The sequence below is a fragment of the Flagellimonas marina genome, assembly GCF_042651185.1.
GTDB lineage: Bacteria > Bacteroidota > Bacteroidia > Flavobacteriales > Flavobacteriaceae > Flagellimonas > Flagellimonas marina.
The window spans coordinates 630,374-1,091,746 of record NZ_JBHSCL010000004.1; the positions used below are offsets into that span (position 1 = coordinate 630,374).

Annotated in this window: 414 protein-coding genes, 1 tRNA gene, 1 other RNA gene and 1 riboswitch (2 of these 417 only partly in view); of the genes, 187 read left to right on the top strand and 229 right to left on the bottom strand. The window is 41.7% G+C overall.

Going from position 1 to position 461,373, the window contains the following annotated elements:
* Nucleotides 1-1,403, top strand: the 3' portion of a protein-coding gene (locus ACFOWS_RS06385; protein ID WP_379763107.1) for an SLC13 family permease. It extends 418 nt beyond the left edge of the window; only the last 1,403 of its 1,821 coding nucleotides appear in the window; the start codon falls outside the window, past its left edge; the stop codon is at nt 1,401-1,403.
* 208 nt (nt 1,404-1,611) lie between these two features.
* Here ACFOWS_RS06385 and ACFOWS_RS06390 read toward each other — a convergent pair whose 3' ends face one another.
* The 4 genes from ACFOWS_RS06390 to ACFOWS_RS06405 form a co-directional block, all read right to left on the bottom strand.
* A complete protein-coding gene (locus ACFOWS_RS06390) occupies nt 1,612-2,286 on the bottom strand; it encodes a DinB family protein (protein ID WP_379763109.1) in 675 nt (224 codons plus the stop codon).
* 33 nt (nt 2,287-2,319) lie between these two features.
* Entirely contained in the window at nt 2,320-2,973 is a 654-nt protein-coding gene (locus ACFOWS_RS06395) for a class I SAM-dependent methyltransferase (RefSeq protein ID WP_379763110.1), read from the bottom strand.
* 4 nt (nt 2,974-2,977) lie between these two features.
* On the bottom strand, nt 2,978-3,523 hold the full coding sequence (locus tag ACFOWS_RS06400; protein WP_379763111.1) for a dihydrofolate reductase family protein: 546 nt from the start codon (nt 3,521-3,523) through the stop codon (nt 2,978-2,980).
* Nucleotides 3,524-4,091: 568 nt separating this feature from the next.
* On the bottom strand, nt 4,092-4,709 hold the full coding sequence (locus tag ACFOWS_RS06405) for a TetR/AcrR family transcriptional regulator (RefSeq protein WP_379763112.1): 618 nt from the start codon (nt 4,707-4,709) through the stop codon (nt 4,092-4,094).
* 560 nt (nt 4,710-5,269) lie between these two features.
* Between ACFOWS_RS06405 and ACFOWS_RS06410 the strand changes: the two genes are divergently transcribed.
* The 3 genes from ACFOWS_RS06410 (at nt 5,270) to ACFOWS_RS06420 (ending at nt 7,480) form a co-directional block, all read left to right on the top strand.
* A complete protein-coding gene (locus ACFOWS_RS06410; RefSeq protein WP_379763113.1) occupies nt 5,270-5,872 on the top strand; it encodes a Crp/Fnr family transcriptional regulator in 603 nt (200 codons plus the stop codon).
* Nucleotides 5,873-5,956: 84 nt separating this feature from the next.
* Nucleotides 5,957-6,349, top strand: a complete 393-nt coding sequence (locus tag ACFOWS_RS06415) for a DUF6326 family protein (protein ID WP_379763114.1) — start codon at nt 5,957-5,959, stop codon at nt 6,347-6,349.
* A 72-nt stretch (nt 6,350-6,421) separates the two neighbouring features.
* A complete protein-coding gene (locus ACFOWS_RS06420; protein WP_379763115.1) occupies nt 6,422-7,480 on the top strand; it encodes a hypothetical protein in 1,059 nt (352 codons plus the stop codon).
* Nucleotides 7,481-7,918: 438 nt separating this feature from the next.
* On the opposite strand, the gene ACFOWS_RS06425 is transcribed toward ACFOWS_RS06420, so the two are convergent.
* The 4 genes from ACFOWS_RS06425 to ACFOWS_RS06440 form a co-directional block, all read right to left on the bottom strand.
* Nucleotides 7,919-8,464 (bottom strand): hypothetical protein, encoded by a 546-nt coding sequence (locus ACFOWS_RS06425; protein ID WP_379763116.1) that lies wholly within the window; start codon nt 8,462-8,464, stop codon nt 7,919-7,921.
* A 42-nt stretch (nt 8,465-8,506) separates the two neighbouring features.
* Nucleotides 8,507-9,757, bottom strand: a complete 1,251-nt coding sequence (locus ACFOWS_RS06430) for a hypothetical protein (RefSeq protein WP_379763117.1) — start codon at nt 9,755-9,757, stop codon at nt 8,507-8,509.
* Nucleotides 9,758-10,001: 244 nt separating this feature from the next.
* Nucleotides 10,002-11,030, bottom strand: coding sequence for a helix-turn-helix domain-containing protein (locus tag ACFOWS_RS06435; protein WP_379763118.1), 1,029 nt, complete (start codon nt 11,028-11,030; stop codon nt 10,002-10,004).
* A 184-nt stretch (nt 11,031-11,214) separates the two neighbouring features.
* Nucleotides 11,215-12,324 carry a DUF2911 domain-containing protein gene (locus ACFOWS_RS06440; protein WP_379763119.1) on the bottom strand — a complete coding sequence of 370 codons (1,110 nt, stop codon included), beginning with the start codon at nt 12,322-12,324 and terminating at the stop codon, nt 11,215-11,217.
* Between the two features lie 393 nt (nt 12,325-12,717).
* Here ACFOWS_RS06440 and ACFOWS_RS06445 point away from each other — a divergent pair, with 393 nt between their 5' ends.
* Entirely contained in the window at nt 12,718-15,114 is a 2,397-nt protein-coding gene (locus tag ACFOWS_RS06445) for a hybrid sensor histidine kinase/response regulator (protein WP_379763121.1), read from the top strand.
* 19 nt (nt 15,115-15,133) lie between these two features.
* Here the strand turns inward: ACFOWS_RS06445 and ACFOWS_RS06450 are convergent, their stop codons facing one another.
* The 6 genes from ACFOWS_RS06450 to ACFOWS_RS06475 all read right to left on the bottom strand — a co-directional run bounded on the left by ACFOWS_RS06450 (nt 15,134) and on the right by ACFOWS_RS06475 (nt 19,158).
* Complete coding sequence (locus ACFOWS_RS06450) at nt 15,134-15,340, bottom strand: hypothetical protein (RefSeq protein WP_379763122.1); 207 nt, start codon at nt 15,338-15,340, stop codon at nt 15,134-15,136.
* Nucleotides 15,333-15,689: a hypothetical protein gene (locus ACFOWS_RS06455; protein WP_379763123.1), complete on the bottom strand. Its 357-nt coding sequence runs from the start codon at nt 15,687-15,689 to the stop codon at nt 15,333-15,335. The genes ACFOWS_RS06450 and ACFOWS_RS06455 overlap by 8 nt, the downstream gene beginning before the upstream one ends.
* Nucleotides 15,690-16,025: a YtxH domain-containing protein gene (locus ACFOWS_RS06460; protein WP_379763124.1), complete on the bottom strand. Its 336-nt coding sequence runs from the start codon at nt 16,023-16,025 to the stop codon at nt 15,690-15,692.
* A 142-nt stretch (nt 16,026-16,167) separates the two neighbouring features.
* A complete protein-coding gene (locus ACFOWS_RS06465; RefSeq protein ID WP_379763125.1) occupies nt 16,168-16,890 on the bottom strand; it encodes a LytR/AlgR family response regulator transcription factor in 723 nt (240 codons plus the stop codon).
* Nucleotides 16,887-17,972, bottom strand: coding sequence for a sensor histidine kinase (locus tag ACFOWS_RS06470; RefSeq protein WP_379763127.1), 1,086 nt, complete (start codon nt 17,970-17,972; stop codon nt 16,887-16,889). Before ACFOWS_RS06470 ends, ACFOWS_RS06465 begins: the two co-directional genes overlap by 4 nt.
* Before the next feature lie 88 nt (nt 17,973-18,060).
* A complete protein-coding gene (locus ACFOWS_RS06475) occupies nt 18,061-19,158 on the bottom strand; it encodes a serine hydrolase domain-containing protein (RefSeq protein WP_379763128.1) in 1,098 nt (365 codons plus the stop codon).
* A gap of 171 nt (nt 19,159-19,329) precedes the next feature.
* Here ACFOWS_RS06475 and ACFOWS_RS06480 point away from each other — a divergent pair, with 171 nt between their 5' ends.
* Entirely contained in the window at nt 19,330-21,024 is a 1,695-nt protein-coding gene (locus ACFOWS_RS06480; RefSeq protein ID WP_379763129.1) for a S41 family peptidase, read from the top strand.
* A gap of 4 nt (nt 21,025-21,028) precedes the next feature.
* On the opposite strand, the gene ACFOWS_RS06485 is transcribed toward ACFOWS_RS06480, so the two are convergent.
* A complete protein-coding gene (locus ACFOWS_RS06485; protein WP_379763130.1) occupies nt 21,029-22,117 on the bottom strand; it encodes a hypothetical protein in 1,089 nt (362 codons plus the stop codon).
* A gap of 210 nt (nt 22,118-22,327) precedes the next feature.
* On the opposite strand from ACFOWS_RS06485, the gene ACFOWS_RS06490 reads away from it, so the two are divergent.
* A complete protein-coding gene (locus tag ACFOWS_RS06490) occupies nt 22,328-23,437 on the top strand; it encodes an NAD-dependent epimerase/dehydratase family protein (RefSeq protein WP_379763131.1) in 1,110 nt (369 codons plus the stop codon).
* Between the two features lie 113 nt (nt 23,438-23,550).
* A complete protein-coding gene (locus ACFOWS_RS06495; RefSeq protein ID WP_379763132.1) occupies nt 23,551-24,579 on the top strand; it encodes a hypothetical protein in 1,029 nt (342 codons plus the stop codon).
* A gap of 71 nt (nt 24,580-24,650) precedes the next feature.
* On the opposite strand, the gene ACFOWS_RS06500 is transcribed toward ACFOWS_RS06495, so the two are convergent.
* Genes ACFOWS_RS06500 through ACFOWS_RS06515 form a run of 4 tightly spaced genes read right to left on the bottom strand, consistent with a single transcriptional unit; the run spans nt 24,651 to nt 27,081 of the window.
* Nucleotides 24,651-25,262 carry an alpha-ketoglutarate-dependent dioxygenase AlkB family protein gene (locus ACFOWS_RS06500; RefSeq protein ID WP_379763134.1) on the bottom strand — a complete coding sequence of 204 codons (612 nt, stop codon included), beginning with the start codon at nt 25,260-25,262 and terminating at the stop codon, nt 24,651-24,653.
* Entirely contained in the window at nt 25,228-25,494 is a 267-nt protein-coding gene (locus tag ACFOWS_RS06505) for an Ada metal-binding domain-containing protein (RefSeq protein ID WP_379764492.1), read from the bottom strand. Before ACFOWS_RS06505 ends, ACFOWS_RS06500 begins: the two co-directional genes overlap by 35 nt.
* A 1-nt stretch (nt 25,495) precedes the next feature.
* Nucleotides 25,496-26,218 (bottom strand): 2OG-Fe(II) oxygenase, encoded by a 723-nt coding sequence (locus ACFOWS_RS06510; RefSeq protein WP_379763135.1) that lies wholly within the window; start codon nt 26,216-26,218, stop codon nt 25,496-25,498.
* Nucleotides 26,219-26,232: 14 nt separating this feature from the next.
* Nucleotides 26,233-27,081, bottom strand: a complete 849-nt coding sequence (locus ACFOWS_RS06515) for a methylated-DNA--[protein]-cysteine S-methyltransferase (RefSeq protein WP_379764494.1) — start codon at nt 27,079-27,081, stop codon at nt 26,233-26,235.
* Nucleotides 27,082-27,288: 207 nt separating this feature from the next.
* Between ACFOWS_RS06515 and ACFOWS_RS06520 the strand changes: the two genes are divergently transcribed.
* From ACFOWS_RS06520 to trxB, 12 genes are all read left to right on the top strand, one after another.
* Nucleotides 27,289-27,744: a (2Fe-2S)-binding protein gene (locus ACFOWS_RS06520; protein WP_379763136.1), complete on the top strand. Its 456-nt coding sequence runs from the start codon at nt 27,289-27,291 to the stop codon at nt 27,742-27,744.
* 21 nt (nt 27,745-27,765) lie between these two features.
* On the top strand, nt 27,766-29,970 hold the full coding sequence (locus tag ACFOWS_RS06525; RefSeq protein WP_379763137.1) for a xanthine dehydrogenase family protein molybdopterin-binding subunit: 2,205 nt from the start codon (nt 27,766-27,768) through the stop codon (nt 29,968-29,970).
* Nucleotides 29,971-30,453: 483 nt separating this feature from the next.
* Nucleotides 30,454-31,908: an arginine decarboxylase gene (locus tag ACFOWS_RS06530; protein ID WP_379763138.1), complete on the top strand. Its 1,455-nt coding sequence runs from the start codon at nt 30,454-30,456 to the stop codon at nt 31,906-31,908.
* A gap of 19 nt (nt 31,909-31,927) precedes the next feature.
* Nucleotides 31,928-32,866: an agmatinase gene (gene speB / locus ACFOWS_RS06535; protein WP_379763139.1), complete on the top strand. Its 939-nt coding sequence runs from the start codon at nt 31,928-31,930 to the stop codon at nt 32,864-32,866.
* Complete coding sequence (locus ACFOWS_RS06540; protein ID WP_379763140.1) at nt 32,859-33,833, top strand: deoxyhypusine synthase family protein; 975 nt, start codon at nt 32,859-32,861, stop codon at nt 33,831-33,833. Before speB ends, ACFOWS_RS06540 begins: the two co-directional genes overlap by 8 nt.
* Nucleotides 33,834-33,835: 2 nt before the next feature.
* The gene (locus ACFOWS_RS06545) at nt 33,836-34,159 is read left to right on the top strand and encodes a hypothetical protein (RefSeq protein WP_379763141.1); all 324 of its coding nucleotides are present in this window, start codon (nt 33,836-33,838) and stop codon (nt 34,157-34,159) included.
* Nucleotides 34,160-34,290: 131 nt separating this feature from the next.
* Nucleotides 34,291-34,743 (top strand): NUDIX hydrolase, encoded by a 453-nt coding sequence (locus ACFOWS_RS06550; RefSeq protein ID WP_366590099.1) that lies wholly within the window; start codon nt 34,291-34,293, stop codon nt 34,741-34,743.
* Entirely contained in the window at nt 34,709-35,125 is a 417-nt protein-coding gene (locus ACFOWS_RS06555; RefSeq protein ID WP_379763142.1) for a VOC family protein, read from the top strand. The genes ACFOWS_RS06550 and ACFOWS_RS06555 overlap by 35 nt, the downstream gene beginning before the upstream one ends.
* Complete coding sequence (locus tag ACFOWS_RS06560) at nt 35,125-35,910, top strand: RMD1 family protein (RefSeq protein ID WP_379763143.1); 786 nt, start codon at nt 35,125-35,127, stop codon at nt 35,908-35,910. The genes ACFOWS_RS06555 and ACFOWS_RS06560 overlap by 1 nt, the downstream gene beginning before the upstream one ends.
* A 9-nt stretch (nt 35,911-35,919) precedes the next feature.
* Nucleotides 35,920-37,293 carry a 30S ribosomal protein S6--L-glutamate ligase gene (rimK, locus tag ACFOWS_RS06565; RefSeq protein WP_379764496.1) on the top strand — a complete coding sequence of 458 codons (1,374 nt, stop codon included), beginning with the start codon at nt 35,920-35,922 and terminating at the stop codon, nt 37,291-37,293.
* Between the two features lie 65 nt (nt 37,294-37,358).
* Complete coding sequence (locus ACFOWS_RS06570; protein ID WP_366590092.1) at nt 37,359-37,733, top strand: hypothetical protein; 375 nt, start codon at nt 37,359-37,361, stop codon at nt 37,731-37,733.
* Nucleotides 37,734-38,391: 658 nt separating this feature from the next.
* Nucleotides 38,392-39,360 carry a thioredoxin-disulfide reductase gene (gene trxB / locus ACFOWS_RS06575; RefSeq protein ID WP_379763144.1) on the top strand — a complete coding sequence of 323 codons (969 nt, stop codon included), beginning with the start codon at nt 38,392-38,394 and terminating at the stop codon, nt 39,358-39,360.
* A 75-nt stretch (nt 39,361-39,435) separates the two neighbouring features.
* Here the strand turns inward: trxB and ACFOWS_RS06580 are convergent, their stop codons facing one another.
* The gene (locus ACFOWS_RS06580; protein ID WP_366590087.1) at nt 39,436-39,885 is read right to left on the bottom strand and encodes a hypothetical protein; all 450 of its coding nucleotides are present in this window, start codon (nt 39,883-39,885) and stop codon (nt 39,436-39,438) included.
* 513 nt (nt 39,886-40,398) lie between these two features.
* Between ACFOWS_RS06580 and ACFOWS_RS06585 the strand changes: the two genes are divergently transcribed.
* Nucleotides 40,399-43,485 carry a SusC/RagA family TonB-linked outer membrane protein gene (locus tag ACFOWS_RS06585; protein ID WP_379763145.1) on the top strand — a complete coding sequence of 1,029 codons (3,087 nt, stop codon included), beginning with the start codon at nt 40,399-40,401 and terminating at the stop codon, nt 43,483-43,485.
* A gap of 44 nt (nt 43,486-43,529) precedes the next feature.
* Nucleotides 43,530-44,945 (top strand): SusD/RagB family nutrient-binding outer membrane lipoprotein, encoded by a 1,416-nt coding sequence (locus ACFOWS_RS06590; protein WP_379763146.1) that lies wholly within the window; start codon nt 43,530-43,532, stop codon nt 44,943-44,945.
* 149 nt (nt 44,946-45,094) lie between these two features.
* Here ACFOWS_RS06590 and ACFOWS_RS06595 read toward each other — a convergent pair whose 3' ends face one another.
* The 7 genes from ACFOWS_RS06595 to ACFOWS_RS06625 all read right to left on the bottom strand — a co-directional run bounded on the left by ACFOWS_RS06595 (nt 45,095) and on the right by ACFOWS_RS06625 (nt 52,066).
* Nucleotides 45,095-46,297 (bottom strand): C40 family peptidase, encoded by a 1,203-nt coding sequence (locus ACFOWS_RS06595; protein WP_379763147.1) that lies wholly within the window; start codon nt 46,295-46,297, stop codon nt 45,095-45,097.
* A 60-nt stretch (nt 46,298-46,357) separates the two neighbouring features.
* Nucleotides 46,358-47,404: a pyridoxal phosphate-dependent aminotransferase family protein gene (locus ACFOWS_RS06600; protein WP_379763148.1), complete on the bottom strand. Its 1,047-nt coding sequence runs from the start codon at nt 47,402-47,404 to the stop codon at nt 46,358-46,360.
* Nucleotides 47,404-48,414 carry a dipeptide epimerase gene (locus ACFOWS_RS06605; protein ID WP_379763149.1) on the bottom strand — a complete coding sequence of 337 codons (1,011 nt, stop codon included), beginning with the start codon at nt 48,412-48,414 and terminating at the stop codon, nt 47,404-47,406. Before ACFOWS_RS06605 ends, ACFOWS_RS06600 begins: the two co-directional genes overlap by 1 nt.
* A 111-nt stretch (nt 48,415-48,525) precedes the next feature.
* Nucleotides 48,526-49,248, bottom strand: coding sequence for a head GIN domain-containing protein (locus ACFOWS_RS06610; RefSeq protein ID WP_379763150.1), 723 nt, complete (start codon nt 49,246-49,248; stop codon nt 48,526-48,528).
* Between the two features lie 85 nt (nt 49,249-49,333).
* On the bottom strand, nt 49,334-51,070 hold the full coding sequence (locus ACFOWS_RS06615) for a PspC domain-containing protein (protein ID WP_379763151.1): 1,737 nt from the start codon (nt 51,068-51,070) through the stop codon (nt 49,334-49,336).
* A gap of 9 nt (nt 51,071-51,079) precedes the next feature.
* On the bottom strand, nt 51,080-51,409 hold the full coding sequence (locus ACFOWS_RS06620) for a PadR family transcriptional regulator (RefSeq protein ID WP_207097318.1): 330 nt from the start codon (nt 51,407-51,409) through the stop codon (nt 51,080-51,082).
* 174 nt (nt 51,410-51,583) lie between these two features.
* Nucleotides 51,584-52,066, bottom strand: a complete 483-nt coding sequence (locus ACFOWS_RS06625) for a DUF4870 domain-containing protein (protein WP_379763152.1) — start codon at nt 52,064-52,066, stop codon at nt 51,584-51,586.
* Nucleotides 52,067-52,232: 166 nt separating this feature from the next.
* Between ACFOWS_RS06625 and ACFOWS_RS06630 the strand changes: the two genes are divergently transcribed.
* Nucleotides 52,233-52,688, top strand: coding sequence for a DUF4442 domain-containing protein (locus ACFOWS_RS06630; protein WP_379763153.1), 456 nt, complete (start codon nt 52,233-52,235; stop codon nt 52,686-52,688).
* Nucleotides 52,689-52,986: 298 nt separating this feature from the next.
* On the opposite strand, the gene ACFOWS_RS06635 is transcribed toward ACFOWS_RS06630, so the two are convergent.
* Nucleotides 52,987-53,481: a hypothetical protein gene (locus ACFOWS_RS06635; protein ID WP_379763154.1), complete on the bottom strand. Its 495-nt coding sequence runs from the start codon at nt 53,479-53,481 to the stop codon at nt 52,987-52,989.
* Between the two features lie 145 nt (nt 53,482-53,626).
* Between ACFOWS_RS06635 and ACFOWS_RS06640 the strand changes: the two genes are divergently transcribed.
* The 3 genes from ACFOWS_RS06640 to nudK all read left to right on the top strand — a co-directional run bounded on the left by ACFOWS_RS06640 (nt 53,627) and on the right by nudK (nt 56,063).
* The gene (locus ACFOWS_RS06640) at nt 53,627-54,433 is read left to right on the top strand and encodes a TIGR00266 family protein (protein WP_379763156.1); all 807 of its coding nucleotides are present in this window, start codon (nt 53,627-53,629) and stop codon (nt 54,431-54,433) included.
* Nucleotides 54,434-54,815: 382 nt separating this feature from the next.
* A complete protein-coding gene (locus ACFOWS_RS06645) occupies nt 54,816-55,469 on the top strand; it encodes a DUF2461 domain-containing protein (RefSeq protein ID WP_379764498.1) in 654 nt (217 codons plus the stop codon).
* A 6-nt stretch (nt 55,470-55,475) separates the two neighbouring features.
* Nucleotides 55,476-56,063: a GDP-mannose pyrophosphatase NudK gene (gene nudK, locus ACFOWS_RS06650; protein WP_379763157.1), complete on the top strand. Its 588-nt coding sequence runs from the start codon at nt 55,476-55,478 to the stop codon at nt 56,061-56,063.
* On the opposite strand, the gene ACFOWS_RS06655 is transcribed toward nudK, so the two are convergent.
* A complete protein-coding gene (locus ACFOWS_RS06655) occupies nt 56,057-57,244 on the bottom strand; it encodes a D-alanyl-D-alanine carboxypeptidase (protein ID WP_379763158.1) in 1,188 nt (395 codons plus the stop codon). The two genes, nudK and ACFOWS_RS06655, sit on opposite strands and share 7 nt — an antisense overlap.
* Before the next feature lie 217 nt (nt 57,245-57,461).
* Here ACFOWS_RS06655 and ACFOWS_RS06660 point away from each other — a divergent pair, with 217 nt between their 5' ends.
* The gene (locus ACFOWS_RS06660) at nt 57,462-57,659 is read left to right on the top strand and encodes a hypothetical protein (protein WP_366590214.1); all 198 of its coding nucleotides are present in this window, start codon (nt 57,462-57,464) and stop codon (nt 57,657-57,659) included.
* A gap of 29 nt (nt 57,660-57,688) precedes the next feature.
* On the opposite strand, the gene ACFOWS_RS06665 is transcribed toward ACFOWS_RS06660, so the two are convergent.
* Nucleotides 57,689-58,630 (bottom strand): LysR substrate-binding domain-containing protein, encoded by a 942-nt coding sequence (locus ACFOWS_RS06665; RefSeq protein WP_379763159.1) that lies wholly within the window; start codon nt 58,628-58,630, stop codon nt 57,689-57,691.
* A 127-nt stretch (nt 58,631-58,757) separates the two neighbouring features.
* On the opposite strand from ACFOWS_RS06665, the gene ACFOWS_RS06670 reads away from it, so the two are divergent.
* From ACFOWS_RS06670 to ACFOWS_RS06680, 3 genes are all read left to right on the top strand, one after another.
* A complete protein-coding gene (locus tag ACFOWS_RS06670) occupies nt 58,758-60,608 on the top strand; it encodes a sigma 54-interacting transcriptional regulator (protein ID WP_379763160.1) in 1,851 nt (616 codons plus the stop codon).
* A gap of 175 nt (nt 60,609-60,783) precedes the next feature.
* On the top strand, nt 60,784-61,335 hold the full coding sequence (locus ACFOWS_RS06675) for an OsmC family protein (protein WP_379763161.1): 552 nt from the start codon (nt 60,784-60,786) through the stop codon (nt 61,333-61,335).
* A gap of 82 nt (nt 61,336-61,417) precedes the next feature.
* Nucleotides 61,418-64,837 (top strand): thiamine pyrophosphate-dependent enzyme, encoded by a 3,420-nt coding sequence (locus ACFOWS_RS06680; RefSeq protein ID WP_379763163.1) that lies wholly within the window; start codon nt 61,418-61,420, stop codon nt 64,835-64,837.
* A gap of 4 nt (nt 64,838-64,841) precedes the next feature.
* Here the strand turns inward: ACFOWS_RS06680 and ACFOWS_RS06685 are convergent, their stop codons facing one another.
* The 3 genes from ACFOWS_RS06685 to ACFOWS_RS06695 form a co-directional block, all read right to left on the bottom strand.
* On the bottom strand, nt 64,842-68,225 hold the full coding sequence (locus ACFOWS_RS06685; protein WP_379763164.1) for a tetratricopeptide repeat protein: 3,384 nt from the start codon (nt 68,223-68,225) through the stop codon (nt 64,842-64,844).
* A 159-nt stretch (nt 68,226-68,384) separates the two neighbouring features.
* Complete coding sequence (locus tag ACFOWS_RS06690) at nt 68,385-68,807, bottom strand: DoxX family protein (RefSeq protein WP_379763165.1); 423 nt, start codon at nt 68,805-68,807, stop codon at nt 68,385-68,387.
* Between the two features lie 173 nt (nt 68,808-68,980).
* Nucleotides 68,981-69,460: a GNAT family N-acetyltransferase gene (locus ACFOWS_RS06695; protein ID WP_379763166.1), complete on the bottom strand. Its 480-nt coding sequence runs from the start codon at nt 69,458-69,460 to the stop codon at nt 68,981-68,983.
* 297 nt (nt 69,461-69,757) lie between these two features.
* On the opposite strand from ACFOWS_RS06695, the gene ACFOWS_RS06700 reads away from it, so the two are divergent.
* Complete coding sequence (locus ACFOWS_RS06700) at nt 69,758-71,530, top strand: PorP/SprF family type IX secretion system membrane protein (RefSeq protein ID WP_379763167.1); 1,773 nt, start codon at nt 69,758-69,760, stop codon at nt 71,528-71,530.
* A gap of 4 nt (nt 71,531-71,534) precedes the next feature.
* On the opposite strand, the gene ACFOWS_RS06705 is transcribed toward ACFOWS_RS06700, so the two are convergent.
* The 4 genes from ACFOWS_RS06705 to ACFOWS_RS06720 all read right to left on the bottom strand — a co-directional run bounded on the left by ACFOWS_RS06705 (nt 71,535) and on the right by ACFOWS_RS06720 (nt 76,599).
* The gene (locus ACFOWS_RS06705) at nt 71,535-72,143 is read right to left on the bottom strand and encodes an FMN-binding negative transcriptional regulator (RefSeq protein ID WP_379763169.1); all 609 of its coding nucleotides are present in this window, start codon (nt 72,141-72,143) and stop codon (nt 71,535-71,537) included.
* A gap of 160 nt (nt 72,144-72,303) precedes the next feature.
* Nucleotides 72,304-73,203, bottom strand: a complete 900-nt coding sequence (locus tag ACFOWS_RS06710) for a DUF4382 domain-containing protein (RefSeq protein ID WP_379763170.1) — start codon at nt 73,201-73,203, stop codon at nt 72,304-72,306.
* 149 nt (nt 73,204-73,352) lie between these two features.
* Nucleotides 73,353-74,195, bottom strand: a complete 843-nt coding sequence (locus ACFOWS_RS06715; protein ID WP_379763171.1) for a DUF4249 domain-containing protein — start codon at nt 74,193-74,195, stop codon at nt 73,353-73,355.
* 4 nt (nt 74,196-74,199) lie between these two features.
* Nucleotides 74,200-76,599, bottom strand: coding sequence for a TonB-dependent receptor (locus ACFOWS_RS06720; RefSeq protein ID WP_379763172.1), 2,400 nt, complete (start codon nt 76,597-76,599; stop codon nt 74,200-74,202).
* Between the two features lie 207 nt (nt 76,600-76,806).
* Between ACFOWS_RS06720 and ACFOWS_RS06725 the strand changes: the two genes are divergently transcribed.
* The 8 genes from ACFOWS_RS06725 to ACFOWS_RS06760 all read left to right on the top strand — a co-directional run bounded on the left by ACFOWS_RS06725 (nt 76,807) and on the right by ACFOWS_RS06760 (nt 82,099).
* The gene (locus tag ACFOWS_RS06725; RefSeq protein ID WP_379763173.1) at nt 76,807-77,916 is read left to right on the top strand and encodes a hypothetical protein; all 1,110 of its coding nucleotides are present in this window, start codon (nt 76,807-76,809) and stop codon (nt 77,914-77,916) included.
* A gap of 251 nt (nt 77,917-78,167) precedes the next feature.
* Nucleotides 78,168-79,511, top strand: coding sequence for a 2TM domain-containing protein (locus ACFOWS_RS06730; RefSeq protein ID WP_379763174.1), 1,344 nt, complete (start codon nt 78,168-78,170; stop codon nt 79,509-79,511).
* Between the two features lie 208 nt (nt 79,512-79,719).
* Complete coding sequence (locus ACFOWS_RS06735) at nt 79,720-79,998, top strand: 2TM domain-containing protein (RefSeq protein ID WP_366590028.1); 279 nt, start codon at nt 79,720-79,722, stop codon at nt 79,996-79,998.
* A gap of 39 nt (nt 79,999-80,037) precedes the next feature.
* Complete coding sequence (locus ACFOWS_RS06740; protein ID WP_366590026.1) at nt 80,038-80,340, top strand: 2TM domain-containing protein; 303 nt, start codon at nt 80,038-80,040, stop codon at nt 80,338-80,340.
* Between the two features lie 2 nt (nt 80,341-80,342).
* Nucleotides 80,343-80,648 (top strand): 2TM domain-containing protein, encoded by a 306-nt coding sequence (locus tag ACFOWS_RS06745; protein WP_366590024.1) that lies wholly within the window; start codon nt 80,343-80,345, stop codon nt 80,646-80,648.
* Between the two features lie 9 nt (nt 80,649-80,657).
* Complete coding sequence (locus ACFOWS_RS06750) at nt 80,658-80,993, top strand: 2TM domain-containing protein (protein WP_379763175.1); 336 nt, start codon at nt 80,658-80,660, stop codon at nt 80,991-80,993.
* Between the two features lie 2 nt (nt 80,994-80,995).
* On the top strand, nt 80,996-81,328 hold the full coding sequence (locus ACFOWS_RS06755; RefSeq protein WP_379763176.1) for a 2TM domain-containing protein: 333 nt from the start codon (nt 80,996-80,998) through the stop codon (nt 81,326-81,328).
* A gap of 15 nt (nt 81,329-81,343) precedes the next feature.
* On the top strand, nt 81,344-82,099 hold the full coding sequence (locus tag ACFOWS_RS06760; RefSeq protein ID WP_379763177.1) for a LytR/AlgR family response regulator transcription factor: 756 nt from the start codon (nt 81,344-81,346) through the stop codon (nt 82,097-82,099).
* Between the two features lie 90 nt (nt 82,100-82,189).
* On the opposite strand, the gene ACFOWS_RS06765 is transcribed toward ACFOWS_RS06760, so the two are convergent.
* On the bottom strand, nt 82,190-83,380 hold the full coding sequence (locus tag ACFOWS_RS06765; protein ID WP_379763178.1) for an LETM1-related biofilm-associated protein: 1,191 nt from the start codon (nt 83,378-83,380) through the stop codon (nt 82,190-82,192).
* A 166-nt stretch (nt 83,381-83,546) separates the two neighbouring features.
* Between ACFOWS_RS06765 and ACFOWS_RS06770 the strand changes: the two genes are divergently transcribed.
* From ACFOWS_RS06770 to ACFOWS_RS06780, 3 genes are all read left to right on the top strand, one after another.
* Nucleotides 83,547-84,239, top strand: a complete 693-nt coding sequence (locus ACFOWS_RS06770; RefSeq protein WP_379763179.1) for a DUF4331 family protein — start codon at nt 83,547-83,549, stop codon at nt 84,237-84,239.
* Nucleotides 84,240-84,260: 21 nt separating this feature from the next.
* Nucleotides 84,261-85,007, top strand: coding sequence for a hypothetical protein (locus ACFOWS_RS06775; protein ID WP_379763180.1), 747 nt, complete (start codon nt 84,261-84,263; stop codon nt 85,005-85,007).
* Between the two features lie 66 nt (nt 85,008-85,073).
* Nucleotides 85,074-86,360 carry a tetratricopeptide repeat protein gene (locus ACFOWS_RS06780; protein WP_379763182.1) on the top strand — a complete coding sequence of 429 codons (1,287 nt, stop codon included), beginning with the start codon at nt 85,074-85,076 and terminating at the stop codon, nt 86,358-86,360.
* A 99-nt stretch (nt 86,361-86,459) separates the two neighbouring features.
* Here ACFOWS_RS06780 and ACFOWS_RS06785 read toward each other — a convergent pair whose 3' ends face one another.
* Entirely contained in the window at nt 86,460-87,005 is a 546-nt protein-coding gene (locus tag ACFOWS_RS06785) for a mechanosensitive ion channel family protein (protein ID WP_379763183.1), read from the bottom strand.
* 69 nt (nt 87,006-87,074) lie between these two features.
* Between ACFOWS_RS06785 and ACFOWS_RS06790 the strand changes: the two genes are divergently transcribed.
* Nucleotides 87,075-88,055, top strand: a complete 981-nt coding sequence (locus ACFOWS_RS06790) for a magnesium and cobalt transport protein CorA (protein WP_379763185.1) — start codon at nt 87,075-87,077, stop codon at nt 88,053-88,055.
* Between the two features lie 35 nt (nt 88,056-88,090).
* On the opposite strand, the gene ACFOWS_RS06795 is transcribed toward ACFOWS_RS06790, so the two are convergent.
* The 15 genes from ACFOWS_RS06795 to ACFOWS_RS06865 form a co-directional block, all read right to left on the bottom strand.
* Entirely contained in the window at nt 88,091-88,885 is a 795-nt protein-coding gene (locus tag ACFOWS_RS06795; protein WP_379763186.1) for an anti-sigma factor, read from the bottom strand.
* 2 nt (nt 88,886-88,887) lie between these two features.
* Nucleotides 88,888-89,415 (bottom strand): RNA polymerase sigma factor, encoded by a 528-nt coding sequence (locus ACFOWS_RS06800; RefSeq protein ID WP_366589994.1) that lies wholly within the window; start codon nt 89,413-89,415, stop codon nt 88,888-88,890.
* 178 nt (nt 89,416-89,593) lie between these two features.
* Nucleotides 89,594-89,893, bottom strand: a complete 300-nt coding sequence (locus ACFOWS_RS06805) for a GNAT family N-acetyltransferase (RefSeq protein ID WP_366589992.1) — start codon at nt 89,891-89,893, stop codon at nt 89,594-89,596.
* A 1-nt stretch (nt 89,894) separates the two neighbouring features.
* Nucleotides 89,895-90,113 (bottom strand): (4Fe-4S)-binding protein, encoded by a 219-nt coding sequence (locus ACFOWS_RS06810; RefSeq protein WP_366589990.1) that lies wholly within the window; start codon nt 90,111-90,113, stop codon nt 89,895-89,897.
* 63 nt (nt 90,114-90,176) lie between these two features.
* Nucleotides 90,177-90,761, bottom strand: a complete 585-nt coding sequence (locus tag ACFOWS_RS06815; protein WP_366589988.1) for a superoxide dismutase family protein — start codon at nt 90,759-90,761, stop codon at nt 90,177-90,179.
* A gap of 374 nt (nt 90,762-91,135) precedes the next feature.
* Nucleotides 91,136-91,846, bottom strand: coding sequence for a DUF2490 domain-containing protein (locus tag ACFOWS_RS06820; RefSeq protein WP_379763187.1), 711 nt, complete (start codon nt 91,844-91,846; stop codon nt 91,136-91,138).
* On the bottom strand, nt 91,846-95,052 hold the full coding sequence (locus ACFOWS_RS06825; protein ID WP_379763188.1) for a VPS10 domain-containing protein: 3,207 nt from the start codon (nt 95,050-95,052) through the stop codon (nt 91,846-91,848). The genes ACFOWS_RS06820 and ACFOWS_RS06825 overlap by 1 nt, the downstream gene beginning before the upstream one ends.
* Before the next feature lie 73 nt (nt 95,053-95,125).
* Nucleotides 95,126-96,412, bottom strand: a complete 1,287-nt coding sequence (locus ACFOWS_RS06830; protein ID WP_379763189.1) for a metal-dependent hydrolase family protein — start codon at nt 96,410-96,412, stop codon at nt 95,126-95,128.
* A gap of 10 nt (nt 96,413-96,422) precedes the next feature.
* Nucleotides 96,423-97,844: an amidohydrolase family protein gene (locus ACFOWS_RS06835; RefSeq protein WP_379763190.1), complete on the bottom strand. Its 1,422-nt coding sequence runs from the start codon at nt 97,842-97,844 to the stop codon at nt 96,423-96,425.
* Nucleotides 97,841-98,416, bottom strand: a complete 576-nt coding sequence (locus ACFOWS_RS06840; protein ID WP_379763191.1) for a YdeI/OmpD-associated family protein — start codon at nt 98,414-98,416, stop codon at nt 97,841-97,843. The genes ACFOWS_RS06835 and ACFOWS_RS06840 overlap by 4 nt, the downstream gene beginning before the upstream one ends.
* A gap of 1 nt (nt 98,417) precedes the next feature.
* On the bottom strand, nt 98,418-100,031 hold the full coding sequence (locus tag ACFOWS_RS06845) for a M1 family metallopeptidase (RefSeq protein ID WP_379763192.1): 1,614 nt from the start codon (nt 100,029-100,031) through the stop codon (nt 98,418-98,420).
* Between the two features lie 67 nt (nt 100,032-100,098).
* A complete protein-coding gene (locus ACFOWS_RS06850) occupies nt 100,099-101,433 on the bottom strand; it encodes a M28 family metallopeptidase (protein ID WP_379763193.1) in 1,335 nt (444 codons plus the stop codon).
* 9 nt (nt 101,434-101,442) lie between these two features.
* The gene (locus tag ACFOWS_RS06855; protein ID WP_379763194.1) at nt 101,443-101,946 is read right to left on the bottom strand and encodes a VOC family protein; all 504 of its coding nucleotides are present in this window, start codon (nt 101,944-101,946) and stop codon (nt 101,443-101,445) included.
* A gap of 87 nt (nt 101,947-102,033) precedes the next feature.
* The gene (locus ACFOWS_RS06860) at nt 102,034-103,218 is read right to left on the bottom strand and encodes a nuclear transport factor 2 family protein (RefSeq protein WP_379763195.1); all 1,185 of its coding nucleotides are present in this window, start codon (nt 103,216-103,218) and stop codon (nt 102,034-102,036) included.
* A complete protein-coding gene (locus tag ACFOWS_RS06865) occupies nt 103,215-105,425 on the bottom strand; it encodes a bifunctional alpha,alpha-trehalose-phosphate synthase (UDP-forming)/trehalose-phosphatase (protein ID WP_379763196.1) in 2,211 nt (736 codons plus the stop codon). Before ACFOWS_RS06865 ends, ACFOWS_RS06860 begins: the two co-directional genes overlap by 4 nt.
* A 102-nt stretch (nt 105,426-105,527) precedes the next feature.
* Here ACFOWS_RS06865 and ACFOWS_RS06870 point away from each other — a divergent pair, with 102 nt between their 5' ends.
* The gene (locus ACFOWS_RS06870) at nt 105,528-107,330 is read left to right on the top strand and encodes a glycoside hydrolase family 15 protein (protein ID WP_379763197.1); all 1,803 of its coding nucleotides are present in this window, start codon (nt 105,528-105,530) and stop codon (nt 107,328-107,330) included.
* Between the two features lie 190 nt (nt 107,331-107,520).
* Here the strand turns inward: ACFOWS_RS06870 and ACFOWS_RS06875 are convergent, their stop codons facing one another.
* The 6 genes from ACFOWS_RS06875 to ACFOWS_RS06900 are packed head-to-tail and all read right to left on the bottom strand — an operon-like array spanning nt 107,521 to nt 114,265.
* Nucleotides 107,521-109,326: an acyl-CoA dehydrogenase family protein gene (locus tag ACFOWS_RS06875; RefSeq protein WP_379763198.1), complete on the bottom strand. Its 1,806-nt coding sequence runs from the start codon at nt 109,324-109,326 to the stop codon at nt 107,521-107,523.
* Between the two features lie 40 nt (nt 109,327-109,366).
* Entirely contained in the window at nt 109,367-109,720 is a 354-nt protein-coding gene (locus ACFOWS_RS06880; RefSeq protein WP_366589964.1) for a four helix bundle protein, read from the bottom strand.
* Nucleotides 109,721-109,765: 45 nt separating this feature from the next.
* On the bottom strand, nt 109,766-110,959 hold the full coding sequence (locus tag ACFOWS_RS06885; RefSeq protein WP_379763199.1) for an acetyl-CoA C-acyltransferase: 1,194 nt from the start codon (nt 110,957-110,959) through the stop codon (nt 109,766-109,768).
* Nucleotides 110,960-111,002: 43 nt separating this feature from the next.
* The gene (locus tag ACFOWS_RS06890) at nt 111,003-111,368 is read right to left on the bottom strand and encodes a four helix bundle protein (protein WP_379763200.1); all 366 of its coding nucleotides are present in this window, start codon (nt 111,366-111,368) and stop codon (nt 111,003-111,005) included.
* A gap of 31 nt (nt 111,369-111,399) precedes the next feature.
* Entirely contained in the window at nt 111,400-113,805 is a 2,406-nt protein-coding gene (locus ACFOWS_RS06895) for a 3-hydroxyacyl-CoA dehydrogenase/enoyl-CoA hydratase family protein (RefSeq protein WP_379763201.1), read from the bottom strand.
* 13 nt (nt 113,806-113,818) lie between these two features.
* On the bottom strand, nt 113,819-114,265 hold the full coding sequence (locus tag ACFOWS_RS06900) for a MarR family winged helix-turn-helix transcriptional regulator (protein WP_379763202.1): 447 nt from the start codon (nt 114,263-114,265) through the stop codon (nt 113,819-113,821).
* A gap of 203 nt (nt 114,266-114,468) precedes the next feature.
* On the opposite strand from ACFOWS_RS06900, the gene ACFOWS_RS06905 reads away from it, so the two are divergent.
* On the top strand, nt 114,469-115,905 hold the full coding sequence (locus ACFOWS_RS06905) for a BspA family leucine-rich repeat surface protein (protein ID WP_379763203.1): 1,437 nt from the start codon (nt 114,469-114,471) through the stop codon (nt 115,903-115,905).
* Nucleotides 115,906-115,956: 51 nt separating this feature from the next.
* On the opposite strand, the gene ACFOWS_RS06910 is transcribed toward ACFOWS_RS06905, so the two are convergent.
* From ACFOWS_RS06910 to purL, 3 genes are all read right to left on the bottom strand, one after another.
* Nucleotides 115,957-117,726, bottom strand: coding sequence for an AMP-dependent synthetase/ligase (locus tag ACFOWS_RS06910; RefSeq protein WP_379763204.1), 1,770 nt, complete (start codon nt 117,724-117,726; stop codon nt 115,957-115,959).
* Between the two features lie 91 nt (nt 117,727-117,817).
* Nucleotides 117,818-118,270, bottom strand: coding sequence for a GNAT family N-acetyltransferase (locus ACFOWS_RS06915; protein ID WP_379763205.1), 453 nt, complete (start codon nt 118,268-118,270; stop codon nt 117,818-117,820).
* Nucleotides 118,271-118,498: 228 nt separating this feature from the next.
* Complete coding sequence (gene purL / locus ACFOWS_RS06920; protein ID WP_379763207.1) at nt 118,499-122,170, bottom strand: phosphoribosylformylglycinamidine synthase; 3,672 nt, start codon at nt 122,168-122,170, stop codon at nt 118,499-118,501.
* 539 nt (nt 122,171-122,709) lie between these two features.
* Between purL and ACFOWS_RS06925 the strand changes: the two genes are divergently transcribed.
* Nucleotides 122,710-124,302 (top strand): amidohydrolase, encoded by a 1,593-nt coding sequence (locus tag ACFOWS_RS06925; protein ID WP_379763208.1) that lies wholly within the window; start codon nt 122,710-122,712, stop codon nt 124,300-124,302.
* Nucleotides 124,303-124,382: 80 nt separating this feature from the next.
* On the opposite strand, the gene ACFOWS_RS06930 is transcribed toward ACFOWS_RS06925, so the two are convergent.
* Nucleotides 124,383-125,594 carry an RsmB/NOP family class I SAM-dependent RNA methyltransferase gene (locus ACFOWS_RS06930; RefSeq protein WP_379763210.1) on the bottom strand — a complete coding sequence of 404 codons (1,212 nt, stop codon included), beginning with the start codon at nt 125,592-125,594 and terminating at the stop codon, nt 124,383-124,385.
* Nucleotides 125,595-125,653: 59 nt separating this feature from the next.
* Here ACFOWS_RS06930 and ACFOWS_RS06935 point away from each other — a divergent pair, with 59 nt between their 5' ends.
* Nucleotides 125,654-126,685: a WD40/YVTN/BNR-like repeat-containing protein gene (locus ACFOWS_RS06935; protein WP_379763211.1), complete on the top strand. Its 1,032-nt coding sequence runs from the start codon at nt 125,654-125,656 to the stop codon at nt 126,683-126,685.
* Nucleotides 126,686-126,712: 27 nt separating this feature from the next.
* On the opposite strand, the gene ACFOWS_RS06940 is transcribed toward ACFOWS_RS06935, so the two are convergent.
* The 7 genes from ACFOWS_RS06940 to ACFOWS_RS06970 form a co-directional block, all read right to left on the bottom strand.
* Nucleotides 126,713-127,144, bottom strand: a complete 432-nt coding sequence (locus ACFOWS_RS06940; protein WP_366589937.1) for a hypothetical protein — start codon at nt 127,142-127,144, stop codon at nt 126,713-126,715.
* Nucleotides 127,137-127,661 carry a hypothetical protein gene (locus ACFOWS_RS06945; protein ID WP_379763212.1) on the bottom strand — a complete coding sequence of 175 codons (525 nt, stop codon included), beginning with the start codon at nt 127,659-127,661 and terminating at the stop codon, nt 127,137-127,139. Before ACFOWS_RS06945 ends, ACFOWS_RS06940 begins: the two co-directional genes overlap by 8 nt.
* A 33-nt stretch (nt 127,662-127,694) precedes the next feature.
* A complete protein-coding gene (locus ACFOWS_RS06950; RefSeq protein ID WP_379763213.1) occupies nt 127,695-128,237 on the bottom strand; it encodes an RNA polymerase sigma factor in 543 nt (180 codons plus the stop codon).
* A 170-nt stretch (nt 128,238-128,407) separates the two neighbouring features.
* The gene (locus ACFOWS_RS06955) at nt 128,408-130,234 is read right to left on the bottom strand and encodes an ABC transporter ATP-binding protein (RefSeq protein ID WP_379763214.1); all 1,827 of its coding nucleotides are present in this window, start codon (nt 130,232-130,234) and stop codon (nt 128,408-128,410) included.
* A 4-nt stretch (nt 130,235-130,238) separates the two neighbouring features.
* Nucleotides 130,239-131,945: a phospho-sugar mutase gene (locus ACFOWS_RS06960; protein WP_379763215.1), complete on the bottom strand. Its 1,707-nt coding sequence runs from the start codon at nt 131,943-131,945 to the stop codon at nt 130,239-130,241.
* A 57-nt stretch (nt 131,946-132,002) separates the two neighbouring features.
* Nucleotides 132,003-132,950 carry a glycosyltransferase family 2 protein gene (locus ACFOWS_RS06965; protein ID WP_366589926.1) on the bottom strand — a complete coding sequence of 316 codons (948 nt, stop codon included), beginning with the start codon at nt 132,948-132,950 and terminating at the stop codon, nt 132,003-132,005.
* Between the two features lie 42 nt (nt 132,951-132,992).
* The gene (locus ACFOWS_RS06970) at nt 132,993-133,514 is read right to left on the bottom strand and encodes a DUF4199 domain-containing protein (RefSeq protein WP_366589923.1); all 522 of its coding nucleotides are present in this window, start codon (nt 133,512-133,514) and stop codon (nt 132,993-132,995) included.
* Between the two features lie 160 nt (nt 133,515-133,674).
* Between ACFOWS_RS06970 and ACFOWS_RS06975 the strand changes: the two genes are divergently transcribed.
* Both ACFOWS_RS06975 and ACFOWS_RS06980 read left to right on the top strand, forming a co-directional pair.
* On the top strand, nt 133,675-133,944 hold the full coding sequence (locus ACFOWS_RS06975; RefSeq protein ID WP_366589920.1) for a type B 50S ribosomal protein L31: 270 nt from the start codon (nt 133,675-133,677) through the stop codon (nt 133,942-133,944).
* A gap of 82 nt (nt 133,945-134,026) precedes the next feature.
* The gene (locus ACFOWS_RS06980; RefSeq protein ID WP_379763216.1) at nt 134,027-135,202 is read left to right on the top strand and encodes a GlmU family protein; all 1,176 of its coding nucleotides are present in this window, start codon (nt 134,027-134,029) and stop codon (nt 135,200-135,202) included.
* An 80-nt stretch (nt 135,203-135,282) separates the two neighbouring features.
* Here ACFOWS_RS06980 and ACFOWS_RS06985 read toward each other — a convergent pair whose 3' ends face one another.
* From ACFOWS_RS06985 to ACFOWS_RS07000, 4 genes are all read right to left on the bottom strand, one after another.
* Complete coding sequence (locus ACFOWS_RS06985; RefSeq protein WP_379763217.1) at nt 135,283-136,152, bottom strand: serine hydrolase; 870 nt, start codon at nt 136,150-136,152, stop codon at nt 135,283-135,285.
* A 162-nt stretch (nt 136,153-136,314) separates the two neighbouring features.
* Complete coding sequence (locus ACFOWS_RS06990; RefSeq protein ID WP_379763219.1) at nt 136,315-138,360, bottom strand: amidohydrolase family protein; 2,046 nt, start codon at nt 138,358-138,360, stop codon at nt 136,315-136,317.
* 69 nt (nt 138,361-138,429) lie between these two features.
* Nucleotides 138,430-139,419, bottom strand: coding sequence for a 2-hydroxyacid dehydrogenase (locus tag ACFOWS_RS06995; protein ID WP_379763220.1), 990 nt, complete (start codon nt 139,417-139,419; stop codon nt 138,430-138,432).
* 117 nt (nt 139,420-139,536) lie between these two features.
* Complete coding sequence (locus ACFOWS_RS07000; RefSeq protein WP_379763221.1) at nt 139,537-140,169, bottom strand: DUF2306 domain-containing protein; 633 nt, start codon at nt 140,167-140,169, stop codon at nt 139,537-139,539.
* A gap of 205 nt (nt 140,170-140,374) precedes the next feature.
* On the opposite strand from ACFOWS_RS07000, the gene mtaB reads away from it, so the two are divergent.
* Complete coding sequence (mtaB, locus tag ACFOWS_RS07005) at nt 140,375-141,703, top strand: tRNA (N(6)-L-threonylcarbamoyladenosine(37)-C(2))-methylthiotransferase MtaB (protein WP_379763222.1); 1,329 nt, start codon at nt 140,375-140,377, stop codon at nt 141,701-141,703.
* A gap of 54 nt (nt 141,704-141,757) precedes the next feature.
* Here the strand turns inward: mtaB and ACFOWS_RS07010 are convergent, their stop codons facing one another.
* Complete coding sequence (locus ACFOWS_RS07010; protein ID WP_366589904.1) at nt 141,758-142,051, bottom strand: GNAT family N-acetyltransferase; 294 nt, start codon at nt 142,049-142,051, stop codon at nt 141,758-141,760.
* Between the two features lie 161 nt (nt 142,052-142,212).
* On the opposite strand from ACFOWS_RS07010, the gene ACFOWS_RS07015 reads away from it, so the two are divergent.
* The gene (locus ACFOWS_RS07015) at nt 142,213-142,875 is read left to right on the top strand and encodes an alpha/beta hydrolase (RefSeq protein WP_379763223.1); all 663 of its coding nucleotides are present in this window, start codon (nt 142,213-142,215) and stop codon (nt 142,873-142,875) included.
* A 49-nt stretch (nt 142,876-142,924) separates the two neighbouring features.
* Nucleotides 142,925-143,887, top strand: a complete 963-nt coding sequence (locus tag ACFOWS_RS07020) for a lytic transglycosylase domain-containing protein (protein ID WP_379763224.1) — start codon at nt 142,925-142,927, stop codon at nt 143,885-143,887.
* A gap of 170 nt (nt 143,888-144,057) precedes the next feature.
* Here the strand turns inward: ACFOWS_RS07020 and ACFOWS_RS07025 are convergent, their stop codons facing one another.
* The 4 genes from ACFOWS_RS07025 to ACFOWS_RS07040 all read right to left on the bottom strand — a co-directional run bounded on the left by ACFOWS_RS07025 (nt 144,058) and on the right by ACFOWS_RS07040 (nt 147,649).
* The gene (locus tag ACFOWS_RS07025) at nt 144,058-144,357 is read right to left on the bottom strand and encodes a mobile mystery protein B (RefSeq protein WP_379764500.1); all 300 of its coding nucleotides are present in this window, start codon (nt 144,355-144,357) and stop codon (nt 144,058-144,060) included.
* Between the two features lie 286 nt (nt 144,358-144,643).
* Nucleotides 144,644-145,105, bottom strand: a complete 462-nt coding sequence (locus tag ACFOWS_RS07030) for a mobile mystery protein A (RefSeq protein WP_379763225.1) — start codon at nt 145,103-145,105, stop codon at nt 144,644-144,646.
* Nucleotides 145,106-145,505: 400 nt separating this feature from the next.
* Nucleotides 145,506-146,882: a fibronectin type III domain-containing protein gene (locus ACFOWS_RS07035; RefSeq protein WP_379763226.1), complete on the bottom strand. Its 1,377-nt coding sequence runs from the start codon at nt 146,880-146,882 to the stop codon at nt 145,506-145,508.
* A 251-nt stretch (nt 146,883-147,133) separates the two neighbouring features.
* Entirely contained in the window at nt 147,134-147,649 is a 516-nt protein-coding gene (locus ACFOWS_RS07040; RefSeq protein ID WP_379763227.1) for a DUF2892 domain-containing protein, read from the bottom strand.
* 172 nt (nt 147,650-147,821) lie between these two features.
* Here ACFOWS_RS07040 and rpmH point away from each other — a divergent pair, with 172 nt between their 5' ends.
* On the top strand, nt 147,822-147,980 hold the full coding sequence (gene rpmH, locus ACFOWS_RS07045; protein WP_072882462.1) for a 50S ribosomal protein L34: 159 nt from the start codon (nt 147,822-147,824) through the stop codon (nt 147,978-147,980).
* A gap of 98 nt (nt 147,981-148,078) precedes the next feature.
* Nucleotides 148,079-150,931, top strand: a complete 2,853-nt coding sequence (gene carB, locus ACFOWS_RS07050) for a carbamoyl-phosphate synthase large subunit (protein ID WP_379763228.1) — start codon at nt 148,079-148,081, stop codon at nt 150,929-150,931.
* 49 nt (nt 150,932-150,980) lie between these two features.
* On the opposite strand, the gene ACFOWS_RS07055 is transcribed toward carB, so the two are convergent.
* The 9 genes from ACFOWS_RS07055 to gndA all read right to left on the bottom strand — a co-directional run bounded on the left by ACFOWS_RS07055 (nt 150,981) and on the right by gndA (nt 159,746).
* Nucleotides 150,981-152,069, bottom strand: coding sequence for a hypothetical protein (locus tag ACFOWS_RS07055; RefSeq protein WP_379763229.1), 1,089 nt, complete (start codon nt 152,067-152,069; stop codon nt 150,981-150,983).
* A gap of 67 nt (nt 152,070-152,136) precedes the next feature.
* Nucleotides 152,137-152,751 (bottom strand): DUF7151 family protein, encoded by a 615-nt coding sequence (locus ACFOWS_RS07060; RefSeq protein WP_379763230.1) that lies wholly within the window; start codon nt 152,749-152,751, stop codon nt 152,137-152,139.
* A 156-nt stretch (nt 152,752-152,907) separates the two neighbouring features.
* A complete protein-coding gene (locus ACFOWS_RS07065) occupies nt 152,908-153,492 on the bottom strand; it encodes a hypothetical protein (RefSeq protein WP_379763231.1) in 585 nt (194 codons plus the stop codon).
* Between the two features lie 105 nt (nt 153,493-153,597).
* On the bottom strand, nt 153,598-154,038 hold the full coding sequence (locus ACFOWS_RS07070) for a carboxymuconolactone decarboxylase family protein (RefSeq protein WP_379763232.1): 441 nt from the start codon (nt 154,036-154,038) through the stop codon (nt 153,598-153,600).
* Between the two features lie 66 nt (nt 154,039-154,104).
* Nucleotides 154,105-154,680: a Crp/Fnr family transcriptional regulator gene (locus ACFOWS_RS07075; protein ID WP_379763233.1), complete on the bottom strand. Its 576-nt coding sequence runs from the start codon at nt 154,678-154,680 to the stop codon at nt 154,105-154,107.
* A 94-nt stretch (nt 154,681-154,774) separates the two neighbouring features.
* Nucleotides 154,775-155,266: a DUF4440 domain-containing protein gene (locus tag ACFOWS_RS07080; protein ID WP_379763234.1), complete on the bottom strand. Its 492-nt coding sequence runs from the start codon at nt 155,264-155,266 to the stop codon at nt 154,775-154,777.
* A gap of 84 nt (nt 155,267-155,350) precedes the next feature.
* Nucleotides 155,351-157,381 carry a S9 family peptidase gene (locus ACFOWS_RS07085; RefSeq protein WP_379763235.1) on the bottom strand — a complete coding sequence of 677 codons (2,031 nt, stop codon included), beginning with the start codon at nt 157,379-157,381 and terminating at the stop codon, nt 155,351-155,353.
* 165 nt (nt 157,382-157,546) lie between these two features.
* Nucleotides 157,547-158,278 (bottom strand): DUF3784 domain-containing protein, encoded by a 732-nt coding sequence (locus ACFOWS_RS07090; protein WP_379763236.1) that lies wholly within the window; start codon nt 158,276-158,278, stop codon nt 157,547-157,549.
* Nucleotides 158,279-158,336: 58 nt separating this feature from the next.
* Entirely contained in the window at nt 158,337-159,746 is a 1,410-nt protein-coding gene (gene gndA / locus ACFOWS_RS07095) for an NADP-dependent phosphogluconate dehydrogenase (RefSeq protein WP_379763237.1), read from the bottom strand.
* A gap of 161 nt (nt 159,747-159,907) precedes the next feature.
* On the opposite strand from gndA, the gene zwf reads away from it, so the two are divergent.
* Both zwf and pgl read left to right on the top strand, forming a co-directional pair.
* Nucleotides 159,908-161,437 carry a glucose-6-phosphate dehydrogenase gene (gene zwf, locus ACFOWS_RS07100; RefSeq protein ID WP_366589869.1) on the top strand — a complete coding sequence of 510 codons (1,530 nt, stop codon included), beginning with the start codon at nt 159,908-159,910 and terminating at the stop codon, nt 161,435-161,437.
* Nucleotides 161,438-161,524: 87 nt separating this feature from the next.
* Nucleotides 161,525-162,238, top strand: coding sequence for a 6-phosphogluconolactonase (gene pgl / locus ACFOWS_RS07105; RefSeq protein ID WP_379763238.1), 714 nt, complete (start codon nt 161,525-161,527; stop codon nt 162,236-162,238).
* Here pgl and ACFOWS_RS07110 read toward each other — a convergent pair.
* Nucleotides 162,235-162,780 (bottom strand): acyl-CoA thioesterase, encoded by a 546-nt coding sequence (locus tag ACFOWS_RS07110; protein WP_366589864.1) that lies wholly within the window; start codon nt 162,778-162,780, stop codon nt 162,235-162,237. The genes pgl and ACFOWS_RS07110 overlap by 4 nt on opposite strands.
* A 56-nt stretch (nt 162,781-162,836) precedes the next feature.
* Here ACFOWS_RS07110 and ACFOWS_RS07115 point away from each other — a divergent pair, with 56 nt between their 5' ends.
* Entirely contained in the window at nt 162,837-163,235 is a 399-nt protein-coding gene (locus ACFOWS_RS07115; RefSeq protein ID WP_379763239.1) for an endonuclease domain-containing protein, read from the top strand.
* A 50-nt stretch (nt 163,236-163,285) separates the two neighbouring features.
* Here ACFOWS_RS07115 and ACFOWS_RS07120 read toward each other — a convergent pair whose 3' ends face one another.
* The 5 genes from ACFOWS_RS07120 to ACFOWS_RS07140 are packed head-to-tail and all read right to left on the bottom strand — an operon-like array spanning nt 163,286 to nt 168,006.
* Nucleotides 163,286-163,651 (bottom strand): 6-phosphogluconate dehydrogenase, encoded by a 366-nt coding sequence (locus ACFOWS_RS07120; RefSeq protein WP_379763240.1) that lies wholly within the window; start codon nt 163,649-163,651, stop codon nt 163,286-163,288.
* Nucleotides 163,652-163,654: 3 nt separating this feature from the next.
* Complete coding sequence (gene rmuC, locus ACFOWS_RS07125) at nt 163,655-164,977, bottom strand: DNA recombination protein RmuC (protein WP_379763241.1); 1,323 nt, start codon at nt 164,975-164,977, stop codon at nt 163,655-163,657.
* A 60-nt stretch (nt 164,978-165,037) separates the two neighbouring features.
* Complete coding sequence (locus tag ACFOWS_RS07130) at nt 165,038-165,817, bottom strand: ABC transporter ATP-binding protein (RefSeq protein ID WP_379763242.1); 780 nt, start codon at nt 165,815-165,817, stop codon at nt 165,038-165,040.
* Nucleotides 165,817-166,848: a FecCD family ABC transporter permease gene (locus tag ACFOWS_RS07135; protein ID WP_379763243.1), complete on the bottom strand. Its 1,032-nt coding sequence runs from the start codon at nt 166,846-166,848 to the stop codon at nt 165,817-165,819. Before ACFOWS_RS07135 ends, ACFOWS_RS07130 begins: the two co-directional genes overlap by 1 nt.
* The gene (locus tag ACFOWS_RS07140) at nt 166,849-168,006 is read right to left on the bottom strand and encodes an ABC transporter substrate-binding protein (RefSeq protein ID WP_379763244.1); all 1,158 of its coding nucleotides are present in this window, start codon (nt 168,004-168,006) and stop codon (nt 166,849-166,851) included.
* 54 nt (nt 168,007-168,060) lie between these two features.
* Nucleotides 168,061-168,281: riboswitch (cobalamin riboswitch) on the top strand.
* A gap of 68 nt (nt 168,282-168,349) precedes the next feature.
* Between ACFOWS_RS07140 and ACFOWS_RS07145 the strand changes: the two genes are divergently transcribed.
* Both ACFOWS_RS07145 and ACFOWS_RS07150 read left to right on the top strand, forming a co-directional pair.
* On the top strand, nt 168,350-170,209 hold the full coding sequence (locus ACFOWS_RS07145) for a TonB-dependent receptor plug domain-containing protein (RefSeq protein WP_379763245.1): 1,860 nt from the start codon (nt 168,350-168,352) through the stop codon (nt 170,207-170,209).
* Nucleotides 170,210-170,219: 10 nt separating this feature from the next.
* The gene (locus ACFOWS_RS07150; protein WP_379763246.1) at nt 170,220-171,158 is read left to right on the top strand and encodes an ABC transporter substrate-binding protein; all 939 of its coding nucleotides are present in this window, start codon (nt 170,220-170,222) and stop codon (nt 171,156-171,158) included.
* A 58-nt stretch (nt 171,159-171,216) separates the two neighbouring features.
* Here the strand turns inward: ACFOWS_RS07150 and ACFOWS_RS07155 are convergent, their stop codons facing one another.
* On the bottom strand, nt 171,217-172,698 hold the full coding sequence (locus ACFOWS_RS07155; protein WP_379763248.1) for a S41 family peptidase: 1,482 nt from the start codon (nt 172,696-172,698) through the stop codon (nt 171,217-171,219).
* A 210-nt stretch (nt 172,699-172,908) separates the two neighbouring features.
* On the opposite strand from ACFOWS_RS07155, the gene ACFOWS_RS07160 reads away from it, so the two are divergent.
* From ACFOWS_RS07160 to ACFOWS_RS07180, 5 genes are all read left to right on the top strand, one after another.
* Complete coding sequence (locus ACFOWS_RS07160) at nt 172,909-173,418, top strand: RNA polymerase sigma factor (RefSeq protein ID WP_366589843.1); 510 nt, start codon at nt 172,909-172,911, stop codon at nt 173,416-173,418.
* Nucleotides 173,405-173,824, top strand: a complete 420-nt coding sequence (locus ACFOWS_RS07165) for a hypothetical protein (protein WP_379763249.1) — start codon at nt 173,405-173,407, stop codon at nt 173,822-173,824. Before ACFOWS_RS07160 ends, ACFOWS_RS07165 begins: the two co-directional genes overlap by 14 nt.
* A 10-nt stretch (nt 173,825-173,834) precedes the next feature.
* A complete protein-coding gene (locus tag ACFOWS_RS07170) occupies nt 173,835-174,374 on the top strand; it encodes a DUF4252 domain-containing protein (protein ID WP_379763250.1) in 540 nt (179 codons plus the stop codon).
* A gap of 109 nt (nt 174,375-174,483) precedes the next feature.
* A complete protein-coding gene (locus ACFOWS_RS07175) occupies nt 174,484-175,023 on the top strand; it encodes a DUF4252 domain-containing protein (RefSeq protein ID WP_379763251.1) in 540 nt (179 codons plus the stop codon).
* A gap of 148 nt (nt 175,024-175,171) precedes the next feature.
* On the top strand, nt 175,172-175,987 hold the full coding sequence (locus ACFOWS_RS07180) for a mechanosensitive ion channel family protein (RefSeq protein WP_379763252.1): 816 nt from the start codon (nt 175,172-175,174) through the stop codon (nt 175,985-175,987).
* A 333-nt stretch (nt 175,988-176,320) separates the two neighbouring features.
* Here ACFOWS_RS07180 and ACFOWS_RS07185 read toward each other — a convergent pair whose 3' ends face one another.
* A complete protein-coding gene (locus tag ACFOWS_RS07185) occupies nt 176,321-176,920 on the bottom strand; it encodes an MCP four helix bundle domain-containing protein (RefSeq protein ID WP_379763253.1) in 600 nt (199 codons plus the stop codon).
* 295 nt (nt 176,921-177,215) lie between these two features.
* Between ACFOWS_RS07185 and ACFOWS_RS07190 the strand changes: the two genes are divergently transcribed.
* From ACFOWS_RS07190 to ACFOWS_RS07200, 3 genes are all read left to right on the top strand, one after another.
* Complete coding sequence (locus ACFOWS_RS07190; RefSeq protein WP_379763254.1) at nt 177,216-177,545, top strand: ArsR/SmtB family transcription factor; 330 nt, start codon at nt 177,216-177,218, stop codon at nt 177,543-177,545.
* Complete coding sequence (locus ACFOWS_RS07195; protein ID WP_379763255.1) at nt 177,538-177,981, top strand: SRPBCC family protein; 444 nt, start codon at nt 177,538-177,540, stop codon at nt 177,979-177,981. The genes ACFOWS_RS07190 and ACFOWS_RS07195 overlap by 8 nt, the downstream gene beginning before the upstream one ends.
* Nucleotides 177,982-178,081: 100 nt before the next feature.
* The gene (locus ACFOWS_RS07200) at nt 178,082-178,240 is read left to right on the top strand and encodes a hypothetical protein (RefSeq protein WP_379763256.1); all 159 of its coding nucleotides are present in this window, start codon (nt 178,082-178,084) and stop codon (nt 178,238-178,240) included.
* 317 nt (nt 178,241-178,557) lie between these two features.
* On the opposite strand, the gene purB is transcribed toward ACFOWS_RS07200, so the two are convergent.
* From purB to ACFOWS_RS07220, 4 genes are all read right to left on the bottom strand, one after another.
* Complete coding sequence (purB, locus tag ACFOWS_RS07205; protein ID WP_379763257.1) at nt 178,558-179,901, bottom strand: adenylosuccinate lyase; 1,344 nt, start codon at nt 179,899-179,901, stop codon at nt 178,558-178,560.
* A 48-nt stretch (nt 179,902-179,949) separates the two neighbouring features.
* Nucleotides 179,950-180,522, bottom strand: a complete 573-nt coding sequence (locus ACFOWS_RS07210; RefSeq protein ID WP_379763258.1) for an adenylosuccinate lyase — start codon at nt 180,520-180,522, stop codon at nt 179,950-179,952.
* Nucleotides 180,519-181,214 carry an SIR2 family NAD-dependent protein deacylase gene (locus tag ACFOWS_RS07215; RefSeq protein WP_379763259.1) on the bottom strand — a complete coding sequence of 232 codons (696 nt, stop codon included), beginning with the start codon at nt 181,212-181,214 and terminating at the stop codon, nt 180,519-180,521. Before ACFOWS_RS07215 ends, ACFOWS_RS07210 begins: the two co-directional genes overlap by 4 nt.
* Nucleotides 181,215-181,295: 81 nt before the next feature.
* Nucleotides 181,296-182,177, bottom strand: coding sequence for a hypothetical protein (locus ACFOWS_RS07220; protein WP_379763260.1), 882 nt, complete (start codon nt 182,175-182,177; stop codon nt 181,296-181,298).
* A gap of 85 nt (nt 182,178-182,262) precedes the next feature.
* On the opposite strand from ACFOWS_RS07220, the gene ACFOWS_RS07225 reads away from it, so the two are divergent.
* Complete coding sequence (locus ACFOWS_RS07225) at nt 182,263-182,916, top strand: TrmH family RNA methyltransferase (protein WP_379763261.1); 654 nt, start codon at nt 182,263-182,265, stop codon at nt 182,914-182,916.
* Nucleotides 182,917-182,956: 40 nt separating this feature from the next.
* Nucleotides 182,957-183,481: an SRPBCC family protein gene (locus ACFOWS_RS07230; protein WP_379763262.1), complete on the top strand. Its 525-nt coding sequence runs from the start codon at nt 182,957-182,959 to the stop codon at nt 183,479-183,481.
* A gap of 7 nt (nt 183,482-183,488) precedes the next feature.
* Here the strand turns inward: ACFOWS_RS07230 and ACFOWS_RS07235 are convergent, their stop codons facing one another.
* The 4 genes from ACFOWS_RS07235 to ACFOWS_RS07250 form a co-directional block, all read right to left on the bottom strand.
* Entirely contained in the window at nt 183,489-185,174 is a 1,686-nt protein-coding gene (locus tag ACFOWS_RS07235; RefSeq protein ID WP_379763263.1) for an alpha-amylase family glycosyl hydrolase, read from the bottom strand.
* A gap of 99 nt (nt 185,175-185,273) precedes the next feature.
* Nucleotides 185,274-186,050: a carboxypeptidase-like regulatory domain-containing protein gene (locus ACFOWS_RS07240; RefSeq protein ID WP_366589813.1), complete on the bottom strand. Its 777-nt coding sequence runs from the start codon at nt 186,048-186,050 to the stop codon at nt 185,274-185,276.
* A 75-nt stretch (nt 186,051-186,125) separates the two neighbouring features.
* Nucleotides 186,126-187,877: a DEAD/DEAH box helicase gene (locus tag ACFOWS_RS07245; protein ID WP_366589810.1), complete on the bottom strand. Its 1,752-nt coding sequence runs from the start codon at nt 187,875-187,877 to the stop codon at nt 186,126-186,128.
* Between the two features lie 140 nt (nt 187,878-188,017).
* A complete protein-coding gene (locus ACFOWS_RS07250; protein WP_379763264.1) occupies nt 188,018-188,599 on the bottom strand; it encodes a non-canonical purine NTP diphosphatase in 582 nt (193 codons plus the stop codon).
* Between the two features lie 61 nt (nt 188,600-188,660).
* Between ACFOWS_RS07250 and ACFOWS_RS07255 the strand changes: the two genes are divergently transcribed.
* Both ACFOWS_RS07255 and serA read left to right on the top strand, forming a co-directional pair.
* Nucleotides 188,661-189,113 carry a methyltransferase family protein gene (locus ACFOWS_RS07255; protein WP_379763265.1) on the top strand — a complete coding sequence of 151 codons (453 nt, stop codon included), beginning with the start codon at nt 188,661-188,663 and terminating at the stop codon, nt 189,111-189,113.
* 358 nt (nt 189,114-189,471) lie between these two features.
* Nucleotides 189,472-191,364, top strand: coding sequence for a phosphoglycerate dehydrogenase (gene serA / locus ACFOWS_RS07260; protein WP_379764502.1), 1,893 nt, complete (start codon nt 189,472-189,474; stop codon nt 191,362-191,364).
* A 128-nt stretch (nt 191,365-191,492) separates the two neighbouring features.
* Here serA and rlmH read toward each other — a convergent pair whose 3' ends face one another.
* Nucleotides 191,493-191,966 carry a 23S rRNA (pseudouridine(1915)-N(3))-methyltransferase RlmH gene (gene rlmH / locus ACFOWS_RS07265; protein ID WP_379763266.1) on the bottom strand — a complete coding sequence of 158 codons (474 nt, stop codon included), beginning with the start codon at nt 191,964-191,966 and terminating at the stop codon, nt 191,493-191,495.
* Nucleotides 191,967-192,057: 91 nt separating this feature from the next.
* Here rlmH and nadC point away from each other — a divergent pair, with 91 nt between their 5' ends.
* The 4 genes from nadC to priA are packed head-to-tail and all read left to right on the top strand — an operon-like array spanning nt 192,058 to nt 196,778.
* A complete protein-coding gene (gene nadC / locus ACFOWS_RS07270; protein WP_379763267.1) occupies nt 192,058-192,915 on the top strand; it encodes a carboxylating nicotinate-nucleotide diphosphorylase in 858 nt (285 codons plus the stop codon).
* Entirely contained in the window at nt 192,915-193,895 is a 981-nt protein-coding gene (locus tag ACFOWS_RS07275) for a YihY/virulence factor BrkB family protein (RefSeq protein ID WP_366589799.1), read from the top strand. Before nadC ends, ACFOWS_RS07275 begins: the two co-directional genes overlap by 1 nt.
* A complete protein-coding gene (locus ACFOWS_RS07280) occupies nt 193,870-194,319 on the top strand; it encodes a DUF2147 domain-containing protein (RefSeq protein ID WP_379763268.1) in 450 nt (149 codons plus the stop codon). The genes ACFOWS_RS07275 and ACFOWS_RS07280 overlap by 26 nt, the downstream gene beginning before the upstream one ends.
* Nucleotides 194,320-194,321: 2 nt before the next feature.
* Nucleotides 194,322-196,778, top strand: a complete 2,457-nt coding sequence (priA, locus tag ACFOWS_RS07285; RefSeq protein ID WP_379763269.1) for a replication restart helicase PriA — start codon at nt 194,322-194,324, stop codon at nt 196,776-196,778.
* A 3-nt stretch (nt 196,779-196,781) separates the two neighbouring features.
* Here priA and ACFOWS_RS07290 read toward each other — a convergent pair whose 3' ends face one another.
* Complete coding sequence (locus ACFOWS_RS07290; RefSeq protein ID WP_366589791.1) at nt 196,782-197,474, bottom strand: LytR/AlgR family response regulator transcription factor; 693 nt, start codon at nt 197,472-197,474, stop codon at nt 196,782-196,784.
* Between the two features lie 235 nt (nt 197,475-197,709).
* Between ACFOWS_RS07290 and rpsF the strand changes: the two genes are divergently transcribed.
* From rpsF to rplI, 3 genes are read left to right on the top strand one after another with little or no spacing between them, the layout of a single operon-like run.
* Nucleotides 197,710-198,048 (top strand): 30S ribosomal protein S6, encoded by a 339-nt coding sequence (rpsF, locus tag ACFOWS_RS07295; RefSeq protein WP_067036297.1) that lies wholly within the window; start codon nt 197,710-197,712, stop codon nt 198,046-198,048.
* A 4-nt stretch (nt 198,049-198,052) separates the two neighbouring features.
* A complete protein-coding gene (rpsR, locus tag ACFOWS_RS07300; protein ID WP_014031368.1) occupies nt 198,053-198,349 on the top strand; it encodes a 30S ribosomal protein S18 in 297 nt (98 codons plus the stop codon).
* Between the two features lie 14 nt (nt 198,350-198,363).
* Complete coding sequence (rplI, locus tag ACFOWS_RS07305) at nt 198,364-198,813, top strand: 50S ribosomal protein L9 (protein WP_366589789.1); 450 nt, start codon at nt 198,364-198,366, stop codon at nt 198,811-198,813.
* A gap of 84 nt (nt 198,814-198,897) precedes the next feature.
* Here the strand turns inward: rplI and ACFOWS_RS07310 are convergent, their stop codons facing one another.
* Entirely contained in the window at nt 198,898-199,359 is a 462-nt protein-coding gene (locus tag ACFOWS_RS07310) for a DUF4168 domain-containing protein (protein WP_379763270.1), read from the bottom strand.
* 370 nt (nt 199,360-199,729) lie between these two features.
* Between ACFOWS_RS07310 and ACFOWS_RS07315 the strand changes: the two genes are divergently transcribed.
* Nucleotides 199,730-202,861, top strand: a complete 3,132-nt coding sequence (locus tag ACFOWS_RS07315; RefSeq protein WP_379763271.1) for a TonB-dependent receptor — start codon at nt 199,730-199,732, stop codon at nt 202,859-202,861.
* A 59-nt stretch (nt 202,862-202,920) separates the two neighbouring features.
* Nucleotides 202,921-203,391, top strand: coding sequence for a DUF6495 family protein (locus tag ACFOWS_RS07320; RefSeq protein ID WP_379763272.1), 471 nt, complete (start codon nt 202,921-202,923; stop codon nt 203,389-203,391).
* A gap of 332 nt (nt 203,392-203,723) precedes the next feature.
* Here the strand turns inward: ACFOWS_RS07320 and ACFOWS_RS07325 are convergent, their stop codons facing one another.
* Complete coding sequence (locus ACFOWS_RS07325; RefSeq protein ID WP_379763273.1) at nt 203,724-204,434, bottom strand: collagen-like triple helix repeat-containing protein; 711 nt, start codon at nt 204,432-204,434, stop codon at nt 203,724-203,726.
* Between the two features lie 562 nt (nt 204,435-204,996).
* Here ACFOWS_RS07325 and hisS point away from each other — a divergent pair.
* A complete protein-coding gene (gene hisS / locus ACFOWS_RS07330) occupies nt 204,997-206,385 on the top strand; it encodes a histidine--tRNA ligase (protein WP_379763274.1) in 1,389 nt (462 codons plus the stop codon).
* Here the strand turns inward: hisS and ACFOWS_RS07335 are convergent.
* Entirely contained in the window at nt 206,369-206,917 is a 549-nt protein-coding gene (locus ACFOWS_RS07335; RefSeq protein ID WP_379763275.1) for an NUDIX hydrolase, read from the bottom strand. The genes hisS and ACFOWS_RS07335 overlap by 17 nt on opposite strands.
* 473 nt (nt 206,918-207,390) lie before the next feature.
* Nucleotides 207,391-208,479 carry a M42 family metallopeptidase gene (locus ACFOWS_RS07340; protein ID WP_366589770.1) on the bottom strand — a complete coding sequence of 363 codons (1,089 nt, stop codon included), beginning with the start codon at nt 208,477-208,479 and terminating at the stop codon, nt 207,391-207,393.
* A 102-nt stretch (nt 208,480-208,581) separates the two neighbouring features.
* Between ACFOWS_RS07340 and ACFOWS_RS07345 the strand changes: the two genes are divergently transcribed.
* On the top strand, nt 208,582-209,286 hold the full coding sequence (locus ACFOWS_RS07345) for a DUF4294 domain-containing protein (protein ID WP_379763276.1): 705 nt from the start codon (nt 208,582-208,584) through the stop codon (nt 209,284-209,286).
* On the opposite strand, the gene ACFOWS_RS07350 is transcribed toward ACFOWS_RS07345, so the two are convergent.
* Nucleotides 209,283-209,522 carry a DUF6095 family protein gene (locus tag ACFOWS_RS07350; RefSeq protein WP_379763277.1) on the bottom strand — a complete coding sequence of 80 codons (240 nt, stop codon included), beginning with the start codon at nt 209,520-209,522 and terminating at the stop codon, nt 209,283-209,285. The genes ACFOWS_RS07345 and ACFOWS_RS07350 overlap by 4 nt on opposite strands.
* A 56-nt stretch (nt 209,523-209,578) precedes the next feature.
* Between ACFOWS_RS07350 and ACFOWS_RS07355 the strand changes: the two genes are divergently transcribed.
* Nucleotides 209,579-210,898: a GntP family permease gene (locus tag ACFOWS_RS07355; RefSeq protein WP_379763278.1), complete on the top strand. Its 1,320-nt coding sequence runs from the start codon at nt 209,579-209,581 to the stop codon at nt 210,896-210,898.
* Nucleotides 210,899-210,908: 10 nt separating this feature from the next.
* Here the strand turns inward: ACFOWS_RS07355 and ACFOWS_RS07360 are convergent, their stop codons facing one another.
* From ACFOWS_RS07360 to ACFOWS_RS07410, 11 genes are all read right to left on the bottom strand, one after another.
* Nucleotides 210,909-211,754, bottom strand: a complete 846-nt coding sequence (locus ACFOWS_RS07360) for a DUF4249 family protein (protein ID WP_379763280.1) — start codon at nt 211,752-211,754, stop codon at nt 210,909-210,911.
* 7 nt (nt 211,755-211,761) lie between these two features.
* A complete protein-coding gene (locus tag ACFOWS_RS07365; RefSeq protein WP_379763281.1) occupies nt 211,762-212,655 on the bottom strand; it encodes a DUF4249 family protein in 894 nt (297 codons plus the stop codon).
* A 3-nt stretch (nt 212,656-212,658) separates the two neighbouring features.
* Nucleotides 212,659-215,067, bottom strand: coding sequence for a TonB-dependent receptor (locus ACFOWS_RS07370; protein ID WP_379763282.1), 2,409 nt, complete (start codon nt 215,065-215,067; stop codon nt 212,659-212,661).
* A gap of 98 nt (nt 215,068-215,165) precedes the next feature.
* Entirely contained in the window at nt 215,166-217,388 is a 2,223-nt protein-coding gene (locus ACFOWS_RS07375; protein WP_379763283.1) for an NADP-dependent isocitrate dehydrogenase, read from the bottom strand.
* A gap of 634 nt (nt 217,389-218,022) precedes the next feature.
* On the bottom strand, nt 218,023-218,373 hold the full coding sequence (rplS, locus tag ACFOWS_RS07380) for a 50S ribosomal protein L19 (RefSeq protein WP_379763284.1): 351 nt from the start codon (nt 218,371-218,373) through the stop codon (nt 218,023-218,025).
* A gap of 121 nt (nt 218,374-218,494) precedes the next feature.
* Complete coding sequence (locus ACFOWS_RS07385) at nt 218,495-218,884, bottom strand: hypothetical protein (RefSeq protein ID WP_379764524.1); 390 nt, start codon at nt 218,882-218,884, stop codon at nt 218,495-218,497.
* A complete protein-coding gene (gene trmD / locus ACFOWS_RS07390; protein ID WP_379763285.1) occupies nt 218,824-219,498 on the bottom strand; it encodes a tRNA (guanosine(37)-N1)-methyltransferase TrmD in 675 nt (224 codons plus the stop codon). The genes ACFOWS_RS07385 and trmD overlap by 61 nt, the downstream gene beginning before the upstream one ends.
* Nucleotides 219,499-219,517: 19 nt before the next feature.
* A complete protein-coding gene (locus ACFOWS_RS07395) occupies nt 219,518-219,964 on the bottom strand; it encodes a GNAT family N-acetyltransferase (RefSeq protein WP_379763286.1) in 447 nt (148 codons plus the stop codon).
* Between the two features lie 42 nt (nt 219,965-220,006).
* A complete protein-coding gene (locus ACFOWS_RS07400; protein WP_379763287.1) occupies nt 220,007-220,615 on the bottom strand; it encodes a tRNA (guanine-N1)-methyltransferase in 609 nt (202 codons plus the stop codon).
* Nucleotides 220,616-220,732: 117 nt separating this feature from the next.
* Nucleotides 220,733-222,181 carry a glyceraldehyde-3-phosphate dehydrogenase gene (locus ACFOWS_RS07405; RefSeq protein WP_379763288.1) on the bottom strand — a complete coding sequence of 483 codons (1,449 nt, stop codon included), beginning with the start codon at nt 222,179-222,181 and terminating at the stop codon, nt 220,733-220,735.
* A gap of 130 nt (nt 222,182-222,311) precedes the next feature.
* Nucleotides 222,312-223,700, bottom strand: coding sequence for a S1C family serine protease (locus tag ACFOWS_RS07410; RefSeq protein ID WP_379763289.1), 1,389 nt, complete (start codon nt 223,698-223,700; stop codon nt 222,312-222,314).
* A gap of 133 nt (nt 223,701-223,833) precedes the next feature.
* Between ACFOWS_RS07410 and dapF the strand changes: the two genes are divergently transcribed.
* The 4 genes from dapF (at nt 223,834) to ACFOWS_RS07430 (ending at nt 226,975) form a co-directional block, all read left to right on the top strand.
* Nucleotides 223,834-224,610 (top strand): diaminopimelate epimerase, encoded by a 777-nt coding sequence (dapF, locus tag ACFOWS_RS07415; protein ID WP_379763290.1) that lies wholly within the window; start codon nt 223,834-223,836, stop codon nt 224,608-224,610.
* Nucleotides 224,604-225,137, top strand: coding sequence for a GNAT family N-acetyltransferase (locus ACFOWS_RS07420; RefSeq protein WP_379763292.1), 534 nt, complete (start codon nt 224,604-224,606; stop codon nt 225,135-225,137). The genes dapF and ACFOWS_RS07420 overlap by 7 nt, the downstream gene beginning before the upstream one ends.
* Nucleotides 225,127-226,170, top strand: a complete 1,044-nt coding sequence (gene mltG / locus ACFOWS_RS07425; RefSeq protein WP_379763293.1) for an endolytic transglycosylase MltG — start codon at nt 225,127-225,129, stop codon at nt 226,168-226,170. The genes ACFOWS_RS07420 and mltG overlap by 11 nt, the downstream gene beginning before the upstream one ends.
* A 160-nt stretch (nt 226,171-226,330) precedes the next feature.
* The gene (locus ACFOWS_RS07430; protein WP_379763294.1) at nt 226,331-226,975 is read left to right on the top strand and encodes a hypothetical protein; all 645 of its coding nucleotides are present in this window, start codon (nt 226,331-226,333) and stop codon (nt 226,973-226,975) included.
* 49 nt (nt 226,976-227,024) lie between these two features.
* On the opposite strand, the gene ACFOWS_RS07435 is transcribed toward ACFOWS_RS07430, so the two are convergent.
* The 3 genes from ACFOWS_RS07435 to dnaA are packed head-to-tail and all read right to left on the bottom strand — an operon-like array spanning nt 227,025 to nt 229,661.
* Nucleotides 227,025-227,765 carry an SAM-dependent methyltransferase gene (locus ACFOWS_RS07435; RefSeq protein WP_379763295.1) on the bottom strand — a complete coding sequence of 247 codons (741 nt, stop codon included), beginning with the start codon at nt 227,763-227,765 and terminating at the stop codon, nt 227,025-227,027.
* 4 nt (nt 227,766-227,769) lie between these two features.
* The gene (locus ACFOWS_RS07440) at nt 227,770-228,222 is read right to left on the bottom strand and encodes a low molecular weight protein-tyrosine-phosphatase (RefSeq protein ID WP_379763297.1); all 453 of its coding nucleotides are present in this window, start codon (nt 228,220-228,222) and stop codon (nt 227,770-227,772) included.
* Nucleotides 228,223-228,236: 14 nt separating this feature from the next.
* Nucleotides 228,237-229,661: a chromosomal replication initiator protein DnaA gene (dnaA, locus tag ACFOWS_RS07445; protein ID WP_379763299.1), complete on the bottom strand. Its 1,425-nt coding sequence runs from the start codon at nt 229,659-229,661 to the stop codon at nt 228,237-228,239.
* Nucleotides 229,662-229,863: 202 nt separating this feature from the next.
* Here dnaA and ACFOWS_RS07450 point away from each other — a divergent pair, with 202 nt between their 5' ends.
* Nucleotides 229,864-230,262: an acyl-CoA thioesterase gene (locus ACFOWS_RS07450; RefSeq protein ID WP_379763300.1), complete on the top strand. Its 399-nt coding sequence runs from the start codon at nt 229,864-229,866 to the stop codon at nt 230,260-230,262.
* 611 nt (nt 230,263-230,873) lie between these two features.
* Here ACFOWS_RS07450 and ACFOWS_RS07455 read toward each other — a convergent pair.
* The 7 genes from ACFOWS_RS07455 to ribD all read right to left on the bottom strand — a co-directional run bounded on the left by ACFOWS_RS07455 (nt 230,874) and on the right by ribD (nt 241,512).
* Nucleotides 230,874-231,485, bottom strand: coding sequence for an IMPACT family protein (locus ACFOWS_RS07455; protein ID WP_379763301.1), 612 nt, complete (start codon nt 231,483-231,485; stop codon nt 230,874-230,876).
* Nucleotides 231,486-232,360: 875 nt separating this feature from the next.
* Nucleotides 232,361-232,744, bottom strand: a complete 384-nt coding sequence (locus tag ACFOWS_RS07460) for an endonuclease domain-containing protein (protein ID WP_379763303.1) — start codon at nt 232,742-232,744, stop codon at nt 232,361-232,363.
* A gap of 614 nt (nt 232,745-233,358) precedes the next feature.
* Nucleotides 233,359-235,419 (bottom strand): BspA family leucine-rich repeat surface protein, encoded by a 2,061-nt coding sequence (locus tag ACFOWS_RS07465; RefSeq protein ID WP_379763304.1) that lies wholly within the window; start codon nt 235,417-235,419, stop codon nt 233,359-233,361.
* A gap of 950 nt (nt 235,420-236,369) precedes the next feature.
* On the bottom strand, nt 236,370-238,214 hold the full coding sequence (locus ACFOWS_RS07470; RefSeq protein WP_379763305.1) for a BspA family leucine-rich repeat surface protein: 1,845 nt from the start codon (nt 238,212-238,214) through the stop codon (nt 236,370-236,372).
* Nucleotides 238,215-238,970: 756 nt separating this feature from the next.
* A complete protein-coding gene (locus tag ACFOWS_RS07475; RefSeq protein WP_379763306.1) occupies nt 238,971-239,834 on the bottom strand; it encodes an EamA family transporter in 864 nt (287 codons plus the stop codon).
* A complete protein-coding gene (locus tag ACFOWS_RS07480) occupies nt 239,835-240,437 on the bottom strand; it encodes an HAD family hydrolase (RefSeq protein WP_379763307.1) in 603 nt (200 codons plus the stop codon). It abuts the gene before it with no gap.
* The gene (gene ribD / locus ACFOWS_RS07485; RefSeq protein WP_379763308.1) at nt 240,430-241,512 is read right to left on the bottom strand and encodes a bifunctional diaminohydroxyphosphoribosylaminopyrimidine deaminase/5-amino-6-(5-phosphoribosylamino)uracil reductase RibD; all 1,083 of its coding nucleotides are present in this window, start codon (nt 241,510-241,512) and stop codon (nt 240,430-240,432) included. The genes ACFOWS_RS07480 and ribD overlap by 8 nt, the downstream gene beginning before the upstream one ends.
* On the opposite strand from ribD, the gene ACFOWS_RS07490 reads away from it, so the two are divergent.
* The 4 genes from ACFOWS_RS07490 (at nt 241,511) to ACFOWS_RS07505 (ending at nt 245,493) form a co-directional block, all read left to right on the top strand.
* Nucleotides 241,511-241,996: a GNAT family N-acetyltransferase gene (locus ACFOWS_RS07490; RefSeq protein ID WP_379763309.1), complete on the top strand. Its 486-nt coding sequence runs from the start codon at nt 241,511-241,513 to the stop codon at nt 241,994-241,996. The genes ribD and ACFOWS_RS07490 overlap by 2 nt on opposite strands.
* A complete protein-coding gene (gene prmC / locus ACFOWS_RS07495) occupies nt 241,996-242,895 on the top strand; it encodes a peptide chain release factor N(5)-glutamine methyltransferase (RefSeq protein ID WP_379763310.1) in 900 nt (299 codons plus the stop codon). The genes ACFOWS_RS07490 and prmC overlap by 1 nt, the downstream gene beginning before the upstream one ends.
* A gap of 30 nt (nt 242,896-242,925) precedes the next feature.
* Nucleotides 242,926-244,926, top strand: a complete 2,001-nt coding sequence (gene ligA, locus ACFOWS_RS07500; protein ID WP_379763311.1) for an NAD-dependent DNA ligase LigA — start codon at nt 242,926-242,928, stop codon at nt 244,924-244,926.
* A gap of 267 nt (nt 244,927-245,193) precedes the next feature.
* Nucleotides 245,194-245,493, top strand: a complete 300-nt coding sequence (locus ACFOWS_RS07505; protein ID WP_379763312.1) for a hypothetical protein — start codon at nt 245,194-245,196, stop codon at nt 245,491-245,493.
* A 46-nt stretch (nt 245,494-245,539) separates the two neighbouring features.
* On the opposite strand, the gene ACFOWS_RS07510 is transcribed toward ACFOWS_RS07505, so the two are convergent.
* Together ACFOWS_RS07510 and ACFOWS_RS07515 are read right to left on the bottom strand one after the other, a co-directional pair.
* Complete coding sequence (locus ACFOWS_RS07510) at nt 245,540-247,006, bottom strand: T9SS type A sorting domain-containing protein (protein ID WP_379763314.1); 1,467 nt, start codon at nt 247,004-247,006, stop codon at nt 245,540-245,542.
* Nucleotides 247,007-247,134: 128 nt separating this feature from the next.
* Nucleotides 247,135-248,682, bottom strand: coding sequence for a ComEC/Rec2 family competence protein (locus tag ACFOWS_RS07515; RefSeq protein ID WP_379763315.1), 1,548 nt, complete (start codon nt 248,680-248,682; stop codon nt 247,135-247,137).
* A gap of 507 nt (nt 248,683-249,189) precedes the next feature.
* Between ACFOWS_RS07515 and ACFOWS_RS07520 the strand changes: the two genes are divergently transcribed.
* From ACFOWS_RS07520 to ACFOWS_RS07530, 3 genes are all read left to right on the top strand, one after another.
* Complete coding sequence (locus ACFOWS_RS07520; protein ID WP_379763316.1) at nt 249,190-249,570, top strand: cadherin repeat domain-containing protein; 381 nt, start codon at nt 249,190-249,192, stop codon at nt 249,568-249,570.
* A 709-nt stretch (nt 249,571-250,279) separates the two neighbouring features.
* Nucleotides 250,280-252,136, top strand: coding sequence for a BspA family leucine-rich repeat surface protein (locus tag ACFOWS_RS07525; RefSeq protein WP_379763317.1), 1,857 nt, complete (start codon nt 250,280-250,282; stop codon nt 252,134-252,136).
* Between the two features lie 974 nt (nt 252,137-253,110).
* A complete protein-coding gene (locus tag ACFOWS_RS07530) occupies nt 253,111-254,508 on the top strand; it encodes a BspA family leucine-rich repeat surface protein (RefSeq protein ID WP_379763318.1) in 1,398 nt (465 codons plus the stop codon).
* A 97-nt stretch (nt 254,509-254,605) separates the two neighbouring features.
* On the opposite strand, the gene ACFOWS_RS07535 is transcribed toward ACFOWS_RS07530, so the two are convergent.
* Nucleotides 254,606-255,517 carry a metallophosphatase gene (locus ACFOWS_RS07535; RefSeq protein ID WP_379763319.1) on the bottom strand — a complete coding sequence of 304 codons (912 nt, stop codon included), beginning with the start codon at nt 255,515-255,517 and terminating at the stop codon, nt 254,606-254,608.
* Nucleotides 255,518-256,339, bottom strand: a complete 822-nt coding sequence (locus ACFOWS_RS07540) for a 5'-nucleotidase C-terminal domain-containing protein (protein WP_379763320.1) — start codon at nt 256,337-256,339, stop codon at nt 255,518-255,520.
* Here ACFOWS_RS07540 and ACFOWS_RS07545 point away from each other — a divergent pair.
* The 13 genes from ACFOWS_RS07545 (at nt 256,334) to ACFOWS_RS07605 (ending at nt 268,901) form a co-directional block, all read left to right on the top strand.
* Nucleotides 256,334-256,879, top strand: coding sequence for a DUF6913 domain-containing protein (locus ACFOWS_RS07545; RefSeq protein ID WP_379763321.1), 546 nt, complete (start codon nt 256,334-256,336; stop codon nt 256,877-256,879). The two genes, ACFOWS_RS07540 and ACFOWS_RS07545, sit on opposite strands and share 6 nt — an antisense overlap.
* On the top strand, nt 256,879-257,769 hold the full coding sequence (gene dapA, locus ACFOWS_RS07550; protein WP_379763322.1) for a 4-hydroxy-tetrahydrodipicolinate synthase: 891 nt from the start codon (nt 256,879-256,881) through the stop codon (nt 257,767-257,769). The genes ACFOWS_RS07545 and dapA overlap by 1 nt, the downstream gene beginning before the upstream one ends.
* 106 nt (nt 257,770-257,875) lie before the next feature.
* Complete coding sequence (locus tag ACFOWS_RS07555) at nt 257,876-258,715, top strand: outer membrane protein assembly factor BamD (RefSeq protein ID WP_379763323.1); 840 nt, start codon at nt 257,876-257,878, stop codon at nt 258,713-258,715.
* Between the two features lie 22 nt (nt 258,716-258,737).
* Entirely contained in the window at nt 258,738-259,064 is a 327-nt protein-coding gene (locus ACFOWS_RS07560) for a DNA-directed RNA polymerase subunit omega (RefSeq protein ID WP_366589681.1), read from the top strand.
* 3 nt (nt 259,065-259,067) lie between these two features.
* Nucleotides 259,068-260,273: a bifunctional phosphopantothenoylcysteine decarboxylase/phosphopantothenate--cysteine ligase CoaBC gene (coaBC, locus tag ACFOWS_RS07565; RefSeq protein WP_379763324.1), complete on the top strand. Its 1,206-nt coding sequence runs from the start codon at nt 259,068-259,070 to the stop codon at nt 260,271-260,273.
* Nucleotides 260,266-261,156: a type IX secretion system protein PorD gene (gene porD / locus ACFOWS_RS07570; protein ID WP_379763326.1), complete on the top strand. Its 891-nt coding sequence runs from the start codon at nt 260,266-260,268 to the stop codon at nt 261,154-261,156. Before coaBC ends, porD begins: the two co-directional genes overlap by 8 nt.
* A gap of 46 nt (nt 261,157-261,202) precedes the next feature.
* Nucleotides 261,203-262,855: a DNA repair protein RecN gene (recN, locus tag ACFOWS_RS07575; RefSeq protein WP_379763327.1), complete on the top strand. Its 1,653-nt coding sequence runs from the start codon at nt 261,203-261,205 to the stop codon at nt 262,853-262,855.
* A 183-nt stretch (nt 262,856-263,038) separates the two neighbouring features.
* A complete protein-coding gene (locus tag ACFOWS_RS07580; protein ID WP_366589672.1) occupies nt 263,039-263,851 on the top strand; it encodes an enoyl-ACP reductase FabI in 813 nt (270 codons plus the stop codon).
* A gap of 120 nt (nt 263,852-263,971) precedes the next feature.
* A complete protein-coding gene (locus ACFOWS_RS07585) occupies nt 263,972-264,979 on the top strand; it encodes a glycosyltransferase (RefSeq protein ID WP_379763328.1) in 1,008 nt (335 codons plus the stop codon).
* A 2-nt stretch (nt 264,980-264,981) separates the two neighbouring features.
* Complete coding sequence (locus tag ACFOWS_RS07590) at nt 264,982-265,938, top strand: CdaR family protein (RefSeq protein ID WP_379763329.1); 957 nt, start codon at nt 264,982-264,984, stop codon at nt 265,936-265,938.
* Nucleotides 265,935-266,531: a dephospho-CoA kinase gene (coaE, locus tag ACFOWS_RS07595; RefSeq protein WP_379763330.1), complete on the top strand. Its 597-nt coding sequence runs from the start codon at nt 265,935-265,937 to the stop codon at nt 266,529-266,531. The genes ACFOWS_RS07590 and coaE overlap by 4 nt, the downstream gene beginning before the upstream one ends.
* A 64-nt stretch (nt 266,532-266,595) precedes the next feature.
* Nucleotides 266,596-268,179, top strand: coding sequence for a sensor histidine kinase (locus tag ACFOWS_RS07600; RefSeq protein WP_379763331.1), 1,584 nt, complete (start codon nt 266,596-266,598; stop codon nt 268,177-268,179).
* An 8-nt stretch (nt 268,180-268,187) separates the two neighbouring features.
* Nucleotides 268,188-268,901, top strand: coding sequence for a response regulator transcription factor (locus ACFOWS_RS07605; protein WP_366589660.1), 714 nt, complete (start codon nt 268,188-268,190; stop codon nt 268,899-268,901).
* Nucleotides 268,902-268,971: 70 nt separating this feature from the next.
* On the opposite strand, the gene ACFOWS_RS07610 is transcribed toward ACFOWS_RS07605, so the two are convergent.
* The 8 genes from ACFOWS_RS07610 to ACFOWS_RS07645 form a co-directional block, all read right to left on the bottom strand.
* Entirely contained in the window at nt 268,972-269,469 is a 498-nt protein-coding gene (locus ACFOWS_RS07610) for a gluconokinase (protein WP_366589658.1), read from the bottom strand.
* The gene (gene miaA, locus ACFOWS_RS07615) at nt 269,456-270,385 is read right to left on the bottom strand and encodes a tRNA (adenosine(37)-N6)-dimethylallyltransferase MiaA (protein WP_379763332.1); all 930 of its coding nucleotides are present in this window, start codon (nt 270,383-270,385) and stop codon (nt 269,456-269,458) included. Before miaA ends, ACFOWS_RS07610 begins: the two co-directional genes overlap by 14 nt.
* Nucleotides 270,382-271,221, bottom strand: coding sequence for an ion transporter (locus ACFOWS_RS07620; protein WP_379764504.1), 840 nt, complete (start codon nt 271,219-271,221; stop codon nt 270,382-270,384). Before ACFOWS_RS07620 ends, miaA begins: the two co-directional genes overlap by 4 nt.
* Nucleotides 271,221-272,558 carry an exonuclease domain-containing protein gene (locus ACFOWS_RS07625; RefSeq protein ID WP_379763333.1) on the bottom strand — a complete coding sequence of 446 codons (1,338 nt, stop codon included), beginning with the start codon at nt 272,556-272,558 and terminating at the stop codon, nt 271,221-271,223. Before ACFOWS_RS07625 ends, ACFOWS_RS07620 begins: the two co-directional genes overlap by 1 nt.
* 18 nt (nt 272,559-272,576) lie before the next feature.
* Complete coding sequence (locus ACFOWS_RS07630) at nt 272,577-273,236, bottom strand: YggS family pyridoxal phosphate-dependent enzyme (RefSeq protein WP_379763334.1); 660 nt, start codon at nt 273,234-273,236, stop codon at nt 272,577-272,579.
* An 84-nt stretch (nt 273,237-273,320) separates the two neighbouring features.
* A complete protein-coding gene (locus ACFOWS_RS07635; protein ID WP_379763335.1) occupies nt 273,321-274,553 on the bottom strand; it encodes a DUF1015 domain-containing protein in 1,233 nt (410 codons plus the stop codon).
* A gap of 6 nt (nt 274,554-274,559) precedes the next feature.
* On the bottom strand, nt 274,560-275,447 hold the full coding sequence (locus ACFOWS_RS07640) for a 3-hydroxyacyl-CoA dehydrogenase family protein (RefSeq protein ID WP_379763336.1): 888 nt from the start codon (nt 275,445-275,447) through the stop codon (nt 274,560-274,562).
* Between the two features lie 109 nt (nt 275,448-275,556).
* Nucleotides 275,557-276,522, bottom strand: a complete 966-nt coding sequence (locus ACFOWS_RS07645; RefSeq protein WP_379763337.1) for a Gfo/Idh/MocA family protein — start codon at nt 276,520-276,522, stop codon at nt 275,557-275,559.
* 113 nt (nt 276,523-276,635) lie between these two features.
* On the opposite strand from ACFOWS_RS07645, the gene ACFOWS_RS07650 reads away from it, so the two are divergent.
* Nucleotides 276,636-277,277, top strand: a complete 642-nt coding sequence (locus tag ACFOWS_RS07650) for a protein-L-isoaspartate(D-aspartate) O-methyltransferase (protein ID WP_366589642.1) — start codon at nt 276,636-276,638, stop codon at nt 277,275-277,277.
* A gap of 208 nt (nt 277,278-277,485) precedes the next feature.
* Here ACFOWS_RS07650 and smpB read toward each other — a convergent pair whose 3' ends face one another.
* Nucleotides 277,486-277,947 carry an SsrA-binding protein SmpB gene (smpB, locus tag ACFOWS_RS07655; RefSeq protein ID WP_379763338.1) on the bottom strand — a complete coding sequence of 154 codons (462 nt, stop codon included), beginning with the start codon at nt 277,945-277,947 and terminating at the stop codon, nt 277,486-277,488.
* Between the two features lie 79 nt (nt 277,948-278,026).
* Between smpB and ACFOWS_RS07660 the strand changes: the two genes are divergently transcribed.
* Nucleotides 278,027-278,770, top strand: a complete 744-nt coding sequence (locus ACFOWS_RS07660) for a DUF6503 family protein (RefSeq protein WP_379763339.1) — start codon at nt 278,027-278,029, stop codon at nt 278,768-278,770.
* On the opposite strand, the gene ACFOWS_RS07665 is transcribed toward ACFOWS_RS07660, so the two are convergent.
* Nucleotides 278,767-279,288: a SixA phosphatase family protein gene (locus ACFOWS_RS07665; RefSeq protein ID WP_379763340.1), complete on the bottom strand. Its 522-nt coding sequence runs from the start codon at nt 279,286-279,288 to the stop codon at nt 278,767-278,769. The genes ACFOWS_RS07660 and ACFOWS_RS07665 overlap by 4 nt on opposite strands.
* 74 nt (nt 279,289-279,362) lie before the next feature.
* Between ACFOWS_RS07665 and ACFOWS_RS07670 the strand changes: the two genes are divergently transcribed.
* Entirely contained in the window at nt 279,363-280,808 is a 1,446-nt protein-coding gene (locus ACFOWS_RS07670; RefSeq protein ID WP_379763341.1) for a PorP/SprF family type IX secretion system membrane protein, read from the top strand.
* Nucleotides 280,809-280,812: 4 nt separating this feature from the next.
* Here the strand turns inward: ACFOWS_RS07670 and ACFOWS_RS07675 are convergent, their stop codons facing one another.
* The 5 genes from ACFOWS_RS07675 to clpB all read right to left on the bottom strand — a co-directional run bounded on the left by ACFOWS_RS07675 (nt 280,813) and on the right by clpB (nt 287,336).
* Nucleotides 280,813-281,409, bottom strand: a complete 597-nt coding sequence (locus ACFOWS_RS07675; RefSeq protein WP_379763342.1) for a TetR/AcrR family transcriptional regulator — start codon at nt 281,407-281,409, stop codon at nt 280,813-280,815.
* Nucleotides 281,410-281,527: 118 nt separating this feature from the next.
* Entirely contained in the window at nt 281,528-282,592 is a 1,065-nt protein-coding gene (locus ACFOWS_RS07680) for a dipeptidase (RefSeq protein WP_379763343.1), read from the bottom strand.
* A 3-nt stretch (nt 282,593-282,595) separates the two neighbouring features.
* On the bottom strand, nt 282,596-283,066 hold the full coding sequence (locus tag ACFOWS_RS07685; protein ID WP_379763344.1) for a RidA family protein: 471 nt from the start codon (nt 283,064-283,066) through the stop codon (nt 282,596-282,598).
* Between the two features lie 6 nt (nt 283,067-283,072).
* The gene (locus ACFOWS_RS07690) at nt 283,073-284,386 is read right to left on the bottom strand and encodes a gluconate:H+ symporter (protein WP_379763345.1); all 1,314 of its coding nucleotides are present in this window, start codon (nt 284,384-284,386) and stop codon (nt 283,073-283,075) included.
* Nucleotides 284,387-284,735: 349 nt separating this feature from the next.
* Complete coding sequence (gene clpB, locus ACFOWS_RS07695) at nt 284,736-287,336, bottom strand: ATP-dependent chaperone ClpB (RefSeq protein ID WP_379763346.1); 2,601 nt, start codon at nt 287,334-287,336, stop codon at nt 284,736-284,738.
* 143 nt (nt 287,337-287,479) lie between these two features.
* Between clpB and ytxJ the strand changes: the two genes are divergently transcribed.
* From ytxJ to ACFOWS_RS07740, 9 genes are all read left to right on the top strand, one after another.
* Nucleotides 287,480-287,869 (top strand): bacillithiol system redox-active protein YtxJ, encoded by a 390-nt coding sequence (ytxJ, locus tag ACFOWS_RS07700; RefSeq protein WP_379763347.1) that lies wholly within the window; start codon nt 287,480-287,482, stop codon nt 287,867-287,869.
* Between the two features lie 298 nt (nt 287,870-288,167).
* Nucleotides 288,168-289,763: a hypothetical protein gene (locus ACFOWS_RS07705; RefSeq protein WP_379763348.1), complete on the top strand. Its 1,596-nt coding sequence runs from the start codon at nt 288,168-288,170 to the stop codon at nt 289,761-289,763.
* Nucleotides 289,764-289,768: 5 nt separating this feature from the next.
* The gene (locus tag ACFOWS_RS07710; RefSeq protein ID WP_379763349.1) at nt 289,769-290,245 is read left to right on the top strand and encodes a hypothetical protein; all 477 of its coding nucleotides are present in this window, start codon (nt 289,769-289,771) and stop codon (nt 290,243-290,245) included.
* Between the two features lie 156 nt (nt 290,246-290,401).
* Nucleotides 290,402-290,878, top strand: a complete 477-nt coding sequence (locus tag ACFOWS_RS07715; RefSeq protein WP_379763350.1) for a hypothetical protein — start codon at nt 290,402-290,404, stop codon at nt 290,876-290,878.
* Nucleotides 290,879-290,894: 16 nt separating this feature from the next.
* A complete protein-coding gene (locus ACFOWS_RS07720; RefSeq protein ID WP_379763351.1) occupies nt 290,895-291,368 on the top strand; it encodes a hypothetical protein in 474 nt (157 codons plus the stop codon).
* 233 nt (nt 291,369-291,601) lie between these two features.
* On the top strand, nt 291,602-292,060 hold the full coding sequence (locus ACFOWS_RS07725) for a hypothetical protein (RefSeq protein ID WP_379763352.1): 459 nt from the start codon (nt 291,602-291,604) through the stop codon (nt 292,058-292,060).
* Nucleotides 292,061-292,106: 46 nt separating this feature from the next.
* The gene (locus ACFOWS_RS07730; protein ID WP_379763353.1) at nt 292,107-292,472 is read left to right on the top strand and encodes a hypothetical protein; all 366 of its coding nucleotides are present in this window, start codon (nt 292,107-292,109) and stop codon (nt 292,470-292,472) included.
* Nucleotides 292,469-292,969, top strand: coding sequence for a hypothetical protein (locus ACFOWS_RS07735; protein WP_379763354.1), 501 nt, complete (start codon nt 292,469-292,471; stop codon nt 292,967-292,969). The genes ACFOWS_RS07730 and ACFOWS_RS07735 overlap by 4 nt, the downstream gene beginning before the upstream one ends.
* A gap of 79 nt (nt 292,970-293,048) precedes the next feature.
* On the top strand, nt 293,049-293,870 hold the full coding sequence (locus ACFOWS_RS07740; protein ID WP_379763355.1) for a biopolymer transporter ExbD: 822 nt from the start codon (nt 293,049-293,051) through the stop codon (nt 293,868-293,870).
* A 153-nt stretch (nt 293,871-294,023) separates the two neighbouring features.
* Here ACFOWS_RS07740 and ACFOWS_RS07745 read toward each other — a convergent pair whose 3' ends face one another.
* Entirely contained in the window at nt 294,024-295,208 is a 1,185-nt protein-coding gene (locus ACFOWS_RS07745; RefSeq protein ID WP_379763356.1) for a hypothetical protein, read from the bottom strand.
* A gap of 249 nt (nt 295,209-295,457) precedes the next feature.
* Here ACFOWS_RS07745 and glyA point away from each other — a divergent pair, with 249 nt between their 5' ends.
* Nucleotides 295,458-296,732, top strand: coding sequence for a serine hydroxymethyltransferase (glyA, locus tag ACFOWS_RS07750; protein ID WP_379763357.1), 1,275 nt, complete (start codon nt 295,458-295,460; stop codon nt 296,730-296,732).
* 41 nt (nt 296,733-296,773) lie between these two features.
* Here the strand turns inward: glyA and ACFOWS_RS07755 are convergent, their stop codons facing one another.
* The 8 genes from ACFOWS_RS07755 to ACFOWS_RS07790 all read right to left on the bottom strand — a co-directional run bounded on the left by ACFOWS_RS07755 (nt 296,774) and on the right by ACFOWS_RS07790 (nt 304,903).
* Complete coding sequence (locus ACFOWS_RS07755) at nt 296,774-297,433, bottom strand: hypothetical protein (RefSeq protein ID WP_379763358.1); 660 nt, start codon at nt 297,431-297,433, stop codon at nt 296,774-296,776.
* A 172-nt stretch (nt 297,434-297,605) separates the two neighbouring features.
* Complete coding sequence (locus tag ACFOWS_RS07760; protein ID WP_379763359.1) at nt 297,606-298,274, bottom strand: histidine kinase; 669 nt, start codon at nt 298,272-298,274, stop codon at nt 297,606-297,608.
* Between the two features lie 25 nt (nt 298,275-298,299).
* On the bottom strand, nt 298,300-300,396 hold the full coding sequence (locus ACFOWS_RS07765) for a tetratricopeptide repeat-containing sensor histidine kinase (RefSeq protein ID WP_379763360.1): 2,097 nt from the start codon (nt 300,394-300,396) through the stop codon (nt 298,300-298,302).
* A 324-nt stretch (nt 300,397-300,720) separates the two neighbouring features.
* Nucleotides 300,721-300,894 carry a hypothetical protein gene (locus tag ACFOWS_RS07770; RefSeq protein ID WP_379763362.1) on the bottom strand — a complete coding sequence of 58 codons (174 nt, stop codon included), beginning with the start codon at nt 300,892-300,894 and terminating at the stop codon, nt 300,721-300,723.
* 138 nt (nt 300,895-301,032) lie between these two features.
* On the bottom strand, nt 301,033-301,767 hold the full coding sequence (locus tag ACFOWS_RS07775) for a LytR/AlgR family response regulator transcription factor (RefSeq protein WP_379763364.1): 735 nt from the start codon (nt 301,765-301,767) through the stop codon (nt 301,033-301,035).
* A 129-nt stretch (nt 301,768-301,896) separates the two neighbouring features.
* Nucleotides 301,897-303,453, bottom strand: a complete 1,557-nt coding sequence (locus ACFOWS_RS07780) for a choice-of-anchor Q domain-containing protein (protein ID WP_379763365.1) — start codon at nt 303,451-303,453, stop codon at nt 301,897-301,899.
* Nucleotides 303,453-303,842, bottom strand: a complete 390-nt coding sequence (locus tag ACFOWS_RS07785) for an acyl-CoA thioesterase (protein WP_379763367.1) — start codon at nt 303,840-303,842, stop codon at nt 303,453-303,455. Before ACFOWS_RS07785 ends, ACFOWS_RS07780 begins: the two co-directional genes overlap by 1 nt.
* On the bottom strand, nt 303,842-304,903 hold the full coding sequence (locus tag ACFOWS_RS07790; RefSeq protein WP_379763368.1) for a glutaminyl-peptide cyclotransferase: 1,062 nt from the start codon (nt 304,901-304,903) through the stop codon (nt 303,842-303,844). The genes ACFOWS_RS07785 and ACFOWS_RS07790 overlap by 1 nt, the downstream gene beginning before the upstream one ends.
* A 77-nt stretch (nt 304,904-304,980) precedes the next feature.
* On the opposite strand from ACFOWS_RS07790, the gene ffs reads away from it, so the two are divergent.
* From ffs to fsa, 3 genes are all read left to right on the top strand, one after another.
* An RNA gene (gene ffs, locus ACFOWS_RS07795) (signal recognition particle sRNA small type) lies at nt 304,981-305,079 on the top strand.
* Nucleotides 305,080-305,102: 23 nt separating this feature from the next.
* Nucleotides 305,103-305,912, top strand: a complete 810-nt coding sequence (locus ACFOWS_RS07800; protein ID WP_379763369.1) for an SDR family oxidoreductase — start codon at nt 305,103-305,105, stop codon at nt 305,910-305,912.
* A gap of 44 nt (nt 305,913-305,956) precedes the next feature.
* The gene (gene fsa, locus ACFOWS_RS07805) at nt 305,957-306,613 is read left to right on the top strand and encodes a fructose-6-phosphate aldolase (RefSeq protein WP_366589580.1); all 657 of its coding nucleotides are present in this window, start codon (nt 305,957-305,959) and stop codon (nt 306,611-306,613) included.
* Nucleotides 306,614-306,668: 55 nt separating this feature from the next.
* On the opposite strand, the gene ACFOWS_RS07810 is transcribed toward fsa, so the two are convergent.
* The gene (locus tag ACFOWS_RS07810; protein ID WP_379763370.1) at nt 306,669-308,054 is read right to left on the bottom strand and encodes a TlpA family protein disulfide reductase; all 1,386 of its coding nucleotides are present in this window, start codon (nt 308,052-308,054) and stop codon (nt 306,669-306,671) included.
* Nucleotides 308,055-308,223: 169 nt separating this feature from the next.
* Here ACFOWS_RS07810 and ACFOWS_RS07815 point away from each other — a divergent pair, with 169 nt between their 5' ends.
* Nucleotides 308,224-309,852, top strand: a complete 1,629-nt coding sequence (locus ACFOWS_RS07815) for an ABC-F family ATP-binding cassette domain-containing protein (RefSeq protein ID WP_379763371.1) — start codon at nt 308,224-308,226, stop codon at nt 309,850-309,852.
* Nucleotides 309,853-309,855: 3 nt separating this feature from the next.
* Here the strand turns inward: ACFOWS_RS07815 and ACFOWS_RS07820 are convergent, their stop codons facing one another.
* A complete protein-coding gene (locus tag ACFOWS_RS07820; protein WP_379763372.1) occupies nt 309,856-310,575 on the bottom strand; it encodes a hypothetical protein in 720 nt (239 codons plus the stop codon).
* A 214-nt stretch (nt 310,576-310,789) separates the two neighbouring features.
* Between ACFOWS_RS07820 and ACFOWS_RS07825 the strand changes: the two genes are divergently transcribed.
* Nucleotides 310,790-311,329, top strand: coding sequence for a fasciclin domain-containing protein (locus ACFOWS_RS07825; protein WP_379763373.1), 540 nt, complete (start codon nt 310,790-310,792; stop codon nt 311,327-311,329).
* 6 nt (nt 311,330-311,335) lie between these two features.
* Here the strand turns inward: ACFOWS_RS07825 and pheT are convergent, their stop codons facing one another.
* Complete coding sequence (gene pheT / locus ACFOWS_RS07830) at nt 311,336-313,753, bottom strand: phenylalanine--tRNA ligase subunit beta (protein WP_379763374.1); 2,418 nt, start codon at nt 313,751-313,753, stop codon at nt 311,336-311,338.
* A 129-nt stretch (nt 313,754-313,882) separates the two neighbouring features.
* On the opposite strand from pheT, the gene ACFOWS_RS07835 reads away from it, so the two are divergent.
* On the top strand, nt 313,883-315,130 hold the full coding sequence (locus tag ACFOWS_RS07835; protein ID WP_379763375.1) for a peroxiredoxin family protein: 1,248 nt from the start codon (nt 313,883-313,885) through the stop codon (nt 315,128-315,130).
* Here the strand turns inward: ACFOWS_RS07835 and leuB (ACFOWS_RS07840) are convergent.
* A complete protein-coding gene (gene leuB / locus ACFOWS_RS07840) occupies nt 315,127-316,245 on the bottom strand; it encodes a 3-isopropylmalate dehydrogenase (protein ID WP_379763376.1) in 1,119 nt (372 codons plus the stop codon). The genes ACFOWS_RS07835 and leuB (ACFOWS_RS07840) overlap by 4 nt on opposite strands.
* Before the next feature lie 36 nt (nt 316,246-316,281).
* On the bottom strand, nt 316,282-317,454 hold the full coding sequence (locus tag ACFOWS_RS07845; protein ID WP_379763377.1) for a 2-isopropylmalate synthase: 1,173 nt from the start codon (nt 317,452-317,454) through the stop codon (nt 316,282-316,284).
* Nucleotides 317,455-317,600: 146 nt separating this feature from the next.
* On the opposite strand from ACFOWS_RS07845, the gene ACFOWS_RS07850 reads away from it, so the two are divergent.
* Entirely contained in the window at nt 317,601-319,145 is a 1,545-nt protein-coding gene (locus ACFOWS_RS07850; RefSeq protein ID WP_379763378.1) for a hypothetical protein, read from the top strand.
* On the opposite strand, the gene ACFOWS_RS07855 is transcribed toward ACFOWS_RS07850, so the two are convergent.
* From ACFOWS_RS07855 to panB, 3 genes are read right to left on the bottom strand one after another with little or no spacing between them, the layout of a single operon-like run.
* The gene (locus tag ACFOWS_RS07855) at nt 319,142-319,861 is read right to left on the bottom strand and encodes an RluA family pseudouridine synthase (protein WP_379763379.1); all 720 of its coding nucleotides are present in this window, start codon (nt 319,859-319,861) and stop codon (nt 319,142-319,144) included. The genes ACFOWS_RS07850 and ACFOWS_RS07855 overlap by 4 nt on opposite strands.
* Nucleotides 319,858-320,208 (bottom strand): four helix bundle protein, encoded by a 351-nt coding sequence (locus ACFOWS_RS07860; protein WP_366589554.1) that lies wholly within the window; start codon nt 320,206-320,208, stop codon nt 319,858-319,860. The genes ACFOWS_RS07855 and ACFOWS_RS07860 overlap by 4 nt, the downstream gene beginning before the upstream one ends.
* Before the next feature lie 60 nt (nt 320,209-320,268).
* A complete protein-coding gene (panB, locus tag ACFOWS_RS07865; protein WP_379763380.1) occupies nt 320,269-321,087 on the bottom strand; it encodes a 3-methyl-2-oxobutanoate hydroxymethyltransferase in 819 nt (272 codons plus the stop codon).
* 72 nt (nt 321,088-321,159) lie between these two features.
* Between panB and ACFOWS_RS07870 the strand changes: the two genes are divergently transcribed.
* Nucleotides 321,160-321,642: a nuclear transport factor 2 family protein gene (locus ACFOWS_RS07870; RefSeq protein ID WP_379763381.1), complete on the top strand. Its 483-nt coding sequence runs from the start codon at nt 321,160-321,162 to the stop codon at nt 321,640-321,642.
* 12 nt (nt 321,643-321,654) lie between these two features.
* Here ACFOWS_RS07870 and ACFOWS_RS07875 read toward each other — a convergent pair whose 3' ends face one another.
* The 3 genes from ACFOWS_RS07875 to ACFOWS_RS07885 all read right to left on the bottom strand — a co-directional run bounded on the left by ACFOWS_RS07875 (nt 321,655) and on the right by ACFOWS_RS07885 (nt 325,660).
* Nucleotides 321,655-322,320 carry an SCO family protein gene (locus ACFOWS_RS07875; protein WP_379763382.1) on the bottom strand — a complete coding sequence of 222 codons (666 nt, stop codon included), beginning with the start codon at nt 322,318-322,320 and terminating at the stop codon, nt 321,655-321,657.
* Nucleotides 322,321-324,051, bottom strand: a complete 1,731-nt coding sequence (locus ACFOWS_RS07880; protein ID WP_379763383.1) for a tetratricopeptide repeat protein — start codon at nt 324,049-324,051, stop codon at nt 322,321-322,323.
* 184 nt (nt 324,052-324,235) lie between these two features.
* Nucleotides 324,236-325,660: an L-serine ammonia-lyase gene (locus tag ACFOWS_RS07885; protein WP_379763384.1), complete on the bottom strand. Its 1,425-nt coding sequence runs from the start codon at nt 325,658-325,660 to the stop codon at nt 324,236-324,238.
* A 228-nt stretch (nt 325,661-325,888) separates the two neighbouring features.
* On the opposite strand from ACFOWS_RS07885, the gene dnaK reads away from it, so the two are divergent.
* Nucleotides 325,889-327,802: a molecular chaperone DnaK gene (gene dnaK / locus ACFOWS_RS07890; RefSeq protein WP_379763385.1), complete on the top strand. Its 1,914-nt coding sequence runs from the start codon at nt 325,889-325,891 to the stop codon at nt 327,800-327,802.
* A gap of 117 nt (nt 327,803-327,919) precedes the next feature.
* Here the strand turns inward: dnaK and ACFOWS_RS07895 are convergent, their stop codons facing one another.
* Both ACFOWS_RS07895 and ACFOWS_RS07900 read right to left on the bottom strand, forming a co-directional pair.
* The gene (locus ACFOWS_RS07895; RefSeq protein WP_366589538.1) at nt 327,920-328,564 is read right to left on the bottom strand and encodes a response regulator transcription factor; all 645 of its coding nucleotides are present in this window, start codon (nt 328,562-328,564) and stop codon (nt 327,920-327,922) included.
* Nucleotides 328,565-329,232: 668 nt separating this feature from the next.
* Complete coding sequence (locus ACFOWS_RS07900; RefSeq protein WP_379763386.1) at nt 329,233-330,078, bottom strand: hypothetical protein; 846 nt, start codon at nt 330,076-330,078, stop codon at nt 329,233-329,235.
* Between the two features lie 451 nt (nt 330,079-330,529).
* Between ACFOWS_RS07900 and ACFOWS_RS07905 the strand changes: the two genes are divergently transcribed.
* Entirely contained in the window at nt 330,530-332,017 is a 1,488-nt protein-coding gene (locus tag ACFOWS_RS07905) for a potassium/proton antiporter (protein WP_379763387.1), read from the top strand.
* Here the strand turns inward: ACFOWS_RS07905 and ACFOWS_RS07910 are convergent.
* The 3 genes from ACFOWS_RS07910 to ACFOWS_RS07920 form a co-directional block, all read right to left on the bottom strand.
* Complete coding sequence (locus ACFOWS_RS07910) at nt 332,014-333,060, bottom strand: DUF4421 family protein (protein WP_379763388.1); 1,047 nt, start codon at nt 333,058-333,060, stop codon at nt 332,014-332,016. The genes ACFOWS_RS07905 and ACFOWS_RS07910 overlap by 4 nt on opposite strands.
* Nucleotides 333,061-333,080: 20 nt before the next feature.
* Nucleotides 333,081-333,431 (bottom strand): tRNA-binding protein, encoded by a 351-nt coding sequence (locus tag ACFOWS_RS07915; RefSeq protein ID WP_379763389.1) that lies wholly within the window; start codon nt 333,429-333,431, stop codon nt 333,081-333,083.
* 62 nt (nt 333,432-333,493) lie between these two features.
* Entirely contained in the window at nt 333,494-333,886 is a 393-nt protein-coding gene (locus ACFOWS_RS07920) for a DoxX family protein (RefSeq protein ID WP_379763390.1), read from the bottom strand.
* 108 nt (nt 333,887-333,994) lie between these two features.
* Between ACFOWS_RS07920 and ACFOWS_RS07925 the strand changes: the two genes are divergently transcribed.
* The 9 genes from ACFOWS_RS07925 to ACFOWS_RS07965 all read left to right on the top strand — a co-directional run bounded on the left by ACFOWS_RS07925 (nt 333,995) and on the right by ACFOWS_RS07965 (nt 341,766).
* Entirely contained in the window at nt 333,995-334,573 is a 579-nt protein-coding gene (locus ACFOWS_RS07925) for a Crp/Fnr family transcriptional regulator (RefSeq protein ID WP_379763391.1), read from the top strand.
* An 80-nt stretch (nt 334,574-334,653) separates the two neighbouring features.
* Entirely contained in the window at nt 334,654-335,208 is a 555-nt protein-coding gene (locus tag ACFOWS_RS07930; RefSeq protein WP_379763392.1) for an NADPH-dependent FMN reductase, read from the top strand.
* Entirely contained in the window at nt 335,205-335,960 is a 756-nt protein-coding gene (locus tag ACFOWS_RS07935; RefSeq protein WP_379763393.1) for a GNAT family N-acetyltransferase, read from the top strand. Before ACFOWS_RS07930 ends, ACFOWS_RS07935 begins: the two co-directional genes overlap by 4 nt.
* Nucleotides 335,957-336,454: a hypothetical protein gene (locus tag ACFOWS_RS07940; RefSeq protein WP_379763394.1), complete on the top strand. Its 498-nt coding sequence runs from the start codon at nt 335,957-335,959 to the stop codon at nt 336,452-336,454. The genes ACFOWS_RS07935 and ACFOWS_RS07940 overlap by 4 nt, the downstream gene beginning before the upstream one ends.
* A gap of 118 nt (nt 336,455-336,572) precedes the next feature.
* Nucleotides 336,573-336,974, top strand: a complete 402-nt coding sequence (locus tag ACFOWS_RS07945) for a DoxX family protein (RefSeq protein ID WP_379763395.1) — start codon at nt 336,573-336,575, stop codon at nt 336,972-336,974.
* A gap of 27 nt (nt 336,975-337,001) precedes the next feature.
* On the top strand, nt 337,002-337,307 hold the full coding sequence (locus tag ACFOWS_RS07950; protein WP_379763396.1) for an antibiotic biosynthesis monooxygenase family protein: 306 nt from the start codon (nt 337,002-337,004) through the stop codon (nt 337,305-337,307).
* Nucleotides 337,308-337,366: 59 nt separating this feature from the next.
* Nucleotides 337,367-337,816 (top strand): DMT family transporter, encoded by a 450-nt coding sequence (locus ACFOWS_RS07955; protein WP_366589511.1) that lies wholly within the window; start codon nt 337,367-337,369, stop codon nt 337,814-337,816.
* A gap of 11 nt (nt 337,817-337,827) precedes the next feature.
* Nucleotides 337,828-338,457 (top strand): NAD(P)H-dependent oxidoreductase, encoded by a 630-nt coding sequence (locus tag ACFOWS_RS07960; RefSeq protein ID WP_379763397.1) that lies wholly within the window; start codon nt 337,828-337,830, stop codon nt 338,455-338,457.
* Between the two features lie 546 nt (nt 338,458-339,003).
* Nucleotides 339,004-341,766 carry a DUF5695 domain-containing protein gene (locus ACFOWS_RS07965; protein ID WP_379763398.1) on the top strand — a complete coding sequence of 921 codons (2,763 nt, stop codon included), beginning with the start codon at nt 339,004-339,006 and terminating at the stop codon, nt 341,764-341,766.
* Nucleotides 341,767-341,834: 68 nt separating this feature from the next.
* Here ACFOWS_RS07965 and ACFOWS_RS07970 read toward each other — a convergent pair whose 3' ends face one another.
* The 5 genes from ACFOWS_RS07970 to ACFOWS_RS07990 all read right to left on the bottom strand — a co-directional run bounded on the left by ACFOWS_RS07970 (nt 341,835) and on the right by ACFOWS_RS07990 (nt 347,104).
* Complete coding sequence (locus ACFOWS_RS07970) at nt 341,835-342,419, bottom strand: porin family protein (protein WP_449267390.1); 585 nt, start codon at nt 342,417-342,419, stop codon at nt 341,835-341,837.
* 258 nt (nt 342,420-342,677) lie between these two features.
* Complete coding sequence (locus tag ACFOWS_RS07975) at nt 342,678-343,085, bottom strand: hypothetical protein (protein WP_379763399.1); 408 nt, start codon at nt 343,083-343,085, stop codon at nt 342,678-342,680.
* Entirely contained in the window at nt 343,085-344,470 is a 1,386-nt protein-coding gene (locus ACFOWS_RS07980; protein ID WP_366589499.1) for a hypothetical protein, read from the bottom strand. The genes ACFOWS_RS07975 and ACFOWS_RS07980 overlap by 1 nt, the downstream gene beginning before the upstream one ends.
* A 6-nt stretch (nt 344,471-344,476) precedes the next feature.
* Nucleotides 344,477-345,097: a hypothetical protein gene (locus tag ACFOWS_RS07985; RefSeq protein ID WP_379763400.1), complete on the bottom strand. Its 621-nt coding sequence runs from the start codon at nt 345,095-345,097 to the stop codon at nt 344,477-344,479.
* Between the two features lie 588 nt (nt 345,098-345,685).
* Nucleotides 345,686-347,104: a hypothetical protein gene (locus tag ACFOWS_RS07990; protein WP_379763401.1), complete on the bottom strand. Its 1,419-nt coding sequence runs from the start codon at nt 347,102-347,104 to the stop codon at nt 345,686-345,688.
* A gap of 222 nt (nt 347,105-347,326) precedes the next feature.
* Between ACFOWS_RS07990 and ACFOWS_RS07995 the strand changes: the two genes are divergently transcribed.
* The gene (locus ACFOWS_RS07995; RefSeq protein WP_379763402.1) at nt 347,327-348,031 is read left to right on the top strand and encodes a response regulator transcription factor; all 705 of its coding nucleotides are present in this window, start codon (nt 347,327-347,329) and stop codon (nt 348,029-348,031) included.
* Entirely contained in the window at nt 348,028-349,521 is a 1,494-nt protein-coding gene (locus ACFOWS_RS08000; RefSeq protein ID WP_379763403.1) for a sensor histidine kinase, read from the top strand. The genes ACFOWS_RS07995 and ACFOWS_RS08000 overlap by 4 nt, the downstream gene beginning before the upstream one ends.
* 34 nt (nt 349,522-349,555) lie before the next feature.
* Here ACFOWS_RS08000 and ACFOWS_RS08005 read toward each other — a convergent pair whose 3' ends face one another.
* From ACFOWS_RS08005 to ACFOWS_RS08015, 3 genes are all read right to left on the bottom strand, one after another.
* Nucleotides 349,556-350,824, bottom strand: a complete 1,269-nt coding sequence (locus ACFOWS_RS08005) for an outer membrane protein assembly factor (protein ID WP_379763404.1) — start codon at nt 350,822-350,824, stop codon at nt 349,556-349,558.
* 101 nt (nt 350,825-350,925) lie between these two features.
* Entirely contained in the window at nt 350,926-351,804 is an 879-nt protein-coding gene (locus ACFOWS_RS08010) for a hypothetical protein (RefSeq protein ID WP_379763405.1), read from the bottom strand.
* Between the two features lie 24 nt (nt 351,805-351,828).
* The gene (locus tag ACFOWS_RS08015) at nt 351,829-352,554 is read right to left on the bottom strand and encodes a DUF547 domain-containing protein (RefSeq protein ID WP_379763406.1); all 726 of its coding nucleotides are present in this window, start codon (nt 352,552-352,554) and stop codon (nt 351,829-351,831) included.
* A gap of 370 nt (nt 352,555-352,924) precedes the next feature.
* On the opposite strand from ACFOWS_RS08015, the gene ACFOWS_RS08020 reads away from it, so the two are divergent.
* The gene (locus ACFOWS_RS08020) at nt 352,925-353,410 is read left to right on the top strand and encodes a toxin-antitoxin system YwqK family antitoxin (protein ID WP_379763407.1); all 486 of its coding nucleotides are present in this window, start codon (nt 352,925-352,927) and stop codon (nt 353,408-353,410) included.
* A gap of 843 nt (nt 353,411-354,253) precedes the next feature.
* Here the strand turns inward: ACFOWS_RS08020 and ACFOWS_RS08025 are convergent.
* From ACFOWS_RS08025 to ACFOWS_RS08055, 7 genes are all read right to left on the bottom strand, one after another.
* Nucleotides 354,254-356,221 (bottom strand): heavy metal translocating P-type ATPase, encoded by a 1,968-nt coding sequence (locus tag ACFOWS_RS08025; RefSeq protein ID WP_379763408.1) that lies wholly within the window; start codon nt 356,219-356,221, stop codon nt 354,254-354,256.
* 1 nt (nt 356,222) lies between these two features.
* Entirely contained in the window at nt 356,223-356,579 is a 357-nt protein-coding gene (locus ACFOWS_RS08030; RefSeq protein WP_379763409.1) for a SpoIIAA family protein, read from the bottom strand.
* Nucleotides 356,580-356,636: 57 nt separating this feature from the next.
* The gene (locus ACFOWS_RS08035; RefSeq protein WP_379763410.1) at nt 356,637-357,053 is read right to left on the bottom strand and encodes a Fur family transcriptional regulator; all 417 of its coding nucleotides are present in this window, start codon (nt 357,051-357,053) and stop codon (nt 356,637-356,639) included.
* The gene (locus tag ACFOWS_RS08040; protein WP_379763411.1) at nt 357,050-357,688 is read right to left on the bottom strand and encodes a cation diffusion facilitator family transporter; all 639 of its coding nucleotides are present in this window, start codon (nt 357,686-357,688) and stop codon (nt 357,050-357,052) included. The genes ACFOWS_RS08035 and ACFOWS_RS08040 overlap by 4 nt, the downstream gene beginning before the upstream one ends.
* Nucleotides 357,689-357,736: 48 nt before the next feature.
* Complete coding sequence (locus tag ACFOWS_RS08045) at nt 357,737-358,921, bottom strand: efflux RND transporter periplasmic adaptor subunit (protein WP_379763412.1); 1,185 nt, start codon at nt 358,919-358,921, stop codon at nt 357,737-357,739.
* A 4-nt stretch (nt 358,922-358,925) separates the two neighbouring features.
* A complete protein-coding gene (locus ACFOWS_RS08050) occupies nt 358,926-363,290 on the bottom strand; it encodes a CusA/CzcA family heavy metal efflux RND transporter (RefSeq protein WP_379763413.1) in 4,365 nt (1,454 codons plus the stop codon).
* A 124-nt stretch (nt 363,291-363,414) separates the two neighbouring features.
* Nucleotides 363,415-363,753, bottom strand: coding sequence for a hypothetical protein (locus ACFOWS_RS08055; RefSeq protein WP_379763414.1), 339 nt, complete (start codon nt 363,751-363,753; stop codon nt 363,415-363,417).
* A gap of 540 nt (nt 363,754-364,293) precedes the next feature.
* Between ACFOWS_RS08055 and ACFOWS_RS08060 the strand changes: the two genes are divergently transcribed.
* From ACFOWS_RS08060 to ACFOWS_RS08085, 6 genes are all read left to right on the top strand, one after another.
* On the top strand, nt 364,294-364,533 hold the full coding sequence (locus ACFOWS_RS08060) for a helix-turn-helix domain-containing protein (RefSeq protein WP_379763415.1): 240 nt from the start codon (nt 364,294-364,296) through the stop codon (nt 364,531-364,533).
* A gap of 105 nt (nt 364,534-364,638) precedes the next feature.
* Nucleotides 364,639-365,844 (top strand): primase-helicase family protein, encoded by a 1,206-nt coding sequence (locus tag ACFOWS_RS08065; protein ID WP_379763416.1) that lies wholly within the window; start codon nt 364,639-364,641, stop codon nt 365,842-365,844.
* 205 nt (nt 365,845-366,049) lie between these two features.
* Nucleotides 366,050-366,952 (top strand): toprim domain-containing protein, encoded by a 903-nt coding sequence (locus tag ACFOWS_RS08070; protein WP_379763417.1) that lies wholly within the window; start codon nt 366,050-366,052, stop codon nt 366,950-366,952.
* Between the two features lie 45 nt (nt 366,953-366,997).
* Nucleotides 366,998-367,294 (top strand): mobilization protein MbpA, encoded by a 297-nt coding sequence (gene mbpA / locus ACFOWS_RS08075; RefSeq protein ID WP_379763418.1) that lies wholly within the window; start codon nt 366,998-367,000, stop codon nt 367,292-367,294.
* Complete coding sequence (locus tag ACFOWS_RS08080) at nt 367,291-368,160, top strand: relaxase/mobilization nuclease domain-containing protein (RefSeq protein ID WP_379763419.1); 870 nt, start codon at nt 367,291-367,293, stop codon at nt 368,158-368,160. The genes mbpA and ACFOWS_RS08080 overlap by 4 nt, the downstream gene beginning before the upstream one ends.
* A 10-nt stretch (nt 368,161-368,170) precedes the next feature.
* Nucleotides 368,171-368,626, top strand: a complete 456-nt coding sequence (locus tag ACFOWS_RS08085; protein WP_379763420.1) for a DUF6730 family protein — start codon at nt 368,171-368,173, stop codon at nt 368,624-368,626.
* Between the two features lie 115 nt (nt 368,627-368,741).
* On the opposite strand, the gene ACFOWS_RS08090 is transcribed toward ACFOWS_RS08085, so the two are convergent.
* The 3 genes from ACFOWS_RS08090 to ACFOWS_RS08100 form a co-directional block, all read right to left on the bottom strand.
* Entirely contained in the window at nt 368,742-369,971 is a 1,230-nt protein-coding gene (locus ACFOWS_RS08090) for a site-specific integrase (protein ID WP_379763421.1), read from the bottom strand.
* Between the two features lie 252 nt (nt 369,972-370,223).
* Nucleotides 370,224-370,308: transfer RNA gene (locus ACFOWS_RS08095), tRNA-Ser, on the bottom strand.
* Between the two features lie 126 nt (nt 370,309-370,434).
* Nucleotides 370,435-370,938, bottom strand: coding sequence for an outer membrane beta-barrel protein (locus tag ACFOWS_RS08100; RefSeq protein WP_379763423.1), 504 nt, complete (start codon nt 370,936-370,938; stop codon nt 370,435-370,437).
* 175 nt (nt 370,939-371,113) lie between these two features.
* Here ACFOWS_RS08100 and ACFOWS_RS08105 point away from each other — a divergent pair, with 175 nt between their 5' ends.
* A complete protein-coding gene (locus tag ACFOWS_RS08105; protein WP_379763424.1) occupies nt 371,114-371,869 on the top strand; it encodes a sulfite exporter TauE/SafE family protein in 756 nt (251 codons plus the stop codon).
* Between the two features lie 143 nt (nt 371,870-372,012).
* Nucleotides 372,013-373,206, top strand: coding sequence for a DegT/DnrJ/EryC1/StrS family aminotransferase (locus tag ACFOWS_RS08110; RefSeq protein WP_379763425.1), 1,194 nt, complete (start codon nt 372,013-372,015; stop codon nt 373,204-373,206).
* Between the two features lie 83 nt (nt 373,207-373,289).
* On the opposite strand, the gene ribB is transcribed toward ACFOWS_RS08110, so the two are convergent.
* From ribB to ACFOWS_RS08150, 8 genes are all read right to left on the bottom strand, one after another.
* A complete protein-coding gene (ribB, locus tag ACFOWS_RS08115) occupies nt 373,290-374,429 on the bottom strand; it encodes a 3,4-dihydroxy-2-butanone-4-phosphate synthase (RefSeq protein WP_379763426.1) in 1,140 nt (379 codons plus the stop codon).
* On the bottom strand, nt 374,429-375,928 hold the full coding sequence (locus tag ACFOWS_RS08120) for an LptF/LptG family permease (protein WP_366589471.1): 1,500 nt from the start codon (nt 375,926-375,928) through the stop codon (nt 374,429-374,431). The genes ribB and ACFOWS_RS08120 overlap by 1 nt, the downstream gene beginning before the upstream one ends.
* Nucleotides 375,929-375,931: 3 nt before the next feature.
* A complete protein-coding gene (locus ACFOWS_RS08125; protein WP_379764506.1) occupies nt 375,932-376,579 on the bottom strand; it encodes a LolA family protein in 648 nt (215 codons plus the stop codon).
* Between the two features lie 4 nt (nt 376,580-376,583).
* Nucleotides 376,584-378,965, bottom strand: coding sequence for a DNA translocase FtsK (locus ACFOWS_RS08130; protein ID WP_379763427.1), 2,382 nt, complete (start codon nt 378,963-378,965; stop codon nt 376,584-376,586).
* A 64-nt stretch (nt 378,966-379,029) separates the two neighbouring features.
* Nucleotides 379,030-379,395 (bottom strand): diacylglycerol kinase family protein, encoded by a 366-nt coding sequence (locus tag ACFOWS_RS08135; protein ID WP_366589467.1) that lies wholly within the window; start codon nt 379,393-379,395, stop codon nt 379,030-379,032.
* Nucleotides 379,388-379,894 carry a thiol peroxidase gene (gene tpx / locus ACFOWS_RS08140; RefSeq protein WP_379763428.1) on the bottom strand — a complete coding sequence of 169 codons (507 nt, stop codon included), beginning with the start codon at nt 379,892-379,894 and terminating at the stop codon, nt 379,388-379,390. Before tpx ends, ACFOWS_RS08135 begins: the two co-directional genes overlap by 8 nt.
* A gap of 96 nt (nt 379,895-379,990) precedes the next feature.
* A complete protein-coding gene (nhaC, locus tag ACFOWS_RS08145) occupies nt 379,991-381,481 on the bottom strand; it encodes a Na+/H+ antiporter NhaC (protein ID WP_379763429.1) in 1,491 nt (496 codons plus the stop codon).
* A gap of 71 nt (nt 381,482-381,552) precedes the next feature.
* Nucleotides 381,553-382,773: an aminotransferase class I/II-fold pyridoxal phosphate-dependent enzyme gene (locus ACFOWS_RS08150; RefSeq protein ID WP_379763430.1), complete on the bottom strand. Its 1,221-nt coding sequence runs from the start codon at nt 382,771-382,773 to the stop codon at nt 381,553-381,555.
* Nucleotides 382,774-382,920: 147 nt separating this feature from the next.
* Here ACFOWS_RS08150 and ACFOWS_RS08155 point away from each other — a divergent pair, with 147 nt between their 5' ends.
* Together ACFOWS_RS08155 and ACFOWS_RS08160 are read left to right on the top strand one after the other, a co-directional pair.
* Nucleotides 382,921-383,373, top strand: coding sequence for an Lrp/AsnC family transcriptional regulator (locus tag ACFOWS_RS08155; RefSeq protein ID WP_379763431.1), 453 nt, complete (start codon nt 382,921-382,923; stop codon nt 383,371-383,373).
* A gap of 100 nt (nt 383,374-383,473) precedes the next feature.
* Nucleotides 383,474-383,863 (top strand): hypothetical protein, encoded by a 390-nt coding sequence (locus tag ACFOWS_RS08160; RefSeq protein ID WP_379763432.1) that lies wholly within the window; start codon nt 383,474-383,476, stop codon nt 383,861-383,863.
* Nucleotides 383,864-383,869: 6 nt separating this feature from the next.
* Here the strand turns inward: ACFOWS_RS08160 and ACFOWS_RS08165 are convergent, their stop codons facing one another.
* The 3 genes from ACFOWS_RS08165 to ACFOWS_RS08175 all read right to left on the bottom strand — a co-directional run bounded on the left by ACFOWS_RS08165 (nt 383,870) and on the right by ACFOWS_RS08175 (nt 387,239).
* Nucleotides 383,870-384,799 carry an aldo/keto reductase gene (locus tag ACFOWS_RS08165; RefSeq protein WP_379763433.1) on the bottom strand — a complete coding sequence of 310 codons (930 nt, stop codon included), beginning with the start codon at nt 384,797-384,799 and terminating at the stop codon, nt 383,870-383,872.
* Nucleotides 384,777-386,096, bottom strand: coding sequence for an NTP/NDP exchange transporter (locus ACFOWS_RS08170; protein WP_379763434.1), 1,320 nt, complete (start codon nt 386,094-386,096; stop codon nt 384,777-384,779). The genes ACFOWS_RS08165 and ACFOWS_RS08170 overlap by 23 nt, the downstream gene beginning before the upstream one ends.
* Nucleotides 386,097-386,195: 99 nt before the next feature.
* A complete protein-coding gene (locus ACFOWS_RS08175) occupies nt 386,196-387,239 on the bottom strand; it encodes a helix-turn-helix domain-containing protein (RefSeq protein ID WP_379763435.1) in 1,044 nt (347 codons plus the stop codon).
* A gap of 131 nt (nt 387,240-387,370) precedes the next feature.
* On the opposite strand from ACFOWS_RS08175, the gene lpdA reads away from it, so the two are divergent.
* Nucleotides 387,371-388,774 (top strand): dihydrolipoyl dehydrogenase, encoded by a 1,404-nt coding sequence (gene lpdA, locus ACFOWS_RS08180; protein WP_366589445.1) that lies wholly within the window; start codon nt 387,371-387,373, stop codon nt 388,772-388,774.
* Between the two features lie 78 nt (nt 388,775-388,852).
* Here lpdA and ACFOWS_RS08185 read toward each other — a convergent pair whose 3' ends face one another.
* Nucleotides 388,853-390,049 (bottom strand): acyltransferase family protein, encoded by a 1,197-nt coding sequence (locus tag ACFOWS_RS08185; RefSeq protein ID WP_379763436.1) that lies wholly within the window; start codon nt 390,047-390,049, stop codon nt 388,853-388,855.
* Nucleotides 390,050-390,178: 129 nt separating this feature from the next.
* Between ACFOWS_RS08185 and ACFOWS_RS08190 the strand changes: the two genes are divergently transcribed.
* The 12 genes from ACFOWS_RS08190 to ACFOWS_RS08245 all read left to right on the top strand — a co-directional run bounded on the left by ACFOWS_RS08190 (nt 390,179) and on the right by ACFOWS_RS08245 (nt 407,819).
* Complete coding sequence (locus tag ACFOWS_RS08190; protein ID WP_379763437.1) at nt 390,179-390,712, top strand: NADPH-dependent FMN reductase; 534 nt, start codon at nt 390,179-390,181, stop codon at nt 390,710-390,712.
* 10 nt (nt 390,713-390,722) lie between these two features.
* The gene (locus tag ACFOWS_RS08195; RefSeq protein WP_379763438.1) at nt 390,723-392,021 is read left to right on the top strand and encodes an anthranilate synthase component I family protein; all 1,299 of its coding nucleotides are present in this window, start codon (nt 390,723-390,725) and stop codon (nt 392,019-392,021) included.
* 64 nt (nt 392,022-392,085) lie between these two features.
* Complete coding sequence (gene tilS / locus ACFOWS_RS08200) at nt 392,086-393,348, top strand: tRNA lysidine(34) synthetase TilS (RefSeq protein ID WP_379763439.1); 1,263 nt, start codon at nt 392,086-392,088, stop codon at nt 393,346-393,348.
* Nucleotides 393,345-395,324 (top strand): protein-disulfide reductase DsbD family protein, encoded by a 1,980-nt coding sequence (locus ACFOWS_RS08205; RefSeq protein ID WP_379763440.1) that lies wholly within the window; start codon nt 393,345-393,347, stop codon nt 395,322-395,324. Before tilS ends, ACFOWS_RS08205 begins: the two co-directional genes overlap by 4 nt.
* Nucleotides 395,325-395,404: 80 nt before the next feature.
* Entirely contained in the window at nt 395,405-397,801 is a 2,397-nt protein-coding gene (locus tag ACFOWS_RS08210; protein WP_379763441.1) for a penicillin acylase family protein, read from the top strand.
* A gap of 170 nt (nt 397,802-397,971) precedes the next feature.
* Nucleotides 397,972-398,721, top strand: coding sequence for a hypothetical protein (locus ACFOWS_RS08215; RefSeq protein WP_379763442.1), 750 nt, complete (start codon nt 397,972-397,974; stop codon nt 398,719-398,721).
* The gene (locus ACFOWS_RS08220; RefSeq protein ID WP_379763443.1) at nt 398,718-401,495 is read left to right on the top strand and encodes a carboxypeptidase-like regulatory domain-containing protein; all 2,778 of its coding nucleotides are present in this window, start codon (nt 398,718-398,720) and stop codon (nt 401,493-401,495) included. Before ACFOWS_RS08215 ends, ACFOWS_RS08220 begins: the two co-directional genes overlap by 4 nt.
* Nucleotides 401,496-401,500: 5 nt before the next feature.
* On the top strand, nt 401,501-402,700 hold the full coding sequence (locus ACFOWS_RS08225) for a DUF4249 domain-containing protein (protein WP_379763445.1): 1,200 nt from the start codon (nt 401,501-401,503) through the stop codon (nt 402,698-402,700).
* A 7-nt stretch (nt 402,701-402,707) separates the two neighbouring features.
* The gene (locus tag ACFOWS_RS08230) at nt 402,708-403,895 is read left to right on the top strand and encodes a DUF4249 domain-containing protein (RefSeq protein ID WP_379763446.1); all 1,188 of its coding nucleotides are present in this window, start codon (nt 402,708-402,710) and stop codon (nt 403,893-403,895) included.
* Nucleotides 403,896-403,904: 9 nt separating this feature from the next.
* Complete coding sequence (locus tag ACFOWS_RS08235; protein WP_379763447.1) at nt 403,905-405,665, top strand: hypothetical protein; 1,761 nt, start codon at nt 403,905-403,907, stop codon at nt 405,663-405,665.
* Between the two features lie 44 nt (nt 405,666-405,709).
* Nucleotides 405,710-407,245, top strand: coding sequence for a YifB family Mg chelatase-like AAA ATPase (locus tag ACFOWS_RS08240; RefSeq protein ID WP_379763448.1), 1,536 nt, complete (start codon nt 405,710-405,712; stop codon nt 407,243-407,245).
* A 163-nt stretch (nt 407,246-407,408) separates the two neighbouring features.
* A complete protein-coding gene (locus tag ACFOWS_RS08245; protein WP_379763449.1) occupies nt 407,409-407,819 on the top strand; it encodes a hypothetical protein in 411 nt (136 codons plus the stop codon).
* On the opposite strand, the gene ACFOWS_RS08250 is transcribed toward ACFOWS_RS08245, so the two are convergent.
* Nucleotides 407,816-408,259 carry a hypothetical protein gene (locus ACFOWS_RS08250; RefSeq protein WP_379763450.1) on the bottom strand — a complete coding sequence of 148 codons (444 nt, stop codon included), beginning with the start codon at nt 408,257-408,259 and terminating at the stop codon, nt 407,816-407,818. The two genes, ACFOWS_RS08245 and ACFOWS_RS08250, sit on opposite strands and share 4 nt — an antisense overlap.
* Nucleotides 408,260-408,440: 181 nt before the next feature.
* Between ACFOWS_RS08250 and ACFOWS_RS08255 the strand changes: the two genes are divergently transcribed.
* The 11 genes from ACFOWS_RS08255 to ACFOWS_RS08305 all read left to right on the top strand — a co-directional run bounded on the left by ACFOWS_RS08255 (nt 408,441) and on the right by ACFOWS_RS08305 (nt 421,372).
* A complete protein-coding gene (locus ACFOWS_RS08255; RefSeq protein ID WP_379763451.1) occupies nt 408,441-409,637 on the top strand; it encodes an Nramp family divalent metal transporter in 1,197 nt (398 codons plus the stop codon).
* The gene (pxpA, locus tag ACFOWS_RS08260; RefSeq protein WP_379763452.1) at nt 409,637-410,380 is read left to right on the top strand and encodes a 5-oxoprolinase subunit PxpA; all 744 of its coding nucleotides are present in this window, start codon (nt 409,637-409,639) and stop codon (nt 410,378-410,380) included. Before ACFOWS_RS08255 ends, pxpA begins: the two co-directional genes overlap by 1 nt.
* Nucleotides 410,377-411,111, top strand: a complete 735-nt coding sequence (pxpB, locus tag ACFOWS_RS08265) for a 5-oxoprolinase subunit PxpB (protein WP_379763453.1) — start codon at nt 410,377-410,379, stop codon at nt 411,109-411,111. The genes pxpA and pxpB overlap by 4 nt, the downstream gene beginning before the upstream one ends.
* On the top strand, nt 411,104-411,943 hold the full coding sequence (locus ACFOWS_RS08270; protein WP_379763454.1) for a 5-oxoprolinase subunit C family protein: 840 nt from the start codon (nt 411,104-411,106) through the stop codon (nt 411,941-411,943). Before pxpB ends, ACFOWS_RS08270 begins: the two co-directional genes overlap by 8 nt.
* Before the next feature lie 348 nt (nt 411,944-412,291).
* A complete protein-coding gene (gene ilvD, locus ACFOWS_RS08275; RefSeq protein WP_379763455.1) occupies nt 412,292-413,968 on the top strand; it encodes a dihydroxy-acid dehydratase in 1,677 nt (558 codons plus the stop codon).
* A 52-nt stretch (nt 413,969-414,020) separates the two neighbouring features.
* Nucleotides 414,021-415,754, top strand: a complete 1,734-nt coding sequence (ilvB, locus tag ACFOWS_RS08280; RefSeq protein WP_379763456.1) for a biosynthetic-type acetolactate synthase large subunit — start codon at nt 414,021-414,023, stop codon at nt 415,752-415,754.
* 25 nt (nt 415,755-415,779) lie between these two features.
* Nucleotides 415,780-416,337 (top strand): O-methyltransferase, encoded by a 558-nt coding sequence (locus tag ACFOWS_RS08285; protein ID WP_379763457.1) that lies wholly within the window; start codon nt 415,780-415,782, stop codon nt 416,335-416,337.
* 3 nt (nt 416,338-416,340) lie between these two features.
* Entirely contained in the window at nt 416,341-416,868 is a 528-nt protein-coding gene (ilvN, locus tag ACFOWS_RS08290) for an acetolactate synthase small subunit (RefSeq protein WP_366589406.1), read from the top strand.
* Between the two features lie 22 nt (nt 416,869-416,890).
* On the top strand, nt 416,891-418,366 hold the full coding sequence (gene ilvC / locus ACFOWS_RS08295) for a ketol-acid reductoisomerase (protein ID WP_379763458.1): 1,476 nt from the start codon (nt 416,891-416,893) through the stop codon (nt 418,364-418,366).
* Between the two features lie 17 nt (nt 418,367-418,383).
* Complete coding sequence (gene ilvA / locus ACFOWS_RS08300) at nt 418,384-419,646, top strand: threonine ammonia-lyase (protein ID WP_379763459.1); 1,263 nt, start codon at nt 418,384-418,386, stop codon at nt 419,644-419,646.
* A gap of 133 nt (nt 419,647-419,779) precedes the next feature.
* Nucleotides 419,780-421,372, top strand: a complete 1,593-nt coding sequence (locus ACFOWS_RS08305) for an NADP-dependent glyceraldehyde-3-phosphate dehydrogenase (RefSeq protein WP_379763460.1) — start codon at nt 419,780-419,782, stop codon at nt 421,370-421,372.
* Nucleotides 421,373-421,715: 343 nt separating this feature from the next.
* On the opposite strand, the gene leuB (ACFOWS_RS08310) is transcribed toward ACFOWS_RS08305, so the two are convergent.
* The 4 genes from leuB (ACFOWS_RS08310) to leuC form a co-directional block, all read right to left on the bottom strand.
* Complete coding sequence (gene leuB / locus ACFOWS_RS08310; RefSeq protein WP_379763462.1) at nt 421,716-422,774, bottom strand: 3-isopropylmalate dehydrogenase; 1,059 nt, start codon at nt 422,772-422,774, stop codon at nt 421,716-421,718.
* Between the two features lie 123 nt (nt 422,775-422,897).
* On the bottom strand, nt 422,898-424,415 hold the full coding sequence (locus ACFOWS_RS08315) for an alpha-isopropylmalate synthase regulatory domain-containing protein (protein WP_379763463.1): 1,518 nt from the start codon (nt 424,413-424,415) through the stop codon (nt 422,898-422,900).
* A 29-nt stretch (nt 424,416-424,444) separates the two neighbouring features.
* The gene (gene leuD, locus ACFOWS_RS08320; protein ID WP_379763464.1) at nt 424,445-425,041 is read right to left on the bottom strand and encodes a 3-isopropylmalate dehydratase small subunit; all 597 of its coding nucleotides are present in this window, start codon (nt 425,039-425,041) and stop codon (nt 424,445-424,447) included.
* An 81-nt stretch (nt 425,042-425,122) separates the two neighbouring features.
* Nucleotides 425,123-426,535: a 3-isopropylmalate dehydratase large subunit gene (gene leuC, locus ACFOWS_RS08325; RefSeq protein ID WP_379763465.1), complete on the bottom strand. Its 1,413-nt coding sequence runs from the start codon at nt 426,533-426,535 to the stop codon at nt 425,123-425,125.
* Between the two features lie 332 nt (nt 426,536-426,867).
* Here leuC and ACFOWS_RS08330 point away from each other — a divergent pair, with 332 nt between their 5' ends.
* Both ACFOWS_RS08330 and ACFOWS_RS08335 read left to right on the top strand, forming a co-directional pair.
* A complete protein-coding gene (locus ACFOWS_RS08330) occupies nt 426,868-427,980 on the top strand; it encodes a DUF2911 domain-containing protein (RefSeq protein WP_379763466.1) in 1,113 nt (370 codons plus the stop codon).
* Nucleotides 427,981-428,099: 119 nt separating this feature from the next.
* On the top strand, nt 428,100-429,290 hold the full coding sequence (locus ACFOWS_RS08335) for a hypothetical protein (RefSeq protein WP_379763467.1): 1,191 nt from the start codon (nt 428,100-428,102) through the stop codon (nt 429,288-429,290).
* A 3-nt stretch (nt 429,291-429,293) separates the two neighbouring features.
* Here the strand turns inward: ACFOWS_RS08335 and recG are convergent, their stop codons facing one another.
* Entirely contained in the window at nt 429,294-431,399 is a 2,106-nt protein-coding gene (gene recG, locus ACFOWS_RS08340; RefSeq protein WP_379763468.1) for an ATP-dependent DNA helicase RecG, read from the bottom strand.
* A gap of 46 nt (nt 431,400-431,445) precedes the next feature.
* On the opposite strand from recG, the gene ACFOWS_RS08345 reads away from it, so the two are divergent.
* Together ACFOWS_RS08345 and ACFOWS_RS08350 are read left to right on the top strand one after the other, a co-directional pair.
* Nucleotides 431,446-433,530 carry a M1 family metallopeptidase gene (locus ACFOWS_RS08345; protein ID WP_379763470.1) on the top strand — a complete coding sequence of 695 codons (2,085 nt, stop codon included), beginning with the start codon at nt 431,446-431,448 and terminating at the stop codon, nt 433,528-433,530.
* Complete coding sequence (locus tag ACFOWS_RS08350; protein WP_366589382.1) at nt 433,527-434,441, top strand: patatin-like phospholipase family protein; 915 nt, start codon at nt 433,527-433,529, stop codon at nt 434,439-434,441. The genes ACFOWS_RS08345 and ACFOWS_RS08350 overlap by 4 nt, the downstream gene beginning before the upstream one ends.
* Before the next feature lie 3 nt (nt 434,442-434,444).
* Here the strand turns inward: ACFOWS_RS08350 and ACFOWS_RS08355 are convergent, their stop codons facing one another.
* The 5 genes from ACFOWS_RS08355 to ACFOWS_RS08375 all read right to left on the bottom strand — a co-directional run bounded on the left by ACFOWS_RS08355 (nt 434,445) and on the right by ACFOWS_RS08375 (nt 439,250).
* Nucleotides 434,445-434,966, bottom strand: a complete 522-nt coding sequence (locus tag ACFOWS_RS08355; RefSeq protein WP_379763471.1) for a DUF7935 family protein — start codon at nt 434,964-434,966, stop codon at nt 434,445-434,447.
* A 75-nt stretch (nt 434,967-435,041) separates the two neighbouring features.
* Nucleotides 435,042-435,815: a hypothetical protein gene (locus tag ACFOWS_RS08360; RefSeq protein WP_379763472.1), complete on the bottom strand. Its 774-nt coding sequence runs from the start codon at nt 435,813-435,815 to the stop codon at nt 435,042-435,044.
* Nucleotides 435,816-435,866: 51 nt separating this feature from the next.
* Complete coding sequence (locus ACFOWS_RS08365) at nt 435,867-437,426, bottom strand: FMN-binding glutamate synthase family protein (RefSeq protein ID WP_379763473.1); 1,560 nt, start codon at nt 437,424-437,426, stop codon at nt 435,867-435,869.
* 2 nt (nt 437,427-437,428) lie between these two features.
* Nucleotides 437,429-438,697: an amidohydrolase gene (locus ACFOWS_RS08370; protein WP_379763474.1), complete on the bottom strand. Its 1,269-nt coding sequence runs from the start codon at nt 438,695-438,697 to the stop codon at nt 437,429-437,431.
* A 13-nt stretch (nt 438,698-438,710) separates the two neighbouring features.
* Nucleotides 438,711-439,250 carry a DsrE family protein gene (locus ACFOWS_RS08375; RefSeq protein ID WP_379763475.1) on the bottom strand — a complete coding sequence of 180 codons (540 nt, stop codon included), beginning with the start codon at nt 439,248-439,250 and terminating at the stop codon, nt 438,711-438,713.
* Nucleotides 439,251-439,386: 136 nt separating this feature from the next.
* Here ACFOWS_RS08375 and ACFOWS_RS08380 point away from each other — a divergent pair, with 136 nt between their 5' ends.
* Nucleotides 439,387-441,720, top strand: coding sequence for an ATP-dependent helicase (locus tag ACFOWS_RS08380; RefSeq protein ID WP_379763476.1), 2,334 nt, complete (start codon nt 439,387-439,389; stop codon nt 441,718-441,720).
* A 148-nt stretch (nt 441,721-441,868) separates the two neighbouring features.
* Nucleotides 441,869-444,106 (top strand): hypothetical protein, encoded by a 2,238-nt coding sequence (locus tag ACFOWS_RS08385; protein ID WP_379763477.1) that lies wholly within the window; start codon nt 441,869-441,871, stop codon nt 444,104-444,106.
* Here the strand turns inward: ACFOWS_RS08385 and ACFOWS_RS08390 are convergent, their stop codons facing one another.
* Nucleotides 444,107-444,829: a hypothetical protein gene (locus tag ACFOWS_RS08390; RefSeq protein WP_379763478.1), complete on the bottom strand. Its 723-nt coding sequence runs from the start codon at nt 444,827-444,829 to the stop codon at nt 444,107-444,109.
* Between the two features lie 221 nt (nt 444,830-445,050).
* On the opposite strand from ACFOWS_RS08390, the gene ACFOWS_RS08395 reads away from it, so the two are divergent.
* Nucleotides 445,051-445,671, top strand: a complete 621-nt coding sequence (locus ACFOWS_RS08395; RefSeq protein WP_379764508.1) for an L-threonylcarbamoyladenylate synthase — start codon at nt 445,051-445,053, stop codon at nt 445,669-445,671.
* 50 nt (nt 445,672-445,721) lie between these two features.
* Here ACFOWS_RS08395 and ACFOWS_RS08400 read toward each other — a convergent pair whose 3' ends face one another.
* The 3 genes from ACFOWS_RS08400 to ACFOWS_RS08410 all read right to left on the bottom strand — a co-directional run bounded on the left by ACFOWS_RS08400 (nt 445,722) and on the right by ACFOWS_RS08410 (nt 448,146).
* Nucleotides 445,722-446,591, bottom strand: coding sequence for an OmpA family protein (locus tag ACFOWS_RS08400; RefSeq protein ID WP_379763479.1), 870 nt, complete (start codon nt 446,589-446,591; stop codon nt 445,722-445,724).
* Nucleotides 446,592-446,685: 94 nt separating this feature from the next.
* Complete coding sequence (locus ACFOWS_RS08405) at nt 446,686-447,687, bottom strand: glycosyltransferase (protein WP_379763480.1); 1,002 nt, start codon at nt 447,685-447,687, stop codon at nt 446,686-446,688.
* A 12-nt stretch (nt 447,688-447,699) separates the two neighbouring features.
* Nucleotides 447,700-448,146 (bottom strand): type I restriction enzyme HsdR N-terminal domain-containing protein, encoded by a 447-nt coding sequence (locus tag ACFOWS_RS08410; protein WP_379763481.1) that lies wholly within the window; start codon nt 448,144-448,146, stop codon nt 447,700-447,702.
* Nucleotides 448,147-448,174: 28 nt separating this feature from the next.
* On the opposite strand from ACFOWS_RS08410, the gene holA reads away from it, so the two are divergent.
* Nucleotides 448,175-449,176 carry a DNA polymerase III subunit delta gene (gene holA / locus ACFOWS_RS08415; protein WP_379763482.1) on the top strand — a complete coding sequence of 334 codons (1,002 nt, stop codon included), beginning with the start codon at nt 448,175-448,177 and terminating at the stop codon, nt 449,174-449,176.
* Between the two features lie 2 nt (nt 449,177-449,178).
* On the opposite strand, the gene ACFOWS_RS08420 is transcribed toward holA, so the two are convergent.
* The 5 genes from ACFOWS_RS08420 to uvrA all read right to left on the bottom strand — a co-directional run bounded on the left by ACFOWS_RS08420 (nt 449,179) and on the right by uvrA (nt 458,644).
* Nucleotides 449,179-449,556, bottom strand: coding sequence for a DoxX family protein (locus ACFOWS_RS08420; RefSeq protein WP_366589348.1), 378 nt, complete (start codon nt 449,554-449,556; stop codon nt 449,179-449,181).
* A 104-nt stretch (nt 449,557-449,660) separates the two neighbouring features.
* Nucleotides 449,661-452,072: an alpha-ketoacid dehydrogenase subunit alpha/beta gene (locus ACFOWS_RS08425; RefSeq protein ID WP_379763483.1), complete on the bottom strand. Its 2,412-nt coding sequence runs from the start codon at nt 452,070-452,072 to the stop codon at nt 449,661-449,663.
* A gap of 161 nt (nt 452,073-452,233) precedes the next feature.
* Entirely contained in the window at nt 452,234-455,068 is a 2,835-nt protein-coding gene (locus ACFOWS_RS08430) for a metalloprotease (protein ID WP_379763484.1), read from the bottom strand.
* 11 nt (nt 455,069-455,079) lie between these two features.
* The gene (locus tag ACFOWS_RS08435) at nt 455,080-455,766 is read right to left on the bottom strand and encodes an LOG family protein (protein ID WP_366589341.1); all 687 of its coding nucleotides are present in this window, start codon (nt 455,764-455,766) and stop codon (nt 455,080-455,082) included.
* 16 nt (nt 455,767-455,782) lie between these two features.
* Nucleotides 455,783-458,644, bottom strand: a complete 2,862-nt coding sequence (gene uvrA, locus ACFOWS_RS08440) for an excinuclease ABC subunit UvrA (protein ID WP_379763485.1) — start codon at nt 458,642-458,644, stop codon at nt 455,783-455,785.
* Nucleotides 458,645-458,753: 109 nt separating this feature from the next.
* Between uvrA and ACFOWS_RS08445 the strand changes: the two genes are divergently transcribed.
* Both ACFOWS_RS08445 and ACFOWS_RS08450 read left to right on the top strand, forming a co-directional pair.
* Nucleotides 458,754-459,653, top strand: coding sequence for a nucleoside hydrolase (locus ACFOWS_RS08445; protein ID WP_379763486.1), 900 nt, complete (start codon nt 458,754-458,756; stop codon nt 459,651-459,653).
* A gap of 48 nt (nt 459,654-459,701) precedes the next feature.
* Nucleotides 459,702-460,226 (top strand): hypothetical protein, encoded by a 525-nt coding sequence (locus ACFOWS_RS08450; RefSeq protein WP_379763488.1) that lies wholly within the window; start codon nt 459,702-459,704, stop codon nt 460,224-460,226.
* 2 nt (nt 460,227-460,228) lie between these two features.
* Here ACFOWS_RS08450 and ACFOWS_RS08455 read toward each other — a convergent pair whose 3' ends face one another.
* Together ACFOWS_RS08455 and ACFOWS_RS08460 are read right to left on the bottom strand one after the other, a co-directional pair.
* Entirely contained in the window at nt 460,229-461,263 is a 1,035-nt protein-coding gene (locus ACFOWS_RS08455) for an AlbA family DNA-binding domain-containing protein (protein WP_379763489.1), read from the bottom strand.
* Nucleotides 461,264-461,298: 35 nt separating this feature from the next.
* Nucleotides 461,299-461,373: the end of a TIGR03915 family putative DNA repair protein gene (locus ACFOWS_RS08460; protein WP_379763490.1), read on the bottom strand. It continues 702 nt past the right edge of the window; the window shows 75 of its 777 coding nt (coding positions 703-777); its start codon lies beyond the right edge, outside the window — the gene reads right to left on this strand; its stop codon occupies nt 461,299-461,301.

The following is a 461,373-nucleotide window of genomic DNA, read 5'->3' on the forward strand; positions in this document are numbered from 1 at the left end:
TTTCGTTTGCAGGAATCCTTGGAGGATCGTGTACCTTGATGGGTACTTCAACAAATTTGATTGTCAATTCAGTATCTATAAATCTAGGTATGGAGAAATTGACATTTTTTGAATTCACACTTTTAGGTTTGGTTTTTCTCTCCATATCAATAGTCTATCTAACCCTTGCCTTACGATGGCTACCTTGGGGAAAAAGCAAAAATATTGATGAGGATTACGACCTGAACAATTATATAACCACTGTTCGGATCAATGAAGGATCGCAAATGGTAGGAAAAAAAATCGAAGAGACCTTTCTCTTTGAAAACCCAGAAATTTCATTGTTGAAGCTCACTAGAAACAACAAAGCGCACAATTCCCCTGGAAAATACATAACCTTAAAAACGGGAGATGAAATCTTGTTGATTTGCGACCTGCAGAATCTGTCCAGACTCAACAAATCGGAAAACCTGAGTTTGCACGAAAAGAAAAACCTTTTTGAATCTTCACTCGAAGAGGGACAAGAGAGGGAGAGTGGGTCCAACGAATGGGAGCAGGTCTTTGTACAGCTATTGATGCTTCCCGGTTCACCCTTCCTTGGGAAGACATTGGGCAACATCCGATATTCGATGCTACAAGATGCGGTTCCCCTTGCCATAAAAAAACGGAAGACGCTCACGAATATAAAAGAGAGGTACATTCGTAGTAGTATGGATAAATTGGCCTTAAAACCCGGGGATAGGATATTGGTACAGGTGGAAAAGCAAAATATCCGTGCTTTGGAGGCTCTGGAAAATGTGGTTGTTTTACAAGAATTTGAAACCAAGAACCAAGCCTCCCGTTTTAGAAGATATTTTTCCTTGGCCATATTGTTGTTGGTGATAGCTTTGGCCGCTTCTGGCCTTCTTTCGATTATGTTAAGTGCGTTGACTGGTGTCTGCCTTCTGTTGCTGACAAAAAACTTGGACCTGAACACAGTTTATAAAAAAGTGAACTGGCAAATTTTCTTTCTTTTGGCTGGAATGATTCCCCTTGGTGTGGCCATGCACAATTCGGGTGCCGATGTTTGGGTATCCAAGGAGTTGTTGAACTTTTTAGGTGGCCAACCCAATTTTATGGCCATTGGCACCTTGTTTTTTGTGACCATGGTGATGAGTGGGGTGGTCAGCAACAATGCAACGGCCATTATAATGACACCGATTGCCATTTCCGTGGCACAGGGCATGAACCTTGACTTTAAACCATTTATTCTCGCTGTGATATTCGCGGCCAATTTTAGTTTTTTTACTCCGGTGGGCTATCAAACCAATACCCTTGTGTACAGTATCGGTAATTATAAATTCAAACACTTTTTGATTATTGGCGGTATACTGTCGCTGTTGCTTTGGGTTGTGGCCACTGTACTTCTGGTGAAGATGTTGTAATTGATTGATATTTATCTATTATTTAAAAGACAAACGATAAAATTGACGATTATCACAGGTGCGATTACTTCAAAATCCAGCAACCTAACCCCAGTCCAAATATGCAAAAACATCAAATCCAACGGATGGATATGAACCTGTGGGCAAAAAAAGCATATAATTACTTCCTTGATTTTGGTACTATGGCTTGGAATGAAAGGACCCTCTATTAATCCATTGAACTCTTTGTTAGTCCCTTAGGCAATCTATTTACCAAAAATTTGATTTGTCCGCCATGGTTGGATTCATGTTCGCATACGTGAAACCATTTGCAATAATTATTTGTTGGTCCCCAATACCAATGGGGGTCGACCTTCATTAGCCAATCATCGTCTCTATCGGCCAGTTCCTTCATGGTATTTTCTCGTACTGTCTTCAGTTTGTCCAAATAAAAATCCAAATCGTTTCCTTTAATTGATTGACGTGCTTTAGCTCCCAAACTGGAAGCTATGCTCCACTCATCCTTATCGGTTTTGTCCCAATGCCCCCATTTCTTGTTCTCAAAAGTGTGCAATTGATAGAACCGTTCCGTTGCAGCCAAATGCAATAACATCGACCCAATGGAATTGGCGGACTCATCAAGCAGATAATCCAGATCTTCCATGCTAAGTCCCTGGATGGGCAAAAGAATCTCTGCCCGCATCCAGTCCAACATTGAAACCAAGATTCCTATTTGTGGAGAGAAACCCTCCCGGTGGCCAAAAATATTTATGTTATCAGCACTAACACTGTGGGCATCAAACCTTGCTTGGGACATGAGCCACATCCCGTTCAATCCAAATGGAAGAAACGAAGACTTCTTAATGAAATCCCTTCGGTCTAATGCAGTTGCATTTGTCTTCATAACTTTTTTATTAAACTATTGATTCTGGGGCATTTATTTGATGGCTCTTCCCCTTATTTGGGGAATTATAGGGATAAATGGTGAATACAGGTTGTATGGAATCAGCTCTAAGCTACTGAAACCACTGGACTCCAATACGGATTGGGTATCCCTGTTTGTGTGGCAACCTTCAAAAAACCAATGCCATGGTCTGTGTACCAATTTTTGAAATAGGGATAGAAAACTGTTGTCCCGTGCCTTTACATGTTCAATAAAAACAAAAGTTCCAGAAGGTTTTAAAATCCGTTTTACTTGTTGCAGACACTGCTCTGGGTCACTTACCGTGCATAGAACCAGTGTGCTGACCACAAAATCACATGAATTGTCTTCTAGGTCAATTGATTCACCTTTTATAGTTCTTATGTCCAGATTAATTCCATATTTTTTTGCAGCTTTCTTCAAGTTGTTATGCATATGAACGTTGGGCTCAATAGCGATTAAACGGGTTCCTTTTCTTAAATATCTCATGTTGGCACCAGCCCCCGGTCCAATTTCAACGACGGTATCAGGGTGGTCTTTGAAGAGTGTTCTCTTGGACTTTCCAAATAGATGGTCCAAGTATCCAGAAAGCACTTTGAACATCCACGAATTTAGAGGTCCTCTTATGCGATTTGTCTTGTAGTCGGTATCTTGCTTTGTTGTACTCATTGTTTTAGTATTTGATTTTATAGGTGTTGATTAATAAACCACCATCGAAGGTTTCGGAACCGAGCAATTCCAATTGAACAGATTTCTTGGAACTACCAAATAATTTCGTCCCTGTTCCCAATAGAAATGGGTTGATTTTCAATTTCAGAATGTCAATTCTTTCGTTGTCGAGCAGCCATCCGGCAAAAACGCCGCCTCCACATAAGTAAACATCAGTGGGCGATTTAGCTTTAATACTGTCTATTTGATTCAATTCGAGCTTGTTGATATGGACATTGTTTTCCTGGTCATCAAAGTGGAGTGAATCGGAAAATATATGGTGGTTCATGTGGGGGTATGGTGCTCCTCCAGGCTTCAACCCGAATTTATAGCCAAACTCATAGGTCTTTCTCCCCATGATCACCGTTTTATAATCATTTAAATCCGAGATATATTTCTGTACCCCATCGCCTTCTGCAACAAAGCCGCTTATATCTTCATCCTCTCCACATATATAACCATCCAATGAAGTTGCTACGTAGTAAACTATTTTGTTTTTAATGGATTCCATGTATTATGTTTTACGGTTTGATATTTACTTTTTTATTTGATTTAGGAGTTCTTGTAAGAGACAGGAACTATTTATGCTTGGTAATATCCCGAAACATTAGCATTGGGTAATTGATTTACAGTACTTTCCATGAATGTTGATACATGAAATTATACAGACTAGATGGTACAAATATTATATTTTTTGATTAACTATACAAACTAGTCTGTTATATTTTTTGTTTTTCTAAAATTACATGGGTTTTTACGGTGGCAGAATTACATCTTCTATGATAAGAATGTTCCGGACAGGTATTTACGTTTTAAGCATTCAAGCTGAACATCTGAGATAGATAACAGGAGAAATACATCTACAGGTTTACCTTGAAGGAAGAGGTGAAATAAAAATATGTCATGGCTTTTGGGAAGTAAAGACAAATACTAGGGTGGAAACTGCATTGTTGGAAGCACCGTCCAGCTTCATCACTTTAGTGGTTCGGGAGGCAAAGGTCTGTAACCAAGAATATGTGAACGTTTTACGAGCGTTTAAATGAACCGTAAATCTAACCTAAGCTTTGATTCTTCTTGTGTTATGAAACCTTTCTTTCGAATAAAAGTTGAAAATGGTTTTTTAAGAGCTGTAACTGTTTCGCTGTAATTGAGGGGTCCTTCAGGGCCCTCGAAATAACGAAAGAACCCTCAAATGTTACAAAGAAATTATTGGCCAATTCATCTATATTCGTTTCCATTTTTAAATCATATTCTTGCAGTACGGCTTTCAACAAGGTCTTGAAGGTTTCCTTCCATTTAAGGATTGCCTCTTCAACCGTATCCAATACCTCTTTATCAAATTGGTCTGGCTCATAGGTGTATGACGCATACAAACAACTCGGGGGGCTAGACAAGTCGGACATTAAGTCAATAAATTCCTGCACAAATTGCGATAACCTCTCAAGGGGAGCTCCTTTCAAGTGTTCCGTTTTCTTCAAAGCAGCTTCCATGTGGCCCATATCATCCTGGGCAAATTCTTCTATCAAAGCTTTGGCCAAGGCACTTTTGGTTTTAAAATGATAAAAGAAAGCACCTTTAGTTATCCCCGTCCTGTCCAGTATTTGATCAATACTTGTACCAGCAAAGCCTTTTTCAAAGACGAGTTCCTTTGACTCTGCGAGTATTTTGTTCCTAGTTGGTCTACCATCTCTTGCCATATGATAAAAGTAAAAAATAAACAAACTAGTTGGTATGCTTACTAAAAAGAAAAGTGCTATGAGCTAATCGGTAACTATTATCAACCCGACTTTTGATAAACCGATACATGGTTCAGTGATCTATGCTACTGCTATTGGCGTGGGTGTAATTAATAAGATCACTTTAACAGGCGAGGTTTCCATATTTGTTGGAAACAGAAAGACCGAAACTTTAGATGGGACTATTTGATGCATCTTTTAATTTACGAAAGGTATTGCTGTGAATCCCCTTCTTATAACACGCTATATCTTGGAATTTGATGGAAAAGTAGCATTGAGGGTCATTACTTCGTTAAATCTACTAAGGAAGCACGGCCTTAAAATAGCCCAAAGGGTCTTCGATTGGAAGGCCCTTTCCATTGTAGAGCTTCTGTAAAATCATCCGATGTGACCATGGCACTGGATTAAATTATAATTCAAGAAAAACATGAAAACTTGATCTGTTTAAATTTACAGTTGAAACATTAATTGTAACTTACCAATCGGAGAATAACGATGGCCAAACACAAGAGAGCTTCAAGATGGGTACGGATAATTTACTAGTTGATTACTTTTCTCAATATATATCATTAAGTGAAGAAGAAATTCAGTTGATAAAAGAAGAGAATATAATCCGTGATTATGCCAAAGGAGATATTCTTTTAAAGGAAGGACAACTTGCCAAGGAATGCTTTTTGGTGTTAAAGGGCTGTGTTAAAAGGTATTATTTGGAAGATGGGGAAGAGAAGATTATGGAATTCTATACGGAAAACGACCCTATTGCCCCTGTTAGTTACGCCACAAAAAAACCTTCCAAGTATTATTTGTCTTGCGTGGAACCCAGTATTATTTCAACAGGAACGGAAGAAAGAACAGAGCGATTCCTTAGAGATTTTCCGCATTTTATTCCTGCATTCTTAAAGATTGGAGATACCTTGTCAGCAAAGAAGCAGATAATTGCCGATAGTTTTAAAAATCTTTCTCCAGAAAAGCGATACTTGAAGCTTTTGGAGGACAGACCTGACTTGGCAAACCGTGTTCCCCAATATATGTTGGCCAGTTATTTGGGAATTAAGCCGGAATCGTTGAGCAGGATCCGTAAGCGATTGTATTCAAGAAAGCTGATCGCTCCCCAAAACCCCTAAAAACTTTTAAGCCTTGCCATTTCTTGACTCAGGTCAATGAATTTCAATTTTTCAATTAGCATTTTTGCCCCTTAATCAATACCAATGAAAATGCTTAAAGAAAACCCTAGGTCTTTAATGTCCACCCTATGGATTTTTGTTCTTCTAAATATGATTTTTAGAGACCTTCATGAATTGGCCAAAAAGAGTTATATCGAAAATATTTTATCCTCGAATATCAATGAAGAACTCCTTCTCATTTTCGGATTTATCCTTGAAATTCCAATTCTCATGGTGGTACTTTCAAGAATTTTAGATGGCAAGTTGAACAAATGGGCAAATTTGTTTGCAGTTTCCGTGATGCTTATTGGTTTTTCTACAACCTTGAGCACTGCAGATATGGACGATATCTTTTTTATGGCTATGGAAACTTTGGCATTGTTGGCAATTACAATCATTGCTTGGACGTTGCCAAAAACTAGGACGCAATCAATTTAAAAATGCTTTAAACTTAAATCCCATGGCACAAACATCCTTTAAAACTGTTGCCGATTCATAAGTCAAAATAGAATGAAGTCCGTAAAAAAGAAAAATGCAGTGAACGTTCGAAGAAAAGATGAAATGAGATTTTTTAGACAAATATTCCATTGTATTGCACTCCTTACCATATTGGCGTTTTTACCCATGGTATTGGAAGGTTGTGCTACACAAAGAGCAATCCGCTTAAGAAATAAGAGTATAAACGCTTGGGAGCCTAAACAGCATAATGCCCAGCAGAAAGCCCAAATTAAAACTCTAAAACCAGATGAAAAGGAGGATGTTTCTGGAGAACAGACTGTAGAAGAAACCTATTTTGGACTAAAGGCCCCTGGTTTGATTCCTGAACTTTTTGCTCCGGGCATTGTTTCTACCGATCATTTTGAAGTGGAAGGAACTTTTTCTTCAAACATCAAGGAATTTTACTTTTTGAGACAGCGCGCAGGAGAAAAACCTAAAAACCTCTTTGTTGCCTATAAGGATGGCAAATGGGTCGGCCCGCAAGAAATTGAAACCTCAAGTGAAGGGGAGGTTTTTATCTCTTCTGACAATAAAAAGATGTATTTGGGAAATGCGTATCGAGAGCGAACAGATGAGGGATGGTCAGAAATGATAAGCTTGGGTCCCCCGTTTCAAGACATGAACATTATGCGCCTAACTGTTTCATCCACGGACACCTATGTTTTTGATGAACGTGATGAAATTGGGACTTTACGCTACTCAAGAGTAGTCCATGGTAAACGTCAAAGGCCCATACCTTTTGGAGTACATATCAACTCTGGAAAATGGACGGCGCACCCTTTTATCGCACCAGATGAAAGCTATTTGATTTGGGACAGTGAACGAAAAGGTGGTTTTGGGGGAGCGGACCTTTACATTAGTTTTCGCCAGAGTGATGATTCGTGGGGACCAGCAGTCAACCTAGGCGAGCACATCAATACCGAACATGATGATATTTATGGGAGCGTTACTGCGGATGGTAAATATTTTGTCTTCCAAAGAATAGATATGAACGAAACAAATCCGTCAGCGAATATCTACTGGGTGAGTGCAAAGGTCATTGAAAATCTCAATGGAAAAAACAACAAATAAGATGAGCGGCAAGGAAAACTATTTTCAAGATGAACTCCCTGATTGTGCAAGTACCCTTAAATCGGACGAGGGAGAAAGCCTAAACTTGAAAGGGATTTAGGTATCCAATGATCTGTCTAATAATCGATGGGTGTATACGAAACTGTACTTCCCAAAGACCATTGGAGCCAAGCGGCACTAACATCGTTTCATGGATGAAACATTTATTGTAAAAAGAATCACCCCTTTTCAAGCGATAAGTTTAATTTCTATAACTCAAGTGGTCATATATAGCTGAATTGCTGTTCAGATGTATGGCTCTACTACAGTTTAGACTCGGTTAATTGACTTTGGAACACAGCTACAGCTACTCATCTTGTTTGTTGAACCGTTGTATGGGCGTCTCTTTTTAATTCCTCTTATCCGATGCTTGTTTTTTGAATACGGTTGAATCGGAATTTAATCTTTTGATTTGGTGTACACACTTTTGGAGAAAGGAAACCATGTTTTACCCTTATCAAAAGTTCCTTCCACCATATGGGTGAATTTATGACTTTCCACATCCATGTAAGAAAGCCTAAAAGATAACTCTTGACCATCACCCATGATTACAGGTTTATCGGATTCAAGATTTGTGAAAATAAGGTTACCATCTACCCATTCGCCAAAGTAAATATCCATGAGGCCATATTCTTTGTCCATGGCAGATAGCTTGTAGCTATTAATTCTGCTATCAAAACCAATATGGGTAATCATGTTGATTTCCCCAAAATCAGTCAAATACATTGCCTGCTCCTTGATGAATCTACCATCATGCTCCAATATAATATTTGCCCAAGAAGACCCAATACTGCTCCAGCCTTTGTCCTTTTTATTTGAAAAATTCTCAATAGACCAAGTACCCTCCATAAAAGCCAAGTCTTTCATTTTTTGTGGAATTTCGGCATCTTGGGCTTTTACCAAAAAGATGGATAAAACAAAAAATAGAACAGCCAGTTTTCTCATGTAATTATTTTTTAATTGATGACTTTCAAATATAACCATGGTTCATGGATTTTGAACGGGTTTGCCTTGTTTATCAAAAAATGAAGTGCCCGTCCTCCTATAATTTTCATCATACTGTATTTTTTCCACAGCGATGCCATTATCATTTCTGTTGATGAGTTCGTCACTTGTTCCCAAATACCGTTTTTCTGTAATCAGTCCAACCGCGTTCCTAACATAAACCACGCGGTGCATTCCAGCGATTTTATGAACGGTTTTTGCCCCGTCTTTATCAAAATAAGACTCTGAAACCAAATGTAGGCCATCAGAGGTCCATTCCGCTACGTATTTTGCGTATCCTCCATTGGCATTCATAGGTTCTCCCTTACTATTTTGAAATTCTAAAGAGGTTTTGTTCCCATATGCATCAATTTCAAAATGCCAACGCTGGGCACCGGACCAATGGGTCGTAGGATTTAATTCTTGATTGAAGAAGGTGATATCCCTTAGGTCATATGGGTACCATGTATTTTGCTCCCCAGAGGTATGCGAGGGTCCTACCGCACGTTTCCCATCCTTGTCAAAAACCTCCCAACGATTAAATCGACCTTGTTGGTCATAGAAGTATTGGAACACAGCCGCTCCACTGTCTGTATTGACCAGATTGCCCGTTGAATCTATATTCTGGATTGTTCCAAAATATCCTTGTTCATTGAACATCATCCTGGTACGTAGAAACTGGAAATCGCTCCGTAATGGAACAATTTTTCCATTTTTATCCAAACGCTCCTCAATGATACTGCCATCAGGCTCATGTGTCCATGTATAACGAACCACCCCAAACCAATCAGCTGCCATCTCTCCATTTTCATCGGCAAAGGTCAAAGCTATGTTTCTCCCTTGCTCATCTTTTTCATACGTTTTGCGATAAACGTTTCCCATTACAGCAATTTGATTCTTAAAACGGTCAAAAAAAGTATGAATTTCTTCATTCCCATGATAAACCATTTTGGTAAGTGGTGCATTGATATTAAGGTTTCCAAACCGGCCTTCAAACTCTTTATAATGATTACCAAGTTTAACATGGGTGGCGATTACCTGGTTGTTCGCATTATAATCCACCTTTAGATGAATGCGTTTCAAGGCTTCTTTTTCGGTGATGGGACACGCTCCTTTTACAGGCTGATACGGTGATTCCCAAAACGGTAAAACCGCGTAGTATTCACTTCTGTAAACATTTGATTGATGCTGTGCTGAGCATAGGCCCATACCCATCAGCATGAAGATGAAAGTGATTCTTCTAGTTGCTCGCATTAATTTCGACGTTGTTTTTGTTGATGATAAAGTGACTTCAAATATGATATTTCATCTAATCAATACTCTCTAGATTATTGGAAAGAGGACAATCATTAGGGTAAATTTTAATGTTGATCTCGGTTCGTATAATCAACCCATGTTGAAAAAAATATTGGTATGTAAAGTTTCCTTAATTGTACTTTATCTATTGTGATAAAGTGGATATTCGGGTTAAATACGTTTTTAGTTTTACTCTAAACGTTCAAGGCATACTATATTCCTTTTCTTTTCCAATGAATTCCTTGGGCGAGCACCCAGTTTCTTTTTTAAATGCATTATAAAAAGCAGAGGGGGTATTAAAACCCACTTCATAAGCAACACCTTCAATGGTATAATCTGAAAGGACTTGGTTCAGTAATATGCGTTTTACCTCTTTAATTCGATATGAGTTTACAAACTCAGGGAACTTTTTACCATATACTTGGTTGATGGTATGCGAGACCACGTAGGCCGGTTGCTCTATAGACTTGGAAAATTCGTTGAGATTGATATTGGAATCAAGATAGACCTTTTCATGGGTAAAATGCTCTTCTATCAATCGTTTTACACGTTCCAACTTTTGTCGGGATAGAACAGCTTTAGCCCCATTGGTTTTGGCTTTTTTTACCGTAAAAAGAGCTACCTTAAAAATCAACCCATACAGCACTATTGACGCCATTAGAGTCCCAAGCGTGTACATTTCAATTCCGCCAGAGAAGATTTGAAACACAAATGTTGCCCATACAATGCTTACTGCAACCAAGAAGGATTTGGTGATAGTAACAGAGCTTTGTTGCACAGAATCCTTTTGCCGCAAGTACTTCCGCCAGGACACCGCAAGGTAAACACCCAAAATCAGTGTGCCGGACCAATACCCCAAAGCAAGTTCAGGGATGTTCAAGGCCCATCCAATAGTAATGGCGATAAAAGATGGTATGAAATGTAATAAATTCCACCCTCCCAATTTTGTGTTGGAATGGTTCGTCTTCATGTACAAGAACAACAGCGGACCTATGGCCAACTTACCCATCAATCCAACCGAAATGGCAAACGATGAGATCTCTGGATACAAGTAGTAGAAGATGGACTTGCTTACTCTAAGCGATATGGCCAATAACAAAAGGGCCAAAAGACCGTCCGCAGATGAATTGTAAGGCCTTTTCTTGAGCAGTAGAACCACCAAGAAAAGGCAATTTAAAATCGCCAAGGTGCAGAACGTGGCAATCCATATTTGCATGGGTGAATTTTCCATTTACAATACCCAGTTTTATATGAATGAGACCCTTACTCTATCCATTTGTTACAAACTTTAACAATCTTGGCCAAAGAATGACAAAGTTTTCTAAAATACTGGGTATTGATGTTAAATCAAAACAAAACCTTTAAATAGACCATTTTGGCGAGAATGGTACAGTACTGGAAGGCTTTATTGAAAACTACCTTTGCCCGAAGGTAAAGGTGCCCTTTTCTATTTCGTCTGAGATTTCCTTGACCCGGGGTTTGTAGCCTTCAGGTGCATTATTTAGGGCATTTTCCAAGAGTTTGGTGGTTTTTCTACTCTTCTTTTTAGCAAAAAACTGGGCGATGGCATGGTTCAATTGTAGGAACCATGTATCAGGATGTAGTTTCAAAGCATGGTCTGTCATGGACAATGCCTCGTTGTACAAGCCATTTCGCAATAGAAAAATACTGAACCCATTAAGGTCATACGGCGAGGCTTCCAAAGTAAGCGCATCGGTAACCGTCTCCTTTAACTCAACGGTTCTATTCAACTTTTGAAGCAAGCGAACCCTGGTCTCTAGATTAGCTAGGTTTTTGTTGGCGGCAAAGCCATTAAATCCGCCATGTATGGAACGATTTGCCCATTCCAAAGCTTCCTCAAGATTGGTGTCGTGTTGAAGGCACCAAATGGCGGCATCGTTCCAGGCTTCCCAGCGGTATGTGTTCAATCCCCTAAGTTCATTCCTGAAACTTTCAACCACTGTTTTGTTTAAATCAACACTAACGGTAAAAGGAAGTCTTTGCTCACCCCATTCCAGACCAACGACAACGCTGTTTTCGGTCCGGTTTAAAAATTCATAATCCAGTTGCTCGGTTTTTGGGCAAGCTTCTGCTTCAACATCAACGCTGAGCGATATATCTTTTTCCAAATCCAGGTAATAACTTCCCCATTGGTTGTTGTTATGGGCAAACAGTAAAGTATAGGTATCCTCTTTAGGGATTACATGGAAGCCATATGTACCAGCACTTAGAGGTTTTTCATTTATCAGTACATCTGTGCTAAATGCTATGGTGGTGTTCATATTGGCTCCAGCCCTCCAAGCAATGGGCTCCCCATTTTGTGGAATAACATTGGGGTCGTTCCAAACATCTCGGTTATTTAGGGCTGGACTATGGTAATTGATTTCAATTTCAGTGATACCCAACTTTTGCATTTCAATAACCTGTGGACTTGCACTAGGGAAATTAAGGGTGTGGAATGGGTTGTTTTGGGCAAAACCCATATACCCTAACAGTACCAATGCTGGCAAAATAATTTTTCTCATAATACATTTTCAATTTTGCGAAAAGTACACGGATTGGTATCGTTTGCGTTCTTGATTTAAGAAAACTGGAGAAATTTAACCGATTAAATACTTGTTTTTGATGAGAATCAAGAGTGTTTTCCAAGTAATATTTTCTCATATAAAACGCAATCAATATGAAAAAAGGTGATAGATCCTTGAACTAAGAATCCTGTAGGATTTTTCAAACAGGACGTAAAAAATAGAATTGTAGAACTGCAATATGTCGAGATATTTGGCCATACAACCTCTGATATTGCCCATTTTTAGAGGTTTTCCCAACTTTAGCAGGGATTCAAATGAAATCCGTTTGAATCGAAACAAACAGACACAATTCCACTTTCCCAAAGGGTGGTATTGACAAAGACCTACTTTATGCGAAACTTCAACAAGCTGCACTATCTGGTGTTTGGCATTTTTTTGCACGCGGTTGCATACCTGTCACCAGCCATATCCAATGCTCAACAGCTGGGAGATAAGTTCATTTCAAATCCCATTTCAATTCGTTCCAAGGCATCGGTTCTTTTGGCTGGACAGAATGCGTATGACTTTAACGAGATTAGAAACAATCCCGCACTTTCTTTTGTTCCCCTTACTCAAATAGAGGAGAATACAGGTTTTACCAATGATAATTACTGGTTGACTTTTTCTTTGGAAAATCCAAGTTCAGAGTCGACCCAATACTACTTGGAGACCGGAAGGCCCATTACCGATATTGTTGACTTGTATCTGGTGGACGGGAATGGAAAAGTGGAGCGCCAATATAGTGGTGATAAGATTCCCTTTGCTCAAAAAACGGTTCAACATAGAAAGTCAATTTTTGATATTGAATTGGAGCCAAACGAAAAGTTGGAGGCATTCATACATTTGAAAAGTGATGGTGAGGTGGTGATGTTGCCCTTAACATTGTATAAAAAGGACCAGTTTTTTTATTTGACCTACAAGGAGCAGATTTTTTACGGATTCTTTTATGGTATTTTAATTCTGGCCTGTGTCATTTATCTGTTTTTCTTCTCTGCGTTAAGGGATAGAGCATTTATTTACTATGGTCTTTATGTGCTCTTCATAGCTTTAATGCAGTTCTCGTTGGATGGTTTTTTTCATCAGTATTTTACACCACAGGGCGGATGGCTTTCAGATAGGGCTGTATTGCTCACGGCCTTTATCTCCCTCTTTTTCTTTGGAAAGTATGGCGATAAATTCTTCAATTTAAAGGATAACTGCACATTTTTACATGTTTCCGGAAAGGTTTTGGGATACGGAGTTGTTTTGGGTACACTACTGTTGTTGGCGGTGCCACCTTTGTTCAAATACTGTTACCCCTTGGCCAATGCCATTGGTATTTTAGTACTGTTGCATATGATTGCATCGCTTGTGGTGATGAAAATTAAGAAGGTAAAAGTAGACCCTTACTTTGTTGTTGGTATTTCATTTTTGGTCTTTGGGTTTGTGGTTTTTATTCTGAACAATTTCAATGCCATAGAAAACTCGTTTTTCACTAATAACGGGGCTAAATTCGGAATAGGGTTTGAAATTATTTTCCTATCCATTTCCATGAGCAATAGAATTCGTAGCCTGCGAATGGAAAATGAAAAGAACCAACTGTTGGCGCTCCAACGGGCCGAGGATATGAACGAAATCAAGTCGTCTTTCCTATCCAATATCAGTCATGAATTGCGCACGCCATTGAACCTGATTATGGGTGTGGCCACATCGCTCCAGCAGAATCGGGAAGAAGAGGATTTGGAAGAGAAGTGCAAACTTATCTTGAGCTCATCCAAAAATTTGTTGGGGTATATTGAAGACATCCTCGACTTTACCGTCATTGAAAAGGGAAATCAGGAACTGAAAGAAACGTCCTTTGACCTTCTGTCAACTTTGGAAAAAATTGTAAAGACCCAACGAGCAAATGCCGAGGCCAAGAATTTGGATTTCAATTTTGTAATTCCCAATGGATTGCCCACCCGTATAGTAGGTGACAAAGGAAAACTGGTCCAAATTTTAAACCATTTGCTAGACAATGCCATCAAGTTCACCAATCATGGAGGCGTTGAGGTAAAAGTCCATGCCAAATCAAAAGGAAAAGACAAGGTTCAGCTCGATTTTGAAATAGCAGATACGGGAATAGGAATTTCAAAAGAGAAAATGAGTACCATTTTTGAATCCTTCACCAAAAAATCCTTTATGGACAAACGAGAATTCAGTGGTTTGGGATTGGGGCTTTATATTGTAAAAACGTATGTGGATTTACAGGGTGGAACCATCAACATCAAAAACAACCAGCAAGAGGGCACAACCTGTCATTTAAGCTTAGGTTTTGAAGTGGATGAACAGGTAATGGAACTTGGGCAAGACCTACAATCAAGTGGCAATGCCCTTGGGGCAAGTCGTATTCTTTTGGTGGAGGACAATAAAATGAATCAGACTGTGGTAAAGTTGTTGTTCAAAAAATGGGAAAATGTAAGCTTAACAATTGCTAATCATGGTAAGGAAGCTTTGGAAATCATGGAGAAAGAGGCGTTCGACCTTGTTCTGATGGACTTACAAATGCCAGAGATGGATGGTTTCGAAACTACCTCAATAATTCGTTCGGGTAGGGCCAATTGTTCTCCGGAAATTCCAATTATAGTGCTTACAGCGGATAATACCAGTGATACCCGCAAGGAGATTTTTAGATTGGGCGTCAATGATTTGTTGACAAAACCGGTAAATGGGGCACTTTTGCTTTCTAAAATAAACAAGAATTTCCCCATAAGCATTAAAGTGGCTTAAGGAGAAACGTGTTGTTTTTCTATCTAAACAGTCGTTTGAGAAGGTAGGCAAATAGAAAACCTTTTACGGGGCTAAGAATTCGATTGGCCACGGTCAAGGGTTCAAAGAAGTCCTCGATGGCATTCTTGTTTGATTTAAGTGACTCCAAGTTAATGTCTTTCTTTAGCCGCAAGATTTTTAACTCCTGCTTAATCTCTTCCATGGATGCAAAATCGGTCCTACTCATCCCTTAAAATGGTTTTTGATAGTTTTTTAATGATTCTTTTTTCAACCTTTTTTCTGAATAAGGCGTAAATCACGAACATCAACACGATGTACAGAACGCCGGTGAGCACATAGCCCAAGGCCAAATTTTCGAGAACGTCGCCCAAAAAAATGGCAAGTGCAATGGAGAATAGAGCAATGGCCATTATCCCCAAAATAGAGAAGAACGCCAACTTTATGCTGCCAATGCTAAGTTCGGCCGTATGCATGAACAGCTTCAATTTATAATACTCCCAAGAATGCTTAAGGTACTCTTGGGAGTTGTCAATTGAGTCTGTGGTGACTTTTCCTATTTTCTTTAGGGAGCTCATTTATTTAGCGGCTGTTTGTAGTTTCTTGTTTTTGGCCTTTAGCTCCTTCAATTTGGCTTCCAATGTGGAAATCACATCATCGGCTTTATAACTTGCGGAGGTTACCAAAGATTCCACTTCATCCTCTAAAGAATTTTTTTTGGAACTGAATTGTTCAACCACTTGGTTTTTTAATTGTGTGGTACTTTGTGCCACATCATCTACCAAGCTATTGGACTGTTCCACCAATTTTTTTCTGGTGGCCGTTCCTTTATCTGGAGCAAACAAAATTCCTATAGTTGCTCCGATGGCCGTTCCGGCCAATATTCCTAAAATTGTATTACTGCTATCGCTCATGGTTTTTAATGTTTTATTGATTCAATTCAAAACTATAAGCTTTCCCCTTGAAGTATTAGTGCAATGCAATTAATGATTGACTCAAATCAGTTTTCAGGGGTAATCCTTACTGACTTACGCCAATAATAGAACACGATTGTGATTATTGCTGCCTATTTTCAATACGATTATTCAAGGCCTGTCTAAAAGATGCTCCCAACGGAATTTTATGCCGATTTGTTAGAGTGAGTTTATTCACTTCTATGATTTCAACGGCATTGATGTTTACCACAAACGATTTATGTACACGTTGGAAAAGACATTCTGGTACCAAGTTCATGACATCGCTTATGTTACTGCGAATCAATATTTTTTGACCGTCCACCAAATGGATTTCCAAATAATTGCCATCTTTTTCCAAGAACAGAATATCATTATAATACACTTTATGGGTCTTACTCCCCGATTTAAATAGTGCGTATGGGCCATCATTCGTTTTTTCGGATGAAACACGCTGTCCCGAGTGCAAGTTTGAAGTGGTATCTTTAGCACGATTCACGGCCCTCATGAACTTGTTGAATTCCACGGGTTTCAATAAATAGTCCACAACCTCAAATTCATAACTTTCCAAGGCATAGTCAGAATACGCGGTGGTGATGATTACTTTAGGCCTATGTCTTAAAATTTGGAGAAGTTCCAACCCATTGAGGTTGGGCATGTTGATGTCCAAAAAGATAATATCAGGATTCCATTTCGGGATTTTGTCCAAAGCCTCCAATCCGTTCTGGCAGTAGCCCACAAGGTTTAGATAATCCACTTTGTCAATATAGCGTTCAAGAACCTCTTTGGCTCGTATTTCGTCCTCTATAATTGCGCAGGTCATCATGTTTTGGTATGCAAAGTTAGTTTGGAGATGTAATGGTCATCCAATTCATACTGATTCAATTCATGGGCATTTGGAAAAAGAATTTTCAATCTTTTTTTTAAGTTGACAATGCCAATTCCACCCTCATTTGAGCGGAGTTTTTTTTGATTTCGGAATATCTTGTTTCTGACTTCAAACTGAATTTTATCATCCAAAACCTTCAAAAACACATCAATTTCTGAATATTTGGTGGTATCTACTCCATGTTTGAATGCATTTTCAAGAAATGGGGCCAACACAAAAGCTGGAATCATTGCTCTGGAGGTGTCTCCTTCAATGGTAAAGTCAACCTTGATTTTACGCTCATCCGTAACTCGCAATAATTGTAAATCAGCATATTGTTTTAAAAAGTCGATTTCTTTGGTCAATGGTATTTGCGATTCCTTGTTTTCATATAGCATATACCGCATAATTCCGGAGAGTTTAAGAATACCATCCGAGACCTCATCGGCTCCACTGGCCTGCGACATAGAGAAGAGATTGTTGAGTGTATTGAACAATAAATGGGGATTGAGCTGGTATTTTAAAAATGACAGCTCACTTTTCAACTTCTCTTTTTCCATTTGAAGGTATTTCCTGTCCAACAGAATCAGTTGCTCTATAACCAAGTATGAAATGAGCAGTATGGTAAGGATGAGGTATTGCATCATATTGGAGTTATTCCAAATATCCAGATGAATGCTTTCATAACTATTGGAATGGTCTATGATGATTTTTGCGACCAGCGACTCCACAAAAAATGCAACCCCTAATACTCCGACCCCAATAAGTATAAAGCTTACCTTATTTTTTTGAAAATGGCGCCGCACTATGCCATACAGGATTAAGTACGATGCCATGGCCTTAAAAAAAGCTCCAACAATGAGTAAGGGCAAGGGGTCTGCTGAGGTACTGCCCACCTCGTCCAGTACTCGATTTCCTGAATCTCCATAGATTTCTATGTTAGGGATGACCTCCAAAACCAGTATTTTATGGAAAAACAAAACCCAGCCCATCCAGAAGAGCAGGTGCAGTATTATTTTGACCAAAGTACGTCTTACCATATGGGCCAACTACGAAAAACCATCTTAAAGTACCAAAAAAATGGTATGAGTGCCAATTTCTTGGTATTGGCAGATTCATTGATCTACATTACAATTGCTCCACTAGATCTGCAACAACAGCTGTTATTTCTTCAAAATTGAACTGGTTGTTGATGACCACCACTACATCGCCTGTGCTGGGAATATAGCCACAGTACGTTCCATAAGCAATGGTGAATCCGGAATACCAGTATATCTGTTTGCCCCCAAGGGTTTCTCTAAACATGCCCGCACCGTAGGTAACACCCCTTGTTCCAGGATGGAAGGTAGTCATTGTATCCAAAGAACCGGCATTGATGATTCCTTCTTCAAAAATGGCTTTGAACCATTTTGCCAAATCTGCTGGGGATGCCCAAATGTTTCCTGTATAGGTTCCCATGCTTTCCACGGCTGTACGGTTCAGGTCTTTTAGGGATTCTTCATTTACCCAACTGAACGCTTGATTGGGTTGTGCGATGGACGTTCCAATATAAGTATTGCTCAGTCCAAGAGGATTCAATAAAACTTGACTTAACTGTGTTGAAAAATTGTTTCCTGTGATTTTTTCCACCATCAACCCCAAAACCTTAAAATTGGCATCGGAATAGGAATAAATCTCTCCGGGTTCATTGTCAGGCAGGTCCATAAAGCTCACAAAAGTTTCAAACGTAATTTCTTCTGAGGGATTATTGATCACATAATTGAATAGGCCATCACTGCCGGGAAGGGGATGGTGCAGACCCGAACTGTGGTTCAATAATTGCTCTACGGTAATAGTGCCCGGAATTTTATCAGTCACAATTTCAGGGACTATTTCGGCAATGGTCGAGGTTAGCGAAAGGTCGCCACTCTCAATCAGCTTATAAATCAAAATAGCTGTAAAAGTTTTACTTGCACTGCCAATGGCATAGCGCATGTCAACTTCTAGGGGAACATCCGGTTCAGATTCACCAATGGCTCCGGAAGTTACTGTTCCGTCAGCTTGCAAGATGTATGCTATGGCCCCACCCTTGGCAAAAGAGGACTCATAATCATTCAAAATGACCTGCACAAAATTTACCTCGGATTCTTTTTCGCCATCATCAGAATTGGAACATGATAGCATGAATAAGCCAAGTGTAAACACGAATATTTTAAAGATGTTTTTTTGATTTGATGTGTTGCGCATGATATATATTTTCTGGGAAATGAACCACCGCGGCTTAGAATTCAAAAAAAGTTGGTACAAAAATGGGCATAAGCTATGGCAACCATGCAATTTTGTGATTCATCCGAGCCAAAGACCCCAAATTGAAAAATGTATCATTTTAATTACATTTATCCTGATTGATTTTCGAAAATGAAATGGGATAAATTGCTTCTGAATTCTTGTGCTACTTTCGTTCTGATTGGGGTTTGCCTCACTTCATGCAATGAATCCAAGGCGGTAGATTTAATTATTGAGAATCATTTGGCCACTACCGGATTTGATGGAGACCTTGACTCCAAGGCATATTGTCTTAATGGAAATCTAGAAATAGAGCGGTATGGCATCAATGTCCCTTTCTCAGTTTCAACCGATGGCAAATCGTATTATGTGTTTGACCAGATGGAACTGAAATCTGAATACCCGAGTGATTATTTGCCATCGTTCAGCAAACTCATGTTTGATGAGAAGGCTTTTTTGGTCACCAACTTCTCTTTGACCGTTGAACAATTGAAGAAACTGAAATCAAACAAGGATTTTGACGAGCACAAGATTGTTTTTTGGGAAGAGTTTCCCAAAGCGGTTTATGACAATTGGAAATCCACCGAGCTTACTGTGGCCAATCCTGTTTTACTTCTAAAACAAATGGGATACAACTTTAAATTGGACGGGAAGACCCAATTCAACGCTCAAAACGCGTATGTGGTAACCGCCTTCAGTCCAAGGTCTCAGATAACCCTAAAGCTATTCATCAACACAAAAACTTTGCTTTTGGAAGGAATGGTTTTTAACTCTTTTCACCCGCAAATGGGTGAAGTTGAAATTACTAGAAAAGTGAATTCATATGCCAACAACGGACCTTTCCGTTATGTTCAAAATTGGACGGATAGTAGAGCTGGAACGGAAGTCAATTATTCAGTTACAAACTTTGAGATGGTTGATGAGCCTACCCATATTGCACAGATCAGTAAGGCAACCAAGGTTTTTCCCTTGCCAAAGGCGGGTATCGAGGATGTAATCAATACCTATCTTACTGAACTTAAAGAAACTTGTCCAGACAGTACTGTGGTGGCCAAAATAGAGCATGGGCTACAGTTGAAACTTTTGAACGGGGAATTTACGGAGGAGCTTTCACCTGGAATTCTAGCAAGTAGACTCAATCGAGAGATATTGAATCTGACCGGGGAGCATCAACACCGAATTTTTTACGACCCATTGGAATATATGTTCCTTCAAGAAAAAAAAGAAGTCAACCCTACAAACATATCAATACATCCGGAGGATGTTGGAAATTATATCTATTTAAAAATGGATAAAATCCCAGAATTGGCTGCCGTGAAACCAAACCTGGATGCAATGATGTTGACTGCACAAAAGAAAGATGCCCTTATTATCGACCTCAGGGAAAGTAGGGGGGGAGACCCTGAATTCAACAGATATATGATGTCTTTTTTTCTAACGCCAGACCAACCATTGTATACGAAGCAAACCAAGGGGTCTCACCTAACGATTAAGGTGCCAAATAATCCCATACGGATTGACCGAAGTCTTGAGGTTTATGTTGTTATCAGTGATGAAACTTCGTATGAAGCTGAGCAACTTACCTATATGATGCAGACGTTTAAGGTTGGCAGAATAATAGGGGAAATCTCATACGGGGCAACCCAAAGTCCTAAACGTGCCATTATTGGGGATGGAATCATTGCCGAAATTCCTATTTCAAAAGAAATCCATACGGTAACGGACAACAATTGGGATAATGTGGGCGTCATTCCAGATATTATCCAAAGTGTGGGAGATAAGGAAAAAATTCTAGGAACAATAGACTCACTTCGAATCCACCGATAACCACTTATTGCAGTTTTATGTTGGGCATGGATGGAAACCTTGCTATGGCACCCCATCCACCGAAAGATTCAGAGACTGCCAAAACAATTTCATTTTTTCCTTTCTTCAAGGGCAAGAACAAGGTGTCATGGAGGCCAATTGTACCTAAAAATTTGTAATCCCGAGATTGCCAAACGTCACTGGCATAATATAGCAACTCTCCATTGAGGTATACCCTAACACGATCACTGAAACCAAATTCAAAGGGCAGGGTTTGTTCTTCACCTGATGAAACATCCAATTTTAAATAAACGGTGTTTTGGCCAGGCTGTCGTTCGGTATACTGCGCAATATTCAAAACCCCGGTTTTTTCTACGCTTACCGTTTTATAGCTTCGAGAGGCATAGTCATTGGGCAGTGTAGTGGTATTTTCAAGTGCTGATTCTGCAAAGGCAGGAGATATTTCCCAGGAGCTAACCGTACCTTCCGCCATGGCTTTTTCGGGAACGGGCGTTCCCTTTATCATCACATTCTCAGTAGGTATAACCTTTAGGTTGGCAAAATATGCAGGAGCAAAAGCATTTTTGAATCCCAATCCTCCATCAACGAACGCTCTTTTGAGTTCCACGGTATAGGTGGGTTCATCCACATTTCCAATGTAGATGTCCATGAGGTTATTTTTGATGGCCAACTTAAAATGGACCCATTGTTCAAAAGGAAGTTCCACGGCTTTGGCGTACGATTCGCCATAGTATAGTTGCCAACCAGAAAAGCCATTGTACAAAGGTGAGTATTGGGTTGCATCCGGATTTCCAGATAACCAGGGTCTAAGGTAGAATTCCTCATAGTTCTTATCATCTTCCCTATGAAAAAGTATACCCGGAAAGGACATTGCATCACTGTAAAACATATCAAATTCAATGATACCGTTTTCAAGTTTGATTCCTTTGGGAATTGCCACACCATCAATGAGCATTAAACTTTTTTGTCCCTCATGCACAAGTATTTTATGGTCTTCAGCATCAAAATGCCAATTTGATTCATTTAAATCTATTTGTTGAGCAAGTGATATATGAGTACAGGCGATACTTAGGAACAGAAATACTTTTTTCATGGGTCTGACTTTTCGTCAAAAGAAATCTCCTTTTTTGGGGATAGAAAGGATATGGTATCAACGCTGCGAAAGAAATTACCAACACCATATTTATGGTATGCACCGGTCCAAATCACAGAAATCCAAAGTTGGGTAAGCTATTTGTTTGGTTGACGCCATAAATTTTCAATGGTTGATTTAAAAGCGTAACTATCTGATAAATATCGAAAAGTGCAAAGAAGATTCTTTTTGGAACAAGTTGGTTGGGGACTTTCTACAATATTGGTCCCCAGTATTTTGGGATGTACCCGTGCAAAACCTAAATCAAAGAAACTGCTGGTGCTCGGGGGCACTGTGTTTCTTGGCCCGGCAATTGTGAATGCTGGTATAAAAGCAGGGTTCGACATAACGCTTTTTAATCGTGGGATTTCAAATCCATATTTGTTTCCCAACGTACGATTGATAAAAGGAGATAGGACCATTGGGCAAAAGGCATATAAGGATTTGATAAATGAAGATTGGGATTTTGTAATTGATGTCTGGCCCGAAGAATCCTACATGGTGGATGATGCAACCAACGCGCTAAAAAGCTATTGCAAACACTATACTTTTATATCCAGCATTGCGGTTTACGATCATTTTCAAACCGTGGGTCTTGATGAAAATTCGAAAGTTTTTGAGCCCAGAAGTGACAAAAGCAAGTGGGAATACTACGAAGAAAAAGTGCATGCAGAAAGATTGGTCAGAAAACGGTTTCCGGATAGTCATACCATTTTAAGGCCAGGACCCATTAAGGGTTGGCGAGATTCTGAAATGGATTTGGCCTACTGGTTGACCCGAATCAAAAAAGGCGGTAAAGTATTGGCGCCGGGGAATGGTAATGACCCCATTCAATTTATTGATGTAACGGATGTGGGCAATTTCGCAATCAAATGTATTGCTCGGGGTCTAAAAGGCACCTATAATACTACTGGTCCCCGTCAAAAACTTATTTGGAAGCACTTTTTGGAACAATGCAGGAATCATTATAACCCCAATGCTGAGTTAGTTTGGGTGGATGAAACATTTTTGAGGCAGAAAGGAGTGCAATCCATGAGAGATTTGCCCCTTTGGGCACCATTATCCGAAGACCCTGGTTTTATGCAGATCAGCAACGCAAAGGCTGTGGCACATGGACTTGAATTCACCAATATCCATAAAACCTTTAATGATACTATGGAATGGGTTGAACAAACTTTCAAAAACAAATCAGAAAATGTGGACTTGTTCACCAATGCAATTTCTTTTGAAGCAGAAAAGGAAATTTTAAATGAGTATATACTTTTTAAAAAAGGGCAATAGAATCCCTAAGACTGCTATTTGCCTTCTAAAAATGGGTATTTCATCACACTTCAACCATTTTTGATTGAAAACCTTGTACTTTATCCATTCATTAATCATAAAACTATCGCAAAATGAATTTATCTTCCAAACTATACTTGGGTATGTTGCTTTCGGGCTTCAGTATAAGCTCCGTTCAATCCCAAGCAGAAGAACCTACCTTGCCCTATGACGAAATCTACGCGTACTGTCTGGATGGCACTGTGTCTCCCGTAGTGGAAATTTTAAAAAGGAAAAAGGAATTGAATTCAGAGGAGGAAGAGTTCAAAACACATTTCTTGAAACGCTTTGGAGGTGAAATTGATTCCACAGAAATAAAAGATGAACGGATGAAGGAACTGGTTTCCCATTTTAGGGATTATTGGCACAAATCTCTTTTGAATAAGGGTCAGCAATATGAAAGAGAACTAATGGGCAAGGTAATACCCCATTTGATGCAAAATTATCCCAAAGCACGGGAAACCAAGATAGGTCCTGATAATATTGGCACTATTTTGAGTGAATATATTCATTCTGAAGGATTGTATACGCGGGATAGGGTGAGCAAGTTAGATCCCTATGTGGATTTGGTAATATGGGGTGCGCAAAAAGATTCTATCTATACGGTTGTTTTGGATGGCAATGAATTTGACGTGAAGGTGGTTGGTCTGGATGATTTTGTAACCAAAGGTTGGACAGAGTATGCTACCTTGGGCTCCCATTTCTCTGGGGGGTGGACACAAGATGACGGAATTTATTACGTGGATGACAGCTACGACATACATTCTGAAGAATTTAAGGTAAGCCTTATTGCACATGAGGCACGACATTTTTTGGACCACCAAAAGTATCCAGATATGTCCAATGCCGAGATGGAATATAGAGGCAAGCTCACAGAGTTATCAATGGCAAAGGAAACCATGTATAACCTTATCTCCTTCTTTATTTTAAATGCTGTTGAAAAAAGTGAGGTTGCCCATTCTGTAGCAAACTACAAAGTGATACACAAGCTTTCAGAGGCAATGTTCAATGAAGATTTTGTAACCGATATTGAAAAATGGAAATCCAAAGACATCTATGCCATAAATCGGGCTGCTGCGGAACTGTTGAATTCAGGAATGTAGCATTTCAATGGTACTCAGAAGAGACTTCAAAAAGCTTATTTTCAGCAAGGTTACATTCTCCAATTACGAAATTATGAGAGTTCTATGGTACGAAATGTAAGGTTGATCCGCGGTTTGTGAATAACTTTGGTAGGAGGGAGGCGGTGCAACCAATGCGTTTGTGTAGAGCCTTTCATCACCAACAAACTGCCATGTTCCAAAAGGAGGTTCACTTTGTCTTTGGTTTTTTTGTGCTTGAAGGAAAATTTCCGTTCAGCCCCAAAACTCAACGAACCGATGGCATCATCCTTTTTAAGGTCCTTTTCAGCGTCGCTGTGCCAGGCCATGCCTTCTTCTCCTGTGTGATACAGATTTAATAAGCACGAATTGTAGGTTTCCCCACTTGATCTTTCCACCAGTTGTTTCAATTCCAAAAGTTCTTTGGTCCAGGGCAAGGCCTTTTTTGTGTTTTTGGAATAAGTATATTCAAAAGGTTGGTCACCATACCATGCCACCTTGCGTTTGGTTTCAATACGTTTTCCGTAGATAATGGCCACATCGTTTTTCCATGCAATGTTGTGTAGCAGTTTTTCATAAAAGCTGTTCGCTACATCAAAATCCATGATTGAACCGTGGTAATTGACTGTACCATCAAACGGTAACCAGTTTTTATTTGGGTCTATTTGACTGCTGAATAAATCCATTTTTCCACTTTTGATAGGCCTTTTTCATACAATGCCCACAGGGTCGATACCCTAAAGATAGGGCCTCTTTTTCAGAACTGAAGAAAACTCTATTTTCACGTTTCATACTTTTGCCTGAAGCACATTTCAGGGTGCCGTAAATCTTTAAATTTTTGTTGCCCCCGAATACTATTCTTTCATTTTTGATGCCAAGCCAAACGGTTGATTCACTTAAAAAGGAATGCTGTTCCATGTCAACTGGTGGCATCGTGAAAAATAATTCCTAATGCATATCGATTTCCATGAGTGACCTCGCTAACCCCATGTCTCATATTGACGCGGTAATACCCTTTTTGCCCTTTAATCGGTCTAAAGTTGGTAGTAAAGAAAAGTAAGTCGCCTTGTTTTGGTTTTAAAACAATGGCTTTGGATTGTGCCCGAGGGGTTTGTTGCGTCATTACAAACTCTCCTCCATGAAAGTCCACTTTTGGATTGCTTAGCACAAATAATGCTTGTATGGGAAAATAAACATCCCCGTATAAGTCTTGGTGCAAGGTGTTAAAACCTCCTTTACCATATTTAAGAATCAAAGGGGTTGGCTTCAGTTGGCCTTTCTCTTTACATTGCTCCAATAGTTCTTGATGCGTGGCGGGAAAAGTTTTGTCAATTTTCAAGGCCTTCATCCAAAGATTGGCAACAGGTACAAGATAGGGATAAAGACTGGCTCTGAGCATTTGGATTTTCTCGGGAAGTGGATAATCAAAATATTTGTACTCCCCCAAGCCAAAACGATAACGTTCCATCACTACCGTTTTTCGATACCCATCAGTTTCTTGATACAGTTGTACGAATTCCTCGCATTCTGTGGTACTCAAAAAACCTGAAACTGACGCATATCCTTTTTGGTGTAAACTGTCGTGTACCAAAGTCCAATCAATGGACTTCACTTGAAGCTGGACTTCCCTTGTATTTTCCATAAGATTCATGGCTGTTATTGTGCAATGTTTATTTGTGCTGCCTCCCAACCAATAATGGCGTTCTTTCGGGTATTGCCCCACATATAACCGCCAATTTGTCCAGAGGATTGAATCACTCTGTGGCATGGAATCAAAAAAGCAACAGGATTGCTTCCGATGGCTGTGCCCACCGCCCTTGATGCTTTTGGACTATCAATTTTCCGGGCAATGGCACCGTAGGTGGTTAAACTTCCTTGCGGTATTTTGAGTAGGGTTTCCCAAACTTTTAGTTGAAAAGGAGTGCCGCTGAGGTGCAGTTTAATTTGGTCCAATCGATTCCAATCGTGCTGAAAAATAAACAGTCCATCCTGTTGATTTTTATCCAACAATTGGTGGAACTGTGCATTGGGAAACCGCAGTCTTAAATTTTCCAGCCCCTTATTTTCATCATCAATAAAAGCCATATGGCAAATTCCCTTCGGGGTTGAGGCGACAATTAAAGTACCAAAAGGACTTTCAGCAAAACTGTAGTTTATGGTTAGATTTCCACCTCCATTTTTATACTCTCCTGGAGTCATGCCCTCAATGGTGACAAAAAGATCGTGGAGTCGACTCGTTCCTGAAAAGCCCGTTTCTTGGGCCGTATCGAATAAGGTAGCCTGTCTATCCTTCAATAGCTGTTTGGCATATTCAAGGCTAATGTATTGCATGAATTTTTTTGGGCTTACACCTGCCCAATCCGTAAAAAGACGTTGAAAGTGGAATGGGCTCAAATGAACCGATTCGGCAATCTCATCTAAAGAAGGTTGCTCTTTAAAGTTCGAAGTAATGAATTCAATGGCCTTTGCTATCCTATTGTAATTGTATGTGGCTTGTGTTGTCATGGCGTACAAATCATTTTGATAACAAAAGTATGAGGCATCCAAGGTCCACGAAACCCGAATCTTGCTCATTTTTATCTTCGAGCAAGGTGCAAATTGCACCTTATTATCAAGATTTTAAGAATATAATGTTAATTTTTTTCAAGATGCACTTATTTGGAATCGGTCTTTGCCGAAAAACCCATAAATTCAAGGGAATTTTTAAACAACATGGCAACATTTACACTCAACATCAACGGAAAAACGCAGGAGGTGGACGTAGATCCATCCACGCCCATGCTTTGGGTTTTGCGAGACAATTTAAAACTAGTAGGAACCAAATACGGTTGCGGTATTGCACAATGTGGGGCCTGCACCATCCATTTGAATGGTACGGCCACAAGATCATGTGCGCTACCGGTATCCGCTGTGGGCGACCAAGAGATTACCACTATTGAAGGATTATCGGAGAATGGAGACCATCCTGTACAAAAAGCCTGGATTGAAGAAGATGTGCCCCAATGTGGTTACTGCCAAGCTGGGCAGATTATGACTGCTTCGGCCTTATTAAAACAAAATCCGAGTCCCACGGACGAAGAGATTGAAATGGCAATGAACGGCAACATTTGCCGTTGCGGAACTTACATTAGAATTAGGAAAGCTGTTAAAACGGCATCAAAATCATAACCCTCCTATAAAACATACATCATGACGCTTATAAAGACAAAAGTTGGACGACGTGCCTTCATACGGAACACAGGTTTAGCCAGTGGGGGACTCGTTCTTGGATTTAACTGGCTAGCTTCCTGTAAAATGACTCCGGAGCAAGTTAACAGTATGCCCAAAGAGTGGTTTGAACTCAATGGATTTTTAAAGATTGGGGATAACGGTCTGGTGACCATCATGTCGCCCAACCCAGAAATAGGACAAAACGTAAAAACGGCTATGCCTATGATCGTGGCTGAGGAATTGGACGTAGCTTGGAAAGATGTCATGGTAGAACAGGCTCCGTTGAATACTGATATATTCACAAGGCAATTGGCCGGAGGAAGTCAATCCATTCGTCAAGGGTGGGAAGGACTTCGAATGGCAGGTGCCACTGCCCGACAAATGTTGAAGGAAGCGGCAGCAAAAGCTTGGGAAGTTCCGGTGGGTGAAATCACCACTTCGGAAGGAGTGCTAACCCATGAAGCCAGCGGTAAATCTGCTGGGTATGGCGAAATAGCCTCCGCAGCAGCAGGAATCGAAGTGCCTGAAGAAGTCGAACTCAAAGACCCCAAGGATTTTACAATCATAGGAACCGACCGCAGGAATGTGGACGGCGAGAAAATTGTTACTGGAAAACCATTGTATGGTCTCGATGTGCATCGCGAAGGAATGCTCATAGCCATGATTGTCCATCCCCCCGCCTTTGGTATGAAGTTAAAAGATATGGATGCTGAATCGGTAAAATCCATGCCTGGAATCAAAGATGTGTTCCCAATTGAAGTATATCCCGAGGATGTTGAAAAACAATGGTCCGATGGAGGAGCCATTGCTGAGTTGGCCGTAGTGGTCGGGAACAGTACATGGGAATGTATGCAGGCTAAAAAGGCGTTGCAGGTACAGTGGGAGGAAGATTCCAAAATGGAAAGTACTGCCTATCATGACGAGGCACTTTCCGAATTATTGAAAACCGCTCCAAAAGAAGCCGCGCGAAAAGATGGCGACGTTGATGCTGCATTCAAAACAGCCGCCAAAATTGTGGAAAGTACCTACAGTGCTCCATTTTTGGCCCACAATACCATGGAGCCCATGAATTTCTTTGCAGATGTTTCAGCAGACAAGGCAGAATTATTGGGTCCTATCCAAACTCCGGAGTTTTTAGAAATTACGTTGGCATCCAGATTGGGGTTGCCCAAGGAGAAAATTGATATTATGATGACCCGAATGGGAGGTGGATTTGGCCGTCGCTTATATGGTACTTTTGCCGTGGAAGCCGCGGTAATCTCCCAAAAAATGGGTGCACCTATAAAATTGGTCTACACCCGTGAGGATGATATGACCCAGGGCACTTACCGTCCTTCCTACAAAGTAAAGTACAAAGCTGGTTTGGATGAGAATGGTAATTTGATTGCATGGCATGTACGTGGAGCAGGAACCAATGACGACCTCGTTTTTGAAAACCGTTTTCCTGCTGGTGCGGTGGACAACTACCTTGCCGAGAAACATAGTTTGCAAACCAATGTTACCACCGGTGCGTGGCGTGCCCCACGCTCTAATTTTATTGCCGGGGCTGAACAAGCTTTTATGGATGAAGTGGCTGAAGCCGCAGGAAAAGACCCGATAGAATTCCGATTGGAATTGTTTGATCGTGCCATCTCCAACCCTGTTGGTGATCCTGAGCAAAATGATTATGATCCAGAACGTTATGCAGGCGTATTAAAATTGGTGAAAGAAAAATCCAACTGGGCAGACGGTACCAGCGGAAAATCCCGTGGCGTATCCGCGTACTATTGCCACAATTCTTACGTGGCACAAGTGTTGGATTTGACCATGAACGGAGATACACCCAACATTGACAAAGTCTGGTGTGCTGTGGATTGTGGAATTGTCATCAACCCATTGAGCGCCAAAAACCAGATTGAAGGAGGAATTGTGGATGGTATTGGTCATGCTACCTATAGTGCATTGACCTTTAAAGATGGCGTACCTGAGCAGTCCAATTTTGATAAGTATCGCCTCATCCGAAATATGGAGGCACCAAAGGAAATAGAGACCTTTTTTGTGGACAATGGGATTGATCCAACAGGTTTGGGTGAACCATCGTTGCCACCAATTATAGGAGCCTTGACCAATGCAATGTACAAGGCTACAGGTAGACGACATTACAGTCAGCCCTTGATAAATGATAAACCGCCATTGGTGGGCTAAAGATATTTTTATAATGGGTCTTGTGTTTGAGTGAAAAATGCACTATAAATTTATCCTTTTGTAGCTGTATTTTTAGGTTTTGAACAAAGGACCCTTTTTGGTTTGATGCAAATTTTTTAAGATAAATTATTGATTTACAATCAATTGTATTTGCAAATAATTTTTCATTAAAAAAGTTGATGTGTTTATTTTTTGTTTATGTTTACCCCTTGAATGAGTCCATACAAAAGGACGCATTGCCTATATCGTTGAAAAGTTTTTTCATGTTCGGGCTTTTGGGAATAAGGAGGTCTACCCAAACAGCCGTCTTACGGATAAGACACCGAATTCTAGGGCTGACTTCCGAAATGCACTCCGTAATCCGTGATTTCTCACGGAGCTCTTTCTTTGTGGCCTATACCGTATTCGAATTTCGCATCTGAGAATTAGCAGCAATCCGCTATTTAATTTTTAAAACAAGTTTATTACAAACGCGAAATATAGATGAAAACAAAATATATCGACTTGATCGATCAGACTTATGATTTTCCACAAGAGGAATTCCAACTAAGGGAAAACAAATTACAGTTTCACGGCATAGACCTTTATGATTTGGTGCAACGCTATGGAACTCCTTTAAAGTTTACCTATCTCCCCAAGATTTCCAAGAATATTCAACGGGCAAAGGGATGGTTTGGTAGCGCCATGGCCAAACATGACTATAAAGGAAAGTACCACTACTGTTATTGTACCAAAAGCTCCCATTTTGAGCATGTTCTTAAAGAAGCCCTTAAAAACGACATTCATATTGAAACGTCATCGGCCTTTGATATCAATATCGTGGAGCAGCTAAAAAAGAATGGTAAAATTTCCAAGAATACCTATGTGATTTGCAATGGGTTCAAGCGAGATCAATACATTCAGAATATAGCTCGATTAATCAATGAGGGACATAAAAACTGTATCCCAATCATTGACAATTATGAGGAAATAGAGCTATTGAGCGAAGCCATTGATGGTAAATTTAAGGTAGGCATCCGGATTGCTTCCGAAGAAGAGCCAAAATTTGAGTTCTATACCTCTAGATTGGGCATCGGCTACAAAAATATAGTTCCTTTTTACAACCAATCTATCAAAAACAATGATCAGGTAGAGCTGAAAATGTTGCATTTCTTCATAAACACAGGGATTCGAGACACAGCCTACTACTGGAACGAACTTTTAAAGTGTTTAAAGGTGTACATCAGCCTTAAAAAAGTATGCCCAACTTTGGATAGCCTTAACATTGGGGGTGGATTTCCCATTAAAAACTCTCTGGCCTTTGAGTATGATTATGCATATATGGTGGATGAAATCATTCATCAGATAAAGCAAGCTTGTGATGAAGCCGACGTGGAAGTGCCTCATATTTTTACTGAGTTTGGAAGTTTCACTGTAGGCGAAAGCGGGGGAACCATTTATGAAGTGCTTTATCAAAAACAACAGAACGATAGGGAAAAATGGAACATGATCAATTCTTCCTTCATTACTACCATGCCCGATTCTTGGGCCATTAGCAAAAGGTTCATCACCTTGGCCATAAATCGATGGAATGAGGAGTATGAACGTGTACTACTTGGGGGGTTGACCTGCGATAGTGATGATTATTATAACTCGGAGCAGCACATGAATGCTATTTATATGCCTAAGTACAAAAGGGACAAACCCTTGTACATTGGATTTTTTAATACAGGCGCCTATCAAGAGACCATAGGTGGTTTTGGTGGATTGCAGCACTGTTTGATTCCGCATCCCAAGCATATATTAATTCAAGAAGACGAGAACGGTAACTTGAAAAGTTCTGTATTTGCAGAACAGCAAACTGCTGAAGAATTCTTGTCCATTTTGGGATATGGACCAAAGAAAGATGATAATGGTCAATTGGACCATAAAAAAATGCTGGTTTCCAGTAAAAACTGAATACGAACGAGTTTAAAAAATGAAAACGAATAGAATATATGCCGGTATTCCAAAGGAATATGGGTCGGCCGAAAAGGCCAAAGTAGTGTTGTTGCCCGTCCCTTACGATGGGACAAGTACATGGGGTAAAGGTGCCGACAAGGGGCCAGAGGCCTTTTTGGAGGCCTCGGAAAACATGGAGACATATGACATTGAGACGGATAGCGAAGTCTACAAAGTCGGTGTTTATCTGGCAGATGCCCTTACTGATTTTGCTTCGCCCGAGTCCATGGTCAGTGCTGTGCATAAAACGGTAAAGGATTATATCAACCGGAACAAAGTGGTAACAATGATAGGAGGAGAGCATTCCATTTCCATTGGTGCCATTAGGGCGTTCAATGAATATTACGATGACCTTACAGTGCTTCAGATTGACGCCCATACCGATTTGCGGAAAGAATATCAAGGCTCTAAATACAATCACGCGTGTGCCCTATATGAGGCCAATGAAACCACAAATCTCATTCAAGTCGGTATTCGAAGCATGGACCACTCCGAAACCTTGGTCATGGACCGGGACAAGGTATTTTTTGCCCATGAGATGGTGACAGACGATTTTTGGATGGACAACGTTATCGATTTAATGACAGACAATGTCTACATTACTTTTGATTTGGATGCCTTGGACCCATCCATCATGCCATCCACCGGAACTCCGGAGCCAGGTGGACTTTTTTGGTATGAAACGTTGGAATTTTTAAAGAAGGTCTTTGAAGAACGAAATGTGGTAGGTTTTGATATTGTTGAACTATGCCCCAATGCAAACGACCGTTCTTCAGATTTTTTGGCAGCAAAATTATATTATAAAATGTTGAGCTACCGGTTCAACGAAAAAAATGATTATATCGAAGATGGGTTTGTTGGGGACGACGAAGATTTCAAGAAATCCAACACAATAACGGACGATTACGATGAGTAAAAAAGGAGAAATATCAAAATTTATTGAAAAATATTACCTTCATTTCAATGCCGCTGCCCTAGTGGATGCTGCAAAAGGATATGAAACACAATTGAACCAAGGATCTAAAATGCTCGTTTCCTTGGCAGGCGCCATGAGCACCGCCGAACTGGGCAAGATTTTTGCCGAGATTATCCGTACCGATAAAGTACACATTGTTTCCTGTACCGGTGCCAATCTGGAAGAAGATTTAATGAACCTCGTGGCACATTCGCACTATAAACGAGTGCCTAATTACCGGGACCTCACCCCCCAGGATGAATGGGATTTATTGGAAAAGGGATTAAATCGGGTAACGGATACCTGTATTCCAGAGGAAGAAGCCTTCCGCAGGTTGCAAAAACACATTTTTAAACTTTGGAAAAAGGCCGAGGATGAAGGTAAACGCTATTTCCCCCACGAATACATGTACCAACTTCTGCTATCCGGAGTTTTGGAAGAATACTATGAAATTGACATAAAGGATTCTTGGATGTATGCTGCAGCGGAGAAAAATCTCCCTATTGTGGTACCCGGATGGGAAGACAGTACCTTGGGCAACATCTTTGCAAGCTACGTCATTAAAGGCGATCTTAAGGCCAGTACCGTAAAATCTGGAATTGAATACATGACCTTTTTGGCGGATTGGTACTCTAAAAACTCCGATAAGGGGATAGGGTTCTTCCAGATAGGAGGAGGAATTGCGGGTGATTTCCCTATCTGTGTCGTGCCCATGTTGTATCAAGATTTGGAGCAGACCGATATTCCTTTTTGGAGCTACTTCTGCCAGATAAGTGATTCCACAACAAGTTTTGGATCGTATTCGGGAGCCGTTCCCAATGAAAAGATTACCTGGGGTAAATTGGACATCCACACCCCCAAATTTATAATAGAATCAGATGCAACCATTGTAGCGCCACTGATTTTTGCCTACTTATTAAACATGTAATAATGAAAAACAGACAAACTTTGGCGCTAAAACGCGTAATTGTGGATTACAAGAAGTTGGATAACAAGGTCCTTAACCTCTTGGTAGAAAAATATCCAGACGGGTATGACGATGATGACATCGTTACCTACCGAAATGCGGATAACGAAGTGGTGGAATGCATTGAGGTGCGCACCGAGGACACTGCATATTTAATTAAAGTGAGCAAACGCTTGGTCATGGCTATGGAGGATTATGATGTAAATGACGACAATGATGACGAAAGCGATGAAGAGCGATCGTTGGATACAGAAGGATTGGAAGAAAGCTCAGAGGAGGAGGACTGATCTAACGCCAAATTAAAAATTCAGAAGTAAAAGTGATAAACAATATGGCAATATGCCATAGTTGACTTAAATTGAGGTAATAATTATGGAAAGTGCGGGCATTGCTTGCACTTTCGCATCAATAAACCAATATGAAAAGAGTGGTCAAATCACGTCTGATTGCCTTACACAAGAACAAGGTGCTTGTCCTGCAAAAAGTGGGTAAACCATTGCGGTATACCTTGCCTGGGGGGGTAAAGAAAAAGAAAGAGACGGAAGAAGAGACCCTGATCAGGGAAGTGGGAGAAGAAATTAAACTGCGACTAGCGCCCGGTGACGTCCAGTTCTATTTGTCCCACATCAAAAAAGGGAAGACCGGAGCTATCATTAAAAATTATTTTCTCATTCAACTCCAACCGTCTGCCATCAAAGTAAAGGAGAAGCACAAGTTTGAAGCTGCCTTTTGGATGGATTGGAAAGAATCCTTGCCCTTTATGGATAAGTCGGACAGGTTGGCCGTAAGATCATATTTTAAAAGTTTTGGAAGAAAATCAAAGAAAACAGGAAAAAATGGAGGTCAAGTTCCATCTCGCCTTGCCATGTAAGGATATTGCCGAGACCAAGACCTTCTATCAGGAAGTCATCCAGGCAAACCTGGGGCGTCATACTGAAAAATGGTTGGACGTTGACCTTTTTGGTCATCAATTGACCTTTACCCAATCGGGAAACTTCAACTTCGATTTCAAGAATTATCGGTTGGAAGATTACATCCTGCCATCGTTCCACTTTGGGGTCATTGTACCTGTTTCCCATTGGGCGGAACTGTACCAAAGGCTTTCCCAAATGGATTTGGAAATAACCACCGAGGCCACCTTTATGCAGGATAAAGTTGGGGAGCATCTCTCATTTTTTGTGCAAGATCCCAATGGGTATATGGTTGAATTTAAAAGCTTTAAACAAGCAGCAGAGATTTTTGCAACAGAATAATGGACTTTAAGGCCATAGCACTTCACTTAGCAGGGAGTATAGATATTTCGGGCTGTAGGCAGGCGATTCATAAAAAGCTGCTATTTGGTGATCGAGATGAACTGTTCTATTCTGATGAAGGGGGATACGTGTATATTTTCAGATATGGCATTGTATCTTTTTATGGGCTGGATGAAGCATCGATTACCACCATTACCGAAGAACTAAAACCATTTTGTGTGGTTTGGCAGCAGTCAGAACTTACCGAAGAAATTGAGGTTGAATTGGCCAAAGGCAACGTAAAGCCCAAAGTAACCAATAATAAAATCATCTTGCCCGAATCGGATATAGAGGCCATGCGTTTAACGCTGTTGCATCTTTCCCAATCTGTGGCATTGGATTATTTCTCAGGTCTTTCGGACCAGATAATGAAGGAGACCCGACAGCATACCAATCATTTGGAGCTTCATGGGAAACTGGATCTTGGTGGCAAGAAATTAAAAAGACATATTGGGCGTGTGCTCAACATCAACAACCAAATTTCGGAAAACCTGTATATTTTTGACTCCCATGAAGTGACTTGGGAAGATGAGGATTTGGACCGATTGGACAAAAACTTAAAACAAATTTTTGATTTAAAGGAACGATATCGTACCATTAGGGAGCAAGGATACATTATAAAAGAGAACCTGAGCCTTTTTAAAGATATCATGGATCATAGGGAAAGCAGTAGACTGGAGTGGATCATTATTATTTTAATCTTGGTTGAGGTTGTGGACCTATTTATAATGCGATTGATAAACTAATAATAGATTATTTTGGACAGTACTAACATTTTGGGCAGCGAGGAATGGTGCCGATTGGATGATATGAGCATTCCGGCCATCAAGGCCCGAGTGGATTCTGGAGCAAAAACCTCCTCCATACAGGCGAGCAAAGTAAAGATTTTCACCAAGGGTTTGGAGGATTGGGTACGTTTTGAGGTCAACCCAATTCAGGATAACCGCAGTATTTCCATCCTTTGTCAGGCCAAATTATTTGATGTAAGGAGTGTAAAGAGTTCCCTGGGCATTTCAGAGGAACGCCCTGTAATAAAAACACCGGTCACTATTGGAGGAAACACTTTTGAAATTGAGCTTACCTTGGCCAATCGCGATACCATGGAATACCGTATGTTGTTGGGGCGGGAAGCCATAAGTGCTCGATATTTGGTGGACCCATCCAAAAGCTTTTGTCAAGGAGATATCTCTTCGGATGAAATTACCAAAAAGTACCGCCCCTATATGAATGAGAAATCAGGATTGACCTTGGGGCTTTTGGCCAGTAATCCTGAATTGTACAGCAATAAGAGAATTATTGAGGCCGGGGAGATGCGTGGACACAAAGTGGTCTTTCTCAATGTGGAAAACGCATACATGAAGTTGGATGCGAGTTCTCCTGAGATTCGCTATCGCGGAGGCAATATTTTGGACAAGTTTGATGCAGTAATTCCCCGAATAAAACCCGCTGTCACGTTTTATGGATGTGCCCTTTTGCGACAGTTTGATACCCTTGGGGTCTATTGTTTAAATTCTGCGGATTCCATTAGCAAGTCACGGGACAAACTGTTTGCATCACAATTGTTCTCCAAGCATGACATCCATATTCCCATCACAGGTTTTGCCAAGTCGCCCATGGACACCAAAGACCTCATACGCATGGTGAATGGCTCTCCATTGATCATAAAATTGCTAGAAAGTACTCAAGGCAAGGGTGTAGTGTTGGCGGAGACGAACAAAGCTGCCGAAAGTGTAATCAATGCCTTCAAAAGTGTGCAGACCAACATCTTGGTCCAAGAGTTCATAAAAGAGGCCAATGGTCAGGACATACGTTGCTTTGTAGTGAACGGAAAGGTAGTGGCTTCCATGCAGCGCCAGGCACAAAAAGGAGAGTTTAGGGCCAATATTCACCAAGGTGGTGCGGCATCAAAGATTAAAATAACACCAGAAGAGCGGAAGCTGGCGGTTAAATCTGCCAAAGTCCTCAATCTGGATGTGGCCGGGGTAGACATCATCCGTTCAAATAGAGGTCCGCTATTATTGGAGGTGAATTCATCCCCTGGTTTGGAGGGCATTGAAAACACAACAGGAATGGACATCGCCAATGTGATGATTGAGACCATAGAGCGCAAGTTGAAATATCATAATTGATTGATTCTAAGGAATTTCTTGTTAAATAATTTGCTTTTCTCATCATTTCTTTTATCTTACAAGATATGGTTGGAAAAGAAATAGATGAACACAAAGACTTTTTAGAACGGGCTATAAACTACCTCAAGGAAAGAGGTTTTACCAATATAAAAACAGATTTGCCCGGTTATGAATCTCCAAAAACTTTTGTAAAGAAGAAGGGCGGAACTAATCTTTCGGCCGATATATCAGCACACAAAAATGGCAGAAAATATTTTTTTGATATTAGTCTAAAGTCGTTTGACCCAAGTAAGTTGAAATCAAAATGGCTGCTGTTGGACACTGTGGCACGTCTTAGGTCCAACCGATTTAAAATAATTACTACCAAGGGACATTTCAAGTTCACCGATACTCTCCTAAGGGATGTGAATTTGACCAACAAAGAACCCATCAGAATATAAAGTTATTGAAACCTCCTAAAGGAGGTTTTTTTAATTTATTTCCAATCACACTACTTTTCTTTTTTGCTGTTCTCCTATATGTTTTAATATCGCATGGATAATTGCAGTTGTATTCCCCTACAAATTTTATTCATTTAGAAGTCGTTTTCAGGGTCATTTTAGTTGGATTTATACCGCTTCAAAAAAAAGTATGAACTCAAAACGGGCATTCGTTAACAGATATGCCCCATTTATTAATTGGGAGCATATCTGAAAATAAATCATGGTAAGTTTACCCCAACAAAAGCAAAACTCTTTGTAGTTATAGCACAAACCTCCAGAAAATTAAGATGAGTTAACCGTAAGGTATTTTACCTGATCTTAACCTACTGTCTTTTTTGAAAGAGGTTCCCGTTGCGCCAGGGGGTTTTGAGGTTGAGCCCCTTGGTTGTAACGGTTTTTATGATCAAGCAATTTTTTTCATAACTTGACCTACTTATTCAACGAAAAAGAGCCTTTCCCATGGGCTCTTTTTTATTTTGCTCCAAAATTCACCGTTTTCGTTTTACATTGTTCACATTTTTTAAAAAAAACGATAGATATGCGACACGGTCTCTTTGTAAGGTTCTTTGCAAAAAACCTACTTTTGTAAGATAACAAACAGAGGAAGACTTTTGCTATGTCAGAACAAATGGAAAGAGTAAAAACATTGATTATTGGGTCTGGACCGGCGGGCTATACTGCGGCCATCTATGCGGCCAGAGCTGATTTGAAACCTGTAATGTACACGGGAATGGAGCCTGGTGGACAGCTAACTACCACAACAGAAGTGGACAATTTTCCCGGATATCCCGAAGGGATAGATGGGCCTACCATGATGATTCAATTGCAGCAGCAGGCTGAGCGATTTGGTACTGAAGTACGAATAGGAATGATCACCGCTGTTGAATTGAGTAATGAGTTTGGTGGAATCCATAAAGTTACCGTGGATGACTCTACCCAGATTGAAGCGGAAACTGTCATCATTTCAACAGGGGCTTCTGCCAAATATTTGAACATTCCCAGTGAGCAACGCTTGCGTGGAGGTGGGGTTTCAGCATGTGCAGTGTGTGATGGGTTCTTTTACAAAGGACAAGAAGTGGCCATTGTTGGAGCTGGGGATACCGCTGCTGAAGAGGCTTCTTACTTGGCCAATATCTGTAAAAAAGTGACCATGTTGGTACGTAAAGACTATATGAGGGCCTCCAAAGCCATGCAGCATAGAGTTAACAGTATTGACAATATTGAAATAAAATACAACACAGAGGTTGATGAAGTTCTAGGTGACCAAGTAGTGGAGGGGCTTAGAATAGTAAACAATCAAACTGGAGAGAAGGAGGAGATTGCCATAACCGGACTTTTCATTGCCATTGGCCATAAACCCAACACCGATATTTTTAAAGGGCAATTGGATATGGATGAGACAGGTTACATCATAACCCAGCCCAAGTCCACCAAGACGAATAGACCTGGGGTTTTTGCCAGTGGGGATGCCCAAGACAAAATCTATCGTCAGGCCGTTACCGCGGCAGGAACCGGATGTATGGCTGCATTGGATGCAGAACGGTATTTAGCCGCTGTGGAGAGCAAAGAGACGGTAACTACATAAACTTCATGGTATTTCAAAAAAATAAAAAAAGGCACTGAACATATCAGTGCCTTTTTTGCTGCATCATATTCTCATTTAATCAATGCGCTTATAATTTTCAGAGAAGGTTTTATTGCCGTCTTCGTCCAAGGTTATTTGACTGTAGGTGTCATTTTGTAAGTCAAGCTTAAAAACAAATTCAGTCAAGGTATCCAAGGCTTTCATCATTTCGGCATCGCCATAGATGATGGTTTCATGGAGTTCATCATCTGTGATGTAATACGAACCATAACCAAATCTTCCATTGTTATCATTGGGTACATATCTGGACCACATCACCTTTCCATTGTAATACATCTTTACTTGGCGGTACCCTTCGGCTTTGGGCATGGTATCGGAGACATTAACTCCATCATCATATCTGTAAAAACTTTCCAATTCCCATGTGCCTTCAATGGAATGCATAGTTTCAGGTTTTGGAGCTGTAAATCTTGTGGCCGAGATTAAAATCAACATTAAAATGGCCAATCCCAATATTTTTTTCATAGTTGTTAGTTTAGCGTTAGACTACATTTCCCTTAATAAGATACAAATAATTTTAGCAAATAGTTAAAAATAGACCGATTAAAATAGAGATGTTTCAAACCGCAAAAGGCCCAGCAAATGACCGGACCTTTGACTGTATGAAAATGAAAAAAGTGCTTGTGTAAATTCGCTGCGTTAATCAATATTTATGAACGCTCCCAGAACCGAGTTTTTCGTAATGTCCTACCTTTTAAATTGTCCATCTTAACGGTATAAAACAAATTTATAGTTAATGAGAAAATTAGGTTTTCAACGAAAAAGCTGAATCTATGGTTTAACTGTGCTTTGCTAGTAAATAGGCAGGTGTGAAAATTTCATTAGTGAGTTGAGATATTTTCAAAAAAAAGCACTTTTAATGGATAATTATGGAATTCAAAAAAGAAAAACCTGTAAAAAATAACATTTATAAGTCACCATGTTTGATATGTAAAAAAAATTAAGCAAATTTCAGGTGAACTAACTCAAATAAAAATAATGAGAAACATTTATTTAACATGTATTGCAGTGTTTTCTTGTATTGCTGCCTTTGGCCAAACCATTTCGGGTACCGTATCCGATGTTTCGGGTACTCCGTTACCTGGGGTTACCATTGTAGTGAGTGGTACAAGTAACGGCACCACCACAGATTTTGATGGTAACTATACTATCAATGCTACCACGGGACAAGTATTGAATTTTTCCTATTTGGGAATGAAATCAAAAGAAGTCACGATAGGTTCCGTATCAACGATCAACGTTGTTCTGGAAGAAGATTCAACACAATTGGACGAGGTAGTTGTAACTGCCTTTGGTATTACGCAAGAGAAAAAAGCTTTGGGCTATTCTGTGCAAAGTGTTGATGCAGAATCAATTACTAAAACAAGACAGGCCAATGCCGTAAGTGCTTTGCAAGGGCAAGTGGCCGGGGTGCAAATCACAAACTCGGGAGGTGCGCCGGGACAAAGTGCCAGAATAATCATTAGGGGAATCAACTCTTTGGATCCCCAAGCAGACAACCAACCTTTGTTTGTTGTTGATGGTGTGCCAATAGACAATTCCACGGTTGAAGCAGGTGCTTTCAATGGAAGTAGCACACCAAGAGGTTTGACGAATCGCGCTGCGGATATAAATCCTGCGGATATAGAGTCCATGTCAATCCTTAAAGGTGCTGCGGCAACGGCTTTGTATGGTGTTAGGGCTGCTAACGGAGCGGTTATCATTACTACCAAAAAAGGTCAGGCGGGCCAATTAAGGGTCAACATAAATACCTCTGTTGGGTTTGAAGAATTAAATCGATTGCCAGAGTTGCAAGACGAATTTGGCCAAGGTTTTAGCGGGGAGTATCAACCGGATAGTTTCTGGCCAGCCTGGGGGGCTCCAATTTCGGAGGTTGCTGAGACTGTTCCCGGACACAAATATCAAAATAACTGGAATCGTGCATTTGATACAGGAGTGCAAACAGACCATGGATTAAGCATTTCTGGGGGCAGTGAAAATGTCACTTTCTACGGTTCGCTAGGTAGATTTAAGCAAGAAGGTATTATTCCGTTCAGTGATTGGGATAGGACAACGGCAAAAATATCGGGTACAGTTAAACTTAGCGAAAAGTTCAATTTTAGCGGTTCGGTAAACTATTCCAACTCTGGGGGGAATCGTGTGCCCCATGACCGATTCATGGAGCGTATGATGTATTGGGCGGAAACACAGGATGTCCGTGATTATATCAATCCAGATGGGACCATGCGGACTTACGGAAACACCAACCCTATCTACGATGCACGTTTCAGTACTTATAAAGATGATGTTAATAGGATTATTGGAAACCTGAATTTAAATTATAACCCAACAGATTGGCTTATGGTTTCCTATCGTTTGGGAGTGGATACGTATAATGACTCAAGAACCGAAATTACACCGGGTCCTAAAGGGATTGATGGTGAAGTACCTTTGAGTTCTACAGGATTCATTGAAGAGACAAGGATTAACAGCAGGGATTTGACTTCCAATTTTTACATCACTTTAAAAAAGAAATTCGGTAACGACTGGAATACTACATTGCGATTGGGTAATGATATTTTTGAAAGAAGGTTCGACAGGGTTACCTTGAGAGGTGTGGATTTTGTGATACCTGATTTTTTCAATGTAAGCAATACCAGGCAAAATTTCAATAGTCAAGGAGAAAGCATAAGAAGACTGGTTGGATTTTATGGAGATTTACAGGTCAATTACAGCGACTATCTCTTCCTGAATGTCACGGGAAGAAATGATATTTCATCGACCTTGCCAAAAGATAACAATTCGTTCTTCTACCCTTCCGTAAGTTTGGGATATGTTTTCAGCGATCATTTTGAAGTTCCATCTTGGTTGAGTTTTGGTAAACTCAGGGCCTCTTGGGCACAAGTGGGAAAAGATACCAATCCCCATGTTTTGGGATCTTTCTTTGTTTCACCCAGTCAGTTTCCTTTAAATGGACAGGTAGGATTTAGTAGAGACAGTGAATTTGGTGATCCAGCGTTGAGACCAGAGCTAAATACATCATTGGAATTTGGAGCACAACTTGCTTTCTTCGACAGTAGATTGAATCTGGATGTTACGTACTATAAAAACAATGCCGAAGATCAAATTATTCCAGTGCCGATTTCTGATGCCACAGGCTTTTCATCCTTCATCACCAATGCTGGAGAAATTGAAAATAGCGGTTTTGAAGTAGTGCTTAGTGCTGATATCATAAGAGGAGAAGACTTCAATTGGACGACCACGGCAAACTTTTCAGTCAATAACAATGAGATAATAGCAATTCGTGAAGGGATTGATGAAATTTTTGTAGGAAGTCAATTTGGTTATGTCGGAAGTACGGTAAGTATGCGATTGATTGAAGGTGAAGCCTATGGCAACCTTTATGGTACTAGTTATCAAAGGTTTGGCGCTAACGAAGACGCTATTTTCTTGGATAGGGGCCTACCAGTTGTAATTGGCGAGAATGGATTTCCAGTACGTAATGGGGACCAATTGATTTTGGGCAACGCGGTGCCAAAATTCATAGGTGGTTTAAGAAATGAGTTGAACTACAAGAATTTTGATCTAAGCTTTCTAATAGATTTTAGGGCCGATGTGGAGCAATACAATCAATTCGATAACTTTCTTGCTGCATTTGGTAAAGCGGAATATACAGCGGCTAGAAATGACTTTAGGGTTTTTGAGGGGGTATTGGAGAATGGATCTCCAAATACACAGGAAGTTTGGCTCGGACAGGGCGTAGGCCCAGACGGCGTAGACTATGGAGCAGGTTTTTGGAGAAACCATTACAGGGGTGTTAGTGAGAACTTTGTACAGGACGCAAGTTTTATCAAGTTAAGAAACATAACCTTGGGCTATAATTTTGACAAGAAGCTTTTGGACAAGACCCCTTTTACCACGTTTAGGATTTCTGCATCTGCAAATAATATTATTCTCTATACCCCATGGGACGGTTTTGATCCAGAATCGTTTTCCGCGGGAGCAGGTGGAAATGCTGTAGGGTTTACTGGTCTTGGATTCCCAGGGACACAAAGTTATTTCTTAACATTGAATATGGGATTGTAGACCGTGTGATTGCAATTCTAAAATGTTCATTAAAAAATAGATTTATGAAATTTAAATATTTAGTTACTAAAATATTGAGTGTAGGAGGAATTTTTCTGATTTCGTCCTGTGACTCATACTTGGATGTCAATGAGAATCCAAATAACCCTGTCGATGCACCGATTTCAGGTTTAATGATCAATAGCTCCTATGAATCGGCTTTAAATGTATTCCGTGTGGGAGACATAACGTCTAATTATGTACAATATTTGGCTTCCCCAAATCCAGCAAGCGCTTCTGATACTATGGAGCCGTTAAGTTTCAATTCAACATGGTTTAATCTGTATAATGTCATGACAGATCTTACGGTATTGATCGAAAAATCTGAAGAACAGGGCGCTGGGCACTATCAAGGTGCAGCACAAATATTGATGGCCCTGAATTTAAGCATGGGTGTGGATATTTTTGGAGATATGCCTTTTTCGGAGAGTTTCAATTTTGAGACCGTTACACCGGCATACGATGAGGATACGCAGCTCTATGAACTTATAATTCAATATCTGGATGATGGTATCGCCAATCTTCAAGGTTCAACGACCTCTTCTTTGGGGGACGATGATTTCATATATGGCGGAAATGTGGATTATTGGATTTCTTTCGGAAATATGCTCAAGGCCAGATATATGCTGCACTTGAGTGAATTGCCAAGTTATGACGAAAGTGCACTTTTAAGTGCATTGGACAATGGCTTTTCTTCCAATGAAGAGAATGCGGACGTTACCTTTTTTGATGAAGCCGTGAACCCTTGGTTTAATGTGGCAAGGAATAACGCAGATTTACTTTTGGGAGGATGGATATCCGAGCAATTTATTGAAGCTACTGATGGTACCACTTTTGGTGTGGCAGACCCTAGATTGCCTCTTATGGTAGGCGCAACGGATGATGATGAATATGTAGGTACTGTAAATGGAGCAGGTAGGGGAGACGCTCCGCCATCTGGCGCAAGGTCCACACTCATTGAAGGTCAATTTTATACGTCGCTTGCCTCACCAGTTTTGATAGCAACTTTCAGTGAGCAAAAGTTTATAGAAGCTGAAGCAACGTTTACCCTTGATAAAGCAAGATCTTATCAAGCTTATTTGGACGGCATACGGGCACACATGGAGATGCTTTCGGTTCCAGATGCGGAAATTGACACATACATTAACAATCCAAGTGTTGGTATGGGTGTGGCTGCATTCACCATAGACGATATTTTTAAGGAAAAATGGGTAGCTCTCTTTCTTCATCCCGAAGCTTGGAATGATGCTCGGAGATATGATTATCAATACGATAATATGGATTTACCTGAAAATCTTAACCCAGATTTAAACGGACAGTTTATTCGTAGGTTGGCGTATCCAGACAATGAAATCAGTAGAAATGGAAGCAATGTTCCTGAGGTTACATTGTTAGATCGTATCTTCTGGGATGTTCAATAATGTCTATGGCAACATCTGCTTTAGTGGCATAGATGTATTCACCTAAACGGTTTCTTGATATAAAGGATTCACTTAAAGGAATCAAGAATCCATAAAAATAAAAGGCCATCCTATCGGATGGTCTTTTTAATGGTACAATTCTTTTAAAATTAAAACACGTCCTGCTCCTTCAAATACAGAAGGCCATCATCCTTTTGGTTTAGGATACGCTTGGTTCTCAAGTACCTGTTGTAATTGTATGCATCAAAATTTTCGGAATCCTTGTCCACACTACTGATATGAACACTCCCTGCGGAATGGATAAACTCATTGTTGCCGATCCACATCCCCACATGGATAACCCGTTCTGGACTTGTTTCCGTAGCTTTTTCGCCAAAAAAGAGCAAATCACCGGGTACGAGTTGGTCAAAATCCTTGGAATCATCAACCAAAATACCTTCATGGATTTGTTGTGACGCATCTCTGGGTATAATCATTCCGTTCATAAAAAAGATGGTTTTTGTAAAACCGCTACAGTCTACACCCTTAATGGAAGTACCACCCCACAAATAGGGCACACCGAGCAAGGTCTTGGATGTTTCCACCAAAGATTCCTGTGTCGGGGCCAACGAAGATTTCCAGTCTTGGTAAGTAGAAGCTTCCGATTTTTTTACAAATGCTTTTTTCCCATCTGGATAGTTTACCTCATAAAAGGCTCTAGTATCCGCAACCAAGCTTAAAATGTTTCCAGCCACTAAATCGGATACGATTTGAGAGGATTCATCAGCACGGGTATAGGCGTTGCCATATATTTTGGTGTAAATCAATTTTTCTGAGTTTTGCCAAGCATCAAATTGGGTTTTATCCATCAATTCAACACCTCCACTGTCTACCCATCCCAAGTATTTATCTGGAGTTTGGATTTGATACCAACTCCCTTTTTTCTGATACACCTTCAGGGGCATGCCCAAAGTACCTTGTGTGACCATTTCTGCGGAATGTGCTGGATTCGACCGAATATTCGCCACAGAAAGGGCAATAGCACCATATATTTTTCCTTCCAAGTCATCCGCGGGAAGAGTTTGAATACTATCAGTATAAGAAATCTGGAGTGAATCCAACATAGTTCGCAAAGCGCTCAGGGCTTCGGGCATATTGGTTTTCCCAATCAGGGTGTATTCTCCTGCATTTTCCTTTGATTGAACATCAAACAGGGCCACACGTTTATCGGGAGCATACATTGACCGAACAGATGAAATAACTTGGTCCGCTTTACTTGGTGCTGTGCTTTTCTCTGTTTTGCACCCCAAAACAACAAAAGCAAGTAACGCAAAGAAGGGTAGACCATTTTTTAATATACAAGGCAGCTTCATACACTAATTTTATGGGTTTAACTATATATGATAAATTAATAAATTCATTAGAAATTCCAATCAACCAATAAGCGCATTCACACGCTGTGCCAAGGCTTCAATATCTTCGGTTGTATGATAAGCGCTCAGCACAATGCGACTTATTAGGGGACCAGTGTCATCGGGGTAATGGAAATTGGTGAAAATAAAACGGTTATCTATTAGTTCCTGAGCTAATTTTTCATCTTGGAACTCAAAGGTGGGATGTCCTTCCATCTGCATAAAAAATGATACATTCCGAACTTGGGATTTGAAATGAACATAATTGTCTTTGAGTTTAACCATTCGCTCTGAATAGATGTTTTGTGCATCCAGCAGAGTACCCATAAATGATGGCGATGCTGGACTTGCACCACCAAAAAAAGAGGTGGATCGTAGGGTTTTGATATCGTCATTGTTTCCAAAAATGGCACCTGCTTGAATGCCCAACGCCTTTCCCAACGAACAGCAAACCAACAGTTTGTATGGGTTGAGTGCTTTAAGTGTGTTAAAACATCCACTTCCTTGATGGCCAACAACTCCAATACCGTGTGAGTCGTCTCCTACCAAAATAATCTTGTCCAATGGAAGCTCTTTCAACTTCTTAAAGTTTGGATAGTGCTCTCCTGAAAAATCTATGGTGTCAAATACAACCACAGGAGGCAACAAATTTTCACGGTCAGTATTATTAATCAGTTCTTTCAGTTCTTCAAAGCCCTTGGTTTTTATTACGCCATGAGTAACCAGTGCAGCGTGGGCATTAGGTGCGGCAATAACCGGGTGACCTTTTTCCAAATAAACTTGTACCACCAATAGGGCGGCCAAGTATCCTGATGACATGGTCAAACAACTTTCACTACCGACCCATTTTGCCAAAAATTTTTCGGATTTGTCATAAATATCGAGGGATACGTTCGATTTTCTTGATGCACCATAGTGCATCCCGTATTTGGAAACATTATTTAGATACAATTCTTTAAATGGTGTATAATTTTGCAGTCCTAAATAGGCGGTTCCCCCAAAATACAGATGAGGCTTGCCATTAATTGAAACCGTTCTATCGGGTATGTTTTGGATAGGGTAGGCCATTAGAGCAATTCTATTCCACTACCAGGTAGCTCCGGAAATATTACTTTTCCATTGTTCAATATCCGTACTCCCTTAGCTAAATCTCTTTTTAGAAGCATGGCACCATCCATATCCACATAGTCCAATTGCGGCAAAAGTTGTGCAATGGCTGAAATGCCCACGGTGGACTCCGTCATACAACCTACCATTAATTGAAGTCCAAGTTCCCTACCTTTTTTAATCATTCTTCTGGCCGGGGTCAATCCTCCACATTTGGTCAGTTTAATATTGATACCATGAAAATAAGGACCACAAGCTTCCACATCACTTTCTATAATGCAGCTTTCATCTGCGATAATGGGCAAAACCGATTGTTCCCTTACCAAGGCCATTCCTTCCCAATCATCTGCCTTTAAGGGTTGTTCCAAAAACTCAACGCCAAGTTCTTTTAACAGGGGGGCATTTTTTATGGTCTCGTCTGCGGTCCATGCCGTATTGGCATCAATTCGGAATACGCTAGCTGTATGTTTGCGCAGCTCACGAATAATTTCCACATCTTCGTTGGTGCCCAATTTTATTTTGTAAAGTGGCCATGGTTTTTCCTTTAATTTGGCCACCATCTTTTCGATGGTATCAATGCCGATGGTGTAGTTGGTTATGGGATATTGATCAGTAGTGGTACCCCAGATTTCGTAGAGGGGTTTGCCTTTTAGTTTGCCATATAGGTCATTTGCGGCCAAATCTAAAGCACAGAGGGTGAATTTATGGAGGTTCAAGGTTTCTAAATGCGCATAAAAATTTTCTGGCGTATCAAAATCAAAGTCTTCAATTTGGTCTCTTACGGCTTGTATTTCGGCCATCATTCCTTCAATGGTTATTTTATAATAGGGGTTAGAGGTGGCCTCTCCGTACCCTGTTTTTCCATTAAGGGTCAAACCAACGATCAATGTATCTTGTTCATCCCTCGATTCTCTGGAAATGGAAAATGTGTGTGCCAGTGGAAGAATGTATTTCTTCAAGATTATCTGCATAGGACTGTATTCATTCAGTTTTGCGAATATAGGTTTTAGGGCAGATATATTAATGACAAAAGCCCATTGAAAAAACAATGGGCCTTCAACAAATTTAAAGAGAAAAATGAATTAATATTTATGTACGCTCCCGGAAACAGATTTTTTGGTTTGCACGCTTGCCTCTCCGGTATATTTGATATCCGCTCCGCTACTGGCATCGGCTACCAAAGATTCTGAAACATTCACCGAGATATCTGCCCCGCTGCTGGCATCGGCATTGCACGTCTTGGCCAAAAGATCTTTTGCCTTAATGTCCGAACCGCTGCTAGCGTCCGCATAGAGCATATCGGCCCTTCCGGAAAGCCGAATGTCGGCACCGCTGCTAGCATCTGCGGATACCTCCCGTGCCACAACTTCAACCTGTAGATCGGAACCACTGCTGGCATCCAACTCCAAAGTTTCGGACTCGATTACATTTTGTGCAATGAGGTCGGCACCACTGGAACTTTTTAATGCTGTTACCGTAGGTAAGGAAACGTATATCTTTTTGGTGGCCCGTCCAATGTTCTCAATGGCATGGATTTTAAGTTTTCCATCTTTGATATCTGTTCCGATTAAGTCTATGATGTTTTCATCAGCTTCAACGGTAATCTTATATTCCTTGTCTTGGGTTACAAAAACATCCAGGCCTTCCGAAGCTGATACTTCGGTAAAATCTTCTGAGATGTTTCTGGATTCTTCTACTACCTCACCGTTTCCTTTTTTGCCGTCGCCAAAGTTCATATCGAACATACAGGACGATGCAAAAAGTGAAAATAGTGCTGCGATTGCTAATCTTGCGAGTGTTGTCATGATTGTTGTTTTAATGATTGATTAAAATTCGTTTTTTTGATTTGTCTTCTAAATTAATGGTTGCCCAATTGTTGAAAAAAGGGTCTCAATTGTTATTTTTTTCTCCCGCTTTTACTTTAATGCCATCTTCATTGATTTTCATTTCAAAGGAATCCTCACGATCTTTAAGATTGATGTCCACACCATCTTCATTGATGATGATTTTTCCACCTTCTTCCTCTTCATCAGTATCTTCGGGTTCATCGGGACAGTTCTGGCACTTCAATTCGCCGTCTTCGCCCATTGTCCAAGTGTAGCCAATAATTCCACTTCGGTAATATCCTTTATCGTTAAGGATGCCACTGGACACATGACCCCTGGTGGATTCATCAAACCGAACTACGCTCCCATTGGGAATGTAGATGGTTGTGGTCACCTCTTGATCTCTGGCCTTATTGGAAACATCGGTGACCAAATGTTCATCAACAATGATTTCATTCCCGGCAATTGAAAAACCATAATCAATGGCTTTGGCCCGTTCCCGTGCCGCAAGTAAAGTACTTCCATGGGCATCTTTTCGGATGTTGATATTGATCATGGAATCCACAGACTTTCTCAATTTAATGTGGACGTCGTCTGAAATCAATATTTTGTTATCATTTTCGTCATAGGTGAAAGACATTCTTCCAAAATGAACGTTTTCCATGTTATGGTCATACGCAGACTCCTTCATTTTAATGATTAAAGTGTCATTTGGGTTCTCCAACACCATTTCTTCCCTCACATTAACACTGCCTACGTTGGCAAATTCAGCTGCCTGGCGAATACCAAGTGCGAACAAAGTTCCAACCGAAATCAGCCAAAGTCCCAAAAGTGAAAACTTGGCAATGTTTCCTATAGATTTTAGATTGTTGACCAAAATCTTTAATCCCAAGTAGAGAACAAAGAAGAACGGAATGCTAAAGGCGAAGAACAGCAGTATTGAAAGTACCCAGACAGGGACGCCTGTGGTGCCTACAATTTCATAAAAATCAACTCCTGGAAAATGTACGGCATTCAACAGTCCCACTGAAAACAGAGCAATAAACAATGCTATAAGTGCGGTTGCACCAACGATAATCAACAAAATGCCAATGAACTTGCCAAATACTTTAAACAGGAACATGATAATATCCCCTATGGCATCAAAAAAGGTCTTGGAGCTGCTTTTGACCTTGTTGCCCACTTTTTCGTAGTCAACGTTTTTTACTTTGTCGGCAACATCATCAAACCCCTCTTTAACCTTGCGTTCTATATTGCTGATGTTGACAGGCTCTCCCCGCATATCCAATTTTTGCGAGGTGGTGGCCGCTTCGGGAACCAAAATCCAAAGTAAAATGTAGGCTATCAGGCCAAATCCGGTGAAAACGGCCAAAAGGATAAAGATCAAACGAATCCAAAGGGCGTCAAAACCTAAATAATGTTCTAGACCGGAACAGACACCCCCAATGTATTTTTGGTCAATGTCCCTGTAAAGTTTTTTTGCCTTGCTTCTAGGAGCGTCATAGGTCTTTTTGGGTTCATCCTCAAAGATGTCCTCGTCCACCATGTAGTCTTCGGGTTGCCCCATGACATTGATGACCTCGTCCACCTGTTTTTGAGTGATGACCTGTCGTTCGTTTTCCATTTTCTCTAAAAAGAGTTCGGCTATTCGAGCTTCGATATCGGCAATGATCTCATCGCTTCCCGGAGTGCCGGAAAAAGACCGTTTTATGGACTCCAAATATCGTCTCAGCTTGTTATACGCATCATCATCGATATGAAAGAGCGTATTGGCTAAATTTATATTTACTGTCTTGTTCATTTTTGATACTTATTTTGTGTTGGTTACCAGATTGACTGCATTTCTTAGTTCGTCCCACGTTCCGTTGAGTTCATTAAGGAACAATTTACCGGTTTCGGTAAGGGCGTAGTATTTCCGGGGAGGTCCCGAGGTGGATTCTTCCCAACGATAGTTGAGTAAACCTGCGTTTTTCAACCTCGTCAACAAAGGGTATATGGTACCTTCCACTACTAACATCTTAGCGTCCTTAAGGGCCTCCAGAATCTCGGAGGCATACTTGTCATCATCTTTTAAGATGGACAAGATGCAGTACTCCAGAACCCCTTTGCGCATCTGTGCTTTTGTGTTTTCTATGTTCATAACTTCATGGTTCTATTAAATTAACTGTCCGTTTTTTTGTTTCCACTCCAGTCCCCTGTGATGAGCAGGGGAGTGGAAACGTTTTTTGATTGATGATTTTTGATTGATTGACCCTTCGACTGCGCTCAGGGCAAGTTTTTCGTTTTTTGATTGTTGATTAAACTCCTATTTTGATTATTTGATGAATTTTATGGTCAAAGGATATCGAAATGTCTCCCCTTCATTGGTTCTAATAGTGGCTAGAATGGTATATACAATGTTCACAATGGCCAACCCAACCTGAATGACGCCGCTTATACCTACGGGCCAGAAAAAGCGACCAAATCTGAAATCATCGCTACTAATGCTGATGTTTATATTGTTTAGGTCACTCAATTGGTGGATTCCAAAAAAGTCCCAGTCAAACACATCGGGCCAAAAACCGATAAAGAAAGGAATGCTTATCAAGCCTGCAACAATGGAGTAAAGGAGCATGCTCATTTGAAAGTTGAGCGCCTGCTTCCCATTGTGATCTACAAAAGCATGTTCCTTTTTGTTGGCTGTCCACAAAATCAAAGGGAGGATAAAATTCCCAAAAGGAATGAACCACTTTGAAAAGGTGGACGCGTGAATGATCGCGGATAAATTTCGTTCGTGTTTGGTTAATGTTGTAGCCATTTTTGATTGATGAATTACAAATTAAATTGGTTTGCCTATTAGCTTACGATGCAAATATATATCCAAAAGACAGTACTATGCAAAACAAAGTACTATTAATTAACATTTATTTAACATATTGAACTCGTTGTAATTTTACCTATTTTTAAACTCCTAAATTCACGATATGGCGCTTACACCCAGTAAAATCAATACGTTTACTTTTTTAAAACTGCCGTCAGCATGGTGGTCTGGCGTACGACTCAAGGCTATTGATGAGAAGAGAGCAGTAACTACGGTAAAACACAAATGGTTTAATCAAAACCCGTTTAAATCCATGTTTTGGGCCGTTCAGGGTATGGCGGCTGAGTTGAGCACGGGAGCTTTGGTGATGAACGAAATTCAGAAAAGTGGTAAGAAAATCTCCATGTTGGTAGCCAATAACAAAGCCACGTTTACCAAAAAGGCGACGGGAAGAATCGTCTTTACCTGTGAAGAAGGACATCTAATTGCCGAGGCTATTCAAAAAACCATTGAAACTGGAGAGGGGCAAACGTGTTGGATGAAGTCGGTTGGCGTTAATGAAGATGGTGTAGAGGTGAGTACTTTTCATTTTGAGTGGACGGTTCTGCTAAAAAAATAAATAGATAGCATCTGTCATTGTCACCCTGAGCGAGGTCGAAGGGTTGAATGGACGGTGAAGGTAAAGGGGTGACCTTGGTGAAGGGTGAATGGTAATGGTTTTGTATTTAACCTAAACTGTAACAAAACCTCAAACCAACTAACATATAAACAAATCAACAGAAGAACGAATAACATGAACGCACACAAAATATACCACCATACATCAAGGCTGGTTGCAAGCCCTGTCAAATAAAAAAGCTAATGCGTAAACTACATTAGCTTTATATAATGTGTAAAATAGAGATTGGTTAAGGCAACTAGTCACCTTCACTTAACGAAAAGCTTCCATCCCCATTAAAATTGGTTACTATTATGGTAACAGTCCATATTCCTGAGACACCAGCGGAAGTAACGCCATCAATACTATCTGGTTCTGCGCCGCCTTGAATGGTTCTGTCCAATACAACAGTGGCTTCGGAATCCTCAACAATTATTCGAAAACTACCCTCAGACGTAGAAGTAATGTCGGCATTATAATCTGCAGTCGTAAGGTTGTTGTTCCAACTGAAAACCCGTGTGGCCGAACCCCCATTTCCTGTGAAGCTGGCATCAACATCACCATTAAAATCTGAACGGTCTCCAATGACAAAATCAGCTTGCGTGGTTGTTATCAAGCTCCCGTTTACCCTTACGTTGGCAAAGGTGTCATCGTCATCGTTACTACAACTGGTTAAGAAAATAAAAATAAAACTGAATACGGAAAATTTAAGTATTTGAGGAATCATCCTAAGGCTTAACTTAAAAACGTTCATAGCGAAAAAATATTAGGTTATGCTCCATTATAACAAATTAAATAGTAAAAACCCTACTAGAATAGGAATGAATTACTATTGTTTGTAACAAGTTTAAGTAAATCAAGACCAATACATAAAATAAATAGTAATTCAATTAAATCTGATGAATAAATCAAACCACGAAATAGACTACCACATTTACGGTGAGGAAATGCAATATGTGGAGATAGAACTAGATCCCCAAGAGGCTGTTGTGGCCGAGGCTGGCAGTTTTATGATGATGGACACCGATATTAAAATGGACACCATCTTCGGCGATGGCTCCAATCAAGATTCTGGGGTATTGGGCAAACTGTTCTCCGCAGGGAAACGACTGCTCACAGGTGAGAGCCTCTTTATGACCGCTTTCCTTAATATAGGTCAGGGTAAAAAACGAGTAAGCTTTGCTTCGCCCTATCCCGGTAAAATTATTCCCATTGACCTTTTGGAAAAAGGAGGAAAGTTTATCTGCCAAAAAGATGCCTTTCTCTGCGCTGCAAAAGGGGTTTCGGTGGGCATTGAGTTTTCCAAAAGGTTGGGCCGTGGCTTTTTTGGCGGTGAGGGCTTTATCATGCAAAAACTGGAAGGTGATGGTATGGCCTTTGTGCACGCGGGTGGTACCATGGCGAAAAAAACATTGGCCGCAGGCGAAACCTTAAAGGTGGATACTGGCTGTATCATTGGGTTTTCGCAGACCGTGGATTACAATATTGAATTTGTAGGAGGCATTCGCAATACCGTTTTTGGTGGGGAAGGTTTGTTCTTTGCAACGCTACGAGGCCCCGGTACAGTGTACATTCAATCGCTTCCCTTTAGCCGATTGGCCAGTAGGGTCTGGGCCGCTGCCCCTAAAGGTGGTGGAAAAGATAAGGGAGAAGGCAGTATCTTGGGCGGTCTTGGCGATTTGTTGGATGGTGACAATCGATTTTAGTTTTTAGGAGTTAGGAGTTAGTGGTTAGGAGTCGGAAGTAAGAAGTCAGGAGTCGGAACTCGGAAGTAAGAAAAGGGATTCTTCGTTTTTGCCTTTGGCAACTACTCAGAATGACAGTTACAGTTCAACCGCATTGCCCCATTGTAATTTTGAAAGAGCGGGCGACTGAAAAATCTCTTTTTAGACGATAATGAGAAGTCGGAAGAACTGTAACCCAATGTCATTCTGAACGGAGTGAAGAATCTCCTCAAACTTCGTTCGGAACCAAGAAGCATCTGATATAAAAATGTGATGGGCATTAGGTACGGAATAATAAGTACTGAATTCCAAAAATCTAATCATCCAAATCTGAAATCTGAAAAAAAATGGTTCTTTTGTGGATATGAATTTCCACGACCTGTTCCAGTTTCTTGAAGAACTCCAACAAAACAACAATAAAGAATGGATGGATGCCCACCGAAAATGGTATAAATCCCTTCGCAACGATTTTATCGTTTGGCTGGATGATTTGGATTTGACCATGTCGCAATTGCATTCGGACTACTACCCAACGCCGGGCAAAAAGGGCATCAATAGAATCAACAATAATTTAATGTTTCATCCCAACAAGCCTGTTTACAAGGACCATTTTGGTGCAGGCTTGGACAAAGCGCCCCATTCCGCCGATTTTTATATTGAGATCGGACTAAAACATTGCATGTTGGCTGGAGGATTTTGGCGTCCAGACCCCAAAACGCTTCGAAGTATTAGGGAAGCAATAGATTATGATGGGGAAAAACTTCAAGCCCTATTGGACAAGCCTTCTTTTAAAAAAACATTTGGCGGTCTATATGAAGATGAAAAACTGACCAATGCCCCAAAGGGTTTTTCCCAAGACCATCCACACATCCATTTATTGCGAAATAAAACCTTTGCTGTGGTTCATGAACTGACTAAAAAAGAGGTGCTTAAAGAAGATTTTAAAGACAAAATAGTGGCTGTGTACAAGGGAATGCTCCCATTTCGTCAATATTTAAATAAAGCAGCAACGGTATAAGTGACTATGAAATACGGAAATATAAGAAACATAAAAAAGGAACTTCTTTCCGATAACTGGTATACCCTGAACAAGTTTACCTATGAGTATTTGCGCCCTGATGGCACATGGGAGACCCAACATCGGGAGGCGTATGATCGGGGCAACGGGGCAGCTATTTTGCTCTATAATGTCGAAAAGGGTACGGTAGTATTGACGCGTCAGTTTAGAATGCCTACCTATATCAACGGAAATGAAGATGGAATGATGGTCGAGGTCTGCGCAGGACTTTTGGAGAAAGGCAATGCAGAAGAAACTATACGTATGGAAGTAGAGGAAGAGACCGGCTACCAAATTGATGAGGTAAAAAAAGTATTTGAAGCGTATATGTCACCAGGTTCCGTAACTGAAATCCTATACTTTTTTATTGGAAAGTATGAGGATGCCATGAAAGTTAGCGAAGGTGGCGGTGCTGAGGATGAAACGGAGAACATTGAGGTGTTGGAGCTAAAGTTTGAGGATGCACTACGGATGATAAAAACAGGAGAGATCAAGGACGCCAAGACCATTATGTTGTTGCAATATGCCCAAATTAACAAGCTATTGGGTCAATAAGTATTATGAATATCTTTGAGTGTGGCATAGATCATACTTCGTATTTGTGATGTGGGGACTTTAAAATGATTATTCATGAAACTGAATAGGAGCCATTTGCCTGATTTAGTCTTTAGATAACCGCTCAAATTGTAATTGTTCCCCAAAGACCCTGACTTTGCAAAAATAAAGGGCTCAACCGATGGGTCGTTCCATGTTTTCACAGTTCCTGTTGCATCCCACTTCGGAAAAAGAACAAACAACCGCTCCTCGGGAATTTCATTTTGGATTTTTTGAAGGATTTGCACAAAAGATTTGGGTGTGAACAGATTGTATCGGGATAGCCCAGAACCATCCACCCACCTCGGGGGATGTTCCAAATCACTCAAGTCATTCTCCAACATGTGATCAATCACTTTTTGGGTGCTTAAGGTATCAGAAAGCGTTGAAGAAGCCACCATCAACAATTGCTCAGCCAAAAAATTATCACTTTCAAAAAGCATATCCCTATAAATGGAATCTGTTTCCATGCCATAAAGGGTCTTCTTTTCAACTGACGGAAAACGATCGGTTAGAACTACAGTTGTTTCTAGCATGTCTTCCAATAGCTTTTGTGTAATGGAACCACTGGTGATAAAAGGAATTTCTAATGTGTCTTGTTCTGTGGGAGATATATAAAAATGATTGGTAAACTCATCCCTTTTTAACGTGGTGTCTTTTACTTGAACCTTGTCCGCAAAAAAGTTTGGTGATACCATTAATTCATCATTAAAGTGGAGGGATACAACATTTCCAAACAATGGAAGGGTGCTTTTCTCTGGGGAAAAATAAGTGTCATAATCTTCCCATGCCCAGCCTGGTCCAAAACGGGATTCATTGGAATTTTGAGTGTACAGTGCAAGGGTTCCTTGATTTTTCAACCAACGAACGGCAGTACTGTCAGCCAAACGGGGGTGGATCCAAGAGGGGTCACCTGTTCCTTCAATATATAAAGTGTCATTGACAGCAGCATATTTTAAGGTTGGAATAGTACGGGGAAGTAGCTTTGTACTTGCATAAAAGGTAGCAATCTTGGTGTTGCTGGCGGGAGTAAAATAGCGATTTTCGTTATGAGCGTAAATTGTTTTTTTGGTTTCAGTATCAATGACCACCAACCCATGAAAGGAATTTTTAAGTACATCCTCTTGCAGTTGACTTTTCACTATTTTTCGAATTGGAGAACATCCTGTAAGTAGGAAAAATCCTGCTATCGCCATGATAGTCAGGAACTTAAATTTTTGAAAATCAGGAGGGTGCATATGGTCGTTTATCGAATTTAACACGAAATTATCCAATTTTTAACTGCAAGGAGAACCATCTAAACATGTTTTTTGCTAATTTAGTTACCACAACCACTTTAATCAATTTAATCAAATTTCTATGCCCAGAGCAATGTTAGATTACACCAAGACTATCCTTCAAAAAGTTAGTTTTGATGCTAGACTCTTCTCTAGAGAATTGAAAAAAGCTATTTCCCGGTTATTACCCAGCGAAATTGAAGAATTAAAAATCTGGTTACAGTTTTATATTGTGGACAAGCCAGAGTTACAACCTACATTACTACTGTTAAAAGTTTAACCAAACATAGAGCCGCGAAAGCGGCTCTCTTAATTTTTGGCCAATGGGCTAATGATCTTCACATCTTGGAAGGCTATAGCTCCTCGAACAATACTGGAAATTACCTCTCGAAGAGCATCTGTTATTTGTATTTTTAGTTCACTTTTATGATAAATTAAGCTGATTTCGCGGGCAGGGGACGGACTTTTGAAAGGTTTCAGGTTTCTTTTTTTGTTGGATTCCAGTTGTAATGTGTTCAAATAAGGGAGTAAAGTCATGCCCATACCTTCATCGGCTAGACTTACCAAGGTCTCAAAACTTCCGCTCTCAATTTTAAACTGTTCTCCCTGAATGTTTTTAGTGGATTTACAAAGATTGATGACACCGTCTCTAAAACAATGTCCATCTTGTAAAAGTAAAACATCACTGACGTCCAGATGCTCTGTTGTCAATAATTGCTCACCGGATAATCTATGATTCTGTGGAACGTACCCTACAAATGGCTCATAATACAAAGGTCGCTCCTTTATAAATTCAATCTCTAGAGGGGTGGCAGCAATGGCAGCATCCAAATGGCCATCCAAAAGATTCCTAATCAAGGCATCTGTGGGTTGCTCTTTGATAATAAGGTTGACTTTGGGGTATTTTTTAATAAAGGTGTTCAAGAACATGGGCAAAAGTGTAGGCATTACCGTTGGGATGATTCCAAGGGTGTAGTCCCCGCCAATAAACCCTTTGTCCTGATCCACAATATCCTTGATGCGTTCCGCTTCGGCCACTATATTTTTGGCCTGATCCACAATCTTTTTGCCCACCTCGGTAATAGTGATGGGCTTTTTTCCTCTATCAAAAATCAAAACACCAAGTTCATCCTCCAATTTTTGTACTTGCATACTCAGGGTAGGCTGGGTAACAAAACTCTTTTCGGCCGCCAAGGTGAAGTTCTTGTATTCTGCAACCGCAAGGACATATTGTAATTGTGTTATGGTCATACACTATAAATTTGAACCATAAAAATATAAAAACCTATCAATTTTATTTATAGAAAAACAAGATAGATGTATGGTCTATTCCATAAATCTTTATATTTATTTGATTCAGAACCTTTGAGCACACCCAATGACCTCATCAGAGCAAAAAGAATTGTTGGATTTTCTATCGGAGGTACCTTTTTTTTCCGAAGTGGAACGAACCTCCCTGCTGGAGCTTTACACGAATGCTGATTCGGAACAATTCGTCAGAGACAACCGAATTATTGAAAAAGGTGAGGTGGGAGATGCCATGTACGTCATTCTAGAGGGGAAGGTAAACGTGCACGATATGGAACATTCCTATGGGATCTTATCAAAAGGAGACTGTTTTGGGGAATACGCACTTATTGATGAAGAACCAAGGTCTGTATCCGTTACTGCATTGGAAGATACCCATGTACTTAAGATTACCACTGCCCATTTTTCCCAATTAATGGAGTCCGATAAAGGCTTTGCAAAAGGCGTGATGTCCGTTCTTATTAAAAGACATCGCGAACTCGATATAATACAGGAACAATTGGCTTCCTCGAAAAAAGAAGTGGAACTGGCCAACGCAAAAATGTCGGGACTTATTGATGGTGCCATGGACGCCATTATCATGTTCGATGGGAACTTCAGGATACTTCTGGCCAATGATTCTGCCAAATCCATTATGGAAAACCAGGAAGTACTCCAACGAAACATATTGTTCTTTTTGGACGATGAAGGAGCAGACTTACTTGAAGAATTGGTGAAATCAGAACAATCAAGCCAGCAAAATAAAAACACCTATTTGCCCAAAATCGTAAAAGTCATCGGGTCCGATGGTAAGGAAACCCTGCATGAGGGCACTTTAAGCTGTTATAGCGATGAAAAGGAGGCGTTTTATACGCTGATTCTCCGAAATATTGATGACCGTTTGACCGCAGAGCACAAAATCAGTTCACTTGAAGATAAAACCGAATATCTCCAGGAAGAAATCAAGGAGTTGACCAATGATCATGGCATCATAGCTCATCATAAATCCATGAAAGAAGTATTGAACCTGATAGCCCAGGTGGCCCAAACAGATGCTACTGTGCTGATTCATGGAGAAACGGGTACGGGAAAAGAGCTGGTGGCCCGAGGCATCCATGCCGCCAGTAACCGAAGTGAAGGCCCTTTAATTCGAATCAACTGCGGAGCCATTCCTGCCAATTTAATTGAAAGCGAACTTTTTGGTCATGAAAAGGGAGCCTTTACCGGAGCGACCGCCAATAGAAAAGGTCGGTTTTTATTGGCGGACAAAGGAACCATCTTTTTGGATGAGATAGGGGAATTGCCCTTGGACCTTCAACCCAAATTATTGCGGGTCATTCAAGAAGGGGAATTTGACCCCGTGGGAAGCTCCACTACCCAAAAAGTGGATGTTCGGATTATTGCTGCCTCGCACCGAGACCTTTTGCAGTTCTCCAAAGAAGGGAAATTCAGGGAAGACTTGTATTATCGATTGAATGTATTCCCGATTGAAATCCCACCACTTCGGGAAAGAGGAAATGATGTTTCCCTGATAGCTAATGCCATGGTGGAACACTTTTCCAACAAAATGAATCGTAATATAAAAAAACTGACCAACGAGCAGAAAAAGCTTTTTAAGGAATATACCTGGCCCGGCAATGTGCGGGAACTCCAAAATTTGGTGGAGCGGGCCGTAATTGTCTCCCAAAATGGCGCGATTGACTGGTCACTCATTATTCCAAATTCCTTGCCCAAGTCAGTGGCTGAAGTACAAACTGTAGAGCCGGACCATATACTCACGGCTCAAGACATGATTCAATTGGAAAAAGAGAACATCCTAAAAGCTCTAAAGCAGACCCGCTGGAAAATTTCCGGGGAAAAAGGCGCTGCCTCTCTGCTTGGCATGCCTCCCACCACATTAACATCCAAAATAAAGGCATTGGGCATCGTTCGCCCTGTGTAATTTCATGAAATCACGTCATTTTTATAACGAAATCTCGTAAATAGACGAAATATCGTTATACTTTCCTCATTCTAAAATCATTTTAAATAATTGATATACAATTAATTATATTTTTTGGCACGCCAAATGCATCTACTCTGGCAAATGTTAATCAATTAATCTAAAAAACAAAAAAATGATTACAACAGCAAACATTAAAAACGGAGTAAACGTAGATCAGTTGGTAGAAACTATCAACCACGTACAACAAGATCCTTCATTGGCTAAGTTCGAGTTTAGAGCCAAAAACAATTGGATTGAAGGTGGACATTGTGTTACCAGTATCCAAGATTATTATGGCGTAGGCCAAGAACACCCAACTAGAAAAGGTGACTTTACCTTGGAAGCCGACCATGTTGAGGTTCTTTTGGGAAAAGACCAAGCACCTAACCCTGCGGAGATTGTTTTGCATGCCCTTGGTTCTTGCTTAACTGGTGCCATGGCGTACCACGCTGCTGCCAATGGTATCGATATTGAAGGGATGGAAAGCACGTTGAGTGGTGAAGCTGACCTTCACGGATTCTTGGGTCTTGACCCTGAGGTTCGCAAAGGATACAAAGGCATCACTGTAAAATTCAAAGTGAAGTCCGATGCTTCTGAAGAGCAATTGAGAGCTTTGTCACAATTCTCTCCTGTATTCGACATCATTACAAATCCAACTCCTGTAACCATCGAGTTCGAAAAGTAATCTACCTGAAGTAAGCCGTTCCTAATTTTTTAGGGATGGCTTATTCCTTTTTTATTCAACCAACTATCATACACTTCCTCCCATGAAAACACAACAACATATCATTACCAATGCAAATCAGGCCGTTGCGCATATTGCGTATCGTATCAATGATGTGTTTCCCATCTATCCCATTACGCCATCTTCGGAAATGTCCGAATTGGTAGAGGAGTGGAGTGCCCGCCAGCAAAAAAATATCTTTGGCAATGTTCCTTCCACATTTGAGATGCAAAGTGAGGCAGGAGTGGCCGGTGCCATGCACGGAGCCCTTCAGACCGGATCATTGTCTAGTACATTTACCGCATCACAGGGTCTGTTACTGATGATGCCAAACATGTATAAAATAGCCGCGGAATTGAGTCCCAATGTAATCCACGTGGCCACCCGTTCTGTAGCCGCCCATGCGCTTTCTGTTTTTGGAGACCATAGCGATGTTATGGCTGTACGTAGTACAGGGTATGGCATGTTAGCCTCCGCTTCGGTGCAAGAAGCCATGGATTTTGCCCTGATTTCCCAAGCGGCCTCTTTGGAATCCCGAATTCCTTTTGTGCACTTCTTCGATGGATTTAGAACTTCAAATGAAGTGTCCAAGATTGAAAAAGTTAGTGATGGAACTATCAATCGCATGATAGATGCTGATTTGGTGGCTGCACATCGAAATAGAGCCTTGAATCCAAATTCTCCTGTGCTTCGAGGAACTTCGCAAGGTGCTGATGTCTTCTTTCAAAGTAGGGAGGCGGTGAATACTTATTATGAAGCATGTCCAAACATCGTTCAGCAAAAAATGGATGATTTCGCCAAGCTTACCGGACGCCAATACAAGATTTTTGAATATGTAGGTCATCCCGAAGCCGAGCATATCATCATCGCCATGGCTTCAGCCACAGAGACCATTGAAGAAACCATTAACTATTTGAATGACCAAGGTGAAAAAGTCGGACTAGTAAAAGTTAGACTTTATCGACCTTTTAGTGCGGAGCACTTTATGAATGATCTTCCAAAAACCTGCAAGGCCATTGCGGTTTTGGACCGAACCAAAGAGCCTGGTTCCACCGGGGAGCCTTTGTTTTTGGATGTGATGCAAACTGTGGTGCACAGCGAAAGATTCTCCACGCTTCCCAAAATGGTTGGAGGTCGGTACGGGTTGAGTTCCAAAGAATTTACCCCAGGAATGGTAAAATCAATTCTGGACAATTTGAAAAAGGCGAATCCGAAGAACAATTTCACGGTTGGTATTACTGATGATGTCACCCAATTGAGCCTTCCGAAATCCAAATTTGAATTGCCGAAGGAAGGAATCCGGGTGCTTTTTTATGAAATCAAAGGGAGTGATACTGTTATGCATTTCAACAATTTTATACAACAAATGGGAAAGGAAGACCAATTTGTTCAAGGGTATCAAGAGTGTGACTATAAAAAATCGAATTCCCGAAGTGTGACCCATTTTCGTATGGCCAAAGAAAGGATTAAGGCGCCTTACTTGATTTCTAATGCGGATTTCATTGGCTGTACTGATGTCAATTTCTTGGAAAATGACACGGTTTTGCAGCGAGTTAAACAAGGCGGTACCATTGTGGTGCAATCCAAAGAAAATCCAACCCAATTTTGGAATAAACTTTCATTGGAAACCAAAAAAATGGTTCAGGAAAAGGAAGTCCTTCTATATACCATCAATCCAAATAGTTATACGGATGGGGCAATTTCCATTCTACATTTAGGATATATGGCTCTTATCAACAATGTGGGCGAGGAAAATAAAATTATGGACGCTATCCACAAAGTAAATACTTCAAGAGCTAGCATGAACCAAAAAGAAACGTTGCTGGTTGATGCGGATTTTTCAAAAACCCTTTTGGGTCAGTTGTTGGTCGGAAGGGGAAATGAAGTGCCCGTGAGTGCCTTGTCAGTAGATGGCACCTATCCCACAAATACCTCACAATTCAGTCAAAGAACATTTGCAGAGGAAACTCCAGAATGGTTACCCGATTTATGCACTCAATGCGGTGCCTGCAGTTTGGCTTGTCCGTCTGGAGCCTTACGCATGAAAGTGTATGGTGACAAAACCCTTTTGGAAGCGCCATCGACTTGGAAAGCCATAGAAATTGATACCATTCTTGCAGATGTGGATTTACTGAATTACACCATTCAAGTAAATCCTGACCAGTGCACTTCGTGCAATTCCTGTGTGGATGCTTGTCCAGCAAAAGCTTTGGTGATGGGCAAAACCAAAATCGTTAACGAGCGAAAAAACTGGAACTACTTTGAAACTATTCCAGAGGTGGACCGTGAAAGAATTGATAACACCAAGGTAAGTCAGCAACAATTGCAAGAACCCTTGTTCAAATATCCGATGGGTGAGGATGGTTGCGGAGAAGCACCTTATCTAAAATTGATGTCACAATTGTTTGGAGATCGCGCATTGGTGGCCAATGCCACGGGAGCAAGTTCCATTTTTGGAGGAGCCCTTCCCACTACACCTTGGGCCAAAAATCAAGAGGGGAGAGGTCCCGCATGGTCCAATTCACTTTTTGAAGACAATGCTGAATTTGGACTCGGATTCCGATTGTCTTTGGACCTTCAAGAAATGGAAGCTAGAGAATTACTCCAAAAAGTATCCGCCTTTATGGGTGACCGATTAATTCGGGATATTTTGAATGCAAAACAGAACAACGAACGAGAAATCAATCAACAAAGAAGTCGTATTGAAGCATTAAAGTCTTTGTTGGAGAAAGTTAAAATGCCAGAAGCTCGAAAATTGGCGCAAATTGCAGATAGTCTGGTCAAGAAAAGCGTATGGATTGTTGGCGGCGATGGCTGGGCCTATGATATTGGCTACGGTGGCTTGGATCACGTGCTGGCATCCGGGAAAAACGTCAATATTTTGGTGTTGGACAACGAGGTGTATTCCAATACTGGGAACCAAATGTCCAAAGCCACACCGTATGGTGCTTCAGCACGATTTGCTGCAACTGGAAAACAGAAGCAGAAAAAAGATTTAGGCGCTTTGGCCATGCATTACAATGATGTGTATGTAGCTTCGGTGGCCATTGGTGCCAACCAAGAGCAAACCTTAAAGGCATTTGTTGAAGCGGAAGCTCATGATGGTCCTTCCCTGATCATTGCGTATTGCCATAGTCCGGCACATGGTATCGATATGAAAAACCCATCAAAATACCACAAGATGGCAGTTGAGTCAGGGCAGTGGTTGTTGTATCGCAATGATCCTAACAGAGCTGAAAAAGGGTTGGCAACTTTACAATTGGATTCAGATGCGCCTAGTATTGGAATAGAAAAGTATTTTCAAATGGAAAATCGGTTTAAACATGTTTTTGAAACGGATCCCAAAACTTCGTGGCAAATGATTCAGCATGCCCAGCATTGTGTAAACCAACGCTTTGAAAAATACCAACGTATGGCTTCGCCGATCACATTGGGAATGAGCTTAGTGGAACAGCTGAATTAACGGGTTACTTTTCATGCATCACGGCTCCCAAACTCCAATCATCTGGAGGGCCCAAAACAGCATACTTCTTGGCCATTTCATTAAAATAAAAGGCTATTGAATCACCTGGATTTTTATATAGAACCCATTCAAAAGCGGTGGAAGCCTCGTTGAATTGACCATCAAAAAATAGTTCAACTCCTTGATCGTAATGGGTTTTGGTTTCCAGCTTCATGGAAATGCTTTCAATGCTATCGCCATCAATACATTCATAAATCTCCAAAGCTTTTTGTTTGCCTTTTACCCGAACTTTTCCCAAATACCTGCAATTAAAACTTGCTGGGTCTTTCATCAGTTGTAAGCTATCACCACTAATGATAATATTGGCACCAAAATGTTTGGTCATGCCTTCAACCCGGGCGGCACTGTTTACTGCATCTGAGATTACAGCAGGATCATTTCTTTTGGAATCCCCAATAATTCCCATAATCAATGGGCCGGTATGGAGACCTATACCTACAGACAAGGGTTTGTATTCTTTTTCTTCCACTCGTCTTTTATTGTAAAGGGTCAAGGTTCGCTGCATTTCTATGGCTGCATCCAAAGCACTTTCTGGGTTTTTAGGGAACAGCCCCATAATGCCATCACCCATATATTGATTTACAAAGCCTTTGTTTTCTTTGATAATAGGTCCCATTCGACCTACATATGCGTTTACAAACTTAAAGTTCTGTTCTGGCGTCATCCCTTCAGCCAAGGTGGTATAATCCCTAATATCGGAAAACAGGACGGTTACATTTTTTTCGGTATGGTCTCCAAGTTTAATATCTGTGATTGATTCTTTCCCCACTGACCTTACAAATTCGGAGGGAACAAACTTAGACGTGGCCCTATGAATGGTATTCAGGTTGAGGTGGGTTTTAATTCTGCTCAAAAGTTCTCCTTTGGAGAAGGGTTTTGTGAGATAGTCATTGGCCCCAGAATTGAATCCTGTCACCAAATCATTTACAGTGTTCTTGGCGGTCAACAAAATTATGGGAAGGTCGCTGGTGGTATAGTCTTCCCGTATCTTTTCACAAACTTCATATCCTGACATTCCGGGCATCATGATGTCCAGCAAGATCAGGTTAAAGTCTTCCTTTTCCTCAATCAATTTTAGTGCTTCCCTGCCGTTGTTGGCTTCAATAATATGGTAGCCTGCCATGCTTAGGTGGTTCTCCAATACCCTTCGGTTTACGGGTTCATCATCCACTATTAAGATTTTTGGAGCTTCTTCAGGCAGTTTTGGTCGCTCCTGTGATAGTATCGGAAGAGGGGCTGTTCCACTTAACGATTGAACGGTATTCAAGGATTGTTTTGTCTTAAGTTTAAGTTCCTTTCGGGTTTTGTCGCTTATCGGCAGCGTAAATGTGAAGATGGAACCCTTGCCTTTTTCGGAGGAAGCGGTTAAGGTTCCGCTGTGGAGTTCCACCAGTTGTTTGGCAACGGAGAGGCCTAGACCAGTTCCGCCATATTCCCTTTGCACTGAACCGTCCCCTTGCTCAAAAGAATTAAATATGGTATCGATTTTATCCTCAGGAATGCCAATTCCCGTGTCAGAAACGGAAATTGAAACCATATCTTCCTTTACTTCAGCAAAGAGGCTGATGTATCCTTTTTCCGTGAATTTTATGGCATTCCCCACAAGATTATGCATGATTTGTTGCAATCGGTTTTCATCAGCAACAACAAGCGGAACATTTTTGGGAATGGAATTGATGAGTTTGAGTTGTTTGTCCTTGAGCATGGGTTGAGACAGCCTTAAAACAATGTTTGAGACGGCATAAAGATCTACAGGAGCCGTGGAAAGCACAAGGTCTCGATTCTTTAGTTTGGAAAAATCCATGATGTCATTCACCAAATGCGAAAGACGTTTTCCACTATTGGCAATCATCTCCAGGTTTTCCAGTGCTTCTTTTGGCAATTTTCCCGCAACACCATCTTGAAGTGATTCCGTAAGACCAACAATGCCCACAAGGGGAGTTCGGAGTTCGTGCGAAGTATTGGCGAGGAACTCGTCTTTCAATTTGTCTATTTTTTGAAGCTCGGCAACCCGTTGTTTTTCTATTTCTGTGCGTTTCCGTTCCTCTAAAATGGCCCTTTTCTTTTCTTCTTCGGCTTGTTTTGCCCGCTGGCCTTGTTTATATCTATTAAAGGCAAACCAAAAGAAGAGAAGGGCGGCAACCGCAATACCAATGATGATGTTTCGTAAAGTTTTCTGCTGGCCTAATCGTAAGGCATTGATTTGGGCGTCTTTTTGTAGCGAAGTGATGGCATCTTGGTTTTTTTTGGTTTCGAACTGGACTTGCAACTCCTCAATTTGTCTGGATTTGGCCTCATTGAAAAGACTGTCCTTGATGGCAATGAACCGATCTTTATATATCAATGCCTCCTTGAAATTACCTGTTCGCTCATAGGCAGTAGCAAGAATTTTATAGTTTTCCTGAAGTTGCGCCCGCGCCCCAATATCCTCGGCAATGGTTATGGCGGCAGTGCTATTTTCTTTTGCTTGCTCATAATTGCCCATTTCCAGATAGATGTTCCCTATTTGGGTATAGCTCATGGAAAGTTCCAACTGTTGTCCCAACTTTTCCCGGAGTGCCAGAGCCTTTTTATGGTATTCCAAAGCCTGTTGGTATTTCTTTTGATGCCCATAAACCTTGCCCAGTGCTTCATAATCAAACGCAATGCCCCATTCGCTGTTGGTTTCTTGATCTAACACAAGTGCTTCATTAAAATATTGAACAGCAAGGGTATACTCCTTTTGTATCATGTGGGTGTCCCCGATATTAAAAAGACAATTGGCAATATCTATTTTGTCGCCCAGCGTCTTGAAAATCTCCAAAGCCTTTTGGTAGCTCTCCATGGCTTGGTTGATTTTGCCTGTCTTTTTTAAAATCTCCCCCAATGCATTCAAGGTGGTGGCAATGCTGTAGGAATCATCATGATCTTCGTAGATTTTTAGGATATCATAATAGATTTTTAGGCTCTCATCATAATTTCCCAAGTTGTCCAATATAATGGCCTTTTGATACAACCCATTGGCTGTGGCAAAAGGTTCTTTTTGGGTTTGATCAAAATTTAAATAGTTATCAATGTGTGCCAAGGCTTCACTATAATTTCCCTGTTGCCTTTCAAGAACGGCATATTGATAATCTGCCATGGAAATTCCCCATGGAATATTATTTTTCTTGCTGATGGATGAGAAACTATCGATATGCTTTTTTGCCAAAACGGCATTACCACGATTATTCAAATATTCCCAAGCGATATCCTTTAGGATTCGTATCCTTAAAGAATCTGATTTTACAGTTGGGTAGATTTTCTGTAGGCTATCGATATGACGGATTTGGCCCTGTAATGTGTTCACAGCAATGCATAGGAAGAGCACTATGGAGGCCGACCGTTTGATGATTATGGTTTTAGGTTGATGTACAGTAACTTAAATGTAGTGTATTAAAGTGTTTCGCACAAAAAAATAAACCCGCCGAGGCGGGTATTTTTACTATGTTGTTGTAATTGATTTAGGTTATTGCTGCATTTTCAGATAATAATCGGCTGAGTGTTTTCCAGACCCGTATAAAGCAAAGAAGACACAACCCAATAATATGACAATGGCCATAATTAGATTGGTCAAATTCATTACTCCCAAAAAGTTGGTGATAACGGCACCAAACAATATGGGTAGCTGTGCAAGTACGGCCCATCGAGTGAGAAGACCGATTACAATTAAAAATCCACCTACAAAATGAGCAGGGGCCACATAGTGCAAAATAATCATGCCGCCTGGCATTTCCTGAAAGGGCCTAACTATCTCGGACATTTGTTCATAATTCGTCATGAACTCAATCCCCTTGATAAAAAGAAATACCCCAAGGGCAACACGTAGAATGTCCAAAGGATAGTAGGTGTGGGCGTTGGCCCATTTGTTCAGGTTTTTAACTGTTCCCATGGTTTCTGAATTTAAAATTTACTCTTTAATATACTCATTTTTAATGATGTATGAAAATGAAAAAGACAAAGCAGATTCATTGGGGAGTAAATTTCACAATAGACTAAGGAACTTTTCCTTCCTATAATTGTGCGTTAAGATGGCTAGGCGGGAGATATGATCACATAGATTTGCTAAGAAGAGGATAGGGTCAACTCCATCTGAATATCACTACGTTCATAGGGTGAAGTGGCACCCACAATTTCCTTGAAACCAAGTTTTTCATATAGACTTAGGGCGGGTTTTAGTATTCGGTTGCTCTCCAGATACAGTTTTTTAGCGCCTAAGGCTTTAGCTTTTTCTATTATGTGAAGCCCCAGCAATTTTCCAATGCCTTTTCCTTGTGCTTTTGGTGAGACACCCATCTTGGCTAGTTCAAAATCGTACTCTTCCTTGTAGCTGGGTATAAGTGCACATACACCCACCGCTTCGTCGTTTAATAGGGCAACGCCAATATAGCCACCCTTGTCCAAAATATATTCTTTTGGATGATACAGCGAAATACGGTCCATCTCCTCCATTTTAAAGTATCTACTTATCCATTCCTCATTAAGTGACCTAAAAGCAGCGGCATACGTATCTGAATAGGGAACAATGTTGATAGAACTGTCCATAGCTCGAAAAAGTTAACGTAAGAAGTTGTAAAATTAGTGGGAATACACGAAAAAAAATACACCTAACCTGCTCTTTTCTAGGGGCAATACTCAATTTTTTTTGATTGTTTACGTTTAAGATAACGAGTAAGCCTGTTTTTCAACGAAAAAATTAGCGGTTTACCGATTAAATACGTAATGTTGTATATAATTTAAGTAGTAAAACTCTTACAAGTTCCCAAATCTTGCTAATGAGACCAAACAGAAAACATCCGCCTGCCCCAAACAGGTACATTAACCTACAAACCCCCATCGGCTATGGATATAAAACTACCTTTATTTTCCAAAGACATACCCCTGCTTTCAATTGACCGGGCTTTTTATTTGATTTTATGTTGCATGTTATTGGGCCCATTGGCTCACGCTCAGGATAGCAACCCGTATGTAACCTATAACGTTCCTTTTCAGAACCTGTTAAAGTTTAATCGGTTCCTCATCAACCCCACTTTTTCTTCTGTCAGGGAGGATAAATCATACATTAACCTATTCCATAGAAGCCAAAGTGCCGACTTTGACAACAATAACCAGAATTATTTTTTGAGTTACAGTGGTCAGGTAAGCGATAGGATTGGTGTGGGATTCAGTCTGTACAACCAACAAGAGGGAGTAATTTCAAACCTAGGGGTAATGGCCAACTACGCACATGGTATTCAACTGGGGAAGGAAAGCAGTCTTACCTTTGGGGTCAATATTCCGTATTACGTGAGTAGTTTTGACCCAGATAGAGCGGTCACCATAGAAGAAGACCCTCTACTCAACGATACTTCTAATAACTCCATTATTTCGTTTCAACCTGGGTTGAACCTGTCTGTAGGCAAATTTGATTTTGGGGTGTTCGCCCATAATTTATTGGATTATAATGTGAGTTCAGGGAAATCCTTGACGGATTTAAGCCAGAAGACTTTCTCTGGACACCTTCAATTTGCACAGGAGTTTGCTAACGGCTCTGGGATTTTTGAAGATGGTCGATTGCTGCCCTTGGCACGTGTACGACTTGAGGGAGACCAAGATCCCATATTTGGTGGAGGTATTATTCTTGACCTTCCTAAACTGGGATGGATTCAAGGAGGTTACGACCAGTTTTACGGAGCTTCCGCTGGAACTGGATTCAATCTAAACCGAAGACTTTCATTTGGTTACAACTTCGAGAAAAATCTGAACAATGACTTTTTGAATTTAGGTGTCACCCACGAAATTTCAATTGCGTACTCCTTTGTGCCGATGATGGCCAGAAATATTGTGGTGGACAACGAAGATGACTCCAAAACTAGAAAACCTATTGAAGGCGGGTTGGTTGCGGATACCAAAAAGGAAAAAGAAGAGAAGAAAGGAAAGTTAGATGTTGAAACTACATTACGCCCTACGAACAAAGAGGATTTGGCCTTCTGGGAAGAACAAATAGCGATTTTAAAAGCACAACAAGAGAATAGCCATGCCGTGATTGATGAATTGCTTTTTAAAATGGACTCGATGGAGCAGAGCCGCGAAAAGGAGCTTGAAAAGCGTTTTGAAATGGTAATGCGAATGGTTAAGCGGCAGACGAACGATGAGCGTCCAGAAATTGAAGCAAAAGCCCAAAAATTGTTTCTGGCCAAAAATGAGGATTTGGACTCCATCTATAATTCCATTCAAAAGGACCAATTGGCAGACAACATAACCGCTGTCAAAAAGGAGCCCCAAGAAAAAAAGGGAACTTTCACTGGTGGGGCCTACAAGCCTATAGAGAAATTCATCAGTTTGGATGGGGTAGGAAAGGGGCATTACATTGTGGCCAATGTGTTCAAAAATGAACGATACTTAAAAAGTTTTATGGAAAAACTTAAGGCCCAAGGGTTAAATCCTCAGTATTTCAAGAACCCGGATAACGGTCTTAATTATGTGTACTTGGCCAAATATGACCAAAACAACGATGCCTATGCAGCTTATCAATCCAAAATGAAAGGCAAGTACAGCGATGAGATTTGGATTATGCACGTGGACAATCCCAGATATTCTAATTGGGCAGATGCCATATTCCAAGATATTGAATAGTATCTTACGGTTTTCTATGCTTCATTTCTAAGGCTATTGATTTACTACCTGAATCCCGTTCTTCGAGTTCCGAAATGATTTTGGCATGGTCCTCGGTTCTAGTTTGGGAAAGTTTGTAGGTGGCCTGAATGTCGCTTATCTCAATTTGAAACCCAACCACTCCTTTCACTTGTCGTAATGTTTTGGGCGACATATTTTTAAGGGAAATAGGGTGTTTTGAGCCCTGTTCGTACTTCTCCACCAGTTTGTGCATAGAGGCCAAGGTTTCTTCTTCCGATAAGATTTGTAGCTTTCCATACACATGAACGGCAATATAGTTCCAGGTAGGAACTTCCTCTTCCTTGTACCACGAAGAAGAGATATAGCTGTGGGGTCCATTGAAAATACAAAGTACCTCTTGGTTTTCTGAAAAGTGTTTCCATTGCGGATTTGCTTTCGCAATATGTCCCACTAGAATGTCTTTACCGTCATCAGTTTTATCCAGTTCCAGCGGAATATGGGTGGCCCAAGGTTTACTATCAACCGTATTGATTAAGATGCCAAAACTGTTGTTGACCAAGAATTCCTTTATTTCGGAAAGGTTTTCATTCTTATAATGTTGAGGTGTGTACATGAAATATTTGGTGGAGGTAAATTGTTATTCTGATTATAATTCCCATTGGGGCACTAAAAATAACGCAAATTGAATTCAATAAACCGATGAATAAAGAAATATTATGATAAAAAAAGCGGGATGTTGATCCCGCTTTTTCTTATATGTCAATAAAGGTTTTTTATTCCTCAACCACTTCAGTTTCGGCTTCCAAAACAAAATCCAGCTCGGTTTTGTTCGCTGCTACAATATCTACCTCTACAATTTCACTGTCCAGATAACCGTTCAAGGAAGCATAAACTTTATAGGTTCCAGCATCAAGTCCCATAATGGTATAATTTCCATCAATATTGCTAACACCAGAGGTTACGGGCTCGTCATCAGCGTCCAATATGGAGATTTGTGCATCTTCCAAAACAACCATTTCTTCTCCGTCCATGGTGGTTACCGTCCCACTTAGGGTTCCTGCTGTGGAAAGGTTACAGGCTTTGATCACAGGTTTAAAATTGAACCCGTTGATACCATCCACAGAATTTAAGTTTCCTTTAGGAACAAAGGAACGGCTGACATCAAAGTCCAACAATAAATCGCTGGACAGTCCACCTGCCACTGTCAATCCTGGCTTAATGAAGACTTTGATTCCAGTCTGTTCTCCACTGGGGACTGTTAAATCAAAACTGCGGTCATCTGTAAGGACCACGTTTATACCTCTTACATATACTCGGACCAAATCATATGTACCGACAGGCACTTCCAAATCGGCCAACTCCTCGGTGACACCATTGGTAAGGTCCAAAAGATTTACGGATATTTCTTCTTCCATTAAGGTCACAAAGGAAGATTCATCAGTATTACCATCCATTTCTTCATCTTCGCCTTCATTGTCTTTTAATCTCGCATCTACTTTAAAGATGGTAACATTGGCTTCGGCAACCATATCAAAAGGAAAGGGGGCATCTGTAAGTTGAACGGTCATTCTTCCAGTTGTACTAGCGGGATTTCCGTTGCTTTCATCTTCAGAGCACCCTATGAATGCCAAAAAAGCAAGGGTTACCGCGTAAAAAAAGTGTTTAGTTCTCATAAATCGGGGTTTTATTTATAATTAGCTTCTAAACTAGATACGAGGAAAACTTGGCTAAAAAATGGTAAATCCCCTCGATTTTCGATGAAATGCATAAATTTTTAACATTTTTCACTCATAAAGGGTAGATGTTTTAAAAGAACCATTACTTATTCAAAAGTATACTGGGTCTTTATGGTCTCCGTGACCCGAAAATACCCGTAAGCAATATTTTCGGGGTCATCCATATTCACACAATTGCCTACCAATGGAACAGGTGTGGGACTAAAAGGATTTCCCGCAAATTCATATTGGTCCACCAATAGGCGAAGATAGTCGTGGTATTGTTCCGATATGCCATAAAGGGCAATATCAACTGTGTCTCCTGATTGAAATTCCGCATTACCATCGTCCTCGTCGGCTAATTTTTCATAGTAGATAGTGAATTCATTCCCATCAATAAATTCATCTTTGATGTAATACAGCTCTGGAAAGAGATCAGCATCACTCTGGAAGCGTAAAAAGTAATAGTTCTCTACTCCGGCGGGATCTTCAAAGGTTACGTTCACTTCCAGGGCATCTTCATCATCCCCATTTTCAGTGGACTGGAACACATCAACAATATTGCTGACTGGGACCAAGGTCTCGGTAGCCGTATAGCGTTCATTATTATAAATGACCTCCAATAAATAGGTATCACCCAGAACAGGAATAAAACTGGAGGTAGTATATTGACCGTTGCTTTGATCCTCAAAAACAAATTCAGCGCCTGTATCGGTATTGGTTACCCGAACCGATGCTCCCAAGACGGGAGCTATCTTCTGTTCTGCAAAATAAGGGGTTGAGGTGCTCAACAGAATAGTTTGATTAGTTCCAGTAGTACCCCTTTCCCAATCCAAGGAAGCTTCAATGGTAAGTCTGGGTGGCGCCTCGGGCACATCAACTTCAATGACATCGGTACAGGAAGCAATCGAGAGCAAAAGAAAAATATATAGGATATAAAATGGTTTCATCACTTTAGAATTTAAAATTATAGGTTACAGAGGGCACAATGCCAAAAATGGCGGTTCGGGTGGCTTCGTTGGCACCGGTCTCCAAATTTTGACCAAAGGAGATGGAGGCCGCATTTTTTCGATTGAAGACATTATAAATGCCGAAGACCCATTCACCTTTCCATCTTTTCTCAGGCCTTCGGTTAGGTCGATAGGTGGCAGAAACATCCAACCGGTGATACGCTGGCAATCGGTCTGCATTGCGTTGCGAATAACTGGCAATGGAAATCCCTTCATACTGGTATTGGCCATTGGGGTACGTTACGGGCCGACCTGTTTGGTAGATGGCGTTGGCGCCAAAACTCCATTTCTCATTCAACTGATAGGCTCCTGTTATGGAAATGTCGTGTGTACGATCATACGGTGTGCTGTACCAATCCCCATCATTAATTCCGGGTCCACCTGCTTTGCCTCCTGGAGTACGCTGCTCAGATTTGGCCAAGGTATAGGCGACCCATCCTGTAAATGCGCCTTCATTTTTACGAAGCAACACTTCCAAACCATAGGCTCGGGATTCTCCGGAGAGTATTTCGCGTTCAATCGTGTTGTTGCCAATTAGGTCAGAGCCGTCAATGTAATCAATCCGGTTATCGACTGTTTTATAGAAAGTTTCCACTTCCATGGAATACGTTTTATCCTTAAAATTTCTGAAATACCCCAAAGCATATTGGTCAGAGAGCTGTGGTTTGATGTATTTACCACTGGGCGTCCAAACATCAATGGGGGTCACGGCAGTGGTGTTGGAGAGTAGATGGATATACTGGGCGGCGCGTGAATATCCCGCTTTCACTGAAGAGAACTCATTAAGTTGGTACGCCAAGGAAACCCGTGGCTCAAAATTGCTGAAGGTTTCAATGCTTTCACTTTTTGAGTACACCGTCTCACCAATAGGGTCCTGTCTTTCGTAAATGCGGAGGGTGCTATTGTACACCAATGGGCGATCATCCAAATAGTCATTCAATGGTTGTCCTCCCATACGATTAAAATGGCTGAACCGAATACCATATTGAGCGGTTAGGTTATCGGTGAGCTTATGCTCTGCATTGATATAGGCAGCACTTTCAAGGGCTCTTTTCTTATCCAACTGTAATTCATTGATGGCAGAGTTTGGTCCTGTGGGCTTTATCTGCCCTGGATCAAACTCATACTTTATGGTGCTTACTCCAAAATCCAATTTAAAGGCATCGTTGAAATAATACTTCAGATCATACTTGATGTTATAGTTTTTGATGGAGGACACCCAATCAAACTCAAAATCGTTGATGTTGAGTTCGTAGTCGTAATTGCTGTAAATCAGTGATAGGTTGGAAAAAAGACGATCATTGAAAATATGGTTCCACCTTAGGTTTCCTGATGCGTTACCATAACTACTGCTGAAGGAACCCCCTATATCAAAAAGGTCACGCCCAAAATAGCCAGATAAATAAAGGCGATTATTTTTGTTGAGGTTGTAGTTGGTCTTTAAATTGAGGTCATAAAAATTGGCGCTATTGTCTTCGCCAGCCAATTTTAAGAAAAGATGGGCATAGGAGCCCCTTCCGGCAATCAAAAAGGAACCACGTTCATTGAACATAGGACCTTCAAGTGCCAGTCTACTGGAAATGGTCCCGATACCTCCGGTCATTTCAAAATTTTTGCTGTTCCCGTCTTTTTGTCGAACGTCCAAAACAGAGGAGACTCGACCACCGAATCTAGCTGGGATACCGCCTTTGTATAGTTTGAGGTCTTTTACCGCATCGGCATTAAAAACCGAAAAGAAACCCAAAAGGTGGGAGGTGTTATAGATGATGGCCTCATCCAGTAAAACCAAATTCTGGTCCACCGCACCGCCACGTACATGAAATCCGCTGGAGCCTTCCCCATTACTGGTAACCCCAGGGAGAATCTGTAACGACTTAATGATATCTACTTCACCCAAGACCACGGGCATCTGTTTTACCGTCTTAATATTGAGTTTGGATACACTCATCTCGGGTTTACGGAGAACAGCCCGTTCGGGTTCTTCTGCAGTGACCTCAACTTCATCCAATTGCGTGGAAAACTCCACCAGTTCCATATCCAAAGTCATATTCTGGTCCAAAACCACTTGTTTGCGCACCTCATTAAAGCCCATATAAGAAAAGATAAGGGTATAGGAACCCGGTGGTGCGCTTATGGAATAGAAGCCATATTCATTGGTGATTGCACCGATATCAGTTCCCTGCAAAAAAATGGAAGTACCAAAAAGCGTCTCCCCATTGCTTTGGTCGGTGACTTTCCCACTAATGGTAAAATTGTTCTGGGCCTGTAAGAATGATGTGCCCAATAGAAGGCTTAGGACCAAGCCCCAATGGGCAGTCCTGTTCCCTTTCTTTTTTTGTTTCATTTGATGATTTGATTTAAGAATTAGGTATTCGTTTTTTGATGTATTCGTCTTAATGACAAATCAAATGATAGAGGGTTGCATTTGGATCAAAAAAAAAATGACATGGGAAAAAGCCTGTTCGTTTGGGCAGAGACGTTGTTCGTCTAAGTTTCAGAGGGGCGACGAAAAAGATTCCCTAAATTTCCTTCAACATATAATTACAAACCAATGAAAAGATTCCTTTTAGTGATGGCTTTGGTGCTATCCTTGACAGCATGTACAGAGAAAAACAAAATTCCGGTTTACGCTTGGATTGGCGGTCCGGGTGAGGCAACCGATCAAGAATTAACGGAACAATTTTCAGATTTGAAAGAGAAAGGTGTGGATGGGTTGATGTACAATGGAGGCCATGATCCACAAACCTATAAGCGTGTTGGCAAGTTGGTGAAAGAAGCCGGGATGGAGTTCCATACTTGGATTCCTACCATGGTGCAGGGTGAGAATCCCAAGTTAAAGAAGGAATGGTACGCCATCAACGGAAAAGGGGAATCAGCTTTTGATAAGCCGGCTTATGTACCTCATTACACTTTTTTGTGTCCTAGCAAGGAAGGGGTATATGACTTTTTGGCCGATCTCTATGGTGGCGTAGCTGAAATAGATGAGGTGGATGGCATCCATCTGGATTACATCCGTTTTCCTGATGTTATTCTGGCCCGAGGACTTTGGGACAAATATGGTTTGGTCATGGATCGTGAATATCCGCAATTTGATTACTGCTATTGCGATGATTGCACATCAGCCTTTGAAGACAAAACAGGGATTGATATCAATGAAGCGGAAGACCCTGCCGAGGTTCCAGAATGGAAACAATTCCGATACGATCTTATTACCAATATGGTGAACCGTTTGGCAGATGTGGTGCATTCCAAAGGAAAAAAGATAAATGCCGCTGTTTTTCCAGGCCCCTCCATAGCCAAAAAATTAGTAAGACAGGAATGGGGCAAATGGAATCTTGACGCCATCTATCCAATGAACTATAACGATTTTTATTTAGAAGGTCCAGAATGGGTAGGGGAAATGGTAAATGAAGAAGTGGCTACGGCGAAAAACGGAACTCCGGTCTACAGTGGTCTGTTCATTTGTCCTAAGCCAGAGAAAAAGGGAAGTGAAAAAGACCCAGAGAACCATGGGTTGCTTCCTGAAGAGATTGGTGAGGCTATCAAAGGCTCCATGGAGAACGGCGCAACGGGAATTTGTTTGTTCACCCCGGGGAGAATGACTGAAGCCCATTGGAAAGCCTTTGATGAGGCTATTCATAAAGCGTATGAGGTTAAATAGTAAATAGTTTAATTTTCAAGTTTTGGCCCGGCAGCTATTTGGTTGTCGGGCTTTTTTGTTTACAGTTCGTCCGGTAAAATCCACAATTCGGTACTTCTTTCTTTTCAAAAGCCTTTTTTCTGAGCACTTTTGGAGCATCAATCAAGAAATCATCAGTCAAGACAATGAAAAGGGCGTTAAAACTTTTTGCTAATTTTAGCAATGATACGCCCTTTTTGATGTAAATAGAGGGAGTGTTAATGATACCGGGAATGGACAAGACGATTAAATATATAGGCAAGCTACTGTCAGTTGCTATACTCGTAGGCCTTGTATTGGCCATCATCTTTATTGGGCTGGAAGCCCTTTCGGGAAAAGACGTGGCCTTTGATTCCAACCTTATGCGTGAGGTGGGATATTACATTTTCTACTCCATTGTACTTACGTTTTTGAACAGTTTCTATTATGACTATGTGAATCAAAAAGTAACATGGAAACGATATGCCAAATATCGGCTGGTGATTAGTGCTCTTGGGGGTGTTCTGGTTACCATGCTGGGGATTTTATGGATAAGAATTGTTGTGGGATTGGGTTTTGAGGGAAAGGACTGGGATACCTTCGTAGCGGGTGAGGAACCTGCATTCTATGTGGTGGCACTGTTAATTACCATGGTGGTCTCGGTATTTTTCCATGCTGTCTATTTCTATAAAAATTGGCAAGAAAAACGGGTAAAAGAGCAAAAAATCATTGCAGGCACCGCTTCGGCTAGGTTTGATGCGCTTAAGAACCAACTGGATCCCCATTTTTTATTCAATAGCTTAAATGTACTTACCAGTCTTATTGAAGAGGACCCAGACCAAGCCCAACGGTTCACTACTTCGCTGTCTAAAGTGTACCGGTATGTTCTGGAGCAGAAGAACAAGGATTTGGTCACTGTTGATGAAGAGCTCAATTTTGCACGAACTTATGTGCGACTTCTAAAAATGCGGTTTGAGGATAGTATCATTTTTGAAATTCCGGAAAATTGCTCCCTCCCAGATGCCAAGATTGTTCCACTTTCCTTACAATTACTGTTGGAAAATGCGGTGAAGCATAACGTAGTCACTGCATCTAAACCCTTGCACATTAAAGTCTATGAGCAAGATGGAATGTTAGTGGTGAGCAACAATCTTCAGGAAAAGCAAGTGGTGAAGAAAAGCAGTGGAGTAGGACTGCAAAACATTAAACAGCGCTACAATATCTTAACAGATCGCGAGGTGGTCATCGAAAAATCTACGTTGGATTTTCGTGTGGCGCTGCCTATGCTCACCCAGCAAGTATCATCAGCGGTTAGCCAGAAGAGTTATATTGAGGAAAAGCGCTACGCTAAAGCCAGGGAACATGTAAAGGCCATTAAAGAATTCTACAGCAATTTGATAGCCTATTGCATAGTAATTCCATTTTTATGGTGGATCAATTTTAAGACCACGGATTTTCTCTGGGCATTCTTCCCAACCATAGGTTGGGGTTTTGGAGTATTGGCACACGGTATGGAAGCTTTTGGGTACAACCCGTTGTGGGGCAAACGTTGGCAGGAACGAAAGATTCAGGAGCTTATGGACAATGAGGATTTTTGATTTTTCAGACTAAAGACTAAAGACTAAAGACTAAAGACTAGAGACTAGAGACCCACCTTTAACCCTTCACTATTGACCCAACTCCCTTAATCCTTAACCCGCCAACACAATTCATCCCTTAAATTCAACAGTTCACGAAACTACTTTTCCCCATGCACTATCATATTCCGAATTTTGAGTTGTAATCAAAAAACAAAATCCGGACACCATGAAAAGTGCAGACGAAATAAGATATAGTAAAGCAAAGAATAAGGTTGAAAGAATCAAATCCTTTTATTCGAGCTTGTTGGCCTATTGCGTTATCATCCCAATTTTGGCATACCTAAACTACAGGACCACCAGTTTTCCTTGGGTGGTGTTTCCAGCCGTAGGCTGGGGAATTGGACTTGTATTTCTTTGGATGTGTGCCAGAGGGTACAATCCCATTCTAGGTAAAGATTGGGAGGAGCGAAAAATCCAAGAACTAATGAACGACGAAAAATTTTAACAATACTTATATTTAAGTGTTCTATCAAAACCAGAAGACATGGAAAATTTAGATAAAGAAAGCAAATACATGAGAGCGAAGGAGCGGGTTGATGTACTTAAAAAATTCTACGCCAACCTGTGGTCTTATATACTGGTGATATCTGCCTTGGCATTGATCAATTACCTTACCAATGGATTTAGCTATATGTGGTTTCTATGGGCTGCATTTGGTTGGGGCATAGGCGTCTTTTTTCATGCCGTAGGTACTTTTAACTTAAATCCTTTCTTTGGGAAAGGTTGGGAGGAAAGAAAGATAAAGGAGTTTATGAAAGAAGATGAAGAAGCAAAAAAATGGAGGTAATCATGGAAAATTTGGAACAAGACAAATACAAAAGAGCCAAAAAACGGGTTGAGGAAATAAAAGGTTTCTACATTCATTTGGCCATTTATACGGTAATCAATGCATTTATTTTGGTGAACATATACCTTCATTCCGATTACTTTTGGCAATGGCCCCACTTTATTACTCCTTTCGCTTGGGGTATTGGTCTAGCGATGCACGGAGCAAAGGTATTTGGGTACAATCTGGTTTTTGGAAAAAACTGGGAAGAGCGTCAAATCCAAAAATATATTGACAAAGACAAGAAAGACGCAGATAAGTACGTGTAGAAATTGGATATGGAGAATCTAGAGAACAATAAATACAACAGAGCTTCGCAGCGGGTCAAGGAACTAAAGGATTTTTTCAGGCATTTAATGATTTTTTTCGCCGTAAACATCGTTTTGTATCTATTTAGATTTGGGGTGTTGCAGCCCTACCTGCCAGATGAATTTCAACTAAAACCTTACTATTTTACATGGGTGGACATCCATTTGTTGATTTGGTTGGTTATTTTGGCGGTGCATACGGTCTATTTATTCCGATATAAGTTCACCTTTTTGAGAAAATGGGAGGAGCGCCAAATCCAAAAATATATGCAGAAAGACGAAGAGGAATTGAAAAAATACAAATAGCCATGAAAAAGGAACCTATCACATACGAAAGGGCCAAAAAACGTATTTCACAATTAAAGGCTTTTTACTCACACATGGCACTTTTCGTTGTGCTTAGCACTATCATTATCATCATTAAAACAAGGATGTTGAATTTTATTGTGCAGCATACCCAAATTGCGGATGATCATTTTATGGAGTGGTTGGATTGGAATATTTTATCCATTCCCATTATATGGGGCGCTGTCTTGTTGGTTCATGGAATCTATGTTTTTGGGTTACAGTTTTTAAAAAAATGGGAAGCAAGACAGGTTCAAAAATTTTTAGAGAACGAAGAAAGCACTTTCCGTAATTAATAAATTCTACTTGTAATGAATGTAATCATCATAGAGGATGAAAAACCAGCCGCAAGACGATTAAGCAGATTGTTGGCAGAACTGGGCGTAGAAGTGTCTACCATGTTGCACTCCGTGGACGAATCCATAGAGTGGTTCCAAAACAACCCACAGCCTGATCTTATTTTTTTGGACATTCAATTGTCAGATGGTCTATCCTTTGAAATTTTTGATGTTGTCGATGTAAAAAGTGCGATTATTTTCACTACCGCTTTTGACGAATATGCACTCCAGGCATTCAAGCTAAATAGCATTGATTATTTACTGAAACCCATCGATGATGAGGACCTTGAAAAGGCTGTTAAAAAATACCGAAATTTTAAACCGGAAAACCAGAAAATATCGGTCGATTTTAATGACATTAAAAAGCTCTTGGTGGACCCCTTGGATCGTGAGTACAAAAAAAGATTTACGGTGAAAGTGGGGCAGCATCTAAAAATTGTAAATGCAGATGATGTTGAATGTTTTTATTCCGAAAACAAGGGCACCTATGCGGCAACTTCGGAGGGAAGAAATTATTTGTTGGATACTACTTTGGAGCAGTTGGAGGAGGAGCTTTCCCCAAAGGTCTTTTTTCGGGTGAGCCGAAAGTATTTTGTAAACATTAGTCATATAAATGACATTATTTCCTACACTAATTCTAGGCTTCAAATTAAGATGAAGTGCTATAATGAACAAGAAATCATCGTGAGTCGGGAGCGGGTAAAAGACTTCAAGCTTTGGTTAGAATAAACATATTTAATGACCTGAAAACCAAATAATAGTATGATTTTAAAATCTACTATAAATTTTTCTTATAGTGAGTTTTTTGGTTAAAAAAGGCTAATCTTCATCAATACGGTTATCATCAAAGGCGGATGGTAACAATTTTGGAATCAATTTGATAAAAATAGGCAATAAAACAGCTCCGCCCGGTAGCATAAATATGGCTAGGGAGGGGATACTTTTAAAAATATCCACCAATTGATTTTGAACTTTTTTCTTCTCTTTCGGGCTTAAATCTTTGACGGTGGATTTGGATAAGAGTGCCAAAAGTTCTCGGCTTTCCATAAGCTCCTTTTTGAGTCTTTTGCTATTTCTGAGAATAAGTTTACTTACATTTTTAGACATACCCTCATAGAACTGGGCAGCTAAATTTTTATCATTTAAATAAGCAATTTTGTCCTTATTGTTATCAAAGAATTTCTTTACAAAATTGAGCTCGGATTGCACCTCTTTTTCTGACTTGCCAAGGTCTTTTCCAAGACCGAAAATATAATCAGATTCGGTGTAGTCCAACGACTTGTCTTCCCAGATGGTCAAGCAGGCCATATCCAAAAAATAATCTTTTTCAATTTTGGTGAAATTTTTGCTGAACAAGTCACGATAGCTACCATCAAATTTGGCTTCATCTAAATCAACATAGGTTAGGGAAGAGGCTAAAAGCTGTAACAATTTAGCATCTTTTTCATGGGTCTCTTTTGAGTTTAGGGCATGATATGCAATATTAATGGTAACATATTCCAACAGCTGGGCATGCTCCATCATGGGTATTTTATTTTGTAGATACACCCTAAAAATGAGCACATCAACATAAAGCAAGGAATTGGTTAGGCTATTTCCAAAGGCGCGATTGAATGCATTCCCTCCCAAATAGATTCTGGAATCAATCAGTTTTTCCAATTGCGATTCCGTTTTGGAGCCACTCAAAATTTTACTGATAAAGGAAATTCGCCCTACTTCCAAGGCCTGATAATACTCGAAAATGGTATTGACGAATTCGGTAAAATTCGAATCTTTCTTTTCAAATTGAAAGGTAAAATAGAGTGCTGTGAGCAAATTGATTTTGGCAATTTCATCTTCACTGAGGGTATGCTCCACTTCTATAAAAGGAGCTATATCCAGATGTACCCCATACACGAAACCATTCCTTTTAAGCTCTTGGTACAAGCTCTCGAAATCAGAATAAATTTTGGTTTCCTTATCAACAAGGTGCCCAAACTTGTTGATCCATCCAGAAGCTGAAGGGTTCATTGTATCTTATTTGCAGGTCAAAGTAAAGCAAATTATGGGACTTTTTGTGAACGAAAGGCAAAAGCGATATTATCGTTCCATTAAGAATTTTTTAACATTTTAAAACCAAACCGCTCTTTAGAAGGTTCCGTAGGTAGGGGTGTAGGAATCATTTAAAACAGATAAAATGAAAAAAACAACAAAGATTGCAATGGGATTGGGCGTATTGGCGCTTACAGTCATTGCATTGGTATCAGCAGATCACATTGATGCGCCCTCGGCGGCAGGATCCACAGCGGACATAGCCGATTTTTATGCCTTTGAGCCCAGTGAGGGCTCAGACAATACGGTATTTGTGGTGGATGTACAATCTGATGTGCTTCCCGAACTGGCCTATGGCTCTTTCGATGAGGATGTACTCACCGAACTCAACATAGATTTAGATGGTGATTTGGTAGAAGACTTGGTGATTCAAGCTATCGCAAGAGATGGTAGAATGTACTTTTTTGGACCAATCGCGCCAGATCAAACCGGATTGAACAGTCAAGTACTTGTGGATTATCCATTGGGAGATGTGGAAATTTCAGGTTCAACTCCAATAGTGGAGACCACATCAGACGGAGTATCATTATTTGCAGGCCCTAGACAGGACCCTTTCTTTTTTGATTTTTTCCAGTTCAATGCGGTAATCTCTCCTGAAACAGATTCAGCTCCAGGTGGATTTCTTCCTCCAGAAGAGGCAGCTGACACTTTTGATGGTGCAAATACCCTATCCATCATAGTAGAAATCCCCAATAGTATGTTAGGTACGCCTACAGCTACCAACGCTTTGGGACTTTCGGTGTACAAAACTTGGGTGACCACAAACAGAAAGCAATAAACCTCTAAAAAATAAAATAACATGAGACTAAAACATATAACATATTTAATGGCCTTGATGCTAACCTTAGGTTTGGCAACAGGATGCAGCAATGATGATGGAACTCCAGATGGCATGGGCATGGATGATGACATGATGATGGATGACGATGACATGATGATGGACGATGATGACATGATGGGCATCGATTTTACTGGAACCTATGCCCAGGTTGATCATTTGGGTCGCCCGGGAATCAATACTACCCTTAGCTTTGATATGGAAGGTGAGCCCAGCGTAAAAGATGCGCACAACACCACCATTCCATCAGAGATGGGAACTACTTTTCAGGCTGGTTTTCAAGCCAGATTGGAACAGTATCATGATGTTTACGCCCTAAAATTAGGACTTGACCCTGCGGACGTCAATTATGAAAACAATATTCTGGGATTGGATGCAGCCACGCTCACCACAGTTTTGGCGGCCGATGTTTTGGAAGTAGCTCCAGATTTACCCACTACATACTTTGATCCAGGTACAGATTTTGACAATGACGGCAGAATCTTGGTACCAGATGGTGATGAAGTGGCCCTTACTGGTAGACATCCCAACGATGACATTATCGACGTCTCGCTCATATTGTTCTTCGGTGGAGCAGAGGGTGACCGGTTTAGCGGTCAGGATTTGGATGATGATGGAATGGCAGATTTGCCAAGACTTACCTCAGATGGGGTTGGACTTACAGCAAACATTTCTACAACTTTCCCATATTTGGGAGATCCTGAGTAATTGCTATGAAAGGGAGTGGGGAGAGGCTTGTCCTCTCCCTTTTTTAAAACAACAACATATAGTATTATGAACACACTAAAATTAAAATACACACTACTTTTTTTGATGACAATTGTTTTGTTGTCATGTAAACAAGAAGTGGGGTTTAAAACCAATCATGAAGATTATGATCGCTATTTGGCGGCTGAACCCGTAAAGACGACCTCGAAATATTATGAACTATGGGACTCCAAGATTAAATCAGATAGCTTGCAGTTGTTGAGCTTGGGTAACGTAGCCAGTGAGTACAATAGGTTTTTTCAGGGAACTGGGGATATCAAATACTTAAAGATGGCAGAGCAATCACTGCAAAAGGCAGTAGATATTGCAGCCGTGGGAAAAGCTGGATATTATAGGGCCTTGGCACGAAACTACATTTCCCAGCATCGATTCAAGGAAGCCTTACAATTAGCTGAAAAGGCCAGGGAAATGGGAAGTGGGGTCAAGGATACCCAAGCCCTCTTTTTTGATGTGCACATGGAACTGGGCAACTATGAGAAAGCCCATGCCTATTTGGACAGTATTGGCAACATGTCAGACTTTGGATATTTAATACGGTTGGCAAAATGGAACGATCACAAAGGTGATTTGGATACCGCCATCCGTTTCATGGAAAAAGCGGCAGCAAAAGCAGAATCCTCCAAAAATAAGAGTATGCTCCTGTGGTCATATACCAACTTAGCTGATTTTTACGGTCATGCTGGTCGTATAGAAGACTCATATCAACTATACCTGAGGGCTTTGCAGTTAGACCCTCAAAATGCATATGCAAAGAAGGGAATCGCTTGGATTGTGTACTCCCATGAGCGTAATGGGGAAGAAGCTTTGCGGATTTTGGATTCAACTCTCATGAAACACCAGTCCCCAGATTATTATTTGCTGAAAGCAGAGATTGCAGAATTTATAGGCAACGAAGTGCTAAAGCTTGAGGCATTGGACAATTACTACAAGAAGGTACAACGAAAAGGTTATGGCGATATGTACAATGCGTACAACGTAGATTTTTACATTGATATGGAGGTACATGAAAAGGCAATGAAATTGGCCAAAAAGGAAGTTGAAAACAGACCTACTCCAGAATCCTATGGGCTATTGGCATACAGTTACTTTGCAAAAGGTGAAAAAGAAAAAGCACTGGAGATAGTTGAAAAGCACATCGCCGGAAAAACATTTGAGCCGGGGATACTTTCCAAAGCTGCCGAAATCTATAAAGCGAATGGCAAACATGATAAGGTAAAGGAATTGAAACAAGAATTGGTAGGTGCCATCTATGAGTTGGGGCCGGTAATGGAACCCGAAATTTTAAGATTATAAAACCAATAGCATTCTAGATTGTTGAAAACAAAGCGGTGGTTCATGCTATTGCTTGGTTGTTGTTTTGGGTACGCCATGGTTTTCCGTGGCGTATCTCATTTAATCTTCGAAAGTTTTTTCTGAATTTTCTTCCTCCTCGTCATCATGCTGAAGAATTTCTATTCCCTTTTGAATGACCAAATTGGTGGGGATAGTAATCCTACGTCCATCATCAGTCCGCATAAAAAGATAAAAGCCACTGATGTCCTCCACTTTTCCGGTCCAGTCAAAATCCTTATCCTGTACCCGTATGCGGTCTCCCAGTCGTAATGGGTGGCTAAAAAACAAGATCACACTGGCCGTTAAATTGGAAAGAATGGACCATTGTGCCACAAATCCTATGCCCACAAAAGCAAGGATAGAAGAAAGAAAAAGGGAAAATTCCTGTAAGTCTACGCCCCAAATCAAAGAAATTCCAACCAAAGCCATTCCATAGAACAAAAGGTTGCTCAGATAAAAAATAATCTTTCTACTGTTCATATCAATGGAACTGGTCCTGCCAAATCTTCGTATGGCCCTTTTGCTGAGTGTGTTAATGCCTATGATGACCATTAATAAAATTACGGTCACCAAAATCTCGGTTTTAAAGGACATTAGGTCTATCATTGGGAATACTTGGTAAATTTGAATTAACTTATACTCTAAACTACAAAGAACGTATTTACTTTTACTATAATGGCAACAGATTTCGAAAATAATACATGGGTCATTAACTATTCTTTTGACAACTATTACAACAAGAAGTTTTCTTTGGACGATGACAGTACGCTTTCCAAAAAGGATAAGACCATTACGTGGATTAACACGTACGGACTCGATTACATGGATGAATTCAGGTCTATGGTGATCAGCAATGAGTTGGATGATTTTTTGCTTCGACTGTTCGCCAATCAAAACTTGGGCAACAAGGTAATTGAATTGGAGGAACAGCTCTTTATCGCCGTTCGCATACTAAAAACAGAAAACCACAATTTGGAATCAGAGCAGATGTTCTTTGTGGTCGGCAAAGATTTTATATGGTGCATTCAAGAGAAATGGGGCGACCATTTTGACTGGATTCGAAACCGAATCTTTGAAAACAAGGGCATTATCCGTAAAAAACGGGCCGATTACTTACTCTACTTTATTTTAGAGACCATAATTTCTAATTACAAGGAGAAATACGAAGAGATTGTTCTCATGGAGAATATGTTGGACAGGGCCACCCAATTGGAGCCCACTCCTGAGTTTATGTTTGAAGTGGAACAGAACAAGGCCATGATTCATCAATTCAAGAAAGCGTCACATGGTCTTAGAGATATTGCAGTGCGATTGGAGCGTGTTGAGGTAAAGGGGTTTCATACAAAGTATTTTAGTGAAATTAGGGAGCAGGTCAATGGATTGACTAATGATATTGATTCGGACATCCAAGAACTGGAAAGCCAGATAAATCTCTTTTTCAGTATTCAGGGACACCGATTGAACGAGGTAATGAAAACGTTGACCATCTTCTCGGTAATCTTTATACCCCTCACTTTTATGGCCGGTATCTATGGAATGAACTTTGAAAATATTCCAGAATTAAAATGGCACTATGGCTATTTTATCCTTTTAGGGTTAATGTTGGTGGTCACCTTGTTTTCCATTATTATTTTCAAAAGGAAAAAATGGTTCTGAAAAAGCTAGGTACATAGTTCTTAACTAAATATACACTATGCCCCCACGGCGCCCAAAGTGTACAATTGCTCTAGGGTAGGGGTCTCGCTTCCACCTTCGGGTTCCAAAGTAATTCCAAATGCCTCGGAAGCATTTGGGTTTTCCAGCGTATATAACTTAGTATCATCCGATGCCAAATCATCCAGTAATCCTAAACTGGTAGGGGTCAAAGGTTCCAACTTTAAGGACCAGACTTGGTAAGTGAATCCTGGTGGTGGGTCTGGCAGCCCTTGGGCATCTATGATGACCTTCTGTTCTTCTCGGTTCCAATAGGCTTTTGCATAGGAGTTTGGAGAGACGGTTTGGCCACCAAGTGCCACTACGGTAACATTTCTATCCCGAAGTTCCTGTAACAAATTTTCTTTATCGGCAACCTCATCACGGGTGTTGGAAATAGTTTCCTCTAGGCTTTCTATTTCCTGATTGGTGATTTCAATCTCAGATTTCAAGCTGGTGTTCTGCAGATACATCCAAAGTGTGCCCGCGGCAAACAAAACGGCAGCGGCCCAACCCAAATAACTGCCCCAGGGTGTTTTCTTTTCAGATGATGCAGGCATAAATGGAATCACATCATCCAATTCAGCCTTAATTTTTGAAAAAGCATTTTCGGGCATTTTCGGTGAGGCTGCCTTAGTAAGTTTCAGCATGGCAGCTTCTATGGCCTCGATCTCCTTTTTTATTTCAGGATATTCAATGGCATAATGCTGCACCTCCAAGTTTTGCTCGGGACTCAATGCCCCTGCCACGTAGAGTTCCAAAATTCCGGATGCTATGTACTTTTCTACTTCCATTCTTATGCCATGTTTTTCCGTATTTCGGAAATACAGCTTCGTATTCGTGTTTTAATGGTGCCAATTGGAGTTTTCAATTCCTTGGCGGCCTCTTTTTGGGTATACCCTTTAAAATAAAGCATATCAATTAAAAGAATACACTTGTCCTTTAGCCCTTTGAGCAAGGACTGAAGCCCAATAGTATCAATTTTCCCATTTAGGTCTTCGCTATTTTCATAAATACCTACGAGAGAATCAACAGCTAGGTTTTTCTTTTGGTTTTTATGGGATTTTGAACGCAGTTCATCGATCGCAGTATTGCGCGCAATATTCAATATCCAAGTAAAAAATCGGCCTTTGGAGGCATCATATTGGTCAGACTTGCTCCAAACCTTCATAAACACATCCTGACAAAGTTCTTGTGAACGTTCTGGGTCTTTGAGGATTACGTTGATGACCCCACAAATATTTTCCGCATACATATTGTACAACGTCTCAAACGCGACCTTATCCTTCTCTTGAAATTGTTGTATGAGGTTGTCTAGATGCATAGCAATTGAGCTAAAGATATAAAAAATAGAGTTGCTTCTTGATTTTTATGGGTTTGGGACAAAAGAATGAAAGGAGATGTCTTTTGGCATTGTGATTCTTGATTTTAATAGGGTTGCAATGGCATGCAGTGAGTAGGCCATGCGTAACCTTAAAAAATAGAAAAGTTCACATTGCGAATCACTCGATATTGATTCCCTTCATCACCAATTCTTTCCATTGGGGATGTCGTTTTAAATAAACTGCTACAAATGGACATAAGGGAATCAAGGTCCAATCCTGTGCTTTAATATGCTCCAAAGTCTGTTTGATCAATTCGGAACCAATGCCCTTGCCTTCATAAGAAGCTGGGACTTCGGTATGGGTTAGGTAGATTTTTTCTTTGGCTTTGATGTATTCAATCTTTGCGATGGCGTCGCCCAAATCAAATTGAAATTGTTTGGCATCTACATTATCAACCAGTTTATATTGCTTTTCCATACTACTGTATCCGGTTTTCAGTATAACTCAATGCTCCAGAGGGACATTTGGACACCTGTTCCTTTAATTCCTCGGTAGTGGCATTTTCAACCTTTATCCAAGGCCGTTCCTTAGGGTTGTAGACCTTTGGGAGCATTTTTACACAAATGCCTGCGTGCTCGCAAAGTTCAGGCTTCCAGATTACACTGATTTCATCATTGGAATAACTCTTCTCTTTCATAAAATCCGTTTTGGGGTAAGTGAAAACTAAAAAGCTGCCCTTTCGGACAGCTTTCAATACTATTTATTGAATGATTCCAGTACAGGAAATCCGGGCGCCAGCGGCACCACTGGGCTGTGAGGTAAAATCATCCACACCTTGGTGAACAATTACGGCTTTGCCCAGAATATTCTTGGTCTCGTCATCACAGCCAATGCACCACTCGTCAGTTTTAAACTCAACAGTGGCATTTCCATCCGCATCCGCAGTGAAATTACCAATATCTCCTTTATGATACCCTTCTTCAGCCCCCCATTTACCATGCGGTTGGAAAGTTGGGTTCCAGTGTCCACCGGTAGAAGTACCATCCGCTGCGGAACAATCTGCTTTTTCGTGAAGGTGGATAGCGTGTTCGCCTTCGGAAAGGCCTGAAAAAACGGCTTTCATTGCTACTTCCCCATCTCCGGTGAAAGTAACCTCTCCACTAACTCCACTATCGCTTTTGGGTTCCATTGTAAAGGTAATGACCGTTGGCTCTGCTTTTTCAGCCATTTGGTCAACAGCTTCCTCTATCTCTTCGGAAGTTTCTTCCGCTTCTTTTTTTGCTTGCTTACAGCTAAAGGCAGTAACCAAAACCAGCCCAAGTGCAAGTGCTTGTAATTTTTTCATCGTAAGTATTTTTAGGTTTAATCTAAGGTACTTAATATTTGGAGTGATGTCAATAATTTAGACCATCAATCCAACTTTTTGATTTTTATTTATGACCATACGATTTTTTGAGTTGAATCGTTATTAAAATATATCCAGTTTCTATAACCCTAAAGCACAATAAATTGACGCATTTAGCCTCAAACTATATCAACTTTATGATTTATTGCAAAAAGCGAAAATCTTTTTGTAAAGGCTACCGTCGGTTAAAACAAAATAAATTAAAGGGGTATATCAATCAAAAGGATTACGTAAAGTCTTTACGTAAAATATACAATGCCACCATTGAGTTGGAATTGGATTATTTTGATATCCGTCACATGCGACTTTAAAATTTAGTCACTATCCCCGTTGTTCTTTTTGAAGAGCCCCCTTAAATCAGGATTATAAAAGAGCCCGATTTGAAATCGGTCATAAACGGCATTGGTAAATTGATTTCGCAAATACCCCACTTGAACACTACTGTTCCCCGATATGTTTATGCCAAGAGCACCATAAAGTCGATTTTGACCGAACAGGTCATCCTGCAGATTAATGAACAACTCGTCATAAAAATTCAAGAAAAACGTATCGGTCAAAGGCAAGGTCAGTTGAATACGGTAACGCGCTCGGTGCTGGGTATCTGTGGCATCACCGAAATCGAGGAAGCGCTGTTCCAATCGGTAACGATGCTCAAAGAGAAATTCCCATACCTTGTTTTTTAGAATAAACTGCTGAAAAATCCGGTGTTCCTTACTATTGACTTCATCGGGAAATTCCTCAAATGTGCCATCCGTTGAAATAAAGGCATACCCTCCAGTGGCAATGGCATTGGGATTGATATGGTAATTAAGTCCGGTTCTGAGTAAGAGTTGGTTAAAATTGCTGGCGGTCTTATAATACCGAAACTGTGCCTCGGTGTGAATACTGAACCGTTCCGCAATTTTGTTGGCGCCAAAGTACATATACCAAGCTCCCATTTCATCTTCTCCATTGTTTTGTGCATTTCCAATGGTAACAATCAACACGACCAAAAGGGTCGTTACACTTTTTGATATTCTATTCATTAATCTAAACTAAAGGTTTCGGTTTCTTTGAAAGGGGACAAATCCAATGATTCCATGGACTCCCGGTAGGGCTTCCATTTCTCACTAAAAAACAAATTAGTTTTGGCCAAGGCATTTTTTAGTTCCTGTTCAGCAAACTCCACTAATCTAGTTTCTGTACTGGTAATCCCTGTTTTTCTTGAATTAACGTAGGATTCCGCTGTATTTAAACGCAACACAACCGAAGGTTCTGGGTTTCGGGTAATGCCTTGGCGTTTGTCCTCTTTTCCAAGATACAGAGCAATCACAGAATCGATTTGTTGGGCTATGGTTTTGGAAGCCTCAATCTGTTCTTTGAATTTTTCTTTGTCCAAGTTTTTAAGTTCTTTTTGATACTTTTCAGCCAGATTTTTGCTTTCCACCAACTGCTCAACGGCATCTGCGGCGGTTTGGGTGTGCTTTTCCAACCGTTTGCCCAAAGCGTACACTTCATTGATCGATGCCATTGAGGTGTTTAACCTAGGGTCTGTTTTAACGGTTATTGAAGTGGAGTCAGATGTTTCCCCATAGTTGATTTTTACTTTATAAGTGCCTGGTTTTACATTGATTCCTCCAGACTCTGTTTTGCTTTTTGAGATGGTCCGTGATGGCGAATTGGGACCTTTTTCATCCAAATTCCAATACACCCTATGAAAACCAGGCTTTTCAGGGGTCTTGTATTTTAGGGTTCGAATCAATCTATCCCTATCGTAAAATTCAAAGAAGATGGAATCTTTGGTTTTTTCCTTGGATTTTTCTTCCGTTTTGGAGGCTTCATCACCTTCCTCTTTCTTCTCAGGTTCTGCGTCTTTTTTGTTTCCTTCTTTCAAGTAATAGGTAATCATAGCACCAGAATCCCTGTTCTCCCCATTGTAGAGGGCATCACCTCCAAAGCGACTTCCTGTGGGCTGTTGATAGGAGGCCAAATAGGCATCGGGACTTTTAAAAAGAGCTACCTCTTTTTGCAAGAGACTGGGGTTGCCGGCTAATTCACGAAGTGGGCGTATATCATCCAGTACCCAAGCAGCCCTTCCGAAAGTTCCTATGACCAAATCCTGTTCTCTGGGATGAATGGCCAAATCCTTGGTGGATACCGTTGGGAAGTCTTTGTTCCATTTTTGCCATTGAATTCCAGCATCCAAAGAAACATAAAGGCCATCGTCCGTTCCCAAAAACATCAAATTTGGATTTTCTGGGTCTTCTATGATTGAAAGGGTATAGCTCTCCACATCATTTTGGTCAACAATTCGGGTCCATGTCTTTCCATAATCTTTGGTTCGAAAGGCGTAGGGTGTATAATTAAACCTTCGGTAATCATTGGCGATCAACAAGGCTTCGCCCTTATTGTTATGGGATGCTTTGATCTGAGGTATCCAGCTGCCTTTTGGCAAACCTTTTATGTTATTGGTTACCTCGGTCCATGAAGCTCCACCATTTTGGGTATAATGTACGCGGCCATCATCGGTTCCTACCCATAGCATATCCTTTTCAACCAAGGAAGGTTCAATGACAATGATGGTGCAATGATTTTCAGCTCCAGTGGCATCCATGGTGAGCCCACCGCTTTCACTTTGTTTTTGTTTTTCAGGGTTATTAGTCGTTAAATCTGGAGAAATCACTTCCCAAGTCAGACCTTTGTCGGTTGATTTATGTACAAACTGACTTCCAAAATAGACCGTACTGTTGTCAAAAGGGTCTTGTCCAATGGCCGCATTCCAGTTGAAGCGAAGCATGGTATCCGGGTCTGGCGGGGTAGGCCGCACGGTGTAGTTGTTCCCTGTTATCCAATCGTATCGGCTAACATAACCTTGCTGGCTCATGGCATAGCCAAATTGACTATCATCCAGGTCGGGAACTACATCAAAACCATCGCCAAAGGCAATTTCTTGCCAATAGCTGTTTCGTATACCCTGCGCTTTCCAGACGTACGCAGGTCCGCGCCAAGAACCATTGTCTTGCATGCCACCATACACATTGTACGGAAATTCGTTGTCGGTACTGATATGATAAAATTGAGCCACCGGTAAATTCCCAATAAAACGCCAAGTTTTGCCACCATTTTTGGTAATGTTGAGCCCACCATCGTTCCCATCCAACATAAATTGACCATTTTCGGGGTGAATCCACCACGCGTGATGGTCTGGGTGGACACCGTTGCTTACAACATAAGCTGGCATTAACTGGGTAAAGTTTTTACCACCATCCTCAGAGACGTTAATGTAGGTGAAAACCGAGTAGACTCTATTTTCATTTTGGGGGTCAACATATATTTCGGAATAATAAAAGGGACGGTTGCCGATATCATTCTTATCATTGATTTTCTCCCATTTAAATCCACCGTCGGTTGATTTGTAAAGGGCATTTTTCTTTGCTTCAACCAAAGCGTAGACAATATTGGGTTGGTTCCGGGTGATGGCGACACCAATTCGTCCCAGCTCACCTTTGGGCAATCCGTCTTCTTCGGTAATTTTTTTCCAGCTAGTACCACCATCATGGGTCATGTACAATCCGCTACCTTCTCCACCGGATTTAAAGAACCATGGGTCGCGTTTGTGTTCCCACATGGCCGCAATTAATTTATTGGGATTGGTAGAATCCATGACCAAATCGGCCACCCCTGTTCTGTTGTTCACGAACAATACCTTTTCCCAGGTCTTTCCACCATCTGTGGTCTTAAAAACACCGCGTTCTGGGTGTTCACCCCATGGTGAACCGATAGCACCCACATAAACCACATCTGGATTGGTGGGGTCTATAAGGACCCGATGGATGTGTCGGGTTTTTTCCAATCCCATGGATGTCCAGGTTTTACCACCATCCAAGGATTTGTAGACACCGTATCCACCATTGAGACTATTTCTGGGATTGCCTTCACCCGTTCCCACCCAAATAACGGAGGGATTGGATTGTTGAATAGCCACAGCTCCAATGGAGGCAGTTACTTCATTGTCAAAAATAGGTTCCCATTTAACGCCACCAGATGTGGATTTCCACAATCCTCCAGAAGCAGTACCCACATACATGACGTCTGGGTTGCTATGAAGTACATCAATGGCGGTAACACGCCCGCTCATTCCGGCAGGACCGATGTTTCTGGGTTTTAGGTCTTGGAGCAAGTCCATTGAAAATTCTTGGGAAAATAGGGATACCGATGCGAGAAGCATCAGTAAGAAAAGAGGCTTTTTCATTCTAAGAGTTAATTAGTCGCCTAAAGATACCAAAAACCGAAAGTGGATTTCTTAAAGGGATGTTAATGGAAGTCTATTCGTCCTTGTAGATGACTCCGTCTTTCATGACAAATTTCACCTTTCGCATTTGCGCGATATTCTCGATGGGATTTCCCTCCACAGCGATGATATCAGCCTTGAATTCTGGTTGAATCCTTCCCAAATCATTTAGATGAAATATGCGGGCATTTACCGAAGTTGCAGATTGCAAAACGTTTAGGGGTTGCATACCATACGATACCATGAGTTCCATTTCCCTATAATTTTCGCCATGGGTGAACACCCCGACATCGCCACCAAAAGCAATATCCACTCCAGATTCCAGGGCCAATTTGAAGGATTTTTTCTTCTGCACGATTCTATCAGGGTCGGACCCTTTGCCTTTCAACCATCCTTTATATTGTTCAATGGCATCACCCGCAGCAAGAGTGGGACAGAGGGCCACATTGTGCTCTTTCATCAGTTTGAAAATTTCTAAGGTTCCGCCATCACCGTGCTCAATGGTTTCCACTCCACCCAACGTGGCTCGTTTCATTCCCTCTGGGGTACTGGCGTGGGCTACCACATATCTACCTGCGGTTGTGGCAGCAGCGACCATAGCATCAATTTCTTTTTGTAAAAAAGTAGCTTGTGAAGGTTCATCCTTGCCCCAACGGTAATCGGCATAGATTTTAATGAGGTTGGCGCCACCACCCATCTGATTGCGGACTTCCTTAATCGCTTCTGCCTCGCCACTGACCGGAATTGCTCCAAGCGGCACGGTGACACCTTCGTGAAACCCTTTTGGACCATAGGCTCCTGTGGCCACAATGGCAGGTCCGGCAACCAATAATCGGGGACCGGGAATGATTCCGTCATCAATGGTTTTTTTGATGTACACATCGGTATAGCCAGCACCTTCTGAACCTAAATCCCGCATGGTGGTTACCCCGGCCATGAGTGATTTTTTGGCATGAACGGTTGCTCGCACAGCCCTTTCTGCTGAGGATTCCTTTAGAACTTGATCGTTCCATTCCGTTTCATTGTAGGGATGGAGAAGAATATGCGAGTGCCCTTCAATAATGCCCGGTAATAGCGTCATACCCTTTAACTCTTTTCGTTGATAGGCATTGACACGTTTTAGACCAGTTTCTGGTCCTGCATAGACAATTTTGTTTTCATTTACGGCCACTATCCAGTCGGAATGGATTTCTTCCCCATCAAAAACACGGTCAGGCACCAATATATATTGAGCGTTACTGAGAACACCCCAAAAAAACAGCAGGATAAAACCCCAATATTTGATATGATTCGGTTTTTTCTGAAGGGTTTGGTCTGACATAACTTTTATTTTAATCCATTACGGCGCTTTCCAATAGTTCTTTAAGTTGCTTTTTACCAAAGACTTGATTTCCCTTGATGACCGTATGAATATTTTCGGTTTCCGATATGTCTTCCAAAGGATTGCCATCCAACAGCACCAAATCGGAAACTTTTCCTTGAGAAATACTTCCATACGAGTCAGACTGGTCTAAAAATCGAGCACCATTGTAGGCAGAGGTGCGTAGCGCATCTAAAGGTGAGATTCCTTTTGCAACCATTGCAGCCAGTTCCTTGTGCAATGAAATTCCAGGATAGATATAGGAATTGAAAGCTCCGCAATCCGAGCCGGCCAAAAGGCCCACATCGGCAGTATTCAGGGATTTTGTCAACCGACCAAAAAAACTGTCCAATTCCTTTCTATTTTTTCGAGCTTCTTCGGAAGCACGCATGGCACTTTGAATGCGACCTTCATAAGTTTTAATGATTCCTTGCCCTATATATTTTAGGTAAGGGTCGTTGGTATGGTCCATCTCGTCCAAATAGCTCAAGGTTTTCCCAATATGAAGGGTGGGCACCACAAAAACTTCTTTTTGCTTCAATTTTTGAAATATTGCCTGAGCGGTACTGTCCGTATATCCCTCTTGTAAAGAGGGCATGGCATCCCAAAAGCCCATTTCGCCGCTTTTCATCTTTTCGGTCACTTCTTCCTCATTGCTGGCACAACCTTTCATGATATAGTACAAATGTTCGATGGCATCCATCCCCGCATCCACTGTTTCATTGAGAGTGACCGTAAATGGCATATGGCCTGAAACGGTAAGACCTCTTTTTTCAATTTCTTTTATGGTCTTTACATAAAGGTCTCCTGAAAATCGACTGTCATATAATTTTACAAAATCAACATTCAGGGCTTGGAGGGAATCCAAGGCAACGGGAATATCTTCTTCCTTTTCCACGACAAGGGAGCCGGCCCAAGTTGAGTTGGGACCGTCAATTTTTGGCCCTGCCGTAAAAATGGTAGGGCCTACCAAGTCCTCATTTGCAATCTGTTTTTTCCATTCCATGACCGAGGCGGTTAAATCGCCCCCAGCGTCCCTCACGGTGGTAATGCCATTTGCAATAAAGAGTTTTAGAAAGTTTTTATTATTGGCAATCAACGAGTCGCCTCCGCGTAAGTGGATGTGATTGTCCCAAAAACCGGGAAGGAGGTATTTTTCGGTTGCGTCAATCGATGAATCTGCTTTGTATGTGGTCTCAGCACCAACATCCTCCATGGTTTTGATTTCTCCTTTGGAGATATAAATATTTTTAACGGTTACTTTCCCAGATTCAAGGTCGATGACATTGGCATTCATAAGGGCCAAATCAACTGGGATGGTTTCTTTTTCCTGACATGAGGTCAGGATAAAAAGGAAAGCAAGTAGCGTTACTTTTTTTAGGAGGGTGCTCATCTTTGGTTTCGGTATTTTACGTTTTGGGCGGCCAAGTCCACGATTTCTTGAACTCGTTTTTGTCGGGTTTCTTCCCGTTTGGCCTGATTTAGCCAATAGAGATAACTTTTCCGCTGTCCATGGGTGAAATTTTCAAAGTTTTCAAGTGCGGTTTTATTCGCTTTCAATGCTTTTTGGAGTTCTTTGGGAACCACCCCGTTTTCCACGTCGTCCAAGGCCTCCCATGAACCGTTCTTCTTGGCCACCTTTATGGCTTCCAGTCCACTTTTATGCATTAATCCATTGGATTTTAACTCTTTGATGTGGTTTTTATTGACCTTGCTCCAAACGCTTGTGGGTTTTCTGGGACAGAAATATTGTCGTCGTTTGCCATTGCCCAAGCTTTTTACCGTGCTATCTATCCAGCCATAGCATAAGGCTACACGTACGGCTTCTTCCCATCGCATACTTTCTTTGTGATGCTCCACCTTATAAAAAATAAGATGTATGCCATTGGAAGTATCGTGGTTTTCATGGAGCCACTCGCGCCATTCTGCATCATTTTTAAAGTAATGTTCAGGAAGATGGTCCAAATCAGATTTTTTCGGTTTCTATCAAAAAGTTTTTATCAAATTTCAGCTTGTCATTTGCCAGTTTTTCGGTTTTCCATTCGGAATTGGGAAAAAGCCAATGCTCCTTTTCTCCAAGAAAGACACGAATGGGCATATCAAAATCCTCAACCACATCCACATAGCGATAGGTGATGGTGTTACCTTCCAGTTTATATTCCAATTTGGGAATCATAACGGTCCTAAGATATTGGTTGAAGAAGGCCGTTAAGTCCTTTCCTGTTTTTTCACTGAGATAATCTTCTATTTGTTTTGTGGTCACTGTTTGGTGATAAAAATCAGCGTTCAACCCGCGAAGAATAGTGCGCCATAAATCGTCATCTTCAATTAATTGTCGCAGCGTATGTAAGATATTGGCCCCCTTGTAGTACATGTCCCCAGAACCACTGGTGTTTACATCATAAGGTCCAATAATGGGAATATCGTTTTGTATGTTGGCTTTGGTTCCCACAACATATTCAGATGAGGCTATTGTGCCAAAATGATAATCCAAGTACAGGTTTTCGGAATACGCTGTGAATCCTTCGTGAATCCACATGTCTGCAATGTCTTTATAGGTAATGTTGTTGGCAAACCACTCATGACCTGCTTCATGGATGATGATAAAATCAAATTTTAAGCCCCAACCGGTGCCTGACAAGTCTCTTCCCAAATAACCGTTGGTATATTGGTTTCCGTAAGTGACGGAACTTTGGTGCTCCATACCCAAATAGGGAACTTCCACTAGTTTGAACCCATCTTCATAAAAAGGGTAGGGGCCAAACCAATGCTCAAAAGCTTGTAGCATCATAGGTACTTGAACAAACTGCTCCTTTGCTTTTTCAAGATTTTCGGGAAGCACGTAGTAATCTAGATCTAAGGTTCCCTTTTCACCTTCATACTTTTCACCAAAATGAACATAGTTGCCTATATTCACATTTACGCCATAGTTGTTGATGGGATTGGCCACGAACCAGTGATAGGTTTTGTAATCTCCATGTTCATCCACACCTTCCAATTTTCCGTTGGAAACATCCATTAGATCTTTGGGAACCGTTACGTTGATGCGCATGCTGTCCACCTCATCGTACATGTGGTCTTTATTGGGCCACCAAACACTGGCGCCAAGTCCTTGGCAGGATGTAGCCACAAAAGGATTGCCTTTAGCGTCTTTTTTCCATGAAAAACCGCCATCCCAAGGTGCCCTAACTGCTTTTCTGGGGTTGCCTGAATATTCAATCTTGATTTCATTGAATTCTCCGGGTACCTGATTTTTCTTTAATTTGATAAAATGGGCAGCACCTTCGGAGGTGAATTTCAATTTTTTGCCATCTTGGGTCACAGAAGTGATTTGCATGGGTTCTTGTAAATCAATCTGAAGCACATCTGACGCCTCCAGTACCTCATATCGAACCACATTATGCCCTGAAATGAACTCTTTTTCGGGTTCTACCTTTACATGAAGATCGTAATAGTTTAAATCCCACCATTCCCGTTCTGGGGTGATACTTCCTCTAAGTGTATCTTGGCGTGTAAAGTTTTGGGCTGATAGGGTGCATAGCCCAAGCACAAATGCAACTAGCGTAAACTGTTTCTTCATATATAATCAATTAGACTTCTCGACGTCTCCTTCGATTGCGCTCAGGATGACAGCTCGAAGTGACAAATTATCTAAAAACTTTGTTTGGAAACACCACTGGACTTTCATGTCCGTCTTTGCCAACGGCAGCTACCCCAAAGAAAAAATTATCAATGACAATGCCCTCTAAAGTATGTTCGGTAACATCGCCCACATACCTAAAATTATCCCAAGTAGGGGAGGTGGTGTCCCTCCAATAAATCTTATATCCCATGGCACTATCTACTTTACTCCATCTAAGTTTGGCATTAGGTTCAACAATACCGCCAATTTCAACAGTTTCTGGAGCAGGGGGAGCCCACGCTATGGACGCAAGTGAAATAGCATTTACCGAAGTAAGTTTTTTGGCATATTCAAAGTTTACATGTTCAAGTACATCACCATAAGCAATACCGTCCTCCACCCGAATGTCCTGATGTTGTTGGGTATAGTTCTCATGGGCTTCCATGATGCGAATACCAGCAAACCCTGCATCATTGAAGGGTCTGTGATGTCCACCACGGCCAAAACGGTCTAAACGATAAATGAGCATGGGATTCATTTCTGGCATGTAGGTTTTGGTAGTTTTGTAAACATAGCGTGCCAATTGCCGGGAAATACCATCTACCTCACCGCCATAAAACCGACGAGCATTCCGTTCTTCTTCGGTTTCGGTGGGGGGAACAGGTTCCGAAAAAATACGGAAGTCGCGATTGCTTACCACACCATCAACCCCGGTAATGTTTCCAATCATATCGTTGTTGAGGATACCAACAATATCCCAGTTGTTTTTTTTGGCATAGGCTGCCAATCCTTTACCGCCATATAGTCCTTGTTCTTCTCCTGAAAGGCCCACAAAGATAATGCTGCTTTCAAAATCATATTTGGAAAGAACACGTGCGGCTTCAATAGTACCAGCCATGCCACTGGCGTTGTCGTTTGCTCCGGGAGAGTCCGAAGTGAAATTTGTGGGGTCGCTCACCCTAGAATCGATATCCCCACTCATGATGATAAACCGGTTTGGATACTTGGAGCCACGTTTAATGGCGACTACATTCACAATCCAAACATCCTTAACGATTCGGTCGTTGTCCCCTTTTTTGATGAAATCTTTTTGATAGAAGACCTCCAAACAGTTGTTGCATGCTTTGGAAATGGTTTCAAATTCTGATTTTATCCAACGCCGAGCAGCGCCAATACCACGGGTTTGGGAGATAGTATCGCTTAAGGTGTGCCGTGTGCCAAAACTGACCAATTTGGTCACATCATTTTCAATGCGCTCAGCAGAAACGGAATTGATGATATCATATAAACGTGCATCTGTTTGCGCAGTAAGAACCGATATGCTTAGAAGGCTAAATAGCAGTACGTAAAACTTTTTCATGGGTATGATTTATTTTCCGATGAGCTCAATGAACAACCCATCAGGGTCTTGGATTAGTATAAAGTTTCTGCCATCTGACAGTTGTATGGGTGTATCGCCCAGGGTTTCAATGTTGCTATCTTTGATTCGCTGCAATACTTCAGCCGTGGACTTTAGATAAATGGTTATGTAACGCACACCGTTTTTGTCCTGGATAACCTTACCGGATTCCTCTTTTGGATTGCCGAATGAAGCTAACTTGAATTCCGTGGAGTGGGGGTCATCCAAGAGTTTTAAAATTTTGACATCATATGGAGTTCCACCGGTCAAACCTGATTTTTCACCAAAAGATGCATCGATACCGAAACCTCCGGTTTCGACCATACCGATGATATTGGTATAAAAATCGTAGGACGCATCCATATCTGATGCAATCATGGCTATGGAAATGGAAGGATTGTCAACCTCGTTTTGTGCTTGGCACAAACTTAGCGTACACAGCAAAAAAACAAGAGTAGTGAAGAGACGCTTCATTATAGAATTAGTTGAGAAATATTAGTCCGCATGAAAGTAGCAAAAAAGGGCCAAAATAAAAACCAATAGGGCAATTGGAACTACCCCTTAATCTATGAATGTCACCTTCACAATTTCACCATTTTGCACCTCATAAACGGCCACAGCACTGATTTTTGAACCATTTACAGTAACATACTCTTCATCAATGACCTTATTGCCAATAACAATCCTATTTTTGATTTCACAATACAGGTCTGGGGTATTTTCAAAAAAGGTCTTGTAGTGTTCCCGCATTTTGTTTTTTCCTTCAATGTGGAGCGTATTTGGAAAATTGTAGAGTTTGATATTCTCTGAATAGGTATCCATAAAAGCGTCAATATCACGGGCGTTGTAGGCTTCCAATTGTTTTTGGACCAGACTTCTTGGCGATTCCTCCGCCACAAAAGCCAGTCGGGTCTTTGATGAGTTGACCGCGATTCTGGAAATGTTGTTGATTTCCTCTTGCTCAAAATGAATAACGGGGTCCCAAGTTACCTCGGTGGTTGTATCATAGCTTAAAATGGATTTTCCTGAACCGGTCACCAATGTGTTCCCGTCCAGCCAGCAGACATCTTCTTCATTCTTGTAAGTGTTTACTATTTTTTTAGTGGCCCCTGAAACCGGATTCAAGGATTTTATTTCCCAAGCTTTATTTTCCTTACTGATATAGCTTATCAAATCCGTGCCCGGAATTTTATGCAAGGACCGACCCACATTTCTTTGATGGGTATAGTTGGTTCCATCCTTTAGGTTGCTTACCACCAAATCCATTCGGCTTCCCACCAAGACCGTTGAGACCACCACATGGTCATTGTACCAGACATGATATCCAATTTTCAGGTCGGAAATGGGCGAGGACTTGCCCGTTTTTAGGTCATATTCATACAATCGCTGCAACCCGTCCAAATCCAAACGAATGGCAGAAATGGCATTCTTTCCCGGAATTCGTAACGGTGAATACTCGCTTCCGGTTGGTGTATTGGTAATCCATAGTTTAGAGCTACCTTCATTGATATTCAGTCGTAAAACATCAGTTTGCCCCTCCCGGGTAGAAGAAAACAATACAGTGTCATCATCCCAAAATGAAGGTTGGTTATCATACCCTTCATTGTTGGAAATGTTCTTTGGATTGGATAAGATTGGGCTCCCATTCTCAAATGACAGGTCAAAAAGATAGACCTCAGTATTTGCCTGCCCATTCATTTGGCATACTGAGAGCAGAAATAGGAGTGTGATTAATCTATAGGTCATGGTTTTGCAAACCGTTTTAAAAGTTCCCTTACACGTTCGGTGTTTTCAACATGGTATTTGGCTTTGGTTTTCTTGAGCCCGACCTTTACCGTTACCGCAGAATCTGGTAGGTCTTGGAACATAAACTCATCGGTCCAATCATCACCAATGGCAAATACAAAGTCGTAATCATCTTCGCCCAACATTCGAGTGGCCGCCCTTCCTTTGTTCACATTACTGCTTTTTACCTCCATGACCTTGTTGCCATTAAGCACACTAATATCGTCGTTACCTATTAAACTGGTCAATACCGTATTTAATTCCGTAGCTCTTTTTTCGCCAAAATCTGGGTCGGTGTTTCTATAATGCCACGCCAAGGAGTAATTTTTTTCTTCAATAAAAGAGCCTGGTGTCCGATCCACAAAAGATTCCAGAACGGGACGAATTTTGTCCATCCACTGTCCTTTCACCTTTTCCAACATCTTAAATTCCTCTCCATTTCTTGAAATCCATACCCCATGTTCCACGATCATATTGTATTTTTTTGGAAGGAACCATCGGCTAAAAGTCTGTTTGTCCCTTCCACTTATTAAAAACAGGGTGGTGTTTTCTTGACTGTTCAATTGATCTAAAAGATCATATAATTCATCATCGGGAGATGCTTTTTGAGGGTCTTTGTGAAAACCAGAAAGCGTACCATCATAATCAAGGAATAAAAGCCGCTTGGTTGCAGAGGAAAATTTCTTCAGGATTGTGTTCAAACGGTCATCCGTCATTTTTTGGGAGATAAAGGCATGCCCCAATTCAGGTTTCTGGTTTAGGGCATTCATAAATTCATTGGCCCAAACCTCAACGTTGTATCGTTCCAAGCGATTTTGCAAAAAGGTGTTTCTTGATTTTTGCTCTTCTACCGGCATATTAATTGCTTTCTGCAATGTATCGGCCTGTTCCTCAAAATTGTTGGGGTTTATTAAGAGAGCTTCGTTCATTTCATAGGCTGAACCCGCCATCTCACTCAAAATTAGGACTCCGGTTTTGTCCGTTCGCGTAGCTATATATTCCTTGGCTACCAAGTTCATACCATCACGAAGTGGCGTTAACCAAGCAATATCACTGTTAGTATATAGGTCAATGAGGTTTTCAAACGGCATGGAGCGGTAAAAATACCAGATGGGTGTCCAGTTTACTGTAGAGAATTCTCCATTGATTCGTCCTACCAATTCATCGATTTCCCTTTTAAGAAGCTGGTATTGAGGTACATTTGATCTCGATGGAACAGCAAGAATGATCAATCGAACCTTTTCTTTATATTCGGGATATTTGTTCAGAAAGTATTCAAAAGCATTGAGTCGTTTTGCTATTCCTTTACTGTAATCCAATCTATCTATGGAGAGAATGAGTTTGGTATCTGGGGCAGAAGCTTTGTGGCTGTCCAATCGCTTTTGAAGATCACTTTGCTCTCCTTCGTTGTTTTGCTGATGGGACTTTGCGGCATTCTTAAATTTTTTGTAATCGATTCCCATGGGAAAAGAGTCAACCTTTATGACCCTATTCTCCATAAAAATCTCATTGAAGCTCACTTCCAATCCCAAGAGCCTTCGGACCGAACTTAAAAAATGTCGTTCATAATCGTAGGTGTGAAAACCAATAAGGTCAGATCCCAGTAATCCCTCTAAAATTTCTTCACGCCATGGAAGCGTTCTAAAAATTTCATACGAAGGAAAGGGAATGTGCAAAAAGAACCCGATGGTGGTGTTCGGACGTTTCTCCCGAACCATTTGTGGCACCAACATCAATTGGTAATCATGTACCCAAATGGTATCATCTTCACCTGAGTTTTCAATTATGGCATCTGCAAACTTTTGGTTTACCGATTTGTAGGTGTTCCAAAAATCCAGTTCAAACTCGGAGTACTCCAAAAAATAATGAAAAAGGGGCCAGACCGTCCTATTGCTAAATCCGAAGTAAAAACCATCAATTTCTTGGGCATTGAGCCTCACCTTGGAGCAACCATTTTTTTTGAGGGCCTTATCAATATCATTCTCAAGTTCCGGAGGAATATCCTCATCAGTCAGTCCGGACCATCCTATCCATAAACTTTCACCACCACTGTGTACTGATTTCATGCCTGTGGCCAACCCGCCCACACTTGGCACTGCATCGATGCCTCCATTATTAATTTGTAATTGAACGGGTAGTCGATTTGAGATTATGATAGTTTTGCCCATAAAAGGATGCTTTTTGTCAGTATTACTATTTTGTTTCTTTAAATTTCGGGAAATTCGAGCGTAAAACCAATTCGTACGAACCCTTTTGAGGATAATTGATCTATGGACAACCTGAATTACGGAATTATTGGAAATTGTAGAACCGCCGCCTTGATTTCAAAAGCAGGGTCATTGGATTGGTGCTGTCTGCCCCAATTCGACTCAACCTCTGTATTCGCAAAGATTTTGGATGAGCAAAAAGGAGGAAGTTTTGAATTCATTTTGGATGATGGATATGATGTTGAACAAAAATATCATCCCAACACGGCTATTTTGATTACTCGTTTTTCCAATGGTAAGGATATTTTTGAAGTGCATGATTTTATGCCCAGGCACCACAAGCTGAATAATGGGAAATATAATGCTCCGCCAGAAATCGTTAGGTATATCAAATATGTGTCTGGAAAACCCAAGTTTCGAGTAAAGTATGACCCAAAGCTTGAATATGGGCTTGGGCAGACCAAGCATTATGTGAAAAAGGACTTCATTGCGAGTTTAACTCATAAGCAGAAGTACGACACCCTTTTTCTATATACTTCATTTGACAAAAATACCGTGTTGGATGGAGATGAAATGACGCTTACCAAGGATGGCTATTTTTTGATCTGTTACAATGAAAAGATCTTAGAAGCATCAACGGATAAAATGGCTTTAGAACTGGAACGCACCAAGGTATATTGGTTGGATTGGGCAGACAAAACCCCAAATTATTCCAAGTTTGGCGAGCAAATTATTCGAAGTGCCATTACCCTAAAGTTATTGACCTTTGATAAGACTGGTGCGGTATTGGCGGCGGCCACCACTTCACTGCCAGAGACCATTGGCGAGGTCCGCAACTGGGATTATCGTTTTTGCTGGATTAGGGATGCTTCCATGGTGATAAAGGTGGTATCTGAGCTGGGCCACAAGAATTCCGCTAAAAGGTACCTGCAGTTTATAATTGATTTGATGCCAGATAAGGATGAAAAACTCCAAATCATGTATGGTATCAATAAAGAAAAGACCCTTACTGAGAAAACACTAGATCATTTGGATGGGTATCAAGGCTCAAAACCTGTGCGTATTGGAAATGCGGCCTACAAGCAACGACAAAATGATATTTATGGCATTTTGATGGATGTTATCTATGAGCAGTTAATGAAATTCACCAATGATATTGAAAATGGCGAAGAGCTTTGGAGCATTACCAAAGGTATTGTTTGGATTGTAGGCAAGCACTGGAGGGAGCCGGATAAAGGAATTTGGGAATTCCGTGGGGAGGACAAGCATTTTACTTTCTCCAAAGTACTGTGTTGGGTGGCTTTAGATCGCGCTATTAAAGTGGCGAGAATTTTTGGGAAGACCCATAAAATCTCTAAATGGACTGCTTTGGAGCAGGAAATCAAAGAAGATATCCACCATAATGCTTGGAACAGTGATATCAATGCGTTTGTACAGTCGTATGGTTCGCGTCATTTGGATGCCTCGGTACTACTGATGGAGTCCTACGGATTTATACATGCGAGAGATCCTAAATATGTAAGTACTGTACGTGCCATAGAAGAGGGTTTAAGTAATGATGGATTGCTCTATCGCTATAAAAATGAAGATGATTTTGGATTGCCATCATCTTCATTTACTATTTGCACCTTTTGGTTCATAAACAGTCTCTTTAAAATAGGGGAAGAAGAAAAAGCTTTGGAACACTTTGAGAAGTTGTTGGGCTATAGCAACCATCTGGGCCTTTTTAGCGAGGACATTGATTTTAAGTCCAAACGATTGTTGGGTAACTTCCCCCAGGCTTATTCTCACTTGGCACTGATTGAGTGTGCCATTAACTTCTCGCGCAAACAACGTGAGGAGCGTATTTTGGAATCTATAGGCTGATTAAGGTCCAATAAAGCAAAATATGCCACCTCGATCGCAGTCGAGAGGTCTCCAAAATCTGAAATATGAATTAGGTCTCGACTGCCTAGCTGCCGAAGGCTGGCGCTCGACCTGACATAGTATATGTATAAAACAAAAAACGCCCCAAAATGGGGCGTTTTCAATTCAGCTTTGTTCAGCATTATTTGAATTAGTCGAAGGTGTACCCATTATCTGCAGCTACTTTGTCCGCAATTTGGGTGCGGAGCGCCACAACATTGGGTTGATTTGTATATTTCGTGAAACGTTTTAGTCCCATCAACATCATGCGCTGCTCATCGCCTTCTGCAAAAGAAACAATGGCCTCTTTTCCTTTTTGGTTAACAATGTCCACAGCTCGGTATAAATAGAGTTTGGCCATAGCGATTTGGGTGGCTTGATTGTCTTCTCCAAATCGTTTTGCATTTTTCTCGGCGCGAAGGATCGTGGATTCCGCCAAGTATACCTGAATTAAAATATCAGCGGCGGACATCAACAACATTTGGTGCTCTTCTAAATTTGGGCCGAATTTTTGAACCGCGCTTCCAGCGACCATCAAGAAAACTTTTTTCAATCGGGCTACCATATCCTTTTCTTCCGAGAACAATTCAGAATAGTCAGGCGTGTCAAACGATGGAATACCCATCAATTCCTCCCCAACAGCTGTGGCAGGTCCTAATAAGTCTACGTGTCCTTTCATGGCTTTTTTCACCAACATGCCCACGGCCAACATCCGATTGATTTCATTGGTTCCCTCATAAATTCTAGATATACGTGCATCTCGCCAAGCGGATTCCATAGGGGTATCGGCACTAAAGCCCATGCCTCCAAAAATCTGAATGCCTTCATCGGTTGTATGTTGTACATGTTCGGAAACCGCCACTTTAAGGATGGAGCATTCAATGGCGTATTCTTCAACGCCTTTTAACTCTGCTTCTTGATGTGAATTTCCATCGGCCTGACGTATAGCGATTCTGTCCTCAATGTTTTTGGCTGCCCTATAGCAAGCTGATTCATCTGCGTAAGCATTCGTGGCCATATCAGCGATTTTTGCTTTAATGGCCCCAAAATTCATGATTGGTGTCTTGAACTGTACCCGTTCATTGGCATATTTGGTGGCCTCATTGAGCACCCGTCTTTGCGCTTCCAAACAGGCGGCTGCCAGTTTAATTCTTCCCACATTTAGGGCATTCATGGCAATCTTAAATCCATTGCCCCTTTCGGATAACATATTTTCAACAGGTACCTTGGTCTCGTTGAAGAATACCTGACGGGTAGAGGAGGAGTGGATACCCAATTTCTTCTCTTCATCGCCCAAAGAAATCCCATTCTTAGGGTCGTTTTCAACAATAAAGCCAGTAATGTTCTTGTCGTCTTCAATTCGGGCAAACACAATAAATAGGTTGCAGAAACCCGCATTGGAAATCCACATTTTTTGTCCGGTGATGCTGTAATATTTTCCATCTTCGGACAGAACCGCTTTGGTCTTCCCTGAATTGGCATCTGAACCAGCACCCGGTTCGGTTAAACAGTAGGCGCCAAACCACTCGCCAGAGGCCAGTTTTGGCACATATTTTTGTTTCTGCTCTTCAGTACCGTAAAGCGTAATCGGCATAGTTCCGATTCCTGTGTGTGCTCCAAAAGCCGTACTGAAAGAACCTGTTGCTCCTGAGATATAATCACAAACCAACATTGTGGAGACAAATCCCATACCCATACCGCCATACGCTTCAGGAACGGCAACGCTTAAAAGTCCCAATTCACCAGCTTTTCGCATACATTCTTCAGTGTAGGCGTAGTCTTTTTTCTCAAAACGCTCCCAATGGGCCCAAAGCTCGCGGTCCACAAACTCCTTGGTGCTTTCGCGCATCATTTTTTGCTCTTCGTTTAGGTCTTCCAGTGTGAAAATGTCCTCACATTTGGTTTCCTTGACCAGAAATTGGCCGCCTCGTAATATTTCTTTTTCTGCTGTTTCCATTTTGATTAAGATTTAAGAAGATAGAAAATAGAGAAAAGACTTATTTCAATCCATTTTGAAATCCCATGGTCATCTTTTGCCATTCTTCTATTTTATCTTCAAGGGTATTTAAACTTTCTGGGTTAATGTAATTTCGGTGTTTAGCAATTAAGAGTTGAGTTCCAAGTTCAAAGGATGACCCCAATGCAATGTCTATGAAATGCTTAAAAGATTTATCCGTTCTGGAAGACCCTTCGGCTATATTGCTTGGCATTGAAATTGAGCATCTGCTTATTTGTGAGCTTAAGTCATATCGTTCATGTTTCGGAAACTTAATGAGCAAATCAGAAATTTCATTAGCAATCTCCAATCCGAGCAACCATATTTTCAACCTTTTATAGTTATGTCTTTTCATCGAGCCGTCTTTTTTCTCTACTCTTTCCTCTCTATTCTTAAGCCCTTAAGATAGAAATTCATAAATCCCCGCGGCTCCTTGACCTGTACCAACGCACATGGTCACCATTCCGTATTTTCCTTTCATATCGCGTTTGCGCATTTCATCAAAAAGTTGAACGGATAATTTAGCTCCGGTACAACCCAGTGGATGGCCCAATGCAATAGCTCCACCGTTAACATTGACGATTTCTGGGTCCAAGCCCAATTCTCGGATAACGGCCAACGACTGCGAAGCAAAGGCTTCGTTCAATTCGATGAGTTCTACATCATTTTGGTTCAATCCGGCTTGTTTCAACGCTTTTGGAATCGCCTTAACCGGACCAATTCCCATGATGCGAGGTTCAACGCCGGCTGCGGCGTAATTTACCAAGCGGGCAATGGGTTCCAAGTTCAATTCTTTTACCATTTCTTCACTCATGACCATGACAAAAGCGGCTCCATCGCTCATTTGTGAAGAGTTACCTGCCGTAACACTACCCCCCTCGGCAAAAACGGGTCTCAATTTGTTCAATGTTGGAATGTTGGTGTCCTTTCGGGGTCCTTCATCTTTGTTGACGGTGTATTTTTTCGTTTCTTTTTTTCCAGCTTCATTTACAAAAGTGTGCTGCACTTCAATAGGAACAATTTGGTCTTGGAACCGATTTTCTTCTTGGGCTTTCAACGCTTTCATGTGAGAATTGTATGCGAACACATCTTGATCCTCTCGGGAAACCTTAAATTGCTTCGCAACGGCTTCAGCCGTAAGTCCCATCCCCCAATAATAATCTTCGTGACCTTCTTTGGCAGTGGCATAATCTGGGGTAGGTTTGTAACCACCCATGGGGATATAGCTCATACTTTCCGCTCCTCCGGCAATGATACAATCGGCCATTCCAGATTGAATTTTAGCAGTGGCAATACCAATGGTTTCCAATCCCGAGGCACAATACCGGTTGACGGTTACGCCGGGAACATCCTCAATATCCAACCCCATGAGGGAGATGAGTCGAGCCATATTTAATCCCTGCTCAGCTTCTGGCATAGCGTTGCCCACAATGACATCATCGATACGTTTTTTATCGAGTTGGGGCAATTGCTTCATCATGTATTCGATAGTCTCCGCGGCCAGCTCATCTGGTCTTTTGAATCGGAACAAACCTCGTGGAGCTTTTCCCACTGCGGTTCTGTATGCTTTTACGATATATGCTTGCTTGTTCATCTTGCTTTAATTGATTTATGACGATAAGACGTAGGACGTAAGACTAATGGTCTTCTATACTTTCCATAAAACGAGTTACCATCTTTTGTATTGATTGAATTTTATTTTCCAAATGATTAAAAGTACTTTCTGAAATGTACCCAACTTCGAAGGCAATGACGAGCTGTGTTTCCCATTCAAATGCTGAACCAAGAGCATTTTCCAAATACTGTAAAAAATGCTTTGTTGTACTTTTACTCATTCCCTCCGCAATATTTGAAGGAATTGATATGGAGCATCGTTGCATTTGGTTAGACAGTACATAGGTTTCAGACTTAGGAAATATTTTGGTGGTTTTGTAGGTCTCTTTGACCAATCCAATGCCATCCCTCCAAATGGTTAACTTTCTAAAATTATGTTTTGCTGCCATATCTTATGTCTTACGTCTAAAAGTCTTACGTCTAGTTTCTCAGCGGTTTCCCAGTTTTCAACATGTGCTGGATGCGCTCCAAAGTCTTTCGTTCGGTACATAGCGAAAGAAATGCTTCCCGCTCTAAATCCAATAAGTATTGTTCACTTACGTAATTGGCCTCAGATAAATCTCCTCCGGCCATCACGTAGGCCAGTTTGTCCGCAATTTTCTTGTCGTGTTCCGATATGTAATGTCCCGCTTCCATGGAATCGGTACCTACCAAGAACATTCCAAGTGCCTGTTTACCCAAAACCTTCACATCTTTTCGTTGTATCGGTTTGGTGTACCCTGCTTCCGCTAGTAAATGGGCATGGGCCTTGGCCGTAGCAATTTGTCGGTCTTTATTCACAACCACTACATCTTTCCCTTTTTGTAAAATCCCCAAATCGAAGGCTTCATACGCTGAGGTGGATACTTTGGCCATTCCAATAGTGAGGAAGTATTCTTGTAGAACGTTAAGCTCTACATCATTTTTCCTGAACGTGTCAGAGGCACGAAGCGTCATTTCCTTGGAACCGCCACCGCCGGGAATCACCCCGACGCCAAATTCCACCAATCCGATATAGGTTTCCGCAGCTGCAACCACTTTGTCGGCATGCATGGAAAGCTCACAACCACCACCCAGGCACATACCGTGCGGTGCTGAAACAGTAGGGATGGAAGAATACCGCATCCGCATCATGGTATCCTGAAAGTATTTGATGGCCATGTTCAATTCATCATATTCCTGTTCTACGGCCATCATAAAAATCATTCCAATATTGGCGCCGACAGAGAAATTGGCAGCTTGGTTTCCGACCACCAATCCTTGGAAATCTTTTTCCGCTAGGTCGACCGCTTTGTTCAAACCAGCCAAAACATCTCCGCCGATGGTGTTCATTTTGGATTGGAATTCGCAGTTCAAAATGCCGTCACCCAAATCCTCGATGACCACCCCACTGTTTTTGAACACTTCATTGGACTTTCTGATGTTGTCCAAAATGATAAAGGCATCCTGACCCGGAACTTTTTCCATAGCCTTTTTTGGAATATCATAAAAGTAGGTGGCACCATCTTTTACCGAATAAAAGGAATCAATGCCGGCTGCCTTCATTTCCGCAACCCAAGGGGCGGCTTCCAAACCTTCAGCTTTGATGAATTCCAAACCTTTGTCCAGTCCCACAGCATCCCAAATTTGGAATGGACCGTGTTCCCAGCCAAAGCCAGCTTTCATGGCATCGTCAATCTTATACAATTCATCAGTGATTTCTGGGATTCGATGTGTAACGTAGGCAAACAACGCCCCGAAACTTTTTCGATAAAATTCCCCAGCTTTATCTTTTCCATCCACCAAAACAGGAAACCTATCAATTACTTTATCAATGGTTTTGGTAAGCTCCAATGTGGCAAATTTTGCGCTCTTTTTAGACCGATAGTCCATCGAGTCCAAATCCAAAGTGAGGATTTCGCTCTTGCCATCATCACCCTTCACTTTTTTATAAAAGCCTTGTCCCGTTTTGCTTCCCAACCATTTGTTTTCCATCATGGTATTGATGAAATCTGTTAGTTGAAACAGTTCATGACGTTCATCATCCTTGCAGTTTTCGCTAATACCGTTGGCTACGTGCACCAATGTATCCAGTCCAACCACATCAACCGTGCGGAAGGTGGCCGATTTAGGTCGCCCAATAACAGGTCCGGTAAGCTTGTCAACTTCTTCCACCGTCATGCCCATTTCCTTTACCATGTGGAAGAGGCTTTGAATACTGAAAATCCCAATACGATTGCCAATAAATGCGGGTGTATCTTTCGCCACCACTGAAGTTTTACCCAAGTACTGTTCGCCATAGCTATTTAAGAATTCCAAAACTTCAGGGGAAGTTTCAGGGCCTGGAATGATTTCAAAAAGTTTTAGATACCGGGGCGGGTTAAAGAAGTGGGTTCCGCAGAAGTGTTCCTTAAAATCCTGACTCCGGCCTTCACTCATAAACTTTATAGGAATACCCGAAGTATTGGATGTAATAAGTGTTCCCGGAGTTCTATGTTTTTCGAGGTTTTCAAAAACCTGTTTTTTAATGTCCAATCGCTCCACAACCACCTCAATAATCCAATCCACCTTGGAAACTTTGGCAATGTCATCCTCCAAATTTCCGGTGGTGATGCGGCTCGCAAATTTTTGATGGTAAATAGGGGAGGGTTTTGACTTTAATGCTGCAGACAAGGCGTCGTTCACCAAACGGTTGCGTACGACTTTGTCCTTTAAAGTGAGCCCTTTGGCCTTTTCCTTTTCGTTGAGTTCCCTTGGAACAATATCCAGCAATAAAACCTCGACGCCGATATTGGCAAAATGACAGGCAATGCCACTTCCCATAATACCAGAACCGATAACGGCAACTTTGTTGATATGCCTCTTCATTGATGTGTTTGTTTTAGTTCGTTGTTTTTATGTACACTTTTTTGTCTGAAATCAGTTTATTGATGATGTCCACGGTCTTAAAAAAACCTTCTAGGTTTTCTTGTGAAACATTTGCTTTGACCACTTCATTGAATCTGAGCACCACATCTTTGGATTCCTTACGTTTTTCCAATCCCAATGCGGTAAGATGAATCAGTACCCCCCTGCCGTCGTTTGGATTGGGCTTTCGTTGAATGTATCCTCTTTCCTCAATATTTTTTAAGATCCTGGATAAACTTGTGGATTCCATTCCCATTTTGGGACCCAGAGCGGTACTTGGTGTTCCTTCCTTTGGGTCGATACTCAACAGGGTAAAGCCTATGGCCATGGTAACCCCGTAATTCTTGGCCTCTTCATTGTACATTTTGCTGACGGCTTGCCAAGTAGCTCTCAATGCATAATCAATGGTCAAATCTTTCATAGAACAGTTTGGTGTTTTCAAATATATGAAAATATATTATGCATGCATAATAAATATAAGATTTATGTGAGTCCTTATAATCTGAAAACAATGATGAAGTTGCCATACGTCAATTCATAAAGGCAATCTGTCAACTTGTATATGAAATAGAATGAAGATAAAGAGATATTGTTAGCATTCTATTTCACCTAAATAACGTTCAAATGAATACCAAAAAATTATTTTACATAATTGTAGTGCTTTTATTGCTGGCTTCATGCGGCAAGGATGATGGTCTTGAAAAAATGGAGTCCAAGAACAATGCACCGGTTATTGAGGTTCAAAGCTTTAGCGTACCTGAGGATATTATGGATAGGAACATTATTGGAAAAATTAAAGCAGTTGATAAGGATCAAGATGAGTTGATTTTCAACCTTGTGAAAAACGATAATGGACTATTTAGATTGGCGTCCGATGGAACGCTTAGTTTAGAAAAGAGAAAAATTCTGGATTTTGAAAAGTCTACGGAACACAAAATAACTATTTCTGTAACGGATAAGAAAGAAAAGGCTGAGTCTGAAATAACAATTAGTGTGAATAACATTAGCGACAGCTTGGCTGAAAACCCAGAATCATTCGTGACATTATGGTATATTGATAGTGAATATTTGGAGTTGACAATAGGTACCAATATAAGTCTTTTCAGTTATGATTATTTGGTGGACTGGGGTGATGGAACCATTGAAGAAATAGATCACAATGGGTTTATTTCGCATGAATATAGCGAGGCAGGAACATATAGGATTGCTATTAATGGATCGTTTCCACACTTTTTTATGGGAGGGGATAGAGTTGAATATATACACAGACGAGCACTTATAGGATTATTACAATGGGGGGCTATAGATTGGGAAAGTTTGCATTATGCATTTTCGGGTTGTTTTGAACTTGAAAACTTTGCCACTGATACTCCTAAATTAGGAAAGGTATCAGATATGAGTTTTATGTTTTCCGGAATCAATAAACTGGAGGGTGATTTCACACAATGGGATGTTACTTCTGTAAGCAATATGAAAGGGATGTTCTCAGGAACAAATTTCACCGCTGATATCAGTTCTTGGAATGTTGAAAATGTAAAAGACATGTCCTCTATGTTTCATAATGCAAGTTCGGGCAACCTTGATATAGAATCTTGGAATGTCAAAAATGTTATAACTATGAGGAACATGTTTAATAGGAATCAAACCTTTAAAGGAAATCTTAAGAATTGGGATGTTAGCAATGTAAGAAATATGAGAACTATGTTTTGGGACACAACTTCATTTAATGGAGATATTTCTCATTGGGATGTTGATAATGTTGAAGAATTTGACTCTATGTTTTCAAATGCTAAAGAATTTGATAGAAACTTAGGTGCATGGAATATCCAGAACGCTGAATCTATGAGACACATGTTTAATAACAGCGGAATGTCTCCAGAAAACTATGGTGCCACTTTGGTAGGCTGGCATAATAATATAAATACACCCCAAAATATTGAGTTGGGTGCTGAAGGAATTGAGTATTGTGAAGATGACAACGCCGTTGTTACAGCGCGAAGTGGTTTAATCACAGATTTTGGGTGGACCATCAATGGAGATTCCTCCGTAATCTGCAACTAAGAAATAAAAAAACCACCGAGCAATCGGTGGTTTTTGTTTTACAGGGCATAATCAATACCCATAAATCTCATTATAAAGGGCCATATATTTTTCCTTTACAATTTTGCGCTTTAGTTTCATGGTAGGGGTAAGGTGGCCTTCCTCCACGCTCCAAACATCTGGAGTCAACCGAAACTGCTTTACCTTTTCCCATTTGGCAAAGTCTTCATTCGATAGGTCTACCTCTTCTTGAAAACGAGCGATGACCTTTTCGTTTTTCACCAAATCCGAATTCTCACCAACGGTTATGTTATGTCTTTTGGCCCATTCCCGTACAAAATCAAAATTGGGTTGAATTAAAGCAGCGGGCATTTTTTCGCCTTCGCCCACCACCATGATCTGTTCTATAAAACGGGATTGCTTAAATCGGTTTTCCAACAATTGGGGGGCCACATATTTACCACCCGAGGTTTTGAACATCTCTTTTTTACGGTCGGTGATTTTTAGGAAACCATCAGCATCCACTTCGCCAATGTCGCCAGTGTGAAAATAGTCGCCTGTCATGACTTCTGCCGTTCTTTCAGGGTCTTTGTAATAGCCCATCATTACGTTGGGACCTTTGCAAAGAATTTCACCATCTTCCGCAATTTTCACTTCCACATCATCAATGATCTTGCCTACGGTACCTATTTTCCACCCTCTGTTGCGTTGGTCATTCACAGAAATGACAGGAGAGGTCTCCGTAAGACCATAGCCTTCCATGACGGGCATACTGGCTGCGGCAAACACACGGGCCAATCGGGGTTGAAGGGCGGCACTGCCCGACACCATGCATGCAAGATTTCCACCAAGTCCGGCCTGCCACTTGCTGAAAATTAATTTTCGGGCTATGCCCAGTTGAAATTTGTACCACCAACCATTGGCATCATAAGGCTCAAACTTGAGTCCGAGTTCAACGGCCCAAAAGAAGAGTTTCTTTTTAATACCATTTAGAAGGGTTCCTTTCGCAATGATGGCATCATATACTTTTTCCAACAATCGTGGTACCACCGTCATGACATCAGGTTTTACTTCCTTGACATTATCACTGATTTTATCCAATCCTTCCGCAAAATGGATTTCAATCCCACAATATTGATAGAGATACAGGATCATTCGCTCAAAAATGTGGCAAACGGGCAAAAAGCTGAGCGCGGTTCCTCCTGCTTCAAAGGGTACTCGTACTTCGCTGGCAATGACGTTAGATACAATATTATTATGGGAGAGCATTACACCCTTGGGTTTTCCCGTAGTTCCCGAAGTATAGATCAGTGTGGCCAAATCCATCGGCTTAACCGCTTCTTTCAATTTTTCAACTTCATCTTGATTGGAATCATCAGCTCCCAATTCCATGACCTCTCTCCAATTCTTGCAATTTCCAAGCTCATCAAAGGAGTAGACTTCGTTTAATTTTTTAAGATTGGAACTAATGGACAGCACTTTTTCCATCACCTCTTCACAGGAAACAAAACAGTATTTGGCTTCAGAGTGATTTAAGATATATTCATAATCGTCCTCGGAGATGGTGGGATAAATGGGGACATTCTGTGCGCCCAATTGCAGGATTCCAATATCCACAATGTTCCATTCCGTGCGGTTGGTCATAGAGATGACCGCAATTTTATCATTGGGCTTTACACCCATCCGGAGAAGGCCACGGCTCACCGCATTGGCCTTATCTAAGTATTCTTTTGTTGAGGTTGCTACCCATTGGCCATTTTTTTTGGTGACCAATGCCTTTTCGAGGGGGAGTTTTTCCATTTGGTAGTATGGAAAATCGAATAATCGGGTAACTGTTTGCATAGTAAGTTTCTATTAGGTAATTGCAAAATAGGGAAAGGAAACGGTATTTTAAAACGAGTTATTCAAAAACCGGCATAAATTCCTGCTGATATTACATAAAATGCAATTTCATGCCTTCGTGAGAATTGGTAAATCCCAAGGATTTGTAGAACGCCAAGGCCTCGGGTCGTTTTTTGTCAGTGGTCAATTGTACCACATGGGCTCCTTTTTCTTTGGATTTTGAGATGGCCCATTGGAACAATTCTTTTCCAATGCCCTTTCCCCGATAATCCTCGTGGACCCGAACCGCCTCTATTTGCGCCCGGATTCCACCTTGATAGGTAAGATATTGAATGAAGCTCAATTGAAGCGTTCCAATAACTTGGCTTTCTTCATTTTCGATAACCACCAATTCTTGATTGGGATCATTGAGGATGTTTTCAAAGGCCTTATAATAGGTGTCGGGGAGAGGATTTTCGTAATTTTCCCGAAGCTTGCCCAATGTATCATTGGCGAGCATTTGAACTATGGCAGTAACATCTTCTTTTTCTGCTTTTCGTATCATTAAACAAAAAAGGCTGATATTAAAATCAGCCTTAACTTTTAAAATAACAATAATATAAAAATTGCTACTTCAACTAATGAGATTTTTATCTCAATATTACCAGATTTAATATGCATGGTAATTTAGTTGTTGTATGCTCAGTATCCAGAGCGATTCATCCAAAGTATAGAGTTTTAAAACAGCAGTGAGTATCTATACCGTTAACTAATGTGACTCACTGTGATAAAGTTAATTATTTTTTTCCACCCACTCTCTAGCATTTATAAAAGCTTGCAGCCATGGCGACACTACATCGGTTCTATCCTTTGGATAGTGTGCCCAGTTCCATGGAAATGTAGACCGCTCAATATGTGGCATGGTCACTAGGTGGCGTCCAGTTTTGTCACAGAGCATAGCGGTATTGTAATCACTACCATTGGGATTGGCAGGATAACCTTCATATCCGTATTTGGCCACAATATCATACTCTTTTTCATCATTCGGGAGACTGAACTTGCCTTCACCATGACTAATCCAGACACCGAGCGTAGTACCTGCCATATTGGAAAGCATCACAGAGTTGTTTTCTTGAATTTTCACTGAAGTAAATCCACTTTCGTGTTTATGCGACTCATTGTAGGTCATTCGGCCATGGGTCTCATGCTCTGGATTGATCAAATCCAATTCCATAAACAATTGACAACCGTTACAGATTCCGACAGACAGCGTATCGGGACGGGCAAAAAAGTCCTTCAAAGCCTTATTGGCCTTTTCATTGTATTTAAAAGCCCCGGCCCAACCTTTGGCACTTCCCAAAACATCCGAATTGGAGAAGCCGCCCACAGCACCAATGAATTGGATATCCTTCAAGGTTTCCCGGCCAGTGATAAGGTCGGTCATGTGTACGTCTTTCACATCAAATCCGGCCAAATACATGGCATTGGCCATTTCTCGTTCGGAGTTGCTTCCTTTTTCGCGAAGAATTGCGGCTTTTGGTCTGTCATTGCCTCTCGACTGCGCTCGAGGTGACAATGTCCCGTCAAAACCTTTTGGAAAAACATAGTTTAATGGCTGATTCTTGTAATTTTCAAAACGGTCTTGGGCTAGTCCATTGGAAGTTTGTTTGCTGTCCAACAAAAAGGAAGTTTTGAACCAGGTATCACGGAGTGATGCAACGTTCAACCCAATTTCAACCCCATTATTTTTGATACTCAAGGTGCTTTCCGAAGTGACACTGCCTATTTTATGGAATTCAATGCCCGCATCCTTCAATACATTTTCAACGGAAGCATCTTTCGCTTGGAACACAAGTCCAGCATTTTCAGAAAATAATAGTTTTATGCTGTCCGATTCTCCAATGGAGTTCAAATCTAGTTTTGCGCCAAGATTATTGTCTGCAAAGCAGAGTTCCAAAAGCGTGGTAATCAATCCACCTGAGGCCACATCGTGACCTGCCAAAATTAGGTCGCTTTTAATCAGCCCTTGAAGGGTATTGAAAACTGTCTTTACGTAATCCGCTTCCAAAACAGAAGGTGTTTCATCTCCGATGCCATTCAATATTTGTGCAAAGGAAGAACCACCCAATTTGTGACTGTCCTTAGAGATGTTGATGTAGTAAATGTCGCCTCCATCCTTTTGGAGCACAGGTTCTACCACCTTAGTGATGTCATCGCAATGTGCCGCAGCGGAAACAATTACAGTCCCTGGAGACAACACTTCGGCATCCTTGTATTTTTGTTTCATGGAAAGCGAATCCTTCCCTGTGGGTACATTTATTCCCAATTCAATCACAAAATCAGATAAGGATTCTACTGCTTTGTACAATCGGGCATCCTCACCTTCATTGCGGCAGGGCCACATCCAGTTCGCGGAAAGGGATACGGATTTTAATCCATCTTTTAAAGGAGCCCAAACCATATTGGTCAAGGATTCCATTACACTGTTTCTGCTTCCAGCTACGGGGTCTATTAAAGCAGAAACAGGCGAATGCCCTATGGTGGTGGCAACTCCTTCCTTACCTTTAAAATCCAAAGCCATAACTCCGCAGTTGTTCAACGGTAATTGTAATGGTCCCGCACATTGTTGTTTGGCCACATGACCACCCACACAACGGTCAACCTTGTTGGTGAGCCAATCTTTGCAAGCTACGGCTTCCAATTGCAACACATGCTCCAAATACTCATGGAAATGTTCCAAAGAGTAGGAGAGGGGCGGATAGGTTTGTTGTGTGGATTTGTCATCCATAATGGTTTTGGGTGAGCTTCCGAACATATCCGAAAGTTCCAAATCCATTGGTTTTTCACCAGATTTTTGCGACTCAAAAGTGAAACGATGGTCACCCGTTACTTCGCCCACGTTGTACATGGGGGAGCGCTCACGAGCGGCTACGCGGTCCAATAAATCCAAGTCTTTTTCACCGATGACCAAGCCCATTCGTTCTTGGGATTCGTTGCCTATCAATTCCTTTTTGGAAAGGGTAGGGTCGCCAATAGGCAATTTATCCGTATCGATATTTCCTCCCGTTTCTTCCACCAATTCTGATAGACAGTTGAGATGTCCGCCAGCGCCATGGTCATGGATGGAGACAATGGGGTTATCATGACTTTCCAGCAATCCACGAACAGCGTTCGAGGCTCGTTTTTGCATTTCTGGGTTGGAACGCTGTACGGCATTAAGTTCGATAGCAGAACTGAATTCGCCCGTATCGGCACTGGAAACTGCTGCACCACCCATTCCGATGCGATAGTTGTCGCCACCTAGAACGACTATTCTGTCTCCTTTTTTTGGAGTGTCCTTTAAAGCTTGGTTCGATTTTCCATATCCAATACCTCCGGCCATCATGATTACTTTGTCGAAGCCTAATTTTCTGACTTCTTCTTGATGTTCAAAGGTCAAAACAGAACCTGCAATGAGCGGTTGCCCAAATTTGTTTCCAAAATCCGATGCTCCATTGGAGGCCTTGATCAAAATATCCATTGGGGTCTGGTACAACCAATTCCTTTCTTTCATTCCTTTTTCCCAAGGACGATTTTCTTCCAAACGGGAATAGGAGGTCATGTACACCGCTGTTCCCGCTAAGGGCAAGGATCCCTTTCCACCGGCCAAGCGATCACGAATCTCGCCACCTGAACCAGTTGCTGCCCCATTGAAAGGCTCAACCGTGGTAGGGAAGTTGTGTGTTTCGGCCTTTAGTGATAAAACGGAATCGAACTCTTTTTCTTCGTAAAAATCAGGTTTATCTGCACTTTTTGGCGCAAACTGAATCGCCTTCGGCCCTTTAATGAAGGCTACGTTGTCTTTGTAGGCCGAAACAATAGCATTGGGATGGGCTTCTGAGGTCTTTTTGATCAATTTGAATAGGGAAGAGGGCATTTCTTTCCCATCAATGACAAAAGTTCCGTTGAAAATTTTATGTCGGCAGTGCTCCGAATTTACCTGACTGAAACCAAACACTTCGGAATCCGTCAACTTACGTCCTAATTTTTGAGCGAGTCCTTCGAGGTAGGCCACTTCTTCATCACTCAAAGCCAAACCTTCCTTTTGGTTGTAGGCGGCTATATCCTCAATCTCCAAAATGGGTTCAGGCACAATGTTGATGGTGTAAATATCCTGACCCAGTCCCTTGTATTTTTGGGAGAGCATGGGGTCGTAGTCCGTAAAGTCCTCGGTAACGGCATGGAACTCCTCAATCCGGATAATTCCAGTAACCCCCATGTTCTGGGTAATCTCAGTGGCGTTCGTACTCCATGGGGTGACCATGGCGGCACGTGGCCCAACAAAAAAGGCGTCGAGTGACGCCGCTTCAATCTTGGGTTGGTTGCCGAACAACCATGTTAACTTTTCATTATCCTCCTTACTGATTTCCTGAATGGTCTGGACGGCAAAAACCTTGGTAGCCTTGTCCCCAAAAAAATGGATCATACAATCTGAGCGTTGAACGGTTTAAGAAAGTGCAAATTTACGATTTTGGGTTGGATTTTCGGCATAGCTTGTTTTGAGTTTTGAACTATCCTTGTTAATAGTTGATTTATAAATTCAGGGCCCTCATCCATAAATTCATCAATTAGAAAGAGGCATATTCCGCTTACTTTAAAGCATTAATTTGCTCTAACCATGGAAACTGGAAGAAAAAAAATCACAAAGCGTTTGGTAATTTTTGCAGTACTGCTATCTGCCATATTGATTTTAGCCATCAATTGGGATGAACGCGATTGGATCAATCTATTGAGACATGCAATAAAAAATATACTTCGGAATATAATTTGAGCTTACCAGCAGTAACTTGACTCGGGGTTTGATAAATTTCAAATCTGGAATGATTGAAAGACTGGAAACATCATTTATTTGTGTGATATTTTGTAGAGTAGTAAAAAACCAAAAGACTTCTGAGTGTTGAGTTGGTTGTTCTTGAACTCTTTTCCTATCTTAGAAGGATTAACGCTAATTCAAAATCCAACCGTATGAAAACTGTCAATACCCTATTGACCGGGGCGATTCTTTTTTGCTGTATCGCAGCAACAACCGCCCAAAAAAAGTACTCAAAAAAACAAATTGAAAAACTAAAGACCGAGGTAGCCCAGATTGTGGAAGACCACAAAAAGCAGTCCCAAGTGATGGTGGACAAGATTTTCAGCTTTGCCGAGCTCGGTTTTCAAGAAGAAGAGAGTTCCAAATACCTTACGGGCATCTTGGAAAGTAATGGGTTTTCAATAGAGCACTCCATTTCTGGGATTCCCACGGCTTGGTTTGCTACATGGAGCAATGGGGAGGGCCCTACTATTGCCTTAGGTTCCGATGTGGATTGTATTCCTAAAGCTTCACAATATCCCGGGGTGGCCTATCACAAACCTATGGTGGAAGGAGCGCCCGGTCATGGCGAGGGACACAATTCCGGTATTCCATTGAACATAACCTCGGCCTTGGCGGTAAAAGAAATCATGGAGCGTGAAAATATTGGTGGCACCTTGATTCTTTGGCCCGGGATTGCCGAGGAATTGGTTGCTGCGAAAGCATGGTATGTTCGCGATGGTCTTTTTGATAACATTGATATGTGCATCTTTACCCACGTGGGCAACAATTTTGGCGTTTCTTGGGGTCCCACACGAGGAACCGGACTCATTTCTGTCGAATACTTGTTTGAAGGGGAGGCGGCCCACTCCGCGGGTGCCCCGTGGCGCGGAAGAAGCGCTTTGGATGCTGCTGAATTGATGAACATTGGGTGGAACTACAAACGTGAACATTTACATCCTCTAAAACGATCTCATTCCATTTTCACCGATGCTGGAGACCAACCAAACGTGGTTCCTTCCAAAGCGGCTATTTGGTTCTATTTTAGGGATATAAAATATGAAGGTATCATGGAGATGTATTCCGAGGCCAATGATATTGCCAAAGGAGCGGCCTTAATGACCGGAACTACCATGACCTCAAGGGTTTTGGGAACGGCTTGGCCTAGACACTACAATAAGGTCATAGCTGAAACTATGTATGAAAATATAAAGCAAGTAGGTTTGCCTACGTGGTCAGAAGCCGACCAAACCTTGGCAAAAGCGGTTCAGACTGAGGTAGGTTCTGATGAAATTGAAGGTCTCCCCACCGAATTGGATGAAATTGGGCTTCCCGTGTTGGAGCCTATTAGCGGTGGTTCTGATGATATTGGTGATATTTCTTGGAAAATCCCAACGGTCACAATGCGTTTCCCCTCTAACATTCCTGGATTACAGGGGCACCACTGGAGCAATGCCATTGCCATGGCCACTCCAATTGCCCACAAAGGAGTTACTGCGGGTGCAAAAGCGGAGGCCATGACCCTAATGGATTTTTTGTTGAAACCTGAGTTGCTAAAGGGTGCTTGGGACTATTTCAACAATGAGCAAAGCAAAGAAACCAAGTATCAGCCGATGATAGCTGCGGATGATATGCCACCTATCTATTTAAACAAGGATAAGCAAGGTGAGTTTCGTGATAGGTTGGAGGAATTCTATTATGATGAGACTAAATATGACACCTATTTGGAACAGTTGGGGGTTGAATATCCTACGGTGAAAGAATAAAAAGATACTAATTTGTCAGTTCGAGCGCAGTCGAGAACCTTTATGGGCACATCTCGACTGCGCTCGATGTGACACTACCATTATTTTTTCTTCAACAACGCCATATAAAAGCCATCAAAACCACTTTCGGAGGCATAGACGTTTTTCTCCTTGATGAATTCAAAATCCTGCCCGGCTTCGGATGCCAAGAATTTATTGACTTGCTCTGTGTTTTCTTGGGGTAGAATGGAGCAAGTGGCATACACCATTTGTCCGCCTTTTTTGAGCATTTTGCTGTAATTCTGAAGAATATCTTGCTGTACGCCCATAATTCGGTCTATGAATTCGGGCTCCAATTTCCATTTAGAGTCGGGATTTCTTTTTAGGACGCCTAGACCGGAACACGGAGCATCAAGCAAAAGCCTATCAGCACTGTTGTGCAATTTTTTTATGACTTTGGTAGAATCAATGGCTCTGGTTTCAAAATTATGGACCCCATTTCGTCTAGCTCTGATTTTGAGTTTTTTCAACTTACTCTCATAAATATCCAAAGCAATTAATTGTCCCTTGTTTTCCATTTCAGAGGCCAAATGCAAGGTTTTCCCCCCGGCGCCGGCACAGGCATCAATGACGCGTTGTCCTGGTTTCACTTCCAAGAATGGGGCGACCAATTGGGAAGAAGCATCCTGAACTTCAAACAATCCGTCTTTAAAGGCCTGTGTGGTAAAGACGTTCTTTCGTTCCTTTAGTCGCAAGGCATTTGGATATCCCTCCAAGGCTTCGGTTTCAATATCATCTTTGGCCAAAAAGGATTGTAATTGTTCTTTCTGTGTTTTTAAGGTGTTGACACGGAGGATAACATCGGCCTGTTGGTTCAATGCGGCAATTTCCTTGGTCCAAAGTTTGTTGCCCAAACTTTTTTCGCCCAGTTCGTCCATCCAATCTGGAATGGATTCCCTAAACTTTCTAATTTTGGACAACTCATCGAACCGTCCTTTAATGCGGCGTTCCGGTGTACTCTCCAACTGTTTCCAATCGGGAAGACGGATGCCCCGCAGTACGCACCATACCGAGAACAATCGGAACAAATGGCCCCGGGTGTAGGGTTCATTCGCTTCGGCAATTTCGGTGTAAAGTCGCTTCCAGCGCACAATGTCGTATGTGGTTTCAGCAATAAACGCTCTATCCCGAGCGCCCCAACGTTTGTCGTAGCGCAAAACCTTCTCAATTACCTTATCGGCATATTTCCCTTCATTGAAAATCATATTCAGGGCATCAATAACGGCAAAAACAAGATTTCGATGTAAACGCATGGTATAAAATAAGGTTGCAAAGGTATCATTTCTCCTTACTTTTACGGAAAATATATGCAATGCGATTCTTCATTTTCCTTTTGTTGGGCCTAGTTTTGTTTTCTTGTGCCGAACAGCAACGCTTTCAGCCCTTCCAAACCGTATCTATAACTCCAGTTTATGAAGACTCGGTCAGTATCAGGGCCATTACGTTTTTGGATGGTAGAACCCTGGCCTTCGCTGGTAGTAAAGGAATATATGGCACGGTGGATGTTGCCTCTCATAAGGTTAGGGCCAATGTTCAAACCTATGATTCCATTACACCTGCTTTTAGGGCGGTAGGAAATACTTCCAACGACTTCTTTATGCTTTCCATAGATAGTCCGGCGTTGCTTTATAAAACAGGGGATCAAGGTAAAATGGAGTTGGTATACAAGGAGGAAGGTGCAGGAGTGTTCTATGATTGCATGGCTTTTTGGAATGATACCGAAGGTATTGCTGTAGGTGACACGGTTGATGGATGCCTGTCCATCATTATTACTAGGGATGGCGGAAACACATGGACCAAAATTCCATGCACGGACTTGCCTGAAGGTATGGAAGGGGAAGGAGCTTTTGCAGCAAGCAATAGCAATATTGCCTTGGTAGGGAACCAAGCTTGGATTGGTACTACTGCGGGTCGGGTTTATCACTCTACCGATAAGGGAACTACTTGGAGCGTGCAGCGAACTTCAATAGTGCACGAGGCGGAAACCCAGGGTATCTACTCCATGGCCTTTTACGATGAAAACACCGGATTTGCCATTGGTGGGGACTACACCCAACCGGAATCCAACCAAGCCAATAAAATTATCACCCATGATGGCGGGAAAACATGGAGTCTGATTGCAGATGGCCAAGAACCCAATTACAAGAGCTGCGTGCAGTTTGTTCCCAATTCAGAAGGAAAAGGTTTGGTAGCTTTGGGTTTTACTGGAATTTCATACTCAGGGGATGGAGGGGAAAACTGGAAAAGTTTCAGTGATGAGTCGTTTTTCACCCTTCGATTTTTAAATGATTCAGTAGCCTACGCGGCGGGAAGCAATCGAATTGCGAAATTGGTTTTTAAATAGTGAAAAAAGTGCAAATGGTCAAGGGTTTTACCCTCCTCCCTGTTTCCTTCTATACTGTTGTAAGAGACGTTTTTTGAAGTCATCTTCCGCTTTTAGCAACAACAATACCTTTTTGGGTGAAATCACTTCTCTTACTTTGGAGATAAAGAGTTGGTCGGCATTGTGTTTTTCAGTTTCAAGCGCAATAAAGTTGTCTAAAAGAGCGGCAGACTCGCTATCGGAAAGGCCTTGAGCTGCAGAAAGTCTTGCTTGCACCTCTTTTCTTCTGATGTTCTCCATAGCATCTTCATGTTCGTTGTAAATGGGCCAAAATTGTTGGGCTTCTTGACTGGTTAAGCCAACACGTTCGGTAATAAAGGCAACTTTTAGGGTCTTTATACGGTCTCTAACAGGACCTTGGGCGTGTAAGAAGGACATTCCCATTAGAAAAACAAGTAGTATAAGTACTCTTTTATTCATAATTGCTGTAATCTAAGTTTAAATCTTCAATATCTTCAACGGTTTCATCTAAATATTCCAAGATATTCTCCGCTTCAATATCATTTTCCAAAACATCGTTCAGTTCCAAACTCTCCAGCGGCACCAATTCGGCCAACTCGTACGTGCTTATATCAATTTCAGTGCTTTCAAAATAAGCATCAATCTCAGTATTGGCCAAATCCTCGAAGCTGATGGACGTTTCTGAGTTCCAATTAAGACCAAAAATCAAGAGGAAAACCGCAGCAATGGCAGCAGCATAATAAAACTTTCGGTAGGGTATAAATGGGATGACCTTTCCTTTACCCTTCACGGTATTGGCAAGAACTTTCCCGGTAACCTCATCAAAGTACCTTTGTGGTACGGAAAAGCCATCAGATTTAGGAATAATGGACTTTTTTAGACCTTCTTCCTCGTTGATTCTGTCCATAAGTCGGTCATGGAAGCTTTCAAAGTAACCTTCCGGGGTATTAAAGTTATTTTTTTTATCCTTTTTCATCTTTTCCTATAGACTCCCAATAGTTCCAAAGGTTTAATCTTCTTTAAGATACGCCTCAATTTTCTTTACAGCTAAATGGTACGAACTTTTCAAAGCTCCCACAGAAGTTTCTAATGCTTCCGAAATTTCCTCATACTTCATTTCCTGAAAATACTTCATGGTAAAGACCAATTTTTGTTTGTCAGGAAGGGTGGCTAAAGCTTTCTGTAATTTCAATTGGATTTCATCACCTTCAAAATAAACATCAGATTGCAGATTTTCAACCATTCGGTTTTTGAGTTCCTCGTCGCTGATTCCCATTTTTCGGGATTTTTGCTTTAAAAAAGTCAACGACTCGTTGGTGGCAATGCGATACATCCAAGAATACAATTTGCTCTCCCCTTTAAAGTTATCGATGTTTTTGTACACTTTTATAAAGGTGTTCTGAAGTACATCATCTGCGTCACCATGGTCCAGAACTATCCTTCGGATATGCCAATAGAGTCGCTCTTTGTAAGTGTTGACCAACACCTCAAAGGCCTTCGCTTGACTTTCCTTTTGTTTAAGCTCTTGTACGAGGGCTTCTTCAGCAATCAATGGATTTTGTTGTTTGATGCTTTGACTGTTCTAAAGGTAAAAGGTTTAAAGCAATGGACAATTTTTAATATACAACAACCAATGAAGAGTCAACAATGAACCATTGAATTGTAATTCTGAGCCTTTTCGACAGTGCTCTAGATAAGCTTCGTGAAGATATTTTAATAGGATTACGCCGTAAACGACTGCATTTCCACCAGCTTTTTGTAGCCTTTTTTGGATTTCATGAGTTCCTCATGCGTGCCTTGCTCCACAATTTTCCCTTTACTCAATACCACAATGGAATCTGCATTTTGAATAGTGGACAATCTATGTGCAATGACGATTGAGGTCCGGTTTTTCATCATTTTTTCCAAAGCGTCTTGCACCAGACGTTCACTTTCGGTATCGAGGGCCGAGGTGGCCTCGTCCAAAATCATGATGGGTGGATTTTTGAGCACAGCCCGCGCAATGGAGAGACGTTGCTTCTGCCCGCCACTCAATTTGTTTCCGCTGTCACCAATATTTGTATCGTATCCATGGGGCAGGTCCATGATAAAGTCATGTGCGTTGGCCACTTTGGCCGCAGCAATGATTTCCTCTGTTGTAGCATTTTCCTTACCCATAGCGATATTGTTCTTCACGGTGTCGTTGAACAAAATAGAATCCTGTGTTACCAGCCCCATCAGTCCGCGGAGTGACTTTTTGGTAATATTCTTAATGTTTGTACCATCTAGCAGCAGTTCACCTTCGTTGACATCGTAAAAACGGGTAGCCAAGTTGGCCACTGTACTTTTTCCACTTCCGGACTGACCAACCAGAGCCACAGTTTGACCTTTATCAACCTTTAGGTTGAAATCTTTCAGAACGTAGTCATCCTCATACTTAAAGGAGATATTTTTGAGTTCAATGCCTGATATGAATTCTGTCTTTTCCACGGCATCGTGGGCATCTTTGATTGGATTTTCAGATTCCAAAATCTCCAAAACCCGTTCGGCAGCGGCATTTCCTTTTTTGACACCGTAAGACGCTTTGCTGATGGCCTTTGCTGGAGTCAAGATATTATAGGCCAAACCCATATAGGCAATAAATGAGGAGGCATCCAAAGTCTTGTCTACCAGTACCATTTTTCCACCGAACCACAGCAGTACGCCAATCACCAAAATCCCCAAGAACTCACCCGTAGGCGAGGCCAAATTTTGCCTGTTCAATAACGAATTGGAAAACCTGAAGAATCGTGTGGTTGAAGTTTTAAAGGTGTTGTAAAACTTGGATTCGGAATTAAAGGCCTTGATGACCCGGAGTCCCCCCAAGGTTTCTTCCACAATGGACAAAAATTCTCCTTGTTCCTTTTGCACCCGGTCCGATTTTCGTTTTAGGGATTTCCCGATTCTGGAAATCAACATTCCGGCTATGGGAATGAAAATAAAAACGAAGAGGGTCAGTTTGGCACTGATTCCGAACATCACTAAAATGGTAAATAAGATAGTCAGTGGTTCTCGTACAATCAATTCCAAAATGGATAGGAAGGAATGTTGTATTTCCAATACATCGGAGGTGATTCGTGCAATCACATCGCCTTTTCGCTTTTCCGAAAAATAGGAGATAGGGAGGTCCACTATCTTTTTGTACATGGTATTTCGGATGTCTTTCAACACTCCGTTTCTCAAAAAAGTGATGAAATACATCGCCAGATAGTTGAATACATTTTTTAAAAGGAAGAGTGCCAATACCAAACTGATGACCAGCACCAACCCTTTCATGTCATCATCCCCGGAATATGCGGTAACCTGATAGTTGATATAGTCTTGCAAGTAATCCTTTGATTTGGAAAAACCTTCATAAACGGGCTTTACGTAGACCTTTTGCTCTGGTTTAAACAACACATCCAGCATCGGAATCAGCGCAGCAAAGGACAGGGCACTAAAAAGCGCATAGAGAATATTGAAGAAAATGTTCAAATAACCGTATTTGCGGTAAGGTCCCGCAAAACGGAGAATTTTTTTAAAGTAGTTCATTCACCTACAAATTCAGTTCAGAAAGGATGCCGTCTAGTTTGGTATCCAACTGCGAATTTACGGATTTATACTCCTCAGCCTTATCTAATTTTGCATTGGTGCTAATATAGAACTTCACTTTGGGCTCGGTACCACTAGGTCTGGCTGCGATTCGGGTGCCATCCTCAGTTTCATAAATCAATACGTTGGACTTAGGGAGGTGAATTGTGCGTTCTTCTCCAGTTTGTACATTTTTGGCAATAGAGGTGTTGTAATCCTCAATCCACAATAATTTTGAACCTTGTACGGATTTCACCGGATTTTCCTTGAAGTCGATGAGCATTTGTTTGATTTCCTCGGCACCGCTCATTCCTTTTTTAGTAAGGGAAATGAGTTTTTCCTTGTAGAACCCAAACTGGACATAGCAATCAATCAAATCTTTATAAAAGGAACTGCCATTTGCTTTTGCATTGGAAGCAATCTCGCAGGCCAGTAGGGTAGAGGTAACGGCATCTTTGTCGCGGACGAAGTCGCCTACCATATAGCCAAAACTTTCCTCGCCACCCCCAATAAACTTGGAATTGGGAAAGTCTTTTATCATTTTTCCAATCCATTTAAAGCCAGTCAATGCAGTTTTAAATTCTACACCATACGTTTTGGCCATTTGTTCCATCATGGGCGTAGAGACAATGGTTGTGGCGATAAACTCGTTGCCCTTAAAGCCTTTTTCCTTGTATTGGTCCAAAAGGAATTTGGTCATCAGCACCATGGTCTGGTTACCGTTTAAGAGTTCCATTTTGCCTTCCAGGTTTCGAACTGCGATACCTAGCCGGTCACTATCCGGGTCGGTTCCCACTACCATGTCGGCCCCAATTTCTTCTGCTTTTTCTATGGCCATGGCCAAAGCTTCGGGTTCTTCGGGATTGGGTGATTTTACCGTCGGAAACCCTCCATCGGGCTTTGCCTGCTCTTCTATAATGGTAACATTGCTGTACCCGGCACGTTTCAATACTTCAGGAATAGCTGTTATGGATGTGCCGTGAAGCGAGGTGAAAACAATCTTGAAGTCGTCCTTTCCCTTGGCATTAAAACTTCCATTTTTTACCGAAGCCTCAAAAAAAGCTTCGTCAACCTCTTCATCTATAAGGTGAATGAGGCTTTCATTTGCATTAAATTTAATGTCCTCGAAAGATAGTGCATCAATCTCAGCAATGATTTCTCCGTCTTGTGGGGGCACAATCTGTCCGCCATCGGCCCAATATACTTTGTAGCCATTGTATTCTGGCGGATTGTGGGAAGCGGTCAAAACAATACCGGCATGACATCCTAAATACCGCACTGCGAATGAAAGTTCTGGGGTTGTTCTGAGTTCAGAAAACAGGTGTACCCTAATGCCATTAGCAGAGAAAACTTCTGCCACGGTTCTGGCCAAGGTATCCGAATTGTGTCGGCAGTCGTAGGCGATGACCACTTTTAAGTCAGTGTCCGTGTATGATTTCTTAAGGTAATTGCTGAGCCCTTGGGTGTTCTTGCCCAAGGTATACTTGTTGATTCTATTGGTGCCAACACCCATAATGCCGCGCATACCCCCGGTACCGAATTCCAAATCTTTGTAGAAACGCTCCTTGAGTTCCTCGGTATCGTTTTCTATCAGATTTTTAATCTCCTTTTTGGTTTTTTCATCAAAAAAATCGGTTAACCAAGATTGCGCTGTAGAAGTGATGGAATCCATATAGAATGTGCTTGTTTAGTATGGTCTAAAATACAAAGAATATCAGTTTTTGGAGTGCTAAACATTTATTTTGTCAGAAATGGAATAGCGGACATCATTTTTTCTGGACCGAACCATAATCTCTCCGATAAAACCTGCTAAAAAAAGTTGAGTCCCTATGATCATGGCCGTTAGGGAAATGAAGAACTGTGGGCGTTGGGTAATGAGACGTCCGGTGGGATGCAAGAACAGCTTGTCTATGCCCAAATACAGTGCAAATCCGAAACCTACGATAAACATGAGTACGCCCAAAGCGCCAAATAGGTGCATGGGCCGTCGACCAAACTTGGAAACGAACCAAATGGTGATCAAATCCAGAAAACCGTTGATAAAGCGCTCTGCCCCAAATTTGGTTGTGCCATACTTTCGGGCTTGGTGCTGTACCACTTTTTCACTGATGTTATTAAAACCTGCGTTTTTGGCCAAAACGGGGATGTACCTGTGCATTTCACCATGAACCTCAATATTTTTCACAACTCTGGAATCAAAAGCTTTGAGTCCGCAATTAAAGTCATGCAATTTTACACCTGAAGTTTTTCGAGCCGCCCAGTTAAAAAGCTTAGAGGGAATATTTTTGGTGATAACAGAATCATACCGCTTCTTTTTCCAACCAGAAACCACATGGTCTCCATCTTCCTTGATCATTCGGTAGAGCTCCGGAATCTCTTCAGGGTTGTCCTGAAGATCAGCATCCATGGTAATGACCACATCGCCCTGGGCCGCTTTAAAGCCGGCATGCAGGGCTTGTGACTTGCCGTAGTTTTTTAAAAACCGGATGCCTTTAACGTGTCCATTTTTTTCTGAAAGTCCTTGGATGGTCTCCCAAGAGCCATCAGAACTGCCATCATCTATAAAAATGATTTCATATAAAAAATGATTGGATTGCATTACACGTACAATCCAATCATGTAGTTCGTTAAGCGACTCTTGCTCGTTGAGTAAAGGAATTACAATGGAGATTTGCATTGTTAGTTTCTCGAATTCCCTTCAAAAGTAGCATTTTTTGGTTTAGAATTCCGGCTTGGATTTTTTTAATATAAGTCCGCTAATAAGCCCTAGGACCAATCCAATGACACAACCAAATATTAATCCTATGGGATACCGGAGCCAACCCATACTTTTTTGCATGGCCACCCCTTGTTCCCATTGTTCCTCTGTCATTGAAGGATTTTGTTCAAATGCCTTTGGTTTGGCAATTTCAAAGGCCTTGTCCATAAAATCGGGTTCAATGAAATTGATGAGCAGGTATTGATAAATCAAGGAAATAATTGTGGACACCAAGGCAATTCCAACAGCAATTTTCAGTGCTTCTGATATTTTTAGAAACCCTCCATTAGCTTTTTTATACGCATTCGTGCCCAGGAAAATAGCAGCCGCTGTCAATAAGATGGATATAACGATTACAGGCGTGCTCATTTCATAATGCATCTTTTGCGTATAGAGCATTACGTTGAAAACTATTGATACCAGACCCAATATTAGGCCATAGTTCAACATAAATTTAGTGGCTTTTGGTTGTTGTTCTTCCATTTCGTTATTTTTAGTGTTGATTATGGTTTGTTAGTGAACCAAGGGGAGATTTTGTTACAGTTAAAGGTAGTTTTTTTCTTTTTTTCTTTTTTCAGTTGGAAGAATCAAAGAAATCCTTAAATTTGCACCTCGAAAAATCTGAGATTAAGTAGTAAAGACGATGAAAAAAGGTGTACACCCAGAGAATTATAGATTAGTGGCTTTCAAAGACATGTCCAATGACGATGTGTTCATCACCAAATCCACTGCAGAGGCAAAAGAAACCATCACCGTTGATGGTGAGGAGTATCCTTTGGTAAAGTTGGAAATTTCAAGAACTTCACACCCTTACTACACCGGTAAAACCAAATTGGTGGATACCGCTGGTAGGATTGATAAGTTCAAGAACAAGTACAAGAAATTCAGCAAAGAAGAGAAGAAGGCCGAGTAGGACCATCTTTTTAACGAAATATATGGACGCTCCTGATGGTTTTCAGGGGCGTTTTTTATTTTTATACCATCAACACTGAGCCATGAACTACATTCTATCCGACGGAACGAGCAGAGAATCCCTTTTTCCATTCACATTCACTAGGCCTGTGGCCGAAATACGGGTGGGCATACTGACCATTCGGGAAAAATGGGAAAAATGGTTGAACGCCTCGGTAAGTGTGAAGACAGAAGACTATTTGGCCATAAAATTCCCGTTGAATTCCGCTGCTGAAAATGTAGTCATCAATGCCAGTTACCTTCCTGATGCCGATTTGGTGGGGGCCATTCAAAAGCTAAGAATGGGAGAAGCGTTAATGGATGACGGGGAATACGTTGCTTATTTGAGCGGTGATGTGGAAACACCTTTTGATTCGACCAAATTTAAAACGGTTCAACATCAACCCACAGGGTTGACGATAAAGAATACATGGGATATTTTTTCCAAAAACGGGGATGCACTCCAATCGGATTATAACATCCTGACCGCCGGGCGGAAGAGTCAGCCTATTTCCAACACCAATCAAGTGTTGCATCCAGAAAACATTTTTTTGGAAGAAGGCGCCAAAGTGGAGTTCAGTATCTTAAATGCATCCACGGGGCCCATTTATATAGGCAAGAATGCTGAAATTATGGAAGGCTGTATTATCCGTGGTGCTTTTGCGCTCTGCGAAGGGGCCATTGTAAAAATGGGAGCCAAAATCTATGGACCTACCACTGCCGGACCTGGATGTAAATTGGGGGGAGAGGTCAATAATTCGGTGTTGTTTGCGTATTCCAACAAGGGTCACGAAGGTTTTTTGGGTAATTCCGTGTTGGGCGAGTGGTGCAATTTGGGTGCGGATACGAACACCTCGAACATGAAGAACAATTACGCTCCCGTTCGTTTATGGAGCTACCAAACTGAAGGTTTTGCCAGAACAGGACTTCAATTTTGTGGATTGATGATGGGCGACCACAGCAAATGTGGCATCAATACCATGTTCAACACCGGAACCGTGGTAGGGGTGAGTGCCAATATTTTTGGTAGTGGGTACCCTCGAAACTTTATCCCCAGTTTTAGTTGGGGGGGCGCCTCTGGTTTTACGGAGTTTCGAACCAACAAAGCCATTGAGGTCGCAACCGCTATGATGAAACGCCGAAATGTGGAATTTAACGATACCGAAGCCCAAATTTTGGAGCATGTTTTTGAACTGACCCAAAAGTGGCGGAAGTATTAGTGGAGATTGGAGTTTGGTTGTTTCTGTATGTCAAATGAGAAGAGAATGATAGCCTTATTTCCTCAATTGATGAAGGGGTGTTATTCTCCAGTCATGTATTCATAAATGGTTTTTGAAATCCCTGCCAATTGCTCTGTGCCTTTGTCAAAATCCTTCAAGTTTTTGGAAAGCAGTACTAAAACATAAGATCTACCGTCCGGTAAATATACAATACCTGCATCGTGATGCACCCCGGTTATCCATCCCGTCTTATGGGCCACTTCAACATTTTTTGGCAGGTAATGTGGAATAACCTCGTTAAACTGTTGGTCTTTTAAAATGGCAATCATTGCCTTGCTATTCACATCGGAACCTGTTTGATTGGCAGCAATAACTTTCATTATAATCGATAAATCTTTTGCAGTTGTTGAGTTGCTAAGTCCAAGTTCATAAGCTTTCAGGTCTTCAACCCCACGCAAGACCTCAATTTTTTCTGCGCCTAAATCCCGCATGGTGGCCGTTACATTTTTGGCATCCACTAGTTCTATCAATACATTGGTGGCAAGATTACTGCTTACCGTAATCATACTGTACATTAAATCGTGTATTGTAACTTTCGTGTTGATTTTATTATAAATGACATCGTCGCTATCATCAGAAATATCCATACTATAGGAACTGCCGTCAACAATACTTTTAAACTCATTCACCAGAATGATTGAATCGTTGAGGTTGATTTTTCCAGCCTCTTCTTGTTTAAAAAGTTCGATCATAACAGGAACTTTCATGGTGCTAGCGGCATGAAACTCTACATCTTCATTAATATAGAGACTGTCGGTTGGGTCGGATAGATTTAGGAAAACTACCGCCACTTCTCCTTGAATGGAATCGATTTGCGAACGGATTTTGGTTTGTAATGCTTCTTGTTTGGTTAGTTTAGGTTGGCAAGCACCAATAGAGAACAAGAGCATAAATACCGATATTAGTCTGATAAAAAAAACAACGTTATTTATAAGGTGCTTCTTTGTGTCTTTAGTTGTTTGTTCCAAGGTCATGATTAACTGTTTTGTCATAAATATATTTGTGGCCAGCGGCAAATCGCCGCTGGCCTTACAATTGTCATTAAAGAATACCTATTCCTTCACTTCTGGCTTTTCCGTAAATGGAGTTATCCCAAAGGCAGGGTAGACCTCCGTCGGGTAGTAAAAGGTACCGCCCTTGGACACTAAAGCGATGGCCTTAATGGCCTTAATATCCTCTACTGGATTGCCGGGCACCAAAAAGAAATCTGCCAGTTTTCCGGGCTCAATACTGCCCAAATCTTCCTTACCCAAATACTCGGCCATATCGTAGGAGGCCAATTTTAGGAGTTCGGCTGGCGTGTATCCCAATTGTTGGTTATAGAGTTCCAACTCGCGGTGCAGGTTGAACGCGCCGCCTAAATCGGTCCCAGCCACTATTAGGATGCCTTTGTCCTTCATCATATTCAGGGTTTCCACAATTTTGGCATACGCTTCGCGATAAGCCTTATCCTCTTCTTCATCTGCTATTTGTGCCAGAGCCACTTTTAAGCTACGTTGCTCGTTGGGTGGCATATGATCGATATAATCCACAGCTCCAGGTGTGACCTCTCCATTGCGGGATAGCATCAACATTTCATGGATGGCAAGAGTAGGGTCAATTGCGGTTTTGTTGGTTACGAACAAGTCCATGGTCTCCTGTACTTTTGGACTATTCAAATCCAACCCAGGGAAACGTTTCATGGCGGTAAGCCGCAAAAGGGTTCGGGTGTCCTCCTCAGGCTCCAAGACCCATCCCAACATAGTTTGGTTAATGTGTGTCATTTCATCAAAACCGGCCCGTAGCATGGCATTGGCATTGGAAAATGCAGGCACGTGCCCTGTAACAAAAAGGCCTTGGTCATGGGCTTTTTTTACAATGTCCGGAGCCCAGTCGCCATTCATGCTGTTGTAGAGTTTAACACCATAAAATCCAAGACTGTCATAAGTGTCCACAGCGGCCAAAGCTTCTTCCTTGGTTTCCACCAAAATGCCATTGTTGCTGTTATACGGACTCTTACCCTCTATAAAACCTAATCGGGTTATTCTTGGACCCGCCAATACACCGGACTCAATTTTTTCAATGAGATTGCTCAAAACCTCGGTATCATTCCCCATATCCCGGAAGGAGGTCACCCCAGCCAATACATTCAACAGTGCACCTTCGTCTCCGGTGTGGGCATGCATTTCAAAAAGTCCGGGCACCAATGTGCCGCCATTGCCTTCAATTGCCACTTCACCCTCTGCCGAAGCATCTGGAGCTTCAATGGCGGCAATTTTATCATCTTCCACCACAACAGAAACGGGGTTGGTCAGCGATAAGCTCTCGGGGTCAAAAACCCGCACATTACGGATTCTGACTTTACCGTCGTAATTGTGGGCAAACTCTTTTTGCAGGTTCTCATAGCGTTCTGCTGAATAGTTTTCAGACAATTGGCGCATGTCTTTTTCCACGGCTTCGTATCCTTCACGAATTACAATGTATCGCGGGGTTATGGATGCGAAGAATTTTTGCGAATCATCCAAAATAAAATAGGAGGGATTAAGTTCCGCGCCGGATATGGCATAAGTGGTAAGGGCCAATTCGCCATCACCCGAAGGATTGGGAACATTCAAGCTTTCCATCTTTGTTAACGTAAGGTTGCCCGCTGGAAGTACGGGCATTGTGTTTTCCGGGGCATTCAACAACAGTCTAGCTGCCAAAACGGATGAGTAAGGGCTTCCAAATTGATTCACATACAACTGAGGAGCATCCACGCTGGCACTTCCTGAGCCTGTTGCATCGTTCCAAGAGGCATTTTCACCTTCTAAGGTAAAATGCTCATCTACGGCATTGCCAAACGTAGTATTTCCCGTGATTTTCCAATCTATTGGGTAACCTTTGGCATTGAGCACAATGGTTTCCTTTAAAGTTGGGCCGCGGCCATTATTCTTATAATCGTAATCAATTTGGATGGTATCACCAGAAATTTGAGTTTTTAGATGGCCCACTTTGTTTTCACCAACAATTACGGTGTACGTCTCATCACCTTGATGATTGGCAAGCGATGAAGTCTGTTCTTTTTTGCAGGAATAGATGGCTAGGACAAAAAGGCCCAGTAGCAGTAAACGGAGTTTCATATAAGTCGGATTTTAGTATTGGTTGAAGTTATGGATTTTTAACCAATGCCACCGATATTTTATAGGGAACTAGTGAACTGGATAGGGTAGAGTTCCGGTTTTGTAGAAGTCGATGATGTTCTGTGCGGACATGCGGGCCATTTCGTTACGGGCTTCCACGGTTGAGGAGCCAATATGGGGCAGCACGGCAACATTTTCCATTTGGAGTAAAGGGTTGTCCGGTTGCATAGGTTCGGGGTCGGTAACATCCAGTCCAGCGCCCCAAATGGAACCATTTTTCAAGGCTTCAATCAAATCAGTCTCAGTATGGACCCCACCGCGCGAAGTGTTGATGAAAATGGCGCTATTCTTCATTCTGTTGAAGGCTTCCTTGTTGAATACACCTTTGGTTTCCTCGGTTAAGTTGCAGTGTACCGAAATGATATCGCTTTGGGTCAACAATTCATCAAAGGAAACATATTGCGCACCCAGCTTTTCTTCAGCTTCTTGATTTTTAGAGCGATTGTGGTAGATAATATTCATGCCATAAGCGGCTTTGCAGCGTTTGGCCATGACACTACCAATGGTTCCCAGTCCAAAAACGCCCAAGGTTTTGCCATCGAGCTGAAAACCAAGGTTGGCCGTGGGAACAAAATGATTCCACAGACCCTTTTCAATGGTTTTGTGCATATGAACCATTTTACGGGAAACCATGATCATGAGTCCAAAAGCCACATCGGCGGTGGCTTCCGTCATGGCTCCTGGGGCATTTCCAATGACAATTCCATTTTTTTTAGCGGCTTGCACATCAATATTGTCATACCCCACAGCAAATTGGGATATGATGTCAATGTGCTTACATTGCTCCAAGAAATAGGCATCAATCTTATTGGAACCCGTACTTAAAAGGGCATCATGTTCTTTACAGATGTTGATCAACTCGTCCTGCGGAATGGGATTGTTGCTTTTGTTGATGGTGATGTTGAATCCAGCTTTTTCCAGCATATCAATGGCGAGTTGGGGATATTTTAAACTGAGGAATACTTTTTTAGGCATAGAGGCTCTTGCTGCGGTTTTCACCTAAAGGTACATTTTTTACGTTTTTTTAATTCTTCTGATAATGGATTGGAACAAATCGGTAACGATTCGTTATAATGCCCAGTTTAAAATTCCAAGACACTCATTGGGGCGCTCCAGTTAGACCATCACAGCTTCTTTTCTTTGCTGCCTTTTTATTATGAAATAAGCGACGGCCAAATTGGGAACCCAGCTTAGCCAGCCAACAATAAGATAGGCCAAAATAAAATCTCCAGTTATTGCCATTAAGAGGGGGAGCCAAATTCTTAGGGTCACAGCAGAAAAGCAGACAGCATAGCTGTAAATCATAAAATTTTGGTGGGCTTTAATGTTTCCATTCCTTATAGCATTGTAAGCCAGAAGAGTAGTGGCCAACCAAACAAGTCCACTCAATGAAAATCCTATTACGTTGGTGATTCCTCCATTAGCGAATTGGGCAATGTAAATTCCGCAAACACCACTTATCAATACCGTTACTACATAAATTTTCCCAACAGTTCTATGCAGTCGTATTCTTTTTCTTCTAAGTTTTGAGCTAAACTGCATCCAGCCAATCAACAATGCAATTCCTCCCAAAACAATATGCCCGTAAAAACCAATATTCCATAGCTGATCGGCCAAAAGTTCCTGTGTTTTGGATGATAATAACCCAAAATGTCGGTCAATTAAGAAGTAGATTGCTGGATAGAGTCCTACCAAAATGCAGAGACTGGCAAATATCCACCATGTGGTTTTATGGATAATTTTCTTCATTTGTAATGGGATTATATTAAGAGGGGTTCAAAATTTTTACGAGTCATTCTGCTGATAAGCTCCTAATTTAAGATAAAATAAGTGTTCTTTCAAAATAGGGGTTATGTGTTAACCGTTGACTTACATAATTTTGACGTACGCCGACACATTGTCACAACTCTCAACAAATCACTATCTTTGCGGCCCTGAAACAAGAAGTGGTTCAATGAGCAAGAAAGTCGCTTTTTATACGCTGGGTTGCAAACTCAATTTCTCTGAAACTTCCACCATTGCGCGAAGTTTTGAAAGGGAGGATTTTGAGCGTGTGGACTTTTCCGAAAGAGCTGACATTTATGTGATCAATACCTGTTCGGTTACCGAGAATGCGGATAAGCGTTTCAAAACCATTGTAAGACAGGCCCAGAAGGGAAACCCAGATGCCTTTGTGGCTGCCGTAGGCTGCTACGCCCAATTAAAACCAGAGGAACTTGCCACTGTGGATGGGGTAGATTTGGTACTGGGCGCTACCGAAAAGTTCAAGATTACAGACTACTTGAATGACCTTGCTAAAAATGATAGGGGAGAGGTACATTCCTGCGAAATAGAGGAAGCTGATTTCTATGTGGGTAGCTATGCCATTGGCGACAGAACTCGTGCCTTTTTAAAAGTACAAGACGGGTGCGATTACAAATGTACCTACTGTACTATTCCGTTGGCTCGTGGCATATCGCGGAGCGACTCTTTGGAAAATGTTTTACTGAATGCCAGGGAGATAGCCTCAAAAGACATTAAAGAAATTGTGTTGACAGGTGTAAACATCGGTGACTATGGCAAGGGAGAATTTGGCAATAAAAAGCATAAGCACACCTTTCTGGACTTAGTGAAAGCACTTGATCAAATTGAAGGAATACATCGACTTCGTATATCTTCCATTGAGCCCAATCTGTTAAAGAATGAGACCATAGATTTTGTGGCCCGGAGCAATTCCTTTGTACCGCATTTTCATATTCCTCTGCAAAGCGGGAGTGATGAAATCTTAAAGTTGATGCGTCGTCGCTATCTGTCCAATCTCTATGTAGATCGTGTAAAACGTATCAAGGAAATTATGCCCCATGCTTGTATTGGAGTGGATGTGATTGTAGGATTCCCAGGCGAAACCGATGAACATTTCTTGGAAACCTACCATTTTTTGAACGAATTGGACATCTCGTACCTACATGTGTTCACCTATTCTGAACGAGACAACACTTTGGCCGCGGAAATGGACCACGTGGTTCCTAAAAAGGTGCGGAGCAAACGAAGTAAAATGCTCCGCGGACTATCGGCCAAAAAGAGACGGGCTTTTTATGAAAGTCAGTTGGGCGGTGTAAGGACTGTGTTGTTTGAAGGGGAAAACAAATCGGGATACATTCACGGTTTCACCGAGAACTATGTAAAAGTAAAGGCGCCTTGGAATCCGGAGTTGGTCAACACCCTGCACCAAGTGGAACTTACCGAAATTGATGAGGATGGTTTGGTGCGGTTTCAGTTTGTTTCTGAATCGGTGTCGGTATAAAAAAACCTCCCATTTCTGAGAGGTGTAATGTCGTTTGTAAGTGGTCTGGTTAGGTCAGATTCGGATGCCTACGGGCAGCATCTCTTTGTATTGTCTGTTCTTTCTCAAAAAACCAGCTATGTGTGGGCTTGTAGGCACTACCCTTAGGTTTTTCTCTTGAATCTCGTTTAAAACGGCTTTGATAAAAGTTTCTTTAAAGCCCTCTTGGGTGATTTCTTCTGGAATTACCAGCTTGGTCAAGAATACTTTACGCTCTTGGGAAGAGTATTCAATTTTGGCTAAATGCCCATTGACCCTAGTTTCAAATTGGCGCAAGAAACTATTGTCGTTAATTTCCATTTCTGTCATATAGTACTGTTTTTAAATTGATACCGTACGATTACCAAAACGGTAATTTGGTGTCCCCTTGTTACAAAATATGTTCAAATAGGTGGGGTTAGTTATAAAAGGGATACAAAATTAGTCAAAATATTGTTAATTTCCTAGACCTTGTCGATATTTGGTGTGAAATGTCCGACAAGAAAATCCATGTCTACCTCATGCCCGGGATGGCAGCCAATCCATCCATTTTTGATGGAATAAAACTTCCCGAAGCTACTTTTGAGACCCATACGCTGGAGTGGTTTTTGCCGGAAAAAGGGATGAGCCTTGAGCAATACGCCCAACAAATGTGCAGTGGAATAAAACATAAAAACCCTGTACTTGTGGGGGTTTCTTTTGGGGGATTGTTGGTGCAAGAAATGGCAAAGATCATTCAGACTAAGAAAATCATCGCCATTTCATGTGTGAAATCCAAGAATGAGCTCCCCAAACGAATGTTATTCGCCAAGTATACCAAGGCCCACAAGTTGTTACCCACGGGCCTTGTGAACAATGTGGAACTTTTGGCCAAATATGCTTTTGGGGAAACCGTTACCAAACGATTGGATCTATATGAGAAATATCTTTCGATCCGAGATAAGCATTACATCGATTGGTCCATTGACCAAATTGTGAATTGGTCGCAAACCAAACCACCAAAAAATCTGGTGCATATTCAAGGTGAAAAGGATGCAGTTTTTCCCATTGTCAATATAAAAGAATGCATCGGCGTAAAAAATGGTACCCATGCTATGATTATCCACAGGGCAAAGTGGTTCAATGAGCATCTTCCTGCCATCATAATGGAATAATTTTGTCTTTATAATAGTATCTTTACCGTACTCAAATACAAAAATTGCTATGAAACACCTCAAAAACATATTGACCTTAATTGGATTGATAGCCGTGGTAAGCACCCTTATTTTTGCCGTACAATCCAATGAAGTGGAAGAAATGCCTGTTGCAAAGAAACCGGTGACAAAGGATAAAAATGTTGCAGACACGTACCAAATCAGTGCCATAGATATTCCAGATGACCTAAATTTTGCAGGTGAACCCGTTCCGCAGGAAGACCCAGAGATCATGGAGCGCGTAGATCGTGAATTTTTAGTGAACACCTATTGGCAATCCAATGCCGTACTGTTGATGAAACGCGCCAACAAATACTTTCCCATTATTGAGCCCATTCTTAAAAAGAATGGTATCCCAGATGATTTTAAGTATTTGGCCGTGGCTGAAAGCGGACTCGAAAATTTGGTGTCCCCCGCAGGGGCGACCGGTTTTTGGCAAATTATGAAAGGGACAGGACGGGAGTATGGTTTGGAGGTGAACGACAATGTGGACGAGCGCTACCATATTGAAAAATCTACCCAAGTGGCTTGCGATTACCTCAATAAATGGAAAAAACGTTTTGGCACTTGGACGCTGACCGCAGCAGCCTACAATGCCGGGCCAGCGGGAATCCAAAAATTTATGGGCATTCAACAGGTGGATGACTATTACGACCTGTTATTGGGGCAGGAGACGGGGAGATATGTGTTCCGCATATTAGCGATCAAAGAGATTTTATCCCATCCTGAGAAATACGGTTTTGAGCTAGAGCCAGAGGATATGTACAAAAAAGTACCCACTTTTACCGTAGAGGTGGATACCGCCGTAACCAACTGGGCCGATTTTGCCGAGCTTTATGAAATCAATTACAAAATCCTGAAACGTCATAATCCTTGGCTACGCGAACCACATTTAAACAACGCATCCCGAAAGAAGTACACCCTAGAAATCCCGAATAAGGGGTATTATAGAGTTGGGAGTGCAGGGCAGTAGCTTAAAAACAGATTGGGGATAATGAATACACATTCTTAATTCTCATAAACCAAGCACCAAGCACCAAGTTCCAAATTCCAAAAATGTAAATTGGAACTTAGGTTTTGTAATTTGGGATTTTTTACCCCTAGATTTTTTACATCTCTAACCTCATCTTACTCAGGAGGTATTTAGTTTATGGCAAAATCAATCAATGGTTTAATATTTCCATGGTCTGCTTTTTGCAAGGCTTTTATATATTTTTTTCTAACGTCATCGGCTTTTACCATGTTGGACTGATGCCAAGAGAATATTTCTTTTTCAAAAATTGATTCCATGATGAGGTCGGCCATAATCCTTGAATGCCTTCCATTTCCATTGGGAAAACAATGAATGGAAACCAGTCTATGTTTGAACCTGATGGCAATTTCCTCGGGTTTGTAGGTTTTATTTTCAATCCAGTATTTTGTATCGTCAACAAGTTTTTCAATTCAATGCTGATTTGCGTCCATTTTATACCAATGTTTTTTTCAGATTTCCTGAATTCACCGGCCCATTTCCAAACGGTGCCATACATTCTTTTGTGCAGGTTCTTGACAAACCTTTCGGTTAGGATTCTTTCAGGCTTAAAATTAGTGTGTATGGTCCATTCAATGGCATTTTCAATATTGAGTTGTTCAAATTCGTCCAACTCTGCTTGAGTGATAATCGACTTTAATTTTAAACCTTCCTTTTCTTCGGGGTTTAAAGGTGTTTGTCCTTCTGCGTATTCAAATTCTAATCCCATAAAGACTTTCTAATCTCTCTTTTTATTTCAGCAGCAAGATCTTTTATGGTTTCTTCTATTTTATCATCATCAATCCCTTGGTTTTCCAATTTCATGTTCTGATGGGTGCGCAGGACAATTTTCCGGGCCAGTGCCGTAGCTTTCTTTTCAACCAAATCATCTATGGTGCCATTTTTGGGCACCAATGAATATACCAATTGGAAGTCCAAGGCTGCGGCAACTTCTTTCATTGCATTGATTGTGATGGTTCCATTCGCTTCACTCTCCTCAATTTTTCTGACACCTTGACGGGTGATGTTCAATTTGTCGCCAAGTTGGGCCATGGTCATGTTCAGTGTGGTGCGAATGGTATTTATCCATCCACGGTCTGGAACCGTAATCTTTTTTGTATGAAGAAATGGATTTATTTTTTGATCCAATTGCTCAAGTAGAAGTTTACGTTTATTTCTCATTTCACTTCGAATTATGTTAAAATGTAAACTATCAGGTTTACAAATATATGAAAAAGTAAACTTATAGGTTTACAAAATAAATAAAAAAGTAAACTTATAGGTTTGCATAAAAAGAAGCGATTATTGGTTAGGGTTGAAAAAATACACCATTGAAATATCGAATAAGGGGTGTTACCGTAATGCGGGTAAAGGGTAGTGGGGGATTCTTATTTGAAATTTAGAGAGTTTTTTGGTGTTCACGTATCGGTCCCGTATATGAAAAGTAGCGGTTTTTTACACACTAATTTTTCGTTTTATAACTAACCTCTTTTAGGTTTACATTTTAGGGTTAGTACTCAATCCGCTATTTTTTATATACAAAGGTTACCAGCTGTTTATGTAGTATCAATATTTAGTTTTATTATTGATTACAATCTCCATTTTTAATGTCACTGATAGTTGGATTGTAAGCGTTTTCATTCACGGAGTAATTGCCATATAGACCGTTTGAGTTAACAACAAAATCCAAACCGCAAAAATTTATTAAAGAATTATTATCAAAGATTTCTAATCCGTTTGTAATTACTGCAACGTTTGACAAAAAATCCAAGTTTTGAAATGTAGAATACATAAACAGAATTGATAATTTCCCATTAATAGTGTTTAATGAATTTAAACTTTGCGGATTAATATTGCCACCTTCCTGGAGTAAAAAATCATCAACAGAAGTTAAATTTTCAAACATTGGATTATTCTCTACATTTTGTTCACAACGAATCATTCTTAGATCGCCAGATATTGTTTCTAAATTTTTAAAGTGATTACTTAGGTTATTCCCAATTAAAACTAAATCTCCATTTAATTGAGTCAAATCGGGAAAAAGCATTGTATCTGGATTTGCCGTATAGAGAGGGTCAAATGTAATATTTCCAGTAACATTTTGAATGTAGTTAAAAGAAGACAATGTACTTTCACTAAATGAAATACCATTGAGAAATATATTGCCATTGACGGAAACGTATTGATTTTCATCGAAGAAATGAATTGCACTTTCATTAATCTGTATAAATTCCAAATTACCTATGTATGTATCTCCCGTGGTTGCAAAAGAGAATTCATATGGGATTGACTCATTTCCATTACTGTCCGTAGCAATTATTTTTCCAGAATAAGAAGTGTCTTCTTCTAGATCTTCTAAATGATATCCAAATTCTCCAACGGAAACCGAAGTATGTAATTGGTTATTTAAATAGAGGTTCCAATCAATATCATTGTTGTCATTATCAGTGATTGATAATTGAAACATAGCATTATATCTATAAACCGATTGAAGATTGAAAGAGATTTCTGGAACTATATTGTCATTTAAAGTAGTTGAATAAAAATATGATTCGGAGGTATTCCCTTCTTGATCAAAAGCTACAATCTTTCCTTTATATTGTGTATTATGTTTTAAACCAGTGGCAATATATGCAAAACGGTATTCTGGATTTTCAGGTGAATCTATAGAAATATTTTCTCCGTTTACGTTAATTACATTAGTGTCAGCAACCAATTGCTCCGAAAGGTTTTCAGCTATTAATTCATAATCTGCTTCATCAACATTCTCACTTATAAAAACATTGTATTTGACTATGGAATTTTCAGGGTCTGTGGATTCTGTCCATCTAAACGTTATACTATTAAAACCAGATTGAACTGCAATTGCGTTGAATTCCCTAGGTGGTAAGTTCCTTATATCATCATTTGAACAACTTATGATAATTATGGATATCATTGCAAGTAATAAAATTCTCATGTTTAATTTTTTAATTGCTGGTAACGTTGTAAAATATGATTTATTTTAATACTTCGGCTACGCTCAGTACAAAGTGATTTATATCGACCGATACTGAAACAAGTTCAGCACAGGTACGTGAAGTTAGGATTTTTCACGAAAAAATTCCAGATAGGATTGATGAACACACAAACTTGATTGACCAATGGGCAAACTTGGTATTTGTCTGTCTGCCGTAGGTAGGGGTTTTGTAATTTGGGATTTTTTACCCCTTAGATTTTCTTCATCTGCTGCTGCATCATCTTGATCTGTTCGGTAAGCATGTTGTTTTTGTCCAGCTTTTTGGCCTCTTGCAGCAATTGGGTGGCTTCGCGTTTTCTGCGCTTTTGCATGGCAATGCCCGCCAAGCTCAATTTGGTCATGGCCACATCATAATCCATGGTTAGGCCGAATTTTAGGGCCTGCTTAAAGTATTTTTCCGCTTGGGTGAGGTTCTTTTGGGAGTAGATGATACCGTGCAGGTAATTATAGTAGCCTTGTTGTTTTTTTATCAAGGCAGCGGATGGGTCTTTTATCTTGTCCAACCATTTTTGAGTGCCTTCCATATCCTGTTTTCGCATCCGAAGAAAGGCCAACAAAATCATTTCGTTTCTAAAATAAAGGAAAATGAAGATCAATGAAAACAGGATCAAGGCTATTCCGTTGCCAATATACCCTTCAATAAACTGGTAAACGGCATACCCAATAATCAATGCGGCGATAACAAGTTTGATGTTTTTATTGAACATAGTTGCGAGTTGATTTTTACCTTTTGTTTAGCGCTGGCAAAAGTACTAAAAACTAATTTAAATATTTTTGGGGTTGGCTTGCCAAAATAAAAAGTCTTTGTATATTTGCGCCCAGAATTTTTCGGGAAGAAATTACCTTCCCACAAACAAAATCCATTAAAAGAGTTCCGAAATGAAAAGAACGTATCAGCCGTCAAAAAGGAAGAGAAGAAACAAGCATGGTTTTAGGGAGCGCATGGCGACTGCCAATGGTAGAAAAGTTCTTGCGAGAAGAAGAGCCAAAGGAAGAAAAAGATTAACAGTTTCCTCTGAGCCAAGACATAAAAAATAATGACTGTATTTTAGTTTTATATCTAAAGGTGTTACTTTTCCAGTAACACCTTTTTTTTGACATATCAACAAAAGAAAACGAGTAACACCCTATAGAAAATGCCTAAAAGAAAAGATTTAAAATCCATTTTGATTATTGGTTCTGGCCCCATCATTATTGGTCAGGCATGTGAGTTCGATTATTCTGGTTCCCAAGCCCTACGGTCCTTAAAAGAGGATGGGATAGAGACCATTTTGATCAACAGTAACCCTGCCACAATAATGACTGACCCCGTAATGGCGGACCATATCTACTTAAAACCGCTTACCACCAAATCCATTGTTGAGGTATTGAAAAAGCACCCCAATGTAGATGCAGTGCTGCCTACCATGGGCGGGCAAACTGCGTTGAATCTGTGTATTGAGGCGGATGAAAAAGGAATTTGGGAAGATTTTGGAGTGGAAATCATTGGTGTGGACATTGATGCGATCAATATTACAGAAGACAGGGAGAAGTTTAGGGAACTCATGACCAAAATAGGAGTAGGAATGGCACCACAAGCTACTGCTACTTCGTTTTTAAAGGGAAAGGAAATAGCCCAGGAATTTGGCTTCCCTTTGGTGATACGGGCTTCCTTTACGCTTGGAGGTGCCGGGGCAGGGATTGTATACGAGCCGGAAAAATTTGATGATGTATTAAGTCATGGCCTGGAAGTTTCGCCCATCCATGAGGTAATGATTGATAAGGCCATGATGGGCTGGAAGGAGTACGAATTAGAGTTGCTTCGCGATAAGAACGACAACGTGGTCATTATCTGTACTATTGAAAATATGGACCCGATGGGAATCCATACAGGGGATTCCATCACTGTGGCACCTGCAATGACCCTTTCGGACAGGACGTTTCAGCGCATGCGAGATATGGCCATCCACATGATGCGCAGCATCGGGGATTTTGCCGGAGGATGTAATGTGCAGTTTGCGGTAAGCCCAGATGAAAAAGAAGAGATTATCGCCATAGAAATCAATCCGAGGGTGTCACGATCTTCAGCCTTGGCTTCAAAAGCAACGGGGTATCCCATTGCTAAAATCGCAGCCAAATTGGCCATTGGCTATACCTTGGATGAGTTGGATAACCAAATTACCAAGTCTACTTCAGCATTGTTTGAGCCCACGTTGGACTATGTCATCGTAAAAATTCCAAGATGGAACTTTGATAAGTTTGAAGGGTCTGACCGAACTCTTGGCCTTCAAATGAAATCTGTTGGTGAGGTGATGGGCATTGGTCGCTCGTTCCAAGAAGCCTTGCACAAAGCCACACAATCCCTTGAAATAAAACGAAATGGTTTAGGTGCTGATGGAAAAGGGTATAAGGATTATGAAAAAATCATCCATAAATTAAAGGTGCCCAGTTGGGATAGAGTCTTTGTAATTTATGATGCCATTCAATTGGGGATTCCGTTGAAACGCATCCATGAGATTACCAAAATAGATATGTGGTTCTTAAAACAATATGAAGAATTACATTTTTTGGAAATGGAAATTTCAAAATACACCATTGAAAGTTTGCCAAAAGCCTTGATGTTGGAAGCGAAGCAAAAAGGTTTCGCCGATAGGCAAATTGCACATATGTTGGATTGTTGGGAGAGTGAGGTGCATAGCAAGCGTATGGAATTGAAAATCAATAGGGTCTACAAACTGGTAGATACCTGTGCCGCTGAGTTTAAAGCGGTAACCCCATATTATTATTCCACGTTTGAAGAGGAGATTGAAACTCCCAGTGGTGAACGCTATGTGGCCAACGACAGTGTGGTGACCGATAAGAAGAAAATTGTGGTGCTGGGCTCAGGGCCTAACCGCATAGGACAGGGGATTGAGTTTGATTACTGCTGTGTACACGGGGTATTGGCTGCTTCGGAATGCGGTTATGAGACTATAATGATCAATTGTAACCCCGAAACCGTTTCAACAGATTTTGATACGGCGGACAAACTTTATTTTGAGCCCGTTTTCTGGGAACATATCTACGATATTATTCTTCATGAAAAACCCGAGGGCGTAATTGTGCAATTGGGAGGTCAAACCGCATTGAAACTGGCTGAAAAGCTGGATAAGTATGGTATCAACATCATCGGTACAAGCTTTAAATCCTTGGATTTGGCTGAAGATAGGGGTAGTTTCTCCACCTTGTTAAAAGATAACGACATCCCTTATCCCAGATTTGGAGTTGCAGAAACTGCTGATGAAGCCCTGGATTTGGCCGAAGAACTAGGATTTCCACTTTTGGTAAGACCTTCTTACGTTTTGGGAGGCCAGGGAATGAAAATTGTAATCAATAAAGAAGATTTGGAAGCCCATGTAGTGTCGTTGCTTCGAAGTATACCCAACAACAAATTACTTTTAGATCATTATTTGGATGGTGCTATTGAAGCGGAAGCGGATGCTATTTGTGATGGGGAAGATGTTTACATTATTGGAATTATGGAGCACATTGAGCCTTGCGGTATTCACTCTGGGGACTCCAACGCAACCTTGCCACCTTTTAATTTGGGTGAGTTTGTGATGCAACAGATAAAAGACCATACCAAAAAAATCGCTCTAGCCTTAAACACGGTGGGACTAATCAACATTCAGTTTGCAATAAAAGATGATACGGTCTACATCATTGAGGCTAATCCCAGAGCGTCTAGAACGGTTCCTTTTATTGCCAAGGCTTACGGAGAACCATATGTGAATTTTGCCACTAAAGTGATGTTGGGCGAAAAGAAAATCAAGGACTTCAAATTCAACCCACATTTGGATGGCTACGCCATAAAACAACCGGTGTTCTCGTTCAATAAGTTTCCGAATGTGAACAAAAATCTAGGACCAGAGATGAAGAGTACTGGAGAAAGTATTCTGTTCATTGATAGTCTTAAGGACGATGAGTTTTACAACTTGTATTCCAGAAGAAAGATGTATTTGAGCAAATAAAGAAAAATGTCGATAAAAAAGGGCCGCTAATTAACGGCCCTTTTTTATTCTATTTATTTGACGTTTTTTCAATTTTATCCAATCGGTCAGAAAGGGTATTGATGAGTTTGTTCTGTTCGCTCAGAGTTTTATTGATGTTCTTAAGGCTGTCGATTTCTTTTTGCTGTTGAATGGTATGCAAGGTCAACTCTTCAATCTTTTGGAGCAATTTCGCGTCCATTAGCCCAAGGTCAACCCCATCTTTCTTAATTTCTTCAGCACTGGGTACATTAGGAAGATGCCCATTCTGTATTATGTAGGCCTCAATTTCCTGTAAGCTAAGAAGGTCATAGCTTTTTGCAAAAACAAAATCTGGCCAATCTTCGCTCAATAAAACCGTTACACCTTCAGCAATCATGGTACCATCAACAGCTACCATGTAACCCGCTGGAACAGTTGTTGTACCGATACTCACATTTCCAGTGGAATACGAAATATCATTTCCAGAAGTAGTCCAAGGAGAAAGGTCTCCTGCGATGGAAGAACCGTTCAAAAAAATATTTGTAGCATTCAAACTACCGTCTACATCCAGCGTATAACCTGGAGTGTCCGTTCCAACACCAATATTTCCTGTATTGTAATAGATATCGTTTCCTGAAGTTTCCCAAGGAGAATTCTGTAAAGCGGTCCCGTTAAGGAATATACTTGTTGCGTTAAAGGACCCATCAACATCCAATAAATATCCTGGAGTATCTGTGCCAACACCAACATTACCAGAGTTAAAATAGGCATTACCACCATTCAGGCTCCACAAAGGAGTGGACAGAGCCTCTCCGTTCAACAAAATATTGGTGGCATTCAAGGTGCCGTCCACATCCAAAGTGTAGGCAGGACTACCTGTTCCTATTCCAATGTTTCCTCCTGAGTAAAAGGCATCATTCCCTGAGACGGTCCAAGGTGAACTCTGCACTGGAGCCCCATCTACTACCAGGTCCGTAACGAATAGTTGTGAGGCATTTATTGAACCTACAACGTCAAGGTTGAAGGCAGGGGAGAGAGTCCCAATTCCTACATTTCCTGAAGCGGGAAAAGAATTCTGTCCGTAAGATGATGTACAGATAATGAACATCAGTACAATGAGTGGGGTAATTTTTTTCATGATCTATTTAAAAATTGATATGTCGAAATAAAGACTTAACACTTGTTTCTTGGAGTATACAGCTGAATTATTCGTACTCCCTTAATTCAAATGATAAATTACTGAAATTATCCGCAAAGGCATTGATTCCATTTTGAAGTTCCAATCGTACTTGGTTATCACCCACCAGTTCTCCACGAACACCGGTATGACTGCTAGGCGTACTGTAAAAGATTACGGTTTTCCCAATGTCTATGGATCTGTCCAAAGTTCCTAAATATATACCTTGGGATTCCCTGGCCCACGAAATTGAGAGGCCTAATGAATTTTCCACCACAGTGGCCACCGGATTTTCCGTGTCCGTTTGGTTCAATAATGAGACATAGGTTTGGTAAGTGAAACCAGTTGGGTCGGCATTGCATAGATATTCGGAGCTTTCCACTTCCCCGGCATCAAGTTCACCATTGTCGTTGGTGTCCAATCCAACATCAATTCTGTAGCCACCATTAGAACAGTTTGCCCCTGGCTGTTCTATTACCGTGGTTATTAAGCTGTTTAATCCGTCGGCACCGTCATTGCCATCATTACCATTGATACCGTCTCTACCATCAAGACCATTGGTGCCATCCTCTCCACTGCATGACAGTAAGGAGAAGAAGACTAAAATAAACATAGGGATTACAAAAGATAGGCTTTTTCTCATGGGGTTAAGTAGAATTTAGGTTTTAAACATATAAAGGTAATAATCCATTCATTATCACCAACCGATATCAAGATGGAAGGTGCAGAAAATCGGATGAACTGCATGGGAATGATATTGTTTTTCACAACCTTAATTTTACCCTAAGTTGATTAAGGTTTAATCAATAAGTTCAAAGGACTTGACTATTTTTAAGAGTGTATTTTTGTGTTCTTGCTTTCTACGCTTCAAGGTCCATGACATAATCATATAAATCTTGTCATTTCCTTCTGCAAAGGTCAGGAAATAGGAGAGTTCATCTTCAATGTTGTCTACTTTGCCATCCAATTCAACTGATTCCGCCTTCAATCCTGAAATCATCATCGGTTTAAAATCAGATTGATGCGTAATGTTCATTCTACTTGCAAGCCTTTTTAATTGTATATCCCGATAAAGTCCAATATGGTATTTTTCCTTATACCCCAACTCTTCCAATGTATCCAAAAACTCTTGTTTAGATTCATCAATTACTATAGTATATATTTCTTTATGAATGTTTTGGTATTGCAGGGAAGCGTCACTATTTAAAGCGGTGGTTTTTTGCATAACCTTGGGGACACTGATGCTGTACTCATCCTTAACACGTACTTTAACGATATCATGGATGCTATTGGTTTCTTCGGAGCTTTCTTTTTTTACATTTAGGCAGGAACATAAGGAGACAGTAACACATAGGATGAATAAAAGATAAGACGTTATTTTCATGGTACAGGTTTGATTAAAAGTAAACAATTTGAAAATCAAACAGGGAATAATACTGAAAGGCCCCATTTTGTGGGACCTTTTTATCATGCGTTACAATTGTAAACCTTATCTATCAAAGGGCTTGTGGGTACTAATGGCAATCCGGTTCCAAGCATTTATGGTCACCACGGCCATGATGATTTGAGCCAGATAGTTCTCACCGAACAATTTCATGGCTTTTTGATAAGTCTCGGATGTTAAGCCATTTTCATGAATCAGTGTAACTTCTTCCGTGATCTTAAGTACAATTTGCTCCTCTTCAGAATAGAGTTCGGTGTCCCACCAGGCGTCCAATAAAAACAAACGCTGTGGATTCTCGCCCAGTTTTATGGCCTCCTTGGTGTGCATATTTATACAAAATGCGCAGCCATTGATTTGGCTGGCCCGGATTTTGATAAGTTCGTAATGCGTCTTGCTCAATTGGCCTTCTTGCATATATTTTTCCAGTCCAAACATGGCATTGAAAGCTTGAGGTTCTAAGACATCAATTTGAATTCTTTTTTCCATTTTTTAATTGTTTTTTGAATGTAGAACGAAGGTATTCCAAACGTTATCCAAAAAACTTAAACAGGTTTAAGAACGCTTTTTTGCACGTATCTCGCTCACATACTCTGGGGTGAGACCTAAAAATGAAGCAATCAAATATTGGGGGACACGTTGGGCAAAATCGGGATAATGTTCGGTAAAGTGCAGATAGATTTCTTCTTTGGAAAAATCAAAAAGATATTTCATTTTCATGATGGAAGCCCCGTACCCAATTTGGTACATAATCCTAAAATAACGTTCGAGCTGCGGAAATGCTTTGAGCAGTTGTTCTTGCTTTTCAAAACTGATGGAGAGTAACTTTGTGTCTTCGGACGCTTGTATATTAAAATCGGTTCTGGTTCGCTTCAAATAAGCCAAACAATCAGTCATCCACCAATTGTCAATGGCAAATTGAACGGTTCGCTCCATTCCCTTTTCATTGGTATAATACATATGGAGGCAACCTTGGAGCACAAAATAATTGTAGGCGCAAGATGTTCCAGCCTCCATCAAAGTCTTTTTTTTGGACACATTTTGGAATTCAAAAAAACTACTGATTCCTTCAAAATCTTCATTATTGATGGAAACATACGTATTGATATGGGAAAAGAGCTGTGTTGACATGCTATTCCAAAATTAGAAAGAATACAATAACTATTGGAATAAAAAAAGCCCATACCGGAAGGGAAGTATGGACTTTTCGGTATTTTTAAGATGGTTATTCAACGATTGCGGAAGCCACTTCACGGTGCATTTTCCATTGGTTATCTTCTTTGTCTTTCTTTAGAATCACTAAAAAGGTGTCCTGTAGTTCTACCGACTCACCCTTGTCATTGGTATAGTACACTTTGCTGGTTCCATAGTCATATGCAATGGAATCACTGGCTATGACGGTTTCCTGAGGAGTCATGATGATGCTGTCATAGCTGAACTTTCCCAAACGCGCTTCACGCTGTCTTCTGTATTCCAGCCAATCCTCACTACCGGGTGTTACCCCTTTCATATCTGCCGTGGCATATTGGGCCAGGTCAGCGTATCGTTTCTCTTTAATGGCCTGTTGAAACGCTGCCCGAAGTTGATTAATCGCCTCCACTTCTGCGGCAATATCAATGGTGTCAACAACAGTTTCCTCTTCCTCAACCTCGACTTCCTTGGGAGTTTGATTGCAGGCTAAAACAAGAAACGTCAGTAGAAAAACAAATTTTTTCATAATGCGTAATTTTTAAGGTTAGTGTTTAAAAAAAGCCTAATATACTGATAATTAGCATTCTGAAAAACGGTGATTTCCTGAATTTTAATTCATCCCTTTATATTTTTCAAACCAAGCCAAAACACTGGCAATTTTGGCAATCAAGTTGCTGGGTCGGTTCGCAATCCCGTGCGAAGCACCTGGAATACGAACCATAGCGGTTTCCACATTTTGCAATTTAAGGGCAGCGTAGAACTGCTCAGATTCTGCGATGGGAGTACGGTAATCCTCTTCACCGGTCAACAACATGGTGGGCGTGGTTACATTGCCCACATAAGTCAGAGGAGAGCGGCGCATATAGTTTTCTGGGTCTTCCCATGGTTTTTTACCAAACCAATATTTTGAGAAAAAGGGTAGGGCATCCGCATACAGCACAAAACTGGTCCAGTTGATGACGGGCTTGGCAACAACGGCAGCCTTAAATCGGTCTGTTTTGCCCACAATCCATGCGGTGAGCACTCCGCCACCGCTACCTCCGGTTACAAAAAGGTTGTTTTCATCCACATAACCTTTGGCCAATACCGCATCCACACCAGACATAAGATCTTCGTAATCGTGGTTGGGGTAATCATGGTGGATAAGGTTCCCAAACTCCTCTCCGTAGCTCGTGCTTCCTCTGGGATTTGTGTAGAGCACCACATAACCTTCCGCGGCATACGCCTGAATTTCTGCGGAATACACCGAACCATAACTTTGGAAAGGTCCTCCATGGATTTCTAAGATCAATGGATATTTTTTGGAAGAGTCGAAATCTGGGGGCGTAACCACCCAACCCTGAATTTTACGTTGGTCATAGGACGATTCCCACCAAATCTCTTCAACATTGCCCAATTTTTTGAAGGCAAAAAGGTCGTCATTCAATGCGGTGAGCCGTTTTTTGTTCTTTTTGATATCCACCACGGCCAAATCCGCGGGGTGTTTTGTGGTTCCGTAGGTGAATGCAAATTTGCCATTGGTCGATGCTGAAAAACTGGCCCCGTTGTAAGGTCGCCCTAGGCTAAGACCGCCCAGTTCGTCGGTGATGTCTTCAACTGAACCCGATAAACTCATTGAAGCCAATTTGCCCATACCCTGGTCGGTGTAGCTGAAATATAACCCATTGCCCTTGCTGTTCCAGGCCATATCCTCTACATCCCGGTCAAAATCTCCAGAAATCAATTGGGAACCACTACCGTCGGTATTCATGACATACAATTGGGTCAACTGATAGCCTTGAAAACGGTCATCAAATCCCAAATAGGCAATTTTTGAACCGTCAGGGGACAAAACTGGATTGCCATCTGGGCCAAAACGGTCGGTTAAGGGTGTAATTTTCCCATCAGTCACACTAATGCTATAAATTTCGCTGTTGGCGGGTTCAAATTCCTCATCCTTGTGGAAGTTAGCACTGAAATACAAATGGAAATTGTCTTTGGACCAAATGGGGCCTCCGTGATCAAAATCGGTAAAAGTGAGTTGTTTTGCCGTACCTCCGCTGATGGGCAAGGTGAACAATTGCGTGTTTCCACCTTTCAAATAGCCTTGCCCATCGCCACGATAATTCATTTGGTCAATGTATTTGGGCGGGTCGTTCCATTTGGCGCCTTCAGGTTTGGCCGGAAGCTTCACGATAGATGGGTTTTCCTTGGGAACAAATAGGGTAAAAGCTAAATGCTTATCGTCATGCGACCATGAAACCTGCCCGGGAGTTTGCGGCGTGTTGGTCAAAGCCATGGTTTCCTTGGTGTCCAACCACATCAAGTAAAGTTTCATTTTATCATCAGCCCTATTCGATTTAAAGATGATTTTGGACCCGTCATTTGACCATCTGGGGTAAAAATCATTCTGGTTTCCGGTGGTCAATGGGCGATTATTGGAACCATCAAAATTTACAATCCAAAGATTGGATAGGTTCCGGTCTGTCATCACATCTTTAAAATTTCGGACATAGATGATTTTAGAACCATCCGGTGAAATTTGTGGGTCAGAAACGTATTCCATGTTAAAGATGTCCAAGAGTTCCAAGTTGGACTGTACTTGGCCATATCCCAAAGGGATAATAGCGACCAAGAGCATTAGGTTGAGTAGTTTTTTCATGATATTGAGTTTAGTTAGTTATCTAGTTTATTCCTCCCACTCCGTGTGGAAAATCTCTTCTTGGTCTACACACTCGTAAGTACGTAAGTTAAAAAGTTGCTTTACGTCATATCAGTAACAGTGTGTCTGCGTATATGCATAAAATAATAGGACTGAATAAGCTGTCTACTGCTCATACGTAGTGTTTCGCAACGTGCTTTTTATCTCATTGAACAAAACTTCATTCGACTTTTCTTTGGCTGAATAAAAGATTTTATGCCCATCTTTTTTTGTGAAAAGAATGTAAGGTTTCTTGTCAGAATTCAGAATGAGTTTGATTTTTTCACCATCTTCAGTCTTATAATATCCTTTATGTATTGAACCTAAACTAAAACCATTTGTTCGCCTTGTAATTTTAGGGAGGTCATCTGTCAGACCTATACTTTCAATTTCCGACTCTTTGAGTGTTTCCGAATAACTTCCCAAAAACTCTACGTTTTGTTCATTAAATTTAATTTTGTTCTCTCTAAATCCAAACCCCAAAATGCCAATCACAAAAATTAGGGTTCCGGCAAGGATGTAAATCCCTATTTTGTTCCATTGGGAGCCCAGCCCTTTTGCATATTTTAAGTTGGTTGAAATAAAATAGATGTACGCCAAAATTGGGTAAACACCTAAAAAGATGCCAGCTATATTTTCATTTATATAATAAATGATAAGTCCAATAACCATCAGCGATATGCCAAGAAATAGGTGAAACTTCCTGAAATTTGGAAGGAAGGATTTGAGGTCAAACTTTTTTCTATCCTCCTCCTTCATGGTATTGTAGCCAGAAAGAAGATATTTTGCATTTTTCTCTGTTACCATAAATCCAATGGCTACAAACAATAACCCTGTCCCGATGATGGCGTAAATCATGCTTTTAGATTTATTATAATAATTGTGTCTTATGGCAAATCATCCAATCCAGTTACTGTTATTCCTCCCACTCCGTATGGAAAATCCCTTCTTGGTCCACACGCTCGTAGGTATGCGAACCAAAATAGTCGCGCTGCGCCTGAATCAGGTTCAACGGCAAACGACTGCTGGTATATGCATCAAAATAGGTGAGGGCATTGGAGAGTCCGGGTAGCGGAATGCCATTGGTGGCGCCATAGGCGACCAATTCACGGGCTGCGGCCACGGTTTCCTGCACTTTTTCCACAAAAGAGGGCGACAGCAAGAGGTTCTCCAAATTTTCATTCGCTCGGTAGGCTTCGGTAATGTCTGCTAACAATGCCGCACGGATAATGCACCCCGCACGCCATATTTTGGCAATTTCGCCCAATTCCAGTTCGTAGCCGTACTCTTTGGAGGCATCGGCCAATTGGTGCATGCCCTGCGCATAGGTGATGATAAACGCAAAATACAGGGCTTGTTCAGCTTTCTTGGTAAAATCAGCCTTATCTACCGCTTTTGGGGTGGGTCGGTCATACAATTCATCTGCTTTAATGCGCTCGTCTTTCAGGGCGGAAATCTCGCGCATGCTTACGGCAATATCAATGGTAGGAACGGGAATGCCAAGGTCCATCGCGTTTTGGGAGGTCCACTTTCCGGTCCCTTTCTGCTTGGCCTTGTCCAATATTTTATCCACCAAATGACCATCACCCAAATCATCCTTTTGCTCAAAAATTTCTGAGGTGATTTCCACCAAAAAGGACTGTAGTCTACCCTCATTCCAAGTGGAATAGGTTTCGTGGAGTTCTTCATTGGTGAGTCCACCTGCTTTTTTCAAGAGGTCATAGATTTCTGAAGTGAGCTGCATCAACCCATATTCAATGCCGTTATGCACCATTTTTACATAATTCCCGGCTGATTTAGGCCCTAAATAGGCCACGCAAGGTTCGCCTTTGTATTTAGCGGACACTGCTTCAAAAATGGGTTTTACATGTTGATAGGCCTCTCGAGAGCCTCCTGGCATAATGCTCGGTCCCAATCGAGCACCTTTGGCACCTCCAGAAACCCCAGCACCAAAAAAGTTGATACCTTTTTCCTTCAGATACGCTTCGCGTCGGTCTGTATCCGTAAAAAAGGAGTTTCCACCATCAATGATGATATCGCCTTTGTCGAGATGGGGCAGAAGCCCATCAATAACAATATCCACCACCTTTCCGGCAGGGACCAGCAGCATAATTTTTCGAGGCGTGGCCAATGCATCCACAAAAGTCTTCACATCCGTAGTGGCATTCACTTTGTCTGTATCGCCACCTTCAGAAATCAGGGCGTTTACTTTTTCATCATCCAAATCATTTCCGAATGCGGTGAAGCCATTATCGGCCACATTCAGAATAAAATTGCGTCCCATTACGCCAAGGCCAACCAGCCCAAAATCATACTTTTTTGTCATGTTCTTTATTTTTAACCCCTTACGTTAAGACAACAATAAGTAAGCTATTTGTTGAAATCTGAACCTAAAATAAACCTTATATTCGTTACGCTCAAATAATAATGGCCTCATCCAAAAAGGAAGTGTCATTTCAATGATTCATGTAGCAAAATCAAGTAGCTATGAAAAAGACCGACAACCAGATGCTTGTAATTTTTGGGGCATCAGGCGATTTAACCGCCCGAAAATTGATTCCGGGACTCTTTAACCTCCATTTGGCAGGACATCTTCCGAAGAACTTTGTTGTTCTTGGGGCCAGCCGGAGCGATTTGAGTGATGATGATTTTAGGGATCGGGTGGTGCACAAAAGCCCATATCTGAAAGATAAAATAAAAGATGCTGGGGATGCCAAAACCAAGGCATTTGCCAATAAACTCTATTATGAGGATTTGGGCAAAGATTACGATACAGACTATGGCGATTTGCGCAAGCGGGTGGAAGAACTCAAGGATAAACATGACACTTCTGGAAACATCATCTATTACCTTTCCACCCCTCCCACATTATACGAAACGGTGGCAAAGAACCTTGCCGATGCAGAAATGAACACCCAAAACCATGGTTGGAAGCGTTTGATTGTGGAAAAGCCCTTCGGGTATAGTTTGGAGACGGCCAAAAACTTGAATAAAGGTTTGCACCGTTTTTTTGAGGAACACCAAATTTATAGGATTGACCACTATTTGGGCAAGGAAACCGTGCAGAACTTGTTGGTGACACGTTTTGCCAACAGCATCTTTGAACCACTTTGGAATCGGAATTACATACACCATGTGGAAATAACCAACGCTGAGAGTGTTGGGGTAGAAAAACGAGGGGGGTATTATGATAAATCGGGAGCGTTGCGCGATATGTTCCAGAACCATTTGTTGCAGCTCGTTTCTTTGGTGGTGATGGAGCCGCCCATTGGGGATGACGCTGAGGAAATTCGGAATGAAAAAGTGAAAGCCTTAAAATCCCTTCGGGTGATGAAGGATGAGCAAACCTTGTATGACAATACTATTCGAGCGCAGTATGTGGCCTCAGAAATTAAAGGTGAGAAAGTCAAAGGCTATCGTGAAGAGGAGGGGGTTGATCCCAATTCCACTACGGAAACGTACGCGGCCATTAAGTTTTATGTGGACAATTGGCGCTGGCATGGAATTCCGTTTTATGTGCGCACAGCAAAGCGCATGCCCACCAAGGTGACGGAGATTGTAATACATTTTAAAGAGCCCCACCATCAAATTTTTCAGGAATCTGGGATGCACCGCGATAATAAACTGGTCATTAGAATTCAGCCAGATGAAGGTATCCTAATTAAATTTGGTGTAAAAGTGCCCGGTCAGGGTTTTAAAGTGGAACGTGCTAATATGGACTTTTACTATTCCAGTTTGGCCGAAACTTATGTCATGGAAGCGTATGAGCGACTTTTATTGGATGCCATGCAAGGCGATGCCACCCTGTATGCCCGTGCTGATGAGGTAGAGGCCGCTTGGGAATTTGTGGATCCTATTCTAAACTACTGGAAAAGCGGAAAGGATGTACGTATGTACGGCTACGCAGCTGGAGTGTGGGGGCCTGAAAATGCCGATGATTTAATAGATGATAGGGGCATGTGGCGTAACCCCGGTGAAAACTTGGCGGATGATCCTGGATATTGTGTAATTTGTTAGGAGTTAGGAGTTAGGAGTTAGGAGTTAGGAGTTAGGATGATTTATGTCAGTTCGAGCGCAGTCGAGAACGAATAAAATTAAAGTTAGATGGATTTAAAGATATATAGGGACAAACAAGAGGTGGCGGAACAGTTTTCGGCCTATTTTGTAGAGAAAACAAAAACCGAAGGTACATTTCATGTGGCTCTTTCCGGTGGAAGCACTCCCAAAATTGTGTTTGATGTGTTGGCCAAGAACTTTTCCGATAAAGTGGATTGGAACAAAGTCCATTTTTATTGGGGTGATGAGCGTTGTGTTCCACCAACCGATGACGAAAGCAATTATAAAATGACCGTGGAGCACTTGTTTTCCAAAATTGACGTACCGAAGGCCAATATCCATAGGATTCGGGGAGAAGAAGAACCGAAAACGGAAGCTATTTGTTATGCCAATCTGTTGGAGATAAATTTGGAAAGTGTAGAAGGCACGCCACAGTTTGACTTGGTCATTTTGGGGATGGGTGATGATGGGCATACCGCCTCTATTTTTCCACATGAAATTAATCTGTGGAATGTTGAGGATCATTGTGTGGTGGCCACGCACCCAGAATCGGGTCAGACACGGGTGTCCATCAATGGAAAGGTCATCAATGCGGCGAAGGAAGTCGCTTTTTTGGTCACCGGAGCCTCAAAAGCCCAAAAAGTAAAAGCCGTAGTGGAAAAAACCGAAGGGTCACAAGCCTATCCGGCTACCCTGGTCGACCCAAAATACGGAAATCTGGTTTGGTTTTTGGATGAACCTGCGGCGGCTGAACTTAATTAATCCAAATCCATCTTAACGTTTTCGCCCTCTAAGAACTCCAAAAATTCGTTGACCTTAAAGTTGGTAGATTCGTATTTGCTATCCCGATGAAAAGCAGATTGTTTCCGTTCCTTACTGCGGGCAAATCGGCGGATATCCTGTTTGGTTTTCAGAATCAACCCAGGAACCCTTTTGTTTTTGCCATCCTTCCCTTTGGATACCATGGTAAAATAGGAAGAATTACAATGCTTGACTTCTCCCGTGGTCACATTTTCAGATTCCACCCGAACCCCAACCACCATTGAGGTTTTACCAGTGTAATTAATGGAGGCCTTCAGGGTGACCAATTCCCCGACATCAATGGGATTTAAAAAATCCACGCGGTTCACTGAAGCGGTTACACAGTAACTCTGCGAGTGCTTGGACGCACAGGCAAAGGCAATTTGGTCCATAAGATTGAGGATGTGTCCACCGTGGACTTTCCCTCCAAAATTGGAATGGGAGGGAAGCATCAGCTCGGTAATGGCAACTCTGCTTTCTCTGGACGATTTAAATTTTTTCATAATTTGTTGAAGTTTTTGTAAAAACCTATACAAAAAAGGAACAATGGACGTGAAAAATGATTATCAAATATAATCCAAAGCTAAAAGAACTCGCAAGACAATTGAGGAGGAATGCCACTAAATCAGAAGTGTTTTTGTGGCAAAAGCTAAAAAGAGATCAATTTTTTGGGTATGATTTTCACAGGCAAAAGCCTATTGACGAATATATTGTGGACTTTTTTTGCAACAAGCTCAGGCTAGCGATAGAAGTAGATGGATATTCTCATGAAATTATGGAGGTTTGGCAGAAGGATGTAAAGAAGACAAAAAGGTTAAATGAATTGGGTATTCATGTGCTTCGGTTTTCTGACCATCAGGTTTTAAATGATATGGAAAATGTCCTTCGGGCCATTGAGGATTATATTTTGCGCTTTGAAGCGGATGGGTTTACACCTCCCTCTGTCCCTCCTTATTAGGAGGGAAGCCGGTTTCCCCTCTAAAAAGAGGGGATTAAGGGGTGTGTCAATTAATTTCTAAATAGTGGTGACTTCTCCATTTGTACCTCGGTGATAAAGTATTTGGTATCGCCCAGCCAGAAAAAGGTGGTATACCGCTCCTTGTACGTCACTTTGATGTAATTTCCTTGATATTCCTTCATTTTTTCAATGATGTCCGCTTCCTTATCCTCTACGGAAAACGAAAACACATTGGTTCCGGATAGCCCTTGACTGATTTGGCCTTCCCAAGTCTTTACCAAAACCCCTTTTCGGCTGAATTTGATGAGTTCCCCGGAACGGTACCCCTCGCTATAGGGCACATAGTAGATAAAGGCAAAATAGCCTACTATCCCAAGGACAATAGCTGAAATGGTGATGAATAGAATCTTTTTCACAGGTTATAGTTCAAGTTTTGGATTGTCATCAGAATCATCATCTAGGGCACGCTTCAATAGTTTATCATCAATACTCTTGCTTGCTTTTGCCCCTAGCGCTTTCAAATTCTCTACTTTTTTGATCAAATTTCCACGACCTGTCAATTTTTTCATGGCACTTTGATAGGTATTTTGGACTGTCCCGATTTGATTGCCAACTTTCAAGAGATCATCTGTTAAATTGGTGAATGAATCGTAAAGTTTACCTGCTTCAGTGGCAATTTCAATGGCAAACCTTTTTTGTTTGTCATTCTTCCAAAGGTTGTCTACCAGTTTTAACGCCGCCAAAAGTGTGGAAGGCGTAACTATAATAATGTCCTTTACAAATGCATCCTCATATAAATTGGGCTCAAAAGCCGAAGCTATTGCAAAAGCGGGTTCAGTTGGGATGAACATAAAAACCGTATCTGGGCTTTCTTCTATCAAAAGCTGATAGTTTTTTTTGCTAAGTTCCTCCACATGCCTTTTGATGGAATCTATATGCTGTTTTAAATAAAGCTCTTTTTGCTTTTCATCCTCCTCGGAAACATAACGTTCAAAATGGACAATGGAAACTTTACTGTCCACAATCATTTTTTTGCCATCGGGCAAATGGATCAGCACATCGGTTTGATGTCTCTTGCCTTCCTCATCTTTAAAACTGTCCTGAAGGGTGTATTCCCGGTCTTTTGTCAATCCGGATTTCTCTAAAATCCTTGTCAGTATCACCTCGCCCCAATTTCCCTGCATTTTGCTATCACCTTTGAGGGCTTTGGTCAGGTTTTCCGCTTCTTGGGTGATTTTGAGGTTTTGACTGCGCAAGTCGAGCAGTTGCTGTTTTAAAGACGAGTGCAATCCAAAGTTCTCCTTTTGGGATTCCTCTACCTTTTGTTCAAACTCTTTTATTTTTTTGTTGAGCGGAGTTAAAATATTTTCTATGTTCTCCTTATTACTCTTGGTAAATTTCTCGCTCTTTTCGTCCAAGATCTTGTTCGCCAGGTTTTCAAACTCTTTGGTGAATTTTTCCTGTAATTTTTCCAGCTCCTCCTTTTGCTCAGAAAGTTTTATTTCCAAATTACCGGATTTGGCTTCCTCTCTTGCCAATGCTACTTCAAGATTGGATTTCTTTTCTTGAAGTTCTTTCATATCATTCTTCAAGACAAGTTCCTGCTCCTTGGCCTTGGTTTCCAATTCTTTCCAGACAGTTTCGTTGGATTTGGTCTTTAATTTTTGGATGTAGATACCCAGAAACAATCCTATGGCAAGGGCTAAAACTCCAACGATAAGGTAAATCAATTCTGCACTCATAACGATTTCTACAGGATAAAGATAACGGATTCCAACTGATGCGAGGATGGGAAAATAAACTTACTTATTCACTTTAAACGAACCGGTCTTGGCATCAAATTGCACCATTTCCGAAGGAAACAGTCGCTCAAAATGCTTTTGTTCAATCAGTTGGCAAGGGTCACCAGAGGGATTGGTATCACCATCCAAGATCAGGATTTTATCACACAGCTGAATGGCGAGGTCAATCTCATGGGTGGTAAAAACGATGGTCTTTTGGTTTTGATGCGCCAGTTGTTGGAGCAATTTCAAAATTTGAACCTTATGGAAGAGATCCAAATGGGTGGTTGGTTCATCCAACAATATCAGAGGCGTGTCTTGAGCCATGGCACGGGCAATCAACACCCGCTGTAATTGGCCATCACTTAACTCATGACATTTATTTTGGCGAAGTTCCTCCAGCAAAAAGGCATCTATACTTTTTTGGATATGCTCTTTGTCTGCTGAAGTCAGTGTTCCAATCCAATTGGTATACGGTTGTCGCCCCAAGGCAATCAATTCTTGAACGGTCAGGTTTTTAGAGGCAGGTTGCTCTGTGAGCACCACACCCAGTTTTTGCGCCAATTCTGAAGGCGAATGGCTTTCCAGTGGCTTGTTTTGGATTTCAATACCACCGCTTAATTTAGGTTGAAAGTTGGCTAAGGTCCGCAATAAGGTGGATTTTCCGATGCCATTGACACCCACAATGCCGCAAAGCACGCCTGGCTCCAAGGTGAAATTGATGTTTTTAGCAACCACTTTGGAACCGTATCCAACGGTCAATTCTTTTACTGCGATTATGGAATTTTTCTGTTCTGCCATTAGAACATCATTTTTCGTTTTCGAACCAAGAGCCAGATGACGACCGGAGCGCCCACCAGCGAAGTGATTGCATTTATGGGAAGCACATTGGTCGAGTTCGGTAATTGTGCAAGTGTATCGCACAACAACATCAAAATAGCACCATATAAAAATACAGCTGGAATGAGGATACGATGCTCCATGGTATCAAAAATCTGACGGGTGAGATGGGGTACGGCCAAGCCTACAAAAGCTATGGGGCCGGCAAAAGCGGTTACACCCCCTGCCAAAAGGCCGGTGGCAATAATAATGAGCAATCTTGATTTTTTCAGTGAAACCCCTAGACTCAATGCGTAATTTTCACCCAATAAAAAGGCATTTAGCGCCTTGATGGATAAAATGCAAAGGAAAATCCCCAAGAAAACGATTCCAGCTAAAAGCAAAACTTGTCCGGAAGAGAGATCACCCACACTGCCAAAGGACCAAAAAATAAAGCGCTGGAGGTTTTCTGCACTTGAAAAATAGGCCAAAACACTGACCAAGGCTGAGGTGATGCTTCCGAACATCAATCCAATAATCAGCAAAGCCATGGTATCCTTGATGCGTTGTGCTACCAACATCACCACAAGCAGTACCAAAAAACTCCCTACGCTGGCCGCAATGGCCAAAGAAATATCACTTAAAAAAGCGAAGGAGCTCAATCCAGTAAGCAGTGAAGCCCCCATCAGCAAAAGTGCAGCACCTAAACTGGCCCCAGAGCTAATCCCCAAAACAAAGGGTCCTGCCAATGGGTTTCGGAACAGGGTCTGCATGAGCAACCCGCTCAAAGATAATCCACCACCCACCAAAATGGCGGTAAAGGCTTTGGGAATGCGATATTCCCAGATAATGTATTGCCAAGAACCGATTTCCACGGGTTTGCCCAATAAAATGGAAAAGGTGGATTTAAACGGAATGGCAACTGAACCTGAGCTGATGTTCAATATCCATGCAAGCAGTAAAGCCAATGAAATCAGCACAAACGAAAGACGATATGATCTTGCTTTCTGCATTTACTGTAAGGGCCTATAAAAATGGGGTTCATAATCCTCCAACAGTCCGGGGTGTAAAATGGAAATGAGGTCTTTCAGCACCAAGTCGGGGCGTTGGGGGGCCAATTCATAAAATACCAATCCTCCCGTTGCTCCTTTTTTTATGGCATTGGAATAGACTTTTTTATTGGAAAATGCTGAAAATTGAAGGTAGTGCGCATTGGCTTTTTCCAATTCAGCATAGCTGGTGTGTAAGGAAGGATTCAACCAATAATCGGCTTTTTGGGCCTTTTCCAGAACCGCTTCCAAACTCAGACCAATTCCTCCAGTTTCTTCGGTATCGGACCAAATATACTCAGCATTGGCATCGGCTAAAAACTGGGCCATCCAGCTTTTCCCACCCGAAATGTACCACACATCCTTGTAGAGTCCACCCGTGAGGACGGTAGGTTTTTCTATTGCTCGTTGCGCTAATGCTTTTGCTTCGGTATAAGCGGTTTCAATTTCCTCAAAAATACGGTCTGCCTCTTTTTCTTTTTGGAAGAATGGAGCAAAAAACTTAATCCATTCTGCTTTTCCCAGTGGGGTCTTTTCCACCCAATCGCCATTATAGACCACGGGAATCCCAGCCCTTTTGATGACATCATAGGCTTTATTGGTGTCGTTGATGCCAAACCCCATGATAAGTTCTGGATTGAGCTCCAAAACCACCTCGGTATTGATGTTTTCATTGGTGCCCAGTTCTGTAATAAGACCTTGGTCAATTCTTTCTCGGGTGGGGAGAGATGAAATTAAATCGGTATTGGGGAAACCGACCACGGACTCCAATACACCCAGAGCATCCAAAGATGGGATATGCGTGGTAGAGGTAATTACGATTCGTTCTACAGGGGTGGCCACAATAGCATCGTAGGCATCACTGGGCAATGTAATGGCTGCCAAGTTCTCCCTGGGCACCAAAGCATAGGTAAAGTTCCTTTCAGAGCCAGGCCAGGCCGATGTAACCTTAATCTCGGTAAATTGTTGGTTTTTTTGGATTGTAAATCCAGTGGCGTATTCAATTTGGGATACTTGTTGGGAAATAGGTTTGGATTGGGTTTTCCTTTTTTCACCACAGCTTATAAGGATGGACACGCAGACCATCCCAATAAAGAGTTTGTAGAACTGTTTTTTCGACATGGATCAAAAGTAATATTATTTAACTTTTGTAAAAAAAGATTAAACAGATTGATTACTTTCGCACTGAATTTTGGTTCGCATGACGTTTTTTTCATGTGATTAAAAGGGAATCCGGTGTAAATCCGGAGCTGTTCCCGCAACTGTAAGTTTATGCCAAACTTGGTTTGGCACCCATTAGGGATGTTGTTTTCTTCAATACCACTGTCCGCCTGAAGGATGGGAAGGTGAAACTTCATAAAATAAGTCAGGAGACCTGCCAAATTCAAACAAACAATGTTAAACTTTCGGGATAAAAGTTTGCGTATAAAAACATACTACGCTCCCGTTTATTGATTTAAACGAAATGAAGAAAAATCATTTATGGTTATGCGCCGCTCTATTGGCGGGCAAGGGACTTTGTGCCCAACAACAGGATTCGCAGCAGTTGCAACAATTGGAAGAGGTTGTGGTAAGCGATTCAAAATTTGAACTGAAACGAGAGAACTCAGGTAAAACGGTCATTAAGATCACTGCTGAGGAACTGGAACGGAAACAAGGACAAACCGTGGCCCAGATCATCAACACCAAAAGTGGAATTGAGATTACTGGAAGCCGCGGAAGGGACGGTGATGTCTTGGGTGTTTTTTCCAGAGGAGGAAGGGGCAGACAGGTTTTGGTGGTCATAGATGGAGTAAGGGTATCCGACCCATCGTCCTTTGCACAAGAATATGATTTGCGTTTGCTCTCCACCGCATCAATTGAAAGTATTGAGATTATTAAAGGGGCGGCGAGCACTTTGTACGGTACCAATGCGGCCACAGCCGTAATCAACATCAACACCAAGAAAAGTTCCAAGGAAAAGATAAGCGGGAATTTTCAATCCACTGTGGGGACCAATCAGACAGCGGAAGACCAAAACTATAACTTGGGCAACATCAGCAATTCAGTTTCTCTGAACGGTAGCTTGAACAAGTTCAATTATGTAGTGGATTTTTCCAACCGGAGCAGCAAGGGACTTTCTGCTGCAGTTACCCCGGAGAACGAAGAAGATAATTTTTCCCATTTCAGTACCAATGTGAAGTTGGGATATCAATTTTCGGAAGAATTTCGTGTATCGATCTATGGAAACCAGACCCAATATTCCAACGAATTTGATGCCAGTCTCATGGAAGCGCCAAACCGTTCCAGAGTGGACCAAAAGCGGGCTGGGGTTTCTTCATCGGTAGGATATGGTAATAAAGGGTCGCTACATTTGAACGCGGCCTATACCGATTACGAAACGGACTCCGAAAGCACTTTTGGGGAAAGTGTATCGGTTGGAAAGAATTTGGTACTTGATTTTTACAACAAATACGTCATAAATGATAAATGGCATACCATCTTGGGGGTAAATTACCTGAAGGATGAGGCCACTTTTTCCAATGCGGTGGACTTTACTATTGTGGATCCTTATGCCAACGTTGTATACGTTTCCGATTTTGGGCTGAACTTGAACGTTGGTGGACGATGGAACAATCACTCTGAATATGGTAGCCATTTTGTGTATAATCTTAACCCATCCTACGTATTCCCCTCTGCCAATGGGTATGTGAAATTGTTGGGGTCCTATGCCACATCATACATTACTCCTAATTTAATACAGTTGTTCGGTGATTTTGGTTCCAATCCAGAGTTGGAACCCGAGGAGAACCGTACCATTGAAGGGGGTGTGGAGTACAAGGTAAATGACAAATTGCGCCTGAGTGCATTATATTTTAATAGAAACGAGAAAAATGCAATAGGTTTTGATCAAAACTTTACCAGCATCAATATTTCTGATGAAATAGATGCAAGTGGAGTGGAAGTTGAACTATCTTGGAAACCGATCGGTGCATTGGATGTGAATGCCAATTATACCTTTACAGAACGAAAAGGAGATAATGCCATTCGTATCCCCAAACATAAAGCGAATTTGGAGCTGGGTTATAGAATATGCGAGACCACCCATCTTTCTTTGGGGTATGCCTATACTGGAGAACGAATTGATACAGATTTTACGACCTTTACCGATGAGGCTTTGGAACCATTCTCTTTAGTGAATCTTTATGTGGAACATCAATTGCTTCCCAATCGGTTGAAAGTTTTTGTCAACGGCTTTAATTTGCTGAACGAAGAATATACCGAGGTCATTGGCTTTACCACAAGGGGTAGGAATGTGGCCTTTGGATTAAATTTGAACTTGTAAACCCAAATACATGCTAAAAGTTTGCTCTTTTTTACCAGCCGTGACTCAGATGCTTTACGATATGGGTCTGGACGGACATTTGGAAGGAATCACTTTTGAATGTCCCGAAAGAGCCTTACGGGAGAAGAAACCCGTGGTGAGGTGTATCTTGGAAGGCAAGAATCTATCCAGTCAGGAAATTGATTCGTTGTTCTCGGCCAGTAAAAACCAAGGCAAACAGTTGTATTATGTGGATGAGGTACTATTGGAAGAAATGGCTCCTGACATCATTTTCACACAAGATATGTGCGATGTTTGTCAGATTGATACCGCTTGCACCTCTGCCGCCGTGGCGCATTTGAAAAAGCAGCCTAAACTGATTTCCATTAGCCCAGAATCGTTGGAAGATGTTTTTGAATCGGCCATTACCATTGCCAAGGCCCTGAATAAAGAAGAGGTGGCTTACAGGTATCTGGACGGGTTGCATAAGAGGATGGATAATGTTGTGGACCAACTCCGAGCGGTCAGGGCAACGCCAAAGCGTGTCATGCTCATGGAATGGATACACCCTATTTTTAATTGTGGCCATTGGATTCCGCATCAAATAGCCTATGCCGGTGGTGTGGACATGCTTTCCAATCCTTCCGGGGACAGTGTGGTCACTCCATGGTCCAAAATAGTAAAGTATGACCCTGAAATATTGGTAATAGCCCCATGCGGGTTTACTATTGACCGCACCTTGGAAGAGATACATCTTTTGACGAAACAGGAGGGCTGGGGCAAACTAAAAGCTGTAAAAGAGAACAAAGTGTTCGTTGCGGATTTTGATATGTTCACCCAATCTTCTGCCAATACCTTGGTAGATGGGATTGAAGTTTTGGCAGGACTCTTTCACCCTGAAACAATTAAAATTCCAGACGAATTGAAAGGAAAATACACCCAATTAAACTTGCAAAAAGCTGAACATTAGAAAGAAAAGCGGCCCACAAACAGCATTGATTTTTGGGCCGCTTTTCATATTCGATTATTTAATCATTGCTTTGGGTAAAATCAATATGTAAGGGCTTGTCCAAATACATATTGTCTTTAGCCGGCGTGAAGAATCTTGAGCTGGCAAACGACTTGGCAGGCATTTGCGCTGAAAAGCTGACTTTGCTTGTAACGCCAGTAATTTCTTGTAGGGCTCGGGCCAAAAGTGGCTCATTGACATCACCAAGCACCCCAAGATTGGCAATATCCTCCAAAAGAGTGATGTTCGGCGCAAGACCATTGGTATAATCAAAAAAACCATCTGCATTTTCGTTGCGCCCTACCAAAGGTTGTAACCCCCAACTGTTATCTGAATTGATATTGTTTTCTCGGTCACTGCTGTATACAAAAGCGTTTCCAGGATCATCTACCAGGGTAATTGAAAATTCATTTTTCCCTCTAGTAGTTTCCCCAATGTGGATGACATCAACATAGGGGGCTAATCCGTTCATCACCAATTCGCTGGCAGAAGCCGAATCGTTGGTGGCTATTACAAAAACTCTACTAAGATTGAGTGAATTAATGGCGGTGGAACCCGTGGAGCTGGCAAAATAATCCTCCAATTGTTCATCACTGAGCTGCTCTTGAATTTTAGCGTTCCAACGCTGCCTAATGTACAAATCACTCGTATTGGTGCCATATACCATACTGGCCAAGAGGCGGGATGTATTTACGGAACCGCCAGGATTATAGCGCATGTCCAAAACGAGCTCGGTGGCGCCATCGGCAACAAATTCGCCAAAAGCAGCATTGAGTTCTTCATTAAAACTGCTCAAGAACCGATTGTACATTAAATAGGCGACTTTGGTTCCATTTACATCCAAGGTTTCGGCTACTAAAATAGGATCTTCAACTTGATTCTCTATTTTCGTTAGGGTTACTTCGGTATCATTGTCCACAATTTCATTATCCACAATATCGGCCATACCAAGTGTATAGGTCGTGTTGCTTCCGAACAAGAGGTCAATATAATTGCTGAGGTTGAGTTCCTGCCCATCTACCCGTGTAAAAATATCCCCGCGTTGGATATCCTTTGTGGAAGCATCAGAATCTGGAACAATGTAAATTACGTAACCAAAAATTCCATCACCTTCCGCAAACTGCACTAAATTAAATTCCAATCCATTGCTTCGGGACACTCCAGAGAGATTATTGACGAGTTCGGTATAGTCATCATTCAAAAAACTGAAGCGGTCTTCATTAAAAAGGAGGACATCATTGTAAAAATCCGAAGGGTTTGGGTTTTGCTCCAAAAATTCGGTGTACTCTTCATCAGAACTAAATCGGGTATCGGACAGAACACCCACTTCACCTTGCCAGAAATACCAAAGGTTCATGGCCTGCCACATAAAATGTTGAACAACCACATCAGAGCCTGGGGTTACCCCCGGCGTTTCCCCATTGGTAATTTGATTGTCATCATTATTACATGAAGATATGAGCAAGGAAAGGCCCAAGAACAGAAAAACATATTTTTTCATAGCAAAGTTTTTACGGAATACCTCAATTTTCATTCCATTATAAATAAAAGAGGTTGGTAGGTTAGGCGGTGATTTTTAAAAATTCTTACGAATTTCGAGTACAAAATAGGCACATAAAAGCAGATTACAAATTTTTTGTAACAAATTTCGATATGCGTCGTCGTGATAATGAAGGTCGATGGATTTGACCTGAAACAACGAAAACAACCAATGAAACAAGCTGAATTTTTAAATGTGGTAATGCCTTTTAAGGACAAGCTCTACCGACTGGCAAAGCGCTTGCTGGTGTCACGGGAGGAAGCAGAGGACGCCACCCAAGAAATTTTGCTGAAGCTATGGTCAAAAAACGAGGTGATGGGCACCTATAATAACGTGGAAGCCTTTGCCATGACGATGACCAAGAATTTTTGTTTGGACCGTTTAAAATCCAAGCAAGCCGGAAACCTGAAGTTGGTGCACAGCAATTACAGCGATGAAAGCACCTCGTTACAACGCCAATTGGAGGCCGAGGACAGTGTAAGCTGGATGGAACGCATAATGGAAGAATTACCGGAGCAGCAGAAAATGGTATTGCAACTGCGGGATGTGGAGCAATACGAATTTGATGAAATATGTGACCTGTTGGACATGAAGCCCACCGCTGTACGAGTGGCACTGTCCCGGGCGCGAAAAACAGTAAGAGAAGAATTGACAAAAAAACATAGCTATGGAATTGGATAATATAGAAAAATTAGTGGAAAAGTACTTTGAGGCCAGCACAACGGTGGCCGAGGAGGAACAGCTCCGGGACTATTTTTCTCAAGAGAAAGTGGCCACACATCTTGAGCAATATAAGCCCATGTTCAACTACTTTTCCATTGCCAAGGAAGAACGTTTTACCAAGCAGGTTCCATTAAAACCTAGCGTAAACTATTACAAATGGATTTCCGTTGCAGCGGTTGCAGTCTTGACCTTTGGCATCTATTTTGGTAATCAATACCAAGAAAAGAAGAAAGCAGAGTACGCCTACCAAGAAACCATGAAAGCCTTTGAACTCCTAGCGGAGAACTTTAACCGAGGCACAGAAAAAGTGGCGTATTTGAAGGAGTTTGAAGAAGCAAAGCAAAAAATTTACAACAACAATTAAATCGTAAAAAATGAAAAGAAATATTTTAATCTTCTTGATCGCCGTTCTACCCTTATCGGGATTTTCACAGTCCTTGTTCGACAAGTTCGAGGATATGGACGACGTAACCTCAGTGGTAGTGAATAAAAGCATGTTCAACCTATTGGCTAAAATTGATGTGGAAGTGGACGACCCCGAGGCCCGGGACTTTATGGACATTGCCAGTAGCCTTAAAAGTTTGAAAGTGTTTACCACCGACAACGAAAAAATAGGTTCAGATATGAAATCTTCCGTGGATAGTTATCTGAAATCTTCAAAAATGGAAGAGCTTATGCGTGTGAAGGACAAAGAGGCCAATGTAAAGTTTTACATTAAGCAAGGCAGGGATGATGACCATGTTAGCGAACTGTTGATGTTGGTTTCTGATCTAAGCAATATTGAGGCTGATGGACGGAAGATCGAGACTGTTCTATTATCCCTCACCGGAGATATTGATTTGAACAAAATCAATTCATTGACCAAAAAAATGAACCTTCCCAAAGAGTTGAACAAAGCGGGAAAAGATAACTAAGAAGTGTAACGGTTGACAGTGATTGGTTGCGATGTAACAAAATACATCAAATAGCTACCCATTACTGTCAGCCGATTTGTAGTAAAGCAATCAATCAAAAAAAGTACAGATGAAATATATTTTTAAAAGTGTTTTGGTGGTAGGAGCCATTTTGTTGGCTTCCTGTTCCTCGCAACAAAGCCTTCAGGAATACTATGTGGATAATTCGGAGAACCCGAATTTTATCTCCATTGACCTTCCAGCCAGCATCCTTAAAATGGACGCTGTAGATTTGAATCCGACCCAAAAAGAGGCTGTGGAATCCTTACGGAAATTCAACCTATTGGCCTTTAAAAAGGATGCCGACAATGCATTAGAGTTTGAAGCAGAGAAGAAGAAAGTTCGGGAAATCCTAAAAGGCGATGACTTTGTGGAGCTGATGAAAATCAATTCCAAATATGGTAAAGGCGTGATTAAATATTTGGGTGATGAGGATGCCATCGACGAGGTGATTATCTACGGTGATAGCGACGATAAAGGCTTTGCCCTGGTCCGTGTGTTGGGCAAGGACATGAACCCAGCCCATATTGTGCAATTGATGCAGGCCATTCAAAAATCGGATTATAAAGGAGAAGGACTGGGCGAAATAGGTGATTTCCTAAAAGGATAAAGACAATCCATCAATCAATAAACGACGAAAGGGGCAACAAATGTTGCCCCTTTTTATTTCCCGAACTTCACTTTTACGGTTTTTTGTGACCTTATTTTTATCTTAGTATCTCATACTAAGACCACTAACACATTAAATCAATACAATCATGGAAAAAGCAGAAGAATGGATGAACTACGGTTTAGACCTAGCCAAGGATTTTGGGCCAAAACTCATAACAGCAATTCTCATTTATCTGGTGGGAATGTGGGTCATCAAAAGAATCGTGAGGGGCACCCGCAAAGTAATGTCCAAAAGTAAGTATGATCAATCCTTGCAGAAGTTCTTGCTTAACCTTTTTTCATGGGCACTAAAAATATTTCTGATCATCGTGGTAATTTCCCGCTTGGGGGTTGATGTAACTACGTTTGCTGCTTTAATAGCCGCCGCAGGTTTAGCGGTGGGTCTGGCCCTTCAAGGTTCGCTCTCCAACTTTGCGGGAGGGGTATTGCTTATGATTTTCAAACCCTATCGCATTGGGGACCTGATTGAAGCCCAAGGTGTACTCGGCACGGTAAAAGGCATTGAAATTTTCACCACTAAATTGGTGACGCCCCAAAACAAACTCGCTATAGTACCCAATGGGGCCATGGCCAATGGAAACATCATCAATTATACTGCAGAAGGACGTATGCGGGTGGATACAGTTATTGGAGTAGGGTATGATGAGGACATCAAAAAGACCAAAGAGGTACTTTTAAAGGTACTCACGGACAACCCAAAGGTGTTGAAAGATCCTGCTCCCTCCGTAAATGTAATGGAATTGGCGGATAGCTCTGTGAACTTTGCCGTTCGGCCTTTCTGCGAACCCCAAGATTATTGGGATGTGTACTTCAACACCTATGAAAATTGCAAACTGGCATTGGATAAAGCGGGAATTGAGATTCCATACCCACATCAAGTGGAAATCCAGAAGAAGGGGTAATTCGTGAGCCGCCTGTTAACTCGACGGTAGCTTGCGATCAAGAAACCCATGATTGGATTTCTCACACTCCAAAGTCAGTTCGCAATGACTCCCGCGCTTTGATTATTGTATACCCAGCAAGCTGTTTGTCATTTCGAGGTGAGTTTACGACCGAGAAATCTAGGAATTGGACTTCTCAATTCATGCTTCCCATTTCATTTCAATATCACCTATTGAATTGCTTTGAGGTCAACAAGTTACTGATAAGGATAAGCCAAAAAATACTGATTGCACTCTTGTCTATTGAGTGGTAGATGTTTAGCTAAAATTTGCAAAAACTAATGAGAAATTAAGTCAAGCCTTTTCTTTTGGCTTGTACATGACAATAATCTGGATTAAAATGGCCAAGAAGACCAAAAAGTAAATCTCAATTTGTGTAAACAACTCCACCGTATCAACAGCACGCTTGCTAATTGACATTTGCCGACTTCCTTCACTGAGTTGAATCTTGGACAAATCATTCAGATTATCTTTTAACTCCTCAATATGATTGACAATTTTGGGATTATTACCGTAATCGGAGTTTGAAACCTGGTGTTCAACCGCTACCAACGATTCAATATTTTTCTTCAAATCAGAAAAGACCTTTGCTTCCTCAGATGTTAGTTTGGTTTCCTCAAACCTGGAAACCAAAGCCTGAAGATTATCGTTGATCTTTGGATTTTGCGTTTTAAAAAAAGTGGTGTCGGAGACTGATAAGGCCAATTCCTTCTGATGAACCGACGTAAGCATTTCAAAAATTAAATCATTGGCCACTAACCGGTCTTCGTATATGGTGACTACTGAATCACGGACCCGAACAAAATTATTCTTATCAATTAGGTTGGTTGAGATGATCAAGACAAAGATCAATAGTATTCCAAGTATCCATTTAATTTTATTGTAGAACGCCATATTCACTACTTTTTAGAGGTTAACGTCGAAATGCAATAATACAAAAAACGCGATTCCTTTGTCGTCTTGATAGGCAGATGCTTTTGTGGAATCTATTCCAGAATTATTAGACGCCATTCACTTTTATTGGGGCATCTGCTCACTTGGCCGTCAAAGCATTAAGAACAAATCATGTTTTAAGACATCAGCAACCATAAAAAGGGATTTTACAGAACACCTTTTTGAAATTCATTAAAAATTTATTTGCGTAACTGAACGGTTACTTATATATTCGTAATCGAATGGTTACTTGTTTATGAGAAGAGATGTGTATCAAGCAATCGCTGACCCGGTCCGGAGAGAAATCATTGACTTACTCTCAAAAGAAGCGCTTTCTATAAATGAAATAGCCAACGAGTTTGAAATAAGTAGACCTGCCATTTCGAAGCACTTGAAAATATTGAATGAAAGTGGATTGATAGAAATTAATAAAAAGGGGAGGGAAAGATACTGCAAGATTCAAGCTCAAAACCTAATTCCTGCATTTATGTGGTTAGAACAACACAAGAAACTGTGGGAAGGGAAAATAGATTCTTTTGAAGAATATTTAATGAAACTAAAAAAACAAAGTACCGATAATGAATGATAGAACCGTAACCATTGAGAGAACCTTTGATGCTCCAATAGACTTGGTGTGGGCGGCATGGACCAAACCTGAGCACATTGCCAATTGGTGGTCTCCAAAAGGAATAAAAACAAAAATAATTGAACATGAATTCAAGGTTGGAGGTAAATGGAAGTTTGTAATGCCTATGCCTAACGGAACAGAATTTACAGCGGAGGGAGTTTATTTGGAAATTGTAAAAAACAAAAAAATAGTTTCAAAGGCAGATTTCAAACCAATGACGGAAGGGGTTGAAATCCAAGCGATATTCAAGACAAATGGGGATAAGACTGACTTTACTTTCAACGTAGTTCATCCTACAGCAGAATATCGCATCCAACAGGAAAAAATGGGAATTTTAAATGGTTGGGGTTCTGTATTTAATAGGCTTGAAGATTTGCTTAAATCAATAAAATAACAAACTAAAATTGAAAATCATGAGGACAATGACATGCAAACAACTGGGTGGAGCTTGCGATAAGGAGTTCCGTGCAGACACTTTTGACCAAATTGCAGAAATGAGCAAACAACATGGAATGGAAATGTTTCAAAAGAAAGATTCAGCTCATATGGCAGCCATGGGAGAAATGCAGAAATTAATGCAAAACCAAGGAGCTATGCAGGAATGGTTTGAAAACAAAAAAAAAGAATTTGATTCTCTCCCTGAAAATAAATAAAGCTATTCCTGATAAGGTACTAGACAGTGTTTAGCCGCGCCCTCTGAGAGAGCAATATTTCAATACACAAACCCATGTAAGAATTCAAATCACTTTGTGTAGAACATGCTACCTAAACCCCTGTATAATTCGCTGGGGTTATTTCTCTGGTTTTCTCCAAATGTAAAGAACTATTCCCGTAAAAAGTAAAAAGTAGCCAATTACAATCAATGCGGTTCCATCAATGAATCCAAACTCCCAGTGTAATATTTTTAAAACTGCACCACTAAATAGAAAAAAGAAACCAAAAGTGAACAGAATTTTTCTAAGAACACTCATTAGACTCCCGTATAATTCGCTGGGGTGATTTGTTTCAGTTCCGTTTTAATGGTATCAGACACCTCCAAGGTCTCAATAAAATCAGCAATGGATTTTTGGGAGATTTTTTCGTTGGTTCGGGTCAAACCCTTTAGGGCTTCATAGGGATTGGGATACCCTTCACGACGCAAAATGGTCTGGATGGCCTCGGCCACCACGGCCCAATTGTCTTCCAAATCCTGCTCAAATTTATCTTGGTTTAACACCAATTTGTTCAATCCTTTTAGAGTGGATTGAAACCCGACCAAAGTATGCGCAAAAGGTACGCCCACATTGCGCAAGACGGTGCTGTCTGTTAAATCGCGCTGTAGTCTGGAAATGGGTAGTTTGGCAGATAAATGCTCAAAAACAGCATTGGCCAACCCCAAATTTCCTTCGGAATTTTCAAAATCGATAGGATTTACCTTATGCGGCATGGCAGAAGAGCCCACTTCCCCTTTTTTGATTTTCTGCTTAAAGTAATCCATGGAAATATACGTCCAAATATCCCGGTCCAAATCAATCAAAATGGTATTGATGCGCTTCAACGTATCAAAAAGCGCCGCCATGTGGTCGTAATGCTCAATTTGGGTGGTAGGGAAGGAGTGGTGCAAACCCAATTTCTCCTGTACAAATTGCTTCCCAAAGGCTTTCCAATCGGTTTGAGGGTATGCTACCTTGTGGGCATTATAATTTCCAGTGGCACCACCAAATTTGGCCGCACTGGGAATATCGTTCAATAAATTGAACTGCTCCTTGAAACGCTCCACAAACACCTCAATTTCCTTGCCCAAACGGGTAGGGGAGGCAGGCTGTCCGTGCGTCCGTGCCAACATGGGAATGTTCTCCCATTCCTTGGACAGTTCCTTTAATTTTTCAAACACCTCAAAGTACGAAGGCACGTAAACATCGTTCATCGCCTCTTTAATGGAAAGTGGAATGGCAGTATTGTTGATGTCCTGAGAGGTCAATCCAAAATGGATGAACTCTTTGTATTTTTCCAACCCCAACGCATCAAATTGCTGTTTGATGAAATACTCAACCGCCTTTACATCATGATTGGTAACTTTTTCTATGTCCTTGATGGCCTGCGCATCTTCCGAAGAAAATTTTTTGTAGATGTTCTGAAGTTCTGGAAATTGCTTTGCATCAAAATCGGCCAATTGGGGCAATGGAATTTCGCAAAGTGCAATGAAATACTCAATTTCAACCTGAACACGGTACTTGATAAGCGCCTCCTCAGAAAAATAATTCGTTAGACTTTTGGTCTTGTTTCTATATCGGCCATCAATGGGAGAAATGGCGTTGAGTTGTGTTAAGGACATTTTTGCGAACGATTTTGAAAGTTGCAAAGATACTCAAACTCGTAGAGTTTAACGGCCTATTTGGGCCAACTTGTCCAGGGTTTTTTTGGCCCGGTTTTTATAGCCTGTGCTGCCCGAAGCGTAGGTGTCTTCCAGAACTTGGCGCAACTCGGGGTGGACCCAATCAAATTTTTGCCCCAAATAATAGAGACTGGTCATGGAAAAGACCTTTGGGGCCATGTTCATTTCACTGATGAGCCAATCAAAACAAGCCGTCATGATTCTTTCCAGTTGCTCATCGCTAATATTATTTTGGAAAGCAGGGTCCTTCTTTTTAAAATAGGCCACACATACCATTTCACAAACACAGGCCATGGCCCTAATGGTGGATTCGGAGGTCAATTTGCCCAGTATTTCAGTGAAATCGTCAAAAAAAGGCAACAAATAATCCAATTTCTTTTCAATAAGGTGCCGAAACGTCCAACTGGCATTGTAGGTACCTTCCTTTTCTTCGATTAAAACCTCTTTTAGCAGTGGTCCGACCATGTTGGGCTGAAGGATAAGTTTGTCTACCAGTTGGTCCACATCATCTTTAAAAAGTCGTCCCGAGTGCAGGGCTATATGTAGTTGTTGTTCGGTCATGAATTTGTCACCAATTGCTCTACCAGTTTGGGCAGGCCCTTGGCCGCCGTTTCAGCAATGACCGTGAGATTAGCGAAATCTGAAGAGCGTACCGTGGGTTTGGGGTCCACAAAATACATAGGAATGTGTTTTGGGGCATAATGAATCAGTCCTGCGGCGGGATACACCTGCATGGAAGTGCCCACAACAATCAAAATATCGGCCTGTTGGGCAATACGTGCCGCCGTATTCATCAGCGGAACCATTTCCCCAAACCAAACAATATGGGGACGCAGTTGATGCCCTTCTTCATCCAAATCTCCCAAGACCAAATCCTTCGTCCAATCCAATACATAGGATTCATCCCGGGTGCTACGCACTTTGAACAGTTCGCCATGAAGGTGCACTACATGCGAACTTCCAGCTTGTTCATGCAGATTGTCCACGTTTTGTGTGATGATGCTTACGTCAAAATGCTGCTCTAGGGTAGCGAGTGCCATATGCCCTGCGTTGGGACTCACCTGTAACAATTGTCGCCTCCGCTGATTGTAAAAATCCAAAACCAGCTCGGGATTACGGGCAAAACCATGGGGAGAAGCCACTTCCATAACATCATGGCCTTCCCACAGTCCATCGGCATCCCGAAAAGTCTTTAGGCCACTCTCGGCACTCATTCCGGCTCCGGTCAGTACAACTATTTTTGGTTTAGGCATTTTTTGTAATTGCTTTATGGTGAAAAAGTATGCTTTTCGGCCATAAATGGTTTCACTTTTCTACGGATTGAAAAAAACGACTTAGTTGGAATACAGATTGAAAAATTCCGTTGCGTCTTTTATGTCCTGTATGCCTAAAATCCAACAAACTTCGGATAGATCGGAGAAGTCCAACCCTCCTGCCAAAATGGCTTCGTTGTTATAGCGTCCTTCTTTTCCATTGTGGGCATCGGAGATTTCAATGGCCCGTTCCCATATTTCAATCAATTTTGGGTCGGAGATATACGCATTCCAATTGTCGAACTCAGGGTCTCTAAACCCAGGGGTTCCATTTCCAACGGCATTACCATCAGGAATCTTTATATAGTCTGAATGTTTCTTGACGAACGCAAGACTTTCAGGAGAAGTTACTTCCTCGTTCCAGTCGCTGTGCTGCACTACATGAATCCGTTCCAAGGTATTTATGTCAGGGAAATCAGCATGGACAGCCTTGATTAGTGCTGCGGTAAAATCCGATTGTCCAGCTTCTGCTATCCAAACATCACCTTGTTGATCAAAGGTTGATTTAACAATGGATTTGACCTGATTAACGGCAGCAGCTACATTGTTGTGGGCATCTGTCCAATTATCGCCAAAAGCAAGTTCAAATAAGGGGTTTGGTGGAACGTACAGCCCTTCTTGAATCCCATAAGTGCCGGCAACAGCATGGTAATTAACCGTCTTAAAGCGCGAGTTGGAAAATAAAGTGACAAAAGCAGCAACGGTATGCAGGTCGTCTACATCAGTTTTGCAGTCAAACAGTCCCAACAACAGGTCTTTCTCCATATTGAAGCCTTTGTCCTCCTGGGAATTATCAGGGGTCATTTTTTCTGTGAAGGACAGTGAAATAACCATGGTGCCAACCAACAAGAATAGTCTTAAAATCATTGTCTTTAGGTTGTTCGTTCGTAGTCTTGATTTCATTTTTTATGTGGTATGATTTAGCCCTAAGATAACAAAATCGATACATCAAAAACCTTCATTTTTAAATTTTCCTATCTTGCTTTTTATGTTTAATGACGATTTGCTCACCTATTTGGAAACGTATCTCACCGAAGAACGAAAACAGCGTTTTTTGGACGTACTGCAAAACCGCACCCGATGGCTCACCGTGGCCCTGGAGGATGTTTATCAAATGCATAATACCAGTGCCATCATTCGGAGCTGTGATGTATTTGGCATCCAAGATGTGCATGTGGTGGAGGACCGTTTTGGAAAACGTCTGGACAAAAATATTGCGGTAGGGGCAGAGCAGTGGGTCGATGTGCATCGGTACCGGACTACGTCTGAATGTCTCGATAAACTTAAAAGCAACGGCTACCAAATCATTGCTACCACACCCCATAACGATTCCCAATTGCTGGACGATTTTTACCCCAAGACCAAAACAGCCCTTTTTTTCGGGACGGAAAAAGAAGGCTTGAGCGAAGAAGTAGTACAACGGGCAGATGGGTTTTTAAAGATTCCCATGATGGGTTTTTCGGAAAGTCTGAACGTTTCCGTTTCTGCGGCCATCATCATTCAAGAACTGACGCAAAAAGTTAGGGACTCTTCGCTGGATTGGCATCTTTCCGATATTGAGATTCTGGAAAAACGGTTGGACTGGACCAAAAAATCCATCAAAAGTGTGGAGGGGATTATTCAACGGTACTTTTCCAAATAAAGTTTTTTGTACATTTAGTTCATAACCAATTCATAAACAAATGGCTACACTGCTTTATGTCCTTGCAGGGATTGTGCTACTCGTCCTTATTTTGGCAATGATTGCCCCAAAAACCTATAATGTCTCACGTTCAGTGGAAATTGCGAAACCCAAATCTGAAGTTTTTGCGTATTTGAGGTCGCTCAAAAAGCAGAATGAATGGTCGCCATGGGGCAAGCGAGACCCTAATATGCAACAAAAATTCACGGGAACGGATGGTGAGGTCGGCTCCATGAATTACTGGAATGGGAACAAGGAAGTAGGTGAAGGAGAACAGGAAATCACCAGAATTGTGGATGGCGAACGTATTGAATCCGAACTTCGTTTTTTAAAGCCATGGAAATCCACTTCGGATGCCTATATTACCACTGAAGAAGTGGATGCGAATACTACCAAGGTAACGTGGGGCTTTTCAGGGAAAAACAAATTTCCCATGAGTATTATGATGCTGTTTATGAATATGGACAAAATGATTGGAAAGGATTTTGAGGAAGGGCTTGCCAGCCTCAAAGAACGGTTGGAATAACCTAAAACTATTCCACCAATTCCAAAAGGGCAATGTCGAAATCATTTTCCAGGATGACCTTGCCGTTGGCCACTGTGACTTCGGTTTCGGAGTAGGTGTCAAATAATTTAGTGCCATCACCAAAGAATCCCTTAACCCACAACGACTTTTTACCTTTAGGTAAATCGAGCCCAACCACCACTTTGTCCCTGTAGTCGCCGTTGTCATAGGTTCTTGAGAACACATAGGGCGATTTGGCCAAGCGTTTGTGCTTACCGGCTCCAACAGCAGGGTGGTTTCTTCTAAATTGCCCCAATTTTTGCCAGTGTTTGTGCACTTTTTGGATTTCAGGAAGACTATCCAGTTCTTCCCAGTTCATAAATGAACGTAAAGTGGCATCCCCTTGGGTACCTTCAATGATAAGGCTTCTGGAAGTTTCATCCCCATAATATACTTGGGAGGCTCCAGGTGTCAACAAAAGCACGTTGGCAGCACGATAAGGCTTTTTCCGCTCCTTGTCATAAGGAGCGCCATCATCATGCGAAGTCAAATAGTTGAGCACACTTTTATCCTTTAATTTGGTGTGAAGTAAACCGCTGTATTTTTTAAAAATGGTCTCGTAACTCTTGTCTGCATCGGTCTTCAACTCAAAATTGATAAGACTTTTAAAACCATAGTTGAAGAAATCCACCTTTTTATCCCCAAAATCATACTCTCTGCCGCCGGAAATGCCGTAATTGTAGACTTCCCCGACCATGTAGAAAGGGTTATTGTCCAACACATGGCTTTCATGTTTTTTCTTCCACATTTCAAAGGCGTAGACCGCTTCTTTGTGCAAGTCTTCCCATGCATTTTCATTGACGTGTTTTACGGTATCCACCCGAAAGCCGTCCACACCAAAATCATTGATGTAATCGGTCAACCACTTAATAATGTAATAACGTGGAGCCCTGGGATATCCCGTACGTTCAAAAAAGAGTTGCAACTCGTCCAATTCCTTGCTCAAGCGGCCCTCCTCTTTCCATTTGGCCAATAAAGCATCAGGAAGTTCCACGGCTTCATCGGACTCTGTAAGAATATCGGGCAGATTTTCCACCAAGGTGCAGGCTGTGGTATTTTCATAGGTGGTGAATTCGCATGTAGGGCCCGTGCGTACCCAATCCTCGGGCCAAACTGGGTCTTTGTCGGTAACAGGGCCGGTATGGTTGAGCACCACATCCAAAAGAACCCGAATTCCTTTAGCGTGGGCAGCTTTCACCATATTTCCCAAGTCTTTTCTAGTACCAAAATTAGGGTCAAGAGACGTCCAATCCTTGGTCCAGTAGCCATGGTATCCGTAAGTGTTTCCCGTTCCCTCGTCCGTGGCACCGTGTACTTGTTCCACCAATGGGGTGAGCCAAATGGCGTTTATCCCCAAATCCGTAAAATAGCCTTCTTCAATTTTCTGGGTTACACCAGCTATATCGCCCCCTTCAAAACCGCGAAGTACTCCGGTTTCCTTGGTTCTTTCAAAATTAATATCGTTATCAGGGTTTCCGTTGTTGAAACGGTCGGTCAAAAGAAAATAGATATTTGCACCCTCCCAAACAAAAGGCACCTCTTTTTTAGGGGTCTCTTGTTCAACTACTTGCACTGTTTTTTGCTGCTCTTTTTTAACCTCCTTGCAGCCTATAAAAAAGGATAGGATAGACATGACAACAAGTAGTTTTTTCATGTTTTGGGATTTTGTTTAAAGCTATAAAATGAATACGGAATTCTAAAATTTATTTAGAGTTTCGCACTTTCGACCCAAAAATTGAAAATTTAGTTTGATTTAGTTTCTGTTCAATACTTTATATTCCTCGTAGCAACTAGAAATGGCATCCAAAATCTGGAGGTCATTTGCGGTGTTGATAAAGGATTTTGAGTAATTGCAGTTGTTGAGGATATCTTCAATATCCACTTTTTCCAACTGAAGGAGTTCGGTAAGCACCTCGCGGTCAAATTTGGAAGCCAAGAGGTTTTTAATCTCATCATCTTCTTTCATTTGCCGCAATTTGCGCATTTGCCTTGGTTTTTTTCCGAATAGGTTCCGCAAGAGGTCAGCCGGATTTAAAATGGCGCCCAAAACTTTGGTGACCGCACTCGGACTTTTGCTGCCGGCTTCATAGCTAGCGTTCAACCCCGAAATACTATACTGATATGCATTGTTAACAGGAAGGTTCTTCACATCAATTTCAAGATACCCCGTGAGTTGGTAGGGCGTCACAATTACTTCTTCAAGGGCATAAGCCAACTCGGTCAAGGCGATTTTAGTGTCCTTTATTTTGAACATATCGTTGGTGACCCGAACTTTTTGTGCTTTAAAACCTAAGTAACTGAGATAGAGGGTGTCGTTTACCGCGGCTTCAATAGTAAATTCACCTTTTTGGTCGGTAATGGTACCTTTTACCTGTGTAAGGTTGATGACGTGCACACTTTCCAAAGGAAAATCCGTTTGCGCATTTACCACGGTAAGTGTCAACTCTTCCAAAACAGGACTTTCATCCTCGTTCTGGGCCAAGCCTAGCAAAGGGATAATGGAAAAAAGTGTAAGTAAAATTCTTTTCATGCAATCTTTGTAGGTATAAAAGTACTAAACAAAGAAAAATAAATAGGAGCCCCTTACCATTTAATATAGAATTAACTAATAAAACCCCTGTCTTTTTTTGCCTCCTTTTTTACCATAACCTCCTTTTTTGCCTCCTTTGAACGATTTGTTGCCACCGCCTTTACGACCACCACGTTTACGGTCTCTTTTGCGGCCTCCCTTGCCTTGGCCTCCTGGTTTTGTAGAGACCTCCACATTGATGAAGCGCCCATCCACCTTAAATTCGGTAAAAGTTTGGAGGATAAAATCAGTGAGTTGTGCATCAGAATTGAAGAAGGAGAAACTATCCTTGGTGTCCACGTTGTAGATATCCTCTTTTTCAAGGTTTAAGGTGTCTCTAAGAAAGTCCTTGAGCGACATCCAATCGTAACCGTCCCGTTCCCCTATGTTGATGAAATAGCGAACAGAACCACTGGAGTCACCCGAATTTGAAGCTCCTTTTTGTGAACTTTCACGGCCACTTTCAACCGTATTAAGGTCTTTGGTCTTGCTATAGTAGTTGGAAAACTGTGTAAACTCCACAGAAACCATTTTCTTGATAAGCTCATCGCGGTCTATCCCTTCCAAAACATCATTGATGGCAGGCAAATAGGCATCGATTTCCTTATTGATTTTGGTATCCTTGATTTTGTTGGCCAAATGATAGAGTTGAATCTCACAAATTTCAATGCCTGTAGGAATCTTTTTGGCGATAAACTCCTGTTTGACGATTTTTTCAATGGTCTTGATTTTCCGAAGCTCGGAACGGGTAATAATGACCATGGAAATTCCTGATTTTCCCGCTCTTCCGGTACGCCCACTACGGTGGGTGTAGGTTTCAATCTCATCAGGTAGTTGGTAGTTGATAACGTGGGTTACGTCGTCCACATCAATACCACGGGCGGCAACATCTGTGGCCACCAACATCTGCACTTGTTTTTTTCGGAATGCATTCATCACCAAATCACGTTGGTTTTGGCTCAAATCACCATGCAGCGCACCAGCATTGTAGCCATCCTCAATCAATTTTTCAGCAACACGTTGCGTATCGCGTTTGGTTCTACAGAAAACAACAGAAAAGATTCCTGGGTTGGCATCTGCCAATCGCTTTAGCGCGGCGTAACGGTCACGACCGCCTACCACATAATATTCGTGCTGAACCGTAGATGCTCCAGCATTCTTGGTGCCAACGGTAATTTCAACCGGCTTGTGCATGAACTTTTTGGCGATGGAAGCCACTTCTTTTGGCATGGTAGCAGAAAACAACCACGTCAGTTTCTCTTGGGGCGTGTTGGAGAGGATGTCCTTGATGTCTTCATAAAAGCCCATGTTCAACATTTCATCGGCTTCATCCAGAACACAGTAATCAATTTTGGAGATGTCCACCATCCCTCGTCCAATCATATCCTTCATTCGGCCAGGGGTGGCCACAACAATCTGTGCGCCACGTTTAATCTGTTTGGCCTGTTCCGTAATGCTGGCACCACCATAAATGGCCACAGTGCTTAGTCCTTTTACGTATTTGGAATAGAGTTTGAGTTCGTTGGTGATCTGCAAACAGAGTTCACGGGTGGGAGAGAGAATCAAACCCTGTGTGGTTCTGCTCTCTGCGTGTATTTTTTGGATCATGGGAAAACCAAAAGCGGCGGTTTTTCCAGTTCCTGTTTGGGCCAAGGCCACCAAATCGGTGTCTTGTTCCAATAAAATTGGGATTGATTTTTCTTGTACTTCGGATGGAGATTCAAATCCAAGATCGGAAATAGCATCCAATAGGGGTTGATCTAACCCCAAGGCTTCAAATTTTGTCATAGCGGTGTATACCTTAAATCGCAAATATGTTGTGTTGCATAGAGCGATTCCTGTATAACCTTTAAGCCCAGCGCAACACCTTGCCCATACCGGCGGCGTTAATAAAGCGGCAAATGTACGCTAAATTTAGACGGTGGCTACTATAAACTCCTGTTTTTTAAAAAGTTTACTAATTTCTGAATGGCCCTGCCTCGATGGCTGATGGCATTCTTGGTTTTAGGGGGGAGTTCCCCAAACGTTTTATTGTATCCATTGGGCTGAAAAATGGGGTCGTAGCCAAATCCGCCCGAACCTTGTTCTTTATGGGTAATAGTACCCTTTACAATACCATCAAATGTGTGGCTTTGCCCTTCAAGATTCAAATGGATCACTGTCTTAAAATGAGCGTTGCGGTTTTCTTTTCCGTTTAGTTCCAATAGGAGTTTGCCCATATTGTCTTGGGCATTTTTTTGCTCTCCTGCATATCTAGCAGAATAAACACCCGGTGCTCCATCCAAAGCATTGACCAATAAACCGGTATCGTCCGAAAAACAGTCCAAACCATAGGTTTGGGTCACAAAATCGGCCTTTATTTTGGCATTCTCTTCCAAGGTTTCGCCCGTTTCGGGAATTTCATCAAAGCATTGAATATCTTTTAGGGATAAAAGCTCAATGGATTCAGGGAGAAGTTGTTGAACTTCCTTTAATTTATGGTCGTTATGGGTGGCAAATACGAGTTTCAAGATGAAAAGGGTTCTTAATTCAGTTTCAAAAGTAGTAATTTCGGTTTGTAAACCTTACAAAATGAAATTTCGAATACCACCTGTTCTAGCAACCTTGATTTTTGGAGGATTGATGTATGTGTTGGACCGATTTTTACCAGTTGGGGAATTCGATTTCTTCGGGAGAAATGAACTGGCTTGGGTTTTGTTTGGGTTGGGCGGATCAATAGCGGTAATCTCAATGGCTCAGTTTGCTTTTAAAAAGACCACTGTGGACCCCTTAAACCCGAAAAAAGCAACCCAACTGGTAACTTCAGGACTTTACAACTACAGTAGAAACCCCATGTATTTGGCTATGTTGCTGATTTTGTTGGCATTTGGATTGAAACTGGGCAACGCCTTCAACACATTATTGGCTGCAGGTTTTGTGTATTGGATGAACCATTTTCAGATAAAGCCAGAAGAAGAAGTGTTGCTGGAAAAGTTTGGTAAGGACTATACGCTCTACTGTAAATTGACACGTAGGTGGTTTTGATACTTTTTCAAGAGCCAAGACTCAAGTTCAAGAGTCAAGACCAAAAATTTAATAATCTTAAAATCAACCAGGTTAACTTCATGAAAACATTCGTGAAGATTAGTGAAATTCCTGCCTGCCGCAGGCAGGCGTGTCGTTATTGAATTTAGAAAAAGTACTTTCGCTTGAATTTGTTCTTGCACTTGCACTTGATTTATTGATGGTTCCTACTTGCAAAAAAGTATGATTTGGGTGCCATTTGAAACAAATCGTAGTGGATTTTTGATTTATCCGCAAATGTGTAAGGTTTTTGATAAGTTCCGATTACAAGGATGGAATTTATGTGTAATTTTACGCCTTAATTTTTTTCAAGATGTCCATGGTGGAAACGGGTCGTAAATATGTGTTCGATTTTGATAGTACCCTTACCCGGGTAGAGGCGTTGGATGTATTGGCGGAGATGACCCTCCAGGGAAACCCCAAAAGAGAGGAGATAGTTGCTGAAATTCAACATATTACCAACTTAGGGATTGATGGTGACATTTCTTTTACGGAATCCCTTGAGCGAAGAATCCGGTTATTGAAGGCCAATAAAGCCGATTTGGAGAATTTGGTGGTGGAGCTCAGACAGAAAATCTCCAAGTCCATTGCTGCCAACAAGGACTTTTTCTATGAATTTTCAGATGATATTTATGTAATATCCTGTGGATTCAAGGAATTTATCGACCCTATTGTTGCCGAGTACAACATTCCTTCGGACCGCGTTTATGCCAATACCTTTACCTTTGATGAGGCCGGAAACATTACAGGATTCGATGAGACCAATGTGTTGGCATCCCATAACGGAAAAATAGAATGCTTAAAGCGACTTGATTTGGACGGAGAGGTTCAGGTCATTGGTGATGGCTATAGTGATTATGTAATGCGCGAAGCTGGAATAGCCCACAAGTTTTTTGCTTACACTGAAAATGTGCACCGAGACAAGGCTGCAAACAATGCGGACCATGTTGCACCTAACCTAGATGAATTTTTGTTTGTGAACGATTTACCAAGAAACCTATCCTATCCCAAAAACAGGATCAAAATCCTTTTGCTTGAGAATGTGCACCCAGCCGCTTTTGAAAACCTATCAGAAGAAGGCTTTTCTGTTGAACTGGTAAAGCACAGTCTGCCTGAAGAAGAGCTCATTGAGCGTATCAAGGGCGTACATGTTTTGGGAATCCGCTCCAAGACGCAAGTGACCCAAAAGGTGCTGGATGCCGCCAATAAATTATTGGTAGTGGGAGCATTTTGCATCGGGACTACCCAGATTGATTTGGAATACAGCAAGAAAAAAGGAGTAGTTGTATTCAATGCTCCATATAGTAATACCCGTTCTGTGGTTGAACTGGCTATAGGACAGACCGTCATGCTTATGCGTAGCATTTTTACCCGTAGTACAGAAATCCATAATGGCGAATGGAACAAGACTGCGGCCAATTCACGCGAGGTCCGAGGTAAGAACTTAGGGATTGTTGGTTACGGTAATATTGGCAAGCAAATGTCTGTATTGGCAGAGGCCATTGGTATGCGGGTCTATTACTATGATGTGGCCGACCAATTGGCATTGGGGAATGCAATAAAGTGCAGTACTCTGGAAGACTTATTGTCCATTTCTGATGTGGTGACACTTCATATTGATGATAACAAGGCCAACAAGAACTTCATTGGAGAGCGTGAAATCAAACAAATGAAGGATGGTGCCATGCTCATCAACCTTTCCAGAGGATTTGTGGTGGATATTGATGCGCTTGCAGCTGCACTAAAAAGCGGAAAGTTAGGTGGAGCAGCCATTGATGTGTATCCATCTGAACCACGGAGCAATGGCGAATTCTCAACGCCGCTGCAAGGGTTGTCCAATGTTATTTTAACCCCACATATTGGTGGAAGTACGGAAGAAGCCCAGCGTGATATCGCGGATTTCGTTCCCAACAAGATTATGGATTATATCAATTCTGGGAATACTGTTGATGCTGTAAATTTCCCAAATATCAGATTGCCCAAACAAAACAAGGCACATCGATTCTTGCACATCCATAAGAATGTACCCGGAATCATGGCCAAAATCAATGAAGTGTTGGCGACATACGGCTTGAACATTTCAGGACAATACCTTTCCACTGACCCAGATGTAGGCTATGTTATCACCGATTTGGATAAGGAATATGATAAAGAGGTGGTGAAAGCGCTTAAAAATGTGGAGAACACTATTAAGTTTAGGGTACTGTACTAGGCAAAGTTCAAGTGTCAAGTGTCAAGAATCAAGAACCAAGAACCATGAACCATGAACAAAGAAATAGTCTTGGTTCTTACATCTTTAAGCGCAGCGGTCTTGAGTTTGATTCTTGAACTTGTACTTAATCATTCATGATGATACGGCTCGTTCCGTAAAATGGTGAAGCCCCTATATAGCTGTTCCACTAAGAACAATCGTACCATTTGATGGGAAAACGTCATTTTGGAGAGGCTGATTTTTCCATTGGCACGTGCGTAAATTGCATTACTGAATCCATACGGACCACCAATCGCCAAAACCAAATTTTTAATACCGCTGTTCATCTTCTTTTGAAGGAATTGGGAGAATTCGAGTGAAGTATACTGTTTTCCGCGTTCGTCAAGAAGTATCAGGACATCTGAAGACTGCAGTTGCCCCAAAATCAGTTCACCTTCTTTTTCCTTTTGTTGAACTTCCGAAAGATTTTTACTGTTTTTGATATCAGGAATGATTTGAAACTGAAACTTTATGTAATGTTGCAATCTTTTATCGTATATCGATATAAGTTGTTCTAGATCAACACTATCCGTTTTTCCAATGGCAATCAAGGTAATCTGCATACCCAAAAATAAGGTTTAAAGTAATTACAACGCTATGGGATTCGTGGAGAAGGAACAATGTTTTTATTATTTTCGTTAAAACCCCAAGTGGATGATATCCGAAGCACAATTTCAGAAAGAGCTTGACTTAATTATTGCCAACGCCATTCGAGAAGATGTAGGAGACGGCGACCATAGCTCCTTGGCATGCATTCCTGATTCAGCAACTGGAAAGGCAAAATTATTGGTCAAAGATGAGGGCATTATTGCCGGTGTTGTATTTGCAAAGCAAGTGTTCCAATATATTGACCCTGAATTACAGGTTGATGAATTGATAACCGATGGTAGTTCGGTAAAATACGGAGATATTGTTTTTTATGTGGAAGGAAACTCGCAAAGTATCCTAAAAGCTGAGCGATTAGTACTGAATGCCATGCAGCGTATGAGTGCTATCGCTACCAAGACCAAGCAATATGTGGACCTTTTGACGGGAACGGGGACCAAGATTTTGGATACGCGGAAGACTACGCCTGGAATTAGAGCCTTGGAGAAATGGGCCGTAAAGATTGGAGGAGGGGAGAACCACCGTTTCGCGTTGTACGATATGATCATGCTCAAGGACAACCATATCGATTTTGCAGGGGGCATCACCAAGGCCATTCAAAAAACGCAACAGTACTTGAAAGAAAACAAAAAAGATTTAAAAATTATAGTTGAAGCCCGTAATCTGAATGAAGTCGAGGAAATTCTTCAATCTAAAGGTGTTTACAGGATTCTATTGGACAATTTTAATTACGAGGACACGAGAAAAGCTGTCAAAATGATTGGTGACCAATGCCTGACCGAATCTTCCGGCGGAATCAATGAAGACACCATCCGAAAATATGCAGAATGTGGTGTGGATTACATTTCCTCTGGGGCGTTAACACATTCCGTGCACAATATGGATCTAAGTTTAAAAGCTGTTTAATGTCCGAAGTTATAGAAGAGCAGTTGGAAAAGATACCTGTCATTAATTGGGTGGTCCGATTAATGAAAAAGGTAAAACTCAAAGCGTTTGAGGGGCTCTCTCTATATGATTTAATAGAGATGTACCTTCTGGGAATCGTGCGCGGTGCACTTTCCACCCGTGCCAGTTCCATTGCTTTCAGTTTATTCATGGCATTGTTTCCATTGCTTATCTTTTTTGTAACGATGATTCCTTTTCTTATTCCGTTGGTCCGTGTGGGAAATGAAAATTTTGATGCCCAGTTCTTGGCTTTTTTGGAATCATTTCTCCCTTCGGCCACCGGTGATTACTTCGGGGATATTTACCAACAGATCAAAGACCAAAAACAAGGTGGATTGCTGTCATCGGCGTTCTTGGTTTCCATTTTTTTGATGGCCAATGGCGTGAATGCCATTTTTGGAGGGTTTGAAAATTCATACCATGTGGAGTTGACCCGGAATTTTTTCCGTCAGTATGCTTATGCCCTCATGGTGGGATTGATTCTTTCCGTTCTATTGATTGTTGGGGCTGTGGTTTTTGTGTATTTCGAATTCTATATCGTGGAATATACGAGCGAATACCTTGGAAAAACCTTTGGTTATGATGTAGAAAAAGGAGATGCTCTGGGCATTCAAATTGCTAAGGTGGTCTTTTTTATGTGCCTCTCTTATTTTACCACGGCAATTCTCTATTATTTTGGAACAGCTGAAGGTAGAAAAGCACGATTCTTTTCGGCGGGTGCATTGATGACGACCTTACTGTTCTTGTTGACCTCATACCTTTTTGGAATTTATGTTGAAAAATTTGCGAGGTACAACGAACTTTACGGGGCTTTGGGGGGATTATTGATCTTAATGGTTTTCATTTGGTTAAATTCCAATATTCTTTTACTGGGATTTGAACTGAATGCAACCCTAAACTCATTAAAAAAACAACATGAAAAACGCCAAGAAGTGCAATAAGTGGCTTCTGCCGATATCATTTTTTTTGATTCAGGTGGCAAGTGGTCAAACTGTGGTCGGAAAATGGAAAACGGTGGATGATCGAAGCGGAATAGAAAAGGCAATTGTGCAGATATACAAAGAAAATGGGTTGTTACAGGGAAAAATCGTAAAAATTCTGGAAGAGGGAAAACAAGATGCGATTTGCTCAAAGTGCGACGACGAATTCAAGGACAAACCTATATTGGGCTTGCACATTTTTAAAGACCTTAAAAAAAGTGACAAGGATGAATATAAGGGCAATGAGATGTTGGACCCGGAAAATGGCATAAAATTTAGAGGAAAGTTGTGGCTGGACCCTGATAATGAAGACCAGCTGAAGGTAAGAGGGTATTTAGTGTTTTTGTACCGTACGCAAACTTGGTACCGAGTTAAGGAGGAATAAATATGGATTGTTTTCTGGACGTTGTACTGCCTATTCCATTGGAGCGCCTTTTTACGTACAGCATTACCCCACAAGAGGCAGATTTTCTGCAGCCTGGTATGCGGGTGGCCGTTCCCTTTGGCAAATCCAAGATTTACACTGCTTTGGTGTATCAAATCCACCAGAATGCTCCAACAGCCTATGAGGCCAAGGAAATTTATCAGATTTTAGATGAAACGCCTTTGGTTAATTCCGTTCAGTTGAAGCATTGGGAATGGATTGCCCATTATTACATGTGCACTTTGGGTGAAGTAATCCGAAGTGCCCTGCCCAGCGCTTTTTTATTGGAAAGTGAAACTTTGGTGATGCCCAATAAAGAGGTTGAAATTGATGAAATGGAACTCAAAGACGATGAGTTTCTGGTCTACGAAGCACTTCAGCATCAAACCGCACTTAAAATTGGAGAAATCAGTGACATTGTTGACAAGAAACATGTACTCTCCGTGGTTAACCGATTGGTGCAAAAAGGTGTGGTCAACCAGAAGGAGGAACTTTACGAACAATACAAACCCAAATTGGTTCGGTATGTAAAGCTTTCCGATGTCTATGATGATGAGGAACAACTGGAGGTCTTGCTCAACGAACTTTCCCGAGCACCCAAACAAAGTCAAGTAGTGCTTTCGCTTTTTCAAATACGGGCCAAGAACAACAAACCTATTCCCATTGATGATCTTGAAAAGGAAAGTGGTGCATCCAAGGCGGTCATTAAGGTATTGATTGATAAAAATATTCTGGAAGAATATCACATCAGAAAAGACCGGGTAGATTACCGAGAAGAATCATCAGCATCAGAAAACATTGGGTTAAATAAACATCAGACCAAAGCTTTGGAAGATATCTATGCCGGATTTAATCAGAAGAAGCCTGTTTTACTTCATGGCGTAACGTCATCAGGAAAAACCGAGGTGTATGTAAAACTGATCCAACAATGTTTGGAGGAAGGTAAACAGGCGTTATACCTGCTTCCTGAAATAGCATTGACCTCACAATTGATAAACCGACTTCGCCACTATTTTGGACACAAAGTATCGGTTTACCATTCAAAATACAGCATTCATGAAAGGGTAGAGGTCTGGAATAATGTTTTAACGAAGGCCGAAAAGGCTCAAATTGTCATTGGAGCGCGCTCATCATTGTTCCTACCATTCGCTAACTTAGGTTTGGTGGTTGTGGATGAAGAGCATGAGAGTTCTTTTAAACAATTCGACCCAGCACCGAGATATCATGCCCGTGATGCCGCCATTGTCTTGGCTTCCCTGCATAAATCAGATGTGGTTTTGGGCTCAGCTACGCCCAGTATTGAAAGTATGGACAACGCCAAGAAAGGTAAATATGGATATGCCTCCATTCAACATCGCTATGGAAATGTGCTGATGCCGGACATCAATTTGGTCGACATTAAGGAAGCTACCCGAAAGAAACGGATGAAAGGTCATTTTTCAGAAATCTTGCTGAAGGCGATTGAAGAGGCTTTGGAAGAAGGGGAACAGGTGATTCTTTTTCAAAATAGACGAGGGTTTGCCCCGGTGGTGGAATGCACTACCTGTGGTCACGTGGCCCAATGCCCCAACTGCGATGTTAGTTTGACTTTCCATCAGCATAGAAACCAGTTGCGCTGCCATTACTGTGGCTATCACATGGCTTTACAGCAAGCTTGCTTGGCTTGCGGAAGTGCTACTTTGGACAATAAAGGGTTTGGTACAGAACAGATTCAGGAAGAGCTCAACCAACTATTTCCCAAAATTTCGGTTGGGCGGATGGATTTGGACACCACCCGAGGAAAATACGCCTATGAAAAAATCATTTCAGCTTTTGAAAATCAGGAGATGGATATTTTGGTGGGAACGCAGATGGTAACCAAGGGATTGGACTTTAGAAATGTGAGTTTGGTGGGTATCATGAATGCAGATTCTATGCTCAATTTTCCGGATTACCGTGCCCATGAGCGCAGTTTTCAAATGTTGACGCAGGTAGCGGGTAGAGCAGGGCGTACCCAAAAAAGGGGAAAGGTGCTGATTCAGACCTACAACCCCTATCACCAAATATTGCAGCAGGTCACTACGAATAATTACGACAAAATGTTTGCGGAGCAGGTCTATGAACGGGAGCAGTTTAAATATCCTCCGGTGGTACGTATCATTAAAGTGACCTTGAAGGACAGGGATTTCAATAAATTGAACGAGGCGGCCCAATGGATGGCCGATTCTCTGCGAAATGTGTTGGGGAACCAAATCTTGGGGCCAGAATACCCTCCCGTGGCTCGCATCCGAAGGGATTACTTAAAGAACATTTTAATCAAGATTCCGAAGAAACAATCCTTGGCGCAGACAAAAAATAGCATTAAAAGAATTGAAAAATCCTTTAATGCTATTTCAAAGTATAAAAGTGTAAGACTGGTCTACAATGTGGACCACATATAATTATTATACGTTGGCCAATGCTTCGGCCAATTCTGTCTTTTTATTTCTACTCAAAGGAATCTGTCTGCCCCCTACCTCAACATTTTTACTGTTGAACTTTTCAATCTTCTCCAGATTCACAATATAAGATTTATGGATACGTAGAAATTTTTCGGCGGGCAATTGCTTTTCGAAAGATTTCATGGTGGAAAGGATTACAATATTGGCTTCATCAGTAACCAATTTAATGTAATCTCCCAATGCCTCTATCCATTTAATGTCGTTTAAGATAACCTTACGTTTTTTAAGGTTGCTCTTTACAAAAATGTGCTCTTCATCTTCATCAACACGGTTCAACTGTTCGTATTTGGCCACAGCTCTTTTTACTGAGGCTTCAAAACGGGCCAATGTGATGGGTTTGTGAAGGTAATCGGTTACGTCGTAGTCAAAAGCTTTAAGTGCGTAATCAGGTTTCCCTGTAATAAGGATGACCTGTGGTGGGTTCTCTAGGGCCTCTAAAAGGTCGAACCCACTGATGATGGGCATTTCAACATCCAAGAAAATCAAATCGACTTCGTGGTTCTTTAGGCCGTTTTTGGCTTCAATGGCGTTGCTGTACTCAGCAACCAAAGCAAGATGTGGATGATTGTTGACCAATTTAGCAACGGCCATCCGCTGCATGGAAGAATCGTCTACAATTATACTTTTTAATTTCATAGAATGGGGTGATTTGTAGGGTTTTAAATCATCGGCAAATTACACAAAAAAGACGTTTAAGAGCAACAAAAGATGTAAACATGGTCTATTTTGTTGTGTATATTACCATATACGTTATGTAGATTTAAAGGGTTCATTTCTGTTAATAACTCTTGTACTTTAAACGAAGTTTTTTTGGTTTTCTTGCAAGGTGAAGGAAATATTGCTAATTTTGCGCTCCTTTAAAATATAATATATGAACCATTACGAAACTGTTTTCATTTTGAATCCCGTTCTGTCTGAAACACAGATAGAGGAAACAGTCAAGAAATTTGAGGATTTCTTGATTAAGAATGGTGGCAAAATGGTCTCCAAGGAAGATTGGGGACTTAAAAAATTAGCCTATCCCATTCAGCACAAGAAAAGTGGCTTTTACCACTTGTTTGAATTTACCGCTCCCGGTGAGGCCATTGGACCTTACGAGTTGGAGTTTAGAAGAGATGAGCGCGTTATGCGTTTTTTGACCGTCAAATTGGACAAGCACGCAATTGCTTGGGCAGAGAAAAGAAGAACCAAATTAAAAGCTAACGCATAGGGTTATGGCATCTATTGAACAACAAGCAAAATCAAAGAAAGACGGGGAAATCAGATATTTGACCCCGTTGAACATTGAGACCAGCAAGCAAAAGAAGTATTGTAGATTTAAAAAATCTGGAATAAAGTATATCGACTACAAAGACCCAGATTTCTTGATGAAGTTGGTAAACGAGCAAGGAAAATTACTTCCAAGACGACTTACAGGTACTTCACTGAAATATCAAAGAAAAGTGGCACAAGCGGTTAAACGTGCACGCCACCTAGCGTTAATGCCGTACGTTGGCGATATGTTGAAATAAAAAAATACCGAAGAATGGAACTTATTCTAAAAGAAGATGTACAGGATTTGGGATTTAAGGATGATATCGTTTCCGTAAAGAACGGTTACGGCAGAAATTTTTTGATCCCTCAAGGATTGGCCACCTTGGCCACGCCTTCTGCCAAAAAGGTTTTGGCGGAAAACCTAAGACAAAGAGCCCACAAAGAGAAGAAAATCATTGATGAGGCCAATAAAACAGCGGAAGCCCTTAAACAATTGGAAATCCGTATTCCAGCTAAAGTTGGTGCAGGTGATAAATTGTTTGGTTCTGTAACTACAATTGACCTTGCTGCTGCTTTGGATAAAGAAGGACACCAAATTGATAGAAAATTTATCAATATAAAAGGAGGTGCCATCAAAAGAACAGGACCGTATGAGGCCATCATCAGACTTCATCGCGAAGTTATCGTTGAATTTCCTTTTGAGGTTATCGCTGAGGCATAATAAATACAAGCCTTTACTACAGCACTAAAAAAGAGCCATGCAAAGCATGGCTCTTTTTGTTATGATATCCTTGGTATGCTTAGTTTATTGGTCTTGGAGTTTGCTTTTTAAGCGGCCCTGTAGTTCGCTATCAGTCTGCAATGCCATGGCTATAGCTTGGTAACGTTCAATACTCATGCCTTCATTGCTGATGATTTCTTCGATTTGCTCAGTGAAGCCAACTTGCATTTGTTGCAGTTCGCTCATCAATTTGCCAAATCTTTGTTTTTCATCGTCAGTGGCATCCACTGATTTTTCTGGAGATGCTGAAGCCTGGTACATTTCATTGAATCTATCCACCTCAAAGCCGTTATCCTTAACCGTTTCCATTACTTTTTCTTGCGCCTCCATGTTTACTTTTTGGATATCTTGGAAAGCGGAGGCAATCTTGTTCAATTCGGCATCGGTAACTTCAACCTGATCTTGGGCATTGACCAATGAAAAGGTGCTTACTCCCATGGTAACAAGGCAAACGAATATTGTTTTAACTAGCTTTAAAAATCTCATTCTATACGTGTTTTGTGTAAATGTTATTTTCCGAAACTACAATAAATTAAGGCGCTTCCCAAAATAGGACTGTTAACTATACCTTAATATAAATTGAAAAAGATTCTGTTGTTTACAACTTTTTTAAACAAAAAATCAGGCCACTTCGCACCCTGAACTTATCTAATTAACGGAGTAGCGTTAAAAAGATAGAATCTTGGGAGGCTATTATCTGACATTACGGCGACTTGGTGAGAGTTTCCTTTTTAATGTCGTACTTCTAGCAAAATAAACATTATTTCTTCGTTAATAACTTGTTAAGAGCTATGCGTGCATAGCTCTTTTTTTTGTCTATCTTGCCGACACTCAAAGAACTTTAACTCAAAACTCTATGAAGAAAATTTTACCCTTGGGAATACTGTTTCTTATGGTATTCACCTCAGCAATCTCACAAGTTACGACCTCAAATATTCGGGGAACCGTGCTTGATGACCAACAAGAACCACTACTTGGGGCCAATGTGGTGGCCGTGCACACCCCAACCGGAACGCGTTATGGATCTATAACGAACGAAGAAGGCCGTTACAATCTATTAAACCTTAGGGTGGGTGGACCTTATGAAGTAACCATATCATATGTGGGTTACAAGACCAACACCCAAAATGATATTTTCCTGACCTTGGGTAAAACATTCAATCTAGATGTGGTGCTTGTTTCTGACAGCCAACAATTGGATGAAGTAGTAGTGGTTTCCGACCAATCAGGGACTTTCGGCAGTGATAGAACGGGAGCGGAGACCAGTGTGGGTCGAAGAGAGCTCACCCGATTGCCTACAATCACCAGGTCCACTAATGATTTTACCCGTTTGGAGCCTACCGCTAGCAATGGGTCTTTTGGAGGGCGAAATGACCAGTTCAATAATTTCTCTCTGGATGGGGCCATTTTCAACAACCCGTTTGGATTGGATGCCGCCCAACCCGGTGGACAGACCGATGCCAACCCCATTTCCATTGATGCCATTGACCAGATTCAGGTCACTACGGCACCTTACGATGTTACTCAATCCGGTTTTACAGGAGCTTCGGTGAACGCCGTAACCAAAAGTGGAACCAATGAATTTTACGGAACGGTTTATGGTTTTTATCGGAATGAAGACCTTACCGGAGGTAAAATAAAGGGCGATGATGTGTTCAAGGCCGATTTGAGCCAAACCCAATACGGAATCAGTATTGGAGGGCCCATAGTAAAAAATAAATTGTTCTTCTTTGCCAATTTTGAAAAAGATGATCGTACGGATTTGGGAAGTGCCGGTTTTGTGCCCAATCGCGGAACAGGAAGCATTAATGAGTCCAGAGTTTTAGCATCTGATTTTGAATTGGTATCCAATATCTTGGGTCAAGTATCCATTGGTGACGGGCAATTTTATAATCCCGGAAGGTTTGAAGGGTTCAATTTTGACCAAGAATCCACAAAGGGAATCTTCAAACTGGATTGGAACATCAACGAAAACAATCGATTGGCGGTAATCTATAATTTCTTGGACGCTTCCAAGGAAAAGCCAGCGCACCCAACGGCATTGGGCTTTAGGGGCCCGAACCTGACCACCCTTCAATTCGAAAATGCCGGATACGAAATCAATAATAAGATTCAATCGGTGCAATTGGAACTGAATTCAACACTTTCCGATGAAGCCATCAATAAATTACAGGTGGGGTACACCCATTTTGATGATTTCAGAAATCCGAAATCAACCCCTGCGCCCACCATCACTTTGTTAGATGAAAATGGAAGTTCTAACTATATCATTGCGGGGCATGAACCCTTTTCCATCAATAATAGATTAGATCAAAAAGTATTTCAATTGACCAATAATCTCAACTTTTTTAAGGGAGACCATACCTTCACCGTAGGATTCTCTTTTGAAAAATTTGAATTTGACAACTCCTTCAACTTGGGAGCTTATGGAGCCCAGGGCGTATTTTTCCCAACGGGATCTATAGCAGATTTCAGAGATCCAAACAATGAAGCAAGTTTGGTAGCATTTTATCAGGATGCTTTTAATGCTGCCATTGCAGCGGACAATGCCCTTAATGCTGCAGGAGAAGGCAACCCAGGTGGATGGGCCTTGGCCGAGACCAATGTAGGTCAATTGGCTTTTTACATGCAGGACGAATGGAATGCTACTGAAAACTTTAAACTGACCTACGGTATACGATTTGACAAGCCGTTGTATTTTGATTCTTCGGAAAAGGCGCAAGATGTTATAGATGTTGCACCCGCATATGTTCCAGATATTCCCTATGTGAATCCCAATAATGGTGAGACGGTATTTTTTGACTCCACAAAAATGCCAACGGACCAATGGTTGATTTCGCCAAGAGTTGGATTTAACTGGGATGTACATGGAAACAACTCCTTTCAGCTAAGAGGTGGAACCGGTATTTTTACAGGGAGGTTCCCCTTTGTGTGGCTAGGAAACCAGATAGCCAACCCTAATGTTTTCTTTTACCAAGTGGTTGACCCAGATTTCAAATGGCCACAAGTTTGGCGAAGTAGTCTTGGTACCGATTACCGAATGGAAAATGGTGTGATTTTGACAGCAGACCTGTCCTACACAAAGGATATCAACGGTGCCCATGTACAAAACTGGGGTCTACTATCTCCTTCGGAAACCTTGCAAGGCGTAGACAATAGGCCGGTATATGGAGCAGACGATTTAATTAACAATGCCTATGTTTTTTCCAATTCAGACCAAGGAAGAATTTGGAATGCCGTTTTCAAGGGACAGAAAACATGGGATAATGGCCTATATGCAAGCTTGGCCTATAGCTATTTAAATTCCAAGGATGTAAATTCCATTGAAGCAGAAATTACAGGTGACGCCTTCGTTGCCAATGCTATTTCTGCAAATGCCAATGATGATGTGTTGTCATTTTCCAGATATGGGGACACCCACCGATTTGTGGGGGTTATTTCCAAAGCCTTTAAGACAGGGACAACCGTCTCTACTTTCTTTGAATATGCTCAAGGAGGACGGTACAATTATTTATATGGAGGCGACATAAATGGCGATGGTTCTAGTATCAATGATCTATTGTACATTCCCACTGCGGCAGAGGTAAACCAAATGACGTTCAGTGGTGCTGGACAAGCAGAGGCATTTGAAGCTTTCATTCAGCAAGATGATTATTTGAGTGAAAATAGGGGGCAATATGCCGAGCGATACGGGGCACTGGCACCTTGGCGAGGCCGTTGGGACCTTAAAATCCTTCAAGATATTAAATTAGCTCCCAAGAACACTTTGCAGTTGAGTTTGGATGTACTGAATGTGGGCAATTTAATCAGTTCGGATTGGGGTGTCATTGAAATCCCAACTAACCAACAGGTCTTGGGGGTTACTGTGGATGAAAACAACAACCCAACCTACACATTTGATACCAATTTGACTGAAACCTTTAGTTCAGACACTAGCTTGTTATCTAGATGGCAGGCGCAATTTGGAGTGCGTTACATTTTTAACTAGCACAACAGAAATACTATGGAAAGGCCGCGCTATTGCGCGGCCTTTTTTATTTTTGCACCATGAAATACAAAAGACTTTCTAAAGAGCAATTGGAGGAACTACATCCCGAGTTTATCAACTTTTTGGCGACCCAATCCATTACCGCAGAAGAGTGGAAAACCATTAAAAAGGAAAAACCTGAAGTGGCCGAAGAGGAAATCGATGTGTTCAGTGATTTAATTTGGGAAGGTGTGCTCTCCAAAGTAGAGTATTTGGAAAATGTGTCGGAACGACACATGCACTTATTTCACTTGACGGATAAAGAAATGAAACTTCTTTCTGTAAAAGTGATGAATCCAGAGATTGACCTACGCACCAAAGTGGGCTTTGACTGGTTCAAACGCAACTTTCAATCCGATTTTGTGGAATACCTTACCGCCTCCAAAGCCTATGGCGAAGATAAGAATGTGGACAAGTTTGAAATCATAAAGCAAGGCGCCGTCATCACCAAAGGTGAGCTCTACCAGTGGTTTGAGCAGATTATGGAGTAGTTCAGATGTCAGATTTTAGATTTCAGATGCCAGACAGACTTAAGAACCAAGAGTCAAGAAACAAGACCAGGCTCAAGTTGAAGTTCAAAAATCACAAATGCCAAATCCCAAACGATCAGCTCCCTATTAACCTTCCCCATTATGCTTTCACTTTTCACCCAGCACCCAAATTCCAAATTCCAAGAACAGAGACCCAAGAATCAAGAACATAGACCAAACATCTTTAACTCTTAACCTTTTACCCGCCATCCAAAAAAGAAAAGGCCCCCAACGGAAGCCCTTTCTCACTTGAATTGATTATAGATATAAAGATTAGCGTGTATGCTAGAATTTTATTGGTCTAACCCAAAATAACGCACCACTTCTTTGTAATCACTGGCGTCCACACCTATAGACTTTAAAGAAGCTTTAACCTCTGCTGGAGATTTAGAAATAGTGGGTGCTGAAGGCTCAGCTGTGGTGGTTGGGATGAGGATGATATGCACCTCAGTAAAAATAGTGTTCCATCCTTGACCGGTATACTCTCTTATTCTCAATATGCCTTCAGTTATAAATGTTGAGAATTCATGTTCGGTTAAGAGATTTACTCTTCCTGGGATAGAATAGTAGTCAGTGCCATCACTTAGATATGCCAAAACAACATGAGTATCCAGCACTTCTTGGGTCATTTCAGGCACATTAAGTTCTACTGGATTTTCACCTCCGGTGATGTCCGAAGTATCTACAATAATTCGCTCCGCAGTAGTGCCTTGGCCACCTTCTCCATCTTCACCTTGGCAATCCAAAGCGTCAAACACTTCATCACCGTTAATGTCTTCTTCGGGGTCGTTTACCCCATCACCGTTTAAGTCCCAGCAATTGATGCCATCAGCACCATCAGCACTATCAGCTCCAGCATCCCCAGTAGGTCCGGTAGGTCCAACTTGCCCTGTGGGTCCGGCAGGCCCAACTGGCCCAACAGCTCCGTCTTCTCCGGAGCAAGATGCAATAAGGGCCATGGTAGCTACCATACAGCCCAACATAGAAATTCTTTGTAGTTTCATAATATTTATTATTTATAATTGTTGTTACTGAACGCCACAAATGTAGAGGGAGTGAAACGTTGAATTTGACCCTGATTGACGAATGGGGCTTTTGGGTTGACCGTACAGCTATTTTTTACAACGGATAGATTTAAGAAGGAATTTTCTTGTTAATTTATTTTGAGAATGATTTTTTTAAGTTTAAAACAACAAACACAGAATTTCAAGTTCAAGTCCAAGAACCAAGACGAAAGACGGTGAACAAACAATAAGAGACAATAACTCAATAACCGAATAACAAATCACGAATCACCAAACACCAAATCCCAAATCCCAAATCAAAGCCCAAGAGCCAAGAAACAAGACAAAGAAGATGGGCAAATCATAAAAGCCAATAACCAATAACTTATCAACAAATGACCTAACTCCTAACTCTGAACTCCGAACTTGAAACCCCAAACTCCAACCTCCAAACTCCAACCTCTGAGCTCTGAACTACAAACCTGAAACCATAAACCCTTCAACCTTTTACCCTTTAACCCATCACCCAAAACCGTATATTTGCACGAGAATTTAAGATTACATGGCACAGAAACCATCCATACCCAAGGGAACCCGGGATTTTTCACCTACTGAGGTGGCCAAACGTAACTACATCATTCAAGCCATAAAAAGACATTTTGAAAAGCATGGTTTCCAGCCTATTGAGACACCCTCTTTTGAAAATTCGGAAACCTTGTTGGGAAAATATGGGGATGAAGGGGACCGTTTGATTTTTAAGATTTTGAATTCTGGGGATTTCATCTCCAAGGTTGATGATGTGACCTATAGCTCCAAAAATTCAGCTTCACTGGCCCCGATAATTTCAGAGAAGGCGCTTCGCTATGATCTCACCGTACCTTTTGCGCGTTACGTGGTGATGCACCAGAATGAGATTGATTTTCCCTTTAAACGTTATCAGATTCAACCGGTTTGGCGAGCAGATAGGCCGCAAAAAGGACGTTTTCGTGAGTTTTACCAATGCGATGCCGATGTGGTGGGAGCAAACTCTCTCTTACAGGAAGTGGAATTTGTACAGCTGTACGATGCTGTTTTTACAGATTTGGGATTGAAGGGAACTACCATCAAAATCAACAACCGAAAAATTCTTTCCGGGATTGCAGAGGTCATTGGAGCCAAACATCTTTTGATAGATTTTACCGTGGCCTTGGACAAACTTGATAAAATAGGGGAGGAGAAGGTTAAGGCCGAAATGTTGGAAAAGGGGATATCCGAAAGCGCCATTATCAAAGCACAACCACTGTTTTCCATGTCGGGCTCAGCATCTGAACAAATAGATGAATTAAAAACATTACTGTCCGAATCTGAAATAGGCCTCCAAGGTGTTGGCGACCTGGAAGAAATCATCACTACCATAGAAGCTGTTGGGTTGCAATCAGCAAATCTTCAGCTAGATGTTACTTTGGCCCGTGGCCTCAACTACTACACTGGGGCCATTTTTGAGGTTGCGGCACCAGAGGGCGTCAGTATGGGGTCCATTGGTGGCGGTGGACGTTACGATGACCTTACTGGGATTTTCGGGTTGAAGGATGTAAGCGGTGTTGGAATTTCCTTTGGGTTGGACCGTATTTATTTGGTTTTGGAAGAATTGAACCTGTTTCCCGATACTTTGGATACTTACTTGGATGTACTCTGCCTCAATTTTGGAAAAAGAGAAGGCCTTGCCGGGCTGCAATTGGTATCCTCCTTGAGGAAATTAGGACTACGGGCCGATTTGTATCCTACGGATACTAAAGTGCAAAAGCAGTTTAAATATGCGGATAAGCGAGGGGTTCCCTATGTGATTCTTTTAGGAGAGCAAGAACTTACTGAAGGTAATTTTGTGGCAAAAAACATGAAAACTGGTGAGCAAAAGGCCTACAAATTGGATGAGGCAGAGCAGTTTGTTGAATCGGTTAAAGCCGCCCTTTAATTTCCTTTACGATGGTTTTGTAGTAAGGTGTGCCGTGGGGGACATATTTCCCCGTGTTGGCCATACCCCAGGTTTCTTCAGCAAATTGGAGTAGGGGAACCAAATCCAAGGCATCCACTTCACTGTCTTGTTTAGTTAGATGGTTCAAGGGTTCTTTTAATTCACACAGAAAAACATGATGGAATTCAGCATCGGTAAAATCTTCGGAAATTTTATGAATGGCTTTGAATGTTCTGATAGGTTCCAAATCCCTTTCAGAAATAGCAAGACCAACCTCTTCTTCAACTTCGCGTATTGCAGCCGTTTTTACATTCTCTCCAGATGCTACATGTCCTGCCACTGACACATCCCAAAGGGATGGATGGGTCTCCTTGTGCTTTCCACGCTGCTGAATGAGAATTCTACCATCTTTGGTGTAGAGCCAAACATGAACGGTAGGGTGAAAAAGTCCTTTTAGGTGCGCTTCGGATTTTAAACAGGATTTCCCTGTTGGTTTTCCATGGTCGTCCAAAATGTCTACCCGTTCCTCCATGGCACAAAAATAAGAATTCGTCACCCTGAACTTGATTCAGGGTCGCATTAATTTAGAAAAATAGATATGAGATGCTGAAATACTTTGCTTACCGATAAGCAGCAATTCATTATGACGCCAGATTTTCAATTGCGTCAATTCGAGTGGTTTTTCGAAATGAAATAAAGAAAAATTGTATCGAGAATAGGTTGCGTTTTCAAAATTGCCAGTTCTCGACACCTGCCTACGGCAGGCAGGCAAAATTCCTTCGGAATCCCACTCGAAATGACATATACGTCACCCTGAACTTCATTCAGAATCACATAGGTATTAAGCCTTGTCATTTCGAAATGAGATACGGCGTATCGATTGAGAAATCTAAGGGTGAGATTTCTCACGTTTGTTCGAAATGACAATATAATTTGAATTTAATCACATCGAGCGCAGTCGAGATATGCATTAAGCCCTATACCAAACTCGAACTGACCTCAGCGTTAATCAAAATAACTAAAGGTCTCACCATCTTTGATGGTCAATAGGGTTTCATAAATTAAACGGATAACATTTTCCACATCGTCTTTATGAACCATTTCTACTGTAGTATGCATATAACGCAATGGCAATGAAATCAATGCAGAGGCTACACCACCATTGCTATAGGCAAATGCATCGGTATCCGTTCCGGTATAGCGGGAAGCCGCCAATCGCTGGAAGGGTATCTTTTTAGCTTCCGCAGTTTCCAAAATACGTTCCCGAAGCTTGTTCTGTACCGCCGGGGCATAAGACACCACTGGGCCAGAACCAATCATGGTTTCCCCTTCTTTCTTTTTATCAATCATAGGGGTAGTGGTATCATGGCACACATCGGTAACAATGGCTACATTGGGCTTAATGGTCTGGGTAATCATTTCGGCACCACGCAATCCAATTTCTTCCTGCACAGAATTGGTAATGTACAGTCCAAAAGGCAGCTTTTGTTTGTTCTCGTGTAGCAGACGGGCCACTTCGGCAATCATAAAGCCACCAACACGGTTGTCCAACGCACGGCAAACAAATTTGTCTTTGTTCAAGATGTGGAATTCATCGGGGTAGGTGATAACACACCCCACATGAACGCCCATTTTTTCCACTTCTTCCTTGTCTTTGGCACCTATATCAATAAAAATATTCTCAATTTTCGGGGTTTCCTCCTTGGCCTTGTCCCGGGTATGGATGGCTGGCCACCCGAAAACTCCCTTCACAATGCCATTTTTGGTATGGATATTCACCCATTTAGACGGCGCAATTTGATGATCGCTACCTCCATTTCTTATGACATAGAGCAGTCCATTATCAGTAATATAGTTGACATACCAAGAAATCTCATCGGAATGGCCTTCGATGACCACTCTGTATTTTGCATCAGGATTGATAACAGCAACCGCGGTCCCGTAGGTATCCGTAATGAAATCATCTACGTACGGTTTTAGGTACTCCATCCAAATTTTTTGCCCTTCCCATTCATAACCTGTAGGAGAGGCATTGTTTAAGTATTTTTCAAGAAACGTAAGCGATTTGTCATTGATAATTTTTCCTGCTGCCATGTGATTGATTTAGTCCACAAACATACTAATATTCACTTTTATTTAATAACCAAATCTTAGCTTTATCCTTACTTTTGGCAAGACTTTTGAGAAATGGAACAAATGCGAAGCACAATTTTTCTTGTTGGTTTTTTGGTATTTCAGGCCATTGGATTTTCGCAGGAGATTGAAAATGATTCTGTTGTAAATCCAAACGATTCCATTGCGGATTATTATGTCCGTTTTGAGGGGGATTCCATTCTACATAGTTCCATTGAATTGGAAGAAGTCTATCTTTTTGGTAGATTGGAATTTGCCAACCGAGATGAAAGAATTCGGTACCTTATCCTTAAAAGAAAGACGTTGAAAGTATACCCCTACGCTAAATTGGCTGCTGAACGATTGGTTGAACTCAACGATAGTCTGAAGCATATTAAAAAACGACGGCACCAAAGAAAATATACCAAGAAAGTTCAAAAATTCATTGAAGAGGAATTTTCTGAAGAGCTCAAAAAACTCACACGCACCGAAGGTCAGATTTTAGTGAAGTTGATATACCGTCAAACAGGAACTACCGCATTTGATTTGGTAAAAGAACTTCGGAGTGGGTGGCGTGCTTTTTGGTACAATACCACAGCCAGCTTGTTCAAAATAAGCCTTAAGGAAGAATTTCATCCAGAAAGCATACATGAAGACTACTTGATTGAGGATATTCTACAGCGTGCCTTTGCAGCCAATCGGTTGGAACGACAAGAATCGGTATTGGATTACGATTATGCCCAGTTGAGCAATAAGTGGAAAAATGCTTCTTCGGAGTCGAAGAACTAGTTCTTGGATTTCTTCTTGCCAAATACCGCATCCATGACAATGTTTACGGACCGGAATCCTAAATAAATGGCCAATCCACCAAACAGAATTCCCAAAATCAATACAGGAATGAAAAGAGGGTTATCTTCATTTCTAAAGGCTTGGTAGATTAAAAATGGACCTAAAAACATGGCGGCCACCGTGTAGCCAAACGATTTTAAACCTTTTACCAAAAGTTCCTTGTCTGTTCGCTTCATGGGACCAAAGTAGGAATATTAGCTTATATTTAGCGGGTATCGTATAAAAATTGACCATGGAACTACTCGTTTTGGGCGTGGTGGTGCTTTTTATTATCGTGGCAACGGTAAAGTTTAAAATGCACCCTGTTTTTTCCTTGACATTGGCAGCTGTAGCATCAGGATTTCTACTGGGACTTACTCCCAAAGATATTATGACCACTATTTCAGAAGGGTTTGGAAAAACGCTATCTGGAATAGGTTTGGTCATTGCTTTTGGAACCGTCATTGGCATCTATTTGGAGAAAACAGGAAGTACCCAGGTCTTGGCCAATAGCATTTTAAAGCTAATCGGTTTAAGGCGTTCCCCTTTGGCCATAAATTTAGCGGGATTTGTAATCTCTATTCCTGTATATTGTGACTCTGGGTTTATTATCCTTTCCTCCTTGAACAAGGCTATCAGTAAAAAAACGGGTATTCCGGCCACAGTTTTTGCCATTGCGTTGGCCACGGGGTTGTACTCAGCCCATGTGTTTGTGCCACCCACACCCGGACCTTTGGCTGCTGCAGCCATTATGGAAGCTGATTTAGGTGTGGTAATGACCTTGGGGCTTTTGGTGGCCATACCGGTATCTATCTCGGGGTATTTTTGGGCACGATTTATTGGAAAATCCCTCAAAGAGGATGAAACCACCGAAGCCATGCAAGAAAAGGATGAGGTCCAATCTACGGTTAAACCGTTCCAAGCTTTTCTACCCTTACTGGTTCCCATTATTTTGATAGCCATGAAATCCCTCGTCAATTACCCAACCTATCCCTTAGGAGAGGGTTGGTTATTTATGCTATTTGATTTTCTGGGAAGTCCCATTATTGCGTTACTGGTTGGGGTGTTTTTCGCTTTTTCCCTTGGTAGAAGCTTTCCCTCTAAAGAAAAACAAGGGTGGGTGGCGGAGGCCTTCAAACAGGCGGGTGCCATTGTTTTGATTACGGGGGCAGGTGGTGCTTTTGGCGCTATTTTACGGACTATTGATGTGGCCTCTCTCATCAATTTGGAATCGGGTTCTGGGGTAGGTGGCCTTTTGATAGCTTTTGTAATTGCAGCCGTCTTGAAAACCGCCCAAGGTTCTTCCACAGTCGCTATCATTACTACTTCGGCCATAATAGCTCCCTTATTGGAAACATTTGGATTATTGTCCATAACCGACAAGGCACTGGCCGTTTTGGCTGTTGGAGCAGGAGCCATGACGGTTTCCCATATCAACGACAGTTATTTTTGGGTGGTATCCCAGTTTTCCAACATCAATGTAAAAACTGCACTGAGGGGCCACACCTTGGGAACCTTGGTACAGGGTATTACGGGCATTTTAATGATTTTGGTATTGTATTTTGTGATGTAAGGACGAAAGCTTATTCAATGGTGATGCTCTGGGAATATTCTTGTACCACTGCGAAATAGCCCAGCGCAAATTCATTGGGAATGTTGACATTGTCAAAGAAGTCGATATTATCCAATTCTGTTACATCAAATATGTTTCCCCGAACTGTAGCCACCGGAGTTTCGAACACCCCAAAATTATCTTCAGTTTGTTCAATGAGTAGGTTCATATAATTGTAAAATGACTGGTCTGCACCCAATAAACTGATGGTAAGCTCCTGGCCTGGCTCAAATTTTTGTTCGTAGAAGTAGGAAAACTTAAATTGTTGGCCTTGAATAAATTGATCATCCGCGGTAACGAAATTCCCAAATCCCATATCGAACACATAATAGTTGGTCCTATCCGGATTGTCTGTAAATGTTATGATAACCTCAGTCTCATCCTCGTTGAACAATGTTTCGTCACCAATTTCAATAGCGTCAATGGGTACAGTAGGTATATAGGTTGTACTGGCGTAGTAGCGTTTGTCTTCCCATGTAATTTGAAGCAAAATTTCCTCGCCTTCCAGGCTTTCCATATAATCACGGGAACGAATAGCTTCATAAACCCCAGAACCGGGGTTATCATAATCAACTAGAACAGCACCGGCTAATGTAATCTGTTCCAAATTGGTCACGGGTACTTCACCGAAGAAGGAGTTAGTTAGACTAACTTTAACCCGTAGGGTTACAAAGTCTGAATTGGGGTTGACACGCACCAGGGCATTTACGATAAGTCTAGGGTCTTCTTGTGGAACCTCTACCTCAACAACATCCTCGCATCCCCAAAAGAAAAAGGTACTACAGATTACCAGATATTTGAACCGATGGTTTCGCAAAAGTTGTTTATTGAATGGTTAGGTTTCTTGAAAACTCCTGTACCACTGCAAAATAACCCAAAGCATAGTCGTTGGGTCGCTCTACGTTATCGAAAATATCAATGTTGTCTAGTCCAGTAATATCAAATACATTTCCCCGAACAGTGGCCACTGGCGTTTCAAAAACACCGCCATTGTTCATAGTCTGTTCTACCAATAGATCAATGTAATTATGAAAATCTTGATCAGCTCCCAAGATGCTTACCCTTATCTGTTGACCCGGTTCAAGTTCATTGTCGTAGAAGTAGGAGAACGCAAATTGTTGCCCCATAAAAAACCTATCATCCAATGCTTGAAAATTGCCGAAACCAAAATCAAAAACATAGAAATTGGTGTGGTCGGGATTATCTGTTAAAGTGACAATTACTTCGGTTTCGTCTTCGTTAAAAAGGATGTCATCACCTTGTTCCAAATTATCAATGGGAACTGTGGGTGCATATTCGGTTTGGGCGAAATAAGATTTGTCCCTATGGGAAATCTGCAATATAAAAACGGTTCCCGGTTCAGCACTTTGTGTCCTTATGCGCTGGTCCGATGAGAAGTTGGGGTCTGGGACATAAATTCCGGTACCAGGTTCTTCCTCGGCGAGAGAGGAGAATGCTAAACTATCAAATTCTCCAAACTCATTGGGAATGCCATAGGCAATTACGGCACTTTCTGCTTGCGTGGGCGGGTTATCTTCAAAAAAATTGCTGGTTTCCCGCATGGCTATCCTAACATCAATGAACTCTTGGCTTTTGTCTACCCGCAAAAGTCCATCAACAATAAGCCGTGGCTCAGTTTCTGGTAGGTCAACATCCACAACATCTTCACATGAAGTGAATATTAAAAAAGCCCCTATAATGACGACTACTTTTTTCATGCGCTAGAATCTAAAATTATAGGTTACTGCTGGAATTATGCCAAATATCGAAGTTCGAATCGCTTCGTTTCGCCCCGTGTCCTCGTTCTCCCTAAAGTTAATGGAAGCTGCATTTCTTCTGCTATAAAGATTGTAAATACTGAACACCCATTCGGACTTTACTTTTTTACGCTCATTTCTTTTTGGGGTCAATATGGCCGATACGTCCAGTCGATGGTAGTCAGGAAGTCGCTCTTTGTTGCGAAGCCCGTAGTAGGGTACTGTCAGTCCTTCGAACTCAAATTGCCCAACCGGATAGTTGGTAGGTTGTCCGGTTTGATAAATGAAATTGGCATTAAAGTTCCATTTCTTATTGAGGTTATAGCTTGCATAAACGGAAAGGTCGTGCCTTTTATCATAAGGTGTGCTGTACCATTGACCTTGATTGATTCCTGTCTCCAAATCAGAGCGACCAGTATCAATTCCGAGGGCCCTAAGATCTCTTGGAGGGGTTCTTTGTTCTGATTTTGACCACGTATAGGCCAGCCATCCGGTCAATCGTCCTTCATTCTTTCGAATCAAAAACTCAAGCCCGTAAGCGCGAGCTTCACCGTTTAATATGACCCGTTCAATGGCTTTGTTGGCAATAAGATTTGCGCCATCAATGTAGTCTATTCTGTTCTGGATATCCTTATAAAAAGCTTCGGTTTCAAAACTGTAGTCACCATCTTTGATATTTCTAAAATAGCCCACGGCAAATTGATCTAACAATTGTGGATCCACAAAAGGACCACTGGGAGTCCAAACATCCAAGGGCGTAGGCGAACTGGTATTGGATAGCAAATGAAGATACTGAGCCAAGCGCGTATAACTGGCCTTGATGGAACTTTTACCCTTAAAATTATACGAAGCGGAAATCCTTGGTTCTAGGTTGAAAAATTTCTTTAGGGTACCACCTCTTCCTGGGTTGATAGTGTCTATCGGCGTGGCCTCTTGGTAAACGAGCGTAAAAGGGTCAAACACAACTGGATTGTTATTTTCATATACGTAGAACTCATCCTGTCCCAATCGGTTAAACTGACTTGCCCGTAACCCATATTGCATGCTAAGGTTTTCGGTGATTTGGTGTTCGATATCGATATAAATGGCATTTTCATTGGCGTATTTCTTGGTGATTTGTTCTTCCACAATGCCAGAATCGGGGCTATTCGGTTTAATCCGTCCTGGATTGAACACATAGTAGGTGTTGTTTAATCCGTAATTGAGTTGAAGCTTGTCATTGATGTAATGTTTAAGATCGTACTTTAGGTTGAAGTTTTGGATGCCTGAATCCCATTCAAATCCCACAAAATCAAGCTCTAAGCCATAATAATAATCGGAATAGATAATGGACAGGTTCGAGAACAACCTATCAGAAAACAAATGGTTCCAGCGAAAATTCCCAACAGCGTTCCCATAAGTATTTACAAACCTATCACTAATGCTGAACAGGTCACGTCCAAAATATCCTGAAAGAAAAATGTTGTTCCTATCATTGATCTTATGGTTGATCTTGGCATTCAGATCATAGAAATATGCCTTATTGTCGACATCAAAAAGTGGAAGGAATAAATGGGCATAAGAAGCTCTTCCCCCTACCAAAAAAGCGGTTCTGTCTTTTTGAATGGGTCCTTCCAGCAATAATCTACTGGCTACGGCACCAATGCCCCCGTTTACCTTAAAATCTTTGCTGTTTCCTTCTTTTTGAAAGATTTCGAGTACAGAGGAAACCCTTCCACCGTACCGTGCTGGAATACCGCCCTTAAATAGCTTTACATCCTTAATGGCATCTGGGTTGAAGACCGAGAAAAAACCAAATAAGTGGGATGTGTTAAAAACGGTGGCCTCATCCAATAGAATGAGGTTTTGGTCCGCTGCGCCACCCCGTACATTGAATCCAGATGAAGCTTCACCGGCATTGGAGACTCCTGGTAAAAGCAGGAGAGATTTTATAACATCTGCTTCTCCAAGCACCACAGGAATTTGTTTGATGGTCTGCACGGCCAGGGTGTTGACGCTCATCTGTGGTTTGCGGATATCCAACCGTTCCACATCATCGGTAACCACAACCTCTTCGAGTTCTTCGGCTTCTTCCAACAAGTTAAAATCCCGTTTGATATTGGAATTTAGGTTGATGATCTCGCGAATATCCTGAAAACCCAAATAGCTGACCACTAGGGTATATTCCCCTTCAGGAAGGGTGATGGAATAAAAACCATATTCATTTGTGGTAACACCTGTTTTGAGTTCGGGAAATGCAATAGTGACGCCTATCAAGGTTTCATTACTATTGGCTTCAGAAATGGTGCCACTAAGCGTAAACTTTTGTTGGGCTTGGGCAAAAACACCGAAAAGGAGTAGGCCAAGGCTGAGGACAAAATGTCTATTCGGCATTTTTTAGATTTTCCTAAAAATACACATTAAATATTGAGTGGGAAAACCTAAATAGCCCCAGCACAAAATTTTATTTTGTGCTGGGGCTAAAGTTACTTTTACGCTATGGATTCAAGTATTTTGTTGAGGGTTTCACTGGGGCGCATTGCCTTGGAAGCCTTGTTGATTTCTGGTAAATAATAGCCTCCAATATCCACTGCTTGCCCTTGGGCATCAATCAATTCTTGGGCTATTTTGGTTTCATTGGCGGATAACGCTTCATACACTTTTCCAAAAGTGGTTTTTAATTCTCCATCCTCATTCTGATGGGCCAATTGTTCCGCCCAATAGAGCGCCAAATAAAAATGACTTCCTCTAGTATCCAGTTCGTTCACCTTTCTGGAAGGAGACTTATCGTTATCCAAGAATTTCTCGGTGGCCTTATCCAAAGCATCGGCTAGGACCAATGCCTTTTTGTTTTTGTTCTTTTCGCTGTAGAACTCCAAAGAAACTCCCAATGCCAAGAATTCACCTAAAGAATCCCAGCGCAAGTGACCTTCTTCCAAAAACTGTTCAACGTGTTTGGGGGCAGAACCTCCCGCTCCGGTCTCAAAAAGACCACCACCATTCATTAGCGGAACAATGGAGAGCATTTTTGCACTGGTACCCACCTCTAAAATAGGGAAGAGGTCAGTTAGATAATCACGTAGCACGTTTCCAGAAACAGAGATGGTATCTTTCCCATCCTTGAGGCGTTTCAAGGTAAATTTGGTGGCTTCAATAGGGGAGAGGATTCTAATGTCCAATCCTGCGGTATCGTGATCTTTCAGGTACAGATTTACTTTTTTTATCAACTCAGCATCGTGAGCACGGCTATCGTCCAACCAGAAAACGGCAGGAGTATTGGTGGCTTTTGCACGTCCGACTGCCAATTTCACCCAATCCTGAACCGGGGCATCCTTAACTTGGCACATTCTCCAGATATCGCCTTGTTCCACTTTGTGTTCAAGCAAAGTATCGCCCGTTGACTGACTCACCACTTTGACAATTCCATTGGTTGGAATTTCAAAAGTTTTATCATGGGATCCGTATTCTTCAGCTTTTTGGGCCATGAGCCCTACGTTAGGAACGGTTCCCATGGTAGCAGGGTCAAAAGCACCATGTTCTTTGCAGAAATCAATGGTGGCTTGGTATACGCCAGAGTAGCTGCTATCAGGGATAATGGCCTTGGTGTCCTGTAGTTTTCCATTTTTATCCCACATTTTTCCAGAATTACGGATCATGGCGGGCATGGAGGCGTCAATAATAATATCGCTGGGCACATGAAGGTTGGTGATTCCTTTATCGGAATTTACCATGGCCAAATCAGGTCCATTTTCAATGGTTTTCTGAATGGCACCTTTAATTTCTTTATGTTGATTTTCGGGAAGCTTTTCAAGTTTGTCAAACAAAGTTTCCAGACCATCATTGGCATCCACCCCAATTTTGTGAAGAGTGTCCCCGTATTGCTTGAAGAGTTCTTCAAAATACACTTTTAAGGCATGTCCAAATATGATAGGGTCGGAAACCTTCATCATGGTTGCCTTAAAATGGAGCGACAAGAGTAAGTTGTTTTTTCTTGCATCGGCAATTTCTTCGGCCAAAAAGTCAACCAATGCTTTTTTACTCATCACGGTAGCATCAATAACCTCACCTTTCTGAAGCGTAAGTTTGTCCTTTAGCACCTTTGAGGAGCCATCGGCAGTTACCAATTCAATCCTAACCTCATCCGCATTGGTAAGGGTCATGGATTTTTCATTTGCCCTAAAATCACCATGGGACATAGTAGCCACATGGGTCTTGGAGTCAGAGGACCATTCACCCATGGTATGCGGGTTTTTCATGGCGTAATTTTTTATGGCCTTGGGAGCTCTTCGGTCTGAATTACCCTCACGTAGTACAGGGTTTACAGCACTTCCTTTGATTTTGTCGTACTTGGCCTTAATGGCTTTTTCGTCATCATTTTTGGGTTCATCTGGATAATCGGGAAGGTTGTATCCTTTATTTTGTAATTCCTCAATGGCCTCTTTCAATTGTGGGATGGAAGCACTAATGTTCGGTAACTTAATGATGTTTGCTTCTGGAGTCTTTGCCAACTCACCTAAGATGGCCAGGTCATCTGGGACTTGTTGATCTTTGTTGAGAAATTCAGGAAAAACGGCTGCAATTCTACCCGCTAAGGAAATATCTTTGGTCTCGATGGTAATATTTGCAGTTTCGGTATAAGCTTTTACAATGGGTAGGAAGGATAATGTAGCTAAGGCTGGTGCCTCATCTGTTTTCGTATAAAAAATTTTGGCCATTTAAATGTATTTGTTTGAGCGGTGCAAATATACAATTTATGGATGGTGAACTGGTAATGAATTTTTTAAAAGTAAGCGGCAAATCTTGAAGAATATTTAAAAAACAAAAGCCATATCCATGTGCGAACATTGATATGGCTTTCCTAAAAGGACTAAAAGACTTGTCTTGTGTTGCTACAAAACCGCAATCCTAAGATTGCATCTGTTGCCCTTTAGACGTTTACTTTGCTTTATCCATTTGGTTTTGCAACCCAATTTCAATCCACAAAGTTTCCTGATAATTTCCTAAATCTTATCAAAACGGGAAATTGCTCTCCCATCCGCACATAAAATTTACGAATTCTCCTTGAGGCCCGCCGAAGCGTCTCCCCAATTTGAAATTCCTTTTGTGATCAGTAGTGTTACCAATTAAAAGGGAAACTTTCAGTTTTTAAAGAACGTCCACTTTAAAACGAAATATGATTTTGACTTGCATCACTCTCATATTTCTTTTACTAAAGTAGTTTAAAGAATCAGAAAAACAAATTTTATAACTGATTTAAAATCAACAATATATGAACCGGTGTTATTAACAATTGTTCATAAAAAAAGCACCTTGAAAAAGATGCTTTTTTGTATGCTTCGGGATGCTGAATTATCCCCTAATCTCTTTAATACGGGCCTTTTTACCGGTAAGACCTCTAAAGTAGAAGATTCGTGATCTACGTACTTTACCTTTTTTGTTTACTTCAATTCGCTGTAAGGCAGGCATGTTGATTGGGAAGATTCTTTCCACCCCAACGGTACCGGACATTTTACGAATGGTGAACGTTTCGGTGGCACCGCTACCTCTTCGTTGGATTACAACTCCTTTAAAGAACTGGGTACGGGTTTTTTCACCTTCCTTAATTTCATAGTACACGGTGATAGTGTCTCCTGATGAAAATTTTGGAAATTCTTTCTTTGGAACAAATTCGTCTTCAACAAATTTTATTAGGGATTCCATGGTTTGTTTTTTAATGTTTAGCAAGACCAACTTTCACGTATCTCGTCAGAGGTTGATTTTGAGATTGCAAAAGTAATGTAATATTTAGAAATAGCAAGGTGTTTTTTATTTTTTGAATCGCTTAATCATCATGTTGCCGCTTTTTCACCTGTTTTGCGGCAAACAACAACAATCCAATGGCAAAAAGGATATAGGGCAGGGGGTTTAAAATACTGCCGAGCGCATTGACTTTTACAATTGATTGGGCCCCATTTTGGGCAGAGAAGGTGGTTAGGAGTAAAGTGCCTAGGGAGAATATGATGGACAGTACACTGCCTAAAAACATGAGTAGGGTACCTGAGTTCCGTTGCTTGGACAGCAAAATGCCTGTTGCCAAAACCACAATCAGTTTACCAATGGCGTTCAAACCGCCTCCAATCATATAGTAAGCTTCATAATTTTCCATCGCGTTTATTGTAAAAGGTCCGGTCTTCTTTTTTGGGTTCGTTCCAAGGCTTGCTCCTCCCGCCATTTCTCAATCTTTGGGAAATCCCCACTCAATAGAATTTTTGGAACTTCCATCCCTTTGTATTCTGATGGACGGGTATACACGGGAGGTGCCAATAGATTGTCCTGAAACGTATCGGTGAGGGCAGAGGTTTCATCATTCAACACCCCGGGGAGTAACCTGATTACCGCATCGCATAAAACTGCAGCTGCCAATTCGCCTCCTGAAAGCACATAATCCCCAATGGAAATCTCGCAGGTCACATGCATATCCCGTACCCGTTGGTCCACACCCTTATAATGACCACATAAAATTATGAGGTTTTCCTTAAGGGAAATCTGATTGGCAATGCTTTGGTTCAGCGTTTCACCATCAGGAGTCATATAAATGACCTCGTCATATGTTCGCTCAGCTTTAAGATGGGAAATACATTTATCAATCGGCTCTATCATCATCACCATCCCAGCACCTCCGCCAAACTGGTAGTCATCGACCTGTTTGTAGTTGCCAGAAGTGTAATCCCTAAGGTTGTGAAGATGCACTTCAACCAAATCCTTTTCAATGGCTCTTTTTAAAATGGAGGCCTCAAAGGGACTGGTCAATAACTCTGGCAATACTGTGATGATGTCTATCCGCATGGGTATTGTTGAAAAATGCTTAGGCTTTTGAATTTTTCCAAAAGTAGTGAATGTAGCTGGCATCATTTTCCCACGATAAACGCTCGTACAGCTTTTGCGCAGGATTGTCCGAAGCAGTTTCTAAAGCTAGCCCTTTATAGCCCATTTCTTGGCAGTGCAATTTAGCCTGATTCAACAAAGCTTCGCCAACGCCTTTTTTCCGATGGTTTGGAGACACATAAAGGTCATTTAAAATATAAGAGGGTTGAAGGGATACTGACGAGAAGGTCTTGTACAGTTGGGTGAATCCTATGGGCTCTTCATCTTCCAGGGCGATAAAAATTACACTCTCATTATTCGCAAACCGTTCTTTTAAAAATCTGCGAGCCAATTCAAAATCTGATTTCTGTTTGTAGAAAACCCGATAAGCATCAAAAAGCGGAACAATGCGCTCCAAATCTGAAATGGTTGCCTTTTTGATGGTCATTGGGTCTAAATTTTAAAAGGCTCCCGTTCGGAAGCCTTGCTGTTATTTTTTCTGTTTGTTCAGTTCATCTTGCAACTGGCGGCTTATTTTTTGCTCACGCTCCAAAGCTCTTCGTCGGTGTTGCTCGTATTCTTGTTCTAGGTCGGCCAAGGCAGATTTGGCCTGTTGCGTTAAGAAATTGCTGTTTTTGAATCGGTAAATAAAGAACAGCAGGAACAGCAACAGCGCAAAAATAATGGACCATAGAATAAAATTGTAGGTGCCTTTGCTGATCAGGGCGCCAAAAAATGAAATACTGTCCTTTTCTTCGGTAACGGTATTCAGCTTATTGGTGGTATCCTGTAGTTTGGCATTGAGGTCCTCTATTTCGGCCTTATTGGCGGCTATGGTGGCCGATAAATCTTTTATGGCTTCATTGGCCGTGTTTATGGTATCAAAAATGTTGCTTTTTACCTCATTTAAACTAGCCAACCGAATCACTTCATAAGGAACACCATTCCCTGACCTGTAATTGGTGGACTTCCGTTCCATTTCTTCAAACTGACCCTTAATGGTCATATCTTGATTTTCGGAAGTTTCCTCTTCTTGGGCAAAGGATGAAAAGTAGGGTGCAAGTAGGGCTAGTGCAATTAAAAATCGTAAATGCTTCATGGTCAATATGTTCTCGTAAATAATTTAGATTAAGGGTAAGGCGAAATTACACCAATAAACCTAAAATCAAAAGAAAAACCCATTTACTGGACTTGTGTTCCCGCTTTTCCCAAATCTTTAATAATAGGTATAACGCCTAACCTTGGCAATATATTTCGCCAAACGAATAACTTGATGGGAATAGCCATACTCGTTATCATACCATATATAAAGCACTACACTTTTTCCATCAGCCGAGACAATGGTGGCCTTGCTATCATAAATTGATGGGGCAGAAGTGCCTACAATATCGGTGGAAACCAATTCATTGCTCAGGGAGTATTTGATTTGCTCCACCAAATCCCCTTCTAGTGCATATTTCTTTAAAATGGTATTGATACTCTCTTTGGAGGTTTTGTTCTTTACTTCTAAATGTAGAATGGCCAAAGAACCATTGGGTACCGGTACGCGAATGGCATTGGAGGTCAATTTTCCTTTTAATTTTGGAAGGGCTTTTGCAACGGCGGAGCCAGCACCAGTTTCGGTAACCACCATGTTCAGTGCAGCAGCACGGCCCCTTCGGTACTTACTGTGCATATTATCCACCAAATTTTGGTCATTGGTATAAGCATGGATGGTCTCTAAATGTCCTTTTTTTATGCCGAGGGAATCCTCAATCACTTTTAAAATAGGGGTTATGGCATTGGTTGTGCAGGAAGCCGCAGAGTAAATTTTGGTCTTGTCGGGATCAAAGTCAGTATGATTGACGCCGTGAACAATATTGGGCACCTCTTTTCCAGGAGCCGTTAAGAGAACCTTACTGGCTCCTTTGGACTCCAAATGTCTGGAAAGCGCCTCCTTGTCCCTAAATGCTCCAGTATTGTCAATTATCAATGCGCTATAGATCCCATACTTGGTATAATCGATATCTTCGGGTTTACTGGCGCTGATGAACTTTACAGTGGTACCATTAATAATCAAGGCTTGGTTTTTGGCGTCCACATCCACAGTTCCCATGAATTGGCCATGAACCGAATCTGTTTTCAATAGCGCAGCGCGTTTTTCCAAAACTTCCTCGTTTAATTCCCCTCTTACCACTACGGCCCGAAGTCTAAGTTGACTACCTCTTCCAGTTTTGGCCATGAGCTCACGTGCCACCAATCGGCCTATTCGACCAAATCCATAGAGCACTACATCTTTAGGTTTGATTTCCTTGGTCTGTTGGGCATCTTTAAGCTTGTCCACTACAAAGGCCTTAACGTTGAGATGCGTATTGTCATCGGAGTGGTATTCATAGGTCAGCTTTCCAATATCCAATTTGGCAGGGGGCAAGTTGATGTCATTGATGGCCCTTAATATTTCAACGGAGTCGAAAATGGAAATAGGTTTTTGTACAAATTCACCAGCATACTCATGAAGATTGATAATGTCGCTGACATTTTTATCGATGATTTGGTTTTTGAAGAGGACCACTTCAATGGCCTTGTCGTACCAGAGGTCACTTATGATTTTAATGAATTCGGTGGTTGCCTTTCGCCTATCGGCCTGAAAAGCAAGTTCTTTCTCATAGGATTTGATGTCTCCCATAGTTTTTGTTTGAATTTGTTTAGTAGTTGCGGGGCTAAATTAGTTATTTTCAAACGTTTTCGTAAACGAATTTAAGTACAAAAAAAGCACCCGAATTCGGGTGCTTTTAAGTGTGATTTCATCACTTTAACTAGAAGATCATGTGTTCCTTTTCACCATTTTCATTGATCATGGTAAAGCTGGTTCTTCCGTATTGTGAAACTTTGCCAAACTCTTCTTCGGCATCCTCAATATTGTCGATATCGGTATCGTTTACCTTAACAATGACTTTATTGCGCAGATCATAACGACTGTAGCGTTCTGGGACATCAATGATTTTTACGCCTTTTGAAACACCGAATTTCTTTTTGTCATCTTTGGAAAGGTTCTTCACCAAAAATCCGGTTGCAGGTAGGAGAACAGTCATTTGCTTTTTAAGGGTCACATTTTTGGTCATATTCTTGCCGTCCCTGTCAATAATGACTTTTACAACATCTCCTGGTCTTTTTGAAGAAAGATAGCCAGACAACTGAGAAAATTTATTCACCGTAATATTATCCACTTGTTTGATGACATCCCCAGATTGTAGACCGGCCTCTTCAGCTCCTGACTCCTCTGTGACATCTGATACATAAACACCTTCTAAGTCATCAATACCTAGCTCTTTGGCCACTTCTGGGTTAAGATCGCCACCTCGTATGCCCAAAAGTCCTTTTTGAACATTTCCATACTCCATAATGTCCTCGACCACTTTTTTGGCCGTGTTACTGGGCACGGCAAATGCATAGCCCACATAAGACCCAGTCTGCGAGGTGATGGCCGTATTAATACCGATTAAATCACCATTAGTGTTGACCAAGGCTCCGCCACTGTTTCCAGGGTTTACTGCAGCATCCGTCTGAATGAAGGACTGGGTTCTGCCCAACGAACGCGCTTTGGCACTTACAATACCAGCGGTAACAGTTGAGGTCAAATTAAATGGATTCCCTACGGCCAGCACCCATTCTCCAATCTTGGCATTATCAGAATCACCAAAAGCCAAATAAGGTAGTGCGCCTTCTGCATCAATTTTTAGCAAAGCAATGTCAGATTCGGAATCAGCGCCAATGACTTCTGCCTCGTAAGTTTTATTGTTATTTAAGGTAACCTGCAATTGGCTGGAGTTGGCAATTACGTGATTGTTGGTCACAATATAACCATCAGGGGAAATGATCACACCAGACCCTGAGCCCACTTGAGGGGTCTGCTGGCGTTCAAATCCATAAAAGAAATCAGAAAGGCTACTTGGCCCTTTGCTTATGGTAAGATTTTTAACGTGGACCACCGAGTTTACCGTTTTTTCTGCGGCCAAGGTAAAGTCCACCTCATTTATACCCGCTCCACTGGCCGAGGTCGGTAGATTACTTGTGGTGATGAACGGATTCTCCTGTTCTGAGGTTACCACTTTAAAATTGTCTTTTTCAAAAAATAATTTATAGGATCCCAATGTAATTGCGCCTGCAAATACGGACACTAGGAGCAAACTGGCTATTCTCTTCATAATTCAATATTTTTTTAACATTCAGTTTGAACAAAATTAAAAGAATTCATTTTTTGGCTTTGTCGGTTTAACGCCCTTTTAACTGCAAAAAATTCCTTAAAGAATACGCTATCTTTGTTCCTTTGTAGCGAATATGAAATTGCAGTTTTTCAAATATCAAGGAACGGGAAACGATTTTGTCATCATCGACAATCGCCAGGATACATTTCCCAAAAACAATACCAAACTGGTGGCACAGCTGTGTGATAGGCGTTTTGGGGTGGGAGCTGACGGTTTAATTCTGTTGGAGAATGACAAAATGTCGGATTTTAAGATGGTCTACTACAACGCGGATGGAGGTGAAAGCAGCATGTGTGGTAACGGTGGGCGGTGTTTGGTGGCCTTTGCCCATTATCTTGGTATTATTGGGGGCAAGACCACTTTTACCGCTGTTGACGGATTGCATGAAGCCACGATAGAAGGTAATCTAGTGAATCTTAAAATGGTAGATGTTGAGGAAATCCGTGAAAAACCCGCATATACTTTTTTGGATACGGGGTCTCCCCACCACGTTCAATTAGTTGAAGGGCTTCAAAAGTTTGATGTCCATAAGGAAGGCGCAAAACTTCGCTATGGGTTATACGGAAAAGCGGGGAGCAATATCAATTTTGTAGAGCAACAGAATGCAGATACATTTCAAGTACGTACTTATGAAAGGGGTGTGGAAGACGAGACCTATTCTTGCGGCACTGGAGTTACCGCTGTAGCTGTCGCCATGCACAAATTGGGAAAAACCAGCGCCAAAACTGTGCAAATCAAAACGCCTGGTGGAGATTTGTCCATCAGTTTTGAGCAAAACAATGGAAATTACACCAATATATATTTAAAAGGACCGGCCATTCTGGTCTATAAAGGAGAGATTGAATGTTGAACCTAAAAGGGAAACAGGTTTACCTAAGGGCCTTAGAGCCAACAGATTTGGAATTCCTATACCAATTGGAGAACGATACGTCCATTTGGGAGATCAGTGGCACCCTAAAACCGTATTCCAAAAAGGTGCTGCAACTGTATTTGGAGAATGCCCATCGGGATGTCTATGAGGTAAAACAACTGCGGTTATGTGTTTGCAATAAAGAAGATATCTGCATCGGTTTGATTGATTTATTCGATTTTGACCCAAAACACCGACGTGCTGGAATAGGAATTGTCATTTCCAATCCTGCTGACCGAAATAAAGGAGTAGGGGCAGAGGCCATCCAATTGATGTGCGATTATGCTTTTTCAACCCTTGACCTGCATCAGTTGTATGCCAATATTCTGGAAGACAATCAAGCTAGCATTCACCTGTTTGAAAAGCTTGGTTTTGAAAGAATCGGAGTGAAGAAAGAATGGATTCGGACTAGCGCAGGATTCAAAAATGAAATCATGTTTCAAAAGATACATACCAATGAATCTTAAAAAAGTACTTTGGGCCACCGCTATTTTGGGGCTTATTATCTGCGGTTTTGTCGCCTACCAGATTTATAGTGCGATTTTTAGCCCCAACACTCAGTTTAATAATGAGGAGGCTTATGTTTTTATCGCATCCGATGCCACTTTTTCTGAGGTGAAAGAATCTTTGGAACCTTTGTTGAATGATTTAGCCACGTTTGAAGCGGTGGCCAAACGAAAAGGATACGTTACCAATATTAAGGCGGGAAAGTATGCCATAAAGAAGGGGATGAACAACAATGAGATCATCAATACCCTCCGTAGTGCCAACCTACCTGTAAATGTATCGTTTAATAATCAAGAATCATTGGCATTATTGGCAGGACGTATATCGGAGCAGATTGAAGCCGACAGTCTTTCTTTACTGCAGGCATTCAACGACCCTGGATTTTTGAACGAAACCAGCTTTGATGAGGACACCAAACTGGGAATGTACCTGCCCAATACCTATGAATTCTTCTGGAACACCAGCGCAGAAGAATTTAGAGATCGTATGTTGAAGGAATATCAACGCTATTGGACTGAAGAAAGATTGCAAAAGGCCAAGAACCTTGGTTTGACACCTTCCCAAGTGATTGCGTTGGCTGCGGTGGTGCAAAAAGAAACGGCTAAAGTGGACGAGCGACCCCGAGTTGCTGGCGTATACCTTAATAGAATACGAAAGGGTATTTTACTGCAAGCGGACCCCACCGTGATTTTCGCTATTAAAAAACAGACGGGAAATTATGACACCATTATAAAACGAGTTTTGTACCGTGATTTGGAAATGGACTCCCCTTACAATACCTATAAATATGCAGGTGTTCCACCGGGTCCGATTACCATGCCCGACATTTCATCCATTGAGGCTGTTTTAAACCCCGAAAAACACGATTACCTCTACTTTGTAGCTGATGTTTCCAACTTCGGTTATCACAAATTTGCCAAAACTTTAGCGCAACACAACCGAAATAAGGTGCAGTACATCCAATGGTTAAATGCTCAGAAAGTGCTGCGATAATGTGCTTTACCGTTAATTTTCAGCACTTTGACGGATTTTAGGCCTTATTTAAGAAAATCTTAGGAGCTTTAAGGGAACCGTTAACATTACTCCCCCTATCTTTGCCGGCCAAATTGATTTTTGATACGTATATAGTATCGAGATCACAAATATGAACATTATGAAAAGATGGATAGGTTTTATACTACATCTTGCCATGATAGTAGTTTTGACAAGTTTTGGTACGTACACCGTAATGAAAAAAGTGGATGTGGAAGTTCCAGATGCACTAAAGGTGACCACGGACTTTGAAACACCCGCTCCCAAAGATTCCCTTGTAGTCTCTGGTGAAGCACAAATCACCGCCCCCTTTTTGGGAAAAGCCTATAACGGGTTTAAAGATGCCCTGGCTTTTAAAGAATCCCAAGGAAAATACCATGTAGTGAACACACTTGGTTATTTGGGGAAATATCAGTTTGGGGGGAGCACCCTAAATTTGATGGGGGTTTATGATGTAGATACTTTTTTGAACGATCCCATACTTCAGGAAAAAGCTTTTGATATAAATGTGGCCCGAAACAAATGGATTTTGCGACGTGACATCAAACGCTTTACCGGAAAACGTTTTGGGAACATTGAAATTACCGAATCTGGTATTCTGGCGGCGGCACATTTGGCCGGAGCCGGCAATGTAAAGAAGTATTTGCGTTCCTATGGGCAAGAAGATGTTTCAGATGCGTACGGAAGCAGCATTTCATACTACATGAGAAAATTTGCAGGATACGATACTTCCAAAATTCAACAACGGAAGAATCCAAAACTATAGTGGCAAGGTAAAAGTTAGCTAAAAACCCAGAATTCAGTTCTGGGTTTTTTTATGCCTGAATGATATAGATGGTAGGCCTTTTGTCCAAATCAATATTGATTTCACTCCACTCATGGGCACTTTTGGTCTGAATGAACTCGGTAGGGAGTGTAATGTCGCATGCAATGCACAAACGGGTGTTTTTGTGCAATAGCTTGATAAGTTCCACGAGCAATTTGTTGTTTCGATAGGGCGTCTCCATAAATATTTGCGACTGTTCCTTTTCACGGGAAAGATGTTCCAGATTTTTCACCATTGCCTTACGTTCCTTATTGTCGATGGGTAAGTAGCCATTGAATGCAAAATTTTGGCCATTCATTCCACTGGACATCATCGCCATCAAAATAGAGGAGGGGCCTACCAAGGGGACTACTTGGATTCTTTTTTCGTGCGCTACACGGACTACCGAGGCGCCAGGGTCCGCTATGCCCGGACAGCCCGCCTCTGATAAAACGCCAACATCATGTCCGTGAATACAGGGGTCTAAAAAAGATGGGATGACCTCGGGCTTGGTGTATTTGTTCAAGCTTTGGATGTGAAGGTTGGGCTGCGGTTTGCTCGGACTCACCTTTTTGATGAAACGCCGGGCCGTCTTTTCATTTTCCACAATATAATGGTCAATCTTCTCAATGGTTCCCTTTAGGGAAATCGGCAAAACCTCCAAGGGAGCATTGTCGCCCAGTGTCGTTGGAATCAAGTACAATTTTCCAACAACTAAGCCGGGCTTCTGTTGTTCCTGTGTTTCTTCCATCCAATCAATTTAGTTTTTTCGCAATTGCCTCGCAAGCCAAATCAATCATTTGGTATACATCTTCAAAGCCTTGTTCTCCGCCATGGTAAGGGTCGGGAACTTCTTGGATGCCAACATTGACCTCGCTCAACAGGAGCTTCACTTTTTCAGCTTCTTGGTGATTCTGGGCCAAACTTGCGATATCCGAAAAGTTACTTCTATCCATCACATAGATTAAATCAAACTCCTTAAAATCTGTTTGGGAAAACCGTCGACACTTTTGAAGGCTGATATCCAAACCATGTTTTTGGGCCACTGCAACTGATCTTGGGTCAGGAGGATTGCCTACATGGTACCCAGCAGTACCTGCTGAATCCACAAAAACGGCATCAGTGTTCACCTTGGACTGAAGAATACCTTCTGCCAATGGTGACCTGCAAATGTTTCCCAAGCAGACCATCAAAACTTTGGTTTTCATTAAATAAAAAGGGGTTAGGAGAACTTCTTGTTGAGGTCCTCGATATATTTTCTGAACTGTTTATCGGTTTCAGCGAGATTATCCACCGTTTTGCAGGCATGAAGAACCGTGGCGTGATCGCGTTTCCCAATCTGTGAACCGATACTGGCCAAAGAGGCCTTTGTGAATTTTTTGGCAAAGAACATGGCCAACTGTCTGGCCTGAACAATATGTCGCTTCCTGGTTTTGGATTGCAGGGTGGCCACGTCCATCTCAAAGTAGTCAGAAACCACTTTTTGAATGTAGTCAATGGAAACCTCACGTTTGGTGTTCTTTACAAATTTCTCAACCACTTGCTGAGCCAACTCCAAAGTCACCTCTCGCTTGTTGAACGAGGATTGAGCAATCAATGAAATGATGGCACCTTCCAATTCACGAATATTGGTCTTGATGTTCTTGGCCACATGGTCAATGATATCTTCGGGCATTTCCACGCCATCCCGATACAATTTGTTCTTCAAAATGGATACGCGGGTCTCATAATCCGGACTTTGCAATTCCGCAGAAAGTCCCCATTTAAAACGGGACAACAATCGCTGCTCAATGTCCTGCATGTCCACTGGAGCTTTATCCGAGGTCAAAATAACTTGCTTGCCATTTTGGTGCAGATGGTTGAAGATATGGAAGAACACATCCTGGGTTCCAGATTTACCGGATAGGAACTGTACATCATCAATAATGAGTACATCAATCAACTGGTAAAAATGGATAAAATCGTTGCGGGTATTCTTCTTTACCGATTCTATATATTGTTGGGTGAACTTCTCTGCAGAGATATAGAGCACCGTTTTTTCTGGATATTTATCCTTGATCTCCACGCCAATGGCATGGGCCAAATGTGTTTTTCCCAAACCTACGCCCCCAAATACCAATAGTGGATTAAAAGACGTCCCACCAGGTTTGTTGGCCACCGCCATTCCAGCAGAGCGCGCCAAACGGTTGGAATCTCCTTCCAAGAAATTGTCAAAATTATAGTTGGGGTTGAGTTGGGACTCAATTTTAATATTCCGAATCCCGGGAATAACAAAAGGGTTTTTCAGCTCAGGACTCTTGGAGGTGATGGGCACATCCAATTCTTGGGGTCCGACGGCAGTACGGTTGGAACTTGGAATCTGTTCGGTGAACGGTTCCTTGTTTCCGTACTTGTTTTCCATTTTAATGATATAAATGAGTTTTGCATGGCTTCCCAATTCCCGGGTCAAGGCCACCTTCAAAAGCTTTACATAATGCTCTTCCAACCACTCGTAAAAAAACTTACTGGGAACCTGAATGCTGAGTGCCTTGTCTGTTAACTTGATGGGCTTAATAGGTTCAAACCACGTTTTGAATGCCTGCGGTTGGATGTTATCCTGGATAAAAGCCAAACAGTTGTTCCATACGGAATTAGCAGTAACACTCATGAAGTTTTTCCTTGTTTTTGTTGGTTAGGTTAATGTTTTAGATTAAACATCCTGGGGGTATTTAGATGCTTATTGGATGCGACAAATATGTGAACAAATCTTTTAAAAAAAAAATGAATTTGTCGTTGAATTTTCTGTTTTTTTTTCGCATGTTACCCGAATGTTAACCAAGCCATTAAATATATAATTTTTCACGTAAAGTATGGGGTTAAATTTGCATTCTTTTCGGGTTCGGTACTCAGAAACCGACCAAATGGGGGTGGTTTACCATGGTAATTATGCCCAATACTTGGAAATGGGTAGGGTAGAATGGTTGAGAGCCTTGGGCGTTACTTATAAGAGCATGGAAGATAATGGAATTATGCTTCCCGTAATATCGTTGCACATTGACTATAAAAAGTCTGCACTATACGATGATTTGATTACTGTGGAAACTCAGTTGAAAAACAAACCCATGGTTAAAATTGAGTTTGATTACAAAGTATTGAATGAATCAAAGGAACTTTTGGCGACCGCCAATACCGTGTTGGCATTCATGGATAAAAACACCGGCAAGCCGATAAAATGTCCGGATTATATTTTGGAGAAGTTGGATTTTTAGGAGACAGGAGACAGGAGACAGGAGAAAGGAGACAGGAGACAGGAGACAGTGGTCAGATGGTTGGACTCATGAATTTTTAGATATTTTGGAATTTGGGCATTGTTAGTTGTCTATTGTTAAATGAACACTGTCATTCTGAACGAGCGTAGCGAGTGAAGAATCCATTTGGACACTAATTACACCAATTTACACGAATTCTTATTGGGTTATTGAGTTACTCAGTTATTAAGCTACCGTCTTGTGTCTTGGTTCTTTCGTCCTGTTTCTAGGTTCTAGACTCTAGATTCTTGATTCTTGTCTCTTGCACTTGAACTTGAACTTGTTTTTGATGGACACACCCTCAGCCCCTCTCGAGAGGGGAGCTACAAATCCCTTCTTGAGAAGGGAAGATTTCGGTGTGGCGAAATCAGGGTTGTGTTTGTTTATTCGGTTGCTCAGTTATTGGGTTATTTAGTTACTGGGTTATTAAGCTACTGTCTTTTCTCTCTTGTCTTTTTTCTTTCCTCTTTATTCTTGGCTCTTTTGTCTTTTTCTATCCTCTTTTCTCTTTCGTCCAGATTCTAGACTCTAGACTCTTGATTCTTGATTCTTGATTCTTGATTCTTGTCTCTTTACTCCATCGTCGTAACGTTGACATCCTGCATTTCCTCAAACAATTGATACGTTTCTTCCGCTTCACTTAGTCGGACTGAAATCAACAACTCGCAATCTAGTTCCATGTTTTGGGAGACAATGTTCAGGCTTTTTTGTTTAATGGTCCGCATCACCTTGTCCATTTCAGGGTATCCGAATTTGAGTTTGAATTGCGATTCGATTACCCGTTCCACAATCTTGGTGTTCTCAAGGGCTAATTGCGCTGCGGTTCGGTAGGCCTGAATCAACCCACCGACACCCAATTTGGTTCCACCAAAAATGCGCGTTACGGTTACTAGTACGTTGGTTACATCAAAAGATTGGATTTGCCCATAAATGGGCATCCCCGCTGAATTGTTGGGTTCCCCATCGTCATTGGCGCGATAGGAGCGGTCCAGTTCGCCCAGTTGCCAAGCATAGCATACGTGGTTGGCGGTGTGGTGTTTCTTCCGAAGTTCTTCAATAATGGGCTTTACGTCATTTTCCGAAGTAATGGGGAAGACCTGGGCAAAAAATTTGCTTTTTCGGTCCTTGAACAGTATTTCTTCCGAAGGCCGGGCAATGGTTTTGTAGCTATCATTTTTTTCCATCGGCACAAAACTATCGATTCCAATTGAGAAGTCGGGTTTTAGTGGTCAGTAGTCAGTAGTCAGTAATCAGATGTTGGAAGGGTGGATTATTAGAGTGTTGGATTATTGGAATTTGGTTACTCAGTTATTTGTTGCTCAACCCTGAACTCTGAACTCTGAACTTGAGACTTGCACTTGAACTTGTTTTTTGGAATTCGTTGATTTGGTTATTGGGTTATTTGTTGCTTAACTCTGAACTCTGAACTCTGAACTCTGAACTCTGAACTCTGAGCTTGAGACTTGCTCTTGATTCTTGGAATTTGGTGTTTGTTGATTCGGTTATTCGTTGGTTAAGTCATTGGTTATTGTCAATTGGAATTTGTCATTTTGAATGAACGAAGTGAATAAAGAATCTCTATCTTGACACTAATTACACCCCTGCCTGCGGCAGGCAGGAATTTACACGAATTCTTATTGGATTATTAGGTTACTCAGTTATTGAGCTAATGTCTTGTGTCTTGGTTCTTGTGTCTTGTTTCTTGAACTTGAACCTGAGCTTGATTCATGAATTTCAACTATTGGATTTCTCAATCTATGCTTTGCATCTCATGTCGAAATGACCGTTTAGCCGTTAATGTCATTTCGAGCGCAGTCGAGAAATCTCTTTGTGTTTTTTGGATTTTAGTGCTTGGAATTTGTTGTTGAACTCTGAACCCTGAACCCTGAACCCTGAACCCTGAACCCTGAACTCTGAACCCTTAACTTTGAACTCTAAACTTGAGACTTGCTCTTGAACTTGAACTTGAACTTGTACTTGCAAAAACACACCCCCAGCCCCTCTCGAAAGGGGAGCTGCAAATCCCTTCTTGAGAAGGGAAGATTTCGGTGTGGCGAAATCAGGGTTGTGTTTCTTTGGTGTGAATGTAGTCCTCAATCACCCTGAGCACATTTTCCATATCCTTCAAAACTTGGCGGTCCGAAAACCGGAGTACGGTTATCCCAAATTGGAACATCGCCCGTTCTTTAATGCTGTCCTTTAGCTGGATTTCGATAATTTGATGGGAGTAGCCATCCACTTCTAAGCCCAGCATAAGTTCATGACAGAAAAAGTCCAAAATGTAATTGTCGATGGGCTTTTGACGATGAAAATCATAACCGTGCATTTGTTTGCGCTTTAGTTTTTGCCATAGGATTATTTCTGCTTTGGTAGAGTTGTTCCTCAGTTGGCGGGCCAATTCCTTGAGTTTTGGATTGTATGGGATTATCTTTCTTTTTGGCATTTTTATGTATGTTTATTTTGACACACCCCTAACCCCTCTCAAGAGGGGAACTAGAAATTCTTTCTTTAGAAGGGAAGATTTAAGTGTGGTGAAATCAGGGTTGTGTGTGTTTATTCTGTTATTTAGTTATTGGGTTACTCAGTTATGTTATTGGGTTACTGAGCTACGGTCTTGTGTCTTGGTTCTTTTGTCCTGTTTCCAGGTTCTAGACTCTTGATTCTTGAGTCTTGTCTCTTGAACTTGAACCTGAGCTTGATTCATGAATTTCAGCCATTGGATTTCTCAATCAATGCTTTGCATCTCATGTCTAAATGACCATTTGACTGTTTTGTCATTTCGAACGTATGTGAGAAATCTCTTTTTGTTTTTGGATTTTAGTGCTTGGAATTTGTTGTTGAACTCTGAACCCTGAACCCTGAACCCTGAACTCTGAACCCTTAACTTTGAACTCTAAACTTGAGACTTGCTCTTGAACTTGAACTTGTACTTGCAAAAACACACCCCCAGCCCCTCTCGAGAGGGGAGTAAAAAAACACCGAGAGGAAAAATCCCCCCGGTGCTTACAATGAAACCCAATTTTATAGTTTCTTCATGGTCTTACCTATTTATGCGATTTAGTTGCAAATGTTGGTAGGCCCACCATCATCTATGCCCCATCCCGCAGTGTTAATCAAATAATTACGGGCACCTTGCACTTGAGCAATGTCACAATATTCAACATTTGAGGCAGTGAATATAATTTCATTAGGGAAGCCATTGCTTTGAACAAAGGTTGCCCATCCTATCAATGTATTTCCATACCGTACCGATGAAAGCCCAGAACTGTCAAACATACCTGACATATTGGTAACACTGCTCAGATCCCATGCACCCAAATTTTGGTTAAATGAAGATGCGCCACTGAACATACTGCTCATATCTGTTACATTGCCGGTATCCCAACCACTAATATTTTGATTGAAATCATCTGCACCATTGAACATTAACCTCATATTAGTGACATTGCCGGTATTCCATGCATTGTTTTTGGCACTGATATCCCCATTAAACGAAGAAGCATGTCTGAACATTGCTTCCATATTGGTGACACTACTGGTGTTCCAATTGCTTATGACTCCATTAAAATTGGTTGAATAATTAAACATATAACTCATGTCCGTAACATTACTGGTGTCCCAACCACTAATGTCGACATTGTATACGGTTGAAGAATCAAACATATAACTCATATCTGTAACATTGCTAGTGTCCCATCCGGTGACATCACCAGAGAAGGTGGACTCTTGGAACATATAACTCATGCTTGTGGTTTGGGACAGGTCTGGGACATCGGTAGCCGTAATCTCAAAACTATCTTGATATGAGAAAGTAGCTTCCATGGATTTCCACTGTATGGCACCCCATTGTTCTATGGTCACCAGGTATCCAAAATCCATGCTAAAATAAGGGAGCTCTCCTTTGATGGCCACAGTAAAGGTTTCTATGTTTTCATAAATATGGTCAAAAAAAGGAGGAGCAGACTGGCCCGGCTTAAACTCTGGATTTTCTTCGATAGTGCCATCACCCCAATCCACCACAAAGTTATACGTGTACGTTTCAGGGTCCACTGCAAATTGTAAAACCAAATTATCACCTTCATCATTCATTGGTTCCCAAGTGGTCACAAACCATTCAGGGTCTTCGGCCTTGCTCTCGTAACGGTCCAATACGGTAATGGTGATCTCGGCCTCCACCACATTGCCATTGCCATCGTCCACACTTACGGTAATGGTGTGCTGGGCGGCGGTCTCCTCATCCAAGTTCTGTCCATCGGCCAGGCTCAGTGCGCCATCGGCTGTAATCTCAAACAGGTCGTTGTCGTTGGTGGTTATGGCAAAGGTCAGCGCATCGTTCTCAGGGTCGGATGCGGTAACGGTGCCGATCACCACATCGTCCGCAATGGTCTCGGCCGCCTCAAAGGACTGGTCGCCCATGGTGGGTGCGCCGTTGGCAACCACTTGGGTAACGGTAACCGTGATCGTGGCCTGTGCCTGGGTGTTGCCGTCGCTCACGCCCACAGTAAGGGTATGCTCCTCCGCGGTGGCAAAATCAAGGGACTTTCCATCCGCTAGGCTCAATTCGCCGCTTGTGGTGATCTCAAAAAGGTCATTGTCGTTCGTCACCATGGCAAAGGCCAATGGGTCGTTCTCTGCATCGGAGGCCTGCACGGTACCAATGAGAAAGGTGTCGTCTATATTTTCGGCCACCTCAAAGCTCTGCGCCCCGATCACCGGGGTCTCGTTGTTGGCCACCACCTGGGTCACCGTAATGGTAAAGTTGGCCTTGGCGCTTGCGGTGCCATCGCTAACGGTAATTTCCAGCGCATGGCTGGACTTGGTGGCGAAGCTCAGGGTCTTTCCGGTAGCCAGACTGATGGCGCCACTATTGGCAATCTCAAAAAGGTTGTCGCTATTGGCGGAAATGCTAAAGGTAAGGGCATCCTTGTCCGCATCAGTGGCGGTCACGGTACCAATAACGTGGGCATCGTTGATGTTCTCGGCCACGGTGAACGCTTTTGTGGCGTTGGTTATAACCGGAGCGGAGTTCGGTGGGGTTGAAGGACCATCGTCCTTGCTACAGGAAATCATGAGGCCCAGGGCAAACAAAGCCGGGACCAGCAATTTTTTTACTCTCATAACATGAAATTTTAAAGAATTAAGGGGGTAAGTTCCTGATTGTAGGGGTTTTTACATCAGGTGAATTGATAGATGGGCGGTTTGGGTTGATGGATCTTAGTTAGGAGTTAGGAGTTAGGAGTTAGGGTTAGGGGTTTGTTGATTTGGCTATTGGGTTATTTGTTGCTGAACTCTGAACCCTGAACCCTGAACCCTGAACCCTGAACCCTGAACCCTGAACTCTGAGCTTGAGACTTGCTCTTGATTCTTGGAATTTGGGGTTTGTTGATTTGCTTATTCGGTTATTTGTTGCTGAACTCTGAACTCTGAACTCTGAGCTTGAGACTTGCTCTTGATTCTTGGAATTTGGTGTTTGTTGATTCGGTTATTCGTTGGTTAAGTCATTGGTTATTGTCAATTGGAATTTGTCATTTTGAATGAACGAAGTGAATAAAGAATCTCTATCTTGACACTAATTACACCCCTGCCTGCGGCAGGCAGGAATTTACACGAATTCTTATTGGATTATTAGGTTACTCAGTTATTGAGCTAATGTCTTGTGTCTTGGTTCTTGTGTCTTGTTTCTTGAACTTGAACCTGAGCTTGATTCATGAATTTCAACCATTGGATTTCTCAATCAATGCTTTGCATCTCATGTCTAAATGACCATTTGACTGTTTTGTCATTTCGAACGTATGTGAGAAATCTCTTTTTGTTTTTGGATTTTAGTGCTTGGAATTTGTTGTTGAACTCTGAACCCTGAACCCTGAACCCTGAACTCTGAACCCTTAACTTTGAACTCTAAACTTGAGACTTGCTCTTGAACTTGAACTTGAACTTGTACTTGCAAAAACACACCCCCAGCCCCTCTATAGAGGGGAGTAAAAAAACACCGAGAGGAAAAATCCCCCCGGTGCTTACAATGAAACCCAATCTCTATGGTTACTTTATGGCCTAAAGTTAACTGCTACCTAATTACAGAAGACGGAACCTGCGTCAGTTATGGACCATCCAGCGGTATTTGTCAAGTAATTACGAGCATTTTGCATCTGTGGTAGGTTGCTGCAATATTGGAGATTAAAGGCACCAAATGTAATATCATTTGGACCATTATTGCTTTGCACAAAACTTGCCCAACCTACCAACGTATTTCCATAATTTACGCGGGAAAGCCCAGAGTCAGAGAGCATTCCTGACATAGTGGTTACACTGCTGATATCCCAAGCACCCAAATTTTGGTTAAAGTCAGAGGCTAGGTTGAACATGAAATCCATATTCGTAACATTGCTTACATCCCAGTTGCTTAAGTTCACATTAATAGAAGCCTGGGAAAACATACTCTCCATATTGGTAACATTGCTTACGTCCCAACTGCCAATATTACCTGGTACTTGAATACTCGAATCTGTGAAAGCTTTTGACATATCCGTGACCTGAGAAAGATCTGGCGCGTCCGTAGCATTTAACTCAACATCGCTCTCATAAAACACCCCTCTAAATGTTTTCCATGGGATTGCCCCCCATTGCTCAATGGTGTCAAAATTTAAAGACATATAAGGGATATCCCCTTTAAGGGCCACCGTATAGGTGCTTTCCGTTTGATATTCATGATAAAGATAGTAAAGCCCTGGGTCATCATATACTTGTGGGAATAGTAAGTCCTCATTGAAGACAATTTCGGGGTTATTTTCCACATTGCCGTCTCCCCAATCAATGATAAAGTCGCCATAAGTGAAATTATCCGGTTCTTGGCCTAAGAAAAGTAGGTGTGGATCATTACCAACATATTCAAAGGTAGCCACAAACCATTCGGGGTCTTCGGCCTTGCTCTCATAACGGTCCAACACGGTAATGGTGATCTCGGCCTCTACCACATTGCCATTGCCATCGTCCACACTTACAGTAATGGTGTGCTGGGCGGCGGTCTCCTCGTCCAAGTTCATTCCATCAGCCAGGCTCAGTTCGCCATCGGCAGTGACCTCAAACAGGTCGTTGTCGTTGGTGGTTATGGCAAAGGTCAGCGCATCGTTCTCAGGGTCGGATGCGGTAACGGTACCGATCACCACATCGTCCGCAATGATCTCGGCCGCCTCAAAGGACTGATCGCCCATGGTGGGTGCCTCGTTGGCCGCGACCGCTTCGGTAACGGTAATAGTAATCGTGGCCTGTGCCTGGGTGTTGCCGTCGCTCACGCCCACGGTAAGGGTATGCTCCTCCGCGGTGGCAAAATCAAGGGACTTTCCATCCGCTAGGCTCAATTCACCACTTGTGGTGATCTCAAAAAGGTCATTGTCGTTCGTCACCATGGCAAAGGCCAATGGGTCGTTCTCTGCATCGGAGGCCTGCACGGTACCAATGAGAAAGGTGTCGTCTATATTTTCGGCCACCTCAAAGCTCTGCGCCCCGATCACCGGGGTCTCGTTGTTGACCACCACCTGGGTCACCGTAATGGTAAAGTTGGCCTTGGCGCTGGCGGTGCCATCGCTAACGGTAATTTCCAGCGCATGGCTGGACTTGGTGGCGAAGCTCAGGGTCTTTCCGGTAGCCAGACTTATGGCGCCACTATTGGCAATCTCAAACAGGTTGTCGCTATTGGCGGAAATGCTAAAGGTAAGGGCGTCCTTGTCCGCATCGGTGGCGGTCACGGTACCAATAACATGGGCATCGTTGATGTTCTCGGCCACGGTGAACGCTTTTGTGGTATTCGTTATCACCGGGGCGGAATTCGGCGGGGTTGAAGGACCATCGTCCTTGCTACAGGAAATCATGAGGCCCAAAGCGAATAGTGCAAGGACCAGCAATTTTTTTACTCTCATAACATAAAATTTTAAAGAAATAAGGGCGTAAGTTCCTGATTGCAGGGGTTTTTCCATGGGGTGAATTGACGGATGGGCGGTTTGGGTTGATGGATTGGGTTTCAGTGGGCAGTGGGTCAGTGGTTGGGAGATTTTTTTGTTAGGAGTTAGGAGTTAGGAGTTGGGAATTTGGGGTTTGGTGTTTGTTGATTTGGTTATTGGGTTATTGGGTTATTGGGTTATTCGGTTATTTGTTATTCAACTCTGAACTCTGAACTCTGAACTCTGAACTCTGAACTTGAGACTTGCTCTTGATTCTTGGAATTTGGTGTTTGCTGATTCGGTTATTCGTTGGTTATTGTCAATTGGAATTTGTCATTCTGAATGAACGAAGTGAATGAAGAATCTCTATCTTGACACTAATTACACCCCTGCCTGCGGCAGGCAGGAATTTACACGAATTCTTATTGGATTATTAGGTTACTCAGTTATTGAGCTAATGTCTTGTGTCTTGATTCTTGAACTTGAACCTGAGCTTGATTCTTGAATTTCAGGCGTTGGATTTCTCAATCGATGCTTTGCATCTCATGTCGAAATGACCGTTTAGCCGTTAATGTCATTTCGAGCGCAGTCGAGAAATCTCTTTGTGCTTTTTGGATTTTAGTGCTTGGAATTTGTTGCTGAACTCTGAACTCTGAACTCTGAACTTGAGACTTGAACTTGAGCTTGTACTTGCAAAAACACACCCCCAGCCCCTCTCGAGAGGGGAGTTGAAAATTAGAAAAGTGCCACTAAAACAATACTCAAAACGGCCAAAACCACACCGCCCCAGTTTTTGAGGGTCAATCGTTCTTTGAACAATAAAATCCCCGTCAGTGTGGATGCCATGACGATGGCCACATTGTTCAACGTGAAAATAGCCGCACTGCTGAGCATATCAGAACGTAACGCAATAATCAAAAAATAAATGGAAAAATAATTGGGTACCCCTAGGGCAATTCCTCCCAAAACATTTCTGAAGTTGGCCTTAACCGGCGTTTTTTTAGACTGGATACCAATAAAAATAAGTCCGGACAATGCGGCGCAGCCAAAAATCATGGAAGAAAAAATGGGCACCTCCGCATCGGTCAGGTGCAGTTCTTCAAAATATTTGATGCTTGTGTCAATGATACCCGACCCCAGAAATACCAAAAAAGGAAGTAAGAGGTCTTTTCGGTTAATCACGATGTGTTTTTCCTTCAAGGAAGCCAGGTATACTGCAACCAACGCTAGAGCGATACCGACAACCTGAATCCATGATAAACTTTCATTGTACAACCAAATACCAAAAATCACAGGAATCACCAATGACATCTTTGTAGCGACCGAAGCTACCGATACGCCAGACACCTGTGCGGTTTTGGCCATCAGGTTAAAAATGGTGATGAAAAGCATTCCCATTAAAATTGGCCCCCAAAACCATGAGGTGTTAAACAACTGCCCAAACTCAACCGAACCATCGTACAAGAAAAATCCGGTGGCACAAGCAACGATGTAGTTCATTACAATGGCATATAGGGTTTGCACCTTGTAGACATCGTACAGTTTAAAGACCACAAAAATGAGGGTGGAACTGAGAACGCTGAGGGCTAGAGCAATCATTTATAAGAATCGGTTTAGTTGTGTGATATCTTCTTGACCCACTTGCAAGTTCCAAACATGAATGCCCAAATTAGAGGCTGCATCCGTGTTCTCCTTCACATCATCTACAAATAACGTTTCATGAGCGGTTAACCGATTTTGGTCCAGCACGAATTCAAAAATTTCGGCATCCGGTTTGCGCATTCCCATTTCATAGGAGAGGTAAAATACTTCAAATGCATTCTTAAACCGATTGAACCGTGGCATGCCCATCTGTTTTTTCACATGTTCAATATGAAGGTCGTTGGTGTTGCTCAACAAAAAGAGTCGATATTGATTTTTTGCAGCCAAATTTTCAAGAAACGTCAATCGTTCTTCTGGGAAATCGAGCAAGATGGCGTTCCACGCATTCCGTAACTCGCTTCTACTGGCCTGTGGAAATTGCCTTGAAACGGTGTCCAGAAAATGGTCGGACGAAACCAATCCCTTTTCATAATCTTTGAACAAGCTGTCCAACTCAGGGGTTATTCCACTAAAGCCAAATTTCAACATTTCCCGTGCCGTAGCTGGTTTGTCCAAATTGATGAGCACATCGCCAAAATCCAGAATAATGTTTTTAATCATGGGTGTAGATGTATAAAGTGTCCGATAAAATGGATTCTTCACTCCGAAGCTTTCCTAGAATACGGGGTGCCGCTATGCCTTTGGCAAAGAATTTTTGAGCCTTGAAAATTCGGGCTTCGTCCCACAAACCTGCATCCATAAAAGTTTGAAGGGTCCGTGCTCCTCCTTCAACAATAACAGAGGTAATGGAATGGCGGTACAAAATCGCACAAATTTGCGCCGCAATTGGTTTGGAAAAATCAATCATTTCATAATTAATTCCATCAAAATACTTAGACTTTTCCTCAATTTGAGTTATCACCAAGGTTTTAACCGAACGGTCCATCACGTGAAAATGTGAACCAATTTTCAGGTCTTTATCCAACACCACTCGAATCGGGCTTTTCCCGGCCCATTCGCGAGTGTTTAATTTTGGATTGTCCTCTAACATCGTATTGGTACCCACCAAAATGGCCTGTTCCTGACTTCGCCATTTGTGAACCAGTTGTTTGGAATAAGGGTTCGTTATCCAAAAAGGTTCTGGGTTGGTTTTTCTCATGTTGGGGTCTGGAGCGATAAAGCCATCGGCGGTTTCAGCCCATTTTAGAATGATATAGGGCCGTTTTTGCTGTTGATAGGTTAAAAAACGCTTCAAATGCTCCCGACACTCATTCTCAAGAACGCCTATGGTGACTTTGCAACCTGAAGCTTCCAGTTTTTCAATGCCTTTTCCGGCCACCTTGTCATGAGGGTCTTTTATGCCGATGACCACCTCGGGAATCTTGTGCGCAAGGATTAAGTCGGCACAGGGTGGCGTTTTTCCGTAATGCGAGCAGGGTTCCAAAGTTACGTACAGGGTGGCTTCCTGCAGTAGACTTTTGTCCCTTACAGAATTAATCGCATTCACCTCGGCATGTGGGCCGCCATACGGACTCGTGTAGCCTTCCCCAATAATTTTTTCATTGTGAACAATCACACAGCCGACCATGGGATTAGGAGCTGTTGAGCCAAGCCCCTTTTTGCCCAGTTCAATGCTCCTAAGGATGTATTTTTGGTGTATATTCACCTCGCAAAAATAGAACAATAAACGCAACATGGAGGATACGGTGATTCGCGAAATCACACCTAAAGATAATGCCCAAGTGGCCCAAGTTATCAGAAAAGTGTTTGAGGATATGGGCATTGCCAAGGTGGGCACTGCTTATGAAGACAAAGCATTGAATGACATGTATGCTGCCTACAATGTGCCCAAATCCACCTATTTTGTGGTGGAATACCAAGGACGAATCATTGGTTGCGCGGGAATTGCCCAACTGCAGAATTACGAAGGTAATGTCTGTGAACTTCAAAAAATGTATTTTCTGGAAGAGGCTCGGGGTAAAGGAATCGGTTCGCAGATGATCTCAGTTTGTCTTGAGAAAGCCAAGGAATTTGGGTTTGAAGCCTGTTATTTGGAGACCATGACCTATATGAAAGCTGCCCAAAAGCTTTATCAAAAAAATGGGTTTGAATATATTGATGCCCCCATGGGCAATACGGGACACTACTCTTGTCCGGTTTGGATGCTTAAAAAATTGTAATGCTGCTTCGGGAAATCAAAAACATATTCCATACGGAGTTAGATGCTTTATTTCCAAAAGAGGAGGTCGATGCCTTTTTTTATCGCTGTGTGGAGCATTATTTGCAACTGGAACGCTTTGTTTTGGCGGTTCGGCCCGAACTCACACTGACCAAGGAAGAGGAACAGCCGTTGTTTGAAGCCCTCTCCCAATTAAAACAACAACGCCCTTTGCAATACATTTTGGGTGTGGCCCATTTTATGGATTTTGAACTGAAGGTCAACGAAAATGTGCTTATCCCTAGACCTGAAACCGAAGAATTGGTGCAATGGATTTTGGATGATACCGAAAGTCAGAAGTCAGATATCAGAAATCAGAAATCTGAAGTCACCATTTTGGATATTGGTACTGGAAGTGGGTGTATTGCCATTGCCTTGGCCAAATATCTTCCGCAGGCGAAGGTTTACGCTTTGGATGTTTCCGAAGAAGCCTTGGAAGTGGCAAAAGAGAACACCAAAAACAACCAAGTGGACATCACTTTTATTCAACAGGATATCCTTAACCCTGAACTTGAACTTGAACTTGGCTTTGAACTTGAATTTGACCTCATCGTTTCCAATCCACCCTATGTCAGGGAGTTGGAGAAGTCAAAAATCAAAAAAAATGTAAAGGAATATGAACCTCATGCGGCACTTTTCGTGCCAGATAAAGATTCTTTGCTTTTTTACCGGGCTATTGCCCAATTTTCCAAAAGACATTTAAAGAAAAAGGGAAGTTTGTATTTGGAAATCAACCAATATTTGGGAGTGGAGACCAAAGGTCTTTTGAAAGCCCATAATTTTTCGGAAATTGAACTGCGAAAAGACCTTTTTGGGAACGACCGAATGCTTAAAGCAACTGTCCCCTTGAAGGGACTTTAGGGGTGTTTTTCATCTTGAAAAATAAAAAATATGAACATTGAACAACAGATACGCTCTTTAAGGGATGAGCTCCGTGAGCACAACTATAACTATTATGTGTTGGACCAACCTTCCATTTCCGACTATGAGTTTGACATGAAGCTCAAGGAACTCCAAGAACTGGAGCAAAAACACCCTGAGTTTTATGACGCTACCTCACCAACCTTGCGTGTGGGCGGTATGGTCACAAAGAATTTTGAGACAGTAGTTCATGAGCACCGCATGTATTCCTTGGACAACTCGTATTCCAAGGAGGATTTACAAGATTGGGAAAAACGCATCCAGCGTATTTTGGGCGATGTAGAGGTTGAATTTGCCTGTGAGTTGAAGTATGACGGGGCCTCCATCAGCCTTACCTATGAAAATGGCCAACTGGTGCGGGCAGTTACCCGTGGCGATGGGTTTCAAGGGGATGATGTAACCAATAACATTAAAACGATAAAGTCAGTTCCGCTCCAACTAAAAGGAGATTACCCTCCAAAATTTGATATTCGAGGAGAAATCATTCTTACCCTGGAAGGTTTTGCCAAAATGAACCAAGAGCGGATTGAAGCGGGTGAAGAACCTTATATGAATCCCAGAAATACAGCTTCGGGAAGTTTGAAACTGCAGGATAGCGCCTTGGTTGCCCAACGGCCGTTGGAGTGTCTCCTGTACAGCATTGCAGGTAATAATCTAGGTATTTCTACCCAATTTGAGGTTTTGGAAAAAGCCCGCTCGTGGGGTTTTAAGGTCCCAACAGTGGCCAAATTATGCAAATCCACAGAAGAGGTGATGCAGTTTGTGGAGCATTGGGATGTCAATCGGCATAACCTACCATATGAAACTGATGGGGTTGTGGTGAAGGTGAACAATATTCAACACCAAGAAGAACTGGGCTATACGGCTAAATCTCCCCGGTGGGCCATGGCCTATAAGTTCAAGGCGGAACAGGCCACCACGGTCTTAAATGAGATTACCTACCAAGTGGGACGTACGGGCGCCATTACCCCAGTGGCCAACTTGGAACCCGTTTTGCTCGCTGGAACCACTGTGAAGCGTGCTTCCTTACATAATGCTGATCAAATCGCAAAATTGGATATTCGGGTTGGGGATACCGTTTTTGTGGAAAAAGGAGGTGAAATCATCCCAAAGATTATGGGGGTTGATTTTAGAAAACGCTCAATGGATTCCATTCCCACCCAATACATTACCCATTGTCCGGAATGTGGTACGGAGTTGATTCGGAAAGAAGGAGAAGCCCAACATTTTTGCCCGAACGATACGGGGTGCCCGCCTCAGATTACGGGGCGAATCCAACATTTTATTTCACGGAAGGCGATGGATATCGAAGGTCTGGGGAGTGAAACAGTGGAACTGCTGTTCAAGGAAGGGTTGATTTCCAATTATGCAGACTTATACACTTTAACCAAGGAAGATGTTATTCCGTTGGAGCGCATGGCGGAAAAATCCGCAGAAAACCTGGTAAACGGTGTGGCGGCTTCCAAAGCCATCCCCTTTGAGAGGGTGTTGTTTGCTTTGGGAATTCGCTATGTAGGGGAGACGGTAGCAAAAAAGTTGGCAAAGGCCTATAAAAATATTGATGCATTGATGGTGGCAAGCCATGAAGAATTGATTGCGGTGGATGAAATTGGCGAACGGATTGCAGATAGTGTCATACAATTCTTTTCAGAACCCACCAATGTTGAAATTGTGGACCGGTTGAAATCCTACGGATTGCAGTTCTCACTTTCGGAGGAACAACTGGAAAATCAGACCGACAGACTAAAAGGACAGATCTTTGTGGTTTCTGGGGTATTTGAGACCATCAGCAGGAACGACCTTAAAAAAATGATTGAGGACAATGGGGGAAAGGTGGCTTCGTCCATTTCATCAAAAACCTCCTTTGTTGTGGCTGGCGACAATATGGGCCCCAGTAAAAAAAACAAAGCGGAAAGTTTAGGGGTGCCCATTATTTCGGAACAGGAGTTTTTGGGAAAATTGCAGTCGTGATTGCATTATGAAATCATCAATTGACAATTACCAAAACCCAATAATCAAAAACAAGAAACAAGAGCCAAGAGCAAGTCTCAAGTTCAGAGTTCAAAGTTCCGAATTCGAAGTTCAGAGTGGAATAACAAATGACCGAATAACCAAATCAACGAATTCCAAAAAACAAGTTCAAGTTCAAGTTAAAGAATCAAGACATAACCCAATAACTGAGTAACTCAATAACCATATAAGGAAAACAACAACCAATTTTCATATTTTAGTCGGGCCATGAAAATTACACCCAAAACCTATCAAGCATTTCAAGAAACGTTAAGTTTAAATCAACCTCCTCAAGATTGGCCCGAAGCTCTTAGCGCTTTGTGGCACGATGCCAAGGGGGATTGGGAGGCTTCCCACGATATTGCGCAGGACATCCACACTGACATGGGCAGTTGGATTCACGCTTATCTTCACCGCAAAGAAGGGGATAAATGGAATGCGGGCTATTGGTACCGACAGGCTGGCAAACCTTTCCCGGACTATTCATTTGGGGAAGAATTAAAAGCATTGGTTGAAGCCAACCTATAAAAAAATGCCGGTCAAGCCGGCATTTCTGTTATATGGATAGCGATTACTATTGTCTAAAAACCTTAACCACTTCACTGGAATTATCGTCATAGATTAATTGAAGGAAATACAAACCAGATTTTCCTTTAAATCCTGATAAATCCAATAAGGCTTGTTCATTACCGTCAATTTTCCCTTTAGGAACTTTGTATTTATAACCTGCGGCATCGGTTAAAACGGCATTTTTAATGGAACGCCCCTCTAAAAGAGTTATGTTCACACTACTTGAGAATGGATTGGGATATAGCGCCAACACATTTTCAGTAATGGCTGATGGGTCATCACCATCATCTGAACCGGCATTAGGACTTTCGTGGATTTCACGATTGACTTTTCCATTCCAGCCTATATCGTCAAAGATGGAAAGTACAATGGGACCAGGGTTATCAAAAGAAACACCTGTGGACAAAAATGGAACCATAAGACCATTGGTGCCTCCTGCATATGTAACAAAATCCAAATGTGAATAACTGGAACCCGGTAGCCAAACATCGGTCAATCCCGGAATGGGACCAAAAATATCAGAATCTAAAGTGGTAAAAATTTGTGCTCCTTTTCCTTTTGTTGTTCCCTTGATGCGCGGGCCTTTTGCTGTTAAGGGTCCGGAAAGCAACAAGTCACCCAATTCTGTGGTAAAGTTTCCATACTTGTTTTCTTTTAGAATGGACTTTCCGTCCGCAGAGTAGGCCAATCGGTCATAAATGGCAGGAAATACTGGACTTGGTATTCCAAAACCGTAGTCTCCCACACCAGATTCATTGTCTACGAACAAAGAGCCAAAAAAGCCCAATCCGTGACCGAGCTCGTGCAGCACAACAGACTTAAAATCATAAAAACCTGAAGGGGTATTGCCATCTGTGCCGTAGTACCAGTTTGGAAAAACGGTGCTAAAATTGGCAACAATATCATAGGAGGTAGGGTTCAAGTCCTCTCCAGTTAACTTATCAGCAAGGGCATCTCCGTACCACGTGTTGCGCTCCAATCCAGGGGCGTTGGCAAAAATACTGGTTGGTCCGGCGGAACCTAGAACCCCTTCATCCAGGGGTTGAAAAACAGCAGCCACGTAAATTGGAACATCAGAGGACAAAAGACTGGCCCAAGTATCCACTGCTGACTGAAAAGCCGTGGCAGCCGTGATAAAATCTTCCACAGGAAGATTAGGGTCAGCGTTGTAATAGTCTACAAAAATAGTGGCGCCAGTTGCAGCTTTTTTGGAATTGGAAGCCGATTTCTGGCTACCATTTATCAAAAGTGCATTTTTTGATTTTCCCATGTTGTGGTGGACCGATGCTGCGGCATCGTTAGCGTGGATTTCACAATAAATATCACCATTACTGTTTACCGTCAATTGACTAATGGGTGCTGGTAAAGCTTCATTGTACTGTCCAAAACTTACAGAGACAATAAGAACGAAGCAAAAAGTAAGGAAAGAAGTTAATGGTTTGGGGTGTCGGGTAGAAATCTTTTCTTTCATATAGGTGGGGTTAAAAAGTTTAGTACCTTATAAAAATGTTAAAAAAATCATAGAAATAAAAATATAGGTTAACATATTTTAACAAAATTCGATGAGTTACCAAATTTCTTATGGGTTGAACTTCAATGCTATGACAAATGCAGTTCCCCATCGTCATCGATGATGTACTCGTAGTAGAACCATTTCTTTTTATCGGACTGCTCCTCAAATTTAAAAGCGGTGATCAATCGCTCGCCATCCGTTTTTAAATATACGGCACCATACACATCCACATTGGTGCGACCTAAATGAGAAATCTTGTCTTTTATGGCCTTAATCATTTCTTCAGAAGGTTCTTCAGCTGCAGCGAGTTCATCCACGTTCTTTTTCAATTCCTCAACTTGTTTTTCGTCTTCAAACTCCCGGGTGGAGCGTTGCAGTTCCGTGGAAAGAATCACAGGGGAAGCACCTCTGCCAAACTTGCCCAATCGACCTAAAAGGTCGGGGCGTGGATGTACATGTCCTTCCTGGTCACCCGAAGAAATTACAAAGCATGCTGGGTTGACGGCCATCATAAATTCGTCCGTAACCTTGTCCGAACCGTGGTGGCACACCTTCATGATTTCAGACTTGAACCAATGGGCACACTCGGTCAACATTTTGGCATGATTTGGATTCGTAGGTCGTGGGAAAGAGTCCAGTTTGGAATAGTGTTGCAGCAGATATTTTTCCGCGGGAACATTAAGGTCTCCACCAAAAAGCACCTTGTATTTGCCGTAATGAAGCCGTAAAATCACAGAATGCCCGTTCTTGGTCTCACCATAATTGCTACTGATGCGTTTGAGCCTCGGTTTGTTATTGGTGTCGTATTCCACTACAGGGCCAAGTACTTCTATGCTGTAATCTCGCCCAGCAACAGGTTCAAAATTAGGCATATATGCTCTTCCGTTTTTATGCACGCTGTGATTGGGGTCAATGGAAAGCATTTTAAAATCGAGCACTTTGGGATTGTTCAGTGCGTTGTGCATAATAGGTGGGAACATTTTTCTTCCAAAAGTGGTACTGTCACTAAAATGGGCTTCAATATCGCTTTTGTCAATGGCCAAATTTTCCATGTAGTGATCACCGGTGATGGGGTCCTGCACAGTACCTCCCAGTTTTTCAAAAGTCCCGCTAACGGGACGCTCTACAAGACCGTTTTGGTACACCGTTTTAAAGCCAATGTCGTGGTTGGCAAAAATATCCTTGAAACCTAGGTAATGGTCCTTGTCTGGATGGGTAATCACCGCTGCTTCAAAATCGAAGCCACGGTAGGCTTTGAACCGCCCGTTGAGAAATGCTGCCATGTTGCCGCCTTCACCAGCATCAATCACAATGATTTTTTCGTTTTCGTCATCTTCCGGGGTGATGAGAACGGCTCCGTCCCCTTGGCCTACGTCCAAAAAAATGATTTCTAAAGGCATCTTGTCGGAAGTATGCTCAGTTTTAATGTAGTAAATCTCCCTTTTGGTCTTAGGTGCCCAGATAATAGCCGTCCAGCCCGGTCCAACATGAGTATAATCGTGATTGTCATCTACTTTTAACCAATCGCCCCAAAGCACCTGTTTTGCTTTTTTCAGTTCCTGATCATTCTCATCATACTTGTATAGGTAGACTAACTCTCCGTCCGTGCCCAGGTTGACATAGGTTTGGCTCATGGCGATGGTTTTATATCCCTTTTTCTTCTAGGGACGATTATAGAATCCGAAAAAAAGCATGGGGGAATTTGGTGGAGAGAACCAACTCGAATATACGAAATTTCTGACTTGGTTCAACATGAGTGATGTAAAGGAAATGTTATGGGTTTTATTTGAAATTTCAAATCCCAAATTTCAAAAACAAGTTCAAGTTCAAAAGGCAAGACGAAAGAACCAAGACACAAAACAGTAGCTCAATAACTCAATTCCAAGAATCAAGAGCGAGTCTCAAGTGCAGAGTTCGGAGTTCAGAGTGGAGCAACAAATAACCGAATAACTCAATAACCAAATCAACAAAACCCCAAACCCCAAACTTCAAACTCCAAACACCGACTTCCGACTTCTGACTTCTGACTTCTGGCTTCAAACCAAAATCCATCAACCCAAACGGCCCATTCGTCAATTACCTGCCCAAATAGTTCTTAACTAATGGCAACTTGCAGGCTTTACCTTATAAATTTTAAAAGCATGATACAAAAAAATTTAATGATTCTCGCACTATTTTTTTTGAGTATACTAAATTCCTGTAGTAAGGAAGATGGTCCCTCAACCCCTCCTAACACGGCCCCTGTAATGGAAGCTCGCGTTTTTAATGTCTCCACGAATATTAGCGACACCTATGTAATTGGAACGATTACCGCTACCGATGCGGATAAGGATGATCTCTTACTCTTTTATCTTGACAAGAATAGTTACGACTTATTTGAAATTACCAGGCAGGGAGAACTGAGCTTGGCCCCTGGCAAAAAGTTAGTTTCTGGTAAATACTCACCACATGACTTAAAAGTCATTGTTCATGATGGCTCCATTGGTGTGAATGCCGATGTCACTATCAATGTCACGGAATAAATAACTTTAAAGTCACGAAGTACAGAAGAAGCTTCAACCTTATAGAAGATACTTGTTGTGGTCACTGCAGAATTAATTATCAGATTGATTATGCACTTACAATATATTAATTCGTTGGAGATTTGGTGTTTTATGTAAAGAAAGACATTCGTAAAATTTTATTCGGGTAGGGCTATGCCACTAAGAGAATTTTTCCTCTAAATGTTGTTTTCTCCCCTACAGAGAGGGGTTGGGTGCGCGTTTATCAAAAACAAATTCTAAAACCCTAAAAGCAAGCTCAAGTGTAAGAGGTAAGAATCAAGAGCCTAGACGAATGAGGAAAGACAAGAGAAAGTAACTCAATAGCTAAGTAACTGAACAACAAATCAACAAACACCAAATTCCAAGAATCAAGAGCAAGTCTCAAGTTCAGGGTTCAAAGTTCAGGGTTGAGCAACAAATAACCCAATAGCCAAATCAACGAATTCCAAATTCCAAGAATCAAGAGCAAGTCTCAAGCTCAGAGTTCAGCAACAAATAACTCAATAACCAAATCAACAAAACCCCAAACCCCAAACTCCAAACCCCGACTTCTGACTTCCGACTTCCGACTCATGACTCCCAACCCTTAAACAAAATCCATCAACCCAAACGGCCCATTCGTCAATTACCTGCCCAAATAGTTCTTAACTAATGGCAACTTGCGCGTTTAACCCTTAAATTTTAAATTATGATACAAAAAAAGTTGCTGGTCCTTGCACTATTCGTTTTGGGCCTCATGATTTCCTGTAGTAAGGACGATGGTCCTTCAACCCCTGTTGTGGAGACACCCACAATAGCAACAATTGCACCCAACTCCGGGCCCGTGGGAACGCCGTTCGTGATCACAGGGACGAACTTTAGCACTACACCTTCTAAGAACACTGTTAAAATTGGTGCCACCACCGCTATGGTAACCGCGGCTACGGTCACCACAATCACCACATCGGTGCCGCAAGGTGCCACAACGGGCAAGGTGAGTGTTACGGTAGATGGAAAAACAGGTTCGTCCACCGGAAATTTCACTGTGACGCCGCCAGTGCCTAACAATCAAGTCCCGGTGATTGCCAATGAGGATGCTTCATTTAATGTGGACGAGACCATAGCCGATGATTTTATTATTGGAACCATTGATGCCACGGATGCTGACCAAAACGATGTACTAACCTATGTGCTTACCGGAACCAATAGTGCGCTTTTTGAAATTTCCGCCACTGGTGATATAAGTTTGGCCTCTGGAGAGTTCCTTGATTTTGAGGCAACCACGGATTACACTTTGAGCGTTACTGTCTCTGACGGTAAGGGAGGTGTGGCCACAACGGATTTTACCATAAATGTTGTAGATGTAAATGAAGCTCCAAATCTAGAAAATTCCGCCCCTAAGTTCACCGTACCCGAGGATATCTCCGATGCCGATATCATTGGAACTGTGGTCGCCACAGACCCAGAAGGGGTCGATCTTGACTTTTCCATTTTAAAGGACGTTTCCTTTTTGTTTGAGATCAACGAGGCCGGGGAGCTGAGCCTGATAAAGAACAAGGCTCTAGATTTTGAGACCGCTACGGAGCATACCCTTACGGTTGAGGTAAGTGATGGAACAAATACGGTAGGTGTCGAAGTAACCGTTACCGTTACCGATGTGGACGAGGGCTTGGCCGATGACCCTGCCTCCTTTATTACCACATGGACCACCGAAAACGATAATGAGGATATTGGGATTGGTCTGGAGCTCAATCTTTCGGGAGAGTATGATTTTCAAATTGATTGGGGAGATGGCAACTTAGAGGATTATCCACAGATTGCAACGGTGAACCTAACGCATACCTATACGACCGCTGGAACCTATACGGTGGCCATTAAAGGCAGCTTCCCCGCCATTAAAATGAGTGTAGGAGGAAGTACACCCCTAAAATTGACGAGTATAGAACAGTGGGGCACCAATGTGTGGTTGAGCATGAACCGCGCCTTTTATGAGTGCCAAAATGTATTGGTCAATGCCACGGATATTCCCGATGTGTCCCAAGTGATCAATATGTCCAACATGTTTTACAACACGCTCAATATGAATAACCCTGACTTTAGCGAATGGAGCACAGGCAATGTCACCAATATGTCGCAGGCCTTTGAGAACAGTAGTTTTAATGGTTTGATTGACAATTGGAATACCAGCAACGTAACCAATATGAGCAGCATGTTCAAAGGGGCCATCCTGTTCAACAAGAATCTGCCCTGGGACGTTAGCAACGTGACCAATTTTTCTGCCATGTTTGACGGCGCGACCGCCTTTAACAAAAGCCTTGGGGATTGGAACATAGTCTCTGTTACCAATATGGAAAACATGCTGGACAATTCTGGGCTTTCCACCGCAAATTATGATGCTACTTTGTTTGGATGGCGTGAGGTTATTTTAAGTGAAGGAACTCCGTTCGGCATTACTTTGGGAGCGCTAGGGCTCCTTTATTGTGATCCTGATAACCAAAGAACATTTTTGGATTTAGGTGCAAACTGGTCATTTATCGGGGACAGTTTAGATCCAGAATGTCCATAAAAACATTTGCATAATTAAGACCTTGTAGAAACCAATTCGATTGGGTTTCATAATTGGCACCGAGGGGGAGATTTTTTCCTCTCGGTGTTTTTTTTGCTCCCCTCTTGAGAGGGGCTGGGGGGTGTGTTATTTCAGAGAACAATTGACAATTTCAAATAATCCAAAAAATAAGCTCAAGTGCAAGAATCAAGAGTCAAGAATCTAGAACCTAGACAAAAGACAAAAGACAAAAGACAAAAGACAAAAGACAAAAGAAAGTAACTCAATAACAAACCACCAAATTCCAAAAATACATGTCAAGGGATAAGTGAGATTTCTCACATACCTGCCCGTCCGGCAGGCTGGCGTTCGCAATGACATATACAGGTAAACAGTCATTTCGACATGAGATGCAAAGCATCGATTGAGAAATCCAATGCCTGAAATTCAAGAATCAAGCTTAGGTGCAAATCCAAATTATTAGAAACAAGACGAAAGAGCAAATAGATAAGACATTAGCTCAATAACTGAGTAACCTAATAACCCAATAAGAATTCGTGTAAATAGTGTCAAGATAGAGATTCTTCATTCACTTCGTTCATTCAGAATGAGAAATTCCAATTGACAATCACCAGTGACCGAGTAACTGAATAACCAAATAACTCAGTAACTCAATTCCAAGAATCAATAACAACTACCAAGTTCAGAGCGGAGCAACAAATAACCGAATAACCGATTCAACAAATCCCAAATACCAAACTCCAAAAACCAAGTTCAAGTGCAAGAGCAAGTCTCAAGTGCAGAGTTCGGAGTTCAGAGTGGAGCAACAAATAACTGAATAACCGAATCAACAAATTCCAAACACCGACTCCTAACTCATAACTCCCAACCCTAAACAAAATCTATCAACCCAAAAGCATCATCTGTCAATTGCCTGCCCAAAAAGTTCTAGTTGAATAGCAACTTGCAGCCTTAACCTATTAATACTTTGAGTTATGAGATTTAAGAAATTATTGGTCTTGGCATTGTTTGTTCTAGGCTTTATGATTTCCTGTAGCAAGGAAGATAACGGATTGAATAAAGGTGCCCCAGAGATTGAAAACCAAACATTTACCTCCCCTGAGGCCATTACACATACCGATGTTATCGGAACCATTACGGCAACCGACCCAAATGGCGATGCCCTCAAATTTAAATTGGGTACAGATCCATCGGGACTATTTGAAGTGTCAGAAAGTGGTCAAATAAGTCTAAAAGAATGGCAAAATTTGAATTATGAGGTCAGCAAAGAGCATAGTTTTAATGTAACAGCCACTGATGGGAGTGGAGTTTATTATGGAATTATCACCGTTGTAGTTACCGATTCGGAAAATGAAGCTCCGATAATGATTAAACAAACGTTTCGGCCTCTTGAGGATATAATGGATACTGATATAATAGGAGTTGTTGCAATTACAGACGTTGACCCAATTACTATTAGTTTACTGAATAATGATAATGATCTTTTTGAAATCAATCAGACTGGCGAAGTTAAATTGGCACAAGGGAAAAGCCTGGATTATGAAAGGAGAACTGAACATAAGATTGAAATAGGTGTAACGGATGGTGTTTATAAAGTGGCAAAAGAAATGATCATTGCGGTTAAAGATTTATGGGAGCCCGGCGACTTGATATTGGACTGGGAAAGTTTTACCACAACATGGGCAACTGAAAGTGATTTTGAAAAAGTGGTTATAACATTGGACCAGAAACTTAAATATGACTTTAGAATAGACTGGGGAGATGGTACTTTAGAGACCATAACTGAAAGTCAAGATCTCGAGCATATTTATGCAAAAGCCGGCACCTATGTCGTTTCAATGAAAGGCCAAATACCAAGTCTTAAAGTATTATCCTCAACCTCATTATTGAACATAGATCAATGGGGAACCAACCCTTGGTTAGCGGTAAGTTTCAACGACTGTCCTAATTTGGCATCTACCGCAGTTGACAAGCCAAACTTGTCCCAAACGGAAAGTACGGCCAGAATGTTTTACAATTGCCCTCAATTTAATGGGGATGTCAGTAAGTGGGATGTGTCCAACGTAACCAATATGGAAGCGATGTTCTACAATGCTACAGCTTTTGACCAAAATCTTGGCGATTGGAATATTGGAGAAGTAACAAATATAAAAGACCTCCTTTCTCAAACGGGGCTCTCCGAGGCCAATTATGAAGCTACCCTAATAGGCTGGTCCAATCTGGCGGATGAATTGGAAGACAAAATTGATGGTTTAGATTTTGGAGATGTTTCAGGGTTGACCTATTGCAATGAAGAGGCCATTAGCGCTAGGGAGAACTTAATAAGCAATCATGGTTGGACAATAACAGGTGACACGCAACAATGTGAATAAACAAAACCAATAAAATCAAACCTAAAACAAGCGATAAGAGCCTTGGAGCATATTGCCCAAGGCTCTTCTGTTTTATATGGTAAAGAAGTTAAAAGAACTAAACCAAAATACTCACTCCACTCGCCGAAGCATTCTTGTCATTGTCAAAATAGAAATCAATGCGGCCCAAGTTGAGGCCATAGCAACCCACCTGGTTCACCAACACCGAATCTCCATTTTTGTTGATGCGCACATCGGGTCGCTCCAAAAAGGTATGTGTGTGCCCACCAATGATTAGATTGGTATGGTAGGTTCGTTGCGCCAATTGCACATCTGAAGGTCGTTCTGGATTTTCATAACTGTAGCCCAAATGCGATAGACAGATGACCAAATCGCACTGTTCTCCCTCTTTTAGTTGGCGTTCCATGTCCAAAGCAATCTCAAAAGGATTCAAATATTGGGTTTCTTTGTACAATCGTTTAGTGACCAAGCCATCAAAGGCAATGCCAAGACCATAGACCCCAATTTTTATACCATCCACCAAATAGAGTTTGTAAGGTTTTACAAGCCCCTCCATAACCGTGTTGGAAAAATCGTAGTTGGCAGAAATCATGTCAAAAGTGGCATGGGGCATTTGCGCTAGGAGCCCATCAATTCCATTATCAAAATCGTGATTGCCAATGGTGGAAGCATCGTAGTTGAGCTTACTCATCAATTTAAACTCCAGTTCTCCACCATAAAAATTGAAGTAGGGGGTGCCCTGAAAAATATCCCCGGCGTCAAAAAGCAGTGTATTTGGATTCTCATTTCTGATTTGCTCCACCAACTGTGCCCTTCGAGCAATTCCTCCCAAATTGGGGTATCGTGAATGAGAGGATGGAAACGGGTCAATATGGCTGTGCACATCATTAGTGTGCAAAATTGTTAACTTTTTTGCCCCCGAACCTGAGCAGGAATTAAGGCTGAGTCCGCCCAAACCAACCAATGTGGAGGCGGCAGCCGTATGTGTTATAAAATCCCTTCGTTTCATCTAATTAATTTGAATAAAGCGGTCATCCACCGATGCTTTCAACGTGTCGGTTTTTTTAAAATAGTCGATAATGGCATTTCGTATGAGATAATCAATATGCGTTGTGGAGACCGTGTCCTTAAAAAAACCAATGCTGGGGCCACCCTGTACCAGATAATCCGATGTTCCCACAAAATAGTTTCTATTCTCATCAAATGGTTCCCCTTGAATGTCCACAGACTCCAAAGAACCATTTTTATCCAATACAATCTGCATTCCTGCAAAGGGATGAACCCGGTCCGAACCCATCAAAAAGGCTATGAGTTCCCTAACGGCAGATCCACTCATTTCCACAACGGTGATGTAATTTTCGAACGGCATTACCTCATACGCGTTTCGGGCAGTGACATTTCCTGAAGAAATAATGGAACGGACCCCACCGTAGTTGAGCACCACAAAATCCAAATCGTTCCCCGTTCGGGATGTAAAGATGGGTGCAGCTTCACTCAGTACAATATCTGCCATAAGGTTTCCCATTGAGGTATTGTGCTCACCATCATCCAACAAAAAGGGTTTCGGGGCATAGGCCAAAGTGCTATCCAATACCTGATTTATGCGATTTCGGTAGGGTTCAACAAAATGGACAATGGAGTCAACTTCTTCAAGCGAAGCATCAATGGAAACTTGTTTTCCATCAATTTTGGAAAGTGTCCCGGTTTCCTGTTTACAGGAGAATAAAAAACAAAGCGTTGTAAATACAACAAATTGTTTGAATTTTAAACCAATCACGTGCGTATCTTTGTTAAGTATCTTGGTAGAATATTTACCTTTGTAAAAATGCATAAAAATATGTTTATAAAGGGGCTCCAAGATAAATTTAAGGTTAAATCAGGGCTTAAATATTTAAAGGAGGAAATGGAAAAACCCTCTTCGCCCATTGCCCGGGAAAAGGGAATTACCAGCGTTGGCTGCATTGTTGATGTGGATAATTTTCAGAATGCGGAGGCCTTTTATGATTTGATTGATGAGTTTTCCTTGAGACCCAACGCCATTAAAATCATTGGGTATAAAAGGGAGTACGATAAAAACTCACCCTATGCCATCCAGATTTTTTCTGATAAGGATTTAGGTTGGAAGGGGCAGATAGAGAACGGCTATGTACTAGAGTTTTTAGGACGGGAATACGACATGTTGGTCAATTATTATGAAGAGGACAATTTAATGATGAAATTATTGTCGGTTAAAACCCCAGCCAGGCTAAAAGTCGGTTTGGGTGCACAAGACCCAAAGGTGAACGATTTAATCTTAAATACTAATATGAAGGATTTTACACTCTTTAAGAGTGAATTGAAAAAGTATTTAAAGGTTTTAAAAGAATTGTGATGGAAAAATTGATAGGTACAGGTGTTGCGTTGATAACCCCTTTCGATGAAGATTTTTCAGTGGATGTGGAGGCATTGATTCAAGTTGTGGAGCACAACATTCAAGGAGGGGTAGATTATTTAGTGGTATTGGGTACCACTGCGGAATCAGCAACTCTTACCAAAATGGAAAAGCAATTGGTTGTGGATACCGTGATCAAGACCAATGCCGGACGTTTACCTTTGGTGTTGGGCGTTGGTGGCAATAATACAATGGCCGTTGTTGACGAATTGCAAACGTTGGAATTGTCTGAGTTCGATGCGGTCCTATCTGTATGCCCCTATTACAATAAACCTACTCAAGAAGGTATCTATCAGCATTTTAAAGCAATTGCCAAAGCTTCGCCAAAACCTATTATTCTCTACAATGTACCTTCCAGAACTGGAGTGAACATGTTGCCAGAAACTACCTTACGACTTGCACACGAGGTGCCCAATATTGTGGCAATCAAGGAAGCCTGTGGGGATATGGTACAAATCGATAAAATCATAAAGGAAAAACCAGAACATTTTATGGTGATTTCTGGAGATGACTTCACTGCACTACCTACAGTTTTGGCCGGTGGGGCAGGGGTAATTTCCGTTTTGGGGCAAGGATTGCCTTCCCAATTCTCTAAAATGATGAATTTGGGACTTCAGGAAAGTTCAGATGAAGCTTATAAAATCCATCACCAACTGTTGCCGTTGATGCAATTGATTTTCGAAGAAGGCAACCCAGCTGGAATTAAGAGTGTCTTTGAAAGTCTGGGACTCTCCAAAGCTGTAGTGCGTCTGCCTTTGCTGGAAGCTACACCATCTTTGAAAAACAGAATTGGTAATTTATTGAGGGCCTTGGATACGGCACACGCCTAAATTTCGTTAAAAGTTGCCCAAAACCTTGGGCAGTTGGTTTTGCACCCGTTACTTTTGGATGGTAAAATGTTTTTTTAAATCCGTTCATTATCACTAATTTTGCAAAATGTTTTTGAAAATGAGGTCAATACTCCCTTTATTAGCTGTATTTTTTGTCCTAATGTCCTGTAGTGAGTACCAAAAAGTACTTAAGACCGAAGACATTAAGCCTAAATATGATATGGCTGAGAAGTTCTATGAAGAAGGTGATTACAAAAGGGCCAAACGTTTGTATGAACAGATTGCTCCTAAGTATGTAGGGAAACCTCAAGGGGAAAGGGTGATGTTCTTTTTTGCGGATTGTTATTTTAAAACAGGGGATTATTATCTGGCAGGATATCAGTTCGAACGATTCATTAAGTCATATCCACGTAGTGATAAAATTCAGGAAGCCGGTTTTTTGGGGGCAAAAAGTTATTATGAACTTTCGCCGCGTTATTCTTTAGATCAGACGGATACGGATAAGGCTTTGGCAAAATTGCAAACCTTCATAAACACCTATCCAGAGTCGGAATATTTTGAAGAAGCCAATACCATGGCCAAGGAATTGACCACAAAGAAGGAAAAGAAGCAATTGGAGATTGCCAAACAGTTCAACAAATTAGGGAAGTTCAATTACCCCATTTTGATTTCGGCAATCACCGCTTTGGATAACTTTATCACGGACAATCCTGGTTCTGTTTATAGAGAAGAGGCCTATTACTATAAGATAGAGGCCACTACAACCTTGGCACTGAACAGTACGGAAAATAGAAGACAAGAACGCCTGGAAGAAGCGCTTGATTCGTATAACACACTATTGCGTTACTTCCCAGAGTCACAATTTAAGAAAGAGGCGGACGATTTGCACGACAAAATTCAAAAAGAATTGAGTGCGTACAACACCGTTGCCAGCACCACTAAATAAAAGTTTTTTAAAACAACTGCATATGCAAGATTTGAAAAATACCAAGGCCTCAGTTTCCACGGTTACCGTAAACCGGAACGAGTTTGATGAAAAAACTGAAAATATCTACGAAGCCATTTCCATTGTGGCTAAACGTGGTATCCAAATCAACTCCGAAATAAAGAAGGAGCTGTTGGAAAAGTTGGAAGAGTTCGCCACGTACAGCGACAGTTTGGAAGAGGTCTTTGAGAACAAAGAGCAGATTGAGGTTTCCAAATTCTACGAAAAATTACCTAAACCCCATGCTTTGGCGGTTCAGGAATGGTTGGAAGATAAAATCTACTACAGGAACACAGAGAAAGACGCCTAAGAAATGCTCGGCGGTAAAAATATTTTTTTGGGAATCACCGGGGGAATCGCCGCCTACAAGACCACATTTCTGGTTAGGCTATTGATAAAAGCTGGTGCCCAGGTCAAGATTGTAATGACCCAGAGCGCCAGCTCTTTTGTATCCCCACTCACCCTGTCCACTTTGTCGAAGAACCCTGTTCTGTCTGATTTTGTCAACGAAGAGGATGGCAGTATCTCTTGGAACAACCATGTGGAACTTGGACTTTGGGCAGATGTAATGCTTATTGCCCCAGCTACCGCCAATACGCTGTCCAAAATGGCCAACGGCGTATGCGACAACCTGCTATTGGCCACGTATCTATCCGCAAAGTGCCCCGTTTATTTTGCTCCAGCGATGGATTTGGACATGTACCAACATCCATCTACCAAAGCTTCCATTGAAAAGTTGAAATCTTTCGGAAACAAAATGATCCCCGCTGAATCTGGGGAACTCGCCAGTGGATTACATGGCGAGGGACGAATGGCAGAACCTGAGAACATTCTGGAGTTTCTTCACGAAGATTTGGCTAAAGGACTGCCTTTGAGTGGTAAAAAGGTACTCATTACGGCTGGTCCCACCCAAGAAGCCATTGACCCGGTTCGATTTTTGGGGAACCGTTCTTCTGGAACGATGGGGTTTGAACTGGCCAAAAAAGCAGCTAATTTAGGAGCAAAAGTCGTTCTGGTCTCTGGCCCTACCTCATTGGATGTCAACCACAATTCCATTGAGTTGATTCGGGTGATATCTGCACAAGAGATGTATGAAGCTTGCCACAATCACTATAATCGTACAGACATTGCCATATGTGCGGCGGCAGTGGCGGATTATCGACCTAAAAATCCTGCCCAAGAAAAATTAAAAAAGAAGGATGGCGGCCTAAATATCGAATTGGAACGAAATCCGGATATTTTGCTCTCGTTGGGTGAGAAGAAAACCCATCAATTTTTGGTAGGATTTGCTTTGGAGACCGAAAACGAAGTGGAAAATGCCAAGGGCAAATTGCAACGTAAAAATCTAGATGCCATCGTTTTGAATTCCTTGAAAGATGACGGTGCCGGATTTGGGGGGACCACCAATAAAATTACCTTCATTGATAAGAATTTGAAGATAAAAACGTTTGGATTGAAGACGAAGCCTGAAGTGGCTTCCGACATTTGGGAAGAAATCATCTCCAAAATTCATGCGTAACACTCTATTGCTCATCCTTTTGTTTGTTTTCACTTTGGCAGTCCCCGCCCAAGAACTCAATTGTGTGGTTACGGTGAATTCGGACCAAGTGGGACAGACCAATCAGCAAATATTCAAGACCTTGGAGCGTTCGTTGAATGATTTTGTCAACAACAGCAAATGGACCAATAGGGTCTACAAGGAGAATGAACGCGTAAATGCCCGAATGTTCATCACCGTAACGTCCTACGAGTCAGATAGGTTCGAGGCCAACATCCAAATACAGTCTTCACGACCTGTTTTTAATACGTCGTATGAAAGTCCCGTATTCAACTACAAGGATGATGCCTTCAATTTTCAGTATCAAGAATTTCAACCGTTGGTGTACAATCCAAACTCGTTTGATTCTAACTTGGCAGGGGTCATTTCCTATTATGTGTACATTATTTTGGGCTTGGATGCAGACACATTTTCCTTGGAAGGTGGCGATGATCAGTACAGAAGGGCGCAGAACATTGTAACCCAAGCACAGGGGTCCAACTTTAGCGGTTGGAGCCAAGAAACCGGCGAACGCACCCGATTTGAGTTGGTGGATAACCTGTTGAGCAACTCATTCCGAGAGTACCGTATAGCTATGTACAACTATCATCGCAAAGGATTGGATGTTTTGGCGGACAACAACAGCACAGGAAAACAGGTCATTGCCGGGAGTCTTCGGTTGTTTGAAACCTTGATCAATCGCCGACCAAACGCCTTTTTGATTCAGACCTTTTTCGATGCCAAATCTGAAGAAATCCAGAATATCTTCTCTGATGGCCCTAAAGTGGACATTGTAAAACTTAAAGAAACCCTCAACAAGGTGGCTCCATTTTATTCCAGCACTTGGAATGAGATAAATTACTAGTGCAGTTTTCTAAAGAGATTTATCTTTACGGAGAAAATCTATAGAATTGCTAGCAAATCTTTCCATCCAAAACTATGCTTTAATTGATGACGTAAACGTTACGTTTTCCAATGGTTTTACCACAATTACTGGTGAAACTGGAGCGGGAAAGTCTATTCTTTTGGGCGGTCTTTCTTTGGTTTTGGGCAAGCGGGCAGATTTGACCTCCCTGAAAAATACGGAGCAGAAATGCGTCATTGAGGCGGAGTTTGATATTACCAAATACAACTTAAAACCTTTTTTTCAGGAGAATGATTTGGATTACGAGGACCGTACCATTTTGCGACGTGAAATTTTGCCTAGTGGAAAATCCCGAGCTTTTGTGAATGACACACCTGTAACGTTGGATGTGCTCAAAGCCCTGGGCGACCAATTGGTGGATGTACATTCCCAGCACCAGACACTCCGCCTTACCGAAAATGATTTTCAATTGAAAGTGGTGGATGCGTTGGCCAATAACTCAGAGCGTCTGAATACCTACAGAGCTTGTCTGAACCGTTACAGAAAAGCTTCAAAAGAGTTGCGGGAATTGGAAGATTTTCAGAACAATGCGGACAAGGAGCACGATTACAATAGCTTTTTGTTGAGGGAATTGGAAAATGCCAAGCTCAAGGAAGGGATGCAGGAGGAGTTGGAAGCGGAATATGAGCAGTTGAGCAATGTGGAGGAAATTATGGAGCAGTTGGCTGCTGGGCATCAGTTGTTGAATGATGAGCAGTTGGGCATTTTGGGTCGATTAGGTGAATTAAAACGTGCTTTTCAAGGTTTGACTGATTTTGGACCGGCATACGCTTCGTTGAATGAAAGAATTCAATCTGTTTTAATTGAAACTGACGATATCGCTTCAGAATTGGAGCAATTAAAGGATTCCGTTGAAGCCAACCCAGAACGATTGGAAGCTGTGAACGGTCAGTTACAGCAATTGTATGACCTTCAGAAAAAGCATCACGCAGCATCTGTTGGGGAACTAGTGGTGATTCGTGAGGAATTGTCCAAAAAGGTTGAGGCAGTCGCCAATATCGAGTCAAAAATCACTGAAAAGAGGGGAGAGGTAACCCAACTTGCTGATGAGACTGAAAACGTTGCTGAAAAAATTCGTGATGCCAGAAATTCGGTCATTCCCAAATTAAAAAGTATGCTTCAAGAGAGCTTGTATGCCTTGGGAATGCCTTCGGCCAGCTTTAAAATTGAGGTGAATCCGTCAGAAACGTTCAAACCTAATGGAAAAGATGATTTGGTATTCTTGTTTTCGGCCAATAAAGGTTCAGACTATGGCGAATTGAAAAAAGTGGCTTCAGGCGGGGAGCTTTCCCGTATCATGCTGACCATTAAATCTATTTTAGCAACCTATGAGCACTTGCCCACGATGATGTTCGATGAGATTGATACAGGGGTTTCCGGAGAGATTTCAAACCGCATGGGGGAAATCATGCAGCAAATGAGCCAAACCATGCAGGTGTTTTCTATCACCCATTTACCGCAAGTCGCTTCCAAAGGGCAACATCAATTTAAAGTGTTCAAGGAAGAAGGTGAGGAGGGCACAAGCACCCGAATGAAAGAACTCACCAACGACGAACGTGTGCAGGAACTGGCGGAAATGCTAGGGGGTAAATCCGTGTCAGAATCCGCGTTGGCCCATGCCCGGCAATTGTTGCAATGACACCTTCGTCATCCTGAACCTGTTTCAGGGTCTCATTCGAACAGAATAAAAGTATGCATGGGATGCTGAAACAATCCCGATGGCTATCGAGAAAGCAAGACTACAATCTATACTGACATCAATAACGAACAATCAAAATAGAATAAATATCTTTGCAACTGAACCAACAATAGCGAAAAAACTATGGCATACAATCTTTTAAAAGGTAAAAAAGGAATCATTTTTGGCGCTTTGGACGAGAATTCCATCGCATGGAAAACCGCAGAACGCGTTCATGAAGAGGGTGGTACATTTGTATTGACCAATGCCCCCATCGCCATGCGAATGGGCCAAATAAAGGAATTGGCGGCCAAGACCAACTCTGAAATCATTCCTGCGGATGCCACCAATGAGGAAGAACTAAAGAATCTTGTGGAGAAATCCATGGAAATTTTAGGTGGAAAATTGGATTTTGTACTTCATTCCATTGGTATGTCGGTCAATGTGAGAAAAGGAAAACACTACACGGACGAGAACTATGATTTTACAGCCAAAGGGTGGGATGTTTCGGCACTTTCTTTTCATAAAGTATTGCAATCCTTGTACAAAGCGGATGCCATGAACCCATGGGGCAGTATCGTAGCCCTGACCTACATGGCAGCCCAACGAACTTTTCCAGATTACAATGATATGGCCGATAACAAGGCATATTTAGAGTCCGTGGCCAGGAGCTTCGGTTATTTCTTTGGAAAGGAAAAAAAGGTTAGGGTGAACACCATTTCACAATCCCCAACACCAACAACCGCAGGTCAAGGTGTAAAAGGTTTTGGCGGGTTTATCAACTATGCCGAAAAGATGTCTCCATTGGGCAATGCCACTGCGGATGAATGCGCTGATTACACTGTGACCCTATTTTCTGACCTTACCAAAAAAGTCACCATGCAGAACCTGTTCCATGATGGAGGGTTCTCCAACACTGGGGTAAGCCAAGAGGTAATTGATGAATTTTCTGAATAACATTAACGGAAAGTTCTAAAAGAGCTTTTCATTGTCACATCGAGCGCAGTCGAGATGTATTTCGTATTAAGAGCTTTCGGTGGTTCTCGACTGCGCTCGAACTGACATTTATTACCTTTCATGATAACATCTTTTTCTATCATAGTGCCGGTGTACAACAGACCCGAAGAGATTCGGGAATTGTTGGAGAGTTTGGAACGTCAAGATTTTAACGCCCCCTATGAAGTGGTCATTGTGGAGGACGGCTCTTCTGAAAGTTCAGAGGAGATTGTAAGACGATTTCAAGACAAGCTTCAGATTTCGTACTACTACAAAGAAAATTCAGGTCCTGGGGATTCCAGAAACTTTGGGATGCAAAAGGCCAAAGGAAATTATTACATCATTTTAGATTCTGACTGTATCCTCCCCAAACAGTATCTCACAGAGGTTGATAAAGAACTGAAACGTGAATTTGTACACTGTTTTGGAGGTCCGGATGCCGCGGATGCCTCGTTCACAGATGTGCAAAAGGCCATCAACTATGTAATGACCTCCTTTTTTACGACAGGAGGCATAAGAGGGGGTGCAAAATCTGTTGGAAAATTCCAACCCAGAAGTTTCAATATGGGAATTTCCAAAGAAGCCTTTGAAAAGGCAGGTGGTTTTGGAAGGATTCACCCTGGGGAAGACCCCGATTTGACCTTCCGCATCTGGAAGGCAGGGTTTGAAACACGACTTTTTCCAAAAGCTTTTGTCTACCACAAAAGACGCATCGACTGGAACAAGTTCTATATCCAAGTGAACAAATTTGGCAGGGTTCGTCCTATTTTGAACAAATGGCACCCCGGAACAGCACGTCCTACGTATTGGTTTCCTACTTTTTTTATGATAGGGCTGTGTGTATCTGTGCTTTTGGCCTTCGTAGGAATTCCGTTACCCTTGTGGTTATATGTCGCATATTTTGTTGTGCTGTTTTTGGATGCATTATTCAAAAACCGAAGCATAAAAGTGGCCTTTTTAGCAATTTTTGCGGCCTTAACACAGTTTACAGGATATGGAATTGGTTTTCTGAAGTCCACTTTCTTGCTTAACTTTAGTAACAAGGAGCCAGAAGAGCTGTTCCCAAAACTGTTTTTTAAACGCAAGTAAAGGTGCTCAAAAAGGTATTGCACGGCCTCAATCAAAAGAAAGTGAAGGTGTTTTCACTGTTTTTGGTATGTTCTTTTTTGGCGTGGTTCTTAAGCAACCTGTCAGAATCCTATGAGGCAAGGTCCAACTTGGTTTTAAACTACAGAAATCTACCGGATTCCCTTTTATTGGGGAAAAATTCGGAAAATGTCATTGAGGCAAAATTGCGGACCAGTGGGTTTCAGTTTCTGTTCTACAACTTTGTTAAGAAACAAATTGACATTGATGTTTCTGAGGTTGAATATCAAAATGGACAATATGTTTTAATGGATGATGCCCTAAAAAAGCAAATAGACCTACAGCTTTCGCAGAACATTTCCCTTCTGGACTTGGACCGAAGCCGATTGGTGGTGGATTTGTATCAGGTGGCATCAAAAGAAATACCCATTACAGCGAATTTGGATTTGAAATTTCAGCAGAACTTCATCATGGAAGGCGAGCCTAAAATTACACCGGATAAAGTTGTGGTCAAGGGCCCTGAAAGTGAAATTGATACACTGGATGAGATTCAGACAGAAAGCATCCAGTTGACCAATTTGTCGGCTGACTTTTCAAAGGAGGCCGCTTTGATTTTTCCAAAAGGATTGGATAACAGTATTTTTTCCATTGGACGGGTAAACGTTTCAGGTAAGGTGGTCAAATTTTCGGAAGAAGTTTTTGAAATACCCATTACCGTCATCAATCCGCCAGAAGGCTATCAGGTAAAAACGTTCCCAGATGCCGTGACTGTACTTTGCAAAGCAACCGTAGATAGGTTGAAAGGAATATCCTCTTCGGATTTTGAGGTGGAGGCCGACTACGCCCAATTGAACGGTAGCAACAAAAATACCTTGCTCCTGACCATTACCAAAGAGCCAGAAAATGTTTACGATGTAAGGCTCTCCGAGAAGACCGTTAACTTTGTACTGGAACAACAATGAAAATAGTTGGGTTAACAGGAGGAATCGGCAGCGGCAAAAGTACTGTTGCAGAAATGTTCAGGCAGCTTAATGTACCGGTCTATGATTCGGACAAAGAGGCAAAAGCCTTGATGGTAACCTCTAAGGAGTTGAGAAAGGACATTACGCAACTATTGGGCAAAGAGGCGTACAAGGATGATGTTTTGAATAGGGCTTTCATCGCAGAAAAGGTATTTAAGGACCCTAAAATGCTGGAAATGTTGAATGCGATTGTACATCCGGCAGTGAGAAAAGACTTCTTGGAATGGGCCCGTAAAAAATCCGTACCTTATGTAATACAAGAAACTGCCCTGATTTTTGAGAATGAAGGGCAAGACAAATATGACTACACCATACTTGTAACCGCGCCAGAAGGAGTCCGTTTACAGCGGGTAATAGAAAGGGATGGTGCAACTGAGGAACAGATTCTGCAACGGATGGCAAACCAAATGGCTGATAATGAAAAAATACCCCTTGCCGATTTTATAGTGGAAAACATGGAATTGGGAACTACTGAGAAAAAGGTAAAGGAGCTCCACGCCAAACTATTAGCCTTATCCACTCCAAAATTTTAACATTTTTGTTAAGGTTAGGTTAAACGGTAAAAGGCCTAAATGTTAAATTTCTAATTTTGATTCAATGAACAAGAAGCTATTCGTTCTTCTCGTCATTCTAATGAGTTTATCCCTAACGGGGATAATCTTTGTTCAGGTTTACTGGATAAGAACCTCCATTAACGACAAGGAAGAACAGTTCTCAAGGACGGTCACGGACATATTGGACAAAGTGGCAAGCAGGGTGGAGAAGAGAGAGATGAAGGATTATTCAGATCGTTTGGCTTCACTTGTAGATAGTATTGGTCAACCCAAGAGCACACAGTTCAGAAATTTTTTGTTCGTTGACCGGGATTTAAACTCCGATGAGATTCTTTTTTATTCCCACGGGATTCTGGAAGAGGATTACAATATAACATCTACGTTCTTTGATAATATAGACGGAGGAGAGGATACCACCACCATTAAAAATTATACCAGCAAGCGCACCAAAGCCATTTATAAGGAGGAATATGGCCTGGATGGAAAGACGTATAGTTTAACCCCCATCCAAAGAGCTGAAAAGATTGGTGGTCTGTCCAGTATGGAAAGGGCCGCTTGGGAAGATGTGTTCATGGAGGCCGCTAAGACAAAGCCCATCCACCAACGGGTGTCAAATCAAGAGTTAGAGTTGTTGCTCAGCCAAGAGTTGAAAAACAGGAATATTGATATTGACTACGAATATGGGGTGTACAGTCAAGGGTACCCAACCAAGGTAAGGTCTAAAAAGTTCAAGTTTTCAGGAACCAAAATGTACAAAGCGCCTATTTTTAAGGATAGTGAAGGGGATAGTACTTTTTCATTGTTGTTGACCTTTCCAAGCATGAAAAAATTCCTTTTTAGGTCCATCATGGGAATGGCATTGTTGTCCTTGATTTTTACTCTGGTTATCATGATTGCGTATTCCAGTGCCATTTATCAATTGATACGGCAAAAACAAATCTCGGAGATAAAGTCTGACTTTATCAACAATATGACCCACGAGTTCAAAACACCCATCGCTACAATAAATCTTGCGGTGGAGGCTATTCGAAACCCAAAATCCATTGAGGACAAGGAAAAGGTGCTTCGCTATTTGGGAATGATTCGTGATGAAAATAAGCGGATGCATGCCCAAGTGGAAAATGTGCTTCGTATCTCCAAGTTGGAAAAGAACCAATTGGATATTACAAAGGACAGGGTTGACCTTCACGATATTGTTGTAGATGCCATCGCCCATATTGAACTGATTGTGCAGGACCGTGGCGGTTATGTGAACTCACATTTGGATGCAGAAAGGTCGGAGGTTTTGGCCAATGACATGCACATGACCAATGTTATTGTAAATGTTTTGGACAATGCGGTAAAATACTCTCCAGAGTCTCCAAAAATAGATGTGTACACTGAAGTGGTGAAGAACAACATCATTATTAAAATACAGGACCAAGGTGCTGGAATGAGCAAGGCCGTCCTAAAAAAGGTGTTTGAAAAGTTTTATCGGGAACATACGGGTGACATACACAATGTAAAAGGCCACGGATTAGGTTTGGCTTACGTAAAACGAATTATAGACGATCATCAAGGCGAAGTTTATGCCGAAAGTGAAAAAGGAAAAGGAAGCACTTTCTTTATTAAACTCCCTTTAATTTAAAACAAACTATGGAAACAGAGAAAAAGAAGATATTATTGGTAGAGGATGACCCTAATTTTGGGATAGTCCTAAAGGATTATTTGTCCATGAACGACTTTGAGGTGGTTCTGGCCAAAAATGGTATGGAAGGTTTTGAAAAGTTCAAAAAGGACAATTATGACGTTTGTATATTGGATGTTATGATGCCCTATAAAGATGGATTTACCTTGGCCAAGGAAATCCGAGAGAAGAACGAGAACGTTCCCATTATTTTCCTTACTGCCAAGACCATGAAGGAGGATGTGCTCAAAGGATATAAAGCGGGTGCTGATGACTATTTGAACAAGCCATTTGATTCCGAAGTACTTTTAATGAAGCTAAAAGCTATTCTCCAAAGAAAGGCATCCAGTACTTTGGCGGACAGCAAACAGTTCGAGTTCCAGATTGGAAACTTCCATTTGAACTCAAAGCTTCGCTTTTTGAAATATAAAGAAGAAGAGCCGATTAAATTGTCACCAAAAGAAAATGAGTTGTTACGTTTATTGGCCTTGCATGAAAATGATTTGATGCCAAGAGAACTGGCACTGACCAAAATATGGAGAGATGACAATTACTTTACGTCCCGAAGCATGGACGTTTACATTGCCAAGTTGAGAAAATACCTCAAAAAGGACGATTTGGTTGAAATTCTGAACATACACGGAGAAGGATTTAGATTGGTAGTAAAGGCAGAAAATCAATAAATTTCACCCTATTAAGTATAAAAAAGCCACCGTTTCGGTGGTTTTTTTATGTCTTTTTCTTTAGAATCAACTATGATTTTATCTGCGCCACAATTTCCTTGATAATTATTTCCGGTTCTTTGGTGACCGATACCTTAATAGCCCTGGTGGGCGGTTCCAGAGTCTCAAATTGTGATTTAAGCAATTCAATGGGCATAAAGTGGTCTTTTCGAGCTTCCAAACGGGATTTAATCAATTCAAAAGAGCCGTTAAGATAGATGAATTCCATACACGTTCCCACTCCTGCACGTAGAAGACTGCGGTAATTTTTCCGTAATGCGGAACAACAAATAACAGCCCCACTATGTCTATGTTCTCGGGCCAATTGGTTCAAGCGTAACAACCACTCCTTCCGATCATCATCGTTGAGCGGGTGGCCTGTCTTCATTTTTTCAATGTTCTCTTTGGGATGAAAGTCATCTCCATCAAAAAAGGGGTACTTTAATCGATGCGCCAGAAGTTTTCCAATGGTGGTTTTCCCAGTACCGCTAACGCCCATTACCACCAATACCTTTTTACCGTTGGGCATGAGTTAGGGTTTTAAGTTGTTCGTTTAGTTTTTTCAAAACTTGTTCAGTGTTGGTTGTATGGTCTACCCAAAGGATGCGGTCATTTTTTCGCAACCAGGTCAATTGTCGTTTGGCAAAACGTCTAGTATTCTTTTTGATTTCTGAAACGGCAACCTCCAATGAGCATTGTCCGTCAAGATATTCAAAAAGTTCTTTGTAACCAACTGTTTGCAACGCATTCAAATTTTTATGTGAATGCAATCGATTGGCCTCTTCCAGCAATCCGTTTTCCATCATTTGATCTACCCTAGTGTTGATACGTTCGTATACGACTTGTCTGGGTGCATCAATTCCCACATATAGATGCTTAAAATGTCTTTCTGGCTTATTTTGAGACAGAAAAGAGGAATACGGTCGGTTGGCAGTAATGGAAACTTCAAGAGCTCGAATGAGCCGATGTGGATTATCCAAATCTACCTTTTTGTAATAGTCGGGGTCCCTCAATTTAAGCTCCTTTTGAAGATATTCCAATCCTTTTTCCTGTAATTCTAGGTTTAAAGATTCTCGGAGTTTGGGGTCGACCTCAGGAAATTCGTCCAGTCCATTGATCACTGCATCCACATAAAGCCCACTACCGCCCACCATGACCACCACACCTTTTTTCTGGAATAAAGTGTCTAAAAGGGACAAGGCATCTTTTTCAAAATCTCCAACGGAGTAGGGGTCAAAAATGCTTTTGTGTTGAATAAAATGGTGCTGAACAGCTTTTAGTTCTTTGGGAGAGGGGACGGCCGTACCAATTTCCATTTCCTTAAAAAACTGTCGAGAATCCGCAGAAATGATTTCCGTCTCCAAATGCTTGGCCAGTAGAATACCCAAAGCCGTTTTTCCAATGGCGGTAGGACCCACCACAGCTATCAATACCTTATTGCTCATAACAAATGTCCACAGTTATAACAATGGGTGGCATTGTCCCGGTGTCCCTCCACGGAACAATTGGGACAAGCTTGGGTGTTTGTATGAATCCTTCGCCCTGGACTTTGTTCACCTTTGTTGCCTCGGGAAAACTCAGCAGTGACAATCCCTGTGGGCACAGCAATAATCCCATATCCCAATACCATGATCACTGTGGCCAAGAACTGTCCCAATGGGGTCTGCGGTGCAATATCGCCGTAACCCACTGTGGTCAAGGTAACGATGGTCCAATAAATACTTGTGGGGATACTGGTAAATCCGGCCTCGTCCCCTTCAATCAAGTACATAAGGGTGCCTAGAATCACCGATAGAATCAAAACCACATAAATAAACACCGCAATTTTAGTCCGACTTGCCTTCAAGGCAGATTGTAGTTGTGATGCCTCACCGATGAATTTCACCAACTTCAATATTCGAAAAACCCGCAATAAGCGAAATGCACGCACGGCCAAGAGTACCTGGGACCCGGCCAATATGTATGATAGATAAAGTGGAATGGTAGAAACAAAATCAATAATGCCATAAAAACTGAAAATATATTTCCAGGGTTTTTTTATGCTGATGATTCGGGCAATGTATTCCAAGCTAAAGAAAATGGTGATGATCCATTCCAGGGTCAAAAGAATCTTATGGTGCTCAGCATCGATATGGTCCACGCTTTCCAGCATGACCAAGATTACGCTTAGGATGATCAACACAAAAAGAACAATGTCAAAAAGCTTTCCCGCAGGCGTGTCCGCCTCATAAATAACCTCATGAAGTTTATGTTTCCAGCCAGAGTGTGCTTTTTGTTCTATCAAGGGGCAGCGTTTAGTGGAATGACTTTGAGCCTATTGTTTTTTCTGAGATATGACTCAATAATAAACGTAGTGTTTTCATCACTTGGTATTGTGGTCATTATTGACTCCAAGATATGAATATTATTGATTTGATGGTTGAGCTCAACAAACCCAAATCCTTTAAGTTTGCCCTGTTTGATCAGAATAAAACTTCGCTCTCCAGTTTCCCTCCCTTGATCTAATAGGGCAATGTTTTTTTCGTGGATGCTGTACTTATCAAAAGCTGACAATACTTTTTCATTACAAACTGCCGCATCCGTTTCTTCAATACGCTCTTGGGAATTTGCATGGGAAGGTAGGGAGCAGGGACATATATCAAATTCTGAAGTAATTTTGTCCAAAAAGCTTTTGGCCGATGGGATTCCGTTAAACCCAATTTTCTTGGTAGGCTGTGATTTGCTCTTTTCAATATCTAAAATGATGTGCGCTTCACCATTTTGCTCAAAATTGATGATGTGGGAAAACAGTTTCCTTCGTGCAATGCTGTTGTGTTTGGGCCTCGTACGTCGTAGTTCTTGATATTCCTTCAGAAGAGCAACCAATTCACTTCCGGTTTCTTCATAGGTAACTTTCTTGGTCTCTTTTTGGAGTTTTCGGGCCAAGCTGCCCACATTGGTAAAATGTTGGTTCACCCTTTTCTTGATGTTCTTGGTCTTTCCCAAAAAGATGATGTCTCCATCCTTGTTGTGCATGTAATAGACGCCCGTTTCCGAAGGAAGGTTAAATACCATATCCAATTGGGTGGGGGAGAGTTCGCCGTGGGTTTCTTCTCGGACCACACTTTGAATGATGCTCTTATCCGAATCTTTACCCAACAACAGTTTAAATAATTTTAAAGTAGCAATGGCATCGCCATTGGCCCTGTGTCTATCACTCATGGGAATGCCCAGCGAGCGTGCCAATTTTCCCAAACTGTGGGATTCAGCCTCGGGCAACATCTGTTTGGATAGGTCTACGGTGCACAAGGTTTTGCGTTGGAAATCATACCCCAACCGCCTGAATTCAGTACGAAGAATGCGATAATCAAACTGGGCGTTGTGCGCCACTAAAGTGGCACCTTCGGTTATTTCCACAATCCGCTTGGCCACTTCATGGAATTTTGGGGCGGAACGTAACATTTTATTATTGATTCCGGTGAGTTTTGAAACAAAAGGTTGAATCTCTCGTTCCGGATTGATCAGGCAGATAAATTTGTCCACCACTTTGCGACCATCAAACCGATGAATGGCAATCTCCATAATACCCTCTTCATTGTATTTTCCTCCGGTACTTTCTATATCAAGTATGGCGTACATGAAAAATTTGCGTCGGTTTTACTGATAGTTTCGTTCCCCAAAGATACTACTTCCAATGCGCACCATTGTGCTACCTTCGGGGATGGCAATTTTATAGTCCCCACTCATACCCATGGAAAGTATAGAGATTTCGGGCAATTTTTGTTGAAGTTGGTCAAAAATGGATTTCAAATGAGCGAACTCTTTTCGCACCTGATTTTCATTCTGAGTAAAGGTGGCCATTCCCATCAATCCCACAATTTTTACATTTTCCATGCCGTTGAATGCTTCGGATTGAAGTAGCGTCTCGAGTTCAGAATCATCCAGACCAAATTTGGTATCTTCTTCGGCAATATGTATCTGTAAAAGGCACGGGATCACACGTTCGTGCTTTTTGGCCTGTTTGTCTATCTCTTTCAACAATTTTAAGCTGTCCACCCCATGAATCAGGGATACAAACTCAGCCATGTATTTGACCTTGTTGCGCTGCACATGTCCAATCATATGCCATTCAATGTCCTTGGGCAGGGCCTCCCACTTTGCCACCATTTCCTGCACCTTGTTCTCTCCAAAGACGCGATGTCCGGTATTGTAAGCCTCCAAAATGTCTTCGTTGGGTTTGGTTTTGGAAACAGCGACCAAGGTGACTCCTTTTGGAAGTTCATTTTTAATGGATGTGAGGTTATCTTTTATTGACATACTTTTTTAACTGTCATTCCGCACTTGATGCGGAATCTGTTTGGTTCATGGATTCCTGCTTTCGCAGGAATGACAAGATAAGTGTTACAACTCGTAAATCGCCAGTCCACTACGTAATTTAGGTTCAATATACGTGCTTTTGGGGGGCATTACCAAACCGGCATTGGCAATGGCCTTGATTTCTTCAATGGTGGTTGGTAAAAGACTGAATCCAACAGCAAACTTACCTTTGTCCACATTGTCCTTCATTTGAATGAGGTTATTTTTTCCGTGTCCATAGGAAATCCTTTCATCATTTCTAAGGTCTGTAATGCCTAGAATCGGCTCTAGGATTGTCTTGTAAAGAATTTGGGTGTCCAATCGACTCAGTGCATCCGAAAAGATGTAATTGGTTCTCAAGTAGAGCGAATAGAAATCACCACCCAAATACATGCTGAACTGATGTTTCTTAGAAGGTTTAATGGGGGCTTCTTCCTGCTTTTCAATCCGAAAATGCTCATCAAGTTGAATCAGGAATTCTTCTTTGGAGTACCCATTTAAATCCTTGACCATGCGGTTGAACTCATAAATCCTGATTTGGGATTCGGGAATGAGGTAGGCCATAAAATAGTTGTAGGGCTCATCTCCGGTATGGCCTTTGTTTTCTGATTCCATTTGTTTCGCCAGCAGATTGCTCGAAGCACTTCTATGGTGACCGTCGGCAATATAGAGGGCATCCATTTGAGCAAAAGCGGTTTCGAGCTTAGTCAGGGCTTTTTTGTTGGAAATCTTCCAAAGGCTATGGTTAAAGCGGTCTGTTGTGGTAAAATCATACATGGGCTTTCGTTGGATTTCTTCCTGAAATATCTCCCAAACAGCAGAATTGTCAGCGTAGGTCATCAATACCGGTTCTGCATTGAAACCCACGGTATGTAGGTATTCCGCAAATAATTCTTCCCGTTGTTTGATAGTGTCCTCATGCTTTTTGATGATATCGTTGCGATAATCGGAAACACTGCAGGCACAAAAGAAGCCGAGGCTTTTAAAATCATCTTTTTCAATCTGATAGAGGTAAAAACTGTCTTCCTCCTCCTTTTGCAGGGTATTCTCCTCCAAAAACTCCAAATAACGGTTACGGACCAAATGAAAACGGTCTTTTCCGGTGATGCTTTTGTGGAACTTGAATCCCGGATTGATGATATGCAAAAAAGAAAACGGATTGTATTGAAGTACCGATTTAAGCTCCTCGTCTGAATACTCCTCGTAGGAACGCGAGGCCACAAAAGAAACCTTGTCCCGGGTCGGGCGAATTGCCTTAAAAGGTCTTACGACGGCCATTCGGGTCTATTTAAATTGTGTCGAAACTTTTTCTGCTTTTCGGGATTCTGAATAATCGTAAAATCCTTCTCCCGATTTCACGCCCAGTTTTCCGGCCATGACCATGTTCACCAACAAAGGGCAAGGGGCATATTTTGGATTTTTGAACCCGTTGTACATCACGTTCAAGATTGAGAGGCAAACATCCAACCCTATAAAATCTGCTAATTGAAGAGGACCCATAGGATGTGCCATGCCCAATTTCATCACCGTATCGATTTCCTCAACACCAGCCACGCCATTGTAAAGTGTTTCAATGGCTTCATTGATCATGGGCATCAAAATTCGATTGGCCACAAAGCCGGGATAATCATTGACTTCGGTTGGGGTTTTACCCAGTTTTTTGGAAAGTTCCATGATGGTTTGGGTCACCTCATCGGAAGTACTGTACCCACGAATGATTTCCACCAATTTCATAATGGGCACTGGGTTCATAAAGTGCATGCCAATGACCTTTTCAGGGCGTTGGGTAGCTGCCGCAATTTGGGTGATTGAAATGGAGGAAGTGTTGGTGGCCAAAATGGTTTCTGTTGAACACACTTCGTCCAAATCCTTGAAAATCTGAAGTTTGACATTCAAGTTTTCCGTTGCAGCTTCAACTACCAAATCCACTTTGGAGACTCCTTCCTTAAGATTTGTAAAGGTTGAAATGTTACCCAACGCAGCTTCCTTTTTAGCTTGATCAATAACTTCTTTGGTCATTAAGCGGTCCAGGTTTTTGGTGATGGTGGCCAGGCCTTTATCCAAAGAAGCTTGGGCTATATCAATTAAATGGACTTGAAATCCGGTTTGTGCAAAAACGTGGGCAATTCCGTTCCCCATGGTTCCTGCGCCTATAACTGCTATTTTTTTCATGGTATTTTAATTAAGGTTGCCATCCTCGTCTGCATCTCGACTGCCTGCCTGCCGCAGGCGGGCGCTCGATGTGACACGCCCAAGATGATAGCTTGAACTGACGACCATGCTACTTTTTAAATGATTCAATAATCTGAAGGGCCACTTGCAATGCCTTGGTTCCTTGCTCCAAGGACACCACTGGGGTTGTGTCATTGTTAATGGCATCTGCAAAGGTTTCCAGCTCGTCCAGAATGGCATTGTTGATCTCAATTTCGGGATTTTCGAAATAGATTTGTTTTTTCTCACCTTCGGCATTCTGGAGAATCATATCAAAATCGCCCGGTTGTTCTGGCGCATCCTTCATTTTGACCACTTCCACTTTTTTCTCTAAAAAATCAATAGAAATGTATGCATCTTTCTGGAAAAAGCGAGATTTTCGCATGTTTTTCAAAGAAATACGGCTTGCGGTAAGATTGGCCACACATCCATTCTCAAATTCCACGCGGGCATTTGCAATGTCGGGTGAATTGCTAATTACGGAAACTCCGCTAGCATTGATTTGTTTTACTTCGGAATGAACAACGCTCAGTATGGCATCAATATCATGAATCATTAGGTCCAACACCACAGGAACATCTGTACCCCTTGGATTGAATTCGGCCAAACGGTGGGTCTCAATGAACATAGGGTTTTCAATCTTGTCCTTTACGGCCAAAAATGCGGGGTTGAAGCGTTCCACATGACCAACCTGGCCCTTTATTCCGTGTTTTTGCGATAACTCCAACAGCTGTTGGGCTTCTTCAAAAGTATTGGTGATGGGTTTTTCAATGAAAATATGCTTTCCTTTTTCAATGGCTTTTTTGGCACAGTCAAAATGGGAAAGGGTGGGGGTTACAATGTCCACTACATCCACTGCGTCCATCAAGGTATTGATGTTTTCAAAATAGGAGTACCCAAACTCGGCCGCCACTTTTTTGGCATTGATTTCATCGGGGTCATAAAAACCAATGAGTTGGTACTGGTCGGACTGGTTTAGGAGCCGAAGGTGAATTTTTCCCAAATGTCCTGCGCCCAGGACACCAACTTTTAGCATATCTCTGTTTTTTTCAAAAATACGGATATGGAGCCACTCTTCATAAAAATAACACGCTAACTGTCCGTAAAGTTTTTGAAGAACTTTTTAAATTCGTGTACCAGACCAAAACCATGAAGGATACACACAAGCATAGAGGTATGCGAAATAAATTGGCGGAATTGTTGGAAGCCAAAGGAATACAGGACAAAAAGGTGCTGAGCGCCATAAAAGCGATACCTCGACATTTATTTTTGGATAGCAGTTTTGAGGACCATGCGTATCAAGATAAGGCATTTCCCATCAGTGCCGAACAGACTATCTCGCAACCGTACACCGTGGCGTTTCAAACTGAATTATTACAGGTAAAACCCAATGACAAGATTTTGGAGATTGGTACAGGAAGTGGGTATCAAACGGCGGTATTACTTCATTTAAAGGCTAAAGTGTATACAATTGAGCGACAATTGGAACTTTTTAAAAAAACGCGATTGTTTTTCAATAAAATGCACTACCGACCTAAAAAACTAATATTTGGGGATGGTTATAAAGGTCTTCCAGAGGAAGCTCCTTTTGACAGTATCATTGTTACTGCTGGTGCACCTGAAGTTCCAAAACCCTTGATGTCTCAACTCAAAGTGGGAGGTAGGCTTGTAATTCCTGTGGGTGATAACGAACAGGTGATGACGCTTTTTGTACGTAAATCCGAAAAAGAGTTTGAAAAAAAGGAATTGGGTGCGTTCCGTTTTGTGCCGCTGCTTGAAGACAAGAATTGATTAGGGTTCAAGTTCAAGTTCAAACTCAAGTTCAAGTTCAAGCTCAAGCTCAAACCAAAGAATCTAGAAACAAGAGGAAAGATCGTAACTCAAAAACAAATTAACCGAATAACCAAAAACAAGTTCAAGTTCAAGAATCAAGAAAAAAGATAAGAGTCAGTAACCTAATAACAGAGTAACTCAGTAACCGAATAACTAGCTAACCCAATCAGTTGTTGAAACTCTTTTTTATTCGGGCCAAGTTGCGTTTACTGTCACGGTCTTTGATAGTTTCCCGCTTATCGTACAGTTTCTTGCCCTTCGCGAGACCAATATTCATTTTGGCGAGCCCTCTGTCGTTGATGAAAAGATTTAAGGGGATAATAGTATTTCCGCTTGTGGTGACTTCTTTTTGAAGCTTTTTCAATTCCCTACGGTTCAGTAGCAGTTTCCGTTCCGCTTTGGGTTTGTGATTATAATGGCCGCCGTAACTGTACTCATCAATCTGCATGTTGATGACAAAAAGTTCTCCTTTGTCATTGAATTCACAAAAACTTTGGGATATGGACGCTTTCCCCAAACGAAGAGACTTAATCTCAGTACCCCCTAGCACAATTCCAGCGGTATAGGTATCCAAAATCTCATAATCGAATCGGGCCCTTCGGTTTTTTATGTTGATGTTTTTCTGCATTGTGGGCAAAAATATAAACTCTTTGCCAAGAAAATTGTAATGTTAGGGGAGATTTTACGATTATCTATAAAACCAAACCATGAAAAAAGTCTTAGTTCCCCTCATTGTGCTTTTGTCCTTAGCTTGTAAAGAAAAACCAAAAGCTCCACTTACCACCCAGCAAATTGTAGATAAATCCATTGAAAACAGTGGTGGAAAGCTATATGAAAACCACTCAACCTCTTTTGAGTTTCGGGACAGGAAATATGTCTCTGAAAATGACAAGGGGAAAAAGGTGCTGAAGCGTATTTTTCAGGTGGATTCGGTTACTATCACCGATGTGAAAACAGGAGGTGAATTTCAACGTTTTATGAATGATTCCCTAGTGGAAGTTCCGGATTCCATCGCCAATAGATATGCCAATTCAGTAAACTCAGTGCATTATTTTGCTCGACTTCCGTATGGTTTAAACGATGCCGCAGTGAATAAACAGCTTTTAGGAAAGGAAACCATTGAGGGCAAGGAACATTATAAAATCAAAGTCACTTTTGACCAAAACGGCGGCGGAGATGATTATGACGATGTTTATGTGTATTGGATTGATGTGAAGGATTTTAAACCAAGCTATCTAGCGTATAGCTTTCATGTGGATGGAGGTGGCCAACGTTTCAGGAAGGCTTACAACGAGCGCTACGTAAATGGAATCCGTTTTGTGGATTATGACAATTACAAACCAGAAAGCGAGGATTCTAACATTTTAGAAATCGGAGAACTGTTCAATAAAGGCGAATTGGAACTTCTATCCAAAATAGAACTTACCAATATTGGAGTAGAAGCGGATTAATCCATTTTTAGACGAATATCTGTGGGGACACCATCAATAATACGCACGATAAACAGACTGCTATTATCGTCATCGTCCATGGCATTATATTTTTCAACCCCAATCACTTTATTCACAAAAGCAGGCGTGGTGTTACTATGGCCCACGACCAAAACATTGAGACCTTCATTTTCTGCTTTGAATTGCTCGATATCCACAGTATTGGGGTCATAATATTTCACATCTATGTTCTTTTTTACCGATGTCGGAGCAGCTGTCATGGAGGTGCGTTCGTAATTGGTGGAGTAAATCACGTCAATTTCAATCGGGTCAAAGACTTCTGCCCAGCGGATAGCCCTATCCAGACCGTCTTGATTTAACTCAGGATCGGGATTATCAGGGTCGGTTCGATCCTTTTCAGCATGTCTTATAAAATAATAAGTGGAGACCACTGGGTCTTCTACAATTTTCGTATCTTTTTTGCAGCCGATACTTCCAATAATAATTGCAAATGCAATTAAGAGTTTGGTTATTCGCATAGTATTTATCTAAAGTTTCCCTTAGTTCATCTAAATCTCATTTAAAAGTAACGTTTAATTTTCTATTTTACTGTATGCTTAGATTTTTGCTTTGTTCACTGTTGGGATTCTTGTCTGTTGTTGGATGGGCGCAAGAGCCAGATTTACCACCCGATTTCCGTCAACATGCACTGACCCAATTCAATGCAAATCTACTGAATGCCACTTATGTTTCGGATTGGAATAACCCCAATTCATTTACCATTTGGACGCGTTGGCAATGGCAGTCCATTGATGGGGACCCTACTACTATTTTTGCCAATTATTCCCATCAAATTAATACTACATCAGCTGTTGCAGTAGGATTTCTACAGCATAATACAGGGATTTTCTTGAATACGGGGGCCAACCTCAACTACGTGCATACTTTCACTCTGGATGAAGGTGTTGAGCTTTTGGCGGGGATGAACCTATTTGCATTCCAGAATACATTGGCTGATGACCGTTTTGTGCCTGACAAAGATATCGACTTGCCTGAACTACAAAGTAGAAAGGATTTTATTCTTCAGTTTTCGCCAGCAGTTCGATTAAATGTCAACCAATTCAGTGTGGGCCTTGCTTTTGAAAATGGATTTGGATTCAATTTATCCGAAAGTCAGGATAGTTTAGAAAATTTTCAAATCGTAACAGGGACATTGAGCAACGATTTCAATGTGGGATTATTTCCCGCTTGGGGGACCAGTTTTGTGCGTCCATTGGTGTATGTCAAATCAATTGCAGATATGGATACCCAATTTGGGCTCAACACCTTGCTATCCACCCCAAAGTTTTGGGTGCAGGGTGGGTATAACAGTTTTTATGGAGCTTCTGGAGGAGTAGGCGTGACCATTGCCAATACTTTTTCCATTGGAGGATTAATGGAATTTGGGACGGATGCTGACTTGAGTGGAGAAAATTCTACCATTGAGTTGGTTGCTTCCTATCAATTTGGAAGAACAGACAATAGAGCCAAAGTGGTTGGGTTTGATATTGAAAAAGACATTGCTTTGGCTAAAGAAAGAATGGAGGAAGAGTCTAGAATGCAAGAATTAAAGGAACAAGAGGCTATAAAAAAGGAAGAGGCACAGAAAAAACTTTTTAGGGAAGAACAAAGGGCGAAAGATTCCATTGCCCAAGCGCAATTAGCTGCTTTGCGATTGAGGGAACAAAAACAAAAGGATAGCTTGGCCAAGTTGCAAACCCAAGAGGTTGAGCTGAGACCTAATGAACGCTATGAGGAAGTAGCCAAAGCAGAAGGTTTAGAACCTGGTTTTTATCTTATAGCCAATGTGTTTGGAACCAAGAAGTATTATGAAAGCTTTATGCTCAGTCTTAAGGCCAGGGGATTGAATCCGGGGTCTTTTTATCGAGATACGAACAAGTTCAATTATGTGTACTTGCAACGGTATGATACAATGGAAGAGGCTCGAAAGGCACGAGATAGCCGATATGGGGGCAAATACACGGAAAAAACATGGATTTTTAGGGTAAGAGGTAACTAGTCACCTATTTTTTTATTTCCCGATTCACCAAGTGTTCTAAATAGGTTATGGTGTTGATGAGGTACTTTCGGTCGCGTGTCATGGTGCTCATAGCGATTGCTCCTTGTACCATGGTGAACAATTGTTTTGCAAACTGTAAAGGAGGGACGGGCAGGTGAATTTCGTTTTTATTGATTCCATTTTCCAGAACAAGGGCTATTTTTCCTTCAATCTCCTTAATGGTCTCTTTTACCGCAGCAGATAGAAGATTGTTGTTGCTTTGCGCATCCACGCCTACATTGAGAATGGGGCAACCGCCCATGGGAAGTGAAAACACATCGTACTGCTTATAAAAATGCATTAATGAGAAAAGCTTATCTAAAGCGGTTCCGTCAACATCCAACTTTTCATCAATCGCTGCCAATAATTGTTTTTGATTGTACTCAAAAGCAGAAAGCGCAAGAGCCTCCTTGTTTTCAAAATTCCCATAAATGGCCCCCTTGGTAAGCCCTGTAGCTTCGGTAAGGTCGCTCATACTGGTGCCCACGTATCCAAATTTATTGAATATGGGCGCGACCGTCTCAATGATATATGCTGTGGTACGTTCTGCTTTTTTGGTCATGGTGGCTGGTCGGTGTTGGCTGGAACTAAGATATAAAAAAACATATACTGTTTGGTATCCTTGTCCTGTAAAGCCACTATTTTAACAGAGTTAGGGCTTTTTTTATGCTCCTGCCCAATTATCTCCAGACTCTTTTTAAGAAATTGATGAAGTTCTGACTCGTGATTTTCTGAATATCGGTTTCTGAATAACCTCTCTGGGACAACAATGCTGGGATTTTCTGTAAATCCGAAATAGTATCCACATCATAAGGTCCTTGCTCTGTACCGAAACCACCATCCAAATCGGTTCCGATACCTACATGGTTGGTGTTTCCGGCCAATTGGCAAATATGGTCCATATTGTTGATCATAATTTCCAAATTGACGCCCATTTCTTTTGGGTCCGATTTTCCTCGCACCCAATTCGGAACCATCATCCAGGCATCCAGCGCAATTCCAATTACCGCTTTTCTTGAAATTAACTCCTTGAGTTGCTCATCCGAAAACTGCCGATTGTGATCCACAAATTTGCGGCAAAGCTGATGACTGGCCCAAACGGGACCGTTATAGACATCCATGGTTTCCCAAAAGCTCATGTCGCACAAATGCGTAGCATCCAAAATAAGATTGAGTTCCTCTATTTTTTTCAGCAGTTCCCGTCCTTTGACACCAATTCCACCAACAGAATCCGTGCCATGGGCATAAACTCCTGGACCGTAATGTGCTGGGCCGATAGCCCTTAGTCCAGATTCATGCGATTTCTCCAAATAGCTTAAATCCACAATGGAATCAGCACCTTCAAGACTTAAAATGTAGCCAATGGTCTTTTTTCCTTTGTTACTTTCCCACAATTTGAAATGGTTTTCCAAACCTTCTGTATCTCTGATTTGAACCATTTCCCTGGCTTTTTCCATGGCTTTGTACCATGCCAATTGTCCTTGGGTCTGTGCCCACGCCTGATGCTGGGAATGCCAGCCCGGAAGTGGATTTTCCTTTTTTACATACCGAGCAATCTGTGTGGCTACGCAAAGTCCAACATTGCCTTTTCGCATAGCTGGAAAGGAAACAGTAGTATTGCCGCGGTCCGGTTTATCCGTTTTTCCTTTTTCTCGTTCCCGGATTTCTGAAACGGGCAAGGTAAGGTCGCGGTTCCACTCCATGGCATTCATGGCAAGATCTAGGTGTGCATCAAATATGAACATGGTTTAGTCTTGATGAAGTTCAAACATGGCTTCAATCTCAACGGGGATGTTCTCTGGAAGCATCATGCCTACGGCGCTACGAACCCCAATGCCATTTTCTTCTCCGAATACGTCGGCCATTAATTCACTAAAACCATTGATGACATACGGATGCTTCCCAAAATCTGGGGTGCAATTGACCATTCCCAGTACTTTGACCACTCTTTTGATTTTATCCAAACTACCAAAATGTGTAATGATGGTCGATAGCATGGTTAATCCCACTTGTCTGGCCGCCAATTTTGCCTGATCTGCATTTAAGTCATCCCCAGCGCGCCCTTTCATTAGGGAACCGTCCAGATTAACAGTGCCTTGTCCTGAAACATACAGAAAATTATCCACCACCAATATGGGTCTATATACTCCAGCAGGTGGCGGAGCAGGTGGTAGTTGAAGTTTCAATTCCTCAACTCGTTTTGAAGGTGAAGTATTCATGTTTTGTTAAATTATCATATTTAAAGCGAGTACGCCTAGGAGTCCCATAACCCCTACCAAGGTTTCCATAACCGTCCACGTGGACAGGGTTTCTTTTACCGAGAGATTGAAATATTCCTTGAACATCCAAAATCCGGTGTCATTGACGTGGGAGAGCATTAAGCTTCCCGAACCAATAGCCAAAACCATCAATTCGGGGCTTGTTCCCGTGCCTGAAGCCAAGGGAAGCACGATTCCCGCCGCCGTCAATCCCGCAACGGTAGCCGAACCCACACTCACCCGAATGGCGGTAGCGATCAACCAAGCCAAAACCAAGGGCGATATGCTGGAGCCTTTGAGGCTATCGGCAATATAATCACTTACATGGCTGTCAATCAACACCTCTTTTAATGCTCCTGCACCGGCAATAATCAACAAAATCATGGTGATGCTGGAAACCGAGGACGAAATGGAATCCATCAGGTTTGACATGTCCTTGCCTTTGGCCAATCCCAACGTATAGATGGCCAATAACACAGAAATCAACAATGCAATAACCGGGTTCCCAATAAAGGTGAGAATATTTCTCAAAAGACCTTCTTCCAGAAAATTTTCGGCTGCAATGGCAATTCCAATCAATAAAATTGGAGAAAGTGCGGTAAAAATACTGGTAAAGGTGGATGGCAATTCTTCCTTTGGAATGATATTGGGATTGTAAAATTCTTTTAGGGGTTTTGCTTCAACATTTTTAATGGTACGGGCAAACAAAGGGCCGGCTACAATAATGGCAGGCACTGCAATGATAAGTCCGTATAGCAATGTTTTTCCGATATCGGCATTGAACATGGCGGCAATCGCCGTGGGTGCGGGATGGGGCGGAAGATAGCCATGCGTCACCGAAAGTGAGGTAAGCATGGGTAGTCCCACATACAGTAATGGTAGCCCAGTTGAAATGGCCACCGTAAATACCAAGGGAATCAGAATAACAAAGCCTACGGAGTAGAACATTGGGATTCCGACAATAAAACCCGTCAGGACCATGGCCCATTGCACATGCTTTATTCCAAATTTATTTACCAACTGTGTGGTAATCTGTTGGGCAGCACCGCTATCGGCGACCAGTTTTCCCAACATGGCACCAAGGCCCAAAATCAAAACCAAAAAACCCAAGGTGTTTCCGATACCCCTTTGAATGGAATTTACCAAATTCCCAAGCTCCATCCCTTGAAAAATGCCTACGAAAAGACAAACTATGATAAAGGCAAGGAAGGTGTTAAGTTTAAATTTGGCGATTAAAAGAAAGAGCAGAAGAATCCCTAAAACGGCAATTACTATTGGCATATTTGGATGGTTGTTTGTAGTTGTGTGCTGTAGGCTAAAATAAGGATTTAAACCAAATGAAGGATATTGGGTTTTGATTTCAAACTACAAGTTCCGGGTTTTAAGAAAACAAAAACCTCCCCCGCAAAGGCGGAGAAGGCTTGATAATTATATCTGTCACAAAACTTTTTAATTGAAATTCGTCAATTCGAGTGGTTTTTGGGGAATCAAAAAGTGTATCGAGAATCAGAATTTCATCGTTAAAGATTTGTTCTCGACCTGCCTGCCGGTAGGCAGGTACTTTTTCCAAAGGAAAAAACTCGAACTGACATCTTTTTATCAAAGGAAGATACAAAACGTAATGCTGTATTTATTCTATCAACTCCCCTTGATTTCGAAACACAAGTTCATCATCGAAGGAATCCAAAAGTACCACGCTATCCGACGTAATGCTTCCAGAAAGCAGTTCTTTGGAAAGATTGTTCAACACTTCTTTCTGAATCAATCGCTTTACAGGTCGCGCACCATATTGGGGATCGTACCCTTTGGCAGCCAAATAATCAATGGCCTCTTGGGTAGCATCTAGCGTAATGTGCTGCTTGGACAACAACTTCTTCAATCCATTTAATTGAAGTTCAACAATAGCCTTGATATCAGTTTTGTTCAATGGCGCAAACATAATAATGTCATCTATTCGATTTAAAAACTCGGGACGAATGGTCTTGCGCAACAACCCCATCACTTCAGCCCGGGCTGACTCCGAAGCACTTTCTACATCCGAAGCATCTTCAAACTTCTCTTGGATGATATGGCTGCCCATGTTACTCGTCATAATAATGATCGAATTCTTGAAATCGGCCACTCGGCCTTTATTGTCGGTCAATCTTCCTTCGTCCAAAACTTGCAGCAAGATGTTGAAGGTATCAGGGTGTGCTTTTTCAATCTCATCCAATAGAATCACAGAGTAGGGTTTTCTGCGGACGGCTTCGGTCAACTGCCCCCCCTCATCATAGCCCACATACCCTGGAGGTGCTCCTACCAATCGGCTTACAGAGTGGCGCTCTTGGTATTCACTCATATCTATCCGGGTCATGGCGTTTTCGTCATCGAACAAATAGGCGGCGAGGGTTTTGGCCAATTCCGTTTTACCCACACCTGTGGTCCCCAAGAAAAGGAACGAACCAATAGGTTTTTTATCGTCTTGCAATCCGGCTCTGCTTCTGCGGATGGCATCTGAAACAGCTATAATGGCCTCATCCTGACCAACCACGCGCTTGTGGAGCACATCTTCCAGTTTCAAGAGTTTTTCACGCTCACTCTGCATCATTTTGGTTACGGGAATTCCGGTCCATTTGGCCACTACCTCTGCAATATCCTCATAAGTCACTTCCTCCTTGATCAATGTACCCGCAGTTTGCTGCTCTGCAAGTTCATCTTCCAATTTATCCAGTTTTTCTTGAGCCTCCTTAATCTTTCCGTAGCGAAGCTCGGCCACTTTTCCATAATCGCCGTTTCTTTCGGCGCGTTCAGCCTCCAATTTATAATCCTCAATATCCTGTTTTGTCTTTTGGATATTGTCCACCACGGTTTTTTCACTTTCCCATTTGGCGAAAATCTCTTTGCGGTCTTCCTTAAGATTTGCCAATTCTAAGTTTAAGGCCTTTAACTTGTCCTTATCATTTTCGCGTTTTATGGCCTCAATCTCAATCTCCAACTGCATGATTTTTCGGTCCAAGACATCCAGTTCTTCCGGTTTGGAGTTGATTTCCATTCGAAGTTTGGAAGCGGCCTCGTCCATAAGGTCAATCGCCTTATCGGGTAAAAACCGGTTGGTGATATAGCGTTGTGACAACTCCACGGCACCAATCACAGCTTCGTCTTTGATACGAACCTTGTGGTGTGCTTCATATTTTTCCTTGATTCCTCGCAAGATGGAGATGGCACTTTCCGTATCGGGCTCATCTACTATTACTTTTTGAAACCTGCGCTCCAGGGCTTTGTCCTTTTCAAAGTATTTTTGATACTCATCCAAAGTGGTTGCTCCAATGGCACGAAGTTCCCCTCTAGCCAAAGCGGGTTTCAAGATGTTGGCCGCATCCATGGCACCCTGTCCGCCTCCGGCACCCACAAGCGTGTGGATTTCATCAATGAAGAGGACAATGTCGCCATCTGAAGAAGTAACTTCTTTGATAACGGCTTTCAATCGCTCCTCAAACTCACCCTTGTATTTTGCGCCGGCAATCAAAGCGCCCATATCCAAAGAATAAAGCGTTTTTTCTTTTAGGTTTTCCGGGACGTCTCCTTGTACGATTCTGTGCGCCAAACCTTCGGCGATGGCCGTTTTACCCACACCGGGTTCACCGACCAACATGGGGTTGTTTTTGGTTCTACGGGACAAGATTTGCAAAACCCTTCGGATTTCTTCGTCCCGACCAATTACGGGGTCCAACTTGCCGCTATCAGCTAGTTGGTTAAGGTTTTTGGCATATTTATCAAGGGAATTATAGGTTTCTTCGGCGCTTTGTGAAGTCACCTTTCCACCTTTGCGCAATTCTTGGATGGCAGTATTGAGGTCTTTCTCAGTAACCCCTTGATCTTTGAGAATTTGGGAAACTTTACTTTTTGATTTGAAAATGGCAAGTAGCAAATGCTCCACGGACACGAATTCATCGCCCATGTTTTTTGCAACGATACTTGCTTCGTTCATGGTTTTTCCAGCTTCCCTGGAAAGCATGATTTCACCTCCAGAAACTTTGGAAAAGCTCTGGAGTTCCTTATCCAAGATTTGGTTGAGAAGATTTACGTTCACATTCAATTTTTTTAAAATGAACGGAAGAACGTTTTCATCGACCTCACCAATCGCCTTGAACAGGTGTTCGTTCTCTATTTGTTGATGGCCAAATTCTTGGGCCAATTGTTGTGCCCTCTGAAGTGCCTCTTGTGATTTTATAGTAAAATTATTAAAGTTCATAGTCTTTGTTTTCTGGATAGGAGTCAACAACCTTACCAATGCTTAACAACAGTCAAAATGTCTGTTAAGTCCCAAAAATACAGGACATTTCGTCAGTCTGTAAGCTTTTTCGGGGTTCCCGACATAAGCCTTAAATTTGCAACATGGGAATATTTGACAGTGTCTTCGGAAAGAGGGAGAAATCGGCAGAGGAAAGAAACCAATTACCTTGGATTCATTTAGAGTCTTTGAGGCAGTTGGATGAGCTTGTAGAAAAATCGAAGGAAAAAGCCCAAGTCATATATAAGCATTCCATGACCTGTGGCATTAGCAACATGACCCTGCGGATGTTCAGTGATGCGTATGAGATGGATACGGATTGCGATTTGTATTTTTTGACCATACAATCGCACAGAGATATTTCAAATACCGTGGAATCCCAATTTGGAGTGTGGCATGAATCCCCACAATTACTTATCATCAAAAATGGTAAAGTGACTTTTCATACTTCGCATGGCGCGATTGCTGAAGTAAATCTAAAAGACTATTTGTAGGAGAATGGGAAATTGTCAGTTCGAGCCTGCCTTTGTCGGCAGACAGGCGCAGTCGAGAACATTTTGCATCTCGACTGTTCTTTCGACTGCCTGCCCGTCCGGCAGGCGGGCGCTCAAGATGACAGCTCTATGCGACATTAAGTTTAATTAAACTGATTTTTCCCTGTATCATTTTTGAAAGACTTTTCCTTAAAGAAAACCCCGGAAATATTAAGGTTTTTCCGCAATGGCATTAAAATGAATTTTTTTAGCTTGCAATTGCAGCATCCCCAATCTAACATTTTAATACCTACTTATCATGAGAAAGTCTACTTTCCCAAAATTTGCTGTAACCTTATTTTTAGTTTTATCACTTCTTTTTTCCTGTGATGATGAACAGCCTCTAGAACCGGATGCCGTTGAGCTTCAAAAAGGACCCTACTCCGTAGACCATGTTGGACTTGACGACATACCCAGTATTTCAAGTTTTCTGGAGAAAAGGGCCGGGAAGAACATTTTTTCGGAAAGTTCAAAAGGGGATGGTACCGATGTAATCTTCGATAAAGAGGACATTCTGGTTGTGAGGGACAGCCTGCAACAAGGAAACTATTCCCTGCGGTTCTCCTATCCTGACACCCCTGGGAATACCTTCTACAATCTCAACATTAGCATTTCGGGCTCGGGCGAGATCAATGAACCCTACATCTATAAATATATTTGTGATGAAGACCAATTTGCCGAGTTTGAGGGCAACGGGTACGATATGGCCTATTTTTCGGGTAGCATAGAGATGCACAGTTTTGACAGCCACTTTGCCGACCTGGATTTTCTCAGTGGCAAGTGCGACGATGCCATGACCCCCTGCGGGGGAACTGTAATAGGGACCCCCATAGCCTATTCGGGTACGGGCAATGGTCTTGGGGCCAGCCAGCCCAATTATACCAACAGTACAGATTTCAACAGCGGCAACAGCGCGCATACACTATCCGTACAGGTGTACCATACCACGCCTGATGGCTCCGGGACCTTTCTGTATTCCTCCGGTGGCTCGCAGATGGGCACTTGCCAGCACCTGAACGGATGTTTGACCACTATGGTAGTAAGGAGCAGTCCAAAAAACAACATGCTACAAAAAACCTCCAAGATAAGCTGTAATGACTGTGGCAACTCGCCCCGATGGGGCTCTGGCGCCAACATAGAAAGCCGGACAAAGCTGCTTGCGAATTCGTTAAAAGCAAAATTATCACTATCCTCGAACGATGTCAACTTCTTGTTGCAGAATAGAAAACTGGTTGAGGATTTGAGCAGTTACTTGAATTATCACAAAAACAGTACTATGGCCAAAAACAAGGCTAGAAAAATGATTGCCGAGGCCAAGAGGGGTGAACTATTGTCCGTAAAGCCGTATATTAAATACCCCATGGGTAAAGCCAAGGAATATGCACAGAAATACCCAAAGCTTACGGAATACCTAAAGAACCAATTGCCCAAGGTGGCCAGAATACCCAAGATTACCAATGCAATACATGAGTTCACCCAATTGCCCCTGAGCCAGATACAACGAGAATTGCAATGGGGAGAGGGGCCTGAAATTCATATTGTTCAATTGGATAACTACAAACCAGGCAAAACAGATGAAGATACGGCAGGTTTTTTTGATAAAGAGCTGCCAGATAGAGTTCTTCTTGATATTGATTATGTCAACCAAATGGAGAATGGAACCTTGGTGCAAAACGACAATGATGCCGCCATATTTTTTATCGGAACTACCATTTTACATGAATATGTGCATTATGGAGACTTCAGCAACGGATTTGATTATCCCGGAGAAGAAGGGCGAAAATTTGAAATTTCTGTCTATGGGGAGAATGTTCACCCAGATAGAGCCAGAATTGTATTAAATAGGATAAATTAAAAGTGATGAAAATTTACGTGCTTGTTACATTTGTTTTTATTGTATCAATAATTTTTAGTTGTAAACAGAACACTACCAAAATGATTGACCACAAGAAGGAGCCTGGTCGACAATTTTCTATTCAAGAATGTTTGGACAAAAAGGACAAAGAAAAAATTATTGAAGCAATAATGGCAACACCAGATTTCCAAATGTTCTTACATCCGAATATTGAGGGCAGGTTACCAGTACAATTGGTCAAGAATGAATTTATAACCTCTGACCTTAATATCTTTTCAAATGGGTTTCAAGTTCAATTTGTAGATTCCCTTACCCTTCCAGAGGGAAAGGAGCACCAGATTACTTTAGGGAAAATTGATTGTACCGGTTCCAAAATTTCGTATTCCATATATTATCCGATAGAGGGAGTAATAATATCAGGGAAAATATTAAAAAAAGACGGTTCGTGGATAGCTATAGAAACTACTTGGGGGGAAATGTGATGGATATAAGTGTTATGTAGAAAACATCAATCTGGAAATTTTATTTTTTGAGGAAGAAGGAAGGAGTAAAGTTCAAAATTAAAGTTTATGGACAAAGTGTACAACCAGACAATGCAAGATTAATTTTGAATAGAATTAATTAAAATATAGAGAAAGATGAAATCTATAATAAGGATTCTATTGCTTATTTCGATTGTTACAACTTATAGCTGTACTGAAAAAGCAAGAAAAAAAGAACGGAATGTTCCAATTTTGACAAACCAAATAGATGATGATTCTTGCTTAGAACGTAGGGATGTAGAAATAATTACCAAGAAAATACTTAGTACCGATGATTTACAACTCTATCTTAAACCGCTGAAAGAAAAAGGGTTGGGTGTACAGATTTTAAGAAATGAGTTTTTAACTGATGCGTTGAATGTTACTATTAATGGTCAAAAAGTGGTTTTTATAGACTCATTAAAAAGTACTGAGCGTGTATTCAAGCTAACATTTCCAAAAATTGATTGTGAAGCAAAAAAAGTGTCTTTCGCAATTTGGTATGAATTTGAACATGCAGATATTACAGGGAATGCCATCAACCAAAATAATGAATGGAATGTTGAGGTTGTTGGACATGGGATAGTAGATTAAAAAGGAATTTTAGGTCATGTCAAAAAAAGTGACATTTTCAATAATGATTTTAGCGATCCTTTGCAATTGCAAAGAAAAAAGGGAGGAAGTTGATAAAATAGAGGTGCAACAAAAAAGTAATATCACCGAAAACTGTTTATCAAAAAATGAAAAAGAAAAGATGTTGGAAAAGATTCTTAAAACATATGATTTTCAATTGTTTCTGGATCCTGAAGTTGATGGTAGGCTTCCTGTGAGATTACAAAAAAATGATTTTGTGACGGAAGATTTAGAGTTAGAATCCAATGGATTTCCTGTGGTATTTGAAGACTCCTTGGATTTGCCATATGGAAATATACATCGGTTACGTATTATTGATAGGGATTGTGAAAACCAAAAATTCGGATATTCTATTTTTTATCCCATTGAAGGTGCGATAATGACAGGTACTGTATCAAAATCTGACACCACATGGTTAATCACGGATTCTAATTGGGGGATAAAAGATTAGTTTTCTATTTTATGATTATGCTTGTCCATGACTCCTCAAAAAAGAGGAAGATGCTTTCTTGTTTTTTTTAGGAACAACTATTCTTCATGAGTATATCCATCTAGGAGATTTTAATAACGGGGACAACTATAAATTTCCGTTAACGGAGGAAGAAGGCAGGCTTTTTGAGGTTATGGTATATGGCGAAAATGTGCATGACTACAACGCAATCGAGATATTAAATAGAAATTGACATGAAAAAAATTGTACTATTAATAATAGTAATCTCTTTTTCTTGCAAGCAGCAAGCTAAACAATTAGAATCAGGGTACTCTTCTCAATCTCAAGACTGTTTTATAGAAAAAGAAGTTAGGGAATGCTTTGTAAAAATACTCGAAGAGCCCAACAATATTTATCCTATACTTTCCCATATGGACAGCCTTGCACTAAATGAAATTCAATATCGGAGTAATTTCCCCATTAGTTTTTCAAAAATCAAAATCAAAGAAGCTTTTTTCTCCTTATCCAAAGTTGAAAAGAAAAATATGGGTAAAAAATTGATATTAAGTTTTGAGAAAGTCAATTGCTCAATGGCTAAATTTCACTTAACAGTACTGGAAAATGATTATGGAAGGGTCATAAATGGGAAAATAACGAAGAAGGATAATGGAGAACTAGAGTTGAGGATTACGGGAGAGGCCGATATCAACTAATGTAGTATAAATAAAAACACCATATTGCTTTATATGAGTTACCCAATTGCCCCTGAGCCAGATACAAAAGGAACTGCAATGGGGAGAGGGGCCAGAGATTCATATTGTGCAATTGGATAATTATGATCCTGGAAAGACTGATGAAGATTCTGCTGGTTATTTTGATAAACACACACCACACCGAATTTTGCTAGACATTGATTATGTTAATTTAGTTGAAAATGAGACATCTGACCCGGATGCTTTGATTTTTTGGGTTGGAACAACGGTTTTACATGAATATGTGCATTACGGTAATTTTGTAACTGGTTTTGAATTTTTGGGAGAAGATGGGAGATTGTTTGAAACGAAAGTCTATGGTGAAAATGTTCAACCAGATAGGGCAAGAATAGTCTTAAATAGAATTAAGTGATAAACTTTCAAAAAAATCAAAAAATGGTACTAAGGAATTCTATAGCCGCTTTATTTTTAATGGTCTTTTTAAGTTGTATAGATAAACGACAAGAAAGCAAGAGCGCACCAGAAATAAATGTTGGGTCATCAAGTTCGCTAATAAATTGTTGGAACACCCAAGAAAGACAAGATATTATAGAGGAGATTCTAAGCACCACGGATATACAAACCTATGTTCTGCTCTTTATAAGGGAAAAATTACCAATTCAGATTATTAAGAATGAATTCATTACGGAAAATCTCAAAATTTTCACAAACAATCAAGAAGTAGAAATTATAGGAAAGAACTCCAATTCTGATTTGGCATTTGAATTAACATTTCAAGAAATAAAGTGTCCAACCAAACTTCAGTTTTCAGTTTGGTTGGATTATGAGCATGCCAGTATAAAGGGTTTTGTTTTGAAAAAGGATGAAAAATGGATAGCCGAGATTACAAGTCACGGTATTGTTGATTAGAAAAACAATTGAATTAAGGATTTCGAAGATGATATATAAGATTTTAATTAGTTGGTCCATAGTTCTTTTACCCATTCTTATGAGAAGTCAGACTGATAGAATTGAAACCCAAATTATGAATTGTGTCTACAATGAAATGAAGGACAAAGGTCTGCAATATAAAAAAGCAATAAAGAACTATGAGAGCTTTTTAATATCTGAAAATCTTTTATTGGACGGAAGTGCACAAAGTTACCTGACAACTATTCAAAAAATAGCATCTGACAGAGATTTCGATTATTACCCTTCCAAGCCTTTTATGGATTTTGTTACTTTAGAAGAACATGAAATAAAAAGGACAAAATGTAATAATTTTCCAAAATCGGGAAAATTGGCTCTATTTCATCAAGCTATTGATTCGATAACAAAATCAGGATACTCAGAAGCTGATGCCATAGCACAAGTATTCTTATCGGTTCTATCCATTGATGATTTTGAACTTGACTATTACAAACTTAAAACGTTTGCACTATTAATTTGGATAAGAACGGGGGAAGGTATGGAAAATGAACCAGTGAAGGAACTTCCTAAAATCTATGATTCAAATTCAGTCATTGAAATATATTTGGATGCAAAAGGTCAGCCCTTTGTCAATGAAAATAAGATATCATTGGAAAAATTAAGTGGGCTTATATATAAATATATGGAAAACAAGAAAGCAGAATCAGCGATAATTATAAAAACGGATAAGAGTGTTTCTTATAAAAATTATATCCAGATTCAGAAAGCAGTTGCTGACGAGATTTTATATCTGAGAGAAAAACTATCTGTTGAAATGTATAATATACCATTTAAGAATCTTTCCAAAGAGCAGAAAGAAGAATTGAAAAATATTTATCCCATGAATGTTTATGAGCAATAAAAGGTAACACTAATTATAAATCCTTGAGCAGGTTTTAACCCAGCTACTTTACCAAAACAGGTTAATAAGAAAAACTTAAAGACAATGCAAACTTTATAAATTTTAGGTAAGAAAAGCTTCATAAAAACCCCCGGCAAGGCCGGGGGTTTTCATTTAATTAAACTGATATTGTGATACAATGCCTTTCAACCTAGCTTTAAGGTCCTCTCCAGCATCATAGACCATTTGTTCATTGGATGGAAAGGGAACCTCCCTGGCATTCAAATAAATCAATAGGTCATCTTCAAGCGCTCTTTTGTCGCCTTGGTAGTTGGCAAATATATGCTCAAACACAAACTGACTGGATAGGGGATAGGCATTGATTTCCTGACCATTTCTTAAATCGGTGAATCGAACCTTGGCTCCAATTTGGGCGACTTTGCTCTGTGTAAACTGAAAGAACTTACAGGTCACCGTACGCATTTTGTCTACCTTGATTTTGTTGCCCAGACTGTCCTTAACCACATTGCCTTCTCTGTCCAAAAGGTATTCCCAACCATCTTTTATTTGTCGTTCTTTTATGATTTGGGTTTCGTTGACGCGTTCTGGAGAAACATTTATTTCCATAAAGTCCAGATTCATGGCATAATCGTATTTCACATTGGATAAAGGATTGGTGTGGTATTGCAACCAAAAATTATCGATACCGAAGGCATTGAAATCCAACAGCTCCTGTTCCAATCGCTCGGGAATAATTTGCTCGGTTTGATTGGCAATTTCAACACGAACAAATTCCAGACCCTTGTTGTAGGCCTCGTCCATTTTGGCAACGGTTTGCTTGTATCCAGGGTTGATTTCCTGCAAATATTTCAAATCATCGTAAGCAGCTCTGTAGTCCGCTTTATAGATGGCATTGGCCAAAAGATTCGATGCATTTTCATACAAATGTTCGGACAAATCATCTTTTGTATTTAGAATTTTGTTGTCGTAATTCACAAAATTGAATCGGGCATCCCTGCCTTCGTCATAAATGGTGAGGGGCAACAAAGGCCTAATGCGCTGTTGAATGTTTTTCAGCCCCAAATACTTGTTGTAGATGGTCTCTAAATTGGCCGGATTGCCGTCGTTCTGCAAAAAAGCAATCTCTTGTTGCTCTCTTTCGGCGTTCTTGGCAAAAGCCTCTTCCAGCAGGATGATGTACTCCTGATTTCCTTTTTTGGTCTTGTTTTCGGCCAAATTCTTAATGGCCTTGTTCATTGCGGTTTGGTAATTACCTTTATTCAGTGCTTCTTGGGTTTTTTTGACCCCTCCACAGGCAGTAAGTAAAACCAATACGGTGATGAGTAGAAATTTTTTCATGGTTTTTTGATTTATTGGTTATGGTTGGTTTTTCAATTGCTGTGCCAAAAACCAATATTTTTATAACGAAAAAGGTTGAACGGTAGTATAATATCGATAAAATACGCAAAATAAGCTCATTTCCAAGGGGTTGGCATGAATCTTAAAATTGTTAATTGCCGTTTGATAAAATGAATCATCCACGTGTTTTTTATTGGGGATAATCGATATGCAATTCGTAATTTTGGCCTTTGTTTAATTTAAGGCAGGATGCAAAGAGACCACAAGATTTTTGAACTAATAGCGCAAGAAAAAGAAAGACAGATTGAAGGTATTGAACTAATAGCTTCGGAAAATTTTACCAGCCCACAGGTTATGGAGGCCGCGGGTTCTGTATTGACCAACAAATATGCTGAAGGGTACCCCGGAAAGCGCTATTACGGGGGTTGTGAAGTGGTGGATGAAGTGGAGCAGCTGGCCATTGACCGCGCCAAGGAATTATTCGGTGCAGTCTATGCCAATGTGCAGCCCCACTCAGGTTCTCAAGCCAATGCATCGGTTTATCATGCCTGTTTAAATCCCGGAGATACCATTTTGGGATTCGATTTGTCCCATGGAGGGCATTTGACCCATGGTTCTCCCGTGAATTTTTCCGGAAAACTCTATCGACCCGTATTTTACGGAGTGGATGAGGAGACCGGAACCTTGAACTATGATAAAATTCAAGAGATTGCCGATAAAGAAAAACCGAAATTGATTATTGCAGGCGCTTCTGCATATTCCCGTGATATGGATTTTAAACGGTTCAGGGAGATTGCCGATAGCGTTGGTGCCATTTTGGTAGCAGATATTTCGCACCCTGCCGGTTTAATCGCCAAGGGTATTTTAAGCGACCCTGTTCCACATTGTCATATTGTTACCACCACCACCCATAAAACGCTACGTGGGCCGCGAGGTGGACTTATTTTGATGGGAGAGAACTTTGACAATCCGTTTGGTATCAAATTAAAAAATGGAAACTTGAGAAAAATGTCAGCCTTGTTGGACTTGGCAGTTTTCCCTGGAAATCAAGGTGGGCCCTTGGAGCATATCATTGCAGCTAAGGCCATTGCCTTTGGAGAAGCACTTTCCGATGAATACCTGCACTACATGATTCAGGTAAAGAAAAATGCAGCGGCCATGGCCAAGGCCTTTATGGATCGTGATTATAAAGTGATTTCAGGTGGAACGGACAATCACATGATGCTCATCGACCTAAGAAACAAGAACATTACGGGTAAAGATGCTGAAAAAGCACTGGAGAAAGCTGCTATTACTGCCAATAAGAACATGGTTCCGTTTGATGATCAATCGCCGTTCATTACATCAGGCATACGTTTTGGAACCCCTGCCATCACCACAAGAGGATTAAAAGAGTCCGATATGGAAACCATTGTAGGGTTTATTGATGAAGTCATTACTGACCCCGAAAATGAAACTCAAATTGCTGCCATAAAAGACAAAGTCAAGGACTTAATGAAGTCCAGACCGTTGTTTAATGCGTAGGGGTTGGGTTATGGGTTTGATTTTGCCACTTTGATATTAGGTTACTCCAAGAGAAACAAATCTTCGTGGCAGAGTTGCTTGTCACGTAAGGAGTAGATCATTACTTTGTGATGAACGGAGTCTTCAAAATAAAGACCCCAGAAATCAAAATAACTGCTTTGACTTTTATTGGGTTCAAAAACATTTTGGGCTCTTCCTTCGTAAACGGGCACAAAAACCTCGTACGGCATTTCGGTCAGTCCTTTGGTAAAATATACAAAGTGTTCACTTACCTTGGATAGTATGGCTCCTATTTGCTGTGGAATACTAAAATCACTGGTTCTGGAAATCACTATAGAGGTATCCTTGTAATGAAAGGAGGCCTCAATAATATCCAACGTATGACTGTTCTGTGCATTTAGATTTTCGAGTGCCCCGGTGAAAAGAGAAGAGATTCTAACTTGACTCTCCAAGGGATAGCAGGTATTGCCCCAGTCTCCATCGTTAAAATGGCGTAGGGTCTCGGTGAGTCCAAAATTGAAGTACAATTCCAGAATTAGCTCAGCTTTGTTATGCGAGCTATTAAAATGGCACTGCATCTTGGCTTCTGCAAAAAATTCGCGTTCCAGAATTTTCAGAAACTCATCCACTCCATTTACGGCCTCAAAAACCTTTGCGCCGCTAAAGTGGAAATTAGGGTTACTTTTTCGTTGGGATGACATGGTTTTCAGCGTTGTAATTTCGTATCATTAAAGTTAGGAGGATTCTTTTATCTTGGATTGAAGGAAAACCTTAAAAATTCTGTGGGTTTTCCTTGGTTTGTAGGGATTTTACCTCAAAAAGAAATGATAAGAGTTACGATTGCTGGAAATACGATGTTGGAAAACCAAAAGTTTAAATGAAACCTCGGTTTTTTGCCGCTAGGATAAGGGCTAAATCATTTTCATTTTCCGTCCCGAAGAGGGTTTTTAAATGACGCTTTCTGTTTTCAATGGAAGAGGGGGAAAGCCTGATGAATTTTTCCAAATCCTTGTTCTTGGTGCCTTTGGAAAGATGATACAATATCTGCCGGTCCTTTTCGTCCAAATCTATATCGTTGGACATTTTCTTTCTTATGGCGCCAAGTGCTTTTGAAGAATAATAGGGAGGGTTCAATACAATGGTCTTTACGGCATCTTCCAACGTTTTAGGGTCTATATCCGTTTTTACCAGATATCCGTCTGGGTCCACCGTTTTTAGAATACTGTTGATTCGGTAATTGTCGCTAAAGGACGACATGTAAACAATTTTGCTTTCAGGCACTATTTTTCGCGCCAAAATCCCCAAATCTTCTCCCGTATAGGGCTGGTCCTCATTGGGGGCGTATAGTTGTACATCCAAAAACAGAATATCGTATTTGAATGAGTTGGCTGAGTCTTCAATTAGCTTTTTGCCAGATTCATAGGAATTGGCAGTGTCCACAATGATAGTATATCCATCAAAAGCAATGCGCTCAAGGATAAACTTGTATCCCAGCATTGTCATTTCGTGGTCATCTATGGCCAATATTCTAAGCGTACTCATATTTTGGTTTTGTGGTTATTAAGATTCAGGTATTTAGAACTTGTTTCTGTGCTGCATCGTTGAGAACGTTTTCCGTTTCAATATAGTTACAGGGTATGGTAACCGTAAGGGTGGTGCCTCTCCCTTTTTTACTATCAATGTCCAAGGCGCCTTTCACTTTTTTCACCCTTGATATGATATTCCGAAGGCCGATGCCTCGCTTCCCTTTATTGGTGTCAAAACCGATTCCGTCGTCAGAAATGGTCAATTTTAACTTTTCGCCATTTAGGCCAAAGGCTATGTCCACCCGTTCACATTTGGCGTGCTTTACACAGTTTTTAAGTGATTCTTGGACTATTCTATAGGCATTTATCTTGATGTCGCCCAAGAGGTTGTCCCAACTCACTTTATTGTCATACGTAAAAGAACATATTACCCCAGAAGACTTTTCAATGCCTTCCACTAAATCCTCCAGGGATACAATAAAGTTATGAAATTTTTCATAAGACGCATGGTTCAGTTCATGCGAAATGGTGCGTATTTCCTCTTCAACTTCTTGAAGGCGCTCAATGAGTCCGGCACGCTGTTCCACAGAGGCCATATCATCACGGTCGTTCAAACCGCTCAAGATTAGACGAATCCCCAGCATTTCACCCAAAATTCCATCATGCAGTTCTTCTGAAATCCGTTTTTGTTCCAATTGTTTGCCTTCCTCAAACTTTCCCTGCTGCGAAAGCATAAGATTGTATATCTCAAGGTTGCTCTCTTGCTGTTTTTGCCGGTACTTGAGCCTGTTGTTGTGGATATACTGCGATACAATGATCAGAATGGCCATACCAAAAATGATGAGACCCAATACAGCTCCTGCCCAGATTTGTTTTTCACGGGATAGGATTTGGTTTTCTTCAATCACCTGGTCGGTTTCTAAACGGATACGGGCAAATTTATCCCGCTTAGTGCGTTCCTCTTCTTTTATGGTCTCATTAAGGTCGTAGTAGGCATCTGAATAAGCAAGGGCGTTCTTTGGGTCCAGTTTGGTGAGTAGTCTGAGCACCTCGGTCAACCGTTCGTTGTTATAGGTCTCTTGCGCCAATGCCCGGGATTCTTTGGCATATTCAATAGCTTCTGTACTATCGCCTTCCTTTGCCAATGCTTCCGCATAAAACTGTTTGGCCCGGGGTTGATCGGATGTGTTATCGATGCTATCATTGATTTGAATAGCAAGTTGGAGCAGTTCTTTGGCCTTCTCAAGATCTTTCTCTCCCTTAAAAATGGTATACGCCTGACTTGTTAGCGCCAACGAATAAAGCTCTATATTTTCTTCCTTGATTGTCTCGTTATTAAGGAGCTGGTTAAAAACTTTTTCTGCCGAAGCATAATCATCCTTTTCTAAAAGTTCATGCGCGATATTATACTGATTTTGTTGAGTGAACTTAGCTTGGTCCGATTCATCAACGTCTTCAATGTAGGCACCTGCTTTTTCAAAGAACTCCAAGGCCTTGTCCCGGTCATCCATGCCGCTAGCTATGATTCCTAGCATGTTGTAGCAGTTGTAAATCCTTTTGTTGTCCTCCAAATCTTCAAAAATTCGTAAGGCAGCTGTAACATTTATTTCCGCTCCTAAATAATCTTTATAGGAATCTTGTATTCGACCCATGATATAGAGCATTCGACCCTCAAGACTATCTGAGCTGTCGCTCTCAGGAAGTTGCTCAAAACTTTTTAAAGCTTTTTGGTAATGATAAAAGGCACTGTCCAAAACACCATGCGAACTGAATAAATATCCCATATCCCAATGCGAATTTCCCAAAACGTTATGCATTTGGGATTCTTCGGCTAACTGAATGACCAATTTATTGGTCTTTCTGAATTCAAGAGAATCTGACAAGTTTCTATAAGTCAATGATATATTTGAAAGTCTTTCAATACCAATGCTATCATTTGAAAGGGAGAGTGCTTTGTCCTTTGCTTGCTGCAACAGATTTTTTCGTTCTTCCATTGATAGCTGCGAACTGTCTCTGGCTATGGTAATCCAAGTATCAATCAACTTTGTATCAGGATTAGAAGAATTCACCTGCTTTTGGGAGTTTTTACTACATCCCAGTAGAACAACGAATAGGGCGATAAGAATTCTCTTTTTCAATGTAAAGTAGGTTATACTTGATTAGTGTATAGACAAGGTAACAAAAAAGCCCCAATTCTTAATTGAAGTGGGGCTTAATGTATTTTTGGGTAGAATCAAAGTTCTCTGTCTTCGTCTGCAAAGGACTTCAACTCATATGTCTTGCGGCGAATTTTTTCCATAAGGTAAAGTCTTTTTTGGATTTCACTCTCCTTATAGGACAATGAGTCTCCATCAAGCTCATTCGCCTCTTTTTTACAAGATAATATGCAAATCAGAACAACTGTAATAATGATTGGAACAATTTTATTCATTAATATAGTGCTAATCTAAGGTAGAAAAATATTATCCATTTCCGCGTCCCTCATCACCATTTGAAGACTTCCCATCAGTAGCCTCTTGGTCCAACTTTAGGGTTTTGATCATAGCTTCGGTGTCCTGTACATCAGTTTCTGGTTCGCAAGAAAACATTCCAACGGTTAGTAGGGTAAGTGCGAAAATACTTAGTGCTCTTTTCATAATATTAGGTTTATGGTTTAATAAATAGGTTTATGCAGCTAAGATATTTAGGCACACTAGGGTACGGCACTATGCAACAAATGTTTTAGTGAATGGCACAATTCTGCTAGAATTTTGCCTAATTGCGTTAGAATTTTGCTAATTAACCGCCTTTACCGCAGTTTTGGAGAGCATTTCCTTTAAGGCATCTATCTTGTCCTTATAGGTTTTGGAGAAGGGGAGTTCCTCTTCATGGTTGTGGTGCAATGTGCAGATAGACTTACCATAATTGATACGGGATACATACCTACTATTTAATATGTAGCTCTGGTGTATCCTAATAAAACCTTTGGGCAATCTTTCCTCAAAAGATTTTAAGGTTTTAAAAGCACTGATCACGTTACCATCGCGCATATAAAAATCTGTAGTATTGTTGTCCGATTTTAGATATAGAATATCTTTGGTGTCCAAATACCGGTAGTCGTTGTACGATTTTAAGCAAATGGTTGAGGGCAAGTGATGTTTTGGGTGCTGTTTGCGAAGCCGCATAATGGTCTTGCGGACATCGAATTCATTGTGCGGGAGTATCCAATAGTCGAAAAAGCCACTTTTTATGGCGTTGTAAGCAAATTTTTTGGTTTTGGAGTATCCTATTATAATAGGTAATGAGGGCATATACTGATTTAACTCCGAAACCATTTGAAAATAATCCATCCCATCTTCACCCAAATTGATAAGTACCATATCTGGGGTAAACTTTAAGATGGTATTTAGTCCTTCAGATGGATTGGTGGCTACACCAGCACACACGAAATCCTCATACTCCTGTAAGTAGAGCTGTAATTGCAGCTTAGAGGCTGCACTTGAATCGATTATGGCGTAGGTGTAATCCATGTGCAATTTACTGATTGCAAGTTACTAACGCACAAAAAAAACTCGTTGCAGTTTTCCCTTAAAAAAACTATGGGTTTTACAGTAAAATGGTTGCTTTTCCTACAATTCTCCTTAAAAATTCGTTAAAAGCTAATTATCTGTAACAAATTCATAAGCACCAAGGTCCGGATTTTGGGTTCTATCGGTTCCTAATATGTCAGTGGGAACGGTGAAAGATGTGTCGGGGTCGCCAAGGTCAATAGCAGCGGAGTTTTCATTTATGTTCAGTTGGTTTTCAGTTGGTTTATTAAAATCAGGGTCTTCGTTGAACACTATGTTACGGTAAAAACTGCTATTTTCAAAATTATAGAGGGGGTTTTCGACAACGAAGTCATCGTCCAAATTCAATCTGAGGAGGCAATAACTGAAACTAAAATTGAAATCTGCATTTGAATCTTGTTGTAATAAAAGCTCCGTGCCCATACTTCCGAAAACAATGCAGTTGGCAAAATCAGCATTTTCCATAGGAGCTACCTCCCTATTACCGGCTTCATTCAAACGAAAGTTTCGCAGCGACACTGTTGTGCCATTTCTAAAGCCATGAGGCCAATAATTAGTCAAGGTACAGTGAATAAAACTATATTTTCCACCCAATTCACCAAGGAAAGATGAACTCCCTGCACTTCCCAATACTGTATTTTCAGCGGTAATGTAGGCACTTGTGCTCCAGACATTGTGATTCTGACTGTTGTAGATTTGGGTATTTTGTAGGGTCAAGGTAGGCGAATCCAAAGTGTTGTCTCCCTCAATCCGCAAACCCACTGTGGCATTTTTGAGCGTTAGATGGTTGATGGTATTACTGGTGCTGCCTTTCCTAATCCATATGGTGCCCCATTGTCCGGGCTGGTCGGCATAGAAGGGCTCAAGCCGATCTCCTTCAAAAATGACTTCATTCTCCAAGACTTCCGGATCTTCACTCAGGGTGCCATTTATGGAGATGGAGGCACCAGCATCAACTAAAACACCTGAATTGTCATGAAAGTGTACCCGAGCCCCGGGTTGCATAGTCAATGTATTTCCTTCCGAAACAGCGGCATAGCCATAAATTACATAGGGTTTTTCATTGGTAAAGAGCAGCTCGTTAGGTTCTAAATAAAATCCTTCCACCTTGATTTCCGCTCCATTTTCATCCATACCGAGTACCAATGATTCTTTGGTTCCATCAGAAAGTGTTCTTGGATAGAGAAAAACGGCATCCCGCACCAGCGTAACCAGCTCCACTTTCTGGGTCATGGGACCCGTGCCAAAAAAAAGGCTCTCGGTATAGAGAAATTCATTTTCCGAAGTTTGGGAAATATCAAAAGTGGTCTCGATAAAAACATAAAGACTGTCCTTGGCCAATAAGGGCACGTCATTGAATTCTTTGCCGGGAAGGCCATCAACATTCAGTCGATAACTACTGTTTTGGCCAGATTCCAATCCCACATAAGGGATATATATGTCCTCGTCTGAGCGGTTGTATACTTTTAAGGAGTAGGTGCTACTCCCGATGTTGGTAAATACGGTATCCAAAAAAACGGTGTCTTTGGAGAATTCCAAATTACCAGTGCTTGGCACAAATTCGAAATCCTTACGGCATGAGGCTATGGCGATGACAAGCAACGCCAAAGATGTGGCAAAAGACCATTTTAAATACCAACGGCACACTATTCAAAGAGTTTTTTTACGGATTCTGGGACGCGTTTGGGGCGAAAGGTCTTCGCATCCAAAAGACACCATTCCGTATGGGCATTAACCAAAAGTTGCCCTGTTTTATTGTCCTTGATTTCAACCACGCGGGTAGAAATGGGTCCCTTGTTGCTCTTAATATAGGTGTTCATTTCGATGGAGTCACCCAAAAACGCGGATTTATGATAGGAAATATTGTGATTTTTCACCACCCAGACCATATCCTTTCGAATCTCCTCGGTGGTAACGTCCTGCCAATGGTTTTTAGAGATTTCCTGAATCCATTCCACATATCGAACATTGTTTACATGGTTTAGATCGTCTAAGTCTTGCAATCGTACTTCAAAGGATTCGGTATAGGTTTGCATTAGTCTTTTTTACGGATTTTCACCTCAAATAATTTGTCCCAGTTTTTCCCTGTGACAAAAAAGGTGCCTTTTTCCTTGTGGTAGGCAACACCGTTCAATACGGAATTGGTATCGTCCCATTCGGGACCTCGGTTTACTTTGCTTTTGAGACCGCCAAAATTAACCACTCCTTCAATGGCTCCGGAGGTGGCATCAATGATCATCATGCTTTCCTTTTGGTAGACATTGGCATAGATCTTACCATCTACATATTCCAGTTCGTTGGCCTTATTGAAGATGGATTTATTGGTAGCGGTCTCTATATGACCCTGCTCTTGAAGGGTCTCGGGGTCCAAGAACCATATTTTTTCCGTGCCATCACTTTTATACAACTTTTCGCCATCGTTGCAGAGGCCCCAACCTTCTTTGCTTTCACCATAGGTGAAGGTCTTGATTTGCTCCAGATTCTCGGGGTTGTAGACAAAGCCCATTCCGCTTTGCCATGTAAGTTGGTAGAGCTTATCGTTTAGAATGGTGATTCCCTCCCCAAAAACTGTATTTTCCAATGCAATTTTCTGAAGGATCTCACCGGTTTCATAATTTACTTTCCGAACGGTGGAACCACCTCGTTTGCCCGTACTTTCATAAAGCACACCATTGCTGAATTCCAGTCCTTGGGTGTACGCCGTGGGGTCATGTGGGTAGGTATTGATGATATCGTAGGCATAGATTTCTGGGGCAGATGGCGCCAAAAGGCGGAGTTTTTCTTCAACCTCAACAGGTTGATTCTCAATAGTGAACTTGGCTGTGAGGATTTTGTTGCCCAAGGTGGGTATATTTAGGGTTAGTTTGCCATCTTCGAAGGGAATTTCCTGCCCATCCATAAAATAATGAACCTCTGAAATGGCAATGTCCTTTTTGTTCTTTAGAACAACACCAACTTCTTGGTTTTGCTGCACATTCTTATCTTCCAACTGAATGGAAAAGTGTTTGGAAGGGTCAGCTTCCCCTCCGCAGGCTAGAAAAAAAAGTAAAAAGCCAGAAATGGAAAGCAGTTTAACCATAGTTTTTAATTGCTTCATGCTATAATGATCCTAGATCTTCGAAATTAAGGATGAATTAGGATTGTGACAAATTTAAAAGGTCGTATATTTGCATCTGGCAAGTCCTACACGACCAGCTCCTGCAGAATCCCCCAGGGCGGGAACGCAGCAAGGGTATGCGGTCGTAGCGGTGCGATGTAGGTAGCTTGCCTTTTTTTGTACCCTGAAATCAGCTAAAATGGATAAAAAAGTTGTACTGATAACCGGTGGTTCCTCCGGCATCGGCAAATCCATTGGAAAATTTTTGACTTCCAAAGGGTATGTGGTGTACGGTACCACTAGAAACCCAAATAATTATCCTGATTTTGATGAATTCCCATTAGTTCAGTTGGATGTGAAGGATGTAAAGAGCATTCAAAAGGCGGTTTCCCTTATTATTTCCAAGGAAGGTCGTTTGGATGTCTTGGTGAACAATGCTGGCGTGGGAATAACCGGTCCTATCGAAGAAACCCCACATGAAGAGATTTTGAATGTGTTTGAGACGAATTTGCACGGTCCGGTGCACATGATGAAAGCGGTTCTTCCACAAATGCGGAAACAGGGAGGGGGTGCCATAATCAATATTACCTCCATTGCAGGATATATGGGGTTACCTTTCCGAGGGTTTTATTCGGCCACTAAAGGGGCTTTGGGTCTCATCACAGAGGCCTTACGGATGGAAACCAAGGATTTTGGAGTTACCGTGACCAATGTGGCTCCAGGCGATTTTGTCACCAATATTGCGGCGGGAAGATACCATGCCCCGGTGTTGGATGGATCACCTTATGAGGATAAATACGCTCAGACCATCGATGCCATCAATAATGACGTGGACAGTGGGGGAGACCCGATTAGAGTAGCTGAGGCTGTTTTTAAGATTATCAATCAAAAACAACCCAAAGTCCATAATCCTGTTGGGGCTTTTTTACAAAAGTTTTCACTTACCTTAAAGAAGATTTTACCCGATAAAGTCTTCGAAAAACTATTGATCACCCATTATAAGTTGTAATTTTACACTTCTTTTAGTACTAATCAAATTGAAAATAAGAGAGCATGAAGTTTTTTATTGATACAGCAAATCTAGAACAGATAAAAGAGGCTCAGGAATTGGGGGTTTTGGACGGCGTTACCACCAACCCTTCACTTATGGCCAAAGAAGGCATAACAGGGAAAGACAACATTTTAAAGCACTACGTGGACATCTGCAATATTGTTGATGGGGATGTTTCTGCTGAAGTTGTTGCTACAGATTTCGACAATATGGTGAAGGAAGGTGAGGAATTGGCCGAATTACACGAGCAGATAGTAGTAAAAGTGCCCATGATCAAAGATGGCGTAAAAGCATTGAAATACTTCTCAGATAAGGGAATACGAACCAACTGCACCTTGGTGTTTTCTCCAGGACAGGCGTTGTTGGCTGCTAAGGCCGGAGCCACTTATGTTTCTCCGTTTTTGGGACGTTTGGATGATATTTCAACGGATGGTTTGAACCTTATCTCTGAAATCCGATTGATTTATGACAACTACGGATTTGAAACCCAGATTTTGGCTGCTTCCATCCGTCACACCATGCACGTGATTGATTGTGCCAAAATTGGTGCCGATGTTATGACAGGCCCACTTTCTTCTATAGATGGTTTGTTAAAGCACCCATTAACGGATATAGGTTTGGCCAAGTTCTTGGAAGACTACAAAAAAGGGAATTCCTAATAAGAAAATAGAGTAAAAGGTAAAGACCCTGAAACTAAGTTTCGGGGTTTTTTAGTTATAAGGAAGAGTATAAATCGCCAAAGCCATCAACAATAATAGTGTCCTGGGTAATTACACATTTGTTGATTTTGTCGATGACCATTGCCAACTGAATTTCCTTGAAGTTTTCGCCGTAGAACTGGCTACTCTTGTCCAGTCCATATTGGTCCAAAAGGGCATTCCATTGCGAAAAACTGGTCTTTAGGTTGATACCGACAAAATTATGCTTTGGATATTTCTTTTTCAACTCGGCAATGCGCTGGCTCGTATTTCTGAATTGCCTTTCTTTGGCAGCTGTCCAAAAATAGATTACCGTATTCTTCTTTCTGCCCGCTATGGTTTTAAGGGAAATATCTTGGCCGTTGGCGTCCTTCAACACTAAATCGGGTAGCGTATGATTGGATTGAAGTTGCTGGATGCTCCTGTATAAATCGTCTATTTCTTTCTTATGCTCCCCATTGGACGATAGCATATTGAACTTATTGATAAAGAGTTGGCACTCTGGGTCTGATTTGTGCTCCTTTATTAGGTAATCCACGGCAATGTTCCTAAAAAGCACATCCCTGATATCTTGCTCATCCACCAGACTATCCACCAAGTGGAGTTTGTGTTTGTTGAAATGCAGATGGTTGCTTCCGACTTGTTCATCTCTATTGCAATCCTCCATGCATTGCATATAAGATAAATTGCCGAAATGCCATTTCATAAAATCAAAGTAGGGTTTAAAATACGTTAGGTCCCTATCATTGAAATTGATGCTATCCCTGTACTTATAAAAAGTGTTATCAAAATCGTGTACAGTTTCTTCCCCTGTTTTTCTCCTATGAAAAAACGGATATTTTTCCTTGTAGATGTAATTATTGTAGTCTACGGAAGCTTTAATCAAATTGAATGCGCGGTCAGACATTTCAACATCTGCAAGCATTTCGTTCAAATGACTAATTTTCATGTGTCTAAGCGAATCCACTTTATTGCTAAAATCTTCTGGGTCAAGTCCATAGTAGTTATAGACCAAAGGCTCCTCAGACTCATAGGCAAGGAACATTTCCATTAAAAAATTGTTCACTTCGCTACCTTTTCCGGAAAAGACCAGGGATTCATCAAACTCAACAGTGTTCAATCGGGCTAGAAGACTATCGCCTTCCTGCAAGTAGATATATTGAAGTTCGGGTTCGTGGTTAAAATGGTAAAGTCCCTCATCAATCCCTTGGAGGGTAAAGGAAAAACGGTTGCTATCATCCAATCTTACCGAATCCACATAAGTATCGTTTCGGTAAAGAACAACGTAATCACTTGTGGGATTAACAATCTCACCGCCAAAGAAGACAGAGGCACATTCTCCACTCTTATTTGCGCAACCAAAAGACGACAATACGATGAGGCCGAGTAAAAATCTAACCATATAGGGAACCATACGTTTAACAAACAAAATTAAGGATCCCTGTTAGCTGAGCTTGTTAATGGCTAGTTAAATGTTGTAAAACTGTGTTTTTATGATACTTAATAATGTGCTCTTAAATTGGAATTACGATGTGCTTTTAGCTACTTTTGCAAAAAAATAAACCAATTGCATGTTATCAGTATCCAATTTATCCGTACAGTTTGGAAAACGAGTATTGTTTGATGAGGTAAACGTAACCTTTACCGATGGAAATTGCTATGGTATCATTGGAGCCAACGGTGCCGGGAAATCCACTTTTTTAAAGATTTTATCCGGACAACAGGATCCAACCTCGGGGCATGTCCATCTTGAACCCGGTAAACGGATGTCCATTCTGGAACAGAACCACAATGCGTATGATGAATTTCCGGTGCTCGAAGCTGTGGTGATGGGGAACAAGCCCTTGTATAAGATTAAAAAGCAGATAGACGCCCTGTATGCAGATTATACGGACGAGAATGCAGAGAAAATAGGGGAGTTACAGGTAGAGTTTGAAGAAATGAACGGTTGGAACGCCGATAGCGATGCAGCTGCACTGTTGTCCAATCTGGGTATTACTGAAGATTTGCATTACACTACCATGGCCGATTTGGATTCCAAATTGAAGGTGCGGGTATTGTTGGCCCAGGCCTTGTTCGGAAATCCAGATGTGTTGATTATGGATGAGCCAACCAACGATTTGGATTACGAGACCATCAACTGGTTAGAGAATTTCTTGGCCAATTATGACAATACGGTTATTGTAGTATCGCATGACAGGCACTTTTTGGATGCCGTTTGTACGAGCATAGCCGATATCGACTTCGGAAAAATCAATCTGTACTCAGGTAACTATACTTTCTGGTATGAAAGCAGCCAGCTAGCTGCACGCCAACGCGCACAGCAAAACAAAAAGGCAGAAGAAAAAGCAAAAGAACTCAATGAGTTTATTCAACGTTTTAGCGCCAACGTGGCCAAGAGCAAACAGGCCACTTCCCGTAAAAAAATGCTGGATAAATTAAAGGTTGAGGATATTAAGCCTTCAAGCAGAAGATATCCTGCCATTATTTTTGATCGTGAGCGTGAAGCTGGGGACCAAATATTGAATGTGGAGAAACTTTCCGCTACTTCGGAAGATGGCGATGTCCTATTTCAAAATGTCAATATCAACTTGGCAAAGGGTGATAAAGTCGCCATTCTTTCCAAAGATTCAAGGGCTTCTACGGCATTTTATGATATTATCGCTGGAAAGACCAAGGCTGATTCCGGTACGTATCAGTGGGGCGTTACCACCACCCAGTCCTATTTGCCAGCGGACAATTCGGATTTTTTCAAAGAGAATATCAACTTAGTGGACTGGCTACGTCAGTGGGCCAAGACAGAAGAAGAACGCGAAGAGGTCTACATCCGTGGATTCTTGGGCAAAATGTTGTTCAGTGGGGAAGAAGCCCTAAAAAAATGTACGGTGCTCTCTGGAGGGGAAAAAGTACGGTGTATGTTGAGCCAAATGATGATGCTTCGCGCCAATGTGTTGCTTTTAGACGAGCCCACCAACCACTTGGATTTGGAAAGTATTACGGCCTTCAATAACTCGCTTAAAAACTTTAAGGGCACCATATTGTTGACAACCCATGACCACGAGTTTGTACATACGGTTGCCAATAGGATTATTGAGTTGACACCAAAGGGCACTATTGACCGTTACCTCACTTTTGATGATTACATGTCCGACAAGTCAATCAAAGAGCAGCGGGAAAAAATGTATGCCGTTACTGCATAAACTTTAGGCGTTGTAATATTTACTGTTCCAAATGGCGGGGTTGAAGTTCTTCCCCAATGCAAACCCGTAAAATATTACCACGGAGGCCACGCATTTGAACATAAAAAAGAAAATAATCCAAAATTCCGCTGCGCTGCTGTGCTTGGAGAACAAGCCATCTGGTACCATAAAGGTCACCATAAAACTTATCAGCAGCACAAGAAATGCCAGGTTTACGATATTCTTGAAGGGCCACACCAGTAATTTTCGAAGGGGGTGTAAATCACTGCCCCATTTATGCACCAAATAAAAATAGTCGTTCCCAATTGGCGCGAAGAGTAGGGGGTCGTCCTTGTCCTCCAGTTTAAAAAGTTTGGATGGTGCCATAATCTTGTACCCCTTAATTTCTGTGTCATGGGCAGATTCCAATTCCTTTATTTTGGAAAGTGCGCTTTGCGGAATCTTTCCCTTGAAATAGGCGCTATCCAAAAAACGCAATCTGTAATCAATACAGATTTCTTTGATTTGGTCAATGTGAAAGATGTTGTTAGTTTCCAAAAGGTCAAAAATAAATTCGTTGGAGTCTGATCTGTTTTTCGAAGTAAGCTCCTTTGAAATTTTGGTCTCCCTAAGAGAATCTCTTCTTAAAACTTCTTTGACCTCATCTAAAATTTGATGCTCTTTTAACTGCTTCTCCTTGATTTTATGAAGCTTATGCTCAATGTTGGTTCCTTTTAATATCATATCTTTTTTCTTAGCAATACTTTCAAAGTTAAGCAATTGGGATGTTGATTTTAAATAGGGTGCAAAAAAACCTGAGGTTAACATTTCGTTAAATCAATTTTGGGACGAAAAAAATGATTGGTGTTCTGTTAAAAAGATGTATCTTATCGAAGTTTTTGACACTTAATCGTAAAACCATACTAATCGAAAATCACCCAAACTTGAAAACCACCCCATGAAATCCCCCCTTCCCAAAATCCTACTTGGACTTCTTATGGCGTCCTGCGCACTGACTTTTGCGCAAAGTACTGACTCATCCAATGCATCTTCATTGAACAAAAACACGATTGGCTCCGAACATCATAAGATTTTAGCCGCTGCGGTTGAAGCCACTCAATTGGATGATATTTTGGAAAATGCGGGACCATTTACAATATTTGCGCCATCGGATGCGGCATTTGAACGATTTTCAAATGAGAAAATTACAGAGCTCATCAATTCTCAAGATAAAAGTGCTCTAAAGGCATTGGTAGCCTATCACATTGTCGCAGGTCATTTAACTGCATCCCGAATTCTTCGCGCCATGTGCCGAGGAAACGGGAAAGCAAGTTTTACCACCATTCAAGGGAAAAAATTATTGGCGCATTTAGATGGGTATGATATCGTACTTACAGACCCCATGGGCAATACTGCACGGATTACCACAGCAGATGTTAACCAAAGAAATACGGTCATTCACGAAATTGACAGTGTGATTCTTCCCTCACAAATGTAATAAGCATTAACGAAGTTCTGCTCCCAACTCCTTTTGATATTGGGCCAATAGTTTGCCCATAATCTTGTCAATCTGCTTGTCGGTCAAGGTTTTCTTTTCATCCATCAACGTAAAACTTACAGCATAGGATTTTTTGCCTTTTGGAAGATTTTTGCCTGTGTACACATCAAATAAGTTGACTTTTTTCAAAAGTTTTTTCTCTGTGTTCCAAGCAATGTCATATACTTTTTGAAATGAAGCCGTTTCATCCAGCAAGAGGGCAAAATCCCGTGTTACTTCAGGAAATTTTGGAATTTCTTGGAAGGCCGCATTTTGGGTACTTATAGATGCTAGAATTTCATCCCAATTAAAATCTGCAAATAGAACATCTTGTTTAATGTCGAACTTTTTCAGAGTACCCTTGCTCACCAACCCATAAGAAGCTAAAAGAGTATTGTTTTTACTGCAAGATAGGCCTTCGGCAAAAGAAGAGTCTGAATGCGGCTCTGTCTCTACGCCTTTCAACCCTAAACGTTCAAATAGGGTTTCAACAATACCTTTTAGGTAGAAAAAATCAGTTTTCTTTGATGCTGTTGCCCAGCTATCATTGGAACGGTCTCCAGAAATGAACAAGGATAAATGCCGCTTTTCCTGATTTTCTTTTCCCATTTTATGGTAAGTCTTACCAAACTCAAAAAGTTTAAGATTGGTTTTTTGTCTGTTGTGGTTAAAACTCACGGTTTGCAAGCCCGAAAGCAACATGGAGGTTCGGAGTACCGACAAATCAGCGCTTAAGGGGTTCAACATGGTCACTGCATCACCATCGGCTCCAATCCCTACAGAATCTGCAGCCACAAGGCTATTGGTCATAATTTCGTAGAACCCTTGGGCGGCCAACATGTTTCCAACAACATCCTGAATCCTGTGGTTCTCATACCTGGAAGTCTTGGCAATTGAAGCGTTCAACTTCTCTTTGTAATCAATGTTGTTATAGCCATAGACCCGTAATATTTCCTCAATTACATCCACTTCCCGGGTCACATCAACACGATAAGTGGGAATGGTTAACCCAAGCCCAGATTCGGTTACGTTGTTGATTCTTATTTCCAAAGATGACAATATGGATTTGATGGTATCCCTAGGAATTTCTTGTCCAATCAAAGAATTGATTTTATCAAAAGTGAGAAATACTTGTCGCTCCTGTGGTTTTTTAGGATACAGGTCAATGACCTCTGAAGTGATGTAGCCTCCCGCAATTTCGCGAATCAAAAGTGCGGCCCGTTTCAAGGCGTATTCGGTCATGTTAATGTCAATGCCCCGCTCAAACCGGAAGGATGCGTCCGTATTCAGGCCATGTCGTTTGGCAGTTTTTCGAACGGACACCGGGTCAAAATAGGCACTTTCCAAGAAAATAGCGGAGGTGTGCTCTGTGACCCCTGAATGGATTCCTCCAAAAACCCCGGCAATGCACATAGGTTTTTCGGTATCGCAGATCATGAGGTCGTCCTCATGAAGTTCACGCTCCACATCATCCAGTGTTCTGAACTTTGTTTCCGCTGGGAGGGTTTTTACCTCGATTTTGTTACCCTTTATTTTGGAAGCATCAAACGCATGAAGGGGTTGACCCAATTCATGGAGCACATAATTGGTGACATCCACCACATTGTTGATGGGCGATAGACCGATGGCTTTTAAGCGGTTTTTTAGCCAATCTGGTGATTCCTGTACAATGAGATTGCTGATAGTTACACCGCAATACCGGGGTGCCTTTAGGCTGTCCTTTACTTCTACATCGATTTTAAGTGAACGGTTATCAATGGAAAAGTTGCTGGTGGATGGGGTGACCAATTCCTTTTGGATTTCCTTTTGCTCCAAACCTGCCTTTAAATCGCGGGCGACGCCGAAATGGCTCATGGCATCAGCCCGATTAGGCGTCAATCCTATTTCAAAAACCTCATCATTTTCTATTTCAAAAACTTTGGAGCAAGGGGTCCCAGGTTCCAACGCTTCGTTCAAAACCATAATACCATCATGGCTTTCTCCGAGACCAAGCTCATCCTCGGCACAAATCATACCTTGACTTTCCTCGCCACGTATCTTACCCTTTTTAATTTGCCAAGCCTCACCTTCTTTGGTATATAAGGTGGTCCCTATGGTAGCCACCGGGACTTTTTGACCGGCTGCCACATTGGGTGCTCCACAGACAATCTGTAATGGGGTTTCTTGGCCAACATCAACAGTGGTCAATTTTAAGCGATCAGCATTGGGGTGTTGCACGCAGGTAAGTACATGACCGACCACAACACCTTTTAAGCCCCCTTTTACGGATTCAAAACTGGCAATGCCTTCAACCTCAAGACCCAAATCTGTCAACAATTCTCCAGTTTTCTGTGAGTCCCAATCAATCTGCAAAAACTGCTTCAACCAGTTGTAAGAAATCTTCATACCCCAATTTTAGAGTCGACAAATATAAAACAATGGGGGGACAGATTCAACGTAAATAACCGCCTTAAGTCGAATGGAGTTGTAAGTTTTGGATTGTAATCCCTACATTTAAGAAAAATCTTTCGGGGTATGAGAAGAATTTGTGTGCTGTTACTTACTGTTACACTGTTGGTTGCGTCTTGCAAAAAAAAGGAGCCGAAGAACTTGGCGTTAGGGGATTGGTTGGGTAAAATGGAGGTTTCGGACTCACAAATATTACCGTTTAACTTTACACTTTCAAGGCTTGAAGATGGGAACTACCTCATGAAAATATATAATGCGGAGGAGGAAATTACGGTTGATGAAATCAGCATTGATGGCGACTCCATACACATACGCATGCCTATATTCGACGGGCTTTTAATCGGAACATTTACAGAGAAGAGGATGGAGGGTAACTTCGTTGAGGAAAGCAAGGAGCGCTCCGTGCCCTTTACCGCGGTGCATGGAGATAAGGACAGATTTCCCGTAAAAGAGGATGCTACTGTAAATATTTCCGGCATTTGGGAGACCTATTTTAAGGTCAATACCGAAGGTGAGTACCCCGCAAAAGGTATATTTATGCAAAATGGCAATGATGTCAAGGGTACTTTTAGAACAAAAACTGGAGATTATCGCTATTTGGAAGGCGTTGTTACTGGAGATAGCCTGAAATTATCTGCTTTTGATGGCTCACATGTATTCCTTTTCATGGCACAGGTCACCGATAGCACATTGGATGGCACATTTTATTCGGGAAGACATTCTGTTGAAGAGTTTTTGGCAGCCCGAAACGAGGCTTTTGAACTACCCGATGCCGACTCATTGACCTATCTTAGAGATGGGTATGACAGATTTGATTTTTCTTTTCCCGACACTTCCGGTAAAATGGTAAGCCTTTCAGACCCACAGTTCAGGGGCAAGACAGTTTTGGTTCAGATTATGGGCACATGGTGTCCCAACTGTTTGGATGAAACACGATTTTATGTTGATTTCTTGGAAAAGAATCCAGATTTAGAGGTGGAACTGGTGGCCTTGGCTTTTGAATACGCGAAAACCGAGGAAAAGGCATTTGAAGCAATCAACCGACTTAAAGATAGGACGGGTGCCGACTATCCGATTCTTTTGGCACAGTATGGAACGTCCAATAAGCAGAAAGCCAACGAGAAACTACCCATGTTAAACCACATTTTATCGTACCCCACTACCATATATATTGATAAAAACGGTGAGGTAAAAAAAATACACACAGGTTTTAATGGCCCGGCTACAGGCGAAAAATACGAACAGTTTAAAAAGCAGTTTGCTGAAACCATTCAGGAATTAACCCAGGAAGAATCAAGAATTTCAGCGGACTAAATAATGGTGGATTTTCCTAAATCAATATTCTCATCATTCATATTGAAGTCATCCTCAATATCAACAATATTGTGGGCTATAAAATCGCCAACTTGATTGGTGCCATATTGACTTTTCGCCTTTAAATCTGGGGTGACAATGCCCTTTTTCAAAGCCTTGTCCACGGCTTTTTTGATAGCGACCGCTTCTTCGGATAAATTAAAGTGTTCCAATAGCATGGCTGCGGAAAGGATGGATGCAATGGGATTGGCAATATCTTTTCCCGCACCTTGTGGAAATGAGCCATGAATAGGCTCAAACAGGGCGTTCTCTTCCCCAACCGAAGCTGATGCCAACAACCCAATGGAACCTCCAATGACACTTCCTTCATCAGAAATGATATCCCCGAACATGTTTTCGGTAAGGATCACATCAAATTGACTGGGATTTAAAATGATTTGCATCGCAGCGTTGTCCACAAATAGAAAATCCAAGGTTACCTCTGGATAACTTTCCCCAATTTTGGCCACCACTTTGCGCCATAGTCGGGAAGATTCCAAAACATTGGCCTTGTCTACCAAGGTTAGTTTCTTTTTTCGACTTTTGGCTGCTTTAAAGGCCAAATGCGCAATACGACTTATTTCTTCTTCGGAATATTCACAAAGGTCAGAAGCCACTGTGCCTTCCTCATTTAATTTCTTCTCTCCAAAATAAATACCCCCGGTCAATTCTCTATAAATGACAAAATCGGTACCTGAGATAATTTCCTTTTTTAAAGGAGATCTGTCAAATAGGGCTGGGTGTGCCAAAACAGGTCTAATATTTGCAAATAGGCCGAGCTCTTTGCGTAATTTCAACAGCCCTTGTTCCGGACGAACCTTGGCATTGGGGTCGTTATCATATTTTGGGTCGCCAATGGCACCAAATAGAACTGCATCAGCCTCTTTGCACAATTTTAAAGTATTGTCTGGCAGGGGATTGCCCTTTTTTTGTATGGCAATGGCACCCACAGGTGCTTCTTTGTATACAAAATGGTGATTGAAGGTCTCTTCAACTGCTTGTAAACATTTTACCGCCTGAGCCAATACCTCGGGTCCTACACCATCTCCAGGAAGCAATGCAATGTTCAAATTCATCTAGTAACTTTGATTAGATTTAAAGGGAGTCGAATGTTAGGCAATACTTTGGATGCTGATATTGCTGGTCTCCACTATTTGATGAATATCTTCGTCCACAATTTCTTTTTTGACATCAGCAAACTTCAAGAAATTTTCATAGACCGCATCCAACTGGATTTTGGTAAGCTCGTAACCTACTTTTTTAGCACGGTATGCCAATGCGGCACGACCACTTCTGGCTGTTAGAACTATAGAGGATTCATTGACGCCAACATCTTTCGGGTCCATAATTTCGTAGGTCTCCCGTTGTTTGATGACACCGTCTTGGTGAATCCCTGAGCTATGTGCAAAAGCATTGGCTCCAACAATAGCTTTGTTGGGCTGAACTGGCATTCCCATTTTTTGGGAGACCATTCGGCTCGTATCCCATAGCAATTTGCTGTTGATACCAGTGTCTAAATTAAGGTAGGGGTGTTGTCTCAATATCATTACTACTTCCTCCAATGAAGTATTTCCTGCACGCTCCCCGATGCCATTGATGGTACATTCAATTTGCCGGGCCCCGTTGACCACCCCAGCGATGGAATTGGCCGTGGCCAAGCCCAAATCGTTATGACAGTGGCAAGAAAGAATCGCTTTGTCAATGCCATTTACGTTTTCTTTCAAGTATTTCATTTTGGCACCGTACTCCTCGGGAAGACAGTATCCAGTGGTATCTGGAATGTTGAGCACGGTTGCTCCTGCTTTTATGACAGCTTCACAGACTTGTGCCAAAAATTCATTGTCTGTTCGTCCGGCATCCTCAGCGTAAAATTCAACATCTTCCACAAAAGTTTTGGCATAAGCAACGGCATCTACGGCACGCTCTATGATTTTTTCGCGGGTGGAGTTGAACTTGAATTTAATGTGGGAATCCGATGTTCCAATTCCCGTATGTATTCTTGGTTTATTTGCTTTTTTGATGGCCTCAGCGGCCACTTCAATATCTTTTTTCACGGCGCGGGTAAGTCCGCAGACCGTTGCATTTTTGACCAACTTTGAAATTTCCTCCACAGACTTAAAGTCACCAGGACTGGAAATCGGGAAGCCAGCTTCAATAACATCCACGCCCAAATCATCCAGACGTTTGGCGATCACCAATTTTTGCTCCGTGTCCAACTTACAGCCAGGAACTTGTTCTCCGTCTCTCAGTGTCGTATCAAAAATTTGTACCTTATCTTTACCCATTATTTTTGTCTGTTTCTTCAGTGTACTACGAAAATAGAGAAGGATATGGGAAGAATAAAAAGGGGCTGGAATCCTTTACAACGTTAAATTGTATTCACTATACTATAATATATTGGAATACAAATAGTTAAATTATATTTTTTACGATGACAAATGCCAGTAAGGACGCGTTGTTCGTGTTGATAAAATCGCTTTCCAAATCGGAAAAACGTCAATTTAAGCTGTATGTGGGCCGTTTAGGGGTAAATACGGATGCAAAATTTTTGGCGCTTTTTAATCTTTTGGACAAAATGCGGAAGTACGATGAGCGCCAAATATTGGATAGTGGGATTGTGAAAAAGGCACAGCTTTCCAATTTAAAAGCGCATTTGTACAAGCAAATCTTAGTAAGTCTTAGATTGAACCCAGTGAACCAAAATGCACGGGTGCAGATAAGGGAGCAGTTGGATTTTGCAACCATTCTCTATCAAAAAGGACTCTACAAGCAGAGTTTGAAGATTTTGGATAAGGCCAAGACCTTCGCCATTGAGCATGAAGAAAAAAACGTGGCCTACGAGATTGTGGAGTTGGAAAAAGTTATCGAAACCCAATATATCACCCGAAGTATTCCAGATAGGGCAGATGAATTGGCCGTACAGGCCAAAGAACTTTCGGCACAGAACGTAATGACGAGCAAACTCTCCAACCTTTCTTTGCAGTTGTATGGAATGATGCTAAAAGTGGGATATGTGCGAAGTGATGAGGACCTTCAAAAAGTAAAAACCTATTTTGAAACCCATTTGCCAGCTTACGAGTTGGACAAATTGGGGTTTCGGGAAAAGTTGTGGCTGTACAAGGCACATTTGTGGTACAGCTTGTTGATTCAGGACTTTTTGTCAGCCTATAAATATGCCAGTAAATGGGTGGATCTTTTCTACGAAAATGAAGAAATGATTCCATTGAACCCAGTGTTCTTTTTAAAGGGAAATCATTATCTATTGGAGTCACTCTTTTTTGTTAAATATGCCTCGCAGTTTAGGGAAACATTGGATCGTTTGGAAGAGCAAGTGGAAAGTTCAACCTTTCCTCAGAACGACAATATTGCTTCCTTGGCATTTCTGTACATCAACTCCAATAAATTGAACCTTCATTTTTTGGAGGGGACTTTTGATAAAGGTTTATACTTGGTCAATATCATTGAATATGGCATCAAAAAGCATAGGGAGAGGATTGATGAGCATCACATTATGTTGCTTTACTACAAAATTGCGTGTTTGTATTTTGGCAATGGTGACAACAAAAACTGTATTGTTTATCTAAAGAAAATCATTTCCAACAAAAACCTTAAAATGAGGGAAGATCTCATGTGCTTTGCACGGGTTTTGAGTTTGGTGGCTCATTATGAGGCCGGTATGGATTATCATCTGGAAGTACAACTTAAAAGTACCTACAAGTTTTTACTGAAAATGAACGACTTACATGCCGTTCAGAAAGAGATGATTAAGTTTTTGAGAGGTCTTGGGGAAATCTATCCCCATGAACTCAAAAACGAGTTTCAAAAACTGTACAATGAGTTGAAGAAGTACGAGAATCACCCCTATGAGAAACGGGCATTTTTGTATTTGGATATTCTCTCATGGTTGGAAAGTCACTTGGAAAACAAACCTGTTGGTCAGATTATTAGAGAAAAAGCACTAGCTGTCACCCGTTAAAGACAAGAGTTCCAAACGGGGTCATCTGGTGGTGGTGCCTCAAAGCTGATGATTTCCTTTTGAACCGGATGTTTCAGCTCCAAACTACGAGCGTGCAAGTGTATGCCGCCGTTCTTATTGCTTCGGTCCGCACCGTATTTTAAGTCGCCTTTAATACAACAGCCAATGGCGGCCAATTGTGCTCGAATTTGATGATGTCTCCCCGTCTTTAAATCAATTTCCAAAAGATAATAGTTGTCCAACTTTTTCAGAAGTCGGTACTCCAAAACCGCCTTTTTGCTGTTGGGCACCTCTTTATCGTGGGCGTAGGATTTATTCTGTTTAGGATTGCGTACCAACCAATGGGTTAGGGTTTCTTGCTGGTCTCTGGGCGCATTTTGCACCACGGCCCAATAGATTTTTTGGGTATTTCCTTCAGAAAATAATTTATTGAGTCGCGGTAGGGCCTTGGAAGTCTTGGCAAAGAGAACAATGCCAGAAGTAGGCCTATCCAGACGGTGCACAACACCCAAATATACATTTCCGGGCTTGTTGTATTTCTCTTTGAGGTACTGTTTTACAACCTCGCTTAATGGAGTATCTCCAGTTTTGTCTCCTTGGACAATATCGCCAACACGTTTGTTGATGACAATAAGGTGGTTGTCTTCATACAGAACTTGAAGATTGGTGGGATTGGATTTACTGGATTTTTGGTCTTTTGGATTGTTAGAATTCACTTTAACGAGGATTTGAATTTGGAGGTCATCTTTACAATAGAGTTCAATTTAGCCAATAAGAATTCCAGTCTATTGTCTGATAAAAATCCTAAATCATTTGAGATAAGCAGTTGTGTTTCTACTTCGTACATGGAACCAATGGCTATTTCTAAAAATCTTGAAAAGTCCTTATTCGATTTTCTGGAACATCCTTCAGAAATGTTTGAAGGAATGGAAACCGCTGCTCTTCTGAGTTGATTGGAAATTCCGAATTTTTCCGTTTCAGGAAAACTCCCAGTTACTTTGTAAATCTCTGAACAGAATTCTCGACTTAATTTCCATATGTCCAAGTCTTTAAATCGATGCATAAGTAGGAATTGGTTGGAAGAAAGATATCAAAATATCTAATAATCCAAAATTCCAACAATCTAGTATGACTCCTCATCATTAGGAAAATCCCGACTTTTTACATCATCCACATACTGTGAAATAGCTTCACTCATATCATCGTAAAGATTCATATATCGTCTCAAAAAGCGCGGATGGAACTCGTGGGTCATGCCCAACAGATCATGCACCACCAAAACTTGGCCATCCACTCCGTTTCCAGCTCCGATGCCAATGACCGGAATGGAGACACTTTCGGCCACTTCTTGCGCCAATTTGGCCGGTATCTTTTCCAAAACGATACCAAAACAGCCCAGTTCCTCCAATAGTTTGGCATCCGATTTCAACTTTTCGGCTTCTTCCTCTTCCTTGGCACGAACCGTATAAGTCCCAAATTTATAAATGGATTGTGGGGTGAGTCCCAAATGCCCCATCACAGGAATTCCTGCTTGAAGAATTCGGCTGACGGATTCCTTGATTTCAGTGCCGCCTTCCACTTTTATGGCATGGGCACCGCTTTCTTTCATGATTCGGATGGCGGAACGAAGCGCCTCTTTGGAATCACTTTGGTAACTTCCGAAGGGAATATCCACTATAACCAAAGCCCGTTTGGCCGCTCTGACCACCGAACTAGCGTGGTAAATCATTTGGTCCAATGTAATGGGCAATGTGGTTTCATGCCCTGCAATAACATTACTGGCGGAATCCCCGACCAAAATAACATCCACATTGGCGGCATCCACAATTTTGGCCATGGAATAGTCGTAGGAAGTGAGCATGGAAATTTTTTCCCCACTTTGCTTCATCTCAATCAGGGATTTCACGGTAATCCGTTTGTATTCTTTTTTAGCGACAGACATTAGGTTTGCTTTTATGTGCTAAATGTAAGCAGATTTGTTTAATTTGGACTTCAATCAAAAAACTACAATATCATGAGAACTTTGTTCAGCTTAGCACTTTTTTGTCTTGTTTTGTCCACAACGTATTCCCAAGGTCCCAACCCCCCTGAAATTGAGGCGCAACAACGAATAAAACAAGTTATCGAAACCTTTTTTGATGGATTCCACAAGCAAGATTCCAGTATTATCAAGAGTACGGTGGCCGATAGGGTGGTCCTTCAAACCACGGGAAAAGACCAAGAGGGGAAGACCCGGTTTCGAGAAGAGCAGTTCGCTAAATTTTTAAATTCAATATGCAGTATTCCCGACAGTGTCAAGTTTGAGGAAAAACTAACATCATTTTCCATTCAAGTAGACCGAACCATGGCCAACGCTTGGGTGGGTTATGAGTTTTGGTTGAATAACGAATTCAGCCATTGCGGTATCAATTCCTTTCAGTTGGTTGATTTTGATGGCGAGTGGAAAATTATCTATTTGATTGATACCAGGGGCAAGGCTGGTTGTATGGAAGAGTAAGCCTTGATACAATTACTCGGTCAAGGTTTTTATGGCTTCGATCAGTTTATGGATTTCATCTTTGTTGGTGCCATCATATACGCCGCGAATCTGTTTACTCTGGTCTACGAGAACAAAATTTGGAGTATGAATAAAATCTTGTAAACCGCCATCTCCATAATCCACAGCCGCAAAATAACTTTTACGGGCCAGGTTATAAATAAGCGCTTTGTTGCCTGTGGTTATGTTCCATTTTGAATCCATAACCCCATTTCTAAGGGCATATAGCTTTAGAACTGAGACGCTATCCATTTCAGGAGTTACGGAAATGGATAAAAACATCACATCGGGGGTATCCCGAAAAACCTCTTGTAGCTGTGCCATATGGTTTGTCATTACAGGACAGATGCTGGGGCATCTTGTAAAAAAGAAGTCGGTAACATAAACCTTCCCCGCATAGTCCTCCTGGGTAACGATTTCCCCGTTTTGATTAATCAGTTCAAAATTGGCAACTCTATGTGGTGCCTCATTTTTTTGTAAGCTGATGTCTACCAGCTCCGAATTGAAATCTTTCGGTCCCAGAACAGGTAATTCAGAGTTTTTTTTGAAGATTGTATAAACAGCTGCCAAAATACCAAGTACAATGAGCACCATTGGTATTTTGGAGCCGTTTTGATTTAATGATGAAGGTTTTTCCATTTATAAGATTGAACTTTCAATGGAGATATCCGAATGCTCCCAAGCCTTGTCAAACTCATCTTTTATAGCCTGTGCTTCTTTCATTTTGCCTTGGGCCTTCAAGCTGTTGTGCAGCCCCATCAACGACCAGCCATTTTGTCTGAGAACGCTTAAATCTTCTCGATAGACCTTTTCAGCTTCTTGGTATTTTTTGGCATTCATCAAGACTGCGCCTAAGTTTTGTCTAGTGGGAATGTGCCAAGCAGCGGGTTCCGTGTAGGTAAGCCCGTCCTCAAATTCAACCGCTTTGGTCAGGTGTTCAATCGCACTGTTGATGTCTCCGTTCAAGGCGGACAGTTCACCCGCGACCAGTTCATAAGCAATGTTGGCGGCATTAACTGATGGGTTGTGTGGTGTCGCCACAAGGGTTTCCAAATCAGGGTCATTTTTTAAGGCCTCTAGGGCATCCAGTTCTTCCTGCGCTTCTTTTTTGTTCCCTTTTCGCACAAATGCCATTCCCCGGGCATAGTGTCTGATCAGGCTCAGGTGCTTTATGTCTGGATTGGGGGCAGGGATGGTCAGGATTTCATTCCATTTGCCAAAACGCGTATAGGCCAGCATAGGAGTAGAGGCAAAGTCTTGGAGAAATGGCATGGTGATAAATTCGCCCACGGGAACTTTTTCAGCCGTTTTCTTTGCGGCATCAATGGCAATATCACTATCACCCAGCAAGCTGGCTGCGGACCATAAAAAATGGATGTTGTGTGGATAATATCCCAAAGGATACAGTCCTTGCGAATAACATTGTGATATATAATCCTCATCTGCTAAAATAGCCGCTTGATTGGCCTTTACAGCGTCTAAATAACGCCCAACCCGAATGTAGATATGTGAGGGCATGTGTACAATATGCCCAGCCGCTGGCATGAGCGCTCCTAGTTTATCGGCACTGGCCACGCCCAAATCTGGCTTGGGCAACTCCACCATATGAATATAGTAATGGTGAGCCCCAGGGTTGTTTGGATTGATTTCCATTGCCTTTTCCAAAGCAGCCTTCGCTTCTGGAATGTTGGGCGATGGATTTCCTTCTTGGTCCCAATAGTTCCAAGGAACTGTATTCATTACTGATGCAGCATAAAGAACCTGTACCTCGGCATCTTCGGGATACTTTTTCAACACTTTTGCCATTTCGTTCATATAGGCCATGTTCAATTCCGTGACATCTTTAGTGAGATCTTCACTATACCTTGCGGTAAGTGCCTGAATTAACGCCTGCTCTTTAGGGGTGGCTGAGGCCATAAGACTTTTAGCCTTTGCCATGGCTTCGTTGGTTTTTATTTTTCGGTCTTCTGGGGGCAATGGGTCGTTGATGTTTGGTCCCAATGCGTATGCCTGCCCCCAAAATGTCATGGCCGAAGTTGGGTCTAAACGGGATGCTTCCATAAAAGATCGGTGTGCCTCTGCATGGTTGAACGCGTAAGTGAGACGGAGACCTTGATTAAAAAATGTCTGGGCTTTTTCATTGTTGGTAGTAATGGTGTAACTCAAATCGCCTAAATTTTCAAAAAGAGGGGCGATTTGTTGGGTTGAATCCACCACATCCAAAAGGTAAGTGGTAGGGGTGCATTTAATAAAGCTGAATGATGCTTTTTGTCTGTCCTTGTTCACGATTGATTGGGTTTCATCGGTAGTAAGGTGAATAGCCATTAGCACCGCAAGCGCCAAAATGGCCAAACTCAGTTTAGTTTTCATGATATGGTATTGTGTGTTAGGTCTGTGGCGCTCAGAATTTATTACGCCATTGGGGGAAAGTAATCAATTGGATTCCAAATGAAAATGGAACCGACTGTTCTGTCAATAAGTGCTAAAGTAATTAAAATTAGCATTTAAAGAAAGAAAAAAGAAGCGATATGGATGGCTTTAAACCTAATCCAGCTTAACAATCGCTGAGAAAAACACCTACGGCTAAACCACCTTCGGAGGTTTCCTTGTATTTTGAGCTCATATCCTTGGCGGTTTCCCACATGGTGTTCACCACCTTGTCCAGAGGAACTTTAGTTTCTTTTGGGTCAGTATCAAGAGCCAACTCTGCGGCATTGATGGCTTTAATGGCCCCCATGGCATTTCGTTCAATACAAGGAACCTGAACCAATCCACCGATTGGGTCACAGGTTAAACCCAAATGATGTTCCATGGCAATTTCCGCAGCAATCAACACTTGTTCGGGGGAACCGCCCATAAGCTCGGTAAGCCCAGCCGCAGCCATGGCCGAAGACACCCCAATTTCTGCCTGGCACCCGCCCATGGCCGCGGAGATGGTGGCCCCTTTCTTAAAAATACTGCCAATTTCACTGGCGACCAACAAAAACTGTCGGACATCATCAAAATCGGCATCATGGTTTTCAATGACCATATAGTACATCAAAACTGCGGGAATAACCCCCGCGCTGCCATTGGTAGGTGCGGTAACGACCCTGCCCAAGGAAGCATTGACTTCATTCACGCTGAGCGCAAAGCAACTAACCCATTTGATGATCTGTCGGAATTTGACTTCAGTATCCCGAATGCTCTCCAGCCATTCCTGTGGGTTAGAGTAGGGGACATCCCCTTTTAATTTCTGGTGCATTTCAAAGGCACGGCGTTTTACATTGAGTCCTCCGGGAAGTTTACCTTCGGTATGGCAACCCACGTACATACATTCCAGCATGGTGTTCCATATGTTTTGTAATCCATGGTCGATTTCCTCGGGAGTGCGCAGCGAAAGTTCGTTCTCCCATACAATTTCTGAAATGGATTTACCTTGATCCAAGCAGTGTTGAAGCAATTCATTGCCAGTCTTTACAGGATGGGGAAAGGTCTTAAAAGTCTCTTTGTTTTCTTTGGAATGGATGAGTTCCTCCTTGACCACAAAACCACCGCCAATGGAGTAATAGGTCTCAGTGGCCTGTTTACCATTTGTTAAGCGGGCTTCAAATTGAATGGCATTGGAATGAAAAGGTAAAAATTCCTTTTTAAAGATAATATCCGTTGCAAAATCAAACGGAATTTCCCGAATTCCCCCAAAACTCAATTTTTGATCAGCTTTTAGTTTTTCAAGTGCAGTATCAATGCTTTCAATGGGAACGGTTACCGGGTCGGTGCCCAGCAATCCCATCACCACGGCAATATCCGTAGCATGCCCTTTTCCAGTTAAGGAGAGGGAACCGTAAAGATATACCTTGATTGTGGCGACATCATCAAAAATGTCTTGGTCTTTCAACTCGCTTATCCATCGTTCAGCAGCCCTCCACGGACCCAAGGTATGGGAGCTGGAAGGCCCCACCCCGATTTTAAGCATATCAAAAACACTGATACATTCCATATAAGCAATTTGCTGTTTCAAATATAACAACCTACATGATATAAAATCAGGATTAACACAAAAGGAATTACAAAGAAATTATGGTGACATTCCTGCAATTTTGCCGAATCTCCCGCCAATTCAAACCAAATAGCTGACACCTTGTCAGATTCTTTTACGTGGCATAATCATTGACCTTTTCTGTGCGAGCTTAAAAAGAAACTGTAAACAGATATAACTTTAGATACAATGAGCAAAATTATAGGTATTGACTTGGGTACGACCAACTCCTGCGTCTCTGTAATGGAAGGTAACGAACCGGTGGTGATTCCAAATGCCGAAGGTAAACGTACCACTCCTTCTGTAATTGCATTTGTGGAAGGTGGAGAGATAAAGGTAGGAGACCCTGCCAAAAGACAGGCGGTCACCAACCCAAACAAAACAATTTATTCGATAAAACGATTCATGGGTAACAAATACTCTGAATCCAGCAAGGAAGCAAAACGAGTGCCTTACAAGGTGACAAAAGGTGATAATGACACCCCACGTGTGGATGTGGATGGTCGTTTGTACACCCCTCAAGAACTTTCGGCCATGATTCTTCAAAAAATGAAGAAAACTGCAGAAGATTACTTGGGACAGGATGTAACCCGTGCGGTAATCACCGTTCCTGCATATTTTAACGATTCCCAAAGACAGGCCACCAAAGAAGCTGGTGAAATTGCCGGTCTTACTGTGGAGCGAATCATCAACGAGCCAACCGCAGCCTCTTTGGCTTATGGACTTGATAAAAAGGACAAGGACCAAAAGATTGTGGTATTTGATTTTGGTGGTGGTACACACGACGTTTCCATTTTGGAATTGGGAGATGGTGTTTTTGAAGTGTTGTCAACCGATGGTGATACCCATTTAGGTGGTGATGATGTTGACCAGAAAATTATTGACTGGTTGGCCGAGGAGTTCAAGAAAGATGAGAACATGGACCTTCGTGAGGATGCCATGGCGCTTCAGCGTTTGCGCGAAGCTGCTGAAAAGGCAAAAATTGAGTTGTCATCTTCTGCACAGACAGAAATCAACCTGCCTTACGTTACCGCAACTTCATCCGGACCAAAGCACTTGGTAAGAACACTATCGCGCTCCAAGTTTGAACAACTGATTGAAGACTTGGTGAAAAGAACCATTGCACCCTGTGAGAAGGCGTTGAAATCTGCAGGTCTTTCCAAAAGTGATATAGATGAGATTATTCTGGTAGGGGGTTCCACCCGAATCCCAGCGGTACAGGAAGCTGTTGAGAAATTCTTCGGTAAAAAACCATCCAAAGGGGTAAACCCAGATGAGGTTGTGGCCATTGGTGCCGCTATCCAGGGTGGTGTATTGACAGGGGATGTAAAAGATGTACTTCTGTTGGATGTTACGCCACTTTCATTGGGTATTGAAACCATGGGAAGCGTGTTCACCAAATTAATTGAGGCGAATACAACAATTCCTACCAAGAAGTCACAGGTATTCTCCACCGCGGCGGACAATCAACCCTCGGTTGAAATCCACGTGTTGCAAGGAGAGCGTCCTATGGCAGCGGATAACAAAACCATTGGTAGATTCCATTTGGATGGTATTCCACCAGCGCCAAGAGGTACGCCTCAGATTGAAGTGACCTTTGATATTGATGCCAATGGCATCATTAAGGTTTCTGCAACCGATAAGGCCACTGGTAAGTCTCAAGATATTCGGATTGAAGCTTCTTCCGGTTTGACCGAGGAGGAAATCAAAAAGATGAAAGCTGAAGCGGAAGCCAATGCCGAAGCTGATAAAAAGGCGAAAGAAACTGCCGATAAGTTGAATGAGGCTGATGCCATGATTTTCCAAACTGAAAAGCAGTTGAAGGAATTCGGTGATAAATTGTCCGATGACAAGAAAAAACCGATTGAAGATGCTTTGGAAGAGTTGAAGAAAGCTTATGAGAGCAAGGACCTTGCAGTAATTGAACCTGCTTTGGAGAAAATCAACGAAGCTTGGAAAGTTGCCTCTGAGGAAATGTACAAAGCGCAAGCCGATGCAGCCCAAGCCAATGGTGCTGATACAGCTGGAGCCCAAGGTTCCGCTGCAGGTGATGCCAAAGAAGGCGATAACGTTGAGGACGTAGACTTCGAAGAAGTCAAGTAGCCCGTCCTGAGCGAAGTCGAAGGATAGATTTTGAAGAAGTAAAGTAAACTTCTAAATAAATAGAGTAAAAAAACCCTGACTCACCGTCAGGGTTTTTTGTTTGCTTGATTTTGGGGATTACGCGGCATTCAATTGCCGCATTTCCATTTCCCGAAGCTTTTGTAGGGCCTCGGATTTTGAGTTAACATTGAGTTTTACGTAAATGTTCTGGATGTGAAAATTTACGGCACTTGGTGTTACGCATAGTCGGTCCGCGATCATTTTGTACGTGAACCCTTGTGTAAGGAGCTCAATGATTTGGTTTTCCTTTCGTGAGAAGGAATCAAACGTCTTCACCTGAAAGGAACTGATGATTTTCTTGACCAAATCGTGCTCCAAGGCCACGCCATGTTGGTCCAAAGCTTCAACAGCAGTGAACAGTCGTTCTTTGGTCAACGGCTTGGTAAGATATCCGCTGGCTCCTTTTTTAAAGGCTTCCTTGATGAGTTTAAAATCGTTCTTTTTGCTCATCATCAAGACCTTGAGGTCTTCGTCCTTTCTAAAAAGGTATTCCAGTCCGTCAATACCGGAAACTCCAGCTAAGGAAACTTCCGAAATCACAATATCCGGATTGGTACGTCCAAAATTGGACAATAGGTCGTGCACGGATTTATAGATGCCGTGCAATTCATACTCCATCGCATTTTCAAAATAAAACTTATAGATGGGATATAGGCTCGCATCATTGTCAATGATTGCAATTTTTAAAGGTTTAGTTTTCATGATAAGAAAGATTTGGGGGTCTGACTCTTTTACATAATTCGCCTTCCATTCCGCCCAAAACTGGGCAAAAGGTATACCGTTCGAAGTATTTTCAAGCTTGATGGAACGACAAAGTCTTAGGCATTTTCCGCGTTAAGTAGGTATACGGAAATACCGTTGGCGTATATCAAAATTGAATATACCGATTATTAATCCCAATGGGATTATATCAAAAAAGTAGTTTAGAGAAGGTAGTAGGTCACCTAAAAACTGAGGTTGAAAATGGGTTTAGGAATCCCTTTTTTCCGAGAGTTGTAGTTCTTTTTCATGACTAATAGATTTGGGTTTGTATTATTTCAAGAATTAAAGTAGAGATTTTTTTACTGTATTAGACGAAATTGTAGCTTTTTTCGTTCAAATGCATTCTTGCATTCAGCCTGAAAAAGGGTGTATTTTGATGTTAATAATCTGTTGGTCAGTATATTGAATAAAAAAAACAGGGTGCTTTTTATGGCACCCTGTTTCTGCTGAAAAAATCGGTCAGATTGAAATAATACAACCCGCTTTCTATGATAGACTGTCAGTTCCCCCTGTCTTTCTTATCATGGTCATGTGTGTTTCAATCTCGGCTATGAAATGGAATCAAATGACACCTCAGGTAGTTGACCGATTAAGTGTTTATGTTTTATTTATTTGTCTTCGAATGAGTTGCTGGTATATTCCACACCGTCATTCATCGCAGTCTGTAGGCTGGTTCCGTTATCGGCAACATTATCATACCTGTTTTCGGTTTTCTTACTATTCCCGTAAGCTACCGTATATTGAGAGATGGTTTGGTTTTGACCTCTGTTGCTCACCACAAAACCCAATCCTTTTTCTGGGCTCAACTGAATGGCATAGTCATCGCTATCGCTATTGATGTGGTTACCCAAGTTAACAGAAGGGGTAAGAGTGTTCATCACCACCTGGGTAGCGTAAAGGTCCAAGCCGCCGTAGCCATCACGCCCCTCTGAGGCAAAGAACAATAGAGTTCCGTTATATAGGCTTGGGTAAAGTTCATCCTCTTTGGTATTGACTTTGGGTCCAAGGTTTTTGGACACACCTAAGCTTCCATCGGCCTTTATATCGGCTACATAAATATCATATTTACCATAGCTGCCGCGCATGTTGGAAGCGAAGAACAAACGCTTTCCGTCTTCAGAGATAGTGGGGTGCTTGGCAGAGGCATATTTTGGGCATACTTCCATTTTGGTAATGTTTTTCCATTCACCATTTATGTTTTCTGCTCTGTAAATTTCGTGGATAATCTCTTTTTTGGAGAATACTCCGTATAAAGGCTTTTGTTCTGAAGTTTTACTAAAGTAAGCCGTTTTTCCGTCTTTTGTGATGGTCATGGAGGGAACATACCCATCAATAGTGGATAGGTTACCATCCAAAGTTGTACTGACTAAGTCTTTGGCCATTTGGGCCTTGGCAGTTGCACTGCAAAAAATAATTCCTGAAACAAGTAGGCTGTAAAAGATTGAACGTGTCATGATATTAGATTTGGGGGTTAATAACATCACAAAGATCAAAAAGATTCAGAGGGAATACTTATGAATTTTTCATAGGTTTTCAATTTTAACGGATAAAAAGTGCATTTCATCGAAAAAATTTGAGCAGATTATCGATTATTTTGCCTTAACATGCTGATAAACGGAAATATTAGGTCGATAAACGATGTATTTTTCCTTTCAAATAAATTAGGTTCTGCCTTAATAGAAGTGAATTTTTACAGGTTTGTTGCTGTTTTTCAATAAGATGGACCTTGAAATTCCTCGGTTTTGGGTTAAAATCAACCTAGATTCATTTGTGACTTGATAAATTAAAGACACTGTGCTAATTGTTATTTCTAAATCGAGTATGTACATGCAAATCATATCATTTGCCGTAACTTCGCCTATGTTTGAATTAGTCTATAACAGCTGAAAAAGCTACTGTGAATCAATGGAGATTACAATAGAAAATATCATTTTGGTGGGGTCAATCCTTTTGCTGATCAGTATTATCGCAGGAAAGACAAGCTATCGTTTTGGAATTCCCACGCTATTGTTGTTCTTGACCATTGGCATGCTCGCTGGTTCCGATGGAATAGGGGGCATCCATTTTGATAATCCAAAGATTGCGCAGTTTGTGGGTGTGGTTTCCCTTAACTTTATTTTGTTCTCTGGTGGGTTAGACACCAGTTGGCAATCCGTTAAGCCCGTTCTTAAGGAGGGAATTATGCTTTCAACCCTTGGGGTTTTGCTTACCGCAGTGGGGCTGGGCTACTTTGTTTTTCTTATCACTGATTTCAGTTTGTATGAAAGTTTGTTGCTGGGTGCCATCGTTTCTTCTACCGATGCCGCAGCCGTATTTTCAATTTTACGGGGTAAAAACTTAGCACTCAAAAAGAACTTGAGACCAACCTTGGAGCTGGAAAGTGGAAGTAATGATCCCATGGCCTATGTACTTACCATTGCATTTTTGTCCTTGGTTCAGTATCCAGAAAGCAGTATACTTTCCGTTCTCCCATTCTTCTTTTTACAGATGGTAATAGGTGGTGTATTGGGGTTTCTTTTTGGAAGGTTGAGTAAAATCATTATCAATAGAATTAAACTTGACTTTGAAGGACTTTACCCAGTGCTAACCATTGCTCTGATGTTCATAACCTTTTCCGCAACAGATTTTATAGGTGGAAATGGATTTTTAGCCATATATATCTGTTCGGTTTACTTGGGCAACCAAAACCTTATTCATAAAAAGACCATTATGCGAATGTTCGATGGTATGGCCTGGCTCATGGAAATTGTTCTCTTCCTAACATTGGGCTTGTTGGTTTTTCCATCGGAGATAGTTCCCTTCATTGGTATAGGCCTGTTAATTGCACTCTTTTTGATTTTTGTCGCGCGACCACTCGCTGTTTTTATCTCTTTGATACCATTTAGGATGAAACTCAGGCGTAGGTTTTACATATCATGGGTCGGATTACGGGGAGCTGTTCCCATTGTGTTTGCTACCTATCCGCTTTTGGCTGGAATAGATAAGGCCCATATGATATTCAACATTGTATTTTTTGTGTCCATCACCTCTGTGCTTATTCAAGGAACTACCTTATCCATGGTCGCCAAATGGTTACATGTGGGGCTTCCGCAGAAAGCAAAACCACTTTCCCCTACGGACGAACTGCTTTCGGAGCACCCCAAAGCCCTTATGAAAGAAATAAAAATTGAGGAAGGCTGTCCTGCAGCGGGATTAAAAATCGTAAACCTCAACTTTCCGAAGAAAGCCATCATTGCCATGATTGAGCGCGACGGAAATTACCTTACCCCAAACGGGTCAACGGTTATTGAGGCAAACGATAAGTTGGTAGTACTTACGGATAAAGTTGAAATTTTGGAAAAAGTTTATGATTCGCTGTCGCTAAATGGGGACATTTTCCAAGAACAAGACTAATTTCCCGTAAACGGTTTGAATAGCTTTTTGACCACATTGGGCGGTTCAAAACGATAACCCACATACAGCACTCCGTAAAACCGGTCGTTCTCGGTCCGTGAATTTTGCCCTTCATTGTACCAACTGGCATTAAAAGTAAGGTTGGCACCGAAGATGACCTTCTTTGAGCTATATCCCAAGTTAAGCCCAGTGGATACAGAGCGGGTTAAATAACTTTTGGTTTCAACCTCTGTAGTGGTTCCATCAAAAGAGGTGCTTTTTGAAAATCGTATACCGAGGGAGGGGGAAAGGTTGCCGGAGGCAAACCAATTTTCGCGCATCACATAGGTGTAATAATAACTTGGAGCAAGCCGGATGTTGAAGAACCGCTCCTTACTGTCAATATCCAGCTCATTAAAAGTAAAGGTATTGTAGTCATAAAACAAGGTGCCCACAAAACTTCCACTGCTTTTCTTTTGCCACTCATTTTGATACACAATATTGCGGTATGAAAAGTTGGGATTGAAGACGTACGAGGTGGACATACCATATTTTGAGCTGGTAAGGTTGCTAAATTGAAGATAGGGGTCTACGCCTTCGGTCCAATCAGGGACAAAATCTCCCGTATTTTTAACATAATAACCCGATACTTTGCTGTATTCCAAGGACTGAACCCATTGGCCAAGAAAAAAACGGAACCGGTAATCGGTAAATGAAGATTCACCCTTTAGGTCTTCATCAGAATTGGCGCCTAAAAATCTTGGGACAATGCCCACACTTACGCCCAGAAACTCATAATCCAAAGAGAGAAATAGTCTGTAAACGTTATTGGGAATCAGATGTATTCGTGTGCCATCATCCTGGTTTCGGTACTGGTATTCATCGGTCTGGGTTTCCAGATTGGCCTTTACTATGATTTTATCCAAGTAAGGCACAAGGTAAGTGCTGTCTCCCTGTTTTATATTGCTTTGCGAAAAACCAAAGGATGTCAAAAAGTAAAAGCAAATAAAAATCAGTCCTAATTGAGGGGGAAAATCTGGTCGTAATTCAAAGTTAGTGCTCATCTAAACACAAGATACACAGCTTATCCGATTCTTGTTCCGTTTTTTACTTTTCTTTCTGGTTGGAGCAAAGTGATTTCTTTATGGTCTCCAACACAACCAAGAACGAGGCATTCACTCATTAAATTGGCAATCTGTTTGGGCGGAAAGTTAATTACAGCTACCACTTGTTTGCCCATGAGCTCTTTTGGATTATAAAGCTTGGTGATTTGTGCTGATGTCTTTCGGGTGCCCAAGTCGCCAAAATCAACCATCATCTTGTAAGCAGGGTTTCTTACTTCTTTGAACTCCTCAGCAGAGATAATAGTGCCGACGACCATTTCAACTTTCATGAATTCATCCCAAGTCAAGTCTTGGGCCATTTCGTTTTCCATGGAATTTATTTTGATTCAAAAATACGGACAACTAGATGGAACAAAAGAAAATACTGGACCGGTTACACAAAAAGTTTATTCATAATAGGGATTTGATGACGATGCTTCCAGGTCAAAATACCACAGAAAACAAAAGTTGTCAAGGCCAAGGCAAACAGGGTTCCTCCATCATTTTGCACAACAACGCCCAGTTTAGTGAGATGCGAAACAATGGCACCTACCATTAGTCCTAGGCCTAGAACAGCACCCAGCCACGTAGTTTTGGGAATAAATAGGAGAATGGCGGCAATCAACTCAAGAATCCCAATTCCAATACGCCCAATGGGTTCCAGTCCCAAAGTTTCAAAGATATAAACCGATTCCGGTGCTGCGGAAAACTTAAAGAACAAGGTCTGCAATAAGATAATAGCAGGGACAGCTTTTAGTACAAGTGGAAGAATAGATTTTAGGTTCATTGTTTGTAAAGTTTTAATCATGTGCCAATTTGGTCGCAAAACTTTGATTTAGTTAACTTTGAATCATACATTTTAAAATACCTAACCCTGCTAGTTGTAAATTAGCCCGTGGAAACCAAAGAATTACTTTTAAAACATTTACTGGAAACCATTACACTGGGTCCAAATGATGAAAATTGCGTTTTGGACAGTTTTACTGAGTTGAAACTTCAAAAAAAAGAGGTGCTCCTTTTTGCTGGCGATGTATCTTCCCATATGCGTTTTATTGCCAAAGGCTGCCTTCGGGCATATTATATGGATGAAGCGGCCAAAGAGCATGTCGTACAATTTGGTGTTGAGGGTTGGTGGGTCAATGACCTATATAGTTACCTTACCCAGACCCCTGCCAAACAATTTGTGCAGGCTCTCGAACCTTCCGTCGTTCTTCAAATTCATAGAGATGCTTTGCGTGATTTGTATAACAAAGTTCCGGCAATGGAACGATTTTACCGTCTAAAGTTTGAAAATGCCTATGTAGCCCTTCAAGATAGGACCATCAACGCCATGAGTAAATCTGCAGAAGAACGCTATTTGGAATTTCGAACCAAGTACCGGGGCATAGAGCAACGAGTTCCACAGTACATGATTGCTTCCTATTTAGGAATGACACCAGAATTTCTGAGTGCGCTCAGAAAGAATTTACGCTAAACAACGGTTCTTAAGATAGCTTAAGATTTTTATATTTCTCTTCAAATAAGTTTGCACTGTAATCTACAAATCAGTGCAGTATGAAAAGAATAATCGCATTCACGGGTAGTAACAACCCCAATTCAATACATGAAAAATGGCTAAGGCATATCATTGCCCAACATCCCAAAGAAGGAATTGAGTTCTTGGATTTAAAGGCATTCAATGTACCTATATATAGCCAAGGAATTGAAGAACTGGGCATTCCACAAAAAATGAGAGCACTTTTTCAAGTTTTCTCAGAAGCCGATGGGTTTATTATAGCGTCACCAGAACACAACGGACTCCCTTCTGCTTTTCTAAAGAACATCATTGATTGGCTTTCTCGGATAGATCAGCGTTTTTTCGGGGAGAAACCCATACTACTATTGAGTACTTCACCAGGGGTGACGGGAGGGCGCACCCATTTGAACCTGCTTGCAGGATTGGTCGGTAGATGGGGAGGTGAGCTTGCGGGGCAATATTCTTTGGGTAGTTTTCACCAGAACTTTGACATGAACCAAAATGTAATAGTAGATCCTGAGGTGCGAATACAAATGAGAAGTGCGATAAGCGCACTGTTGAATAACAAGAAACTGCTAAGCACCCTATCATGAACAAAGCGATTATTGAACATCTTTTTACTTTTTGGAGCGAGATTGGTCGACTTGGTGGCTTTCTATATAGCGAAGAAGGGATACGGCACACATTGGCTCCTGAGAAATCATGGCCTAGTAAAGTTTTTGGATTGGGACCTAGTAGAATAGATGAAAATCAACTTTTGGAGAACATAAGAGTAGGGGCATGGCCCAATTCTGTTGGTATTTATGAAGATGTAGAAAGTAAAAACTTGTTGGTCAACAATGGCTTTAAATTAAGTTCTACTGTAAAAGCAATGGCCTTGAAAGTCTCGAATGGATTTGATCAAATAGTGGATTTAGGGACAATTGCCCCTGTAAAATCTGATGAAGAAGTACAGGCTTTTGCCAAGATTGCTTCTATGGCTTTCGGGTATCCGGTGCTAACAAAGACTTTGTCTCCATTGCTACAAGCCTCATCATTTCAGTTGTTTTTAGGCATTCATGAAGATGATTATGCCAGTTGTGGCATGGTATTCACAGACCAAGATGGTATTTCTGGCATACATATGATAGGAACTCTACCTGAATTTCAGGGATTGGGACTGGGGAAAAAGATGACTCAATATTTGGTGAAAAATGCTAAAGAGAAGGGAAGCATCTATGTGTATTTGGTGGCCTCACAAGCTGGTGAGGGAATTTACGCCAAGATGGGCTTCAAGACATATGGTGTATTGGAAAGTTACCAACTTCCAGATGGTTTGGAACACCAACATTCAACAGGGTCATGAAAATGCTTGTTCATTTTTTAATGCTCGTTGCTGTTCAAGGGCTTTTTGGTCAAGAGCTATCCTTTTCTCCTGATATGGTGTTTGGCCATCGGTCCGTAACCTACAAGCATACCATCGGGTATGCATTTTCACCAAAGGTTTCCATTAACAATCTTACACTGTATGATACGGAATACAACAGTGATATCAATAACATTTATTTTATAAGGAGTGGGATTGGACTGTTTTTCGGAAAACTTATGACCAATCTGGCCATTGGCGTAAAAAACCCGGGAGCTTTTGCCACCTTCTCCCTGGGAATAAACAATAGCGGTTCCAGGTTTTCGTATAACTATTCTATGGGCACCACCTATCAAGATGGATTTTCATTGGAGCAGACCCTGATATTGGATTACCAACCCAGACTGAATGGGTTATATAAACCTATTAGCTGTGGGAAACCTGAATGGGGATGGTTATATACGAGGCTTGCAACAGTTGAAACTGGGTATTAAAAAACAGGAATGGATTATGGGATTGGCTATCAACCTCGACCAATTTGACAATTCAAAGAAAAGGCTAAAAAATCTGGGCTTTTTTCTCAAACACAATTTTTAAATCAAAAAAAATAAAATGAAAAAAAACAAACATTTGGGGAACCTATTGATACGGGTAATTATTTCATTCACGATGTTAATCTATGGGATAGACAAACTGTTGCATGGTATGGAATACATTGATGAATTGTTGTCAAAGCACGGGCTGCCCTCTTGGATTTCCAATGGAGTTCTTGTAGGGGAGGTCTTGGCTCCTTTGATGATTATAGTGGGGTATCGTACACGATTGGCAGGACTCATCTTCGCATTTAATTGTCTGGCGGCCTTTATTTTGGCGCAAACCCAAAATCTATTCAAGCTTAATGAAAAAGGGGGATGGGCATTGGAACTTTTGGCCATTTACCTCATAGCTGGATCAGCGTTTTACTTTATGGGAGGGGGAAAGTATGCAGTATCCAGATTGAACAAATGGGATTGAACAATACATAATAAATCTTTGAGACCAATGCACGTTGTGATCTATGAATTTGAGGTAAAGACCGGAGTTGATAATAAGTTTAAGGAAGCTTGGGAAAAGCTCACAAAAGCTTATTTGGACCATGCAGGTAGTTATGGTTCCAGATTGCACAAGTGCCATAACAGAAACTATATTGCTTATGCACAATGGCCCAGCAAGGAATCCCATGCAATTGCTCGGAGAAAATTAACCAACAAGTCAAGGTCATTGTTAGATGAGTTAAGATCTACGTGTAGCAATGTTAAAATCTTATGTCAATTGGAGGTTTTAAAGGATTATCTGGTGCATTCTTAAGATATCTTAAGTATTAGGCGATGAATGGCAACTAATTTTGAGTAATAAACAAACAAAAAATGAACAACGGAGTGACTGTTTTACTGGCTATACTTGGAGGTGTATTTTTGGCCATGCAAGGTGGTTTGAATGCCAAACTTGGAATCCATTTAAAGAGCCCTGTTTTGGCTTCTTTGATAGCTTTTGCATTTAGCACTCTCTTTGCCCTAATACTGGTCTTGGCAAGTTTACGTACTTCTTTTGATGTGGGGTTGATGCGAAAAATACCTGTATATCTTTGGTTTTCAGGGGCATTCTTCAGTGTATGCGGTATTTGTCTGTATTATCATACCATCCCAAAACTGGGAATTTCTTCAATGATCAGTCTTGGACTCTTTGGTCAACTACTATTTTCTACAATTGCAGGGCATTTTGGGTGGTTTGGGCTTCCAGAGGAGCCCGTGGCCCTTAAAAAAATAATAGGAGTATTAGCCATGACAGGTGGTATAATACTAATCAATAAAAACTAAACTTATAGAACATGAAATTACTAGAGCATTTACAATGGCGGTATGCCACTAAAAAGTTTGACCCTTCTCAAAAGATCAACCAAGATGATTTGGAAAAACTGAAAAAAGCAGTACAGCTTTCCGTTTCATCATACGGATTGCAACTGTACAAGGTTTTGGTCATTTCCGACGAGAAGATACGGGAAAAATTATTGCCATTTTCGTGGGGTCAATCGCAAGTTACTGAAGCTTCACACCTTTTTGTTTTTTGCAACTATACCGAACACAAAGAAGAAGATGTTGACGCATATATAACTTCAACCTCCAAAATACAGGGAACACCCTTGGAAAAATTAGAAGGTTATGGTGATTTTATAAAGAAAAGCCTATCTCGCATGAACCCATCTCAATGGCTGGTCTGGTCAGAAAAGCAAACATATTTAGCTTTGTCCAACCTATTAACGGCCTGTGCAGAACTTAAGATTGATGCTTGCCCCATGGAAGGGTTTGATCAGCAAGACTATAACAGAATATTGGATCTAGAAGATCGTGGCCTCAACGTAAGCATAATTGCGTCTATTGGCTATCGTTCTAAAAATGATCATTCGCAGTTCAGACAGAAAGTACGTAAACCTATCCAAGAAATTTTTGAAGAGTTATAGTTTTCAATAAACTGCTACTTTTTATTCAAGTACTATAATTAGTTACAAAAAATGCACTTTCACCATGAGGTTGAGAAGTTGAAACGAAGTATGCTGCGCATGGTATAAATATCTGAAAAATAAAGAGTTGTGCTTTTTTAAAAATGAAGTCGTTAGAAAATAGGATGGTATGTGCCTATCTGCCTGATTAAACAACAATGATCAAGGGGCTTTACGCCTTCATGTACTCGCGGTACCATCTAAAAAAATGTCTTCAATAATAAACTCTCCCTAGAAATCTTATAGGAAATAGGTTGGTTCTTCGAATTATTCATAGAGTATTCAAAGGATAATTCAATTATTGTCAATATAATATCAAAACTGGCTAATAATCTTGGAAAACTTGATGTAGATAATAATACTTTTATGGATGGTTGTTTCCACGCTGATTTAGTTCGCCCTGATTGCCATTTGAATGCAAAGATGGCAGTTATATGTTTACTGAATACGAATTGGATTTAACCAACCAACAAGGGCTTCATCACTGTTCAAACCAACCCCAACCCTATGGAAAAGTATATTAAATTGTGTTGCCTTATTATTTTCATGAACTTTCTATTGACCTGTCATCTTAATGCGCAGTCATTAGATAGTATGGTTATTGACTGTGAGGATTTTGAAATGGAATTCAACCGAAAGGGAATATCCAGTTTTTGGTCAAAATCTGATGAGCATAGGGCTAGTATCGTTGGAAAAAGAGGGGAGTGGGGCGATGTGGATGTAAAATATCAGGTAGCGGATGGTGACTGGCTCAATATATATAAAGGGGCGACTTCACGGGAAATTCTATCGCCTGAGAAGGTAAAGTATACCGACTACAAGGAGGGTGTGGTTTTAAAAATGGAACGTACTTTTGAACGTGTACGAAATGGCATCGACTGGACCATTAGGCTGGAATCCATGTTTGATTATCCCATGACCATCGGCGACTTTTCCATCCCAATTTCTTGGCCCCGACCGTCTGGAGAAGAACCCAATTATATTTTTGAGGAAACCTTTATTAAGCACCAGTATATAGGTGGCAACAGTTCGTTTATTTACTTTTCTAAACCCTCCGGGGAACCACCATTTTTGGTATTAATGACCAAATCGGGCACCAAGTTGGAATATTTTGATTCCGCTGCAGGATATTCGGCTCACATACATTCTCAATGGGCCGCCGCCCAAAAGGAGGGGAGTTGGCGAATGGAAAATACAGCCTTGGAACTCGCACCCAAAGGAAAACCGGGCAGTAGTATTACGTATGGTTTTCGCATGCAATGGGTAAACAGTTATGATGAATTAAGGGATGTGCTTTACCAAAATAATCTGTTCGATATTCGTGTGGTTCCTGGAATGACCCTTCCGCAAGGATTGAGTGCTAAGTTTTCTTTACGGACCAAAAACAAAATCGATTCCATTTCAGCGGAATTTCCTAAACAGACCAAGATAGACTTCGTCAAAGAAAAAGAAAAAGACCTTTACATTTATAAGGTACTGTTTGAACGTTTGGGTGAAAACAAACTCACTATTCATTACAACGGGAATCAAAAATCCATTTTGGAGTTCTTCTCCACTGAACCCGTTGAGACCTTGATCAAAAAACGGAGTGACTTTTTGACTCAGTCCCAACAACACACAGACCCTTCAAAATGGTACAATGGGCTGTACTCAATTTGGGATATGAGTAAAGCCGTGCTTCGTGGACCGGACAATACTGATGGTTTTGATCATTGGTGGGGCTATGTTCTGGCCAGTGATGATATTGGTTTAATAAAGGCTCCATACATCGCCTCCAAGAATGTTTATTTTCCTAAAGATGACGAAATAGCTTCAGTTGAATACCATATAGAAAATTTTGTTTGGGGAGGGCTTCAGCGTACCGACAAGGAAACCAACCCATATGGAATTCATGGTGTTCCCAACTGGCGAGAGGCTAGAGACCCACTGTTGAGAGCAAGGTCTAGGGACTACAATCTGGATAAGATGAAAATTTGGCGTTCCTATGATTATCCCCATATTACCAAAATGTACTACCACATGTTTCAGATTGCTGAGTTCTATCCTGATAAAGTCCAGTATTTGGATGCGAAAGGCTATTTGGAGCGTGCATTTCAAACAGCCAAGGCCTATTTCACCTATCCCTATGAAATCCTACCATGGTACGATACCTATAAATGGGGCTGCTACAATGAGCTCATTATTATTCCACTGATCAAGGATTTGGAACGATATGGGAGAAAATCCGATGCAGATTGGTTGCGACAGGAATGGGAGAAAAAGGTGAAATATTTTGTTTATGATGACAAATACCCTTTCCGTTCAGAATATAGCATAGACCGAACTGCTTTTGAATCCAGCTACGCTTTTGCCAAATATGGCACCCTTAACAAAATGAAACCGGATGAAAAGCTATGGTATGATGTTAATCTTGAAAAATGGTACTCACATCCTAATGTAAAGCAGGAAGATAGTCGGGATTTTATGCATAGACAGAATACCGCAGGATTAGCTGTCCGTGGCTGGGTAAATCCAACCTACTATTCCCTGGGTTCTGATGATTCAGAAGGAGGCGGGCTGAGTTACATGGCACGGATGGGTGGATGGAGTATTCTGGATTATGGGCTGCACTTTGCCGAAAAACCTTATGACTGGATTCAGTTAGGCTATGCCTCCTATTTAAGCTCGTATGCGCTCATGAATACTGGTACTAAAGAGAGCAATTATGGCTATTGGTTTCCAGGAAAGGAAAATGATGGTGCCTTGGGTTGGGCTTTTAACTCACAAAAGCATGGCCGAATTTGGCTCCAAGGCCGAGAAATTGAACGTGGCCCGTGGAACTATGATGGAGAGGCCGATCTAGGTATGGGTGCCATTGGGCATACTGCATCTACTGTTCTGGTCAACGACCCCATTTTTGAATGGTTCGCTTACGGCGGAAACTTGGATGAGATAACTAATGGTTTTGCCATTGTCCCAAAGGATGGCCTAAGAACACGATTTGCTATTGTAGCCAATGGCACTAGGTTTCAGATGGAATTGGAACGGGATGGATTTGCCAAGAATAATCCCATTTTAGTGTCCAAGTCTATGAATGAAGTAAGTTTTGTGCTGGAGAATAGGGTGGAAAAGCGACATCGTACCAAATTGAACTTGGAGAATTATGGTAATATATCTTTTAAGTGTAGGGTTGATGGCAAATTGCTCAAGGTAATAAAGGAAGGTAACATTGAAAGTTTTGAGATTCCTGTTTCTGGAAAAACACACCAAGTAACCCTGACTTTGAATTAATAAAAAACCGCTAAATAACCAATAAAAAAGCCCCGTGTAAAAGCGGGGCTTTTTTGTTGGGGGCTTTTTTAAAACATGAATCCTAGTCCGGCAGACCATACGGAATTGTGCACATCCACATCTTCAATCATTTCAGAAAATCCGTAGGTATATCTCCCTTGGATAAAGAACCCACTTGGAAATTTGTACTCCAATCCTGCGGCACCTTGAAAATCAAACCCATTGATGGCGTCAGTATCAAAATCGCCACCATCTTCCCCCGGGTCAAAGTCGATTTCCTCATTTACCTTAAACCCAAATTGGGGCCCGGCTTGAATGTTGAGTCCATCTGCGATATAAAATTTCAAGAGTAAGGGTACCTGAATGTAGTCTACCTGAAATTGGGCATCTGGGGTATCGGGCTCATCCGTAATATCAAAACCTTGCGCGGAGTAGTATATCTCTGGCTGAAGGGAAACATGGTCGGACAATGGTGCCTCGGCCAATAGACCCAAGTAAAAGGAGGTCCTAGAATCGGGGCTGTCAAAATCATCGCCTGCCACTGTGGCAAAATTGGCACCACCACGCACTCCTAATTGTACATTGTTGGTGTTCTGGGCAATACAAATTGACCCCACCAGAAGAGCTGCTATTATCAATACATTTGTTTTCATCATTATTAAGATTTAAGGGTTACTGATTGCAATAATCGAAAACGAATGTACTGCCAATAGCTTCGGAGGGTTGACGCAATGCACAAAAAAATTGACGGAAATCAAGGACAACCATTCTCAAGGTCTTATTTATTCAAGACCTTGAGAATTCTGGAAATGCGTAAATAACGGGATTAGGATTAATTGGTATGGAAACCACATCTATCCAAGTATACTTTGATATTATACGATGATTCTTATCTTTTTTAGCCAGAGAACCTAAAAAGTGTTGATTCTTTTTAATTCGTTACCGCAAAAATCAGAACCTGATGTTTTAAGGATATCATTTTCCACTACAATGGTCTCGTCCCTCCAAGATTCCGTTCCAGAGGTGTTTCTCCATTTCACCTTTCCAGTATAGACACCAGGGCTTTTTCGGGTTAGATGAAAGCCTATTTCATCCAAGGTAAACTTAAACTTGTCAAGTCCACCAAGTTTTGAATAGCGCCCTTCTATTTCACCTTTTTCGTTGGTATAGAACGCCACTACACGCCCATCACAGCCTTCCCAAGACCCAATAATGTTTGTGTTGGTGTTGGACACCGTGGGACTCACGGATTTGCATCCAACCCATAATCCCAAACTTAGGGACACCAAAATGATAAAATTCAATCTCTTTGTTCCCATTAGTCTTTTCTTTGATACTTCTCTTTCATAAATTCAAAATACATATAACCAAAACGGTCGTACCAATCCTCAACCCCATATTTGGCCTCACAGATATTGAGTTCCATCATGGCATCGGCTAGACTTTGAAGAAATTCGGCATATTTATTATCATAGGCCTGTTCAAGTTCTGTTACAGATTTTTCGATATTTCTTCGTTGCGTTTGCCAGGCCAGGCCGCCAACCCCACTGGGAGTAAAGCCAGATACATCGTCCCCAAAAGAAATGGCTGCGTTGGAAAAATCCTTGGTACACTTGTAGATAGTGGCCAGTTTTTCAAACTGATACCTCATGTTATTGAATTTTTTCCGGGCTTCAAAAAAGCATTGGGCACATTCTTGGTCTTCCTCTTCCGAAATGTCGCCCTTATCATCAAAGTACAGATCTGTGCATATTGAAGGAATGGAAGGGGCTTGAGCTGGCGGAGACGAACTTATACATTTGCCAAGCCCATTATTGTAGGTGCTATAAAGCAATTTTACATTATCCCATTGTTTCCGTATGGTGGAGATGGTCTTATCTAGATTACCGACTACTTTGTCAACCGCCTTTCTTTCATTTTCCAACATATTAAGTCTCGTGTTGAAATCTTCCATAGCATTTTCTTTGAACGCTTCAAACTGTTCTATGGAAACGAAGTCACCAGCATCTTGCGCAACACCGATTGATGGCAATAATGACAAAAACACTAAAATCACTGTGGTGCCCTTTCCTTTCCGCCCCATAAGCTTTCCAGCCAAAACACCAATAACCAACAAGGCAACCCCAAGGGCAATGTACAACAGGTAATTAGTTGTCCCGCCATCACTGCTTCCCTCATTGGCGTCATTGGGTGAAGCTGCACCGCTGGATTCCATTTCATCTTCACTAATGGCTCTAAAGGCGCTTCCCAAATAGGTTTTCTTTTCGGGGCTTGCCAAAACGGTAATAGTATAGAGTGAATTGTTGGGTTGGTCCGTTTCCACTTTAATTCCAAAACTGCCCCAGGTACGTATTTTAAAGTTCACAAGCCCATCTTGCGCGTTGGTTGTATTTTGTTGGGCCTGCACAGCTTCCCAATTATCCTTGGCCAAGCTCACCTTGAGTGGGGTGCCGTCCACACTGGTCACCAATACATCTACAAAGTTGTATAGGTCGTGTCCGGTTACATAGTGGTACATTGCAGAATCTGTTAATCTATTGAAATAAACAATACCTAATTCTCCTTCATGACCGGTTCTTGTATCTGCAAGTAGTTTCAATTCTACCGGTTGAATTGCTTTATCCAATGTAAAAGGTTGGGCATATCCTTTAAATGCCCCAATAAACAAGAGACACAACAACGAAAACTTGTGCAATGGTTTCATTTTGATTTAGTTTTGATAGTGATTAATAAGATAGTTGGCAATTTTATACGTGTTCTTTTTCTGTTCGTCCCTTTGGGAATCTGTTAGCTTAGGGCCATTAGGGTTTAAATAACTATAACTGACTTTTATTGGGTTTCCATAATTAGTATTTAGCAATAGTAGAAAACCTTGTACAGGATGTCTTTTAATGTAGGTATCTCCTGATTCACTTATGCTGACCTCTATCATCTCATTCTTTAGCCCACTTTTTATTTGATCCTCTACGATGTTTGTGTCACCCCATTTTTCAAGACTTATCCCATAATTCACCGTAAAATTGTCTGGATGGGTCACTTTGAACCAACAACTGCCCTGATAGTTGCTTTGTTCTTGTACTTGGTCGGCACCATACCCCAACGCCTCGGCCAATTGTGAGGTAGTCAGCTTACAATCCTCGCTTGCAGCGTACAACTGGGTATAATCCCCATGTTGTTTAAGCTGTATGGTGTTGTCGGTGCCATGGGTTGTCTTTACTTTTTTTTCGGCAGTGTCTGAAGTCGAAGTTGTTTCTTCCTTTTTTTTGGAGTTACCACAAGCGGATAGTACCAATACTGTGAAAAAGAGGATAAAAATGTGTGGTGTTTTCATACTTTCAAGTTTACTGATTGCGGTTATGATTGGTAAAAGGCCAACCTATTTTGTGATGATTGAATGAAGACTTTTATGATAAAAACATGAGGCCTGAAGAAATTTATTCACTAATGGGACCTCAATTAAGGAATTAGTATACCTGTTGTCTGACATAGACCAGTCTTTTAAGGGTTCGTTTGGGGAACTACACCTCTATGCTGGTTAACCATTGAAGATGATTTCATACTAATATACAGGAATTCAATTGATTGTAGTTTGATTTATATTAAAATTAGATAAACGGCAACGTTTTGTGTAAGCTTGAAGTAGGAAGAAACTTTGCGGACAGCAACGTGTATATAATTGATTAATAGTTCGTTATATAATTTTAAGTTGAGATTTTGGCGAGAATGCCTGTATGGATTCAGGTGCTTATTTGAGTAGTACAAAAGATCTTAAAAACAGACCTTATCAATAACTAGTTTGTGGGGTGTTTTTCAAATTTGATTTTAGGCCAATGAAAAATAAAAACCCAATCATTTTACTGATTGGGTTTTCTACAGAATTAAAAAAATCTCAGGTTTTCCTAATTCATAGCAATTTCCATTAGTTTCGTGTTACTGTAATTGAATTTGACAATCCATACAGCCCCATAAGATCAGAGATGTTGTTTCCTGCTTCTAAACCTGTCAGTCCGTCTTCATAGCGCATATACCATATAAAGCATACGCCAGGTCCAGCTGCATCAAAGTCTACATTTTCAACATCAGTCAAGGTTGGGGGAAGGCCAAGGATATTGTCTTGATCGTCTGTAATGACCCACGTACCGTTGGTACCATTTGCCCCACTATTGTCCAATGAAATTCCACTCACCATATCTGGGGTACCATCTACAACAATGGTAAAGGGTCCACCAGAAATTTCACCGGCATTAGGATTTCTATATACTTTAACCGAGTTGGACAAAGCAAAATTACCAGCTAGGTCGGCGGCATTTTCTCCTGCGGCAAGACCTGTAATCTCACCCTCATAGGTCAAATGCCATATAAGGCAAACACCTATTCCTGCTCCATCAAAATCAACACCTTCCAATGCTTCAAGAGTTGGTGGCAACCCAAGGATATTTAAATTGTCATCTGTAATGACATAGGTTTGGTTACTACCTGTCAAATTACTGGCATCCAGACTAATTCCCGTTACCATATCTGCCGTACCATCGACTGAAAAATTATAGGGTCCTCCAATCAATGCTCCAGCATTCAAGGCATTTCTATTGACCACCACTTGGTTGGATAATGCAAACACCCCTTCCAAATCATCTAGGTTATTGCCCGCTTCAAGACCGCCAATTTCAGTAGAATAGGTTAAACTGTAAATAAAACAAACTCCGGTTCCAGCTTGGTCAAAATCAACGCCTTTGACGGCTTCAATGGTAGGTGGCAATCCCAAAATATTTCCCATATCATCGGTAATTACAAATGTTTGGTTGTCACCATTTAAATTGGTAGCATCCAAGGAAATCTCCATAATCATATCAGGAAGACCATCCACAACAAAATCATATGGTCCGCCAACGAGTTCACCAGCGTCAAGGGCATTCCTATTGACCACCAAAAAATTGGATAGATCAAACATTCCACTCAGCTCATCCAAGTTTCCACTTACCTCTAGACCAGTAAGCGCGCCATCATAGGTTAGGTGGTAGATGTAACAAACGCCTATTCCTGCTCCGTCAAAATCCACTTCAAAGAGGGCATCCAAGGTAGGAGGAAGTCCCAATATGTTTTTGTCATCGTCTGTAATTACATACGTTTGTGTCTCACCAGAACCTGAAAATCCAGTCAAGGTAATTCCACTTACCAAGTCGGGACTCCCGTCCACGGCAAATGAAAATGGTCCTCCAGAAAGTGTTCCGGCTTCCAATACTACGGGTTCTAAACCATCATCTGTTCCCTCGTCATCCTCACAAGCTAAAAAACCAATGGCGAGCAACCCTAAAATTGATAAAGTTTTCAATGTTTTCATCTCTTTGTTTTTAAGTTTTCACAAAGAAACTTTTGACGTGTAATGAAAGCTTCACGAAAACATAAACTTTTTTAAGTAAATGATATTCAATTATTTAACTGAAATATTTCCATTAAACTGAAAGATACCTCCACATTTCCCGACCAAAGTTGGATAAACAGGAATGTTTTCTTAATGATTCTGTGATTCTTTCGTGAGATATTTCACCTTATTTAGATGGTTATGAAAAATGTATTGATTATTGAGGATGATCCCGAGATTGTTCAATTGCTTGAAATCCATTTAACGGATTTAGGATGTACCATCCAGAAAGCCAATAATGGCCCTTTAGGGTTGCAACTTGCTGTAAAGGAACCGCCAGAATTGATCATATTGGATATTATGCTCCCAGAAATGGACGGCATTGAGGTTTGTCAGAAGATAAGAGCAAACAATGTTAAATCACCCATCCTTATGCTAACGGCCAAAGCTGAGGAGATTGACAAGGTTTTGGGATTGGAGGTAGGAGCCGACGACTATTTGACCAAGCCTTTTAGTGTTCGGGAATTTATTGCCCGGGTAAAAGCTATTTTTCGTCGCCAAAAAATGGAGAAGTCCACAGAACAAGGCCAGCAGAACAACGGTACCATGTATTTTGACAATCTGACGGTGAACATAGAATTACGAAAGGTGCAATTGAACGGAGAAAAGGTTGAACTATCCCCGAAGGAATTTGAGCTATTGGTTTTACTATGTTCAAACCCCGGAAAAAGCTATGAACGTGAGAAATTACTGAAAATGATTTGGGGATATGATTTTAAAGGTTATGAACACACTGTAAACTCCCACATTAATCGACTGCGTTCAAAAATAGAACCCGATATGGGGCAACCTAAATTTATCCTAACCACTTGGGGAATAGGATACAAATTCAATGAAGAACTATGAAATTTTCCTTGTTTTCTAATAGATTGCTCATAAAGCTGTGCCTTTCATTCCTGTCAATCCTTTTTTTTGCGGCCATTGGCTATATTCTGATCACTGCTTATCTTACCAACAATCACTATTATGAAACCACCCAACGTTTACATGCCAATTTGGCCCAACACCTGATAGATGAAAAATTTAGCAACCAAAGTCCTTTTGATGCTGAAGGAAATGTGAACAAGGACCTTTTTGGGGATATTATGCACGATATGATGGCGGTGAACAGGGCCATTGAAGTGTATTTATTGGATGAAACGGGACATGTGGCTTACTCGGTGGTCCTAGATCACGATGGAACCAATACCCAAGCTAGGAAAATAGACCTTGATCCCATACAACGCTTTATCGGGGAGCAAGGTTCGGCGTTTATTTTAGGCGACGACCCCAGAAATCCGGAAAATCAAAAGATTTTTTCTGCTGCCTCTTTCGAGAAAAATGGGAAAAAGGGTTTCATTTATATTGTGCTGGCCGGAGAGGATTATCTAAGTACAAGAGCCTCCCTCATAGATGGTTATTTTTTCCGTCTAGGCCTTAGAGGTGTTGCGTTGACCTTAATTTTTGCGGCAGTTTTGGGGATATTGTCAGTTTGGTACCTCACCAAAAACCTTCGCGAAATTATTTTTGCCACAAAGCGTTTTCAAGAAGGTGACCTCCAGTACAGAATTCAAGATGCCGAGAAAATGGACCTTGCCATTTTGGCAAAGACGTATAATGAAATGGCCGATACCATTGTTTCGGATATTGAAAAAATCAAATCACTTGAACTGCATAGAAGGGAGCTGATTGCCAATATTTCACACGATTTGCGTACTCCGCTATCCATTATTCAAGGTTATGTGGAGACCCTACGAATTAAGAGAAAGGATTTGACGGACCAAGAACGCGAAGAATATTTGACAACGGTGAATAATGGATGTGAAAGGTTGGCCAGATTAATTGCACAATTGTTCGAATATTCCAAATTGGAAGCCAATCAGATTGAACCGGTAAAAGAACCTTTCCTAATCACCGAACTGGCCAATGACATCCATAGGAACTATAAAGTAATCGCCGCACAACACAATATTGAACTTCAAATGGAAATGGACCCTAAGACTCCTCTTGTTTTTGGGGATATATCACTTGTAGAGCGGGCCATTCAAAACTTGATGGACAATGCCATTAAGTTCACTCCAGATGGAGGTACGGTCGGAATCAAAATAATACCTGTGAACGGCCATGTTGAAATTATGATCAGCGATACAGGCCCAGGTATTCAAAAGGAGAATCAATCATTGATATTTGAACGTTATCGACAGACCAAGACCGGTCAGGTTAAGGAAGGGGCGGGCCTTGGACTTGCCATCGTAAAAAAAATAATGGAACTCCACAACGCTAGCATAAAAGTGTTGAGCAATCCCACAAAAGGAACAATCTTTAGTTTTGAATTGCCCATATATCAATTAAGTTAATTGCGTTCCTTTCATGGCACATGGAGTAACATAGTCAGAAGTACTGTCCAATTCCAAACACAATGCCTTGGGAACTGTTCGGTGTAATTCCATATCCGTAGTCGATCCGGAATATGGCATTAAAAACAAACTTATGCATGAGTCGTAAGCCTATTCCCGGATAGACTCTTATGTTTTGTTTATCTCCAAAATCGCTGAAATCTCCACCTGGATTCCTCCAACTACCGGCATCAACAAAAATGTTGCTTTGTAGTACAAACCATTTCTTGTCCATTAGGGTATGCCGATACTCTGTATTAAGCACGATGGCTGCCGTGCCCCTATCAATGGTATTGCCAACACCCCTGATGTTCAGGTTGTTGTCCACCGCAAACGGGGCAAATGGAGTTTCCAGATTGCTTGCCAGCCCCAAGCGGAGGCGGTTAGCCCAATTTCCCTTAGCCCCCATTCTTTTGTAATATAAAAAATCTGCAAATCCAATTATGAATTCGGGAAGTTGAGCTTCATTGGCACTTTTAACATATTGAAGGTTGAACGTGCTTCTGTACCCATCCAGATATTGATAGAAATAGGTGGTAGCATCATAATTATATATTGTTTTGAGCAAATACTTGTTCACCTTTAAGGACTGCGGTACATTGGGGCTTGTGGCGCCGTTGAGGTATTGATAGTCTTCGGTAAAAATATTTGCTCCGAGCTCAACTCGATGCCGGGAATTGATTTGATAAAGTCCCAATAGCTCAACGGATTCATTGTTATAACGATACTGTGCCGTGCCAGCATTCAAAAAAACGGGCTCCTGCGTGGTTAAATTTTGATAATTAAAGGCCAATCCCATCTTGGGTCCAAATAGCATGGGATGTCTCACTTGAATGGCATAGGAGTCAAATATATCTTTCTGGTAAAATCCCCCTATGGTGATATTTCTTCCAAAAGCATTAAACTCCTGCAAACCTAGCCTATAGGCAAATTCATCTTGGTTGGTGGTGTACACACTTACAAACGGAATTAAGGTAAAATTCTCCTCAATAGTATAAACCACTTTACAACCTTCACTATTATCAAGGAAGATAACCTCATAGGTGGCATGGGAAACAGAAGGCACCCGGATCAGTTGGGCTACGTCCCGTTGTATCATTAAGGAATCCAACGGCATGTTGCCCTTTAATTGAACAACATTTTCCAGAATTATTGTTTTGGTTTTTTTATTACCCTGAAATTCAACGGCATCTACCACCAGTTGTCCCCTTACAATGCCGAGAACAAATAGCAAGGATGCCGTTAAAATAAATGGGTACCTCATACACTAAAAACGATTGAGATCAAGGTTAAACCAACCTAAAGCCCAACATTTTGTTGGGTTACATAGCTACAAATTTAGGGTAACACCAAGAATCATTTTCACTATAAAATGGCTCTAAGTCCAAGGTTAAAGGTTTCACCCAGTCCAGTATTGTTGCCCCTTACAAAATTGGTATATAAAACTTCGAGGTTAAGTTCTTTTGTCAACTGATACTTCATTCCACCGCCAACTGCAGTAAAATCCTGTGCAAAGTCGTTCCCAAGATCAATACGTTGTGAATGCTGAATCAATGCCAATACGGTAAACTTTGTGCTTGGAAAATAACTCAAGAATAATCCGGGTGTAAGATTTAAACTGTTGTTTGCAAAACTTTCCTCCTTATCGCCAAAGCTCAATTCGGAATTGAGCTCAGAGAACAACTGCCATTTTCCACTGGCAAAAGTATGGTCATAAAACAAGCGATTTTGCCAGATATAGCCCTTTTGGTCCAAAAAGACGCCGTCTTCGGTTTCATTGTCCACCAATGGAATAAAGAAAGACGATTGGATGGAAAAATTGTTCAGTGAAGCGATGGGAACGAACTTGACCGATGGGGCGATAGAAGTTAACCCTGAGCGTGCCGTACCCGTTTCACCATCAAACTTGAATACGTCCAAAGCTTTTCTTCCTCCTACAACATTAGATCGAAATTCAAGGATGGCACCAAGGTTCCATCTTTTGTTCGATCCCACTCCCGTGTAGACCTCCAAGGTTGAAGTGAAGAACGTCTGTCTCGGCTGCTTACCTTCCACAAAGGTGCTCTCGGTTTCGGTATAAAGGTTGTTGAACCATTTAATATCCCATTGGCCCTTTCCGATTAGCTTAGAGGGTGTGTACTGTAAAATATTACTTGTTGGTTGATCTACATCGTCCTGAGAAAATGCTGTTTGAAGGGAGAAAATGATTCCTAGGACAGCGGGAAAAATTCGAATTGATTTCATAGTTTATTTTTTTCGGGGTCAGGTTTAAATTTTAGTGTCGTTCAATCTCCAATCATATGGATAATAATATAGTTTGGCATCGTTGTTCAACTTTTCGTTTCGATATTGATTAATGTACTGCAGCATACTTTTGCCACCGTGTGTAAAATCTTCAGCATACCATTCAAACAATTGTGATATGCCTACTTTTTTTCCTTTAATGCGAATAAAATCTGGATTGTTGATGGCAAGTTTGGTTTGCTCTTCCATTTGCGCATCCAAAGTATCGGGTTTATAGGCTTTACTGATTATTGGTGGACAGCCCAACCCGGCACATACCAATACAAAATGAAACCTGGATTCGTTTGGAAATACCTTTCGAAGTAAATTATTTTCAATATCATTCAGGGTCAAGCTTTGACCACCCACTTGATATTGGATTTTGTCGAAGAAACCCTTGACATCAAGTGGGGACTTTAACGGATAATTGTTGACAATTCCTTTTATGACCAAAAGATTATAGGAGTTGATCCAAAAGGCTTGGTATTCTGCAACATTACTTGAAGAAGTTCTAAGTTCTTTGGCCATGCCAATCAACTCATCCAAAGTCTTTGGGTTTTTCGCAATGGCCTCGTAGTCAACTCTACCGTCTTTTATATTTTCCTTAAAGAACGCGTCTGCTTTAGAAAAAAACATTGAAAAATCAGAAGCTAAAATTGGATGGCTCCCAAGAACTAAAATGACCAAATAAACTAATCGAAGGTGTTTCATAACATTTTTTTTAACTCTATGCCAATGGTCGAGAAGAATTTAAACAACATACACAATGGCTTTACTTTTTTAGGTTCGGAACAAAGGAACTATAAGGAAATCATGGAAATATCACGGAAAGTTAAACTTTTACAATAGCATGATTTTTTGGTCTGCCTTAATGATTTTTCACTCAATTGCTGAAAGATTACGCTCCCCAACACGACCTATCCATAGAATGAAATATGGTTAAATGACATTGTAGAATTCCCCATAGATCAGAAGGTGTTTTCTTAATGGAAGAAGAAAACAATTGACTGTTTGGACAACGAATCAAATTGAAGGGTAAGACCTGTTTTCAGTTTGAGACATTTTCTCTAAAAACAAACCCATGAAAATAAAGATTCTTCTTATAGTATTATTGACATCCTTTTTCATGAACATGAATGCTCAAAGTAAAAGATATGTCCGAAACTACTATAGGAACGGAATCTTAAAATCTGAAGGTTGGCAAGAGGGCAATAAAAGAGATGGTTATTGGAAATTATATCATTCGTCTGGCAACATAAGTGAAATGGGGCATTATAAGAACGATCAAAAGAATGGATACTGGTATTCATACTCCAGAGGAGGGATTTTGATTGAGGAAGGACACTATTCGAAAGGTGAAAAAAACAAGTGGTGGCTTTTTTATGATGATTTAGGAAACTTGATACATAAGTGCCAGTTGGACAAAGGAATTAAAAACGGCTATTGTTTAATGTATGAAAATGAAGAATTGACATCAGCTTTAAAATACAGGCGCGGAAAAAAATTGAAGGAATGGCATGATTTTAAATCATTTAAAAGGGAAAATAATCTCTTGGATTTGAAATAGCGTATTTGCGCTTTTAAGGTATTTAAGGGGAGGGAGAGGGATTTTATTCCAACCTCCCTCTTTTGACATTTTCCAAACGCCATAGTCTTAAAAATAAAAAACCGCTAGAGCTAACTCTGCGGTTTTTACTTTCAAGACTTGCACTTGATTGCGGAGGAAGAGGGTCTTCTTTAAATTGAAAAAACCACTGTTTTTAGGGGTTGTGAAGGGTAGGTAATTTGTACTGACACCGAAAGGGACACCTTTTTAACAATAATTTAACGATTGTACACTTATAGGATACCAAATGGCCACAATAAGATTTAAAATAAATTAAAGAGCTTCAAAGGGACAAAATTTCAAATTGAACAATGCCAGGTAACAAAATCAAAATTTTAAAGAGACCATCTATTTAACTAAGATATGAAAATCGCTCAATGACATTTCCATTTAATTAACCATACTATCCTGGCAGGCAAGAGGCCACCTGTTCGAATCCGGTATTCTCCACCAGTAAAGATAAGGGCTTCAAGAGTTTTTGACTTTTGAAGCTTTTTTCATTTGCACGCAATTTGCACGCAAAATAGGTTTTAATTTATAATCAGCATTTTTTGATTTAAATTGATTGATTTTAATAGCTCTTTACTAGTTGCAGAGTGGTTTTTTGTAAAAATATCACATACTTAGATACCTTAACCTTCATTCAATATTTAGGAAATTTAGTTCCCTTAAAAGGTTTATTAACTAGAATAGTAAAAAAGACCAAGAATAGGAGACTTGTAAAGATAGCTTTATGTTTGGGTAAAAGCGACTCTAAAAATGGCAGTTTTAACAAACCATGATAAAAACAATCGTAATGCTATTCTAACCCCACCTCATCTTTTGCAACCGTACTGAATTCAATATCGCTAATAATGCCACACCCACATCGGCAAAAACCGCTTCCCACATCGTTGCAAGACCGCCTGCACCCAGAATGAGCACGATAATTTTTACCCCAAAGGCCAAACCTATATTCTGCCAAACAATTCTACGGGTAGAACGACCTATTTGAATAGCACGTGCAATCTTGCTCGGTTGGTCGGTCTGGATAATAACGTCTGCGGTCTCGATAGCGACATCGCTGCCCAGACCACCCATTGCGATACCTACACCACTTGCTGCCAGTACTGGCGCATCGTTAATACCATCGCCTATGAATGCCACTTTCGTTTCGGGTTGCTTTTTCAACGTTTCCACTTCGTTGAGTTTATCTTGCGGCAGCAAGCCGCCTTTTGCCCAATCGATTTTCAATTCCTTTGCGACCTGTTGGGTTATGGAATCCTTATCGCCAGATAGCATAATAATCTTTGAATTTCCAGATTCCCTAATTTGCTTTATAGCCTGATGCGCGTCTTCCTTTAGTTCATCGGCAATGGTCACGTAACCAGCGAATTCCCCATCAATGGCAACCATTACTATGGATTCTACAATGCTATCGGTTTCAAAGGGAACTTCGATGCTGTTCGAGGTCATCAATGCTTTGTTGCCGACCAAAACGGTTTTTCCGTTGACCGTTCCTTTTAAGCCCTTTCCGGCGACTTCAGTAACTTCGGTTGCTTCCAAGTCGGCACCGTCTGCTTTATTTTCCAAAATTGCTTTTGCAATGGGATGGGTGGATTGTTCTTCCATCGCCATTAGGTATTGCATAAATTCCGCTTCCGCGAAAGCAGACGTGTTGACCACTTCCTTAATCTTAAAGACCCCTTTGGTAACAGTTCCCGTTTTGTCCATTACCACCGTATTTACTTTGGTCATTGCATCCAAGAAGGATGCACCCTTAAACAAAATACCATTGCGTGATGCTGCACCCAATCCGCCAAAATATCCCAAAGGAATTGATATAACCAACGCACAAGGACAGGAAATCACTAGGAATATTAATGCTCTGTAAAGCCAATCCCGGAATACATAATCATCAACAAAAAAGTAGGGCAAGAATGTCAGACCGATAGCTAAAAAAACAACGATAGGTGTATAAATCCTCGCAAATTTTCTAATGAACAGTTCGGTCTTTGATTTACGTGCGGTGGCGTTCTGTACCATGTCCAGAATCCTGGCAATGGAACTATCCTTAAATTCCTTGGTCGTTTCCACTTCGATGACACCATCGAGATTTATGCTTCCTGCAAATACTTTTTCTCCGGTCGCAATAGTGTCAGGCTTGCTTTCGCCTGTTAAAGCTGCGGTATTAAACGAACCTTTATCTGAAAGCAAAATACCGTCGAGAGGTACTTTCTCGCCCACCCGTACCTGAATTTTCTCGCCAATGGTAACAGTCTCGGGATTGACCGAAACATAATCACCATCACGATATACCAATGCTTCGTTAGGACGCACATCAAGCAAGGCTTTTATATTTCCCTTGGCACGGTTGACCGCTGCGTTCTGGAACAATTCACCTACTGCATAGAATAACATCACCGCCACACCTTCCGGATATTCGCCTATGGCAAATGCCCCTAAAGTTGCTATGGACATCAAGAAAAATTCCGTAAAGAAATCGCCGTTTCTGATACTATTCCAACCTTCCTTAATGACAGGAAACCCTACTGGAATATAGGCTACCGTGTACCATACTATTCTAAACCACCCCTTGAAGAATGGAACGACATCGAAGTAATCAACGGCAATACCCGCAATCAGTAGTACAAAACTGAATATCGCAGGTAGGTAGGTTCTAAAATTGGATGCTTTTTCTGGACTGCTGTGGTTGTGTCCGTCATCGTGACTGTGCTCGCCCTGATGTTCTTTAGGGTCTATATCGCGTAAGTTTACTTTTTTCTTTTTCATACTATTCGGTCGCCCAAGCCATTGCCTGTTCCTTATTTTTGGTTTCAAAATATTTGGCTTCGCAGCCGGTAAAAAAATCGGTCGCCTTCGCGGCCCATTCCTGCCACTTTTTATTACCAACAAATGCTATTTTACCGTAATCGTCGATATGTTCGGCATCTGTTTTGATGTCTTCCCAAAACCCTTTGAGCGTGTAGCCTTCAAAGTCATCCATTTCAAAATAAAAATCCACTTTATGGCCTTTATCGATGATTCGATGTATGCGTTCGTGAATTGTCTTTAAATTTTCTTCGTCCAATTTGCCCGATAGCCTCGCGGCAATAAGGTTTTCTTTTTGTGTGTCTATAAACTGTATCATAATTTTTCAATTTTATACTTACAATGTAAGGGTTCTAATTATGCAACGGAAGTGCATTCATTGCCCGCTGCATTTCTCACAGATGCCCTTCAATACTAAATTCGCATCTTCCGCAATATATCCATCGGGAAGGTTGATATGCGGAATTTTATGTTCGGTCAGGCAAACGGTCTCATCACAGTTGTTGCAATGAAAATGCAGGTGCAAGTCCTGTTCGAGTTCGCAATTGCACCCTGGTTCACACAGGGCATATTTCTGTATTCCAGTGCCGTCATCTATTTGGTGTACCACACCTTTGTCCTCAAAAGTTCGTAGGGTACGGTACAGTGTTGTCCTTTCCGCTTTGGCGAATGCGGTCTCAATATCCGTTAACGAAATGGCCACTTCCTTTTCTGCCAAATATTTGTATATAAGTATTCGCATTGCCGTTGGGCGAACACCGTTTTCGTTCAATCTTTGTTCTATTTCTTTCATTGCTTATCGAGATTCTTTTTAATGTTTTTTGCCTTGGTAAAGGCTTCCCATCCTTCCTTTGCCGCGTAGGGTACTATCAGTAGAGCTGCAATTGGGTCGGCCCACCACCAGCCCAACCATTTCACCAGCAGCAGACCCAGCAGCACTACCACGGTTTGGTACAGGCAGATAAAAGTGTCCTTGGCATCCGCTAACAGCGCGGGACTATCCAGTTTATTTCCGTATTTCCTTTTGTAGTAAATCAAAATGGGATTTACGATTAAGGATACCATCAGTATCACCACGCCTACTATTGACCAGGATGCCGTTTCTTGACTTATCAATTTCGATATGGAATCATAGGATATAAAGGCACAGATGAGCGCGAAGGATATCGCAATAACGTAAAGCGTTATCATTTTTCTTTTTTCTACGCGCCTTTCGTCTATACCCTTGATCTCGCCGTGCAACCGCCAGCCCAATGTTCCGGCACTTATGACCTCGATGGTGCTGTCAAGACCCCAACCGATTAAGGCTGAACTGTTTGCTGTAAATCCAGCAATAAGGGACACGACTACCTCTATAACATCATAGATGACGTTCCAAATTTGAAGTGTACGTGCTTTCTTTAAGTCTTGTTTTCTTTGAGTATTCATAGTCATAATTTAGATTGTGGATAATTCTGAGACCATTTCGCTCTACATCTAATCCTGATGCCCACCTTCGGATTTGTTCATGACCGCCTTTAGGGTGTATGCCCCTTTTAAAACGATGGCGGTGGTATCCTGTATCTCGGCATAGCTCTTTACTTCCACATATTGGTCCGATTTGATTCCTGGCTCAAAGGCCACTTTTTCAAAGTTGATTTCCTTGCCATTGGTCCCGACTTTTATAAAGAAATAGGAAGTCCCCTTATCCAAGATTATAGCAGAGGTCGGTAGCACCCTTGTTTTTTTGCTGTCCTGCATAATCTTTGCTTCCGTATATAGCCCTGGTATCAACATCTCATTTTCCTCAAAATGGGCGTGTACCCTGATGGTCTTGGAATCCATATCAAGGTTCTTGCCCACCAATGAAACTTCCGCTTCAAAAACGGGACTGTCCTCAAAGGCCGGAACGGTAAACCGTACCATTTGCCCTTTCCTCACTTTGGGAATATCCTTTTGGAACACCTGGAGTTCCAGATGCATGTGTTCCCGATTGATGACCTGCATAATCTCTTGGCCTGACATCACCTTCTCGCCATTATGCGCCGAAACCGAAGTGACCGTACCGCCGAAAGGAGCACGTAGATAGACCCGATTCTGTATCTTACCGTTCTCTATAGCATCCGCACTGATTCCAACGTAGGTCAATTGCTCTTTTAAAGCGGCCAGCTCGGCCTTCTTTGCCGAATATTCGGATTGTGCCTGTTGCAGGTTTTTCTTTGCGCCTACATCGGCATCGTTCAAAATTTGCTGCCTATCCAGTTCCTGTTTCAGATAATTAAGGCGACCGTACACACTTAGATATTCCTGTTGCAGTTTTACATAGGCCGGGTCTTTTAGCTCTACCAATACTTGTCCTTTTTTGACCACATCGCCTTCCAGAAAGTTAATTTTGACGACAAACGCGTCCAAAAGTGAAGATATTGAGGCTATATTATTAGGCGGTAGTTCTATGTTGCCATTGGCTTCAATCGGTATTTTTATTTCCTCTTGGTCAAAGGTGCCATAGGTAAATCCCGCATCTTCGGCCTGGGATTGCGTTAGGCTGATGTGCGCCTCTTCGTGATGTTGTGCTTCGGGGTTTTCTCCCTTAATTTCGGCAGTATCGTTTTGATTGTCCTTACAGGCGATCAACGATAAGACAAAAAATCCAAAGGAAACTATATTTGATAGGTACTTCATTTTTTTACTTTTTTGTAGTTAGGTATTCGACTTCTACAACCGATAAATTGTAATTGAGAAGGGCGTCGAACCAATTGATTTTTATGTTGGTCGCTTCGGACAAGCTCTGAATGTATTCGATATAATCGATGCCGCCCACACGAAAGGAAAGGGACGCTCCGTCGAATAGTTCCTCGCTTATTGGCAGTCCGGTTGCTTCATAATAGGTCACCTGCTGCAACCATTGTTCGTAATTGGCGGTGGCCGTTGCAAGTCGTTTCGATAACGTCAGTTTTTCATTTTTAAACATTTCCTCTTGGCGCATCCTTTCGATTTTCAGGGCCTGTACGTTCCCTTTTTGGGAATTGAAAATGAGCGGGATGCTTATCCCGGCCTGAAACCCGTAAAATCCATTGTTTCCATCGACCGTTTGTAACGAATATTGCAAGTTGATATCGGGTAACCATTGGGATTTTTGGACATCGGTTTCTTCCTCGGCCAAATTGACCAACTCGTTTCGATAGGAAAGGAAAGCGTTCCCTTCTGTCAAGAGGTCGTTTCCGTCCTCTATCAGTAAAGGGGTATGCTTTATTTCCGATGGGTACGTTTCTTCGGAAATTTTCGAGGCCGTCAACTGTTCCAGTTCCAAAACAGCAGAATTGTAGAGTACTCTTGATTCCTTTAGCTTCAGTTCGATTTGTTTTCGTTTGCTACTGGCATTTAGTTGTTCCAATTTGGTCGTTTCGCCGGTCTCGTACCGAAGTTTGGCCGCTTTCTCGAAATTGGTGTATAGACTGTCCAGACGATTGTAAAATTGAATCTTCTGATATCCGTTTACCCATTTATAATACGCCGTTGCCACTTGCCGTTCAAGTTCATTGCGCTGTAGCTGATAGCTTTTTTCAGAAACTATCGTTCGCTGTTTCAACAGTTGTGAGCGCTGGATATAGGTAGTCGGAAAATCAAAATTTTGGCCAATGCCATAGCTATTGATGCCGCTTCCTAGATTGGACTGGTTAACACCGTTGCCGGGTACTTCTTCCTCGGAATAGAAAAAACTCGTATTCGACGGATTGAATGCCGTCGCCTGCAGTTTTCTGTTCTTTGAAATGTTCAGACTATCCGCTTTTAGCATAGGGTTATTTGCAATAGCCCTTTGCTTTAGCTGCTCAATCGATACGGCCGTGCTTTCCTTCCCGGTCTGTGCCTGGGTTGAGAAAGAAACGAGCAGCAATATCAGCACCGTTGCAATCGAATGGTTCAGTTTCATTTTTTTAGGTCTTTCGAACCAGCTGTACAATACTGGCAAAACGATTAAGGTAAGTAAGGTTGCCGTGAACAATCCACCAATGACGACGGTCGCCAAGGGCCTTTGTACTTCCGCTCCCGATGAGCCGGAAAGGGCCATAGGCAGAAAGCCTACGATGTCGGTTACAGCTGTCAGGAAGATGGGGCGGAGGCGGGATTTGGCAGCTTTACGTATCCGGGTCTTCAAGTCTATCACACCATCGGCCTTCAGCTCGTTCAAACTGCTTATCAAGACCAGACCGTTGAGAACGGCAACCCCGAACAGGGCTATAAAACCTACCCCTGCGGAAATACTGAACGGCATACCGCGCAGCCAGAGCGCAAAAACACCGCCTACCGCCGCGAACGGAATGGCCGTATAGATCAAAAGGGATTGCTTCAACGAGCGAAGGCTGATGAACAGGATGACAAAAATGAGTGCCAAGGCCAAGGGAACTACCAGCGAGAGCCGCTTTTGTGCCCTTTGCAGGTTTTCAAATTCACCACCGTAGGTAACCGAATAGCCCGGCGGAAGATCGAGCCGCTGTTGAAGGGTATTCTGCATTTCTTCAACCAGGGATTGTGTATCCCTATTGCGCACGTTGACCCCGATAACGATACGACGGCTTGTATCATCGCGGGATATCTGGGCGGGCGCATCCTCAAAAGTGATGTCCGCCACCTCGAGCAGCGGGATTTTCTGGCCGTTGGCAAGCGGGACATATAGATTCTGAATGGATGCGATACCCTCACGTGATTTTTCCTGTAGCCTGACGGTAAGGTCGAATCTTCGTTCCCCCTCAAAAACCTTCCCCGTGGTCGCCCCTGCAAAGGCTGTGCTCACAATCTGGTTGAGTTCCGAGATGGTAAGTCCGTATTCCGCCATTCGATTGCGCTTAAAATCGATAACGATCTGGGGAAGCCCTACCACCTGTTCCACACGGACATCCGCCGCACCGGAAATACCCCTTATAATTTCCCCGGCTTGGTTTCCTTTTTCCTGTAAGAGTTCCAAATCTTCACCATAGATTTTTACGGCAATATCCTGTTTCACCCCGGTCATCAGTTCATTAAAGCGCATTTCGATAGGTTGGGAAAATTCAACGTCCACACCCGGTAGAACCGATAGGGCTTCTTCCATTTGCTCGGCAAGTTCCTCTTTGCTATCGGTGGTAGTCCATTCATCCTTATTTTTTAGGCTGACCATTATATCCGCACCTTCAATGGGCATCGGGTCGGTGGGTATCTCGCCCGCACCTATTTTGGTAACCACGGTCTTGACCTCAGGAAATTTGTCCAATAGTATAGCTTCCAGTTTGCGCATATTCTTGGTCATTTCTTCAAGGGACGTACCCGGAGCCATTCTCGTTTCCAATGCAAAATCACCTTCGTCAAGTTTTGGGATGAATTCCCCACCGAGTGTCGAAAAAATAAAAATGACAATCCCCAAAAGGACTACAGCACCAATGACCACAAGATTTTTTGCTGATAGTGCCCAATCCAGAACAGGACGGTACCTGCGTTCCAGCCAGCCCATAAATTTGTCACCCCAGGTTTCTTTATCCAGTTTTTTGGAATACAGTAGGCTGGATGCTATCATCGGCACATAGGTCAGGCACAGAATCATAGCGCCTATGATGGCGAACCCGAAAACGAGTGCCATCGGTCGGAACATCTTACCTTCAATTCCGGTAAGGGTCAGGATCGGAATGAATACGATCAGAATGATAATCTGGCCGAAAATCGCCGCGTTCATCATCTGGGACGAGGATTTGAACGCCAATTTGTTCACCTCGGATTTCCGCTCTTCCTTCGATAATTTTTTGAGCTTTGCCAGTCTCGCTACCAAAAGGACGACCATTGCCTCGATGATGATGACCGCCCCATCGACAATGATTCCGAAATCTATGGCTCCAAGGCTCATCAGGTTGGCCGAGACGCCAAAAGTGTTCATCATTCCCAATGCAAAAAGCATCGAAAGCGGAATCACGGAGGCTACGATAAGTCCGGAACGCCAAGTTCCCAACAGGAATACCAAAAAGAATATCACGATAAGCCCACCGATAATGAGGTTTTCAGAAATAGTGGATGTCGTCTTTTCTACCAGTCGGGTACGGTCAAGGAAAGGTTTGATGGTAATTCCTTCTGGAAGTGTTTGCTGTATTCTGGCAACATTGTCCTTGACGCGGGCAATGACATCGGCAGAATTGGCATCCTTGAGCATCATTACGATTCCTACAACGGTTTCGCCCTTTCCGTCCTTGGTAGCGGCCCCATAGCGTGGTGCCTTCCCAACGCCCACATCGCCGATCTGGCCAACGGTAAGCGGCACACCGTTCCTGTTCGTGATTACGGTCTGGCGTATATCCTCAAAATCCTTGGCCAATCCTTTGCTGCGTATATAAAAAAGTTCGGGGCCTTTTTCGATATAGCTGCCCCCCGTATTGGCATTGTTCTGTTGTAATGCATTGAAGACTTCAGGCAAGGTCAGGTCATAGGAATTCAATATGGAAGGGTCAATGGCCACTTCATATTGCTTGATATACCCACCCCAACTGCTAATTTCCACAACGCCCGGCGTCATACTCAATTGGCGTTTTACTATCCAATCTTGAATACTTCGCAACTTGACGGCATCGTACTCGGATTCATAGCCAGGTTCAACTTCCAGCGTGTATTGATAGATTTCCCCAAGTCCGGTAGAAATGGGCCCGATGGAAGGCGTTCCCAAATCGGAACCGATATTTTCTTCGGCTTCCTTCAGTTTTTCGTTGACTAGCTGGCGGGGTAAATAAGTACCCATATTTTCTTCAAAGACTACTGTAACCACAGAAAGCCCGAAACGGGATATGGAACGGATTTCGACCACCCCGGGAATATTGGCCATTGCCAATTCCACGGGATAGGTGATAAATTGTTCCACCTCCTGGGCGGCGAGGTTCTGCGATGTTGTGATGACCTGCACCTGATTATTAGTTATGTCGGGTACGGCGTCAATGGGTATTTGATTGAGTGAGAATATTCCCCAGCCCGCAATGAGCAGGGTAAACAGCCCAATAATAAGTTTATTATTGATTGAAAAATCAATGATTCTGTTAATCATAAACAGGGTATTTATTCAGTTGAACTTCGCGTTAAGAACATTGGCTAAAATGCAACGCACACTATTGACATATCCAAAAAAGGGACACGTCAAAACGGGATATAGCTATCCTCTAAAAACTGAATTATGCCCGAGGGGGCTGGAAAAGGGATTCCAGAAACCTGGAGTCAAATTGTGAAGTGTAATGGTCGAACTTGCCTTTACCCACTGGCCAGAACGGTTTAATTATGATACTATTCGAGTTTGCAATGAAAACCACGGGATGACAACATTGGTGGTGGGTGTGATTTGGAACTTTGTCTTTTTCAGAACCATCGTGATGCCCTTCCTTATCGCCGTCATCGTTAAAATAATCCTCTACTACGTATTCAAAAAAAGAATCTCCGTCGTACTCTTTGTGCTCTTGGTAATGGATAATGAAAGCGGACACTTTCTCAATTTTCTCACATAAGTCCATATCCATCGACACTCCTTGAAGAAGGAAAATAATTGACATCGATATGGAAACAAGTACTTTCATTTGCTCTGCAAAGGTAATTGAATTTTGATGCAACTGGGTTGCAAAACTTCCATATCCAAACAGCTCTAGAAATGGAACGATTTTTAGGAAAGCTTATTTTCTAAAAAATGTTTGGCTTTCTGCTAGAGGCATTAAAACTTGAAATATCCAATCACGATAATCTATCTTTTTTAAAGCACCTAATTTCGAAATCGCCTAGTCTTAATTGTTGATAACCTCGAATTCTTAGTATTAAACCACCTATTTGCCCATAATAAGAACAGTTCCATTTGGTATCAAACGCAACCAAATGGAACTAGGGGTTCATCAATGCTATTTAATCTAAACTGTTTTGATGTAAAAAACAGTATATCAGATATTTGTGGATAAAATCTATCATCCATTCTTACTTTTCCCCAACCCTCTCTTTATCTTTATCCAAAGAATTCTTCAAAAGAAAACAAAAGCGCTTTTGTTCATTTTTAATCTATAAAAAGAAACAAAATGGACAATTTTTTGATACTAGAACGGCTCGACCGTTTGGAAAGGCTAATGATAGCCAACAAAGAGGTGCTCACATTTGATGAGGCCTGTGATTACACCGGTATATCAAGAAGCTATCTGTACAAGCTTACCGCTGCGGGGCAAATTCCGCACTCCAAGCCCAATGGAAAACTGATATTCTTCGAAAGGGAAAAGATAGTCAGTTGGCTGCTGCAGAACCACCGTAAGCCATTGCCGTAAAGCGAAACGAGTGGGGATTCTAATCCATAGCCACGGATTCATCTTTAAATTATTTGTGGATTCACCAAAAGTGGAAGTAATCACAAAATTTTAAAAAACACCAATATGGAAACAGTACCATACATAAGGGTCGGAACCACTTTTTACAAGTTGGTAAGGATTCCGACCATTTCCGGACATTTCAACGAGCAGCTGGTCCCGTGGAACGAGCATATCATCAAGCAGGACCATGGCAAGGACTATCTTGGCAAGGTACCCAAGTATGACGGGTTCGCTTGTATTCCTTGCCATATAGATTTTAAAAAGGAGCACCACGGTTTCTACAACACCTATTCCCCTTTGTCGCACGAACCGAATGAGGGACGCATCATAAGGACACAGGCCTTTTTGAAGCATATCTTCGGAAACCAGCTGGAGCTGGGATTGGACTATTTGAAGCTTCTTTACCAAAGACCTGTGCAGGTGCTCCCCATCCTCTGTCTGGTCTCCACCGAAAGGAACACAGGGAAAAGCACCTTCCTCAAATGGCTCAAGGAGATCTTTGGGAACAACCTAACCTACCTCACCAACGACAGCTTTGCAAGCCAGTTCAATGCAGACTGGGCCAACAAGCTGCTGATATGTGTGGACGAGGTACTGTTCAACAAAGAGGAGCTTACCGAGCGCATCAAATATCTGAGTACCACCAACAGGAACAAACTGGAGGCTAAGGGCAAGGACAAGAGGGAAGTGGAGTTCTTTGGTAAATTTATTCTCTGTAGTAACAACGAGGACAGTTTTATCAAGATCGATGCCCACGAGACGCGGTTCTGGGTGAGAAAGATCCCTTGCCTTAAAAAGGAGGATACCGATTTCTTGGACCAGCTGGTCCAGGAGGTGCCCGCTTTTTTGGATTTCCTTTCAAAAAGGGGGTACAGTACCAAGCAAAGAACACGAATGTGGTTCACGCCCAAACAAGTTTATACCACAGCACTGAAGAAACTGGTGAACAATAACCGGAACAGGGTGGAGAAGGAACTGGCCAGTCTACTGCTTAGCGCCATGGAAAAATTCGAGATGGACTCGGTGGACCTTTGTCCCATCGATGCCCTGCACATGCTCAACCGCACACGGGTCAAGACCGACCTGACCCAATTGAGGCGGTTGCTGAAAAAGGATTGGAAACTGGAGAACCAGCCCAATTCCAACAAGTACCAAAAGGTCACAATCTGGAACAACGGTGAAATCAACACCGAGGACGCCAAGGGAAGGTACTTTACCATAAAAAAGAATTTTTTGGTCCAAAATTTTGATGATTTGATGACAGATTGATATAAGCCCAGTGTTTATATGGGTTCAGGCTGTCATCACTTTGTCATCATTCTGTCATCAAAATAAAAAATGATGACAGGGACATTGAAGAAAAAAACAAAAACGATGAAACGATGACAAAATGATGACGGAGGAACCACCAATATTTATAGGGTGTCCAAGAGGTTTGTCATCAAATCATCAAAAATCGATTAAAAACAGAACCATGAAAGAAATAAGAATGGACTGCGAAAAAGCCCGCAACATTGACATCGTTTCCACGCTGGCCAAGTCGGGGCACTTTCCAGTCCGGAAAACGGAAAAAGAAGCTTGGTTCCTAAGCCCGTTCCGGACTGAGACCCAAGCCTCTTTCAAGGTATCACTGAAGAAAAACTATTGGATAGATTTTGGGACCTTCGAAGGGGGCAGTACCATAGACCTGGTCATGAAAATGGAGAACTGTTCCGTAAGGGAGGCATTGGAACGATTGTCCGGGAACATGGACCATTTTTCTTTTCACCGGCGGCCGAATCCAACCAAAAAGGAACACAGGGCCAACCCGATTCAGATTATCGAGATAAAGGAAATCGAACACCGGGCCCTACAAAACTATCTGAGCTCCAGAAGTATCTCGATCAAGACCGCAAGAAAACTTTGCAAGGAAATACATTATCGAATAGGGGAACGGACATACTTTGGCATCGGACTCCAAAACAGGTCTGAAGGCTGGGAGCTGCGGAACAGCTATTGGAAAGGGTCCACATCGCCAAAGGATGTTTCATTGGTCAAGAACGATCCCAAAAACTTGACCATTACCGAAGGCATGTTCGATATGCTCACCCTAATGGAGCTGAGACCAGAAATTGGTAACAGCCATGACCTTCTGGTATTTAACACCACGGCCTTTGTAAAACGGATGATAAAAGAAATAGGGAAATATGAAAGTGTGGAGCTGTTTCTGGATAGGGACAAAGCGGGAATGGGAATGACGGAACTGTTACTGGAAAAGTGCCCGAACAGTAGGGATATGTCCTCTCTCTATAGGGGATTCAAGGATATCAACGAATGGAAGATAAAAAGCGCAAAGGATGAAGTTCGGCAACGAATTCAAGATGTGTCATTGTCATGACAAATCTTGCTTTTGCTCCCGATGGTCGCAAAAGATGATGTGAAAATGAAGAAAGAGTTCGTCCAGTTCCGCTGCTCGGTCTACGAGAAGAAACTACTAAAGGTAAAGGCCCGGAAAAGCGGTCTTTCCGTCAGTGAGTACTGTCGGCGTGCCGCTTTCGAAGACCGGATCGTGGAGCGGATGACGGACGAACAGATAGATGCCTATAAGCTATTGGTCAAATACCAACGAAATTTTAGGCTGATCACCAATATGTTCCGCAAGCGGAACCCCAGATTGGCAGAGGAAACGGCACAGCTGGCCAAAGAGATAAGACAACAACTTTTAAATTTCAAGAAATGATAGGCATGGGAAAGTCCATATCGCACACATCGGCCTCCATGAGCTACGGGATGAACCAGGAAAAAGGGTCGGAGATCATCCACAGCCAATATCTGGCCGGGGAGACCCCGAGGGAAATTACCGAGGAGTTCAAGGTCATCCAAGAGCAGAACGAACTGTGCCGGAAGAATACGCTGAGTTTTGTACTGAGCCCCACCATCGAGGACGGTAAAAAATTGAAAAGGGAACAGCTCAAGGAGTTGACCGAAAGGTTCCTTAAGGAAATGAACCTCAAGCAACATCAGGCCGTTGCCTTTGTCCATAGGGACAAGGAACATGTGCACGTCCATCTGTATGTCAACCGGATAAACTTTCAGGGCAAGGCCTATAATGACAGCTTTATCGGGAAGCGGAGCCAACAAGTAGCGGAGCGGGTGGCCAAACAAATGGACCTGACCACGGTAAGGGAGGTACAGCAGGAAAAACTCTACCGGATGCAACATGTCAGCTCTGAAATACAGAAAATCCATGAAAAGGTCATGGCCAGGGAACGGCCAAGGGACTTTGACCAGTACATCAAGTCCATGGAGCAGAACAATGTAAAGGTCATTCCCAGCATTAATAAGCAGAACCAATTGCAGGGCTTCCGTTTTCAGTACAAGGGAACCAACCTAAAAGGAAGCGAGGTACACCGTTCCATGTCAATGGGAAGGATAGCGGGCCAAATGAACTTTGAAAGAAACTTGGCACAGCGGATTGCCAAGGACAGGAGCATGCAGCTTTTGGGCAAGACCGTGAATGTCCCGACAAGTCTGACCCAGACCATCATAAAGAAAACCATCAAGCTGGCCATAAAAGTGGTCAGAGACACTGGAATAGGAATCTAAACAAAACATCATGGCAAAACTGGATGAAATAGCGGAACTGTTGACCGAGGAGATCAACGGATTTGAGAAGAGCATAGACCGATTGGAAAAGGCACATGAAAATTTGCAGAACCTTCCATTGAGGCCCGACACCACTGAAATCAGTGCGCTTCTAAAAGATTACGGCAACAATCAAAAAAAGATTGTTGAAGACCAACAAAGACTTATGCAAAGAATCCTCCAGAAGGTGGAGAAGTCCCTTCTGTTGCCCAGTTGGGCCATTAAGCTGTTCTGGGGATTGTTAATCTGTGTCCTATTGATCCTTGGATTTTCCATCTATCAGGTATCAAGGATATCAAAGAAAGAAGAGGCTGCATATATCAAAGGACAGGACAGTGTGATGGGACTTTATGAGGCATTCCTTGATGAGAGCCCAGAGGCAAAGGAACTCTACCAAAAATGGCTGGAAGAAAATGGCAAAAAGTAGGACAGCGCCCTATCCTATTTTTGTTATACGCCTTTCTTTCCGAACTGCTACAAAAATAGGATAGGATCCATGCGCTGAAGTTGGGGTAAGTATTTGGGACAATTCAGCGAAGACTTTAAGCATTTTTTGACTTGACTTTTTCTTGGAAACTTAACTTCTTTTTTAACAGTTGCATATCCTCGCTGACCTTACGGTTCAATATTTTCGCATAATGTTGTGTGGTTCGAAGCGATTTATGCCCCAACATTTTACTTACTGATTCAATGGAGACACCATTGGAAAGTGTTACGGTAGTGGCAAAAGTATGCCTGGCTAAATGTGTGGTCAGGTGTTTATTGATTCCGCTAAGGTCAGCTATCTCCTTTAAATATGCATTCATTTTTTGGTTGGTCAATACGGGCAACACCTTTTTGTCTACAAGTAAGGGACTGTGCTCGTATTTTTCGAGAATCATCAATGCAGTGGGAAGAACGGGAATGTTGCTTTTTGTCTTTGTCTTGGTACGTTTTGTATTTATCCAAAGATCTCCATCAATCCCTATCACAAAATCATCATGTGTCAGTTTTTTTACATCCGCATATGCCAATCCGGTAAAGCAACAGAAAACAAAACAATCCCTTACATGCTCCAACCGTTTATTTGTAAAAGGATGATCCATTAGTCGTTGAAGCTCCTCATCAGTCAGGAATTCTCGTTCTACAGTTTTTAATCGGGCTTTCCAATTGGCAAAGGGGTCTGTTTTGATCCAACCATTCGCATAGGCAATTCTAATTATCTTTTTAAAGTTTACCACATATTTGATTGCCGTATTGTGGCTGCACTTTCTTTTTGTCTTTAGATAATATTCGAAACCTGAAATAAAGGAATGATCCACATCTACTACAGGAATATCTTTCCTTCGAAGCTCGTTCTGTAAGTATTCGGCCAAATGGCTTTTTGCGGTTTTGTAACGTTCTGCTGTACCAGGAGCAAAATCTTTTCCAACTAATTTTTCAACCCTGTCATTGTGCTCTTGAAAGATTTCCAATAACATTTTTGAGGGTTTATCCACACCTAGGTAAGAGTTCTTCAGGGAAACAGCGGTCAATGGTCGGCCCTTGTCTTTCAATTTGTCCGCATGTCGAAATAGATCGGTGCGTATTTTCATTAATTGCGAATTCAGTTGACGCACTTCTTGAGAGAACCCCAATACCTTTCCATTGGTGGCATCCCAAGTGTTGGGATAAATTTTGCGACCTGTGCTGAATTCCGAACGCTTTCCATTTACTGTGATTCTGATGTATATCATTGCCCGGCCAACTTTGTCGGTTTTGTGCTTTTTGATGTAGAATAAGAGAGATAACATACAAGGGACACCTATTTTAACATTATTTTCCTTGAAATTAGTAAAAAAAAATTAAAATATAATCCCTGTAAATATCTGAATAACAATATTTTAAATGATATTAGGTGTCCCTTTTTGGTGAGATTGTAGGTGACACCGAATTGGGCACCTATTAGGATGAAAATAAATGATATCATTTGATATCAAAAAAAAATAAAAACCCTGTAAATCAATAATTTACAGGGTTTCTTGTTTTGAGATGATGTCTCTCAGCGGAGGAAGAGGGATTCGAACCCCCGGAGGTGTGACCCTCAACAGTTTTCAAGACTGCCGCATTCGACCACTCTGCCATTCCTCCTAAGCGGGTGCAAATATATAAAGGTTTTTATTATCCCAAAAGACCTTTTTGCTTTATTGTGGTGGAAAATAAAGTAGCCTGCACTAAACCTTTCATAAACTGGGTTGTACCTGATATTCCAAAGCATCAATTAAAAGAGAATTCCACGCCCACCGAAATAATATTCCAATTTCCAGAATCTCCAGAAATACCTCTATAGGAAAGTACGGCATCAATTGTTTTGGACAAAGAATAGGCAGCCCTGGGTGAGTAATAAAAACCGCCATCGTTCTCTTCGTTTATCCCAATGGCAAAACCAACATCAGCTCCTACAGTAAATTTATCTGAAATATTGAAACGGCTTGCAGCCGCAATTGGCATAAACTGGATGTCATCGGTTTCGGCAAACAAAACGCCCATATCAATATCTTTTCCAAATGTATGCGAGTAGCCTAGCGTGGGGCCAATTTTAAAATCCTCAGAAATGTCGAATAAATACCCAACATCGGCGGTTAAAGCAAATGAAGTATAATTACTGGCTCCATCATTCACGGGTAGACCAGCGTGTGCTCCAATATAAAATGAATTCTGTGCCTGAATTGTGGATATTCCTAGAATTAAGGCCGAGGTAAAAAGTAAGATTTTTTTCATGAAGATAGGTTTGTTTTTAATTTAAATCTAAGAAAAGTAAATAGGGTAGGTCTTTTCTTTCAATTTAATTAACAAAAGTTTTGTTCTTTGCCACCTACATATCTGTTTATGACTTGTTGATAGTTTGTAAAAATGCGAGACACGAGATCAAAACAATGGTCATACCTTTGTTTTTATGCTCGAGTGGTACCATTATTTACTATTGATTGCAGTAGGATTTGCGGTAGGATTTATCAACACTGTGGCAGGGGGTGGCTCCCTGCTATCTTTGCCAACCCTTATATTTTTGGGATTGCCGGCTCCAGTGGCCAACGGTACCAACCGGGTGGCCATTGTTATTCAAACGGCATTGGCTACCGCAGGTTTTAAAAGTAAGGGTATATCTACCTATCCTTTCAATGTGTATTTGGGGATTTCAGCCTTTTTTGGGTCCATATTGGGCGCATGGATTGCCATTGATGTAAAAGGGGAGACCTTCAATAGGATTCTGGCCATCATCATGGTGATCGTGGTGCTTATCATAATTTTTAAGCCGAAAATGCGGTTAGAGGAAATGCAGGAAAGACTCACAGGAAAATACCTCTGGTTGAGTATCGTTGCTTTCTTTTTTTTTGGGATTTATGGTGGGTTTATTAATGCCGGACTTGGCTTTTTAATGATGTTGTTCCTACATTTCGTCAATAGAATGAACCTAGTACGGGTGAACGCTACCAAAGTGGCTGTGGTCTTTATTTATATGCTCTCCGCACTGGCCGTATTTGCCTTCAATGACAAGGTCAATTGGAAATTGGGCTTTATCTTGGCCATTGGTAACGGAACGGGAGCATGGGTTGCCAGCAGATTTTCTGTAAAAAAAGGCGATGGATTCATCAAGACCTTTTTAATTGTGGCCGTAATAGTGATGGCCATAAAATTGTGGTTTTTTGGTTAAAATTTGTAGTCGGTAGTAAGTGAACAGTAACGGGATTTGAAAAGAGACAAAATTGAGATTTTGTAGTTTCAATAACCAATAACCAATAACCAATAACCAATAACCAATAACCAATAACCAATAACACAATAACACAATAAAATATGCCGGGTTTTGAACTTTTTGGAGATAAGGAACGGGAACAGGTACGCGATGTGCTGGATTCAGGTGTGCTGATGCGCTACGGTTTTGATGGAATGCGAAACGGGCATTGGAAAGCCAAGGAACTTGAAGCAGCTTTGGCGCAACGCATGCAGTCCAAACATGCTCATTTGGTGAGCAGTGGCACTGCTGCTCTTACGGTAGCTTTGGCAAGTGCTGGTATTGGAGCAGGTGATGAGGTGATTATGCCCACTTTTACCTTTGTGGCGAGCTTTGAGTCCATTTTGGCGCTTGGTGCCATTCCGGTTTTGGTGGATGTTGATGATACCTTGACGTTGGACCCTTCCGCGGTTGAAAAAGCAATTACCAATAAAACTAAAGTGATCATGCCCGTACACATGTGCGGTTCCATGGCCGATCTGCATGCGCTTCAACAGTTGTGTGGAAAACATGGATTATTGCTGTTGGAAGATGCGTGTCAGGCCATTGGTGGCAGTTATCAAGGAAAACCTCTGGGCAGTGTTGGGGATTTGGGGTGTTTTTCCTTCGATTATGTAAAAACCATTACCTGTGGCGAAGGCGGAGCCGTCATCACCAATAATGAAGCCTATTATCAAAATGCCCATAAATATTCCGATCATGGACATGACCATATCGGAAATGATAGGGGAGCCGAGCAACATCCTTTTTTAGGCTATAATTTTCGGATTTCGGAATTGAATGCAGCGGTTGGCGTGGCCCAATTGGCACGCTTGGATGAATTTATCAGCCTCCAAAAAAGAAACTACCATATATTGCGAGAGGCACTATCTATTGTTCCTGAAGTGACTTTTAGAAGAGTGCCCGATGGAGGAGAGGAGAATTATTCCTTTTTGAGTTTTTTCCTTCCTTCGGAAGAAATGGCCCAAAAAGCACATAAAGCTTTGGGAACCAATGGGGTGGATGCTTGTTTTTATTGGTACAACAACAATTGGCATTATTATAGAAAATGGGAGCATCTAACCGACAAAAAAGCCTTGGGAAAATTACCTGAAGAGGTAATCAAAGGCCTTCCGGATTATTCCAAAACTGATTTTTCAGCATCAGATTATTGGGTGGGAAGAACCATATCTTGCTTGATAAAATTGGGTTGGTCTGAAAAAGAAATGAAAGAAAGAGCCAAAAAAATGGTAGAGGTTATCCAATCATCCACTTAAAAAAGCTTGACATAAATTACACGAATGTCCACTAATTCTGGCCTTGATTGAACTTGAACTTGCGTTTTGAGTTTGAACCTGAATCAGTAATTCACATATTCCACAATTTCTAGGCCGTATCCTACCATACCGACGCGACGAGTCTGCCCTGAATTGGACAACAACCGAATCTTGGAGATGTTCAAATCGTGAAGGATTTGCGCCCCAATGCCAAAATCCTTGGCATCCATATCTATTTTAGGCGCTTTGTTGATGCCCTGGGCCTGTAATTTTTTCAATTCGGCCAAACGACTCAACAGATTCATGGATTGGTTGCCTTGATTAATAAAAATCATGGCGCCCTTTTCTTCGGAGTTCAATACATCGAACATACGTTGCAAGGCCTCGTCTGGATTGTTGGTCAAGGTGCCCAACATATCATTGTTGACCAAAGTGGAATTGATTCTAGTGAGCACCGGTTCGCCAGATTTCCAACTACCTTTTACCAAGGCAATGTGCACTTGATCATTGGTGGTCTGCTTATAGGCACGCAGCCTGAATGCTCCAAAACGCGTTTTTATATCGAAGGACTCCTTGAGCTCAATAAGACTGTCATGCTCCATGCGGTAGGCAATCAAATCCTCGATGGAAACAATTTTCAAATCAAACTTTTTAGCCACTTTCAGCAATTCCGGCAATCGGGCCATACTGCCATCCTCATTCATGATTTCCACAATGACACCTGCAGGTTCCAGACCGGCCAATCGGGCAAAATCTATGGCTGCTTCAGTATGTCCGGTACGCCGCAATACCCCGCCTTCCTTAGCTATTAATGGAAAAATATGCCCGGGCCGGGCAAGCTCATGGGGTTTTGTGGCTGCATTTGTCAGTGCCAACACCGTTTTGGCTCTATCGGCGGCCGAAATTCCTGTGGTTACCCCATTTCCCCGTAAATCCACAGAAACGGTAAAGGCGGTTTCCAATGGATCGGAATTATGGGTCACCATTTTATGGAGACCAAGTTCCTTGCACCTTCCTTCGGTGAGGGGCGCACAAATGAGTCCGCGGCCATGGGTGGCCATAAAATTTACGGTCTCTGGGGTAATGAGCTCCGCAGCGGCGAGAAAATCACCTTCATTTTCACGGTTTTCATCATCCACCACAATGATGACCTTACCTTGACGGATATCCTCAATGGCTTCTTCTATGGCGTGTAATTGTATTTTTTTATCCTTAGTAACCATTATTGCTCTTCAGAATCTTTCTTTTTCTTTTTAAATAGGGATTTAATTCGGTCAAAAATATGTCCAAACCCAAACAGACCTCTATCTGCTGTGGCCCTTTTTGTCAATGAAATGCCCAAGGGTAGCATAATCAAAGTAGAGAGCCAAGCTCCAAATGCTGGATGAATATTGCCTTCTTTGGCATAGTTCCCTGCAAAAACCCCTATAAAATAATACGTCAAAAATAAAACAATGGCAATTACCATGGGGAGACCAAGCCCTCCTTTTCGAATAATAGCGCCCAATGGAGCCCCAACAAAAAAGAGAATGATACAGGAAAATGCCAGCGCATATTTGTTATGCAGCGAAAGAATATGGCTATTGTAGAATTTATATCGTTTTTGAAGTTCTTCTTTTTTGGAGACCACCGTGTTCAATATGCCCGTAATCGTATTTTTGGCATTGTTGACCACTTGTAGTCTTTGCCATTCCTGAAGCTGTTTCAGAAGGTCATCGGCATTTTGTATGCTATTTTTTAGAGAGTCGGTTACAATCTCTTTTTCGGGAATTTCAATAAGTTGTAAACTATCGTCAACTTTTGGTTTAGCGGGGAAAGCTCCCATGCGATTTACAATGTTTTTAGAGAAAGCCTCTACTTTTTCAACATTGTTCTTCCCCAACGAATCGATATCCTTTACGAGTCGCCCCACATTCTTCATCTTGTCCGTGGTGATGTTGCCGTCTTCCTCAAGGTCTTGGTCGTTCAACTCGGAGATGTCAATATTAATGGTATAGGTTTCGAACTCAGACTTGGCAAAAGGGTGTTTTCTTCGCTCTTTGCTGTCCTTGGACCAAACTTCTTCATAATAATGCCCATCTTTAAGCACCAACTGAATGATATCTGACTCTTCACTGCTGATCAATTCTCCTGCCTTGGCCTTAATGACGGTATTGTTGACATTCTGATCTGTTTTTTTGTGGATGATCACATTGTCCAAGAAGCGATCTTGTTCCCCGTATTTTTTGTCCACTTTGATGTTCATTCCATCTCCGGTGCCTTCAAAATCACTGAAAACCCCTTCGGTAATCGCCGCAGCGGGTTTTACCTTGGCAATGTTTCGCCTAAGGTTGAACATTTTCTGCTCAGATTTTGGTATGACGTTATTGGCAAAAAAGAAGGTCACCACTCCTAAAAACAACACGAACACAACTAGGCTGCGCATGCCTCGTTGCAGGGAAATTCCCGAAGCTTTCATGGCGGCAAACTCATAGTTTTCGGCAAATGTTCCAAACGTAAGGATGGAGGACAATAGAACGGTAAGAGGAAGTACCTTGTCCACCAAAGTGGGGATAAAGTAGAAAATGAACTTTCCTATAATGACAATACCTAGACCTTTTCCAGCCAAATCATCGATGAACAGCCATATGCCCTGAAAGATGAATATGACGATCAAAATGAAAAACGAACTGAAGAAGTTGTAAAGAAACCTCTTTAATATATACTGGTCTAGTATTTTCAATCTTTAGTTTCTTGTGATATAGTACCCTTTGTCCTCGTATTTTTTCTCGTCAAAGGTAAACAGCGTACTTGAAAGTGACTGATTGGTTTTGAAAGAATTAACGGTAATGGTGGTCTTGGTACCATTGTTTCCTGTCTGAATAAGCTTGTAGATATGCTTGGTCTGGGTGTCAATCCCCAACAAAATAGACTTGATTTCGGTGTTGGAATCGATGGGAATCAATTTTACATACTGAATTTTACGCCCATCCACATTTTGAAGGATATCCCACCGGTAGTTATGGCCTGTTTTGTAAAATGTCAGCATTTTTGAAGGACTTACGTTATCATTGTCCTCATTCACATCTTCAATGGTGACCTCTTCATTTTCGGGAACGATGGTGTACACTTTCTTTCCATCAAAAAGCTGTTGCGCACCCAAATAATTTAGGAAATATTTTTCGCCGTCAAGGGTTACATTTCCGTTGGTTTCCTGTTTTAGGTTGGCCTCGGTGTTCTCCAAGGTGGATTTAAAATCGATATAAATGTTGTCGTAACTTTTAACCTTGTTGTAGACCTCGTCCAACAAAGCTTTGGCCTTGTCCGAATTTTGCCCGAATGTAAAAAGCCCTGTTACTAAAAATCCGATTAAAAGAATATGTTTCTTGATCATGGTTTTATTTTGTTTCATTTTCTAACAATTGTTCCAAAGAATAAATATCCGGCACCAAAACTTGTCGGGCCTTACTACCTTCAAAAGGGCCAACAATTCCGGCAGCTTCCAGTTGATCTATGATTCTGCCCGCCCTGTTGTAGCCCAGTTTCAGTTTACGTTGAATAAGGGAGGCTGAACCCTGTTGCGCCGTAACAATCACTTCAGCGGCTTCGCGGAACATGGCATCCCTATCTGCAATATCGTAATCAATACCCGTGCCAGATTCTTCACCTACATACTCTGGCAGTAAGTGTGCTTCGGGGTAGGCACGTTGCGAACCAATATAGTCGGTAATCTTTCCAACTTCTGGTGTATCAACAAACGCACATTGCAGTCGGGTTACATCATTCCCTTGGGTGTAAAGCATGTCACCACGACCAATGAGCTGGTCTGCACCTTGGGCGTCCAAAATGGTTCGGGAATCTATTTTTGAAGTCACCCGAAATGCAATCCGTGCCGGGAAGTTAGCTTTTATGATACCCGTGATCACATTCACCGAAGGACGTTGTGTAGCAATGATCAAGTGGATTCCAATGGCTCGTGCTAACTGTGCCAAACGGGCAATGGGAGTTTCAACTTCTTTTCCGGCGGTCATGATTAAATCGGCAAACTCATCGATCACCAAAACAATGTAGGGAAGAAATTTGTGCCCATCGTTGGGGTTAAGTTTTCTCGCCTTCAACTTAACGTTGTATTCCTTTATATTTCGAACCATGGCCGTTTTGAGCAGCTCATACCGATTGTCCATTTCAATGCACAGCGAATTCAAAGTATTGATGACCTTGGTGTTGTCCGTAATAATGGCATCATCAGAATCTGGAAGTTTGGCCAGAAAATGACGTTCAATTTTGTTGTAAAGGGTCAGTTCCACTTTTTTAGGATCTACCAGAACGAACTTTACTTCTGCGGGATGCTTTTTATAGAGCAGCGAAGTAATTACGGCATTCAACCCAACTGATTTACCTTGACCCGTGGCCCCTGCCATGAGCAAGTGGGGCATTTTGGCCAAATCGACCACAAAAGTTTCATTGCTGATGGTTTTTCCAAAAGCAATGGGCAATTCCATCTCCGCCTTCTGGAATTTGTTCGAAGCAATTACGGAACGCATGGAAACGATGGTGGCGTTTTTGTTGGGTACCTCAATGCCAATGGTCCCCTTTCCGGGGATAGGAGCAATAATACGAATACCCAAAGCTGCCAAAGAAAGCGCTATGTCGTCCTCCAAGTTTTTGATCTTGGAAATCCGGATACCGGCCTCTGGTACAATCTCGTAAAGGGTTACGGTAGGACCGATGGTCGCCTTGATTTGTGCTATACCGATTTTGTAATTCTTGAGCGTACTTACAATTCGGTTTTTGTTTTCCTCCAGTTCTTCCTGATTGATGGTAATGCCTCCTGAGGCCCCATGTGCTTCCAGTAAATCCAAAGGAGGGAATTTGTAGTTGCCCAGCTCCAATTTAGGGTCGAATTCCCCAAAATCCTTGACCAATTTTTCAGATTTGATGTCACTTTCCTCTTTCTCTTCTTCAACTTTCTCGACTTCTAGGCTGATATCAACCTCTTCTTCTTCGGGAAGGTTCACATCCAATCCCGCTTCACTTTTTAATGGGGGAATATCTTTTTTATGGGTATAGGTATCTACTTTGATAGGCTCATTGTCCTCTGGGCTCAAGTCCAGACTTGTTTCTTCGGATTCATTTGTTTCATCCGACACTGATACTGTTTTCTGAAAATCGGATGTAATCTGCTGCCGCTGCTTTTTGAAGAAATTGGCAACACCTTCAGGGGTAAAGTTGAACAATCGTACCAAAATCACCATCAACACAAATACAAGAATGAGGAATACCCCTATCTTCCCAGTGTAATCTTGGAGGAAATCGTTCATTTCATACCCAATTAGACCTCCCAACAGGGGTTGGTCAATGGCAAAAAATCCTAGGGCCACAGAAATCCAAATGACCCCCAACAGACCCCAAATCCATTTGCCAACCAGACCCTTACCACTCAAACCCAAAAAAAGATAGAGTCCGGTAACGGCCAGCAGCACTGGAAAGGCAAATGAGGCCAATCCAAAACCACGGTACATAAAAAAATGGCTCACACTGGCGCCAAACTTATTGAGCAGATTTTTGGCCTCCGCATTTCTATTGGCAAACTCGGACAACAAACTCTGGTCTGCCTGCCACGTGAAGTAGTATGACATAAACGAAAAGAACAGTGCAATACTGAGAACGATGAGCAAACTACCAAAAATGATCTTGTTTTGCTTGGAGGGTTTCAAAGAAACCTTCTTTTTGTTGGCAGCAGTAGGTTTGGATTTAGATTTTGTCCTTTTTTTCGCCATTAATTAGGGTTTAATGCGGGGCTAATTTACAAATTTACGATGCTATATCGGCCTTGAATGTCCCTTACAGCAATTTGGGTACATATATAATGAGCCCAATGATACTAGCTACAATGGACACTATCATAACGGCTCCCGCAGAAATATCTTTTATAAAACCGATTTTGGGGTCGTTTTCCGGTTGAATGTAGTCCGATATTTTCTCGATGGCTGTATTGATGCCTTCAATCCCCATGACCAAGCCTATGGCGAAGAGTTGAAGAATCCATTCCGTATTGGAAATCTCGAAATAGAACCCAGCAGCGGTTACCAAAAGCGCAATGAAAAATTGGATTTTTATGCTGGCTTCAGTTCTTAGGAGCAAAAACATGCCCCTCAGTGCAAAGCCCACACTGCGAATCCTATTCTTCAAAAAAGATTCCCTAGGCATCCATCAATGCTTCAAGCGCAGCTTTGTAATTGGGTTCGTCCACCGTTTCTGGAACTTGTTCCGAATAGACCACCTCGCCACTCTCGTTCAAGACCACAACAGAACGGGATAATAGTCCTTGAAGCGGGCCATCGGTAAATTCCACCTTGTATGCTTTCCCAAAGTTTCCATCCCTGAAATCAGAAAGGGTTTCCACTTTATCAATTCCCTCTGCACCACAAAAGCGGGCCTGGGCAAATGGAAGGTCCTTTGAGATGCACAGAATAGTGGTGTTTTCCAATTCAGCCGCCTCTTGATTGAATTGGCGCACCGATTGGGCACAGGTTCCGGTATCAATGCTTGGAAAAATGTTCAAAACCACCTTTTTTCCTTTGTAATCTGAAAGGGAGGTCGAGGAAAGGTCAGTTTTAACCAATATGAAATTGGGGGCTTGGGAACCACTTTCGGGAAGGTTGCCAAGGGTATGTATTTCGTTTCCTTTTAAGGTAACAGTAGCCATGTTTTTATATTTTGGTTCGAGCCCAAAAATACTTAAAAAAACCTTCTTTTCGGTTGCTGTGGGAAAGGTTCTTTGAAAAAATCAGGATTCTATCGTTTAGGCCATTTTGCTTGTGGTAAGCATCTTTATTTTAATCTTCAGCGCCGCAAAAAGCAAGGTCATAAACGGACTCAGCCAGTTGAAAATGGCATAAAGGGCATATTCACCAACCCCAACGCCCAATACACTGCTATGATACGCACCGCAGGTGTTCCATGGAACAAGTACTGAGGTGACTGTTCCTGAATCTTCCAAAGTACGGCTTAGGTTCTCTGGCGCCAGTCCACGCTCTTCGTAGGCTTTGGAGAACATTTTCCCAGGAACCACGATTGCTAAATATTGGTCCGATGCGGTTACATTAAGTGCCAAACAGCTCCCAACGGTACTTGCAAAAAGCCCAAAGGTGGTCTTTGCCATTTTCAAGAGCGACTCTGTAATTCGCTCCAAAGCACCAATACCATCCATGATACCACCAAAGACCATGGCGCACATGATTAACCAAATGGTACCCAACATTCCAGCCATACCTCCAGAGGAAAACAGGTCATTTAAAGCTGGGTCATCCGTGGCAATATTGGTATCCACGGTGATGGCATTCAAAATACCTTTATAGCCTGATTCCAAGGTTAAACTGGAGCTTCCGCCAATGGTGGCCACAATATCCGGTTGAAAAAGAAGGGCAAAGAGGCCGCCGAGCAGTGTTCCAATGAGTAAGGCTAAAAGGGGAGGAGCTTTTTTTACAATCAAAAAGATGACAACTACGGGAACCAGAAAAAGCCAACCACTCACATTAAAGGTTCCGCTTATATTCGTCAATATGGAAGTGGTATCGGCAACACCAGAGGTATCTATGGTAAATCCAAGTATTATGAAAACAATCAGGGTGACTACTATGGTCGGTACTGTGGTGAGGGTCATATATTTAATATGGGAAAACAATTCCCCGCCTGCCATGGCTGGGGCAAGATTTGTAGTGTCGCTCAAAGGCGACATTTTATCTCCAAAATAGGCACCTGACAGTACCGCACCAGCGGTCATTCCCAACGAAATGCCCAAAGCTTCACCAATACCAATAAGGGCAATACCAACCGTAGCTGCGGTGGTCCAACTGCTTCCTGTAGCAATGGATATGATGGCACATATTACAACGCATGCTGCCAAAAATATCGTGGGATTCAATATCTGAAGCCCATAATAGATCATGGCGGGAATGATGCCACTGACCAACCATGTTCCAGAGAGGGCGCCGACCATTAACAGAATGAGCAACGCTCCTGTGGTGGAACGGATGTTCTCGGCCACCTCAGCAATCATTTTTTTATAGGAAACCTTGTTGAAAAAGCCAACAATGGCAGCAACGGCCCCACCCAACAATAAAATAAACTGATTGGAACCGCTTAAAGCATCGTCACCAAACACATACACATTATAGGCCAACATGCCCACCAACGCAAAGACGGGAATGAGTGCTTCCCAAATGTTGAGATTCTTATTTTCTACAATTTGTTCGTCTTCCCTAAATTTTGGTTTTTTCTCTGGGTTTGGCATGCGGTCTGAGTTAGATAAGAAGTAATATTACGACTTTGAAGTATGTTCTCCAAACTGTAAATGGACTCCTATTACGCCAAAGAGTGGTCTTTTTCTAAAATTTCAAGAGCTTCCATACAGCGGCGCATGGCAAGATAGGTCTTGTGGATATCGTTGTCCAAACCTATGGAAAACCGAATCAGACCTTCGGTTAAGCCAAGCTCTTTTTGTTCTTCCAAAGGAATTTCAGAAGAAGTGGACGTGCCCGATGCACTAAAAAGCGTTTTGTAAAACCCAAGGCTAACGGCCAAGTAGCCCAGCTTTTCTTTTTGCATCATTTCCATCAGCGCATTGGCCCTGTCCAGCGAACCTACATCCAAGGTTAGGAGGCCCCCGAAGCCGTATTCAGGGTTCATTTGGGCCTTCATGGTCTGGTGCCCAGGATGACTTTCCAATCCGGGGTAGACCACTTTGAGTCCATCTTTTTCAAACTGTTTTGCTAGATAGTGTGCATTCTCACTATGCTTTTTGATACGTATGTGAAGCGTACGCATATTTTTTAGGATGGAAGCCGCCCGTAAACTGTCCAAGGTGCTGCCCAATAGCATTCCGGCGCCGTCGTTTACATCTTTCAGGCTAAGGCAAAAGTCCGAAGAAGCACAAACCGCACCCGCAACACAATCGCTACTACCGTTGATGAACTTGGTAAGACTGTGCACCACAATATCGGCCCCCAATTTGGCCGCATTGATGCTCAACGGGGAAAAGGTGTTGTCCACAACCAAGGGGATGCCATGTTTTTTGGCCAGTTTGGCCAGTGCTTGAATATCGGCCACTTCCAGTAAAGGATTACTGATGGCCTCACAATAGATCATTTTGGTTTTGGGGGTGATGGAATTTTCGACCACATCCAAGTCGGTAATATCGATAAAGGAGGTGGAGATATTGAACTTTTTCACAAAGTTTTTCAGGAAGGCATAGGTACCTCCATAAATCGTTCGACTGCAAACAATATGGTCGTCCGTGTCGCACAATTGAAAGATGACCGAAGTAATGGCGCCCATACCACTGGCAAATACGTTGGCCGATTCGGTTCCTTCCAATTGCGCCATGGCTTCGCCTAAATAGAGATTGGAAGGGGAGGAGTGCCGACTGTATAGGTAACACCCTTCTGTATTTCCCTCGAAGGTGTCGAACATGGTTTTGGCTGATAGAAAAGTATAGGTGGATGAGTCCGATATCGAAGGGTTTACGCCTCCGAACTCACCAAAATATTGAAGGTCTTGAATGTGTTCTGATGCTTTGTAGTCCATAGTTGTCAATTTTCGTAAAAATAGAAAGAGATGGTCTAAAAATCAATTAATACTTATATTTGAAGAATATTAACCTATTTTTTAAATAAATAATAGAAAATAGTTCCATACAACTTGAATTGATTTTCATAAAATAGAATATTTGTCATGGATGCTTTGGATAAACAATTGATTCAACTATTGCAAAAGGACTGTAAAAAGACTACCAAATACTATGCGGACCAATTACAATTGTCCAAAACCGCCGTGTATGAACGTATCAGAAGATTGGAGCGTACCGGAATTATTACGGACTATGTGGCCCTGGTAGATAAAGAAAAGGTGAAGCGCGAGTTTACCGTGCTCTGCCAAATCCGATTGGTGCAACACACCAAGGAAAATGTCTTGAAGTTTGAAAGGGAGGTGCTTAAGCTGGAAGAAGTATCAGAATGCTTTCACGTGGGCGGCGATTATGATTACATCCTAAAAATCAATGTGGAAGACATGAAGAGTTATCGGGAGTTTATGGTGACCAAGCTCACCGCCATAAATAATATAGGCAATACTCAAAGCTCCTTCGTGATAAGTGAAGTAAAGAACCGCCCCTCTGTACATATTTAGGAAAGTTTAACCTAAAGCGATGTTAAAATGATATTATACACCTGCCATGATGCCTAATTTGGGGCTATCAAAAAACGAACTGACCACATAATTCATCATCATGTCGGCCCGCACTAAATTTTTTCTAACTGGTTTGGCCACAGTAATCGGGGGTTGCTGCTTGCAACTCTACGTTACCCTTTCCAAAGATGTCCTTTTTAATGGGATACAATTTTGCTCCTCGTCCAGCTCGGATTTGGTCTTAGGTACCATGGCGCTTTTTGCTTCTGCCATTTTTTCTGGGTTTATTGCATCCTTGATTGTGGTACGCGATAATTTTTGGCCCCACTTATTTATTTCGTTGGGCATCATCGCAAAATTCTTATTGGTAGCGCTTTGCGGACTGTGGAGCGGACCATTTTGGTTTGAGGTAGGTCTGCACTGCTCCCTTTTGGCCGGACTTTGGTTGGGTTGGTATGGTGCCGCCAAGTTTCCGTTGGCCCCTGTTTAGGCCATTTTAGAGGGATTTCAGGTGGTGGGCCATCTTATTTCTAAAGTCATTATCAGGCATTTTTCCCAATCCAGCGGTCATATTGTCAATCATGTGATGCGGTTTTGAAGTGCCTGGAATGACACAAGTGACATTTTTATGGGATAAAATGAATTTTAAAAAATATTGCCCCCAACTGTGTATATCATTTTCCTTGGCCCATTCCGGAAGCGATTTCCCCTTAACCGCTCTGAATAACGACCCGCCTTCGTAGGGTTGATTGATGATGGTGGCCACGCCATATTTTTCAGCCGTATCAAAGAGTGATTTCTCAGTGTTTCGGGAGCGTATGGAGTAATTGAATTGGACAAAATCTGGTCGTTCCGTTTTGATGATATTTTCCAAAGTAGCGTGAGTGGAATCCACATAGTGGGTAATGCCCCAATATCGAATCTTCCCTTCTTCTCTCCAGCCCTTGAGGGTTTTTACATGGGTTTTCCAGTCCACAAGATTATGGATTTGCATCAAGTCCATGGTTCTTCGTTGCATTTTTTCCATGGAATCCTGCATTTGACGAATGCCTGCGGTTTGCCCAGAGGTCCAAACTTTGGTAGCGTAAAAAAGTGCATTTCCAAAGTCCAGTTGAGCGGTCAAATCTCCAACCACCCTTTCCGAACTGCCATACATGGGGGAGGAATCAATCATCTTGCCCCCAAGTCGATTCATTTCCATCAACACTTCGGTTAAGACGTCTCGTTGCTCTTTGGAATTGCCCACATCAAAGGATTGCCAAGTACCTAAACCCACTATGGGCAAAAGTTCGCCGGAGGAGGGTATGGGCCGCTCTTGAATCTTCTCCAGTTTGTTGAAAGCCGAGGAATAACCGCTCAGCGATAATCCCAAACCTGCCAGTACGGATAATTGAATAGCTTCCCTACGATTGTATTTTGTTTTCATAATGGATTTGTTTTAAAGGTACAATATTCTCTTTTTCAAGGTGTTGATTCCCTAGTTTGAATCCCAAAAAACTCCAAAGAAAGGCCAATGGGATGGCTAAAAATGCAATGGCGCCCAATCCCCATCCCAGAGCGACCAAGCCAGAGAATGCCCAACCCACCAACGCATCTCCACCTCTATAAACTGCTGTATCGATACAGTTTTTGGACTTGTATTTTTCACTGGTCGATGTAACCGTGAACAAAATTTCCCTTCCGGGGCGCAGCAAAGTGAAATTTCCAGCTCTGTGCAAAACCATCAGCACGGCCACGATTCCCAAAGCGGGATGAAATCCGAGGAAAACCAAACCCAACCCCATCACGAATGGAATTGAGGCCAAAACAAAGGACAGTCCAATCCTCTTAATGATTCTAGCGGTCAGGAAAAACTGTCCAAAAATGGCAATGCCATTCACGGTGAGGTCAATGTTTGAAAAATAACGAATCCGTTCTGTCGATTCCAGCAGGGTCTGTTCCACAAGATGGGCCTGTTCAAAATAAAGAATGGTGGAGATGGAGGTGTAAAGAAGGATAAAACCAACGATTCCCATGAGATAAGAAGACTTGGTTATCTGCTGCACTCCTTCAAAAATGGCACTTGCACTACCTTTAAAATTTTGCTTTTCTTGCTTGAAATGATTTTTACGGGGCGATAGTTTCAAAATCCACAAAACACAACATAATCCCACTCCTAAAAAGAAACAACCTGCCAGTAATAATGGAGCAAAGGACGCCCATCCACTTAATCCACGAGCAATGGCCGGCCCCGTTAGCGCGCCAAGACTACCTCCTGCGGCAATGATACCAAAGAACTTCTTTGCGGCCAAGCTATGGAATACATCAGCCATAAAACTCCAAAAAAGAGAAACAATGAACAGGTTGAAGACGCTTAGCCAGATAAAAAAAATAATCGCCAATATTCTGGACGGCCCGTGGGTTTCAAAAAAGTAATAGAAAACCAAAAGATTGGCCAAGAAAAAGGTGTAGACATAAATCATCAAATTCTTAATGGAGTTTTTAGAAACCAGAAACCCAAAAATTGGGACGAGGCACACCATGGCCAAAAAAGTTCCTGTGAACAACCATTGCATGTTTACGGCACCGTTTTCAATCCCCATTTCATCCCGCAAGGGTCTTAGGATGAAATAAGCACACAACAAACAAAAGAAGAAACTGCAGGAAAGAACGACCAGTTTGTACTCGCCTCTTTTGGGGTGATGCCATAGTTCCAGAAATCTGTTGACAATGGTATGCTTCATTTGGACGTGGAATTGGATTCCAGTCCCAATTTGAGCACAAAATGCCTAAATCCCTTTTTGTTTGATGAAACGGTCTGACGGATTTACAAATCGCTAAGTCTAAAGATTTTGCTTCAAGTAGGAGGAAGGTGTTGTCCCCGTAACCTTTTTAAAGGCGGCATTGAACGAGGACAAGGAGTTAAAACCACAATCATAGGCAATGTTTGCAATTTTGGTGTTTTGGTGATGGGGGTCTGCCAACCTTTGTTTTACTTCTTCAATCCTGTATCCGTTCAAGAAATCTGGAAAACTTTTGCCAATGCCGTTGTTCACCACATGCGAAATCAGATAGGGTGGCAGTTTCATGACATCGGCCATTGTGGTAAGGGTACAATTGGGATTTAAGTATGTTCTCGTTTCCCGCATAAGGTCTTCCAATTGTTTGGCATAGCCCACAAGTTCTTCATCTGATAACCGTATATTTTGATGTTTAGCTTGAATACGCTGTTTCAACAATGAAGGGTTTTTAAATTGGAGAAAAGCCAAAAAATAGACAAAGGGAAGATAAATGACCGGCCCTAGCATATAAGGGGTTAACCCTAAAAAGTAGTTGGAAAAGTATAAAAGTTGCCATATTGCAGTTCCTATAACCAAAGCGCCAACCCAGATTTTGGCCGTTTGGGTCAAACTGTATTGCGATTTTTTATGCCCAACTGGCCATAAAAGCAAAACGAGTGTGATTCCGCTGTAGAGTAGTTGGTGAAGCAGCAAGACGGAGTAACCGCCCTGATACCAGAATCCTTCCAGTGTTAGAAAGTTACTGGTCAAAACAAGGAACGCTGCCGGAGCAAAGTGGAGTAAATTCCATGTTGACCATTTACGAGCAAACAAAAAATGCAAGGTGTAAAGAAAAAGGGTCGGACCCGAAACCGCATGGGCAATAAACCCTAGATTAATCAGCCAAAGTGGAGAATCATCCAAGTAAATCCATAGAATTGACTTGCCCAGACGTATGGTGATGGCCAAGAAAAAAATCGATAGTAACAGATTTTTAAAGTCCCGCTTTCGCTCAAAAAAACTGTAAATGGACAGCAGAAAACTCTGGGCCGCAGCAATTCCTGCAATGAAAACCTCCACCTCCTGATGTATCCGTAAACTTCGCATACGATAAATATAAGGGCAAACTCCCATAACTTATTCGTAAGGATATGTTAATGGAAGACATGGTGTATCGGAGAAACATTGTTATTTTTGTACTGATAATCGAACGAAATAATTATCTCTAAGCAAATACTATGAATCAATATGATGTGGCCGTTATTGGCTCTGGACCTGGAGGCTATGTAGCGGCAATTCGGTGTGCCCAATTGGGAATGAAGACTGCTATCATTGAAAAATACGATACTTTGGGCGGCACCTGTCTTAATGTGGGTTGTATTCCTTCAAAAGCATTGCTGGATTCTTCGCACCATTATGAAGATGCCATTAAGCATTTTGAAGAACATGGAATAGACATTCCAGGTGAGGTTAAGGTCAACTTAAAGCAGATGATTGCCCGCAAACAGGACGTAGTCGACCAAAACACCAAAGGCATAGAGTTTTTGATGAACAAAAACAAAATTGAGGTATACCATGGTTTAGGGAGCTTTAAGGATGCCACCCACATCAATATTGATAAAGATGGTAAAACGGAGACCATTGAAGCGAAGAATATTATCATTGCGACGGGTTCCAAGCCATCCACTTTGCCGTTCATTGAATTGGATAAGGAACGCATCATTACTTCAACAGAAGCTTTGAAACTTAAAGAGGTGCCCAAGCACATGATCGTTATAGGAGGTGGTGTCATTGGATTGGAATTGGGCCAAGTGTACAAGCGATTGGGTGCAGAGGTGACCGTTGTGGAGTTTATGGACCGCATCATTCCAGGCATGGACGGTGCACTTTCCAAAGAATTAATGAAGGTGTTGAAGAAACAAAAAGTGAAGTTCAATCTATCACATAAAGTAAAATCTGTCGAACGAAAAGGCGATGAGGTCATTGTAAAGGCGGATGATAAAAAAGGTGAGGAAGTAACGCTCAAAGGCGACTATTGCCTGGTTTCCGTAGGAAGAAGACCCTACACCGATGGTTTAAACGCCGAAGCGGCCGGGGTTAAATTAGATGACAAGGGTAGAGTGGAAGTGAACGACCATCTACAGACCAGTGTATCCAACATCTATGCAATCGGGGATGTGGTGAAGGGTGCCATGCTGGCCCATAAAGCCGAAGAAGAAGGAACCATGGTTGCCGAGATCTTGGCTGGCCAAAAACCACATATCAATTACAACCTGATTCCTGGTGTGGTCTACACCTGGCCTGAAGTGGCAGCAGTAGGAAAAACAGAGGAAGAGCTCAAAGAAGCTGGGGTCGACTACAAAGTGGGTCAGTTCTCCATGCGCGCCTTGGGCAGGGCCAGAGCTAGTATGGATTTGGATGGGTTTGTAAAAATCATTGCGGATAAAAAGACCGATGAAGTCCTCGGCGTCCATATGATTGGTGCCCGTTGTGCAGATTTGATTGCGGAAGGGGTAACGGCCATGGAATTCAGGGCTTCTGCGGAGGACATTGCCCGAATGAGTCACGCCCACCCTACCTATGCGGAGGCCGTAAAAGAAGCTGCCTTGGCCGCAACCGCAGACCGTGCTTTGCATGCCTAGGAGCAGATAGAAAAATAGTAGTATACAAAACGAGGAAAGCATTCAACATAGTTGGATGCTTTTTTTATGGGTGATTGTCTAGTTTCGAACGGTTCTGAAAACCCGTCTAAGTAACAACCTTATTCGAGAAGCAAGTTCCCTAATGACAGGAATGGAAGCCTCCCTGAAATCAATCAATTGATATTTGGCTACAACAATTCCTTGGGAAACCTGGGCTTTAATTTCAGCTTCGTGGCGGTTGTATTTCAAGGCCAAATAAGAGCAGGCTACCATGAACAACAATGCGCCTGGTATTGCAATGCTGGGTGTCAAAGAATGATTGAAAAAGCGATACAGTCCCAATCCTGTAAAACTTCCATAAAGAATGATAAAGTGTATCACATAAATGCTAAGTGTACTGGCCCCAAGTTGCAGTACCGTTTTGTTGGTCATGAACTTTCTCAAAAGCATGAAAACGGAGAATACAATAAAAACGTTACCAAGCCTGATGAACAGGTAGTTGTTGGTTTGAATCAAATGGAACAATTCCAATCCGGTATATTCATAAAGTGCGATAAACGCTTGGGATGAGTGATAAATCAACACGTAGCCTACAAGTGAAGCTACTGAAATCGCAACGGGGTATAAGTATTTGAAATTCTTGTATTGGGTGAACAGCACCGAAATGAATGCGCCGATTGTGGTATACCCCAACCACGGTATTATGGTGAAAACAGAACCGTTTGCCTTGGTAAAGTAGTTGGCAAAGAGGTCGGGCAAAAAGGAGAACGACCACTGCTTGTATATCGGCTCAAACAAGAAAAGAATCAGTGTAATTCCTGCGAGAAGCGATGGGAAAAGATACTTTTTTCGGTTTATGGTCGCCAAATACAGGCCAATCAAGGCCAAAATGGAGAGCCCAATGCAATGGAGCACATCCACTAAGTAAAACGAATTATACAATTGCCCTTTAAAAAGTCCGAAGATGTTCAACCGGAGTAGGTAACCGATCAACAAGAGTTGAAGCCCACGACGGATTCCCTTATTGACCCGTGGATTATCAAAACCTTTTTGGGGCATCCGAATCAACAAGTAGGTGAAAATAAATCCAGAAACCGTAAAGAAAACAGGTGCGGTGATGCCTCGGAAATAATGCCAGATAGTGAACACCATATTGGTCTTATCTCTAAAAATGGGGTCCAGTAATCCATCGATAAAATGACCTTGAAGCATCATCAAGATGGCCCATGCGCGCATGGCATCAATAAAAAACAATCTGTTAGTTTGTGGTTTCATCAAATAATAAATACCCTATATACTTGTTTGACAGTATGTTTGGATGCTTTCGGGCCCAAAATTATACAAAATACTCGCATCTAAGCATCAATTGGGGTATTTTAGCGAAACAATCAAACTTTTTCGTCTATGGCTGCAATTTTGGCATTCGCCGGAAGCAATTCTTCAACTTCTATTAATTACCGACTCGTACAATACACCACCTCTTTGCTTGAAAACCAAGAATTTCGACAATTGAACATGACGCGATACCCGTTCCCCATGTTCAGTGAAGATGATGAAAAGCAAAAAGGGTATTCCAATTCTTTGGTAGAATTAAAGGAAGATATTCAAAATGCCAAGGGATTGATTCTTTCCGTGAACGAGCATAATGGGAATCCTTCGGCCTATTTTAAAAATGTATTGGATTGGCTATCTCGATTAGACCGTAATTTTTTGGAGGGCACTAAAGTGTTTCTTATGTCCACGTCAGGTGGAAAGCGCGGCGGAAAAGGTGCTTTTGAGGTTATCAAAAGTCTTTTACCTCGATTTGGCGGAGAGGTTGTGGCCACATTTTCGCTACCACTGTTCTACGAAAATTTTGAAAATGAGAGCATTTCAAATGAGGAACTTAAAAAGGAACATGCAGTTGCCTTGGCCGCTTTTCTGGAAACATTAAAGTAAAAAATAACCCTTGCGACAACATCGCACATTCACCATTTCAAATCCATTCCAGTACAAAGGAGCACTCTTGGAATGGTCCCGTCCGTTTTCCAAAGTGGTTTGGTTGGACAGTAATGCGCATGTTCAAAAATATAGCTCGTTCGATTTTTTAATGGCGGTTGGCGAACAGACCGATAAGTTCAGTTCTATCGATTCGCTAAACCAATTGGGAAATCAATTTGCCAAAAATCAAGATTGGTTGTTTGGTTACTTATCCTATGATTTAAAAAATGAATTGGAAGACCTAAGTTCCCTAAATTTTGATGGATTGGGATTTTCGCAGCTTCAATTCTTTCGGCCGTCAAAAATCATCAAAGGCATTGGGGATACCCTTCATTTTATGTATTTGGAAGACTGTGCGGATGACATTGAAGGGGATTTTGTCCAGATTATGGCCCTCATAGTCTTGGAGCAAAAGCAAAAAGCGCATCATCCCATCAAAATTAAAATGCGGATACATAAGGATGCCTATTTTGAAAAAACCAACCAACTTTTAGGACATATCCACCGAGGCGATGTGTACGAAGCTAATTTTTGCCAAGAGTTTTATGCTGAAGAGGTCTCCATCGACCCATGGCAAACCTATCAACGCCTGAATGCCATTTCTGAGCCGCCCTTTGCTTCTTTTATGCGGTTAGAGGATAAGTACCTAATGTGTGCCTCTCCAGAGCGCTACCTAAGAAAACAAGGCAACACCCTAATTTCGCAGCCCATTAAAGGCACCGCCAGGAGGGATAAGAATGAAAGTGAAGATGAAACGCTAAGGCATAAACTTGCTTTGGATGAAAAAGAGCGTGCCGAGAACATCATGATCACCGATTTGGTCCGAAATGATTTGTCCAAAAGTGCGCTTAAGGGCAGCGTTGTAGTGGAAGAATTGTGCAAGGCCTATACCTACAAGCAGGTACATCAGCTAATTTCCACTGTGGTGGCCCAGCTTCCAGAAGGTAAAAACCCCGTGGAGCTGATTGAAGAAACTTTTCCCATGGGCAGCATGACGGGCGCTCCGAAAATTTCCGCAATGAAAATCATTGAAAAATTGGAAGAAAGCAAGCGCAGTCTGTATAGCGGAGCTGTTGGTTACTTTGACCCAAAGGGCAATTTTGATTTCAACGTGGTCATCCGAAGTATTTTGTACAATGCAACGCGGAAGTATGTTTCCTTTTCCGTGGGGAGCGCCATCACAGCCAAATCCGACCCAGAACGTGAGTATCAAGAATGTTTGTTGAAAGCCAAGGCCATGCGCAGTGTTTTGGAAACAGGCGAATGATTATTTGTAATTTAGCTGTATGCTCTCACCATTTAAAAAACATATAAAAAACAACCTATCCTTCTTGCAAAGAACAAGACTGCTGGTAGCCTGTAGTGGGGGAGTGGACAGTGTAGTTTTGGCCCATCTTTGTGTTCGCACAGGATTGAATGTTACCCTAGCGCATTGCAACTTTCATTTACGAGGTTCAGAGAGTAATGAGGATGAACGTTTTGTACGGAATTTGGCCAAGGAGTTGGGAGTGAAGGTCAAGGTGAAATCATTCAAGACAAAGAAATATGCAAGGCAAAATAGGGGCTCAGTGCAAATGGCGGCACGGGAACTGCGTTATGATTGGTTTAACAAACTTCTGGAAACCAAAGGTTTTGATTTTTTGTTGACGGCCCATCATGCCGATGATGGTTTGGAGACATTCCTCATTAACCTATCCAGGGGAACGGGGATTGATGGACTTTCGGGGATTCCGGTCCAAAATGGAAAAGTGATTCGTCCCTTGCTTGAATTTTCTCAAAAAGACATTTGGAACTACGCAAAACGAAATAAAATACCATGGCGTGAAGATGCCAGTAACGCGGACACCAAATACCTTCGTAATAAGGTGAGACTGGAAATAGTTCCCAAATTAATGGAGCTTCACCCCGCCTTCCTTGAAAATTTTAAACGGACACAGCTTCACTTGAAGGAAACCAATAGTTTGGTTCAAAATCACATCAAAGAAATAAAATCCATTTTGTTTGCCGAGGATGGCGATGTCATTAAAATAGCCTTGGAACCTTTAAAGGAATTGCACCCCATTGAGGCGTATCTCTACGGACTCTTCAAAGAGTATGGTTTTACCGAATGGGATGATGTAAAGGGACTGTTGAGCGCCATGAGCGGTAAGGAGGTTATTTCCAAAACCCATAGATTGTTGAAAGACCGTGAGTATCTTATACTATCAGAACATAAGGAAAGTGCGAATGAGTCCTATGCAGTATTTGACAAAGAAGGCCTATTACAATCTCCGATAAAACTAAAACTGGAGAATGTAAAGACGGCCGAAAGGTCGGGTCGTGACACCATCTTTTTGGATAAGAAAAAGTTAAACTTTCCGTTGGTGTTAAGAAATTGGCAAAAAGGCGACTACTTTTATCCCTACGGGATGAAAGGTGGAAAAAAGCTGTCCAAGTTTTTCAAGGATGAAAAAGTGGATGTGTTTTCCAAAGAGAAACAATGGCTACTTTGCTCAAATGATGAAATTGTTTGGGTAGTGGGCCGAAGAGCGGACGAACGTTTTAAGGTTGATGGTTCAACCCAAAATATTTTAAAGATTACATTTGTTGCATGAGATTTTTAGTTCCCCTTTTAGGATTCTTACTGATTCCTTTTTACTTATTTGCACAGACCGATGCCAATCCAGCACTTTGGAGCCATTCGGTCAATAAAATTTCTGATACGGAGTATGAATTGGTCTTTAAAGGCAAGATTGCTGACGGCTGGCACGTATATTCCCAATATACGGCAGAGGGCGGGTCACTTCCCAGTGAATTCACTTTTGAAAAGGCCGGAGAGGACTATGAACTTGTGGGAAAAACTGAGGAAAGTGAGACCATAAAGGAATACAGCGACATTTTTGAGGTAGAAGAGACCTTTTTCAAAAAAGAGGCTGTTTTTACGCAAAAAATCAAGCTGTTAAATCCTGATGTGCGACAAATCTCCGTCAACCTGTTTTACCAGATTTGTAAAGAAGTTTGCATTCCCAAAGATTATCTTTTCCAGATTTCCTTGGATGGAAATGCCTTTGTGGACACCCAAAAATCGCTGGATGAAAAAAGCGTGGCCCTGGGTGAATCCTTAAAATTGGATTTAAAGAACAAGAATTTGCTCAATCAGGGTGGTTTAACAGACTCTGAGGGCAAATCGAACCTTTGGGTGATATTTGGTCTAGGTTTCTTGGGTGGACTCATTGCCCTATTGACGCCCTGCGTTTTTCCGATGATTCCGTTGACTGTGTCCTTTTTTACCAAACAATCAAATCAAAAATCAAAAGGAATTGCCAATGCGGTGCTCTACGGATTTTTCATTGTATTGATTTATTTCCTGCTGAGCTTGCCCTTTCATCTATTCAACTCGGTAGATTCTCAGATACTGAACACCATCGCCACCAACATTTGGCTCAATGTGTTCTTCTTTGTCATTTTTGTGGTATTTGCCTTTTCCTTTTTCGGGTATTTTGAATTGACCTTGCCTAGTTCGTGGGCCAACAAAATGGATTCCGCTTCCTCAAAAGTAGGTGGAGGTTTGGGCATCTTTTTTATGGCCTTGACCTTGGCTATTGTTTCATTTTCATGTACCGGGCCCATTTTAGGAGGGCTTTTGGGGAGTACAACCCTTGCCGAAGGCAATGTGGCCACCAATCTCACCATAGGAATGGTAGGCTTTGGTTTAGCGCTGGCTTTACCATTTGCTTTGTTCGCGTTGTTTCCCACTTGGTTGAACTCATTGCCAAAATCGGGAGGATGGATGACAACGGTAAAAGTGGTATTGGGGTTTTTGGAACTCGCACTGGCCTTTAAATTCCTCTCCAATGCCGACTTGGTAGGAAATTGGGGCATTTTTAAACGGGAAATATTCTTGGGCATTTGGATTGTTCTTTTCGTATTGATGACGCTGTACCTGTTTGGTATTTTCAGATTTCCACACGATGGGCCCAAAAAGAGACTTTCATCGACCCGAAAATTATTTGGCGTATTGAGCCTGGCATTTTCTATCTATTTGATTGTCGGCTTGTTCAATATTGTTCCTCTGAAGTTGTTGAGCGGATTTCCACCCCCGGATTTCTACAGCGTTGTACAAACAGAGAGCGATTGCCCACTTGGATTGGACTGCTTCAAGGATTTTGAAGAAGGTGTGGCCTATGCCAAAGAGAACAACAAACCCATTCTACTTGATTTTACGGGTTGGGCCTGCGTCAATTGCAGAAAAATGGAAGAGAATGTTTGGAGCGATTCTGATGTTTATCCCATCATTAAGGAGGAATATGTACTGATTTCACTCTATGTGGATGACCGCAAAGAATTGCCTGACGGCGAAAAATTCGATTTCAAATATGAATCAGGTCGCATAAAATCCATAGAGACCATCGGTCAAAAATGGGGCACTTTTCAAACCGTGAATTTCAATGCAGCTTCGCAGCCCTATTATGTGCTTCTTTCGCCAAATCTGGAAATATTGAATGATGCTGTTCAGTATGTGGATGTGGAAACATATGAGGCGTGGCTTAAATCCGGCTTGAAAAAGCATCAACTTTCCATGAATAAGTGAGTTGGCTTTTCAACGGGTTTTTTCTTTTCCATTTGTGAAAATAGATTACCTTAGAGACCAATTGACTTACCTATAATCCTGTGAAAAAGCTTAAAAAAGTACTTCTGGTTGTGGCCGGTCTTATTGTGTTGGTAATCATTGGTTTGGCCCTTTTAGCCTATGCACTTAAACCGGATTATTCAGGCAAAAAGACGCTGCAAGGACTGCAAAGTGAGGTCCAGGTGTACTATGACACTTTTGGAATTCCCCACATTTATGCTGAAACAGAAACTGATGCCCTAAGGGCGTTGGGCTATGTGCATGCCCAAGACCGATTATGGCAGATGGAATTGCTGCGCAGAGTCGCCAAAGGAAGACTCTCCGAAGTATTTGGCAAAGATTTGGTGAAGACCGATAAGTTCTTTCTTTCTCTGGGAATTGATGACCATACCACGCAAACGGTTGCCACTTTGGATAAACAAAGTGAAATGGCTGTGCTTTCACAAGCCTATTTGGATGGGGTCAATTCATTTATTGAAGATGGACCCACCCCAATTGAATTTTATCTCACCGGGTTGGACAAGGAACCATTTGCTATTGAGGATATCTACAATGCAGTGGGGTATATGGCCTTTAGTTTTGCCATGGCCCATAAGACCGACCCCTTGCTGACTACGATGCGGGATAAACTCGGAGAGGAATATATGAGGGATTTAGCCATAGATTCTGATACCTCTACGGTTTGGATTAAGAACTATCAAAAGAGAGACGTTGATTCCCTGGCTGGAGAAATAACTATCGGCGTATCAGCAGTTTTGGACAGATTACCCATTCCTCAATTCATTGGCAGCAACAGTTGGGTTATTGCCCCGGAAAAAACAAAAAGTGGAAAGGTCATATTGGCCAATGATCCCCACATTGGCTTCGCTCAGCCATCCGTTTGGTATGAGGCCCATGTAAACACCCCAACCTATGAAAAATATGGGTATCATTTGGCGGGCGTACCATTCCCTCTATTAGGACATGATAGAAATTTGGCCTATGGACTCACGATGTTCGAAAATGATGATATTGATTTCTATTATGAAGAAACCAACCCTTCCGACAGCACCCAATACAAAACCGCTGATGGTTGGAAGAACTTTGAATATGTCACTAAAACCATTAAGGTTAAGGATGGGGAAGATGTTGAATTCACCTATTCCAAAACCCATCACGGCCCAGTGTTAAACCATATTGCCGACCAAATTTCTGTGGAAACGCCTGTGACCATGTCATGGATATACACCAAAGAAAAAAATGAGGTTATGGATGGGCTTTACGGGCTAAGTCATGCAGCGAATATTGATGAATTTAAAAGTGCATTGCCCAAGATTCACGCGCCTGGACTTAATGTAATGTATGGCGACGCCGAGGGTAATGTAGCGTGGTGGGCCACCGCGAAACTGTACCAAATGCCGGACAGTTTGTCCACTAAGTTCATTTTAGATGGTTCATCAGGAAAAGAAGAACCACTGCGTTTTCTGGATTTTTCAGAAAACCCGCAAGCTATAAATCCGCCATGGCACTACGTGTATTCTGCCAACAATCAACCTGATTCCATTGCAGGAATGCTGTATCCCGGCTATTATTTACCTGAGAACCGTGCCAAACGAATTGTTCAACTTTTGGACGCCAAGGACGATTGGGACAAGGAATCCACATCAGAAATGATATTGGATGTAACCTCTTCCGTAAACCCCGGATTGATTACGGAACTTATCAAACTTTTTGACGTTACCAAGTTGACCAATGAGCAATTGGTTCAAGTGGACTCCTTGGAAAATTGGAATGGACATTACTCTCTAAATAGCACAATCCCAACCTTATACCATCGATGTGAATACTTTATGGTCAAAAACACCATGGAGGATGAATTGGGAACAGAACGATTGAATCAATTTTTGGCGACACATCTATTCAAACGACAGATTGCGTGGGGGGCTAAAATGGAACAAGGAAAGTGGTGGGACAACATCAATACCAAGGACAAAGTGGAAACACGGCGGGATATTGTCCTAAAATCCTTTTCGGATGCTTGGAATTCCTTGGTCAAAGATTTTGGTCCGGACCCCACCCAGTGGACGTGGGACAAGGTGCATACGCTGGAGCATGGACATCCCATTGGTCAAGTGGAGTCGTTGCGGAAATATTTCAATGTTGGCCCATTTCCCGTGAATGGAACTCGGGAAGTCATCAATAATATGGGCTTTCCATACGATAGCACAGGATATTACAAAGTCAACTCCGGTCCTTCCACCAGGCGTATCATTGATTTTTCGGATATAGAGAACAGTATCAGCATATTGCCGACCGGGCAATCTGGCAACCCTTTCAGTAAACACTACAAAGACCAAGCGGAAATGTACATTCAGGGCAAATTCCGTAAGATGATGATGAACACCGAGGAAATCCAAGAAAAGGCTGAATCGGTTTTAATTTTTACTAAAGCGGAATAAACAGCTTCTTTTATTACATGACCATTAACTTTTGATTGATGGATAGAAAAAACCTTCTTTCAGTAGTGTTGATTCATTGAAATGTATTAATTTCTGAACGTTTTTAAGATTTCCCCCACAAAATTTGATTTTGAACGGGTATATTGAGCCCAAAATTCATTTCAGAATATATGGGTCGCAACCTCAATTATTGTATTTTTTTCCTGACTTTCTCCGCAACATTTTCATTTTATGGGCAAGATAAGACCCAGATACAGCAGTATAATGCTTTTGACAAGACTGTTGGCATCGAGAACACAGGGCTTTATCAAGGTTTAGTTTATGTGGAAAGATTTAGGACTATCAACGAGAGAGTTCAATTTTATAAAGGTGTGGATTTCCTTCCGGGCAGCGTTCACTATGATGGTCAGTGGTATCATGACCTTGAATTAAAATACGATGCATATGATGATGAGGTCCTCCTGATGTTGATCACCGAGGCAGGAGGGGGTACCATTAAATTATTCAAGAATTACCTAGAAGGTTTTATGCTGGATGGAGAGCAATTTGTTAAAATTTTAAAAGATGATGCGCCTTTATTAAAAGAACATGGATTTTACGCCGTGTCAATGGAAGGCACTTATTTTACCCTCTACACCAGATACACCAAAAGAAGCTTCGAAAAAAGAGACAAACGATTTCTCTATTATGAATTTTTGGATGGTCCCAGTGAATATGTGCTATTACATAAAGGGCAATTTCATACGTTCAACTCAAAAAAAGATGCAATTGATCTATTTCCAGGGCTAAAAAAGGAAATTAAGGCTTTTTATGCTTTGGCCAGAAGACAGAGCAAGACAGATCCGGATGGGTTTAAAATCAGTTTGGCCAAGCGCATAGAACTGCTCTTATCCCAAACTAATAACACTGCGCAAGAATGAGAAATAAAATAACTTTTATCATACTTCTCGTTGGTTGCCAATTCATTTTTGGGCAAAATGAAGTCCCAAAAGTTTCACTTTCGTTTACCAATGTACCCTTTACAGAGGTGCTTCAAGATATAGAGGGACAAACGGATTTATCCTTTTTTTATCTCGAAGATTGGGTTTCGGACCTAAGGGTGTCTGGAATTTTTGATGATGTTTCCGTGACCACGGTTTTGGACGACCTTTTAAAACAAACGGTGATCAATTACCATATTATGGACGACGGTAGGATATTTCTGTTGAGGAACAGTCAAATTTATACCAGTTTGCCCGACGATTTTTTTGGAAAAGAAAATGAAGAAATACCGGCAGGACAAAGAAACACCGATGAATACTTGGAGCCCGCAGGACCAGTATTCGTGCAAACCGACCAAAATACAGTCAGAACTATGGAAACTGTGCGTATCGGTAGGGCAGACGGAAATAGTGACAGGTCTTCTTTTACCCTTCAAGGTCGAGCAATCAACCAAACAAATGGTCAGCCCATACCCGATTTGGCAATATTGGTGGAAGGTGGAAACGCAGGAACTTCTACCGACACAAACGGATATTACAGCCTAAAACTTTCGGCAGGAGAGCACATCATCCAAACGCGTGGGCTGGGCATTCAGGATTCACGCACCAGAATTATACTTTACGGTGATGGTTCACATGATTTCCAATTAAACGAAAGCGTGGAGAGTTTGGATGAGGTGGTGGTGGAAGGCAATCGCAATCGAAACGTGGAAGCCGTGACCACCGGGGTAACCGTAATCGATGTGGAGGGCATAAAGAACATTCCCCAAGTCTTGGGCGAACGGGATATTTTAAAGGCAGCAGTCGCATTGCCGGGAATAACAACGGCAGGTGAGGGGGCATCCGGGTTCAATGTCAGGGGTGGAAGAACCGACCAGAACCTTATCCTTTTGGATAATGGTGTGGTCTACAACCCAGCACATTTTTTTGGAATTTTCTCAACTATTAATCCATTCACAACAGGTTCGGCGGAAATATATAAAGGAAATATCCCTGCAGAATTCGGAGGACGGCTTTCATCGGTTTTTGATATAAAAAGCAAGGATGCCAACACCGAAAAATTTTCGGGTGAGGCCTCCATTGGTCCAGTTACCGGAAATTTAGTATTGGAAACTCCAATAATCAAAGATAAATCAGCACTTATGGTAGGAGGGAGGGCCACCTATTCTGATTGGATTTTAGGGGCTTTGGACGACGAGCGGTTAAGCAATAGTTCCGCATCTTTTTATGATATCATGGCCAAATACAACCATACTATCAATACGAACAATCAGATTAAGGCCACAGCGTATTATAGCTATGACGACTTCAGTATTACCTCAGATTCCATTTACGACTACAGCAATAGGCTGTTTTCCTTGGGATGGGACCATAAGTTCAGTGAAAAGACCAAAGGTAACCTCATCCTTTCCAACAGCGAGTACCAATTTGGTATTGAATTTGACGGTCAAGCCAATGACGATTTTGATTTGGGGTATAAGAACAATGAAACCGAGCTCAAATACAAAATAAAGTATCTATATAATAACAAGCATACTTTGGATTTTGGACTTTCTAGTAAATATTATATAGTCGACCCGGGTAGAAAGGACCCCATGGGGCCGGATTCCGATGTGGCATCTTTGAGTATTCCCCGGGAGCAAGGATTGGAGTCGGCTCTTTTCATATCAGACGAGTATGAGGTGAATGATAAACTATTGATAAACCTAGGTCTACGTTATTCGTTTTATGCGGCATTGGGTGAAGCGGAACAACGTATTTATCAAGATAATGCTCCCAAGAATGAGGAAACCTTGGAAGAAACCCGTCAATTTGACAAAAATGAGGTGATAGAAACCTATGGTGGGCCCGAACTCAGGCTTTCCGCGCGTTACTTTATACAACCTGATTTTTCGGTCAAGGCAAGCTTGAACAATGCCTTCCAATATATCCACACCTTGAGCAATAATACCACGGTATCACCCACCGATACGTGGAAACTGTCGGACATCAACATAAAGCCACAGGAAGCTTATCAGGCCACTTTGGGTTTTTACAAGAATTTTGATGGAAGCATCTATGAGCTCAGTTTGGAGGGCTACTACAAAAAGCAGAAGAATCTTTTGGATTACAAGGTAGGTGCCCAGCTTTTATTGAACGAAACCATTGAAGCCGAAGTGATACAGGGAGATGGAAAGGCCTATGGTGTTGAATTTCTTATCAAAAAGAACGAAGGAAGACTTAATGGCTGGTTGGGATACACCTATTCCCGTTCGTTTGTAAAATTGGACAGTGAGTTCAATGAGGAGCGTATTAATAATGGTGAGTTTTTTCCATCGAACTATGACAAGCCGCATGATATCAGTTTAGTGGCCAACTATAAATTTACCCGAAGATTTAGCGCTTCGGCCAATTTTGTGTATCAAACCGGCAGGCCCGTCACGTTCCCTATCGGAAGTTTTGCCTTGGGCAATTCGGAATATGTCTTTTACAGTGACCGCAACAAGTTCAGGATTCCGGATTACTATCGGTTGGATATAAGCTTTCAAATGGAAGGCAATCACAAGATCAAAAAGTTTGCTCACAGCTTTTGGAGTTTTTCCATTTACAATGTGTTGGGACGAAACAACCCCTATTCAGTGTTTTTTGTCACAGAAGAAGGGGATATAAAGGCGTATCAGAGCTCTATATTTTCCATTCCGGTACCAACCATCACCTATAATTTTAAATTTTGAGCATTATGGGTAAGAAGAGAACATATGATTTTACGGTATGGCTGTTCCTTTCTTTTTTGATGAAGTCCTGCATCCAACCGTTTGACACTTCCTATGTCGATTTTGAAAGTGCTTTGGTTATTGATGCCGTACTGACCAATGAAATGAAACAGCAGAGGATTGTTTTGACCCGTACCTATGAGTTTGAAGATGAAGGGCCTTCAGCAGAATCAAATGCCAATGTCTCGGTGTCCGATTCAAATGGAAATACATACACCTTTACGGACAGTGGGAATGGAGTATATTTGTCCGACCAAACCTTTGCCGCTGAATTTGGGGTGGAGTACCAACTTTCCATTATCACCAGTGATGGCAGAACATATGGTTCCGACCCAGTCCAGCTTACAACCGGTACGACTACCATAGACCAAATTACTGCAGAACGTATAACCGATGACTTTGGTGTTGATGGGATGGCCATTTTTGTAGATAGTTTTGACCCGACTGGAAACTCAAAAAACTACCGATATGAATACGAGGAAACATATAGGGTTGTTGCGCCAGATTGGAATCCTTTGACCTTGATTGGCGATCCCCAAGGAGGTTGCAATGTTTTGCAAGTAACTAACGAGGATTATGAGGAAGTCTGTTACCCCACCACGCTTTCCACTAACATACTCCTTACCACCACAAGGGACTTGGCGGAAGACAGGGTCGATCATTTTAGGGTTCGGTTTGTTAATAGGAACAATTACATCATTTCATACCGCTACAGTATTTTGGTGCGACAATATGTGCAATCCAACGAAGCTTTCACCTTTTACAGAACGTTGGGGGAAATTTCATCCACTGAAAACCTATTTTCCCAACTTCAGACAGGATTTTTGCAAGGCAATGTGTTTTCAATAGATAGCAGGGATGAGCAGGTTTTGGGCTATTTTGATGTAGTTTCGGTGGATGAAAGGCGGATATTTTTCAATTATTCAGATTTCTATCCTGATGAACCGTTGCCCCCTTATATTCAGGACTGTAGGCCAAGTACACCGCTGATAGTTAATCCAGGAGGATGTGTGTTGCGACCAATTTTGGAAAGTGGCACAGCTGCGTATGTGGGTGACAATGCCCCACCGGGCGATGGAGAAGGCCCCTATTTTATCGCACCCCGTATTTGTGGCGATTGCAGTGTATTGGGTACAGCGGAAGTACCGGAATTTTGGACCGAATAGCTAATGTATGAAAAGACTAAGGAAAATAGGGTTACTGCTTACACCAATGGTTTTTTTGTCATTGCAGCTTTGCATTGAGCCTTTTGACACCTCTTATGTGGAATTTGAAAGTGCCTTGGTCATTGATGCAACTATCACGGACGAGTCCAAGCACCAAGAAATCCATATTTCACGCACCTATGAGTTTGAAGCCGATGGCCCTACCGGGGAGTCCGGAGCAGAAGTCCAGGTATTGGCCGGCAATGGAAACACTTATGATTTTACAGAAGGGCAACCCGGCACGTATTTGTCCAACCAGATTTTTTCGGCGGATCCAAATCTTGAATACACATTGGCAATCACCACTAAAGATGGGAGAAACTACGTTTCAACAGCCGTTCAAATGATGGGGAAATCCAGTCTTGACAGTTTGTATGCCATACGCACAGAAAATGATTTTGGAGAGGACGGCATGGGTATTTTTGTGGATGGTTCGAGTTCCGGCAATGGACCTGGATACTATCGATATGAATATGAGGAAACTTATAAGGTTGTTGCTCCTGACTTCGTTGATGTGGATATCATCTTGGTAGAGCAACCAGCTCCTTTACAACCTATTCCTGAATATGCACCAAGATCTGGGGACGAATTTATATGCTATCCAACCGACTATTCAACTAGTTTGATTTTAAATGACACTAAAGATTTAAATGTGGACCGTTACAAAAGATTCAATGCTCGTTTTATTAGTAGTGAAAACTTTATTATCAGCTATAGATACAGTATTTTGGTACGTCAGTATTCACAATCAGAAACGGCCTATAGGTTTTATGAGACCTTGAGCAATTTTGCTACCTCTGAAAGTCTTTTTTCAGAAACGCAACCAGGCTTCTTGGCAGGGAATATAGTTTCTCAACAAGATAGAAATGAAAAGGTATTGGGCTATTTTGATGTAGCCTCTGTGGATGAAAAACGGATTTTCTTCAATTACGACGAGTATTATCCAGAAGAGAACCTTCCTCCCTATGTGGACCCTTGCCGTTGGATAGCACCCCTTGATTATTTTAGTTTGGTAGAGGCCAATTTGGTAAAATATGTGAAAGATTATAACGACGAGAACTTTTTTAGGCCCGGACCTTTCATTTTTGTGCCAAGAGTCTGCGGAGACTGCACGGCTTTGGGGCCATCTGAAGCACCGGAATTTTGGATAGAATAACATAGAATTATGAAAAACAGCTATATCCCTATGGTAGTAACCTTTTGCATGGTGCAGAGTTGGATATTTGGTCAATCCAAAATGCAATTAGTGCAGACCTTGCCACAAGAAATGGTGTACCTGCATTCCAATGCGTCTACGGTATTTTCTGGAGAAAGTTTACGCTATAAATTTTATGGCTTGGATAACGGCACTAAAAAAACTACCAAAATCAGTAAGGTTGGATATGTTTCGTTGGTAGGTAGAAACGGCGAGGTTGTTTTCTCACATAAATTACGATTGGATTCCGGGGCGACCTTTGGTGATTTTTTTGTGCCCGTTTCTCTTCCCACAGGAACCTATAAATTGTTGGGGTATACGGAATGGATGCGGAATTTTGGTGTGGACACCTTTTTTAAGAACGATGTGTTTATTATTAATCCGTATAAGACTATCCCGGATATATATTTATCCCAATCTGTTGATTCAATTGAAGGTAAGCCGGTAATTATAAACAAAAGATTGAATGCAAAATCACAAATGGACGACAGTTCTTTTGTGGATGTGTCTTTGGATAAAACAACAGCCGGAAAGCGTGAAAAGGTGGTGATTTCTGTCCAAGGATTAACGGATGCCTCAATAAGTGGCAATTATTCCATTTCGGTGCAGAAAAGGGATTCTCTATATTTTGAAACCTCGGTTTCGTCAGAAGCTTTTCTTCGAAATTTGAATAGAAATAGGGGAAATGCCAACAGCGAGACCACATCCAATTTGCACATTCCTGAAATCAGGGGGGAAGTAATTTCTGGAACCATTTTGGACAAAGGAACCCAAAATCCGGTTGAAAACCAGAGGATTGCATTGTCTTTACCCGGTGAAGCCTTTCTTTTTAAAATAGCGACTTCTGACGGCGATGGCAGGTTTAGCTTTATTTTGGATAGAAGATATACCAATACCGATGCTGCTGTGCAGCTCATGGCAGATGTGGCGAACGAATATGAAATTAAACTGGACACCAAAAAGGATAATAATTTTGGTGATTTGGCCTTTCCAGAAATAACCATCCCAAGATTCATGGAGGATGTTATTCTCCAAAGAAGTGTCCATAATCAAATTGAAAATGCATACAGCGAAATACGGATGGATTCAATCCTTGAAGTTGAACAAGTCCCACCTTTTTATAGGGATTTGCCCATAACCTATGATTTGGATGCCTATACGCGATTCAACACTTTGCAGGAAACTATCATTGAGGTCACGGACCACCTTTCCATTAGAACTTTGAATGATGGGAGTCGGGTTTTTGAAATTCGCCCGAATGTAGGTTTGCCAAATGATAATTTGTTTCCGGCGGTTTTTGTGGACGGACTATTCCTTAAAAATCATGAGGATTTTATGGGATATAGTGCCAAAAAAATTAAACACATCAACTTTACACGGGATGAGGTCATGATTGGGTCACAGGTATTTCAAGGGGTGCTTTCCTTTAAAACGATCGAAGGTGATTTTTTTGATGAATTTTATTCCCAAGAGATTATCAACATTGAACTGTTTAAACCTGAGCCTATTAAAAACTATTTCAATCAGTTATATGTTGGGGGTGACAATCAACCTCGTGTTCCGGACTACAGGCATCAATTGTTTTGGCAACCAAATCTGAATTTATCCCACGGAAAACAAGAGCTTATTTTTTATACTTCCGATGTTCCAGGAACTTATCAGTTGGTTCTAGAAGGGTTTACGTCAAATGGAAACCCGGTATCCGTCAAAAGAGCACTGGTGGTTGAGTGAGATCGTTTACTTTTTCGTTCTCGTTTAACCAGAAAATACACTACATGCTCATAAAAGTTTATGGAAGTGCCGTTTTTGGCATCGATGCCACCACTGTGGTGGTCGAAGTTAATGTGGACAAAGGAATTGGGTACCATTTGGTAGGCTTGCCTGACAATGCCATCAAGGAAAGCAATTATCGCATTGCGGCCGCTCTTCAAAATATAGGTTATAAAATTCCCGGTAAAAAAATCACCATCAACATGGCTCCGGCCGATTTACGCAAGGAAGGTTCTGCTTATGACCTTACCTTGGCCTTGGGGATATTAACTGCCTCCAATCAAATCAATTCCGAAGCAATAGGGGACTACTTAATCATGGGTGAATTGTCCTTGGATGGAAGTCTTCAACCCATAAAAGGCGCTTTGCCAATTGCGATCAAGGCAAAGGAAGAGGGTTTTAAGGGTTTTATCCTTCCGAATGCAAATGCCATGGAAGCTGCAGTAGTAGAAGACTTTGTAGTGTATGGGGTAGATAATATAAAGCAAGTCATTGATTTTTTTGATACAGGAACACCCTTGGAAGAGACCAAAGTGGATGCACATGAGGAATTTTACGGGCACTCCGGGCACCCTGAACTCGATTTTTCTGATGTTCGCGGCCAAGAAAGTATAAAACGCTGCATGGAAATAGCGGCAGCGGGCGGACATAACATTATCCTGATAGGCCCTCCGGGAGCAGGAAAGACCATGCTGGCCAAACGATTGCCTTCTATTTTGCCGCCCATGACCTTGCAAGAAGCGCTGGAAACCACAAAAATTCATAGTGTGGTGGGCAAGGTGAAGAATAGGGGACTTATGAGCCAACGGCCTTTTCGGAATCCACACCACACCATCAGTGCTGCGGCCTTGGTGGGAGGGGGTAGTTATCCACAGCCCGGAGAGATTTCCCTATCCCATAATGGTGTGCTGTTTTTGGATGAACTCCCAGAATTTGAACGTCGTGTCCTAGAGGTGATGCGGCAGCCCATGGAAGATCGTGAAGTGACCATTGCCAGAGCCCAGTATACCGTTACCTACCCCAGTAGTTTTATGTTGGTGGCGAGTATGAATCCCAGCCCAAGTGGGTATTTCAATGACCCTGATGCACCTTTATCATCCTCTCCGGTGGAGATGCAACGGTATTTAGGTAAGATTTCAGGCCCGTTGTTGGATAGGATTGACATTCATATTGAAGTAACCCCTGTGCCGTTTGAAAAATTATCAGACGACCGAAAAGGGGAGAACAGTGACCGCATTCGTGAACGGGTTGTGGCGGCTCGAAAAATTCAAGCTGCACGTTTTTCCGAAATGGATGACATCCATTACAATGCCCAAATGAGCACCAAATTGATTCGAAAGTTCTGTGCATTGAATGAAGATTCCAAAAAGCTGTTAAAAAATGCCATGCAACGTTTAAGTCTATCGGCAAGGGCGTACGACCGAATTTTAAAGGTATCGCGAACCATTGCAGATTTGGAAGGTGTGGGTGAAATCAATACCAACCACATTTCCGAAGCCATTCAGTATCGAAGTTTGGATCGGGAAGGCTGGTTGGGATAGCTCATTATAGATTGCATGAATTAGGTGGTCTTTCCTTTTGAAAATCAGGAATCGGTTGCATAAAATTACAAGAACTGCAAATAAATCGTTAAACATTGCAAATCAATCGTTTATTGAGTAAACAATACACTATTTTTGCGCTCGTTTTTAAAAAGTTCATAGAATGCAATGTGTTGAATTGAATCCTGCGGGGAATTTTGACCCGTGGGAACAGGAGAAGATTGATGAGTTGCTGCATCAGAAAATTACCCAATCGTTGAGCAATCGGTTGGTGTTTGAAAATGAAAGTGTAAAGTTATGGGAATTATGCCTGCTTCCAGGTGAACGCATCCCGTTTAGAAAGCACAATACCAACTATGGTTGGGTTTGCACTACAGGAGGACTTGTGCTTACAAGGTATGGGAATGGAAAAATAGACATGATCAAGCTTAATCCAGGAGATACCGAATATTTTGAGAATAGGGGCAAAAACTACGTGAATGACCTAGAAAATATTGGTGAGGACACGGTTGTCATCAATATCTTGGAATACAAAGAAACCAAGAAGGACGAAAGGTTACAGTTTTGTAATTAAATTGCTTTAATGTTGGCTCGTAGTCCAGAAATTATGCCCAAAATATTCTGCACAGTGTCTTCTAAGTAATATTTTACCGCTAAATGAGGTATGCGTACCGTGGTAAACCCATTTTTGAAGGAGTGCATGGCATCTTCAAGATCATTTATAGCCTGCTCATGCGTTATCATGTTGTAGTCCTTGTCTATTTCAATGTTCAGTTTTACCCTTGAGATGGCAATATCTACGGATTTTTTGCCATCCCACCATTCCAACATGGGGTATGCGCCGGCTTCTTTCAACGCATAAAATAGCTGGATGGCTTCCAGAGGAGTATTATTATCTAGAATGACTTTTTTGATAAGTCGTGTATGTCGGTCACAAAGTGGGACACCCAAAGAATCCATAGATTCTTTATACTGCTGATGTCCAATACTTTTTTCACAATCCTTACATGTCATAAGTATTTGTCAAGTTTAAGGTCTAGTATGATTTGGGACTATTATAACTTCTGCTTTTCCATATTCGTATAAAAACTCGATGTAAAACATCCCACTTTTAGATGAAATGCATTTTTTTGGATGAAATACATTATTTATCCCAATATCCTCTTAAATTCAAAGCCTAAAATCAACCAAAACCATGTTCAAAAAAATAGGCCCAGGTGTATTGGTGGCCGCCGCTTTTGTAGGTCCGGGAACCTTAACCATGTGCACACTGGCCGGAGCGCAGTTTGGTTATGCTTTGATTTGGGCGCTGCTGGTATCGGTACTTGCCACCATAGTGCTTCAAGGAATGGCCGGAAGAATTGGGGTAGTTGCCCAAACTGGTCTAGTTGATGTGGTCCGTACCGAACTAAAAACACCATGGGTCAAAAAGTTTGTGATTGTTGTGGTGCTAGCCGCCATCCTCATTGGAAATGCAGCCTACGAAGCGGGCAATATTGGTGGTGCCACTTTGGGACTGGAGCAACTCTTTCCAAATGCAACACTGATATCTTTTTATCCAACTATTGTTGGCATCTTCATATTTCTATTGTTGTGGTTCAGCAGCTATAAAATATTGGAGCGGGTTTTTGTTGGACTTTTAGGCATCATGGGGGTGAGTTTCCTCATTTGTGCTCTAATGACCAAGCCTGCTTTTCTAGAGATTTTAAAGGGTATGGTCGTACCGGCAATGCCAGAAGGAGGACTTTTTACCGTCATTGCCCTAGTGGGTACTACGGTTGTGCCATATAATCTCTTTTTGCATGCATCATTGGTAAAACAAAAGTGGAAGTCCAGTAAGGAACTCAACACCGTAAAGTGGGATACTGCTGTATCCATTGGTTTGGGAGGATTGGTATCCATGGCAATTCTGGTGACCGCAGCATCCGTGCCTATGGACAATATCAGCAATGCTTTGGATATGGCCAAGGGCTTGGAACCCCTCTTTGGAAAAATGGCGGTGTACTTTATGGCCATCGGATTGCTCGCGGCCGGAATCACTTCTGCGATAACCGCTCCCCTTGCTGCTGCCTTTGTGGCCAGCAGTTGTTTTAATTGGGGTGGAAATATGGATGATAGGAGATTCAAATTTGTTTGGACCTTGGTATTGTTATGTGGGGTATTCTTTTTGTCTTTTAACATCAAGCCCATCGAAGTCATACAATTTGCTCAAGTTGCCAATGGACTGTTATTACCGATTATGGCCATTCTATTATTGTGGATTGTGAATCGGAAAAACGTAATGGGAGAACATAAAAATACAGTATTTCAAAACATCTTGGGATTTGCCATTGTGGGATTTGCCATCTTTTTGGGCATAAAAAGTATTCTTAAAGTAATAGGTGTGTATTGATGAAAAGGTGGACCATAGATATTAACTGCGATGTTGGGGAAGGTGTAGGAAACGAGGCTGAGATATTTCCTTTCATCAGTTCTTGCAATATTGCTTGCGGCGGACATGCGGGGGATACGGCAACCATGTTGCAAATTGTGCAGCTGGCTAAGCAGCATAAGGTTAAGATAGGTGCGCACCCTTCCTATCCAGACCGTGAGAATTTTGGTAGAGAGGTCATGGATATTTCAGAATATGAACTTCACCAAAGCATTCAGGAACAGGTGAAAACTTTTGAATCTGTTTTGGAACGGGAGCAGTCAGAATTACATCATATTAAAGCGCATGGTGCGCTCTACAACCAAACGGCAAAGGACAAGGATTTGGCCAAAACTTATCTAGATGCTATTCAGGAATATAAAACCCGGTCAGTTTTATATGTTCCATTTAGTTCCGCAATTGCCCAAGTGGCCCTTCAACAAGGATTCCAAGTTTGGTATGAAGCCTTCGGCGATAGAAACTACAATAGTGACTTAAGTTTGGTGAACCGTAAACAGGACAATGCCCTTATCCAAGACCCTGAACAGGTGCTGCAACACATTCTTCCCATCATAAAAGAAGGTCATGTGAAGACAACTTCAGGCAAGTTGATCAAAATTGAGACAAAAACCCTCTGTATCCACGGAGATACCCCTTCCGCATTGAAAATATTAACGTATCTTTCACAAGAATTATCCAAACACAAGGTGCAATTACTACAGTGAAAAGTTACCCCATAAGCATCAAAACCTTTGGTGAGCGAGCCGTTTTAGTAGAATGGCCCAATAAGGTAGATGTGTCCATTTTAGCTGATATTCTCGACTTTATGGATGCCTTTAAGGAATTAAAACTACCTGGCTGGGAAATGTCTGTTGCATATAACTCCGTTACCATGGTATGCAATGATGAGCACCTCGATTTTGAAGACATAAAAGGGATCATACAGGAATGTCATCAAAAGCAGGCCGCTTCAAAGTCCAAACGCATTCAACATTTATGGCGCATTCCCGTTTGTTACGATGCTGAATTCGGTATTGACATCGAGGAAGTATCTAAAACCTTAAAGCTGTCCAAAGATGAACTCATTAAACAGCACACATCCTACCAATATATTGTATATGGAATAGGATTTTTGCCTGGCTTCATGTATATGGGTGGTGTGCCCGAATCCTTGGAGATTCCCAGACGGGCAGAACCGCGATTACAAGTGGCTAAAGGATCTGTTGGATTGGCAAGTAAACAGACAGGAATTTACCCACAGGAATCACCGGGTGGTTGGAATATCATTGGAAACTGCCCAATTCCTTTGTTCAATCCCAGTTTAAAAGACCCCTGTTTTGTGAAAGTGGGAGACAAGATACAGTTTCAACAAATATCCAGAGCAGAGTATGATTTGTATAAGATTGAAGGCGAGGTAGGTATTTACAAACCAGAAAAAGTGATACTCAATGCTTAAGGTGTTAAAGTCAGGTTTTTTCATCACCATACAAGACTTGGGGCGTTTTGGACACCGGGATATAGGGGTCCCCATTTCAGGGGCCATGGATATTGAATCGGTCAATAAAGCGAACCTTTTGTTGGAAAACGACCCCAACGATGCCGTTATGGAGATAACCATGATGGGTCCAAAACTGCAATTTGAAGAGGCGACAGCCATTAGCCTTTCAGGAGCGCATTTAGAGGCCAAATTGAATGACACCCCCATTGAAAATCATCAAGTAGTACAAGTTTCAGAAGGCGATATTCTGTCTTTTGGTAAGCTAAAGGGTGGTTTTAGGACGTATTTGGCGGTAAAAGGAGGCTTTCAAACCGAAAAAGTACTCGGAAGTCGCTCCCAATATTTTCCAGTGACCAAGAAAAAGCGCATAAAGGATGGGGATGAAATTCCGTATACTGAAACAATCTCCTATCAACCATTGATTTCAGAAGTTAAAATAGAAGACCATTTTCTTACTGGCGAATTGGAAGTGTTCAAAGGACCAGAGTTCTCAATTTTGACCGACAAACAATTGGCAGAATTGTTTTCAAAACCCTTTACCGTTTCCAAAGCAAATGACCGCATGGCGTATCAACTTAATGAGCTCGTTGAGGGGCATTCCCATTCCATGCTAACTTCGGGAACATTGCCAGGAACCGTTCAGTTGACCCCTGCAGGCCGTTTGATCATTTTAATGAAAGATGGTCAAACTACAGGAGGATACCCGAGAATCTTACAACTTTCCGAAGCGGCCATCTGTGTTTTGGCACAGAAAAAGTCCGGTGATTCCCTTTCCTTTAAATTGATTTAAGTTTTCCATCCTTTTAAGATTTATTTTTTGTAACATTGATCTATGAAAAGAAATATCCTAGTCAACGGTGTCGTAATTATTGTTCCAAATTTGGAATGATACAGTCGCACTGTTGTTGGAAAAGGGCCTGTATCAAATCGATACAGGCCCTTTTCTTTATGAATAAAAATAAATGGATATTGGATTTTGAATTAACCTAAGTATTTGAATTACAGTGATTTGATATGATTATTTTTTAAATGGATTTAAACCGCCCGAAACTGTTAAAAATATGGGCCTTTTTAAACATTTATCTTTGAATAGCAGATTAAATTCAACGGAATTCTGTATTTGAATGAAAATTTTACAATGGAATTGAACAAGTTTAGCAAAACTGTGACCCAAGACCCTACGTTGCCTGCTGCACAAGCTATGTTGCATGCGTTGGGATTGACAGATGAAGATTTACAAAAACCGTTTATAGGAATTGCCAGTACAGGTTATGAGGGTAACCCTTGTAACATGCATTTGAACAAGCTGGCACTTGATGTCAAGCGTGGAGCTGAGGCTTCCAACTTGGTCGGACTTATTTTCAATACCATTGGGGTGAGTGATGGCATCTCCAACGGTACCCCTGGAATGCGATACTCGCTTCCATCCAGGGACATTATTGCCGATTCCATGGAAACCGTGGTACAAGCTATGGCGTACGATGGTTTGGTAACGGTTGTTGGGTGTGATAAAAACATGCCCGGTGCCTTGATGGCTCAACTGCGATTGAACCGTCCATCCATTTTGGTTTATGGTGGAACCATTGCTCCAGGATGTCACAACGATAAAAAACTGGACATTATTTCCGCTTTTGAAGCCTATGGGCAGCGCGTAGCGGGAACCATAGATGAGGCTGAGTTCAAGGAAGTGATTCACAAAGCGTGTCCCGGAGCTGGGGCTTGCGGGGGAATGTATACCGCCAACACCATGGCATCTGCTATTGAAGCAATGGGAATGTCATTGCCATTTAATTCTTCTATTCCTGCCGTAAATGCCAAAAAAGGTGCAGACTGTGAGGCTGCCGGTGAGGCGATGCTGCATTTGTTGCGAGAGGACATTAAACCTCGTGATATTGTCACCAAGAAATCCTTGGAAAATGCATTTAGATTGGTAACGGTTTTGGGAGGCTCTACCAATGCGGTATTGCACTTTATGGCCATTGCACACGCTGGCGAGGTGGATTTTACTTTGGAAGACATTACCCGAATTAGCGAAAGCACACCGTTGTTGGCTGATTTGAAGCCGAGTGGGAAGTACTTGATGGAAGACCTTCACAAAGTGGGAGGGGTTCCTGCGGTGTTAAAATATATGTTGAAGGAAGGCATGCTGCATGGCGACTGTATGACGGTGACCGGAAGAACATTGGCCGAAAACCTATTGGATGCTCCCGATTTGGCAGAAGGTCAGGATATCATCCGAAAGAAAGACCAGCCCATCAAAGAGACAGGTCACATTCGTATACTATATGGCAACTTGGCTACTGAAGGTGCCGTAGCTAAAATAACAGGTAAAGAAGGACTTGAATTCACTGGAACTGCCCGCGTTTTTGACAGTGAAACCGCTGTTAACGAAGGGATTCACACTGGAAAAGTGAAGAAAGGGGATGTGGTGGTCATTCGGTATGAAGGACCTAAAGGCGCTCCCGGTATGCCTGAGATGCTAAAACCGACATCTGCAATTATGGGTGCTGGTTTGGGGAAAGACGTTGCCTTGATTACGGACGGACGTTTTTCAGGGGGCTCCCATGGTTTTGTGGTGGGTCACGTTTCACCTGAAGCCCAAGTAGGTGGAGGTATCGCCTTGGTGAAGGATGGAGATGAAATTACCATCGATGCCGTGAACAATACCATTAACATCAATATTTCAGACGAAGAGCTGGAACAACGAAGAAAAGAGTGGAAACAACCTGAGTTGAAAATAAAATCAGGAAGTCTATACAAATACGCAAAAATGGTGTCATCAGCATCCAAAGGCTGTGTTACCGATATGATTTAAAAGATAAAATTCCCATTGGGAATAAGGGTGTATTTCCCGATAATATACACGTATGGAGACATTGAAAGCACAAAAGAAAGACAAGAAAAAAAGCACTGCAATTCGCATTACCGGTGCTGAGGCCATAATTCACTGCTTGTTGGCGGAAGGGGTCGATTTAATTTATGGATACCCCGGAGGAGCCATCATGCCAGTGTATGATGAGTTATACAAATTTCAGGATAAGCTTACGCATATTTTGACCCGACATGAGCAAGGGGCAACCCATGCCGCACAAGGGTATGCAAGAGTAAGCGGTAGAGTGGGAGTGGCCATGGCCACATCCGGCCCTGGCGCTACGAATCTCGTAACAGGTTTAGCGGATGCCCAGATAGATTCCACCCCTATGGTATGTATCACCGGGCAGGTAGCACGGCATTTACTGGGCTCTGATGCCTTCCAAGAAACGGATATCGTGGGAATTTCAACCCCGGTGACAAAGTGGAATTATCAGATTACCCGTGCTGAAGAGATTCCAGAAATCATGGCGAAGGCATTCTATATTGCAAAATCAGGTAGACCGGGCCCTGTTTTGGTGGATATCACCAAAAACGCCCAGTTTGATGAGTTGGATTTTGAATATGAAAAATGTACCGGCGTTCGAAGCTATAAACCAGCCCCGACTCCGGATTTAAGTGCCATTGAAAAGGCCGCCGAATTAATCAATAATGCCAAAAAACCTTACATCGTTTTTGGTCAAGGAGTGATTTTGGGTGAAGCTGAGGAACAACTTAAGGCCTTGGTTGAAAAGGCAGGAATTCCTGCTGCTTGGACCATTTTGGGTCTCTCTGCCATGGATACGGACCACCCGCTGAACGTAGGCATGGTGGGCATGCATGGAAATTATGGTCCCAATGTCCTTACCAATGAGTGCGATGTGCTCATTGCCATCGGTATGCGATTTGATGACAGGGTGACTGGAAATTTGGCAACGTATGCCAAGCAAGCCAAGGTAATCCATTTTGAGATAGACCCCGCTGAAGTCAATAAAAATGTAAAAGTTGATGTTGCCGTTTTGGGGAATGCCAAGCAAACTTTGGATTTGCTGCTCCCAATGGTCAATAAAAATGAGCATAAGGAATGGGTGGCCGAGTTTGATAAAATGTATCAGATTGAATTTGACACCTTAATCGACAAAGATATCCATCCTACAAAGCCGGGACTTACCATGGGCGAGGTGATTGAACAAATCAATTTGGCTTCAGGGCATAAGGCCGTTGTAGTTACCGATGTGGGGCAACATCAGATGATTGCTTGTCGATATGCCAAGTTCAAACAGACCAAAAGTAATATCACCTCTGGTGGTTTGGGAACGATGGGATTTGCACTTCCAGCGGCCATTGGTGCCAAAATGGGCGCCATGGACCGTGAGGTAGTTGCTATAATCGGCGATGGTGGCTACCAAATGACCATTCAGGAACTTGGCGTCATTTTCCAACATAATCTTCCCGTAAAAATTGTGGTGTTGAACAATGACCATTTGGGAATGGTACGTCAATGGCAGGAACTTTTCTTTGAAAGACGTTATGCTTCAACGGTGATGACCAACCCTGATTTCGTAAAGATAGCCGAAGGCTACCACATCAAATCCAAAAGGGTAGTGGAGCGATCAGAATTGAAGGATGCTGTTGAGGAAATGATGGCCTCCAAAGACCCTTATTTCTTGGAAGTTCGGGTGGAGAAGGAAGATAACGTGTTCCCAATGGTTCCAACAGGAGCTTCTATTTCTGATATTAGATTGAAATAAGATGGATCAGGCAAATATTTTGAAAATGCCGAACAGGTATTCGGCATTGCTTGAGAAATCAAGGGAAATAGGCTTTGGCATGCCTTCCGACGTGTATATCGGTACCTTACTGAAAACGTTGGTAGCTTCCAAACCCAATGGAAAGTTTTTGGAATTGGGCACGGGAATCGGATTGTCCTTGGCTTGGATGATAAAAGGTATGGATAAGGACTCCAGTATTATCAGTGTGGATAACGATTCGGAACTCATTCAAATTGCCAATGCCTTTTTTCAGGGAGAAACAAGATTGGAGCTGATCTGGGCAGACGGAGGGAAATGGCTGGAAATGTATGATGGAACTCCTTTCGATTTGATTTTTGCTGATGCTTGGCCCGGAAAATACAGTCATTTGGATAAAGCACTGGAATTACTCAAAATTGGAGGGTTCTATGTTATCGATGATATGCGTAAACAATCCAATTGGCCAAAAGGACATGAAGACAAAGCAAATGAACTGGTTCGTATACTGGAAAATAGAGAAGATATTACACTTACAAAGATGGATTGGTCCACAGGACTTATCATCGCGGTTAAAATAAAATAAAGCATGGAAAAACAATGGTTTACCATTTCGGTTTACTCCGAAAATCATGTGGGATTGCTGAATAGAATATCTGGAATATTCTTAAAGCGACACATTAATATAGAAAGTTTAAATGTTTCAAAATCAGAGATTGAGAATGTTTCAAAATTCACAATTGTAATTTACTCGACTGAAGATTGGGCCATCAAGATTGTCAATCAAATTGAAAAACAAGTTGAGGTCATCAAAGCCTATTACCACACAGATGATGAAACCATTTACCAAGAGTCGGCCTTATTTAAAATTGCCTCCCATTTACTGTTTGATGAACGTCAAATCCAAAATATCATCAAAGAGCACCATTCACAGATTGTCACTGTAAGCCGGGAGTTCTTTGTTTTGGCAAAAACAGGCCGTCGCCATGAGATTGACGAAATGCACGAGGCGCTTGAGCCCTATGGCATTATGCAATTTGTTCGTACCGGTAGAATCGCTGTAAGTAAAGATGCGATGCCCATCACCAATATTTTAGCAGAATTTCAAAATCAATAAATAGTAAAATCACATACAAAAAATGGCAAATTACTTCAACACACTATCACTTCGTGATCAATTGACACAATTGGGAAAATGTAGGTTTATGGACCCCAGCGAATTTGCTGATGGTGTTACCGCTTTAAAAGGCAAAAAAATTGTAATTGTGGGCTGTGGCGCACAAGGCTTGAACCAAGGTTTGAACATGAGAGATTCTGGTTTGGATATTTCCTATGCCCTTCGTGAAGCCGCCATAAAAGAGAAAAGACAATCTTTTAAAAATGCCAGCGAAAACAATTTCACCGTAGGAACCTACGAGGAATTGATTCCTACTGCGGACCTGGTCATTAATCTTACTCCAGACAAGCAGCACACCAATGTGGTGAGTACGGTTATGCCCTTGATGAAGAAAGGTGCTACATTGTCCTACTCCCACGGATTCAATATTGTGGAAGAAGGTATGCGGATTCGTGAGGACCTTACCGTGATTATGGTAGCGCCAAAAAGTCCAGGTTCTGAGGTGCGTGAGGAGTATAAAAGAGGTTTCGGCGTACCAACCTTGATTGCCGTTCACCCCGAAAATGACCCAGAAGGCAAAGGTTTGGAGCAGGCCAAGGCCTATGCCGCAGGTACAGGTGGAGATAAAGCCGGTGTGTTGGAATCGTCCTTTGTGGCCGAAGTAAAGTCAGATTTGATGGGTGAGCAGACCATTCTTTGTGGTTTGTTGCAAACAGGATCTATCCTTTCTTTCAACAAAATGATTGAAAAGGGTGTAGATGCCGGATATGCTTCCAAATTGATTCAATACGGATGGGAAACCATCACCGAAGGTTTGAAACAAGGTGGTATCACCAATATGATGGACCGTTTGTCCAACCCCGCCAAGATAAAAGCCTTTGATTTGTCCGCAGAATTGAAAGAAATCATGCGTCCATTGTTCCAAAAGCATATGGATGATATCATGAGTGGCCATTTTTCCAAAACCATGATGGAAGATTGGGCCAATGACGATAAAAATCTATTGGATTGGCGAGCCGCTACGGGAGAAACTGCTTTTGAGAAGACGCCTGCTGGTGAAGTGTCCATTTCTGAGCAAGAGTATTATGATAATGGCGTATTGATGGTCGCTTTTGTGAAATCTGGGGTTGAATTGGCCTATGAAACCATGACCGAATCCGGAATCATTGGCGAATCTGCGTACTATGAGTCGCTTCACGAAACCCCGTTGATTGCCAACACCATCGCCAGAAAGAAATTGTTCGAGATGAACCGTGTCATTTCCGATACCGCTGAGTATGGTTGTTACTTGTTTGACCATGCATGTAAGCCGTTGTTGACCGATTTCATGAAGAAAATCGATACCGATGTCATTGGTAAGCATTTTGGTGAAGGCAAGGATACAGGCGTGGACAATGTTAGGCTCATTGCCGTTAACAAGGCCATCCGCACCCACGATGTGGAAGTGGTTGGAGCTCGTTTACGTGCCTCCATGACGGCAATGAAGCCTATCGGATAAAAAAAACTATTGGCCCCATGAAAACAGTGGAGACCTATTTTCCACAAATAGCGGATATTTATCAGGCCGCGAAGACGATTCGACAGGTCGCTGACGAGACGCCTTTGCAGCAAAGTATCCGCTATTCCAAAAAATATGGGGCCAATATTCTTCTCAAACGGGAGGATTTGCACCGCGTCCGCAGCTACAAAATTCGCGGTGCTTATAACAAAATCAGTTCATTGACCAAAGATGAGCTAAAAAGGGGAGTGGTCTGCGCCAGTGCAGGAAACCATGCCCAGGGTGTGGCTTTTGCGTGCAGTCATTTAAAGGTTGAGGGGACCGTTTATATGCCCGTCGTCACTCCAAAACAAAAAATTAACCAGACCAACATGTTTGGCGGGGAATGGGTGACAGTGGTGTTGCAGGGCGATACGTTTGATGATTCCAACAAAGCCGCACAGGCTTTCTGCGAACAGGAAGGCAAAACTTTTGTGCACCCTTTTGATGATGAGAAAATCATAGAAGGGCAGGCTACAGTTGGTCTTGAGATGCTGCAACAGTCCAATGAGCCCATCGATTACGTCTTTGCCGCTATTGGAGGTGGTGGACTTGCCTCAGGTTTATGTGGAACGTTCCATTCGTTATCTCCTCAGACCAAAATTATTGGTGTGGAACCAGAAGGGGCGCCTTCACTTAAAAAATCAATAGAGAAAGGGGAGTTGGTCGAACTGCAGCATATTGATAAGTTCATCGATGGTGCGGCCGTGCAAAAAGTGGGGCAGTTGACATTCCCTATTTGTCGAGACCACCTCTATCAAGTGTCTACCGTTCCCGAAGGGAAAGTGTGTCAAACTATACTGGACCTCTATAATCGTGATGCCATTGTGGTAGAACCTGCTGGAGCTTTAACCATTGCTGCTCTGGATGATTATGCTGAGGAAATCAAAGGAAAAAACGTGGTTTGCATCATTAGTGGAAGTAACAATGATATTACCCGTACCGCTGAAATCAAAGAGCGAGCACTGCTCTATGCCAACCTAAAACATTACTTCATTGTTCGCTTTCCACAGCGCCCTGGTGCCTTAAAAGAATTTGTGGCGGACATTTTGGGTCCGGATGATGACATCACCCATTTTGAATATTCCAAAAAGTCAAGCAGGGAGAATGCACCTGCCGTTGTGGGAATAGAATTAAAGTCCTCTGCTGATTTGGAACCCTTGATCCAACGCATGAAGGCCAATAACTTTTTTGGGGATTACCTAAACAACAAACCGGACCTGTTCCAATACCTAGTGTGATTGCTATAACAAATTTTCAATCGTTTGCGATTTTAAGCTAGTGTAAATGAGGCTGTTTTCATCTGTTTTTGTGTTAGCTTTGCACTATGTGAACGACGATTCACTTGGATAACACACATTAAAACAACAACACATGCCAGTTACAACAACAGCAATACCTGAAGCCCTTCAGATTACCCAAGAAATACATCAGAAAACCTATTTGGTAAACGGTGAACTCAGAAAATGGGAAGGGGAGACCACTCCGGTCATTTCCACCATTTCTTCTACCGAAGAATATGCGCCGACGACATTAGGAAGTATTCCTGATATGGGTGAGCCCGAAGCCTTGGAAGCCTTGGACGCTGCCTTGAGTGCCTATGACCAAGGACAAGGGGTTTGGCCGACTATGAAAGTGAAAGACCGTGTTGAATGTATGGAGGCTTTTGTAAAACGCATGGAGCAAAAGCGGGAAGAGGTCGTAAAATTGTTGATGTGGGAGATTGGTAAGTCTGAACCAGATTCGTATAAAGAGTTTGATCGTACCGTTGAGTATATTTATGATACCATTGAGGATTACAAGCAGTTGGACCGCGATGCAGCCAAATTTCAAAAGCATGATGGGGTATATGCCCACATCCGAAGAGGACCTTTGGGGGTCGTGCTGTGCTTGGGTCCCTATAACTACCCATTGAATGAGACTTTTGCCTTGTTGATTCCAGCAATCATTATGGGAAATACAACTATATTCAAACCAGCTAAACATGGGGTGTTGTTGATTACACCGCTTTTGGAAGCTTTTAGAAGCAGTTTTCCAAAAGGAGTGGTGAATATCCTGTTCGGTAGGGGAAGGGCTGTGGCCGCTCCCATAATGAAAACGGGTAAGGTGGATGTGCTAGCATTGATTGGAAACAGTAAATCGGCTAATGCACTGCAAGAGCAACATCCTAAAAGTAACCGACTTCGTTTGGTATTGGGATTGGAGGCGAAAAACCCTGCGATTGTTTTGCCCGATGCCGATTTGGACCTTACCATCAACGAATGTATTTCTGGAACACTTTCGTTTAATGGGCAACGTTGTACCGCTCTGAAGGTGTTGTATGTGCATGAGGACATCAAGGACGAGTTTTTAAAGCGCTTCTCTGAAAAAGTGGATTCGCTCAAATTTGGAAATCCGTGGGAAAAAGGGGTGAACTTGACTCCACTTCCCGAACCTGGAAAACCAGCGTATATCCAGGAATTGTTGGATGATGCCCAGACCAAAGGAGCCAAAATAAAGAATAAAAAAGGCGGTAAGCATTTTGATAACTATATCTGGCCAGCCGTTTTATATCCTGTGACCAAAGATATGCGAGTATATGAGGAAGAACAATTTGGCCCAGTGATTCCTGTATTGTCGTTTAAAGACATCGAGGAGCCTTTGAGCGATATGGCTGAATCCAACTACGGACAACAGGTGAGTCTTTTTGGAAAGGATGTGTACACGCTATCACCACTGATTGATTCCTTGGCCAACTTGGTTTGCCGGGTTAACTTGAACAGTTCTTGCCAACGAGGTCCAGATGTGTACCCGTTTACAGGTCGAAAAGACTCTGCGCAATCCACATTGAGTGTGCATGATGCCCTTCGTTCGTTTTCTATCCGAACCTTTGTTGCCTTTAAGGATAATGAGTTGAACACCAATACCATTGAGCAATTGATGGAGGCTAAAGTGAGCAACTTTTTGAGCACGGATTACATCTTGTAGGATAGAATGTGCTTTAAGACATGGTTTCCGTCAACCTGAACTTGTTTCAGGTTCTCAAAACGAACATGGGTTTGACACTAATTGCACGAATGGCTCGAATTCATGCAAAGATGACTTCGGTGTCATTTCGAGTGAGTCCAGCCAGCTGGACGACGAGAAATCTGCAATCCTGAAATGTATTGTTCAGTTTTTTTTGAGATTTCTCACATGCGTTCGAAACGACGTAGAGGTAATTTTTGTCATTTCGAGTGAGGGCTGTAGGCGCGACGAGAAATCTCAATTAATGAATAGAAAAAAGCCAGAACAATTTGCTCTGGCTTTCTTTTGGTTTTATCTGGGTTGATTAGATATTCTTCGCCAACCAATCCCCAACTTCACTGGTTTTGTATGCTTTACCGCCCTCGGCAAGGTCTTCGGTGACCACACCTTCCGCAAGTGACTTATTAACAACAGTGCGAATGGCATCTGCTTCGTCCTGCAATCCAAAAGCTGTTTCAAACATCATGGCAGCAGATAATACGGTGGCCAATGGATTGGCAATATCTTTTCCGGCCGCTTGTGGGTATGAACCGTGAATAGGTTCAAACAAGGATGTTTTCTCTCCCAAAGAAGCGGAGGGCATCAATCCCATGGAGCCGGAGATTACCGAGGCCTCATCAGTCAAAATATCCCCAAATAGGTTTTCAGTGATCAACACATCGTAGGAGTTGGGCCATTGCACCAAGCGCATGGCCACGGCATCCACAAACTCATAGGAAACCTCCACATCTGGGTATTCTTTTTCCAATTTTTGGACGGTTTCACGCCATAGTCGCGAAGTTTCCAGCACGTTCGCCTTGTCTACGCAACAGAGTTTTTTTGAGCGCTGCTGGGCCATTTCAAAGCCTTTACGGGCTAAACGCTCCACTTCAGCACGAGTATAAGTGCAAGTGTCGTAGGCAGTGTTGTCATTGTCCTCACGACCTCGTTTTCCAAAGTAGATGCCTCCGGTGAGTTCGCGCAAGAACACCAAATCAGTTCCTTCAATACGTTCTTTTTTTAAAGGTGATTTTTCAATCAAGGAAGGAAAGGTGAAGGTGGGACGCACATTGGCAAAAAGCCCTAACTTTTGACGCATTTTCAGTAAGCCTTGCTCGGGACGAACTTTTGCTGACGGGTCATTGTCAAAACGAGGGTGTCCGATAGCTCCAAAAAGCACAGCATCAGCAGCTACACAGACATCATGGGTTTCGTCGGGATAGGGTTCTCCCACGGCATCTATGGCAGCGGCACCGGTCAAAGCAGGGGCCCATGTTATTTCATGTCCGAATTTCGCAGCAACGGCATCGGATACTTTTACAGCTTGATCTATAACTTCGGGGCCGATTCCATCCCCGGCCAAAAGGGCTATGTTCAATTTCATTTATCTGTGGTTATTGTGTTATTTGATTACGGGCTATTAAGTTATTGTAATCTGTCTTTTGTCTTTGCTCTTTTTCTTTCTTCTTGCTCTTGTGTTTGAACTTGTTCCTTGAATTTCCGTTCGTTATACTAGATTGAGCATCTTTTCTGTCGCCTTTATAGCGGATACCGTTTGGTCTGAATCGAGTCCGCGCGTGGTGAAATCCTTTTCTTTAGTTTGCCAAGTAATTACGGTCTCACAAAGAGCGTCGGAGTTACTTCCCGGAGGGATTCGCACCGCATAATCCACTAATTTGGGCAATTCGCGATTCTCTTTTTTGTAAACTTTTTTCAATGCGTTGATGAAAGCATCAAATTGACCATCTCCTTGGGCGTTTTCCTCATACGTTTTTCCATCAATTTCAATGGAAAGGGTAGTGGAGGGCTTTAATCCTTTGGAATGCGTTAGCACATAGGACTTCACGAACACCTTTTGTTGGTGCAGATTGCTGTCCAACACATCCGAAATGATGTAAGGCAGGTCATCTTTGGTAACCCGTTCTTTTTTATCGCCTAGTTCGATGATACGCTCCGTGACCTTTTTCAACTCATCATCGTTCAAAGTTAATCCAAGCTCCTGAAGGTTCTTTTGGATATTGGCCTTTCCTGAAGTTTTTCCGAGGGCATATTTCCGTTTCCGTCCGAATCTTTCAGGTAATAAATCATTAAAGTAAAGATTCTTTTTGCTGTCTCCATCTGCGTGTATACCAGCAGTTTGCGTAAACACATTATCACCAACTATCGGTTTGTTGTCAGGAATGGTGAAACCTGTAAAAGCAGACACCAGTTTACTCACTTTGTACAATGATGATTCCTTAACGCCGATAGTAATCTCCGGTAAAAAATCATTGATTACGGCCACCACACTGGCCAATGGAGCGTTGCCGGCACGTTCGCCCATACCATTTACAGTAAGGTGCAAACCATGACATCCCGCTTTAACCGCTTCCATAACATTCGCCACGCTCAAGTCATAGTCGTTATGCCCATGGAAATCGAAATGCGTATCCGGATAGCGTTCAATGATTTTTCCAAGGAATTCTCTAGTCTCGGTGTGTGTCAAAACACCAAGAGTGTCTGGCAATAAAACACGCTTGATAGGCAGTGCGGTCAAAAAATCCAAAAACTGGAAAACATATTCTGGGGAATTCCGCATTCCATTGCTCCAGTCTTCCAGATACACGTTGGTCTCAATGCCCAATTCCTGACCTTTGACCACTACATTTTCAATATCCTTGAAATGTTGCTCCGGTGTTTTTTTTAGTTGATGGGTCAAATGGTTCAAAGACCCTTTGGTCAACAGGTTTTGAACCTTCGCACCTGCTTCTTGCATCCACTTTAGTGAAACACCATTATCTACAAAAGTCAACACCTCCACTTTGGAAAGGTATCCTTCGGAAGAAGCCCATTCCGTGATGTTCTGTACGGCTTTTAGTTCCCCTTCGGAAACTCGTGCGGACGCTACTTCAATACGGTCCACCCGTAGTTCTTCCAACAGCAGTTTGGCCAAAGTAAGTTTTTCGGAAGCGGAGAAGGAAACCCCAGAGGTTTGCTCACCATCCCGTAGGGTGGTGTCCATGATTTCAATGGTGCGTGCTTTCATTTTTTGATGCCGTGTTCTACAGGCCTAGCTTACAAAGGAGTGTTTTCAGCGAACTCCTCAATGTCTTTTTTGATGTTCAATAGGTAATCGATGTCATCAAAACCATTGAGCATGTTCTGTTTTTTGTATTCGTTGATTTCAAAGTTTTCACTTTCACCAGTTGCCAAAATGGTGATTTTCTGTTCAGGCAGATTCACTTCCAATTCAGTATTGGGGTCTGCTTCAATCGCAGTGAAAATCTTGTCCAAAAATGCTGGACTCACCTGTACCGGAAGAACACCAATGTTCAAGCAGTTCCCTCGGAAAATATCGGCAAAGAAACTGGAGACAACACATCGGAATCCATAATCGTAAACGGCCCAAGCGGCATGCTCCCTTGACGAACCGGAACCAAAATTTTTGCCTCCGACCAAGATTTTTCCACTGTAGATGGGGTTGTTCAACACAAAGTGTTCTTTTGGGGTACCATCGGAGTTGTATCGCCAATCGCGAAAAAGATTGTCACCAAACCCTTTACGTTCCGTCGCTTTTAGGAATCGGGCTGGGATGATTTGGTCGGTATCCACATTCTCAATGGGCATGGGCACCGCAGTGCTTTTTAGTATATTGAATTTATCGTAAGCCATTTTTATTCAATTATCAGTTGTCAATTATCAATTAACAATGGTTGATTTTATTGCTAATTGTTCATTGTAAATTGTTTATTGTTACACTAAAGCTTCTTCTTGCATGAGTTCCCTCGGGTCGGTCACCTTTCCGGTTACAGCAGCAGCGGCGGCCACCAATGGGCTTGCCAAAAGGGTTCGAGCACCAGGCCCTTGCCGTCCTTCAAAGTTTCGGTTGGAGGTGCTCACTGCATATTTCCCTGTGGGAATCTTATCATCGTTCATCGCCAAACAGGCGGAACAACCGGGTTCGCGAAGCTCAAAACCAGCTTCTTCCAAAATATCCAAAATGCCTTCGCTCTTGATGGATTCTTCCACTTTATGTGAACCGGGAACCAACCAAGCCGTAACGTTATCCGCCTTTTTTCTTCCCTTCACAATGGAAGCAAAGGCTCTAAAATCTTCAATACGACCATTAGTGCAACTTCCCAAGAACACAAAATCGATGGGTTTGCCTACCATGGCCTCACCCTCATTGTAATCCATATATTCCAAGGATTTTTTGAAGGTGGCGACCGCACCATCAATGCTTTCTGCCAATGGTATGGTATTGCTGATGCCCATTCCCATTCCCGGGTTTGTCCCAAAGGTGATCATGGGTTCAATTTCGCTTGCTTCAAAGGTTAATTCTTTGTCAAAAACTGCATCGTCATCAGAATACAAGGTTTTCCAGTACTCCATTGCGGTGTCCCAATCGCTGCCTTTGGGGGTGTACTCACGTCCTTTGATGTACTCGAACGTAGTTTCATCGGGAGCGATCATGCCGCCACGGGCACCCATTTCTATACTTAGGTTGCAAACGGTCATTCGCCCTTCCATGGACATGCTTTTGAACACATCACCTGCATATTCCACAAAATATCCGGTAGCGCCAGAGGTGGACAACTGTGAAATGATGAACAACGCTACATCTTTAGGGGTAACGGCTTTGTTCAATTCGCCATTGATGTTGATACGCATCCGTTTGGGTTTGGGCTGCATAATGCATTGGGTGGAAAGCACCATTTCAACCTCGCTGGTTCCAATTCCAAAGGCAATGGCACCAAAAGCACCGTGGGTAGAGGTGTGGGAATCCCCACAAACTATAGTGGCACCGGGAACGGTAATTCCGTTTTCCGGACCAATTACATGCACAATTCCATTTTTCTCATGTCCAAGCCCCCAATAAGGTATGCCGTGAGCGTTGGCGTTTTCCTCCAAAGCCTTTAACTGATTTGCGGATAAAGGATCCTTAACGGGCAAATGCTGATTTCGGGTAGGAGTATTGTGATCGGCAGTGGCAAAAGTGCGTTCAGGATATAGCACTTTGATACCTCTGTTCTTCAATCCCAAGAAAGCCACGGGACTGGTGACTTCATGCACCAGATGCCGGTCAATAAACAGCACATCGGGACCATTATCAATATGTTGAACCACATGGGAATCCCATACTTTGTCAAATAGTGTTTTACTCATCGTCTGATTCAATAATTTGTAAGCAAACAAAGTTAAAATTTGAATTAAAACCTGTCTTCTTATTGTCTGTAAAATTACGATGTTCAACCACCACTTTCATCAAATTGATGGAATACTAACAAATGTTCGTTCCACAATTTCAAATATCACTTCGTGGTGTATGCATCCTTCAAAAATATAAGGTAAAGCATTGAAATTTAACGGGATATGTCATATTTTAACATAGTATCATATTTTTTAACATTGCTGTAACGTTGCTAGAGCGACAACCTCCATACTTTAGGGAAATTCTACGCAATAACATATTCATTAACAAAATCAAACAACGAACGATGAAAAAAATTTACTCAGCCCTTACGGCTACGATTTTCACGGCAGTACTCTTTGTTTCGAGTACAGCTACCGCACAATTGGACTTTTTGCCACAAGGAAGCCAATTGGCAAGCGTATCCCAACGAATCGGTAACACAGATGTTACGATTACGTATTCCAGACCTAGTGTAAATGATCGAGAAATTTGGGGAGCCTTGGTTCCTTATGGCATGAACAACCTAGGATTTGGAACGGCCACCGAATCTCCCTGGAGAGCAGGTGCTAATGAGAACACGGTATTCAAAACTACCCACGACCTTACCATTGGTGGAAAGACCCTTCCCGCCGGAAAATATGGGTTGCACATGGTTGTGAATGAGGATAATACCGCAACGGTTATTTTCTCCGAAAACCACGAAGCTTGGGGCAGTTATTTTTATGACCCATCCGAGGATGCACTGCGTGTAGACGTAGAGACCAACGAAATTCCGCATACCGAACTGCTAACCTTTTCTTTTGATGAAGTTGGGCCAAATTCTGCTGTAGCCTCATTAAAATGGGAGAAAAAGCAAATTCCATTTACTATTGAAACCGATGTTACGGCCAACGTTTTGGCTGAAATACGACAACAACTGCAAACTACCCCCGGCTTCAACCGACAAACCTGGGAGCAGGCGGCGGCTTTTTCATTGAACAATGGAGGTGACCTTAATGAAGCGTTGGGCTGGGCTAATGCTGCCATTGAAGGGCAGTTTTTCAGTCAGAAGAATTTTAACAACCTAAGCCTTAAGGCCCAGATTTTGGATAGGCAGGGCAAAACCGAAGAGGCCAAAGCGGTTATGGATGAGGCCATGCCTATGGGAACGGTATTTGAAATTCATGGTTATGGTAGACAATTGATTGCCCAAGGGAAACATGATCAAGCACTGGAAGTTTTTAAATGGAACGCCAAAAACCATAAGGGCACTTGGCCCGTAGATTACGGATTGGCCAGAGGATATTCTGCAGTTGGGGATTATAAATCGGCCCTTAAGCACTTGAAAGTTGCCGAAGGTAGGGCCCCCGACCAATTGAACAGGGACGTAATAGTTGCCAATATTTCCAAATTGGAGGCAGGCACAGATATTAACTAGAAGTCTAGTACAACGTAGAAGAACAAGCCCAGCGAAAGCTGGGTTTTTTGTTATGTCTTTGAACGATTTTTTTTACAATTCTAAGTTTTATTTCATTTTATTTGTTCAAAGTTAGAGTCATGAAAGGGTTTTTATCATTCTTGTTAATTCTATTTTTATTTTCTGGATGCTCAAAAGAGGAAGATAGCCTGAAGATTTACAATGAAGGTGTTCCTTTCTCTGTATCAGTAATATCACAGGATGTGGAAGGGGATATGTCGTTTTATCAAATAGATTTACTAGGAGGTGAAGTTCAACCTTCTTTAGCTGTAAACATATCTAATGGTCTTATTTTGAATCAAGAGACATATATCAATAATATATATGAAGATGTCATTGTTTTTAAAACCGATGAGGAGTCTGACTCTGATATAACCATTTATAATGTAAAATCAGGATCTTCCAATAGCGTGTCCAACTATTTAAATACAATTGGGGCTCCTGAAGATGTATCCTTTTTCAGGGTAAGCGGAAGCAGTTCCACTTTACTCACTTTTTATCATAATACTGTTATTGAATCTGAAACGTATGAATTGAAGGTACATATAGGGAAATATGACTTTAAGACTGATACATATCAGGAGTTTATCACCGCTGAATCTTCATCCAATGGGTTGAATACAGGGGTAGTAATTGGGCAAGGTGCTACAAGTACAGGAATAGTTTCATCGGATAAGTACATGCTTGTTAAATATGAAGATTGGAGTGCAATGGATAGAGATGAACGCAAATATGTTTTGGATATTTACGAAACGAACTCTTTAAAAAAAATAAAAACTTTTGAATCTGAATCGATATTTGGGTGTTTTCAAGATGGCAATTCTCTGATGTTTTTTAAAAATGATGGGGAACCAGGTGGATATAATGAATTGTATAATTTTATAAATGGAAACTCCAAAATATTCCAAAAGACTGATGGAGCGCTTACCTTAAGTATTGATGCAGTCGGACATACAAAAATTGAAGGGAATAAGGTTGGAATGTCACTGTTCTCCCCTTTGGGGTATGAACCTTTTATTATGGACTTTAATTCCAACAAGTATCGTCATATAGGAGAAAATTATCTGTCTGGGTCTTTAGATTTTATTTACGACAGGGTAGTAGCGTGGGATATAGAATTACAAAATGAAATCGCCGTTGTTGCATATTCCAAAAGGAATACAAACTTAACTGAAAAGGAATATGAAATAGCATTTGTAAATTTTGAAGGAGAAGTACTTTATAAGACTAATTTGCCCGGGTATTTACCTAAGAATATCATTATACACTAAACTTTAACTAATATAATTCCAAATGGTCTTGTTCTGCATCATTTTGGCATAGGCGATGCGGACAGGTCGATTCTCTTCTTTTTCAAGTTTTGGGTCGTCCTTGAGCAATTGAATGGCATGATAACGAGCGGTTTTTAGGATTTGGTTGTCCTTTACAATATCGGCAATCTTTAAGGTTAGCAGTCCGCTTTGCTGAGTACCCATTAAATCCCCAGGGCCGCGAAGTTTTAAATCCACTTCGGCGATTTCAAAGCCGTCATTGGTTTGCACCATAGTTTGAAGCCGGGTTTTGGCATCTTCGGAGAGTTTGTGCCCCGTCATCAAAATGCAAAAACTCTGCTCCGCTCCTCTACCTACACGACCTCGAAGCTGGTGCAATTGGGAAAGGCCAAACCGCTCCGCACTTTCAATGATCATTACCGAGGCATTGGGGACGTTTACCCCGACTTCAATCACCGTAGTGGCGACCATGATTTGGGTTTCACCCTTTACAAAACGGCCCATCTCATAATCCTTGTCAGCGGGTTTCATTTTACCGTGGACAATGGAAATTTGATACTCCGGCATGGGAAATTCACGGGCAATGCTTTCATAGCCGTCCATGAGATCTTTGTAATCCAAGGCTTCAGATTCCTGAATCAAAGGGTATACGATATAAATCTGTCGTCCTTTTTTGATTTCATCTTTGATGAATCTAAAAACTTTCAAGCGATTCGCGTCATACCGATGGACGGTCTTTACCGGTTTTCGCCCCGGAGGAAGTTCATCAATCACCGAAACATCCAAATCCCCATAAAGACTCATGGCCAAAGTACGGGGGATGGGTGTGGCCGTCATCACTAAAATGTGTGGAGGCGTGTTGTTTTTATGCCATAATTTTGATCGCTGCGCCACACCAAACCGGTGTTGCTCGTCCACTATGGCCAAACCTAGATTTTTGAATTGCACTTTATCTTCCAAAACGGCATGGGTGCTCACCAAAATATTCAGATTTCCATTTTCCAGTTGGTTATGGAGCAGTGTGCGTTCCGATTTTTTTGTGGAACCTGTAAGTAAAGCAATCTTCACGTCCATTTTACCCAACAATTCCTTTAACCCATTGTAATGTTGAGTGGCCAGAATTTCCGTTGGTGCCATTAAACAAGATTGGAAGCCGTTGTCCATGGCCAATAACATGCACATAAGCGCCACAATGGTCTTTCCAGAGCCCACATCACCTTGGAGCAAGCGGTTCATCTGCGCATTGCTGCCCAAGTCTCCCCGAATTTCCTTGATGACCCGTTTTTGGGCATCGGTCAGTTCAAAAGGGAGGTGGTTTTCAAAGAAAGAAGTGAAATTTTCTCCAACAGTTTCAAAAGGTAGGCCCTTTATTTTTTGTTTTCGCACCAGTTTTTTGGAAATCAATTGTAACTGCACAAAGAACAACTCCTCAAATTTCAGTCTAAACTGTGCCTTCGCCAACAATTCTTGATTTTTGGGAAAATGGATATTAAAAAGCGCCTCACTTTTGGAAATCAACCGTAATTCTTCCAAAATAGTTTTAGGTAAGGATTCCAAAAACCGTCCCTTGGACTCCAAAAAGAGTTGCTGCATCATCTTTCCTACCACGCGATTAGTGATTCCCTTGGCACTCAATTTTTCTGTAGAGGGATAAATGGGCTGCATGGCCACTTTTACTCCTTTTTGATGTTCGGAAAGCAATTCCATTTCAGGATGGGGCATGGAAAAGGTGCTCCCATATTTTGAAACCCGCCCAAATACCACATAAGGTTCATTGATTTTTAGATTTTCCCGAATCCATTTGTACCCACGGAACCAAACCAGTTCCATTTGTCCCGTTTCATCCACAAAAGTCGCCACAAGCCGTTTCCCCCGTTTTTGTTCCACAGTCTTTAGATGGATTATTTTCCCCACTACCTGCACATCAGCACCGCTGGGCTGCAGTTGTGCTATTTTGTAATACTGGGTCTTATCCAAATACCGATTGGGAAAGAGATGAAGTAGGTCCCGGTAGGTTTCAATCCCTAGCTCAGCCTTGAGTATGTCTGCCCGGTTGGGGCCAACACCTTTTAAATAGGGAATAGGAGTTTGTAGAAAATTGGGATTCATCGAACTAAAATATGTAATTTGGAAGGACTTTTGATAGTATGTCGATATGAAGCGAACCCCATTTCTTATTTTTTTTCTTCTCACGCAGTTGCTCTCCTCTCAGGTTCAGGATAAAGTGGATTTTACCCATGCAAAGGTTTTAGTTGAACCCATTCCGCAGGAAAAGAAAATAAAAGGAACTGTCACCTATGCGTTTGATGTGCTCAAAGATGTTGATTCCATTTTTTTGGATGCTCACAATATGACCTTTTCCAAGGTTGAACTTGATGGAGAATCAACATCTTATACGAATACCAACAAGAGCCTCATCATTCAAAATAAATTTAGAAAAGGAGAAGAGCACCAACTTGAATTGACCTATACTACTCAACCCAAACAAACGGTATATTTTTTAGGTTGGGATGACGCAGTTACGGGAAACGAACAAATCTGGACCCAAGGTCAGGGGAAATATACCAGTCACTGGTTGCCCAGTTTTGATGACATGATGGAAAAGGTGGAATTTGATTTAACTATTGTTTTTAATGATGGCTACTCCGTAGTCTCAAATGGCAGATTGTTTGAAAAGCAAACAATGAGTGGTAAGACCAAATGGAGTTTTGACATACAAAAGCCAATGAGCAGCTATCTCGTGGCGTTTGCCATTGGCAATTTTGAAAAAGAGACTGTTCATTCCACATCTGGTGTACCCATTGAACTCTATTACGAACCCAAGGACAGCTTAAAAGTTGAGCCCACATATCGATACTCCCAGCATATTTTTGACTTTTTGGAACAAGAAATCGGGGTTCCTTATCCTTGGCAGAACTACAAACAGATTCCCGTTCAGGATTTTTTATATGCGGGTATGGAAAATACGGGAGCTACTATTTTTTCCAATACATTGGTAGTGGATTCCATCGCTTTCAAGGATAAAAACTATGTAAACGTCAATGCGCATGAGTTGGCGCACCAGTGGTTTGGCAATTTGGTGACGGAACAGAGCGGAGCCCACCATTGGTTGCACGAAGGTTTTGCGACCTTTTACGCCTATTTGGCAGAAAAGGACATTTTTGGTGACGAATATTACTACTGGCATTTGTTGGAAACCGCTCAAGCCTTGGCTAATTTCTCAGGTGAGGGCAATGGGGAGGCCCTTACCAATTCCAACGCAGGGAGTCTTACCTTTTACGAAAAAGGAGCTTGGGCCTTGGTGATGCTAAAAGAAAGAGTAGGGGATTCCAATTTTAAGCAGGGCGTCAAGAATTATCTGGACAAGTATGCCTATGAAAATGTCACTATACCCGATTTTATGTGGGAAATGGAAAAAGCTTCGGGGATGAAGCTTTCCGATTTTGAGGAAACCTGGCTTCAAGAATCGGAATTTCCTTTTGAGAAAGTGAAAAGCTTTTTGATGGAGAAAAGTCCATCCATTAAAACCTATTTTGAGCTGCAAAACCAGATTGGTGATGATTTGGCATCCGCTGAGTCCATTTTACAGGAAAAATGGAACACCCTTCATTCTGAGGAGTTAAAACACCTTCTTATTTTGGATTACGGAGTCCACCTCTCCACTCAGACCATTTCCAAAATGCTTGGTACGGAAAACCTGAAGGTTCGACAAGCCCTAGCGCTTTCCGTGGACAAAATTCCGCAGGAAATCCAACTGAACTTTGAAACGTTACTTGACGACGAAAGTTATATCACCCTAGAATCGGCCTTGTATAAGCTGTGGACCGATTTCCCGGAAAGTCGAAAGAAATACTTGGACAAGACCAACGGTATTATCGGGTTTCCCAATAAAAATATTCGGTTGCTTTGGCTGACCTTGGCCTTGGTGACCCCCGAATACAATTCTGAGTTAAAGTCCAAATATTTTGAAGAACTTAGCAACTATACAAGCTCAGAATTTCATTTTGAGGTGCGCCTATTGGCCTTTCAATATCTAAAAGGCATTGGTGGATTTGATGACGTTTCCTTGAAGAATTTAGTGGAAGCTTGCAGTCACCACGTTTGGCATTTTAAAAAATCGTCCCGACAAATTTTAAAGGAGTTTTTGAAAAATGAGGATAGCATGGCCCGATTAAAAGCTCTTTATCCTTTGCTGAATCAGGAAGAACAACAATATTTGGACAAAACTTTGGGCAAATGAGGGCATTGGTTATTTCAGGCGGTGGGAGCAAGGGCGCTTTTGCAGGCGGTGTTGCCCAGTTTTTAATTCAAGAAGCACGGCACAAATACGATATTTTTGTGGGCACCTCCACCGGCAGTCTTTTAATTTCACATCTGGCCCTTAATAAGCTGGACAAAATCAAGGAAATCTACTCCTCGGTGGACCAAGACAGTATTTTCAACAATTGCCCTTTTTTGATCAAGAAAAAGCATGGGGTGGAAATTATCGCCATTAACCATTGGAAGGTGGTAAAGAATTTTATCCGTGGAAAAAAGACGTTCGGGGAAAGTGAAAACCTTAGAAAACTCATTCGTGAATCCATAACCGTGGAGGAATTCAATGAACTCAAAAAAACTGATATGGATGTGGTGGTAACCGTATCCAATCTTTCTTTAAATCAAGTAGAATACAAATCCATTCACGAATGTACCTATGATGAATTCTGCGATTGGATTTGGATTTCATCCAATTACACCCCTTTTATGAGTTTGGCCAAAAAGAATGGTTGCGAATATGCCGATGGCGGACTTGGTACTTTAGTCCCTATCGAAGAAGCTCTTAATCGAGGTGCCACTGAGGTAGACGTGGTGGTATTGCATACCGAGGTAAGTCATTTAAACCGTATGTCGGCTAAAAATCCATTCGACTTAATTACCACTATTTTTAGTTTTATGTTGGACCGGATTGAGAACCAGAATATCAGGATAGGAAAGTTGGTGGCCAATCAAAAAGATGCCATCATCAATTTCTACTACACACCTACGGTGCTGACCACCAATTCTTTAGTCTTCAATAAGGAGCGAATGACCTTGTGGTGGAAAAGGGGATATCTCTATGCCAAGAACAAGAATGATGAAACCAGTCCAATAGATCCAGAACACCAGGAATAGGCACTAATCCCAAAGTTCGCTCACTTCTTTTTTCACGAAAGCCAAGGCCGTATTGGAAGGAGATTGTTTCTCCATGGTCTGGTTGAGGATATCTTCCCGAAGCTTATCGGCGGAATCCGTTTCGCTCATACCAGCTGAACGAATAATCTGTATAGTGGCATTTTTGGCCGCTTTGATGATGTTCCAACACTCCTCGGACATATAGATCTGTTGGGAAAGATTGTGTTCGAACTCCGTTTCAACCTGATTGATCAGAAGATTTTCGTAATCCCTTTTGTTTTTTCCTTTGGGAGCCACACGAACCACAAGGCTGTTGATGGCAATACGCTCTAGGAAAAGTGTCATTCGCTCATAAGCTTGCAGTCGAACAGGAAGGGTGTCCGCTTGGGCATCTTTGTGTAAAAGGAATCGTCTTCGACCGTCTTCATTACGGGTGTGCAGTCTAAAAAAATAAAAGGCGACCACACCGGTAACAACGGCGGGCATTAAATACGCAAAAAGTTGAAGGATATCATCTCCACTCATAGGATAGTTTGGTTTTTGTTGATTTTACACAACAAGAACGAACCAAAACTGCAAAAAGTATTTTGACCTACAATCTTATCGGGCTGCCTTGGCACTTTCCTTTGCCTTGGCATAAAATCCTTTGTAGTCAGGCTGTAATTTAATATTTACCCCCTCCTTAAAGTTGCCATCTTTGGCGGAGATTAATATGGCTTCACTGGAAACTCCCAAAGTCCCCACCAATTCCTTGGAAACAGCGGAGACTTGGTCAAACGTAGGGCCAAATTCCCCTGTGATGTTCAACCCTTCCACTTCGGTCTTAAAATTGGGATTTGATTTGATGACTTTGGAAACATTGGCCAACCAAGCTTTTCCAGTTTCGGTCAGTTCCGAGGACGTATCCGAACCAAAAAGATTACTCAGGCTGCTTGAGATTACAATGGTGCCTTCGGCGACACTTACGTTGGCATTTTCGCCCAAGGTTTGCTTAATTCGAGTTAAAGAAACAATGGCTGTGGAATCATTTGCGGAAATCATATCGTTGATGCCGCTCAGCTGTTTTTCCTTACGAGCCAAGGCTTCCATGGCCTTGTTCACATTGTTGGAATTCTGCTTGGAAAGTTCCGAGAAGTTACTCAGATTGCCCAACAACGTGGCGTTGGCATCACGTAGCCCGGCGTTCTCAACCTCTAAAGTTTCGGCCTTGGCATTGCTCGAAGATATTTCTCGTTTGGCCTTGGCCAATTCCTGTTCAACCTCAGAAATTTTGGACTTTAGGTCATCAATTTCTGCAATAAGGTCGCTCTTTCTTTGGGCAAAAGCCGAAGTAGCAACAAAAAGCAAAACTATGGGGAGTAACAGTTTTTTCATAAGTAGTTGTATTTGATGATTCAAATTTGGAGCTAAAGTATAATGTTTTTTTTAATTGGGCTTACCTCCCAAATAGGAACAATCATAAAGTTCCTGCATGGAAGAAAAGGCTACATCGTCTTTTTGGTATCCATAAACCGCCTCCAAGCCGCTGCTAAGATAATCATCATCAACATTTACTTGGATGTCATTCATCTTAAATTGACAGGGATGTTCGTAACCAGCCGCGTGTGTGATTTCCAAGAACTCTTTGCGAAAGGTTTTGAAATATTGCGCCAATCGGTCTGATTTTAAAGGAACGTTGATGCCTTTTTGCAACCATTTGCTCTGTGTGGCCACTCCAGAGGGACACCGGTTGGTATGGCATACCTGCGCCTGAATGCACCCAATGCTCATCATGGCTTCACGGGCCACATTAATGCAGTCCGCACCCATGGCAAAAGCCATCGCCGCTTTGGCCGGGAATCCTAATTTTCCACTTCCTATGAAAACAATGCGGTCTGTTAATCCCATATCCTTAAAAATTTTATAGACCGAGGTAAATCCGTATGTCCAAGGCAGCGAGACATGGTCAGCAAAGCTGGGAGGGGCCGCTCCGGTACCACCTTCACCGCCGTCAATGGTGATAAAATCAGGCCCTTTTCCTGACTTTTTCATCAAATTGGCGAGTTCTTCCCATTGTTCCAATTTTCCAACCGCTCCTTTGATGCCAACAGGCAGTCCGGTTTCTTCCGCAATGTTCTCTATAAGTTCCAAAAGTTCAGGAATGTTGCTGAAAGCCTTGTGGGTAGGAGGGGAGATGACATCTTTCCCAACCTCAACCCCTCTTATTTCTGCAAGTTCATGTGTGATTTTGGCTCCGGGCAGAACCCCACCTTTTCCGGGTTTGGCCCCTTGGGATAGTTTTATTTCCACAGCTTTGATGCAGGGGTTTTCATCTACTAGGATTTTCATTTTCTCCATGGAGAAATTTCCATCCCGAGTACGGACTCCAAAATATCCGGTGCCAAAATGAAAGATAACATCTCCTCCTTTTTTGTGATAGGGGGAAAGACCGCCTTCACCCGTGTTATGGTAGGCCCCACACTTTTCAACACCTTTGTTGAGAGACTCCACGGCAGCAGCCGATAAAGACCCAAAACTCATGGCCGACACATTGATGACGGAAGCGGGACGATATGGTTTTTTACGCTTGTTGTACCCTCCAATTACCTTGGCGCAAGGCAAAAAGCAAGGGTCTTTGGTATTGGGGTGGCCTTCAGGAAGTTGATAGGCGATCATTGCATTTTTCACAAAAACATGCTGATGCGCATAAATATCCCGATCTGTGCCAAATCCTTCGTAATTGTTTTCCTTTTTGGCCGAGGCATAGATCCAACTGCGTTCAATACGATTGAAAGGAAGTTCCTCTCGGTTGTTGGCTACAAAATATTGCCGCATTTCCGGTCCGATGCTCTCCAACCAGTAGCGAAGATGCCCCACAATGGGAAAATTATGACTTATGGTGTGTGCCTTTTGGAAAAAGATATCCCGGATGGCTACCAATAATAGGAAAACCAATATCCACCCCCACCAAGGAATGTCGCCTAAAAAATCCAATAGGGATTCCATTGTTACATGTTCAAATAATCCAAAGTAAGCTGTGTCATGGCTTTTACACCCAATAGCAGCCCACTGTCATCAATTTTGAAATCTGGGGTATGGTGCGGAAACGATTCTGTTGTTCCAGGGGTCATTCCTCCCAAAATAAAAAAGAGACCGGGTACTTTTTCTTGGAAATAGCTAAAATCTTCAGCCCCGGTTACCGCTTTGTGTATAGAAACATTCTCCTTGCCAGCCGCTTTTTCCAAGCTAGGGACCATTTTGGCGGTTAAATCCAAATCGTTGAATGTAATGGCGGTGGAGGTAGTGATTTCAATATCAGCATCCCCTCCGTAGGCTTTGGCAATGGCAGGAACCATTTCTAGCATTCGATTGTTCAATTTTTTCTGCATGTCATAATCCAAAGTTCGGATGGTACCAATGAGTTCAGCACTTTCTGGAATGATGTTAAAGCGAACCCCGCTGGTAATCTTTCCCACGGAAATCACAGCAGCTTCATTGGTCAGCTCAGTTTCTCGGCTTATAATAGTCTGAAGACCATCAATGATTTTTGAACTAATCAAGATAGGGTCAACACCTGCCCAAGGTTGGGAACCGTGGGTTTGTTTTCCTTTTACATTGATTACAAAGCGTTGGGCGGATGCCAAAGCTCCTCCTGGTTTGTATTTGATGGTGTTGATTGGTGTTTGCGAATTGATGTGCAGACCAAAAATCGCATCCACATCTGGATTGGTGAGTACTCCTTCCTTCACCATTAATTTGGCACCTCCTTCTTCACCTGGAGGTGGCCCTTCCTCGGCAGGTTGGAAAATGAATTTTACCGTTCCTTTTATTTTGTCTTTATGTTTGGATAGCACTTCGGCCACACCCATTAAAATGGCAGTGTGCGTATCATGACCACAAGCGTGCATTACGCCAACTTCTTTTCCCAAAAACTCAGAAGTTACGTTTGACTTGAAAGGCAAATCATTACGTTCAGTCACGGGAAGTGCATCAATATCGGCACGGAGACCGACTACTTTTCCGGGTTTGTCTCCTTTTAAAAGCCCGACCACTCCGGTGTGGGCCACTCCAGTTTGAACTTCAATGCCTAGGGATTTTAGGTGGTTTGCAATTTTTTCAGCGGTTTTGAATTCGCGATTGCTGAGTTCAGGATGTTGGTGGATGTCGCGACGCCATTCAACTACTTTGGATTCAACGGCTACAATGTCTTTTCCTAAATCTTGGGCGTGGAGGGTAACACTTAAAATCAATAGTGTAAAGGCTAGAATTTTCTTCATAATGGTGAGTAAGTTATAGTTTAATAAGACGGTAACCGTCATTTTGTAATTGAATTAATGCTGTCATAGCCGATAGTGCAATTTTTTCACCCGGAATAAGGGTCTCTTTTGGAACATTTCGAGAATTGGAGGATTGGCCGCAAAGGATGATTTCAACTCCATTATCCATAAGGTTTTGCAACATTTCGGCATTGGGATTGGGAACACCAAATCGTTCTTGGTGCGCTTCATTGGTCATGATGTTGGTCGTAGCGGACCCATGTATGATCAAAGCTGCTTTTAGTTGAGAAACTGGGACCCCATTTTGGGCATGCATGTTCAAAAATCGAGCTGCGGTTTCAATTTGCTTATTGATTTCCTCATGGGAATCTGGGCCGGTCGCTACATCAAAAACCACTTTGAATTCCTCGTTAACATTGGTTTTGTAATCGGGGTTCTCAACGGTGAATACAGCACCATAATTTTCCAGGATCGGACCTGCTTTTTTTTCTTGGGACAATGCGAAAAGGCTGAAAAGCGCACAAATCCAGATGGGGAAACCGTTGTATTTCATCAATAAAAAGGGTTATGGCCTTAAATATATTCAATTCAAATCAAAACACCTCCGTGTTTATAACTATTGAAAGCTAGATTTTAGCATAAGGGCATTATTGGCTAATTTCACGTTTACTTTTTAAAAATCCGAGCCTTTGAGTACTTTTTTGGATGAATTGAACGATGCGCAACGGGCCCCTGTATTGCACAAGGATGGGCCTTTGATGGTGATTGCGGGTGCCGGTTCCGGAAAGACCCGGGTGTTGACCTATCGGATTGCCCACTTGATGAACCAAGGGGTGGATTCCTTCAATATTTTGGCCTTGACCTTTACCAACAAAGCGGCACGCGAAATGAAAAAGCGGATTGCCTCCATTGTTGGGGATTCTGAAGCTAAAAATCTTTGGATGGGTACTTTTCACTCTGTTTTTGCCAAATTGTTGCGGTATGATGGTGATAAATTGGGCTTCCCCAGCAATTTTACCATTTACGATACCCAAGACTCCCAACGTCTTATTGCTGCCATCATCAAGGAGATGGGTCTGGACAAAGATATTTACAAGTACAAGCAGATTCAGAACCGAATTTCATCCTATAAAAACAGCTTAATTACCGTAAAGGCATATTTTCAAAATCCTGAACTGGTGGAGGCGGACGCCATGGCCAAAAGACCCAGAATGGGAGAGATTTACAAGAATTATGTAGACCGTTGCTTTAAGGCGGGGGCTATGGATTTTGACGACCTTTTACTTCGGACAAATGAATTATTGACCCGTTTCCCTGAGGTTTTGATGAAATATCAAGATAGGTTCCGGTATATTTTGGTGGATGAGTACCAAGATACCAACCACTCGCAGTATTTGATTGTAAAAGCATTATCTGACCGCTACCAAAATATCTGTGTGGTGGGGGATGATGCCCAAAGTATTTATTCCTTCCGTGGGGCGAACATCAGCAACATTCTCAACTTTCAACGGGATTATGACGACGTGGCCGTATACCGATTGGAACAAAATTATCGCTCTACTCAAAATATTGTAAAAGCGGCCAATTCCATCATCGCCAAAAACCGTGATCAGTTGGAAAAAGTCGTTTGGACCTCCAATGATGAGGGCCACAAGATAAAAATCCACAGAAGTCCCACCGATGCTGAGGAAGGAAGGTACGTGGCAGGTTCCATTTTTGAAATGAAAATGCAGGAACAGCTTCAAAATGGGGATTTTGCCGTGTTGTACCGAACCAACTCCCAATCGCGATCCATTGAAGATGCCCTAAGAAAGCGGGACATTCCGTATCGCATCTATGGAGGACTTTCTTTTTATCAGCGTAAGGAAATCAAGGATGTATTGGCCTATTTACGTTTGATTGTCAACCCGAAGGATGAAGAGGCGTTAAAACGGGTCATCAATTTTCCGGCACGAGGTATTGGTCAAACCACCATAGACCGACTTGTTGTAGCTGCAAATCATTATGGACGGTCCATTTTTGAAGTGATGGAGCATTTGGACAAGCTCAACCTGAACATCAATGCTGGCACCAAGCGCAAGTTGGGTGATTTCGTGACTATGATCAAGAGTTTCCAAATCATGAATGAAGGTTCGGATGCCTTCACGCTTGCAGAGCATGTTTCCAAAAAAACGGGATTGTTGTTGGAGTTCAAAAAAGATGGAACTCCAGAGGGGATTGCCCGGATGGAGAACATTGAGGAACTCTTGAACGGGATCAAGGATTTTGTAGAGGGGCAAAAAGAGTTGGCTGATGCCACCGGCAGCTTGACCGAGTTCTTGGAAGATGTGGCTTTGGCAACGGATATGGACAAAGAGGTCGGGGATGATGATCGCGTCGCTTTGATGACCATCCACTTAGCCAAAGGATTGGAGTTTCCCTACGTATTTGTGGTTGGGATGGAAGAAGATTTGTTTCCATCTGCCATGAGCATGAACACACGCAGCGAGTTGGAAGAAGAACGCCGATTGTTCTACGTGGCCTTAACTCGGGCTGAAAAACAGGCTACCCTTACCTATACCCAAAACCGGTATCGGTGGGGAAAGTTGATTGATGCGGAACCCAGTCGGTTTTTAGAGGAAATTGATGAGCAATATGTGGAAAACCTGACTCCCGTAAATGATGGTTACCGCTATAAATCTATGTTGAACGCCGACATTTTTGGAGAAGTAGACAAAAGCAAGCTTCGGCAGATAAAACCCAAAAGCGGAACACCGCCCAGCACCCATAGACCCAACGAGAACCAATTACGAAAGTTACGAAAGCTAAAACCAGAGCTTTCCACATCAACTACAAATAACAACGTTGTAGATTCAAACTTGGCAGAAGGGGTTTTGGTGAACCACACCCGGTTTGGAAGAGGCAAGGTGCTTAAGATTGAAGGTTTGGGCAATGACAAAAAGGCTGAAATTCAATTTGAGCAAGGTGGAATGAAGAAACTGTTGCTCCGTTTTGCCAAGTTGGAGGTCATTGATAACACTTAAACCAATTTTGGTTGGGTTCAAAATTCATTACCACAATCAAACTTGCTTCGGATTAGGGATGATGTAAAATAGCTTGCCAAAGGAGTAGGAGGCTGAAAAAATGGTTAAATTCAAAACCAATAACTTTTGAATTGCATACCAAACTCCTATGAAAAAACTGTTCTCCGATCCTATTTTTCTGGCTACCACTTTACTTGTTGTATTTCTTTTTGGTATTTCTGGATATCATTTTGAGTTGGGAATTCCCCCTGTGTTGGGCATGATCTTGGGCAGTAGTATTGGAATTGTTCTTCTTGTTGGATTCAAACTCCTCATCTCCTTGGCCAAACCGTTGTTCAAAACGATTTCTATTGGTTTTCTCACAACTTTTTTAAGCGGTTTGTTGGCTTTGGTTATTTTAAAGTCGTATGCTTTTCGTTGGCCTTCATCAATGTATTACGTCTTGGCCGCATGGGGTTTTGTATGTTGCTTACTATTGACTTTTGGATTGAATAAAGTTATCAAAAACAAGGACAGTAAGGGTTGGATATTGGTTATTGTATCATTGTTAATTGTAGCATTGGGCTTTTATGGATTCAAAAGTTTGGAAGGTGACCCATACATTCAAGAGAAAACAGGATCAGAAATAAGCCCGCAAATTACCATGCTTTCGGAAATGGGGTTGGAAGACCCTTCAAAAAAAGGTTCTTTTGAGATAGCGACTTTTACCTATGGCAGCGGAACGGATAAGAAACGACCCGAATATGCCGAGCTTGTAAAGCTAAAAACACCCACAGTTGATGCCTCTCGAATTTTACCCGAATGGAAGGGCAAAAAGAAAAAATGGCGCGAAAAATTCTGGGGATTTGGGGTGGAAAACTTTCCCTTGAACGGCAGGGTGTATATGCCTAAAGGAGATGGTCCATTTCCATTGGTGGTCATGGTTCACGGCAATCATAGTATGATTGATTTTTCCGATGCAGGCTACGCCTATCTTGGAGAATTATTGGCCAGCAGAGGTTCCATTGCGGTTTCTGTTGATGAAAATTTCATCAATGCCCATTGGTCTGGAGATTTTAGGGGGAAAGAAATGCCTGCAAGGGCGTGGCTTTTGTTGAAGCATTTGGAACAATGGCAAAAATGGAATGATGGAGAGCATCCTGATTTGGCAGGAAAAGTGGATATGGGCAATATTGTTTTCGTGGGCCATTCCAGAGGAGGGGAAGCTGTTTCTATTGCAGCGGCGTTTAATGAATTGGAGCGATTTCCCGATAATGCGCAAGAAACCTTCAATTTTGGATTCGGAATTAAAGGGGTCATTTCCATTGCCCCAACAGATTATCGATATGACCGGGAAATTACCTTGACAGACATCAACTATCTTTCCCTGCAAGGGGCCTACGATTCGGATGAGGTGAGTTTTTGGGGGATGCGGCCCTATCATCGACTAAAATTTACGGATGATTTTGATGGATTTAAGGCCGGAGTGTATATGAACCATGCCAATCACGGACAGTTTAATTCCACATGGGGGCGTTCAGATTTTGGAGCACCGATGAAATGGTTGTTGAATCTCCAACCGTTAGTGTCTGGTGAGGAGCAGCGTCAGATGGCAAAGGTGTATGTCAGTGCTTTTGTGGAGGCTGTTTTAAAGGGCAACAAGGTGTATAGAAACGTATTTAAAAGCGTGGATGGCGCCAAAAATTGGTTGCCCAATGAGACCTATTTAAGTCAATATGCGGATGCTTCCAAGAAAATACTATTAGATTTTGAGGATGACATCGATATAACTTCAGGAAAACATGGTCTTCAAATTACTGCGGAGAATTTTAAGATATGGCGGGAAGAGGAACTAAAGTCCCGTGATGATGGCGAACAGCAAAATAATGCCTTGGTTTTGGGGTGGAAGTATCTAAAACAAGCAGGAAAAGATTCGTTGCCCCAATATCATATCCACATACCCGATACTTTGAAAAATTTCAGTGGTATGGATACACTGGCTTTGTCTGTTGGAGTTGGGGATATTTCAGAACTGGATTTGGAAGAAAAGGAAAAAGATGTTTCAAATCCTGGATTTAATTTCAGCATCCTCCTAAAAGATAGCTTGGGCAACAAGGCCTCAATAGATTTGGGCAGTACTAATGTTCTACCCGTACCCATTAGAAGTAAGTTCACAAAATTCAAGTTTTTGGATAAAGATATGATTGGTAGCGACTGGGAAGTGCAAATGAAAAGCTGTTTTATACCTATTTCAACATTTATGGCAAAGAATGAAAAACTAGACCTTAGTAAGCTTAAAACCATTAGTTTGATGTTCGATAAAGATTCACTGGGCATTGTGGTAATAGATGATATTGGGATTTATAGCACCCCTGTAATGGAGCAGGAATCAATACTTGTAGAATAATCATAGGACATATTCACCATTCGTATAAGCCAATGATTCTTGTGCAATGGCTTTGTAAAGCGATTTTGCAGGCACGTTGCCCAAACATGTTGTTGAGTCTTTTCCTGAACACCGAACCATAACCGCACTCTCACCGTTTGGAAAAACCTTAGCTTCCTCAATGCCGTCTTTTAGAACCCTATATGCGCTTAACTGGTATTGGTTCGGGTGATTTGATGGGTTTGCAAGCCCGCCAAGGATGTATGTCTGTATTCCAGATCTGTTTTCAATGATATCTATTTGGTCATATCGTAAAGGTTTTCCAAAAAGGGAAGTAGGTATGGTTCTGTTCTCACTTACATAGAAACCAATACTTTTTATTGTATAGTCTAATTTTCGCGTATTCCATGAGAACACTGTAAAGCCCTTGTCCGCACTTTGCGCAAAAGAAAAGTCATGCCTGCCCTTAGAATAATATGAATTGATTTCGCTTACTATCCGTGGACTGGTTATGTTGTGTTCAATGGCCTGTCTGATGCTTTCGTTAACAGAAACAATAGTTTCTTGGAAATCTTTGGTGTTACTATTTGTGTTGGATAATACACCGAATAGGCTGTCCAGATGCTTCACAATGGCTTCTCCGGATTCCAATTTATTTCTTTGTTTTTTTTGAAGACTGCAATTCAGGACTATTGGAATCAATAGAGCTACAAGTATGGATTTTATAAGGTTGATGCGTCTCATTTTATTTTTGATAAGGATTGTGTACAAAACTGTTCATTTTCGGTTGAGTGTATGGGGGTAAATGCATGAATACCCATTTTCAATTGATGTATACCGCATTACTATGGAGTTGCTCTATGATAAAAGGTTGGCTCAGAAAGCTGTTTTTAACATTTTCTCTTGACCTTAATCATGCAACATGACCACATTCTTTCTTACTTTGTATGATATTCGTAAACGACATGGCAGAATTCGTAAAACTTTATGAAGAAAATCCAAATCCGAGGCAAATTGAAAAGATTGGCCATGTGCTTCGGAAGGGCGGACTTGTCATATATCCTACGGATACGGTCTACGGGTTGGGATGTGACATTACCAATTCCAAGGCGTTACAGCGAATTGCACGGATTAAGGGGGTGAAGCTGGAAAAGGCCAATTGGTCCTTTGTTTGTGCTGACCTGAGCAACCTCTCGGATTATGTGCGGCAAATAGATTCCTCCACATTTAAAATTTTAAAACGTGCCCTGCCAGGGCCATACACCTTCATTTTACCTGGGAACAACAACCTACCTAAAGATTTTAAAAAAAAGAAAACGGTTGGGATACGGATTCCCGATAACAATATCGCTAGGGCTTTGGTTATGGAGTTGGGCAATCCCATTGTTTCTACCTCTATCCATGATGAAGATGATATTTTGGAATATACCACAGACCCCGAACTTATTTTTGAGAAGTGGCAGAACTTGGTCGATGTGGTGATTGATGGGGGGTATGGGGACAATGTAGCTTCCACAGTGATTGACCTTTCTGAAAGCATTCCCGAGGTGATACGTGAAGGGAAAGGTAGCCTTGAAATATTTTAGCATAAAAAAAGCGGCCTCACGGGCCGCTTTTCAATATAAATTATCTGGTCTTATTGACCTCCGTTGATGGCAGGGTCTTTCATGCCTTCTTCAATCATGCTATAGAACTGATCGATTTTTGGAAGTACTACAATTCGGGTTCTTCTGTTTTTGGCTCTATCAGCAGAAGTATCGTTGCTAACCAATGGTACGTAGTAGCTACGTCCTGCAGCTGTCATTCTAGCTGGATCTACGCCAAAATCGTTTTGAAGGATTCTGACCACAGATGTTGCTCTTTTCGCGCTCAAGTCCCAGTTGTCCAAAAGGACACCGCTACGATATGGTACATTGTCTGTGTGACCTTCAACCATAAATTCAAAATCAGGCTTGTTGTTCACTACTTTGGCCACTTTGCCCAATACCTCTTTGGCTGCACTGGTAACGTTATAGCTACCACTTCTAAACAACAATTTATCAGAGATGGAAACGAATACCACGCCTTTCTCAACGCTGATTTCAATATCCTCATCATCCAAGTTGCCCAATACACCTTTTAGACTTTGTACCAAAGAAAGGTTTACAGAATCTCTTCGGGTAACCGCATCTTGCAATTTTCTGATGGTAAGGTCTTTTTCTTTAAGGCTCTCCAAAGATTTTTCAAGGTTTTCTGCACCTTTGGTGGTAAGCGTGGTCAAGTTACCCATGTTGTTAATGAGCTCTTGGTTGTTCGCTTTCAAAAATGCGTTTTGATCTTCGAGAGTTTTCAATCTTGAACTTGCTGTAGCTTTTTCTTCCAAGCAGTCGTTAAGTTTAACGGTGGCAGAGTTCAATAAATCTTGGGTTTCTTTGTGTTTGGCTTCAAGCTCGGCGTATTTTTTTTGGGATACGCATGATGATAATAAGATGGCCATAGCCAATGTTCCTAGAAAAACTTTTTTCATAGTTCAATGTATAATTTAAGGATTGTTAGATATATCAATGTTAAAATTTCAACCAAAATTAGATAAAAAGCAAAATGTCCATATTTCGGTATAGTTAATCTTTTACTAAAATGTTAAAATTCTTTACTTGATTTACGAAATGCGACCAGACTATGGATGTCGTAGTATAGTACTTTAATAAAAAATTAGCTTTTTCCCGCTTCTTGTAAAGTGTTTTAAAGTTACCATAAAAACTGATATGTGCACGGAGAATGGCCCAACAATGTTCAAACTTCAACTGAAATACAAATCGAAGCGCAGCTATACCGTCCAGTAGCAGTCGCATGGCAATAATAGGAAACGCTTTTTTTCTTGGTAAGTTTTTGGTGATGGAATAGAGTGAGTTCCTGAAGTTAAGAAAGGTCTTCTTGGGGTTCATGTTGCTCAAGGTTGAGCCGCCCAAATGGTATACATGGCTCTTCCCAACATAAAGGACCTTATGCCCCGCGTTTTTTGCACGCCAACATAAATCCACTTCTTCCTGATGGGCAAAATAGTCCTCATCAAACCCGCCAAGAGAGTTGAAAACCTCACTTTTTATAAACATGCAGGCACCAGTGGCCCAGAAAATTTCTGTAATGTCATCATACTGACCTTTATCCCTTTCCAAAGCTTGGAAAATTCTACCCCTACAGAAGGGATAGCCCAGCATATCTATAAAACCACCCGCTGCCCCAGCGTATTCAAAATAGTCTTTGTTTTTTAGGTCTAATATTTTGGGTTGAATGATGGCTACCTCGGGGGATGTAACGAAGGCTTCTTGAATGGGTTCCAGCCAATTTGGGGTTACTTCTACATCAGAATTAAGAAGACAGAAAATATCTGCTTGAATATGTTTTAGGCCATCATTGTACCCTTTGGCAAAACCTCCATTTTCTGAATTTTGCACAATCCCAATCTCTGGATACTCCTTTTTTAAGAAAGCAACGGAACCATCCGAACTGGCATTGTCCACCACATAGATATCTGCCCCGGTAGAGTGGGCCATGACCGAGGGAAGGAACTGTTTGAGCAAGGTTTCCCCGTTCCAGTTGAGTATGACTATGGCAATTTTCAAAACGAGGGCAAATTAACGGCTAAAATCAGGAATATCCTTCAAAAAGGTGTATTTTTCATTTTCATGGTCCATTTGGCAGTAGTAATGTTCCAGTCCGTTGGACACCATTAAATAGTTGGATTGTAATTGGTAATTATAGCGCGCTATCTGGTCAAATGTGGATTGGTCAATTTTAATTTCCGGAGCCTTGCATTCCACCAAAAGAAAAATAGAGCCATCAGGATTGAAAACCACAATGTCATATCGCTTTTTCATTCTGTTCACAAGCAATTGCTTTTCCACATTAATGAGGCTCTTGGGATAATTTTTAGTGAAGACCAGAAAATGGACCACATGCTGGCGCACCCATTCTTCGGGTTGCAGCAAAACAAATTTTTTGCGGATGCCGTCAAAAATGTAGTGCCTATTTTGGCTATTTTTGATTCGAAATGAATACGCAGGAAAGTTCAACGGTTGCATTGGACAAAATTGATGATTTTTTTTCGGAATGGACAAGGTAAAGGAAATAGTAGCGGCAATTGATTCGGGAAATCCAAAACCAATTTACTTTTTAATGGGGGAGGAACCATATTACATTGATAAAATCTGTCAATATATTTCTGATAACGTGCTTTCCGAAGATGAAAAAGGCTTCAACCAAATGGTGTTTTATGGCCGTGATACTTCTGTGGATGAGGTGATTTCCAACGCAAAACGGTTTCCCATGATGGCCGAGCATCAGGTGGTCATTGTTAAAGAGGCCCAAGACCTTTCCCGAACCATTGAGAACCTAACGGCATATGTTGAACATCCTCAACCAACTACAGTTCTGGTCATTTGTTATAAGTATAAAAAACTTGACAAACGCAAGAAGTTGTACAAGGCCGTTCAGAAGAATGGAGAGCTTTTTGAGAGCAAAAAACTGTATGAAAATCAGGTTGCAGAATGGATTCGCAAAACGTTGAGTGGCAAAAATTACAAGATTTCACCTAAGGCGTGTGTAATGCTTGTGGAGTTTTTGGGAACAGATTTGAGCAAAATCAACAATGAACTCACCAAATTGGCCTTGGTGGTTCCGCCTGCCACGGAGATTACAGCAGAATTGATAGAACAGCACATAGGCATCAGTAAGGACTTCAATAATTTCGAGCTCAAGAAGGCCATTGGTGAACGAAATGTGGGAAAAGCTTCCCAAATCATCGATTATTTTGCCCAAAACCCTAAGGACAACCCGTTTGTGGTAACGGTAACTTTATTGAATACCTTCTTTACGCAGTTATTGCAATACCATGGGTTAAAAGACCATTCCCCGGGTAATGTGGCCAAGGTATTGGGGGTTAATCCGTATTTTGTGAAAGAGTACACCGTAGCGGCAAGGAACTATCCCATGAAGCGTGTCAGTGGAATCATTTCAAGTTTGAGAGAGCTGGATTTGAAAAGTAAAGGTGTGGGTGCCAATAACATGGCGCAGTCAGAACTTCTCAAAGAATTACTCACCGAAATAATCTAAGGCTACTTTTTGTCCACGCTGTATTTACCGGGGCCCAACAAAAAGACCACCAAAAAAACGGTAAAATAAAGCAGCGCCATTTCCTTGGTGCCGAATGGGTCTGCTCCGTGAATTACGAAAGCTGCAACGAACATGGTAAACGCTGTTGGTATAGCGGCCCATCGTGTTTTAAACCCGATGATCATCAGAACCGGGCATAGAAACTCGGCAATAACGGTTAAAAATAGGCTAGGTGCCTGACCGATTCCAAATGGATTGGCAAATTCTGTGTTGCCATTGATTAAGTTCAAAAGTTTTGGGTATCCATGGGTGATCATAAAAACAGAAGGCACTATTCTCAAAATGGCCAATCCCAAGTGGACTAAAGCATTATTTTTCATTAAGGGGGATTTTTAATTCACGTGAAAGTATGAATTCTGTCGTAATGCTGATAAAAATAATTGATGAAATACGGTTCTCAATTGATATTTTCGTTGAAATTCAACTACCTGAGCTTGGGGTAGGAATTTGGATCGACCTCATGCATGATTTCATATGCTTTTTCAAAAATGTCCTCAGCATTGGGTTTGGAAAAATAGTCCCCATCCGAAGCATAGGCCGGTCTGTGCGCCTTTGCCGTTAGGGTTTTTGGAGCACTGTCCAGATATCTATACCCTTGTTGGTTCTCAAGGATTTCCTGTAATAAATAGGCCGAACATCCTCCGGGAACATCTTCATCCACTATTAAAAGTCGGTTTGTCTTTTTTAAACTTTTAACAACATCGTGGTCCAAATCGAACGGCAACAAAGATTGTGCGTCAATTACCTCAGCATCTATTCCCACCTCCAATAGGTCTTGTGCAACTTTTTCAACGATTCTCAAAGTTGACCCATAGGACAGCAGGGTTAAGTCAGACCCCTGTTTTAGGGTTTCTATCTTACCGATGGGAGTGCAGAATTCGCCCAAATTAGTAGGTTTCTTTTCTTTGAGTCGATATCCGTTTAGACTTTCAATAACCAAGGCGGGCTCATCACTTTTCATTAAGGTATTGTAAAAACCGGCAGCTTGTGTCATATTTCTAGGGGTCAAAATATACATTCCCCTTAATAAGCTTATCAATCCAGACATTGGTGATCCTGAGTGCCAAATCCCTTCTAAACGGTGCCCTCGTGTTCGGACAATGAGTGGCGCCTTTTGTTTGCCCACGGTGCGATACATCAGCGATGCTAAATCATCACTCAATGTTTGAATGGCATAGAGGATATAATCCAAATATTGAATTTCAGCAATTGGACGTAAACCTCTAAGGGAAAGCCCAATACCTTGGCCTATAATCGTGGTTTCCCGGATTCCAGTATCGGAAATCCGCATATCACCGTATTTTTTCTGCAGCCCTTCCAATCCCTGGTTTACATCTCCAATGTTTCCGGTATCTTCCCCAAAAACCAAGGCCTCAGGATATTTAGAGAATAGGGCATCAAAATTATCCCGGAGAATGATTCTGCCGTCCACCTCCTCGTTTGTGTCCTCATATGATGGTGCAACCAAATCAATTTTCGTGGCCTTGTTGGGCAATTCGCTATAGAGATGTGAGCTATATTTTGGCTGTGTAGTAGCTAAAAAAGTGTTTACCCATTCTTGAAGTTGTTTTTTCTCTGGACTTGATTCGCCCAAAAGATAGCGCAGCGCACTTCTGGATTTGGAGGCCAAATCCTTTTTCAAGGGTTCTTCAATAGCAATGAGATCGTTCTTTATTTTTGTGATAAACGAACGATTTGGACTTTGACCAGCAACACTTTCCAGTAAATGTACAAGCTCCTTTTTAGCCTGCAAGTGAGGTTTTAAAAACTCGCTCCAGGCCTCTTTTTTTGCAGAGCGTACTTTATGCTTGATTTCACGCTCCAATTTTTTAAGTTCCTCTTCTGTACTGATGCCGTTTTCAAGAATCCATTCCCGAAACCTTTTATTGCAGTCGTTCTCCCGTTCCCATTCCAAACGCTCGGGCGATTTGTACCGCTCATGCGAACCGGATGTGGAATGTCCTTGGGGTTGGGTCAGTTCGGTTACATGAATCAAAACGGGGACATGGCTTTCCCTTGCCATATCAGCGGCATTCTCAAAAGCATGGATAAGTCCCGTGTAATCCCATCCCTTGATCTTTAAGATTTCAAATCCGTCTTTATCCTCCGTTCGTTGAAATCCTTTTAATGCATCGGAGATGTTTCCTTTGGTGGTGTGATACTCAGACGGAACCGAAATTCCATACTCATCGTCCCAAATGCAGATGACCATAGGTATTTGCATAACGCCAGCGGCGTTAAGCGCCTCAAAAAAGTGTCCTTCGCTGGTACTTGCGTTTCCTATGGTGCCCCAAGCGACCTCATTGCCATTCTTTGAGAAATTGGTTTGGTCTATTTCTTTTACATTTCTGTATATTTTTGAGGCTTGAGCCAACCCGACCAATCTGGGCATTTGCCCGGCAGTACAGGAAATATCGGCGCTACTGTTTTTTTGCTGGGTAAGGTCTTTCCAAGAACCATCTTCATTAAGGCTGTGGGTCACAAAATGTCCGCCCATTTGCCGTCCAGCACTCATAGGTTCTTTTTCCAAATCCGTAGTGGCATATAGGCCATGGAAGAATTCCTTTGGACTTAGATAGCCAAGGGCCATCATAAAAGTTTGGTCACGATAATAGCCGCTTCTAAAATCTCCATCCTGAAAAGCCCGAGCCATGGCCAATTGGGGAAGTTCTTTTCCATCTCCAAAAATCCCAAATTTAGCTTTCCCTGATAGTACCTCACGCCTTCCCAATAAGCTACATTCCCGGCTTATAACCGCAGTCTCGTAATCTTGAAGAATCTGTGATTGAAAATCTGCAAAGGAAATATCGTTGCTCGTACTTGGGTCAGGTTTCATGTAGGCTTTAGTGTATTTCTGCGAAATTACTAAAATACATTCAATTTATCAATATCAAACCTTGTTAATAAAATATCAATTTAATAAAAACAGAGACTATTAAAAGAGAATACTGTAAAATAGACGTGCTTAACAATGGTTTTGTTGCGGATATTATAATATTAAAACCACTTTCGGGTGAATAGGCCTATAAGTGTTCTAGGGCTTATGGTAACCACAAAACGTATTCGTTGCCCGTAGTCATCTTGGGCAATTTCCCAACCTCTATTTGAATAAACTGGGAAATAGAGTTCAAAATAATCCGTCACTAAATTCAATCGAATTCCCGAATCATAAACAAAGCGGGCATCTTGTCCTTTACTTCGAATAAACCCAAGGTCACCATAGGCTTCAACCCATCTCCAAATGTTGGTGCTGGCATTAGTGGTCACAATCCAGTCATTCGCAAATGGGTTCTCCAGCTGGGATTTAAATCCACCTTCCGCGATTATGATTTGTTGACTATACAGTCCGGAACTCTCGGATCTTCCCAAATATGCAAGGTCAAACATATAATCGGTTGGTCTGTCCAGCGCAAAACTAAAAAAGTCAGACTCCGTGTTATTTCGTAAAAACTTACCTGCAAAAAGTCTAAAATTCAACTGTCTATTGCTTTGAAACAACTTCCGATACTCATATTCAAAGGAAAGTTTTGTAAAATTGTTGGAATGCTGCGCATCCAAGAACCATGAGTTATAGTTTAAAATGTTGTTGTCCCTATCTATGAAGCGAACATTCATAACGCCATAATCTGGGTCGGTATCTATCTCATCGGCAATATTCTCATCAATACTTCTGAACACATTTCTGTACCTAAAAAGTAAAGTTTGTCTGCGATTGGATATAAGATCATTGGGTCTCCATCCAAAACTTATTGCGGGAGTAAGTGTGGAAAACCGCGAATTTTCCTGAAAGTGTGAGGTAGAACCTGAAATGGAATACTCCGACACATAAAGGCCTGTTTTTTTGTGGTATTTCCGATAACGAAATCCTGCCTTGCCCACCATGGTACGCTCCAAAAACGAGTAAGTTGGGGCGATGTCGTATTGGAAGGGCCGCTCCAAAAAGGTCTTGTTATAAATGCGCATTCCTGGGGTGATACCATCATAAAGGTTAAAGTTGGCAATGGGCACGTAAAAGATTTGATTGTAATACGGGTCCTCTGTGTCCTTAAAAAACTGGAATTTTAATTTTTTGTTACTGGAGAAAAAACCATTGAGGGTTTTCCAGTTGTCCCGTTGATTGAATTCTGGAATTTTTTGATCGTAGTTGAGTACCATGCGATCTTCTCCGTTTCGAGGAATGGTCACCAACTTAGTAGTGTCAATATCCGTAAACCAGTATTTGGAAATCACAGAATCATTCTGAAGGCCAAACAACGAAATGGGAACATTTGTACCCCTCTTGTTTTTAATGATCAAAGAGATGGAATCCTCTGTCTTTTGTATACTTTTGATTTTAAAGTCGATTTTTTTGTCAGTGGCAACATATTCATCAAAAAACCAGTCAATGTCTTTGTTTGAAAACTTTTCTATAGTTTTTCTAAAATCATCTGCGGTCACTTTTGACTCCAAATGAAATTCTTTGTAGAATGTGGTGATGCTGCTATCAATTTTTTTCTCCCCAAGATATTCTGATAGATAAGACATACCCAATCCGGCCTTGTAGCCATTTGCAATTTTCTCGTTGAACTTTATCAAGGAGTCATTGCGTGTGGTCAATGCTTGGTCTATATTCTTTCTTGCCGACAGCATACTGAGCATCGTATATTGTTCATTGAAGCCCATTTGGGCCAAATGAAACCCTCTGAAACCCCAGATTTTGGAAAGTTTCCCAGCCAATTTTTGATTCGGATAGTACTCTTCCACATATTTTATCATGAGATAGTACGTGATGGCATCATTTACCCAACGCTCTGTTCGTGGGTTAAGGAAGAGTGTTTCTTGCAAATAATTACGGATGGCCGTTTTTAAGAATTTCATTTCAAACTGGAACTGCTCTTCATATGGCCTGATGAATGACGGCAGTTGATTGACTCCGTATAGAGGGGAACGGCTGTAATCAAATTCGCTGACCAGCAGGTTGTTATGAGGATATTCCCCTAGGCTCTCATGCAAATAGTGTATTATTTTGTTGATTGAGATGCCCTGATATACGTCATCATATTTATTGGATTCCAAATCACTGGTTACCGTAAGATTTTCAAATTTGTGCTTGGTAAATCGGTCGGTTGTTGTTAGAATGATCTCGCAACTCTTTCTGTTCCTTCCAATTAGCTTGGCATATTGTCCACCAGGGAATTTTGTACTGCTAGATTCGCCAAAATTGGACACCAGATGTAGTTTTTCTGGATAGGTGAAGTTGATGACACTTTCTGTTATGCCTGTGTAGAGGTCATCCAAATTGATGTTGTCATATAATTTCCATTCACCCCTATAAACCGCTGGGGTCAGATACCAGTTCTTAAGGTTGTAGCCAAAACCGGGCGAATAACCATAGGAAGTGAATTTAGCATCGGGAAGCTGAATGGTATATGTAAAGAACAACTCAATGGAATCATTGGGTTGGAGTATTTCATTTAAGGTGACAGATATGATATCTCTGTTCCCCAAACGTTTCCAATCCAACCCAGCGTAATCGTTGGCAACCACACTCTTGATATCGGTAAATCCTCTTTCCCGGTCCTTTGCCAAATGAAGACTACGATTGAACTCTTCCCCAAAACGTTTGGCCAATGCGGTATTCTTGTTGGAGTAGGCATGGTTCCAATCGTTGAAATACAACACGGAAAGCCCTTCGGTAGATTCGTTTACATAGGTGAACTTTTGGGTAATTTTAATGTCGTGGGCATCTCCATCCAATAGGGCCGTTACCTCATTGCGGTGTTGTGCCCACAACTGGGAGCAAAATGCAAAAAGGATTAGGAACAATCTAAATGGAGTGCAACGGGTAATCAATAGGGTATGATTTAGAAATTTGGACTGAGGTCGCGTTCTTTGTAGAAGGAATCCAAGATTTCCACTACTTCGTCCTCTGTGTCCACCAATTTGATAAGGTCAAGGTCCCTGGGGCTTACATTGCCTGCTGCGAGCATGGTGTCTTTAATCCAATCCATTAGACCTTTCCAAAATTCGGAACCTACCAAGATTATGGGGAACGTGTGTATTTTGTGGGTTTGTATCAGGGTGAGTGCTTCAAAGAACTCATCCAAGGTTCCAAATCCGCCGGGCATAACTACAAAGCCTTGGGAATATTTTACGAACATGACTTTTCGAACAAAGAAATAATCAAAATCCAAGCTCTTGTCATCATCAATATAGGGGTTATCGTGCTGTTCAAAGGGCAAATCAATGTTTAAGCCCACAGAAGTACCTCCCGCTGAATGTGCTCCTTTGTTACCAGCTTCCATAATACCGGGCCCACCTCCTGTAATGATTCCATACCCAGCTTCGGCTACTCTTTGGGCCACTTTTACGGCTAAATCGTAATAGGGTTGACCCTCCCTGACCCTGGCAGAACCAAATATTGAGACACAGGGGCCAATGGCGCTCATTTTTTCAAAACCGTAGACAAATTCACCCATGATTTTAAAAATGGCCCATGAGTCATTGGTCTTTATCTCGTTCCAGCCTTTGGTATGCTGTTCTTTTCGCATTTGTATATCTTTTTATTTAAACGGCTTTTGCTATTTTTTGCTTATTACTTTCCAATTCCTTCCTCAAAAACTTTGCCGTATAGCTTTTGTTGTCCTTGGCAATTTCTTCTGGTGTACCGGTTGCCACGACCATCCCGCCACCACGACCACCCTCATAACCTATGTCTATGATGTGGTCCATCATTTTAATGACATCCATATTGTGTTCAATCACCAAAATGGTATTTCCTTTATCTACAAGTTGGTTCAAAACCTCCATAAGCACACGGATGTCTTCAAAATGTAGTCCGGTTGTAGGTTCGTCGAGGATGTAAAATGTGTTCCCGGTGTCGCGCTTGGATAGTTCAGTGGCCAACTTCACCCGTTGCGCTTCTCCGCCGGAAAGGGTAGTGGACTGTTGCCCCAATGATATATAACCGAGTCCTACATCTTTTATTGTCTTTAACTTACGATGTATTTTGGGAATGTTCTCAAAAAAGTCCACTGCTTCATTGATGGTCATCTCCAATACATCGGCAATGGATTTTCCTTTGTACCGAATCTCCAAGGTTTCGCGGTTAAAACGTTTGCCGTTGCAGGTCTCACATTCCACATACACATCGGGCAAAAAGTTCATTTCTATCACCTTTAATCCGCCACCCTGACAGGTTTCGCATCGGCCTCCGGCCACATTAAAACTGAACCGCCCGGGTTTGTATCCCCGTATTGAAGCTTCGGTAGTCTTTGCAAATAAAGCCCGAATCTCACTGAAAACCCCAGTATACGTAGCCGGATTGGAGCGTGGTGTCCTTCCAATAGGTGATTGGTTAATGTCGATGACCTTGTCAATGTGTTGCAGCCCCGTAATTTTCTTGTAGGGCATCGGTTTTTTTACCCCGTTGAAATAATGGGCGTTCATGATGGGATAAAGGGTTTCGTTGACCAAGGTGGATTTGCCACTTCCGGAAACTCCAGTAACGCCAATCAATTTTCCCAAAGGAAATTCAGCAGTAACATTTTTAAGATTGTTGCCCGTGCAACCTGAGAGTACGATCTTCTTCCCTGTACCTTTTCGTCGTTCAGCAGACACTGGAATTTCCAATTCCCCGGTAATGTATTGGGCTGTGAGTGTATGATGGTCCTTTAATTCTTGTGGTGTTCCTTCGGAAATGATTTCCCCGCCATGTTTTCCTGCTTTTGGGCCAATGTCAATAACATGATCCGCACTCTCGATCATATCTCGGTCATGCTCCACTACAATCACAGAATTTCCAATATCCCGAAGAGATTCCAAAGAGTGAATCAGACGTTCATTGTCCCTTTGGTGCAGACCGATGCTGGGCTCGTCCAAGATGTAGAGTACCCCCACCAATTGGGACCCAATCTGTGTGGCCAATCGGATACGTTGTGCCTCTCCACCTGATAGCGATTTGGAACCTCGGTTCAAGGAAAGGTAGTCCAAGCCCACATCCAACAAGAATTGGATACGGGTCCTGATTTCCTTAATGATTTCTTCTGCTATAATTTTTTGGTTGCCTTCAAGCGAATTGTCCAATTGCTCAAAAAACTGGGCCAGCTCGGCTATGTCCATGTGGGCGAGTTCGGCAATGTTCTTTTCGCCAATTTTAAAATAGAGCGATTCCTTACGCAAACGGGCACCTTCACATTCCGGACATTTCACCTTGTCCATATAGTCCTTGGCCCACCGTTTTATGGAAGTGGAGTTGGCTTCTTTAAACTGGGTCTTTATAAAATTGGAAATGCCCTCGTAGTCGATTTTGTACTGCCGTTTTACCCCCAATGTTTTGGAATCGACCTCAAAACTTTCTTTTCCACCATTTAAAATGATGTCCATGGCCTCATCAGGAATTTTTTCAATAGGGTCGGACAATTCAAAATCGTACCGCTGGGCAATGGTCTCCAGTTGTTTGAACGCCCATGATTTCTTGTACTCACCCAAAGGTGCCAGCCCTCCGGCCTTGATTGATAATTTTTTATTAGGGATGATTTTGTTTTCATTCACTTCGTGAACATGACCTAATCCGCTGCAGGCGGGGCACATGCCTTTCGGCGAATTGAAGGAGAAGGTGTTGGGTTCTGGAGAGGGGTAGGAGATGCCCGATGAAGGACACATAAGGTCCCTACTAAAATAGCGTGGGACACTTTCGCCCTCTTCCAAGACCATCAACACATTTTCGCCACTGTACATAGCCGTATTAATGGTTTCACTGAGTCGTTTGTGAAAATCTTCGGTGTCACCGACTTTCAAGCGGTCAATGACAATCTCAATATCATGGGTCTTGTAACGGTCGACCTTCATGCCCTTTGTGATATCTAAAATTTCGCCATCCACACGAACTTTCACAAAACCTTGCTTGCCAATCTGCTCGAACAATTCGCGATAATGCCCCTTTCTGGATTTGACCACTGGGGCCAGCACATTGATTTTTTTGTCCAGATACGATTCAATGATTAGATTTTTGATTTGCTCATCACTGTAGCTCACCATTTTCTCTCCGGTGTTGTAGCTGTAGGCATCCCCGGCCCGGGCAAAAAGCAGACGCAAAAAATCATACACTTCGGTAATGGTTCCAACGGTAGAGCGCGGAGATTTTGAAGTGGTTTTTTGTTCTATGGCGATGACTGGGGAGAGGCCATCAATTTTATCTACGTCGGGACGTTCCAGTCCGCCCAAGAATTGCCGCGCGTAGGCCGAAAAGGTTTCAATATACCTGCGTTGTCCTTCGGCATAAATGGTGTCAAAAGCTAAAGAAGATTTTCCGCTACCCGAAAGTCCGGTGATCACAACCAACTTTTCGCGGGGTATGGTAACATTTATATTTTTAAGATTATGGACTCTGGCACCCCTAACCTCAATATGTTCTTCATAATTAATCATAAATCATAGCAAACCTCAAAAATAGCGATTTGGCAATTAAAAAGGAAGCCAATGTCCATTACCATTTTGATAAAATAAGCATTAAGTTTAACGAATCAAATTTTGGAAAATGAATTCTAAGTTTTTGTTGCCCCATCTTTTTGTATTTGTTCTGTTTTTCTGTGGTCTTGCCCATGCTGTGGGACAAATTCGAGAGGTGATTGTGGATGCTGACACCGGCAATGAAGTGGATGATTTTTATGCGCTAGCCCGTATTTTGGCGGATTCCAGCGTAAAGGTAACCGCATTGAATGCAGCTCATTGGCAAACTAGCCATTGGACCGTTCCAAATAGTATGGAAAACAGTCATCGTCTAAACCAACAACTTTTGGGTGAGATGGGGTTGCAACTCAAGACCTTACGAGGCGCTCCGGCCCGCATGTACGATTGGGGTGACCGGGCCCAGCACTCAGCAGCAGCGTACGGCATTATTGAAGAAGCGGAGAGAAACGACAGGGTAACCATTTTGGTGCTCGGGGCATTGACCAATGTAGCTTCAGCTGTGTTTATTCGCCCAGAAATAGCCGAAAAGCTTGAGGTATATTGGCTGGGAACAACCCTGGATTTTGAAACAGATGTGTTAAAACGAAATGACTTTAATGCTTTAATGGACCCCTTTGCATTGGATTATTTGTTGGATTCCAAGGTGGCCATGAACATTATGCCCATAAATGTAGCCGTGGATATGGAAATTGAGTATGATAAAATTTCCAAGGCTATTGGAAATAGTAGGTTAGGTCGATTTCTGATTAAACGTTGGGATGACCATTTGGATGGTGCCCGGAAAAGTAGAGTCTTGTGGGACTTAGCGCTGGTATCGGTCTTTTTAAAGCCGGATTTTGGTACAACAAGAGTGGTAAGAACATCTAGGGATAGCGGAAATCGAAACATCACTTATTATAATTCCATTGACGCCAACGCCATTTATCAAGATTTTTATAAGGTGTTATCGGCTTTTGAAAAACCATAGTTTTACACTAAAAAATAATTCGAACTTTATCTTCATAAAACTAATTGAATGAAAATACTAGGTATAGGCTCCCGTATAAATCACCCCGAACATGGAAAGGGGGTAGTGACCAACGTATCCTCAAAGCATTATTGGGTTACTTTTTTGGAAAATGGACTGGAAACCATTGACCTCGATTCCGAATTTGAAACCATTGAAGCGGTGGAAGACGAAGTGGACACTGTAAGTTTTTTTGATGTGGAACGTTCCTTGGTCAAGATTTTGGAAAAGTGGAGCGACACCCATGAAAAAGTGGCCATTGCAGATAAATGGAAAGGTGGAAAACTCATTTTGGACCCTGGGGATGCCACGCAGAGCAAGGAAATGCCCATCGACACTTTTTTTCACAAGATAGTGATGGTGCGTGACCGTATCCGGGTGATGGAACAAAAAATAAATAGCAGCAACAATCTAGATGACCAAGAAAAGATAGATTTACAACAATACATTACCCGCATTTATGGTAGCTTGACCAGTTTTAATGTACTGTTTAAAAACAAGAGCGACCATTTTGTGGGGGAGAGAAGCAAATAATGCTAGATTTTCATTAAAAGATCTATGGCTTTTTGTCTAATATTCTTATATAAATTAATGAAGTTATCATAGAAAAAATAGACGTAAAGGTCATAGTTTTTCTCCATATCTAAGACAGTTTTGCTATCGGTTTTCATTGTGGCAAATGAAGTATCAGTTTGCCCAGAAAATTTTTCTAAAAAATTTTCTATGTTAATTAATGAATGGTGAATTATGATTTTAAAGTCAAAAAACTCATCATTCTTTTCGAATTCATTTTTCAAGGTCTGAGCAGTAACATTTATGATAGAATATGGATTGATTTCTATTTTGTTGTATGAGATGTGAACTATTTGTGAACGATATTGAAATTTTTCAGGTGTGTTTGATTTAATCCCTGATATTTCAACTTCACAAAACTCGGTTAACTCTTTTAAGTCATATTGCTTAGCAAACGCTAGCATTTGTGAAACTACAACTGATAATTTTTCTTCAGCTTTTGTAAGGTCAATTAAAAATTTTGAAATATGATCATGTTTTGAACAGACATTATTGGTTGATTCTAGAGACCTTAACCAATCATTAATTCTGATAATGTCAATTGCGTTAGCTTCAGTGTTAGATGAACCATTTCTATAATACACTTTTCCTTGTGTCAATCCTTTGAGAGTATTAATAGATGGCATTATTGGCATTTCATACTTCCAGATAGGCAATTCTATAATACCAAATAGGTTATTTGAATAATTAATGGTGTAATAAGAAAAAATAGGTCTCGAAATTACTTTGTCCTTAATTTTATCTTGAAGAATTGCATCATCATAGCGATTATCTATGCCTACTAATTCTAATTTTCCATCTTCTAATTCTTTAATTCCAAAAATTATATAGGCGTTTTCCTTTCTTATGGTATTAGAAAATGAGATTATATCCTTAACAAATTTTGAGGTAACAGATTTATCTGAGTCGTTGTCAAAGTCATAAAAACTCTCTTTAAAGTCAAGAATTGCACTTTCACTTCTACCTAGTAAACTTTCGAAATCAGATACGGACAACATATTTTGTTCATTTATATAAAATTAAAGTCATTTTATTAAACAGCTTCTTTCTTTTCACTAAGATACTTCCAATACCGCTTCGGTACATGTTGCGTATGTAATTTAGGGTT

Bases quoted from the DNA above. Each gene is read 5' to 3' on its own strand.
- dnaA (WP_379763299.1), bottom strand. From the start codon at position 229,661: ATGAGTGTTACTGCTAATTCCGTATGGAACAACTGTTTGGCTTTTATC.
- ACFOWS_RS06825 (WP_379763188.1), bottom strand. From the start codon at position 95,052: ATGAAAAAGCCTCTTTTCTTACTGATGCTTCTCGCATCGGTATCCCTA.
- pheT (WP_379763374.1), bottom strand. From the start codon at position 313,753: ATGAAGATTTCTTACAACTGGTTGAAGCAGTTTTTGCAGATTGATTGG.
- ilvB (WP_379763456.1), top strand. From the start codon at position 414,021: ATGGAGACATTGAAAGCACAAAAGAAAGACAAGAAAAAAAGCACTGCA.
- ACFOWS_RS07995 (WP_379763402.1), top strand. From the start codon at position 347,327: ATGAAAAATGTATTGATTATTGAGGATGATCCCGAGATTGTTCAATTG.
- ACFOWS_RS07465 (WP_379763304.1), bottom strand. From the start codon at position 235,419: ATGAGAGTAAAAAAATTGCTGGTCCCGGCTTTGTTTGCCCTGGGCCTC.
- ACFOWS_RS06915 (WP_379763205.1), bottom strand. From the start codon at position 118,270: ATGATACGAAAAGCAGAAAAAGAAGATGTTACTGCCATAGTTCAAATG.
- ACFOWS_RS06455 (WP_379763123.1), bottom strand. From the start codon at position 15,689: ATGAGCTCCCTAAAGAAAATAGGAAAAGTCACCACAGACTCAATTGAC.
- ACFOWS_RS08255 (WP_379763451.1), top strand. From the start codon at position 408,441: ATGTTCAAAAAAATAGGCCCAGGTGTATTGGTGGCCGCCGCTTTTGTA.
- ACFOWS_RS07930 (WP_379763392.1), top strand. From the start codon at position 334,654: ATGAAAAGAATAATCGCATTCACGGGTAGTAACAACCCCAATTCAATA.
- ACFOWS_RS06680 (WP_379763163.1), top strand. From the start codon at position 61,418: ATGAAAACACAACAACATATCATTACCAATGCAAATCAGGCCGTTGCG.
- ACFOWS_RS07085 (WP_379763235.1), bottom strand. From the start codon at position 157,381: ATGAAAAAACTACTCAACCTAATGCTCTTGGTCGCTATTATCCCTTTG.
- ACFOWS_RS07235 (WP_379763263.1), bottom strand. From the start codon at position 185,174: ATGAAAAAACTACTTGTTGTCATGTCTATCCTATCCTTTTTTATAGGC.
- ACFOWS_RS06540 (WP_379763140.1), top strand. From the start codon at position 32,859: ATGAGTAAAAAAGGAGAAATATCAAAATTTATTGAAAAATATTACCTT.
- ACFOWS_RS06505 (WP_379764492.1), bottom strand. From the start codon at position 25,494: ATGGAACAGCATTCCTTTTTAAGTGAATCAACCGTTTGGCTTGGCATC.
- ACFOWS_RS07165 (WP_379763249.1), top strand. From the start codon at position 173,405: ATGGAATTGGATAATATAGAAAAATTAGTGGAAAAGTACTTTGAGGCC.
- ACFOWS_RS06730 (WP_379763174.1), top strand. From the start codon at position 78,168: ATGGACAAGACGATTAAATATATAGGCAAGCTACTGTCAGTTGCTATA.
- ACFOWS_RS08100 (WP_379763423.1), bottom strand. From the start codon at position 370,938: ATGAAAAAAATCTTACTTTTTACCTCGGCCTTAATTCTAGGAATATCC.
- ACFOWS_RS07525 (WP_379763317.1), top strand. From the start codon at position 250,280: ATGATACAAAAAAAGTTGCTGGTCCTTGCACTATTCGTTTTGGGCCTC.
- ACFOWS_RS06845 (WP_379763192.1), bottom strand. From the start codon at position 100,031: ATGAAGAAACAGTTTACGCTAGTTGCATTTGTGCTTGGGCTATGCACC.
- ACFOWS_RS06805 (WP_366589992.1), bottom strand. From the start codon at position 89,893: ATGGAAAAGCAATATAAACTGGTTGATAATGTAGATGCCAAACAATTT.
- ACFOWS_RS06720 (WP_379763172.1), bottom strand. From the start codon at position 76,599: ATGAAACAAAAAAAGAAAGGGAACAGGACTGCCCATTGGGGCTTGGTC.
- ACFOWS_RS08000 (WP_379763403.1), top strand. From the start codon at position 348,028: ATGAAATTTTCCTTGTTTTCTAATAGATTGCTCATAAAGCTGTGCCTT.
- porD (WP_379763326.1), top strand. From the start codon at position 260,266: ATGCGTAACACTCTATTGCTCATCCTTTTGTTTGTTTTCACTTTGGCA.
- ACFOWS_RS07845 (WP_379763377.1), bottom strand. From the start codon at position 317,454: ATGGGTAAAGATAAGGTACAAATTTTTGATACGACACTGAGAGACGGA.
- ACFOWS_RS06465 (WP_379763125.1), bottom strand. From the start codon at position 16,890: ATGATGACCTGCGCAATTATAGAGGACGAAATACGAGCCAAAGAGGTT.
- ACFOWS_RS07945 (WP_379763395.1), top strand. From the start codon at position 336,573: ATGAAAAAAAACAAACATTTGGGGAACCTATTGATACGGGTAATTATT.
- ACFOWS_RS06955 (WP_379763214.1), bottom strand. From the start codon at position 130,234: ATGAACTACTTTAAAAAAATTCTCCGTTTTGCGGGACCTTACCGCAAA.
- ACFOWS_RS07810 (WP_379763370.1), bottom strand. From the start codon at position 308,054: ATGGTTAGATTTTTACTCGGCCTCATCGTATTGTCGTCTTTTGGTTGC.
- ACFOWS_RS06905 (WP_379763203.1), top strand. From the start codon at position 114,469: ATGAATACCAAAAAATTATTTTACATAATTGTAGTGCTTTTATTGCTG.
- ACFOWS_RS07975 (WP_379763399.1), bottom strand. From the start codon at position 343,085: ATGGGAACAAAGAGATTGAATTTTATCATTTTGGTGTCCCTAAGTTTG.
- ACFOWS_RS06525 (WP_379763137.1), top strand. From the start codon at position 27,766: ATGACGCTTATAAAGACAAAAGTTGGACGACGTGCCTTCATACGGAAC.
- ACFOWS_RS08065 (WP_379763416.1), top strand. From the start codon at position 364,639: ATGGAAACAGTACCATACATAAGGGTCGGAACCACTTTTTACAAGTTG.
- ACFOWS_RS07800 (WP_379763369.1), top strand. From the start codon at position 305,103: ATGGATAAAAAAGTTGTACTGATAACCGGTGGTTCCTCCGGCATCGGC.
- ACFOWS_RS06590 (WP_379763146.1), top strand. From the start codon at position 43,530: ATGAAATTTAAATATTTAGTTACTAAAATATTGAGTGTAGGAGGAATT.
- ACFOWS_RS07185 (WP_379763253.1), bottom strand. From the start codon at position 176,920: ATGGCGTTCTACAATAAAATTAAATGGATACTTGGAATACTATTGATC.
- trxB (WP_379763144.1), top strand. From the start codon at position 38,392: ATGTCAGAACAAATGGAAAGAGTAAAAACATTGATTATTGGGTCTGGA.
- ACFOWS_RS06445 (WP_379763121.1), top strand. From the start codon at position 12,718: ATGCGAAACTTCAACAAGCTGCACTATCTGGTGTTTGGCATTTTTTTG.
- ACFOWS_RS07960 (WP_379763397.1), top strand. From the start codon at position 337,828: ATGAAATTACTAGAGCATTTACAATGGCGGTATGCCACTAAAAAGTTT.
- ACFOWS_RS06960 (WP_379763215.1), bottom strand. From the start codon at position 131,945: ATGGATTCCATCACTTCTACAGCGCAATCTTGGTTAACCGATTTTTTT.
- ACFOWS_RS06410 (WP_379763113.1), top strand. From the start codon at position 5,270: ATGGGTACGGATAATTTACTAGTTGATTACTTTTCTCAATATATATCA.
- ACFOWS_RS06610 (WP_379763150.1), bottom strand. From the start codon at position 49,248: ATGACAACACTCGCAAGATTAGCAATCGCAGCACTATTTTCACTTTTT.
- ACFOWS_RS08125 (WP_379764506.1), bottom strand. From the start codon at position 376,579: ATGATCAAGAAACATATTCTTTTAATCGGATTTTTAGTAACAGGGCTT.
- ACFOWS_RS06865 (WP_379763196.1), bottom strand. From the start codon at position 105,425: ATGGGCAAAACTATCATAATCTCAAATCGACTACCCGTTCAATTACAA.
- ACFOWS_RS07970 (WP_449267390.1), bottom strand. From the start codon at position 342,419: ATGAAAACAAATGTATTGATAATAGCAGCTCTTCTGGTGGGGTCAATT.
- dapF (WP_379763290.1), top strand. From the start codon at position 223,834: ATGAAATTGCAGTTTTTCAAATATCAAGGAACGGGAAACGATTTTGTC.
- ACFOWS_RS06695 (WP_379763166.1), bottom strand. From the start codon at position 69,460: ATGGACAGTTCTATCAACATTGTTCCCTATTCAGATACGTATGCCGCT.
- ACFOWS_RS07455 (WP_379763301.1), bottom strand. From the start codon at position 231,485: ATGGAAAAAAATGATAGCTACAAAACCATTGCCCGGCCTTCGGAAGAA.
- ACFOWS_RS08080 (WP_379763419.1), top strand. From the start codon at position 367,291: ATGATAGGCATGGGAAAGTCCATATCGCACACATCGGCCTCCATGAGC.
- ACFOWS_RS08240 (WP_379763448.1), top strand. From the start codon at position 405,710: ATGCTCATAAAAGTTTATGGAAGTGCCGTTTTTGGCATCGATGCCACC.
- ACFOWS_RS06970 (WP_366589923.1), bottom strand. From the start codon at position 133,514: ATGGAAGAACAACAACCAAAAGCCACTAAATTTATGTTGAACTATGGC.
- ACFOWS_RS07665 (WP_379763340.1), bottom strand. From the start codon at position 279,288: ATGCGAATAACCAAACTCTTAATTGCATTTGCAATTATTATTGGAAGT.
- ACFOWS_RS06475 (WP_379763128.1), bottom strand. From the start codon at position 19,158: ATGCGCAACACATCAAATCAAAAAAACATCTTTAAAATATTCGTGTTT.
- ACFOWS_RS08225 (WP_379763445.1), top strand. From the start codon at position 401,501: ATGGGTAAGAAGAGAACATATGATTTTACGGTATGGCTGTTCCTTTCT.
- ACFOWS_RS07560 (WP_366589681.1), top strand. From the start codon at position 258,738: ATGCAAGATTTGAAAAATACCAAGGCCTCAGTTTCCACGGTTACCGTA.
- ACFOWS_RS07965 (WP_379763398.1), top strand. From the start codon at position 339,004: ATGGAAAAGTATATTAAATTGTGTTGCCTTATTATTTTCATGAACTTT.
- ACFOWS_RS06935 (WP_379763211.1), top strand. From the start codon at position 125,654: ATGCGATTCTTCATTTTCCTTTTGTTGGGCCTAGTTTTGTTTTCTTGT.
- ACFOWS_RS08365 (WP_379763473.1), bottom strand. From the start codon at position 437,426: ATGGAATCCCTATTGGATTTTTTAGGCGACATTCCTTGGTGGGGGTGG.
- ACFOWS_RS07345 (WP_379763276.1), top strand. From the start codon at position 208,582: ATGCGAAGCACAATTTTTCTTGTTGGTTTTTTGGTATTTCAGGCCATT.
- coaE (WP_379763330.1), top strand. From the start codon at position 265,935: ATGAAAATAGTTGGGTTAACAGGAGGAATCGGCAGCGGCAAAAGTACT.
- ACFOWS_RS06510 (WP_379763135.1), bottom strand. From the start codon at position 26,218: ATGGAAAATACAAGGGAAGTCCAGCTTCAAGTGAAGTCCATTGATTGG.
- ACFOWS_RS08040 (WP_379763411.1), bottom strand. From the start codon at position 357,688: ATGAATACTCAAAGAAAACAAGACTTAAAGAAAGCACGTACACTTCAA.
- ACFOWS_RS07690 (WP_379763345.1), bottom strand. From the start codon at position 284,386: ATGCCAATAGTAATTGCCGTTTTAGGGATTCTTCTGCTCTTTCTTTTA.
- ACFOWS_RS08060 (WP_379763415.1), top strand. From the start codon at position 364,294: ATGGACAATTTTTTGATACTAGAACGGCTCGACCGTTTGGAAAGGCTA.
- ACFOWS_RS07755 (WP_379763358.1), bottom strand. From the start codon at position 297,433: ATGTCATCCCAACGAAAAAGTAACCCTAATTTCCACTTTAGCGGCGCA.
- ACFOWS_RS06480 (WP_379763129.1), top strand. From the start codon at position 19,330: ATGAAATGGGATAAATTGCTTCTGAATTCTTGTGCTACTTTCGTTCTG.
- ACFOWS_RS08215 (WP_379763442.1), top strand. From the start codon at position 397,972: ATGGGTCGCAACCTCAATTATTGTATTTTTTTCCTGACTTTCTCCGCA.
- ytxJ (WP_379763347.1), top strand. From the start codon at position 287,480: ATGGGAATATTTGACAGTGTCTTCGGAAAGAGGGAGAAATCGGCAGAG.
- ACFOWS_RS06760 (WP_379763177.1), top strand. From the start codon at position 81,344: ATGAATGTAATCATCATAGAGGATGAAAAACCAGCCGCAAGACGATTA.
- ACFOWS_RS07115 (WP_379763239.1), top strand. From the start codon at position 162,837: ATGATTATCAAATATAATCCAAAGCTAAAAGAACTCGCAAGACAATTG.
- purB (WP_379763257.1), bottom strand. From the start codon at position 179,901: ATGTCCTTAACACAACTCAACGCCATTTCTCCCATTGATGGCCGATAT.
- ACFOWS_RS08330 (WP_379763466.1), top strand. From the start codon at position 426,868: ATGAAAAAAATTTACTCAGCCCTTACGGCTACGATTTTCACGGCAGTA.
- ACFOWS_RS06595 (WP_379763147.1), bottom strand. From the start codon at position 46,297: ATGAAGCTGCCTTGTATATTAAAAAATGGTCTACCCTTCTTTGCGTTA.
- ACFOWS_RS06785 (WP_379763183.1), bottom strand. From the start codon at position 87,005: ATGATAGACCTAATGTCCTTTAAAACCGAGATTTTGGTGACCGTAATT.
- ACFOWS_RS07075 (WP_379763233.1), bottom strand. From the start codon at position 154,680: ATGTCAACACAGCTCTTTTCCCATATCAATACGTATGTTTCCATCAAT.
- ACFOWS_RS08205 (WP_379763440.1), top strand. From the start codon at position 393,345: ATGAGATTTTTAGTTCCCCTTTTAGGATTCTTACTGATTCCTTTTTAC.
- ACFOWS_RS07530 (WP_379763318.1), top strand. From the start codon at position 253,111: ATGAGATTTAAGAAATTATTGGTCTTGGCATTGTTTGTTCTAGGCTTT.
- coaBC (WP_379763324.1), top strand. From the start codon at position 259,068: ATGCTCGGCGGTAAAAATATTTTTTTGGGAATCACCGGGGGAATCGCC.
- ACFOWS_RS07240 (WP_366589813.1), bottom strand. From the start codon at position 186,050: ATGAAAAGAATTTTACTTACACTTTTTTCCATTATCCCTTTGCTAGGC.
- ACFOWS_RS07065 (WP_379763231.1), bottom strand. From the start codon at position 153,492: ATGAAAATAACGTCTTATCTTTTATTCATCCTATGTGTTACTGTCTCC.
- ACFOWS_RS06770 (WP_379763179.1), top strand. From the start codon at position 83,547: ATGAAAAAAACAACAAAGATTGCAATGGGATTGGGCGTATTGGCGCTT.
- ACFOWS_RS07040 (WP_379763227.1), bottom strand. From the start codon at position 147,649: ATGTTCAATAAAAACATCAAACTTGTTATCGCCGCATTGATTATTGGG.
- ACFOWS_RS07175 (WP_379763251.1), top strand. From the start codon at position 174,484: ATGAAATATATTTTTAAAAGTGTTTTGGTGGTAGGAGCCATTTTGTTG.
- ACFOWS_RS07180 (WP_379763252.1), top strand. From the start codon at position 175,172: ATGGAAAAAGCAGAAGAATGGATGAACTACGGTTTAGACCTAGCCAAG.
- ACFOWS_RS07290 (WP_366589791.1), bottom strand. From the start codon at position 197,474: ATGAAATTAAAAAGTATAATTGTAGACGATTCTTCCATGCAGCGGATG.
- ACFOWS_RS07090 (WP_379763236.1), bottom strand. From the start codon at position 158,278: ATGATTTACGCCATCATCGGGACAGGGTTATTGTTTGTAGCCATTGGA.
- ACFOWS_RS08165 (WP_379763433.1), bottom strand. From the start codon at position 384,799: ATGAAAACAAAATACAATCGTAGGGAAGCTATTCAATTATCCGTACTG.
- leuB (WP_379763462.1), bottom strand. From the start codon at position 422,774: ATGAAATTGAACATAGCCCTTTTGGCCGGGGATGGAATCGGCCCCGAA.
- ACFOWS_RS06420 (WP_379763115.1), top strand. From the start codon at position 6,422: ATGAAGTCCGTAAAAAAGAAAAATGCAGTGAACGTTCGAAGAAAAGAT.
- zwf (WP_366589869.1), top strand. From the start codon at position 159,908: ATGAAAAAGACCGACAACCAGATGCTTGTAATTTTTGGGGCATCAGGC.
- tpx (WP_379763428.1), bottom strand. From the start codon at position 379,894: ATGGCTACTGTTACCTTAAAAGGAAACGAAATACATACCCTTGGCAAC.
- dapA (WP_379763322.1), top strand. From the start codon at position 256,879: ATGGAAAAATTGATAGGTACAGGTGTTGCGTTGATAACCCCTTTCGAT.
- ACFOWS_RS08220 (WP_379763443.1), top strand. From the start codon at position 398,718: ATGAGAAATAAAATAACTTTTATCATACTTCTCGTTGGTTGCCAATTC.
- priA (WP_379763269.1), top strand. From the start codon at position 194,322: ATGGATTGTTTTCTGGACGTTGTACTGCCTATTCCATTGGAGCGCCTT.
- ACFOWS_RS06735 (WP_366590028.1), top strand. From the start codon at position 79,720: ATGAAAAGTGCAGACGAAATAAGATATAGTAAAGCAAAGAATAAGGTT.
- ACFOWS_RS07245 (WP_366589810.1), bottom strand. From the start codon at position 187,877: ATGACAAAATTTGAAGCCTTGGGGTTAGATCAACCCCTATTGGATGCT.
- ACFOWS_RS07610 (WP_366589658.1), bottom strand. From the start codon at position 269,469: ATGCCCAACGGTAAAAAGGTATTGGTGGTAATGGGCGTTAGCGGTACT.
- ACFOWS_RS06520 (WP_379763136.1), top strand. From the start codon at position 27,289: ATGGCAACATTTACACTCAACATCAACGGAAAAACGCAGGAGGTGGAC.
- ACFOWS_RS06665 (WP_379763159.1), bottom strand. From the start codon at position 58,630: ATGACCATAACACAATTACAATATGTCCTTGCGGTTGCAGAATACAAG.
- ACFOWS_RS06585 (WP_379763145.1), top strand. From the start codon at position 40,399: ATGAGAAACATTTATTTAACATGTATTGCAGTGTTTTCTTGTATTGCT.
- ACFOWS_RS06605 (WP_379763149.1), bottom strand. From the start codon at position 48,414: ATGCAGATAATCTTGAAGAAATACATTCTTCCACTGGCACACACATTT.
- ACFOWS_RS07200 (WP_379763256.1), top strand. From the start codon at position 178,082: ATGAGCAAACAACATGGAATGGAAATGTTTCAAAAGAAAGATTCAGCT.
- ACFOWS_RS07600 (WP_379763331.1), top strand. From the start codon at position 266,596: ATGAACAAGAAGCTATTCGTTCTTCTCGTCATTCTAATGAGTTTATCC.
- ACFOWS_RS08230 (WP_379763446.1), top strand. From the start codon at position 402,708: ATGAAAAGACTAAGGAAAATAGGGTTACTGCTTACACCAATGGTTTTT.
- nadC (WP_379763267.1), top strand. From the start codon at position 192,058: ATGATATCCGAAGCACAATTTCAGAAAGAGCTTGACTTAATTATTGCC.
- ACFOWS_RS08160 (WP_379763432.1), top strand. From the start codon at position 383,474: ATGTCGGCCCGCACTAAATTTTTTCTAACTGGTTTGGCCACAGTAATC.
- ACFOWS_RS07875 (WP_379763382.1), bottom strand. From the start codon at position 322,320: ATGGAAAAACCTTCATCATTAAATCAAAACGGCTCCAAAATACCAATG.
- ACFOWS_RS07540 (WP_379763320.1), bottom strand. From the start codon at position 256,339: ATGCATTTTTACAAAGGTAAATATTCTACCAAGATACTTAACAAAGAT.
- ACFOWS_RS08005 (WP_379763404.1), bottom strand. From the start codon at position 350,824: ATGAGGTACCCATTTATTTTAACGGCATCCTTGCTATTTGTTCTCGGC.
- ACFOWS_RS07210 (WP_379763258.1), bottom strand. From the start codon at position 180,522: ATGACCGAACAACAACTACATATAGCCCTGCACTCGGGACGACTTTTT.
- ACFOWS_RS06580 (WP_366590087.1), bottom strand. From the start codon at position 39,885: ATGAAAAAAATATTGGGATTGGCCATTTTAATGTTGATTTTAATCTCG.
- ACFOWS_RS08410 (WP_379763481.1), bottom strand. From the start codon at position 448,146: ATGCAACCGTTGAACTTTCCTGCGTATTCATTTCGAATCAAAAATAGC.
- ACFOWS_RS07825 (WP_379763373.1), top strand. From the start codon at position 310,790: ATGAAATCCCCCCTTCCCAAAATCCTACTTGGACTTCTTATGGCGTCC.
- mbpA (WP_379763418.1), top strand. From the start codon at position 366,998: ATGAAGAAAGAGTTCGTCCAGTTCCGCTGCTCGGTCTACGAGAAGAAA.
- hisS (WP_379763274.1), top strand. From the start codon at position 204,997: ATGGCACAGAAACCATCCATACCCAAGGGAACCCGGGATTTTTCACCT.
- ACFOWS_RS07195 (WP_379763255.1), top strand. From the start codon at position 177,538: ATGAATGATAGAACCGTAACCATTGAGAGAACCTTTGATGCTCCAATA.
- ACFOWS_RS08070 (WP_379763417.1), top strand. From the start codon at position 366,050: ATGAAAGAAATAAGAATGGACTGCGAAAAAGCCCGCAACATTGACATC.
- lpdA (WP_366589445.1), top strand. From the start codon at position 387,371: ATGAATCAATATGATGTGGCCGTTATTGGCTCTGGACCTGGAGGCTAT.
- ACFOWS_RS07535 (WP_379763319.1), bottom strand. From the start codon at position 255,517: ATGAAACGAAGGGATTTTATAACACATACGGCTGCCGCCTCCACATTG.
- ACFOWS_RS07190 (WP_379763254.1), top strand. From the start codon at position 177,216: ATGAGAAGAGATGTGTATCAAGCAATCGCTGACCCGGTCCGGAGAGAA.
- ACFOWS_RS06530 (WP_379763138.1), top strand. From the start codon at position 30,454: ATGAAAACAAAATATATCGACTTGATCGATCAGACTTATGATTTTCCA.
- ACFOWS_RS08020 (WP_379763407.1), top strand. From the start codon at position 352,925: ATGAAAATAAAGATTCTTCTTATAGTATTATTGACATCCTTTTTCATG.
- ACFOWS_RS08400 (WP_379763479.1), bottom strand. From the start codon at position 446,591: ATGAAAAAAGTTTTTCTAGGAACATTGGCTATGGCCATCTTATTATCA.
- ACFOWS_RS06710 (WP_379763170.1), bottom strand. From the start codon at position 73,203: ATGAGAACTAAACACTTTTTTTACGCGGTAACCCTTGCTTTTTTGGCA.
- ACFOWS_RS07705 (WP_379763348.1), top strand. From the start codon at position 288,168: ATGAGAAAGTCTACTTTCCCAAAATTTGCTGTAACCTTATTTTTAGTT.
- ACFOWS_RS06990 (WP_379763219.1), bottom strand. From the start codon at position 138,360: ATGAAACTCCGTTTACTGCTACTGGGCCTTTTTGTCCTAGCCATCTAT.
- ACFOWS_RS06495 (WP_379763132.1), top strand. From the start codon at position 23,551: ATGAATTTATCTTCCAAACTATACTTGGGTATGTTGCTTTCGGGCTTC.
- ACFOWS_RS08395 (WP_379764508.1), top strand. From the start codon at position 445,051: ATGGCAGAATTCGTAAAACTTTATGAAGAAAATCCAAATCCGAGGCAA.
- ACFOWS_RS08130 (WP_379763427.1), bottom strand. From the start codon at position 378,965: ATGGCGAAAAAAAGGACAAAATCTAAATCCAAACCTACTGCTGCCAAC.
- ACFOWS_RS07815 (WP_379763371.1), top strand. From the start codon at position 308,224: ATGTTATCAGTATCCAATTTATCCGTACAGTTTGGAAAACGAGTATTG.
- ACFOWS_RS07430 (WP_379763294.1), top strand. From the start codon at position 226,331: ATGAAAAGATGGATAGGTTTTATACTACATCTTGCCATGATAGTAGTT.
- ACFOWS_RS06630 (WP_379763153.1), top strand. From the start codon at position 52,233: ATGGCGCTTACACCCAGTAAAATCAATACGTTTACTTTTTTAAAACTG.
- ACFOWS_RS08175 (WP_379763435.1), bottom strand. From the start codon at position 387,239: ATGCGAAGTTTACGGATACATCAGGAGGTGGAGGTTTTCATTGCAGGA.
- ACFOWS_RS07585 (WP_379763328.1), top strand. From the start codon at position 263,972: ATGATAACATCTTTTTCTATCATAGTGCCGGTGTACAACAGACCCGAA.
- rpsF (WP_067036297.1), top strand. From the start codon at position 197,710: ATGAACCATTACGAAACTGTTTTCATTTTGAATCCCGTTCTGTCTGAA.
- leuB (WP_379763376.1), bottom strand. From the start codon at position 316,245: ATGAATTTGAACATTGCATTGCTTCCTGGAGATGGTGTAGGACCCGAG.
- ACFOWS_RS07350 (WP_379763277.1), bottom strand. From the start codon at position 209,522: ATGAAGCGAACAGACAAGGAACTTTTGGTAAAAGGTTTAAAATCGTTT.
- ACFOWS_RS06705 (WP_379763169.1), bottom strand. From the start codon at position 72,143: ATGTACACACCTCAACATTATAAGAATGAAAACCTTTCCGAAATAAAG.
- uvrA (WP_379763485.1), bottom strand. From the start codon at position 458,644: ATGATTAATTATGAAGAACATATTGAGGTTAGGGGTGCCAGAGTCCAT.
- ACFOWS_RS06740 (WP_366590026.1), top strand. From the start codon at position 80,038: ATGGAAAATTTAGATAAAGAAAGCAAATACATGAGAGCGAAGGAGCGG.
- ACFOWS_RS06765 (WP_379763178.1), bottom strand. From the start codon at position 83,380: ATGAACCCTTCAGCTTCTGGATGGATCAACAAGTTTGGGCACCTTGTT.
- ACFOWS_RS07775 (WP_379763364.1), bottom strand. From the start codon at position 301,767: ATGGATTACACCTACGCCATAATCGATTCAAGTGCAGCCTCTAAGCTG.
- ACFOWS_RS06640 (WP_379763156.1), top strand. From the start codon at position 53,627: ATGAATAAATCAAACCACGAAATAGACTACCACATTTACGGTGAGGAA.
- ACFOWS_RS07130 (WP_379763242.1), bottom strand. From the start codon at position 165,817: ATGGCAGAACAGAAAAATTCCATAATCGCAGTAAAAGAATTGACCGTT.
- ACFOWS_RS07280 (WP_379763268.1), top strand. From the start codon at position 193,870: ATGAAAAACGCCAAGAAGTGCAATAAGTGGCTTCTGCCGATATCATTT.
- ACFOWS_RS06940 (WP_366589937.1), bottom strand. From the start codon at position 127,144: ATGAATAAAAGAGTACTTATACTACTTGTTTTTCTAATGGGAATGTCC.
- rpsR (WP_014031368.1), top strand. From the start codon at position 198,053: ATGGCATCTATTGAACAACAAGCAAAATCAAAGAAAGACGGGGAAATC.
- ACFOWS_RS07480 (WP_379763307.1), bottom strand. From the start codon at position 240,437: ATGATTAAAAACATTATTCTGGATTTTGGCGATGTGCTCATCAATTTG.
- ACFOWS_RS08010 (WP_379763405.1), bottom strand. From the start codon at position 351,804: ATGAAATCAATTCGAATTTTTCCCGCTGTCCTAGGAATCATTTTCTCC.
- ligA (WP_379763311.1), top strand. From the start codon at position 242,926: ATGAACATTGAACAACAGATACGCTCTTTAAGGGATGAGCTCCGTGAG.
- ACFOWS_RS07385 (WP_379764524.1), bottom strand. From the start codon at position 218,884: ATGGCGGGAGGAGCAAGCCTTGGAACGAACCCAAAAAAGAAGACCGGA.
- ACFOWS_RS06550 (WP_366590099.1), top strand. From the start codon at position 34,291: ATGAAAAGAGTGGTCAAATCACGTCTGATTGCCTTACACAAGAACAAG.
- ACFOWS_RS08085 (WP_379763420.1), top strand. From the start codon at position 368,171: ATGGCAAAACTGGATGAAATAGCGGAACTGTTGACCGAGGAGATCAAC.
- holA (WP_379763482.1), top strand. From the start codon at position 448,175: ATGGACAAGGTAAAGGAAATAGTAGCGGCAATTGATTCGGGAAATCCA.
- ACFOWS_RS07220 (WP_379763260.1), bottom strand. From the start codon at position 182,177: ATGAAATCAAGACTACGAACGAACAACCTAAAGACAATGATTTTAAGA.
- ACFOWS_RS08170 (WP_379763434.1), bottom strand. From the start codon at position 386,096: ATGAAGCATACCATTGTCAACAGATTTCTGGAACTATGGCATCACCCC.
- ACFOWS_RS07545 (WP_379763321.1), top strand. From the start codon at position 256,334: ATGCATAAAAATATGTTTATAAAGGGGCTCCAAGATAAATTTAAGGTT.
- ACFOWS_RS08435 (WP_366589341.1), bottom strand. From the start codon at position 455,766: ATGCGAAAAGAACAGCATACCAAAGGCTGGAACGAGATAAAGACCAAT.
- ACFOWS_RS07325 (WP_379763273.1), bottom strand. From the start codon at position 204,434: ATGAAACTACAAAGAATTTCTATGTTGGGCTGTATGGTAGCTACCATG.
- ACFOWS_RS06985 (WP_379763217.1), bottom strand. From the start codon at position 136,152: ATGCTCTTGTTCTCTATTGGTGCTTGCCAACCTAAACTAACCAAACAA.
- ACFOWS_RS08445 (WP_379763486.1), top strand. From the start codon at position 458,754: ATGAATTCTAAGTTTTTGTTGCCCCATCTTTTTGTATTTGTTCTGTTT.
- ACFOWS_RS06925 (WP_379763208.1), top strand. From the start codon at position 122,710: ATGAAAACTGTCAATACCCTATTGACCGGGGCGATTCTTTTTTGCTGT.
- ACFOWS_RS07630 (WP_379763334.1), bottom strand. From the start codon at position 273,236: ATGTCAATAAAAGATAACCTCACATCCATTAAAAATGAACTTCCAAAA.
- ACFOWS_RS07440 (WP_379763297.1), bottom strand. From the start codon at position 228,222: ATGAAAACCAAAGTTTTGATGGTCTGCTTGGGAAACATTTGCAGGTCA.
- ACFOWS_RS07335 (WP_379763275.1), bottom strand. From the start codon at position 206,917: ATGGAGGAACGGGTAGACATTTTGGACGACCATGGAAAACCAACAGGG.
- panB (WP_379763380.1), bottom strand. From the start codon at position 321,087: ATGTCTGTCGCTAAAAAAGAATACAAACGGATTACCGTGAAATCCCTG.
- ACFOWS_RS06965 (WP_366589926.1), bottom strand. From the start codon at position 132,950: ATGCAAATCTCCATTGTAATTCCTTTACTCAACGAGCAAGAGTCGCTT.
- ACFOWS_RS08110 (WP_379763425.1), top strand. From the start codon at position 372,013: ATGCCGGGTTTTGAACTTTTTGGAGATAAGGAACGGGAACAGGTACGC.
- ACFOWS_RS07315 (WP_379763271.1), top strand. From the start codon at position 199,730: ATGAAGAAAATTTTACCCTTGGGAATACTGTTTCTTATGGTATTCACC.
- ACFOWS_RS07900 (WP_379763386.1), bottom strand. From the start codon at position 330,078: ATGACACGTTCAATCTTTTACAGCCTACTTGTTTCAGGAATTATTTTT.
- ACFOWS_RS06725 (WP_379763173.1), top strand. From the start codon at position 76,807: ATGAAAAGATTCCTTTTAGTGATGGCTTTGGTGCTATCCTTGACAGCA.
- ACFOWS_RS07895 (WP_366589538.1), bottom strand. From the start codon at position 328,564: ATGAAAACTAAACCTTTAAAAATTGCAATCATTGACAATGATGCGAGC.
- ACFOWS_RS07410 (WP_379763289.1), bottom strand. From the start codon at position 223,700: ATGAAGAGAATAGCCAGTTTGCTCCTAGTGTCCGTATTTGCAGGCGCA.
- ACFOWS_RS07515 (WP_379763315.1), bottom strand. From the start codon at position 248,682: ATGAGCCAAACCTATGTCAACCTGGGCACGGACGGAGAGTTAGTCTAC.
- ACFOWS_RS08420 (WP_366589348.1), bottom strand. From the start codon at position 449,556: ATGAAAAATAATGCTTTAGTCCACTTGGGATTGGCCATTTTGAGAATA.
- pgl (WP_379763238.1), top strand. From the start codon at position 161,525: ATGGATTTAAAGATATATAGGGACAAACAAGAGGTGGCGGAACAGTTT.
- ACFOWS_RS06790 (WP_379763185.1), top strand. From the start codon at position 87,075: ATGGCAACAGATTTCGAAAATAATACATGGGTCATTAACTATTCTTTT.
- ACFOWS_RS06625 (WP_379763152.1), bottom strand. From the start codon at position 52,066: ATGGCTACAACATTAACCAAACACGAACGAAATTTATCCGCGATCATT.
- ACFOWS_RS07375 (WP_379763283.1), bottom strand. From the start codon at position 217,388: ATGGCCAAAATTTTTTATACGAAAACAGATGAGGCACCAGCCTTAGCT.
- ACFOWS_RS06980 (WP_379763216.1), top strand. From the start codon at position 134,027: ATGAACTACATTCTATCCGACGGAACGAGCAGAGAATCCCTTTTTCCA.
- ACFOWS_RS06670 (WP_379763160.1), top strand. From the start codon at position 58,758: ATGACCTCATCAGAGCAAAAAGAATTGTTGGATTTTCTATCGGAGGTA.
- ACFOWS_RS07870 (WP_379763381.1), top strand. From the start codon at position 321,160: ATGAGAACTTTGTTCAGCTTAGCACTTTTTTGTCTTGTTTTGTCCACA.
- miaA (WP_379763332.1), bottom strand. From the start codon at position 270,385: ATGAGCAATAAGGTATTGATAGCTGTGGTGGGTCCTACCGCCATTGGA.
- ACFOWS_RS08185 (WP_379763436.1), bottom strand. From the start codon at position 390,049: ATGAAACCACAAACTAACAGATTGTTTTTTATTGATGCCATGCGCGCA.
- ACFOWS_RS07320 (WP_379763272.1), top strand. From the start codon at position 202,921: ATGAAATACAAAAGACTTTCTAAAGAGCAATTGGAGGAACTACATCCC.
- ACFOWS_RS07740 (WP_379763355.1), top strand. From the start codon at position 293,049: ATGAGAAGTCAGACTGATAGAATTGAAACCCAAATTATGAATTGTGTC.
- ACFOWS_RS07660 (WP_379763339.1), top strand. From the start codon at position 278,027: ATGAAAAAAGTCTTAGTTCCCCTCATTGTGCTTTTGTCCTTAGCTTGT.
- ACFOWS_RS06870 (WP_379763197.1), top strand. From the start codon at position 105,528: ATGGACAACCTGAATTACGGAATTATTGGAAATTGTAGAACCGCCGCC.
- ACFOWS_RS06635 (WP_379763154.1), bottom strand. From the start codon at position 53,481: ATGAACGTTTTTAAGTTAAGCCTTAGGATGATTCCTCAAATACTTAAA.
- ACFOWS_RS08370 (WP_379763474.1), bottom strand. From the start codon at position 438,697: ATGAAGAAAATTCTAGCCTTTACACTATTGATTTTAAGTGTTACCCTC.
- ACFOWS_RS08285 (WP_379763457.1), top strand. From the start codon at position 415,780: ATGCCGAACAGGTATTCGGCATTGCTTGAGAAATCAAGGGAAATAGGC.
- ACFOWS_RS06910 (WP_379763204.1), bottom strand. From the start codon at position 117,726: ATGCAAACAGTTACCCGATTATTCGATTTTCCATACTACCAAATGGAA.
- ACFOWS_RS06885 (WP_379763199.1), bottom strand. From the start codon at position 110,959: ATGAACAAGCAAGCATATATCGTAAAAGCATACAGAACCGCAGTGGGA.
- ACFOWS_RS06945 (WP_379763212.1), bottom strand. From the start codon at position 127,661: ATGAAAAAGGATAAAAAAAATAACTTTAATACCCCGGAAGGTTACTTT.
- ACFOWS_RS07475 (WP_379763306.1), bottom strand. From the start codon at position 239,834: ATGATTGCTCTAGCCCTCAGCGTTCTCAGTTCCACCCTCATTTTTGTG.
- ACFOWS_RS08345 (WP_379763470.1), top strand. From the start codon at position 431,446: ATGAAGCGAACCCCATTTCTTATTTTTTTTCTTCTCACGCAGTTGCTC.
- ilvD (WP_379763455.1), top strand. From the start codon at position 412,292: ATGGAATTGAACAAGTTTAGCAAAACTGTGACCCAAGACCCTACGTTG.
- ACFOWS_RS07880 (WP_379763383.1), bottom strand. From the start codon at position 324,051: ATGAAAACTAAACTGAGTTTGGCCATTTTGGCGCTTGCGGTGCTAATG.
- ACFOWS_RS06880 (WP_366589964.1), bottom strand. From the start codon at position 109,720: ATGAAAAGACATAACTATAAAAGGTTGAAAATATGGTTGCTCGGATTG.
- ACFOWS_RS06545 (WP_379763141.1), top strand. From the start codon at position 33,836: ATGAAAAACAGACAAACTTTGGCGCTAAAACGCGTAATTGTGGATTAC.
- ACFOWS_RS07555 (WP_379763323.1), top strand. From the start codon at position 257,876: ATGTTTTTGAAAATGAGGTCAATACTCCCTTTATTAGCTGTATTTTTT.
- purL (WP_379763207.1), bottom strand. From the start codon at position 122,170: ATGATCCATTTTTTTGGGGACAAGGCTACCAAGGTTTTTGCCGTCCAG.
- fsa (WP_366589580.1), top strand. From the start codon at position 305,957: ATGAAGTTTTTTATTGATACAGCAAATCTAGAACAGATAAAAGAGGCT.
- ACFOWS_RS06660 (WP_366590214.1), top strand. From the start codon at position 57,462: ATGCCCAGAGCAATGTTAGATTACACCAAGACTATCCTTCAAAAAGTT.
- ilvN (WP_366589406.1), top strand. From the start codon at position 416,341: ATGGAAAAACAATGGTTTACCATTTCGGTTTACTCCGAAAATCATGTG.
- ACFOWS_RS07950 (WP_379763396.1), top strand. From the start codon at position 337,002: ATGCACGTTGTGATCTATGAATTTGAGGTAAAGACCGGAGTTGATAAT.
- ACFOWS_RS07035 (WP_379763226.1), bottom strand. From the start codon at position 146,882: ATGAGAATTTTATTACTTGCAATGATATCCATAATTATCATAAGTTGT.
- ACFOWS_RS08105 (WP_379763424.1), top strand. From the start codon at position 371,114: ATGCTCGAGTGGTACCATTATTTACTATTGATTGCAGTAGGATTTGCG.
- ACFOWS_RS07835 (WP_379763375.1), top strand. From the start codon at position 313,883: ATGAGAAGAATTTGTGTGCTGTTACTTACTGTTACACTGTTGGTTGCG.
- ACFOWS_RS08250 (WP_379763450.1), bottom strand. From the start codon at position 408,259: ATGACATGTAAGGATTGTGAAAAAAGTATTGGACATCAGCAGTATAAA.
- ACFOWS_RS06645 (WP_379764498.1), top strand. From the start codon at position 54,816: ATGAATTTCCACGACCTGTTCCAGTTTCTTGAAGAACTCCAACAAAAC.
- ACFOWS_RS06450 (WP_379763122.1), bottom strand. From the start codon at position 15,340: ATGAGTAGGACCGATTTTGCATCCATGGAAGAGATTAAGCAGGAGTTA.
- ACFOWS_RS07355 (WP_379763278.1), top strand. From the start codon at position 209,579: ATGGAACTACTCGTTTTGGGCGTGGTGGTGCTTTTTATTATCGTGGCA.
- ilvC (WP_379763458.1), top strand. From the start codon at position 416,891: ATGGCAAATTACTTCAACACACTATCACTTCGTGATCAATTGACACAA.
- serA (WP_379764502.1), top strand. From the start codon at position 189,472: ATGGTGGAAACGGGTCGTAAATATGTGTTCGATTTTGATAGTACCCTT.
- ACFOWS_RS07920 (WP_379763390.1), bottom strand. From the start codon at position 333,886: ATGAACCTAAAATCTATTCTTCCACTTGTACTAAAAGCTGTCCCTGCT.
- ACFOWS_RS08270 (WP_379763454.1), top strand. From the start codon at position 411,104: ATGCTTAAGGTGTTAAAGTCAGGTTTTTTCATCACCATACAAGACTTG.
- ACFOWS_RS08350 (WP_366589382.1), top strand. From the start codon at position 433,527: ATGAGGGCATTGGTTATTTCAGGCGGTGGGAGCAAGGGCGCTTTTGCA.
- ACFOWS_RS07080 (WP_379763234.1), bottom strand. From the start codon at position 155,266: ATGAAAAAATTTGTTTTTCTACTGACGTTTCTTGTTTTAGCCTGCAAT.
- smpB (WP_379763338.1), bottom strand. From the start codon at position 277,947: ATGCAGAAAAACATCAACATAAAAAACCGAAGGGCCCGATTCGATTAT.
- leuC (WP_379763465.1), bottom strand. From the start codon at position 426,535: ATGAGTAAAACACTATTTGACAAAGTATGGGATTCCCATGTGGTTCAA.
- speB (WP_379763139.1), top strand. From the start codon at position 31,928: ATGAAAACGAATAGAATATATGCCGGTATTCCAAAGGAATATGGGTCG.
- ACFOWS_RS06395 (WP_379763110.1), bottom strand. From the start codon at position 2,973: ATGAGTACAACAAAGCAAGATACCGACTACAAGACAAATCGCATAAGA.
- nhaC (WP_379763429.1), bottom strand. From the start codon at position 381,481: ATGCCAAACCCAGAGAAAAAACCAAAATTTAGGGAAGACGAACAAATT.
- ACFOWS_RS06620 (WP_207097318.1), bottom strand. From the start codon at position 51,409: ATGAACATAGAAAACACAAAAGCACAGATGCGCAAAGGGGTTCTGGAG.
- ACFOWS_RS06810 (WP_366589990.1), bottom strand. From the start codon at position 90,113: ATGAAAGAGAAGAGTTATTCCAATGATGAAATCAGTGTAATCTGGAAG.
- ACFOWS_RS07010 (WP_366589904.1), bottom strand. From the start codon at position 142,051: ATGACAGAAATGGAAATTAACGACAATAGTTTCTTGCGCCAATTTGAA.
- ACFOWS_RS07725 (WP_379763352.1), top strand. From the start codon at position 291,602: ATGAAAAAAATTGTACTATTAATAATAGTAATCTCTTTTTCTTGCAAG.
- ACFOWS_RS08030 (WP_379763409.1), bottom strand. From the start codon at position 356,579: ATGATACAGTTTATAGACACACAAAAAGAAAACCTTATTGCCGCGAGG.
- leuD (WP_379763464.1), bottom strand. From the start codon at position 425,041: ATGGCTTACGATAAATTCAATATACTAAAAAGCACTGCGGTGCCCATG.
- ACFOWS_RS08135 (WP_366589467.1), bottom strand. From the start codon at position 379,395: ATGCCTAGGGAATCTTTTTTGAAGAATAGGATTCGCAGTGTGGGCTTT.
- ACFOWS_RS07675 (WP_379763342.1), bottom strand. From the start codon at position 281,409: ATGACCAAAAAAGCAGAACGTACCACAGCATATATCATTGAGACGGTC.
- ACFOWS_RS07635 (WP_379763335.1), bottom strand. From the start codon at position 274,553: ATGGCCGTCGTAAGACCTTTTAAGGCAATTCGCCCGACCCGGGACAAG.
- ACFOWS_RS06675 (WP_379763161.1), top strand. From the start codon at position 60,784: ATGATTACAACAGCAAACATTAAAAACGGAGTAAACGTAGATCAGTTG.
- ACFOWS_RS08035 (WP_379763410.1), bottom strand. From the start codon at position 357,053: ATGAAAGAAATAGAACAAAGATTGAACGAAAACGGTGTTCGCCCAACG.
- ACFOWS_RS07510 (WP_379763314.1), bottom strand. From the start codon at position 247,006: ATGAAAGAAAAGATTTCTACCCGACACCCCAAACCATTAACTTCTTTC.
- ACFOWS_RS06615 (WP_379763151.1), bottom strand. From the start codon at position 51,070: ATGAACAAGACAGTAAATATAAATTTAGCCAATACGCTCTTTCATATC.
- ACFOWS_RS06430 (WP_379763117.1), bottom strand. From the start codon at position 9,757: ATGCGAGCAACTAGAAGAATCACTTTCATCTTCATGCTGATGGGTATG.
- ACFOWS_RS07420 (WP_379763292.1), top strand. From the start codon at position 224,604: ATGTTGAACCTAAAAGGGAAACAGGTTTACCTAAGGGCCTTAGAGCCA.
- ilvA (WP_379763459.1), top strand. From the start codon at position 418,384: ATGAAAACAGTGGAGACCTATTTTCCACAAATAGCGGATATTTATCAG.
- ACFOWS_RS07715 (WP_379763350.1), top strand. From the start codon at position 290,402: ATGAAATCTATAATAAGGATTCTATTGCTTATTTCGATTGTTACAACT.
- ACFOWS_RS06515 (WP_379764494.1), bottom strand. From the start codon at position 27,081: ATGACAACACAAGCCACATACAATTACAATAGGATAGCAAAGGCCATT.
- ACFOWS_RS07405 (WP_379763288.1), bottom strand. From the start codon at position 222,181: ATGGGAGACATCAAATCCTATGAGAAAGAACTTGCTTTTCAGGCCGAT.
- ACFOWS_RS06700 (WP_379763167.1), top strand. From the start codon at position 69,758: ATGGATATAAAACTACCTTTATTTTCCAAAGACATACCCCTGCTTTCA.
- ACFOWS_RS08375 (WP_379763475.1), bottom strand. From the start codon at position 439,250: ATGAAATACAACGGTTTCCCCATCTGGATTTGTGCGCTTTTCAGCCTT.
- ACFOWS_RS07915 (WP_379763389.1), bottom strand. From the start codon at position 333,431: ATGGAAAACGAAATGGCCCAAGACTTGACTTGGGATGAATTCATGAAA.
- ACFOWS_RS06815 (WP_366589988.1), bottom strand. From the start codon at position 90,761: ATGAAAAAATTACAAGCACTTGCACTTGGGCTGGTTTTGGTTACTGCC.
- nudK (WP_379763157.1), top strand. From the start codon at position 55,476: ATGAAATACGGAAATATAAGAAACATAAAAAAGGAACTTCTTTCCGAT.
- ACFOWS_RS06435 (WP_379763118.1), bottom strand. From the start codon at position 11,030: ATGGAAAATTCACCCATGCAAATATGGATTGCCACGTTCTGCACCTTG.
- recG (WP_379763468.1), bottom strand. From the start codon at position 431,399: ATGAATCCCAATTTTCTACAAACTCCTATTCCCTATTTAAAAGGTGTT.
- ACFOWS_RS06405 (WP_379763112.1), bottom strand. From the start codon at position 4,709: ATGGCAAGAGATGGTAGACCAACTAGGAACAAAATACTCGCAGAGTCA.
- clpB (WP_379763346.1), bottom strand. From the start codon at position 287,336: ATGAACTTTAATAATTTTACTATAAAATCACAAGAGGCACTTCAGAGG.
- ACFOWS_RS08155 (WP_379763431.1), top strand. From the start codon at position 382,921: ATGGATGCTTTGGATAAACAATTGATTCAACTATTGCAAAAGGACTGT.
- ACFOWS_RS07055 (WP_379763229.1), bottom strand. From the start codon at position 152,069: ATGAAAAAAATTACCCCACTCATTGTACTGATGTTCATTATCTGTACA.
- ACFOWS_RS06830 (WP_379763189.1), bottom strand. From the start codon at position 96,412: ATGTCAGACCAAACCCTTCAGAAAAAACCGAATCATATCAAATATTGG.
- ACFOWS_RS06390 (WP_379763109.1), bottom strand. From the start codon at position 2,286: ATGAAGACAAATGCAACTGCATTAGACCGAAGGGATTTCATTAAGAAG.
- ACFOWS_RS08245 (WP_379763449.1), top strand. From the start codon at position 407,409: ATGCAATGTGTTGAATTGAATCCTGCGGGGAATTTTGACCCGTGGGAA.
- rplI (WP_366589789.1), top strand. From the start codon at position 198,364: ATGGAACTTATTCTAAAAGAAGATGTACAGGATTTGGGATTTAAGGAT.
- ACFOWS_RS06500 (WP_379763134.1), bottom strand. From the start codon at position 25,262: ATGGATTTATTCAGCAGTCAAATAGACCCAAATAAAAACTGGTTACCG.
- ACFOWS_RS07940 (WP_379763394.1), top strand. From the start codon at position 335,957: ATGAAAATGCTTGTTCATTTTTTAATGCTCGTTGCTGTTCAAGGGCTT.
- ACFOWS_RS07030 (WP_379763225.1), bottom strand. From the start codon at position 145,105: ATGAGAAATAAACGTAAACTTCTACTTGAGCAATTGGATCAAAAAATA.
- ACFOWS_RS06775 (WP_379763180.1), top strand. From the start codon at position 84,261: ATGAGACTAAAACATATAACATATTTAATGGCCTTGATGCTAACCTTA.
- ACFOWS_RS06750 (WP_379763175.1), top strand. From the start codon at position 80,658: ATGGAGAATCTAGAGAACAATAAATACAACAGAGCTTCGCAGCGGGTC.
- ACFOWS_RS07990 (WP_379763401.1), bottom strand. From the start codon at position 347,104: ATGAAAACATTGAAAACTTTATCAATTTTAGGGTTGCTCGCCATTGGT.
- ACFOWS_RS08450 (WP_379763488.1), top strand. From the start codon at position 459,702: ATGAAAATACTAGGTATAGGCTCCCGTATAAATCACCCCGAACATGGA.
- ACFOWS_RS06855 (WP_379763194.1), bottom strand. From the start codon at position 101,946: ATGAAGCGTCTCTTCACTACTCTTGTTTTTTTGCTGTGTACGCTAAGT.
- ACFOWS_RS08190 (WP_379763437.1), top strand. From the start codon at position 390,179: ATGGCTGCAATTTTGGCATTCGCCGGAAGCAATTCTTCAACTTCTATT.
- ACFOWS_RS07640 (WP_379763336.1), bottom strand. From the start codon at position 275,447: ATGAAAAAAATAGCAGTTATAGGCGCAGGAACCATGGGGAACGGAATT.
- carB (WP_379763228.1), top strand. From the start codon at position 148,079: ATGCCTAAAAGAAAAGATTTAAAATCCATTTTGATTATTGGTTCTGGC.
- ACFOWS_RS06800 (WP_366589994.1), bottom strand. From the start codon at position 89,415: ATGCATCTAGACAACCTCATACAACAATTTCAAGAGAAGGATAAGGTC.
- rpmH (WP_072882462.1), top strand. From the start codon at position 147,822: ATGAAAAGAACGTATCAGCCGTCAAAAAGGAAGAGAAGAAACAAGCAT.
- ACFOWS_RS06440 (WP_379763119.1), bottom strand. From the start codon at position 12,324: ATGAGAAAAATTATTTTGCCAGCATTGGTACTGTTAGGGTATATGGGT.
- ACFOWS_RS07650 (WP_366589642.1), top strand. From the start codon at position 276,636: ATGAAGGATACACACAAGCATAGAGGTATGCGAAATAAATTGGCGGAA.
- ACFOWS_RS06745 (WP_366590024.1), top strand. From the start codon at position 80,343: ATGGAAAATTTGGAACAAGACAAATACAAAAGAGCCAAAAAACGGGTT.
- ACFOWS_RS07020 (WP_379763224.1), top strand. From the start codon at position 142,925: ATGAAACACCTCAAAAACATATTGACCTTAATTGGATTGATAGCCGTG.
- ACFOWS_RS07760 (WP_379763359.1), bottom strand. From the start codon at position 298,274: ATGAGTACGCTTAGAATATTGGCCATAGATGACCACGAAATGACAATG.
- ACFOWS_RS08305 (WP_379763460.1), top strand. From the start codon at position 419,780: ATGCCAGTTACAACAACAGCAATACCTGAAGCCCTTCAGATTACCCAA.
- ACFOWS_RS07395 (WP_379763286.1), bottom strand. From the start codon at position 219,964: ATGACCATCAAAAAGGCAACCATTTCAGATTTGGAGCGCATTGTTCCG.
- ACFOWS_RS07370 (WP_379763282.1), bottom strand. From the start codon at position 215,067: ATGCCGAATAGACATTTTGTCCTCAGCCTTGGCCTACTCCTTTTCGGT.
- ACFOWS_RS07070 (WP_379763232.1), bottom strand. From the start codon at position 154,038: ATGGAAAAAAGAATTCAAATTGATGTCTTAGAACCTCAAGCTTTCAAT.
- ACFOWS_RS06820 (WP_379763187.1), bottom strand. From the start codon at position 91,846: ATGAATAGAATATCAAAAAGTGTAACGACCCTTTTGGTCGTGTTGATT.
- ACFOWS_RS06715 (WP_379763171.1), bottom strand. From the start codon at position 74,195: ATGAAACCATTTTATATCCTATATATTTTTCTTTTGCTCTCGATTGCT.
- ACFOWS_RS07790 (WP_379763368.1), bottom strand. From the start codon at position 304,903: ATGAAGCAATTAAAAACTATGGTTAAACTGCTTTCCATTTCTGGCTTT.
- ACFOWS_RS08355 (WP_379763471.1), bottom strand. From the start codon at position 434,966: ATGAGTGGAGATGATATCCTTCAACTTTTTGCGTATTTAATGCCCGCC.
- ACFOWS_RS06835 (WP_379763190.1), bottom strand. From the start codon at position 97,844: ATGAGCACCCTCCTAAAAAAAGTAACGCTACTTGCTTTCCTTTTTATC.
- ACFOWS_RS07935 (WP_379763393.1), top strand. From the start codon at position 335,205: ATGAACAAAGCGATTATTGAACATCTTTTTACTTTTTGGAGCGAGATT.
- ACFOWS_RS06690 (WP_379763165.1), bottom strand. From the start codon at position 68,807: ATGGGAACAGTTAAAAACCTGAACAAATGGGCCAACGCCCACACCTAC.
- ACFOWS_RS08150 (WP_379763430.1), bottom strand. From the start codon at position 382,773: ATGGACTACAAAGCATCAGAACACATTCAAGACCTTCAATATTTTGGT.
- rlmH (WP_379763266.1), bottom strand. From the start codon at position 191,966: ATGCAGATTACCTTGATTGCCATTGGAAAAACGGATAGTGTTGATCTA.
- ACFOWS_RS08055 (WP_379763414.1), bottom strand. From the start codon at position 363,753: ATGGATATGGACTTATGTGAGAAAATTGAGAAAGTGTCCGCTTTCATT.
- prmC (WP_379763310.1), top strand. From the start codon at position 241,996: ATGCTGCTTCGGGAAATCAAAAACATATTCCATACGGAGTTAGATGCT.
- ACFOWS_RS07980 (WP_366589499.1), bottom strand. From the start codon at position 344,470: ATGAAACCATTGCACAAGTTTTCGTTGTTGTGTCTCTTGTTTATTGGG.
- ACFOWS_RS07215 (WP_379763259.1), bottom strand. From the start codon at position 181,214: ATGCCTAAACCAAAAATAGTTGTACTGACCGGAGCCGGAATGAGTGCC.
- ACFOWS_RS06930 (WP_379763210.1), bottom strand. From the start codon at position 125,594: ATGCGTTTACATCGAAATCTTGTTTTTGCCGTTATTGATGCCCTGAAT.
- ACFOWS_RS07230 (WP_379763262.1), top strand. From the start codon at position 182,957: ATGGCTACACTGCTTTATGTCCTTGCAGGGATTGTGCTACTCGTCCTT.
- ACFOWS_RS06780 (WP_379763182.1), top strand. From the start codon at position 85,074: ATGAACACACTAAAATTAAAATACACACTACTTTTTTTGATGACAATT.
- ACFOWS_RS06460 (WP_379763124.1), bottom strand. From the start codon at position 16,025: ATGAGCGATAGCAGTAATACAATTTTAGGAATATTGGCCGGAACGGCC.
- ACFOWS_RS08025 (WP_379763408.1), bottom strand. From the start codon at position 356,221: ATGAAAAAGAAAAAAGTAAACTTACGCGATATAGACCCTAAAGAACAT.
- ACFOWS_RS07580 (WP_366589672.1), top strand. From the start codon at position 263,039: ATGGCATACAATCTTTTAAAAGGTAAAAAAGGAATCATTTTTGGCGCT.
- ACFOWS_RS07470 (WP_379763305.1), bottom strand. From the start codon at position 238,214: ATGAGAGTAAAAAAATTGCTGGTCCTTGCACTATTCGCTTTGGGCCTC.
- ACFOWS_RS07015 (WP_379763223.1), top strand. From the start codon at position 142,213: ATGTCCGACAAGAAAATCCATGTCTACCTCATGCCCGGGATGGCAGCC.
- ACFOWS_RS07145 (WP_379763245.1), top strand. From the start codon at position 168,350: ATGAAGAAAAATCATTTATGGTTATGCGCCGCTCTATTGGCGGGCAAG.
- ACFOWS_RS08425 (WP_379763483.1), bottom strand. From the start codon at position 452,072: ATGAAACCTGACCCAAGTACGAGCAACGATATTTCCTTTGCAGATTTT.
- ACFOWS_RS07000 (WP_379763221.1), bottom strand. From the start codon at position 140,169: ATGAAGAAAATTATCCATAAAACCACATGGTGGATATTTGCCAGTCTC.
- ACFOWS_RS07160 (WP_366589843.1), top strand. From the start codon at position 172,909: ATGAAACAAGCTGAATTTTTAAATGTGGTAATGCCTTTTAAGGACAAG.
- ACFOWS_RS06875 (WP_379763198.1), bottom strand. From the start codon at position 109,326: ATGGAAACAGCAGAAAAAGAAATATTACGAGGCGGCCAATTTCTGGTC.
- ACFOWS_RS08315 (WP_379763463.1), bottom strand. From the start codon at position 424,415: ATGAAAGCACGCACCATTGAAATCATGGACACCACCCTACGGGATGGT.
- ACFOWS_RS06860 (WP_379763195.1), bottom strand. From the start codon at position 103,218: ATGACCTATAGATTAATCACACTCCTATTTCTGCTCTCAGTATGCCAA.
- ACFOWS_RS07860 (WP_366589554.1), bottom strand. From the start codon at position 320,208: ATGCATCGATTTAAAGACTTGGACATATGGAAATTAAGTCGAGAATTC.
- mtaB (WP_379763222.1), top strand. From the start codon at position 140,375: ATGAGCAAGAAAGTCGCTTTTTATACGCTGGGTTGCAAACTCAATTTC.
- ACFOWS_RS08015 (WP_379763406.1), bottom strand. From the start codon at position 352,554: ATGAAACACCTTCGATTAGTTTATTTGGTCATTTTAGTTCTTGGGAGC.
- ACFOWS_RS08335 (WP_379763467.1), top strand. From the start codon at position 428,100: ATGAAAGGGTTTTTATCATTCTTGTTAATTCTATTTTTATTTTCTGGA.
- ACFOWS_RS07490 (WP_379763309.1), top strand. From the start codon at position 241,511: ATGGAGGATACGGTGATTCGCGAAATCACACCTAAAGATAATGCCCAA.
- ACFOWS_RS06425 (WP_379763116.1), bottom strand. From the start codon at position 8,464: ATGAGAAAACTGGCTGTTCTATTTTTTGTTTTATCCATCTTTTTGGTA.
- ACFOWS_RS07905 (WP_379763387.1), top strand. From the start codon at position 330,530: ATGGAGATTACAATAGAAAATATCATTTTGGTGGGGTCAATCCTTTTG.
- ACFOWS_RS07505 (WP_379763312.1), top strand. From the start codon at position 245,194: ATGAAAATTACACCCAAAACCTATCAAGCATTTCAAGAAACGTTAAGT.
- ACFOWS_RS06555 (WP_379763142.1), top strand. From the start codon at position 34,709: ATGGAGGTCAAGTTCCATCTCGCCTTGCCATGTAAGGATATTGCCGAG.
- ACFOWS_RS07450 (WP_379763300.1), top strand. From the start codon at position 229,864: ATGGGGTTAAATTTGCATTCTTTTCGGGTTCGGTACTCAGAAACCGAC.
- rmuC (WP_379763241.1), bottom strand. From the start codon at position 164,977: ATGAGTGCAGAATTGATTTACCTTATCGTTGGAGTTTTAGCCCTTGCC.
- ACFOWS_RS06975 (WP_366589920.1), top strand. From the start codon at position 133,675: ATGAAAAAAGGTGTACACCCAGAGAATTATAGATTAGTGGCTTTCAAA.
- ACFOWS_RS07850 (WP_379763378.1), top strand. From the start codon at position 317,601: ATGACAAATGCCAGTAAGGACGCGTTGTTCGTGTTGATAAAATCGCTT.
- ACFOWS_RS07365 (WP_379763281.1), bottom strand. From the start codon at position 212,655: ATGAAAAAAGTAGTCGTCATTATAGGGGCTTTTTTAATATTCACTTCA.
- trmD (WP_379763285.1), bottom strand. From the start codon at position 219,498: ATGCGGATAGACATCATCACAGTATTGCCAGAGTTATTGACCAGTCCC.
- ACFOWS_RS06850 (WP_379763193.1), bottom strand. From the start codon at position 101,433: ATGAAAAAGTTTTACGTACTGCTATTTAGCCTTCTAAGCATATCGGTT.
- ACFOWS_RS06795 (WP_379763186.1), bottom strand. From the start codon at position 88,885: ATGGAAGTAGAAAAGTACATAGCATCCGGAATTTTGGAACTCTACGTG.
- ACFOWS_RS07910 (WP_379763388.1), bottom strand. From the start codon at position 333,060: ATGAGCACTAACTTTGAATTACGACCAGATTTTCCCCCTCAATTAGGA.
- ACFOWS_RS07710 (WP_379763349.1), top strand. From the start codon at position 289,769: ATGAAAATTTACGTGCTTGTTACATTTGTTTTTATTGTATCAATAATT.
- ACFOWS_RS08385 (WP_379763477.1), top strand. From the start codon at position 441,869: ATGAAAAAACTGTTCTCCGATCCTATTTTTCTGGCTACCACTTTACTT.
- ACFOWS_RS07310 (WP_379763270.1), bottom strand. From the start codon at position 199,359: ATGAGATTTTTAAAGCTAGTTAAAACAATATTCGTTTGCCTTGTTACC.
- ACFOWS_RS07150 (WP_379763246.1), top strand. From the start codon at position 170,220: ATGCTAAAAGTTTGCTCTTTTTTACCAGCCGTGACTCAGATGCTTTAC.
- ACFOWS_RS06890 (WP_379763200.1), bottom strand. From the start codon at position 111,368: ATGGCAGCAAAACATAATTTTAGAAAGTTAACCATTTGGAGGGATGGC.
- ACFOWS_RS07985 (WP_379763400.1), bottom strand. From the start codon at position 345,097: ATGAAAACACCACACATTTTTATCCTCTTTTTCACAGTATTGGTACTA.
- ACFOWS_RS06755 (WP_379763176.1), top strand. From the start codon at position 80,996: ATGAAAAAGGAACCTATCACATACGAAAGGGCCAAAAAACGTATTTCA.
- ribB (WP_379763426.1), bottom strand. From the start codon at position 374,429: ATGGTTACTAAGGATAAAAAAATACAATTACACGCCATAGAAGAAGCC.
- dnaK (WP_379763385.1), top strand. From the start codon at position 325,889: ATGAGCAAAATTATAGGTATTGACTTGGGTACGACCAACTCCTGCGTC.
- ACFOWS_RS07685 (WP_379763344.1), bottom strand. From the start codon at position 283,066: ATGAATACTTCACCTTCAAAACGAGTTGAGGAATTGAAACTTCAACTA.
- ACFOWS_RS07275 (WP_366589799.1), top strand. From the start codon at position 192,915: ATGTCCGAAGTTATAGAAGAGCAGTTGGAAAAGATACCTGTCATTAAT.
- ACFOWS_RS07605 (WP_366589660.1), top strand. From the start codon at position 268,188: ATGGAAACAGAGAAAAAGAAGATATTATTGGTAGAGGATGACCCTAAT.
- ACFOWS_RS06485 (WP_379763130.1), bottom strand. From the start codon at position 22,117: ATGAAAAAAGTATTTCTGTTCCTAAGTATCGCCTGTACTCATATATCA.
- ACFOWS_RS07670 (WP_379763341.1), top strand. From the start codon at position 279,363: ATGCTTAGATTTTTGCTTTGTTCACTGTTGGGATTCTTGTCTGTTGTT.
- ACFOWS_RS08235 (WP_379763447.1), top strand. From the start codon at position 403,905: ATGAAAAACAGCTATATCCCTATGGTAGTAACCTTTTGCATGGTGCAG.
- rplS (WP_379763284.1), bottom strand. From the start codon at position 218,373: ATGGAATCCCTAATAAAATTTGTTGAAGACGAATTTGTTCCAAAGAAA.
- ACFOWS_RS07460 (WP_379763303.1), bottom strand. From the start codon at position 232,744: ATGCCAAAAAGAAAGATAATCCCATACAATCCAAAACTCAAGGAATTG.
- ACFOWS_RS07745 (WP_379763356.1), bottom strand. From the start codon at position 295,208: ATGAAAAAATTTCTACTCATCACCGTATTGGTTTTACTTACTGCCTGT.
- ACFOWS_RS07155 (WP_379763248.1), bottom strand. From the start codon at position 172,698: ATGAAAAAATATGTTTTTCTGTTCTTGGGCCTTTCCTTGCTCATATCT.
- ACFOWS_RS06895 (WP_379763201.1), bottom strand. From the start codon at position 113,805: ATGAAGAGGCATATCAACAAAGTTGCCGTTATCGGTTCTGGTATTATG.
- ACFOWS_RS06560 (WP_379763143.1), top strand. From the start codon at position 35,125: ATGGACTTTAAGGCCATAGCACTTCACTTAGCAGGGAGTATAGATATT.
- ACFOWS_RS07770 (WP_379763362.1), bottom strand. From the start codon at position 300,894: ATGAAAAGAGCACTAAGTATTTTCGCACTTACCCTACTAACCGTTGGA.
- ACFOWS_RS06600 (WP_379763148.1), bottom strand. From the start codon at position 47,404: ATGGCCTACCCTATCCAAAACATACCCGATAGAACGGTTTCAATTAAT.
- ACFOWS_RS07400 (WP_379763287.1), bottom strand. From the start codon at position 220,615: ATGAAGCATTTACGATTTTTAATTGCACTAGCCCTACTTGCACCCTAC.
- ACFOWS_RS07140 (WP_379763244.1), bottom strand. From the start codon at position 168,006: ATGTCGAAAAAACAGTTCTACAAACTCTTTATTGGGATGGTCTGCGTG.
- pxpA (WP_379763452.1), top strand. From the start codon at position 409,637: ATGAAAAGGTGGACCATAGATATTAACTGCGATGTTGGGGAAGGTGTA.
- ACFOWS_RS07060 (WP_379763230.1), bottom strand. From the start codon at position 152,751: ATGAGAAAAAGCCTATCTTTTGTAATCCCTATGTTTATTTTAGTCTTC.
- ACFOWS_RS08050 (WP_379763413.1), bottom strand. From the start codon at position 363,290: ATGATTAACAGAATCATTGATTTTTCAATCAATAATAAACTTATTATT.
- ACFOWS_RS08390 (WP_379763478.1), bottom strand. From the start codon at position 444,829: ATGAGACGCATCAACCTTATAAAATCCATACTTGTAGCTCTATTGATT.
- ACFOWS_RS07785 (WP_379763367.1), bottom strand. From the start codon at position 303,842: ATGCAAACCTATACCGAATCCTTTGAAGTACGATTGCAAGACTTAGAC.
- gndA (WP_379763237.1), bottom strand. From the start codon at position 159,746: ATGACAAAAAAGTATGATTTTGGGCTGGTTGGCCTTGGCGTAATGGGA.
- ACFOWS_RS08360 (WP_379763472.1), bottom strand. From the start codon at position 435,815: ATGAAAAAACTGTTACTCCCCATAGTTTTGCTTTTTGTTGCTACTTCG.
- ACFOWS_RS07255 (WP_379763265.1), top strand. From the start codon at position 188,661: ATGAAATTTCGAATACCACCTGTTCTAGCAACCTTGATTTTTGGAGGA.
- ACFOWS_RS07625 (WP_379763333.1), bottom strand. From the start codon at position 272,558: ATGTACGCCATACTTGATATAGAAAGTACCGGAGGAAAATACAATGAA.
- ACFOWS_RS07645 (WP_379763337.1), bottom strand. From the start codon at position 276,522: ATGCTAAAAGTTGGTGTCCTGGGCGCAGGACATTTGGGAAAAATTCAC.
- ACFOWS_RS07820 (WP_379763372.1), bottom strand. From the start codon at position 310,575: ATGATATTAAAAGGAACCAACATTGAGCATAAGCTTCATAAAATCAAG.
- ACFOWS_RS07680 (WP_379763343.1), bottom strand. From the start codon at position 282,592: ATGTTCATATTTGATGCACACCTAGATCTTGCCATGAATGCCATGGAG.
- ACFOWS_RS07435 (WP_379763295.1), bottom strand. From the start codon at position 227,765: ATGGAAGAAACACAGGAACAACAGAAGCCCGGCTTAGTTGTTGGAAAA.
- ACFOWS_RS07135 (WP_379763243.1), bottom strand. From the start codon at position 166,848: ATGCAGAAAGCAAGATCATATCGTCTTTCGTTTGTGCTGATTTCATTG.
- ACFOWS_RS07110 (WP_366589864.1), bottom strand. From the start codon at position 162,780: ATGAAAAAATTTAAATCGTCCAGAGAAAGCAGAGTTGCCATTACCGAG.
- ACFOWS_RS08045 (WP_379763412.1), bottom strand. From the start codon at position 358,921: ATGAAGTACCTATCAAATATAGTTTCCTTTGGATTTTTTGTCTTATCG.
- ACFOWS_RS07955 (WP_366589511.1), top strand. From the start codon at position 337,367: ATGAACAACGGAGTGACTGTTTTACTGGCTATACTTGGAGGTGTATTT.
- ACFOWS_RS07885 (WP_379763384.1), bottom strand. From the start codon at position 325,660: ATGGAATGTATCAGTGTTTTTGATATGCTTAAAATCGGGGTGGGGCCT.
- ACFOWS_RS08455 (WP_379763489.1), bottom strand. From the start codon at position 461,263: ATGTTGTCCGTATCTGATTTCGAAAGTTTACTAGGTAGAAGTGAAAGT.
- ACFOWS_RS07720 (WP_379763351.1), top strand. From the start codon at position 290,895: ATGTCAAAAAAAGTGACATTTTCAATAATGATTTTAGCGATCCTTTGC.
- ACFOWS_RS07225 (WP_379763261.1), top strand. From the start codon at position 182,263: ATGTTTAATGACGATTTGCTCACCTATTTGGAAACGTATCTCACCGAA.
- ACFOWS_RS07520 (WP_379763316.1), top strand. From the start codon at position 249,190: ATGATACAAAAAAATTTAATGATTCTCGCACTATTTTTTTTGAGTATA.
- ACFOWS_RS06570 (WP_366590092.1), top strand. From the start codon at position 37,359: ATGGTTGGAAAAGAAATAGATGAACACAAAGACTTTTTAGAACGGGCT.
- ACFOWS_RS06470 (WP_379763127.1), bottom strand. From the start codon at position 17,972: ATGGTAAGACGTACTTTGGTCAAAATAATACTGCACCTGCTCTTCTGG.
- mltG (WP_379763293.1), top strand. From the start codon at position 225,127: ATGAATCTTAAAAAAGTACTTTGGGCCACCGCTATTTTGGGGCTTATT.
- glyA (WP_379763357.1), top strand. From the start codon at position 295,458: ATGCAAAGAGACCACAAGATTTTTGAACTAATAGCGCAAGAAAAAGAA.
- ACFOWS_RS07170 (WP_379763250.1), top strand. From the start codon at position 173,835: ATGAAAAGAAATATTTTAATCTTCTTGATCGCCGTTCTACCCTTATCG.
- ribD (WP_379763308.1), bottom strand. From the start codon at position 241,512: ATGTTGCGTTTATTGTTCTATTTTTGCGAGGTGAATATACACCAAAAA.
- ACFOWS_RS07340 (WP_366589770.1), bottom strand. From the start codon at position 208,479: ATGGCAGCAGGAAAAATTATCAATGACAAATCGCTTACGTTTCTTGAA.
- ACFOWS_RS06400 (WP_379763111.1), bottom strand. From the start codon at position 3,523: ATGGAATCCATTAAAAACAAAATAGTTTACTACGTAGCAACTTCATTG.
- ACFOWS_RS06900 (WP_379763202.1), bottom strand. From the start codon at position 114,265: ATGAAAGATTTGACCATTGATTATGCATTGAGAGCTACTTGGCAAGCC.
- ACFOWS_RS08090 (WP_379763421.1), bottom strand. From the start codon at position 369,971: ATGTTATCTCTCTTATTCTACATCAAAAAGCACAAAACCGACAAAGTT.
- ACFOWS_RS06415 (WP_379763114.1), top strand. From the start codon at position 5,957: ATGAAAATGCTTAAAGAAAACCCTAGGTCTTTAATGTCCACCCTATGG.